The organism is Pseudomonas sp. PDM10 (assembly GCF_014852295.1).
Taxonomy (GTDB): Bacteria; Pseudomonadota; Gammaproteobacteria; order Pseudomonadales; family Pseudomonadaceae; genus Aquipseudomonas.
On the sequence record NZ_JACVBJ010000002.1, the window covers coordinates 227,951 to 684,637 of the forward strand.

Here is a 456,687-nt window from a genome sequence, read left to right on the forward strand (position 1 = left end):
CGCCGATGATGGCTGCCAGCCCGATCCCGCCGAGTCCGAATATCGCAACGCATGCCCCGGCCTCGACCTTGGCAGTGTTGAGTACGGCACCTATGCCTGTGGTCACGCCACAGCCCAGCAGGCACACCTGCTCTAGAGGCGCATCCTTGGGGATTTTGGCCAGGGAGATCTCCGGCAATACCGTGTACTCGGAGAAGGTCGAGCAGCCCATGTAATGGAACACCGACTGGCCCTCAAAGGAGAAGCGCGATGTTCCGTCAGGCATCAAGCCCTTGCCCTGTGTCGCTCTGACTGCCTGGCACAGGTTGGTCTTGCCCGACAGACAGAATTTGCATTGCCGGCACTCGGCCGTGTACAGCGGAATCACATGGTCGCCGACCGACAATGACGTCACGCCTTCGCCGATCGACTCGACAATCCCGCCGCCCTCATGACCCAACACGGCAGGAAAGATCCCCTCGGGATCGTCGCCCGACAGGGTAAAAGCATCCGTGTGGCAGACACCGGTTGCCACGATTCGTACCCGTACTTCGCCAGCCTTGGGTGGTGCGACATCGATGTCCACCAGCTGCAACGGCTGTCCTGGGCCGAAAGCGACTGCCGCCTTCGATTTGATGGTCACTGCTGACATGGTTTCCCTCTTGTTCATGGCGAGCCTCCGTTCCAACAGGAATGGAGGTTCGGATTCAGATTTCTTTCACCAGGCGCAAAGCGTCGTAGATGGCCGCGTGGGTGTTGCGAGCAGACACGGCGTCGCCGATCCGGAACAGCTGAAAGCGTCCTTCGGGATTGGTGACGATGTTCTGTGCCGTGCCGGCTATCAGGTCATGCTGCTCTACCGCGCCGCCATTGGTGGAGAGAGGACGCAGGTCGAAGTACAAGTCGTCCAGGGGAAGGGTGCCGTGGTTGACGACCACCTGATCGACCACGCGCTGCTTGTGAACCTGCCCGTAATCGCTGCCAAAGGTTGCAACGAACCCGTCATCACGTTTTTCCACTGTGTCGACCCGATAGGTGACGGTGAAGGTGACGTCCAGGTCCTGCAGGCTGCGCATGTAGGGCACCAGGTTCATGGCCATGACTTCAGGTGCAAACGAGCGGTCAGGGGTCACGATTTCTACTTTCGCGCCGCTATTGGCGATGACTTCGGCTGCCTGTAGAGCAGCATGATCCCCGGCATCGTCGAAGATCAGTACGTTGCGACCGGGCTTGATGTCACCGGAAATGATGTCCCAGGTTGAAACCACGAGTTCGTTGCCTTTGCGGAGCACCTCGGTATCCGGTAGACCGCCGGTCGCCACGATGACCACGTCAGGCTCGAAGGCTTGCACGGTGTCGGCTTCGGCCCAGGTGTTGAAATGAAACTTCACCCCCAGTCGTTCGCATTGCGCCATGCGCCAATCAATGATGCTGATCATCTCGCGACGACGCTCGCTCAATGCCGTCAGACGAATCTGCCCGCCAGGTTGGTCAGCCGCCTCAAGTACCGTTACATCATGGCCGCGCTCACCGGCGACCCGCGCCGCTTCCAGCCCGGCAGGGCCCGTACCGACCACCAGCACCTTGCGCTTGACCGCGGCTTTGGGAATGTCATGAGGCATAGTGGTTTCCCGCCCCGTCGCTGCGTTGTGGATGCAGTAGGCCGCGCCACCCTGATAGATGCGATCCAGACAATAGTTGGCGCCGACGCACGGGCGAATATCTTCTTCGCGCTTCTCGATGATTTTGCGCACGATGTGCGGATCGGTCATGTGCGCGCGGGTCATGCCCACCATGTCCACTTTGCCCGAGGCGATCGCGTAGCGCGCCGTGGCCACGTCGGGAATCTTCGCCGCGTGGAAGGTCGGGAAGCCTGTTGCCGAACGGATCTCGCCAGCGAAGTCGAGGTGGGGTGAGTTGCGCATACCCTGAATCGGGATGACATCGGTCAGGCCGGCGTCCGTATCGATGTGGCCGCGTACCACGTTCAGGAAATCGACCAGTCCGCTGTCCTTGAGCATGTGGGATATCTGCATGCCCTCGCTGGCATTGAAGCCACCGGGCAGTTCTTCATCACCGGTGTAGCGAACCCCGAGCAGAAAGTCTTCGCCGACCCGTTGGCGGATGCCACGCAGGATGTCGAAGGTAAAGCGCATGCGGTTTTCCAGCGGGCCGCCATAAGGGCCGTCGAGGTCATTGGTCAACGGCGACCAGAACTGGTCCATCAAATGCCCGTAAGCCTGAAGCTCCAGACCATCGAGACCTGCCGCCTTCATGCGCTCCGCCGCGTCTACATAGTCCTTGATGATCCGCTCGATGTCCCATTCTTCCATTTTCTTCGGGAAGGAGCGGTGTGAAGCCTCGCGACGGTGTGACGGCGACACCACCGGCAACCAGTCGGCCTTGTCCCAGCGGGTGCGGCGGCCCAAGTGAGTCAACTGGATCATCACTGCCGCGCCATGTTCGTGGCATTGATCGGTCAGGTCCTTCAACCATCCGACCACTTCATCCTTGTAGGCGAGCACATTGTTGAATACCGGCGGGCTGTCTCGGGAGACGGCTGCGGAACCGGCAGTCATGGTCAGGGCGACACCGGCCTTTGCGCGCTCCACGTGGTAGGCGCGATAGAGATCCTTGGGCATGCCATCCACAGGGTAGGCCGGTTCATGGGAGGTGGTCATGATCCGGTTTCTGAGGGTCAGATTCTTGATTTTATAGGGTTGCAGCAAGGGATCGCTGGACATCGTGGTGCGCTCCAAAGTGGGCTTCATCAGGCTTGGTGACTAGAAATTAGGATAAATGTACACCTGTGTCAATGGTTGGTGACACAGGTGTACATTTTGCTTGCGCAACAAAAAATCCAGGATTAACATCCGTCAAAACAAGGACTGAACTGGCTCATCCACGCCTGTCATCCATTGCATCGATTGATGAGTGCCCGAGGGAATTATGAAAGTGCTCGTAGCGGTAAAACGCGCCATCGACCCGAACGTGAAAGTTCGTGTTAAAGGTGATGGTTCAGGCGTCGACCTGAATGGCGTAAAGATGGCCTTGAACCCTTTCTGCGAAATCGCAGTGGAAGAAGCTATTCGCCTTAAGGAAAAAGGCGTGGTTTGCGAGGTGGTGGTCGTTTCAGTTGGCACTTCTGCTGCGCAAGAACAATTACGTACGGCATTAGCGCTTGGCGCAGATCGAGCACTCCTGGTTGAAACGAACGCGATGCTCGAGCCGCTCAACGTGGCCAAATACCTAAGCCAAGTGATCGATACCGAAAAGCCGCAATTGATCCTTTTTGGTAAACAGGCTATCGACCAGGAGAACAACCAGACCGGGCAGATGGTTGCGCAATTAATAGGTAGTGGTCAGGCCACCTTTGCCTCAGCCATCAGCTATGCCGATGGCCGATGGGTTGTTGAGCGTGAAGTCGATGGTGGCAGCCAGGTTGTGGCCCTTACGGCACCCGCAGTTGTTACCTGTGATCTGCGCCTTAATGAACCGCGCTACGCCTCGTTACCGAACATCATGAAGGCCAAGAAAAAACCGCTCGAGGTGATTGCCGCTGATGGCTTGGGCGCGAGCGTGAGGGAGCACACCCGGCTGCTCAAGGTGACGCCACCTCCAGTGCGAAAAGCAGGTATCAACGTCAGTTCGGTATCTGAACTGGTGGAAAAACTGAGAAACGTGGCGGGGTTAGTTTGATGCGCACATTGGTTATAGCCGAGCACACAGGTAGTCAACTCACGGCAGGCACGTTGAGTGCAATTACTGCTGCTATCGATCTGGGCTTCGAAACGGATTTGCTTGTGATGGGGGGGCCGGAGGCATCAGACGTTGCGGAACAGGCCGCGCTTACCAAGTGCCTGCATCGAGTGCTGCTCGCGCAGGATGAGATGTTCGAGAAGACGCTGGCCGAAAATGTCCAGCCACTGATCACTTCGCTAGTGGGCGACACTTATACCCATGTAATGGCCGATGCGAGCAGCATGGGTCGCAATGTGTTGCCACGGGTAGCGGCCAGCCTGGATGTCGGAATGCTTTCGGACGTCATCAAAATTGTGTCGGCAGACACTTTCGAGCGACCCATTTATGCGGGTAATGCGATCGCCACCGTTCAGTCCATCGATTCAGTCAAGTTGTTGACCCTCCGTGCCTCGGCTTTTGTCCAAGCCTCGTCCCATCAGGATCGCTGCGAAGTCATGGCCGTTAATGGGGGGCGCAGTGCAAGCACTGTCAGCTTTGTAAGCGAACAGCTGACGGTGAGCGAAAGGCCTGACCTGTCGAGCGCTCGTGTCGTCGTTTCCGGTGGTCGCGGGATGCAGAGCAAAGCAAATTTTGCATTGATCGAACGTGTTGCAGACAAGCTCGGTGGCGCCGTAGGCGCATCACGCGCTGCAGTGGACGCAGGTTTTGCCCCCAACGACTTGCAAGTCGGGCAGACGGGGAAAATAGTGGCACCGGATCTCTACATCGCCGCAGGTATCAGTGGCGCCATTCAACACCTGGCGGGTATGAGTGGATCAAAGGTAATCGTCGCGATCAACCAGGACGCTGAGGCGCCGATCGCCCAAGTTGCAGATTACATGTTGGTTGCGGATTTGTTTGAGGCATTACCGGCGCTCGAACAGGCATTGTGAGTGAGTTGATAATGATTCCATGGCAGAACAATGTGCGAATTTTTATATTTGAAAGTTTAATATTAGCTTCGCATTTTTATGAGGGGAGTTGATGCTTCTGCTGTCCTGCCAATAACTATTAATACAGCACGCGGAGATGCACATGATTACGTTATCCAGTAAAACTTGTACCGGCTGGCTTGCAGGTTTGGTTATGATCTCCAGCAGCCTGATAGCTCAAGCCGAGGAGCCCGCGCCTATCCGTATTGGTTGGGTGAATTGGTCGGATACGGAAATCGCTGTAAAGCTGGCAGACACAGCGTTGCGAGATCACCTGAAGCAACCGGTTAAATTGGTTCTGGCCGATATTGGTATTCAGTTCCAGGCGCTGGCTAACGGTAATATCGACCTGATTCCTATGGTTTGGCTGCCAAGCACTCACAAGTCCTTTTATGACAAATACCGCGACAAGCTCGAAGACTTAGGGGTGCTTTATGAGGGGCGGATTGGCATGGCGGTACCCACTTCTATTCCTGTCAGTGAAATCGCCAGTGTCGAAGACCTTAACAAGCCAGAGGTAAGGGAAAAACTCGGCGGCAAGATTTTGACTTCCGAAGTGGGTAATGGTCAGTACAAACTTACGGAAAAGGCCATTAAAGAATATCGTCTTGATGGTTATAAGATGGTCGCTTCTTCAGAGTCTGGAATGTTGAGCGAGTTGGATCGTAATCTGAAACGTGACAAGTGGTCTTTGATTAACGCATGGAGCCCGCACTGGATGTTCTCCAAGTGGTCACTGCGATATTTGGATGATCCGAAGCAGATTTTCGGAGGCTCTGAGCAAATCCACGCGGTCGCACGCAAAGGTTTTAGCGCAGAACACCCCGATGTTGCTCGATTCTTCGCCAACTTCAAAATCCCTAAAGCTGACCTTGAGAAAATGATGGCTACTGCGCGTGATAGCTCGGCAGATAAGGTAGTTGCAGAATACTACTCAGCCAACAAGCCCCGCTTTGCAGCAATGTTTGACGGCACGACTGCTGCAACAACAGCGGGCCAGTGACGACAGACACTGTCTTGTCACTATTTTGCAGTTCGATGCCCTTTGCAGTGAGTGAAGGGTATTGAGTGTTTATCTTTGGATCGGATTTTTATAAATGCCGGACACAGGCCATTGTATTGTCTTGCGGCGTTATATGATGAGTGGTTCTTGAACATTAGTTTGAGAAAAATAAACGAGCAGTAGCATACGGGCACGCTGTTGAATCATGTGACTCAGTGAGATTAAAGAGGGCGTCGCCGTGCTTTCTAAATCTTCTGCCTAATTGACATTCTTGAAAGGAGAACATGCATGACAGAGTTATTTGATATTCGTCTGGCTAGCAAGCAAACAGCTTTTACTGAAATTCCAGTCATAGATATATCGTCGCTCATAAACGGCGAAAATCCACTGGAGGTGGCAAGCCAAATAGGTGACGCATGCGAAAAGGTGGGTTTTTTTTATATAAAAAATCATGGTATTGACCAGCAGTTAATAGATGAGATGTATGCGCTTACCAAAAGCTTTTTCAAGCTTCCTTTTGATGAGAAGAACAAGCTCAATGTCGTAAATTCCGGGCCCACGCTACGTGGTTATATACCGATGTACGCGGAAAACGTCGATCCTGCTAATACCCGCGATTTCAAAGAATGTTTTGATTGCGGAGCTCATTACGATGAGGTCTCTCCATTTTTTGGTCCTAATCAAATGCCGTCGGCACTGCCGCAATTTGAGAAAGTCGCCGAAGATTACCATTCCTCTGTATTGGCACTCGCGCGAATGCTTATTGGTGGGATCGCGCTGAGCTTGGGTCTACCACAAAATTACTTTGAACACCTTCAGCGTAAGCCCATCACGATTCAGCGGATTTTGCGTTACCCGCCGCAGATCGGAAGAATTTCCCAAGAGGAGATTGGTATTGGGGCGCACACGGACTATGGTTTCTTGACGGTCCTATCCCAAGATGCAGTTGGCGGTTTGCAAGTCAGGAACCGTGCAGGGGAGTGGGTTACTGCCCCTCCAGTTGAAGGCACTTTTATCGTCAATATTGGTGATCTGGTTCAAACCCTCACCAACGATCGCTACACCTCGACAATGCATCGCGTCATAAATGCCAGCGGTCTAGAACGCTATTCAATACCTTTCTTTATTGATTTGGATTTCGATGCGGTTGTTGAGCCTGTGCCAACCTGCGTGAGTGAGGCTCTACCCGCGAAGTATGAAGCGTACACGTGTGGCCAACACAAATTTAAGCGTTTCGTTGATAGCTATGCGCATTTGAAAGGCGAATAGGGGGTTTTCAATGTGCATCCTATACATGGCCAATCCCGCTGATGCGCAGAAATGGCGAGATGGCCTGTCAACGCTCGCCCCTCAACTAGAGTTCCGCCAATGGCCTGATATCGGTAACCCGGCAGAGGTGCACTACATCCTGGCTTGGGAGCCTCTTGCCAGCCTTGCGGAGCAGTTTGGGAATCTTCGACTCCTCTACGCTGCCGGGGCTGGAGTTGATCAGTTCGATTTGGCCCGTTTGCCTGCTCACGTGTCGCTCATATGGCTGGTAGATAGCTCGATGGCGGACATCATGGCTGAGTATGTTCTGTTTGGTGTTCTTGCCTTGCATCGAGACATCCTCGCTTACCAAGAGGATCAGCGCAGGGGTCGCTGGCAACCTCGACCAATCGTGCACGCTTCACAGCGGCGTGTTGGTGTCATGGGGGTTGGTAATCTCGGACGCGCCGCGCTTGATCGCCTTCAGCCTGTGTCGAAAAGAGATCACAACCTCTGTTTTCGTTCCGGCGCTTCCTGCGGACGCTGATTCAAACCCCGTTCTTCACGGCTGCAGATACAGGCAAGAGACCATTCGAAAAATTAGCCGCTGGTCGAAAAGCAATACTTCATCCAGGGTGTGGGCTGAGGTGTGGGCTCGACGATTTTTCCAAAAGCCAGAAACGACAAAGCCCTGAATAATCAGGGCTTTGTCGGTACAAATATGGCGGAGGCGATGGGATTCGAACTCATGGACCTGTTACAGTCGACGGTTTTCAAGACCGTTGCCTTAAACCACTCGGCCACACCTCCGTTTGCGTTGCGGGCGCCATAATACCTGAATGAAACACACTGTCAAACTCTCTGCATAGCTTGTTACAGAGCGTCTGTTATGATCTTTGCGACTGAACGTTTCAAACCAACAGGAGTGTCGCCATGCGCGAACAGGATTACGCAGTTAATAACAGCGTGCAGGCTGAGCAGCTAGAGGTTAGCCGCGTCCTGCGCAACACTTACGGCTTACTCGCTCTCACCCTCGCATTCAGCGGCGTGATGGCGTTTGTCGCTCAGCAGATGCGTGTCGGCTACCCGAACGTTTTCGTGGTGCTGATCGGTTTCTATGGCCTTTTCTTCCTTACCAACAAACTCCGTGATTCGGCCTGGGGCCTGGTGTCGGCATTTGCCCTGACCGGTTTCATGGGTTTCCTGCTCGGCCCGATCCTCAACCGTTACCTGGGTATGCAGGGCGGCGCCGAGGTGGTCAGTTCGGCCTTCGCGATGACTGCGCTGGTGTTCGGCGGTCTGTCGGCCTACGTGCTGATTACCCGCAAGGACATGAGTTTCCTGGGCGGTTTCATCACTGCAGGCTTCTTCGTGCTGCTGGGTGCGACGCTGGCGGGCCTGTTCTTTCAGATCAGCGGTCTGCAACTGGCGATCAGCGCAGGTTTCGTGCTGTTCTCCTCGGTCTGTATTCTGTTCCAGACCAGCGCCATCATTCACGGCGGCGAGCGTAACTACATCATGGCGACCATCAGCCTGTATGTATCGATCTACAACCTGTTCATCAGCTTGTTGCAGATCTTCGGCATCATGAGCCGCGATGATTAATCGTCAGCCTTGAGGAAAAAACCCGCTTCGGCGGGTTTTTTCTTGCCTGGGATTTGAGTAAAGGGTCACGCCATCGGTGGCAAACGGCGTTTGACCGGGGTTTTCTTGACGATTGCAGTGTTGGTTTCGGCGTGGGTGTTGAGGCGGTCGAGCAGGGTGTCCAGTTGTTCCATCGAACGCACATGCAGGCGTGCGATGAAACAGTCGTCGCCGGTGACTTTGTCGCACTCGGTAAATTCGGGAATGGCCTGGATCTGTCGTTCCACTTCCTGCAACTGGCCTGGCAGCGGACGAATACGGACGATGGCCTGGAGTTGATAGCCAAAGCATTTGGGGTCGATCTCGACGGTGTAACCCTTGAGCACTCCACGCTCTTCGAGACGACGCAAACGCTCGGCGACGCTGGGCGAAGACAGGCCGCTGATTTGCGCCAGCGCCTTGAGCGAGCGGCGTGAGTCTTCCATCAATGCCGTGATCAGCACTTGGTCGATATCGTCGGTCATGGCGAAACCCCTATTAGGCAATTAACTCAAACCGCCTTGATAAAAAAGGCAGATTCCCAGTTTAGCCTGCTTTTTGCGCTGGAGAAGCCCCTCAGCGGATTGGCATACTTTGGGCTCAAACACAGGAGTCTGATGATGGACAAATCAATACGTCACGGGTCATTTGAAATGACCGCCGCCATGCTGATTTCCGGGACCATCGGCTGGTTCGTGCTGGTGTCCGGGCAACCGGTGTTGGACGTCGTGTTCTGGCGTTGCGTGTTCGGCGCCGGCACGTTGTTGCTGATCTGCGCGGCATTCGGCTTCCTGCGCCCCGGCATTCTGACCCGCACCACGTTCCTGCTGGCTGTGCTCAGCGGCGTGGCTATTGTCGGCAACTGGGTGCTGTTGTTTGCTTCTTACTCCCGCGCCTCGATTGCCATTGGCACAGCGGTTTACAACGTTCAGCCGTTCATGCTGGTGGGGGTGGCCGCGTTGTTCCTCAACGAGAAAATTACTCTGCAGAAACTGTTCTGGCTGGGCATTTCGTTTCTCGGGATGCTGGCGATTGTCAGCGCACATGGCGGGCAGGGCGAGAGTGGTAATGATTACCTGATGGGTATCGCTCTGGCGCTGGGGGCGGCATTTCTTTACGCGATTGCTGCGTTGATCATCAAGCGCCTGACCGGCACACCGCCGCATCTGATCGCGTTGGTCCAGGTCACCACCGGCGTGCTGTTACTCGCGCCATTCGCGCACTTTTCGGCACTGCCGCAAGCGCCGAGTGCATGGACCAGTCTGGTAACCCTGGGCATTGTCCACACCGGCGTGATGTATGTGCTGCTCTACGGCGCGATCCAAAAACTGCCGACGGCACTGACCGGTGCGCTGTCCTTTATCTACCCGATTGCGGCGATTTTCGTTGACTGGTTTGCCTTCGGCCATCGCCTGGAGCCGCTGCAATGGATCGGTGTTGCCGCGATTCTGTTGGCCGCTGCCGGCATGCAACAGGGCTGGACCCTGAAGTTTCGTCGGACAGTGACGACGCAGTAAGCCGTAAAGAAACGTCAGATGTTCCAGCGCGGTGCCGTCTTGGCCAAGCGCTGGCGCATCTCGCCGATGTTGGCGGCTAATTGCCGGACCAATAACCGGTAGCCGTCCAGCGGATTGTAAACCGGCGCGGTCAGGCTTGAATCCGACGGTAATTCGACGGGCCGGTTGAGCCGCTGGGACGCACCGGATTTCAGCGCCCGGGCCATACCGATCAGTTGCACCCGAATCAGCCGATGCTCGGCTTTCAAGGACGATTGCAGATGGGCCATGGCATCGGGGTCACTGGCGTCAGGTCGGGTGTTGCCGAGAATTTCCAGGGTGCTGACACACATCCGCAAGTGGCGCTGAATGGCATCGAGTTCAGTCATGGAAATCCGCACTTCCTTGGACACCGACGGCATCAACGAGCGCAGTTGCACCATCACCGTGTTCAAGCGGCTCACCAGTTTATGGTGTTCGTCATCGGTGACCGATTGGCCATTGATGATGCGTCCGTAGATCGTCGCGCAGTCGCGCAAGGCATCGGCCAGGTTGTAGCGCCAGGAATAAACCGCGTAGAGCGGCAAGGCGAAAGAAAATGCCAGGGCCAGGGCGATGCCGATCAGGATGTCCACTCCACGCCACAGCCCGTCGGTGATCGGATTGTCGCCATGCCCCGCGACGATAAACACGGTAATCGCCGAGAGCAACGCGGTGTAACCGCCCTTGCCGATGGCGTGGTACGAGAAGAATCCGCAAACCACGGCCATCGCGAAATAGGTCAGCCACGGCATCCCGAGCCACGCCTGTTGCGCCACCAGCAGCAAGCCGACGCCGGCACCGATCAAGGTACCGATGGCGCGTTCGGCGGCTTTTTTGCCGATGTTGCCGTGATGCTGCAAGCCGCCGATCACCACCAGCATCGTCACCGACGCCCACTCACCGTGGGGCAGATGGATGCCGGTGGTCAGCAGGATCGTTGCCAGCAACCCCAGCGACACGCGCACCGCGTGGATCACCCTGGCGTGGCGATAGCGCCGATACGGGTCCAGCAACGGACGCAGCAGTCGGCGCAGTAGCAGTGGCAGTCGGCTGTCTCTGAATGTACTCAGGCTCGGTCTCCTCAGAAGATGTAATCGGTGGTCAGGAAACTCGAACTGCGTCCGCTGATGATCTCGCTGATGAGTTCTTTGTTGGTTTCCTGGAACTTGGTCGCCACCAGGGTGCGAATCGAAAACACCCGCAACGCATCATGCACCGACAGCGTGCCTTCGGCGGAGTTCTTGCGGCCGTTGAACGGGAAGGTGTCCGGGCCGCGCTGGCACTGGGCGTTGAGGTTGATCCGGCCGACCTGGTTGGCGAAGGTGTCGACCAGCCGGCCGACCGCCACCGGGTTGGTGCCGAAGATACTCAGCTGCTGGCCGAAGTCCGATTCCAGAACGTAATCGATCACTGTGTCCAGATGCCGGTAAGGCACGATTGGCACGACCGGGCCGAACTGTTCTTCCTGATAGACGCGCATCTGCGGCGTCACCGGGTACAGCACGGCAGGGTAGAAGAATGAAGCGCGGGCTTCACCGCCGTTGGGGTTGACCACGGTGGCGCCTTTGCCGACGGCATCCGCCACCAGCGAGTGCAGGTAATCGACCTTGCTCGCTTCCGGCAACGGCGTCAGCGCCACGCCGCTGTCCCACGGCATGCCGGGTTTCAGGCTGGCGAGTTTGGCGTTGAATTTCTCGATGAAAGAGTCGACCACATCTTCATGGACGAAGAGGATTTTCAGCGCGGTGCAGCGCTGACCATTGAACGATAAGGAACCGGTGAGCGCTTCGCTGACTGCGTTGTCCAGATCCACCTCGGGCAGCACGATGCCGGGGTTTTTCGCGTCCAGACCCAACGCCGCACGCAAGCGGTGCGGTTTTGGATGGAGTTTTTTCAGGTCGCTGGCGGCTTTGTTGGTGCCGATAAACGCGAAGATGTCGATCTTGCCGCTGGCCATCAGCGCGCTGACGGTCTCGCGGCCGCTGCCGTAGATCACGTTGATCACCCCGGCCGGGAAGCTGTCGCGGAACGCTTCCAGCAACGGACGAATCAGCAGTACGCCGAGCTTGGCCGGTTTGAACACCACGGTGTTGCCCATGATCAGTGCCGGGATCAGCGTGGTGAAGGTTTCGTTCAGCGGGTAGTTGTAAGGCCCCATGCACAACGCCACACCCAGCGGGACGCGGCGGATCTGGCCAAGGGTGTCCTGTTCCAGTTCGAAACGGCTGGAGCGACGGTCGAGTTCCTTGAGCGCATTGATGGTGTCGACGATGTAATCGCAGGTGCGGTCGAACTCTTTCTCCGAGTCCTTGAGGTTCTTGCCGATTTCCCACATCAGCAACTTGACCACGGCCTCGCGCTGTTCGCGCATGCGTCCGAGAAAGGTTTCGACGTGCTGGATGCGTTCGGCCACACGCATTGTCGGCCACAGACCCTGGCCCCGGTCATAGGCGCGGACGGCGGCGTCGAGGGCGGTCAATGCGGTGTCGGCATCGAGCAGTGGCGTGCTGCCTAGGATCACTTGTTCATCGCCATTTTCACCCGTCAGGTACACCGGGCTGCGGACTTGGGCGAGGGGCCCGGACCAGGTTTTCAGCTCGCCGTCGACCAGGTATTCACGCTGCTCGGTCTGGCCATCGAGGCGATATTTTTCCGGGATGTCGCTGGCGTCGGGAAACAGGTTGCCAAGGATGTGTGCTGTGGTCATGTCGCTACCCCGTCTGGATTGGGTGATGCAATTGATGAATCGTTTTAGCAGACCTCGGACTCGCTTGTCATGGCTCATCTTAGGATTCTTTTGGCTTGACGTTGCGGATCGTCGTAGCGGCTATAGGGTTACGGGGCTGCGACCTTTTGCCCTGAAAACACACAAGTGCCGATCCTGCGGTTAAACTTCGCGCTCTTTCTGAAGGAGTTCATATGAGTTACTACCAGCCGGGCATTCTCGCCACCCCAGTTCCGCCTCAAGCTCGTCATATGTTCTTCGCACTCGAATCCGCCGCTGCCTTGCCGGCCGCGCTGGAGAATCTTAAAGGCCTGGTGGACGGGAAGTCGGCCGTGGTCGGGTTCGGTGAGTCCCTGGTCAAGGCCCTCAAGGGTCAAATCGAAGGCTTGCGCGCCTTTCCGGCGTTGACCGGTGTCGGCGTCGACAACCCGTCCACCCAGCACGCGCTCTGGTGCTGGTTGCACGGTGTCGACCGTGGCGAATTGCTCAACCGCAGCAATGCCATCGAAGCCGCGCTGGCCCCGGCCCTGCGCCTGGTGCAGATGAACGAAACCTTCCGCCACCTCTCCGGCCACGATCTGACCGGTTACGAAGACGGCACCGAAAACCCTCACGACGAAGCCGCCGTTGCTGCTGCGCTGGTGAGTGACGGCGCTGACGGAATGGTCGGCGGCAGTTTCGCCGCGATCCAGCAGTGGCAGCATGATCTGAAAGGCTTTCACGCGATGCCGTCCCATGAGAAGGACAACATCATGGGCCGTCGTTTGAGCGACAACGAAGAACTCGACGACGCGCCGATCTCCGCTCACGTCAAACGCACCGCCCAGGAAAGCTTCGCCCCCGAGGCTTTTGTGGTGCGCCGCTCCATGCCCTGGATCGAAGGCGATCGCGCCGGCCTGATGTTCCTGGCCTTCGGTTTCTCCCTCGACGCTTTCGAAGCCCAACTGCGCCGCATGAGCGGTCTGGAAGACGGCATCACCGACGGTTTGTACCGCATCAGCCGGCCGATCACCGGCGGCTATTACTGGTGCCCGCCGCTCAAGGACGGTCATCTGGACCTGCGCGCACTGCGCGTCGGCTAAACATCAGGGAGTGACTATGAACGTGGTGCGCTGGGGCATGATCGGGTGTGGCAGCGTCGCTGAACGCAAGAGCGGGCCGGCCTTCTACAAGGCGCCTGGCTCGGCGTTGGTGGCGGTGATGGGCCGGCGTCTGGACGCGGTGACGGATTACGCCGCGCGCCACGGCATCGCTCGGGTCTACACCGACGTGGAAGCGTTGATCAATGATCCCGAGGTCGACGCGGTGTACATCGCCACGCCGCCTGACAGTCATCACGCTTACGCCTTGAGGGTGGCCGCCGCCGGCAAACATTGCTGCGTCGAAAAACCCATGTCGTTGAATGCCGGGCAAAGCCATGAGATGCAAAAGGTCTTTGCCGACGCCGGGCTGCACCTGTTTGTTTCCTACTACCGACGTTCGCTGCCGCGCTTCCGGCAAGTGCGGCAATGGCTGGAGGAAGGGCGGATCGGCGAGGTCCGGCACTTGACCTGGACCCTGACCAAAGCGCCATCTCCGACCGATCTTGGCGGTACAGATAACTGGCGCACCGACCCGGCTATTGCTGGCGGTGGTTATTTCGCCGACCTGGCCAGTCATGGCTTCGACCTGTTCCAGTACCTGCTGGGTGACATCGTCGAAGTCGCCGGGTTTACCGCGCACCAGGCCGGTTTATATGCCGCCGAGGATGCCGTCAGCGCCAGTTGGCGGTTTGCTGGCGGTGCTTTGGGCATGGGCTGCTGGAACTTTGTGGCGGATCGTCGCGAGGACCGGGTCGAACTGATCGGTAGCAAAGGCCGGATCAGCTTTTCCGTATTCGATGAGCATCCGGTTCAGCTTGAAGCCGATGAAACTCTCAGCCTGCACATCGACAATCATGAGCACATCCAGTGGCATCACGTACTGGGTATGAACGCCCATATCCGTGGAGAAGCGCAGCATCCAGCGGTTGCCGAACAGGCGCTGAAAACCGATTGGGTGATGGATCAGATCCTCAAGCGCGGCTAACGCATACTGAATGCCCCACCGATGTAGCAGCTGCCGAGCAGCGTGAGGCTGCGTTCGGCGCATCTGAAAGTCGAAATCCCTTGCTCCGTTGAAACTCAATCCAAATGGAGAGCGAAGAGGCCGGCATAGCTTGCATCTGCTTTGACTGAACGGCCGCCATCGCGAGCAGGCTCGCTCCCACAGGTTTCGTGGTGTAGGCAGGATTTGCGGCTGGCTTCGATCCACTGTGGGAGCGAGGCTCGCGAAGAGGCCGGCCCTGAGTGGAACGGACCTCATTCACCCTGTCGGCCTCCGCCGACACCGTAATTTGTGTTTGCCTCGGGTTGTGTGGTCGACCAGCCAGCTGACTGGCGGTCCTTGCCAGAAAAAAGCCAAAAGAGTACAAATGTACTCCATGACGACTTTAACTCCCCGCCGTACCGCCATCCTGACCTTTATCCGCGATCGAATCGCCGAGCAGGGCCAGTCCCCGAGCCTCGCTGAAATCAGCGAGGCGTTCGGTTTCGCCTCCCGCAGCGTGGCGCGCAAGCATGTGCTGGCGCTGACCGAGGCCGGTTTTATCGAGGTCAATGCGCATCAGGCCCGGGGCATTCGTTTGCTCGGGCAACCGGCGCGGCCCGAGTTGCTGGACATTCCGGTACTCGGTCGGGTGGCGGCGGGGGCGCCGATCGGTGCCGATGCCGAGGTTCACAGCCGCTTGCTGCTCGACCCGTCGATCTTCTCGCGGGTGCCGGATTACATGCTGCGGGTCCAGGGTGACTCGATGATCGAGGACGGCATTCTCGACGGCGACCTGGTGGGCGTGCACCGCAATCCCGAGGCGGTCAACGGCCAGATCGTCGTTGCGCGACTCGACGGGGAAGTCACCATCAAACGTTTCGAGCGGGTCGGGGAGAGTGTCCGATTGCTGCCACGCAATCCGGCCTACAAGCCGATCATCGTCGAAGCCAGTCAGGACCTGGCCATCGAAGGGGTGTTCTGCGGTCTGGTGAGGCAAGGGTGATGGGCGCCGTCGTTGCGCTGGATACGCTGTTCAATGGCGGCCAGGTCTGGAAGGGCCGGCCTGCGCCACCGGCTGTCAGCCCGCAACCCACCGGGCATGCCGCGCTGGATGCGGCGTTGCCCACCGGTGGCTGGCCGGAAGCGGCGCTGACCGAAATCCTTTTGGCCGGGCCGGGTGTTGGCGAGTTGCAACTGGTGTGGCCAGCGCTGGCGCGGTTGTCCGCCGCGGGCGAGCGCATCGTGCTGGTGGCGCCGCCTTACGTGCCCTATCCCCAGGCCTGGCAGAACGCCGGAGTCGATCTGCGTCAATTGTCGATCATCCAGGCCAGCGAGCGCGATGCCTTGTGGGCAGCGGAACAATGCCTGCGTTCGGGCAGTTGCGGCGCAGTGCTGTGCTGGCCGCACAAGGCCGATGACCGGGCGTTGCGGCGTTTGCAGGTGGCGGCGGAAACCGGCTCGACCCTGGCGTTTGCCTACCGCTCGATCAATGAGGCGATCAACCCTTCGCCCGCGGCACTGCGCATCGCCATCGATGCCAGGCCTGCGCAATTGCGCGTGCTCAAGTGCCGGGGCGGGTTGGCGCGTTCGGCGCCGATTGCCTTCCCCGTGGGACATTGAGGTTGCCATGCGCTGGGTGTGCATTCTCTTCCCGCAATTGGCGCTGGACGCGGTACTGCGTCAGCGCGCCGATCCCGATGAGCCGCTGGCGCTGCTGACCGGCCCGGCCCAGCGTCGGGTATTGCAAGCGGTCAACGCTTCGGCCCGGGCGCTGGGCTTGCGTCCGGGCCAGTCGATGACCGCCGCCCAGGCCTTGAGCAAAGGTTTTGTCACGGCTGAATACGACGCTGCCGAGATTGAGCACTGGCAGCAGTTTCTGGCCGCCTGGGCTTATCGATTCAGTTCACAAGTCAGCGTGCATTACCCGCGTGCGGTGGTGTTTGAAATCGAGTCCAGCCTGGGGTTGTTCGGCGCCTGGCCGCAATTCGAGGCGCGGTTGCGCGCCGAACTCGGCGAGTTGGGGTTTCGCCATCGGATTGTTGCCGCGCCCAACCCGGTGGCGGCACGGGTGCTGGCCAACGCTTATGACGGTCTGGTGGTGCCCGACGATCAAGCCTTGCAACATCACCTAGGGCAGTTGCCCATCGACCGGATCGGGCTGGAAACCAGCGTTGCCACTGCATTGTCGCGCATGGGGTTGCGCACCTTGAGCCAGGTTCAGGCGTTGCCTCGCCATAGTCTGGCCCGGCGTTTCGAGGCCCAGGTGCTCAAGCATCTGGACGCCTTGCTCGGGTTACGGCGGCTGGCGCTGGCGTTCTACTTGCCGCCGGACCGGTTCGATGTGCGCATCGAGCTCAACTTCGACGTGCAGTCCCATCAGGCGCTGCTGTTTCCGTTACGCCGGCTGACCGGTGACCTGTCGGCGTTTCTTTGCGGTCGGGACAGCGGCGTGCAGCGTTTCGACCTGCACCTGGAACACGTCGGCTTGCCGGACACCGTCATCAAGGTCGGCCTGCTCAGCGCCGAACGTGATCCGGCGATGCTCTTTGAACTGGCCCGGGGCCGGTTGGAGCAAGTCCAGGTCGAGGCCCCGGTGCGCGGTTTTCGCCTGCGCGCCGAAGACTTGCCGGCCTTCGTTCCCCAGTATCAGGAACTGTTCGACGACCGCCCGCAGCAGTCCTTGCCCTGGGAGCAACTGCGCGAACGCTTGCGCGCGCGGTTGGGGGATGACGCGGTGCAGGGCTTGCGGTTCCAGGCCGATCACCGGCCGGAATGCGCCTGGCAGGCCAGTGTCGACAGTCAGCGCTGTGCAGGGCTGCCTGCGGTGCAACGTCCGGGTTGGCTGCTGACTGAACCGCTGGCGGTGCACGAAGGTTCGGCGCGCATCCTGATGGGGCCGGAACGCATTGAGTCCGGTTGGTGGGACGGTGCCGATGTGCGCCGCGATTACTTCCTGATCGAAACCCGTTCCGGCCAGCAGGGCTGGGCCTATCGTGCGGTCGGCGAGGACGGCCCGTTGTGGCTGCAAGGCTGGTTCGCATGAGTGTCGACTATGCCGAGCTGCACTGCCTGTCGAACTTCAGTTTCCAGCGCGGTGCTTCCAGTGCCCTCGAACTCTTTCAGCGGGCGAAAAAGCAGGGCTATCAGGCCTTGGCGATCACCGATGAATGCACGCTGGCCGGTATCGTCCGCGCCTGGCAAGCGGCCAAAGCCGTGGAGCTGCCGCTGATTATCGGCAGCGAAATGCGCATCGAGAACGGTCCGAAACTGGTGTTGCTGGTGGAAAACCTTGAGGGTTACCAGACCCTGTGCCGACTGATTACCCGAGCGCGGCGCCGCACGCAGAAAGGCCAGTATCAAGTCCTGCGCGAGGACTTCAGTGAACCCTTGCCGGGGCTGTTGGCGTTGTGGGTGCCGGACGCGGTCGATGACGTCGAACAGGGCCACTGGCTGAAACAGACCTTCGTCGATTGCCTGTGGCTGGCCGTCCAGCTACATCGCGGCCAGGACGATACCCGACGGTTGGCTGCGCTGCTGACTCTGGCGGGCGAACTGCGAATTCCGGCAGTGGCCAGCGGTGATGTGCACATGCACGCTCGTGGGCGACGCGCTTTGCAGGACACCATGACAGCGATCCGTCATCACGTGCCGGTGGCGGAGGCCGGGTTGCGTCTTCATCCCAATGGCGAGCGGCATGTGCGCAGTCTTGAGGCTCTGCAATCGATCTACCCGCAAACACTGCTCGACGAAACGCTGAACATCGCCCGGCGCTGCACCTTCGACCTTGGTCAGTTGCGTTATCAATATCCCCGGGAGTTGGTCCCTGAAGGCCAGACAGCCACATCCTGGCTGCGTCATTTGACCGAGGAGGGCATCGCGTGGCGCTGGCCAAAAGGCCCGCAGGCCAAGGTGCTGACGCAGATCGACAAGGAGCTGGAGCTGATCGCCGAGCTGGGCTACGAAAGCTATTTCCTGACGGTTCATGACATTGTGCGATTCGCCCGTGAGCAAAAAATCCTGTGTCAGGGCCGTGGTTCGGCGGCCAACTCGGCGGTGTGCTTTGCCTTGGGCATCACGGAAATCGATCCGGATCGCACCACGCTGTTGTTCGAGCGCTTTCTCTCCAAGGAGCGCAACGAACCGCCGGATATCGACGTCGATTTCGAGCATGAACGCCGCGAAGAAGTGCTGCAGTACGTGTTCCAGCGTTATGGCCGGACCCGTGCGGCGCTGACGGCGGTGGTCAGCACGTATCACGCGGCCGGCGCGGTGCGTGATGTGGCCAAGGCCCTGGGTTTGCCGCCGGATCAGATCAACGCCCTGGCCGATTGCTGTGGCCACTGGAGTGATGAAACACCGCCGGTGGAGCGCCTGCTTGAAGGCGGGTTCGATCCCGAGAGCCCGGTGCTGCGCCGGGTGCTGAGCCTGACGGGGCAGCTGATCGGTTTCCCCCGACACCTGTCCCAGCACCCCGGCGGTTTCGTGATTTCCGAGCAGCCTCTGGACAGCCTGGTCCCGGTGGAAAACGCCGCCATGGCCGAGCGCACCATCATCCAGTGGGACAAGGACGACCTCGATGCCGTCGGGCTGCTCAAGGTGGATATCCTGGCGTTGGGCATGCTCAGTGCGATCCGCCGCTGTTTCGATCTGTTGCGCCGTCATCGCCATCGGGACCTGAGCCTGGCGACGATCCCGGCCGAAGACTCGCAAACCTACGACATGATCGGTCGTGCCGACACCATCGGCGTGTTCCAGATCGAGTCCCGGGCGCAGATGTCGATGTTGCCGAGGCTCAAACCCCGGACCTTCTATGACCTGGTGATCGAGGTGGCGATCGTCCGTCCGGGGCCGATTCAGGGCGGGATGGTGCATCCGTACCTGCGACGCCGAAATAAGGAAGAACCCGAGGTCTATCCGTCCCCGGCACTGGAAACCGTGCTCAAGCGCACGTTGGGCGTGCCGCTGTTCCAGGAGCAGGTGATGCAGATTGCCATCGTCGCCGCCGACTACAGCCCCGGCGAGGCCGATCAGTTGCGCCGCTCCATGGCGGCCTGGAAACGCCACGGCGGGCTGGAACCGCACAAGGATCGCCTGGCCGCCGGGATGAAGAAAAACGGCTACACGGCCGAGTTTGCCGCGCAAATCTTCGAGCAGATCAAAGGCTTCGGCAGTTATGGTTTTCCCGAGTCCCACGCCGCCAGTTTCGCCTTGTTGACCTACGCCAGTTGCTGGTTGAAATGCCACGAGCCGGCGGCCTTCGCCTGTGCGCTGATCAACAGCTGGCCCATGGGTTTCTACAGCCCGGACCAGATTCTGCAGGACGCGCGCCGGCATCATTTGCAGATTCGCCCGGTGGACGTGCGCGCCAGTGACTGGGATTGCAGCCTCGAACCGATCATCGGTGCCCAGCCGGCGATTCGCATGGGGTTGCGGATGATCAAAGGCTTTCGCGAGGACGATGCCCGGCGCATCGAAGCTGCACGGTCGAAGGGGGCGTTTATCGACATTGCCGACCTCGGCGAACGGGCACGACTCGACGCCCGCGCCCAGGAGCAACTGGCTGATGCCGGTGCGCTGCGCGGCCTGGCCGGTGACCGTCATCGGGCGCGCTGGGAAGTGGCGGGAGTGCAGAAACAGCTCGGCTTGTTTGCCGGTCTGCCGAGTCAGGAGGAGGGCGCGGTGTCGTTGCCCAAACCCACCGTCGGCGAGGACCTGCTGGCCGATTACAACAGTGTCGGCACCACGCTCGGTCCGCATCCGCTGGCTCTATTGCGGGGTGAATTGAAAGCCCGGCGCTGCCGCAGTTCGAAGGAGCTGCTGGAGGTCGAGCATGGACGACCGGTCAGCGTCGCCGGGCTGGTGACCGGCCGACAACGCCCGGGCACCGCCAGTGGTGTGACCTTTGTCACCCTTGAAGATGAGTTCGGCAACGTCAACGTCATTGTCTGGCGCGACCTGGCCGACCGGCAGCGCCAGGTGTTGGTGGGCTCGCAATTGCTCAAGGTCGACGGGCGCTGGGAAAAGGAAGGCGAAGTGCGGCATTTGATTGCCGGACGGTTGAGCGACCTGAGCCCATTGCTCGACGGCATCAGCGTACGCAGCCGGGATTTCCGCTGAACCCGACCTGACCGTTCCCACGCTCTGCGTGGTAACGCCTCCCGTGACGCTCTGCGTCACAGCGGACGCGGAGCGTCCGTGGCTGCATTCCCACGCAGAGCGTGGGAACGATCGCGCGAGCCAATGCGTTGATGCCCGAATAATTTAATACTGTCTTCGATAGTGGCACTTTGGCATAATGCCGGCCGCCGACGTCCCGCACGTCGATTGTCGATTTGATTCCCCTCTCGCTTTTTCGCCGCTGCAACCCGCAGTGGCCAGCTATTGCCGTGTCGGGATAAACCGTTTTTCAAAAGGAATGCGCAGTGAGAATGATCTCTCGGATGTTGGTATCGGCGGCAGCGATTGCCCTCTTCGGCGCGATGGCCGGGTGTGCGACCGAAAGCTCGCGCGCCTTGCCGGTAGAAAAGGTCGAAAGCGCCAGCCTCGCTTATGCCGGCGTTCGCGTACCCATGGCGGTCGGCAAGTTCGACAACCGTTCGAGCTACATGCGCGGGATCTTTTCCGACGGTGTGGATCGCCTCGGCGGTCAGGCCAAGACCATCCTGATCACTCACTTGCAGCAAACCAACCGCTTCAGCGTGCTGGATCGCGACAACATGGACGAAATCCAGCAGGAGGCCGCGATCAAGGGCCAGTCCCAGCGCCTCAAGGGGGCTGACTTTGTGGTCACCGGTGATGTCACCGAGTTCGGCCGCAAAGAGACTGGCGATCACCAGTTGTTCGGCATTCTCGGTCGCGGCAAGACCCAGGTGGCCTACGCCAAGGTCAACCTGAACATCGTCAACATCAGCACGTCCGAAGTGGTTTATTCGACTCAGGGCGCGGGCGAATACGCCTTGTCCAACCGCGAAGTCATCGGCTTTGGCGGCACCGCTGCCTACGACTCGACCCTCAACGGCAAAGTGCTCGACCTGGCCATGCGCGAGGCGATCAATCGTCTGGTGGACGGCATGAATGCCGGTGCATGGAAACCGCACAACTGATCAAAGTCGATGACAAGGAGCGGTACAAGCATGTTCAAGATTTATGCGAAATGGGCGCTGATGGCGTCGACCGTGCTGGTCAGTGGCCTGTTGGCCGGCTGCAACAGCGGCCCGAAAACCCTTTACCAGTGGGAAAGCTACCAGCCGGAAGTCTATGAGTACTTCAAGGGTGAAGAACCCAAGGAAGCTCAGGCCGAAGCGCTGGAGCGCGACCTGCAGAAGATCAGGTCCACCGGCAATACTCCGCCGCCTGGCTACCACGCTCACTTGGGGCTGTTGTACCTGAGCATGGGCAAGGATGATCAGATGGTGCAGCAATTCAGAACCGAGAAGACGTTGTTCCCCGAGTCGACGCCGTACATGGATTTTTTGCTTAAAAACGCCAAGACCGGAGACATCCAATGATCGCGCGCTCATTGAAACTGATGGCCGGGCTACTGGCTCTGGCGGTACTCGGCGGTTGCGTCAGCCCCAAGACCGTGGACTATTCGGCCTACAAGCAAAGTCGTCCAAAAACCATTCTGGTGCTGCCGCCGCTGAACAACTCGCCGGACGTCAAGGCGTCCTACAGCCTGTTGTCGCAGGTCACGTACCCATTGGCTGAAGCCGGTTACTACGTGCTGCCGATCGCTCTGGTCGATGAGACGTTCCGCCAGAATGGCTTGACCACACCGGCGGATATCCATCAGGCACCGGCCAACAAACTGCAAGAAATCTTCGGTGCCGATGCTGCGCTGTACATCACTGTGACGGACTACGGCACTCGCTACATGATCATCAACAGTGAAACCGTGGTGACGGCCAGCGCGAAACTGGTGGACCTCAAGAGCGGCACCACCCTGTGGACCGGCTCGGCTCGGGCTTCGAGCGAGGAGGGCGGTAACAATGGTGGCGGTGGTTTGGTTGGCATGCTGATTACGGCGGCGGTGAAGCAAGTGATCAACAGTTCCACCGATGCCGGTCACCCGATTGCCGGTGTGACCAGTGCACGGCTGCTATCGGCAGGACAACCAGCAGGGTTGCTGTACGGGCCGCGTTCGCCGAAATACGGCACTGATTGAGATTGTTTTCACGCTCACGGGCCACCCCTCACCCTAACCCTCTCCCCAGGGGGAGAGGGGACTGACCGAGGTGTGTGGCGAAATTCATCGACCTGTTAAATCGGGTCGATTATGGATTCAAAACAAAATACTCAGGTCGCCGTATACCGTGAGATACCCACGACCAGTCCCCTCTCCCTCTGGGAGAGGGTTAGGGTGAGGGGGGATCTACCTGACACAGCACAAGTCTCACTTACTCAGCGGCCAAAACCGCTTGCCACCCCCCGGCGCCTCCGTCCACGCCTGCAACGAGCGTGTCGGCAAATCAAAATAATCGCGTGCGCGCGCATACCCATGCCCCCCATCCGCCCAATCGCATCGAGCCCGAGTTGATCGATATACAAGGTTTTCGGATCGATCAATTCATCCCGTACATGCGCCATCAACACTTCGCCAAAGATAATCTCCCGTGAGTTCCACATCAAACTCGCGTAAAGCCTGAACAACCCGGTGTTGCTGGACTGGTTCCGCAAGCTGATTTCCCGCGCCTCGCTGTACGCCGCCGCGCTGAATGACGACAGTCACGAAGCCTGCCGCGACGACGAACACCTGCGGCTGATCGAGTTCATCGAGGCGGGAAATCAGAGCGCCGCGATCGAACTGACCTGCATGCATTTGAATGGCATCGAGAAGGCGATTCTCGACGTCGCCGCCACGCTGAAAACCGGCTACCACCCGCTCAAGCACCTGATCGAGGTTTGATGCTCAACACAGTGCGCTGCTCGGCAGCTGCAATCTGCGAGTCCAGAATCAGCTAACCTCTATGAAACCATTGGCGACGGCGATGCTCGAAACAAACGGGCACGCGCCGTCCTCATGCCGTTGCGATCCCTTAAGCCAGTCATCTACAGGGATACAGAATCAGTCGATGCAGTTTCTAGACGATAGCCATGGGTGTGCAGGCTGGAACGGTGAAATGGCCGGGCGCATCCGCGCGTTCGACTGGAGCCTGACTGAGCTTGGGAACATGGACACCTGGCCCAGAAGCTTGTGTAGCGCGGTGCAGTTGATGCTCGCGTCCCCATTGCCGATGGTGATGCTGTGGGGCCGACCGGGTTACATGATCTATAACGATGCGTACTCCAAATTTGCTGGTGGCCGCCATCCTTACCTGTTGGGTTCTCCGGTGGAGCTGGGCTGGCCGGAAGTCGCCGAATTCAATCGGCATGTGGTCGACACCTGCCTGGCCGGCGGCACCTTGTCCTATCGCAACAAAGTTCTGGAATTACTGCGCGACGGGGTTCCCGAAGATGTCTGGCTGGACCTCTATTACAGCCCGGTGGCGGATGATGACGGGAAACCGGCCGGGGTCATGGCGATGGTGGTCGAGACCACCGAACATGTGATTTCCGAACGCCGTCGTCAGGCCGCCGAGGACGCCTATCACGCCGACAACGAACGGGTGCGCCTGGCGCTCAATGCCGGGGCTTTGCTCGGCTCGTTCGTCTGGGACATCAAGGACAATGTGCTCTCCGGTGATGAGCGTTTTGCCCGCACCTTTTCCTACCCGCCGGAGCAAAACCTGGCCGACCTGCCAATGGACATCGCCGCAGCTCGGATCCATCCCGATGACCGCAGTTGGGTGCAGGAGCAGATCGATCAATCCGTGGAAACCGGCGAACCGTTTAACGCCGAGTATCGAGTCCTGCGCCCGGATGGCAGTTATCTGTGGGTGCTGGCGAGTGGTGGCTGCGAGTTCAACGAGCAGGGCGAACCGTTCCGTTTTCCCGGGGTGTTGATCGATATCCACGAACGCAAGAGCGCCGAAGAATCCCTGCTCAAGTTCACCCGCAACCTGGAGCAACGTGTTGCCGACGAAGTCGAAGCGCGACTGGCTGCTGAAGAACAATTGCGTCAATCGCAGAAACTCGAAGCCATCGGCGGCCTCACCGGCGGCGTGGCCCATGACTTCAACAACCTGTTGCAGGTGATCGCTGGCAACCTGCACTTGCTGGCGCGGCATGAACCGGACAACGCCAATGTGCAGCGCCGGGTCAGCGCTTCGATTGCCGCGGTCGAACGTGGCGCCAAACTGTCTTCGCAATTGCTCGCGTTCGCCCGTCGTCAGCCCTTGTCGCCAGCGGTCTGCGATCTGCGGCAGGTCTTCGATGGGCTCGGGGAGTTGTTGCAGCGGGCGCTGGGGGAAACCATCCAGATCAATGTCAACGCGGCCGAAACCCTTTGGCGTATCTACGTGGACCGCAATCAACTGGAAAACGCCATCCTCAATCTGGCGATCAATGCCCGTGACGCCATGAACGGCGAGGGGACCATTGACCTGAGCGCCGAGAACATTGCCCTTGATAGCAAGTTTTGTGCAGGCAAGGGCATCGTCGCCGGCGACTATGTCTGTGTAGCGGTGGCTGACAAGGGTATCGGCATGTCGCCGCAAGTACTCGCCCAGGCTTTCGAGCCGTTTTTTACCACCAAGGCCGATGGCCAGGGCACGGGGCTGGGCCTGAGCATGGTGTTCGGTTTCGTCAAGCAGAGTGGCGGGCATATCGAGATTTCCAGTGTGGTCGGGCAGGGCACGCGGGTGCAGCTGTATTTCCCTCGTAGCCTGCGCCCGATGCTCAACGAAACGACACGTCATGACCCGCAACAGCGAGGCGGACACGAAACCATTCTGGTGGTCGAGGACAACGAGGCGGTGCGCAGCTCAGCGGTGGAGTTGCTGAGTGAAGAAGGTTATCGAGTGCTGACGGCGGCCAACGGTGACGTCGCGATGCAGATGTTGCTGGAGGGCGCCGTGGTAGACCTGATTTTCACCGACGTGGTCATGCCCGGCCTGATCAAAAGCGCGGACCTGGCCGCCTGGGCCAAGGTGCAGACGCCGCCGGTGGCCGTGCTGTTCACCTCGGGCCACACCCGTGACATTATCTCGCGCAATCACCAGCTCAGCCCTGATACTTATTTGCTAAGCAAACCCTATGGTCCCCAGGCGCTGACCCATATGGTGCGCACCGTTCTCAACGGCTAACCCGATCCAATGTGGGAGTGAGCCTGCTCCGGGCGGCGTTCCGACGATGGCGGTCTGTCAGTTACATTGATGTTGTATGTGCCACCGTCATCGCGAGCAGGCTCGCTCCCACATTGGGTCGGTGTTTTCAGCTAGCTAATTTAAGGCCCTCCATGACGTCCAAGCGCACTTCCAATCCTCCTTCCGGCATGGTCAGGGTGCGCGGCGCCCGGGAACACAATCTCAAAAACGTCGATGTCGATATCCCCCGGGATGCCCTGGTGGTGTTCACTGGCGTGTCCGGTTCGGGGAAATCGTCGTTAGCGTTCTCGACCCTCTACGCCGAAGCGCAACGCCGCTATTTCGAGTCCGTGGCGCCTTATGCGCGGCGTCTGATCGATCAGGTCGGCGTGCCGGACGTCGACTCCATCGAAGGCTTGCCACCGGCGGTGGCGCTCCAGCAACAACGGGGCACACCAAGCACGCGCTCTTCGGTGGGCAGCGTGACGACGTTGTCGAGCCTGATCCGCATGCTGTACTCCCGGGCCGGCAGTTATCCATCGGGGCAACCGATGCTCTATGCGGAAGACTTTTCGCCCAACACGCCCCAGGGCGCGTGCGCCGAATGTCATGGGTTGGGGCGGGTGTATGAAGTCACCGAAGCGTCGATGGTGCCGGACCCGAGCCTGACCATTCGCCAGCGCGCGGTCGCCTCCTGGCCCACCGCCTGGCAGGGACAGAACCTGCGCGACATTCTGGTGACGATGGGTTACGACGTCGATAAACCCTGGCGCGATCTGCCGAAAAAACTGCGCGACTGGATTCTTTTCACTGAAGAAACACCTACGGTGCCGGTGTATGCCGGGCTCACCCCCGAAGAAACCAGAGTCGCGCTCAAACGCAACATGGAACCGAGTTACCAGGGCACGTTCACCGGCGCCCGGCGCTACATCCTGCACACCTTCAGCCATTCCCAAAGCGCGCTGATGAAGAAGCGCGTCTCGCAATTCATGCTCGGCAGCCCGTGCCCGTTGTGCGACGGCAAACGGCTCAAGCGCGAGGCGTTGTCGGTAACCTTTGCCGGTTACGACATCGGCGAACTGTCGCAGATGCCGTTGCTGCAAGTGGCCGAAGTCTTGAAACCAGTCGCCGCTCACAGCTACCTCGAACAGGCCGAGGCGGCGGGTGAGGTATTGACGCACGACCAGACCCGCGAAGCCCGCGAGCAACGAGTGGCCCACGGTGCCAGTGGTCACGCCAACGCGCCGGATGTACGCCACACACCGAACCTGTCGGTGGAGAAACGCCTGGCCGCGCAACGGATAGCTCAGGATTTGTTGGAGCGGGTCAGTACGTTGACCGATCTGGGGCTCGGTTACCTGGCGCTGGAACGCAGCACGCCGACGCTGTCGTCCGGTGAGTTGCAGCGTCTGCGCCTGGCGACGCAATTGGGTTCGCAGTTGTTCGGGGTGATTTACGTGCTGGATGAACCGTCGGCCGGCCTGCACCCGGCGGATGGCGAAGCGCTGTTCGAAGCCCTGCAACGCTTGAAAATTGCTGGCAACACCCTGTTTGTGGTCGAGCATGATCTGGAAACCATGCGCCGCGCCGATTGGTTGATCGACGTAGGCCCGGCGGCCGGCGAGCAGGGTGGCCGAATTCTGTACAGCGGGCCACCGCCAGGGCTGGCCGAGATAACGAACTCGCAGACGCGCGCTTATCTGTTCGCCGAGCAGGTCACCCAATCGCGTGTCAGCCGAAAGCCGGCCGATTGGTTGCGGCTCGAAGGCATCACCCGCAACAACCTGAACAACCTCAGTGCCGAGTTTCCACTGGGCTGTTTCACCTCGGTGACCGGTGTCTCGGGCTCCGGTAAATCCAGCCTGGTCAGTCAGGCGTTGCTCGAGCTGATAGGCGCCCATCTAGGGCGGGCGGTGAGTGATAGCGAGCCCGAGGAGTTGAGTCTTGAGGACGACGCACCGCAAGTCAGCGGCGGTCAGGTCACGGCGGGGCTGGCGTCGATCAAGCGCCTGGTGCAAGTCGATCAGAAACCCATCGGCCGCACACCGCGCTCGAACCTGGCGACCTACACCGGGCTCTTCGACAACGTACGCAAACTGTACGCCGCCACGCCTGAAGCCCGGGCCGAGGGTTACGACGCGGGCCAGTTTTCCTTCAACGTCGCCAAGGGCCGTTGCCTGACGTGCGAAGGTGAAGGCTTTGTCAGCGTCGAGTTGCTGTTCATGCCCAGCGTCTATGCACCGTGCTCGACCTGCCATGGCGCGCGCTACAACCCCGAGACGCTGGCAATCATCTGGCAAGGGTTGAACATCGCCCAGGTGCTGCAACTGACGGTGGACGAGGCGGTCACGGTGTTTGCCGAGCAACCGGGTATTCGCCGCTCGCTGGAGGTGCTGCGCGATATCGGCCTGGGTTACCTGCGCCTCGGCCAGCCGGCGACCGAGCTGTCGGGCGGTGAAGCCCAGCGGATCAAACTGGCCACCGAACTGCAACGCAACCAGCGAGGGGCAACCCTGTATGTGCTCGACGAGCCCACCACCGGTTTGCACCCAAGGGATGTCGATCGCTTGCTCGAACAGTTGAATACGCTGGTGACGGCGGGGCATACGGTGATCGTCGTCGAACATGAAATGCGCGTGGTGGCCCAGAGTGACTGGGTGATCGACATCGGCCCGGGGGCGGGGGATCAGGGCGGGAAGATTGTTATTGCAGGCACACCGCAGAAGGTCGCCAAGAGTAAAAAGAGCCGGACGGCGCCGTTTTTGGCCAGAGTTCTTGGCACGGCTTGAATTCGTGGTGTTCTTGCGGTCCTCATCGCGGGCAAGCCCGCTCCCACAGGATTTGTGAACGACTCAGTTCCTGTGGGAGCGGGCTTGCCCGCGATGGCAATTTGTCAGGCCCGGTCTAAAGTTCGCCGCACCTTGTCCTTAAAATACAAAACGCCCGATGCGGTGCATCGGGCGCTGAGTTAAAACAGGTGTAAACCTTTTCAGGACTGGACAGGTTCATTTGTCTGGATGAGCAGCCTGGAGTTTTTTCGCCATATCCAGATGCTTCTCCAGCGTCGGCAGCATTTTTTGCGCGAAACCTTTCAGCTCCGTGGCGCCTTTGCTTCTGTCGTCCGTCACGGTGTTGGCTTCTTTCTTGAACAGCGAAAGGGTGTCTTCATGGGCCTTCACCTGATTGTTGGCGTAGGCCGCATCGAAAGATTCATCGCGCAAGTCGAGGATTTTCTCTTTCGCTTGTTTGACCAGCGTCGTGCTGTCCGGCACCTTGATGTCATGCTTTTTCGCCAGCGCCGCCAGTTCATCGTTGGCCTTGGAATGGTCGGTGATCATCATGTTGGCGAATGCCTTGATGTCCGCCGATGAGCTTTTTTCCAGGGCCAATCGGCTCGTTTCGACTTCCGCGATACCGCCCGCGGCCGCGCTGTCGACGAAGTCTTTGGAAGTAGCAGCGAGCGCCGTGCCCATGCTGGTGCTCAAGGCAACAGCCAAACTGAGGTGGCGCAGGGTAAATCCGTCCATTGGTTATTCTCCACACAGGTTTTCATGGGCGATCGAGTGATCGTTAACGTGTGGAGGCCGACGAGCGGGCAAAGGTTTTATTGCGTTTGGGGCAGGGCGACGAACGGAAACCGCTGGTCTGATAGGCGGTCGACAGAACGGGCTAACCGAGGCCATTCTGGTACTTGGTGAACGCCATTGATCGCGTTTGCCTCCGATCAACAAACGGAGGTGTTCCATGCCGGTGATACACGACCTTTTACAGGATCTCAAAATTTCAAAGGAAGATATCCAGCAAAAACGCACCAAGGATCCGTTACTGGATTCACTGATCAACAAGTATTTGCAGGCGGATGCTGAGGTCTTAAAGGCTGAATCCGCCCAATCGGATGCGCCCAGCGATGACGCATTGAAGAAACTCAAGGAGAAGCGCGTGCAGGTTAAGCAAAAGATCGTTGATCGGCTCCTGATGCCGTCCTGACGCATTCTGTCTGGTCACCGACGATCGGTGATTGAAAAATTGGAACGGTGATAAATACCGGCACCTCGAATGTTCAGAGTCCGAATTGACGGCTCCATGCGAGGTGCCCCATGAATCCAAAATTCCCCAGCGAAGAGCAGGGCGGCTACGATCCCATCCCGACCCATCCCGAACCCCTGAGTCCAGGACGCACCACCCTCAATCCCGAAGATGAACCGGGCATCGACGAACTGCCCGACAATGAAGGCGTGCGCCCGCTGGACGAGGATGACTCCACCGCCATGGACCCTGAAAGGGTGCTTGAGGAAACGGATAATGCGGTGCGCGATGACGAAATGGATCCCCGCTAAACCCAAGCCCTTGTAGGAGCCGAGCTTGCTCGCGATGACGGCGGCAAAGTCAACATTAATGTGCCTGACAGATCGCCATCGCGAGCAAGCTCGGCTCCTACAGGTACAGGTTTTTTTGGTGTCTATTGCAATGCCTTGCTCAACGGTAACCGCGCCATGTGTCTGGCCTTCAACGATCCGAAATACAACCAATCCCCATACTCGCGAACGGTGGTGATCGGCGAATAGTTGTCGCTGCTACCGTCCTGCAGGTTGGCGATCACTTTGCCGTCCAGATCCAGGCCCAGCGCGAAGGCGCGTTTCTCCACCGGTTTGGGCAGGAAAGTCATGGCCCGCACGATCATCTTGCGCACGAAGGGATGCGGCGCGGTGGCATCGAGCAATGCGTTTCGCGGTGCATAGAGCGCCACCCAGAAGCGGTCGCGGCCATTGAACGCGAGGTTGTCCGGCAACCCTGGCAAGTTGTCGATGAATAGATCACGGGTGCCGGCTTTCGGCCCGCTCAGCCAGTAGCGACTGATGCGATAGGCTCCCGTTTCGTTGACCAACACAAAGGCATCGTCTGGGCCCAGGGTCACGCCGTTGGCGAATTCCAGCTTATCCAGCAGGACCTCGGTCTTGCCGGTCTGGAAGTCATAACGCAGCAAGCGGCCATCGCCGCCGTGCTCGATAATCGCGTCGCCGTCACTGCCGTAGCCAAAGCGGCTGGAGGCATCACTGAAATAGGCGTAGTGCCCGGATTTGTCGATCGCCACGTCGTCGGTGAAACCGAAGGGCACGCTGTTGGCCGCCGTGGTCAATGGAATCAACCGGCCCTGGGCATCCAGTGACAGCAAGCCCTTGACCCCATCGGCAATCACCAGCAGACCGTTGGGATGACGGGCCAGGCCCAAGGGTCTGCCGCCCGTATCAGCCAGAATCCTGGTGACCTTGCCGTCGAGGCTGGTACGGATCAATCGGCCGTCATGCAAACCCGTGATGAGGACGTTTTCCTCCAGCAGTAACGCTTCCGGGCCGTCGATATCCGCGGCGCCGACGCGCTCCATGCCTTTGAGGCGCTGATTGTCGGCGTAGAGGCCGCTGGTGAGGGAGGGCGCCGGTGACGGTGTCCAGGCCACCGGTTGAACCTTGGTCGGCATCAGCAGCAGAAAGGCGCCGATGGCAACGACCACCAGCAACACCACATGGCGAAACTTGACGGTTCGACTCACGCGCTGACTCCTGCCGGGGCCCATTGTTTTTGCGCCATTTCGCGCAATGCCAGCATCGACGCTGCCGACTCACGATCGATGCGGCGCTTGAGCAGCAGTCGATTGGCAATGCGCATCGCCAGGCCGCTGAACCGATACTCCAGGGTGCGGACAAAGCGTGTGCCATCGCCCCGGGCCTCGCACTCGTAAGTCACCACCAAAGACAACCCGTGATCGTCATGGGCCCAGGCACTCCAGCGGCGTCCCGGCAGGTATTCGTTAACCTCCCAGTGCAAGTGTCCCTCACGCCCGCCCGCCTTGATGTCTTCCTCGAACCGCCCCCCGGCATGCAGCGGACCGCTCTGGCCATCGACCTTGAGGGACGAAGGATGCCACTCCGGCCAACGGGTCACGGTGCTGGCATAGGCGAGTACGTCAATCGGGTCTCCAGCAATGTCGATCTGATGTTGCATGCAGGTCATGGGCGTTCTCGTCGGGTGCAGGTCGATCGGCTCGGGTTCCCAATAGAGGGTGCCGAACAGGTAGTCCATCAGCGGAAAAACGATATTGAAATTGCGTTCCTGCATCAGCTCACGACGGTGATGCAGCTCATGCAGGCGGCGCATCTGGCGGATCCACGGCAACCGTGTGACGGGGTTCTCGGGTGGCAGGTGCTCGCAGGCATGGAACACTTCATAGGTCAGGTAGCCGAGGACCAGGCAGCCGCCGAACAACCCGGCGACGTTGGCATCGAACTGCTCAAGCAACCACCAGACGGGCAGGGTGATGACGACCGTGTGCAACACGATCAGCCAGGCTGGAAACAGAATCACCCGCCAGTCCCGGGCCGTGTCGTAGCTCATGTGGCCGGGGGCGAAAAAGCTGTGATGGTCGCCGGCATGGCGGGCGTAGAACATCCGCGCGAAGTTTTTTTTATGATGCCCCAAGTGCCGATGGACCCTGTACACGCCGAAGTTGAAAAACAACAACGTCAACGGCACCGCCAGCCATTCCAGTGGCTGTACCCGGTGTACGGTGCTCCAGAATCCGCCGATGGCCAGCACCCCGAACAGCAGCACAAAAGCGCCGTGCAGCCATGGGTTGTAGAGCGGATGAATAGCAGCGCGGTAGCGGGCGCGGAATGCTTCGGTGGTCTGCCTCACTGCAATCACCTGTCGTTATTGTTATCTCCAGCAGATTAGACGATCCCGGCGTTTTGGCTGGCCCAACCTTGAGAACGCAACCGCCATGCTTCGGTGCAAACCGGGCTCAGGTCAGCGGGTTCCAGCGTTGCGACCAGTCATCGTCGGATTTGATCACTTCGCGCAGCAGGTCGAAGGCGTGTTGCAGGGTCGCCGAGTCGCGGTCTCGGGAGTAAACCAGATAGGTCGGGTAGCTGAATTCGGGGGCTTTGGGCACTTGCTCCAGCACACCGCTTTGCAGATAGCTCTGAACCACCCGGGTACGGAAGTAGCCACTGCCGCCGTTTTCCAGAATGTACTGCAAGCCCAGTGGGCCGAGGTTGAAGCTCAACGCGGCTTTGGCTTTTTCCGGCAGGGCCGCATCGTGCTGACGGCGGAAGTCCGGGCCCCAGTCGATATACACGTAGGGATCGGGTCGTGCGGCCAGGCGGATGAGGACCAGTTTTTCTTCCAGCACCTGTTCGACTTGCAGGCGTGGCCAATACTCCGGCTGGTAAACCAGCGCCGCATCCAGAACCCCCAGTTCCAGTTGGCGCAGCAGGTTTTCACCGTCACGGATTTCCATGCGCAGGGCGTGGCTGGGAATCTTCTCGCGCAGTGCGCCGGCCCAGCTGAGCATCAGCGGGTTGCACAGACTGACCTCGCCACCGATGTGCAGCACGTCGCGATAACCCTCGGGCAACGGCAAGTCCCGGCGCGCCGCTTCCCAGGTTTCGACCAGTTGATTGGCGTAGACCACGAAGGCTTCACCGTTCGGCGTCAGGCGCGCACCGGCGCGGTTGCGTACGAACAACGTACTTCCTAGCTGGCTTTCGAGTTTCTGTACCCGCGCAGTGATCGCGGTCTGGGTAACGTGGAGTTTTTCAGCCGCCGCGGCAAGGCTGCCGTGGCGGACGATTTCCAGAAAGGTGCGGGCTAGATCGATGTCCATGGGGTGGCCGGTGCGGGAGGTGCGCCATTGTAAGAGCACCGCTCATCTGTGGCGAGGGAGCTTGCTCCCGCTGGGGCGCGAAGCGGCCCCAAAACCTGTCGCCGCGATTTTCCAGATACGCTCCCGTCGGATAGTTTACGGCTGCTGCGCATCCGAACGGGAGCAAGCTCCCTCGCCATAGTTTCCCCTTTCACTTGGCTATTCGTTCAAAACGCGAAACACGAACAACCAAAGGCCCCCCAGAAACCGCCGAAATCGCTGACCGGCGCCGAGGACAACCGTGCCCGTTCATGGCTATGGGCATGCACCGCGCAAGCCCCGACGCATTGGTGAACCTGCGCCGTCAGTGGCGCCAGGGGTTTCCAATGGCCCGGTACTTTGGCAACGGGCGACCACTCAGGCACCACCGGGACGGGAGGCGGCCCGAGTTTTTCAAACTCGACACTGCCGTAGACGATCTTGCCATCAACGATGGTCAGTACCGATTCGATCCATTTGACCGCTTCATCCTCGATGTGGAAATAGTCCGCCGACAACGCAATCAAGTCGGCCAGCTGCCCAACCTTGATCTGGCCTTTTTTGCCTTGCTCGGAGGAAAACCAGGCGCTGCCGTGGGTGAAGAGTTCCAGTGCGGTATCGCGGCTCAAGCCTTGCGGGTATAGCGCCAGACCACCGACGGTGCGACCGCTGATCAGCCAGTACAGCGAAGTCCAGGGGTTGTAACTGGAGACGCGCGTGGCATCGGTGCCGGCGCCGACCGGAATGCCTTCGGCCAGCATGCGAGCGATGGGCGGCGTGGCTTCGGCAGCCTTGGCGCCGTAACGGTCGACGAAGTATTCGCCCTGGAAGGCCATGCGGTCCTGGATCGCGATGCCACCACCCAAGGCTTTGACCCGTTCAATGTTCTGCGGGGTGATGGTTTCGGCATGGTCGAAGAACCATGGCAAACCGTCGAATGGAATGTCGCGGTTAACCTTCTCGAACACGTCGAGCATGCGGCTGATGGATTCGTTGTACGTGGCGTGCAAACGGAACGGCCAGCGCTGCTCGACCAAGTGGCGCACCACCGGTTCCAGTTCCTGCTCCATGGTTTGCGGCAGGTCTGGGCGGGGTTCGAGAAAGTCCTCGAAGTCGGCCGCCGAGAACACCAGCATTTCCCCGGCACCGTTATGCCGTAGAAAATCGTCGCCCTGACCGTAGTGGGAGGTGCTGGTCCAGTTCTTGAAGTCGGTCAGTTCTTCCTTGGGCTTCTGCGTGAACAGGTTGTAGGCAATGCGCACCGTGAGTTGCTGGTCTTTGGCCAGTTGCTGGATGACTTGATAGTCGTCCGGATAATTCTGATAACCGCCGCCGGCATCGATGGCGCTGGTGACACCCAGGCGATTGAGTTCACGCATGAATTGGCGGGTGGAGTTGACCTGGTATTCCAGCGGCAACTTTGGCCCCTTGGCCAGGGTCGAGTAGAGAATCATCGCGTTGGGGCGGGCGATCAGCATGCCCGTCGGGTCGCCATTGGCATCGCGCTGGATTTCGCCACCCGGCGGATTTGGCGTATCGCGGGTATAGCCGACCACCTTCAACGCGGCGCGGTTGAGCAGGGCACGGTCGTAGAGGTGCAGGACGAACACCGGGGTATCCGGCGCGGCCTTGTTCAGTTCATCAATCGTCGGCAGGCGTTTTTCGGCGAACTGGAACTCGGTCCAGCCACCGACCACCCGCACCCATTGCGGCGTGGGTGTGCGGTCGGCCTGATCCTTGAGCATGCGCAGCGCGTCAACCAGTGAAGGGACGCCTTCCCAGCGCAGTTCGAGGTTGTAGTTGAGGCCACCACGGATCAGGTGCAAGTGTGAGTCGTTGAGACCGGGAATCACCGTGCGACCGTGCAGGTCGATAATTTGTGTGCCGGGACCTTGCAGGGCCATGGCTTGGGCATCGCTGCCGACCACCACGAAGCGTCCGTCCTTGATCGCGACGGCGCTGGCCTGAGGTTTTTTGCGGTCGACGGTGTGCAGGCGTCCGTTGTACAGAATGAGGTCGGCGGGGGCGTCGGGCATGGTTTTACTCCCTGCGATTAGCGGGCTGATCCAGGCACCGACGGCGCCTGCCGAAAGGCCTTGCAGTACACGGCGGCGGTTAAATCCGTCGTGGTCGTCAGGTGGGCTCATGGGCAGTGCTCCGCGCAAAGGTTCTTGATAAAGAAAGCGAGGGCAAACAGCCGATGTCTGACGCATGCGGCCAGAAGGAATATAGACGGCAAATCCGCAGGTAGCCGTTTTCCGATGGCGAAAAACGACGAATCCCGCCTCGATGGGCGGGATTCGTTTGCAGCCAGGCGTGCTCCCGAAGGTCGGGAGCGGCGCGCTTAGGCCGGGAACAGCTCGGACAGTTTCATGGCCAGCATCATGTCGCCTTCGGCGCGCAGTTTGCCGCCCATGAAGGCTTGCATGCCGTCGGTTTCGCCGCTGACGATGCCTTCCAGGGTTTCGCCGTCCATCACCAGCGTCACCTGGGCGTCCGGGTTCTCGCCTTCCTGGAGCTCGCAGGTGCTGTCCTTGACGATCAGCGAGAAGTTTTTGGTGTCGTCGATGCGGAAACCGAATACCAGGTCCAGACCGGCAGCAGCGGCTGGGTTGAACTTGGCTTTCATTGCTTGTACGGCATCAGCTACGGAGGTCATGGTTCGATCCTTTCTTGGGTAATTGGAGCTGGGTGAATACAGCCAGGGTCACAAGGGTCCGGACTCAGCGAAACGTGATGAGTTCCGGGGTCTTCAACAGCTGCAAGTGCGCATGACTGTTGAAAGAAGACAGCGCCACCTCGCGACCGCGAAACTTCAGCAGGTTGAGCGAGGTATTGACGATTTGCCAGTTCAGTTCAAACGCCTGCTTTGCCGGCATTTGCGTAATGAGATGGAGCAGCGCCGTGATAGTGCCGCCGGAGGTGAACACGGCGATTTTCTGGGAATTGTCGGCGCTTTCGAGGATTCGCTGCAGACCAGCTTGCACCCGTTCGACAAACCCCAGCCAGCTTTCCAGGCCCGGTGTGTCATAGGTGCCGGCGAGCCAGCGTTCGATGATCAGGGCGAAGATGCGCTGGAACTCGCCGCGGTTTTGCGCGGCATTGCGCAGGATGTGCAGCGCTTCGGGTTCGTCCGGTAACATGGCTGGCAACAGCGCGCGGATTACCGCGTCGGCGTCGAACTCATTGAAAGCGGAATCGATTTCCAGGACGGGAACCGGCAGGCCTGCCGCCGCGAACTGTTCCAGCGCGCTGTTGGCCGTGTGCTGCTGGCGGCGCAGGTCGCCCGAAAGGCAGCGATCGAAGCTGATGCCCAGCGCGGCGAGGTGTTGGCCGAGGACTTCTGCCTGGCGAACACCGGTCGGCGACAGGACGTCATAGTCGTCTGCACCAAAGGAGGCCTGGCCATGTCGAATCAAATAGATACTGCCCACGTCCGCGTCATCCCGGTACGTTGAAGGTTCGGCGAGGTTATGAGGATGACGGTGAGCTGTCAATGAAAAAACATACGCTTGTTTGAAATGCCCGTTACAGGGCTGTTGCCAGAGGTTTCACGGCTGGCCGCCGGGGCGACGCATGGGTATGCTGGAGGTATCCCGCGCGCGTTTATGCAGCGCATCGTATTAAAGGAGTCCCTGTGGAGTTTTTTGCCAACTGGGGCGCAACGAAGGTCAAACCCAAGCAGGACAAGGGCGCGACCAATCATGACCTCCTATACCAAAGCACCGACTGTTAGAACACTGTTAGAACTCGCCACGCCATGGGTCTACCGCAGGCAAGGCCGTTACACTCTCCGCATTCGCCCACTGGGCTCTAAAGCTACCTGTACGCTCTCCCTCAAGACGATCCATAGGCAAACCGCTGTGACCATCGCGAAGCACCTGCTGACCACGCTCAGAACCTTCCATCTTGATCAACCCGAAGCCACTTGGGATCAACTCCGCGAACGCCTCAAGGAGATCGCTGAGGGCGCTTTGGCGACAGGCTCTGCTTGGGATCCTTACGACCCAGTTAGCGCCTCACCAGCTTATGGCGGCATGGGGTTGGTCTATTCAGAGATCCGTAGGGACCTCGACGAGATCGCCTGTACGGTGCCCTTGAACTCCGATCAGGCCAAAGCGGTGATGATGGGGACAAGGATCATGACTGCCGCTGAAGAGCGAACTCATGGAAGCCTTGGAGAGATCGTTGAGATCATCGAAGAAATGAAGCACGCGAGTGACGTGCCTCTTCCTGTGTCCCTATCTGTATTAGCGTCCGAAGGGGCTCCTCAAGGTCTCGACAATCTGACCACACCTGTCCACACCTTTGAGTATCTCTCTGCGCTCTACATGACCGAGCGCAAGGACGATCTCACCGGCTCCACACTGAAGAACCTCAGGGCGTCTTGCGGGACAATTAGCGGGCTCCTTGGTGACTTGGACTTGAAGATCCATACACGGGCTCACATGCTGGCCTTGAGGGATGGTCTGAAGGCGGGTCGCAAAGTCTCCACGGTCAACAAGATCCTGACTCACCTCACGACTGTCATGGTATGGGCTGAAGCCAACGCCTATATCACCAAGGCTTTTGTCCAGAAGCTGCAAATCCTCAGGGGCTCTGAGAGTCAGCGGAAGGAATTCTCACCGGCTCAAGTGGCTGCGCTGATGGATTACGCGAACAAGCTCCCTGCTACCGATTGGAAGCGCTGGGCGCTGAGCATTGGCGTGGTCTCTGGGGCTCGCATTGGCGAGATCTACCAGTTGACCTCGAAGGACATCATTGAGGCCCAAGGCTTGTTGGTCATGGACATAAACACCAATGACGGAAAGACCATCAAGAACAAGTTCAGTGTTCGTAAGGTGCCTTTGGTGGCTGCCTATGGGCTGGACTTGGAGGCTCTCAAGGCATTCGCTGAGGCTGCCGATGGCAAGCTCTTCAAGCGGTCCTCAAGTGGCTTCACGTCCATGCTCAATCAGTTGACTCGTGATGTGCTGGGCACCGAGACCAATACCGGGCTGTCTTTCCACTCGCTTCGTCACTCCATGTCGGGGCGTCTCAAGGCCGCTGAGGTATCCTTGGGAATCTCTCAGGAGATCACTGGGCACAGCTCAGGGTCTATCACATATGACCTATATGGTGCCGCTGGGGCTGTGCAATTGGGCCGCATGGCTGAGGCGCTCAAGGGGGCGTTTTCGTTGGTGGCTACTGCTCAACGGTAAGCACTCGATTGGCCTGGGTCTTTACCAGCAAGAAAGACCCTTTGGCACTCGTCGGGGTCGATCAGCTATGACCTTTATGGGGCTTGGAGTTCCATGGAGGTGACGCTGATGCATGAAGCTCTGGCGAGAGCTTTTGGTTTGATACTAAAATAGTGGCGCTTCCTTTGGCGGACATTTTCGGTTGTATGAAGATTCCGTGTTGAGAGCATGGAAAGCAATCAGTTATGTTTCCGGGGAGGAAGCGCATGCTAACAACAGTCTTGGCTATTATTTTTTGTTTTATCTTATGGAATGTGCTGAAGGGCGTATTGAGAGGGACCATGAGTCGCTCAATTCAATATGCCGTATCGCGTGGTGTTCCATATGATTTTGCAAAAGGGATTATGAATCATAGAGGGATGGTCAAGGAAAGCATGAGCCGCCTGAAGATGGACAATCCTGAGTTGCGGGCAGAAGATGTTTATGTCCAGTACGGCATTACCATCATGTATCTATTCGAAATCTCAACGCAGGGAGAAAGAGATGTTTGAAGTTATTGGAATAATAGTTGTTTTGATTATTTGCTGGGCGGTGGTGAAAATGATCGCCTATCGTGTCTTTCCGGCTTATGGACTTAAAGTGGCAGAGCGGCGTTACATAAAAGAGCCAGACGCCACAAATGAAAGACTGCTGTGGGATGCGCGACATCGCTTCAATAAGCATCAGCGACGCTAAGTGCAATTCGAGACCGCAATTCCATGGGTGCCCCTACGTGAAATCTAATCGACTCGTTGGGTCCTGGCCTTGCTCCGTGAGCGTAGGAGCGTGCTTGTTCATGACTTTGTGATCCATTCTGGTCATTCCTGAGACGGTTTATTTTGTCCTCACTATTGAGAGACACCCAACCAAACCTCAGGAGGACCCACTATGATCAGCTTCACCGCAATGCCATCCCTGACCGACCTTCAGGCCCGCTATAAGATCGACCCAGAGAGCCCATCGGGCTTGTCCCGTACCAAAGCTACAACAGGCCGCAATGGCAAAGTTGGTCCTGTCGTGAGCATCGGCAGCGATGGTTACTACCGTATGCAGTTCAACGGTCAGTTCTATCGGACCCACCGAGTCATCTATTACATGCACACTGGAATCGACCCGGCTGAACTTGTTGTCGATCACCGTGATGGTGACTGCCTAAATAACAATGTCGAGAACCTGCGTGCCTGTACCCAGCAACAAAACACCTTGAACAAGAAGGCGTACAAGAAGGCATCCGGTCTCCCCAAAGGAATCTCCAAGTTGCCTAACGGTTGGTATCGAGCGCAAGTTTCGATCAATGGCGAGCCTCAGGTCGCCCATCTGGCTAATATCAGGGCTGCTCAGTGCTACCTGAAAACCAGACGCAAGGAATCACACGGGGAATATGCAAGGAATGTGTAGGTTTCAAGCATAGATTCCTTGAGGGTGTCAATAGGAGCTTATATTACCCTCACTATTGTGAGACACCACAGAAACCAAAAATAAATTTCTCTGTGGCTCTTCCAGATTCCTACCGGGCTCCCTTGCGGACCCGACCAGCGACAACTGAGACGACCAGTGCGACCGCCCTTCATGGGAGGCACGCCAAGCGCTCGACAGTCCCCGGTAAGCAGACCATCAGTGTCTGGCTCCAGTAGGAAGGAGCGCAGCTTGATATTGTCACTCGTTAGTCGATGTCCATGGAGGACACCGCAGAGAGACCTTGCACGGGATTGGGGCCACCGTGTATTGCTCAAGTTGCACGGGGGGCTTTAACTTAAAGATCTTAAAGATTACTCATTGAGTAACTCTATTATTATTATCTTTAGTTAAATCTTTATCCTTTATCTTTAAGATTCCTTATAGATGTCTCAAGTTGTCTCTAAGTTAGGGATTGGTCTGGCGACCATGATTATCCCTGTTCTCTCAGTCCATCTCTAAGGAGGTCCTATGTTATTCCACTTCAAGTTAGATGGTCTTGAGCCTCAGCATCAAGCTGACCTATTAGCCATCGAAGCGACCATGACTCCAAGGTCTGCCTATGCCGCCTTTACCGTAAAGACCACGGGTCTCAGGGCTCACAAGGATGTCGAAGGTGCCTATGCGTTCCTCAGAACGAGGATGTCTGCGTATCACGTAGACGCCCTCAAAGAACTCTTGGAGAACCTTAAGATCGACTTAGATAGATTGGTCCGACTCATGAAGAATGTTCCCACCATTATGTCTAAGCGTCCTACTCAACAGTAACGACACAGTGTCGCCACACTGATAACTCAACGATGCCTCTCAGGTCCGCCATGTCCTGTTAGACCATCAACAGTGGTGCTAACCACACCATCAAACATCTGAAATCAAGAACCTTTTGATCGACCTTGGAAGATGCCCATGCGGCTCCCTCCTTGCCGTCTTGTCGTGCGCGTCTATTGCGCCAAGGTCGATCAAAGGGTCACCTCATAGGAGATCCAACACCATGAAAATCACCATCACCAACGTCCTGAAGAACGAAGTCACCGTGTCCGGCCAAGCCCTGAGCCGTGAGTACGTCGAGAACATCATGCTGCCCATGCTGGTCGCCCAATGCGCCACCGTAATAAGCCGCAAGTTCGAGATCGTTAAGGCCTTCGATGAGGCCGGGTTGTCACTCGCTGCGATCCCCGAGGTCGCCCGAGAGTACGCCATAGACAAGTCAGAGAAGGCCCGTCTGCGTCTTCGTCAACAAGCTGAGGCCGATGCCCACGCTGAGCGTCTCCGTGAAGCTACGCCTCGTGAGCTGGCCCAAGCGAAGGCCGATAGGGAAGCCCGAGCGGCTGCCATTCGAGAACAAGGCTACCGGGTCCGTGCTGCCTCTCGTAACTCTGGCTGGTAGGTCTTTTCCCTACCTGTCCTCAACATCATCTAATTCAGGAGAACCATCCCCATGAAACTGCCTAACCAATATGAAAAACCATCGACCTACACCACCTCGATCACCGATGAGCATAACGGGTCGATCCGCTTCAATACCGCCGATGTCCGCTCAGAGACCCTTGCGTCTACCGACGTGTCCATCTACGTGCAAGCCTTTGTGGCAGTCGCTGAGGACTACTTGAACGGTGACGAGTGGCGTGAAGAGGCTGCTGAGAGGACCCCTTGCGAGTTCCGTCCGGCTGGCTCTAATGCCACGGGTCAACAAATCATCACCATGGCTGATCGTACCGTCACCTTCGACCCTCGCAAGAACTGGGACAACCAGACCATTTCGAAGGGCGAAGTCCTGGCAGGAACTGTGATCTTCACCGAGCCTACCGATACCGCCTTGGTCATCAGCCACCGTGTCACCATCTTCGACCACAACATTCAGGCTGGCTTCACCGTGGGCTCTCTGGCCCAGACCGCTGACAAGATCCTCCGTGACATCGAGCTAAGCGCTGCCGGTAAGATCGCTGGCATTCTCTCGACTGCCCCAAGCACCGAAGTGGTCGCAGAGACCATGCCAACCGGCAAGCCTGTAGAGATCGCTGATGACCTCATTGACCTCTTGACGATGAACATCAACCAGACTGTAGGCACCTCGCTGGGTGACTTCGTGGTTCTGCTGCCTGTGTCTCTGATCGCAGTGCTCAACCGTGCAGCTCATCGAGCAGGAGTAGAGGGCGTAGAGGGCATAGAGGGCATTGAGACCCTGATTGGCGCCTCTGTGCAACCTTACAGTGGCACTGACTATGGACTGTTCCTGATGCCGAAGCTGTTCACCTCGCTGAGCTACCGCGAAGGTCGTAACGGTGACGTATGGAAGATCCAAGCGACCCGCAATGGTAACCACCAGTGCTGGGACCTTGAGATCTTGGCTGTCGTGGACATCGTTGCTAACGGCAAGGTCCGTGTGAAGCTGACCGCTGATGGTCTCCAGACCGAGGCTGTGGCCTTCCCGATGATCACCAACGTTAAGTTGACCGCCTGACTCTTACCGTTCCGAAGGGGCCCGCATTGGGCCTCTACCCTAACGCCGATTCTTGTGTAGCTCGTCGAGTGTCGGCACCTTGTAAGTCATATCAGCTCTCGCCATCAACTCTGCATAAGTCTCTTTTTCAAGCTCCTCAGTGAGGCTCTCACATAGTTGGTCAAACTCTTGAGTGACCCATAAGAGCGCCCGCCCAATAAGCAGCTTAAGGTTGCCGTAGCTCCCTTGTTCCAAGGTTACCGAAGCAGCTGACAAACATACGATCTTCTCAATCTTGTAGTCCTTACACCCATTGTTTAACACTGCTCCGGGAATGCTTTGGGCATAGGAGTTTTCATCGTGTACAAGGTGCTTATCACGCAAAGACTTGAAGTATTTGAAGGCTTCCATGGCCTCTGATGGCTCGCCTCGTAGCACTTCGTCAGTCGTCAGTCGGAATCGCGCCTTCGAATTACCAAAGCATTTTAGAAAATGAACAATTGCGGATCGCCAGAGAGCTTCACGGAGTACATGCGGTTCCTCTGGCGCTATGTTTATTGCTTCCAAGCAATTGTCGGCGAACTCCAAGTCTTTCTTATGAAGAGCCAAGTCTGATAACCGAACGGCATCAGGGCTGTCTATGTGAACCACTTTGACAGCGTCAGGGAAGCCCTCAATGTGCATTCCTGCACCCCGTTGCGATATCTCAAAATTTTCCATGGCTACCCATCCATTTTCGAAGTCGCACGGTGCGGCTGAGACACAATTATAGACTGAACGACATCAGTCCTATTGCACCACCTTTAAGGAGATCTTATGGACACGCTGCACGCTGCCTACTGGGTCTGCGTGGCTGTTCATGTGGCCTTCTGGCTATACGGGCGCTTCAAGGGCCCTTGATGAGAATCTGACAGAAAAATCTGAAAGACCACCTCATTGCTTCTACTTACTCAGGTTCCCCCGTGTGCCCTCGCGCAGGTCCACATAGGCGCCCGCATGGGGTCCTTATCGCGTTCATGTGCGCCACTGTAGGTCGATCATTCAAAGCCGCTGGCGGTAGCTCTCAGGTGGATCAAAGTGTTAGAGCAGCGTTAGAACGATGTTAGACACTCACCGAACAATGTCCGTAGAATGAGGCTTTAAAGCCTTCGAGGTTCCCCTGTGGAGTTTTTTGCCGAGTACGCAGTTTTTCTGGCTAAGACCGTGACACTGGTGATCGCCATTCTGGTGGTCCTGGCCAGTTTCGCGGCGTTGCGCAGCAAAGGTCGACGCAAGTCGGTCGGCCAGTTGCAAGTCAGCAAACTCAATGATTTCTACAAAGGGCTGCGCGAACGCCTGGAGCAAACCTTGCTCGACAAGGACCAGCTCAAGGCCTTGCGCAAGGTCGAAGCTAAATCCGAGAAAAAGCAAAAGAAGAAAACCGAGGCCAAGCCACGGGTGTTTGTGCTCGATTTCGACGGCGACATCAAGGCGTCGGCCACTGAAAGCCTGCGCCATGAAATCACCGCGCTGCTGACCCTCGCCACGCCCAAGGATGAAGTGGTGCTGCGTCTGGAAAGCGGCGGCGGCATGGTTCATAGCTACGGCCTGGCGTCCTCGCAACTGGCGCGTATCCGTGATGCCGGTGTGCCGTTGACCGTGTGCATTGACAAGGTCGCGGCCAGCGGCGGCTATATGATGGCGTGCATCGGCGAGAAGATCATCAGCGCGCCGTTCGCGATCCTTGGCTCGATCGGTGTCGTCGCGCAATTGCCTAACGTCAACCGCCTGCTGAAAAAGCACGACATCGACTTCGAAGTGCTGACTGCGGGCGAGTACAAGCGCACCCTGACGGTGTTTGGCGAAAACACCGAGAAGGGCCGCGAGAAGTTCCAGGAAGACCTGGACATCACTCACCAGTTGTTCAAGAACTTCGTTTCGCGCTATCGCCCGCAACTGGCCATCGACGAAGTGGCCACCGGCGAAATCTGGCTCGGTATTGCTGCACTGGACAAGCAACTGGTGGACGAACTCAAGACCAGCGATGAATACCTTGCCGAACGAGCGAAGAAGTCCGAGCTGTACCATTTGCACTATGCCGAACGCAAAAGCCTGCAGGAGCGCATCGGCATGGCGGCCAGCGGTTCGGTCGATCGTGTGCTGCTGAGCTGGTGGAGCCGGTTGACCCAGCAACGCTTCTGGTAATACTCGACAAGCATCATCGTTAAAAAATGAAACCGTGGATTCTTCCCCGGTTTCATTTTTTTTTGGCGGGTTTCAAGTCCATCCATTTTCCTTACGGTGTTTGAGAATTTTCCTGAGCTCTGTGTCGATCGCTCCCGCTTCCGGTTGATCCGTGGTCAGTTAGGCTGGTGTTCCTGAAATGCTTGCAATGGAATGCACCATGATCGACCACCCTCAAAAAGCCGCCGATGTACCGACCTCTCCCGGCATGCGCCAAGTGCTGAAGTCCGCCATGGATGCTGCGCTGCCGCTAACTCCCAGCCAGTTTGGCGAACACCTGATCAAAGAAAAGTGGGGGCATGATATTGATCCCGCCACCGCACAGCTGGTGACCCTCGATTACGACTACAAGGGGCATCCCGCGCAGAACGGCATCCACCAGGGACGGGTGGCGAGTGCCATGTCGCTGGTGCAGGTGCTGATTTCCAACTATCAAACCGTGGGTGACGGGCGCTTCGGTGAAACAGCGTTTGGGTTGTATACGCCGCCTGACATCGGGCCATCCATACAGGTCGTGGAACACGTCGATGAGCTTGCCGATAGTGGCGACGGCAACCACGACAGTTATGAAGGCCTCTATCGCCGAAACGCCGGGCAAGTCTTCGGGCCAGGCAACCAGATCGCCGTGCGACCGGCGGACTTCAAAAAGTGGGTCTGGGAGCTGGCTCTCAAGGATCTGTATCAGGCCTATCTTGATCAAGCCTGGCCATCGGACGAAGTGATCGTCGCACCTGCCCCCCACGCACTGAAAACCTCGGTCAAAGCCGCCTTCATCATGGCCGCTTTACTGCAGCGGGGTGAGAGCAGTCTGGACCCGGAAGGGCTCGCACTGGCCCTGCAGGCGGCTGGGCTGCCGTCGGATCAGGCATGGGCAACGCTCACATTCGAACAAATACAGGCACCCACCAGCGTGCCCGAGATGCTCGCTACGGGACGCTTGAAGCTTTATCGCTACACCTCGAAAGACATCTGGGGCTTGCGTGAACCTGGCGGCAGGATTGTGTTGTACATCCCCGGCAACTCGTCGCCCCTGCATGGGTTTGAGGATTCCGGGCAATTGCACCAGTGGGTTGTAGAGCAGGGCAGGCGTGACGATACGAAACAGGCCTTGGCCGCTCACTTCGCCGAGGATGATCGCAAGGACGGCACTTTCCATGCCGGTGTGTTGACGGCGCTGGACGGCATGGCGGTCTACCCGAGGGAACACCGGCTGACCAAAGAGGCGGGCTTCTTCAACGATGACGGTTTTTGGGAGCCTGCCCGATACATCGGCTTCGATGACTCGCCATCAGGCACCGATCCGTTTGCCCAGTTGGTCCTGACCATGAAGGAGGCCTCCCTGGCCGGGGTCAACACCATTCGTGACGATGCGCAGGTCAACCGGGGTAACTTGAGTGCCTTCGTCGAACCGGTTGTGGAGTGGATCAACCGTTTCGGTCCTTTGGCGTTGTTCGTACCGGGTGGTGAAGGGTTGCTGGTGCTGGCCGGTATCATCGATGCCGGGTATGGCCTTGATCAGGTCGTCAACGGTGCGACATCGAGCGATCGAGCGGCGGGCGTGACACGCACGGTGTTTGGCTTGCTTAATGCGCTGCCGCTGGCCGGCGCAGGCGCGGCGCTCAAGGGTGAAGCTGCCGAGGCCGGTGCCCTTGCCGAGAGTGCGCGCGAACCTGGTGCAGCACCGAAGGACGAGTCTGCCAGGCCGACGCCGGATCAGGCCGTTGCCCCGATTCCCGGACCACCAAACCTGGCGCCGCCGACCCGCGTGGAACTTCTGCGCGGAATTGGCCCGTCGGTGGCGTCTTTCAGCGATGAAATGCTGGCGCAGATCGCCAAGGTCAGTACAGTCGATGACGACATGCTGCGGTTGATGCAGGCCGGGCGCCCGCCGACGCCTTTGCTGGCCGATACCATCAGCCGTTTCAGGATCGATCAGGAACTCGAGCAAGCCGCTGTGGCACAGGGCGAGCGAGTCGAACTGTTCAACAGCCGTTACGAAGCGCTTCAACACTCGGAACATGCAGGGGTCCGATTGTTTCAACGCCAATACCCCGACCTGCCCAAAAGCGCCATTGAGCAAATGCTCGACCGTTATGGCGTGGATATCCAGAGCCCTTCCGACGCGGTCCAGCTCCGGCAGATGTTCAATCGTCTCGACAGCAAGGCCCGGCAATACCAACAGCATGTACGGCTTAATCGTGCGTATGAGGGGGTGTACCTTCCCTCGGTGGTCAACCCGGAGTCCGACACGCTGGCCCTGCATTCCCTCAAAAATCTGCCCGGATGGCCAAAAAACCTTCGAATCGAAGTCCAGGACGGTTCCGTCGCAAGCCGCGTTCTGGACCGTAGCGGTGCGTTTGACGCCACCCATGTTCGACGGTTGATCAAGGTGGGGAGTCGTTACCTGAGTCGCGATGTGCAAACGGACTTCTATGAGGCTGTGCTTGAAGTCTTGACCGAAGACGAGCGCTCGGCCCTCCAACTTTTATCGCTCGATCCGGCCCGCGAGTTGCGGCTGAAAGTCGGCGAGCGGGCAATGCCCCGATCCGAGTTAGTGCTTGGTTTGGGCAGGATGGATTCCGGCCTGCCCTTCGAGGCGCAAGGGCTGCGTGGCGGCGGCTTCCCCGGTACGCCTCAGGCCGAAGAGCTGACGCACGAGATGATGAGGTTGCAGCTCAAGGAGCTTTATCCGGACTTCTCGGATGCCGAGGCCGATGAAGTCCTACAGCGTACCGGTGGCAGGGCCCAGGCTCATATCGACGCGCTGAAGCAGGCGTTTCAACAATTGCACATCGACCTGAGCGGCTGGATCGATCAGGTAGCGCAAGACATTGTGGAAATGGACGTTCCTTTCCTGAATGAAGCTGACAACGAGGCACAGGGGCTGACTGAAGAGCAGATTGAAGTGCATAACGAGAACCTGGTTCAGAGCGCCATGTACTACGAGCGTGAATCCAGGATCGAGCTGGCTGACGAGCTGATCACTCTCTGGCGAAAGCGGGCATCGCAAGATCAGCGCGTCTATTCAGGCGAACAGCTTGTGGGGTTCAAGCTCGACATGGCGGGCGAGGACTATCATCGATTGCCGATCATGAACGTCAGGTTCCACGACGTCGTCGAGTTGTCGATGCCGCACTTCCATGTGACCGAGCGTGAAACCTTGAATGGGTTCCTCGAGTGTTTTCCGAATCTGCAGACCTTGAATCTTGAGGGTGTCGAGTTGACCCAATTCGACCTCGAGGGTGAGGCGCAGTCTGTTCTACCGACGGCCATGTTCAGCCTGACTCATCTCACGTCGCTGAATCTCAAGGCTACCGGCCTGGTCTTCACCGAAGAGACGGCGTCACAGCTGAGCGGGATGGCCAGGCTTCAATCGCTGGACCTGAGTGAAAACCCCTTGGGCGTGCCCCCCATGTTGCTCGGGATGAATGACTTGCGTCGGCTGAACCTCTGCGACACCCAGATTACCCGGTGCCCGATCGGCATCAGGGATGAGCCCTATATGACCTCTTTGGACTTGAGTCATAACCGGATCACCCGGGTTCCGCCCGCAGTGATAAATCAGGCCGTCTCGGTGGATCGTGTGCTGCTTTGGAGCAATCCACTGACAGACGAGGACACGCTCCGCCGACTGATCAGTCATCGTGAGCAAACCGGAATCAATTTATGGCTGAGCGCACCAGGTGCTGACTATGGACAGCCGATTGTGTGGCTTCGGGACTGCGATGAACCGCTGCAACAGTCCCGACAAGCCCTTTGGCAGAGGCTGGCGGGCAAACCCTCCGGTACGCGGTTTTTAAGCGCAATCGACAGGCTGAGCCTGACCGCCGACTTTCAGGTCAGTTATCTGTCGCTACAGGCGCGAGTCTGGCGGCTTTTGGAGGCGGCAGATGCTTCAGACGAAGTATTGAGTCGATTGAGCGCAGTGCTTGGCCGGCTTGAAAACCCATGGGTGGCGTTCAGGGCATTGGAACAGCGCGCAGGTTTTTGAACGGATTTGTTCGTGTCGTAACTGACAAGGAGGGAGGCCTTGAACCCCTGCCAAGGGGTTCAAGGTTTAACGATCAGCGGCGACGGAACAGCGGCAGCGGTTCGTCGGTAGCCGCCTGATAGGTCACCGAGAAGTCCTTGAGACCTTCAAGGGCTTCGTACGGGTCTTTATCGGCGCGGATCGCAAAGGCGTCGAAACCGCAGCGGTGCAGGTAGAACAGCTGGTCGCGCAGCACATCGCCAATTGCCCGCAGTTCGCCTTTGAAACCATAACGGTCACGCAGCAGGCGGGCGTTGGAGTAGTTGCGGCCGTCGGTGAAGGCCGGAAAGTTCAGGGCGATGACCTGGAAATTTTCCACGTCGTCCCCGATTTCTTCCGCTTCTTCATCGGCATCCAGCCACACGCCCAGGCCGCCATCGCGGGCCTTGAGCATACGGCTGTGTTCGCGCCACAGCTGCAACGGGACGATCAAGTCGTCGCAGTTGCTGATCTCGTCGATGTTGAAGTCCTTGGGCAGCAAGTGCCAGGTTTCGTCGACGACTTCGTTGTTCTTAATTATTCGCTGCATAGACGCGCTCCTTGAAGAGGTCGATGCCAATACGCTGATAGGTGTCGATGAAACGCTCGTCTTCGGTACGTTGTTCGATGTACACGTCGATCAGCTTTTCAATCACATCAGGCATGGCTTCCTGGGCGAAAGACGGGCCGAGGATTTTACCCAGGCTGGCGTCGCGGCTTGCGCTGCCACCCAGGGACACCTGGTAGAACTCTTCACCTTTCTTGTCCACCCCGAGGATGCCGATGTGGCCGACGTGGTGGTGACCACAGGCGTTCATGCAGCCGGAGATGTTCAGGTCCAGTTCGCCGATATCGAACAGGTAATCCAGGTCTTCGAAGCGACGCTGGATCGACTCGGCGATCGGGATCGACTTGGCGTTGGCCAGGGAGCAGAAGTCGCCGCCCGGGCAGCAGATGATGTCGGTCAGCAAGCCGATGTTCGGCGTGGCGAAGCCCTGCTCACGCAACTCGCCCCACATCGCGAACAACTGACTTTGTTCAACGTCGGCCAGAATGATGTTCTGCTCGTGGGACGTGCGCAGCTGACCGAAGCTGTAACGATCGGCCAGGTCGGCAACGGCATCGAGCTGCTTGTCGGTGATGTCGCCCGGTGCAACACCGGTCGGCTTCAGGGACAGGGTGACGGCCACATAACCCGGCTTTTTGTGGGCCAGGGTATTGCGGGTGCGCCAGCGCGCGAAGCCCGGGTGTTCTTTGTCGAGTTCGGCCAACGCCTGGGCCTGGTTGTCCAGAACCTTGTACTCGGGGTCGACGAAGTGTTTGGCCACACGATGCACTTCGGCGTCGGTCAACGTGGTCTGGCCACCGCGAAGGTGCTCCATCTCTGCGTCGACTTTTTGTGCGAAGACTTCAGGGGTCAAGGCCTTGACCAGAATCTTGATCCGCGCCTTGTACTTGTTGTCACGACGGCCGTAGCGGTTGTAGACCCGCAGGATGGCGTCGAGGTAGCTCAACAGGTCTTGCCACGGCAGGAATTCATTGATGAACGCGCCCACCACCGGGGTACGGCCCAGACCACCACCCACCAGCACACGGAAGCCCAGCTCGCCAGCGGCGTTGTGCACCGGCTCAAGGCCGATGTCATGGACTTCGATGGCCGCACGGTCGGAAGTCGAACCGTTGATGGCGATCTTGAACTTGCGTGGCAAGTAAGCGAATTCAGGGTGGAACGTGGTCCATTGGCGGACGATCTCGCACCACGGGCGCGGATCGATCAGCTCGTCGGCAGCGACACCGGCGAACTGGTCGGTGGTGACGTTGCGCAAGCAGTTGCCGCTGGTCTGGATCGCGTGCATTTGCACGGTCGCCAGTTCGGCAAGGATGTCCGGGATGTCTTCCAGCGCCGGCCAGTTGAACTGTACGTTCTGCCGGGTGCTGATGTGGGCGTAGCCCTTGTCGTAGTCACGGGCAATCTTGGCCATCATTCGCGTCTGGCGCGAAGTCAGTTGGCCGTAAGGCACCGCCACCCGCAACATCGGCGCGAAGCGCTGAATGTAAAGGCCATTTTGCAGGCGCAGAGGGCGGAATTCTTCTTCGCTCAGCTCGCCTGCCAGATAGCGTCGGGTCTGATCACGGAACTGCTTGACGCGGTCCTCGATGATCCGCTGATCGTACTCGTCATATACGTACATATAAGTCCTGTTCTCAGGCTTGGGCCGGTCGGATCCAGTTGCGTTTTTCGCTTGGAAGTCTCCGATACTGCCTCGGCAATTCTGCGCGCACGGCCGCGCACTCCCAACGGAGCCGGGGCAAGATACCAGTTTGCAGTTATGCGCAAAAGTGATGTTTGAGTATATGTAAAGAACCAAAACGACTAATGAGATCCAATGACGTAAAACCCACATTTGTGGTGCGGGCAATCATCGTCTTAACTGTGCTCGAGTCTTTATGCAATCACCGATAAAACCGACAAGAGGCGATGCAATGAGCAACCCTACCAAAACGTCAAAACCCGATAGCACGGTCGATGCTTGGGCCATTCTGTTCCTGATCATCCTGGTCGTGGGCACCGCGGTATTTTGGGTCAGCCATCAATAACCGACCCCGTCCGGGCCTCATTCCGACGATTGTCGGACAATAACCGGAATAAGCGCCGTTTTCCGGGACTTCGCTGGCTATAATGCGCGGCGAATTGCCGGGGGGCTCGGACGATCAATGTTGAAGTTTTTCTACTCATTCCTGCTGATGCTTGGCGCGGTTTACGGCCCTGTTGCGCGCGCGGAATCGGTATTGTTCCTAAGCCCTGGAAAGACTGACGAAGCCTTCTGGGTCAGCTATTCGCAATTCATGCAGGCGGCAGCCACGGATCTGGGCATTGATCTGCGAATTCTCTATTCCCGGCGCATGCCGGAGCTCACGCTGGCGCAGGCCCGTCAGGCGCTGCAAGGCCCTGATCGTCCGGACTATTTGATGTTCGCCAACGAACAGTACGTCGCTCCGCAGATCATTCGCCTGGCCGAAGGCAGCGGGGTGAAGCTGTTTATGGTCAACGCTTCGCTGACGGCCAATCAGCAGAGTCTGCTGGGGGATCGCTCTGATCGATTGGGCAGCCTGGTGCCCAACGACGAGGAGGGTGGTTACCTGATGCTCAAGGAACTGATTCGCCAACATCCGCCCGTGGCGCCCGGTCAGGTCATCGAGTTGCTGGCGTTTTCCGGCCTGAAGATCACCCCTTCGGCGCAACTGCGCGAGCAAGGCATGATGCGGGCCTTGGCCGAGCACCCTGAAGTGCGCTTGCGCCAACTGGTTTACAGCGGCTGGACCCGGGAACGGGCCTATGAACAAGCCAAACTGCTGTTCCGGCGTTACCCGAAGGTCTCGCTGGTGTGGTCAGCCAATGACGAAATGGCGTTTGGCGCCATGCAGGCGTATTCGGAGGCGGGCGGGATACCCGGCAAGGATGCGTTGTTCAGTGCGGTCAATACCTCGCCGGCGGCGTTACAGGCGACAGTCGACGGACGCATCAGCGTGCTGTTGGGCGGGCACTTCACGTTGGGCGGCTGGGCACTGGTGGCGTTGCATGATCTTGATCAGGGCGTGGATCTCAGCCATTACGGCGGCCGAGACCGGCAAATCCCGTTGTTGCAACTGATCGACAAGGCACAGGCCAGGCGTTTGCTGGCCATGGGTGAATCACCGGATTACGGTGTGAACTTCCGCCGTCTTTCAGCCAAGGGCCGGTCGACGTCGTATCGCTATCCGTTCAGTCTGCAAACCTTGATGCGCTAAACCCCGGCCAGATGCACCACCAGTTGCACGATGCCATACAGCGTCAACGCAAACACCGCGGTGAACAAAATCCCCAGAATCACGAAATGACTGGGCTTACCGTGAGTGAAGTCCCGGGCCCGGTTCTTCCCGCTCTGCACCCCGAACGCCGCCGCCAGGACGCTGTGCAGCATCTGCCAGAAAGTGGGCGGCTTGTTGTCGGCTGGATCGTCCATAAACCCCTCGTCACCAATGTGTGAGAGCTAAGCATAGACAATGTTGCAGTGATAGATCGTTCCCATGCTCTGCGTGGGAATGCAGCCCGGGACGCTCCGCGTCCCAAAAGCGGACGCAGAGCGTCCATTGAGGCATTCCCACGCAGAGCGTGGGAACGATCGAAGAGAGGGGGGGTTAGTTGTCGTAACCCAGGTTCGGCGCCAGCCAGCGCTCGGTCACGCTCAATTCCTGGCCCTTGCGCGACGTGTAGCTCTGCACCTGATCCTTGTCGATCTTGCCCACGGCAAAATACTGCGCCTGCGGGTGAGCGAAGTACCAACCGCTGACCGCTGCCGCCGGGAACATGGCGTAGTGCTCGGTAAGGAACACGCCGCTGCGGCCGGCTTTCATTTCCGAGGCCTCAGGGTCCAGCAACTTGAACAGCGTGGATTTCTCGGTGTGATCCGGGCAGGCCGGATAGCCTGGGGCAGGACGGATACCGGTGTATTGCTCTTTGATCAGCGCCTCGTTGTCGAGCGTCTCGTCCTTGGCGTAACCCCAGTAGTCTTTACGGACCTGCTGGTGCAGCCACTCGGCGCACGCCTCGGCCAGGCGGTCGGCCAGTGCCTTGACCATGATCGAGTTGTAGTCGTCGCCGGCATCCTGATAGGCCTTGGCCACTTCTTCGGCACCGATACCAGCCGTGGTGATGAAACCACCCACGTAGTCGGTTACTTCGCTGTCCTTCGGTGCAACGAAGTCAGCCAGGGAGAAGTTCGGTTTGCCGTCGGTCTTGATGATCTGCTGACGCAAGTGATGCAGCTTGGCAATCGGCTTGCCGTCATCGCCGTAGACTTCAATGTCATCCTCACGCACCTGGTTGGCCGGCCAGAAGCCGAACACCGCACGGGCGCTGATGAGTTTCTCGTCGATCAGTTTGGCAAGCATTTCCCGGGCGTCGGCGTACAACGCCGTGGCGGCTTCACCGACCACTTCATCCGTGAGGATGCGCGGGAATTTGCCGGCCAGGTCCCAGGAGATAAAGAACGGCGTCCAGTCGATGTATTCGGCCAGGACTTTCAGATCGATGTTGTCCAGCACCTTGGCGCCGGTAAACGTCGGTTTGACCGGCTCGTAAGTGCTCCAGTCGAACTGCGGCTTCTTGGCGATGGCCGCCGGGTAGCTCAGGCGCTCGGTGCGGGCGCTGCGGTTGGCGGTACGCTCGCGGACTTCGATGTATTCCAGGCGAGTCTTCTCGATGAACGCCGGCTTCAATTCCTTGGACAGCAACTGCGTCGCCACGCCCACGGCGCGGGAAGCATCGGTGACGTAGATCACTGCGTCGTTGCTGTATTTCGGCTCGATCTTCACCGCCGTGTGCGCTTTCGAGGTGGTCGCGCCACCGATCATCAGCGGCAGATGGAAGTCCTGGCGCTGCATCTCGCGGGCCACGTGGACCATTTCATCCAGCGAAGGGGTGATCAGGCCGGACAGGCCGATGATGTCGCACTTCTGCTCCTTGGCCACTTGCAGGATTTTCTCCGCCGGGACCATCACGCCGAGGTCGACGATGTCGTAGCCGTTACAACCCAGCACAACGCCAACGATGTTCTTGCCGATGTCGTGCACGTCGCCTTTTACCGTGGCCATCAGGATTTTGCCCTTGGCTTCCGGTTTGTCGCCTTTTTCCAGTTCGATGAACGGGATCAAGTGGGCCACGGCCTGCTTCATCACGCGGGCGGATTTCACCACCTGCGGCAGGAACATTTTGCCGGCGCCGAACAGGTCGCCGACGATGTTCATGCCGGACATCAGCGGGCCTTCGATGACTTCAATCGGGCGGGCGAACGACTGACGGGATTCTTCGGTGTCTTCAACAATGTGCGTGGTGATGCCCTTGACCAGCGCATGCTCCAGACGCTTGTTGACGGGCCAGCCGCGCCATTCTTCGGTCTCGGCTTCCTTGACGCTGCCGTCGCCCTTGTACTTGTCGGCAATGGCGAGCAGGGCGTCAGTGCCTTCCGGGGTGCGGTTGAGCACTACGTCTTCAACGGCGTCACGCAGTTCGGCCGGGATCTGGTCGTAGATCTCCAGCTGGCCGGCGTTGACGATACCCATGGTCAGGCCGTTGCGGATCGCATACAGCAGGAACACCGAGTGAATCGCCTCGCGCACCGGGTTGTTGCCACGGAACGAGAACGACACGTTGGACACACCACCGGAGGTCAGCGCGTAGGGCAGTTCGTCACGGATGTAGGCACAGGCGTTGATGAAGTCCACAGCGTAGTTGTTGTGTTCTTCGATGCCGGTGGCGATGGCGAAGATGTTCGGGTCAAAGATGATGTCTTCCGGCGGGAAGCCGACTTCGTTGACCAGAATGTCGTAGGAGCGTTTGCAGATTTCTTTCTTGCGCGCTTCGGTGTCGGCCTGGCCGGCTTCGTCGAAGGCCATCACCACGACTGCGGCGCCGTAGCGTTTGCACAGTTTGGCGTGATGAATGAACTGCTCGACGCCTTCTTTCATGCTGATGGAATTGACGATGCCCTTGCCCTGGATGCACTTGAGGCCGGCTTCGATCACTTCCCACTTGGAGGAGTCGATCATGATCGGTACGCGGGAGATGTCCGGTTCACCGGCAATCAGGTTGAGGAAGGTCACCATGGCCTTCTTCGAATCGAGCATCCCTTCGTCCATGTTGATGTCGATCACCTGGGCGCCGGCTTCGACCTGTTGCAGGGCGACTTCCAGGGCTTCGGTGTAGTTATCTTCACGGATCAGGCGGGCGAACTTGGCGGAACCGGTGATGTTGGTCCGCTCGCCGACGTTGATGAACAACGAGTTGCGATCGATGGTGAACGGTTCCAGGCCCGACAGGCGGCAGGCCTTTGGGATGTCCGGAATTTCACGCGGCGCATAACCGGCCACGGCCTTGGCGATGGCTTCGATGTGGCCCGGCGTGGTGCCGCAGCAACCACCGACGATGTTGAGGAAGCCGCTCTGGGCGAATTCTTCGATGACTTTTGCGGTTTGCGCCGGCAGTTCGTCGTACTCGCCGAATTCATTCGGCAGGCCGGCGTTCGGATGCGCGGAAACGTGGGTGCTGGCCTTGTTCGACAGCTCTTCCAGGTACGGGCGCAATTCGCTGGCACCGAGGGCGCAGTTCAGGCCGACCGAGATCGGCTTGGCGTGGGCCACGGAGTTCCAGAACGCTTCGGTAGTCTGGCCGGAGAGCGTGCGGCCGGAGGCGTCGGTGATGGTGCCGGAGATCATGATCGGCAACTCGACGCCGAGTTCTTCGTACACGCCTTGCACCGCGAAGATCGCCGCTTTGGCGTTCAGGGTGTCGAAAATGGTCTCGATCAGAATCAGGTCGGCGCCGCCTTCGATCAGGCCTTTGGTAGCCTCGGTGTAGTTTTCCACCAGTTCATCGAAGGTCACGTTGCGATAGCCGGGGTTGTTCACGTCAGGCGACAGCGAGCAGGTGCGGCTGGTCGGGCCGAGCACGCCAGCGACGAAACGCGGCTTGTCCGGGGTTTCCAGGGTTTTGGCGTCTGCGACCTTGCGCGCCAGACGCGCGCCTTCTACGTTTAGCTCGTACGCCAGGCTTTGCATGCCGTAGTCGGCCTGGGACACCTGGGTGGCGTTGAAGGTGTTGGTTTCCAGAATGTCGGCGCCGGCATCCAGGTAGGCTTTCTCGATGGCACCAATCACGTCCGGGCGCGTCAGGATCAACAGGTCGTTGTTGCCCTTGACGTCACTTGGCCAGTCGGCGAAGCGTTTGCCGCGGTAATCCTGCTCTTCAAGCTTGTAGCTCTGGATCATCGTGCCCATGCCGCCATCGAGAATCAGGATGCGCTCTTTGAGGGCGTGCTTGAGAGCTTGAAGGCGAACACTGCGATCGGACATTTGGACTACTCGGAAAGACCATGACGAAGGGGCGGGATAATAGCAAACCTGTGCGGTTTTAGAGCATGTCCCGGTTTTGCATGAATATCGCTCATGTTGGAGTGGGGTGCAGACCGGTAGAATCGCGGCGTTTTTTCATGATCGGGACCAGGGATATGTCTTATCGCGTCATCAGCATGGTTTTGCTGTTTTTAAGCTGGGGCGCTGCCGCGCAGGATCCGGCCATTTCCTCTGCCATTTCCTACAGCCGCGACATACAACCGATCTTCACCGAAAAGTGTGTGGCCTGCCATGCCTGCTATGACGCCGCCTGTCAGCTCAATCTGGGCAGTGGGGAAGGGGCGGGCCGCGGTGCGACCAAGACCCTGGTCTACGACGGCGAACGCCGCCAGGCCGCAGCGCCGACCCGGCTGTTTTATGACGCTTTTGGCAAACGCGCCTGGCAGCAAAAAGGCTTTTATTCGGTGCTCGACGCCCAAGGCAACCAGGCGGCGCTGATGGCGCGCATGCTCGAGCTGGGCCACCAAACGCCGTTGCAACCCAATGCCAAACTACCGGAAGAGATCGTTCTGGGACTGAATCGGGAAACCCAGTGCGCAATGCCTGCGCAGTTCGACGGCTATGCCCGTTCTCACCCCAAAGAAGGCATGCCGCTGGCGGTTACCGGCCTGACCGATCAGCAATACCAGACGCTGCAACGCTGGCTGGCCTCCGGCGCGCCGATTGACGAGCAAGGCCTTGTGCCGAGCGCCAAGGAGGCGTTGCAGGTGGTTCTGTGGGAAAACCTGCTCAACGCCCCGGGGGCACGGCAAAGCCTGGTGGGGCGCTGGTTGTTCGAGCATTGGTTTCTCGCTCATCTCTATTTCAAGGACGGCGAGCCAGGGCATTTCTTTCAATGGGTACGTTCGCGCACACCGACCGGCCAGCCGATCGACCTGATCAACACACGCCGCCCGAATGACGATCCAGGCACTCAGGTGTATTACCGCCTGTGGCCGGTGCAAGGTGTGATCGTGCAGAAGACCCACATCACTTACCCGCTGAGTCCAGCGAAGATGGCCCGGATCAAAAGCCTTTTCTATAACGGCAACTGGCAAGTCGACGCCTTACCGGGCTACGGGCCGGAGCGTCGGGCCAATCCGTTCACCACGTTCGAGGCGATCCCGGCCCAGGCGCGTTATCAATTCATGCTCGATAACGCCGAATACTTCGTCCGTACGTTTATTCGCGGCCCGGTCTGCCGCGGCCAGATCGCCACTGACGTGATTCGCGATAACTTCTGGGCACTGTTCCAGGCGCCTGAGCACGACCTCTATATCATTGATCCGAACTACCGCGGCCAGGCCACGCCGTTGTTGGCGATGCCGGGGCAGAACGACGATGTCGGCAGCATCCTGAGCCTGTGGCGTGACTACCGCGACAAGCGTAACGAGTACGAGGCGCTGCGCCGTGACAGTTACGCCGATGTGCCGGCGCCGAGTTGGTCGACCTTGTGGGCCGGCAATGACAACGCGCTGCTGACGATCTTCCGGCATTTCGACAGTGCCTCGGTGAACAAAGGCCTGATCGGTGACGTGCCGCAAACCATGTGGCTGTTTGACTTCCCGCTGCTGGAGCGCACGTATTATCAATTGGCAGTTAACTTCGACGTGTTCGGCAACGTCTCCCATCAAGCCCAGACCCGCCTGTATTTCGACCTGATCCGCAACGGTGCGGAGCAGAACTTTCTGCGCCTGATGCCTGCCGATTCGCGTGACGACTACCTCGACGACTGGTACCAGAGCGGCGGCAAATTCAAGATGTGGCTGAATTACGAGGCCATCGATAACGATAAAGAGACGGCGCTGGTGCTGGACAAAAAGGACCCGAAACGTGATTTCGCCCAGCAATTGCTGGTCCGTTACGGCGACCTCAACGCCAAGCCGGATCCGATCAATCGTTGTGACGGCGCTTATTGCTCGCGGCCGAACATCGACCTGGCCGTGCAGAGCGCCGAACAGGCGTTGAGTCGCCTGACTTCGCGTCCGGCGGCCGGGCTGAAGGTTATCGATCAGTTGCCGGAAGCGACCCTGCTGCGCATCGAAACCGCGAGCGGCAAGCGCGAGGTCTACAGCCTGCTGCGCAACCGGGCGCACAGTAACGTCGCATTCCTGCTCGGTGAATCCCTGCGGTATCAGCCTGGGCTCGACACATTGACCATTTATCCGGGAGTGCTGAGCAGCTATCCGAACTTCATGTTCAACATTCCGGCCGGGCAAGTGCCTGAGTTCGTGGACGCGATGGAAAACGCCAAGGACGCCAATCGATTCGAGAAAATCGTCGAGCGCTGGGGGATTCGCCGCAGCCATCCGCAGTTCTGGTTCTACTTCCATGACCTGAGCCGGTATGTCCACGAGACCGACCCGGTGGAAGAGGGCGTGCTGGACATGAACCGGTATCAGAACCTCTGAGGTGCCTGTGATTCAGTGTGCTTTCCCGACAAAAATACTAGGACTTTGTACGGCGCGATGATTGGCGTAAACTGCGCCCAAGCCTGCGAGGAGTTTCCATGACCGCTATTACCATTACCGACGCCGCCCACGATTATCTGGCTGATCTGCTCTCCAAGCAGAACACCCCAGGCATCGGCATCCGCGTCTTTATCACCCAGCCTGGCACCCAGTACGCCGAAACCTGCATTGCTTATTGCAAGCCGGGCGAAGAAAAACCTGAAGACACGGCGCTGGGGCTCAAAAGCTTCACCGCTTACATCGACTCGTTCAGCGAAGCGTTCCTGGACGATGCGGTAGTCGACTACGCCACCGACCGTATGGGCGGCCAGCTCACCATCAAGGCGCCAAACGCCAAAGTACCGATGGTCAACGCCGACAGCCCGATCAACGAGCGTATCAACTATTACCTGCAAACCGAGATCAACCCGGGGCTGGCCAGCCACGGCGGTCAGGTCAGCCTGATCGATGTGGTCGAAGACGGCATCGCCGTGCTGAAGTTCGGCGGCGGTTGCCAAGGCTGCGGCCAGGCAGACGTCACCCTTCGCGAAGGCATCGAGCGCACCTTGCTCGAGCGCATTCCCGAGCTTAAGGGCGTTCGTGACGTCACCGACCATACGCAGAAAGAAAACGCCTACTACTAAGTAAGGTGTTCGCTGCAAACATAAAAAAACGGCGCCCCATGAGCGCCGTTTTTTTATGGGCGATAGATAACCTGTGAATGACGGGATTTACCGTGGTGAAGGGATTTACTGTGGTGAGGGGATTTACTGTGGTGAGGGGATTTATCTGTGGCGAGGGGATTTATCCCCGTTGGGCCGCGAAGCGGACCCCTGCATTCTTTCAGGCGGACCTAGCAAGCAGGTTTAGCGACGGCTTCGCCGCCGAACGGGGATAAACCCCCTCACCACAGTAAATCCCTTCACTCACAGGGTTGTGCTTGGCTCAGGGCCGATACAGATGCGCATGCCCCGCGCGATACAGCGACGACTCGCTGAAGTGATCGCTACCCAACACCCGACCCACCAAAATCAACGCCGTGCGCCGAAACCCCTTGGCTTCAACCTTCGCGGCAATGTCTTCAAGCGTCCCCACCACCCAATCCTGATCCGGCCAGGTCGCCCGGTGAATCACCGCGATCGGGCAATCCGCGCCGTAATGCGGCAGCAATTCGGCCAGGATCTTCTCCAGATGATGGACCCCCAGATGAATCGCCATCGTCGCCCCGTGCTGCGCCAGGCTGCCAAGCTCTTCGCCGGCGGGCATCGCGGTTTTGTCGGCATAACGGGTCAGGATCACGCTTTGCGACACGTCGGGTAACGTCAGTTCCGCGCCCAACAGGGCCGCGCAGGCCGCCGTGGCCGTGACGCCGGGAATGATTTCAAACGGGATGTCGAGTTCGCGCAGGTAGCGGATCTGCTCGCCAATCGCACCATAAAGACTCGGATCGCCGGAGTGCACCCGGGCCACGTCCTGGCCATTGGCATGGGCGGATTTGATCAGCTCGATGATCTGTTCCAGGTGCAGTTCGGCGCTGTTGACCACCTGTTCGGCGCGATGGCCTTCCAGCACGGCGGCGGGTACCAGGGAGCCGGCATAGATGATCACCGGGCAGCTGCGAATCAGCCGTTGGCCTTTGACGGTGATCAGTTCCGGGTCGCCGGGACCTGCGCCAATGAAGTAGACGGTCATCGTCGGTTCCTGTGAGAAAAAGGGGCAGGGCAAGGCTTCAGATGAAGATTGCTCATGATCGATGGCGGGGATTATCGAGGATTTTATGCAGCGCAGGCCAATGCCAAGGTGGCCTGGGCATATTTTTGTCGTGGAATCAGCAATTTTGCCGGTGCCTGGGTCAGTTGTTCGGCCAGGGCCAGGGCGGCACTTTCCGCTACGCCGTAGCAGCCAGTGCGTTCGAACGCGATGTCCGAGCGGTGACTGAGTTGCGGTTGATAGCCGGCCAATTGTTCGCTGCTGAAGTACATCAACGGTAACTCAAGCTGTTCGGCCAGTTCGATCAAGCCAGGTTCTTCGCGTTTCAGGTCGATGCTGGCCAGGGCCTTGATCTGGTGAAGTTCGATTTTATGAGCCTGTAACGCCTGATCGAGCAGCGCCCGCAGCGTACTGACGGGGCAGCCGCGCTGGCAGCCCAGGCCGACCACTAAGGTCGGCGCTGTGCTGATCTCGGTCATGCGTGGTATTGACCATCGCTTTTGCGGCGGAACAACCAGGCACTGATCAGGCCCAGGGCCAGCCAGAATGCCGCGTTGGTCAGCTGCGAAGCGATTTTGAACTGAGCTTCCAGGGCTTGCGGAGCCAGCATCGAGTGGACTTCCGGTTGTGGTGCGCCGATCACATGAGGAACGGCCAGAATGGCCACCCCGAGCACTTTCATCAGCCAGTGACGGCTGAACACGATCAATGCGATGCCGACCGCGGTGGAGGCAGCCGTGCCGATCCACCAGATCTGCCGTTGTGCCAAATCAGCGGCGGCAGTGCCTGGCAGCTCAGGCGGCAGACCGAGGGTCGGTGCCAGCACGAACGTGGCGTAACCAGCCAGTCCCCAAAGCAGGCCCTGGGAGGTTTTGGTCGGTGCGCGCAAGGTGTAAAGACCAGCCAGCATCAGGGCGAAACCGACCGCTACCACCAGGTTGCCGCCGGTGGTGGACAGCACGCGCTGCCAGCCGTCTTCCGGCTCCCAGGCCTCAGCATCGTGGGTGTGAGCGGCGACAGCACCTGCGGCGTGTTCGTGAACTTCAACTGCGGCGGGCTCGGATTTTTCGTAAGTCTCGGCCTGCAGGATCAGCGGTGCCACCCAAAAGCTTTGCAGCAAGGTCAGCAACAGGGCGGCCAGCAGCCCGGTGAACCCTGCGGTTTGCGCAATACGCTTGATCATGTTGGCTGGTCTCAATGACACGGGAATGCAGAGCTGTGGCGGGTATCGTGAGCGGCGTTGTGCACCGCTTCGATGTGCGAGAAACCGGCGAAATACACAAGGCACGCACCCAGGATCGACGCACACACGGCGGCGGTCAGGCGTTGAGTCAAGGTGTTGGTGGTGCTGGCGGTGCTCTTATCGGTGTTGCTGCCGGTAGTGCTGATGATCGACATGGCGCTTCCCTCTGGTCTGTCAGCGGGTGATATAGAGCGCATGGAAGACCCCTGCGAGTCGGGCACGCAGAGGTTCAAACAGCGCCCGCCCACCGCGGGTTTGTTATTCAGTGATCGTAATGGTCACTTTGTGTTGCGGGCCGGTCTCCGGGCTCACGAGGGGCGCTGACTTTCGCCTTGACCTGCAAGCATCACCTTCCCATGCCGAACTGCTGGCACAGTGGATCTGACGCTTCGCTCGCTTACCGTTGCGGGGGCAGCACCGGACTGACATGGCTTTAGAGTAAAGCACATGATTCACCGGTTTCCCGTTTCACCCTGTGAAGGGCACCCATAACAAGGCGTGTAGGAGAGCATGGGCGGGGGTTGGGCGTCAATTGGCAAGGGTTCTCGTTTGAGCTGTGGTGAGGGAATTATCTGTGGTGAGGGGATTTATCCCCGTCCGGCGGCGAAACCGTCGCAAGACCTGCTTGCGGGGTATGCCTGAGGAAATGCAGGGGGCCGCTTCGCAGCCCAACGGGGATAAATCCCCTCGCCACAGATAACCCCCCTCACCACAGGGACCGCGATCAGTCCAAGGACATTGACCCGCCCCCACACGATGCGTAGCCTTACGCTTTCGAGGTTCTTCGGCGTCTGCCGAAGCTAAGAAGGGAACGCGGTCGATGCCGCGGCTGCCCCCGCAACTGTGAACGGTGATGTTCGCTGCCACGCCACTGCAAACCCTGTGCAACGGGTTCGCGGGAAGGCGCAGCGAATGCCAGGCCCACCAGCCCGGCACACCGTCAGCCAGGAGACCTGCCTCGACACAGATTCTCACTACAACCGGGCGGGGTGATCCGGTGGCGGAACTCTTGCGCGCGCCTCCGTCGCAGCGATTGTCGTCCCGTATGCCCGCCACCTTGCCAAAGGGCATCCGATGAAAACACTGGCCAAACTCCCCGTCACCATCGTTACCGGCTTTCTCGGCTCGGGCAAAACCACGTTGCTGCGGCATATGCTCGACAACGCTCAGGGCCGTCGCATTGCGGTGATCGTCAACGAGTTCGGCGAGCTGGGCATCGACGGCGAAATCCTCAAGCAGTGCTCAATTGGTTGCACTGAAGAGGAAGCCAACGGCCGCGTCTACGAACTGGCCAACGGATGCCTGTGCTGCACCGTTCAGGAAGAGTTCTTCCCGGTGATGCGCGAACTGGTCGCCCGTCGCGGCGACCTCGACCACATCCTCATCGAAACCTCGGGCCTGGCCCTGCCAAAACCGCTGGTACAAGCCTTCCAGTGGCCGGAAATCCGCAGCGCCTGCACCGTTGATGCGGTGATCACCGTGGTCGACAGTCCAGCGGTCGCCGCCGGCACCTTCGCGGCTTTCCCGGACCAGGTCGATGCCCAGCGCAAACTCGACCCGAACCTGGACCACGAATCGCCGCTGCACGAACTGTTCGCCGACCAACTGGCCAGCGCCGACCTGGTGATCCTCAACAAGGCCGACCTGATCAGCCCTGAAGACCTGGCCCGTGTACGCCTGGAAGTCGCCGAAGAACTGCCGCCAGCAGTGAAAATCATCGAAGCCAGCAGCGGTCGCGTACCACTGGACGTGCTGATCGGCCTCGGCGCCGGTTCCGAAGAGCACATCGACAGCCGTCACAGCCACCACGACCATCACCATGAAGGTGAAGACGACCACGACCACGACGCCTTCGATTCCATTTCGATTGACCTGCCGCAAGCCGACGAAAGCCTGCTGCTGGACGTGCTGACCCAATTGGTGGTCCAGCACGGCATCCTGCGCGTCAAAGGCTTCGCGGCGATTCCGAACAAACCGATGCGCCTGCTGATCCAGGGCGTGGGCACGCGTTTCGACAAGCACTTCGACCGTCAGTGGGGCGCCGACGAAGCGCGTACCACGCGCCTGGTGTTGATCGGTCAGGAGCTGGACGCCACTCTGCTTGAAGCGCAATTGCGCGCTGCGCTCAGCGTTTAAGCCATGCACCTGCTCAGGACCCAGCCCGGCGGTTTCGTGTCGGATGACAACATTGCCGACCTTGGACAAACCCCCGCCGAGCTGGTGATCCTGTGCAGCGGCGACTCCAGCCTGGCACTGCTCGCCGAAGCGGCGCAGCAGTTGCCCGACGATTACCCCAGCGTGCGCCTGGCCAATCCGATGCAGGTGCAGAATCACGCCTCGGTCGACTTGTATGTCGACGAAGTGCTGCGCCACGCCAAGGTGATTCTGATCTCGCTGCACGGCGGTATCGCCTATTGGCGTTACGGCGTCGAGCGTCTGGTGCAACTGTCGGAGCGCGGTGTACAGCTGATTCTGGTTCCAGGCGATGACCGCCCGGACCCGGAACTCAGCGACCTGAGTACGGTGGGCGCGCAAGACCGTGATCGGCTCTGGCAGTTTCTGCGTCAGGGCGGCATGAGCAATGCCCTGGATTTTTTCCGCTGCCTCGCCAATCGTTGGCTGGATCGCGACTACGCCTGGGCCGAGCCGCAAACCCTGCCGCGCACGGCGATCTACCACCCACACAAAAGCCCCGCTGAACTGAAGGATTGGCAAGCCGACTGGCAGGCCGGTCAACCGGTGGCGGCGGTGCTGTTCTACCGCTCGCATTTGCAGGCGGCCAACACCGGTTTTATCGATGTTTTCTGCCAGCGTTTGCAGGCCGCGGGGCTGAACCCGTTGCCGATTGCTGTGGCCAGTCTGAAAGAGCCCGGCTGCCTGACAGTGGTCGAGGACTGGCTGGATGAAGTCGAGGCCGGCGTGATTCTCAACACCACCGGCTTCGCCCAATCCAGCCCCGAAGCGCCGCATTTGCGACCGTTTCGCCGCAACATCCCGGTGATCCAGGCGATCTGCGCCCAGGACAACGAGCCCGGATGGCGCGCCAGCGAACAAGGCCTCGGCCCGCGTGATCTGGCGATGCACATCGCGCTGCCGGAACTGGATGGGCGGATCATCAGCCGACCGATCAGCTTCAAAGACCTGGCCTGGCGCAGCGAGCGCAGCCAATCCGATGTGGTCTGCTATCGGCCACAACCGGAGCGCATGGATTTTGTCGCTGAACTGGCGCGACGCTGGATCGATCTGGCGCGGGTGCCCAACGCTGAAAAACGCATCGCCCTGATCCTCGCCAACTACCCGACCCGCGACGGGCGCATCGGCAATGGTGTCGGCCTCGACACTCCAGCCGCGGCGCTGAACATCCTGCGTGCGCTGCATAAAGAAGGTTATCCGCTACCGGCCGAGTTGCCTGATAGCGGCACCGCGTTGATCCAGCAATTACTCGGCGGCGTCAGCAACGACCTCGACACCCTCGACCAGCGCCCGTGTATGCAAAGCCTCGCGCTGGACGACTACAACCTGATGTTCGACGCCTTGCCCGAATCCAATCGCCAAGCCGTGCTGGAACGTTGGGGCTCGCCCGAAAACGATCCGATGTTCCGTGGCGGGCGAATGATGATCGCCGGGCTGCGCTTTGGCCTGACTTTCGTCGGCATTCAACCGGCGCGGGGTTATCAGGTGGACCCGAGCGCGGTGTATCACGATCCGGACCTGGTGCCGCCTCACGGTTACCTGGCGTTCTATTTCTGGTTGCGCAACACCTATGGTGCCCACGGCGTGATCCACGTCGGCAAGCACGGCAACCTCGAATGGTTGCCGGGCAAAGGCGTCGGTCTGTCCGAGCATTGCTGGCCGGATGCGCTGCTCGGTCCGCTGCCGAACATCTATCCGTTCATCGTCAACGATCCGGGCGAGGGCGCCCAGGCCAAGCGCCGTACGCAGGCGGTGATCATCGATCACCTGATGCCGCCGCTGACCCGCGCCGAAACGTACGGCCCGTTGCGCAACCTAGAATTACTCGCCGACGAGTATTACGAAGCGCAATTGCTCGATCCGCGCCGTGCCCGGGAATTGCAGCGCGACATCCTGCAACTGGTGCGCGAGACGCACATCGACCGCGAACTGCAACTGGACGAAAAGCTCGACAGTGATGCCGATGCAGCGATCTGGCTGCCGCGGCTGGACACCTATTTGTGCGACCTGAAAGAGTCGCAGATCCGCGACGGCCTGCATGTGTTTGGCGAGTCGCCGACCGGGCGCTTGCGCATCGATACCTTGCTGGCGTTGTTGCGCATTCCGCGAGGCGATGGGCGCGGTGCGCAATCGAGTCTGCTGCGGGCCTTGGCCAAGGCATTCTCGTTGGGCTTCGATCCGCTGGATTGTGCACTCGCCGAACCTTGGACCGGGCCACGTCCGATTGAACTGCAAACCCTCACCGATGAAGTCTGGCGCACAGCCGGTGATACCCGTGAACGCCTGGAACTGTTCGCCGCTCAACTGATCTTCCAGACTTTGAATACTGAACCCGGTCCCTGTGGGAGCGAGCCTTTGTGGCGAGGGGATTTATCCCCGTTGGACTGCGCAGCAGTCCCATTTTTTGGGGCCGCTTCGCGACCCAACGGGGCGGTGCGACGTTTCGATAAATCCCCTCACCACAAAAGCCCGCTCCCACAGGAGGCCACTTGGTTCGAAGTGAGCGCCATCATCGACAGCCTGCGCGAAGTCGTCGCGCCACGGCTGGACGCCTGCGGCCCGGCGGAAATGCGCGGTCTGCTCGACGCCCTCAGCGGCCGCTTCGTGCCGGCCGGCCCCAGCGGTGCGCCGAGTCGCGGACGGCTCGACGTGCTGCCGACCGGGCGCAACTTCTACTCGGTGGACGTGCGTAACCTGCCGACCACCACCGCGTGGCGTATTGGTTTCCAGTCGGCCAACCTGATTCTTGAGCGACACCTGCAAGACCACGGCGATCACCTGCGTCAGCTCGGCTTGTCGGTGTGGGGCACTGCAACCATGCGCACCGGCGGCGACGACATTGCCCAGGCCATGGCGTTGATGGGCGTGCGTCCGGTCTGGGCCACCGGCAGTCAGCGGGTCGACGACTTCGAGATTCTGCCGCTGAGTCTGCTGGACCGTCCGCGTGTGGACGTGACCTTGCGCGTCTCCGGATTCTTCCGCGATGCCTTTGCTAATTTGATCCGCCTGTTCGATGCCGCCGTACAAGCGGTCGCCGCCCTCGATGAGCCGGACGACCTCAACCCCCTGGCCGCCAAGGTGCGTGCCGAGCGCGAAGCGTTAATGCAATCGGGGCTGGATGAAGAGGCGGCCAAGCGTCAGGCCGGTTGGAGAATTTTCGGCGCCAAACCCGGGGCTTACGGCGCGGGCGTGCAGGGCGCCATCGATGGTCGTCTGTGGCAAAGCCGCGACGATCTGGCCGAGGTTTATCTGAACTGGGGCGGCTACGCTTATGGCGGTTCTGACGAAGGCACTGCGGCGCGAGAACAGTTCGCTCAGCGCCTGAGCCAGGTGCAGGCGGTGCTGCAAAACCAGGACAACCGTGAGCACGACTTGCTCGATTCCAACGATTATTACCAGTTCCAGGGCGGCATGCTCGCCGCCGTGGAAAGCCTCAGTGGTGAAGCGGCGGCCAGTTACCATGGCGATCACAGTCAGCCGGATCTGCCGAAGATCCGCACGTTGAAGGAAGAGCTGAACCGGGTGATTCGCTCGCGGGCAGCCAATCCGAAGTGGATCGACGGCGTGAAGCGCCACGGCTATAAAGGTGCGTTTGAACTGGCGGCGACGGTCGATAACCTGTTTGCCTTCGACGCAACAACGCAGTTGATTGACGATCACCAGTACGCGTTACTGGCGGATGCGTATTTGCTGGACCCGGTGACCCGGGATTTTGTTCGTGAGCATAATCCGCATGCGTTGCGCGACATGACTGAGCGGATGCTTGAGGCGCAGCAGCGGGGGATGTGGAAGGAGCCGGGCGAGTATCGCGAGGCGTTGGAGAATTTGTTGCTGGACATCGAAGAAGACAGTTGACCGACTGTAGCTGATCGTTCCTACGCTCCGCGTGGGAATGCAGCCCGGGATGCTCCGCGTCCCACCCAGAGCCGAACGCGGAGCGTCCGTTGAGGCATTCCCGCGCAGAGCGTGGGAACGATCACACTACCGACCACAAACGAGACCTGACATGACCGACACCCCGCATTTCCCCCTTTCTGCCGTGGTCGGCGCCGACGATCTCAAACTCGCCCTCTACCTGACCGCCATCGACCCGAAAATCGGCGGCGTACTCATCGAAGGCCCTCGCGGCATGGCCAAGTCAACGCTGGCCCGTGGCCTGGCGGACTTGCTCGCCAGCGGCCAATTCGTCACCTTGCCGCTTGGCGCCACCGAAGAACGACTGGTGGGGACCCTCGACCTGGACGCCGCCCTGAGCGAGGGGCGCGCGCAGTTTTCCCCCGGTGTACTGGCCAAGGCTGATGGCGGCGTGCTCTACGTTGATGAAGTCAACCTGCTGCCCGATCACCTGGTGGACCTGCTGCTGGACGTGGCCGCCAGCGGCACCAACCTGATCGAGCGGGACGGCATTTCCCATCGGCATTCGGCGAAGTTCGTGCTGATCGGCACCATGAACCCGGAAGAGGGTGAGCTGCGTCCGCAACTGCTCGACCGCTTTGGCCTGAACGTTGCCCTCAGTGGTCACACCGCACCGACCGAACGCGGCCAGATCATCCGGCGCCGGCTGGATTTCGACAGCGATCCCCACAGCTTCTGCGCCGAATGGGAAGGCCAGCAGCAGTCGCTGCGCGAACGTTGCCAGAAAGCACGCAGCGCACTGGCCAGCATCCCACTCGACGATCATGCGCTGGCGCAGATTACCGAGCGCTGCTTTGCTGCCGGTGTCGACGGCTTGCGGGCCGACCTGGTCTGGTTGCGTGCCGCGCGTGCCCACGCGGCATGGCGTGGGGCGAATGCAATCGCCGAGGAAGACATCGACGCCGTCGCCGAGTTTGCCTTGCGCCATCGCCGCCGCGAGCCATCGCCACCAGCGCCGCAACAGAGCCAGCCGCCCTCTACGCAAAATGCCAACCCGAGCGAAGGCGAGGGCCAATGGGGTGAAATGCCCGCTCAAGCGCTCCCGGTCGGCGCACGACGTGACGTGCCGAGCTGGCCAAAAAAGCCCTAGGCATTCGCCCTCGATCTGACGCGGGGGCGAATGCCAGACCCCGCGCCGGACGACTGGATAACGGCAAACAGGGTAAACGTCACGCGGCACGCAGCGGCTCGATCAATTGGCCCGGCACCTTGCTGAACGGTCGTCCGCATCAACGCGACGATGTATTGTTTCACCTGCGCACCCGCTCGCCCCACGAACTGTGGCTGGTGATCGTCGACGCCTCGGCTTCGACGCGTCGCCATCAGGCGTTGAGCGATGCCAAGGGCTTGCTCGCGCAACTGTTCGACGATGCCTATCGCCAGCGTGCACGCCTGGCGTTGCTCACGGCCAGTGGTCATGTGCCGAAATGGCAAGTGCAAGGGTTGAAAGCCTCCGCGGGTTTGCGCGACTGGCTTGATGGGCTGGGAGCGGGCGGTGGTACGCCGTTGCTGGCAGCGCTGTGTGAAGCGGGGCGCTGGCTGGCGGTCAGGCAAAAGCGTTTTCCGGCGGAACGGCAGCGTTTGTTGCTGGTGACCGATGGCCGATTGAAGGATTGGTCGATGTTGCCGGCGCTTGATTGTCCGGGGCTGCTGATCGACATCGAACGGGGGCCGATTCGGCTTGGACGGTCTAAAGTCTTGGCTACCGAGTTGCAGGCCGAATATCGACATATCGATGATATGGAGTGAGCCGAAAAAATCACAGGAGTGAGTCATGCGCGTTCTAGCCGCCAACCTTCAGGACGATTTCCGCGTCAAAGCCTACGCCGGCACCAATGGCGTGCTGTTGGCCATGGACCTGGCCGAACACCGGCGCAAAGGCCTCTTGGGTTTCGCCATCGAAAAGCAGCAAGGCCCAAAGCCCTGGCTGTTCCTGTTCAACAGCCTGACCTTCCCCGGCAAGGTGCATACCTTTCCCCAGTTTCACGCCACCCCCAGCGATATCGCGCCATTACAGAAATTTCGCTGGGCCGATTACGCGGTCAATCCGGGGATGACGATCCATTACCGAGTCCACCTGGCCTACGGCAGCGTTGATGCGCCGCAACTGGGTGAGTTCCTGGAAGTGACGGTCACCTCCGACAATGGGCAGCCGAATAATCAAAGCGTGATCTTCAATCGCGCAGTGGCTGCCAGCCAGGCGTTCCAGCGCAAGTTTCCCGAGCTCGACGCGCTGATCAGCGCCAACAAGAACCTGCCCATCGAAGCCTGGCCGGATATCCCGCGGCAATGGCTGGAAAACGGTTTGCTCGGACGTTTGCTGGGGTTTATCGGGCGTGCGGTGGATGGCCAGTGGGCGCTGGACATTGCCATCTACGAGTATGAATTGCAGGCCATTGTCGATGCGGTCAATGCCGCGTTCGAACGGGGGGTGAACGTTCGAGTCCTGTATCACGCTCAACCGGGCGATGAAGACACCGCCATGAACGAGGCCAGCCTGGAGAAAATTCCGGCAGAGAACAAGCGCGGGCGAGTCACCCATAACATCTTCCACAACAAGTTCATGGTGCTGAGTCGGCTCGACGCGGCAGGGCAGCGTCAGCCGGAGGCGGTGCTTTGCGGCAGCACCAATTTCACGCCCAACGGTGTTTACCGCCAGGCCAACGTGGTGCATGTGCTGGACGACACGCGCATCAGCGTCAGCTATCTGCACACCTTCGAGCAGGTCTGGGCTCACCCGGCGGATGTCGATGCCACCCGAAACTGGCTCACGCAAAACAACCCGATGGATTCGCTGCAGCCGATGTTCGCCGGCTTCTCACCCCGCTCGGGCCAAGGGGATCTGCAAGCGTTTGTCGAGATCATCAACGCGGCGAGAAAAGACGTGCTGTTCGTCACCGCATTCGCTTTGCCCGACGACATCCTGAACGCCTTGCTCGGCTTGCCCCACGACGACATTTTGCGTTACGGCCTGCAAAACACCGCCAGCCGTATCACCGGTTTCCACGCCGACCGTACCGCCGAATTCGCCGCCACCGCGCTGCTCAACACCGGGCTGGAAGGCTGGCTTCGAGAGAACATGAAAGGTCAGAAGGGCAACCTGCTGGTGCACACCAAAGCCGTGGTGACGGACTTCACCAGCGATGCGCCGACGATTATCAGCGGCAGCCACAACCTCAGTGCCGCGGCCAGTAATGGCAATGACGAAAACTACCTGATCATTCGCGGCGATACCGATCTGGCAGACCGTTATGGCCTGGAACTGCTGCGGTTCTACGAGCATTACCGCTTTCGCTACTTCGCCCGGAAACTCGCGCTCAAGCAGGTCCAGCCGTTGGCGGCGGATGACAGCTGGACCGATGACTATTACCTCGACGGGGATTTGCGCCAGCTATCCAGATTGCGTTTCTCCGGACGGTAAACACACTTGCAGCGAAAACTTCCCTTGTGGGAGTGAGCCTGCTCGCGATAGCGGTGTGTCAGGCGACATCAATATTGACTGGTCGGGCGCTATCGCGAGCAGGCTCGCTCCCACATTGGATCTTCATCAATTTGATCACTTGGTTTCCATCGCCTGCCGATACTGGCGAGTCCGCCGGGCGATGTACACGCGGTCGAGAATCAACGCCCATAGCGCCGAAACATCGGGGCGGGTCTTGCGCCCACGGCTCAGGCGATTGAGCTGGAATTTCACGACGGCCATGCTCGCCAGTGCTGCCAAAGGTTTGCGTTTCCAGCGAATCGGCGGCAGTTGCGGGTGACTGTTCTGACCTTCGCGCCAGCGTTTGACCAGTTGAGGTTCAATCGCCAGTGCTGTGCCGATTCCAGCCATGGCGATGCCGCTGTCGAGCACCTGTTCGACGATCGCCAGGCGTCGAATCCCGCCGGTCACCATCACAGGCATGTTCGCCACACTGGCCAGCTCACCGGCCATTTCCAGAAAGTACGCTTCACGCGCCAGGGTCCGACCATCCCGGGCCTCGCCTTGCATGGCCGGGGCTTCGTAGCTGCCGCCGGAGAGTTCCAGCAGATCGATTGATTGATCGTTGAGCCACTGAATCACTTGCCGGGCATCGTCGGCATCGAAGCCGCCGCGCTGGAAATCCGCGGAGTTGAGCTTCACCGCCACACAAAATGTCGGCGACACGGATTTGCGCACGGCGCTGACCACCGCCAACAACAAGCGCGCGCGATTTTCCAGGGAACCACCCCAGCGGTCGGTTCGGCGGTTGGTCAAGGGCGAGAGGAACTGGCTGATCAGATAACCGTGCGCAGCATGAATCTGCACCCCGGTGAAACCGGCCTTTTCCGCCAGGGCCGCGCTGGTGGCGAAGCGTTGGATGACGTCTTCGATGTCGTGCTCGCTCATGGGCTTGGGCTCGGCAAACATCTTCGAGAATGCGCCCAGGTCCAGCGCCACTGCCGAAGGCGCCAACACTTGCTGGCCGAGATTGGCCATGGTCTGACGGCCGGGATGATTGAGCTGCATCCAGAACTGCGCGCCTCCGGCCCGACCGATGCTGGCCCACTGGCGAAAGCGTTCAAGGTGCCGCTCATCTTCCAGCACCACGCCACCGGGGCCGGTCATGGCGCGGCGGTCGATCATCACGTTGCCGGTCAGCAACAGGCCGGTTTCGCCTTCGGCCCACGCCTGATACAGCCGGAACAAGGCCTCTGCAGGTGCCTGCCCGCTGTCAGCGAGGTTCTCTTCCATCGCAGCTTTGGCGATGCGGTTGCCGATGGTCTGGCCGTTGGGCAAATTCAACGCTTGGAAGGGCGACATACTTGACTCCTCATCAGTGATGAGTAGAGGCTAAGCTTAAAGTTAACTTTAATGTCAAGCAGGCAAATGAGGCTGAGATGAAGATTGGTGAATTGGCGCAGTTAAGCGGGTTGAACGCTTCGCGCATACGGTTTTACGAGGCTCAGGGTTTGATTCGGCAGGTGGAACGCCGGGCCAACGGTTACCGGCATTACCCCGACCAAGCGTTGCAAACCCTGAAAATCATCCTTTGCGCCCAGCAGGCCGGGTTCAGCCTGGAAGAGTTGAAACAGTTGTTACCGGACAGTGCGACCGGTGAGTTCAAGCAAGACGAATTGCTCGCGGGTCTTACGCGCAAAGTCGAACAGATCGAAGAGATGCAGCTGCACCTGGCGCAGAGCAAGGCGCAGCTGTTGGAGGTGATCGACAATATTCAGGCGCGACCCGAGGGCATGGGCTGCGAAGCGAATGCCCAGCGGGTATTGGCGTCGTTCAAGCCTTAGCGCCGAGGGCTGCAGTCGAGGGGGCAGGGATCGGATTGCGCATCAGCGTGCCCACCACCAGCGCACCCAGTAATGCCAACAACCCCGCGACCCACAGCAACAGACTGAAACCACCGACAAAGGCTTGCCGGGCCAACGGTTCGACCACCGTGCGCGCGGTTTCCGGCAACAGGCCCATCGCCGCCGTCATGTCACCGGCCACCACCCGCGAGGCGATGCCCTGGGTTTGGCCGAGCCATTGCGCACCTTGTGCCGTCAGGCTCGTACGCAACAACAGCTCGGTATGACTGGACAGCAACGCGCCGAACACGCCGATGGCCAGCACGATTGCGCTGAAGCGCATGGTGGTGCTCATACCTGAAGCCATGCCGGTGCGCTCCCGTGGCACGCAGGCCATGATGTTCTTTTGCGTATCACCGTTGAGCAGCCCGGCACCGGCGCCGGTCACGGCAATCGCCAGGGCGAAGGGCAGATAACCGCCGCTGCTGACCGCCCAGGCGCTGAGCAGATTGCCGCTGCCGACCAGGGTCAAACCGGCGGCCATCAACGTGGCGGGGGTAAATCGACTCGCCAGACGTACGCCGATGCGCGGGCAAATCAGCATGGTCAGGGCAAACGGCAACATCCCCAGCCCTGAAGCGATGGCCGAAAAACCCAGGCCGTTTTGCAGGTAGAACGGCAGCAGGGTCATCATCACCTGGGCGCAACCGGCATAGGCAAACATGCCCAATAGCGCGCCGATGAAACGCGGATGCTTGAACAGTTGCAGGTCGACCATCGGCCGCCGCTGCATCCGTTCAATCACCACGAACAGCCCCAGCAACAAGGCGCCACCGATCAGCCGAACGTAGGTCAGCGGGTTGCTCCAGCCAATCCGGTTCGCCTCGATCAGGCCCCAGATCAGGCACAGCAAACTCGCACTGAACGCCAGGCTGCCCCAGGGATCGAGGCGTGCGGACTGAGTGTCGCGGGACTCCGGCACGGCGCGCCAGACCATCACCATCAGGAACAATCCGACGGGCAGGTTCAGGTAGAAAATCCAGCGCCAGCCCATGTATTCGGTGATCAGCCCGCCGACCGTCGGCGCGGCTGTCATCGCCACCCCCATGCACGCGCCCCAGAACGCCCAGGCCTTGGCCCGTTCCACTTCGTCGTGAAACGTGTGGCCAATGGAGGCGAGGGCCGAGGTCAGCAGCAAGGCCGCGCCGACACCCTTGATCGCCCGGGCGATGTCGAGGAACAGCGCATTGGGCGCGGCACCGCAACCGATGGACGCGAGGATGAAAATGGCCAGCCCGCAGAGCAAGGTTTTCTGCCGGCCGAAGCGGTCGGCGATGCTGCCAGCCGGCAATAAAAGAGCGGCGAAGGCCAGCATGTAAGCGCTGACCACCCATTCGATGTCGGCAAAGTTAGCGCCCAGGTCCCGGGCGATCGTAGGCAGGGTGACGGCGACAATGTTGGTGTCGAGGACGATCAGCGAGCAAACGCCTGAGGCTGTGAGTAATGTCAGGCGCGGGCTAACCTTGGGTTTGACGGGCATGGCAGCGTTTCTCTACTGTAAAAGTCAGTGCAGCTTATCTCCGGTCGCTACGTTCCTTGTTAGGTACGCCTTGTCACTTCATTACCTTTGAGCTAACGCACCGATGGATATTCGCCATTTTCGCTATTTCCTCGCCGTTGCCCGGCAAGGCAACTTCACCCGCGCCGCCGAACAACTCGGTATCGCACCGCCGACCTTGACCCGACAGATCCAGGACATGGAGAACGAACTCGGCACGCGATTGTTCGTGCGTCAGACACGTGAAGTCAGCCTGACCGAGGCCGGCGCTGCGCTGTTGATCGAGGCCGAGGCGACGGTGCGGCAATTCGAATACGCTCAGTTCAACGCCCAGCGTGCCGGGCGCGGGGATATTGGCCATATCGAACTGGGGTACGTGGCGTCGGCGGTGTATTCGGGCTTGCTGCAGAAACAGGTGCAAGCCTTCGGTCGCGAGTGTCCTGACGTCAGCCTGAACGTACGGGAAAGTCCCATGGCGTCATTGCCGATGATGGTGGTCGAGGGGCGTTTCGATATTGGCTATGTCCGCTCACCCATGACCTTGCCAGAGGGCCTCGAAGCCATTCGCCTGGACGCAGAAGGCTTTGTGCTGGCGCTGCCGACCGAGTCCTGGCTGTGCCGACTGCCAGAGATTGGTCCGGAACATTTGCAGAACGAGACGTTCATCCTGCCGGAGCAAATCAGCGGCACCTTGCAAGTCGCCGCCGAGGGTGGATTCGCGCCGAAACTGGGGGCACAACCGGGTGGGTTGGTGGCGGTCATTGCGTTGGTGTCGTTGGGGCAGGGCGTTGCAGTTGTGCCCCAATCAGTGGTGGGTCACGTGGGTTTGCCCGGCGTGGTGTACCGGGCAATCAAAGGTTGCGAGGCGAGTTCGTGGTTGTCTTTGATTTATCGGCGATTCGAGAAGTCCGCGGCGGTAATCAGGTACATCGAGCAAGTCAAAAATCGCTAAGCGCAAAAGCGATCCTTCAAACACTGGAAATGGCACCGACTAACCGTAAACCCGCCGATTCAACTGCCGGGTTGCGCGAGGCACAGTGCACAACCTTCGCAGGGTCTGGCGCAACCACGCCAGATCGTGGACCGGTTTGCGCTTCACCGTTGCCGGTTTCACCTTGCCAATGTGTCTGGCGAAGTCCTCCTGCAAGGTTTGCTCAGTGCCGATTCCCTTGAGCTTCTTCAGCAACTTCCCCTCCTTGTAAAACAGCACGGTGGGTGTGCCGGTGACGTCCGGGTGGCGGGGGGATTCGCTGGTATTGAGCATGTAGATCTGCGCGTGATGCCGATATGGCTCAGCGATCTGGCGAAACACCGGTCCGGCCATTTCGCAGGCGGGACAGTGTTGGCTGCCGAAGTACAGAATCACCGGGCGCCAGGTTTTCAGGGCCTTGCGGTAGACCGGGGCCAGTGCTTTGCGAGCGATTTTCGAGCTCATTGAAATCTCCTTTTCACAACGGCCATTGACGGTCCATCGACGGTAAAGGAAGGCGCTGGGAAGGGTCTACTGTCAGAAATAACAGGTAGGTAGGTTTTCCTACGTAACCTTGGATACTCCTTACCGTGTTACAGGACCGACCCGACAGGAAACACGGAAAGCCGGAAGCGTGTGGCGTGATACTTTTTGTTCACTTCTCAGGGAACAACTTCATGACACATATCGTGCTTTCGCAAGTGGTGGCCAGCATTTCTGAATTGAAAAAAAATCCGATGGGAACGGTCGCTGCCGGCGGTGGCTTGTCTGTTGCGATCCTTAACCGCAATGAGCCGGCTTTCTATTGTGTTCCCGCAAAAGAGTACGAAGCCATGATGAATCGCCTGGATGACTTGGAGTTGCTTGCCCTTTGTAAAGAGAGGGAAAACGATCCAACCATAAAGGTTTCGATTGATGACCTATGAGCTGGAGTTTTCAGAAAAAGCCTGGAAAGAATGGAAAAAAAATCTCGGAGTAAACCTGAAGGACCAGTTCAAAAGGAAACTTCGGGAGCGTCTTGTAAACCCGCGCGTTCCCGCTGACCGATTCAGCAGCGCCGCACCGAATTAGCCCATCAAAACTCCAACTGTGAACCAGGTACCCGCACTTTGTAGCCAACGGTAGCGGTCGTTCACCTGTGCGTTTCGTAACGTCGGTGTTGTATTTTTTTCCATCCGTTTGATTCAAAACACTTTTCAATCTCCCCTACATTCCTCCCACATCCTGTGGCACACTTTCTGCTGTCTATTCCGTTGTTACATACCAATATCCGGTATAGCGGAATAAACATCACCCTGGAGTGCTTGCCATGCATCGCCGACCTTCCTTGTTTAAAGCGTGTGTTTTTGTTTTCGCGGCTTCGGCTGCTGTCATGGGCGTGGCCCAGGCGGCGGACAGCAAGCTCGATAGCGTGCTGGCCCGCGGGAAACTGATTGTGGGCACGGGCAGTACCAATGCGCCGTGGCACTTCCAGGGAGCGGATGGCAAGTTGCAGGGTTTTGATATCGATATCGCGCGGATGGTGGCGAAAGGGTTGTTTAACGACCCAAGCAAAGTCGAGTTCGTGGTGCAGTCGTCCGATGCACGGATTCCCAACCTGCTGACCGACAAGGTCGACATGAGCTGTCAGTTCATTACCGTCACCGCCAGCCGTGCCCAGCAAGTGGCGTTCACGCTGCCGTACTACCGCGAAGGTGTCGGCCTGCTGTTGCCGGCCAACAGCAAGTACAAGGAAATTGAAGACCTGAAAGCCGCCGGCGACAGCGTCACCGTGGCGGTGCTGCAGAACGTGTACGCCGAAGAACTGGTGCATCAGGCCTTGCCCAAAGCCAAGGTCGATCAGTACGACAGCGTGGACCTGATGTATCAGGCAGTGAACTCCGGCCGTGCCGACGCCGCTGCCACCGATCAATCTTCGGTGAAGTACCTGATGGTGCAGAACCAGGGGCGCTATCGCAGCCCGGCTTATGCCTGGAGCCCGCAAACCTACGCGTGCGCGGTCAAACGCGGCGACCAGGACTGGTTGAACTTCGTCAATACCGTCTTGCATGAAGGCATGACCGGCGTTGAATTCCCGACCTACGCGGCTTCCTTCAAGCAGTGGTTCGGTGTCGATCTGCCGACGCCAGCCATCGGTTTCCCCGTCGAATTCAAATGATCCCGTGAGAGCGGGGCGGTCATCAATCGCCCCGTTCAAGGTACCGCTGACCATGAACTATCAGTTGAATTTTGCCGCCGTGTGGCGCGATTTCGACACCTTGCTGGCGGGGCTCGGTCTGGGCCTCGAACTGGCGCTGGTGTCGATCGCCATCGGCTGCGTGATCGGCCTGCTGATGGCGTTTGCTTTGTTGTCGAAGCACCGCGCGTTGCGGGTGCTGGCGTCGGTGTATGTGACGGTGATCCGTAACACGCCGATTCTGGTGTTGATTCTGTTGATCTACTTTGCCTTGCCCAGTCTGGGCATTCGTCTGGACAAGATCCCGTCGTTCATCATCACCTTGTCGCTGTATGCCGGGGCCTATCTGACCGAAGTGTTCCGCGGCGGGCTGTTGAGCATTCCCAAGGGGCAGCGCGAAGCCGGGTTGGCAATCGGTCTGGGCGAGTGGCAGGTCAAGGCGTACGTCACCGTGCCGGTGATGCTGCGTAATGTGCTGCCGGCCTTGTCGAACAACTTCATTTCGCTGTTCAAGGACACCTCGCTGGCCGCGGCGATTGCCGTGCCGGAGCTGACCTATTACGCGCGCAAGATCAATGTCGAGAGCTACCGGGTGATTGAAACCTGGCTGGTGACCACAGCGCTCTATGTGGCGGCCTGTTACCTCATTGCCATGATGCTGCGTTACCTCGAGCAGCGTCTGGCGATTCGCCGATAGGAGGCCCACATGTACGAATCCCCCAGTTGGTTGCATGAGTTGTGGGTTGCCCGGGAAGTGCTGTGGCAAGGCTTTTTGACCAGTGTGCAGGTCTCGGCCCTGGCGATTCTGCTGGGCACGATAGTCGGCATCGTCGCCGGCCTGGTGCTGACCTACGGCAAGTTCTGGATGCGCGCTCCGTTTCGGTTTTACGTCGACATCATTCGCGGCACGCCGGTGTTTGTATTAGTGCTGGCCTGCTTCTATATGGCGCCAGCGCTGGGCTGGCAGATCAGTGCGTTTCAGGCTGGTGCGTTGGGGCTGACGCTGTTTTGCGGCTCCCACGTCGCCGAGATTGTGCGCGGCGCGTTGCAAGCGTTGCCCAGTGGTCAGATGGAAGCGAGCAAGGCCATCGGCCTGACGTTTTATCAAGCACTCGGTTACGTGTTGTTGCCTCAGGCGTTGCGGCAGATCTTGCCGACCTGGGTCAACTCGTCCACCGAGATCGTCAAGGCTTCGACGCTGTTGTCGGTGATCGGTGTCGCTGAGTTGTTGCTCAGCACGCAACAGATCATCGCCCGGACTTTCATGACCCTCGAGTTTTACCTGTTCGCCGGATTGCTGTTTTTCGTCATCAACTACGCCATCGAATTACTCGGCCGGCACATTGAAAAGCGGGTGGCCTTGCCATGACTCAACCTCAACTCTCTAACGCAAAAGACGCCAACGCTCAAAACGATCAGCCCTTGCTGGACATTCGCGGGTTGCACAAAAAGTACGGCCAACTCGAAGTGCTCAAGGGTGTGGACCTGACAATGCAGCGCGGCAACGTCGTGACGTTGATCGGTTCCAGCGGTTCGGGCAAGACCACGCTGCTGCGCTGCGTGAACATGCTCGAAGAGTTCCAGGGCGGGCAGATCATGCTCGATGGCGAGTCCATCGGTTATGACGAGGTCAACGGCAAGCGCGTGCGTCACCCGGAAAAAGTCATCGCCCGGCATCGGGCCATGACCGGCATGGCGTTCCAGCAGTTCAACCTGTTTCCGCACCTCACGGCGTTGCAGAACGTCACCCTCGGCTTGCTCAAGGTCAAAAAGCTGCACAAGGATGAAGCGGTGGCCCTGGCGGAAAAATGGCTGGAACGGGTCGGCTTGCTGGAACGTCGCGATCACTTCCCCGGTCAGTTGTCCGGTGGTCAGCAGCAGCGTGTGGCGATTGCCCGGGCGATTGCGATGAACCCGAGCCTGATGCTGTTCGACGAAGTCACTTCGGCCCTCGATCCGGAACTGGTGGGCGAAGTGCTGAGTGTGATCAAAGGCCTGGCCGAGGACGGCATGACCATGCTGTTGGTGACCCACGAAATGCGGTTTGCGTTTGAAGTCTCGGACAAGATCGTTTTCATGAATCAGGGGCGGATCGAAGAGCAGGGGCCACCCAAGGAACTGTTCGAACGCCCGCAATCACCGCGTCTGGCGGAGTTTCTCAAGAACACGCGGTTCTGATTTCTTTTCAAAAGCATTTTCACTTTTCAATCAGGAGAAACACTCATGAGCATTACTCGTTACGGCACCGGCAGCACCGCCGGTGGCGGCCAGCCCCGTCCTTTCGCCCGCGCCGTTGAAGCCGATGGCTGGCTGCATGTGTCTGGGCAAGTACCGGCGCTGGATGGCGAAATCATTGTGGGTGGCATCGTCGAACAGACTCACCAGACCATGAAGAATTTGATCGCGATTCTCGAAGAGGCGGGTTATGGCCTCGAAGATGTAGTGCGCACCGGTGTGTGGCTGGAAGACCCGCGGGATTTCTGGAGTTTCAACAAGGTGTTCTCCGAATACTTCAAAAGCGAACACGCCCCGGCCCGAGCCTGTGTGCAGGCGAACATGATGGTCGATTGCAAGGTCGAGATCGATTGCATCGCGTACAAGAAAAAGGCCTGAACCGCGGTGACTTCATCGCTAGCAGGCTAGCTCCCACAGGGAAACGCATTCCAAATGTGGGAGCTAGCCTGCTAGCGATGGCGGCCTAACGGTCGCCGCTGCACTCTGGTTAAACTCCCGGCACTTTTATGGGAACCAATGAAATGACCGAAGACACCATCAAGCGCCGGGCTCGCGGTCTGGACCGGGCGTTCGATATCCTCGATTTCCTCAAGGAAGTCGGCAAGCCCCTGCGCCCGAACGAAATCGCCAGCGGCATCGGCAGCCCGAAATCCACGGTCTACGAATTGGTTGCCTCGCTGCTGGAGCGACGGATTCTGGAGGCCGTGGGCAAGGACGGTCACGTCTACCTCGGCCGTCAGCTGTACTTCCTCGGGCAGGCACATTTACGCCATTTCGACCTGACCCGCGAGGCTGATCATGCCTTGCAGGAGATCGTCAGCCAGACCCGCGAAACCGCGCAGATGTGCCTGCTCAACGGACGAAAATACACCGTGGCTTTGATGAAAGAGGGCGAGCGGCATTTCCGCATTTCCTCGGACATCGGCGAGAACGCGCCGATCCCCTGGACCGCTTCCGGGCGCCTGTTGCTGGCGCACTTGAGCGACCAGGAAATCGTCGACCTGATCGACCACGACGATTTCATCCTGCCCAATGGCGAGCGTCTGCCGCTGGAGCAATTTCTCCAGGAGATTCGTCAGGCAGCTATCGATGGCTTCTTCTCCTTCGATAGCGTTGCGGACACCTTTACCCATTGCTTCGCCGCCCCGGTCAAAGACCCGAACGGCGTGGCCATTGCGACCCTGTGCATCGTCGCCCCACGGGCCGATGCCAAGAACAATTACAACGACTACCGCCGGGTGCTGATTGACAGTGCCAATAGCCTGGCCCGTCGCATCAACGAATAACAGCGGCTGCCTGCGGCCGCGAATGTGAGGAGTTCGACCATGTTTTCTGCCAAAAATACTGCCACCGTGGAAAAGGGCTTTGCCCACACAGGCGCCAATCTGGTGCGTGACGTCAGCCTGCCTGCGCTGGTGCTGCACCGCGAAGCCCTGGAACACAACATTCGCTGGATGCAGGACTTTGTCAGCAACAGCGGCGCTGAACTGGCGCCCCACGGCAAAACCAGCATGACCCCGGCGCTGTTTCGCCGCCAACTGGACGCCGGTGCCTGGGGCATTACCCTGGCCAGCGCCACGCAAACCCGCGCGGCTTACGCCCATGGCGTGCATCGGGTGCTGATGGCGAACCAATTGGTCGGCACGCCGAACATGGCGTTGATCGCCGATCTGCTGACGGACCCGGCTTTCGACTTCCATTGCATGGTCGATCACCCGGACAACGTCGCTGACCTCGGCGCGTATTTCGCCTCCCGCGGTGTGCGCTTGAACGTGATGATCGAGTACGGCGTGGTTGGCGGTCGTTGCGGTTGCCGCACGGAAGACGAAGTGGTCGCGCTGGCCAAAGCCATTGCGGCACAACCGGCCCTGGCGCTGACCGGGATCGAAGGCTACGAAGGGGTGATTCACGGCGATCACGCGGTGAGCGGCATCCGTGCGTTCGCTGATTCTCTGGTGCGCCTGGCCGTGCAATTGCAGGACAGCGGCGCGTTCGCCATTCCCAAGCCGATCATCACTGCGTCGGGTTCGGCCTGGTATGACCTGATCGCTGAGTCCTTCGAAACGCAGAACGCCGGCGGGCGTTTCCTCAGCGTGCTGCGTCCCGGCAGCTACGTAGCTCACGACCATGGCATCTACAAAGAAGCGCAATGCTGCGTGCTCGACCGCCGCAGCGACCTGCACGAAGGCCTGCGCCCGGCGCTGGAAGTCTGGGCTCACGTGCAGTCGTTGCCGGAACCGGGTTTTGCGGTGATCGCCCTGGGTAAACGCGACGTGGCCTACGACGCCGGGTTGCCGGTGCCGCTGTTGCGTTACAAGGCGGGCGTGGTGCCGGCGAAGGGCGACGATGTCAGCGCCTGCAAGGTCACGGCAGTGATGGACCAGCATGCGTTCATGACCGTGGCGCCGGGAGTCGAGTTGCGGGTGGGGGACATTATTTCCTTTGGTACTTCGCACCCGTGCCTGACGTTCGACAAGTGGCGTATCGGGTGTCTGGTGGATGAGCAGCTGAATGTCATCGAAACCATGGAAACCTGTTTCTAAGGTTTAGACCGAGGCGCGGCCTTCGCGAGCAAGCCCGCTCCCACACTGGATCTCCGGTGTTCACAAGACCCCTGTGGGAGCGGGCTTGCTCGCGAAGACGTCCGGCCAGACACCACCGAAACACCAGAGACACCACATCAATGAACACCATCAGCACCCTCGGCCCCAACACCCCGCGCATCGCCCTGATCGGCGAATGCATGATCGAGTTGCAGCAACGCGCCGACGGCAGCCTGCAACAGAGTTTCGGCGGCGATACCTTGAACACGGCGGTCTACCTGTCCCGGGAGCTGGGTGAGGGCGGCACGGTGGATTACGTCACCGCCCTGGGTGACGACAGTTTCAGCGATGCCATGTGCCAGAGCTGGGCCGACGAAAACATCGGGCTGGGCATGGTCCAGCGCTTGCCCGGCCGCTTGCCCGGCTTGTATTGCATCCAGACTGACGCTGCCGGCGAGCGGCGCTTTCTCTACTGGCGTAACGAAGCGGCAGTCCGCGATTGTTTCACCACCCCGGCCGCCGCGCCGATCCTGGCGGCACTGCCGGATTACGATGTGCTGTATTTCAGCGGCATCACCCTGGCGGTGCTCGGCGCGCAAGGTCGGGAAAAGTTACTGGAAACCCTGATCGAAGCCCGGCAGCGGGATGCGCGGATCGTGTTCGACAACAACTACCGGCCACGTTTGTGGACGTCGATCGAGGACGCGCGAGCGGCCTATCGCAGCGTTCTGCCCTATGTCGACCTCGCGTTGCTGACCGTTGATGACGAGCAGGCGCTGTTTGATTTTTCCGATTGCAAGGCGGTGTTTGCCGCTTACGAGCAGATGGGCACGCCTGAAGTGGTACTCAAGCGTGGCGCCGAGGCGTGTCTGATTCGTTGTGATGGCGAGTCGTTTGAAGTGCCAGCGCAGGTGGTCGAGCGGGTGGTGGACACCACGGCGGCGGGGGATTCGTTCAGCGCGGCGTATTTGGCCAGTCGCCTGAAAGGAGGCAGCCCGGTTGAGGCGGCTGAAGCAGGGCATCGGTTGGCGAGTCGGGTGATTCAGGTGCCGGGGGCGCTGATCCCAAGAACATGATGCAATCTCTATGGTGAGGAGATTCTGTGATGAGGGGATTCTGTGGTGAGGGGATTTATCCCCGTTGGGTCGCGCAGCGGCCCCAAAAAATGGGACTGCTGCGCGGTCCAACGGGGATAAATCCCCTCGCCACAGGGCCCTCAGCCAAACCCCTCAATCCCGGTAAAACACCTGCACCAGGTGATAGCCAAACTTGCTCTTAATCGGTCCATGCACCACGCGCAACGGTTTTTTGAAAATCACTGCATCGATGACGCCGACCATCTGTCCGGGCCGCACTTCGCCCAGGTCGCCGCCGCGCTTGCCGGACGGGCAGGTGGAATACTTCTTGGCCAGCACATCGAAGGCTTCGCCCTTGGCGATGCGTTGTTTGAGCTGTTCGGCTTCTTCTGAGGTTTTCACCAGAATATGGCGGGCTTGAGCTTTCATGGGCGGTACCTTGCAACGGTGGTGGCTATGTGGGTGCCAGCGTGGGGCGCGCGATTATGCCTTAACTCAGTCCGGTTGGCCGATCATCGCGCGAATCTTGTTGGCCAACAGGTCCATGGAAAAGGGCTTGGCCACCATGTCCATGCCTTCTTCCAGGAAACCCTGGCGCTCGGTGGCTTTTTCCGCGTAACCGGTCATGAACAGCACTTTGAGCTCGGGGCGGTGCTGGCGCGCAATCTCTGCCAGTTGCCGACCGTTCATCCCCGGCAGCCCGACATCGGTGACCAGCAAATCGACCCGCAGGTCGGACTCCAGCAGGGGCAGGGCGGTCTTCGCGTCTTCGGCTTCATGGGCGTGATAACCCAGCTCGTTGAGCAGGTCGAGCACCAGCATGCGCACCGCCGGGTCGTCCTCCACCAACACCACGGTTTCACCGGCAATCGCGGCCGGGGCTTCGCTGGTGACCGGCATCAGGATGTTTTCGGGCTCTGCGTCGTGCAGCCGCGGCAGGTACAGACGAACGCTGGTGCCCTGGCCCGGCAAGCTGAACAGGCTGACATGCCCGCCCGATTGTTGAGCAAAACCATAAATCATCGACAGCCCAAGACCGGTGCCCTGGCCGATGGGTTTGGTGGTGAAGAATGGGTCGAAAGCCTTGGCCAGCACCGACGGGGTCATGCCGGTACCGTTGTCGCTGACGGCAATCATCAGATAATCACCGGCCTTGACCGGTTCCAGGGTGTTGATGTCACTGCTGTCGAGGTAAACGTTGGCGGTTTCAATCCGCAACTCGCCGCCATCGGGCATGGCGTCCCGGGCGTTGATCACCAGATTGAGCAGGGCATTTTCCAGCTGGCTGACGTCGGTGCTGACCGGCCACACGTCATCGGCCAGTTGCAGTTTGAGCTCGATGTGGTCGCCCTTGGTCCGGCTGAGCAGATCTTCCAGGGAATGGATCAGATCATTGGCGTTCAGTGGCTTGCGGTCCAGTGACTGACGCCGGGAAAACGCCAGCAGGCGATGGGTCAGGGCGGCGGCGCGGTTGGCCGAGGACACTGCCGCCTCGCTGAAACGCCCTACCTCGGCGGCGCGCCCGTCGGCGATGTAGCGCTGCATCAAGTCGAGGCTGCCGATGATCCCGGTGAGCATATTGTTAAAGTCATGGGCGATGCCGCCGGTGAGCTGGCCGAGCGCTTCCATCTTCTGCGCATGCCGCAATGCTTCTTCGGCGCGTTCACGTTCGAACATCTCGTTCTGCAGTCGCTGGTTGGCTTGCGCCAATTGTTGGGTGCGGGCGGCGACTCGCTCCTCAAGCGTTTCGTTGAGATTGCGCAGGGCTTCTTCAGTCTGTTTGCGCTCGGTTTCGTCAATTACAAAGATATAGAAACCATTGACCGCACCATCCGCGCCATGGCGCGGCAAGTAGTTCATCAGCGCATGGCGAATGCTGCCGTCCCGGTGCGGGGTGCTAATGCTGAAACAACAAGCCTTGCCGGACAGCGCCTGGGCGATGAATTCGGCGCGCAATGCATAGGCTTCTTCACCCAGTACTTCACGGATGGTTTTGCCAAAGAGCTCCTGAGGCGTCAGCCCGTACCAGTCGAGGTAGGCCGCATTGTTCAGGCGAAAGCGTTCCTCGCTGTCCACGTAGCTGATCAGGATCGGCATGGCGTTGATGATCAGTTGCAGCTCGGTCTGACTTTGCCGCAAGGCTTGTTCTGTGTGTTTGCGCTCGGTCAGGTCCAGGGCGGCGCCGAGGAAGCGGATCGGCCGGCCATGGTGGTCCTTGTAGCAACGACCCCGGGCGAACACCCAGCGCAACTGACCGTCGGCTTGCAGCAGGCGATATTCCTCGGCGTACTCGGTGCCGTGGGTGATGGAGTGCTTGATGCTGCGGGCGACCATGGCGCGGTCTTGCGGGTGCACGCCTTGAAGGTAGGCGCTGATGGGCAACTGATTGGCGAGCAGCGGGTCGATACCGTGTAACTGGGCGAAGTGGGCGTCGGCAATGAAACGGTCTTCGTTGATGTCCCAGTCCCAGGTGCCCACGGCGTCGGTGGCCGCGAGGGCCAGTTGCAGGCGTTCCTCGGTTTCGTGCTGAGCCTTGAGGCTGGCTGCCGAACGCTGCTCGAGTTCGAGGGCGATGCGTCGGCGTTCGTTGGTTTCGATGGCGGTCACCAGAATCCCGGCGACCTGGGCGCTTTCATCGCGGATGGGGCTGTAGGTCAGGTCCAGCCAGAAGTCGGAATCCTGGCCATTACGCTGCAAGGTGAAGCGCTGTTCGCTGTAGGTCCGTACCTGTCCTTGTAGGACGGCGCTGTAAATCGGGTCGGTGAAGTCTTTTAACTCTGGCCAGATCAGGTGTGTCGGCTGTCCGAATGCATGTGGATGCTTGCTGCCGGACAGCAGGGCGAAGCCGTCGTTGTAGATCTGCGTGAGCTGCGGCCCCCACAGCAACAGCATGGGCATCGGCGAATGAATCACGATATCCACGGCGGTTCGCAGGCTTTGCGGCCAGGTACTGGCAGCGCCCAGTGGGCTGAGTCTCCAGTCCAGTCGGGCAATCAAGGCCTGGGCATCGCTGCCGGTCGGTGTTGCGTTCATCAAGATGTCCTGCACTTAAGTCGGTGTGGCGGTGTCGACTATCCTTGTACCGCAGTAGAGGCTGGAAGACCCGTTTGGGTCGTTTTTATTCATTGAATGCTTCGCGGGTGCTTTTTGCCATGGAAATCGATGCACTGTTAGGGCTCCTGGCCAGCCAGAATGGCTCCGATCTTTATCTGTCCACCGGTGCGCCACCCAGCGCACGCTTCGAGGGTGTGCTTAAACCCTTGGCTGATCAGCCGTTCAAGCCGGGAGAAGTCGCGGCCATTGCCGCGTCCATCATGGACGCCGAACAGCGTCTGGAGTTCGATCGGGAGCTGGAGATGAACCTGGCCATTTCTTTGACGGGTGTCGGGCGCTTTCGGGTCAATATCTTCAAACAACGCAATGATGTGTCGATCGTGGCGCGCAACATCAAGCTCGACATTCCGCGTTTCGAAAACTTAAAACTGCCGCCGGTACTGCTCGAGACGGTGATGCTCAAACAAGGGCTGATGCTGTTCGTCGGCGCTACCGGCTCGGGCAAGTCTACCTCGCTGGCGGCATTGATCGACTACCGCAATCGCCACAGCAGTGGCCACATCATCACCATCGAAGACCCGGTCGAGTACATCCATCGGCACAAGAAGTCGATCATCAACCAGCGCGAGGTCGGCGTCGATACCCGCAGTTTTCACGCCGCATTGAAGAACACCCTGCGCCAGGCACCGGACGTGGTGCTGATCGGCGAAATCCGTGACCGCGAAACGATGGAGCATGCACTGGCGTTTGCCGATACCGGTCATCTGGTGATTTCCACCCTGCATGCCCACAACGCCCATCAGGCGCTGGACCGCATCATCAACTTCTTCCCCGAGGAACGGCGGACACAGCTGCTTCACGACCTGGGCAACAACCTCAAGGCGTTCGTGTCCCAACGGTTGGTGCACACCCGGGATGGTCAGCGACGGGCGGCGGTGGAAGTGATGATCGGGACGCCGACCATTGGCGATCTGATCCGGCGCAATGAATTGGATGAACTTAAAAACATTATGGAAAAGTCTGCGCAGTTGGGTATGCAGACCTTCGATGACGCGCTGTTTGCATTAGTGAAAGAAGGTGTTGTCAGCGAAGACGAAGCTCTGAAAAATGCCGATTCTGCCAATAATCTTAAACTGCGGATTAAGTTAAATAATAATGGCGCTTCTACCCCTGATTCATCTTCTGGTGAGTGGGGATTAATGGAGTGATTGTTCTTTTTGTTCGGTGTTAGTTGGCAGGTAATGAAATCCCATCTAATAGTTTTTGGCTGGCTTGTTTTGTGCCGGAAAGTAAGACTTTGTTCCTGCTGCATTGTCAGTCATTTAAATATATGAGGTGGTATTGTGCGTGTTGCGTTGAAAAGTAAATTTTTTTATTCGTCTGTTTTTGCTCCTGAGGAATTACAACGTCGTTCAAAAGCAGATGAAGCAGAACGGCTAAAGGTATTGCAGTTGTTAAAGGACGCCTTGGAAGAACAACCTTCAGATGAATTGTTTGAGTGGCAAGGGTATGAGTTTTGGTTGGAAGAGGGGTCTTCGCTTTATGAAATCCATATGCCCGGGCGCGTTATATGGCATAAGTTAACCGAAAATTCATTCGTGCTTGATGCGCTACGTGAAAATAGACCCAAGAGTTCAGACACGATTCGTGTGACTGAAGATGGTGCGATAGAGCTGTACAGGGATGCATCACTGAGCTGGGAAAAAATCGAGGTGAATGCGCATGCTTTAACAGATGTCCCCCGTAGACTCAGGGAACTGGGGGATATCGCCAAGCAAGCCGGTGGCTTTATAAACGCGACAGATGTTGTGGGTGTTGAACAATGGCTCAGGTTTCACGATTTGCATGTGCCGTTGGACGCTGCGCAAACCAAGAATATGATTGATGTTTTTGAGTTTGATCCGGTCGTTGACGAACTGGGTAACTATTGGGGTCAACTTGTTACTGATAACCAGTCGTTAGTCGTGTTGTCCGCCGAGCAAGTTACGGGTGTTCGTCAGGCCACTGCAAAACTTATAGCTCCGGACAAAAAGCTGCTGGACAAACTGTACCGCGAAACGGGTGGTACTTTTGTAACGCACGATAACGTCGCCGAACGTATCGCTCAGTTGGTCAAGCATCCGGTGGCCCAAGCCTGCGCCAGGAACCTCCTGAAGGAACTGGACTGGTTCGGTGCAACAACCGGGCAAGACGTCTGTGCACAGGATCTTGAGCAACTATTGATAACGGCTATTTTGCTGGAGCTGTATCCAGACTTCGGTAAAGCTCAAGGCAGAAAGAGTATCGGCGGATTCGATTTGTATGCACCGACCAATGTCGAGCGATCTTCGTTGGTCGTGCGCAACGAGCTGGAAACCTTTCTGTGCACCAAAGGCTGGGTAAGTCCTGTCTTGGCCCCAATGGCATCGCACCTGCTACTGGCGGAAATTGCCCCGGAATTTCTGGTCAAGGGTGTGCCATCGTCGCTGACGATGGGCTCGGTTGCCTGGGTGGTCTTTTGCCGTGGCGTTGCGCTGGTGGAGGCGGTCAGGAAAGGGGCGTCGCGTGTGCTGACCTATGGGCAAATCATGGCTTACGTCGAACTTGAGCCTGTCAGTTCGCCCCTATCCCGTCTGCGGGATTTGGCAATGATCGATCCAATCGTTGACTGGGCGTTGTTGAATGGTGTTATCAAGTCAAGTGAACTCACTCAAGCGGCGAAGGAAACGACGGAGCGGGCTATTGCCGCTTTCGAGGATTACACAGAGCACTTCACCCATCTCGCGCGGGTAGTTTCCAATCCCTTGCCCAGTAGAGAAGACATCGCTCGGAAAGCCTTGGAAGAAGTGGCACCCGGTTGTGATTTCCTCGACCAGAAAGTTATCTATCAACGCCCCGGCCTGTATGCCTCACCTACCGCCATGTCGATGGTCGATTTGCATATGTCGGGAGACCTGGCGAGCGGTCAGTGGGATCTTCGCGCTGTTTTTCCCGACGACGTCACGACACCTGACTTGCTGGCCGGTGTGACCCATTACAAAAGGCCAACCTTCCACGATCCCTCCGTACTCAGCATTTACAAACGCTTTCCTCTGTTGTCGTACCTGGCGCCCAACAATGTCGAATTTCACCGGCAATTGCGGGGCTATCTCGGGAATTTGAATAGTGCGGTGGTCACAAATGTGAAGTTGGCCCTGTCACACATGCTTCCCTTTGATCTGGAAATCTTTCTGAAAGGTAAGGTCACTTTCCTTACCCTTCGCGGTGCGGCGGTAGAGACATCTTCCCGCCGTTTCGGGGGGCCGCTTACGCTTGATACCGACTACGAAACCCAGCAAGGCAAAGATGCTGTCACAGGGCGCTTTGGCGTTGTTATGTACGCTACCCACGAAAACACGGTTGCCTGCTATGAGTTGTTTACCTTCAGAGGGGAACTGCGGAAAAACGACGTTCTCGGGAAGCTGATAACCACGAAAGGAAAATGTTCGGGTCGCTCCAGAATCGATTTTAACGGCGATCTGAATGCGCAAGTGGCACCTACGCCTCTGGAAGCGTTGCCTATCACTCTCAAGGAATACACGGAGGGGGTTGCAGCTGAGCATCATGCACGCAGCGACATGGCGATTATTGAAAAGTTGGGTGAACTCCCGGCACCAAGGTCTGTGGTAGCGCGCACGCAGAGTGTTTATATGAATTTTGGCAACCCGCAGTTTGTAAGAATCGCCGAGTTCGTCGTGAACAATCACCCGTTCCGCAAGTTTTCTGAAGTTGAAGCAATGGCCACCGTGCCGACAGCGCTTGAAAGCCAGCGCAAAATGGGCAACGACACTGCCGATTACATCGTGGATCTGGTGGTGCCCTTTAAAAAGTGCATCGAGGATTTATCTTCTGGGGAACACAATAAGGTGGTCGACGGGATCTATGGTTGTGCCATGGATGCCATTGCTTTGGGAGGGGCCTTCGCGGGTGCGGCTGCCAAAGCGCTGAGCATTTCGTCGAAGGCCGTCTCCTTGTCGTCCAAAGCCGCCCAGCTGACCAAGCTAGCCTTCGTGACCTCCGTTTCCCTTATCAACCCACTGGATGGCGTGCCTACGGCATTGTTCGGCGCCGGGAAACTCGTCCATAAGGGGGCGCTACGCTTTAACAGGCAGGCTCAAGAGATACTCGGGCTGGCGCAGTCCCAGTTGCAAAAACTCAATGGCCGGCACAAAACCTATGACTTGATTCGCGCAGCCAATCGCGCCGATACCACCGGACAGGGAACCTGGCGACCCCTTGGCGCAACCGGTGACACATTAACGGTGGTAGCAACGCGTAACGCTCGCCAATGGTATGCCCTTGATCGATTGGGCAAACCCTGGGGACCAAAACTGAACAACTTCACCTTTCAGGCTCCGATTCAATTCCCGCGATTCAGTAAGACATTGCCTCTCAACTATACCCGGCAATTCATTGAGCAAAGCTTGCCGCTGGCGCGTGCAAAAATCGAAAACGCGATCAACGTCCTGAACAGTCTTGACTTGACGAAGGAACGCAACGCAATCATCAAGGTGCTGATGGGAAGCAGCTCGGGCGATGCATTCGAACGGTTGTTGAATTATCTGAGATTGGTCAGGGCAGACTTTGCAGGTCTTTCCATCAGTAACATGTTTCTCGACCCACTCAAGACCACTAACAACATTGCTGCTTTCAACATGGACGCGTACAAGCAGTGGAAAGACGCACAAGACCCATCCGACACGAAATTCATTGAAATCTATACGCCCAATCTGAACAAACACTTCATCGGCCTGGGTTTCAACCATGATGTCGTGGCAGACGACTTGATTCATGAGTTGTTCCACGGTGCTTCACAGACCGATGATGTCAGCTACGCCCGCGATGCCGGACGCAACGGCGAAAGAGGGCAGTTGCTGGATGTAGCGCCGCTGCTGAACCTGGCGTCGGGACGTCTGCCAGTTACAGATGAGGGCCCAGCCTGTCACGCCAGTTCCAAGGCCTTTGAAAATGCTGACTCACTGGCGGTGACCACCTCGCTGCTGAGCCAGTTGTATACGGACAGGAATGCTTATGAACTCAATATGTCCATCCTGCGCGGCGCGCTCGAAGCGAACTCCGGGCGCGCGATTGACCAGCCGGTTCTGATCACTCTGAACAACTCTATTGCGCCGAAACCTACCAGTGGAAGGCGCCCAGGTTCGCACATGAGTTAACACGCGCACGCACGATCGTTTAAGTGCCGAGTTCCGGCCGATCCCGAAATTGCTCAAGCGCTTCGGGATTGGCCAAGGCATCAGTGTTTTTTACTTTCTCGCCATGCACCACGTTACGCACCGCGAGTTCCACGATTTTGCCGCTGATGGTGCGCGGTATATCGGTCACCGCAACAATCTTCGCCGGCACATGCCTCGGTGTGGTGTTGGCGCGGATGACCTGGCGAATCTGTTGTTGCAGCGCTTCGTCCAGTTCGACGCCCTCGCGCAATCGCACGAACAGCACCACCCGCACGTCATCCTGCCATTGTTGACCGATGGCCACGCTGTCCAGAACCTGTGGGATTTTCTCCACCTGACGGTAGATTTCCGCGGTGCCGATGCGCACGCCCCCGGGGTTGAGCACGGCGTCGGAGCGTCCGTGGATCATCATCCCGCCGTGGGGCAATTGTTCCGCGTAATCGCCTTGGGCCCAGACGCCGGGGAACTGACTGAAATACGAGGCGCGAAGCTTTTCCTGCCGAGGGTCATTCCAGAACCCGATGGGGATTGCCGGGAAGTGCCGGGTGCACACCAGCTCACCTTTTTCGCCAATCACCGGCTGGCCATTGTCGTTCCAGACTTCCACCGCCATGCCCAGGCTTTTGCCTTGTATCTCGCCACGGCGTACCGGTTGCAGCGGATTACCGTTCACAAAACACGAAACGATGTCGGTGCCGCCGGACATCGAGGCCAGGCACAGGTCAGGTTTGAGGTCGCGGTAGACGTAGTCGTAACTCTGCGGCGACAACGCGGAGCCGGTGCACAGCAGGGTTTTGAGGCTGCTCAGGTCATGGCTTTCGCGAGGTTTTATGCCGCTGCTTTCCAGGGTCGCCAGGTACTTGGGGCTGGTGCCGAAGACACTGATGCGTTCGTCGTCGATCAGGTCGATCAGACGCTCGGGACCTGGATGAAATGGCGAGCCGTCGTACAGCACCACCGTGCTGTCCACGGCCAGCGCCGAGACCAGCCAGTTCCACATCATCCAGCCGCAGGTGGTGTAGTAGAACAAGCGGTCGCCGGGGCCGAGGTCGCAATGCAATCCGTGTTCCTTGACGTGTTGCAGCAACACGCCGCCGGTGCTGTGAATGATGCATTTCGGCACGCCGGTGGTGCCGCTGGAATAGAGGATGTACAGCGGATGCGCAAAGGGCACGGGGACGAAATCCGGCTCGCCACCCACGTCGTAGAAATCATCCCAGAGCGTCACGTTGGCCCGGGTGTGGAAATGTTCGATGCGCGCTTGCGGTCGGGCGTAGGGCACGACAATCAACTGCTGCAAGGACGGCAAGCGCTCGAGGATTTCATTGACCTTGGCAGTCTGGTCGATGTCCTTGCCGGTATAGCGGTAACCGGCGCAGGTGATCAGCACTGTCGGCTCGATCTGGCCAAAACGGTCGATTACGCCCTGGGTGCCGAAGTCCGGTGAGGAGCAGGACCAGATCGCCCCCAGGCTAGTGGTGGCGAGCATCGCCACGAGGGTTTGCCAGGTATTGGGCATGCACGCGGCCACTCGGTCGCCAACGACGACGCCAGCGGCGATCAAGCTCTGTTGAAAGCCGGCGACATGCTCCGCCAGTTCGGCCCAGGTCAGGTGTTCACGCTGGCCGTTCTCGCCGATGGCAATGACCGCCACGGCATCGTCACGACGGCGCATCAGGTGTTCGGCGAAGTTCAGGGTGGCGCCGGGAAACCATTGGGCGCTAGGCATTTGCGCGCCCTCGACCAGTACAGCGTCCGGTTGATCGTGGAAACGGATGTCGAAGAAATCGACGATAGCCTGCCAGAACGCTTCGCGCTGATCGATGGACCATTGATGCAAGGCAGGGTAGTCGTCGACGTGGAGGTTGTGTCGCTGATTGATGAAGCGCCGGAAGGCCTCCATGCGGGTCTTGCCGATGCGCTTGGCGCTGGGTTGCCAGAGGATGTCGGACATGGCTTGCCTCTTCTTGTTAATGCATTCAGTCGGCCTTTTGTGGCGAGGGGATTTATCCCAGTTCGGCTGCGAAGCAGTCGTAAATCCTGCGCTCTCGGAATGTCAGTCATAGCGGAGGTGCCGGGTTTGGGGCGGCTTCGCCACCCAACGGGGCGGTGCGACGTTTCGCTAAATCCCCTCGCCACAGGGTTACTGGTTGATCACTGCGCCAACCACCCACCATCAATATTCCACGCCGCGCCACGCACCTGACTACCGGCCTCGCTGCACAAAAACAGCACCAGCTCGCCCAATTGTGGCGGCGTCACAAACTCCAGGGAAGGCTGCTTCTCGGCCAGCAAATCATGTTGCGCCTGTTGCGGGTCGATCCCTTTGGCGATGCGGTCATCAATCTGCTTCTGCACCAGTGGCGTCAACACCCAACCTGGGCAGATGGCGTTGCAGGTGACATTGGTGGTGGCGGTTTCCAGCCCGACCACCTTGGTCAAACCGATCACCCCATGCTTGGCTGCCACGTAAGCCGCCTTGCCCACCGACCCAACCTGGCCGTGCACCGAAGCGATGTTGATGATCCGTCCCCAACCCTTGGCGCGCATGCCTGGCAGGCTCAAACGGGAACTGTGGAATACCGATGACAGGTTGATTGCAATGATCGAATCCCAGCGCTCCACCGGGAACTCTTCCACCGGCGCCACATGCTGAATACCGGCGTTGTTGACCAGGATGTCCACGCCGCCGAACTCACGCTCGGCGTAGGCAATCATGTCGGCGATTTGCTCAGGGTTGCTCACATCAGCCGGGTGATGGCCGACCTTGCCACCGCTTTTGTTATTGAGCAGCTCAACCTCGGCAATCACCTTGGACGCATCGCCGAAACCGTTGAGGATCAGGTTGGCGCCAGCCTTGGCCAGGCTGAGGGCTATCCCCAGGCCGATGCCGCTGGTGGAACCGGTGACCAGTGCAGTCTTGCCCGAAAGAGTCGTCATGAATACCTCACACAATGCCAGTGGCGTAGAAAGTGCCGATCACCACAAAAACCGCCAGGGTCTTGATCAGCGTAATACAGAAAATGTCTTTGTAGGCTTCACGGTGGGTCAGGCCGGTGACCGCTAGCAAGGTAATCACCGCGCCGTTGTGCGGCAGAGTGTCCATGCCGCCACTGGCCATCGCGGCCACCCGGTGCAGCACTTCCAGTGGGATGTTGGCGGCGTGTGCCGCTGCGATGAAGTCATTGGCCATGGCCGCCAGCGCAATGCTCATACCACCCGATGCAGAACCGGTGATGCCGGCCAGCAGGGTCACGGTGATCGCTTCGTTGACCAGCGGATTGGGAATGCTTTTAAGCCAGTCGGCCAATACCAGGAAGCCCGGCAAGGAGGCGATTACGGCACCAAAGCCGTATTCCGATGCGGTGTTCATCGCCGCCAGCAACGAACCGCTGACCGCGCTTCGACTGCCTTCAGCCAACTTGCCGCGAATCGCCTGGAAGCCGAACACCAGCACCATGATGATGCCCACCAGCAATGCAGCTTGAACGGCCCAGATCGCTGTGAGTTTGGCGATGTCGGTGGTCACCGGCGCGGCCATGCCCGGCAGCGCGAGGCTGTGGGTCTTGCCGTACCACTGCGGAATCCACTGGGTAAACAGCAGGTTCATGATGCCCACCGCCAGCAGCGGCGACAGTGCAACCCATGGATTTGGCAATTTGATGTCGGCAGCGGTTTCCGGCTCGTTGCGCAGCTCGGTGCCATAACCCTCACCGGCGCGCTGGGCCTTGTTGCGCTGGCGCTGCAGAAACAGCATGCCGACGCAGACCACGAAGATCGCGCCGATCAGGCCCAGCCAGGGCGCGGCCCAGGCGGTGGTGTTGAAGAAGGTGCTGGGGATGATGTTCTGGATTTGCGGGGTGCCGGGCAGAGCGTCCATGGTGAACGAGAATGCGCCGAGGGCGATGGTCGCCGGGATGAGACGCTTGGGAATATTGCTCTGGCGGAACATTTCAGCAGCAAACGGGTAGACCGCGAACACCACCACGAACAGCGACACGCCGCCGTAAGTCAGCAGGGCGCAGACCAGTACGATCACCAGCATCGCCTGACGCGTGCCGAGCAGGCGAATCGCCGCGGCGACGATGGAGCGCGAAAAGCCCGACAACTCGATCAGCTTGCCGAACACGGCACCGAGCAGGAACACCGGGAAATACAGTTTGATGAAGCCGACCATTTTCTCCATGAACACCCCGGTGAAAGCGGGGGCGACGGCGGAAGGGTCGGTGAGCAGCACGGCGCCGAGGGCGGCAATCGGGGCAAAGAGGATAACGCTGTAGCCACGGTAGGCCGCGAGCATTAGCAGCGTGAGGGCTGCCAAGGCAATGATCACACTCATGGTGTGTCTCCTGGATTGTTATTTTTGTAGGGTGGAACTGTTGTGGGAGAGGGCTTTAGCGAGTTTCGTGCCAGATTTCTAACTAGTTGAAATATAAAGAAATATTGTCGGTGTTCAGAGGCGTTCTCGAATTTTGTCTCTGTTTTGAGAATATTGGTGGCTGGGTGGGCCTCATCGCGGGCAAGCCTTGCTCCTACAGGGGGGTATGGCAGTCGCTAGATTTGTGTGCGCCGCAATCCGGTAGGAGCAAGGCTTGCCCGCGATGAGGCCCTAATCTACCAATAGAGATCAATGTCTCCTTATAGAGACTCTGCAATCCCCAACGCCACCATCTTTTTGTACAACGTCGACCGTCCCAACCCCAACCGCGCCGCCGCTTCAACAACCTTCCCACCGCATTGCGCAAGGGCCGCTTCAATCAACTGCCGATCAAACCGCTCCCGAGCCGCACTGAACGTCTCATGCGCAACCGGCTCAATCGTGACAGGCGCCACGCGTTCTACCGGTGTGAACGTCCCAATCGCCGCGCGGATATCCGCGGCATTCAGCATCAAGTCATCACTGAGCAGCGCCGCACGCTCCAGCACATTGCGCAGCTCGCGAATGTTCCCCGGCCAGGCATGTTGACCCAGCAGTTCCAGGGCTTCGCGGTTCAATTCGTGCTGACTGCGCAACTCCTCCAGAATCGCTTCACTGAGGGCTGGCAGGTCATCGAGTCGATCACGCAGCGGCGGGACCTGGATCGGCAGCACGTTGAGGCGGTAATACAGATCGGCGCGAAATTCGCCGCGTTTGATCGCCGCTTCCAGATCCGTGGAGGTCGCGGCAATCACCCGCACATCGCTCTGGATCACTTCGTTGGACCCCACCGGTTCGAATTCCTTTTCCTGCAGGACCCGCAGCAGTTTGCTTTGCAGGGGCAACGGCATGTCGCCGATTTCATCGAGAAACAGGGTGCCGCCTTGGGCGATCTGCAACTTGCCGGCACGGCCCTTGCGATCAGCGCCGGTAAACGCACCGGGTGCGGTGCCGAAGAATTCCGCTTCCAGCAACGATTCGGGAATCGCCGCACTGTTGATGCTGACAAAGGCTTTGTGCGCGCGCGGCGAAGCGCCGTGGATCGCCTGAGCCAGCAGCTCTTTGCCGGTGCCGGTTTCACCCAGCAGCAACACCGGGGACTCGGCGCTCGCACTGCGTCGGGCACGGCGTTTGACTTCGAGGCTGGCGGCGCTGGTGCCGATAAAGTGCGCGAAGTTGTACTTGGTCTGCCGCGCCCGCAACAGCGAACGGGTGGATGCCAGTTCTTCCTGCATACTCATGTAGCGCTTGAGCATCGGCGAGAGGCTGCGCAATTCGTCGAACAGCGCAAACCCGATGGCGCCGATCACCACGCCGGCGTCGTCATGAATCGGCAGGCGCATCACCACCAGCGGTTCTTTGGGGGTGTCCTGCATATCGAGCAGGATCGGCCGACCGGTGCGCACCACCTCGCGCAACAGACTGCCGGGGATCACACTTTCGCAGGCCTTGCCGATCGCCACTTCCGCCGATTCCAGGCCAAAGCGCCGGGCATAGCGCTCGTTCATCCAGACGATGTTCGCATCGCGGTCGACAATCACCGTGCCCTCGCTGGACTGCTCGATGATCTCGAACAGCGAACGGATGGCCAGCAGGCGAACGCGCTGGTAGTCCTTGAGGCTTTCGGTGGTGTTCATGGGCGTCATGTCCAAAATGTGTAGTGTCTGTGCAGGCCTAATCGCGGTTTCAAGTCTTAACCCGGATGCGCCGCCGCCAACAGCTCCTTGGTATACGGATGCTGCGGCGATTCAAACACGTCGTGGCTGGCACCGCTTTCCACCACTTTGCCGTCCTTGATCACGATCATGTCATGAGCCAGGGCGCGCACCACCGCCAGGTCGTGGCTGATAAACAGATACGTCAGGCCATGTTTTTCCTGAAGTTGGCGGAGCAGGGCGACCACTTGTTTTTGCACCGTGCGATCCAGCGCCGAGGTCGGTTCGTCCAGCAGGATCAGCGCCGGTTTCAGCACCAGCGCCCGGGCGATGGCGATGCGTTGGCGTTGGCCGCCGGAAAACTCGTGCGGGTAGCGATGACGGCTTTGCGGGTCGAGGCCGACTTCCAGCAATGCCCGAATCACTTCGGCTTTGCATTCGTCAGTCGTCAACTGGCTATGCACCTCAAGGCCTTCACTGATGATCTGCGCCACGGACATGCGCGGGCTGAGGCTGCCGAACGGGTCCTGGAACACCACCTGCATTTTCTTGCGCCACGGCCGCAACTGCTTCTGCGTCAGGCCGTCCAGCGCTGCACCCTGAAAGCGAATGCTGCCTTCGGAGTCGAGCAAGCGCAGGATCGCCTGACCCAGCGTCGACTTGCCGGAACCGGATTCGCCCACAATGCCCAGCGTCTTGCCGCGTTGAATGTTGAGGCTGATGCCGTCCACGGCCTTCAGGTAGGTCTTGCGCTGGAACAGCCCGCCACCGAGGACGAACTGCACCCGCAAGTCATCTACCTCAAGCACGTTCTCGCGCTCGTCCCGGGGCAGCGCTTCACCTTCCGGTTCCGCGTTCAGCAAGACGCAGCTGTAAGGATGTTTCGGTTCGGTAAACAGTGTTTCGCAAGGTGCCTGCTCGACGATTTCCCCGGCCTTCATCACGCAGACGCGTTGGGCAATGCTGCGCACCAGATTGAGGTCGTGGCTGATCAGCAGCAGCGACATGCCGAGTCGCTTCTGCAGGGATTTGAGCAGCAGCAGGATCTTGCGCTGCACTGTCACGTCCAACGCGGTGGTCGGTTCGTCGGCGATCAGCAACTCCGGTTCGCAGGCCAGGGCCATGGCGATCATCACCCGTTGCCGTTGGCCACCGGACAATTGATGGGGATAGGCCTTGAGCCGCTCTTCGGGTTTCTGAATGCCCACCAGATGCAGCAACTCGAGTATCCGTGCTTGCGCCGCTTTACCGGCCAGGCCCTTGTGCAGCAGCAGGGTTTCGCCGATCTGCTTTTCGATGCTGTGCAATGGGTTGAGCGAGGTCATGGGCTCCTGGAAGATCATCGCGATGCGGTCACCCCGCAGCTCTCGCAAGACCTTGGTCGGAGCGCCGACCAGCTCCTGGCCACGGTAGCGAATGCTGCCGGTGGTTTCGGTGCCGGTCTCGGGCAGCAGTTGCAGGATCGAGTGAGCGGTCACCGACTTGCCGCAGCCCGACTCGCCCACCAGCGCCAGGCATTCGCCGGGGCGGATGTCCAGGCACAGGTTGCGCACCACGGTCTGGCCGCTGAAGGCCACGTTGAGGTCACGGATTTCGATCAGGTTGTTACTCATATCAACAGTCCGCGTCATGACCGGGGATCAAAGGCATCTCGCAATGCCTCTCCGATAAACACCAGTAAAGAAAGAATCAACGCCAAGGTGAAAAACGCCGTCAGTCCCAGCCACGGCGCTTGCAGGTTCTGCTTGCCTTGACCGATCAACTCGCCCAGCGATGCACTGCCAGCAGGCATGCCGAAACCGAGGAAGTCCAACGCCGTGAGGGTGGAGATCGCTCCGGTCAGAATGAACGGCAGATAACTCAGGGTCGCGTTCATGGCGTTGGGCAGGATGTGCCGGACGATAACCTTGCGGTCGGTCAGGCCCAGCGCACGGGCGGCTTTGACGTATTCCAGGTTGCGTCCGCGCAGAAACTCGGCGCGCACCACGTCCACCAGGGCCAGCCAGGAAAACAGCGCCATGATCCCCAGCAGCCACCAGAAATTAGGCTCGACGAACCCCGACAGGATGATCAGCAGGTACAGCACCGGCAGTCCCGACCAAACCTCCAGTAACCGTTGACCGATCAGGTCGACCCAGCCGCCGTAATAGCCTTGCAGGGCGCCGGCAGCGATGCCGATCAGTGCGCTGACAAACGTCAGCATCAAGGCAAACAGGATCGACACCCGAGCACCGAAAATCACTCGGGCCAACACGTCCCGCGCCTGATCGTCGGTGCCCAGCCAGTTGACCTTCGTCGGAGGGCTGGGCGCCGGTTGATTGAGGTCATAGTTCGGCGTGTCGTCGCTGAAGGGGATTGGCGGGAACAGCATCCAGCCACCGTCCTTTTGAATCAGCTTCTGCACATAATCGCTGCGGTAGTCCGCCTGGAACGGCAGCTGCCCGCCAAACTCCTGCTCGGTATGACGCTTCAGGGCCGGGAAGTAGAGCGAGCCCTGATAGCTGACGATCAGCGGTTTGTCGTTGGCGATCAGCTCGCCACCCAGAGTCAAGAGGAACAGGCCGACAAACAGCCACAGCGACCACCAGCCGCGACGGTTTTTCTTGAAGCGCTCGAAGCGACGACGACCTAACGGCGAGAGCTTGAACATCAGGCGTTCCTCGCGGCGAAGTCGATACGCGGGTCGACGAGGGTGTAGCAGAGGTCGCCGACCAGTTTTATCAAGAGACCGAACAGCGTGAAGATGAACAGCGAACCGAACACCACCGGATAGTCCCGGGAAACCGCGGCTTCGTAACTCATGCGACCCAGGCCGTCGAGGGAGAAGATCACTTCGATCAGCAGGGAGCCGGCGAAAAATACGCTGATGAACGCCTGGGGAATTCCCGAGACCACCAGCAGCATGGCGTTGCGAAACACGTGACCGTAAAGCACTCGGCGTTCGCTCAGGCCCTTGGCGCGGGCGGTGACCACGTACTGGCGCGTGATTTCATTGAGGAAGGAGTTCTTGGTCAGAATGGTCAGCGTGGCGAACCCGCCGACCACCAGCGCTGTCACCGGCAGTACCAGGTGCCAGAAATAATCGGCGATTTTGCCCACGGTCGACAGCGATTCGAAGTTGTCCGAGACCAGCCCGCGCACCGGGAACCAGTTCAGCGAGGTACCGCCGGCGAAGACCACGATCAGGAACATCGCGAACAGGAACGCTGGCATGGCGTAGCCGATGACGATCGCGGTGCTGCTCCAGATATCGAAATGGCTGCCGTGATGCACGGCCTTGCGGATGCCCAAAGGGATCGACACCAGGTAGGTGATCAGCGTTGCCCAGAGCCCGAGGGAAATGGTCACCGGCATTTTTTCCAGGATCAGGTCGGTGACGGTCGCGCCGCGGAAAAAACTCTTGCCGAAGTCCAGGCGCGCATAACTGGTGAGCATCAGCCACAGGCGTTCGTGCGCCGGTTTATCGAAGCCGTATTGCTTTTCGATGTCCTTGATCAGTTGCGGGTCGAGGCCTCGACTGGATCGGGAGGTGCCGGACATGCGTTCGCTGGAACCGCCGCCGACACTCGCGCCGCCGATGCCTTGCAAGTGCGCGATAGCCTGTTCCACCGGGCCGCCTGGTGCGGCCTGGACGATGATGAAGTTGACCAGAAGAATGATCACCAGCGTCGGAATGATCAGCAGCAGACGCCGCAGTATGTAAGCCCACATCAGTGCGGCCCTCCGGGTTTGCCACGGCTGATTTGCTCAGCGGTCATCTGTTGGTTGGTCAGCGGCGTGGTGCTGATTTCCCACCAGCTCTCGATCGCTTCGTCATTGCTCGCTTGCTCGTTGGGCCTGCCGAAACGATTCCACCAAACGGTGGAGCTGCCCGGCGGGTAATAGTTGGGAATCCAGTAGTAGTTCCATTGCAGCACCCGGTCCAGCGCGTGGGCGTAGTGCATCATTTCGGGTTGGGTGGTGGCGCGAATCAGTCCGGCGATCAGTGTGTCGACCGCCGGATTTTTCAACACCATGTAGTTATTGGCGCCTGGGTCGTTGGCCGAGACCGAGCCGAAGTAATTGAGCAGTTCACCCCCGGGCGACGTCGTGACCGGGTAGCCGGTGACGATCATGTCGTAGTCGCGGCTCATCAGGCGATTCACGTATTGGGAGGAGTCGATGCGGCGGATGTTCATGTCGATGCCGATCTGTTTCAGGGTGCGCTTATAAGGCAGCAGCAATCGGTCCATGCCGTTCTGGCTGACCAGGAAAGTGAAACTCAATGACTGGCCTTCGGCGTTGACCAGTTGATCGCCATCGGGTTTCCAGCCGGCCTGTTCGAGCAAATCGAGTGCCTGCAACTGTTTGTCGCGTATCACGCCACTGCCGTCGGTTTTCGGTGCCTGGAAAACCTGGGTGAACACCTCGTCGGGGATCTGCCCGCGCAGCGGTTCGAGAATTGCCAGTTCGCCGGCGTCCGGCAGGTGTCGGGCGGCGAGGTCGGTGTTGGAAAAGTAACTCTGCTGGCGGATGTACATGTCGCGCATCATCTGCCGGTTGCTCCACTCGAAATCCCAGAGCATGACCAGCGCCTGACGCACTCGGCGGTCCTGGAACAGCGGGTTTTGCAAATTGAACACAAAACCCTGAGCCGGTTGCGGGGCTTGGGTTGCCAGATGCGCCTTTTGCAGGCGCCCGTCACTGAGGGCCGGGCCGTCGTAGCCGATGGAGTAAGCGGTGGCGGAGAATTCTCGGTTGTAGTCGTAGGCACCGCCGCGCAGAACCTGGCGGGCGACGTCGGTATCGCCGAAGTACTCGATACTGAATCGATCGAAATTGTAGAGGCCTCGGCTGACCGGTAAATCCTTGCCCCACCAATCGGCATTGCGCTCGAAGGTGATGCTGCGACCGGAGTCGACCTTGCCTACCCTATAGGGGCCGCTGCCCAACGGGGGCTCGTAACCGCCCCCATTGGCGAAGTCGCGAGTCTTCCACCAATGCTCAGGAAGCACCGGCAAGGTCGCGATATCGAGGGGCAGGGTACGGTTTTCATTGCTTTTAAAGTCGAATCGAACCGTCAGAGGTGATTCCACTTCGACGCCTTTGACGTCGGCAAATTGAGTGCGATAACGCAGGCTGCCCTGGGTCATCAACAGGTTAAAGGTGTAGCGCACGTCTTCGGCCGTGATCGGTTTGCCGTCCGCGAAACGGGCCTTGGGGTTGAGGTAGAAGCGCAGGAACAAACCGTCGTCCGAACGCTCCATCTTCTGGGCCACCAGGCCGTACACGGTGTAAGGCTCGTCCAGCGAACGCTGGGCGAGGGGCGAGTAAAGCAGGCCGTCGATCTGTGTGACGCCAATGCCTTTATCGATGTAGGGCAACATATGATCGAAATGACCGATTTCGACGGCCGAGCGGCGCATCGTGCCACCCTTGGGGGCTTGCGGGTTTGTGTAGGCAAAATGACTAAAGCCGGCAGGATACTTCGCCGGTTCACCGTACACGGTCAACGCATGTTGCGGTGCTGCAGTCACACCGGTGACGCTCAATAACAGAGCCACGGCCGTGAACAATAAAGTAGGGAACGCCAGTCGCATTGTCAGCCTTAGAGCCGGGTGGTCAATAACCGCAATTTGTACGCTAGCGGCGCGTCCCTCGCCACCCGTATCACGTATCCGAAACACAACGGCCCACCAAAAGGCGGGCCGTTGAGCAGAAAACTTCAGGCTTGATCAGTCCTGACGGCTGGTCACTTCCAGCAGGTGGTAGCCGAACTGGGTCTTGACCGGGCCTTGCACCACGTTGATCGGTGCGCTGAAGACCACGGTGTCGAATTCCTTGACCATCTGGCCTGGACCGAACGAACCCAGATCACCGCCCTGGCGGCTGGACGGGCAGGTGGAGTTGGCTTTGGCGACTTCGGCGAAATCAGCGCCGCCTTCGATTTGGGCTTTCAATTCGTTGCACTTGGCTTCGCTGGCAACGAGGATGTGACGGGCAGTGGCTTTAGCCATGGTGAAATACTCCTTTCAATGTTCAGTAAAGTGCGGAGCCTACCGGATTCAGTGGTCTATTTCTTCTCAAAGTTCCGTACAGACTATGCAGGCCGGTACGGTATTCCTTTATAGACCGGCATTTCTCAGGCGCTCGGCATGCTGCACATACAGGGCAATCGGGTCGATGCCCTTGCGCAACGGACCGGCGGTCTGGCTGAGGCTGTCCAGATGATCCAGCGGGTAGTCGGACCGGATGACTTTGCCCAAATGGGAGCTGTAGCGGCCAACCAGGCCATCGTTCTGCTCGGGTTCGGTGGTGAAGTAGTGGGAAAAGGCGCGGAGGAACCCGTGCAGCGGACTCAGGGCATCAAGCCCTTTGTCGAGGAGATCGCCCTGCAGGGTGCCGCTCCAGGAGTAATAACGTACGCCGTCGACCAGTTCGCGACCCTTGCCCCCCCAGGTTTTCGGCAAGCCCTGCGGGTATTTGTCGTTGAACGCGCCTACACCTTCGGTGGTCAGGGCATTCAGCGCGGCGATGGCGTTCTGTGGCAGGTGACGGTGGCCGCTAAGCAACGATAGAAAGTCTGCAAACAACGTTGCAACTGTCGAGGCGACGTGTTCCGGCAGGCGCCCGGGCGTCAGCGCCTTTCGCAGGAAGTCGGCCAGTTCCGAGCCGTGATTCGGTCCGCTGACGGAGGTTACCGAAGCAATTATTTGCGGCGCCGTCGCCGCCGCATAACGTGCAGCGAGTGCGCCCTGGCTGTGGCCGATCAGGTTGACTTTGTTCGCACCGGTTCCGTCCAGTACACGTTCGATCTGCGCCAGAAGCTGGTCGCCGCGAGCTTCGTTGCTATGGGTAGCCGACAAGTGCGGGATAAACACTCTTGCGCCTGCACTCCTGAGTGCCTGCTTGACGTCACGAAAGAGTTCGATCTTGCCGATGCGGTCGAAGCCGAAGAGCCCGTGGACCAACAGGATCGGATACTGAGTAGTTGCATTCCGTAGCATGTTCTTTCCTTTTTCGCAGTCGTTCAGAGGTGTGTTGATGGGCTCACTCTAAAGCACACCCGCTGTTCGGCGTTGTATGAAAAAGCCGCTGTAACCTGATGAAAACGGAATAGAAAATGTACGAAAGTTCGAAAGTAGATGAGGTCTTGTTCGGAATATTTGGACATCTTTTGATCTGTAACAGAGCGCTTTTCTGCGATGGCCTACTTCGGGAACACCCTTTGCCTGTGAGTCGTGTCTCAATTCCGACGTCCAGTCCTCGATAGGAGGACTGGACGAGGGTGTGGCTCACGCCGATTGTTGATCCCTGTTCTGGGCTCTGAGCCGGTCGGCTGCCTGGCGCAACAATGACTCTGTCCCGCTCCAGCCAAGGCAGCCGTCCGTGACGGACACGCCGTAACGCATGGACGGGCTCAGCGGTTGGCAGCCTTCGAACAGGTGACTCTCGATCATCATGCCGATCAGTGATCGATCACCTTGCAGGCGCTGTTCAAGCACATCGTTAAACACCGCTGGCTGACGCAACGGGTCTTTGCCGCTGTTGGCATGGCTGCAGTCGACCATGATCCGGGCCGGGATCTTCAGCTGGGTCAAGTCGCTGTTCACCCGGGCGATGCTGTCGCGGTTGTAGTTCGGCCCGCGATGTCCGCCACGCAGCACCAGGTGGGTGTCGGAGTTGCCCGGCGTTTGGATGATTGCCGGATGACCCTGGCTGTCGACACCGAAATGGCGATGCGGATGGGCGGCAGAGCGCATGGCGTCGCTGGCCACACCGACACCACCATCGGTGCCGTTCTTGAAGCCGACCGGTATGTTCAGGCCGCTGGCCATTTCACGGTGGATCTGCGATTCGGTGGTGCGAGCGCCAATGGCGACCCAGCTCAGCAGATCGTCGAAGTAGCCGGCAGCCATCGGTTGCAGCAGTTCGGTGGCAATCGGCAGTCCCAGGCGGAGCATTTCGCGCATCAACTCGCGGGACAGCGTCAAGCCGCCGGCCATGTCATCGCTGCCATCCAGATGGGGATCGTAGGCCAGGCCTTTCCAGCCGACCGTGGTGCGGGGTTTTTCGACGTAGGCGCGCATCACCAGCAGCATTTCATCACTGACGTCGGCGGCGAGGCGGGCGAGGTTGCCGGCGTATTCGAGGGCGGACTGAGGATCGTGAATCGAGCAGGGGCCGACGATGACCAGCAGACGGGAGTCTTCACCGTTGAGGATCGCGCGAACCGCCTGGCGGTGGGCGGCGACTTGCTGGCTCAGGGCGTTGCTGAGTGGCAGTTGCTGTTTGAGTTGCAATGAGCTGGGCAGACGCAGGGTCAGCGCTTCATTGGCAGGGCTCAAGGTGGACAGCGGCAGAGCAGAGACGGACGAGTTCATATTCGGGCTTCCTGGGCTGGCGGCGGGTTCGTTCCCGCGCGCTCGGCCCTACTGGGGTGTTCGACAATTGGCCGGATTGGCTGCGTGTGTGTGCTTGCCACCTGTGGGTGACCGATCGGAGGCGGCAGGCTGTCCCGAGCGGAGGCTGCTAAATCGCCAGGCGGTAAAACTGTCGTAACGGTAATAAGTGGCGTAGTTCATTGTTGAATCCTCTGGTTGTCTGGTGTGTCGCTAAAAATGTGCGGGGCTGAAAAAACAAAACCCCCGGTCGGGAAGCCGACCGGGGGTTGAGAATTCTCTGGTGGCGACCCGTTTAAAGTGGGCGCCGTGTGGGTATCAGGCGCGCCAGTGGCTAAACCAATACCCAAAATAAAAGCTGACCGGAGCACAAACGTCATTCACCCGGGCAGCCGCCACCGAGCGCAGGGCGCTGACGGTACGAAGCTGTGAGAGGGTGCTGGACATGGTGTTTCTCCGATAAGTGCGCCGAGCTTACGCGAGGCCGGTACGTGGTTTCAATCAGAAAATGCTATCGATCGCCGACGGCATTTTCTATCGCTTGAGTGCGTCGCCGGTTGTGACACACTTTGTGCTTCACATACATGAACGTCACAAGGACGAACCATGACGCCACTGATCATCGCCGCTGCTCAATCGATCTCCATCGCCGGTGACCTTGCTGCAAACATTGTGTGGCATCAGCGCTTCATGCAAGTTGCCGCGGAGCAGGGCGTGCAATTGCTGGTGTTCCCGGAGTTATCGCTGACCGGGTACGAGCGTGGGCTTGCGGCTGAATTGGCCATTGCGCCAGATGCCGAGGTCCTGCAACCGCTACGGGATTTCGCGCGGGAAGTCGGTGTGACGACAGTCGTCGGGATGCCGATTCGCCTGTCGGAGGATTCGCCCGTATTGATTGGGGCGCTGGTGTTGGGCGCTGATGGATCGCTCGGGATCTACAGCAAGCAACATCTGCATCCAGGCGAAGAAGTGGCATTTGCACCGGGAACCGGCGGTTCGACCCTGACCGTAGGTGCCGATACGGTCGCATTGGCGGTGTGCGCGGACTTCTCTCACGCCAGTCATGCCGCCGCAGCGGCGCAGCAAGGCGCCGATCTCTACGCGGCGGGCGTGCTGATCACGGAAAACGGCTACGCCCCGGATACCGCGTTGTTGCTAGGCTACGCCAGCGCTCATTCGATGACGGTCCTGATGGCCAACCATGGCGGTGCAACGGGTGGCTGGGAATCGGCAGGACGCAGCGCGATCTGGGCGTCGGACGGTTCGCTGATTGCGGCCGCACCGGGTACGGGTAACCTGATGGTCGTCGCTCGACGCAACGCTGACGGCTGGAAAGGGCAAACAGTGGAGGTTGCGCAGGGTGATGGTATTTAATTTACGCCCGGCGACATCCCGGGACCTCGACTTCGCTCGTGAACTGACCCGCAACAACATGCTCCGCTATTACATACAGCACGATCTGCTGTGGCAGGACGAAGGGTTCGACGTGGGCTGGAGCGGGCGCGAGAACTGGTTGATTGTGAGTGGCAGTACGGTGCTGGGCTTTTTCAGTCTGAGTCGTGACGCCAAAGCCCTGTACATCCGCGAATTGCACGTCCTCGAAGCGTTTCGAGGGCAGGGCGCCGGTTCCTGGGCGATTGATCAGGTCTTCGCCATGGCGTGCAAGGAACGGCGTCCGGCATTGCGTTTGACGGTATTTGAAAATAATCCCGCGCAAGCGTTGTATAAGAGAAAGGGGTTGAAGGTGGTCGGTACAGACGCGTGTTTCCTGAGAATGCAGCGTGATATCGATGCCTCGCCCGGCTGAAACACGCATACGACAAGCCTTTCAAGATGTATTGAAACTTTTTATATGATGCTTGCCGCTAGGTCTGCCAGTTGCTTTTTGCTAAGGTGTCGGCAACCCAATAAGACCATTTCGCGAGGTGTCTGCTTGATTAGGGTGCTAGTAGTCGATGATCATGATCTCGTTCGTACAGGCATTACACGAATGCTGGCTGACATCGATGGCCTGCAAGTAGTCGGCCAGGCTGAGTCAGGCGAAGAATCCCTGCTCAAGGCGCGTGAGTTGAAACCCGATGTGGTGCTGATGGACGTCAAGATGCCCGGCATCGGCGGTCTTGAAGCCACACGCAAATTATTGCGCAGTCATCCGGATATCAAAGTCGTCGCGGTCACCGTGTGCGAAGAAGATCCGTTTCCGACGCGGTTGTTGCAGGCAGGGGCCGCGGGCTATCTGACCAAGGGCGCCGGGTTGCCGGAAATGGTCCAGGCCATCCGCCTGGTGTTTGCCGGGCAGCGCTACATCAGCCCGCAAATTGCACAGCAACTGGCGATCAAATCCTTCCAGCCGACCAATGATTCGCCTTTCGACGCCTTGTCGGAGCGGGAAATCCAGATCGCGCTGATGATTGTCGGCTGTCAGAAGGTCCAGATCATTTCCGACAAACTGTGTCTTTCGCCAAAAACCGTGAACACTTACCGTTACCGCATTTTCGAAAAGCTTTCGATCAGCAGTGATGTCGAGTTGACGCTGTTGGCGGTTCGTCACGGCATGGTCGATGCCAGCCTCTGAAAATGACTGAAGTCTTCGATCCAAGCGCCTTTCTGTCGACGGTCAGTGGGCGTCCCGGTGTGTATCGCATGTTCGACAGCGAGGCGCGCCTGCTCTACGTCGGCAAGGCCAAGAACCTCAAGAATCGCCTGTCGAGTTACTTCCGCAAATCCGGTCTTGCGCCCAAGACCGCGGCGCTGGTCGCGCGTATCGCTCAGGTCGAAACGACGATTACGGCCAATGAAACCGAAGCCTTGTTGCTTGAGCAGACGCTGATCAAGGAGTGGCGTCCGCCCTACAACATCCTGCTGCGCGACGATAAATCCTACCCTTACGTCTTTCTCTCGGATGGTCAGTTCCCTCGCTTGAGCATCCATCGCGGTGCAAAAAAGGCCAAGGGCAAGTATTTCGGCCCTTATCCCAGCGCCGGTGCTATTCGTGAAAGCCTGAGTCTGCTGCAGAAGACGTTTTTCGTTCGTCAGTGCGAAGACAGCTATTACAAGAACCGCACGCGTCCTTGCCTGCAATACCAGATCAAACGCTGCAAGGCGCCCTGTGTCGGGCTGGTGGAGCCCGAGGTGTATGCCGAAGACGTACGACACTCGGTGATGTTCCTTGAGGGGCGCAGCAATGCGCTGACGGATGAGTTGTCCGCAGGAATGGAAGAGGCGGCGATCAACCTCGAGTTCGAGCGTGCGGCCGAGCTGCGCGATCAGATTTCATTACTGCGCCGGGTCCAGGACCAGCAAAGCATGGAAGGCGGGACGGGCGATGTCGACGTGATCGCAGCGTTCGTCAATCCGGGTGGTGCCTGCGTTCATTTGATCAGTGTGCGAGGCGGGCGAGTGTTGGGGAGCAAGAACTTCTTTCCGCAGGTGGGTATTGAAGAGGACGTTTCTGAAGTCATGGCGGCGTTTCTCGGCCAGTACTTCATCAGCAGTCCCGAGCGCGACTTGCCCAGCGAACTGATCGTCAACGTGGTTCACGAAGACTTCCCGACCCTGATTGCGGCCATCGATGAGCTGCGCGGTCGCGAACTGACCATCAGTCATCGGGTTCGGGGTACGCGAGCACGCTGGCAACAGTTGGCGGTCACCAATGCCGAGCAGGCCCTGGGAGCGCGACTGGCTAACCGTCAACACGTTGCTGCACGTTTCGATGCCCTGGCGGAAGTGTTGAATCTGGATGAGCCACCACAGCGCCTGGAGTGTTACGACATCAGTCACTCCAGCGGCGAAGCGACCGTGGCGTCCTGCGTGGTTTTCGGCCCCGAAGGTCCGATCAAGTCAGACTACCGTCGCTACAACATTGAAGGCGTCACCCCGGGCGATGACTACGCCGCGATGCATCAGGCCCTGACCCGACGCTTCAGCAAACTGAAGGACGGGGAGGGCAAGCTGCCGGACATTTTGCTGGTGGACGGTGGCAAGGGGCAGCTGTCCATGGCCCGCGACGTGCTCAATGAATTAGCCGTGCCTGATCTGATTCTGCTGGGCGTCGCCAAGGGCGCCACGCGCAAGGCCGGTTTCGAAACCTTGTATCTGAATGATGCTGCCCACGAATTCACCTTGCGCGGTGATTCCCCCGCGCTGCATTTGATCCAGCAGATACGCGACGAAGCTCACCGTTTCGCGATTACCGGGCACCGCGCCCGTCGTGGGAAAACTCGCCGCACGTCTACACTTGAGGGCGTTGCTGGCGTCGGACCGACACGTCGCCGCGATTTGTTGAAACATTTTGGTGGATTGCAGGAGCTGTCTCGTGCCAGCATCGAAGAGATCGCCAAAGCACCCGGGATCAGTAAAAAGCTCGCAGAGTTGATTTATGCCAATCTGCACAGCGAGTAGAATGCCCCCTCACCTCGTAGCCAGTTGTGCCGATGAATATCCCTAATCTGATTACCGTACTACGCGTCCTGCTCATTCCGATCTTCATTTTACTGTTCTACCTGCCGTATCAATGGAGCTACCTGGCGTCCGCCTCGGTGTTCGCATTTGCCGCCGCCACAGACTGGCTGGATGGGTATCTGGCCCGCCGACTGGAACAAAGCACACCGTTCGGGGCTTTCCTCGATCCCGTGGCTGACAAGCTGATGGTCGCTGTTGCGCTGGTATTGCTGGTGCAAGAACATGGCAACCTGTGGCTCACACTGCCGGCCGCCGTGATCATCGGTCGCGAGATTGTCGTCTCGGCACTTCGCGAATGGATGGCCGAACTCGGCGCTCGTGCTCACGTCGCGGTGTCGAACCTGGGCAAATGGAAAACCGCCGCGCAAATGCTGGCGCTGGTGATCCTGCTGGCCAATCCGTCGGATTTCACGTTCTGGGTGCTGCTGGGTTATGCCTTGCTGCTGATATCCGCGGGCCTGACGTTGTGGTCCATGGTCCAGTATTTGCGGGCTGCCTGGCCGCATCTGAAGACCGACGTGGAAAAGAAATAAACTTTTTTGAATCAAGGGGTTGACGGGGCTTCTGGATTCTATAGAATGCGCCTCACCAAGACGCGGGAATAGCTCAGTTGGTAGAGCACGACCTTGCCAAGGTCGGGGTCGCGAGTTCGAGTCTCGTTTCCCGCTCCAATTGTTGTTCCACGGAGTTCCACTGAATTCCATGGAGAAAGAAAAAAGGACCTTCGGGTCCTTTTTTTGTTTGTGTTGTATTCCACTGACGTCTACTGCGTTCCAGCAGCATCCAGTGGTTTTAAGTCCATTTTCCTGTCTGTTTTTCGGCGTCTCTTAGGTCAAGACTTGTTCGCGAGGAAGCGACGGCCTGAAACTTACTTCATCAATGGCCACCAACTCGCCTGCTATCGAACGAGATGATCCTCGGGGATCAACTCTTCCAGCGAAACCGGAAACAGACTGCTCTGGTTCCGAGACTCTCCTTGGATGTAAGCCATAACGAAAAATGCTCCGTATCTTTCGACACGGAGCATTTTCTTTGAGCGCCCCTCGCAGATTGCTAGGTATTCACACAGTCTGCGAGGCCTCTTTTTTCATTGATGCGGTCAGTGTTTGTGCGCAAGCGGGTTCGCCGTCCTCAGCTCGGGCTCGGTCAGCGGTGTCGAACGGACAATCACACTGATGATGGTTAACGCCGCAATCACCAACCCCGGTGAGGTCGCCAACAATACCCCGGTGGTGCCGGCTCCAGCCGCCAGAATCTGCCCTGCGGCCAAGGGCCCGGCCACTGACCCCAGGCGCCCGATGGCCACGGCCGCGCCGACGCCGGTGGCACGCACCGAAGTTGGGTACGACGGCGGTGCCAGGGCGTAAAGCACCAGTTGCGCAGCCATCACAAACAACCCTGCGGCAAACCCGGCGATGCCCATCGGGACAATGCCCACCGACAGGCCGACTCCGGCCAGCGCCACCAGCAACCCGGTATAGACAAACAGCACGACCTTGATGCCGTTACAGCGATCCAGCAGCAGCCCGCCGAGCAGGGAGCCGAGGGCGCCGCCGATGTTGAACAGCATCTGGACCAGGCCAGCCTGGGGTTTGCTGAAGCCCTGTTCCAGCAGCAGTGATGGCAGCCAGTTGAGCAACATGTACATCACGGTCAGGGTGAAGAAGTAACTCAGCCACAACGCCAGGGTTACGCGAGCCCGGCCTTCGCCGAACAGTGCCTGGCCGGTTGAAGCGCGCGCCACATTGACAGTCCCTTGCTGCTGGCGAAAGGCGCTGGACTCGGGCAGCAGCAGGATCATCAGCGGCACCACCAGCAACGGTGCGAGACCGCCGATGATGAAGGTCGCCTGCCAATGATCGGTGAACAGCATGGCGACCACCGCCGCCAGTGCTCCACCCAACGGCACGCCGGCATACATGATGCTGATGGCGGTACCACGGCGTTGTTCACCCACGGCTTCGGCGCACAGGGCGATCAGGTTGGGCAGGGCGGCGCCCAGGCCCAGGCCGGTCATGAAGCGCGCCAACAGCAGGCTGGAGAAAGTGCTGACGTAGGCAGTGCTGAGCGAGAACACGCCGAACAGCAGCACGGCGCCGATGAGGATTTTCTTGCGACCGATGCGATCGGCAATCCAGCCGCCGAAGAAGGCGCCCGGCAGCAAGCCGATGATGCCGGCACTGAACACCCAGCCCATCATTTTCGGGTCCAGGGCAAAGGTCTGGCGCAGGCCCGCGGCGGCAGTACCGGCAGCTTGCAGGTCGAAGCCTTCAATCAGTGCAACGATAAAACACAGGGCGATGGTCAGCGTCGTACGACGTGATGGGGTGTCCATGGCGAACCTCATTTATTGTTTTTGTGGGTGTGCTGACGGATGAACGCGAGCCTGCTCGCCTCAAGCGACGATAGGCTGGAATTAAGATTAACAAAGATAACTAAAAAATGAACGGTCAAGGATACTTGGTGGAAAATGTAATTAACTCCATTTAAATCAATGTAATGGCGTATTGGCGAAGATGGATCTAAAAAATAGATAATAATATTAATGTTCGTTTATCGGTCATTATGGATTGACGCCGCCCTCAGCTCTTTCCATTCTCTGGTCTGAGATCCCTGGGGCAACCTTGGCGATCCCGTTCAAAAAACAACAACAATAAGTGGACATCGAACATGCCAACGCTCCCTTGGAACGCCCTTGCGGCGACTTCAGCCTTACCTGTTCGTGCACCTTGCCTGGTCCTGTTGGGCTTGAGTGTGATTGCCACTCCGGCGCTGGCCGAAGGCTTTATTGACGACAGCCACGGCACCTTGACCTTGCGCAATTACTACCTGGATCGCGACTACAAGGATGACGGGGCGAAAACCGCGACCAAGGAATGGGCTCAGGGTTTCATCATGAATGTGGAGTCGGGCTTTACCTCCGGGACTGTCGGCTTCGGCCTGGATGCCCGCGGGTTGATGGGGGTGAAGCTGGACTCGTCGCCGGACCGCAGCGGCACCGAGTTGCTGCCGGTGTCCAGCAGCGACAAGCGCGCGGCGGACGAATATTCGCGCCTGGCCATGACCGCCAAGATGCGTTTTGCCCAGACCACGGTGAAGACCGGTGATGTGTCGATCTTCCTGCCGTTCGCTTTCGCCAGCCCGTCGCGGCTGTTGCCGCAGACTTTTCGCGGCACCACCCTCAGTTCCAAGGACATCGAGGGACTGACCCTCAACACCGGCTACATCGATCGCATCAACAAGCGTGATTCCACGGACTACCAGCCGATGAGCATCGCCTCGCCGAACCGGCGTTTCAACGGCGCGGCCACTTCATCGCACATGGCCTATGTCGGCGGCGATTATCAGGTGAACAAGGACCTCAGTCTGCGTGCCTATCACGCCGAAGTGGCGGACCTGTACCAGCAGAACACCCTGGCCTTGCTGCACAATCTGCAGTTGGGCGAGGGCACGCTGACCACCGATCTGCGCAGTTTCTTCAGCGACGAAGATGGCAGCGCCAAGGCTGGCAAGGTGGACAACCGCAACCTGTCGGCGCTGTTCGGCTATCGCTTCGGCGGTCATCGCCTGAGCCTGGGTTATATGCATGCCAGTGGAGATACAGCGACGCCTTATGTGTCGGGCACCGAGTTGATGGGCATGAGTGAGCTGACCATGAGTTCGGACTTCCTCAATGCCAAGGAGCGGACCTGGCAGGCGATGTACGACTATGACTTTGTCGCCGCCGGGGTGCCCGGGCTGAAGAGCCGGCTACGTTATGTGCGCGGTGACCATATCGAGCTGACGGCACTGAATGCCGACGACCGTAAGGAGCGAGAATTCCAGATGGAACTGGGGTATGTCATCCAGAGTGGCCCGCTGAAGAACGTCGGGCTGATGGCGCGCAAGTCGATCTATCGCAATGACTTCCCCACCGGCGCGGCATTTCGCGATGAAAACCAGACCCGCTTTCTGGTGCTCTACACCGTACCGATCTGGTAAGTCGTTTTACCTGCCACGAGGCCGGCCGTTCCCCCCAGGAACGCGCCGGCGTTGGCGTTTCAGGCCTGATAGACCTTCTTCAGCAGCCTGAGCAGTTCTTCGCGTTCCTGGCTGTCGAGGTTGGACGTTGCATCCATGTCGCTCTCGGCCGCGATCAGTTTCAGCTCCTTGAGCAGGGCCTCGCCGGTCTTGCTGAGGAAAATCCCATAGGAGCGCTTGTCCGGTTTGCAGCGCACCCGCACCGCCAGTGCCCGGCTTTCCAGTTTGTTCAGCAGCGGCACCACTTGCGGTGGCTCGATGGTCAACGCCTTGGCCAGGTCGGCCTGCATCAGCCCGGGATTCTGGTCGATGATCGCCAGGGCCGAGAACTGCGCCGGTCGCAAGTCATGGGCCGAGAGCCGGCCAATGAGGTTCTGGAACAGTTTCAGCTGCGCCCGGCGCATGGCGTAACCAATCAGATCGTCCAGGGCGGAATCCAGCGGCGCCTGGGTTTCGGCGCTGTCGGCAGGGGCCTCGGGGGCGGCGGCAATCTTGGAAGACTTGGCCATTGCAGGGTGAATCCTCAGGCTGGCGGTTAAGAAGACTATCTAGTTTGCCGAGATTGGCCGGGGATAGCCATGACCTCTTTCAGATCTCTGGGCGTTGCGCCTGTTTCAGCGACGAAAAATATTCGGTTAATTTCATTAATGGTTAATTGACATAACTAATATTGGGGTTTAGTTTTTACCCATCGTCAAGTCAAGAACAAGAGAGCAACGCCATGAGCAATTACGAAGGTCGCTGGACAACCGTCAAGGTCGAGATCGAGGAGGGCATCGCCTGGGTCATCCTCAATCGTCCGGAAAAACGCAACGCCATGAGCCCGACATTGAACCGCGAAATGATCGACGTTCTGGAAACCCTGGAGCAGGATCCAGACGCCGGCGTACTGGTGCTGACCGGTGCGGGCGAAGCCTGGACCGCCGGCATGGACCTCAAGGAATACTTCCGCGAAGTCGACGCCGGCCCGGAAATCCTTCAGGAAAAAATTCGTCGCGAAGCCTCTCAATGGCAATGGAAACTGCTGCGTATGTATGCCAAGCCAACCATCGCCATGGTTAACGGTTGGTGCTTCGGTGGCGGTTTCAGCCCGTTGGTGGCCTGCGACTTGGCGATCTGCGCCGATGAAGCGACCTTCGGCCTGTCGGAAATCAACTGGGGCATCCCGCCAGGCAACCTGGTGAGCAAGGCCATGGCCGACACCGTGGGCCATCGTCAGTCGCTGTACTACATCATGACCGGCAAAACCTTTGGCGGGCAGAAAGCCGCCGAGATGGGCCTGGTCAACGAGAGCGTACCCCTGGCGCAACTGCGTGAAGTGACGATCGAGCTGGCGCGTAACCTGCTGGAGAAAAACCCGGTGGTGCTGCGGGCGGCCAAGCATGGCTTCAAACGTTGCCGCGAACTGACCTGGGAGCAGAACGAAGATTACCTCTACGCCAAGCTTGATCAGTCGCGCCTGCTGGACACCGAAGGTGGCCGCGAGCAGGGCATGAAGCAGTTCCTCGACGACAAGAGCATCAAGCCCGGTCTGCAGGCTTACAAGCGCTGAACCCCGGCATTGAATCAGGGCGAGCTGGCCGGGCGATCGAGCGTCTGCCAGCTGTTCGCCCCGGCGCCCAGGCGCTACTGTGAGCCCCTCGAACGTATTCCCGATAAAGACAATAAAGAGGAATCACCATGCTGGACGTGCCCCTGCTGATTGGCGGCCAGTCGTGCCCCGCCCGAGACGGACGTACTTTCGAACGGCGTAATCCGGTGACCGGCGAAGTCGTGTCGCGGGTTGCCGCCGCCACTCTGGAAGATGCCGATGCTGCGGTCGCCGCGGCTAAAGCGGCATTCCCCGCCTGGGCGGCCCTGGCCCCCAATGAACGACGCACCCGGTTGTTGCGTGCTGCCGAACAGTTGCAGGCCCGCAGCGCGGAATTCATTGCGGCGGCCGGCGAGACTGGCGCCATGGCCAATTGGTACGGTTTCAATGTGCACCTGGCGTCGAACATGCTGCGTGAAGCGGCGTGCATGACCACTCAGATCACCGGCGAAGTCATTCCCTCCGATGTGCCCGGCAGCTTCGCCATGGCCTTGCGTCAACCCTGCGGCGTGGTGCTGGGCATCGCGCCCTGGAACGCTCCGGTGATCCTCGCCACTCGCGCCATCGCCATGCCGTTGGCCTGTGGCAACACCGTGGTGCTCAAGGCGTCGGAACTGAGCCCGGCGGTGCACCGGCTGATCGGCCAGGTGTTGCAGGACGCAGGCCTCGGGGACGGCGTGGTCAACGTCATCAGCAATGCGCCCCAGGATGCCGCGGCGATTGTCGAGCGGCTGATCGCCAACCCGGCGGTGCGTCGGGTCAACTTCACCGGCTCGACTCATGTCGGGCGCATCGTCGGTGAATTGTCGGCGCGTCATCTCAAACCGGCGTTGCTGGAACTGGGAGGCAAGGCGCCGTTCCTGGTGTTGGAGGATGCCGACCTGGATGCAGCGGTGGAGGCTGCAGCCTTCGGCGCCTTCTTTAATCAGGGGCAGATCTGTATGTCCACCGAGCGCCTGATCGTCGATGCCAAAGTAGCCGATGCCTTTGTCGCCAAACTCGCGGCGAAGATCGCCACCTTGCCCGCCGGCAACCCCAACGCCGAAGGTTCGGTGCTCGGTTCACTGGTGGACAGCAGCGCTGGTGAACGCATCAAACTGTTGATCGACGATGCCCTCGACAAGGGCGCAACCCTGGTCACGGGTGGTCAGCTTGCGGGCAGCATTCTGCAGCCGACCTTGCTCGACGGCGTCACCGATGCCATGCGCCTGTACCGCGAGGAGTCCTTCGGCCCGGTGGCGGTGGTGTTGCGCGGCGAGGGCGATGAAGCACTGCTGCGCCTGGCCAACGATTCCGAGTTCGGTCTGTCGGCGGCGATTTTCAGCCGCGACACTGGCCGTGCTCTGGCCCTGGCTCAGCGGGTCGAGTCGGGCATTTGCCATATCAACGGTCCGACCGTGCACGACGAAGCGCAGATGCCCTTCGGCGGGGTCAAGTCCAGCGGCTATGGCAGTTTTGGCGGCAAGGCGTCTATCGAGCATTTCACCCAGTTACGCTGGGTGACCTTGCAGAACGGCCCGCGGCACTACCCGATCTGAGCATCCGCCGCACCGTCGGGCAAGCGAACGCTTGAGAGCAATCGTTGCCCGTGTGCAGGCAGACATAACAATAAAGAGGCTGCAGCCACTGGCTGCCATGCCCCGGTTGAACGCATTTCTGCGAGCCGGTGGCGTGCCTTGATGGAGAGCAAGCACGTGAGTTCCGAATTCAGATCGACACGCCAGATCGAAGCCAACGCACCGCGCTATCGCCAGGTGTCCATCGGCAATCCTGCGGTCGAGGTCAGCGAAGAGCAGGGCATCCTGCATATGCGCTCCCTGGAACCCTTGGCCAAGTTGCCTGCACGTTTGCTGGATCGCTTGGTGCATTGGGCCCATGTGCGCCCGCAACAGACCTTTATCGCTGCTCGCCAGAACGGCGGCGACTGGCGCCGGGTGAGTTACGCCGAGATGCTGACCAGCGTCCGTGCCATTGCCCAACGCCTGCTCAGCTATGGGCTTTCGGCCGAACGACCGCTGGCGATCCTCTCGGGCAACGACATCGAGCATTTACAGATTGCCTTGGGCGCGATGTATGCCGGGATTCCTTACTGCCCGGTTTCTCCTGCCTATTCGCTGTTGTCCCAGGATTTCGCCAAGCTGCGGCATGTCTGCAATCTGCTGCAACCGGGCCTGGTGTTCGTCAGCGACGCCGCGGCCTATCAGCGGGCGATCGATGCGGTGCTGCCGGCCGAAACGCCGCTGATCACCGTGCGTGGCCAAATACCGGGCCGCCGTCAGACGAGCTTTGACAGCCTGCTGGAACAGCCCGGCGGTGCCGAGGCCGATTGCGCCTTCACGGCCACCGGACCGGACAGCATCGCCAAGTTTCTGTTTACCTCCGGCTCGACCAAACTACCCAAGGCGGTGATCACCACCCAGCGCATGCTCTGCGCCAACCAGCAGATGCTGTTGCAGACCTTCCCTGTGTTCGGCGAAGAACCTCCGGTGCTGGTGGACTGGCTGCCGTGGAATCACACCTTCGGGGGCAGCCACAACGTCGGGATCGTGCTGTACAACGGCGGCACTTTTTATCTGGACGACGGCAAACCGACTGTCCAGGGGTTTGCTGAAACACTGCGCAACCTCAAGGAAATATCACCCACCGCGTACCTCACCGTGCCCAAGGGCTGGGAAGAACTGGTCAACGCGCTGGAGCAGGACGGCGAGTTGCGCGAACGTTTCTTCTCGCGCATGAAACTGTTCTTTTTCGCCGCCGCCGGTTTGTCCCAGCGCGTTTGGGATCGCCTGGACCGGGTTGCCGAACTGCATTGTGGCGAACGCATTCGTATGATGGCCGGGCTCGGCATGACTGAGGCGGCACCGTCCTGCACGTTCACCACCGGGCCATTGTCCATGGCCGGCTACATCGGCCTGCCGGCACCCGGTTGCGAAGTGCGGCTGGTGCCGGTGGACGGCAAGCTGGAGGGGCGTTTTCGCGGGCCGCACATCATGCCGGGTTACTGGCGCGCGCCGCAGCAGACCGCCGAAGTGTTCGACGAGCAGGGTTTCTACTGTTCCGGCGACGCATTGAAACTGGCCGACGCCCGCGATCCACAACTGGGGCTGATGTTCGACGGGCGCATCGCCGAGGACTTCAAACTGAGCTCCGGCGTGTTTGTCAGCGTCGGCCCGTTGCGCAATCGCGCGGTGCTCGAAGGTTCGCCCTATGTTCAGGACCTGGTGGTGGCCGCGCCGGACCGTGAGTGCCTGGGTGCACTGGTCTTTCCCCGTCTTTACGAATGCCGACGTCTGGCCGGTTTGAGTGCGCACGCCAGCGATGCCGAAGCCTTGGCCAGCGCGCCGGTGCGAGAATGGTTCGGCGATTGGCTGCAACGGCTCAACCGCGACGCCACCGGGAATGCCAGCCGCCTGGAATGGATCGCGCTGCTCGACGAACCCGCCTCCATCGACCGCGGTGAAATCACCGACAAGGGCTCGATCAACCAGCGCGCGGTGTTGCAGTGGCGCGCCGACAAGGTCGAGGCGCTGTATCGCGGCGAAGAACCTTCCATCTTGCGTGCCGGACCTCTGCCATGAGTGGAGTGGGGCAGTATTCGAGCTTTGGCGATGTGGCCATTTTCGAAGCACTGCGCACGCCTTGGGTCGATCTCGGCGGGGCCTTGGCCCAGGTTTCGCCGATCGACCTGGGGATCAAGGTCGGGCGCGAGGTGCTGGCCCGCGCCGCTATCGATCCATCTTTGGTCGATAGCGTGTTGGCTGGCTCCATGGCTCAGGCCAGTTTCGATGCTTACCTGCTGCCTCGGCATATCGGCCTTTATAGTGGCGTGCCGCAAGAGACTCCGGCACTGGGTGTGCAGCGCATCTGCGCCACTGGTTTCGAACTCTTGCGGCAGGCCGCCAGGCAGCTGGATGACGGCGTGCAGTTAGCCCTGTGCGTGGCGGCTGAATCCATGTCGCGCAACCCCATTGCCGCCTATACCCACCGCAGCGGTTTCCGGCTCGGTGCGGGCGTGGAATTCAAGGACTTTCTCTGGGAAGCCCTCTACGACCCGGCCCCGGGCGTAGACATGATCACCACCGCCGACAACCTGGCCCGGCGGCACGGCCTGAGCCGCGAAGAGGTGGATCGTTACGCCCTCGACAGCCATCAATTGGCGCTGCAGGCCCAAGCCGATGGCTGGTTTGAGCCGGAGCTCGTGGCGCTCGGCAATGAGCGTTTTGAACTGGCCGGCTATCAGCCACGGAGTATCCAGTTGCCACGGGGCGTAGACCGCGTGACTCGCGATAGTCATCCGCGACCCACCGATCTGGACGGCTTGGGCCGGTTGCGGGCGGTGCATGCCGGCGGTGTGCAAACGGCCGGCAACAGTTGCGCGGTGGTCGATGGCGCGGCGGCCGCGCTGGTGGGGCGAGCGTCTGCGGCCCGGCGTCCGGCGTTGGCCCATTTGCTGGCCAGTGCCGTGGTGGGCGTGGCACCGGAATTCATGGGGATAGGGCCTGCGCCAGCCATCCAGCTGCTTCTGCAACGCAGCGGTTTGGCCCTTGGTGAAATCGGCTTGCTGGAAATCAATGAGGCTCAGGCCGCTCAGGTATTGGCTGTGGCCCAGGCGCTTGAACTGGACGGTGATCGGCTCAACCGGCGGGGCGGCTCGATTGCTTTGGGGCATCCCTTGGCCGCCACGGGTTTGCGCCTGGTGCTGACCCTGGCCAGGCAATTGCGCGAGGGCAATCTGCGTTATGGCATCGCCGCCGCGTGTGTCGGTGGCGGGCAGGGCATGGCTCTGCTGATCGAAAACCCGGCGTATCAAGGCTGAGGTTAACCCCGAGGCCTTTGTTGTAGTCAGCCCAATCCTGGCGTCACCGTCTTGCGTTACTATGCAGACCCACCTTTCTGGAAGTTGCCTGGATGAGTAAGCCCGGTCAAACGGTGCTGGTCGCGTTGCGCAAGATGATCGCCTCGGGCGAGCTGGCGGCTGGCGAGCGCTTGATGGAAATTCCCACAGCAGAGTTGTTTGGTGTCTCGCGAATGCCGGTGCGCATGGCGTTCCGCACGCTGGAGCAGGAAGGCTTGCTGGTGCGCTTTGGCGGGCGCGGGTTTCAGGTGCGTTCGGTCAGCCCCGATGACATTGCCGGCGCGGTTGAAGTGCGAGGTGTGCTCGAAGGCCTGGCGGCGCGTCAGACCGCCGAGCGCGGGCTATCGGACGAGGCCCGGGCGACCCTTGAACAGTGCCTGATGCAAGGTGATCAGCTGTTCGACAAGGGGTTTGTGACCATCGAGGACCTGGAGGTCTATCACGACCTCAACATGCGTTTTCACGAAGTGATTGTCGAAGGCAGCCACAACCCGGCGATCGCCGACGCACTGGCGCGCAACGATCATTTGCCCTTCGCTTCGGTTACAGCCCTGGCAGTGGACCGCAACGACATGGTCCGGGAATACCGACGCTTCAACTACGCCCACATGCAACACCATTCGGTGTTCGATGCCCTGGTCAACCGCCAGGGCGCGCGTGCCGAAGCGATCATGCGCGAGCACGCCAACGCCACGCTGCGCTATGCCGAGATCTTCGGCTCAGCGACGGCTGAAGAGCGGATGAAGGTCATTCTCCGCTCGGAATAGGCGCGGCTCTTTCAGATATCCAGCACCAGCAGCGGCGTTTTCGAGCGCGAGCAGCAAGGGGTGAATTGGTCGTTGCAGGCCTGTTCATCCTCGGTGAGGAACAGGTCACGGTGTTCCGGCACGCCCTCGAGAACCCGAGTCAGGCAGGTGCCACAAATACCCTGTTCGCAAGAAATGGCGATCTCGATGCCCTGGTTTTGCAGCACCTGTACCACGCTCTTGTCGGCCGGCACCTCGAAGACCTGGCCGCTGCTGGCGACCTTGATCGAGAAACTGCCATCGGCGCCAGTGTCGACAGGGGTGGCGGCGAAGTACTCGCGATGCAGGCATTGCTCCTGCCAGCCTTTAGCCTTGGCCGTGTCCAGCACATGCTGCATAAAACCGCCGGGGCCACACACATATAAATGCACATCGTTCTGAGGTGTGGCCAGGACCTTGGCCGCGTCCAGCGCGGTGTCGGGTTCCTGATCGAAATGCAGGAATACCCGGTGGGCAAAAGGCGAGTGTTGCAGGCGTTCGACAAAGGCCGCGCGCTCCCGCGAACGGGCGCAGTAGTGCAGTTCGAAATCCGCACCGCTATGGGCCAGGCGCTCGGCCATGCACAGGATCGGGGTAATGCCGATACCGCCGGCGAAGAGCAGGCTGCGCCGGGCCTCATGCGCCAACGGAAACAGGTTGCGCGGCTCACTGATAGACAGCCGCGTGCCGGGCTGGATCTGCTCGTGCATGGCCAGTGAACCACCGCGAGAGGTCGGATCCTTGAGCACGCCAATCAGGTAGCGATGGCGTTCTTCGGGGTGGTTGCACAGGGAATATTGCCGGATCAGGCCACCGGGCAGGTGCACATCGATATGCGCGCCGGCGCTGAAGGTCGGTAGCGGTCGATCATCGACACTGGCCAGCTCGTAGCTGCAGATGTCCTGGGCTTCGTTGTTGCGGGATACCACCAGCACTTCGATCATGCCATTGACTCCTGCGGGGCTCGTTCCTCGGCGATCAGGCGCTCCAGAATACGGCGCGACTGCACACCGCCGGCGTCGATATTGAGCTTGAGCAAGTTGCGCTGGGGATGGCTGAGCAGGTTCTGTTGCTGGCGTTCGAGCATCTCCAGGTCCTCGCTGAAAATCTTCCCCTGACCCTCGCGAATGCTCGCGGTCAAGGCTTCATCCTGCGGGTTGAAATTGCGCGCCATGCCCCAGAAGTACCAGATCGAGGTTTCGGTTTGCGGCGTGATGAAGTCGACGACGATACTCGACGCCTTGAACTGATGGGGGGCGTGATAACCACCTTTGCCGGCATGGGCCACACCGACTTCGATCAGCACATGACTGGGCGGGATGAAGCGGCAGATCTGCCAGCGGTCCACGGGTACATCGTCGGCCAGATTGTTGCCGCGCAGGGCCATGCGCCAGAAGGGCGGGGCCATGATGTTTTCCAAGTGGCGGGCAGTGACCACCTCGTCGCCGTCGACCGTGGTCACCGGCGGTGCTTCGTCGATTTCCTTTTGGCCGATGCTGGACGCGTGAACGTAGGTTTCGTGAGTCAGGTCCATCAGGTTGTCGATCATCAGGCGATAGTCGCACTGGATGTGGAACAGGCCGCCACCATAGGCCCACTCGTCGCTGACCGCCCATTCCAGATGATGGATCAGCGCCGGGTCGGCCAACGCCTGATCGCCGGGCCAGACCCAGATAAATCCGTAACGCTCGACCACAGCAAATGTCTTGTTGCACGGAAAGCCGCGAACCCGCTGCCCGGGCATTTCCACGGTCTTGCCGTCGCAGCCCATCACCAGGCCGTGATAGCCGCACACCAGATTGCCGTTTTCCACATAGCCCAAAGACAGCGGTGCACCGCGATGAGGGCAGAAGTCCTCGACCGCTGCAACCTGGTTTTCCTGGCTGCGATAGAAAACGATTTTTTCGCCGCAGATCTGCCGCCCGAGGGGTTTTTGCGCAATTTCATCGGGGGTGCAGGCGACATACCAAGTGTTTTTTGGGTACATGAAAAAATCTCCAAGTCAGCGCTTGTTTTTGTTTTAGTGGATCCATTAGGCGATAAGTTGATCCTGCGCGTCAACCACTGTCTAATGGATTTTATGCGTATTTTTAGGACTAAAAAGCATGGTTCGCTCAAGGCAAATTTATTTTAATGCAATCAATGGATCCATTAATTGGTGTTCATGTACAAAAAAACCACCGGCGACGGTTTCTTCGTGAGTGACAGAAGTGGGTGGTTTGGGAGAGTGCTTGGGGGGCGCCAGACTCTAAGGGCATAAGGTGGTGAATCCTTGAACTATCCATTTTCGGCACAAATGAGCGTTCTACTGTGAGGCCGGAATGGAACTTGCGTGATGTCAGGCCTGTAAGCCTTGGAACTGATGAAGGTTGGGTCAATGAACAATAATAATGTGCTGATACCACCGGCCTCAGTGGCTGTCCGATCGGCGTTACCCATCCAGCGTTTTCTGACCAGCGACATCGATGAGCACGCCCGGAATTTGGGCGGCTGGCAAGTTCGCTACGATCAGTTAACCCCGGGACGCTTTGAAGGTGAGCTGATCGAGTTCCGTTCGGACTGGATGCAACTGGTGCGCGACCGCTCTAATCAGGCCATGACTAAAAGTGGCATGGCCTGGAAAGGTGCAATCACCTTCAGCATACCTTTGAGTGCCCACGGCTCGGTCTATTGCTCGGGGCATCCGATTCACGAGCTCAGCCTGTTAGTCGCTCACGGTGAAAATCTTCCCGAGTTGCGCACGCCGCAGCAACTTGATTTGCTTGGGGTGGCGATTGAAGAAAAGGCACTTGAGCATCTCCTGGAGCGTCAGGGCAGTCACTTTCGAATTACCGATCTTCCCAAGTGTTACCGTTTGGGCAACTCCTCTGTGCCCGCTGAGCTCGCTGCGCTGTTCGATGAACTGTCGGCCTGCGATCAGCAGCGTGATGCGTTGCTTGGGTATGACTCGATCCGCCGTGGCATACGCGATGCGGTGATGCTGCACTTGCTGGAATTGGTTGCGCCGGATCAAGCCCCGCCACTCAATCCCACGGCACGCAAAAGGATGGTCGATCGGGCTCGCGAGTATGCGCTCGGCCACCTCGACGAGCCGCTGTCGATTCTTGACCTGTGCAATCACATAGGCGCCAGCCGGCGCAAACTTCAGTACTGTTTTCAGGAAACCCTGGGAATCAATCCGGTGGCGTATCTGCGGGCGTTACGCCTCAATGCAGTGCGCCGCGAACTGCGAAAGAGCACTCAATCCCATGGGGTACAAGAAGTGGCAGCACGCTGGGGTTTCTGGCATTTGAGTCGTTTCTCCAGCGATTACCGAACCATGTTCGGTGAAAGCCCTTCACAGACTTTGCGTCGCACCCAACTCTGCTGAAATCGGATAACCCGTCTACTGCACTGCTTACTAGGATGGCCCACACCACTTGATGGGAGGGGCATTCGATGATTCATAACAATAATTCAAGCGTCAGAACCTTCACGTTGTTCACATTGGGGCTGCTTGGTTTCTGCGCCACCGCTCATGGCACCGAGAACGGCGCGCCGACCACGGCTGTCGGTGTTTATGATTTCGGCGCGGGGATGATGCCGCCGGCAACACCTTTCGGGACCCTGGGTCTGCGAACTTCGTTTTACTCGGCCAACGTTCAGAAGGACCGCCACGGGCGCTCACTCGACAACAACTTCTCGCTGGACGTGCTGTCGATCGGCGTCGCGTACATGCGGATGACGGATCACACCGTATTGGGCGCCAAGTATGGTTTCGGCGTGGTGGTGCCGTTCTTCAAAATGGACGCTTCAGTTAAGGTGCCGACGCCGGTCGGGCCGTTGAGCCTGGAAGCCGACCCCTTTCGAATGGCCGACGTGCAATTGTTGCCATTGATCTTGCAGTGGAACCTGTCGCCGAATCTGTTCATCAACACGCAGCTGCAGATCCAGACACCCACCGGTGACTACGACAAGAATCGTCTGGTTTCACCTGGCCTCAATCACTGGACGTTCTCGCCGATCGTCAACGCCACCTACATCACCGACAGTGGCTTCGAGGTTTCTTCAAGCTTTGAAGTCGACGTCAATACGCGTAACCACGCGACCGATTACAAAAATGGTGTCGAGTACCGTCACGAATTCGCCGTCGGCCAGCACGTAGGGCCATGGACCGTGGGGCTGGGCGGTTACTACTACCGCCAGTTCACCGATGACGATGCACCGGGTCTGGAGGCGGGCAACCGCGCGCGGGTCCTGGCGATTGGTCCTGCGGTGAGCTACTTCAAACCGGGGTTGCCACCTGTCTGGCTGCATGCCTACAAGGAGCATGACGCCAGCAATCGTGCCGAGGGCTACACCGTGGCTCTGCGTATTTCTCAAAGTTTCTGAGGGGCTTGTCATGAACCAATCACGTTCTGTTTCAGCTGCTGCCTCCTCTTCGCCACGTCAGGCCAGTGGGCGACGTGAAGGACTGGTGCTGATGCTTGGCAGCAGCCTGACCATCATGGGCGCGGTGATGGTCGCTCCAATATTGCCCAAGCTTGGCGCCGAGTTCGGCCCCCTGGAACCCCAGGCTAACTTGCTGGTGCCTTTGGCGGTCACCGGGCCGGCGCTGGCGATAGCACTGTGCGCGCCCCTGGCCGGGTGGTTGGCCGATCGGGTCGGGCGCAAGACTTTGCTGGTGATTGCAACCTTGCTGTACGCCTTGCTCGGGGCCGTGCCGGCAGTGCTCGATGACTTGTCGGCCATCGTCGGCGTGCGTCTGTTGTTCGGTTGTACCGAAGCCGCGGTGATGACCTGCTGCGCCACCTTGATTGCCGACTATTGGCAGGGCGAGGAACGGCTGCGCTACATCAATCGGCAAGTGGTGACCATCGGCCTGGTGGGCTCGCTGTTCTTTGTGGTGGGCGGTGCATTGGGTGAGCATTCCTGGCGTCTGCCGTTCTTGCTGTACCTGCTGCCGCTGTTGCTGGTGCCGGTGATGATGAAGGTGTTGTGGGAGCCTGCGACCGGCAAGCAACAGGTCGAGGAGCGCGATCAGGGAAAGGTCGCAGTGTTTCCGTTGGTGCTTGGTTATCTGCTGATCCTCAGCGGTATGGTTTTGAGCTTCATCGTGCCGATTCAGGCACCGATTCTGCTGGTCAGCCTGGGGATTACCTCAAGCACGATGATCGGGCTTTCGGCGGGTTTGAGTCTGCTGGCGACCTTGGGTGGTTCGTTGATGTGGCCGCTGTTGCGTAGACGCATCGGTATCGCCGGTTGCAATGCGCTGCTGCTGACATTGCTGGGGCTTGGGCTCTGGCTGTTGATGCGCGGGCAAAGCTACAACGCTGTACTGGTGGCGGTGCTGATTCACGGTCTGGGCGCCGGGCTTCTGGTGCCCAACGCGATGGCGCCAGTGATGAATGCCCTGAGTGCCAATACCCGTGGTCGTGGGTTGGGAGGATTTACCGCTTTTCTGTACTTCGGTCAATTTGTCAGCCCGCTGGTGGTGGCACTGATCAATGCTTTCTCGGGCGACCTGAGCCATTCCATCGAATGGCTGGCGTTCGCCAGTTTTGCCTCGGCACTGGTCTGGGCGCTGGCCGGCATGCAAGCGCGACGAAAAGCCGTCGCCAGCACTTTCGAATCGAGTCATTCGTAATTTTAAAGGGAGAGATGGGTATGCAAGGCATCCAGAACTTGCTGGACAACGAGGACGCCACAGGTCTGGCCGAGTGGGTCAGACGTGGTGAAGTTCTACCCTGCGAGCTGCTCGAGGCGGTGATTGATCGCATCGAGCTGGTTGAACCGCAGCTCAACGCGGTAGCCGAGCGGCTGTACGATTCGGCTCGTCAGGCGGCACGAGAGTCGCAGCCCGTGGAAGGCGTGTTTGCCGGTGTCCCGACCTTGATCAAGGATCTGTTTTCTCCGGTCAACGGCGCGGCGATGACCAATGGTTCGCGGTCCCTGGGAGGGTTTCGGGCGGATTTCGAATCTGAAATCGTGACGCGTTTGCGCCGTGCAGGTTGCCTGATTCTCGGTACCAGTACCTCCCCGGAGTTCGGGACGTCTTACTCCACTGAGTCAGCGCGATTTGGCGCCACGCGCAATCCCTGGAACATCGCCCATAGCGCGGGTGGTTCCAGTGGCGGCGCGGCAGCCTTGGTTGCGGCGAGAGTTGTGCCCTTCGCCCATGGCAACGATGGGGGTGGCTCCCTGCGAGTCCCTGCGTCCTGCTGCGGGGTGTTCGGACTCAAACCGAGTCGCGGGTTGCTACCTTCAGGCCCGATGGTCGGTGAGGGCTGGGCCGGGATGGGGACCCCGCACGCAATTACCTTGTCGGTACGTGACAGCGCCGCGTTGTTGGATGCCACGGCCGGCATTGATTTGGGTGCCCCTTATGCCGCGCCCATGCAGACGCAGCCTTATGTCGCAGCACTGGAGCGTGATCCACGGCCGTTGCGTATTGCGTTGGTCGAGCAATTGGGACCTTGGCCAACCTCTACAGAAAGTATCGATGCCGTGCGCCAGGCCGCCAGTTTGTGCAAATCCCTGGGGCACCGGATTGAACCGGTCAGTTTGCCAGTTGTGTTGCCAGAGTTTCTCGATCAGGTATTCACAATCATTGGCGCAAGCACTCGCCACTATGTCGACGTATTGGGCCAGATGCGCGGTTTTGCGGTGCAGCCTGAAGAACTCGAAGCCCGGACACGGATCATTCTGCGCAGCAAGGGCGATGTCAGCGGCGCGCAGTATGCGGCGGCGGTGGAGTGGATTCATGCCTTGGGTCGCCAGTTGGCGGTGTTCATGGAGGATTACGACCTGATCCTCACGCCGACCCTGGCGCGTGAACCTATACCGATTGGTGAACTGGACCTTCAGGACGATCGCTTGAGCCTGGATGAGTTGATCGAACGCTACCACAGCTACTCGCCATTCACGGCGCTGTTCAACGCCAGCGGCCAACCGGCGATGTCGGTGCCTTTGTACTGGAGCGCTGCGGGCCTGCCCATGGGCGCGCATTTTGCCGGGCGCTTTGGCGAGGAAAGTACCTTGTTGGCATTAGCCGGGCAGCTTGAGCGTGCTCAACCATGGCGGGGGCGGGTACCACCGGTGAATGCCTGTCAGCGGTCAGCTTCAGTGCACCGATCAAGTTCGATGTTTGGATGAGTGCATAGTGTTTCCGGTAAGGCGGCTCTGTCTGGAGCCGCTTTGCAGGCATGCGCTCTGGGGCAATTGCCTGATGGACTGATGAGTAATTCAATCAAGTCGGCGACATAGCCAGGCTTGGGTCTGATACGGGAACTCAATAGTTTGATGCCCGCGCAGGGACGGGTGGGTCTGGATCAGGGCCTGCAATTGCTCGGCAACTTTCGCCTTCTCTGCGGGAGGTAGAGCGGCGATGAAACTCACCGACAAAAACCGGTCTATGATCACCTCCTGGGCACTGCCTGCATGTGCGTATGGAAAGCAGGTCACTTCGGGTTCAGAGAAGTAGCGCCCCGTGAAGGGCAATAGCCAGTCCCCGGTATGAAAGCGTGGGGTATCGGCTTCGTAGGGGGTAATGATCTTGGTGATGGCCGCCACCCAGTCCACCGACTCATCGCGTACGTTCCAGATCAGCCCGAGTCGTCCGTTCGGTTGGAGCACTCGATGGATCTCGGCCAGAGCCGTTTCAGTCGCGAACCAGTGAAAGGCCTGAGCGCATATCAGCGCCTGAGCCGTTCCAGATCCGAGCGGGATCGAATCGGCCGTTCCCTCCAGTATCCTGACGTCCGGCAGATTATGGGTAAACTCGGTTCGCATGGCCTCGACCGGTTCGACGGCAATAACATCGATGTCCATTGATTTCAGCAGTCGAGTGAACTTGCCGGTGCCGGCGCCCAAGTCGATGACCGTTGAGCCGGGATTTATGTCAAGCGTTTCCCTGAGCCACGTCTTAAGGTCGCTTGGATAGTCCGGGCGGCCATGAGCATAGGTACTGGCTTCTGTTGAGTAACCAAGCTGAGCAGCCTTATGAACACCTGTCATGATCAGCGACCTTTTTTGTGGATGGCGGTACACAGCGTGTGCGCAATTTCGTGCGCACTTCCTGCAAGCCATCACGTTAGCACCTGCGGCCCGATGAGCGCGCCACAGTTCAACCGCTATCAGTAACGAATCATCACCGACTTGAGCTCGGTGTAATCATCGATAAAGGCACTGCCAAACTCCCGCCCCACCCCCGAGGACTTGTTGCCACCGAACGGCACCGCCGGATCAAGCATAGTGTGCATGTTCACCCACACAGTGCCGGCCTCGATCGCGGGCACCATGCGCAGGGCTTTGCTCAGGTCATTGGTCCAGAGGCTGGCACTCAGGCCATAGGGCGTGTTGTTCATCAGTTCCAGCAATTCTTCTTCGGTGTCGTAGGGGAAGAAGGTGGCTATCGGGCCGAAGGTTTCCTCGTTGAGCAGAGTGTCGTCGATGGTGTTGGCGAGGATCACTGTCGGTTCGACATAACAGCCGGGCCGGTCGATCAGGTTGCCGCCGTGGATGATGGTGTTGTTTTCGGCACGGGCCTTGGCGAAAAAGCCTTCGAGCTTGAGTTGATGCTGGCGGTTGGTGACCGGACCGAATTCGGTGCGCTCATCCAGTGGCGAGCCAATGTTCAGTTTGCTCAAGCGTTGGGCCAGTTTGTCCATGATCGGCTCGATCTGCGAGCTATGGGCGAAGAACCGTTCGGCCGCGGCGCAGATTTGTCCGGAATGCAGGAAGCCGGCCTCGATAATACCGTTGACCGCTTTGTCCAGATCGACATCGCGCAGGAAACCTGCCGAGTTTTTACCGCCCAGTTCCAGGGTCGCACGGGTCAACCCGGCGCCCATGGCACTGCGGCCGACAGCGATGCCGGTGGGCACTGATCCGGTGAACGAAACCTTGTCGGTGCCGGGGTGCTCGATCAGTCCTTTTCCCACCAGACCACCACCGGTCAATACGTTCAGCGCGCCGGCAGGCAGGCCGGCTTCGATCGCCAGTTCGGCGATCCGCAGGATGGTCAACGGGGTGAATTCGCTGGGTTTGATGATGATGCTGCACCCGGTTACCAGCGCCGAGGCGAGTTTCCAGATGGCGATCATGGTCGAAAAATTCCACGGCACAATGCCCACCACCACGCCGACCGGTTCGCGCAGGGTGAAAGCGGTATAGCGTTCGCCGGCGAAGGAGGGTAGTGACGGGGTGATGGTCTGGCCGCTGATCTTGGTCGCCCAGCCGGCGTAATAACGCAGGAAGTGAGCAGCCTGGTCGACTTCGAATGCCCGGGAAATCTGGATGATTTTGCCCGATTGGCAGGTTTCGATCTGCGCCAGTTCTTCGCGGTTTTGCTCCAGCAGGTCAGCCAGTTTCAGCAGCACGTTGCCCCGCGTCGCCGGTGCGACCTGGGACCAATGCTTGAAGCCGCGATTGGCCGACTCCACTGCCACATCGATATCGACAGGATCAGCGTCTGCAACTCGGGCGATGACTTGGCCGGTGGCGGGATTGATCACCTCCAGCGTCTGGCTGGAATGGCTCTGGACGTAACCGCCGTCAATAAACAGCGCATGGCTTCGACTGAGAAAGGCTTCAACTTCTGGCAGTAGTGGAATATCGCTCATGGGGGTTTTCCTGGTCGCGAACAAGAGAAAAGACCGAGGTTATTCCATGGGGCCAAGCGTGGCTTGACTATACCTGCCGGGCCACATGTCTGTGGCTGCCAGAGCAGTTGGACGCCTGAGCACTAGACGTGGTCGTTGCCTTTGAAAAGTACAATATTGGCTCTGGAAGGTGCATTTTTTACCTGGACGGCTCGTTCCATAATGGCCCTGCATCCGGCGCCGCTCCTTCGATTCGGAGGAGATCGCCGGGCATCCAATAATAAGCAGGGCCGTCCATGAAAAAGCCAAACCCGCTTCTCGAAGACCTCAAGTCCATTCTGCCGACCATCGCTGCCAATGCCTTTCAGGCCGAGCAGGACCGCAAGGTCCCCGACGAGAACATTGCGCTGCTCAAAAGCATCGGCATGCACCGCGCCTTTCAGCCGAAGAAGTTTGGTGGCATGGAAATATCGCTGCCACAATTCGCCGACTGCATTGCCTTGCTCGCCGGTTCTTGTGCCAGCACGGCATGGGCCATGAGCCTGCTCTGCACCCACAGCCATCAACTGGCGCTGTTCTCGGCCAAACTGCAGCAGGAAGTCTGGGGCACTGACCCGGATGCCACCGCCAGCAGCAGCATCGCGCCTTTTGGGCGTACCGAAGAGACCGAAGGCGGCGTGCTGTTCAGCGGTGAAATGGGCTGGAGCAGCGGTTGCGATCACGCTGAGTGGGCGATCGTCGGTTTCCGCCGCAAGAATGCTGAAGGCGCCCAGGACTACTGCTTCGCGGTAGTGCCACGCAGCGACTACCAGATCCGTGACGACTGGTTCGCCGCCGGTATGAAAGGTAGCGGCACCAAGACCTTGATGATCGACAATGTGCTGGTACCAGAACACCGCATCCAGAAAGCCAAGGACATGATGGAAGGCAAGTCCGCAGGCTTCGGTCTGTACCCGGACAGCAAAATTTTCTACTCGCCGTATCGTCCTTACTTCGCCAGCGGTTTCTCCACTGTCAGCCTGGGTGTTGCCGAGCGGATGCTTGAGGTGTTCCGCGAAAAGACCAAAACCCGCGTGCGCGCCTACACCGGTGCTGCGGTCGGTGCCGCGACACCGGCCTTGATGCGTCTGGCCGAGTCGACTCATCAGGTGGCTGCAGCCCGAGCCTTTCTCGAGAAAACCTGGGAGGAACATGCCGAACACAGCGAACAGCAGCGTTATCCAACCCGCGAGACCCTGGCGTTCTGGCGCACCAATCAGGCCTACGCGACCAAAATGTGCATCCAAGCGGTGGACCGTCTGTTCGAGGCTGCTGGTGGCAACGCCTGGTTCGAGCACAACGAGATGCAGCGTCTCTTCCGCGACTCGCACATGACCGGGGCCCATGCCTACACCGACTACGACGTCTGCGCGCAGATCCTCGGCCGCGAGCTGATGGGCCTGGAACCTGATCCGAGCATGATCTGAGTCGGACCGTCATAACAACAATCAGGACTGCTCCTGAAAGCAGTCCGGGAGTCTTGCATGTCTGATAACAGCGTTTGTGCAGCCACTGAAACGACCTTCGACCCACGCGCCTTTCGCCGGGCACTGGGCAATTTCGCCACCGGGGTGACCGTGGTGACCGCCGCCACCGCATCCGGGCGCAAAGTCGGGGTGACCGCCAACAGCTTCAACTCGGTATCCCTCGATCCGCCTCTGGTGCTGTGGAGCATCGACAAGCGTTCCAACAGCCACGAGGTGTTCGAAGAGGCCAGCCATTTCGCGGTCAACGTACTGGCGGCGGACCAGATCGACCTCTCCAACAATTTCGCCCGCCCCAAGGAAGATCGCTTCGCCGAGATCGAATTCGAACCAGGCGAGGGCGGCGCGCCGGTATTCGCTGATTGCTCGGCGCGTTTTCACTGTGAGAAATACCAGCAAGTGGACGGCGGCGATCACTGGATCATGATCGGCAAGGTGGTGGCCTTCGACGACTTCGGCCGCTCGCCGTTGCTCTATCACCAAGGCGCCTACTCCATGGTCCTGCCCCATACCCGCATGACCAAGCGCGATGAAAGCCAGCCTCCGAGCAGCCATTTCCAGGGGCGCCTCAGCCACAATCTGTATTACCTGATGACCCAGGCGGTGCGGGCCTACCAGTCCAGCTACCAGCCACGGCAGCTGTCCACAGGCCTGCGCACCAGCGAGGCACGGATGCTGATGGTGCTGGAAAGTGACGCTGGGCTGGGCCTGAACGATCTGTTGCGGGAGGTGGCAATGCCGGTGCGGGAAATCGATGAGGCGGTGGCCAACCTCAAGCGCAAAGGGTTGGTCAACGACGATGACAGCCGCGTGCGCCTGACCACTGCCGGTATCGAGCAGACCGAAGACCTCTGGGCCATTGCTCGGGAGCAGCAGGACAAGGTGTTCGCCGATTTCAGCGAAGAACAGATCGACACCTTCAAAGCGGTGTTGAAGAGCCTGATCAGTAACTGTTGATATCCCATCAAATTTTTATGGCGCCTCAGGGCGCCATTTTTATTGATGGCAGACAGGAGCAAACGCCTCAGCAGCCTCGTACAAGCAATCACCTTTAGTTTGCTATCAGATCCAGTGTTTCGACTCGACGAACAAAGGACAGGCTGATGTTCTTCAAGAAACATAAACAGCTGCAGGCGCTCGCTGAGGCAGTGCAGCTGGAACAGTTCACGCAAGAAAAAGCCCAAATCGTGCAGCGGCTGCTGACGGTCGAGAGCCTGGCCAAGGACCAGACCGGCCAATTGGAGAGAAGCGAGCAGGCGCTTGAAACCCTTCGCCAGCAACTGGAACAGGCCCGGAGCCGCGAACAGGCGCTTGAAGTCGAGTTAAGCCGGCACGTGCAGCTGTCCCGCCAGCATCAGCAGGAGGAGCAGATCTGGGAACTGTTGCAGTCGACACTGACCGAAGGCTGCTGGGATATCACCGTGGTCAACGGCGATGTGCAGGATCCAGCCAGCTGCATGCGGTTTTCCAATCAGTTCCGCATCCTCATGGGCTATGCGCTGCATGAGCTGCCCGACGGCTGGGATGCTCAGGTCAGCATTACTCATCCAGACGATCTGCCGAAGATCATGGCGATCTTCGATCGGGAAATCCTCGCAACCCACAGTGGCGGCGAATACGTCTTTGAATACCGGATGCGCCACAAGACCCGTGACTACATCTGGTGTCGCGAGCGTGGTCGTGCGGCCCGTGATGAGCAGGGACGTTTGACCCGTGTGATCGGCGCGGTACGCGACATCAGCGATGAGCGTTCAGCCAAGGCCACCCATCAACAAATGCTTGAACAGAATCAGGCAACCTACGGCCAGATCGCGACGGTGGTGGGGGTCATCAAGGGCATCGCCGACCAGACCAATCTATTGGCCTTGAACGCCGCCATCGAAGCGGCCAGGGCGGGCGAGGTCGGGCGCGGGTTTTCAGTGGTGGCCGATGAAGTGCGCAAACTGGCGGAAAATACCCGCCAGGCGACTCATCAGATTCAGACGATGTTGCATCAACATAAACAGTAAACCGCGTCAGGAGCTGCGCAAGGCAGCTCCTGACGGCGATCAGAAGGGCACGGCCACGGTCAGCTGGCTGTAGACGTTGGTGCCGTTGCCGCCCACCTGATTGCCGCCGTTGCTTGCATCCTGTTTCGGCTGGTAAAGACCGATCAGCGGACTGATGATCAGGTGGCTGTTGACCGCCCATTCGACATACAGGTCCAGCTCTCGGGCATCCAGATTGAGCGCATTGCTTTTATCCAGGGTGTTGAAGTCGAAGTACAACGCACCGACCGTCAAATTCTCCAGCGGGGTCGCCTTGAGGCCGACATGATGGATGCTGGTGTTGCTATTGAAAGGACCGGCGTAGTTGGAGGCAACCTCTCCCTGGAACCAGGTGCCGTAACCGGTGCTCAATCCGGTGAACAGGGCGTCCCATTTTTCCGAGTAACGCGTGTAGCGGTAGGTCAGCTTCGGTGACCAGGCAATGTCAGCGAAGGTATAGCCGGCCTCGGCATACCATGCTTTCTCAGGACCCGCGTCCTTGTCCTGCCAAGCGTATTCAAAAGCGAAACTAGCGTTCTCGATACCGGCATCACCTTCACCGCGCAGGCTGTAGATATCCATGCCTTTGCGTTGTTTCTGGAAGTCGCTGGCCCACTGGTCCGTGACATCAATACCGTGGACCCAGGTCAGACCCAGCGTGCCGGCTTTGGCCGTGTAGTCAAGGGTGCCGGCCGCCAACTCGGTTTCAGCCTGGGCACGGTTGTCAGACTTGAGCCACAGTACATTGCCATGCAGGCCATCCTGGCCACCCAGGCGTAGCACTGCGGTGCGGTCGAAGGCATGTCGTGCCGCGAGGTAGTAGGCACCGCCACGGTTCAGCGCACCGTCAGCCGGGCCTTTACCCAGGTTCGGTCCGTCGTCGTTGATCAGGAACCCCCTGCCGAGTTTGACCACTTGGCGACCAGCGGAAAAATCGACGCCGTCTTTCCCTAGCGCCGGGAACAAGTCCGCAGAACGCCAACCCAAGTAGGCGTCCTCGATTTTAGTGGTGCGCTCCGAACCGTCGGTGTTGCCGGCGGCGTCGCCGTCGCCCCAAGTGCCGGAGCTGACCCAATTTAGCGCTCCATAGCCTGTGCCGTTGCCGTCTAACCCTTGATCGCCGCTCAATCCATATTTGATGAAACCTTCCTGCCAGGTGGAGCCGCCCGGCGTGCCATCGTAGTTCTTGCGACTGTTGAACATCCCGTACACGGCCAGGAAGTCGGCGTTCAGATGGGTGTCATTATCGGCGTAAAGTTCGTAGGCCTGGACCGACGAGTCGGTGATCAAGAGTGCGATACCCAGGGCGACGGCCTTGGACAGCGATCGCGCTTTCAGTGTTTGCTCCATTATTGTTATTCCCCAGTATGGTAAGACAGCAGGTAGGTCGAGCGCCCATTAGGGCGGCCGGGGGCGGGGGAAGTCTTTCACATGCGTGCCAAACATTTGATCCTGTCAGCCACGCGGGGAACCATGGCAGGGAGCAACAAAACCGGCGGCAGACATGGGCAAGACGATCAGGGCGGCAGAGGCGCACAGTGACTCTGCACACGGCGCCGTTTCGATCAGGGACTGGCTGGGGAGGGCGTTATCGCCGGCTCCTTGAACGGCTCGTTACATCCATTATAAAAATCCGCTTTTCGAGGATCTGCACTATGTCGATCAATGACAGACTCACCGAGCATTTGAACCGGGGCACGGTCGGTTTTCCCACTGCGCTCGCCAGCACCATTGGTCTGATCATGGCCAGCCCGGTGATTCTCACCGCGACCATGGGGTTCGGCATCGGTGGCAGCGCCTTCGCCGTGGCCATGCTGATCGCCGTGGTGATGATGCTGGCCCAGGCGACCACCTTCGCTGAAGCTGCGTCGATCCTGCCGACCACCGGCTCGGTCTATGACTACATCAATTGCGGTATGGGCCGTTTTTTCGCGATCACCGGCACCTTGTCCGCCTACCTGATCGTCCATGTGTTCGCTGGAACCGCGGAAACCATTCTTTCCGGGGTCATGGCGCTTGTGAACTTCGAACACCTCAATACCCTGGCTGAATCGGCCGGCGGTTCATGGTTGCTGGGGGTGGGCTTCGTCATCGTGTTCGGGGTTCTCAATGCCTTCGGCGTCAGTGCTTTCGGCAGGGCCGAGATCATCCTCACCTTCGGTATGTGGACCACCTTGATGGTGTTTGGTGTATTGGGTTTGATTGCCGCACCAGCAGTGCAACTGGATGGCTGGTTCGGTGAGTCGATGGTCGGCACTGACCTGATTACCATTCTGTCGCTGGTGGGCATGGCCATGTTCATGTTCGTCGGCTGCGAGTTCGTCACCCCGCTGGCGCCGGACCTTCGCAATTCGGCCAAGGTCATGCCCAAGGCGATGATTCTCGGTTTGCTGAGCGTGGCGACGTGCATGTTCATCTACGGCGCGGCGATGAAACGTCAGGTGGAGAACGTGTTGCTCGATGCCGCCAGCGGCGTGCATCTGCTCGATACACCGATGGCCATTCCAAAGTTCGCCGAGCAGGTGATGGGCGATATCGGTCCGATGTGGTTGGGGATCGGCTTTCTGTTTGCCGGGGCGGCGACCATCAATACGCTGATGGCCGGTGTGCCGAGGATTCTCTACGGCATGGCGGTCGACGGCGCATTGCCCAAGGTCTTCACCTACCTGCATCCGCGCTTCAAGACGCCGCTGCTGTGCATTCTGGTGGTGATGCTGATTCCTTGTCTGCATGCACTGTATCTGGGCGGCAACGCCGACCACATCATGCCCCTGGTGCTGGCGGCCGTCTGTGCCTGGAGTTTCGCTTATCTGCTGGTGACGCTGTCGGTGGTGATCCTGCGGATCCGCCGTCCCGATCTGCCAAGGGCCTATCGCTCGCCATTCTTCCCGCTGCCACAGATTGTCTCCAGTATCGGCATCCTGCTGGGCATGTGGTTCATCACGCCGCCCGGCATGAACCCGGCAGACATCTATGTTCCGTTCGCGGTGATGCTCGGTGGCACCGCGGTGTACGCGCTGTTCTGGACGTTAGTCGTGCAGAAGGTCAATCCATTCAAGCCGGCTTCGGTGGAAGAAGTGCTGGCCAAGGAGTTTTCGAATGAGCCAGGGCACCCTAACAACGGGTATATCGACCATGCTGCAAAAACTGTCTGAGCTGTTCAGTGCCAGACGCGCCCCGGCCGGTTATCGGCCGGGGGTGACGCTCGAGCACCTGCGGCGCAACCTCGGCCTGGCCAGTTTCGAGCAGACAGAGCCGACAGCGGCCCGGGCTTCGCTGGGCGATGGCAGCTTGCAATTGGAGATCGTCGAGCGCACCGAGTCGCAGCTGTTAATGCACCTGGTCATGACCGAGTTCGTGATCCGGGTGCCTGCCTCGACTGAGGGCACGACGAGCTTCGATCTGCACCATAGCGGGGCTGTTCGACGGACCGGGATCTGCTGTCGGCAGCGTGCTGGAGACGTCGCGCTATTGGCCGTGTTGCAGGCCAAGTTGCAGGAGGACAGGGCGCTCCACCAGGCCTTGATGCCGCTGGACTTCAAGCGCTTGCGCATCGATCTGGACGGGCGTCAGTGGTGCGTGCGGCTGGAGCATATGGGCGGTAGCGAAGTGGTCAACCGGATGCCGGCCTTTCGTCGCTACATCGCCTTGAGCCGTGAGCAGCGCGACTGGCTGCTCAAGTCCTTGAGCGGTTTGCAGCGAGTGCTGCGCACGCTTTGAGTTTGGCATCATAAGTGCTTTCACATACGGCTATCAGTACTTGTTGCGCGCATATAGATAACATGTTAACTATTGCGCTACAAAAACAAAAAGCCATTGTGGAGATACCCATGAGCATCCAACAGGTTGTGCAAGACGGGCTGGAAACCTGGACCCGGGATCTGCGAGCTGTTTGCGGTCACTTCGACACAGAACTGGCCTTCAACCGCGCGCTGTTCATCGGTGAGGTGTCCAAGTTCTCCCGAGGCGGTCTGCCGCTGGCCAACCTGCGCACCAATGCGGGCCTCATCAAGCGCCCCAAGACCAACCCCGACCACGATAACGACCAGCATTGTTTCCTGGTCAGCCAGCGCAGCGGTTACGCCCAAATCACCCAGAATGGCCAGAGCATTCAGCTGGCTCCCGGGGATCTTCTGCTGATGGATTCGGCAGGGTCCATCGAAATCACCCCCTTTGGCCTGATCGAACATGCCTCCCTGTCCTTGTCTCGCAATGAAGTGTGCAAGCAGCTCGGCAGCCAGCCCAGGACCTTCGGCAAAATCTCCTCGAGCAAGGCCTGCGGGCGGATGCTGCACGTGCTGATGGATCAGCTGTGCAAAGACAGCCTGGAGGGTGAAGGCGCCGTGGGCGAGGGCGAGGCCCTGCAGTGTGCTTTTGCTTCGCTGCTCGGCTCGGCATTCGAGCAGGATCATGATTCACGGGACGACAGCGCCTCGTTGCAGGGCAATAATCTGCGCAGTTATGTGCAGAAAGTCATTGATGAATCCCTGACCCAGCCTGGTCTGAGCCCGGTGGGCCTGGCCAATCGGCTGAACATTTCGGTGAGGCATTTGTACCGGTTGTTCGAAGAACAGGACGATAGCGTCTGCCGTTACATTCAACGGGCCCGGCTCAAACGCAGCGCCGATGACCTGACCAACCCTTTTCTGAGGACCGAGTCGATCACCTCGATCGCCTACAAGTGGGGCTTCACCGATTCGGCGCACTTCAGCCGCTCGTTCAAGAAGCAGTTCGAGCAATCGCCCAAGGATTTTCGTTCCAGTCATTTGCAGCAGGCGGGGGGGGCGGCGTGAGTCTTTGACTGGATGTAAAAAGGGGGGCTTCCCAAAGCCCCCCTTTTCAGTATTAAAAAAGCTGTATCAAACCTCTGGCAAGGTCGAACCGCCATCGACTACCAGCGTCTGTCCGGTGATGTAAGCCGCCAGATCCGACGCCAGAAACAGCATGGCCCCGGCGATATCGGCCGCAGTGCCCAGTCGCCCCAAAGGCACACGGCTGGCGATATCATCGTTGACCTGGTCGTCCCCCAGATTGCCCATCGCCGGCGTCGCAATCATGCCGGGCTCGACGCCATTGACCCGCACATTGAGGCCTGCCAGTTCCAGAGCGGCGTTGCGAATGAAACCGTTGACCCCGGCCTTGGACGCCGCATAGTGACTCAGCCCCGGGTAGGCCACCCGTGGGCCAGTGACCGATGAGGTCACCAGCACGCAACCCTGACCCTGACGACGGAACATCGGCAAGGCCGCTTGGGTCAGCCAGAACAGTGCCGAGAGATTGACGGCCAGGGTACGGTCGAGAATGGATGGGGTGATCTCGGCGAAGGGGGTCAGTGGAAAATACCCGGCGTTGTGCACCAGGATATCCAGCCGACCCAAACGCTGCTCCAGGCTCTGAACCAGTTCGAACACCGCCGTGGACTCGGCCAGGTCGACGGACACAGCTTCGACCTGACACGCCTGCCCGGACAACTCAACGGCCAGCGCCTGGGCCTGAGGCAGTTGCAGATCGGCGATTACCACACGCGCACCGCGCAAGGCGAAGGCTTCGACAATCGCCCGTCCAATGCCCTGTGCGCCGCCGGTCACCAGTACGGTTTTGCCGCTGAAGTCCAGGTCTTCAGGCATGAGGTTGCTCCATATGGGTATAGGCCAGGGTTGGCACATCGACGATGCTCGATCCGCCGTCGGCCACCAGGGTTGCGCCGGTGATGATCGAGGCCTCTCTGGACGCCAAGAAGCGACACACCCTGGCTATTTCTTCGGCACTGGCCGGCCGGCGCAACGGGACGTCGGCGCAGACTCGGTCATAGGCTTGCTGCAGCGTATCGCCATAAAAATCCATCAGCGGCTGCATCTCCTGATCGGCCATGGGCGTGCGTACCCAGCCCGGGCAAACGGCATTCACCCGCACGCCGCGCGGGCCGTAATCCCTGGCCAGCGAGCGGTTGAGGCCGAGCAGCGCGTGCTTGGCCGTGGTGTAGCCGCAGACTTCGGGCCCTGCCGCCAATGAGGCAATGGAACCGATCAGCACGATGTTGCCAGTACTTTCCAGCAGCAGCGGCAGACAGGCCCGGGCACTATAGAAAGAGCTGTCCAGGTTACTGCGCAGCGCCGCTTCCCAGGTTTGCGGGCTGGTCTGAGTGGCGCTGCCCAGACCATGACCGCCGGCACAGGCCAGCAGCACATCGAGCCGACCATAACGCTGACGAATCTGTGCGACGAAACCTTCCCAGGTGTCCGGACAGGCTGCATCACCGACCAGGACCAGGCCGCCGGTTTCCTGGGCAATCTGCTCCAGCGGCTCGCGGCGGCGGCCGATCAGCACCAGATTGGCGCCTTCGGCTGCGTACAGCCGAGCGCAGGCGGCACCGATGCCAGTCCCGGCTCCCGTGATTGCAACGATACGTGGCTCAGGCATCGGGATACTCCGTGTGGTTGAGAACCTGGCAGTAAGAGGCGACCGGAAAGTTCGACAGCTCATCGAAGGACGACCCGGCATAACCGAAAATCTTGCCGTCGCTGCGGTGCTGTTGCATGTCGATCAGCACCACACCGAGTGTCGGGATGATCTTCTCGCGCCAGACGAACAGGTACAACTGATCGGCGATCTTGTAGTAGTGGCAGCGGTCGGTGTCGCACAGGCCTTGCTCTACGCCCTTGAGGCACTGCCAGGAATAGAATTGATCGTTGAGGTAGATGTGCTCGTAGACTTCGCTTGGGCTGTAGCGATACAGGTTGTGCAAGCCGGTCAGTTCGCTTGTTGGTGCGTGAGGGCATTGGCCTTCCTGCCACGGACGATCGAGGCTGCCATGCAGGAAATCCACCTCGACCGAGGTCAGGTTCTTGCCGGCCAGCGCACGGCTGTAGAGGTCTTCGCGGGTTTGCTCCTGGGTCGGCATGCGGCCGATCACGGCGGTGAACGCAGCGCTGGCGGTGTCGAGCACTAGGCTCACCGACCAGGCTTGAGCGCCTTCGCGCTTGATGAAATCCACCAGGTACAGACCGGGGCGCACCGAAGTTGCCCGATACGCTGCGGTGCCGTTGGAGTGGCCGTCGGCAGCAGTCCAAGAAACCGTTTCGGTGTCGAAACGATGTTCGATCTGCCAGCCATTGGCGAAGTTCAGCGTGAAGGTCTTGCCATTCAGGTCGGCCAGGTTCGGCAGGATGAACGCTTCTGGGGCGAAGCCGTCGGCCAGGGCGCCAACGGTGATCCAGTCAGAGGGTGTGGTCATTACAATGCTCCGGTTGAGTGAAGTAACAACCTGGATCATGCCGCTCGGATACTGGCTCGCCTATCAACCGGATGGTTGAACCGGGTTAGAGAAACAGCGTCCCCACCAACTCGGTACGACTGGCCACTCCAGTCTTGCGAAACAGGTTGATCAGGTGGGTCTTGATGGTCGGCAGACCGACTTCCAGTTCTAGGGCCAGTTGCTTGTTGCTGGCGCCCTGGCGCAACAACAACGCGATCTGCCGCTCCTTGGGCGTCAGGCCGATCAGCGGATCTTCGCAGGGCGGCATGTTCGCCACGGCCAGTTGCAGCAGAGACTGCAAGGCATTGAGCTGGGCCAGCTGGTCGGTGGTGAAGGCGCCTTGTTCGGCGGTGCGCAGCAACGAGATGGCAGCCTGAGGCTGGCCGGCGCGATGGGCGAGGATCTCCACCACATCGACAACGCCGTAGCGCTGCAGAAAATCTCGATAGCGCCGACTGTCGCGAGTCGACTGTCGGGCCATGGCCAGGCCCAGCGGCACCACGGCCAGCCCGCTGGACAGGCAATTGCGCGGTTGCAGCGGGTCGAACTGACGGTAGTTGTCCAGGTAGTCGTGATGCATCTCAGCGCTCATGCAATGCAAGCGGAAATCACGGGCTTGCAGTTGCCGGTCGACACAGTAGAACGCCGCCTGACTGGCAGGAACGAGTTGAGTGAAAGCCTGCAGGCAATGGCCGGCGACTTCCTGGGTGGGGATGGCGTTCATGGTCAGTAACCTTCGCCAAAAAAAGGCTGCCAGTGGGAGTCGGCAGCCAGGATCGATCAGACGACAGCGAAATAATGCTTCACAAAGCTTTCACTGACAACTTCCCAGAGAACAGGCGTGCCCTTGGTCACGAACCAGCTGTCACCGGCCTTGTAGCGAGTGCTCTGGCCGGTGGATTCGTCGGTCAGGACCACTTCGCCGGTGACCACGGTGGCTTGTTCGGCGAACGGATAGACCATCCGGAATTTTCCTTGGGTGGTGCCGAAGTAGGCACTGCTGACCGGGTCGGTCGGCGCTCCGAAGGTCATTTTGCCGAAGGCCCGGACTTCGCCTTCGAGGATTTCAGAGCCGAGGTCGGCGACGGTGCCCCAGGCGTCCAGTTCGGACAGCTGGATGTCTTTCTTGAGGGTAACAAGGGTCATGGCAGTTGCTCCTGATGAGTAAAAAAGAGGAAGGGGAAGAGCGCCTCGGCCGTTACCGACGCCCGTTCCAGTAACCCGATAGCTGGTGCCAGGACTTGCCGGCGGTCAGCAACAGTGGGCGAAACGCATCTTTGCCAAGGATGGTCGGGCGGTGGATCGAACTGACCAGGTCATAGCGCACCGAACCTTCACTCATGCCTTCGGCCAGCACCTTGCAAATGATGTGGCTGGGGGTGACGCCGAAGCCCGAATAGCCCTGAACGAAGAAGGCGTTGCTGCGACCGGGCAGGGTGCCGATCTGCGGGAACAGGTTCGGGCTGCAGGCCATCGGACCACCCCAGGCTAGGTCGATTTTCACGTCCTTGAGGTAGGGAAAAATCTTCAGCATCAAGCGGCGATTCCAGGCCTTCAGATCCAGGGGGATGTGCTCGACCAGCGGCGTGGCCGCGCCGAACAACAGACGGTTTTCGTTGGTGACACGGTAGTAGTCGATTACCGGGCGAATATCGCTGTAGGCGCCGTGAATCGGGCTGATGCGGTTGATCAGCTCGTCCGACAGTGGCTCGGTCATCATCTGGAAGGCGTACGTGTTGATGGTCGAGCGGTGCAGTTCGGGTTCCAGCTTGTTGAGGAAACTGTCGCAGGCCCACAGCAGTTTGCTGGCCTTGACCGAGCCGCGCCCGGTACGCACGGTGATGCGCTCGCCATAACTGACTTCCAGGGCCGGGCTGTTCTCGAAAATCCGCACGCCGTGACCGGCCAGCGCCTTGGCTTCACCGAGCAGTAGGTTCAGCGAATGGACGTGACCGCCGCCCATGTGCAGCAATGCGCTGCTGTAGGCGTCGGAGCCGATGATTTGCTTGACGTCCGAACCACCGAGAAAGCGAATCTCGTGTTTGGTGTTAATCGATTTGAAGTCTTTTTCCCAAGCGCGAAGGGTCTTTTCCTGGCGAGCGTTGAAACCCATGTAGCCGTAGCCGTGACAGAAGTCGGCATCGATGTCGTACTTGGCGATGCGATCCTTGATGATGTCTGCGCCCAGGTCACTGATCTCGAAGACCTGACGCAAACCGTCCTCACCCACGTCCTTCTTGATCTTCTCCAGGTCGTGACCGATGCCGGCCATGATCTGCCCGCCATTGCGGCCAGTACCGCCAAAACCCAGGTAACGCGCCTCCAGCACGACGATATTAGTGATGCCTTTTTCGGCGAGCTCAAGCGCGGTATTGATGCCGGAGAAACCACCGCCAATGATCACAACATCCGCTTCCACATCCTGTTCCAGGGTCGGGAAACTGAGGTTGTATTTCTTGGTGGCCGTGTAATAAGTGGGCGTTTCGATATTGATCATGGCGCAGCCTGAAAAAGTGAAGGAAAACTCAAGCGCTCGGGACTTCGAGAAGCTCTGTACCGGATGACTCTTATTAAGAGCCTTGGCGCAATGAATGTCTTGATTCTCTGTGCCGGGATTTTTGATTCAGCGCGCCAGAGCCCCCCGGAGACCCACAAGTTATAGCGTGTCGTGAGTGGGACAGTGGTAGAGTTTCGTTAAACTATTAACTAAATCAACCGTGATTCTGACTTCCATGCATAAACCCCGGCAATCCCTGACCTTGACCCTATTGCAGGCCCGTGAAGCGGCCATGAGTTTTTTTCGGCCTTCGCTCAACCAGCATGGCCTGACTGAACAACAGTGGCGGGTCATCCGCATCCTCAGTCAGCACGACGAACTGGAAATCTACCAACTGGCGGAATTGGCCTGCATTCTCAAACCGAGCATGACCGGTGTACTGGTGCGCATGGAGGCGGCCGGTATGGTCCATCGGCGCAAGGCCGAGCAGGATCAGCGGCGGGTGTTGGTGACTCTGGCCGAAAAGGGCGAGGCGTGTTTTGCGTCCATGAGCCAGTGCATGGAAGAGAACTACCAACGGTTGCAGGCGCAGTTGGGAGAGGAGAAGTTGCAGACGTTGCTCGGGCTGCTCAATGAGCTGAAAACCATCAAGCGCTTGTAGGAGCCGAGCTTGCTCGCGATGCAGGCGCCGCGATGCGCCAGGCCAACCGCTTCATCGCTCATCGCGAGCAAGCCCGGTTCCCACAAGGCCCGCACAAGACCTTGCTGCTTGTTGGCCCTCAATCGGAAGCCGATCAGCCGACCTATTTGATACTCAGGCACATGTATTTCTGCTCGATGTAATCATCAATCCCGAACTTCGAACCTTCGCGGCCCAATCCTGACTGCTTGATCCCGCCGAACGGCGCCACTTCGGTGGAGATCAGTCCTTCGTTGACCCCGACCATGCCGTACTCCAGCGCTTCGCTGACGCGCCAGGCGCGGCCCAGGTCGCGGGTGTAGACATAGGACGCCAGACCGAACTCCGTATCGTTGGCCATGCCTTCCGGAGCCTTGCTAACTGTTACATGTGGTTTATCTTCCATAAATCAGTCACTTACCTAATTTAACTTTTTCAAGGTTTTTTACATCCCGACTTCATAATGAGGCACGTTCAAATGCCTCAGGACTGACACCGCCCAAGTAACTGTGGCGGCGGGTTCGGTTGTAAAACACTTAGATGTAATCGAACACATCAGCGCGATCATCCTGCCTGGTGCTGTAGATCTTCCGCTTGATCCGCTCTCGCTTCAGCGATTGCATTCGACCTGATCATTAGGTTGTACCGCTTGACTGGCAGAAAGTGGCCAGATTTTTGTTCGAGTTCCGTCCGCTGCGCGAAAAAACTACACCTCAGTGCCCTGATCACCAGAGCGATGCGGTCGCCCCCTAAACGGGTTGCTGCCGCCCTGCAGGTCTTGGAAATCTGTGCTGCGCGCTAATGCCTGCAGCGCCGCCAGCAGCAGAGCGGGTGGATTGACCATACGACGCTGTGTCAAATCCAGCCACCCGCCAGTGGATGTTACGCGAGCGGCAAGTTTACCCTTGCGGAAGAATTCGTTGCGCAGACGCATCTGGCTACCGTCTTCGGATAAACCGGCCAAGCACAGCGTACACTCCACTGAATCCAGCAGATGGAATTCGCGGAAATATTCAATCTGGTCATTAATCACCACGGGACCTATACCCAAGCGGCGAAACTCGCTCACGGGAAATCCCTGGCCAGCAAAATACGTCATGCGGACATCCACGGCCTTGTCAAGATAAGCGGTATTGCGCATATGCGAATTGAAATCCATATCGCCCCAGCCGGCGATTAGAGTCTGCTTGAACATTGTACTTCTCCGGGAAAATTACCTTTCAAGTGCGGGGGCAGGGTTTGGCGCATAACGTTGGTTTCAGGGGCCGGCTTTAGCCGGTCCCGAGCGAGTGACTTGAACCATTTGTTAGGGATGAAGACGTCAGGATGTGGACCGGGGCGACGCCTTGGATAGCGGGTGATCTAAGCTATGCCCGAGTATAGCGACAAGGCCACTCGGGCACGGCGATTCCGGCCAGGGTATTGATAGTGCGCCGCGCCAGCACTTCCCGTAGCGCCGGTGTCACTATATGGCGGTGCACATCGATCCTGCCCGCAGTCATAGCGGCTGCGATGGCGGCCTCGCTCTCTTCGACGCTGATGGTCGGGCGCATCTGAGCGCTCTCCGGAACGGAACGCGTGCCTGAAGCGAGCACGCCCGCCCCCACCAGAGCGCCAGCTCCCACTACGAATGTACGACGATTCATGACCACCTCTTGTTCTTGAAATACCGGGCCCCGTCTCGGCTCAGCGATTGCGCATGCTTTCGCCCAGGGACGCCATCGGGCCGGTCGCGGCCCGCTTGATTCGCTCGGCAATGGATTCGCCCTCGAAAATCGGCTGGGCGGTCATCACCTCATCGGTGTGGCGGTACTGCGGGAACAGGTTGAGCGCATGCCCACGACTGATGCCGTACTGGACCTGCTCCGCGAACAAGTCCGACTCAGCCAGCGTACGGCATTGCGCCGATGGAGGCCTGTTGGCCGTTCTTCTCCAGCAACATGCCTTCCAGGCGCAGGTCCAGCGCTGAGAGCTTGGTCAGCTGCTTACCCAGTACGTAGAGCGCAGAGGTGCCGGCTTCGCCAGCATCCAGGCGCATACCAGCAGGATCAGCAACGCTGGAACTGCCTGCAACGCCGGGGTGTAGACCAGGTGGTAGTAAAGGGCACCGAGCATCAGTGGGATCAGGCAGCCGGCTGCCAGCCGGCGAAGCGGTCTGATATAGAAGGCCAGCACCGCCGCCACTTCGCAAAGACCGACCGCCAAGGCGGTTCCATCGGGTAGCCCCATAGTGGTGAAGCTCTGTGCAACGGCCTGAACCCCGAGCAGTTTGGCGACCCCGGCGGCTCCAACGTACAGCGCCACCAAAGCGACAGCAATTGAATAAGTGTGGTGTTTGAACTTTTGCATGAATGCTCCTGGGCAGCGGGTAGCGCGCTGCCGGATAGGGTGGGTTAATGACGCGCCAGCAGGTCGAGTGCGACATCGACGATCATGTCTTCCTGGCCACCGACCATGCGGCGCCTTCCCAGTTCGACGAGGATGTCCAGCGTCTTGAGACCGTACTTGGCGGCAGCGATTTCGGCGTGGCGCAGGAAGCTCGAATAGACTCCGGCATAACCCAAGGCCAGCGTTTCTCGATCGACCCGCACCGGTCGATCCTGCAATGGGCGAACAATGTCGTCGGCGGCGTCCATCAAGGTGTAAAGATCAGTGCCATGGTTCCAGCCCAGACGCTCGGCGGCCGCGATGAACACTTCCAGCGGCGCATTACCAGCACCGGCACCCATGCCTGCAAGGCTGGCGTCGATGCGGTCGCAGCCCTCTTCGACGGCGGTGATGGAATTGGCCACCCCCAGGCTCAGGTTATGGTGAGCGTGCATGCCGGTTTCCGTTTCCGGTTTGAGCACCGCTTTGAACGCACGGAAACGCTCGCGCACATCCTGCATGTTCATCGTCCCGCCGGAGTCGGCCATGTACACGCACGTCGCACCGTAGCTCTCCATCAACTTGGCCTGCGCGGCCAGCTGCTCGGCCGGGATCATGTGGCTCATCATCAGGAAACCGACGGTATCCATGCCCAGTTCGCGGGCATACTCGATGTGCTGTTTCGAGACATCCGCTTCGGTGCAATGGGTGGCGATGCGCACCACCCGGGCACCGGCGTTGTAGGCCGCTTTCAAGTCATGCACCGTGCCGATGCCAGGCAACAACAAGGTCGTGATTTTGGCGTGACTGATGACATCGGCGGCGGCTTCGATCCACTCCAGATCGGTGTGCGCCGCGAAGCCGTAGTTGAAGCTGGAACCTTGCAAACCGTCACCGTGGGCGACTTCGATTGAGTCGACCTTGGCCTTGTCCAGGGCGCGGGCGATGTCCTGCATATTCTGGATCGAATATTGATGGCGGATGGCATGGCTGCCATCGCGCAGGGTGACGTCGGAGATGTAGAGTTTTTTGCCGGGATTAAAAGTCATGTTGATCTCCTCAGGCGTTCAGCATCGACTGCGCCATGCACTCGGCGGTGGCCAAGGCTGCGGACGTCATGATGTCGAGGTTGCCGGCATAGGCTGGCAAGTAATGGGCGGCGCCTTCGACTTCGAGGAACACCGAAGTCTTGAGGCCGGAGAATTTGCCGAGGCCAGGAATATTCAGCGGCGCGTCTTCAGGAATCACGTCGAACTGCACTTTTTGTTTCAGCCGATAGCCCGGTACATAAGTTTCTACTGCCGCCGCCATTTCTTCGATGGACGCCTCGACTTCGGCTGGATCGGCCGCTTCAGACAGTACGAACACCGTGTCGCGCATCATTAGCGGTGGCTCGGCCGGGTTCATTACGATGATCGCCTTGCCCTTGGTTGCACCTCCAATGACCTCGATTGCTTTGGAGGTAGTTTCGGTGAATTCGTCGATGTTGGCGCGGGTGCCGGGACCGGCGGATTTGCTGGCAATTGAGGCAACGATTTCGGCGTAGTGCACCTTGGCCACACGCGACACAGCGGCGACCATCGGGATGGTGGCCTGGCCACCGCAAGTGACCATATTGACGTTGAGCTGATCCAGGTTCTGCTCCAGATTGACCACCGGTACACAGTACGGGCCGATGGCCGCCGGGGTTAGGTCGATCAGGCGGATGCCTGGCTGGATCGAGCGCAGGAATGCGTCGTTCTTCACATGGGCGCCCGCCGAGGTGGCATCGAAGACGAATTCGATGTCCTTGAAGACGTCCATGCGGGTCAGGCCTTCAACGCCTTCATGGGTGGTGGCCACGCCCATACGTTGGGCGCGGGCCAAGCCATCGGAAGCGGGGTCGATACCGACCATGACCGCCATTTCCAGGTGTTTGGCGTTGCGCAGGATCTTGATCATCAGGTCAGTGCCGATGTTGCCGGAACCGATAATGGCGACCTTGAATTTTGTTTGGCTCATGGATGTAATCTCACAGGCTGGCCGGGTCTAAGAGCCCGGCAGAGAAGGGGGCTCAGACGAAGTGGCAACTGACTTCGCCAAGACGCGTCAGACGCAGGGTCAGGCTGTCGCCGACCGCGACGGGCGTCATCGGCCCGAGCGCCCCGGAAAGCAACACATCGCCGGCCTGCAAGGGGCGGCCCATTTGTGCCATTGTTCGCGCCAGCCACAGGCAGGCATCGAGAGGGTTGCCTAGGCAAGCGGCACCGACACCAATCGATGCCGCAGCGTTATTTTTCTCCAACAACATCCCTTCAAGTCTCAAATCCAGGGAGGACAGCCGGGTGGGCTGTTTCCCCAACACGTAGAGGGCCGACGAGGCGTTGTCGGCTACTGTGTCCACCAATGTGATGTTCCAGTTCTCAATGGCCGAGTCGACGATTTCCAGGGCTGGAACCACGTAGTCCACGGCCCGAAGCATCTCAGCCAACGTGGTATCGAGATGGGGAAGATCGCGTCCCAGAACAAAAGCGATCTCGCCTTCGGCTTTTGGCTGAATCAATTGGTTGGTCTGAATTTGACCGCCATCCACAATTTCCATGTCGGCGAACAACATGCCGAAATCGGGTTGGTCGACACCCAGTTGCTGCTGCACGGCGGCGGAGGTCAGCCCGACTTTTCGGCCTGTCAGACGACGCCCTTGGGCCAGAGCTAGATTGGTATTGATCTCCTGCACGGCATAAGCGCCAGTCAGGGTATCGACGCCGAAGGAATCTGATATCCGCGCGCAGGGTTTACGCTGTTGGCGGGCAACAGACAGGGCAGCGGCGGCGGATTGCAGCTGCGGCAAAGAAAACAGATTCATGCGCTTTTCCTCATGGCGGCGGGGAAGTTGGCCACGTGTTCGAGACTCGGTGCCCACTGCAACTGGAACTTCAGTTCAGTGATCGCAAGGTCCAGGTCGTTGGCCTTGACCATGGCAAAGGTGAATTTGTCCGGACGCACCACGGCAATAGCACCCGAGGAGAACCCCGAGCGTTTGAACCAGGCAATCATTTCACCGCGCACATCTTCGACCTCCACCAACTCGCAGGTGTTGACACGCTCGACGTTAGCGCCTTGTGGCCGTGTGCCAAACTCGAAGAGGCTGGCATAACGAGTGCCTTGCGCATCGAGCAGTTGCCGGGATGCCGCGCTAAGGTGCTTCCGCGGGTCTACTTGCAGTCCAATCAGTGCATAACCTTCGCCCAGCAAGTCATCGAGCAATACTCGCTGGCCCTTGAACGTGCGTACTTCGGGTTGCGGGATCATCGTGCCTTCAGGGGACCGCCGATGCCTGCGCGGCATTCCTAGATAGCTGTCGAGTCCATAGGTGGGTGCTGGTTTAAAGCGTCCTTCGCGAACGTAACGCCCGAGGAATGGCGTCACCAGGACTGTTTTGACAAGCAAGTTACGCAGCTGGCTGGCAATCGGATTGGACATCGAGACGAAATCTTTCATTTGCACCGAAATGTCGATCATCGCTTTGGCGTGATGAAAACGTTCGGTTCCATAGGTATCGAGCAACCGGTCGTTCGCACGCCCCTTGAGCACAGAGTCCAGTTTCCAGGCGAGGTTGTACGCGTCTCGCACCCCGGAACTCATGCCTTGGCCCATGAACTGCGGCGTCATATGCGCGGCGTCTCCGGCAATGAAGACCCGTCCTTTACGCCAATCCTTGGCGACCAGCGCGTTGAAGGTGTAGACCAGCTTGCGCTTGACGATGAATTTGTCCGGATCGACGTGTCGACTGATGAGTGCTCGCACGACTTGCGGATCCTCCATCTGCTCCTTCGTCTGGCCTGGCATCAGCATGAACTCGAAGCGGTGAAAGCGGCCGGGTTGAGGGCAGCAGACGGTAGGGCACTCGGGGTCGCAGATGAAGCTGAAGTAGGGCAGATGGCGCAATTCGTCTTCGCCTTCTTTCATTTCCAGGTCGACCACCAGCCAGGGCTCAGGAAAATTCTTGCCGCTCATGCCGATGCCTAGGGCTTCGCGCACCGTGCTGCGACCGCCATCGGCGCCGATCAGATAGCGACCGCGAAGGGTTTGCGGATCCGGGTCGACAGCTGTTTCGTTGCGTGCGTCGCTGGCATCGCTAAAGCGAAAGCTGCCGGTGGCTTGATGGGTGACGGTGACGCCTTCGTCATCCTGTTCGAACTGTGTGAGTTCGCGGCCACGGGCGATCTGAACCGTCGGATAACGCTTGAGCAAATCACTCAAGGTGGTTTCCAGCCAGGGCTGATACAGGAAGTTGATGATTGGCCAGCCATAAGGGCGATCAAGGCGCCAATACTGGCCCAGCACTTTGCCATTCGCGAGGACCCACTGAGCGGGTGTATCCACCTGCATGTTGACCGCTAGGTCGTCGGCGACCCCGGCGGCCTGCATGACACGCATGCATTCGTCATCGGTGTAGACGGCCCGGGCGTTGCCGTAAAATGTCGGCTCGCGCTCAAGCACCACCACCGACAAACCACGTTTGCCCAGTAGATGTGCCAAGGTTGCGCCGGTCGGGCCGAGGCCAGAAATAATCACATCAACGGTCTGCGTATTGTCGTTCTTGTTATTCATGCGATGCCTCTCTTACAGCGGTGAATACTCGGGGTTCAGCAGCGAGCGTACGCCGCGGGCGAAATTGCCCAGATTGGTGGAGAACTTGTGCAAGGTGCCGGTTTTCTCCGGACGGTGGCCCCAGAGGCTGATGCCTTGATAGGAGGTCGTCTGCCATTGCGCCTCGTCGACCACCAATGCATTCCAGCCCAGTTCCAGCTCAAAGCCGCTGGGGCTCATCACGTAGAACGATTGCTCGCGGTCATTGGGGTGTTCGCCGATTTCATGGGCCATCTCGAAACCCAGTTTTCGGCAACGCAAAAATGCCTCGGTGAGTTCGCTGACCGAGGTCGTCAACAGGTTCATGTGCTGGACACGAGTGCGAATCGGGTCCATTTGCAGGCCGCGCAGACGAGCAATTGCGATCGAATGGTGGCGCTCGTTGACACGGAAAAAATCGATGTCCAGCGTCAATCCTGCGATGCGTTCGACGATATGATCGCTGGTACGGGCATCAAAGATTTCTTGCCAGAAACGCCGCATCTGTTGTGGTTTGCGCGAAGTGATCGCTAGATGCCCCATGCCGGCCTGACCGGTGATAAACCCGGCATTGAGCATGTTCAGCGGTTGGTCAGTGGTCAGCGGTTCCCAGAACAGCTCAACAGCCAGGCGCTTGGGGCCGAGGACGCGCCAGAACTGCCTCACCCCCCGATGTGCTGCCGCACTCGGGTCGCTGATCTGTACTTCGATACCCAGGCGCTGCAAACGTCTCAGAACTTCATCCAGGGTTGCCTGATCACGCAGTTGCCAGCCTACGGCGATGAAGTCTTCCTGGTCTCCGCGCTGGACGATGATCCGCCGTTGGTGGGTATCCATACGAAAAGCCAGCGTTTGCTGGTCGGCACAGTCCAAGTGCAAACCGATCCCGTCCTGGAGCAATGAGCGCCATTGCTCCAGGCGATTGGTTTCGATCAGCGCATAACCCATGCTGCTGGCGCCGAAAATGTTCAGGCTTTCTCTGTTTGCCATTGATTGACCCTCCATCCGGGCCAGTCAGCGTGCGGCGTGGCAAGTGAGGAATGCTGCGGTCACTGCGTTGAACTCATCCGCGCGCTCCCATTGGACCCAGTGACCAGTTTTGCTGAACAGATAAAGGCTGCAATCAGGCATACGGCTACGCAGTGCTTCACCGCCATTGGGGCGATTGACTTTGTCTTCGGTACCCCAGAGCACCAGGGTGGGTACCTGGCATTGTTTCAGGCGTGGATCGCGGGTGAAGTCCCAACGGCGGAAGTTGGGGATGCCTTGGGGTTTGCGCAGTGGCGGTGCGGCGATTACTTGCGGATCGATACTGGCCTGGTAGCGCTCCAGGATCATTGCGTCGCTGACTTTACTGCCGTCATAGACCAGGTACTCGCGAATGAAGCGGGTGATCTTCTCCAGTGAGGGGCCTTCGTATGAGTAGTAATCGAGCAGAAGCTTGAGGCCGGGAGTAGGCAGACTTCGTGTCGTATTGACGCCACCGGGGCCCATTAACACCAATGCCGAAACCCGACCTGGTGCATCGAGCGCCATTCGCAGGGCACACGCCCCGCCCAATGAATTACCAACCAAATGAGCGCTGCTTATTTCCAGGGTGTCCAGCAAACCGAGCATCGCACCGGCCAGGTCTCCGAAAGGGTCCTTGCGATCCACACCTTTTGTGGACTGGCCGTAGCCAGGCATATCGGCGACGATTACTCGAAACCGCCGAGATAGTGCTTCGATGTTTTGCGAGTAATTGGACAGACCAGATGCACCAGCACCACCACCATGCAGCATGAGCAATGGATAGCCGGTGCCCATTTCACTGATAAAAATTTGCCGACGGCCGACTTGTACCGTGCGGGAAGTCAAACCTGGGAGGGATTCTTTATTTGTCATTGTCAGCTCCTGTCGTAAAGCGCGCCGTCTGATTGCGGTAAAAATCGCGATAAGGTAGCGCTTTCGATCAAAAACTATCACCAAAGTATAAAAATGAACATATGTGTTCAAATATATTTTTGAGCGAAGCAGGGTGTCAGACGGATGGCAGTGATAATGAAACGAAGGGCGAGCGGAAGCTCGGGGGAGGCGCGAGTCGAGCGGGGCCTCCTTGATTGCGAGACGAGGCCTCTACAGGAATGAAGAAGGGGTCACACGGGCAGTGGTGGTAATTCCATGATAGCGATGACTCGTGCCTCCTCTGCCGGCACGCCCAGTGCCCGGAGCACAAGCTCCGCCATGTCGGAGCCGGCGTCTCTCCAAGTCTTGTGTCCTTGCACAACCAGCAAGGTGGCAATCAAGACGCTACCGCCGATCATGCCCATCACTGACGGCAGTTGCTCCTGCCGGAAGCTGTACGTTTCGGACGCCAAACCGCTGAGTACATCTTGCATTGGTGGGCCGCTCCACATTTTTTGCAGCGTTAAATTGCTGGCGGCATAACGCACGATGAAGCTGCCCCAGTGAGGTTCCTCATGAGCCCGACGAATATAAAAGCGAATTCCATTGGCCAGACGTTCGGCTGGTGGAGTGTCAGGGCTAGCACTCCTGGCAACCCTGTCATTCATCTCTGCGCTAAGGTGGCTGGCCACATCCTCGAATAGCGACTCGACAGAGGCAAGATTGTTGTAAATCGTGCCGCGGGCAACGCCAGCGATCTGCGCGAGTTCACTGACATTGATCTCTTCGACGCTTTTCTCGGCGAATAGCTGGATGGCTGCATCGTGGATTCGTTTTTGAACGCGACTCAGCTTCAAGGGGAAGCACTCCAAAACAAGTAATAATGCATTGAACAGCTGCGTTCAAAATAAATCAACACTGGCGTTTGGTAGGATTGACATATTTGAACAACGGTGTCCAATATTGGACCAAGGATGTGTTTTAGCCCTACCGCCACACTGAGCGCAGGGATTCAGTCGCTCGGTCGAAACCCAGCCAAGAGTATTACCATGTCAATCAAGCAAGGTCGTATCGATGTCCACCACCACATCATCCCGCCATCCTTTGTTGGAACTATGAGCGCTAGGGGGCTGCATAAGGTCGCTGGAGCCCCCCTACCGAGCTGGACGCCGGAGAAATCGATTGAAGTGATGGATGCGAATGGGATCGAGCGGGCAGTCACTTCGCTGTCGGCGCCAGGCGTGCATTTTGGTGGCGGTGTGCAGCAGGCCAATGTACTTGCTCGCAGTTGCAACGAGTTCGCCGCAGATATGCGTTCCCGCTATCCCGCGCGGTTTGGTAATTTTGCGGTGCTCCCCATGCCTTTTACTGAAGCTGCCTGTGCGGAAGCAATATATGCGCTGGATGTCCTCAAGGCCGAGGGCGTCGTGCTACTAGGCAGTACCGATGGGGTGTTTTTAGGGGATTCGCGGTTTGACGAGTTGATGGCTGAACTTGATCGGCGCAAGACGGTAGTGTTCGTGCATCCAAACATGCACGAAACTAGCGAGAGCATTGGGCTTCAAACCCCCGGTTTTCTAATTGAGTTTCTATGTGATACCACTCGCGCGGCAGTAAACCTGATCCTAAGTGGAACGATGGAGCGTTACCCTGGCATCAATTGGATCCTCGCTCACTCCGGCGGCTTCTTACCTTTCGTGGCTTGGCGTGTCTCATTGGCGAATGCTTTACCGGAGTTTCAGAACGCTGCTCCTCAGGGAGTTATGACCTACATACGTCGTTTTTACTTCGACACAGCCTTATCTCCGTCGCGTTTCTCAATGGCAGCCCTTAAAGAATTGGTTGAGCCATCGCACATTCTGTTCGGCAGTGATTTCCCCTTCGCGCCGGCGCCCGCCACTGCGCTGCAATGTCAGACGCTGGACAGTTCGAATATGTGGTCTCCGTCTATTCAGCACGGAATCAATCGCGGTCATGCCTTGAGCCTATTCCCGCAGTTTAAACAAGCAAATGAAGTCGTCTCACCTGCGCCCATCTACGAGGGCGAGTCGTTCGCACAACGCTTTAGACGCAGTCTGACTCGACCAATGGGCGCCCTCGCCGAGCGTATGCGTAATCGCTGATTTTTACTTATATGATCATCATTGACTTTATTTGAACATCATTGTTCAATCGTGTCGTGCGGGCTATCCATTCCCGATGAGTCAAAAAAATAATAAGAGCTTTAGCCATGAAAATAAGAAATCAGCTATGCGCGCTGGGGCTGTGCCTCACGTCTACTCATCTCCTGGCCAATGGCCTGCAAATTAACGAACAAAGCATCAGCTCTGAGGGAAAGGCTTATTCCGGCCGCGCCTCAGACGTTCAGGATGCCACCGTCGTCTACGGCAACCCTGCGGGCATGTCGAAACTGACGGGTGAACACGTCAGTGGCGGTATCAGTATTATCGACGCCAACACTCGTATCAGTTCCGTAAACACGTCGGTGGCAGGTACTTCCCGCGGGGATATGGTGCCTAGCCCCATTGTCGTGCCGTCGGGGTTCTACACGCTGCAACTCAATCAGGATTGGCATGTCGGGTTCGGTGTTTACGCCCCCTTTGGCGGTTCGACCGATTACGAAAGCAGCTTCCAGGGACGCTACCGCAGTTCCCGTACCCAAGTGAAAGTGGTGACGCTGCAGCCGACAGTGAGTTACCGGATAAGTGATCGCTTGTCGGTAGGTTTCGGCCCGACGATTAACCACATCGAGGGGCTTCTCGAAAGCAAGATCGATAACCGGGCAGTGAGAGGGCAGAGCGATGGCACGGTCAAGGTGACGGGCGACGACACAGCGCTGGGTTTTAATGTGGGCATCATGTTCGATCCGTTCGATGACCTAACGCTGGGCCTGACCTATCACTCAAAGGTTGATTACACCCTCGAAGGCAAGACGAAAGTGTCTGGAGCCAATGGCCTGCTGGGATCGATTCCGGCGCTGGGCCTGCCAGGGCTCAATGGGAAATATGATGCGAGTCTGGACTTCACCACGCCGGAAACCGTTGATGCTTCAGCGACCTGGCGCTTCAACGATCGGCTGGATTTTTCTGCCGGTGCGCTGTGGAGCCGGTGGAGCCGGGTGCCCGAATTGAATGTCCAAAACGCTGGGGTGCCACGCAACTATGCCGCATTCGACTCGATTGTCGAAACCCTGAAGTGGCGTGACACCTGGTCCTTTTCGACAGGCTTGTCCTACCGCCTGAACAAGCAATGGAAAATTCGTACCGGTATCGCTTACGAGCCGACTCCCATGCCTAACCAGTACACCTCCACCCGAGCACCTACGGGGGATCGGAAAATCTTCACGCTGGGTTTGAACTGGCAGGCTACCGAGCAAATGTCTTTGGATCTGGGGTACGGATATATCCATGAGGACACCGTTAAAGTTTCCCAACCCACTACTCAAGGCGGCTTGCGTCCGGGTTACAGCGCAAAGTATCAGAACAGTATCAACGGGATCGGTTTACAGATGAACTATGCGTTTTGAACGTGAACAAGTGCCGCTTCGTAACACACTGAACTGACCCACCGTTAATGCACCAGCGCGGCCTTGTTAATTAAGGTTGATGGCTAAGCTTTGCCCGCGAAACGGCTACGGAGAACAGTAAAAATGATTGGCCATACCGCTTTTCCTCATACTGTACTGGCGACGCCACAACCGGTGCGTCACCCAAAAACCTCCGTTAAGGCCGCCAGCCTCGCCTACTTGATTTTCGAGCGGTCGGACCTCGATAAGGCCGAGCAATACCTGACCGATTTTGGTTTGATCCTCGCACTGCGTAGCGATGACCAGTTGTACCTGCACGGCACCGGCCCGGCACAGCCTCCAGATCGGGACTGGATGGAGCCGCCCCTATGACGCGACGCTAATCCTCAAGTAATACCGATCGAAATAATCCGAACACCGGCCATTGCCCCGAGCACTGGCCAGTAGGACCTGCTGCGCCCAAAAAACCGCAACAGGTCGGCAACACCTCCACAAAAACAACAAGAGGTAGTGAAGGTTATGATGCGTAAACCTCCAACAGGGCGACAGCTCTATTTGCCGCTGACCGTCGGTCTTGCAAGCAGCATCACCGCACCCGTGTATGCGGTGAACTTCAGTATTGGCGAAATCCAGGGGCAGTTCGATTCGACGCTGTCGGTGGGCGCCAGTTGGGCGTTGCGCAACCCTGATCCGGAGCTGTTGAACAGCCACAGCGCCGATGATGGCAAACGTAATTTCGGCAAGGGCGACACCTTCTCGAAAGTGTTCAAAGGCATTCATGACCTCGAACTGAAGTACGGCGATTCCGGCATATTTGCGCGCGGTAAGTACTGGTACGACTTTGAACTCAAGGACGAAAGCCGTCTGTTCAAAGACATCGATGACAGCAACCGCAAGGAAGGTGCGAAGGCAGCTGGTGCGCAGCTATTGGACGCTTTTGTTTACCATAATTATCTCATCGGCGATTTGCCCGGTACCGTGCGTGTCGGCAAGCAAGTAGTGAGTTGGGGCGAGAGCACATTTATCCAAGGCGGTATCAACTCGATTAACCCTATCGACATCGCCGCTTTCCGTCGTCCAGGTGCGGAGATCAAAGAAGGGCTGATCCCGGTCAACATGTTTTACTTGTCGCAGAACCTGACCGAAAATCTTACGGCCGAAGCATTCTATCAGTTGGAGTGGGACCAGACGGTCATCGACAACTGCGGCACGTTCTTCTCGCAGAACGATGTATTAGCCGATGGCTGCGGTGGATTACCGGTTGGGCCTATTCTCGACCGAAGTGCCGCAGCACAAGCCGCAATGCGCCCGTTAGGAGTCAATCTGACTTCAGAAGGTATCGAGATTCCCCGCGCCGGTGACCGTGATGCCCGAGACAGCGGCCAGTTCGGCGCTGCGCTACGTTGGTTTGCTCCAGAGCTGGACAGCGAATTCGGCGCTTACTTTCTCAATTACCACAGCCGTCAACCGTATATCAGCGCCGTCACCAGCCCTCATGTAACGGATGTGGGGTTTGCGCCGCAGCTGTGCGGTAATCTCGGTGTGCCGTTGGCCGGTTGTAATCGCTTTCTGGGCAGCGCCACCGGCCAGCAACTGGCCCAAGCCTATCGCCTCGGTACCTCGAAGTACTTCGCTGATTACCCCGAAGACATTCGTCTATATGGTTTGAGTTTTAGCACCAGCTTGTCTACCGGCACAACCTTATCTGGCGAAGTCAGCTATCGGCCAAATATGCCACTGCAAATCAACGCCGTAGACTTGATCAGCGCAGCGATTGGTGTTCCGGCAGCTTCACCTGTGTTGTCTTCCGGTGCGGTGACCTTGGCCAACAGCAGCGATGTCAGTGGCTACCGACGCAAAGAAGTGACCCAGGCTCAAGTCACCGCAACGCACTTTTTCGACCAAGTCATGGGTGCGGATCGCCTGACCCTGATCGCCGAAGTGGGCGCTACCCACATCGGAGGGCTGGAAGGTAAAGGTGGTTTGCGTTACGGTCGCAGCACTGCTTATGGTCAAGGTCGGCTGTATCCAAACAACAGCCTGTGCACCAGCAACAGCGTAACGCCGAACAACTGCAACAACGATGGCTTTGCTACCAGCAACTCCTGGGGTTACCGCGCTCGGGCGATCTGGGAATACAACAACGTCATCCCGGGGGTTGAGCTACGCCCCAACCTCGCCTGGTCACACGACGTTTCCGGTTATGGGCCGGAGCCAGGCTTCAACGAAGGCTCCAAAGCAATCAGCGTCGGCCTTGATGCCACCTACCTGAATACCTACAACGCTAGCCTGGCATACACCGATTATTTCGGTGGGGATTACAACGTCAATATCGACCGTGATTTTCTCGCCCTGAGTCTCGGCGTCTCCTTTTGAGTGGAAGCAACCTAATGAACACAACAGCATTGCTCCGTTTTAACTTCGCCATCGTCATCGCTTTGATGGCCAACAGCGTACAGGCGGCGGTATCGAGCGTTGAAGCGGCGAAACTGGGTAATACCCTGACTCCAATAGGTGCGGAAAAAGCTGGAAATGCCGATGGCAGTATTGCGCCATGGACTGGCGGTCTTGCCAAGAATGCTGGTGAGGTTGGCGCCAACGGTGCACTGAGCGATCCGTTCAATAGTGAGAAACCCCTGTTCACCATCACCGCGCAGAATGCTGCGCAGTATCAGGAGAAACTCACCCCCGGTCAGTTGGCAATGCTTAAACGCTACCCCGGCAGCTATCGCATGCAGGTATACCCAAGTCACCGCAGTGCGAGCCTGCCGGACTCCGTCTACAAAGCGATTGCCAACAATGCGATAAACACGCACCTGATTTCAGGCGGTAATGGTTTGGATAGCTTTGATATGGCTACACCTTTCCCCATTCCGCAAAGCGGTTTGGAAGTGGTGTGGAACCACCTTACACGCTATCGCGGCGGCAGCGTCCGGCGAACGCACGTACAAGCGACGCCGCTGGCAGATGGTACCTTTATGCCGGTGTACTTCGATCAGCAGTTCACCTACCGAGACCAACTCAAGGACTTCGATCCGAAAAATCCCGGTAACGTGTTGTTCTATTACAAGCAACTAGTCACCGCGCCAGCGCGCTTGGCCGGTGATGTAGTGCTGGTTCACGAAACGCTCGATCAGGTTAAAGAGCCACGCATGGCCTGGGTATACAATGCGGGTCAACGCCGTGTGCGTCGCGCGCCACAAATTGCTTACGACGGTCCTTACCCCGCGTCGGATGGCCAACGCGTGGCGGACAACCTGGACATGTTCAACGGCGCACCAGATCGCTATGACTGGAAGCTGATGGGGAAAAAGGAAATCTACATTCCCTACAACAACTACAAACTGGACTCCCCGCAACTGCAATACAACGACGTAGTAAAGGCTGGGCACCTGAATGCTGACTTCACCCGCTATGAACTCCACCGTGTATGGGTAGTGGAGGCGACGTTAAAGCCGGGAGAACGGCATCTCTACGCCAAACGCGTGATCTATGTTGACGAAGACACCTGGCAGATCGTATTGGCTGACCACTACGACGCTCGCAACACTCTGTGGCGAGTGGCTGAAGGCTTTATGACGCCGATCTATGACAAGCAGATTCCTTGGTTGGGTGTGGAAGCGTTGTACGACTTGATCAATGGCCGCTATATCGTTTCAGGCCTACGCAACGAAGAAAAAAAACCAATGGAAATCGGCTTTAAAGCCCTCGGAGCGGACTACACACCAGCAGCCTTGAGAAGTGCTGGGGTTCGCTAACAAACCTGCTACAACCTGACGCTACTTCGTCGACAGCCATAAGCCTGAGACCTCGCCGCCACCATAACTGGCGGCTTTTTTTGCCAACTAAATGTTGGCAGCCCCGTACTGCTGCAGTCTTCCACTCCCAATCAGATAGACCTATGATTTTAATATCAGATAGATCTAACTACCACAACGCTCCGGATCATAGCGATTGCCTCGGCTTCGGTGTCGAAGCGAAACAGCGGTGCCAGCGGGCCGAAGGTCTCATCCCGGGCCACCAGCATGGCCGGGGTGACGTCGCCGAGCACCGTGGGTTCGAAGAAGTTGCCGCCCAGCGCGTGGGGGTTACCGCCGGCCAGCAGCGTGGCGCCCTTGGCCAGAGCGTCGCTGATGTGTTCTTCGACCTTGGCCACGGCTTTGGCGTTGATCAGCGGCCCTTGTTGAGCGCCTTCGGTCTCGGCCCGGGCGACCTTGAGGGCGTTGACCGCCAGTACCAGGCGTCGGGCAAACTCGTCATAGACACTGTTCTGCACTAGCAAGCGATTGGTGCAGACACAGGTCTGGCCGCTGTTGCGGAATTTCGAGCCGAGCGCACCTTCCACCGCGGCATCCAGGTCGGCGTCTTCGAAGACGATAAAGGGCGCGTTGCCGCCCAGTTCCAGGCTGACTTTCTTGATGGTTTGCGCACACTGGGCCATCAGCAATTTGCCGATACCGGTGGAGCCGGTGAACGAGAGTTTCTGCACCGCTGGGTTGCCCGTCAGCTCGGCACCGATTTCCCGTGAGCGGGTGCCGGTGACCACGTTCAGCACGCCGGCCGGAATTCCGGCGCGTTCTCCGAGTTCAGCCAGCGCCAGGGCCGACAGCGGGGTTTCCGACGCCGGTTTGAGCACCACGGTGCAACCGGCAGCCAGCGCCGGCCCGACCTTGCGGGTGATCATCGCATTGGGGAAATTCCATGGTGTGATGGCCGCAACAACCCCGATGGCCTGTTTGATCACCACCAGCCGCCGGCCTTGCTTGTCGTGAGGAATCACATCGCCGTAGACCCGCTTGGCCTCTTCGGCGAACCACTCGATAAAGCTCGCGCCATAGGCAATTTCGCCGCGACTCTCGGTCAGCGGTTTGCCTTGTTCCCAACTGAGCAGGCGGGCCAGGTCTCCCTGATGGGCCTGATCAACTCGAACCATTTGCGCAGCACGTAGCTGCGTTCCTTGGTGGTCTTGCCGCGCCAGGCGGGCAGGGCCGCCTGGGCCGCAGCGATGGCGCGGGTGGTTTCGGCCTGGCCGAGGGAGCTGACTTGGGCGATGGTTTCGCCATCCGCCGGGTTGGTCACCGCGAAACGGGTGCCGTCATCGGCGTCGATCCATTGGCCATTGATGTAAGCCTGTTCGCGCAGCAGTTTCAAATCATCAAGTTTCATCGGACTTCTCGAAAAATCAGTACACGCCGCCGGAGCTGGTGGGCACCGGGGCATCTTTGAATTTGGCGGCGAGGGTTTGCAGGCCGCGCATCAGCACCGTGGTGTCGACACCGACTGCTACGAACGCTGCGCCCAGCTCGATATAGCGCCTGGCAAGTGTCTCGTCGGCGCTGAGAATGCCTGCAGCCTTGCCGACCCTCTGTATCCGGACAATGGCGTCTTCGATAGCAGCCTGAACCTCGGGATGCCCAGGATTGCCGCGATGCCCCATGGACGCACTCAAATCTGCCGGGCCGATAAACACCCCGTCGACGCCCTCGACCGCGGCAATGGCATCCAGGTTGGCCAGGCCTTCGCGGTTCTCGATCTGCACCAGCAGGCACATCTGCGCGTCGGCCTGATCCAGGTAACCGGGAATACTGTTCCAGCGCGACGCACGGGCCAGAGCGCTGCCAACACCGCGTATGCCTTGGGGCGGATAGTGAATTGCGCGTACCAGTTCGCGTGCCTGCCCGGCGCTTTCGACCATCGGGACCAGCAAGGTCTGGGCGCCAATATCCAATACTTGCTTGATTAACGCGGTATCGCCGATCACCGGGCGAATGATTGCCTGGCTTGGGTAGGGCGCGACGGCTTGCAGTTGACTGAGCATGCCGCGCAAGTCATTGGGCGCATGTTCGCCGTCGATCAGTAGCCAATCGAAACCGGCATTTGCGGCCAGCTCGGCACAGTAGGCGTCGGCCAGGCCGAGCCAGAGGCCGATCTGTGCTTCGCCGCTTTTCAGACGTTGCTTGAAACGGTTGATGGGCATGTCCATGGAACTGTCCTCCAGAGGTCAGACGAAGCGACAGGAAATCGAACCCAGCATGTCGTAGTCGACATGGAAGGTATCGCCGGGGTTGGCCGCCACCGGGCGGGTGAAGGAGCCGCCGAGAATGATCTGACCCGCTTCAAGGGTAACGTCGTATGCGGCCAGCTTGTTCGCCAGCCAGGCCACGCCTTTGGCCGGATGATTGAGCACCGCTGCGGAAACCCCGGACTCTTCGATCACTCCGTTGCGGTACAACACCGCCGGTACCTTGCGCAGGTCGATCTCGGTTGGCCGCACGGCGCGACCGCCCATGACCACACCGGCGTTGGCGGCATTGTCGGAAATGGTGTCGAACACCTTGCGCGTCGCTTTGGTCTGCGGGTCGACTTGCTGAATCCGCGCGTCGATGATCTCCAGTGCCGGGATTACCCACTCGGTGGCATCGAGCACGTCGAAGATCGTGCAGTTCGGGCCTTTGAGCGGCTTACCGAGGATGAACGCCAACTCCACTTCCACCCGCGGCACGATAAAGCGTTCGAAAGGAATGTCAGTGCCCTCGTCGAAGAACATGTCATCGAGCAGCGCACCAAAATCCGGCTCGGTGATGTTCGAGGACACTTGCATGGCCCGTGAGGTCAGACCGATCTTGTGCCCGACCAGCTTGCGCCCGTCCTTGATTTTCTGTGCGACCCAGGCGCGCTGGATGGCATACGCGTCTTCCATCGTGATAGCCGGGTGATCGAGGGAAAATTGTCGGACCTGCTCCCTGGAGCGTTCGGCCCGATCCAGTTGTGCGGCGGCGTGAAGGATTTGCTGTTGGTCGAGCATGACGAAGTTCTCTTATTGTGGATTGACGATGGCCGCATTGGTGCGCAGCACCAGGAAGCCGCCGAGAGCGATTAACAGCGCCAGGACATACAGGGCCAGGCTGGCGCTCTGAGTGGTGTCGCGCATCCAGCCGATCAGATAAGGCGCGAGGAACGAGGCGATGCTGCCGAACGAGCTGATCAGTGCGATCCCTGCGGCCTGGGTGCCGTTGGACATAAAGGCCGGCGGCAGTTGCCAGAACATCGGCAATGCGGCACTGGCGCCCATCCCGGCAACGATTAACCCGCCCAGCACCAGCAGCGGATTGCCCGGAGCCAGTCCCGCCATGGCGATACCGGTGGCAGCCATCAGCAGTGGCACACAGAGGTGCCAGCGGCGTTCGCGATTACGGTCGGAAGAGCGTCCGCAACCGATCATGAAGAAGCAGCCAGCCAGATAGGGCACAGCACTGAGTAGACCGACCTTGCCGTCGCTGCCAATCCCCGCGCCGTGGATCAGTGTCGGCATCCAGAAGGCCAGGGTGTTGACCGCCAGCATCACCGCAAAATAGATCGCCACCAGCAGCCAGACCTGCGGGTCGCGCACAATGCCGCCGAAGGAGGTGATGGATTTACGTTGTTCTTCGCTGCTCAGTTGCGCGCGCAGTTGTTGTTTCTGCGCGGGGTTGAGCCACTTCACGACTTCGAAGTAATCCGGCAGGCACCTGAGAACCACCAGCCCCAGCAGGACCACTGGCGCACCTTCGATCAGGAACATCCACTGCCAGCCGCGTAGCCCACCGAAGTCATGGAGGTTTTCCAGAATTGCACCGGACAGCGGTCCGCCGATCACCCCGGCCATCGGCACGGCAATGGCGAATAGCGCGGTGACTTGAGCCCGGCGACGGGCCGGATACCAGCGATTGAGAAACACCAGGATCCCGGGAAAGAAGCCGGCTTCGGCCACGCCCAGCAGAAAGCGCAGGACATAGAAACCGCTGGAGCTTTCGATCCACAACATGCTGGTGGAAAGCACGCCCCAGACCACCATCAGGCTGGCGATCCAGCGCCGTGGCCCCACTCGATCCAGGGCCATGTTGCTCGGTACGCCGAACAGCGCGTAGGCAATGAAGAACAGTCCGGCTCCGAAGCCATAGACGGTGTCGCTGAAGTGCAGATCGGTACTCATCTGCATCTTGGCGAAGCCGATGTTGATCCGGTCCAGATGGGCGAACAGGTAACAGATCAACAGCAATGGCATCAGGCGCCAGGTAATGGTGCTGTGGGTGCGATCGTGTGCGGCAAGGGTGATGCTGTCAGCGGTATTGGCTGTGCTCATGATGTTGTACTTTTTGTCTGAGTGGCCGTTGACGGAAGGAGGGTGTGAATCAGCCCACCTGGTTCTTCAAGAAGGCATGCACGTTGTTCTGCTTGAAATTAAGTTCGGGGTGCAGTTCGATCATCTCGAACGACAGCGCCAGCAAGCGTTGCGACTGCAGCTCGGCGAAGTGTTCGGTGATCACCTTGAACAGCGTTTCGGCGACGGCTTGCCGGGTCTGCAGATCCCGTCCGTGACCGACCTTGAGGGTCATATGGACGAAGGCGTAATCGTGCTTGCCGTCGGCCATGCGCCAGGTGTCAAGGCGCACACCGCGACTGCGGATGCCGCCCTGGGGAAATACACCGCTGTCTCCCAGAATGGCGTGAACCTTTTCGAACAGCGTGGGCAAGTCCGCTTGCTGCTCGATGTTGTCGGTGTATTCGGCGATGAAATGCGGCATGTGTGTCTCCCTGGCCGCGAGCAACCTTCAAGCTGCCCGCGAGCGAGTGTCAGAGGGGGAAAATGGCGTTGATCTGGCCGGTGCCGGAGCTTCCGAAGGGCTCAGTGATGATCTCGGCAGGTTTGTTGTATTCCGGCCCGCCCAACAGTCCGAGGAGCATCGCGGTGTCGTGCATCTTGCCTTCGCCGAAGCAATGCTCGGCGTAGTCCGGGAGCATCGCGCAGAACTCCTTGAAGCGCCCTTGCTTCCACATCTCGACCACGTGCAGGTCCATCTGTTTGTCGAACTCGCGGGTCCAGTTGTGGATGTTGGCTTCGGCTTCGCGATTGTCCGAGAAACGATGGGACAGTGATCCCGAGGCCAATACCAGCACCTTGCGGTCGCTCTTCTCGATGGCCCGACGCACGGCGGCGCCGAAGGCAAAGCTGTCTTCCAGCCGGTGCCAGGCGCACCAGGCGGCGATGGAGATCACGTCGAACTTCTGCTCGTCGGGTACGCCCATGTGCATGTAGCGCATCGGCACCAGAGTGCCGTATTCCAGCTCCAGGCTCGGGATGTTGTGAGCCATGGTGCGCACGCCGGCCTGATTGGCCTCGGCGGCGATCAATTCGCCCAATTCCGGGCAGCCTGGGTATTCGTACTCCATATTCTTGATGAAGTGCGGGAGTTCATTGCTGGTATAGATGCCCTTGAAATGCTGGCCGCAGTTGACGTGATACCCGCTGTTGACCAGCCAGTGCACATCGAACACCACGGCGGTGTCGGCGCCGAGTTCGCGGGCGCGACGGCCGATTTCCTTGTGCCCGGCAATCGCCGCTTCGCGACAACCATGGTGCTTGCCGGGCATCTCTGACAGGTACATCGACGGTACGTGGCAGATCTTCGCGGCCAGGACGACTTCGCCCATGATGATTCTCCTGAAATTGTTGTTGTTTGGTTCAGTCTGGCAGTTGTCAAAGCTTGTGATGGGCCGATGCGCGACCCATTGCTTTGCTGTCTTCGTCAGCCGTTACCGGCGGTTTAGATGCCCCAACGCGGGATGTGATGACTGCCCATGGAGATGCAAACGTTCTTGATCTCGGCGAACACTTCGAAGCTGTACTGGCCGCCTTCACGACCGGTACCGGAGCCTTTCACACCGCCGAACGGCTGACGCAGGTCGCGCACGTTCTGGCTGTTAATGAACACCATGCCGGCTTCGATGCCATAGGCCAGACGATGCGCTTTGCCGATATCCTGGGTCCAGATATAGGACGCCAGGCCGTATTCCGTATCGTTGGCCAGTTGCAGGGCTTCGGCTTCGTCCTTGAACGGGATCAGGCAGACCACCGGGCCGAAGATTTCTTCCTGGGCGATGCGCATTTTGTTATTCACATCAGCGAACACCGTCGGCTGAATGAACTGCCCGCGATTCAAGTGTGCCGGCAGATTGGCCGGACGTTCCAGGCCACCGGCGAGGAGGGTGGCGCCTTCTTCGATGCCGATCTTGATGTAGCCGGTGACCTTGTCGTAATGGGCCTGGGTAATCATCGAGCCGACCTGGGTTTTCGGGTCTTGCGGGTCGCCGACGATCAGGCGTTTGGCACGCGCGGCAAACTCGGCGACGAACTGCGGGTAAACGCTTTCCTGGATGAAGATCCGGCTACCGGCGGTGCAGCGTTCACCGTTGAGCGAGAAGATGGTGAACAGCGCCGCGTCGAGGGCGCGTTCCAGATCAGCGTCTTCGAAGATCAGCACCGGCGACTTGCCGCCCAGTTCCATGGAGTACTTTTTCAGGCCGGCGGTCTGCATGATTTTCTTGCCAGTGGCGGTACCTCCGGTGAAGGAAATTGCGCGCACATCCGCGTGCCGAACCAGGGCGTCGCCGGCGGTAGCACCATAACCCTGGATGACGTTGAGCACGCCATTGGGAATGCCGGCTTCGACGGCCAGGCGGCCCAGTTCATTGGCGGTCAGCGGCGACAGCTCGGACATCTTCAGCACCGCAGTATTACCCAACGCCAGGCATGGCGCGGTCTTCCAGGTGGCGGTCATGAACGGTACGTTCCATGGCGACACCAGGGCGCAGACTCCTACCGGCTGATACAGCGTGTAGTTGAGCATCTGGTCATCGACCGGGTAGCTGTGCCCGTCCATGCGTGTGCAGACTTCGGCGAAGAAATCGAAGTTGTGCGAGGCACGTGGGATCAACACGTTCTTGGTCTGATGGATCGGCAGACCAGTATCGAGGGTTTCCAGTTCGGCCAGACGCGGGACATTCTGCTCGATCAGCTCGCCGAGCTTGCGCATCAGGCGGGCACGTTCCTTGGCCGGGGTGTTGGCCCACTTGGGGAAGGCTTCCTTGGCGGCGGCCACGGCCTGAGCAACTTCTTCGGCGCCGCCGCTGGCGACTTCGCCGATGGCCTCACCGGTGGCTGGATTGTAGTTGACGAAAACGTCTTTGCTTTCGACCTCGCGGCCGTTGATCCAGTGTTTGATCATGGTGCTCAAGCCTCTTTACGGGCGGAGAAAAATTCCGCTTCACTGACAATTCGATTGACCAGGCGACCGATGCCCTCGACTTCCACGATCACTTCATCTCCAGGCACCACATCGGCCAAGCCTTCCGGCGTACCGGTGGCGATCATGTCGCCCGGTTGCAGGGTCATGAAGCTGGACAGGTATTCGATCAGGTAAGGGATGTCAAAAATCATGTCGGAGGTTGAGCCTTCCTGACGCAATTCACCGTTGACCCAGGTGCGCAGTTTCAGGTTGCTCGGGTCTGGAACGTCGGCGACGTCAACGATCCACGGGCCGACGGGCGTCGTGGCGTCACGGTTTTTCACCCGCAGGTTAGGCCGGTAGTAATTTTCCAGGTAGTCGCGGATCGCGTAGTCGTTGCACACGGTGTAGCCAGCCAAGTATTCCAGGGCATTTTCACGTTTGACGTTGCGCGCCGGCTTGCCGATGACGGCCACCAGTTCGCACTCATAGTGCATGTAGGCGACGTTGTCCGGACGCCAGGTGGTCTGGTTGTGGCCGGTGTAGGTGCCGGGGGATTTGATGAATGCCAGCGGTTCGGTCGGTGGCTTGAAGGCCAGCTCGGCGGCGTGGTCGGCGTAGTTCAGACCCAGGGCAAACATGCTGCCGGTGGCCGGCGGCAACCATTGCACCTGATCTTCGGCCAGCAGGCGGCCGTCGGCCAGACGCACGGCATTTTGCTCTTCAACGTGGGCGTGGTGGACGTCGCCTTCAAAACGGATACGGGCGTGTTTCATGGAAGCTCCTGTTACTCGGCCACGATGTGGTTGACGAGGCGGCCCAGGCCGCTGATTTCGACTTCGACGGTGTCGCCGGGCTGGACATCGACACGGCCTTCAGGGGTGCCGGTGATCAGCACATCGCCTTCGTGGAGGGTCATGAATTCGCTGATCTCGACGATCAGCTGGGGAATGCTGCGCACGAAGTTGGCCGTGGAGTTTTCCTGGCGCAGTTCACCGTTGACGAACAGTTTCAGGCTCAACTGATGCGGGTTGGCGACCTGGTCACGGGCCACCAGTTCCGGGCCCAGCGAGCAGAAGCCGTCACGGCACTTGGCCTTGACCGCCGGACGGTAGTAGCTGTCTTCCGGCAGGCTGAACTCGTTGACGATGGTGTAGCCGGCCACATGTTCCAGCGCATTCTCGATGCTGACCCGGCTGGCGCTTTTGCCGATCACCACACCCAGTGCAGGGCCCGGTTGCAGGCGTTCACCTTGCGGATGAATCACGGCGCGGTCATGGCTATTGCGGGTATTGGGAGTCTTGATGAACAGCACCGGCTTGACCGGCGGTTTCTGGTAAGGCGCTTGCTCAAATTCAGCGATTCGTTGGTTCAGCAACCCTTGATAGTTCAGCGCAACGCCGAACAGGGTGCCGTTCGCAACATCATGCAGGGCACGGCTCATGGTTTTCTCCTGGCAGTGGCGGAGCAGTGACTGCTTCGCGAAATATTCGTTAACCTATTAACGTTATAATTAATATGTTAACAATCGTCAAGCGTGGCAAAATCTTCCGGCAGTGGTTAGCCGCCTGAAACCGGAGCAGGATGAAGGTCCTTGCACTGCCAACACCCAAACAAGAAAGAGAACGAGCGATGATCGATCGTCAGCCGATCCCCAATATCAACATCGGTCAGGTCTACGACCAGCGCTACAGCGATGCCGAAGTGCACTACGACAAACTCGGAAACCTGGCGGAATTCTTCGGCCGCAACATGCCCGTGCACCGACACGACCGGTTCTTCCAGGTGCATTACGTGAAGAGTGGCGCGGTGCGGGTCTATCTGGATGACCAGCAATACCTGGAGTCGGGACCGATGTTTTTCCTCACGCCACCGACGGTGGCCCATTCCTTCGTCACCGAAGCGGACGCCGACGGGCACGTGCTGACGGTGCGCCAGCAACTGGTCTGGCAGTTGATCGATGCCGACCCCAGCCTGGCGCCCGGCGCGCAGTTGCCGGCGGCCTGCGTGGCGCTGGCGCGGCTGGCACCGCTATTCCAATCCGAGGTCAGGCGCCTGGAGTTTCTGTTCGAGGAACTGTGCAGCGAGATCAACGCCGATGGGCCGGGGCGGGGTTCGGCGCTGGACAGCCTGACGCGATTGATCATGATCAGTCTGCTCAGGCTGTGCGCCAACTCCCTGGAAGCCCGCCCGGCGCGCCATGAAGACTTGCGGATCTTCCACCGCTTCAACGAGTTGATCGAAGACCATTACCTGCAGCACTGGCCATTGTCGCGCTATGCCGACGGTATTGGTGTTACCGAGGCACGGCTCAATGACGTCTGCCGACGCATTGCCGACTTGCCGTCGAAACGGCTGATCCTCGAACGGCTGATGCAGGAAGCCAAGCGCCTGTTGCTGTTCACCGGCAGTTCGGCCAATGAGATCTGCTACCAGCTGGGCTTCAAGGACCCGGCCTATTTCAGTCGATTCTTCCAGCGTTATGCGCAGGTGACCCCTGGGGAGTATCGCCTGCGGCAGTCGGGTTTGCGCTGAGGTAGCCATGTTCGCTTCTCGATTGGTGTCGAGTGTCTGTTGAGCAATCATGGCCACAGTCGGCACCCTGAAAAATAGCTTTTACAGGGAACCGATTGCACTTTTCATGGGCGGGTCACCACAAGGCCAGGCTGTAGCCGATGATGATCCGGTTTTCGTCTATGTCGCTGGTCAGGCCGTTGCTTGAACGCAGAGTGGCGTTGCGTAGCCGCACGTTGACGTTCTTCAGCGGACCGCTCTGCACCGTGTAAGCCAGGTCGGTGTCGCGCTCCCATTCCCGACCGTTACGCACGCTGGCGGTCTGCACATGAGTGCCGTCGACATAACGGGTCATGAACGCCAGCCCAGGCAGGCCGAGGGCCGCGAAGTTGTAGTCGTAACGCGCCTGCCAGGCGTCGGTCTCGGCCTTGGTGAAGACGTTGATGGTCACCAGGTTGACTGAATAAGGGTCCAGGCCCGGAAAGGCGAAGTCGCCGTCACCGGAGAGATTCTGGTACCCCAGGCCGAATTTATGGGCACCCATCGACAGGCTCACCATGCCGTTAAAAAAACGGTTGTCGATCTCGCCGCCATCGACCCTGGATGGACTGCGCATTTCATGGCTGCCTTGTTCACGCGTATCGAAATAGCGCAGATCGCTGCGCAGGTTTACACCTTGTGCCAAGGACAGGTCATGCACCAGACCGATGAACTGCTGACGGTAGATGTCATGCATCTGGGCGTAGTAATAGGTCGCAGCCAGGTGTGGATTGATCGCATAGGTGCCACCGGCCAGATCGAGATGGCTGCTCTGGACGCCGGCGTAACTCATCTCATCGTTGCTGGAGGAATCTCGCAGGTTCTGTTTTTCCAGCCGGCCCAGATTCAAGGTCAGGCCGTCGACTTCCTGGGAGGTGACCAGCTCACCGTTGTAGGTTGAGGGCAGCAGCCGGGTATCGTTATAGGCGGCCACGGGCAATTGCGGTTGCAGGGTGCCGAGTTTCAGCACGGTCTTCGATGCTCGCAATTTGGCGGTCAGGCCGAGTTCGCTGTAGCTGTCATCCGGTTGCTGACTGGCACCAAAGGGCAGCAACCCGGTGCCGCGACGATCGCGACTGGAGTCAAGTTTCACTCCGAGTTCGCCCAAGGCATCGACACCGAAACCGACCATACCTTCGGTGTAGCCCGACTCCAGGCGTAACACAAAACCCTGAGCCCATTCTTCGGCCTTATTCTGCGCCGCGTTGCTCTGGCGAAAGTCCCGATTCATGTAGAAATTGCGCAGGTCCAGGCTGGCTTTGCTGTCCTGGACAAAATCGGCGTGAGCGCTAAGCGGGCTAAACGAGGCGCACAGGGCAGCGCTTGCCGCCGTGCGAAGGAGGCACGAATGCATGAGGGGGTTTCCTTTTGTTGTTTTTGTAGGTATCACCCCTATCCGGTAAGGGCTGGATATAGTTAACGATCTTATCGTTTATTTTGGTAGCGTGTTTCCCGGTTTTCCCGCAAGGAATTGGGCTAAGGCGATTATTTTTTAATGTGAGATCAGTAATTTATTTATAAATTATTGACCTGGTGTAGGGGGGATGTTGCATGCACTCTGTGCCGACTCTAAGCTTTGAGGCTTCGACCTCTTTTTCCGCGTGAACCATGCCGACCCCCAGACCGTCCCTTACGCTCACCTTGTTGCAGGCCCGCGAAGCGGCCATGGCATTTTTCCGGCCGTTGCTCAATGAACATGATCTGACTGAGCAGCAGTGGCGGGTGATTCGTATCCTGCGCCAGCACGGCGAACTGGAAAGCCATCAGCTGGCTCATCTGGCGTGCATCCTCAAGCCGAGCATGACCGGTGTTCTGTCCCGACTGGAGCGCGACGGTATCGTCCGTCGCAGGAAGTCGTCGGAAGATCAGCGCCGGGTGTTTGTCGCTCTCACCGAGCAGGGGCAGCAGTGTTTTGTCGACATGAGTGCGGGGATGGAAAGCAATTACCTGAAGATTCAGGAGCAGTTCGGTGAGGAGCAGCTTCAACAGTTGCTGGAACTGCTCAGTAAGCTGAAGAACATCAAGCCCTGACCGACACAATGTTTGACCGGCTGGCCGACCTCACTGGACGCTGATGATTTCGCGGCTGGCGACGCGGCTTACGCGGGAGTTGATGCCGTCAGCCTGATGGTTGCTTCTGCGGCTGGATGTAGAAAGCACTCGATAGTACGGTTTGGAGTGATGTTCTTCCTGTTCTTGACATGCCCTCCGAACAAGTCCAAAAATGAGTCCGTTCCCACTGAGGGGATATTACAAAACCTTTAGATTTCAATGGGTCGGACGCTAGATGAGAGTCTCGTTTCCCGCTCCAAGCATTAAAAAATGGATCTCTGAAAAGAGGTCCATTTTTTTTCGTCCAAAGAAAAGTCTTTCTTTCGCCTTTGCCGAGTTCCTCCTGAAAGCACGGTCGTGGCTGCCAATGCGATAGCGTGGGGCTGCTGTTTGTCCCCTCTCTGGTCGGGCATCTGCTGCTTGGCATCGAACTGACCGGTGTCATCGTCCGCGTGGCCGGCATCGCTCTCATCGCCTTGGCGGTCGCCTGCTGGCCCGGCCCACCCATGCTCGGCATGTTGATCTATAACGCAGCCGTTGCGCTGTATCTCACCTACGTTGGCTTCTGCGGCGACGCGAGAGGGGTTCTCTTGTGGCCAGTGGTCATCTTGCACGCAGTGATGACGGTACTTTTGATACGTGCAATGACGAGGAAGGTCACGCATTGAGCTCCGTCATTATCGGCGCCATCGTTTTTGCCTGCCTGTTCGCTGCCGCGGTGATAAGAATGCTGCTGCACATGCGATTACCGATTCATCACCTGGATGTCGAGTCCAAAGAGGGCGCGCCGGGTCGGGCGCTTTTTCGCACAACAGTACGGTTTCGTATTGGGTCAAGTACTCGGCCACCCTGTCTCGGAAATCGGGCAAGACGGCTATGAGACCGATGCGCCCTTTGTTCGTACCACCATGGTGTTTGCCTTTTTGCTGCTCGCCGGTAGTGCCTCTACGCCGAACGATCCGACCCTGACCTTGCAGACCAGCAAGCCCCCGGCCCAATACGCCGACTGCGTCGTACCGAAATTGCAGGGCAGTGCGTTGAACCCGACTGTCTCGCAGACCCAGCGCAGCTACCGGATCATCGTGTCGAGCAAAGTCTCGGCGGATAACGTGCTGGAAGCCTATAAGGCCGGGAACGGCGGCAAGGTGTTCATCTACGAACGACATTTGCTGGCTTCGAACTTCCTGCCTTCAAGTTTTGAACGCGCCGCGCAGGATTGCATCTGATCCTTGCCCGTAAACGCTTCTCACCGTGCTCCTTTGGTTGGCAGCAACCAACCAGTCTTTTGCCCCGCACCGGATTCGGTGGCGGGGCTTTTTTTCGTCTGCTGCCTCATCCTGATTAAGGTGTACACCTGCTGGCTTCTATCAGGAGGCTGCAATGTCCCACGTCAACATTATCTGGGTAATGGCCGCATCAATGACCTCATGCGGCGTGTTATCACGAGCGAGGATGGAAATGCCCTGCAAGAAACTGTCGAACACCGCAGCCATCGCGGGCGCGTGAGTATTGCCCGGCAACTGACCGGCACTGACTCCCCGCTCGACACAAGCCAAAATCCCCGCGCGCGTCCGGGCGCGAGATTGGGTCAGGGCATCGACCACCCGAGCATTCTCCGGGCTGGGTGCGCTCATCACACCGAGGGTCACCATGCAGCCCTTGGGATGACTGTCCTCACACTGCATGCGCGCCGACTGGCGTAGTGCAGTCTCGATGGCCTGGCGTGGCGGCAGGCTCTCGTCCCACAGACATTCGGTGACCTGAGCGAAGGTCGCCAGGTAACGCTGCACACACTCATCAAACAACGCTTCCTTGGAACCGAACGCTGCGTAAAAACTTGGTGCGGAAATCCCTCTGCCCAGTCCGGCTTTCAACTTTGCGAGCGAGGTCGCGTCGTAGCCGTGTTGCCAAAACAAGTGCATGGCCTGTTCCACAGCGTGGTCGCGGTCGAAGGTACGGGGGCGGCCCATTTGCGCCATTTCAAGGCTCCTCTGGATGACGAGATAAATACTAGTCGATACATAAGTCATTGACAACGAACACGGGCATCCTTCAACATTTGTATCGATCAGTATTTAAGTCTGAATCCTCACTCAAGGAATCTCCCGTGACACCCTCAATTACCTTATCGGCAGCGCCCGACCGCCTACCCATCGGCGCGTTGCTCGCGCTGGCCATGACCGGCTTCATCTGCATTGTCACCGAAACATTGCCCGCCGGCCTGTTGCCGCTGATCAGCGAAGGCCTGGCAATTTCCCCTTCCATGGCTGGCCAGATGGTCACCGCTTATGCGCTGGGCTCGGTGCTGGCGGTCATCCCCATGACCATCGCCACCCGCGGCTGGCGCCGCCGTAATGTGCTGTTGCTGACTATCGTCGGTTTCTTGCTGTTCAACTCCATCACCGCGTTGTCATCGCACTACGGCGTGACCCTGGTGGCGCGCTTTTTTGCCGGCGTCGCGGCTGGCCTGGCCTGGAGCCTGCTGGCCGGCTACGCCAGGCGTATGGTCGCGCCCCATCAACAAGGCAAGGCGCTAGCGCTGGCCATGGTCGGCACACCGATTGCCCTTTCACTGGGTGTACCACTCGGCACTTGGCTGGGCGGTCTCGTGGGTTGGCGCACCACTTTCGGCATCATGTCCGTCCTCACACTGGTGCTGATCGCCTGGGTACTGGTGAAAGTACCGGACTACCCACCTCAAGCCGCCAGCCAGCGCATGTCATTACGTACCGTGATGACCACGCCAGGCGTGCGACCCGTGCTGGCAGTGGTCATCAGCTGGATGCTGGCGCACAACATTCTCTACACCTACATCGCACCCTTCGTGGCACCAGCGGGGTTGGCGGATCGGGTGGATGTGGTGTTGTTGGTGTTTGGCATTGCGGCGTTGGTGGGGATTTGGCTGACTGCCAAAAGGGTTGAGGTATCGTTGCGCAAAACGGTGTTGGTGAGCTTGGCAGCGTTTGCGGCGGTGTGTGTAATGTTTGGCCTTTTGGGCCGCGTGCCGGAGATAATCTATGTCGGCGCAGCGGTTTGGGGGGTGAGCTTCGGCGGAGCGGCGACGTTGCTGCAAACGGCGCTGGCGGATGCCGCGGGGGATGGGGCAGATGTGGCGTTGTCGCTGAATGTGGTGGCTTGGAATAGTGCGATTGCCGCGAGTGGTGTCGTGGGCGGAGTGTTGTTGGACAGGTGGGGCGCAGCCTCTTTTCCATGGGCAATGGTGGTGTTGGTCGGGGTGGGATTTGTGATTGTCTGGGGGGCTCGGGTTCATGGCTTCAAATCGGGCGCGCGTGCGGCTGGAAGGCCTGTTGTTGCGGGGCACTGAATCACAATGAAGGGTAGGAAAGAGAGGCTTTGGAAATCGCCAGAAGAAAGCACAAGAAACGTTAGTTAAATCGTTCTTTCTGCTGGCTTTCAGGCTCATTCAACCTGGCTTCTACCCGGCATCTCTATACCGTGCTGATGTACCCGCCGATACAGGGTTGCCCGGGAAATGCCCAAAGCCTTGGCGGCGGCGGTGGGTTTCCAGCGATGACGCACCAAGGCATCGAGCAGTGCTTGGCGTTCGGGGCTCGTGTAGCAATCATTGGTGTCGCCGGAACTTGGGCCACTAAGCCTGTGGCCTTGCAGTTGTTCGGGAAAATGGCTGACCTGAATCAGGTTTGTATCACACACCGCGCAGGCATAACGCAGCACGTGCCGTAACTGGCGAACGTTACCTGGCCAGCGGTAGCCAAGCAGGCATTCCAGCGCCGCGCCTCCCAGTTGCATGGATTCTGCGCAAAGCGTCGATTCCTCATCGAGAATCCGGTTGATCAGCGCCAGGCGGTCACTGCGTTCGCGCAGCGGCGGCAACTGGAAGCGTGCTCCGCTCAAACGAAAGTACAGGTCTTCGCGAAATTCGCCCGCGGCGACCAGTGTTTCCAGATCGCGGTGACTTGCGCAGATGACCTGAAGGTCGATCGCTTTGCGCCGTGAAGCGCCCAGTGGCGCCACTTCACCTTCGGCCAGAACCCGCAGCAGGCGGGTTTGCAAGGGCAGGGGCATGTCGCCGATTTCATCGAGAAACAGCGTGCCGCCGTCGGCTTGCTCCAGTAGACCTTGCATGCCCTTGCTCGAGGCGCCTGTGAAGGCACCGGCGACATAGCCAAATAATTCGCTTTCGATCAGGTTCTCCGGGATCGCCGCGCAGTTCACTGCAACGAACGGACGCTCACGGCGCTGGCTGGCCTGGTGCAACTGACGGGCGAAGACTTCCTTGCCGGAGCCGGTCTCGCCCTGGATCAGCACCGGCAGGTTGCGGTCTTTGACCCGCACTGCAAGGCGCAGGCTTTCTTCCAGTCGCGGATCGAGCTCGGCGGGTGTCAATACCGGGCGCGATGGGTTGCGTTTCACCCGACGTGGCCCGCGGAGGCGTCCGTGCAGCGCAGGGTGGCCACCTTGGCCGTGAAGCACGCAGAGCGATTCGTCGCTGGCCCGATGCAACAACTGCTTATCGAACACCTGGCCGATGTGTTCCGGCAGTTGGCCAAAGCTTTGCAGCAGCAATTGCCGCGCCGCCGGGTTCAGTGCCTGCAAACGGCCGTCATCATCCCAGGCGAGCAAGTAATCGGGTTGGCTGTCGACATAGCCCGGGCTGTTGTGGGCGCGCAGCACCCAGTAACCCTGGGCACTGTTCATGAAAAACGCCTGTTCGATTTCCCGTGCGCTCTGCACCACCATCTGCCGGATTAAATGTTGGGAGCGGCGGTCGTCCGGGGAACTCACCGCGGACACGTCGAGCACTCCGAGCAATTCGCCGCGCGGGTCGAAGACCGGCGCGGCCGAGCAGGTAAGGCCGATGAACGCGGCGCGAAAGTGATCGCGTTTGTGCACCGTGATCGGTGTTCTCGCTGTCAGCACCGCAGCCACGCCACAGGTGCCTTCTTCGCCTTCTGACCAGCAGGTGCCCAAGTACAGACCGGCTTTACGGCAGTCATTGCGGATGGAGGTTTCCACGCGATAGTCGATGGTCTGACCCTGAGCATCGGTGAGCAGCACGCAGTAGTTAGCGTCACGCACGCGACCGTGGAGGCGGGCGACTTCTTCGCTGGCAATGCGCAGGAACAACTCGGAGCGCTCGCGGCACTCCTGCAACACGTTCTGCGAAAGGATCCGTGGCCCTTGCAATGAGCCAGGGTCCAGATGGTGTTGCTCCATGGAGCGGCGCCAGGAGTCGAGTATCAAGCCCGGCACAGGCAACTGCGGCAGGTGTTCGGCATTTTTCAAAACACGGCTGACGCAATCCACATGCGCCTTCGAGTGTGCGGAAAGCATTAAGGCCTCCGGTTCCATCTTCTTTTAGTTGTGTGGCTATTAAGCGCCGTTCATTGGTCGCAGACAAGGGCCGGGTCTCCCAGGGTTGGCGGTGAGACGTAACGTCTCACGGTCTCGCCGCCACCTCGTGCAGCCTGACATGACGCGTCTCATTCGGGCTTGATTCGACCGCCCTTTGGCTCTCGACGGACCGCTCTACGACGGGCTTGTGCAGGTATTTTTGCGGATCTGGCATCGGCTTTGCTCCAGCTCTGGCAACCAGCCCGACTGGCAACCCAAAAATAAAAAGAGGTGCCCGATGTCCTGCCCAGCCCCTTTCCCTGTTCTGCCCACGGTGGCGTCATGAGTCGTGTGCCGCTGACCGTCGGCATTATCGCCAACCCAGCATCCGGTCGGGACGTACGGCGCCTGACCGCCAACGCCGGGCTGTTTTCCAGCACCGACAAAGTCTCGGTGATCCAGCGCTTGCTGGCAGCCTTTGGCGCCACGGGCGTCGAACAGGTGCTGATGCCCACCGACATGACCGGCATCGCCGCCGCCGTGCTGAAAAACAGCCACGGTCGCCAGGCTCGCAGCAGTCACTGGCCGGCCCTTGAGTTCCTCGACCTGACCCTGCGCCAAAGTGTCGAGGACACCCGTCACGCGGCACGCTGGATGGCCGAACGCGGCGTTGCCCTGATCGCGGTGCTGGGCGGCGACGGTACTCACAAGGCGGTGGCCGCCGAAGTCGGCGACATTCCGCTGCTGACCCTGTCCACCGGCACCAACAACGCCTTCCCGGAACTGCGTGAAGCCACCAGCGCCGGGTTGGCCGGCGGGCTGTTTGTCAGTGGGCGGATCCCGCCCGAGATCGCCTTGCGCCGCAACAAACGCTTGCTGGTGCGCGAGCCGAGTCGTGGCCTGTGCGAGATGGCCCTGGTGGACGTGGCGGTGTCCTCGCTGCCCTTCGTCGGCGCACGGGCCATCAGTCGCGGAGCCGATCTGGCCGAGGTGTTTGTGACTTTCGCTGAACCGCAGTCCATTGGCATCTCGGCCCTTTGTGGCTTGTGGTTTCCCGTGTCACGTCAGGCTCCGGGCGGGGCCTGGATGCGCCTCGATGCGCAATCTCCAGACGCGCTGCTGGTGCCTCTGGCTCCCGGCCTGCTGCAAGGCTGCGGCGTACTCGCTGCCGCAAGCCTTGAACCCGGCGTCGCTCATGGTTTGTGCCTGGCCAGCGGCACCCTGGCTCTGGATGGCGAGCGCGAGATCGAATTCAACGCCAATGACCGCCCCACGGTCACCCTCGATGCCGGCGGTCCGCTGAGCATCGACGTCAATGCGGCCTTGGCCTATGCCGCGCAACAGCGACTTCTGGCCATCGGCCGTGAACACCCGCAACACCCTTTGAACCTTGCACCTTGAAACTTGAGCCTCAAGACACCCTGGAGAATAAAAATGTCGACACAGCTGACCGCTGATCAATTGCTGCATGCCTATCAGGTGATGCGCACCATCCGCGTTTTTGAAGAGCGCCTGCACGTGGAATTCGCCACCGGCGAGATTCCCGGTTTCGTCCATCTGTATGCCGGCGAAGAAGCTTCAGCCGCCGGGGTCATGGCCCACTTGGGTGATGACGATTGCATTGCCTCCAACCACCGTGGTCACGGCCACTGCATCGCCAAAGGCGTCGATGTGTACGGGATGATGGCCGAGATTTACGGCAAGAAAACCGGGGTCTGCCAAGGCAAGGGTGGCTCCATGCACATCGCCGATTTCGAGAAGGGCATGCTCGGTGCCAACGGCATAGTGGGGGCCGGTGCGCCGCTGATCGTAGGCGCGGCCCTGGCCGCCAAACTCAAGGGGACTGACAGCGTTGCGGTGGTGTTTTTCGGTGACGGCGGCTCCAACGAAGGGGCGGTGTTCGAAGCGATGAACATGGCCTCAGTGTGGAATCTGCCGTGCCTGTTCATTGCCGAGAACAACGGTTACGCCGAAGCCACGGCCTCCAACTGGTCGGTGGCCTGCGATCACATCGCCGACCGCGCTGCCGGTTTCGGCATGCCCGGGGTCACGGTGGACGGCTTCGACTTCTTCGCCGTTCACGAAGCCGCCGGTGCCGCCGTGGAGCGAGCCCGGGCCGGGGAGGGCCCGTCCCTGATCGAGGTCAAGCTGACTCGCTATTACGGTCACTTTGAGGGCGACGCCCAGACCTATCGGGCGCCGGACGAGGTCAAGCATTTCCGCGAGCACAACGACTGCTTGATGCAGTTTCGCGAACGCACCCTTCGCGCCGGGCGGCTGCAGGCCAGCCAGTTGGACCAGATCGACAGCGAGGTCGACCTGCTGATCGAGAGCGCTGTGCGTAAGGCCAAGTCCGACCCCAAACCGAGCGCGGCCGATCTGCTCTCTGACGTCTACGTTTCCTATCCCTGAACACGCCCCTATAACAAGAATCGAGACCTTCATCATGGCGAGAAAAATCAGTTATCAGCAGGCAATCAACGAAGCGCTGGCCCAGGAAATGCGCCGCGACCCCAGCGTGTTCATCATGGGTGAAGACGTCGCCGGCGGTGCCGGTGCCCCCGGTGAAAACGACGCCTGGGGCGGAGTGCTGGGCGTGACCAAGGGCCTCTATCACCAATTCCCTGGGCGAGTGCTGGACACGCCATTGTCGGAGTTGGGCTATGTCGGTGCCGCAGTGGGCGCCGCGACCTGTGGCGTACGCCCGGTGTGTGAATTGATGTTCGTCGACTTCGCCGGTTGCTGCCTGGACCAGATCCTCAATCAGGCGGCCAAGTTTCGCTACATGTTCGGTGGCAAGGCCTCCACGCCACTGGTGATCCGCACGATGGTCGGCGCCGGGTTGCGGGCCGCCGCCCAGCACTCGCAGATGCTGACCTCCTTGTGGACCCACATTCCGGGGCTGAAAGTGGTTTGCCCGTCGTCGCCTTATGACGCCAAAGGTCTGCTGATCCAGGCCATCCGCGACAATGACCCGGTGATCTTCTGTGAACACAAAATGCTCTACAGCATGCAGGGTGAAGTACCGGAAGAGCTCTATACCATCCCCTTCGGCGAAGCCAACTTCCTGCGTGATGGCAAGGACGTGACGCTGGTCTCCTATGGCCGCACCGTCAACACTGCGATGGACGCCGCCCGCAATCTGGCCGCACGCGGCATCGACTGCGAGGTGATCGACCTGCGCACCACCAGCCCATTGGACGAAGACAGCATTCTCGAAAGCGTGGAAAAGACCGGGCGCCTGGTGGTGATCGATGAAGCCAACCCGCGCTGTTCCATGGCCACTGACATCTCGGCCCTGGTGGCGCAAAAAGCTTTCGCCTCGCTCAAGGCGCCGATCGAGATGGTGACTGCGCCGCACACGCCGGTGCCGTTCTCTGATGCCCTGGAGGACCTCTACATTCCCGACGCGGCGAAGATCGAAAGCGCCGTGCTCAAGCTTATTGAGTGGAGCAAGCGTTCATGAGCCAGATCCATACCCTGACTATGCCCAAGTGGGGCCTGTCCATGACCGAGGGACGGGTCGATGTCTGGCTCAAGGAGGAGGGCCAGGCTATCGCCAAGGGCGACGAAGTGCTGGATGTCGAAACCGACAAAATTTCCAGCAGTGTCGAGGCGCCGTTTTCCGGGGTGCTTCGTCGGCAGATCGCCCGCCAGGATGAAACCCTGGCGGTGGGTGCGTTGCTCGGCATCGTGGTCGACGGCGAAGCCAGCGAGGCGGAAATCGATGCGGTGGTCGAGCAGTTTCAAGCCGCGTTCGTGCCCGGTGACGATGCCGAGGAAGACCGCGGGCCGAAACCGCAAAAGGTCGAGCTGGACGGACGGTTGATCCGTTACTTCGAGCGCGGCGAAGGTGGGGTGCCGTTGGTGCTGGTACATGGCTTTGGCGGTGACCTGAACAACTGGATGTTCAATCACGAAGCATTAGCCGCCGGCCACCGGGTGATTGCGCTGGACCTGCCGGGCCATGGCGAGTCGACCAAACAACTGGCGCGCGGAGACCTGGATGAGCTGAGCGCAGTGGTGCTGGCATTACTCGATCACCTGGACATTCCCGCAGCGCATCTGGTGGGTCACTCCATGGGCGGCGCGGTGTCGCTGAACACTGCGCGTTTGGCTCCGCAGCGGGTACGTTCCCTGACCTTGATCGGCAGCGCCGGTCTGGGCGAGGACATCAACGGCGATTACCTGCAAGGCTTTGTCGAGGCTGCCAACCGCAATGCCCTCAAGCCACAGTTGGTGCAACTGTTCTCCAACCCCGAGCTGGTCAACCGGCAGATGCTCGAAGACATGCTCAAGTACAAGCGCCTGGAAGGGGTGGACGCGGCATTGAGGATGCTGGTTTCGGGCCTGTTTACCGAGGGCCGGCAACAACTGGATCTGCGCCACGTGGTGCAGGAAGGTCAGCTGCCAGTGTTGCTGATCTGGGGCAGTGACGACGCAATTATTCCGGTGAACCACAGCGCTGGGCTGAAGGCCCAGGTCGAGGTCCTGCCAGGTCAGGCGCACATGGTGCAGATGGAAGCGGCCGAGCAGGTCAACCGATTGATCCTGGACTTTGTGCAACAGCACTGACGCCTTCTCCTGGCAGCCTCTCACGGGGTGCCAGGACCAACGATTTCAAGGAGATTTCGCTATGAGCCTTTCAATCAATCCGGTACGAAGCATGCGCGCCGCGGTCTGGCATGGCCGCAATGATATCCGCGTCGAAGATGTTCCGTTGCCCATAGCACCGCCTGCCGGCTGGGTGCAAATCCGTGTGCAATGGTGCGGAATTTGTGGGTCCGATTTGCATGAGTACGTGGCCGGGCCGGTGTTCATACCGGTCGACGCGCCGCACCCGCTGACCGGGATCAAGGGCCAGTGCATTCTCGGTCATGAGTTTTGCGGTGAGATCGTCGAACTCGGTGCCGGTGTCCAGGGTTTCAGCGTCGGCGAACCGGTGGCGGCCGATGCCTGCCAACATTGCGGCACCTGCTATTACTGCACCCATGGGCTGTACAACATCTGTGAGAACCTGGCCTTCACCGGGCTGATGAATAATGGTGCCTTCGCCGAACTGGTCAACGTGCCGGCCAACCTGCTGTACAAGTTGCCGGCGAACTTCCCTGCTGAAGCGGGGGCACTGATCGAGCCGCTGGCGGTGGGCATGCACGCGGTGAAAAAAGCCGGGAGCCTGCTCGGGCAGAACGTGGTGGTGGTCGGTGCGGGCACCATTGGCTTATGCACCATCATGTGCGCCAAGGCTGCCGGTGCGGCTCAGGTGATCGCTCTGGAAATGTCCGCAGCACGCAAGGCCAAGGCCCTGGAAGTGGGGGCGAACCACGTGCTCGATCCCAATGAGTGCGATGCCTTGGCTGAGGTGCGGCGCCTGACGGGCGGGCTCGGGGCGGATGTCAGCTTCGAATGCATCGGCAACAAACACACGGCCAAGCTCGCGATCGATCTGATCCGCAAGGCCGGCAAGTGCGTACTGGTAGGGATCTTTGAGGAGCCCAGCGAGTTCAACTTCTTCGAGTTGGTGGCTACCGAAAAACAGGTACTGGGTGCGCTGGCCTATAACGGCGAATTCGCTGACGTGATCGCTTTTATCGCTGATGGCCGGCTGAACATCACACCCCTGGTGACCGGGCGCATTCAGTTGGAACAGATCGTGGGTCAGGGCTTCGAGGAACTGGTCAACAACAAGGAGCACAACGTCAAAATCATCGTGTCACCCGCTCGAGTCTGAAGCGGCTGAATCGCGCGATGACCCAGGCTATGTGAAAACGAATACACCGTTTGGTTAGTTCAGCAGACCCGAAATATGCCTAGGAACGCGATTTTCGTTCCGATTCTGACTGCCAAACTTGCTTTAAAACGTTTTCACACAGTCTGGACCCAAAGCGCACATCCCAACGTTCCACTCTGTCGAGCGCCTGTCCTCAGGCGCCCCTATCAGTCAGCAGTCCAAGCCAGTATTTGATCTGGGCGCTGACTCACCAAGATTGCCTCCTGGCTGATCTTGAGCAACGGGTGCCCTGAGTACAACTGGAGGTGCAACTGGCAACGTTCTATAGCGACATCACCGGCAAGCGCGGGCGCCCTGCAATTGGGTTGTCGAGCAGACCAACCTGCTGGCGATCAACGCCGCCATTGGTGTTAGTCCTCAGTTGGGTATTGCCTTAGCGCGTGAGCGGGCGGTGTTGTCGCGGAGGTTTAGATCTGGCGAGCAAAAAGTCCACTTCAGCTAGTGGGCTTTGCTGCTGAAAATCTGGCGCGGGCGATGGCCTCGATCGAGCGGGCGGGGACGCTACTACCTACCTAGCCATTTTTGGTCTGGATTGCTCCTCTAGATGTAGCCTTGATTTCATTGAAAAAAAACTCGTCTGTAGACTCAAAGAGGCAAGCTTTTTCTTATCAACAAGCAGTCAGCCTGCCATCGCAATTCTCAGCGCTATCGCAGCCTCAAGCAGCTTATTCGCCTGATTGGAGACCACCGTCGCCAAGACATCATTTCCAGCGTCCTTAAGCATCGTTGCCAAATCGAGCAGTTTCCCCACCTCGATCTCAACGATGCGAACGGATTCGGTTATCTGGTATTGAAGTGAGTGCGCCATGCCATGAACCCTCGTTCCAGATCGGCTATTCGACCTTGTAGATCATCGATCATGGAGGTAGGAATGAGCCAACTCCCCGACCTCCATACGTCGCGTCTTTTTCCGCCCGAAGATTACTCCGCCGACGTTCGCAGTACCTCAATCCATAACGCACCTTTGCCCGACGTGGCTTCACCGACACAAACTGCCGCTCAAGTTGCCGTTTACTGGTCTCAACAAAGTTTGCCGTCCTCGTGCTGTTGTTCAAAGATGCCGCCGGCATGTGGTGCCCGCGGTACTCAGCAGTGGTGCAGACAGTGGCTTTCGGGCGCCCATGGCGATCGCGCTTCTTGCAGCTGCATTCGAAAGTATCAGCTCAAATATTCGTCCAGGTTGCTGGATTCTTCTGCAAAGCGCTCGATCAGAAATTCGAGAAGGGCGCGTACGCGAGGTGCCATATACCGGTTACGTTGATATAGGGCATGTACCGGCGCGTCCTCTGACCGCCACTGCGGCAATAGAATCTTCAAGCGTCCTGCTCGTAGGTCTGCGCCAATATCCCACATCGATTTCATTGCAATGCCGTAACCGTGAACCGCCCACTCTCGAGCGACCGCGCCATCATTCGTCTCGCGAGCGTTTGCAAGCGGGACCCTATAACTTTCGACTTTGTCATTTCGGATGAAGCGCCAGTCGTTTGCAGGCCCGGCGACAGAGTTAAGGACAATGCAGTCAAAACGTTCCAAATCCCGTGGATGTTCGGGGGCGCCGTGTTTTGCCAGATATCGAGGCGATGCACATAGCACGCGCCGATTGGGTGCCAAGGGGCGGGCAACGAAGGAACTGTCCGGCGGCACGCCAAATCGGATGGCGAGATCAATATCGTCTTGCAACAAATTCGACAGCGAATCCGATAGCACCAGCGCGAACCTCACCTCAGGGTATTGCGTGTTGAACTGGTCAAGCCAGTTCTTTAACACGTTGCGACCGAAATCCGAGGTAGCGGATATTCGCATCTTGCCACCCACGACGCTTTTCCCAGCCTGGAGAAAGGCATTGCCATCGTCGAGTGCCTGGAGTGCCTGCTGGCAATAGGACAAATACGTCCGCCCTTCATCCGTCAAGCGCAGGTGGCGTGTCGTGCGCTCGAACAGGCGCGTATGCAACACAGATTCGAGCTTAACCAGGCGCGCACTCGCGGCAGCGGGGGATAGCCCGAGCTTGCGACCTGCAGCCGACAATCCACCGAGATTTGCTGCTTCGACAAACAGCCTGATGTCGCCTAGGTAGTCCATGATATTTCGAAATTTTTTGAAAGTTATTCAAATAATACGTCAATTATCAAATTGAGGAGGGCTACGCAAAATAGCGGCATGAACAAACAGTCGCAGTTGCTCGATCGGATTCGACTCAGCGGCATTCACTAGGGGCTCAATGAAGGGCCGCTTGCGGGCGAACGCCAGTTGTTCGTCGCAATGGCATCGGGCGTCGTCATCGAACTGGTCCCCAATCAGCAATCAGTCATCCCCTGAGCAGCCGAGCCTTTATCAAACTGCAGTTCGACCGTGTATCCCTCATTACCTATCGATTGGAGAATCCTCATGTCGCTTTTGCCTGTTGCGCGCCTGACCCGCACAAGTTGTTGGTTACTCACTTCCCTGGTCACCGTCGCGCTGACCCCCGTCTTCGCCGCGACCGATTCGCTCGTCCAACCCCGTACTGTGATCGTCGACCATAGTCTTGCGAAGGCACAGGTCGAGGCGCAGATCCTTGCCGCACGCCGCTATGGCACGTTCTGGACCACCGGCGACGAAGCTCTCGCGCGCGCCGCCCTGGCACCCGACTTCAAGGATTCAACACTGCCGCCAGGTCGCCCCCAGGGCATTGCCGGGCCGATCGCGGCCTCGAAAACGATGCATGCGGCTATTCCCGATATCCAGTGTGAAGTGGAGCAGATGATGGTGGTTGGCGACCGAGTCATCGCTCATTTGCATTTCACCGGCCACTTTACCGGCCAGTTCAAGAGCGTCCAGGGCAAAGGGCAGCCGATCGACTTCATCGCGACCGATATTTATCGCGTCGTCGAAGGTCGCATCGCTGAGAACTGGCATCTCGAAGACAATCTGACCCTGCTGCAACAGCTCGGCTTGATTGCCAAGTAAGGAGATTTGCACTGATGAACATTGACCATGAACCCATTGCTGACGGCCCGAATACATTGGAGCAAGTCAGCCGCCGGACGTTTCTCAATCGAGCCGGGGCGGCAGCGGGCGTCCTTGCTGCGAGTGCGGTGTTCCCTACCGTCGCAGCCGCGCAAGCTGCTCCCTCCACGCCAAAGCTCGTGAATACGCCACGCCATGGTCAGTTCTGGCCTGACGGCATTCGGCTGGTCATTTCCATTTCCATGCAATTTGAGGCGGGTGGACAGCCGTCCAAAGGGACGGACAGTCCTTTCCCCAAGGTAGATTTTCCGCCGGACATTCCATCGGATCCAGCAGCCAATACCTGGTTCGCCTACGGCTATCGCGAGGGAATTCCACGCATGCTCGATCTGTGGGATCGCCACCATGTCAAGGTGACCTCGCACATGATCGGCGAGGCCGCTCGGCGGCATCCCGAAATGGCAAGAGAGATCGTTGCGCGCGGCCATGAAGCGGCCGGACACGGTCCTCGCTGGAGTTCCCAGTATGCGATGAGCCGCGAGGAGGAGAAGCAGTTCCTCATCCAGGCAGCCAGCATGGTCGAAGAAGTCACGGGCCAGCGACCGATAGGCTACAACTGCAACTGGCTGCGGCGTGGTCCGAACACGTTGTCGTTGCTACAAGAGTTGGGCTACGTCTACCACATCGATGATCTGAGTCGCGATGAGCCTTTCATTGAACAGGTCAACGGCAAGGACTTCGTCGTGGTGCCATATACGCTGCGCAACAACGACATCCTACTGATCGAAGGCCGCAACTATTCGCCGACCCAGTTCCTGGAGCAGATCAAGCTGGATTTCGATCAACTCTACGAAGAAGCCGGCACACGCCGCCGCATGATGTCGGTCAGCGCTCATGACCGCATCAGCGGCTCGCCGCAGATGGTGAGGGTCTGGGACGAGTTTCTGCGTTACGCCAAAAGCCGGCCGGGGGTCGCATTCATGCGCAAGGACGAGATTGCACGCTACATCCAGAACAGCCCGCTGACTTTGCGCGAAGCTGAAACACTATAAAAACGGCCCGAATTGCGGCCGTCATGGCGCTTTTCGTTTGACGCTATGTGTAACGATCAGCTGTGGCATGTCGGTCGGATGCAGGTTCGTCATCTGACACTGACCGATGGTTATGAACCAGAGTCGCTGACGCTCTACGGCCATTTTTGTGAGTCCGTGAATTCGAATGAATTTGAGGAGCTGAAACACGGACGTAATATTCGGGCAGTACAATTCGCGGCAATGGAATAAAGGTGCAAGAGATGAATCGGCCATCACGTAGCATGCGCAAGTTGCTCGACTCAGTCGCCACCAATAACGAGATGGCGGCGCTTGATGTAATGCGCGCAACTGAGCAGATCAAGGACGAGTTGTTGCGCCAGCGGCTGCTCAACCTGATTCACCGCCTCAATCAGGACGCCAATGACTTGCGATTGGCGCGCGACGACATTCAGGGCGGCGCCATCAAATTAGCGTGACCGGCCGCCGGCGGGCCCAATGCAGCCGGTCCGATGCGCTCGGCTATCGGTTCAGCAGACTCGGCGAGCCCGGTACCGAGATTCACTTCGCCGGCAGGTAAAACGAAAGATACCTTTTGTCCTGGACCTATCTTGGCTGCGCGCTGACCATCAATGTAGAACACTGCGTCACATCCCGAACCGACAACCCCGTCATCCCGGAAAACGGTCAGGCGTCCCGAATCTTTTTGGCAACTCGGTACTTAATCGCAGGATTGCCTTCAGCGGGTGAACGCAGGAAGAGGGGGGCGTGCTCGTCGATAGGGTGCAGTGCCTGTTCATCGCGTCGATCGATGTCAGCCGAAAGGGCGGCAATCGGACGGAACAGTTTGCGCACCAGGTCGCCCACCGCCAGCAATAGCACCGGAAACAGAATGAGAAACGGCAGCAAACTTCGCCAGGCGCTCTCGCGGGCTTCTTTGTCGCGGACGCTGTTTTCTTGAGCGACGACGATGCGTTCACCGCGGGCGGTTGTTCTGACCAGCACACGAAAGTCTTCGTCGGTGACATTCAAGGTCGAGAGGCCATCGGCCAGTGTGGTGGGGAAGGGCAGTGGTATCAGGGTGTCATCGTTGCCGATGGCTTTACTGCCATCGGCCAGGTATTGCACGATGACCCTGGATTCTTCATTGTCGCCATCGACTTCCTGGGACGCGGGATAGTGTAGGGACACCTGTTGCCGATCAAACAAGACGGCCACCTGACGCAAGGTGTCGTCCTGCATTTCGTGGGCCTCGTCGAACGCAGAGACAAACGCAAAAATCCCGGCCAGCACCGCAACGATCAGGATGGCCAACGATAGCGTCACGGACAGGCGTAGTAGTACCGAGTCCCTCAAACGCTTTTTGAAACCATCCGCCCCATCACGTGGCCCGTTTGCGGGTCGTCGGCGGTTTTCGAGATCAAGGCCATCAGCACTGGCGTGGTGGCGCCCAGCAGCACTTAAACGGTATCAAACGGATTCGTTAAGGTGGCCTCCTGAAACCTGTTCTCCTCTAAAACGCATTATTTAAAGCTTTTTTTCGCTATCACCTTTGCCGCTCACAAAATTTTCATTTCGTTTTGATTATAAGCCTCCGCAGGTACAGAAGAGCCTTGCAAACATGCAGAGTGATTTATGGAAGTGACCGTTGTTAGTAACGACTATGTCGGCTTGGTAGAAGTGTGTCGTCGGAAGTGCGGCAAGGATGTTAACGCTAGACGTGTTGCCGGTGGAAACGCCGCTGTTGTGCTTTCTGAATTCATTGACGTCGACCGCCGCAATTTCGAGTTCCAGTTGCTGGATGTGGTCGACATGCTGGAAGCCTGCCGTGCGAAACCAACGCGCAAAGCAAGGTTTACAACATCGGCTTTGGCGCGCCGGTGAAGCTTCTGGAGTTTGTCGAGTGCATTGAAGAGGCACTGGGAATCCGCGCAATAAATAATTTCATGCCGCTGCAGTCAGGCGACGGCGTTCATTCGTTTGTCGATTGGTACCGCCTCTACTACGGCGTCTAGCCGCTCACCCCTCAGCTTTTTTTACGGAAATGTCATGCAAGAAACGCCTTACGTGTCGGTCCTGATTCCGGCAAAAAACGAAGCCGGTAACCTCATCCCACTTCTGGAGGAAGTGCGTGTAGCGCTGGCCAACGAGACCTTTGAAGTCATAGTGGTTGACGATGGCAGCACCGATGCCACAGCCACCGAATTACGGACATTACAAGGTAATGGCTACAGTCAGTTGCGGGTGCTCAGTCATGCTCGTTCCCTTGGGCAGAGCACCTCGATTTACCACGCTGCTGAAGTGGCACGTGGGCATTGGTTGGCAACCCTTGATGGTGATGGCCAGAACGATCCAGCCGATCTAACGAAAATGCTCGATTTGGTCCGTGGCTCGGAGGGTAAACCCGGCGGGGTCAAACTGGTGGCGGGTCACCGCGTGAACCGCCGGGACACGGCGAGCAAACGCTGGGCTTCGCGATTTGCCAACAACCTGCGCAGTCGCCTGCTGAAAGACCAAACGCCTGATACCGGTTGCGGTATCAAATTGATTGAACGTGAGGCGTTTCTGCGCTTGCCGTATTTCGATCACATGCACCGTTTTATTCCTGCGCTGATCCGTCGTCACAACGGCCGAATGTTGATTCAACCAGTGAACCACCGTGAGCGCGGTGCAGGAGTTTCCAACTACGGCAACCTCGACCGAGCCCTTGTGGGCATAGTTGATTTGTTCGGGGTGTGGTGGCTGATAAAACGCACCCGCCTGGAAGTCAACGCCCAGGAAACCGAGGTCTGACATGGGCAGAGAAACTTTGTGGTTGGCTGTTGGTTTCGTTGGTCAGTTGGCTTTTACCGGGCGTTTTGTCCTGCAGTGGCTATACAGCGAATACAAAAAACGCAGCATGATACCTGTTGGATTCTGGTACCTGAGTATCGTCGGCAGTGCGCTGTTGTTGGCGTACGCAATCTACCGCGAAGACCCGGTTTTTATCGTCGGCCAGTCCTTCGGTTTTATTGTGTACTTGCGCAATTTGCAATTGATTGCGAAACATCGTGAGCAGGAAAGCCACGAGCTGGAAAAAAAGGACTGAATCGGTGCGGATACGACTATTTACTTCGCGGTTAGAGCGATTGGCTTACGCAGACAAACCTCCGCTTTTCATGTGGGCGGTGGCGCTATTCGTGCAACTTGCCCATCTGCCAAAAGTAGCCCTGTACTTGCCCGCGCTATTGGCGAGTGCTGTTGTTATTAGTTCACGAAAACACGATGAGCCCGTTGAGCGGACTCACGCATTCTCGTGCATCTTGGAAAAGGAGTGAGGCGCGTATGAGAACAGAAGGCGAGGTATTGCGGCCGATGCAAGCCGCGCGGCGCGCGCTGGATTGGCCAACCCTGGGCGTGGCAGTGTTGCTCCTGCTGCTGTTTTACTGGGGACTGGGAAGTTTGCCGTTCCTGAGCGTCAATGAAGCCCGTCGCGCCGTGACGACACGGGAAATGCACGAGGCTGGCCAATGGCTGTTGCCGTACATGAACGGCGAGCTGTACCTGTCCAAACCACCGCTGTTCTATTGGCTGGCCCTGGTCAGCACGTCACTGCTGGGCAGCCTCTCCGAATGGAGCGTGCGCCTGCCTTCGGCGCTGTTTGCGACGCTGTGTTGTCTGACCTTGTATCGCCAGGCTTATGCTTTCGCCGGGCGACAGGTGGCGTTGTTGGCTGTGGTGTTCCTGGCGGCGAATGCCGGGTTCAGCCTGTTTGCCCGCCGGGCGGAAATAGAAATGCCTTTGACCGGCCTGTGTCTGCTGGCGCTGTTTTGTGCATGGCGCTTTCTGTTCGCGCAAGGCGGTCGCAGCTGGGTCTGGCTCAGTTACGGGCTGCTCGGCTGTGCCTTGCTGACCAAGGGGCCGGTCTGCCTGTTGTGGGTGACCGCGCCGATACTGGTCTATGCGTTGATCTGTCGCGATCGTCTGGCCCGAGCTTTTCTGTATGACGGCTGGGGCTGGATGCTTGCGGTGCTGGTCGGGGTATCCTGGTATCTGGCGGTGTCCATGCAGGAGGGCTGGAGCGTCTGGTCGGCCATCGTCAACGAAGACATCGTCAAGAAAATCAATGGCCAGGGGGCAGAAGCCTGGTACGCCTATCTGTTGTATCTGAGTGGGGATTTCTTTCCCTTCTGGCTGATACTTCTGGTGCGGCCGCGGCAACTCTGGCACGCCATCCGCCTGAGTCCGCAGTTGACCCTGTTGCTGTGCTGCATTCTGGTGCCGCTGCTGCTGTTCTCGCTGTTCACCGAGAAGCACGCCAAATACCTGTTGCCTATCTATCCGGCCATCGCCCTGCTGTTGGCCTGGCGCTGGAGCCAACTGCTGACCCAGGCCCGGCACCCTTGGCAGCGCTGGAGTCTGCGCATTGTTCCGGCCGTGGTACTGGCGGGATACACGCTGTTCTACTTGGGGCTTGAAGGGCGAGTGTTTGCCCATCGGATCGACGGATTTGCGCAGATAAAAGCCGCCACCGATGCGTACCCAAACGTCCCGGCCTATAGCTTGGGAGCTGCGGACATTCGCCTGGTCTATTACATGGGGCGGCCCGTCAGTTCGATCACCGAGTCGCAAGTCAGCAGCGTAGCCCATACGCCGGGCCTGCTGTTTGTCCAGGAACCGCTTCCTGCGGCATTGCAAGCCCTGGCGCCTTGCACCCTGACGCGGATCGAGTCGTACCTGAAACCCAAACGTTCGGCCGTGTTGCTCGGACTAGGCTCTTTTTGCGCTAATCAGGGCCAGATCAAGCCTTGAATCTGCGTCATTGAAGCTCTGCATGACTGGATGTTGGCCCCGCTTGATCTTGTGCCCAACGGATCGGCAACATGGGCTTGATCCAGTCTGCGCGCCTCAACAGTGAAAACGCTTTCGCCCCACCGTCGATTTCTGATGGGGGAGGGCATAACAGTTTGCTAGCCGGTAATTCGAGCTTCCGAGGATAGAGCTTCGATTACGGTTTTTGCCTTGTAGCGATATCGCTGCAAGTCTGACAACAAAAAGCCCGCACATGGCGGGCTCTCTGTATGGGGTCAAATCCTTTTGTCCGTTCAATCTGCGCTCCGTTCTGTGAGCACTTCGTGAAAAGCATGTCGATGGAACGAAAAAACCCGGCACTTGGCCGGGCTTTTTGTCGATAGGGCCAAATCCCTTTGGCTGACGGCATTGTGCTGGGTGGATGTGACGAAGGCATGACAGGGCGGATACGAAAGCGCAGGCAAAAGTCAGTTCCTTATTCAGATCTGCCGATTGGTACGCCTGTTCCGACAGACGCTGACGCTCGCCGGTATCTGCTGGCCCTTTACCGCTTCAGGCCTGCCCCTGCGACGCTTTACTACAGAGTCCGGTCATGCTGATAGAATCCGTCAGGTTATAGATAACACCCTTCTGAGAAATGATATGAATACACAATTGACGGAAGAAGAGATGCGCCGGGCACTGTTCGGTGATTCGGAGTCCCTAGCGCCGGCAATTACCTCACACGTGCAAGACTCCGTCCCGGATGTCGTGATCGTGCAACCGGTAAAGGCAGCGAAGAGAAAGATAGTCTCAAAAGGCTTCACGCCCAGGTTGAAAGTCACGCTGCGGGTGGGAAATGAGTTTGAAGGCAAGATGCACGAGATGGTACATGAGGCCGATACGCTGAGCTCCCTGGTTGCAGAGCAAGAAGCGACTAAGGCGGCCAGAACAAAATTCAGGTTTGTGGAAGTGGTGTCCGTCAAGTCGATGTAAGTGGGCACTCTTCCTCATGGGTCGACAGGAGCGCAGCTCATTGAACGGGTCGGTGTTCGGGCTTGGCTACGAGGTGGGGCCATTCTCCAGGAGCTTTGCGGACGGCCACGAGCGTAATTCGGTTGTTTGCGTTAGTGGCAGGGTGCCACAATCGCTTTTTTTTAGTTGAGTCATGATCAGGTGGATCACATGGACTGCCCAGGATCTCGGAATGACCAAGAGTTTTTCATAGCCGAGCAGGTGCGAACTGACCGATTGCATCAACTATTTCGCCAATCAGTTTCTGCGGTTTTTGGTAGCTACCTCGCTGCCATCATGCTGTGTTGGCTGTGTTGGGATCGTTTTGAACACAGCGTTGTTCTTTGGTGGCTGGCCATACTGACCGGATCGACGCTGTTGCGCATCTCGATGTTTGTTGTCTACTTTCGCAGTGACGAAAGTGAGCGTACTCCTCAACGCTGGGAGCGCAAATACTGGAGCACGCTCGTGCTGTCCGCCAGTATCTGGGGGGGAGGTGCATTCGTTGTCATGCCCGCAGACGATCTTTTGTCGCAGGCGTTGGTCATGCTCTTTGCTGTCGGGATGTCTGTCAGCGCGGTGTCCTGCTACTCGGCCTACCTCTATATGACACTCGTGTCCATTGGACTGGTTCTGTTGCCGTGCACCGCCTGGCTGCTGTTTCAATCGTCCATGATTCAAGTCGGCATGGCACTCTCGGTTTTGGTGTTCGCGTCATTTGTTGCCCGCGCTACACGGAAAATGTCCGAAGCACTGGAAACCGCCTTTCGACTAACCCGTGAAATGGAACAGGCGAACAGCATTTCAACCCGTGCAGCACAAACTGATGAACTGACCGGCCTGAAAAGTCGACGAGCTTTTTTCGAGCATGCCCAGCAGCTCTACAACGAATGCGAAACCAACCGGTTAGGGGTGTGCGTCGTAATGTTGGACATGGATCACTTCAAGCATATCAACGACACCTACGGCCATCAGGTTGGGGATCAGGTTTTGCGCCAAATGGGTGCGGTCATCAGTTCATCCTTTCGTGCAACGGATATCCACGGCCGGCTAGGTGGAGAAGAATTCGCAGTTCTGCTCCCGGATACCTCCATTGAGGCCGCCGTCGAGATTGCAGAACAGCTCATCCAGACTATTGCTGGATTGATGATCGAGCCTGTTCACTGCATAACAGCCAGCCTCGGTGTAGCGTCGACGGATGCCGGTGATAAAGACCTGCACAGCTTGATGAACAATGCTGATAAAGCACTGTATCGAGCCAAGGCGCTGGGACGTAATCAAGTCGCAGTTGCTGGCTATCTGTAGAAATTGTCTGTCGGAAATCGGTGCGGCTGTTGAACAGGCTATCAATGTTGAGGGTCTCTCCCCGACTGAGCGCTTCGCCTCCAGATCCTCGCCTCCAAATTCCCTTGGTGCGCATCGCGGTGGTTCAACCCTCCGCGCCTGCAGATCGGGTATTCACCGGAATCGTCGCAGCTCGGATTGGGCGTCGATCTGTTTACCTGACACCGAGCCGCCGAGGGGACGCAACATCTCCTCGGCGGCCAACCTTCAGTCAGTCACGGAACCCTGCGGTATTCTCCCGGCGAAACTGTCCACCAGGCTCGCCACCACCATTTCTCCCATCCGCGTGCGGGTCTGCAGTGTCGCACTGGCGCGATGAGGCTGCAGAACCACTTTTTCGTTGGCAAACAGTGCCTCGGGAACGTTCGGTTCATCGACAAACACATCCAGCGCTGCACCCGCGATCTCACCAGCGGCAAGCGCCGCCACCAGATCGACCTCGTTGACCAGCTTGCCGCGCGCCACGTTGATCAGATACCCGTCCTTGCCCAGCGCCTGCAGCACCTCGGCATTGATGATGGCTTCAGCCTTGTCGGCAGCGGCCGCGAGAATCAGCGCATCACTGTTGCTGGCCAGCTGCTTCAGATCGGCGATGAAAGTGTGGTTCACATCGTTCATCGGCTGCAGATCGGTGTAACTGATCGGGCAGCCGAACGCTGCGGCCCGGGTCGCCACTGCACGGCCGACCCGGCCCATGCCGACGATGCCGATGCGCATGCCCGACACCTGACGCGCCAACGGCAACGGGGCCAACGGTGTCGGGCTCTGGGGCCATTGCCCCGAACGCACATAACGATCACTGGTGCACAGACCCCGGCACACGGCAATCAATAAGCCGATGGCCAGGTCGGCGACGTCTTCGGTCAGCGCGCCGATGGTTGCGGTCACGCGAATTCCGCGATCCCGGGCGTACGCCAGATCTACCGCATCGGTACCCACGCCGTTGACCGCCACCACTTCCAGTTTCGGTAATTGCGCCATCAGCCCTTGGCTGATACCGGTATGCCCGCCGGTGATCACTGCGCGAATGTTCGCGCCGTGTTCCTGTAAATAAGCCTGCTTGTCGGCCTGCTGGAAGTAACGTCTGACAGTAAACAACTCATCAAGCCGCGCGTTGATTTCAGGGATCAGGATCGGGCTGAGCTGCAAGACTTCTGGCTTCATGTAAACCTCGCGTAACGGAATAAAAAGGCCGGTTTAACCGCGACCGGCAAACGGCATGGCAGTGGCCATGACGGTCATGTTCAGGACGTTCGCCTCCAGCGGCAGACTGGCGATGTAGCGCACCGCATCGGCCACATGCTTGACGTCCACCATCGGCTCCACGGCGATGGTGCCGTTGGCCTGGCGCACGCCTTTGGTCATGCGCACCGACATTTCGGTCAGGGCGTTGCCGATGTCGATCTGGCTGCAGGCGATGTTGAATTCGCGCCCGTCCAGGGCCAGGGATTTGGTCAGCCCCAGCACCGCGTGTTTGCTGGCGGTGTAGGCGCTGCTGAAGGGGCGTGGGGTATGCGCCGAGATCGAGCCGTTGTTGATGATGCGTCCGCCCTGTGGCTGTTGCCGGCGCATCAGCCCGAAGGCACCACGGGCGCAGAGGAAAACGCCGTTGAGGTTGGTGTCGATCACGTTTCGCCACTGCTCGAATGTCAGCTCATCGAGCGGCACGGCAGGGGCATTGACCCCGGCGTTGTTAAACACCACGTCGAGGCGTCCGTATACCTCGGTGATGGTGGCAAACAGCGCATCGACACTGGCCGGATCACGCACATCAGTGGGCACCGCCAACGCTTCGTGTCCTTCGCTGAGCGCTAAGTCGACCAATGCCTGCAATGGCTCTGGCCGACGTCCGGCCACTACGAGGGTGAATCCGTCGGCCATCAGAGCCAGGGCCACGGCGCGGCCGATTCCGCTACCGGCGCCGGTGACCAGGGCCACTTTCAAAGGACTGTTCATGTTGTTATCTCCTTTTTCAATTCACGAGAGCGTGTGCCGGGTTCAAGGTCGTGGACCGACGCGCATTTCCAGTTGGCCGATGCCGTCGATCCCGGCGTTGATGATGTCCCCTGGTTGCAGAACATCGACGCCTGCCGGGCTGCCGGTCATGATCAAGTCACCTGCCCGCAGCGCTACCGATTGCGAGATGCGGCTGATGATTTCACTGACCGACCAGATCTGGCTGTCGAGGCTGTCGCGCTGGCGCTCTTCGCCGTTGACGTTCAGCCACACATCGCCATCCGGGTGCCCGGCGCGAGTCACCGGCACGATGGCGGTCATCGGCGCGGCGCCGTCGAACACCTTGGCACCTTCCCACGGCAAACCATTGCTTTTGGCCGCGCGCTGGACATCACGACGGGTCAGATCAAGACCGGCGGCATAGCCCCAGACATAGGCCAGCGCCTGACTCTGCGGAATATTGGCGCCGCCTTCACCGATGGCCACGACCAATTCGATTTCGTGGACAAACTCTTCGGTCAACGGCGGGAAAGTCACTTCACCCGCCGCATCCACCACGTTGCTCGCCGGTTTCATGAAGAACACTGGCGGCTGGCGGGACTGGCCTTGGGTGTCTGGCCAAGGGTAGTTGCGGCCGACGCAAAATACCCGGCCAACGGGAAAGCGCTGCTGGCTGCCGGCAACCGGCAAGGTCACGGGCAGATCCGGGGTAAACACGTATTCGGTCATCGTCATTTTGGTAGTCGTCCTGTTTGAAGCGTCAGCGTACGGCGGCAATCTTTTGCAAAGTTGGACGAAAGCCGCCTCGTGTTGGAGAAAAACGGTTTCTTGGCTCAGCGCGCCTTGAGTTCGATGCGATACAAGCGACCGAGCAGCAACGAATAGGACAAGGTCCCGATCAACGCCACGCCGCCAATGAACCAGAAGGCGTAGGCAAACGAGCCGGTTGCGTGGACGATGCCGCCAATCACAATCGGGGTGACGATTCCGCCGATGTTGGCGGCCAGGCTGGTGACTCCGCCGGTCAGGCCGATCAGTTCCTTGGGCGCGACTTCCGATACGGCCGCCCACGACGACGAAGCGATTCCCTGGGCGAAGAAGGCTATGGTCAGCACGGCAATGCAGATCACATTCGAGTCGGTGAAATTCACCAGCACAATCGACATGCCCAGCATTGATCCGACCACCAATGGCAACTTGCGAGCGAAGGACATTGAATAACCACGGCGTATCAGCAAGTCGGAGACGATGCCGGCCAGCAGAATGCCGACCGTTGCCCCCACGAACGGCAGCACCGCGAAGATCCCGGCCTTGATCATGGTCAGCTTGCGTTCTTCGATCAGGTACGTCGGGAACCAGGTCAGGAAGAAGTACAACGCCGAGGTGCTGGCGAACTTGCCGATGCAAATCGCCCAGATCTGCCGATAGCTGAACAGCTCGGCGATCTGCCGCCAGTTGAACCGGGTGCGTTCCTGACTGCTCTTGACCAGTCCGCCCCCGGCTTCGATGTACTTCAGCTCTTCCTGGCTGACGTTCTTGCAGTTCAGCGGATCGCGGTACACGTAGAGCCAGATCACACCGAACACAATGCCGAGTATTCCGGTGCTGTAGAACACATGGCGCCAGTCATAGGTCGTGGCCAGCCATAACAGTGCGCCGGTAAACAGAGCCGTGCCCAGATATTGGCCACACACGTAAATGCTGCTGGCCAGGCCCCGTTCGCGGGCCGGGAACCACACCGTGACCGCTCGGCTGTTGGCCGGAAACGCTGGAGCTTCCATGGCACCGACGGCCAGGCGCAGCCCGAACAGCGAAGCGAATCCTGTGGCAAAGCCCTGGCACACCGTGACCGTCGACCAACTGATCAGCGACACCCCGTAAGTGAACCGGGAACCGAAGCGATCGGCAATGAACCCGGCGGGGACCAAGGCGAGTGCGTAGGTCCAGGCAAACGCGGAAAAAATCAGGCCCATTTCGATCTTGTCCAGGCCCAGATCCTTGGCCATGAACGGTGCGGCAATCGAGATGTTTACGCGGTCGATGTAATTGATGATGGTCGCAATCAGCAGCAATGACAGCATGAACCAGCGCCGACGCGTCGGCAGTCGTTGAGGCAACAGGGCGTCCCGGGCGCTGGCGCTCACCGACGGCGCGGTGGACGGGGAGGTTTGCGAGTTCGACATGAGTAGACCTTTTTATTGTTAGAAGAATCGAGATGTTCGCGCGCAGCCGAAGCCGTGCCCGCAGTACCGGGGCAGAGCAATCGCTACTTGAATGAGAGGCGCGGACAGCCGCTGTCAGGCGCTCAGATACGCCTTCGGACTGGCTCGATCGGGGGAGGGTTGGCGAGGGGGAAAAACAGGTTCATCACGTGCGCACCTTTTGATTGTTTTTGGAAGGTTCGGGCTGCATTGGCTATCACAGTGGTCGTACAACATCTCAAAATCAACGGAGGCGTTAGATCGTTTTTTCTTCTGAAAAAGGCGATGAATGCAGGTGTCCAAGAAAAAACAAATCAGCGCATTTCCTTGTTTATGCTTCATTTGTTTCATAAGTCGTTGTTTATAAACGATTAATTATCTTTTTGTGCAAGTAGATTTTTTGGACAGGCGACACATCACACACGGATACAATTAATTCTCTGCATTTCGTTGTCATCCTATGACATGTTGAAGCCGATGGGGTCTGCCTTCACAATCACCGCAGTCGCCGCCGAGATTGCGGCGCGACGACAACCTGTCCATGTACCTGTCGAGGATCCTCAGGCGATGTTGTCACCGAGTCGAGTGCCCACTTACGTCATGCAGCAACGCAGCGAATTGACGGACTTTTACATCCGCGACAAAAAGGGTCGGAGCGCCGAAACCAGTCCGCATCGCCATGAATATTTCCAAATCCAGGTCAACCTCGGTGGCGATACCGTGCAGCACATCGGTAATGTCGAACGTCCGTTTCCGCGCAATACGCTGGCCTTCATCCTGCCGCATCGCGTGCATGTGATTCCGCATCCGGCCGACAGCAATTTCATGGTGATCAATTTTTCCCAGACCTTCCTGCTACCGCACTTGCAGTGTGACCCGATGGATCTGGAGGAAGTCTCGATTCTCCTGGCGCCGGAGTTGTCGCCGTTCCGCTTTCAGGAACATCTGGATTTCATTCTGGGCGATGAGGACTTCCGCAAAGTCTGTGCTTTGATCGAACAGATGCGAGCCCTGGATGAGAACCGTCAGTTTGGCACCCGCGAGATGCTCAAGGGGTTGCTGCTGCAATTGGTGGGGAGCGTTTGTGCCTTGTATGCCGAGCCGCTCAAACGATTGGCCGAAGAGAATGCCGCCGAAGTCAGCCGCCGCGATGCGCTGAGCAGGATGTCCGAATACTTGCGCAAAAATATCGCCGACCCCGATCTCAACCTGATCAAGGTGGCTGCTGCGACCTACCTGTCACCGACGTATCTGACGCACTGGTTGCGCAAGGAAATCGGCAAGACCTTCACTGAGCTGGTGCTCGAGCGCAGGATGCACGCGGCGCGCAATTACTTGCTCAATGGAACCCGGCCGGTGGGGGAGGTGGCGAGGTTGTGCGGTTTCGCTGACGAGGCTTATTTCTCCCGACGCTTTCGCCAGATACATGGCCAGCCACCAGGGCAATTCAGACGTCAGCAACTCAATCCCGATACGCCGCAATCACCGTCCAACACCTGATCGACAGCTGTAGGTGATGTGGCGGTAGAGACGAGGTCGATCCGGGCGGGAGCACCGGTTGAATCCAAAGCCCATCGTTGACAGTGGCGACAGGAAGAAAAAGCAGCCCCGGTCCGGGCTACAGCTGCCGCCGTTTCGGTGCTAGTTGCCAGCTCTATTTTCCTGTTCCTTATACAGAACCATGCCGGCGTGATAGAGAACCCCATCACGGAACTCACCGTCGGCGGTGAACCCTGTGTCGTCTACATACTCGATGTGGTTTCCTTCGAGCCAGTAACGCCCTTGGTAGGCACTTTTCTTATCGCCACGGGCCTCGTCATAGCGGCCACCGGCAAGCAGTTCATGACGTATGCGGCCATCCACAGTAACCCACATACCGACATACCTGTTTTGATCGCTTGAGGAATGAGTCATATCGTTGCTCCTTGATTGGCTTAATACGCTGATCGCCTTGCATGGCGTTCGGAATGGCATCTAGTCGGATTGGAAAGCTTGGGCGCCAGGCAGCAAGACCAGCGCCGTAATTGCGCACTCCGTCAGAAAGGGCTCGCCGTGGGCCGAACGATCAGCTCGCTTACATCCACATCCGCAGGTTGTTCAATGGCATAGGCAATTGCTCTTGCTACGGCGTCGGCCGAAATCGCGATCTTGCGAAACTCTTTCATCTCTGCGCGACCGCCCTCATCAGAGATGCTCTCGGCTAGCTCGGACTCAGTAACACCAGGAGCGATGACGGTAACCCGAATATCACCTCCAACCTCTTGACGAAGGCCTTCGGAAATGGCCCGGACAGCGTACTTGGTGGCGCAGTAAACGGCCGCAGTGGGACTCACTGCATAGGCACCAATAGAGGCAATATTGATGATCTGCCCAGCCCGTTGGCGCTGCATCAGCGGCAACGTGGCAGCGATACCGTGCAGCACTCCGCGAATGTTCACGTCAATCATACGGTCCCACTCATCCACCTTGAGTGCCTCAAGTTTGGAAAGAGGCATCACACCAGCGTTATTCACCAGCACATCAACACGATCGAACCGGGTAACGGCGAAGTCGATGAAGTCCTGGACATCCTTTCGGTCTGTGACGTCCAGAGCACGGAATTCAGCCCTGCCGCAGGCGGCGTTGATATCGCCTGCAATCCTTTCCAGTCGGTCGGTACGACGAGCGCCAAGCACTACTTTCGCGCCTTGGCTAGCCAGCAGTCGCGCGGTAGCCTCACCGATACCGCTGCTTGCGCCGGTGATTGCGATGACTTTGTCTTTGATGTTCAACATGATCGGTTTCCTCTTCTGTTCGCCCAGGAAGCGGGTCTGGAAACAAGGTTAGGGACGGGCAACAAGTTTCTGTTAGTCGGATACTGCGTAACCTTTGCCCATTTCTGCGGCGGCGCTTTTGCACTGAGGCTTAGCTCACCCGTTCATAGGGCATCTGTTGTCGCGCAGCCTTCAGGGCTCTCGCCCACCAGTTCAGCTGTACCAGCATTCGAGCCATTGGAAGCCTGGCTTGATCAGGCTGACGTATACCCCCGGCCTCATCGATTAGCGCCCAAGGATTAGGGAACGACACGAAATTGCAGATGGGTACCGCGTGCTGTCCGGCCAGTACCTGGCGAAGCTGATCAATTGCGCAACGTCCACCCGACGCCCCGCCGTAGCCGATGAATGCCACCGGTTTTGCCTGCCAGCGAATTGAAACCTGCTCAATGAATGCTTTCAGCTCGGAGTGATAAACATTGGCCAGTTCCGATGTAATGATCAGGAATGCATCAGCTTCGGCCAAATGGCGAAGACTTTCCTGTCGCTGTATAACTGCCACATTGTCTGACTTGGCTATGAGGTTGGCAGGTTCTATAAACCAAGGCTCGAACTCAGCACGTTGCGCTAAAACATCAGAAACCCATTTCAGCAGTGCAGTGTTCAGTCCTTCTTCATCCTGAGCACCGTGAATCAGGACCAGTTTTATCTCGCTATTCATCTCACCCTCCAAACTTGATATCCAAGTGGTGGCTCGTCATTTGCTGAATTTCACGTCCGCCTTTCAGGCTCTGGATTAGAGTATGAGTGGCAACGCGGCAGATATAGCCGGTTCTGGGGCATACAACTTGTGACTTGAATTCATATGAGACGGTTGGACATAAACTGCTTCGCTGAAATGAACGTGTTCGTCAGGGTCGTTGAAGATGGCGGCTACACGGCTGCCGCCAAGAACTGTGCGATGACCCCATCAGCGGTCAGCAAGCTTGTCTCAAGGCTGGAAAACCGCTTGGGAACGCGTTTGCTCAATCGCTCAACAAGGCGGCAGTTGCTCACGCCTGAAGGGGCCGCGTTCTATGAGCGCAGCCTGACTATCCTGGCGGCGCTCGATGAGGCTGAGCAGGAGGCAGCAGCCAGCTCCGCGCCACAGGGAGTAGTGCGGGTCAACTGCAACGTCGATATCGGGCGTTTGTATCTGCTGCCCCTATTGAAGACATTCTTGCAACACCACCCTGGAGTATCGGTGGAGGTTTTTCTCAGCGACGAAGTCGTCGACCTGATCAGCGCACGAGCTGACGTGGCCATCCGCAGCGGACCGCTCAAAAGCTCCAATCTGGTGGCCAGGCGTTTGGGCGAGACGAGAGGTCTTATCGTGGCATCGCCGGCCTACCTTGCAGCACACGGCATACCCAAAACTCCAGCCGATCTTGTAGATCACAACTGTCTGGGGTTCACCTTCAGCCCACCGATGATGGAGTGGAGCTTCGTCGGCGCAAACGGCCAGCTAACACCGGTGTCCGTTACCGGTAACGCACGGGCCAGTGACGGCAATGGAATACGGGAACTTGCAATCCTCGGCCTCGGCCTCGCGCGCGTAGGGTTTTGCCAGGTCGAGCACGATCTGGCGGACGGCCGCCTTCTCCCGGTTTTAGAGGACTTCATGCCCATCGCAAAGACTGAAGTGCATGCGGTTTACGTAGGGCAAGGAGGAAAGTTGCCCACACGCGTCAGAGCCTTCATGGACTTTCTGGCGGCAAACCTCAAGATCCACTAATCGCGCAGGGGGGATACTCGATTAGAGCGAGCGCCTCGCAGAAACTGTAGGGCATGTCACGCTTGGCGGTAGGCGCTGGGCGTGACACCCACCTCGCGACGAAAAACCTGGGAGAAATGGCTGGGAATGGCATAACCAACTTCCAATCCGACATCAATAATGCTGCGATCGGTCTCAAGCAGTAGATGCCGGGCGCGACTCATGCGCAGGCGGATGAAATACTGCGATGGCGACAGCCCCGTGGCACGCTTAAACATCCGGCTGAAGTGATACTCGCTCAAATCGGCGATTTGAGCCAAATGCGCAAGGCGGAAGTCATCGGCCAGGTGCTCGTTCATCGCATCGATGACGCGGCGCAGCTTGTACGCTTGTAGTGCGTTGCTGCGCCGGGTAGTGGTGTGCGGATCGAGATAACGGCGTATCAGATGAACGGTCAGCGCCTGAGCCAGGCTGTGTATGAACAACAGGCTGGGATTACGCTCCTCGATCAGCTCGAAGCGCAGCTGATTAAGCATGAAATTTACCCGCTCATCCTGGGCACCGGAGATATCGAGGAAGTTCACCGCAACGGTGTGCTCGCCCAGAAGGTCACGGACAGCCTGGTCGATCAGTGGAAGGCCGAGATACAGATGCATCACTTCGAAGGTGTCGCACCCCATCGTCTGCCAACGCATCTCATAGGGCTCGCTTGTGTTGGTGAGAAAGAAGTCGCCAGCCTGCACATTGACGGCTTTCCATGCCCCATCGAGCGAGCGTTCCTCGACCCTGGCCGTTCCTGCCAGGACCAATACCAGCAGAGGCTCCACCACGGCGGGCACCAGTATCGGCTCGACGATACTGTGATGGCTGAACACCTGCACCATCACATCCTGCATCTGCGTGAGCAGCGGCAACACTTGCGGTGTTCCCGGCAGATGATGCGGCATCGATTCGGCTGTGATGCGCTGAGCATCGATCGGTGTCAGGTCTTCATGTTCAGGCTGGTGCACAGGAGGCTCCATCGAAACACCCTCAGATGGGGGCTGGCGTCAATAGAATACCGTAGCCTCGGCTTCCATCAGACGCTTTAACGTTGGCGCAAAACTCCGACAGCTTCGGCAAGCCTGCGAAAGCCCAACCCTCCCCATTGCGAGACAGTGAAGCCGTCGATAACGACGGCGCCTCACAGGCGCTGAGCCGCCGAATATCTCGTCGGCTTGCAAGGCAGGAGAGCACCATGACTGAGATCAATCACAGCATTCCCAACGAAGTCGAAGGCAAGGTCGCGCTGGTCACCGGCGCCGCCAGTGGCATCGGCAAGGCTATCGCATTGTTGCTGCACGCGCGTGGCGCCAAGGTCATTGCTGAAGACCGCAATCCTTGCGTGGAAGAACTCGCCCGCCCCGGGTTAGTGCCACTGGTGGCCGACATTACCGAAGACGGCGTCGCCGAGCGCGCAGTCGGTTTGGCCGTCGAGAAGTTCGGCCGGCTGGACATACTGGTCAACAACGCCGGGATCATCATCAATAAGTTAGTCATCGACATGACCCGCGCAGACTGGGAGCGCATCCAGGCGGTCAACGTAACCGCGGCCTTCCTGCATTGCCGCGAAGCGGTCAAGGCAATGATGCCCAACAAATCGGGAGCTATCGTCAACATAGCCTCTTACGCATCCTATTTCGCATTCCCAACGATTGCCGCTTACACCGCTTCCAAAGGGGCATTGGCCCAGTTGACCCGCACGCTGGCGCTCGAGGCGATTGAGCATGGCATTCGAGTCAATGCTATCGGCGTCGGCGACGTGGTGACCAACATCCTCAACGACGTGGTTGACGACGGCCCTGGCTTCTTGGCCCAGCACGGTGAAGCAGCCCCCATCGGTCGTGCCGCGCAGCCTGAGGAAATCGCCGAAGTTGTGGCATTTCTCGCCTCGGACCGCGCGAGCTTCATCGTCGGCTCCGTGGTCATGGCCGACGGCGGCATGACCGTCACCGCCGGTTGATCAACTGACCCGGCATTTAGCGTTTTGAGCGCCTTGCCAAAACTTATTGGAAAGTAGTTGATCAGGCGCCTGAACTGTAAAGCCCGCAGGAGCGGGCTTTTTTTAAGAAAGTTGATGGGTTATCGGTTAAATCGCTCGACCAATGAATACTGGGTTTGAGCGGTCTGGGTTAATTCCTTGCTCAGCTCCGCCGAATGCCTGGCTTGTTCAGATGTTTGGTCCGCCAGATTAGCAATGGTCGTGATATTGCGACTGATTTCCTCGGCCACGGCGGTTTGCTCTTCGGTCGCAGCGGCAATCTGGGTAGTCATGTCCGTGATGTTCGCCACGGCCTCACTGATACCGACTAATGCCTTGTCTGCCTCAAGCACCCACGCCACGCCTTCTTCGGCCTGTCGCTGTCCGTTTTCCATGGTTTTAACCGCGTTGCTGGATGAGACCTGCAACTTGGAAATCAGGTTATGGATTTGGATCGTGGACTGAGTCGTGCGCTGGGCCAGCTGACGCACTTCATCAGCGACGACCGCGAAGCCTCGACCCATGTCGCCCGCGCGCGCGGCTTCGATGGCTGCGTTCAGCGCGAGCAGGTTAGTCTGATCGGCAATGCCTTTGATGACATCCACCACCGTCCCGATTTCATGGCTGTCCTTGGCTAACTGCGCCACCGTCAGCCCTGTCTCGCCCACCACGACGGAGAGGCGCTGAATGGCTTCTCGAGTGTCTCGGGCCACCTCGCGTCCACGTCCGGTCAGCACATTGGCTTCTTGAGTGGCGTCGGCAGTACGCTGGACGTGGCTGGCGACCTCCTGCGTGGTGGCCGCCATTTGATTGACTGCGGCCGACACCTGCTCGGTCTCGACCCGTTGGCGGTCCAGTCCACGAGAGCTATCGGCGGCGAGGCCATCGGATCTCCCCGCCAGACTGGTCAGTTGCTCTGCCGTGTCTTGCAGCCGAGTGAGGCAGGTCTTGAGCCGAGACGCCTGACTGACAAATGCCGTTTCAAGGCGTGCCTGAGGACCGCGTTCATCGCTGTACATTTTGGCCAGCAACGAGTCGGAGGTTGAGGCCTCAGCCATTTCCAATAGATGCAGCGCCCCTCGGTTTTGTCTGCGGGACACAAGCAACCCGATGGGAATCGATACCCCGACGGCCAAAATGAAAGCCTCAGGCGCGCTGAGGAACATGCCGCCCAGCGTCCCCACCAATCCGATCGTCACAACAGGCAACCAGGCGAGTAGGGCGGGTTGCCATTGATCGCTGCCGGGGACGGCTGATTTTCCAAGAGTGATGCGTTTATAGAGGGCTTCGGCGCGGCGGATTTGCTCGGCCGTCGGCTTGACCCTGACCGATTCATAGCCAACGACCTCACGACCTTCGAAAATCGGCGTGACGTAGGCGTTGACCCAGTAGTGGTCGCCGTTTTTGGAGCGGTTCTTGACGATGCCCATCCACGGCTTGCCTTGCTTCAGCGCGCCCCACATATGGGCAAAGATGGCGGAGGGTACGTCGGGGTGACGAACGATGTTTTGAGGCGCGCCGATCAGGTCGGACTTGTTGAAACCGCTGATATCAACAAAGGCGTCATTGCAGTACGTGATGACACCTCGTGCATCCGTTGTCGAGATGAGTTTTTGTTGAGGTCCAAGGGCAACCTCGCGCTGCGTAACCGGTTGGTTGTTTCTCATCTGTATTGCTCCTATGCCCTAATCTAGAGGCATCGGCAGCAATGAGTGAAAGATTAAGAAGTAATTCCCAAAGGACAGGTTGTACGTCGGAAAAGAAGATGTGGGGCCTTAAAGTCTACTTCCGGCGGTCAATTTATCGGTTGGATGAGGGATCTCTTCTTGAAGGCCAGAGACCCTACGCACTGATGCATGTCGAAATCAGACTCGCACGTGGCGCGCTCAGGCTACTTGCGTGGATGAGTGGGCGCGTAAGGTGGCGTGTCATTTCATGTCAGTGTGCAGTTGCGTTGACTGATGGGGAATGCTCCAAAGCGCTGAGGTTCGCCGCTTTCGATAAGGGGCAACAGGAAGAAATGATGATCGCCTGACCCTCAGTCAGCACGCGCTAACGTCGATCACCAGAGAACAAAAAAAAACAATGAATAGCCTGAACTCCAAAGATTCGAACGGTCAGTTGGCACAGGGTTTCAAGCCGCGACACGTCACCATGCTTTCCATCGCGGGGATTATCGGCGCAGGCTTGTTTGTTGGGTCGGGACATGCCATCGCTGCTGCCGGTCCGGCGGTATTGCTGGCTTATCTGTGCTCCGGCCTGTTGGTCGTATTGGTCATGCGCATGCTGGGCGAAATGGCAGTGGCCAACCCGGACACCGGTTCTTTCTCAACCTATGCCGATCAGGCGATCGGGCGTTGGGCCGGCTTCACCATCGGCTGGCTCTATTGGTGGTTCTGGGTGCTGGTGATACCCATCGAGGCGCTCGCAGCCGGGCATGTCATGAATCAATGGTTCCCGCAGATCGACACCTGGTTGTTTGCCTTGCTGTCGATCATCCTGTTGGTCGTGACCAACCTGTTCAGCGTGTCCAAATACGGCGAGTTCGAATTCTGGTTTGCGATGGCCAAGGTCGTGGCGATCATCGGCTTTATCGGTCTTGGTTTTGCGGTGTTGATGGGTTGGATTCCCGAGCGGGAAGCCAGCGGGTTGAGTCGACTCATGGAGGAACATGGCGGGTTTGCGCCCAATGGCTTGTCAGCGGTCGTAGGTGCTTTCATCACCATCATGTTCAGCTTCATCGGTACAGAAGCGGTAACCATTGCTGCCGCCGAATCCAGCAATCCTGCGCAGAACATTGCCAAAGCCACACGTTCGGTGATCTGGCGCATTGGGGTGTTCTACCTGCTGTCCATTTTCGTGGTCATTTCCGTGGTGCCCTGGAATGATCCGTTGCTGGCGTCGGTGGGCTCGTACCAGCGAGCGCTGGAACTGATGAACATTCCCCACGCCAAGTTACTGGTGGATGTGGTGGTATTGATTGCCGTGGCCAGTTGCATGAACTCCTCGATCTATATTTCCTCGCGCATGCTGTTCTCGCTGGGCAAGCGCGGTGATGCACCGGAGCCGCTGAAGGTGACGTCGTCGGCGGGCGTGCCGAGAGCTGCGGTGATCGCCAGCACCATACTGGGTGCCGGCGTGACTTTGTTCAGCTATTTCATGCCTGCCGGACTGTTCCAGTTTCTGCTCGCCAGTTCCGGCGCCATCGCCTTGCTGGTGTACCTGGTTATCGCCGTGTCGCAATTGCGCATGCGCAAGATTCTGCGTCGGCAGAACGTCACGTTAACCTTCAAGATGTGGCTGTTTCCCTGGCTCACCTGGTTGGTCATCGTGTTCATCTGCGCTGCGTTGGCGGTGATGATGGTGACCCCCGAGCACCGTATGGAGGTTTCTTCGACCATCGGCCTGGCGCTGGTGATTTCCTTTATCGGCCTTGTGACTACGCGTCACCATGGTCAGCCGCAACGGGCGGTGTCGGCGGAAAGTGCATAGCAGCCATCTCCAGCGTAAACCTGCTGGCGACCTCATCAGTGCTCGAGCAGTGGCGAGGCGGCAAAAGCCGCCTGCGCCACGGGCCACTACCGTCACTGCGAGAATAATCTTCGATGGCATACGACACCTCCAAGGCCGCTCCTCCCCAATCCATTGGTTTTTTGCTGCTGGACCAATTCACGTTGATCTCGCTGGCGTCTGCAGTAGAGCCTCTACGAATGGCCAATCAGTTGACTGGTCAAGAGCTCTATCGTTGGCATACTTTGAGTTTGGCGGGGGAGCAGGTCTGGGCAAGCGACGGCATGCCGATCACTCCGGACACCTCGATCATTAACGCACCGATGCTTGATACCGTGATCGTCTGCGGTGGCATTGGCATTCAAAGCGCTGTGACCCGGGAGCACGTAACCTGGTTGCGAGCCCTGGCGCGACGTTCGAAGCGGATCGGAGGCGTGTGCACTGGCAGTTGGGCCTTGGCCAAGGCGGGCCTGCTCGATGGCTTTGATTGCAGTGTGCACTGGGAATTTCTGGCCGCCATGCAGGAAGCTTTCCCGCTAGTGAACCTCAGCTCCAGTTTATTCACCCTCGACCGAGATCGCTTCACCAGCTCTGGTGGAACCGCGCCAATGGACATGATGCTGCACCTGATCAGTCGCGATCACGGTCATGAGCTATCAGCGGCCATCTCCGAAATGTTCGTCTACGAGCGAATCCGCAACGAGCAGGATCACCAACGAGTGCCCCTCAAGCACATGCTCGGTACCCATCAACCAAAGTTGCAGGAAGTCGTCGCCTTGATGGAGGCCAATCTGGAAGAACCGATTGATCTGGACGAGCTGGCAAATTATGTCGGCTTGTCACGTCGACAGCTTGAGCGGTTGTTCCAGAAATACCTACATTCCTCGCCTTCGCGGTATTACCTCAAACTGCGCCTGATTCGCGCACGTCAGTTGCTCAAGCAAACGCCGATCTCCATCGTAGAGTTGTCGGTGGTGTGTGGCTTTGTGTCCACCCCCCATTTTTCCAAGTGCTATCGCGAGTGTTTCGGCATTCCACCCAGCGACGAGCGCTTGGTAGCGGAAACGCAACCGCTAGTGACAGCAAGATCGATTGCGCAGGCATTGCCATTGGCAAGGCCGATGAGCTTGCTGGATCAGGCACGTGATGAGTCAACCTTCGCAAGTATCAAGATTTTGAAATCCTGAACAATCGGGGTGATCTTTTCGACTTCGGGACCGCCGATTCCGCGTGGCGCGACTGTATCTGGCGACCCCTTCAAAAACTCTTTCATATCGATCATCCATTAAAAAAACCACCCCTTAGCCCCAGATAACATGATTTTTCACACGCTCAAGCCTTCCCTATAGTCATCGCAAGCCCAATCGGAACACATCTGTGTTTCATCGATGCGAGATAGATTTATGGATGACAAGACAAAACCCGGCCATAGCCAGGGGGCTGGTTTGGGGACGCGAGTGGTTTGGGGAGGGGAGCAGGTTCAGCATCCCTACAACGCTACCCAAACTCCCATCGTAGTCAGTGCCGCCTACGGTTACCAAGACATTGATGAATGGTATGACGTGGCATTGGGTAAAGAACCGGGCTTCATTTACAGCCGCATGAGCAACCCTACGGTCTCTGTCCTGGAAGACAAACTCTGCGAGCTTGAAAGCGCAGAGTCGGCTGTCGCGTTCAGTACCGGGATGGCCGCAATCATTCGGGCACGCAAATCAGACCGGATGGCGAGCGCCGTCCAGCATCCGATTCGCCTGCCGATCTATCTCGAGGATTAGGCACTTCGTAAAAGGTCGAATGAAAGACAGGAGGTCTGAACTGACCTCCCGTTTTTTTATCTGTTCTTATTACGGTCATCGCGATGACCGCTGACCGTTCATAAAGACTAAATATCCGTCCAATCCAGCGCTGCGGACTCGCGCCATTTCACATCAGTGACGCCGTGCCGTTCAGCCTGGGGTTTGGATACGACTTTAAGCGGCGGTTTCCCGGGTCTGGGAATAGGTGCCAATCCGGCATCACAACTCGCCCAATGCCAGGCATCCGCATTGCACATTGTCTTTGCCCTGATGATGAAGGACCTCGGCTCTCCATGGAGCTTGTACTCGATGATGAAGAGATCGGTGCGGTTCATGAGACCCCTCCTTATGTTCATAGACAAAGGAGTGAGCGCGTCAAGAAAAATTCAAAGTGTTTGGCAGCCCCTCTGAAGCGTTTGAATCGGGTATTTTTTTCCGTGCAGCGCCGATTACTGGTCGCCTACGCCATGGAACAACCTACTCGCAAGTTGCTGATGGAAACGTCGCAATAGCCTTGTGATCAATAGCGATGCCTACCCTGTAGCAGCTGCGTTGTGGCGAGGGGATTTATCCCCGTTCGGCTGCGAAGCAGTCGTAAAACCTGAACGCACGATCTATCTGATGCACCGTGTTGTCTGAATTCACGACTGCTGCGCAGCCGAACGGGGATAAATCCCCTCGCCACAACGCAGCTGCTACACGGATCGGGGTGGCTTGACTGAGCGCGCTGACCTCAACCACCGCTGACTTTCCAGTGTTTGACATCGTCAGCGAAGACCATCTGCTGCATCTCATGAGCGATGCCGTAGGCCAGGGATTCGTGGGCTGCGATGACTTTTTCTTCCGCTGAAAGGCAATGGAAAATATCGAGTTTGGTTTCTGCTTCAGCGGTTTCGAGGTTGAAAATCTGTACATAGCGGGCGAGGTCGTTGTCGAGGCTCGACAGGTATTCGCGCAAGCGTTGATGGTCGACCGATTTTTGACTGAAGTACCAGTTCATGGGGTGAATCAGGAAGCGCGCATGCGGCGACGTGATGCGTCGGCTTGCTGCTAAAAACATGATAATGCCCATCGATTCGATGTTGCCCGCATTAATCGCGCACAGCGGCACCGGCAATGACTTCAGGAAGGTATAGAGCGTGAAGCCGAAATTGGTGCTGCCACCACACGTGGACAGGTTCAACAGCAGCGACGTGGCACCTTGATCGATGGCTTCAAGACAACAATCCCTGAAGCGTTCGGTCGTTCCCTGATCGATCTGGCAGTGAAAATGGACGATGTGTTCGGTCATCGACTGACCTCCCATGCACGACGTTCGCGGGATTCAAAAGCCTTTATAACCTAGTAAAAATCTGAACTCTTTTGAAAAATAATCCAATCGCAGGGTGATCGGCGGTGACTGTGCCGCCAGTCGCTCAGGACAGATTTTTCGGGAACTATCTTGTCCATTCCGCCCGTCCCGAGAGGAGCATTTTCGTTCAAACTTTCGATTTTTGATGACCTCGTAATTGAAGGCGAGCACACGCGCTCGTCCTTGAGAAAGAGGTGAACAAAAATGGCTAACACTGGAAACAACAACCCCGGAAACTTTGGCAAAGACCGGGACAAAGCCTCAGAAGCCGGCAAGAAAGGCGGGGAGGCATCAAGCGGTAATTTTGCCAACGATCCACAACGGGCTTCTGAGGCTGGCCAAAAAGGTGGCATGGCTTCAGGCGGACAGCAGTCAAAAGATGCTGACCGTATGTCCGGCGGTGGTCAGGGCGCAGGACGCGGAGGCAGCTTTACCGACGACAGCGACAAAACCTCGCAGTCAGGCCAGAAAGGTGGCCAGGCTTCGGGCGGTCGGCAATCCACCGATGCGGATCGCTCGACCAGCGGCGGCCAGGGAAGTGGTCGCGGCGGTAACTTTGCCGACGACAGAGATAAAGCCTCAGAAGCAGGGCGCAAAGGAGGTGAACAAGGCCCTGGAAGCGGACGTAAATTCTGATGAGGTGTGACTCACATCAAGCCCCGCGTTTTTTCGGGGCTTGATTTTTACTTCCGGGTGTACGCAGCAGATGAGCTGTCGGAGTTAGATCGCGCGCGCCAGAATGGAGTGCGCACGACCAATGACTGGCGCATCGACCATTTGCCCATCCAACACAAAAACGCCGTCACCTGAGCTCGCGGCTTCCATGATGCGCTGTGCCCACTGCAGCTCTTCATTGCTGGGCTTTAACGCTTGATGAATGATCGCCACTTGGCTCGGATGGATGCACAGCGCGCCACCAAAGCCCATGTCGCGGGCAAACTGAACGGCATTTTGCAAGCCCGCGGTGTCCGCAATTGAGGGGAAAACCCCGTCCAGCGCTGGGGCCAGGCCAGCCACACGCGTCCACAGCAACACGGCATAGCGGGCGTGACTGAGGATCTCTTCGGCGGCAGGACTGCCGGTGGTCAGGTTCAGGTCCAGGCCCAGATCGAGGCTGCCGAACGACAAGCGCTCAACGCCTTGGGCGCGGGCAATCGAGCTGAGTGCCGCCAGGCCTTTGGCGCTTTCGATGATCGGCCAGATAGGTTTGCCGGTGCCGCCCGCGATGGACACTTGCGCTGCGCTTTCTGCTTTGGGCAGCAAAATTGCGGTTACGCCGGCATGGCGTCGGCAAAGCTCCAGATCCGCAGCGTGCGACCAGTGATCCGGGGCATTCACCCGAACCAGAATCTGTGCATCAGGGTTTTCACTCAAGAAGCGCTCCAGGTTATTCCTGGCCTGTTGCTTGAAGTTTTCTTGCACGGCATCTTCCAGGTCGACAATGACCCGGTCCGCGCCGGTGGCGATGGCTTTGGGGATGCGCTCTGGACGAGTGGCCGGCACAAACAGGGCGGAGCGAACGATCGATGCGCTCATGGTGTTTCTCCCTCGCTGAATTCGATTTCACCGATTTGTGCGGTGCCGTCCTGATTGCCAGCCCATACCTGCGCCTTGCGGCTGTCGATCAATCGTCCGCCGACCTCGAAAGGCTGGGGGGAAATCAGCGGTCGGAGTCCACGGAAGGTGAAGCGCTCCAATCGTGCGGTCGGGTGCGCCCTGGTAAAAGCACGCAAGTTGAGTGTGGCGATCAACGGACCATGCACCACCAACCCCGGATAGCCTTCGGTCTCTGTGACGTAAGGCCAATCGTAGTGAATCCGGTGGCCATTGAAGGTGACCGCGGAATAGCGGAACAGCAGGGTCGGGGAGGGTTCGACCTGTTCTTGCCATTGGCCTTCAGGAATCGCTTCGGTTCCGCTCAGTTTGGGCGGGGAGGGTTCGCGGTAGACGATGTCCTGTTCATCTTGCAGGGCGCGTTGGCCGTCCTGGAAATACTCATGGCGTACTGTGACAAACAGCAACGACCCGGTCCGACCGTGCTTCTCTTCGACATTGAGAATGGTCGATACACAGGTCACCTCAGCCTCTACTTTCAGAGGCTGGTAGAACTCAATTCGGCTGCCAGCCCACATGCGATTGCGGTTGTGGGCCGGTGGCAGGAAGCCGCCGAGCGCGGGATGACCATCCGGGCCCAGTTCGCTGGCCGCAACCGGTTCTTGAAAGAATGCCCAATGCCACAGCGGCGGCAGTGGTTCGCCAGGTTGCGGCGCCACTTCGCTCAACGTAGCGGCAATGCGTTTAACCAGGTTGAAGCTGATTCGGTCCTGGCTTTCCTGACGACGTCCGACCCACGCTGAAAAATCGATATTGCTCATAAGTTTCGCTCCTGTCGGTCGGTGATCAGGCCAGGGCGGCCAGTTCAGGTATCGCGTCAAACAGGTCCGCCACCAGGCCGTAATCGGCCACCTGGAAGATCGGCGCTTCTTCGTCCTTGTTGATCGCCACGATCACTTTGGAGTCTTTCATGCCGGCCAGGTGCTGGATCGCACCGGAGATACCGACGGCGATGTACAGCTGTGGCGCCACGATCTTGCCGGTCTGACCGACCTGCATATCGTTAGGTACGAAACCTGCGTCGACCGCAGCGCGGGAAGCGCCGACGGCAGCGCCCAGCTTGTCAGCCAGGGCGTACAGGTGTTTGAAGTTGTCGCCGTTCTGCATGCCGCGACCGCCGGAAACGACGATCTTGGCAGCGGTCAGTTCCGGACGATCGGACTTGGCCAGTTCTTCGCCGACGAAGCTGGAAATACCCGCATCGTGAGCAGCGCCAACGGCTTCAACCGAAGCCGAACCACCTTCAGCGGCAACCGGATCGAAACCGGTAGCACGCACGGTGATCACTTTGACCGCAGCGTTCGATTGAACGGTGGCGATGGCGTTACCGGCGTAGATCGGGCGCTTGAAAGTGTCAGCGCTTTCGACCGAGATGATCTCGGAGATCTGGTCAACGTCCAGCTGCGCAGCAACGCGCGGCAGGATGTTTTTGCCATTGGAAGTGGCGGCAGCCAGGATGTGGCTGTAGCCCTTGCCCAATTCGGCAACCAGAGGAGCAACGTTTTCCGGTAGCTGATGCGCGTAGGCAGCATTGTCAGCCGACAGGACTTTGCTCACGCCAGCGATTTTCGCCGCAGCTTCAGCCACGGCACCAGCGCCTTGGCCTGCCACCAGAACGTGGATGTCACCACCGATTTTAACGGCGGCCGCCACGGTGTTCAGCGTGGCCGGGGCCAGCACTTTGTTGTCGTGTTCAGCAATAACCAAGATAGTCATTTAGATTACCTTCGCTTCGTTCTTGAGTTTTTCAACCAGTTCAGCCACCGACTTGACCTTGATACCCGCGCTGCGTGCAGCTGGCGCTTCGACTTTCACGGTCTTGTTGGTGGAGGCGGTGGAAACGCCCAAAGCGTCCGGAGTCAGCACTTCGAGAGGCTTCTTCTTGGCTTTCATGATGTTTGGCAGGGACGCGTAACGCGGCTCGTTCAAACGCAGGTCGGTGGTGACGATGGCCGGCAGTTTCAGGGAAACCGTCTGCGCGCCGCCGTCGACTTCACGAGTCACGGCAACGTTGTCGCCGCTGATTTCGACTTTGGACGCGAACGTGCCCTGACCGTAGCCGCTCAATGCCGCGAGCATCTGGCCAGTCTGGTTGTTGTCGCTGTCGATGGCTTGTTTGCCAAGGATCACCAGCTGAGGCTGTTCCTTGTCGACAACAGCCTTGAGCAGCTTGGCAACGGCCAGCGAAGTCAGGTCTTCAGCGGATTCGACGAGGATGGCGCGGTCGGCACCCAGAGCCAGCGCGGTGCGCAGTTGCTCTTGAGCGGTGGACGGGCCGATGGAGACGACGACGATTTCAGTCGCAACACGCCCCTCTTTTATCGAGAGTTCTTTCAGGCGTACGGCTTCTTCCACTGCGATTTCGCAGAACGGGTTCATCGACATCTTGACGTTGGCGAGGTCGACGCCGGAATTGTCCGCCTTGACACGAACCTTGACGTTGTAATCCACAACGCGTTTCACAGCTACCAGGATCTTCATGGGGCAGTGTTCACTCGAAAATAGTTGTTCGTTGCAGTCAGATGGCCCCGGCGGCACGCATTTCTTCAATGCGCTCCGTCCCCAGCCCCAATTCCTTGAGTACCTGTTCGGTGTGTTGGCCCAGGCCCGGCACGGCATCCATACGCGGCTCGAACGCGCTATTGCTGCCTGGTGGTATCAGGCTCGGAACGATGCCGGCAGAGGTCTCGACTTCCCGCCAGCGATCACGGGCCTGAAGTTGTGGATGGTCCCAAACCCCTTGCATGTCGTTGACCTTCGCGTTGGCTATCTGCGCATGTTCCAGCCGATCAAACACAGCATCGAAGTTGAGTGTGGAGAACGAATCAACGATGAGTTGTCGCAGCGCTTGACGGTTTTCCACCCGCTTGAAGTTGGCAGAAAAACGCTCGTCTTTGGCCAGTTCCGGCATAAGGAGCACCTTGTCGCAAAACAGCTGCCATTCACGTTCGTTCTGCAAACCCAGCATTACGGTGGTGCCGTCCCCAATGGGGAAAGGACCGTAGGGGTAAATGGTGGCGTGTGCGGCGCCGGCACGAGGTGGCGGGGGCGCGCCGTCGTAGGCGTAGTACATCGGGTAGTTCATCCACTCAACCAGGCTTTCCAGCATCGACACATCGAGGTGGCTGCCTTCGCCGGTGCGTCCACGCAACAGCAGTGCAGACAGAATCCCGGTGTAGGCATACATGCCGGCCGCGATGTCAGCGATCGAACATCCGGCCTTGGCCATCTCGTCCTCGCCCGGGCCGCCGGTGACGGACAGGAATCCGCCCTCACTTTGGATCAATAGGTCGTAGGCTTTCTTCTTTTCATAGGGACCACCGATGCCATAGCCTGAAATGTCACAGACAATCAGGCGCGGAAAGCGCTGATGCAACGCCTCAAATGACAGTCCCATTCGCGCGGCCGCACCGGGCGCCAGGTTCTGCACGAGTACATCGGCAGTGGCCAGCAAACTGTCCAGTACCTCGGTGGCCGAATCCTGCTTCAAGTCGAGGGTCAGGCTTTCTTTCGATCGATTGGTCCAGACGAAGTGCGAGGCCAGGCCGTTGACGCGTTGGTCGTAGCCTCTGGCGAAGTCGCCTGTGCCGGGACGCTCGACCTTGATCACGCGGGCGCCAAGGTCGGCCAGTTGTCGGGTGCAGAAGGGTGCTGCAATGGCATGCTCCAGGCTGACGACGGTAATGCCATCGAGCGGACGGAGGCCGTTGGGCTGGCTCATGATTGTTTCTCTCTTGTTTTTAGAAAGAGCGCGGCAGCTCGAGCAAGTGTTCGGCGACGTACGACAGGATCAGGTTGGTGGAGATGGGCGCTACCTGATACAGACGGGTTTCACGGAATTTGCGCTCGACGTCGTATTCGCAGGCAAAGCCAAATCCGCCGTGGGTTTGCAGGCAAGCATTGGCGGCCTCCCAGGACGCCTTGGCCGCCAGGTACTTGGCCATGTTGGCGCTGGCCCCGGCGTTGAGGCCGCTGTCGTATTCTTCGCAAGCGCGCCAGCGCATCAGGTCGGCGGCTTCGATTTCGATGTGCGCTTCAGCGATGGGGAATTGCACACCCTGGTTCTGCCCGATCGGGCGCCCAAACACCACGCGGTCGCGAGCATAGGCGCAGGCCTTTTCGATAAACCAGCGACCGTCACCGATGCATTCGGCGGCGATCAGGGTGCGTTCGGCATTCAGTCCATCGAGGATGTAGCGGAAGCCTTTGCCTTCCTCACCGATCAAACTGTCAGCGGGGATTTCCAGGTTGTCGAAGAACAACTCGTTGGCTTCGTGATTGACCATGTTGGCGATCGGCTGCACGGTCATACCGTTGCCGATGGCCTCGCGCAGATCGACGAGGAAGATCGACATGCCTTCGGATTTTTTCTTCACGTCCGCCAACGGCGTGGTCCGCGCCAGCAGGATCATCAGGTCGGAATGCTGAACGCGCGAGATCCACACCTTCTGCCCGTTGATCACGTACTTGTCACCTTTGCGCACGGCGGTGGTCTTTATCTTTGTGGTGTCGGTACCGGTAGTGGGCTCGGTGACGCCCATCGATTGCAGGCGTAGTTCGCCAGCGGCGATCTTCGGCAGGTAATAGCTTTTTTGCGCCTCGCTGCCGTGACGCAACAGGGTGAACATGTTGTACATCTGCCCGTGAACGGTGCCGGAGTTACCGCCGCAGCGGTTCACTTCTTCCAGGATTACCGAGGCCTCAGCCAGCCCAAGGCCGGAGCCGCCATATTCGACAGGAATCATAGCGGCCAGCCAACCAGCGTCGGTCAGCGCCTTGACGAAGGTTTCCGGAAAGCCTTTTTCTTCGTCGACTTTGCGCCAGTAAGCGGCATCGAATTCAGCGCACAGAGCGCGTACGCCCTCGCGGATGGCATTGAGTTCTTCAGAGTTGCGGTCGGTCATTATTATTCTCCTCAACGTGTCACGCACGGCATCTGCCCTGCGTGACCGGGTCCGGGCAAAGAGCAATCAGATCGGGTTGAAACCCAAGGCGGCACGAAAGCGATTCTTGACGTAGTGACCATCGCGCGGTGGCAGCACCCGTGGCGGGTTTTCTGCTTTGATCTTGATCGTCGCGAGCTTGACGCCATCGCGGGTCGCAAAGCGCTCGCGCAAGTCATGTACGCCTTCCATGTCGCGGATTTCATCGGTCCAGCTGAAGCCGCAAGTCTTCGCCACCTGGTCCAGGGAAATACCAAAACCGGCGTGGCTGACTTGCATGCCGGTTTCACCAAAGTGACCGTTATCCAGCACAGCGATGGTCAGGTTGGCGGGCTTTTGCAGTGCCACCGTGGCCAGCGCGCCGAAGCCCATGAGCAGCTCGCCGTCACCGGTGACCACCACGACCGACTTGTCCGGCTGCGCATTGGCCAGGCCCAGGCCCACAGTGATTGCGCTGCCCATGGCGGCCCAGAGGTAATAATTCAGATCGTTGTCACCGGCGGCCATGACGTCGTAGGACGCCGAGCCCAGACCGGTCACGACCAGCACGTCTTTGCGGTCGGCCAGCAAGGCCTTGACCACTTCGCGGCGGCACAGGGTGTGGTTTGCGCTTACTTGCCCCATTTCTTTTCTCCAATCAGGCGCTGGCCGAGCAGCAGGGCAGTGGCGGAATCACCGTTGAAAGCCATGGTCGCAGCGCCGTGCAGCAGCGGGGCGACGTCTTCAGGAACGTCCGCGCGCCAGGTCATGACCTTCATCACGTTCAGGGAGGCTTCGGTGGCCTGACCCATGGGGTTTTGCCAGGCGTTGAACTCGGCCCAGTCACCGCGCATGGTGACCACCATCAGCAGTGGGAAGCCGGCACAGTTTTGAAGTGCCAGGGTGTTGATGCAGTTACCGACGCCGCTGGACTGCATCAAGAGGGCGCCGCGCTCACCGCCCAGCCAGGCGCCGGCGAGGTAGCCGATGCCTTCTTCTTCGGTGGTGAGGACAACGGCCTTGATGTCCGGGTCTGCATACGACATACGGATCGCCGCGGAATGGCCTGCATCCGGTACGAAGACCACGTGTTTGACGTCGTGGGCCTTGAGCACGCGAAACACGTCCTCCTGCCAATCCTGTCCCACGGTGCGTTCAGCTTCTGTTGACATGCCAATCTCCCAAGCAGTGCTGCTTTTGTGTTTTCACACATTTTGGGAGGGATGGAGGAGAAGGACGACTACCGTTTTTGTCTTTGAGATATGCCCATTTTGTATAGCAGGAAGGTGAATGCGTGGCATGCCGGGCAACTGCGATAGCCACGCATTATGGGAAGGGAAAATGATTAACGCAGGGAGGTGCAGAACGTACGAATCGCCTCGCAAGCCCGGCGCAATGAAACATCATCCAGGGCATAGGCAATGCGAATGTAAGGACCAAGTCCAAAAGCGCTGCCATGCACCACGGCCACATTCGCTTCGTCGAGCAGCGCGTGGGCGACATCTTCGTCGGTGTGCAGTACGCGGCCACCCGGTGAGGTACGACCGATCAATCCGGCACAGGAAGCGAACGCATAGAACGCTCCGGCTGGACTGACGCATTCAAGGCCTGGCGTGTCGTTCAGCAGCGCCACCATCAAATCACGGCGACTCTGGAAGGCGACGCGGCTTTCATGGATGAAATCCTTGGGACCTTCCAGTGCCGCGAGCGCAGCCTGTTGTGACACTGAGCTGGCGCCAGAGGTTTGCTGACCTTGCAGTTTTTCCATGGCCTCCAGCAGCCAGCGTGGCCCGGTGGCAAAACCGATGCGCCAGCCGGTCATGGCGTAGGACTTGGAAACACCGTTCATGGTCAGGGTTCGCGCTGCCAGCCGTGGTTCAACCTGGGCCAGGGTATGGAACGTTTGATCATCGAAGATCAGGTGTTCGTAGATGTCATCGGCCAGAATCAACACGTGAGGGTTTGCCAACAACACCTGCGCCAAGGCTTGAAGCTCATCCCGGCTGTACACCGCACCCGTCGGGTTGGACGGCGAATTGAGGATCAACCAACGGGTCTGCGGGGTGATCGCGGTGGCCAGTGCCCAGGGCGTCAGCTTGAAACCGGTGTCCACATCGCAGGTAACGATTCGGGTTTCACCGCCGCACAGTTGAACCATCTCCGGGTAACTGACCCAGTACGGCGCCGGCACGATGACTTCGTCACCTTCATTGAGGGTCGTAGCCAGGGCGTTGTAGATCACCTGTTTGCCTCCGTTGCAGACGAGGGTGTCTTGCCAGGTGACATCCAGGCCGTTCTCGCGGCGGAACTTGGCGGCCACCGCTTCTCGCAGTGAACGTACCCCGGCGACTTGGGTGTAGCGGGTGTGGCCGTGCTCGATGGCGTGAATGGCCGCTTCGCGCACATGCTTGGGCGTATCGAAATCTGGTTCGCCGGCGCACAGCGAAATAATCGTCGCACCTTGCGCCCGGCGCTCTGCAACCCGATCCATGATTCGGTAAGTCGCGGAAGGTTGTGCGCTGGCCAGGCGTTGGTTCAGCCGCTGGATATCGGCGCTCATGCGCGGGTTCTCCACTCAGTCAGGTTCATCAGTTCCAGGGTCGAGCGGCCTTCGGTCAACGCCTGCATCATCTGCGCTTCCTTGCTCGCACGCGCCTCGCCTTCGGCCAGGGTTCGTGCCGCATCCGCCTTGGGAATGATGATCACACCGTCATCGTCGGCCACCACCCAGTCACCCTGAGCGACCAAAGCACCGTTGAAATTGAACGGTTGCCCCACCGAAGGCGCACTGGCCTTGACCGTACCTTTCACCGAGATGCCGCGAGCAAACACCGGGAACTGGCGTTTCTTCAGCGCAGCGATGTCGCGTACGCCACCATCGATCACCAGTCCGACCACGCCAGCCGCTTCGGCCGCCACGGTCAGCACTTCGCCCCAGTAACCGGCGATGAAGCCACCCGTACCCACGACCAGCACGCTGCCACGGGGCACGCGTTCCATCGCCAGGTGCAGGGCGAGGTTGTCGCCGGGGGAGCATTCCAGCGGATAGGCGGGGGCGGAGATGAAGGCGCCGTCCCAGATCGGGCGAATCGCACTGTCGACCGCGCAAGGCAGATGGGACGCTTCATACAGCGTCGAGCTGCCCAGCACTTTTGCCCGTGCGTGGACATCCAGGGGGAGCGGGAGCGTGGTCATCAGACTTTCCTCTGCAGGCTGTGGTAACCCAGTTCGGCCCGGGCTTCTTTAAGGGTTTTGCCTTGAGTGATCAGGGCGCGAATGTCGGCTTCGATCAATTCGATCTGACGGGCACACGCCGCCACTTCAGCCGCACGAGCGCGGGGGACGATCACCACGCCATTGGCGTCAGCGACCACAATGTCGCGGGCACTGACTCGGGCGGTACCGATAGACACCGGCTGGTTGACCGACTGAACCTGTACGCGGTCTTTGCCGGTGCGCATGAAGCGGCCCTTGCTGAAGATCGGGTAGCCGTCACCCAGTGCTTTGTTCACGTCACGGCAAACACCGTCGATGACCGTGGCAGCGATCTGCCGAGTGCCGGCGTACTGGGTCATGATGTCGCCCCAAACCGTGCAGTCGGTGCGGCCGCCGTTGTCGATCACCACCACATCGCCAGGCGCAACGTCTTCGATGAAATCGCCCACGGTGCCCGGCGGTACGCTGGCCGAGACGTACTGCACGGTGAACGCCGGACCCACGATGACTTTGCTGTAATTGTCCAGCGGTGCCACGCCGAGGCATTGACCGGGCAGGCCGAGTTTGTCCAGCGCATCGGAGACGCCCGGGGTGTCCAGGCCTTGAAACAAGGCGACCAGTTCTTTGTCTTCAAGATTCATCAGGCGTGCTCCACGTGGATCGCTTCGAATTGGGTGTCATGCATCACTTCGGCGACCGAACGGCCGCTGCGGACAGCCTCGACCATGCCGTCCTGACGGCGGGCAATTCGCTCGCCAAGATCGATCACTTTCTCGATATAGGCTGAGCGCACGAACACGGTGCCGCAGGTATCGGCGATGACATAGTCGCTCTCGCTGACATCGACGCCGGCCACGTTGATGGTCACGGCGGCATCGATCTGCACCACCCGATTGCGGGCACTGATCATGGTCACGCCGCGGCCATAAACCGGGTAGCCAATTGACTCGCTGCCGTCGATGTCGCGGCTGAAACCGTCGATTACCGTGCCGCGCACCTTCTTGCTGGCTGCTGCATTGGCGAGGATATCGCCCCAGCAGGAGATGCCTTCGATGCCACCGGCGATCACCAGCACACGATCATCGCTGTCGATCTGTTCCACCACGGGAGTAATCAGGTGCACCGTGGGGACGTTGTCGGTTTTAGGAGCCAGCAGCACGGTGCTGGCGCGGCCGACAATCTTCGGGCAATTCCACAACGGGCGTAGCCCAACGGTGGCACCCGGCAGGCCGAGGAAGTCGAGCGCATCGGAAACCGTGTTGGTGTCCAGCGCCGCCAAGCGATCCAGCAAACTCTTATTGATCATGGGAAAGCCCCAGTGGTGACGGAGGCGCCCAGTGTCGGCGAGGCAGTTTGATAGGTATATTACGAATCACAGATACGTTAGATACGTTAAACCTATGGATTAATCATGATCAATTTTCGCCTGATTCGTCATCTCTGGTTGTTCCTGGCCGTTGCCGAAGAACAGAATTTCGGCCGCGCGGCCAAGCGTTTGGGCATGTCCCAGCCACCGCTGAGCGAGCAGATCCAGGTGCTGGAGCAGGCGCTCAAGGTGAAGCTGTTTGACCGTTCGCGACGCGGTGCGAAGCTGACTCCGGTGGGGGCGGCGATTCTGCCGGCGGTGCGCAAGTTCGCCGACCAACTGGAACGTCTGGAACTCGCCGTGGAGGAGGCGGTGGCGGGGCAGTCGGGGATGTTGACCATTGGCGCGATTTCCACGGCCATGTTCGATGTCTTGCCCGGTTTGATCGAGCAACTGAAAAGTGATTACCCGCACCTCTCGGTGTCCGTGCGGGAGATCGACAGCGTCGAAGCCGTCCCGGCGCTGGAGGCCGGCGACATCGACCTGGCCTTCGCCCGGCTGGACGGTGATCTGGGGGCCTCGATCAAATCACTGCCGCTGACTCAGGACCGTCTGGTGGTGGCCTTGCCCAGCGACCACCCCTTGGCTGCGCGCACGCGAATCAGCCTGTCCAGCCTGGCCACTGAACCCTTGGTGATGTTTTCCAGAAAGGTCAGCCCGGTCTACTTTGACAATCTGATCGCGACCTGCCGCGCCAGCGGTTTTTCCCCGCGCGTGCTGCATGAAGTGCGCTCGGTCGCCTCGCAAATTGCCTTTGTCAGCTGCGGCCAGGGCATCGCACTGGTACCGGCGGCGCTGAAAAAACTGGCGCCGGACAATGTGGTGTTTCGAGCGCTGAGCCAGAAGCTCAATGTCGTGACCACAGCGGTGGCCTGGAATGCAGATCGGCCCAACCCGCTGGTGGAGGAACTGGTCACCCGGCTCCAATCCCGGGCGTGAGTCGACCAAGGCCCTGCGTGAATACGAGTGATAGGTTTGGCGTATGTAAGCCTTACCGAATCAGGAATTTACAGAAGGCCCGATTCCCTTGAAATTGCGAGCCTGGCTGCCGGCGACCCAGGCTCGGCCCAACCTTTTCGCTCAAGGAGTCAACAACGTGCCCTCACCAGAAACGTTCACTCACGTGCAACTCCCCCTGACGGTGGAGGGTGTCCAACTGAACGTGGCCGCCCTCCATCGCGACGGCGTCCTGGCGCCGATTGTGTTCCTGCATGGTTTTGGTTCGACCAAAGAAGACTATGCCGACATCGTGCAGCAGTCCGCATTCGCCGGTCACCCTTTTGTTGCTTACGACGCACCGGGTTGCGGTGAAAGCCAGTGCAGTGATCTGTCCAGGCTATCGATTCCCTTTCTGCTGCAAACGGCGCTTCAAGTGCTGGCGCATTTTGGCATTGAACGCTTCCATCTGGTCGGCCACTCCATGGGTGGGCTGACCGCATTGATGCTGGCCCATCAGTTTCCGGGCCGAGTGCTCAGCTTCGTCGATATCGAGGGCAATATCGCCCCGGAAGACTGCTTCCTCAGCCGGCAGATCGTCGACTATCCGAGCAACGATCCCGAGGCGTTTTTCGCGGCTTTCATCGAGCGTGCCCGGCACGCCCCGGCCTACGCCAGTGCGCTTTATTCCGCGAGCTTGCGGCACAAGGTGCGTGCCGGTGCGGTGCGGGGGATTTTCCAGTCGATGGTCGACCTTTCCGATAATGCCGATCTGATGGGCAAATTCCTCGGGTTGAAGTGCCCACGAATGTTCATGTACGGCGAGCAGAACGCGTCACTGTCCTATCTGCCGCATATCCAGGCCGAAGGTGTCCGGCTGGCCCCCATTCCTGATTGCGGGCATTTCCCGATGTATTCCAACCCCATCGCGATGTGGCAACAGATCGCCGATTTCCAGGCGAGCAGCCTTACCGGGTGAGTCTGGTCGTGCTGAGGGCTTCCTGCGCTTGCAAAAAAGGGCCCATGGATCTCATGAGCCCTTTTCAATTACCTGCTGTAATCGTCAGTGTTTCAAACGCTCGCCGCGTGCGACTTTGCGCAACCCTTCAAACCGGTGCGTTCTTCGATCTCGCCGGAACCGCTGATGTACCCGTAGCGCGACAGGTTCGGCATCAGCATGGCAGCGATGAAAGTGATGGTCACTACGGCTGCGACATAGAAGAAGAAATACTCCTCAATGCCTTGGGACCGGAGTGACAAAGCCACGTACTCAGCGGTTCCGCCGAATGCCGCATTGCCGACGGCGTACGGAAAGCCCACGCCCAGAGCACGCACCGCAGGCGGGAACAGCTCGGCTTTGACGATCCCGGCAACCGGGGTGTAGAGCGACGCAATAGCCAGGCCACCAAACACCAGCAGGAACGCCGTAAACGGATTGCTGACCGACTGCAGCGAATAGAGCAGGGGGATCACCAGCAGCATGGCCAATCCGGAAAACATCAGCATGTGTGTCTTGATCCCGATACGGTCGGCGAGCAAACCAAAGAGCGGTTGGCAGAACATGAAGCCGACCAGGGCTGCCGTCATGATGAAGCTGACCGTTTCAGGACTGAAGCCTGCGGAGATCACCAGGAACTTCTGCATATAGGTGGTGAAGGTGTAGAAGTACAAAGAACCACCGATGGTGAACGCCACCACCAGCGCGACCGCCCGTTTGTGCTTGAACATGCCGCGTAGCGAGCCGGCGTCTTTGCGGTTCATGTCTTTCTTGGTGGCGGTTTCATGCATGGCGCGGCGCAGATACACCACCACGATCGAGCTCAGTGCGCCGATGAAGAACGGGATTCTCCAGCCCCATTCGCGCAATTCTTCGCCGGTCAGGGTTTGCTGGAGAATGACCACGGTCATCAACGCCATGAGCTGACCGGCAATGATGGTGAAGTACTGAAAGGAACCATAAAAACAGCGACGCCCAGGTGTCGCGATTTCACTGATGTAGGTGGCGCCGGTGCCGTACTCTGCTCCTACCGATAAGCCCTGAATGAGTCTGGCGACGACGAGCAAAACCGGTGCAGCCACACCGATGGTTTCATAGGTCGGCATGACGGCAATCAGCAGGGAGCCGGCGCACATCATGAACACCGAGATAATCATCGAAACCTTGCGGCCACGAGTGTCGGCAATCCAGCCGAAAATCCAGCCACCGAGCGGACGCATGAAAAAGCCGACGGCGAAGACACCGGCGGTTGCGAGCAGCTGACTGGTGGTGTCGCCTTTGGGGAAAAACGAAGCTGCAAAGTAGATGGCGGTATAGGCGTAAATGAAAAAGTCGTACCACTCCACCAGATTGCCCGAGCAGGCCCCCATGATGGCTCTGACTCGATTCGGACTTTTCACCGGATCGGTCTTGGCGGTGTGGATGGTTGAGTCGCTGGTTGATGCGGACATGTTGTTCACCCTTTTTTCAAGGCGAGACGATACGAGGCGCACGCTGATGCGTGTCCGACGTTGCTAGCTCGATGGGTTGATGTGCTTAACGCAGTTGTTGTGAGCCTTTGACGACCAAGGCACATGAAGAGGGGGGATGTATACGAGAGGTCAGCTGTTCATTGGCTGTGTAAGGTAGGTCGGTCGGGTAGCGAGAAAGGTAGTAACTCATGGCATAAGCCCTCGAATCTTATTCTTGTAGTGAGTCGAGCGCTCTTTGGCGCCGACGTTGATTGCACGCTACCGCAGAGTCAGGTGGGTAATAAGCCGTCAGGCAGGCCTAACTGATATACCTAAATTTTATAGCTTGGCATGCAGCCCCGACGGGCCGGGGGATACAGCCGGCTCGAAAGCCTTGAGACCTCGCGACACACGGTTTGCGGGGCACTCCAGGGTTCGAAAATGCGATTACACTCACAGCACTTTCGACGCATATCGCGCCGAGCCCGATGCTGACTGGCCTGGTAATGGATGTCGTTCAACTCAAAACCCTGATTCATGTGGCCGAACTCGGCAGTCTCAGCAAGGCCTCCGACCGGCTTCACATCGCACAACCGGCACTTAGCCGGCAAATTCGATTGTTGGAAAAAGAGCTCGGCACCTACCTGTTTGATCGACATGGTCGAGGCATGGAGATTACCGATGCCGGCCGCGAAGTGCTGGCGCATGCCACCCGCATCATGGAAGAAATGGAGTCCATTCGAAGTTCTGTGGTGGGCGGAAAGTCCTCTTTTCGGGGAACGGTCGTCATCGGTACGACGCCGACGGTAGCGGAAATTGTCACTGTACCGTTGGTACGCAAGATCAAAGAAGCGCATCCGAATCTCGCCGTTAGGTTTTCCTCGGCCTTCAGCGGCTATCTGTTGGATTGGGTCCAGCGTGGCGAATTGGAACTGGCGATTTCTTACGATCCGCAACCCTTGCATACGCTGCGTATCGTACCGGTGATGATGGAAAACCTTCTGCTGGTCGGTCCTGCCAGTGCCAACCTGCGTCTTGATACACCGGTGTCGTTCGAGTCTTTGGCTGAGCAGCCATTGGTGTTGCCGAGCGCTCGACATAGCCTTCGCGTGATTCTGGATGATTGCGCGCGAGAAGTCGGGATCAAGCTCAAGACCAGCGTTGAAGCGGACTCCTTCGGCGCGATGATCGCCTTGGTCTGCAATGGGTTCGGCTTGACCGCTTTGCCTTTGGCATCGATTTACACGCAAATCGAAGCTGGTGTGCTCAGTGCAGCCCCGTTGGTTGACCCCATTCCCATGCGCAAACTGGTTCAGGTCTTTCCTGCCGACAGACGTGTCAGTCCGGCCGCCAAATTTGTCGGGGATGCCTTCATCGAGATTGCTGCCGACCTGGTCAGTCGCAAGATTTGGGCCGGGCACATGCTTTGAATTTTCGGCCAACTTGTTAGCCCCTCCGTGTAATAGCTTCTCACCACTGATGACACTGCTTTGAACCATCAAACGCGACTGCCTGGCGTATTCGGCATTTTTATATTGGGAATGCTGCAAGTTCTGGTCTGGGGAGGTTCGTTCTTCCTCATGGCCGTCATGGCCGATCCGATCATGAGAGAGACCGGTTGGGCCAGCCAATGGGTGTATGGCGCGCTGTCGCTGAGCATTCTGGTTTCCGCGATGCTGGCGCCATTGACCAGCCGGCTTATCGCCCGCTACGGCGGCCGCCCCATCCTGGCCAGTAGCGGCCTGGGCGTCGCCATCGGGTTGTTTCTGATGGCGAGTTCGACCTCGTTGCCGATGTTTCTTTTGTCTTGGGCAGTGATTGGCGTCGGTATGGCGCTGGGGCTGTATGAAGCACTATTTGCCGCTTTAGGTTCTCTGTACGGGGAGCGGGCGGGCAGTACGATTACCGGGATCACGCTTATTTCAGGGTTTGCGACAACACTGTCATGGCCTGCGGTTGCGCTGGTCATTGAACACGTTGGCTGGCGCACGACGTGCGTGGCTTATGGGGTGTTGTTGGTCATTGCCGTGGCACCGCTTTATCTCTGGGTGCTGGCGCGGGGCGCGGTGCCACTCGCAACAAGCCATGCCATGGGTGATGAAAACCTCTCGATCGACCGGCGGATCTACCTGTTGCTCACGCTGATTTTTGCATTGGGTGCAGTGATCATGACGGCGATGTCGGTCCAGCTGATTTCATTGCTGCAGGGGCAGGGCTACTCGCTTGCAGCCGCCATCGGACTGAGCGCCTTGCTGGGGCCGAGCCAGGTAGGTTCGCGCGTTCTGCAAGTGTTTTCGCGAAAGCGACATCCGATCTGGACGACGTTGATCTCCGTGGTATTTGTGGCTATCGGTCTGTTGCTGGTGACCATCGCGCCGGCAATGACTGCGCTGGGTCTGGTGATCTACGGCGCGGGTAATGGTTTACGAGCGATTGTTCGAGGTCTGCTGCCACTGGCCCTGATGTCGCCCTCCCATTATGTTTTGCTGATGGGGCGCATGGCTCGGCCTTCGCTCATTGGCCAGGCCTTGACCCCCCTCGCAGGTGGTTACCTGTTGCAGACCTGGGGCGCTGGCGGTGTGCTGACGGGCCTGACGTCGCTGGCCGTATTGAATGTGCTGTTGGTGTTTTTTCTCATTCGGGTGGTGTGAAAAAACAGCGCTGAACCAGCGACAGGGTCAGTTATGCACGCTGCTCAGATACTCAAACAACTTGGCCGCTTCCGGCGCCAGTTGCGTCTGGCTGCTGACCCCCACGAACAAGGTGCGATGAGCCCAGTCATCGCTCAAGGCGACCGCCATCAGGCGGGTACCGAGCAGTTCGGCACGTACTGATGACAACGGCAAAATTCCGATACCCAAGCCTGCTTCGATCATGCGACAGATGCCGTCGAAGCTGCTGACCTGAATCCGCACCTTGAGGATCTTGCCCGCACTCACGGCTGCATCGCTGATTCTGCGCAGCAATGAGCTGCCTTGGTTGAGCCCCACATAATCGAAGCCAAGCGTATCCGTGAAGGACACGCTGCGCTCATTGGCCAGTTCATGGCCGACCGGCACAAGTAGCACGAGTCGGTCATCACGGTAGGGCAGTTTGTACAGACCCTCGGCCGGTACGTTATCGGCAAAAATGCCGATGTCGGCACGCCCGTTTTCCACGGCTTGAATAATCGGTTCGCTGAGCGCTTCTTCCAGTCCGATACGCACATTCGGGTTTGCCCGCAGGAACGACGCCAGGTCATCCGGCAGGAACTGGACGACGGCGGACGTGTTGGCGAACAACCGCACATGCCCGCGCACACCGACCGCGTAATCACTGGCGTCGCACGCCATCCGGTTCACGCCTTCGAGAATCGATCTGGCATGTTCAACGATGCCTTGTCCCGCTGCTGTCAGTTCGAGCCCCCTCGGCAGGCGCACGAACAGTGGGCACTGGGTGGTTCGTTCCAGCTCGGCCAGACGTTTGCTGGCCGCCGAGACCGTCATGTTGGCCTTTTCCGCGGCACGGGTCAGGTTGCCGGATTCGGCAGCGAAGATCAGCAAGCGCAATGACAGCAGATCGAAATGCAGGGGGTTAATCATCAAAGGGATCCAAGGTTTTCCATTCTGGAAAGAGTAGTGGCGAAATATGAAATTTTCATCTGCCCGGTTTGTGTCGATTATCCATGCCACAAGTACTCAACAAGAACGGGAAACGTCATGAGGTTACCTCTGCAAGGTGTCAAGGTCGTGGAGCTCGGTCAACTGATTGCCGGGCCATTTGCGGCGAAAATGCTCGGTGAGTTTGGCGCCGACGTGATCAAGATCGAGCCTCCGATCACCGGTGACCCATTGCGCAAATGGCGCCTGCTGCATGACGGTACTTCCGTCTGGTGGGCTGCGCAATCTCGCAACAAACGCTCGCTGACCCTCGATCTGCGCCAGCGTGAAGCCCAACAGGTCGCGCGCCAGTTGCTGGCCGATGCGGATGTGCTGATCGAGAACTTTCGCCCAGGCACCCTTGAAAGCTGGGGGCTGGGTTGGGACACACTGCACGCCCTGAATCCGAAACTGATCATGCTGCGGGTCTCCGGTTACGGGCAGACCGGGCCTTACCGTGATCGCCCCGGATTTGGCGTGATCGGTGAAGCAATGGGCGGGCTGCGGCATCTTTCCGGCGAGCCCGGGCGCACGCCGGTCAGGGTTGGCGTTTCCATTGGCGACTCGCTGTCTGCCTTGCACGGTGTGATCGGCATTTTGCTTGCCCTGCGTCATCGCGAGCAAAACGGCGGTGACGGCCAGCAGATCGACGTGGCGCTGTACGAGTCGGTGTTCAACATGATGGAAAGCCTGTTGCCCGAATACTCGGTGTTCAACGCCGTTCGTGAGCCCGCCGGCAGCAGTTTGCCGGGTATCGCCCCGACCAATGCCTATCGCTGCCGTGACGGTGGTTTTGCCTTGATTGCCGGCAATGGCGACAGCATCTATCAGCGCCTGATGGAAGTGATTGGTCGCCGTGATCTGGGAGTCGATCCCGATCTTGCGCAGAACCACGGCCGAGTGCTGCAGGTCGAGCGAATCGATGCTGCGATCTCCGAATGGACCGCACAACTGAGCCTCGACGAAGTCTTGTCGATCCTGACCGAGGCGCGCATTCCGGCCGGCAGGATTTACAACGCCGCCGACATTGCCCAGGACCCGCATTATCGGGCGCGCGACATGTTGCTCGACAGTCAGCTGGATGACGGCACACCGGTGACCTTGCCCGGCATCGTTCCCAAGCTCGGCACCACGCCTGGCAGCGTGACGCGCTCGGCGCCGTCTCTGGGCCAGCACACCGCCGAGATTCTTGGCGAGCTCGGCATCGACGCGGCACAGCAAGCCGACTGGCGCCAACGCGGCATCATTTGAACCGGAGAATGAATATGCAACGTCTTTTCTTGCAGGAAGTCGCCACCCGTGACGGCTTCCAGAATGAAGCGCGGTTTATCGAAACCGTCGACAAGATCGCCATGATCGACGCCCTCAGTCAGTGTGGTTTCGCCAAGATCGAGGTCACCTCGTTCACCTCGCCCAAAGCCATTACCGCGCTGCGCGATGCTGAAGCGGTGATGCAGGGTATCCGCCGCAATCCGGCGGTGGAATACACCGTGCTGGTGCCCAATGTGCGCGGCGCCGAACGGGCGCTGGCGTGCAACATCGACGAAGCCAACCTGGTGATGTCGGTCAGCGAACCGCATAACCGCTCCAATCTGCGCATGAGTCGCGAGCAGTCGTTTGCCCAGCTCAGCGAAGTGGTCAGTGTCATCGGTCAGGGGCCGGTGGCGATCAATGTGTCGTTGTCGACGGTGTTCGGCTGCCCGATGCAGGGCGATGTGCCGGTGGGGGAGGTGTTGCACTGGGTCGAGCGTTTTGCCGACCTGGGTGCTCGCGGCGTGACCTTGTGTGACACCACGGGCATGGCGTACCCGAGTCAGGTCGAGGCGCTGTCCCGGGCCGTCCGTGAACGTTTTCCGGCGCTGCAACTGACCCTGCATTTTCACAATACCCGTGGCATGGCCCTGGCCAATGCGCTGGCGGCCATCGAGGCCGGGGTCGATCGTTTCGATTCGTCCCTCGGCGGCCTGGGCGGTTGCCCTTATGCGCCGGGGGCCAGCGGCAATGTGTGCACCGAAGACCTGTTGCACATGCTGCAGCTGATGGGTTTCAACACCGGGGTTGATCTGGATCGGGTGCTGGCAGTCGCCGCGCAGTTGCCGGGTCTGATCGGCCACGAGATTCCCAGCCAGATCCTCAAGGCCGGTAAACGCCTGGACCTGCACCCGATACCCGCCCATGTCGCCAGCCTGGAAAAACAGGTGCCGTCGGCCCGCACCCCGGAGCTGCACCCATGATCGATCATCTCGACCACCTGGTGCTGACCACCATCGACCCCGTTGCTGCCGAGGACTTTTACGTGCGCGTCATGGGCGTGCAGGTACAAACCTTCGCCGGTGGGCGCAAGGCATTCGCTTTCGGTCAACAGAAAATCAACTTGCACGTGCGTGGCCACGAGTTCGAGCCCAAGGCGCACTTGCCGGTGCCGGGAGCGCTGGACCTGTGCTTTATCGCCTCGATCCCTCTGGATCAAGTGATTGCCCACCTGGCCCGTGTCGACTGGCCAATCATCGAAGGCCCGGTGTTGCGCACCGGTGCCGCCGGGCCGATCCGTTCGGTGTATGTGCGTGATCCGGACCTGAACCTGATCGAGATTTCCGAACCCGTCCAGCCGGAGCGTGCAGCATGAAAGTAGTGTTTCTCGACAGCGACAGCCTGCCCGTGAGCATTGCTCGCCCGGCCTGGGTCACGGACTGGCAGGACCGCCCCGACACGACGCCGGACCAAGTGGTGGACGCCGCCCGGGATGCCGATGCCGTGATCACCAACAAGGTACGCATTGGCCGGGCTGAACTTGAGCAATTGCCGAACCTGCGATTCATCTGCGTCGCGGCCACCGGTTACGACTGCATAGACCTGGCGGCCTGCCGCGATTTTGCCGTGACGGTGTGTAACGTCCCGGCGTACTCGGCGCAAAGCGTCGCCGAGTCGGTGATCGCGTCGATCTTCGCCCTGCGTCGACAGTTGTTCGTCTATCAGGCTGCCGCGCTGCGGGACTGGCCGGGTTCGCGACATTTTTGCGTGCATCGCGCGCCGATCCAGGATGTTCAAGGCAGCGTGCTGGGCATCATCGGCCGGGGCGGCATTGGCTTGGCCACTGCGCGTCTGGCGAGCGCCCTGGGCATGCAATTGCTGTTTGCCGAACACCGTGGCGTGGTCCCGGTGCGCAAGGGTTACCAGTCTTTTGAAACGGTGCTGGCGCAAAGCGATGTGATTTCTCTGCACTGTCCGCTGACCGAGCACACCCGACACCTGATCGGAGCGCCGGAACTGGCACAGATGAAACCCGGCGCCTTACTGATCAATACGGCTCGCGGACCGTTGGTAGATGAGACCGCAGTGCTCGATGCACTGGACAGCGGCCGCCTCGGTGGCGCGGCTCTCGATGTGCTGTGCCAGGAACCACCTCCGGCCGACCACCCCTTGCTCAACAGCCGCCATGCCAACCTGATCGTCACTCCCCATGTGGCCTGGGCCAGCCAGAGCAGCCTGCAACGGCTGGCCGACGGCATCCTTGGCAACCTGCAGGGCTACCACTCGGGGAACCTGATCAACCTCGTGTCGTAAAGGCTTCACCACCTAACAAGAAGGTCCACTTATGAAAACAATAACAATCACACCGGTCCGTCAGCTTGTCTCGTTGTTCATTGCCGCGCTGTCCCTGGGCGCATTGTTGCAGTTAACGCCTGCCGTGGCCGCGGCCATCGCACCGCCAGGCGCGCCGGTGGCGGGGATGATTGATCACGTCGACCACATCGTCGTGACCGCTTCTGACCCGCAAGCGACCATTCATTTCTACACCGAAGTGATGGGCATGCACCTGGAGCAGTTTGGCGAAGGCCGGGTGGCCTTCACGTTCGGCAACCAGAAAATCAACATGCATGTGCGCGGTCATGAAATCGAACCCAAGGCCCACCTGCCGGTGCCGGGTTCCCTGGACCTGTGCGTTATTGCCAGCGTGCCACTGGATCAGGTCATCGCCCACCTCAAAGCGGTGAACTGGCCTCTGGTCGACGGCCCGGTAGCTCGGACCGGGGCCAGGGGACCGATTCGCTCGGTGTACCTGCGTGATCCCGATCTCAACCTGATCGAGATTTCCGAGTACGTCCAGAAGTAACCATCCCCCCGAAACACTCTTTCCCAGGCGATCGGTCATGCACCGTCAGCTGCCCGGGGAAATGCATCACGCCTGCGAGGAAGCCATCATGACAACAACAATTACACCCTCGATTGCCGAAAAACCACCGAGCCATTCACGACTGCGCCGCGTGTTCCGCCACCTGTATGTGCAGGTGCTGCTGGCGATTGTGCTGGGCATCATCTTCGGTCATTTCTACCCCAGCCTCGGCGAAGAAATGAAGCCGCTGGGCGACACGTTCATCAAGCTGATCAAGATGCTGATTGCCCCGATTATCTTCTGCACCGTGGTCAGTGGCATTGCCAGTATGCAGAGCCTCAAACGCATCGGCCGGGTCGGCTTCAAGTCGCTGCTGTACTTCGAAGTGCTGACCACCCTGGCGCTGGTGATCGGGCTGATCGGGGTCAACCTGATGCAGCCGGGTACGGGCATGCACATCAATCCGGCGACCCTCGACGGCCATGCCATCGACAGCTACAGCAAGCTGGCCCATGAACAGAGTGTGGTGGGTTTCCTCACCCATATCGTGCCCAGTACCGTGTTTGGCGCCTTTGCCGAGGGCGATATCCTCCAGGTGCTGTTCATTTCCATCCTGTTTGCCTTCGCCTTGCAGATGCTCGGCGCCGCCGGCAAACCACTGCTGAACCTGATCGACCTGGTGGCCCAAGCGTTCTTCCGCATGGTCAAGATCGTGATGTATGTCTCTCCGCTCGGGGCCTTCGGCGGCATGGCCTTTACCATCGGCAAGTACGGCGTCGGTTCCCTGGGGGCGTATGGCAACTTGCTGATTTGCTACTACGTCACGGCGCTGTTTTTTGTGTTCGTGATTCTCAATCTGGTCGCGCGCCTGGCGGGTTTCAGCCTGTGGCAGTTTCTCAAGTACATCCGCGATGAGCTGTTTCTGGTGCTGGGTACCTCGTCTTCGGAGTCGGCGTTGCCTCGGTTGATGGGCAAGCTTGAGCGCCTGGGGTGCGAAAAATCGGTGGTGGGACTGGTGGTGCCTTCGGGTTACTGCTTCAACCTCGATGGCAGCTGCATCAACATGACGGTACTGGCGATTTTCATCGCCCAGGCGCTGGATATCCCGCTTGACCTGTGGCACCAGGTCACCTTGTTGTTGATTCTGTTGCTGACCTCGAAGGGGGCGGCCAGTGTCACCGGCGGTGCATTCATTACCCTCGCGGCCACTCTCGGCAGCCTGGATGTGATTCCGGCGGCGGGGCTGGTGTTGGTACTTGGGGTCTACCGGTTCATTTCCGAAGGGGGGGCGTTGATCAATGTCATCGGCAACGGTGTCGCCACGCTGTTCATTGCCAAGTGGGAAGGGGCACTGGACGAGGAGAAGCTCGCGGCCGAATTGCACAAGGGGTGTGCCCGTGAGTTAGAAACGCAGCCCTGAACGAGTTGTCGCAAGACAGCCCCAAGACCACTCAGTCCACGAAAGCTGAGTGGTTTTGGGTTTCTAATACTTTGCCGGTTGCCGCGGCCTGGCGATCAGGTACGGGCGATATCGATCCACACTTGGCCGTTGGGGTACTGGTAAAGCTCCAGGGTTTCAGCAGTCATTTCGATGCTATAGCCCGGGCGCAGGGGCGGGATGTAGCGGCCGCGGCGGATCACAACGGGGTCAAGGAAATGCTCGTGCAGGTGGTCGACGTATTCGAGTACGCGGTTGTGCAGCGAGGCCGAGACGGCGATGTAGTCGAACAGGGCGATGTTCTGCACGTACTCGCACAAACCGACACCACCGCCATGGGGGCAGACCGGCACGTTGAACTTGGCGGCCATCAGCAGCACGATCAATACCTCGTTGAGACCACCCAAGCGCGCTGCGTCCAACTGGCAGAAGTCCAGTGCGCCGGCCTGGAACATTTGCTTGAACATCACCCGGTTGTGGCAATGCTCGCCGGTGGCGACGCCGATCGGTGCGATGCGCTGGCGGATGGTTGCATGGCCGAGTATGTCGTCGGGGCTGGTCGGCTCTTCGATCCACAGGGGTTCGAAAGCCGCCAGGCGGCGCATATTGGCGACCGACTCATCGACGCCCCAGACCTGGTTGGCGTCCATCATCAGGCTGCGTTCCCAGCCGATTTCTTCGCGCAGAATTGTGGCGCGGCGGATGTCGTCTTCCAGGTTGGCGCCGATTTTTTGCTTGATGTGGGTCCAGCCATCCTCGACCGCTGCTCGGGCCAATTGGCGCATTTTTTCTTCACTGTAGCCAAGCCAGCCCGGCGCGGTGGTGTAGCCGGGGTAGCCTTCACGCAGCATCTGCGCTTCGCGCTGGGCTTTGCCCGACGCCTGGCGACGCAGCAGGGCGATGGCTTCCTCGGGGGTGAGCACGTCGGTGACGTAGCTGAAGTCCAGGCAGCGCACCAGTTGTTCCGGCGTCATGTCGGCCAACAGCTTCCACACGGGCTTGCCTTCGTGTTTGGCCCATAGGTCCCAGACGGCGTTAACGATGGCCGCGGTGGCCAGGTGGATCACGCCTTTTTCCGGGCCCAGCCAGCGCAATTGGCTGTCGCCCACGGTGATGTTGTGCCAGAAGGCGCCCATGTCGGCAACGATCTCTTCCAGGGTCAGGCCGACCACCATCGGTGCCAGGGACTGCACGGCCGCCACACAGATCTCGTTGCCACGGCCGATGGTGAACGTCAGGCCGTGCCCTTCAAGGCCGCTAGGGGCGTTGGTGTGCAGCACGACGTAGGCCGCGGAGTAATCCGGCGCGCTATTCATCGCATCAGATCCGTCCAGCGACAGGGAAGTGGGGAACCGGATGTCGCGAACGCTCAGATGGGTGATTTGAATGCTCATGGTGGGCTCTTGTGCTCGATGACCAGTTGGAGACTCGACTGTAGGTCGTCAAGCGATATGTGCATAATCACGGTTTCCTAACTAGTGATACCGGATTTGATATGTCGGCAGGTCCAGACACCACCACGACCACACCGCGTAGCCTCGGCGCCCTGAAAATTTCCAGCCGGCAGATCACCTTGCTCAATGCACTGGGTGAGTTCGGCAACCTGCGGCGGGCAGCCACCGCGATGCACACCACGCAACCGGCTGCCAGCTTGCTGTTGCAGCAACTGGAAGAGCGCCTTGGCGTGCGCCTGTTCGAACGAATGCCCCGCGGTATGCAACCGACCCTTTATGGCGAGGTGATGATCCGGTACGCCCAAGGCGCGCTGCATGAGTTCGAGCAGGCCCAGGCGCAGATCGCGGAACTGGAGCGCGGGGCCATGGGACGGGTGCGCGTCGGCAGCGTGATGGGGCCGGTGCCCCGGCTGCTGACCAAAGCGGTGCTGGCGTACAAGCGCGATCACCCGAAGGTGCGGATTTCCATTGAGGTGGGCACCAGCGACACCTTGCTGCCGGCCTTGCTGCGCGGCGATTTCGATGTGGTGCTGGGGCGCCTGCCGGACCAGAGCGACAGTCAGGACCTGGACATCGAGCTGTTCGACAACGGTGAGCAAATGCGCGTGATCGCCCGGATGGGTCACCCATTGGCGGGTTCCTCGCCATTGCAGTTGGCCGACTTGATCACATTGACCTGGATCCTTCACCCCATCGGCAGCCCCATGCGCCGTCGAGTGGAAACCGCCCTGCAGGCCGGCGGTTTGGTGCAGTCGCTGGACATTGTTGAGACCGCTTCGATCCTGGCGACCACCGCAATGCTGGAGGCTTCGGACATGATCGCGGTGGTGCCCAATGACGTCGCCGAGCATTATGCGCGCTATGGCATGGTCGCTATCTTACCGGTCGAGCTACCGATCTCCATGGTCAATATCGGCCTGCTGACCTTGCGTTCCCGGCCAAGGTCGGTGGCGCTCAATAGACTGCTCGAGTATTTCAGGGAGCAATAGCATGCCGTCGGACATTACCCATTCCAGCTTTTGCAACTGGGTGCGCTTCAAGCACCTGGTGTTGATCGACACTCTGGCGCGCACGCGCAACATGCACGCCACCGCCATACGGATGAACCTCAGCCAGCCAGCCTTGAGCAAAATGCTGCGTGATCTGGAGGAGCAGTTCGGCTTTGCCCTGTTCCAGCGCCTGCCACGCAGCATGCCGCCGACGGAGCTTGGCGAGCACGTAGTGCGCTACGCCCAAGGTGCACTGGCCGATTCACACAAGTTCGTCGACCAGGTCAACCGCCTGCGCAAAGGCGGCCATGGCTTTCTCAAGGTGGGCGGGATTTTTGCGGCAACCTCGATGGTGCTGCCCCAGGCCATCGCCGCTATCAAGGCGCGCAGCCCTTTGCTGTCGATCGAAGTGGTGGAGCAGTCCAGCGATCACCTGCTTACCATGCTTGAGCAAAACAAGCTCGACCTGATGATCGGCCGCTTCACCGAAGAGCGTTACAGCCAGGTCTTTGACTTCCACCCATTGGAGCCTGAGCCCTTCAGCCTGGTGGTCAACAGCCGTCATCCGCTTAACGAACTGGACTGTACACCGCTTGAAGCGCTGGGCCAGTGGCCGTGGGTGCTGTACCCGGTCGGTACGCCCATTCGCGATCGTCTGGAGTTGGCGTTCAAGGCCGCTGGCCTCGCATCGCCGGCAGACAGCGTCGATACCATCTCCATGCAGATGTTCCTGCAACTGCTGCAATCGGGGCCCATGATCGCCATGCTGCCCAGATCCATGGTGGCCGCGCAGCTGGAAAGCGGTCAGCTCAAAGAGCTGCAGACCCCACTGCGCCTGGCGCCACTGGAGTACGGCATCATCACCCGCAAGGACGAGCCGCTGACGGGGTCGGCCCGTGAGTTCGCCGACATCCTTCTCGAATTCGCGCGCCAACGACGGGAGGAGGAGGGGGCGACTGATTGATTAACGACGGTCAATAAGACAATTCGATAACGCCAGGTTATCGATTGATCGGATCATCTCATTGGGAATGTTCAGGCAAGGTCCATACAGTTATCGCAGATTCGCCCTTCACAGAAAGGGCGACGCCATAACAAGAAGACTGCCGTACTGCCCTGAGAGGTCCCATGCAACTGATTGCCAGAACCCGGACCAGCGACGCTGCCGTGATCCGCCTCAACCCTCTGGATAACGTTCTGATTGCACGCCAGGCCCTGCCTGAAGGCTTGATCCTGGAAGCCGAAGCAATCACCGTGCGCCAGCCGATTCCCTCCGGGCACAAAGTCGCTAGCCAACGCGTGGAGCAGGGCCAGCCGCTGCGCCGTTATGGGCAAATCATCGGTTTTGCTTCGCAGCCCATCGAAGCCGGCGACCACGTGCATGTGCATAACGTGGAGATGGGCGACTTTGCCCGTGACTACGCCTTCGGCGTCGATGCCCACGCCACGCCAGGCACCGAAGCCGTTTTCCAGGGCATCGTACGTGCCGATGGCCGCGTCGCGACTCGCAACTACGTCGGCATTCTCACTTCGGTGAACTGCTCGGCGACTGTGGCCCGGGCCGTGGCCGATTACTTTCGCCGGGATATCCACCCCGAGGCGCTGGCTGATTTCCCGAACATCGACGGCGTGGTGGCGCTGACCCACGGCGCCGGGTGCGCAGTGGACCCCAGCGGTGAGGCTTTAGGTTTGTTGCGCCGCACGCTCGGTGGCTACGCCGTTCACCCTAACTTTGCGGCAGTGCTGATCATCGGCCTGGGCTGTGAAACCAACCAGATCGAGAGCCTGCTCGAGACTCAGGGGCTGAAGGCCAGCGACCAGTTGCGCGCTTTCACCATCCAAGGCATCGGCGGCACTTCGAAAACCATCGCCAGTGGCATCGAGCAGATAAAGGCATTGCTGCCCAAGGCTAACCAGGTGCAGCGCGAACCGGTCAGCGCTCGCCACTTGATCGTCGGCCTGCAATGCGGTGGCTCGGACGGGTACTCGGGCATCACCGCAAACCCTGCACTGGGCAATGCCGTTGACCGCCTGGTGGCGGCGGGTGGCACCGCGATTCTCTCGGAAACCCCGGAAATTTATGGCGCCGAGCATTTGCTGACGCGCCGCGCCGTGAGCCGCGAGGTGGGGGAAAAACTCATCGCGCGCATCCACTGGTGGGAAGACTACTGCCAGCGGATGAACGCCGAGCTGAACAACAATCCCTCGGCCGGCAACAAGGCCGGTGGCCTGACCACCATCCTGGAGAAATCCCTTGGTGCGGTGGCCAAGGCCGGCTCCAGCAACCTGGTGGATGTGTACCTGTACGGCGAAGCGGTCCGGGCCAAGGGCCTGGTGTTCATGGACACCCCAGGCTACGACCCGGTCTCGGCCACTGGGCAAGTCGCCGGCGGCGCCAACCTGATTGCCTTCACCACGGGCCGGGGTTCGGCCTACGGCTGCGCGCCCACACCTTCGATCAAGCTGGCGACCAACAACCGGGTGTTCGAGCACCAGGAAGAAGACATGGACGTGAACTGCGGCGGCATTGCCGACGGTTCCACCAGCATTGAAGAACGTGGCGCCTTCATCTTCGAACAGATGCTGCGCATCGCTTCCGGCGAGCGCAGCAAGAGCGAACAACACGGTTATGGGCAGAACGAGTTCGTGCCCTGGCAGATCGGTGCCGTGACCTGATTGACGGCCCTGCAACCTTCACGAGGCGAAAAGTACATGCAAGTTTCCGGATACAACTTTATTGCCGGCCAGCGCAGTGCGCTGGGCGACACCCTGGTCTACAGCGCCGACGCCCACACCGGCGAACGACTGCCAGGCGCTTTCCATCAGGCAACCCTGGCGGAGGTCGATACGGCGGTGGCAGCTGCGAGCGCGGCATTCCCGCTGTTTCGCAATCTGCCCGCGGTACGCCGAGCGGAATTTCTTGAAGCCATCGCCGACGAGCTCGACGGCTTGGGCGAGGATTTCATCGCATTGACCTGCCAGGAAACGGCGCTGCCGAGCGCCCGTATTCAGGGTGAGCGCGGTCGTACCAGTGGCCAGATGCGCCTGTTTGCCCAGGTGCTGCGCCGTGGCGATTTCTATGGTGCACGCATCGATCAGGCTCTGCCGGCACGCACGCCCTTGCCACGCACTGACTTGCGACAGTACCGCATCGGTGTAGGCCCGGTGGCGGTGTTCGGTGCCAGCAACTTCCCTCTGGCGTTCTCCACGGCAGGTGGTGATACCGCCGCAGCCCTGGCGGCCGGTTGTCCGGTGGTGTTCAAGGCTCATAGCGGCCACATGGCTACGGCCGAGCGGGTCGCCGAAGCGCTGATCCGCGCCGCGGAGCGTACCGACATGCCGGACGGCGTGTTCAACATGATCTTCGGTGCTGGCGTCGGTGAAGCGCTGGTCAAGCATCCGGGCATCCAGGCGGTCGGCTTTACCGGCTCGCTGAAGGGCGGCCGTGCCCTGTGCGATATGGCGGCCGCTCGGCCGCAACCGATCCCGGTGTTTGCCGAGATGTCGAGCATCAACCCGGTGCTGGTCTTGCCACAGGCCCTGGTCAACCGCGGCGCGCAGATGGCAAAGGAACTGACGGCCTCGGTGGTGCAGGGCTGTGGCCAGTTCTGCACCAATCCGGGTCTGGTGCTGGGGATTCGCTCACCGGCGTTCAGTACTTTCATTGAGCGCTTGACCGGGCACATGGCCGAGCAGGCGCCACAGACCATGCTCAATACCGGCACATTGAATAGCTACGGCAAAGGCTTGCAGGCGTTGCTTGCTCACCCGGGCATCAAACACTTGAGCGGCCTCGCGCAAACGGGCAACCAGGCGCAGCCGCAGCTGTTCGAGGCCGATATCAGCCTGTTGCTGGAACAGGATGAGCTGCTGCAGGAAGAGGTCTTCGGCCCTTGCACAGTGGTCGTCCAGTTGGCGGACGAGGCTGAATTGTTACGCGCCGTCGGCGCCTTGCGTGGTCAGCTCACAGCCACGCTGCTGGCCGACAACGATGACCTGGCCGCCTTTGGTCAACTGTTCGGTGCCTTGGAAGTGAAGGTCGGTCGAGTGCTGCTTAACGGCTACCCGACCGGTGTCGAGGTGTGCGATGCGATGGTCCACGGCGGCCCGTACCCGGCCACTTCCGATGCCCGCGGCACCTCGGTCGGTACGCTGGCCATCGATCGCTTCCTGCGTCCGGTGTGCTACCAGAACGTGCCCGATGCGTTGCTGCCCGATGCCTTGAAGAACGCCAATCCACTGGGCATACAGCGCCTGGTCGATGGCAAGAACAGCACAGCCGCCTTGAATTGATGACGGAACAGCAAGCATGACTGAAGCCAAACACTACGACGCACAAACGCTTACGACGTTTGTCGAGCAACTGTTCGAAAAAGCCGGGGCTGATACCGAAGTCGCCCAGGTGGTGACCCGGATACTGCTCGAAGGTGAGCTGCTGGGCCATCGCACCCACGGCCTCAACCTGGTGAGCCGCTATATCAACGGCATGCTGTCAGGGCAGGTCAAGGCCAGTGCGCAGGTGCTTGAGCAGGTCTCGGATAGCGGCATTTCGGCTCTGTTCGATGGCCACTATGTACTCGGCCCTTATTGTGTCAGCCGCGCCCTGGACTGCGCGGCCAAAGGCGCCACGGAGCAGGGCATAGGTATCGCCGTGGTGCGTCGTGCCTCGCACATCGGTTGCCTGGCCGCTTACCTGAAGCCGTTCACTGACCGTGGCCTGGTGGCGATGGTGTATTCCTCGGATCCGTCGGTGGGACTGGTGTGTGCCCATGGCGGGATCGATCCGATCTACACGCCCAACCCGATTGCCGCAGGCATTCCGACCCGGGGTGAGCCGATCCTGCTGGATGTCAGCATGTCCACCGTAACCCTGGGCCTGATCGGCCAGTGCCGCGATGCCGGCAGCACACTGCCTCACCCGGTGTTGATGAGCAATGAGGGCCGCCTGAGCGACAACCCTGCCGACTTCTTCACCACCCCGCCAGGCAGCATCCTGCCTCTGGGCGGCCAGGCCTTCGGCCACAAAGGTTTTGCTCTGGCGATTCTGGTCGAAGCCCTGACCTCGGGGTTGGCCGGCCACGGGCGCAAGGACGCTCCGGACCAGTGGGGGGCTTCGGCCACAGCCGTGGTGATTGACCCGCGTTTCTTCGGCGGGCTGGAAGCCTTTACCGACGAAAGTTCGTTCCTGAGCAAATTGATCCTGGCCAGCCGTCCGGTAGACCCCGAGCGCCCGGTGCGCCTGCCTGGCCAGGCAGGCCTGAAGCTGCGTGAGCAAGCCCTGCGCGAAGGCGTGAGCCTGTCGCAGAAGGTGGTCGATGACCTCAACCAGATCGCCGGGCAGTTGCAGCTGCCAGCACTTTTTCAATGACTGACAACGACAACAAGAGTGCAGACATGACAAACGAATCAAGAGCACAAGCACCGCTGCAGTTGAGCAACAACGCCGCCGTATTTAATACCGGCAGTTGGGTCGGACGCGTCTGGTTGCCCGGCCAGGGGCCGGCAGTGGTGCTGGTCAAGTCCGGCGCCGTGCACGATATCAGTGCCCATGTGGCGACCGTCTCGGCCTTGCTTGAAGTGGCTGACCCTGTGGCGTATTTGCGTGCATTACCCTTGACCCAGGCTCTAATCGAGTTGCCCGCGTTGCTGGACAATAGTGACCCGAGCCTGCGCGACGAAAACTTGCCGTGGCTGCTGGCGCCGATCGACCTGCAAGCGGTCAAGGCCGCTGGCGTGACCTTCGCCGCCAGCCTGCTGGAGCGCGTGGTCGAAGAGCAGGCCAAGGGCGACCCGGCCAAGGCCGACGCGATCCGCGACACCCTGGCCAGCCGCATTGGCGCCGACCTTTCGCAAATCGTCCCAGGCTCGGCCCAGGCCGAAGCCTTGCGCAAGGTACTGGTGGAGCAGGGCCTGTGGTCCCAGTATCTGGAAGTGGGCATCGGCCCGGACGCCGAAGTCTTCACCAAGGCCCAGCCGATGTCGGCGGTCGGCCACGGCGCCGACATCGGCATTCACCCCAAATCAAGCTGGAACAACCCGGAGCCGGAAGTGGTCCTGGCGGTGTCGAGCAACGGTACCGTACAGGGCGCCATGCTCGGCAACGACGTCAACCTGCGCGACTTCGAAGGGCGCAGCGCCTTGCTACTGGGCAAGGCCAAGGACAATAACGCATCCACCTCTCTGGGACCCTTGCTGCGCCTGTTCGACGAGACTTTCAACATGGATGACGTGCGTAACGCGCAAGTGGATTTGCGCGTCGAAGGCCAGGACGGTTTCATCCTTGAAGGCCACAGTTCGATGCGCCAGATCAGCCGCGACCCGCTCGACCTGGTCCAGCAGACCCTTAACGAAAACCACCAATATCCCGATGGCCTGGTGCTGTTTCTCGGTACCCTGTTCGCCCCCAAGCAGGACCGCGACCAGCCGGGCAACGGTTTCACCCACAAGCTGGGCGATATGGTGGCCATCAGCAACGCGCAACTGGGCACCCTGAGCAACCGCGTGACCACCAGCGACCAGGCGCCGCAGTGGAATTTCGGCCTGCGTTCGCTAATCGAAAGCTTGAGTCGGCGTGGCCTGCTCGAGGGGGCGGTGACGGCGCGTCAGCCCTGATTTTTTTTCGTCATACCCCAAGGATGAGTGTGTCTCCGGTTGAAGGACCACCGGGCATTGAAACCGCTGCAATAACAATAATAAAGGCCATCAGATGAACACACTGAAGAAGTATCAAAGCATCACCGTTGTCTTCCTGTTGTTGATCGGCATCGTCAACTACCTGGACCGTAGTGCGCTGTCGATCGCCAATACCTCAATCCAGAAGGACATGATGATCAGCCCCTCGCAGATGGGCATTCTGTTGTCGGCCTTCTCCATCGCCTACGCTTTTGCGCAGTTGCCGATGGGCATGATCATCGACCGCCTGGGCAGCAAGATCGCTCTGGGCGCCTCGTTGCTGGCTTGGTCAGTGGCTCAGTCAATGTGCGGCATGGTCAACAGCTTTTCTGGCTTCATGGGCCTGCGCGTGCTGCTGGGGATTGGTGAGGCACCGATGTTTCCTTCGGCGGCCAAAGCCCTGTCCGAATGGTTCGATGCCAACGAGCGCGGTACGCCGACCGGTATCGTCTGGTCGTCGACCTGCCTGGGCCCATGCCTGGCGCCGCCCTTGCTGACGCTGTTCATGGTCAACTTCGGCTGGCGCGGAATGTTCGTCATTACCGGCGCAATCGGTATCGTTCTGGCCTTGTGCTGGTTGACCTTCTACAAGAGCAAGGCGCGGTATCTGGCCGACCTCGCGGCTGAAGGCAAGCCGTTGCCAACCGAGAAAAAGCCCCAAGTGCAAGCGACCACCTCGCAGGCACCGAAGGTCTCTTACTTCGCCGGCTGGCTCGACCTGTTCAAGCACCGCAGCACCTGGGGTGCGGTCCTGGGCTTCATGGGCGTGATCTACATGCTGTGGCTGCACCTGACCTGGCTGCCCGGTTACTTCGAGCGCGAGCATGGCTTGAACCTGTACAAGACCGCGTGGCTGGTGTCGCTGGCCTATGGCTTTGGCGCGGTGGGCACCATCGTCGCCGGACGCTTCTGCGACAGGCTGGTTCGCCGCGGCATGAGCATTCTGGCCAGCCGCAAATTCGGCGTGATCACCGGCCTGGTGCTGGCTGCACTGTTCACCGTGCCGCTGTCGTTTGTCACCGGCCTTACCGGTTGCATCATCCTGCTATGCCTGGCGCTGTTCAGCATCAACATGGCCAGTGCAACGGCCTGGATGATCGTCAACACCATCGTCGACAGCCGCCGGGTAGCCTCGTTCGGTTCGATCCAAAACTTCGGCGGCTACATTGCCGGTTCCGTCGCGCCGATCGTCACCGGCTTCAGCATCCAGTACTCGGGGTCGTTCAATACCGCGTTCATGATCAGCGCGGTGGTGGCCCTGTGTTCAGCCCTGGCGTACTACCTGCTGCTCAACGCACCGATCAGCGATGCCGAGCCTGCTCCTGAGCACATCGTTGGTGTGACCGAGTAAGGGCTTTAAGTCATCGGCGGCAGGGGGCACTTGCCCAAGGGGATACTGACGGTCGCGTTGGTTCAACGTTATCCGTGAGGCAGTCGAGCAGCGTGATCTAACTGCTCATGGAACGGACTAGAGGAGGGCGATGAAGCAATCGTCGCCCGTCCCTTTGTCGCACAGTGTCGACGTGCTCAGAAAAGCCTTCGTGCGACGCATGGGAGGAAAACGTTTCGCGCCAATTAAGGAGCCCGCTTAGATAGGCCCAATGGTCATGAGCTGTTGATTCATTTGGGCCAATAGAATGTAATCGCTGCTCAGCACTAAAGTGACTTGTCATGGTCAATAAATCCCGCACGACCGTCAGCGGTCGTACTGCTCGGAGCCGACCGGATCCGCATTGGCATTTTGATCAAGGACAGTGAAAGCATGCTCACCGCAAGATAATCAGCAACCGCCTCCACCTGGTTCCGTGAATCGGGACTCGCCGTACGTTTACCCCTCAATCCAATTCGAAGATTTAAAGCATGCACCTACGCAAAATTGCAGTTGGGCTGTCGGCCCTTGTTTTGCTCTCGACCGGGGCAGAAGCCCGCAGTCTGCTAGATCTCCTCAAGCCGCCCACCCAGCATCAGGAACACGTGTCCCGCTCGGGCTCGATCAGCCAGAACGCGGCGCTGGAACTCTATTCAAACAAACAGAAACAGGCATCGTTTGACGGCTGTACAGATCTGTTCCCGGCAGCCAAACCGATCAACATGGCCACTGTGCCTGCAACCATGAAACCCCTGGCCCTGTGCTCTGACAACTTTGCGGTGCTGTACTCGCAAACCAGCAAGACGCCGCTGGTAGTGGTCGAACGCCTTAATGCCTCCCAACTGCAGGATGCCAAAGGGGAGGAGCGCACCAACCAGTTCTACCCGGACCCACGCATCCCCAAGAGTGGGCGGGCAGAATTGAGCGACTACCGTAGCCAACATCCGGCGGTGGACCGTGGTCATCAATCCCCGGCAGCCGATGCACCGAACCCCAATGCAATGGCCCAATCCTTTGCGCTGTCGAACATGGTGCCGCAAGACCCGACCAACAACCGGAAGATCTGGAGTAAGGTCGAGGCGGATGTCAGAAAATTTGCCAAGCGCGCCGATGGCAATGTTTTTGTCTTTACCGGCCCGCTCTTTGACTCGGGCCACACCACCATCGGCGACAACAAGGTCTGGGTGCCGACCCGTCTGTTCAAGCTGGTTTACGACGCATCGTCCAAGCGTGCCTGGGCCTACGTACTGCCCAACGCTGAAACCCGTATCGAGAGACCGATGGACTATGACGCTTTCGTGAAGAGTACCGGGCTCCACTTGCTGGGGAATCTTCCGGTCACAGGTTCCGTAGGGCGGTCTTGATGGCTTGATGAACTGCACCCCAAAGGCTGGATGCAACCGATGGGGTGTTTCATTCACGGATAGATAGCGGCGGTTTAAAAAATTGCGGCGTGACATCGGATTTCAAACGACTCACGACTTAAACAGTCTTTCTTTCGGTTCGATATGGCAAACAAGGGGCGGCTATTTCGGGGCGGGTCAGTAGCCCTCTATCATGTCGGCAGCCTGTTGAGTCGCCTGGCTGGTGCGAGTGGCGAGCTTGCGAACTTCGTCGGCAACCACGGCGAAGCCGCGTCCGGCCTCGCCTGCGCGGGCGGCCTCGATCGCTGCGTTGAGCGCCAACAGGTTGGTCTGGTTGGCGATGCCCTGAATGGCGGCAACGATCTGCGTCAGTTTGGTGAGGTTTTCCTGCATGGCCTGGTGTTGTCGTTCCTGGGTCTCGCGCAACTGTCTCTCCTCGTGGCTCGCGTGAATGTCGGTGATGGCGCCCACCACCCGCAGCGGTGAACCGTCAGCCGCACGCCGGGTCTGGCCACGGCCGCGGAACCAACGGTATTCACCGTTCTTATGCCTGAGCCGGTAGTCGACGTCGAAGGGAGTCTTACCGCTGCGATCATCGACGTGTGCGACGAAGGCGCCTACAGCGCGCTGGCTGTCCTCGGGATGCAGGCGTGACGACCAGGCTTCCAACGTGTTGGGAAACTCTTCAGCCGTTGTGTGACCGAGCAGGCGCCGCATCTGTGAAGACCACCAGATGGCGTTCTTCGGATTGGCCGGATCGCCAGCCACCACCTCAATGTCCCAGAGCCCGTCGTGAAGCATTTCCCGGGCAATCTCGAAACGGGTGGCAGCCAGTGAAAGCGCCTCGTCCTGCAAGCGTTGTGCATGGATGTCGCGCAACACTCCGGCGATGGTCACGGGCATGCCTTGGGCATCGCGGCGGGATTTTCCGCTGATGCAGCACCAGCGATATTCACCTTCGAAGGCCATTCGAACATCTAGGGCATAGGATGTTCGGCCGCTGCGATCTGCAAGATGCTTCGACAACGCATCGTGGTTGCGCTGACGGTCACCCGGGTGCAGCCGCTCGCTCCAGAGATTGAGCTGGTCGGGCATCGGTGCGTGGATCGGCCAGGACCCCGACCACCGCAGTGTGCTATCGGTATCTGGTTGTGTGGTTGCGCCGAGCTCCAGTTCCCAGAACAGGTCACCCGACCCTTGAACGGCGAGTTCCCAGCGAGTCTCCAGCTGTTGCAACTGACCGTCGCGCTCGGCGAGGCGGGAGGTGATTTGCTCGAGGTTTTGGCTCAGCTTCTCTTCTCGCGCCCGCAGATCTCGCCGTTCACTGAGAAAGCCCTCCACCCTTGTCAGAATCCGCCGCAACAGCGGATCGGCCGACGTGATCGATGAGTCAGCGATCTCGGGTCGATCCAGCCTGTCGGCGAGTGAAGCCAGTGTCCGATGAGTAGTTCTGCTGAAGAACAACATACAGCGCCTCTCAGTCTGTGAAATTGAAGTCAAAGGTCATAACGAGGTTTGCCCGGCCTCGCTAAAGTGGGTGTATTGAAAGGCTGTTCGCTGAGCAGTCAGTGTGACAATGCCTGGAGGTCGAAGGATGTTGCGCCCGGCAAGGTTGGCCACATCTGTGGACCGTCCATGATCTCTTCCGGGGTCAACAGGCAGGCGTCCAGTTGCCGCTTCAACATATCCAGGTCGAGACCCTGACCGATGAAGACGATTTCCTGCCGGCAATCACCGGTGATGTCGTCCCATTTGGCCAGAATCCCTTGTCGGCGATAGTCGTCCTGGGGCCATTGCGACTGCGCGATGAATGCCCACCAGCGCCCGACATAGTCCCAACGAAATTGCCCGCCACTTTGCACCAGCATGCCGATGTCCAGATGCCGGCTGGCGACCCAGAAGTAGCCTTTGCAACGCAGTAGCCGCCCGTTGAGCCAGGGCCGCTGCAGGAACTCCAGCAGACGTTGAGGATGGAATGGCGCACGCTCCTGATACACCCAGGAAGCAATTCCATAGGTGTCCGACTCGGGAGGATGCTCGTCACTGGCTTCCAGACTTTTCATCCAGCCGGGTGACTGCACCAGACTCGGCAAATCGAAGCGGCCGGTGTCGAGGATTTTCGACAGATCGATGGCACCGTGGGTCATGGGCAGGATTTCTGCCTTCGGATTGAGGCCTGCGAGGAGGGCGCTCAGTTCCAGAAAGCCTTTCTCGCCTATCAGGTCCAGACGACTGACGAGGATGACGTTGGCGTACTCCACCTGTTCGATCAGCAGATCGGACAAGTGGCGTAATGGCGTGCCCGTTTCGTCCGCGCCGCCAACGGTGTCCCGCGAGGCCAGCAGCGCCTGGAAGTTGCTGCCGTCGACGACGGTGACCAAGGTATCGAGCCGCGCCAGTTCGCTCAGACTGAAACCTTGCGAGTCGAGGAAGGCGAAGGTCTCGGCGACCGGCATCGGTTCGGAGATTCCAGTTGACTCGATCAGCAGGTAATCGAAGCGCTGCTGACGCGCCAGCAGGCTGATCTGCTCAAGCAGATCAGCGCGCAGCGTGCAGCAGATGCAGCCGTTGCTCATCTCGACCAGTTCATCGCTGCCGCGGTGCAGCGACACATTGCGTGCTACGTCCTCGGCGTCGATGTTGACTTCGCTCATGTCGTTGACGATGACCGCCACCCGCATGCCTGCGCGATTGCGCAGGATGTGGTTGAGCAGGGTCGTCTTGCCGGAGCCGAGGAAGCCTGAAAGGACCGTCACCGGCAGCCGGCCCGACAGGGCCCCGTCAATCATGCGGCCCCCGTTTTCGCATCGACGGCCTTGTCCAGATAGCTTTCGAACAGGTCGACGACAACCAGGCCATCATCCGCGGCATCGCCCCACAGATCCTTCACCTGGAATTCGACGTGGTAGGTGGGCTGGTGCGCTGCGCTCAAATCGCCGTGACCGATGGCGTCCGGGAACGGCCATTTTTCCGAGGTGCGGTGTCGGACGATGCCTTCCTTGCCGCGCACATACGCCGGCATGCGCACGTGTCCGGCCACGTACTCGTCGCGAACCACTACCCGGTCGCCCACTTCAAATGGCGGGCGGCCAGTGATGGCGGGGCGGCCCTTGTCGTGGGGAGGGTTGGCCAATTTGAAGGTTGAACCCAATGCCTGATCGAGTTCTTCCTGGGTAATGACGCCGGTTTCGACCAGCAACGTGGCCGTGGCGATGACGTAGCGTTCGTAATATTGCGTGCCAACGTGCTGGCGGACATCGAGTCGTTCGACGGCGTGACGTATTTCATCGACGCTGAATTTTTTCAACTGGTCGGCGCCGATAAACATCAGGCTGTAAGCCAGGTGCTCCCATTCCTGTTTGAATACTTGTTTGTAATCCTGGCTATTGATGACATGGGGAACCTTGCCAAAGCCTTGAAAACCACCGAGATCGTGAAAGCCATCCATAATAAAAACCTCCGAAAATTAGAAAATGAAGAGCGTCTTTTGGGTCAACGTACGCGGGGCAGGGCAACCCCGATCAGCACATCCTTGGTCACCAGTTTCTGAAGCTCTTCTTCACTCATGTGCTCGGAGCCTTCGGGCCTTACGGGCAGGACCAGGTAGCGGCTTTCCGCGCTGGTATCCCAGACTTTGACGACCACATCGCTTGGCAACTCTGTGCCCATCTCACGCAGCACGGTGCGTCCTTCACGAACCAGGCGTGCACGGAACTCAAAACCCTTGTACCACTCCGGCGGCAACCCCAGGACCGGCCAGTTGGTGCAAGAGCACAGGCTGCAGACGATGACGTTTTTCAGCTGGGGCAAATCCTCCAGGGCCACGATGTATTCGCCTTGCGGGCCGGTGAAACCGAACTGCGCGCACGCGGCGGTGCCGTCTCTGAGCAACAGCTCCCGGAACTGTGGATCGACCCAGGCCTTGGCGACTACACGGGCGCCGTTTTCCGGGCTCCATTGGTGCACCATCAATTCGGTCAGCTGCTCGATATAGCCCTCTGGAATCAGTTCCTTTTCTTTCATCACCTTGAACAAGGCCCAGGCTCGCTCGCTGGGCGTCGAAGTGGATGCTGGGGATACAGTGGCGCTCATGGTGTAACTCCTCATCGGTTTAACACGGTCAAAAAAGTGAAGAACAGCCCCCGGTTTTTTATTGATGTCCGGGAGGTTTGGGGGGAGGCAGCCTTACAACGTCTTCCAGTCGACATCGGCCTCGAACGCTGCCGCCGCCTGGTAAATGGTGCCTTCGGCATAGTGCTTGCCAACGAACATCAGCCCGACGGGCAGGCCGTCCACCAGACCGCACGGGATCGACATGGCCGGATGGCCGGTAATGTCCTGCGGCGCGGTATTGCCGATCATTTCCAGCGCTCGGGCCACGTACTCGGTGATCGAGCAACCCGGCTCAGGGTGGGGCTGGGCAATGATCGGCACGGTCGGCATGACAAGCAGGTCGTAGTTCTGCAGCGCCTTGTCGTAACCGGCCCGGGCGAAGCGTGCGATGTTCTGTGCCTTGGCGTAGAAACGACCGTTGTAGCGTTCCAGGCCGTACTGGCCGACAAACATGCACAGCTTGAGCGACGCGGACAATGCGTCCGCTTGTTCCCGCCAACCAGCCTGTTTATCCAGCAAGCCGACGTTGTAGAGCCCCTTCCAGTTAAAGCCTGCGCCATTGCCATGCATCATTTGCATGGTCAGACCTTCGCAGCCGATCGGGTGCCACAGCGAACCTGCCAGGTTGTGCTCGGGAACGGAGACCTCTTCGACGCGGGCTCCCAAGGCTTCGAGTCGGGCGATGGCGCCGCGTACCTTGTTGGCAACTCGTGGATCCTGGTTGGCCAGCTGGAAGCCTTCCTGCAGGATGCCGATCCGCAGTCCGCTCACACCTCGCTGCAGATAGTCGCAGTAGGCGTCGACTTGAGGGGCGGCCTGGCGAGGATCGAGCCCGTCGGCACCGGCCATGACTTCCAGCATCAACGCGTTGTCACGCACGTTGCGGGTGATGGGACCGGCATGGTCGATGGTGGCCTCGATCGCCATGATCCCGGTGTAGGGCACCAGACCGTGGGTCGGCTTCATGCCATAGGTGCCGCAGAACGCTGAAGGGATGCGGATCGAGCCGCCTTGATCGCCGCCAACCGCCAGGTCCACCTCGCCCGCTGCCACCAATGCAGCGCTTCCGGAGGAGGAGCCGCCGGCAGCGAAACCTTGCCGGTATGGGTTGTGTACGGGCGCCGGATCAGAGGTGTGGCTGCCACCGGAGAGGCAGTAGTGCTCACAGGTCGCCTTGCCCAGGATGGTAGCCCCGGCGTCTAGCAAACGAGTCACCACGGTTGCGTCAAACGACGGTACAAACCCTTCCAGGATAGAAGCGCCGTTCATCATCGGTACGCCAGCCAAGGAGATGTTGTCCTTGAGCGCAATAGTCTTGCCTACAAGCTTGCCCTCACGGGCGCCATTTACTTCAGTCCTGTAATACCAAGCGTTGAGCAGGTTTTGCGGGTTAGACGGGCGGTAGCCGGAACTGCGGTCGTAGCGAACCGGTGGGGTGAAATCCGGCAACTCGTCGACCAGGTCATAGGCGTCGAAACTTGGTTGCATAAGTGCCAGGTATTCCGCTGCCTGCTCGTGGGTCAGCTGCATATTCAGCCGGCCAGCGATGTCCTGCAGTTGGTCGAGGGTAGGGCGAACAATGGCCATGATTTTCCTATTCTTTTTGTCTGTGATCGACGACGGGCCAGTCTGTACGGGAGCGTTCGACGGTGTTCGCAAAACACCTCGCGCCGGTTACCGGGAGCGACATCAATCGGGTGAGTAACTGGGTTCAAGTTAGGCATCCTTCTCAGTCTTTGCTTGGCTGAGAAGGACAGCCACTTGGTTGAAAAGGACAACCTGCTACGCGTGGCGCGCTCAGAACACTTTCAAGACGCGCAGGTTCAGGCGTGCGCCTTCCTTGAAGCCTTGTTCGACCTCGATGTCCGTGCCGATCTGGGCTTGAATCTGCAGCGTGGGCTCGATGAAGTGCGTGACGGTGAAACGCCCGTAGGAAGTGGATACCCCATCGTGCTGATCGATCCCGTTGACGGTGGTCGCCGAGCCGGTGATGTAGCCGCCGCCAACGGCGAAGGTGGTGCTCGGCGTCCAGTTGTAGCGCACGGCGGCCTGGTACTCGTAACGGGTGTTTTCTTCCAGTTTCGCCCCGGTCGGGCCGAAGTCATTGTTGGCCGACACCCAAGAGGCTTCGGCCACCGTGTCCAGCGCCCATTTCGGGGAGAAATGGTGGATGTACGCCGCCTGTAGCGTAGCGCGCCAGCGGTTCTCGCCGAGGTTCAGGGCATCGTTTTTGTCGTAGCTCCCCACCGGGAAGTACAGATAGGGTGCCAAGGCGAAGATGTCTTTGTTTGCGGTGGGCAACGTCCACTTCAGCGGCGCGGTAATGATCGGGTCGCCGATGCCGCGGGTATCGCCCAAGGCACCGATATCTCCCGAGGCGTTCATCTGGCCGAAAGGCAACAGAATCTGCGGTTCCCATGAGAGGTTTTCTGACAGGCCGATGGCGTGCACATAACGCAGGATGCCGATGTCCGAACTGAGCCTGGCGTCGTCGGAGACCTTGTGGCCGTTCTGGTACAGGTCCGAGCGGTCAGCGTGCTGGTAGTAGAGCAGCAAGGCGTTGGCGCCGGCCGGCAATGGCTCGAAATCGCCGGGAGCTACCTCGATGGCCTGGCTTTTAACAAACGGCAGCATGCACAGCACGAGTAAAGAGTGACTCAACTTCATGATCGATTTCCTGACAAAAGGGCCCCCAACCCCATGCGCTAGAGATGGGGGGCCAAAAGATGTTTGGGAGCGAGATCCGTGTCAGGGCGGAATTCGGATCGAGACCGCCCGTGGACGCCGGGTAGCGTCAGACGTCAGGTTTTAGGGATCACCGCGTCACGTAACATGCCGGTCTGCGGGTGGCAGTTGATGTACTCGAACACTTGATCCTTGGCGTCGGATACCGAGACTTCGTGATAAAGCCGTAGCTTCGACAGGCTGGTGGCGACCCGAAAGAAGGTCACGAAGATCCGCAGATGGGTCGGATGGGATTCGGCCCAGCGCTCGAGTTTTTCCAGGGAGCGCCAGTGGCCAATGTTGTAGCTCAGGTTCAGAAGATTGCCGTCCAGGTCGATGTAATTCACGAAGCGATTGCTGTAGCAACCCAGGTCCTTGCCACTGTCGCGCAGGAAATCCATACCCGCCTGCAGCGTCGGCAGAATTTCGTTGAGATAGAGTGATCGTTCTTCTTCGCCAGCATCCGCCCAGTCCTGGCCGGAGCGGATCAGTGCGATATTGTCGTGGCCTTGCACGACCACGCGCCCACCTTTGGCCGGGTCGCCAGTGATCACCGTCAGTTCACCGGAAGGTGCCATCCAGTCGGTCTGGGAAATCGGGAAGCGGTCACGCATGGATCCCCAGTAACCGTGCTCTTCGATTTCGCCACTGATGGTGTTCATCAGGGCGCCGACACCGGGTAATTCCTCGCGAAAGCCATACAGCGTCTCGAACTGCTCGGCCCGCGGGGCGACAATTTCCCGAAAGTAACCGAGACCGTCGCTCAGGCGATCCTCTGATGACCACCATTCGATTACCTCAGGCGAGCGCAGCCAGCGGCAATGGGCGGCTGGGTCTTTCCAGTAACCGACGATCATCAGGTTGTCGTAACCGCTGTTGTCGGTGTGGTGAGTCAGGTCATGGCTCAGTGGGCCGTCGGGCAAACTCAGGCTCGCGGCGATGTGGCGCATGGCGTGCAGGGCCGCTGCACGCTGGTCCTCCCCGCGGTACTGCACTCCCAAATATCCCATCACCACCTGTTCCAGTTGCTCATCGGCGCGCGCAACCCACATGGGGAAGGGGGGCTGGTATTCATCGGGGACGCGACGAGACAACGTCCGCGGGCATTTGAGGTGTTTATCGATCGCAGATTCCATGGGGGGCTCCTTGGTTTTTTTTGGTATGCGGTTATCTGTTCAACGTTTCGAAGGGCGAGGCTGTCGGGCGGTGGGCGCACCCAGTCGACGCAGCAGCACCAGAGTCCCCAGCTCTAACAGGTAGGTGGCGAACTCTTCAGGTGCCAGGTCGCGCCTCTGCAAAAGCCAGGATGAATCGGACTGTCGCTGCTGCTCTGGCAGTTGCATGGGACACCTCATCAGTTGTGGTGGGAGGGGCACGGTGTGGGGTAGAAGTTAGGCGGGGACGGCACGGTACGCTTGGCTCGTACGGACAACCGTTTGGCTAGAAAGGACAGGCCCTGAAAACAGGATTACGATGCGTTGAATTGGTGCGCACGCTTCGTCAGCAGGCGAGTGTGTGCATCGATATCGGGCAGGTGTAATCAGTGTCAGGTGTCAGCGGGATTCGGATATGCAACTGTCTGAATCGTTGGCAGCCCGAAAGGGGAGTGGCCTGCTATTTGCTAAACAGGGAACCAACGTTACCGTCACCGTTGTTGTCCAGCCGCCGCCGTGAGGTGAATGCCATGAGTCAAAGCAATCAGTATTCAACCCTTGCCGTTGCGGCTCCACGTCGCTTTGATTACTGGAAAGAAGTGGTGTGCCGTCACTGCCTCGTGGCCGACAGCAAACCGTTGGCGCAGAGCGATTTCAACGGGGCGTTGGAGGTGCACGGCATGGGGCCGCTGGACATCTGCACGTTGTCCTCTCCACTGCATTTTTGGGAGCGCTCCTCCCAGCATTTGCGCAGTGGTCCTGATGAAGATCTATGGCTCGGTTTCACCCGGCGTGGCTATGGTGAATTGGAGCAGGCAGGACGCAGGGCGACGCTGGCGGCAGACAATTTGTTTCTTTATGACGCATCCCAGACGTTCCGATTCAGCCTGGGTGGTACCGAAAACCACTTGGTCCGCATTCCGCGACAGTTGCTCAGCCAGCGGTTGCCGGGCGTAGCAGGTTGCACCGCCGTGGTTCTGGACGATCGCCGTCCAGGGGTGATTCCATTGCGCGAGATGTTGCATCAAGCGGCGAGCATTCCTGCGAGCTTTCAAGACGAGGGGCTATCCAGCCGGTTTTCCAACACCTTGCTTGACCTCCTGGCGATCAGCCTGGAACTCCAGGACTTGAAGACGACCCATGAGGAGCTGGATCTTTACGGTCGGATCATGAACTACATCCAGCAGAATCTGACCGATCCGGACCTGTCGATCGAACGCATCGCTCAAGTGCATTATGTGTCCACGCGAACCGTCACTCGCGCGTTCGCCCGTTACCAGAAAACGCCGGTTGCAGAGATCTGGAAAGAACGCCTGATCGCCAGTCGCGAGGCAATAGAACGCGGCCAGGTACGCAGCATTTCTCAAGCTGCACTGGATTTTGGATTCTCCGATTTTTCCCATTACAGTCATGCTTTTCGCAAGGCCTTTGGTGTGGCTCCTCATACGCTCCTGCGCAGAACTTGAGAAAGGCTCCAGGATTCACAAAAAACGCCACTCAATGAGTGTAATTCTGTTCACTTAAGACATTCTTCAGTCGAGCTAGAACCTGTGGCGAGGGGATTTATCCCCGTATCGGCTGCGAAGCAGTCGTAATCCAGGCAACTTAGTCTGTCTGAAAAGACGCTGGGGCCGCTTCGCAGCCCAACGGGGCGGTGCGACGTTTCGCTAAATCCCCTCGCCACAAATGTGGACGCCGCGCTTAAGTGAACAGCATTGCACTCAATGAGTGGCGTTTTTTTGTGCATGAGATTTATGTTCAGCGTCCGGCCATTAGCCCGGCTTTGACGAGAGTTCAGAGCCTGAGGTATGAGTCGCCTGCAACGCACCCTTAAGGGTACTCATCACCATGTCATGCAGCAGCTTGCGGCGTACTCCCTTGCTTGCGTGGGGCTCCCCAACCCAGGCTGGCAGTTGGTTGAGGAGGGACACGATGCCGCTCAAGGTGGCACGCCGGGTGGCACTGGTCGGTTTACCGGTGAGCTGCTCTATAGTTTCCACCAGGTGCTCCTCGTAGCGTCGGCGCAGGGTCAGGATCAAGGCATGCTGTTCGCTGCTCAGGCAATGGAGGTCGTACTCTGCCAGGCGGAAATGCGCCCCCATGCGCTCGTGTAGCAGGAGGTGCGCCTCAAGCAGGCCGTGCAGTCGTACCGCCGGTGCGGATTTGCGGCGATTCACCAGGCTGGCGCCGTGAAGCAACTGTTCGTAGAGTTCCTCGATCAGCTCGAACAGCAGTGCTTCCTTGCTATCGATGTGGTTGTAAATGGAGCCGACATTGATCCCCAGATAAGTGGCGAGGTCGCGCATGCTTACCCGGCTGAAGCCACACCTGGCGAACAGCTCGAGTGCCTTGTGGCGGGTTTCCAGGTAGCGCGAGTGGTGCCCTTGTTCGACAGGTACCGCCATCACCTTCATACCCGAAACTGCCCCAACAGCCGATTCAGCTGACCCGCCAGTTGGCCCAGTTCCTGGCTGGCCTCGTTGGACCGGCCTGCTGCCTGGGCATTTTCGTGGGCCAGCGAAGCTGCACGGGTGACATTCTGGTTGATGTCCTCGACCACATGGGACTGCTCCAGGGTGGCGCTGGCGATCGAGGCGTTCAGTTCGGTGAGATTGCGCAGTGCGCTGAGAATCTGGTGCAGGCTTTCACCGGTTCGGCGGGCCTGTTCGACGGTTTGTTGAGCGGCTTGGCTGCTGGTATTGATGACCTTCACCGCCGCTTTCGAGTTGCCCTGCAGGCGCTCGATCATGCCTTGGATCTGCGCGATGGACTGCTGAGTGCGCTGGGCCAGCAGGCGCACTTCGTCTGCTACCACGGCGAAGCCGCGGCCCTGTTCGCCAGCGCGCGCCGCCTCAATGGCGGCATTCAGCGCCAACAGGTTGGTCTGCTCGGCGATGGCGCGAATGACTTCCAGCACACTGCCGATCTGGGTGCTTTCCTGGGCCAGGCTCTGGATCACCTCGACAGCCTGGCCGATGGTCTCGGACAACTGGTCGATCTGGCTCAGGCTGTTGTCAATATTGTGCTGGCCCTGGCGTGCCTGCTCATCGGCCTGGCGTACTTCGTTGGCGGCGTGTTCGGCGTTCTTCGCCACTTCCTGCACGGCGTAAGAAACCTCATGGATGGCGGTGGCCACCAGTTCCATCTGCTGGGACTGTTGCTGGCTGTGGCGCTGGCTATCGCTGGCAATCTCAGCGAGTGATTGCGAGGCTTGGTCCAGGCTGCCGGCGGTCTGCATAGATTGGCCGATCACAGTGCGTAGCTTGTTGGTGAATACGTTGAAGTGGCCGTTGAGGGCAGTCAGCTCGTCGCGCCAGCGGCTGTCCAGGTTGCGGGTCAGGTCGGCATCGCCGCTGGCGATGTTCTGCATGGCATCGACCGCTTGCGCCAGTGGTGAGGCGATGCTGCGGGCAATCAGCAGGATCAGCGAGCTGAGGAGCAGGGTGATCATTATCAGGATGACGAAGGTGTGTACCAGCTGGCGGCGGAACTCGACTTGCACGTCGTCAATGTAGATACCCGAGCCGACGATCCAGCCCCAGGGCTTGAACAGTTCGACGTAGGAAACCTTCTCCACCGGCGCTTCGGAACCCGGCTTGGGCCAGCGGTAACTCACCAGGCCTGAGCCGTCGCGTTTCGCCACGGCAACCATCTCGTCAAAGAGCGCCTTGCCATCAGGGTCGAGGGTGCCAGCCATGCGCTTGCCTTCAAGCTTGGCATTGGGATGCAGGATCATGCGCGTATCGAGGTCTTCGAGCCAGAAGTACTCCCCGTGGTCATAGCGCAGATCGCGTATTACCGCGATAGCCTGCTGCTGCGCCTGTTCCCGACTGAGCCCGTGTTCTTCCTGGTTTTGGAAGTGGCGCAGGATGCCGCTGGCCGTCTCGACCACGTGACGGGTTTTCAGCGCCTTGGCTGCATAGAGGTTGTCATAGTTCTGCTTGAGCATCATGCCGGCGAGAGTCAGCAGCATCAGGATGGACGTCAGCAGGATCAACCACAGTCGGCGGTTGATGGGAATATTGCGCAAGCGGGGCATGGGCAACTCCACAAGGAGGGGCAGAAAAGTGGGCGGCCGGACGCGGCGGGCGCATCCGGACGGGGGGACTCAGAGCGCGTAGTGGGCCAGCTCGCGGGCGATCAACAGGCGTTGGACCTCGCTGGTGCCTTCGTAGATCTGGGTGATGCGTGCATCGCGGTAGTAACGCTCCACCGGGTAATCCTCCAGGTAGCCGTAGCCGCCATGGATTTGCATGGCGTTGGAGCACACGCGCTCGGCCATTTCCGAGGCGAACAGCTTGGCCTGCGAGGCTTCTGACAGACACGGTTGCCCGGCGCTTTTCAGGCGTGCGGCATGCAGCACCAGCAGTCGGGTGGCATTGAGCCGGGTGTGCATATCGGCGAGCAAGTTGGATACGCTTTGGTGTTCGATGATCGGCTTGCCGAATTGGACCCGTTCGCGGGCATACCCCAGCGCGGCCTCGAAAGCGGCGCGGGCGATGCCCAAGGCCTGGGCGGCGATACCAATGCGACCACCTTCCAGGTTGGACAGGGCAATGGCCAGGCCCTTGCCGCGTTCGCCCAACAGGTTCGCCTCGGGGATCGTGCAGTTGTTCAGGGTCACCGCGCAGGTATCCGAGGCCTTGATCCCCATTTTGTGCTCACGGCGGTCAACCACGAAACCAGGGTTGTCGGTCGGTACCAGGAAGGCCGACAGCCCCTTCTTGCCCCGTTCCGGATCGGTGACGGCGAAAACGATGGCCAGCTTGGCGCGCTCGCCGTTACTGACGAACTGCTTGGCACCGTTGAGCAGCCACTGCCCATCATGCAGTTCGGCGCGGGTGCGCAGGTTGTGTGCTTCGGTGCCGGCCTGCGGCTCAGTCAAGCAGAAGCAGCCTATGGCCTGGCCGCTGGCTAGAAGCGGCAACCAGTCGTCTTGCTGAGTCGGGCTGCCATATTTCAGCAGGGGGCCACAGCCCACTGAATTGTGGATGCTCATCAATGCGCCGAGGGCACCGTCGCCAGCCGAGATTTCCTCCACGGCCAGGGCGTAGGCCACATAGTCGGTGTAGCTGCCACCCCAAGTGTCCGGCACTACCATGCCCAGCAGGCCCAGTTCACCCATCTGCGCCACCACGGCGTCATCGATCCAGCCGGCCTTCTCCCAGGCTTGGGCATGCGGGCCGACTTCGCTGCGGGCAAAGTCGCGCGCCATGTCGCGGATCATGCGTTGTTCTTCGGTCAATTCGATATCGTGCATTGCAGTGTCTCCTGCCGATCAGGCGGTGCGAAGAGGGTTGGCGGAGGCCGGGCGGAAGCCGCTGAAAAAGGATTGCACCCGCGGTGGTGCCAGTTCCGCCAGGGTTGGCGGGTTCCAGCGCGGAGTTTTGTCCTTGTCGATGATCAAGGCGCGCACGCCCTCCATCAGATCGCCTTTGTCGAACCACTGATAGTCCAGGTGCAATTCCAGGGCAAAGCAGTCGGCCAGGCTCAGGTAACGGCCGCGGCGCAGCAACTCCAGGGTCACGGCCATCGCCAGAGGCGAGCGGCTGTCGAGCAGCTTGACCGTTTGTTCGGCCCAGTCGCGTAACTCAGGACGCTGCTCGCGCTGCAGGGCGGTGCGTATGGCCGGCACATCGGGCAGGGCGAAATATTCATCGATCACCTGGCGATAGGCCTTGAGCTCCGCCCCCGCTATACGCTCGGTGGCCATGCCGCCGAGCAGGTCTTGCAGGTCTTGGTCCGGCGCACCGGTCCAGTTCAACTGATCCAGCGCGGCATCCAGTTCGGCCAGTTGCTCACTGGGCAGGCAGTAGTCAGCCAGGTTGGCATAGAGGGCATCGGCGGCACGTACCTGGCAGCCTGTGACCCCCAGATAGATACCCAGCTCACCCGGAAGGCGCGGCAGGAAATAGCTGCCGCCGACATCGGGGAAAAAGCCGATGCCGACTTCCGGCATACCCATCCGCGTGCGCTCGTTGATCACCCGTAACGAGGCGGCCTGGGCCAGGCCCATGCCGCCGCCGAGGACGAAACCATCGAGCAGCGCAAGCACCGGTTTGGAATAGCCATGCAGGTACTCATCCAGGGCGTACTCTTCCTCGAGAAACAGCTCGTGCAGGTTGTCGCCGGCCTTGTGACTGTCGTACAGCATGCGGATGTCGCCACCGGCACAGAAGGCTTTTTCCCCGGCGCCACGAAGGGTCACGGCGACGATCTCCGGGTCCTGTTCCCAGACCCAAAGGTACCGGCACAACAGTGTCACCATGGGCAGGTCCAGGGTGTTCAACGCGCTTGGTCGATTCAGCGTCAGGTGGCCGATGCGGTTGCGCACACTGGCCAGCACCGGGGCTTGCTGCTCGCTCATGCTTTTGCTTCTCCACGAAACAGTTTGATGATGGCGGAGAAGTCCAGACCGCCATTACCTTGCAGGCTGAAGGTCTGGTACAGCTGCTGGGCGGCAGCACCGAGCACCACCGGCTGACGCACATGTTTCGCTGCTTCGGTGGCGAGGCCGAGGTCCTTGAGCATCAGGTCGGTACCAAAGCCGCCACTGTAACCACGCGAGGCCGGAGCGTTTTCCAGCACGCCCGGGAACGGATTGTTGATCTCCGAGCTCCAGCAGCGACCGGTGGAGGTGCCGATGACACCGGCCAGCACCTTGGCGTCCATGCCCAGGGCCACACCCAGGGCCATGGCCTCGGCGACGCCGACCATGGAGATGCCGAGCAGCATGTTGTTGGCGATCTTGGCCACTTGGCCGTTACCTGCTGCGCCGCAGTGCACGATGTTCCTGCCCATGGCCGAGAGGATTGGCAGGGCCTGGTCGAATACGCTGACCGGGCCGCCGACCATAAAGGTCAGGGTGCCTGCCGTCGCGCCACCGGTGCCGCCGGATACCGGCGCGTCGAGCATCGGGTTGCCTTGGGCAAGGGCGAATTTGGCCACTTCGCGGGCACTGAGCGGGTCAATGGTCGAACTGTCGATCAACAGCACGCCCTGGCCAATATTGGCCAACAGGCCTTCCTTGCCGCGATAGACCTGCTTCACATGGTCGGCGGTCGGCAACATGGTGATGATCACCTCAACCTTGGCTTTGGCCACAGCGGCGGGTGAGTCAGCGGCGCTGGCACCGGCCTCCACCAGGGCGGCGACCGCCTGCGGGAAAGGATCGAAAACGGTCAGGCTGTGTCCAGCCTTGAGCAGGTTGCGGGCCATTGGGCCGCCCATGTTGCCGAGGCCGAGAAATCCGATATGCATGATGACTACCTTTTGCGAGTGGGGATCAGCGGTGCAGGAAATTCGGCACGCGCTTTTCGACGAAGGCTTGCATGCCTTCCTTTTGGTCGTGGCCGGCAAACAGCGAATGGAACAGCCGGCGCTCGAAACGTATGCCTTCGCTGAGGCTTATTTCTTCAGCGCGGTTGACGCATTCCTTGATCATCATGGCCGCCGGCAGCGACTTGCCGGCAATGCCGCGGGCGACTTCCAGGGTCCGATCCAGCAACTCCGCGACGGGGAAAACACGGGCCACCAGGTTGGCGCGCTCAGCTTCCTCGGCGCCGAGCTGGCGGCCAGTCAGGCACAGCTCCATGGCTTTGGACTTGCCAACGGCGCGGCTCAGGCGCTGGGTGCCACCGATCCCGGGAATCACTCCCAGGTTCAGTTCCGGAAGACCGAAGCGGGCGTTATCGGCGGCGTAGATGAAGTCGCACATCAGCGCCAACTCGCAGCCGCCACCCAAGGCATAACCGGCTACTGCGGCAATCATTGGCTTGCGCCGGGCGCCAATGCGGTCGGCGGCGGCGAAGAAATCATCCAGGTAGATCTGCGGATAACCCAGCGCGGCCATCTCTTTGATGTCAGCGCCGGCGGCAAAGGCCTTGGTCGATCCGGTGATGACCATGCAGCCGACTTCGGGGTCGGCCTCCAGGCGGTGCAGAGCCAGGTTCAGCTCGGCGATCAACTGACTGTTCAGCGCGTTGAGCGCCTGCGGCCGGTTGAGCGTAATCAGGCCAACGCGCTGTTGCACATCAACCGTTAGTGTCTGGTATTCCATCGTTCAGCTCCTGGCCGGCCGACGCTGGGCGCCGGCCGGAAGAGATCATTTAAGGGTGATGGTGGTGTTCACCGAGCCGCCGGTGTCATCCTCGTCGAACCAGCGCTGGGTGACCGTCTTGGTCTGGGTGTAGAAGGTCACCACTTGTTTGCCGTAGGGGCCCAGGTCACCGAGTTTGGAGGCGCGCGAGCCGGAGAACGAGAACAGCGGGACCGGTACCGGGATCGGCACGTTGATGCCTACCTGGCCGACGTCGATTTCTTCCTGGAAGTGACGGGCCGCAGCGCCGGAGCGGGTGAACAGGGCAGTACCGTTGCCATTCGGGTTGGCGTTGATGATCTCGATCGCTTCGCTCAGGCTGGCGGCGTGCATGACGCACAGCACCGGGCCGAAGATTTCTTCGCGGTACACGGACATTTGTGCAGTGACGCCGGAGAAGATGGTCGGGCCGACGAAGTTGCCGTCCTGGTAGCCAGGCACACTTGGGTTGCGTCCATCCAGTTCGAGCCTGGCGCCTTCTTCGATGCCGCTGGCGATCAGGCTGTTGACGCGATCCAGAGCCGCGCAGGAGATCACAGGGCCGATGTCGGTGCCAGGTTCGGTGCCGCCATTGATCTTGAGGGTTTTGGTCCGCTCGATCAGGTCCGGCAACCAGGTCTGCGCTTCACCCACCAGAATGACCACCGGCAGGGCCATGCAGCGCTGACCGGCGGCGCCGAAGGAGGCGCCCAGCAGGTTGTTCAACGTCTGCTGCTTGTTGGCATCGGGCAGGACGATGGCGTGGTTCTTCGCGCCCATCATGCACTGTGCGCGTTTGCCGTTCTGGGTAGCGCGGTTGTAGACGTGTGTGCCGACCTTGGTCGAACCGACGAAGGACACGGCCTTGATGTCCGGGTGGTCGCAGATCAGGTTCACCGCGTCGACGCCACCGTGGATGACGTTGAGCACTCCCTTCGGTACACCGGCCTCCAGGGCCAGTTCGACCAGGCGCATGGTCACCAGCGGATCTTGCTCGGACGGCTTGAGGATGAAGGTGTTGCCGGTGGCGATGGCCATCGGGAACATCCACAACGGGATCATCGCCGGGAAGTTGAACGGGGTGATGCCGGCGCACACGCCCAGCGGCTGCATCAAGGTGTAGGTGTCGACGCCATTGGCGACGTTGTTGGCCAACTCACCCATCTGCAGATTGCCAATGGAGGCGGCGTGCTCGACCACCTCCAGACCGCGGAACACATCACCTTCGGCATCCGGCAGGGTTTTGCCCTGTTCAGCGGTGAGCAGGGCGGCCAGTTCCTTGATGTTTTCGCGGATCAGTTGCTGGTATTTGAAGAAGATCCGGGAGCGGGCACCGATCGGAGTCTTGCGCCAGGTCTTGAAGGCTTCCTTGGCGCTGGCCACGGCGGCGTTCATTTCTTCGGCGGTGGCGAAGGGCACGCGGGCCAGGACTTCCTGGGTAGCCGGGTTGATCACGTCGCGCCACTGAGTGCTACGCGATTCGACGAATTCGCCGTTGATGAGAAGCTTGACGCTAGGAATGCTGGAGGAGGTCATTTTCGGGTCCTGTCTACTTTCTTTGAGTCGAGTGAGGCCCCTCGGCCTGGTTGGCCGAGCGGTCGCGTTTGAATTCAGAATGGCCGGCTTACCGGCCCAGGTTTCAGCCCTTGAGGTGCGGGAAGTCTTCTTCGAAGTATTCCTGCGGGCCTCGTGCATCGCTCTGGCGGCGCTGCACTTCCATTTGCCGCAGTTCTACCCGGCGGATCTTGCCGGAGATGGTCTTGGGCAGTTCGCTGACGAATTCGATACGTCGCACCCGCTTGTAGGGCGCCAGGTGCTCGCGGGCGAAGGCGAGGATGTTGGCGGCGAGTTCGTAGCTGCCCGGAGCGTCATGGGCCAGGATCAGATAGGCCTTGGGCACTGCCAGGCGCACCGGATCAGGGCTCGGCACCACGGCCACTTCCATCACCGCCGGGTGTTCGATCAGCGCGCTTTCCAGTTCGAAAGGGCTGATGCGGTAGTCGGAAGCCTTGAACACGTCATCGGCACGGCCGACGAAGGTGATGTAGCCCTCTTCATCGATCTGTGCGGTATCGCCGGTGCGGTAGTAACCGTCGCGCATCACTTCGGCGGTTTTTTCCGGGCTGTCCTCGTAGCACAACATTAGGCCGAGCGGACGCACGTCCAGCGGCAGGGCTACTTCTCCCTCGTTGCCGGGTACGCCGTCGGGGTCAAGCATGGTCACCCTGTAGCCCGGCAGCGGACGGCCCATGGAGCCGGGTTTGAGCAGTTGGCCGGGTGTGTTACCGACCAGAGCGGTGGTTTCCGACTGACCGAAACCATCACGCAGCGGCAAGTCCCAGGCATGCAGGATCTGCTCGATGATCTCCGGGTTGAGCGGTTCACCGGCGCCCACCAGTTCACGCAGTTTCAAGCGCTCCTTGTAACTGGCCAGGTCTTCCTGGATCAGCATGCGCCAGACGGTGGGTGGGGCGCACAGGCTGGTGACACCGTAGCGCTCCAGCGCGCCGAGCAGGGCCGGAGCGCTGAAGCGCGCGACGTTGTGGATGAAGATGCAGGCGCCGGCGTTCCACGGTGCGAAGAGGCAGCTCCAGGCATGTTTGGCCCAGCCCGGTGACGAGATGTTCAAGTGCAGGTCACCCGGCTGCAGGCCGATCCAATACATGGTCGACAGGTGGCCGACCGGGTAGCTCTGGTGACTGTGCAGCACCATCTTCGGTTTGGAGGTGGTGCCGGATGTGAAGTACAGCAGCATCGGGTCAGTGGCCAGGGTGAGGCCCTCGACTTCGAACCGCTCGGAATATTCGCTGGCGGCGCTGTATGGGGTCCAGTCGGCGGGGGCCGGACCGACGCAGATGCGACTGCAGCCTTCACCCAGGCCGACGAACTTGTCGACATGGGCATTGCCGACCACCAGGTGGCGAACCTGGCCGCGCTCGATGCGGTCGCGCAGGTCATCCGGGGTCAACAGGGCGGTGGCGGGAATGACCACGGCGCCGATTTTGAAGGCAGCCAGCATGGTTTCCCACAGGGCGACGTCGTTGCCGAGCATCAGCAGGATGCGTTCGCCACGGCGCACGCCAAGGGCACGCAAGTGGTTGGCCACCTGATTGGAGCGCGAGGCCAATTGCTGGAAGCTGTAGCGCTGTTCGCTGCCGTCTTCTTCGACGATCCACAGGGCGTTGGCCTGGTTGCCCTCGGCCATGGCATCGAAGTAATCCAGTGCCCAGTTGAACTCGTTCAGTTGCGGCCAGCGGAAGTCACGCACGGCAGTGGCGTAGTCGGTACGGTGGGCCAGCAGGAAGTCTCGAGCGGCGAGGAACGGTTGGCAGTTGCTGTTCATTGGAGTCTCCATCGATCGTGGTGACGATCGGCGCGGGTACAGGTACGGGATGGTCAGGCGGCGAAGGGAGCTTCGCTGCGGGCAGCAATGCGTACGAGACGCGTGCAGGTACCTGAGAGCGGGGAGACGGCGGCAAGCATGGATGTCTTCACGGTGTATGCCCTTGTTTGTTTTTGTTGGGTCTGGCGCGGTTCATGACCAGGCGCTTGAGCCCAGTATATGCATGCAAAAATCAATTAAAAATGCTCATAAAAACCGGTGCGTTGTGCAAAAAAATCATAGAGGTGGCGCGTTGGATTGGGGGGCCACTCGCACTCTCAGGCGATGCGAGCGGCCCCCCGTCTGGCGGGGGGATTTACCAGAGCGCCAGGGTATAGCTGAGGATCAGGCGGTTTTCATCCAGATCGCTGCCGAAATTGGTCGAGCGCACCGTCGCGTTACGCCACTTCAGCCCGACATTCTTCAACGGTCCGCTCTGCACGACATAACCAATGTCGGTATCCCGTTCCCATTCCTTGCCTTCCGGACGATTGCCGCCCAGATCGATATTGTCGCCGGTGAGGTAGCGGGTCATGAAGGTCAGGCCCGGAACGCCAATGGCCGCAAAGTTGTAGTCGTAGCGCGCCTGCCAGGACTTTTCGTCCTTACTGGCGAAGTCGCCGATCTGCACGAAGTTCACCAAAAAGGCATCGGTGCCGTTGACGTAGGCGTAGCCGGTGTCGCCGCTCATGCCTTGATAACCCAGGCCCAACGCATGCCCGCCAAGGTTGTAGGTGAACATTGCGCCGATGGCGTTGTTATCGACATTGCTGCCGCCATCATCCGTGGAGCGGGCGAAGCGTAGATCCGTCTTCAGCGACTGGCCCGTCGTCACCGGCAACACATAGGTCAGGTTGACCAAATGCTGGCTGTAGAAATTGTCGAGATGGCCGTAGCTGTAGCCGGTGGCGAGGTTGCTGGTCCATTTGTAGTTCAGGCTGGCGAAATCGAAGCTGTCGCTGTCGAGATGACGGCTGGTGATGCCCTTGGCGCCGGTGCGGGTGATGCCCATGTCCTCGTAGTCCGAGGAGTCGCGCTGATTGACCTGCGTCAGTCGCCCGGCATCCAGGGTCAGGCCTTCGAGCTCCAGCGAGGTCAACTGACCGCCCTTGAAGGTTTGTGGCAACAGCCGTGAGTCGTTGGCCAATACCGTCGGCAGTTTCGGCAGCAGCGTGCCGAGTTTCAGCGTGCTTTTCGAGGCACGCACTTTGGCGGTCAGGCCCAGTTCGCCGTACTCGTCCTGCGCACCTTTGCTCGTGTCGCGGTGGCGTTTGAGCAGGCCGGAGCCTGCGCGATCCGGGCTGGAATCGAGCTTGACGCCGAGCAGGCCGATGGCATCGAAGCCGACACCGATCAACCCTTCGGTGAAGCCCGATTCATAGCGCAGCAGGAAACCCTGGGCCCATTCCTCTTGTTTGGATTGGGCGGCGTTGTCCTGGCGATAGTCGCGGTTGAAGTAAAAGTTGCGCAGCTCAAGGCTGGCCTTGCTGTCTGCGAGGAAGTCCGCGTGGACCTGGGTGGCAACGCTGCTGCCGGCCAGGAGCAGGGTGAAAAGGGTAGGTTTCATTGCTTGCCTCTTGTTGTTATAAGCAAGCCGTTCCCGCACTGGCCGGGGCCGGTGGAGGGAAGACTCGTTGGAGGTGCCCTGCGCCGGGCGGCGCAGGGCGGGAGTAAAAAAACGCGACGCTAAGGGGCGAACTCGCGCTCGGGGCATAGACCCCGGAAAGCTGCAGCGTTAGTGACTACTGGCCATTGCAGCGCCCAGGCCAGTCTGGGCGCGGACGAACTGATCGGCATAGGCAGCGCGCTCGCGGTCGGCGCGCTCGCTACGGTCCAGTTTGGACGCCACCACGATGACCAGGAAGGCCAAAGGCATGGAGAACAGCGCCGGTTGGTCGTAGGGGAAGATTGCCTGGGCATGGCCCAATACGCCGACCCACACTGACGGTGAGCAGACCACCAGGGCCAGTGCGCTGATCAGGCCGGTCAGGCCGCCATAAAGGGCGCCGCGGGTGGTCAGGCCGCCCCAGTACATGGACATGATCAGTACCGGGAAATTCGCCGAGGCAGCGATGCCGAACGTCAGGCCGACCAGGAAGGCGATGTTCTGGCCCTCGAACAGAATGCCAAGGGAAATCGCAACGATGCCCAGGCAGACGGTGGCAATGCGCGACACGCGCATTTCCTTTTTCTCGTCGGCGCGGCCCTTCTTCAATACCGAAGCATAAAGGTCATGTGAGATGGCCGAGGCACCCGCCAGGGCCAGACCGGACACGACGGCGAGAATGGTGGCGAAAGCCACGGCGGAGAGGAATCCGAGAAACAGGTTGCCGCCCACCGCTTTAGCCAGATGCATGGCAACCATATTGCCGCCGCCGATCATGGCGCCGCCGAGCTTGCCGTCGACATAGTACTGCGGGTCTGTGCCGACGATGACGATGGCGGTGTAGCCCAGGATGCAGACCACCAGGAAGAAGAAGCCGATGAACACCGTGGCGAATAGCACCGATTTGCGCGCTTCCTTTGCATTGGGCACGGTGAAGAAGCGCATCAGAATGTGCGGCAGGCCGGCGATGCCGAAGACCAGTCCGAGGGACAGTGACACCGCGTTGATCGGGTCGGCCAGCAAGGTGCCCGGGCCCATAATCTGCACGCCGCTGGCATGCACCGCCACGGCTTGGGCGGCCAGCGTCTCGAAGCTGAAGCCGAAACGGCTCAGGGCCATCAGCATCAGGGTCGTGCCGCCGGCCAGCAGCAGGACCGCCTTGGTGATCTGCACCCATGTGGTGGCGAGCATGCCGCCGAAGATCACGTAGACCAGCATCAGCAGGCCAACCACCACCACCGCCGTGCGATAGTCGAGGCCGAACAGCAGCTTGATCAACTGGCCAGCACCGACCATCTGCACCACCAGGTAGCAACACACCACCGTCAGCGAACCGAGGGCGGCGAAGCTGCGCACGCGAGTCTGATCCAGGCGGAAGGAGACGATGTCGGCGAATGTATAGCGGCCCAGATTGCGCAGGCGCTCGGCCATCAGGAAGGTGACGATGGGCCAGCCGACGAAGAAGCCAATGATATAGATGAAGCCGTCATAGCCCTTGGCGAACACCAGGCTCGAGAGGCCCAGCAAAGTGGCCGCCGACATGTAGTCACCGGCGATCGCCAGGCCATTCTGAAAGCCCGTGATACCGCCGCCGGCACTGTAGAAGTCGGCAGCGGAGCGCGTGCGACGGGACGCCCACCAAGTGATCAGCAAAGTGGCGAGGACGAAGATGAAGAACATGCCGATGGCATGCACATTGAGCGGTTGCTTCTCCGCGGTGATGGGTGCGGCGTTAGCCAATAGGGGGCTGAGGGCGAGAAGGGCGAGTAGGCGTTTCATGCGCGGGTCTCCTGGAGGATCTGCGCGCTGAGCGCGTCAAAGCGGGTGTTGGCGGTGTTCACGTACCAGGCGGTAAGTAGCCAGGACAGCAGGATAATTGCCACGCCGACCGGCATGCCGAGGCTGAGGTGACTGCCGTCGTACAGTGGCAGGTGCAACCAGGCAGGTGCGAAGGCCACTACCATGATGAAACTGTAATAGACAGCCAGGACTGCGCCGCTCAGTGACCAAGCCAGGAACGCGCGCTGGCGGGTGAGTCGCTGGAACTTGGGATTGGCCCTGACCTGGGCGCAGGTCTGGGCGTGGTTCGGATGATCAATCGTCATAGTGAGGCTCCGCTTTTAATTGTTGTTGTTTTCCGGCCTTTTGAGGGGCGTACGGGTACCCGGGCGACGTCCCGAAGCGGAGCGTCACCTGAATGCTGCTGGAGTCGTTGCTGCCCTGGCGATCTTCCGGAGGCAAGGGTTGAAATGGCAGGTGTGGCGCCGACAGGAAACCCGCCGTATTAGCCCTCGGCGGGCGCGATGGTGGCAGTGATTGCGCTGTCGCGCAGCCGCCTGTTTTCGGCTTGAAAGCAGTGTTTTTTACCCTGCATTCATGCCGTTAGCCCTGGTTGAAATCGGGGCTTTTCCGGTTGAGAAACGATGCTGGTCAAACCAGGCTGAATGCGAGTATATGTTGGCTAATTTCCAATATGTATTGGCAGAAAAGCCTGATGAATATGCAAAAAAGCACAACGCAAAGTCACGTGAATTGGGACGATATGCGTTTCTTTCTCGAGGTCGCCCGTGCACGCACCGCGAGTGGCGCAGCGCGCCGTTTGGGGGTGGACTACACCACGGTGTCGCGGCGCATCCGCGCCCTTGAGCAAAGCCTTGGCGCACTGCTTTTCGAGAAGTCCCGAGCGTCGGGTTTCGTCATGACTATCGAGGGGCAGCGCCTGGTCAGTCACGCCGAAACTCTGGAAAGTACGCTGCTGGCAGCCTGCGAGCAGGTTTCCGGAACCACCGGGGGGCTCGCCGGGCACCTGCGTATCGGCTGTACCGAAGCTTTCGGCTCCTGTTTCGTCACCACGCAGATGAGCCACTTCATCATCCACTATCCGCATATCTCCGTAGACATCCTGCCGGTCCCGCACTTCGTCAATCTGTCACGGCGCGAGGCAGACATCGCCATCACCCTGGAGCGGCCTGAGCGCGGTCCGTACGTGTGCTCGCGGCTGTGCGACTACCGTCTGCGTCTGTATGCGACACCGGAGTACCTGGCCAATCATTCGCCGATTGCCAGCCGCGAGGACCTGGCCGGTCACCCATTCGTGACCTATGTCGAGGATCTGGCCTTCAGCTTCAAGCTGCTCTACCTGAACGACCTGCTGCCCGGCGCGCACAGCCGCCTGCGCAGCACCAGCGTAGTTTCCCAGTACCATGCGGCGCTGGAAGGGCGCGCGCTGGCCATCCTGCCCTGCTTCCTCGCCGGTCCCGACCCGCGCCTGTGCGAAGTGCTACCGGATCAGGTGGAGGTCACTCGACAGTTCTGGATGTACTACAGCGAGGACCTGCGCAAGCTCAAGCGGATTACTTTGGTAGCCGACTACCTGCGCGCCTGCGCGGATCTCAATCGCCCGCTGCTGATGGGCGAGTCGCAAGCGATGGCCTACTTGCCATCGCCCTGAGGTTGCTACTCTGATCAGCGGTTCACCCTAAAATAATAAAAACAGGTGTCTCCATGCGTCTCGACCATGCGTTGTTAACCGATGTCAGCGGCAAGCCGCTACGCCAGCAACACAAAATCTTTTCAACCGAGTGGGATGAAATCAGCGACTGGTCGGATCGCGTTTACATGCCCTATCGTGTGGCCCCCATCGGGCATGCCATCAAGCCGCACGCAACCATGCATTCGTCCAGGATTGGCGAGTTGACGCTGACTCGTTTTGCCTATGGAGTCGCCGTGAGCGTCGATGAATTTTCGCCCGAGGCGGGGAATGCGTTACTGCTTACGACCGTTCGCGGCAATGCCCGGCACTGGGCTCAACGTTCGGTCACCGAGGATACGGCAGTAGGTGAATCCTTCATTGCCAATTGCAGTCGTGTCGATTACCGGATCGACCTCGACCCGGATCACCTGCAACTGAATCTGACCATTCCTCATGCGGTTTTGGAACGGATGGCGCAGCAGTGGTTTGGGTTCGTGCCCGATGATCAGTTCTGGAGACACAAGTGCGTCATCGGCGGAGTCGGTTCGAGCTGGCTAAGCCTGCTGGAGTACACGATTCGTTGCGTGGCCGAGGCTTCCGAACACATGGCTGAAGGACGTCTGGGGGCTCATCTGGAGCAAAGTCTTTGCGTTCATCTATTGCGAGAGTGGGCTGGCCGCGCCGAGCAAGCAGGGCTTGATTTCAATAGTCCAATGAACCGGATTGCACCGCGTTATGTCAGGGCCGCTGAAGAGTTCATGAGTGCCAACGCAGCGAACCTGCCGACGATGACAGAGGTTGCCAGTGCCGTCGGGACCAGTGTGCGGGCATTGAGTGGAGCCTTCTCGCGTTTTCGCGGCATGACGCCCGGCGCGTTCTTGCGCGAGCAGCGGTTGCAGGGTGTGCGCCGCGATTTATTGGCAACGGATCCGGAGTCGGGTACGACTGTTTCCACCATCGCCTTTCGGTGGGGTTATCTAAACCTGGGTGAATTTGCGGGAATCTATCGCAAGCGTTTCAGTGAATTACCCTCCCAAACCTTGCAGCGCCGACTGCGCTAGCGATGCGAGGCAGGAAAGGGCACCGAGAGTGACGTCTAACTCACTCTCGGTGCCCAGGAAGCCAACCTCTTGCTAGGTCAGAACACCCACAACAGCCGTAGGTTTACCCGCTGCTTTTCCTTGAAACCGTTGTCGACCGATACGTCCTGGCCGTAATTGAGCAGGGCCTGGAACGTCGGGGTCATCCAGTACGATCCCCCGACACGGTACTTGCTGGTGTTGGGTTCATCGTTCTGATCCTGACCGTCAACGCGCGTCTCACCACCCCAGAGTTGAGACGCGCCGACATGCACCGACAGCTTGGGTGTCACGGCGTATCTCAGGTAGGTCTGGGCTTGCCATAGAGGCTTCTGTCGCAACGTCAGGCCTTGACTCGTGAGGTCATCATTTTTGCCAAACAGGGTTACATCGGCGGTGAGGTCCAGCGACAACTTTTCAGTGAGGCCGGTCACATAGCCTGTCTGCAACGTCATCTTCCAACGATTTTCGCCTAGGTTGAGTGCATCGTTTCGATCATAGTTGCCGGTCGGCACGAACAGGTAGGGCGCTATACCCCAATATTGGTTCTTCGCCGGATCATTCACGAGCCAGAGGGTGGACGCCAGGACCAAGTCGCCCACGCCATTGGTTTGTCCCAACGAGTCGTTATCGCGTGTTCCTTCCAGGCGTCCGAATGGCAACAGGAACTGCGTATTGATTGTGTAGTCACCCAACTGCTGGTAATTCGCGACGCGCAATATGCCGATATCCGAGTCGAGTCCCGCTTTGATCGCAACCTTGTGACCGTTACCGTAAAGCGACCGCCGTTCGGCATGCTGGAGGTAAAGCAAGCCGATATTGCTGCCGGCTGGAAGCGCAGCGGCGTATTCGCCGGCGTCCACATCGACGGCTTCGGCGTTGCCCACCAGAGTCGCCAACAGGAGGCCGGCACTGATTGTTGACGTGCCAAATGCGCATTCTGTGGATCGAGCGCGCGCAGGGGTACGTGTGGAGATCTCCATGAGTCACCTGTTTTGTTTTTGTTGTTTTCGGAGAAGGGGATAGTTTTCTTGCGCCATCGCCTGGAGCCCTTGGAGGGCTCTCATGCGAATCGAATCAGGTCCGGATTCAGATGGTCAGATTGCGGTAGGCCGCCGTTTCGAAATCCAGATAACCGTTGGTCGAAACAGGGTCTACGAAGGGCAATATTTGAGTGGCCCAAAAACCACCGATGCCATTCTTGCGATCGATCCAATAGAAAAGATTGGCCAATCCAGCCCACGCCAAAGAGCCCGCAGGACGGCCGGTGGGTGCGTCTTGTTCGTTGATCATGAAACTCAACGCCCATGACTTTGGCATGCCGGGGAAGAATTCCGCCGTGTGGGAAATACTCGGAATCACGCAGGGAAGTGCTTTTATTTTCAGGTTGTCGAGCCCGTTTTTTTCAGCGAAACGAATCGTCTCAGGCTTCAGAATGGGTCCGTGATCACCTTGTCCATCGTTTAACCAGGCCCGGATGAACAGGCAATAATCCTTCACTGTCGAGAACAGACCATGGCCTCCCATGTGCACTTCTGGTTCCTCTGGAAGGAGGGAACCCTCGACTGCGGTCAGCGATCCATCTTCTTCACGCTGATGCATTCCAGCCCGTCGCTGGAGCATCGATGCGGTCATGCTAAAGGCGGTATCGGTCATGCCCAGCGGCTCAAAAATACGTTGTTGCATGACTTCACCCAGACGTTTGCCGGTAATGGCCTCGACCACCAGACCGGCCCAATCCATGCTGGAACCGTATTCCCACTGTTCACCAGGCTCAAACAGCAAGGGCGTCATGAGTGCCGCCAACGATCCACTGATGATGCTGGGTTGGCGTCCTTCCTGGACTAGCCTGTTGTAGTTTTCGTTAAAGAATTCATAACCCAGACCTGCTGTATGAAGCAGAAGCATCCGCGTGGTGATGTGTTTTTTGGGCGCGCGAAGCCGCGGGGTGCCGTCGGTGTCAAACCCTTCGAGCACCTTGAGTTCGCCGATCATCGGCACATAGTTCCTGGCAGGCGCATCGAGATCCAGTAGGCCGTCCTCGACCAACTGAAGCACCGCCGTGGCGGTTATCGCTTTAGTCGTCGAAAACATGGCGAAAACACTGTCGGTCGTCATTGCACCGGCTTGACCGAGCGTCCGTTGACCTGAAGCACCTTCGTAGAGCAAACCGTCGCGCCCGGTTATTGCTGCGACTACGCCTGGGACGCGCTGCGGTCCAGCGGTGACGGTATCGAGCAAGTGGTTGAGTGATGATGTAAACACTGGATTCATTATTCTTATTCTCCTTACACCCGACCCATAGTCCGCTCGGCTAGAGCCTATGGCGGGGTGTGCAGTGGCAGGACTGACTGGACCGACGTGAAGCGATGAACGTCGGTCAGTGGAGAGTAAGAAGATAAAATTAAAGCGTCTGTCGGCTGCCGGCAGAGGGTGTCGGAATCAGGCAGTTATTTAAGTGCCGCGCAGGTGGGCTTGATAGACAGTTTCCGACAAGCACCGGCAACCCATAACGACTGATAGGGAAGTACAACAGACTCAGTTGCAAAGCCTGTCGTACTACTGAGTTCATTTGGACTCGGTATCAGGGTTGAAGGTTGGAACGCAATGGCGAACGCATCTATGCCATTCGCTCCAGTTGTGCCTGCCGTCTTTATTGGCTGGAGCGAATGGCCCCTCCATCAATCAACAGGTTCTGCCCGGTCAGGTAGCCCGCATGGCTGCTGCAAACGAAGGCACACAGAGCCCCGAACTCCTCGGGTGAGCCGAAGCGTTTGGCAGGAATTTCCCTACGACATTCGCCGAGGAATGCCTCACTGTCTTGCCCCGACTCTTCAGCCGCAGCGACCAGGTTGTCACGCAGTCGATCGGTGTCGAATGAGCCCGGTTGCAGGTTGTTGATCGTCACATTCCGACTGGCGATGTTGTCTTGCCGTGCAAGCCCTGCGATAAATCCCGTCAGACCACTGCGCGCGCCATTGGAAAGACCCAGGCTTTCGATCGGGGACTTCACGGCACTCGACGTGATGTTGATGATTCGGCCAAATCCGCGGGTCGCCATGCCGTCGACCGTTGCCTTGATCAACTCGATAGGGGTGAGCATGTTGGTATGCAATGCCTTCAGCCAGGCGTCGCGGTCCCATTCGCGGAAATCCCCGGGAGGAGGGCCTCCAGCGTTGTTGATCAAAATATCGAAATGCTCATGGGCCATGAGGGCGGCCGCGCGACCCTCGGGCGTTGAAATGTCTCCGGCTACGGCGATGACCGTCACTTCAGGATTTATCGCTCTGAGCTGACAGGCTGTTTCATTCAGCGTCTGTTCGCCTCGGGCGGTGATCACCACGTTCACGCCTTCGCTGACGAGTGCCTGTGCGCAGGCTTTACCCAGTCCTTTGCTGGCCGCGCACACCAGCGCCCAGCGTCCTGCTATTCCAAGATTCATGCGTGTTTTCCTGAAGGAAGCTCAAAGAAAGTGGTTGCCTGCTGCAGCATCCATGCTCACGCATGATTCGCAGTGACAGGCAGGTTTGGCGATCGAGTACTGATGCCCATAAAGCGCCGCACTCTCTCTCCTTCGGCATCGCAGCGTATGGTTTCAGGTGTAGCGTCGAGTTGGATATTACCGTTCTCCATGAACACGACCCGGTCGGATATCGACATGGCAAAGTCCATTTCGTGGGTGACGATAATCATGGTCATGCCTTCACTGGCAAGGTCGCGTATGACGTTCAGCACATCGCCCACCAGCTCCGGATCGAGCGCTGACGTAGGCTCGTCGAACAGCATGATGTCCGGTTCCATGGCCAAAGCACGCGCAATCGCCACGCGCTGTTGCTGTCCGCCGGAGAGTTGGTGCGGGTACTTGTGGGCGTGGGCGAGCAGGCCGACTTTGTCCAGCAGCGCATATGCACGGTGCTCGCTCAGCTCACCCGGGATGCCGTGATAACGCGGCGCCAGCGTGACGTTGTCGAGAATAGTGCGGTGCGGGAACAGATTGAAGTTCTGGAACACCATGCCAATGTGCCGCACGCCTTTGCGCAGACGGGCGCTGTTGGGTTTGTCCGACGCTTCGATGAATTTTTCACCGAACAACAGAATGTCGCCGGTATCGATGGTTTCCAGGCCGTTGACCGTGCGGATCAGCGAAGTTTTGCCGGAACCGGATGGGCCAATGATCGAGATCACCTGGCCGTATTCGACATTCAGGTCGATGCCCATCAGCACTTGGTGCGTGCCATAGCTCTTCTGGATGTTCTTCAGTTGCAGGATTGGCGTCGTGTTGTTGCCCGCGGCTTTACGCGCAATGTCGGGCAAGGCTTCGGCGCAGGCCTTGAGCTTGACCACGGCGGCGGCATCGAGTGTATGCGGCTTGCGGAAGTTCAGGTCCAGGTAGCGCTCCAGGCGCTGCAGGAAAAAGCCGAACACAGTGACGATCAGCACGTAGTACACGCCCACCGCCGCCAGGGTTTCCATGACCAAGAAGTTGGTGGCATAGAGGCGTTGGCCGACCGTGAGGATTTCGGTCAGGGAGATGACCGAGACCAGCGACGTCAGCTTGACCACCGTGATGTATTCATTGATCAACGTCGGCAGCGAGATACGGAAAGCCTGTGGGATCACAATCAAGCGCTGCATGCCGAACAGGCCGACACCCAGCGCGCGGCCTGCTTCCTTTTGGCCCTTGGCCACGGAGATCAGGCCACCACGGTGGATCTCTGCCATGTAAGCCGCTTCCGTGACCACCAAGGCAAGCAAGCCGGAGTAGAAGGGGTTCGACAGAATCGGTCCGCTACCGGGAAACAATTGGGGCAAGTTGTAGACGAAGACCACCAGCACCAGCAGCGGGATGCTGCGGAAGAACCAGATGTAGACCGCCGCGGGAATGCGCAATAGGGGCGACTGGGACAACTTGGCCGTGGCCAGGCCAAAGCCCAGCAGCATGCCGAGGAACCAGGCCAGGGCACTGAGCTGGACCACCGTGACGCAGGCTTTCCAGAAGTCCGGCAGGGAGAACAGGGAGAAGAAATACGACCAATCGAATTGCATAGGGCACCTCGATCTGCCACCCCGGTGCAGGGGCGGCAGATGACCAGACTACAAGGACACGTTCTTAGTGGGCAGTCGGTTCTTCCAAGCCATATTTCTTAAGAATAGCGGCGTATTCACCGCTCTTTTTCGTCTCTTCGAAGGCTTTTTGCACGGCCTGGAATGTTTCGTCGTTACCTTTCTTGACGAAGATACCGAGGGTTTGTTGATAGATCGGGTGTTCGGTGGTGATCACTACCCGGCCATTGGTTTTTTCCGCGATCATTTTGGCAGCGCCAGCGATTTCAACCTGGGCCTGAATGTTTTTGGACAACAGGGCCTGGGTCACTTCGGGCGCCGAGGGGTACTCACTGACGGTGATCGCGCCTTTGTTATTCGGCACGCAGTACTCATCGGAGAGCTTCTTGAATTCCTTGACCCAGGTGGTGCCCTGTTCCAGGCCCAGTTTCAAGCCGCACAGGTCTTCGGGTTTTTTCGCATTGATCTCGCTGCCCTTGGGCACCATGACCGCGGCACCGGTGTTGGCATAGGCGATGGTCTGGGTCTGAGTCTGGCGCTCTGGTGTGATGTACATGCCGGAAATGACCGCGTCGTACTTGGCGGAGTTCAGGCCCAGGATCAGGCTCGGGAATTTGGTGTCGATGAACTCCACCTTGGCGTTCATGTGCTTGGCCAGGGCGGCTGCCAGTTCCGGGTCCGAGCCCACCACGTTTTTGTCTTTGTCATAGGACTCGAAAGGAGGGTAGGTGATTTCCATGCCGACCTTGAACGTGTCTGATGCGGCCATGCTCAACGAGGCACCGAGCATACCGGCTGCCAATACAGCCAAGCTCAACAGGTTTTTATTATTGTTTTTCATCTTTACTGACTCCGGCGTAGGTAAGGGGTAACTGAAAACTTCAATCAGGACGGTTGCGCCTGATTTTTCAAATGTCCGAAACTGGCGGGCTTGCGTGCCTTGCCTGGCAGTTGAACGTCCCCATTGGCCACCCTCTGGCGCAGATACTGATAGGTCTGCAGTGCCTGGCCGTACATGTGTTCGCCGATCGTGATTTCTTCGTAGTCGTTGCCTCCCTGGGTGAACCCGGGCAGCGGTTTGATCTGGGTGTGATAGTCGCAGGCATAAAACAGAGGAAAGGAATAACGCTCCTCCTTCACGCTCCGCACCCGGTGCGCAGTGGCAACGAAAGCGCCTGCTGTCATCACTTCCAGCATGTCGCCGATGTTGACCACAAAGGCATCGGCCATTGGTGGTGCATCGATCCATTGTCCAAGGTTGTTCATCACCTCAAGGCCTGGTTTGTCGGCCAGGAGGATGGTGAAACACTCATAGTCAGTATGGGCGCCAAGACCCGGTGCGTCATGGGCGGCACCGTCGAAGGGGTAGTGGATCAGGCGCAGCTTGGACGGCGGGCGGGTGACCAGGCTGTCGAAGTAATTTTCTTCCAGGCCCAGGGTCAGGGCAAAGCCGCCGAACAGGCGCCGGCCCAAGGCGAAGATCGCTTCATAGTAGGCCTGCACCGACGCCTTGAAACCCGGCAGTTGTGGCCAGTCGTTGGGCCCCAGCAACGGGGTGTTGGCCAGCACCAGCGGATCATCGGCCGGGACTTCGAAGCCGACGTCGAAGGCTTCCTTGTGGTCCGGCTTGCCTTTGGAATAGACCTCTTCGCCTTCGGGCACAAAGCCCTTGTGGGTTTGCGAGGTGCCGATGTAGTGCCGCATCTTGGTGTCGAAGGGCTGATCAAAAAAGTCCTTGGCCGCCTTGCGCAGGTTGGCGATCAGCTGCGGGTCGATACCGTGATTGGTGATATAGAGGAACCCGACTTCGCTGGCGGCGCGCCCCAAATGTTCGGCCACGGCCAGGCGGTGCTCCAGTTCGACGCTGAACAGACCGGCGATGTTGACCACCGGGATGCTATTGAAGTTGGCTTTGTGCGTGTCAGTGCTGGCGCTGTTGTTTTTATTGTCAGGCATGACGCATCGGCTCCCTAAGGATGGCTTGAGTGGTGGAAACGCTCGAAGTGTTCGCGCTCGGTCTGGCCCATCCACACGTTCAATGACCACAGGTCGGCGACCGGAACATTGGTGAAGGGCAAATGATGCAGGTAGCCGTCGGCGCCGAATTCCGGGGTCAGGGTGCTGACCTGGTAACCGCGGGCTTGCTGCGAGCGCCAGATGCTTTCCCAGTGCTGCTGATGGAAAGCCAGTTCTTTTGCATATTCGGGAGCCGCCGGGTGTGGAACCTGCGGGCCCTGGTCGTAACCGACCCGTGCCTGGATATGGTGAACCCGCTCGATGAAAGCGCTCAGATCATCGGCCGGGTCATTCAACAGACGCTCGCAGGTTACGACCCAATGGCTGATGTCACTGGTGAACAACAGATCGGGCAATTGCCGGATCAACTCCAGGGTCACCCAAGGGTTGAACAGCGAACGCGAACGGTGAGTTTCGAAACTGCAGACCTGGCCGTGCTTGCGCGCCAGTTCCAGCGCCAGGCCAAAAAACTCCACTTGTTGTGGCAAGGACCAGCGGTCGTTGCCCGCCAACACGTTGACGAAACGTGGGCCGAGCTCGGCAGCCCAGGCGAGTTTCTGATCGAGGTCATTGAGGTGGATGGCAGGGGGCGCCGACTGGTCCGGCAGCACATCGTACGCCGTGAAAACCGTGCTGATATAACCCAGGCGATTGGCCTGGAGAAAGGCGGCGAACTCAGCCCGTTCACGGGCGTCCAGTGGCAGACGTGCTTCCATTCCATCAAAGCCCGCCTGCAGAAGCTCTTCAAGCGCCTGGGCCTTGCTGGCGGTGTAACCCCACAGCGTGCGGAAAATTTCCAGCTTCATCGGTGATCCTCAAAAATCCTCAGGCTTACTGCAAAAGCACTTCGACAAAGCCAGCCGGCGCTGCCGTGGCTGGTTCGCTGTGGAGCCGATGTTAGGCATAGGCGGCGGGGTGGAAGAATCCGAAAATTCAAATGAATACTTCAGACTTTCGTCAACAAATAGCTAGCTATTTATTGCGTTTTTCAAGGAGGATTTTATGAGCGAGTAGTTGTCTACGCTGGCTATTAGCGAGGGGTGCCACTGTTGCGGCATCATTTTGAAGAGTCCCAAGCGAGACTGGGGCGTTAATGGTCCGCTTCTGGGGTGATAGCCGTTTGTGGCGAAGGGCAGCAGTCGACCCATTATAGCTGCCGGTCAGCAATGGCTAAAATTGGCCATTTTCTGCATGTTGCGACTGAGCGGAACCCACAACCCAAAGCGGAAAGTCCGGGCACCAGAATCAGGTTTCGGATTGATGAGTCACCCAGTGTTTCATCTCTTCAGCAATGAAGTGGTTTACCAGGTCGCTGTACATCTTCTCGATTGCATCCGGGCTCAGGCCCTCGACCTCGGCCCACTCGCGACGTGTCGCCAGCATGGCCTTGAAACGCTCCGGAGCACGCACCGAAGTCGCCGAGGTCTTGAACTTCGAGGCAGCCAGCACGTAGTGAAAACGCTTGCCCAACAGCTTGATAACGACCTGATCAAGGGCATCGATTTCGCGTCGGATGTCCTCCATGCCCGCACACTCTGCGGGTTGCAACTGATTGATGACTTCCATGTAGGTGACTCCGCTTGTTAAAAAAAATGGTTAACCTTCGGAAGAGATATCGCCGCGGCATCTTCCGTGCGTGATACAGCCCGAATACCAGAATATCCGTTGTCCGCAGCACCAGGAGCAGTCTTTGACTAAGGCAGATCGGCGAACTAATTAAGCCACGTTACTCGATAAGATCGTAGGTAACTGTGTCAGCCCGTTGGGTGACTGCTTCTGGCCCGATTGCGGCCTGTGACGTTGAGTAGCCCCGAACCATGGTTGATGCATAGGAATGTGCTTTTACCGGAGAAAGTACGGAGTTTCAGGCTACGGATTATCGTGACGTATGGGCATAAGAACGATCACCTCATCCGCCACTTCCATTCGCAGCGTCTTGGCATTTCGCAAACCAGCGTCCGTCATTGCTCATACCTGTACGCCGAACAGATGGGATCAGGCGGTCACTGACCATGCGGTATGCGGTTGTACGGCTGACACCGAGCATGCCCGCGCAAGGCTCATGGCAATAGCTCGCGGCCCCGGGCATTGCCGGCGGTGCGTGCATGAATTGCCTCGTCGGCGCTGAGGAGAAGGCGACGATCATGGTGATCTTTTGCATGATAAGGCACATCTTGCGCCCTTCCTGAATACCGGCTGCACCTCGCTTCATCTCTGCGTTGCGTTCCGCTGCGTTCACAACTGATTCGCAGCGCGATAGGGCGATTTTGCGCGGTGTTGCAGGTTCGTTGGGACATCAGACGAAAGGCTTACTGAGTCATTCAAATGAATGATGGCTGGGTATTTGCCGCGAACTACACTCACACCGTCAAAATGCCATTAACTCTAGAGGAGTGTGCTCATGGCCACTGTAAATGGCAATGAATATGCCAATATTCTGACGGGTAGCGCCAGCAATGACACCCTCAATGGCCTGGGCGGTAACGACACACTCTACGGCAACGGTAGTGACGATACGCTGGACGGCGGCACCGGCAATGACCTACTTGTGGGGGGACGCGGCAGCGATACCTATCGGTTCGGCCAGGGCTATGGCTTCGATGTGATCGACAATTCCGGTGGCGCCAACAACGACGTCGACACCCTCCTGTTGACCAACCTCAACGCCAATCAGATTCGCCTGACCCGTATCGGCAACGACCTGGTGCTCAGCGTTCTGGCCAGTGGCGAGACCCTCACCGTGAGCCAGAACTTTCTCGATGCGGATCACGCGATCGACCGTATCCAGTTCGCTGACGGCAGCCGTTGGAGTGCCAGCGTGATGCTGGCCAATCTCTATTACCCGCCCGTCGTGCCGACCGATGGCGCCGACGTGATCAACGGTAATCCCGACGATGACAGTCTCCTCGGCCTGGGTGGCGACGATACGCTGTATGGCAACGGCGGTAATGACACGCTCGACGGCGGCAGCGGCAACGACCGCATGGAAGGCGGCGTGGGCAATGACACTTATGTGGTTGATGCCGCCAGTGATGTGGTGGTGGAGGCAAACAACGCCGGCGATGATCTGGTCCAGGCCAGTATCAACTACACCTTGGGCAACAACGTCGAGCGCCTGACCCTGACCGGCACTGCCAACATCAATGGCACCGGCAACACGCTGGCCAACACCCTGATCGGCAATGCCGGAAACAACCTGCTTGACGGCGGTGGCGGTAACGACCTGATCCAGGGCGGCGATGGCAATGACACGCTGCAAGGCGGTGCTGGCAATGACAGCCTGAACGGTGACGCTGGCAACGACCTGCTTGACGGTGGTGCTGGCAACGACAGCATGGTGGGCGGCAGCGGCGACGATATCTACATCGTCGATCAGAGTGGCGACAGCCTGTCCGAACTGGCAGGTGGCGGCAACGATACCGTCCGCGCCTCATTGAACTACAGTCTGGTCGCCAACCTGGAAAACCTCGAACTCACCGGCACCAGTAATCTCAATGGCACCGGCAATGCCTTGGCCAACAGCCTGATCGGCAACACTGGCAATAACCTCCTCGATGGTGGTGCCGGTGATGACTTTCTGGCCGGTCGTCGCGGCAGCGACACCTACCGCTATGGCACCAGCTATGGCAACGACGTGATCGATAACAGCGGCGGTGCCAGCGCCGACGTCGATACCGTGCAACTGGTCGGACTCAACAGTAACAACGTGCGCTTCGTGCACACCGGCAACGACCTGCAGATGGTGGTGCTGGCGACCTCCCAGACCCTGACCCTGAAAAACTTTTATCTGGGCGCCGATTACGAGATCGATCAGGTTCGTTTCGGCAACAACGTGGTCTGGAACACCGCCGCCCTCAAGGCCGCGGCTACCAGCCCGGTCAACGTCGCGCCGACTTCCACCAACGACAGTCAGAGCACCCTGGAGGACACGCCGGTCATCTTGGGCAGCGCTGACTTCGGCACCTACAGCGACCCGGAAAACACCCCGCTGGCCGCGGTGAAAATTACCAGTCTGCCGTTGCTCGGCAGCCTCCAGTACAACAACGGCAGTGCCTGGGGCGCGGTGGTTCAGGATCAGGTCATCAGCAAGGCCGACCTCGACGCCGGCAAACTGCAATTCGTCCCGGCCCTCAATGGCAATGGCAGCGGCTACGCCAGCATCGGCTTCAAGGTCAGCGATGGCACGGCCTTCGCGGTCAATGCCAATTCCCTGAGTGTCAATGTGACGCCGGTCAATGATGCGCCGACCGTCAGCAGCCCGGTCAGCCTGGCCAATGGTGTCGAAGACACGCCCTATACCTTTACCACTGCACAGCTGTTGGCCAATGCCAGCGACGTGGACGCGGGCACTACGCTGAGTGTGCAGAGCGTCAGCGTCGACTCAGGCCTCGGAGCCTTGACCAATAATGGCAACGGCACTTGGACCTTCACCCCGGCGAGCAACCTCAATGGTCCGGTGAATTTCGCCGTGGTCGTGAGTGACGGCAGTCTTCAGGTCACCACCTCGGCGCAGCTGAATCTGGCAGCGGTCAATGATGCGCCAGTGGTGAACGGGGTGCCGTGGACCGAGGGCAGCGAGAACGGGTTCATCTCGGCGAATGTGAGTACGAGCGTACAGGACCCGGACGGTGATTCGCTGACCTACACTTTTGCTCCTCAAAGCAGCCTGGGCGGTAGCGTTGCAGGATTTGCCGAGTCCCCCGGGGCCTTCTTCTACAGTGCCAACTCGCCGGCCATCGACAGCCTCGGTGCGGGAGCGCAGGCAGTCGATGTGATTTCCTATATCGTGCAGGACGGGCACGGCGGTTCCGCCGCCGGCACCTTCGAGATCCACTTGAGCGGGGTCAACGATGCGCCGATCGTGTCCGGGCCGGTCAGTTTACCGGACGGCGTGGAAGACAGCGCCTACACCTTGACTGCTGCCCAGTTGCTGGCCAACGCCAGCGACGTGGATATCGGCGACAGCCTGAGCGTGCAAAGTGTCAGCGTCGACCCGGCTGACGGCTTGATCACGGCCAACCCCGACGACAGCTGGACCTTCACCCCGACGCTGGATCGCAACGGCCTGGTAAATTTTGCGTTAGTGATTGCCGACAGTGCTGGTGCGACGGTCGCAACTTCGGCCAACCTCAGTCTCGCGTCGGTTGACGATGCTCCCGCCGCAGTGGCCACGGTGACTGCGCTGAGCGATGACAGTGGTACCGCCGGCGACTTCCTCACCAACGTCGCCAGCCAGACCGTGAGTGGCACTTACACCGACAACCTGAACTCTGGCGAGATCATCCAGGTTTCCGCCGATGGTGGTACCACCTGGGTCAATGCGGCGGCCGATAACGCCACCCATAGCTGGAGCGCCAGCGGCGTCACCTTGATCAGCAGCGGCACCGGCTTGCTGGTCCAGACCATCAATGCCACCGGCAACAGCCGCGCCGGCACCGGCCACAGCTACACCCTCGATAACAGCGCTGATGTCGGTAACGACCTGAGGGTCATACTCGCCGACAGCCTGATCAACAACGCCGAGAAGACCGCGATCGCCTACAGCGTGACTGGCCTCGACGCGGACGCCAGCGCCGCCATCACCTTCAGCGACGCGAGCAATCACCACGTGGTCGGCGTCAACGGCAGCGCCGACCTGTCCAGCCTGAGCGATGGCCCGATCAAGGTGTCGATCGTCGCCACCGATGTTGCCGGCAACAGCGCCATCCACGGCAGCGGGACTAGAACACTGATGTTCGATGACCTTGCACCTGGTAGTGCGTTGAACAATCAGTACATGTATCTCGGCGTCACCGTGTCTGAGGCCATGATTGTTAGTTCTTCGCCTTTACTTCCTTCTCACTCAGGAACGAGCCTCGCCTATTCTGAATTGGGCTTGATGACCTTCACCTTCAATTCGGCCATTGGCAATATCCAATCGGTGTCGGCCTATGTTTCGGGTGGCGCGGGTACCGGCCTCTTTGCTTACAACGCCTCGGGCGTGTTGGTAGGGCAAGCGCTGTTGGCGGGGGATGGAGTTAATACCCTGCTGAGCGTGACCTCCTCGGGAGGCCCGATCGTGGGGCTGCAGATCAGCGGCGACGGGTGGTTCCTCGGGGTGGATGACCTTACCTTCTCAGGCGGCGTCGGGCTCATACTGGACACCAGCGCCGACACGGGCGGCGACCTGACGGTGTCGCTGGCCGATGCCCTGATCAATAACGCCGAGAAAACGGCGGTCGCCTACACGGTTTCCGGCCTCGATGCGGACGCCAGCGCCACGGTCAGTTTCAGCGATGGCAGCCACAGCGTCGTCGGAGTCAACGGCAGCGCCGACCTGTCCAGCCTGAGCGATGGCCCGATCAGTGTGTCGGTAACGGCCAGCGACACGGCCGGCAACACCGCCAGCGGCACCGGCAGCACATTCACCCTCGATACCACCGCGCCGCTGGTAAGCGGCCCGGTGACCCTGGCCGATGGCAGTGAAGACTCCACCTATACCTTCAGCGCCGCGCAACTGTTGGCCAATACCAGCGACACCGGCAATACGCCGAGCGTGAAGAGCGTCAACGTCAGTCCGAACGATGGCACACTCACCGACCATGGCAACGGCAGCTGGACCTTTACCCCGGCAGCCAACCGCAATGGTGCAGTGACGTTCAATGTGGTGGTCACCGACGGAGGCAACGACGTGGCGACCTCTGCCAACCTCAACCTTGCACCGGTCAACGACCCGCCGACCCTGGCCAACCCGCTCACCGATCAGAATGCCAGCCAGGATAACTCCATTAACTTCAGCGTCCCGGCCGATACCTTCGTCGATGTCGATGGCGACACACTCAGCTACAGCGCCAGCCAGGCCAACGGTGACTCCTTGCCTGCGTGGCTGAGCTTCGACCCGGTCAACCGCAGCTTCAGCGGTACACCGGGGAATGGCGATGTGGGCAGTCTGAGTGTGCGGGTGACGGCTACCGATGGCAGCAATGCCACGGCGAGCAGCAGTTTCGTCCTGAGCATCGGCAACACCAATGATGCGCCGGTTGTCAGCGCTCCGAGCGCGTTGCCTTCTGGCACGGAAGACACGGCCTATGGCATTACCGCCGCGCAGTTGCTGGCCAACGCCAGCGACCCGGACGGCGATGCCTTGTCCGTCGCCAACCTTAGCGCCAACCACGGTACGCTGGTCGATAACGGCGATGACAGTTGGACCTTCACGCCGGATGCCAACTACAACGGCGCGGTCACGCTCAACTACCAGGTCATCGATGGTAACGGCGGTTCGGTCGCCACCAACCAGGGCTTCAGCCTGGCGGCGATTAATGACGCACCGACAGGCGCGGTTGCAATCAGCGGCAACGCTACCGCAGGGCAGACACTGAGCGCGAGTAATTCGCTGGCCGATATCGATGGGCTGGGAATCATCGGCTATCAGTGGCAACGCTCGAGTGACGGCAACAGCTGGAGCGCCATTGCCAGTGCCACTGGCAATACCTACACGCTGAGCGCTGCTGATGTCGGCCAGCATGTGCGTGTCGAGGCGCGCTACATTGATGACGGTGGTACGGCTGAGGTGGTGGCGAGCGCTGCCACCACGCCGGTGGCAGCGCAGTTGAACCTAATCGAAGGCGGTCCCGGCAACGATCCGCTGACCGGTACAGCGGCGGCTGATTCCCTGCTCGGCCACGGAGGTAACGACACGCTGCTCGGCCTCGCAGGCGACGACGAACTCGAAGGTGGTGCCGGAAACGATCGGCTCGACGGTGGAGCGGGCAACGACAGCGCGGTCTACAGTGCCGGCATGAACCAGTACACCTTCACTTTCGACCCGCATGGCTATCTGGCGGTCGAGGCTGGTGTAGGGAGCGGCGAGGCCGGGCGAGACCAGATCAGCGCTGTCGAGCAACTGCACTTTGCCATTGGCACGGTCACGGTCAACGGCGCCCCGGGAGGGGAGGTGCTGGTCAACACAACCACGGCCAACAATCAGATAAACCCGAGCGTAGTGGCGCTGGCTGGTGGCGGTTATGTGGTGATCTGGCAAGCGCTCAACTTGATTGGCAATGGCTACGACATCTATGCGCAGCGCTATGACGCCAACGGCAACAAGTTTGGCGAGGAAGCACTGGTCAACCCTTTTCTTGCGAATGATCAGACTAACCCCAGTGTCGCGGGCCTGGCCGGAGGCGGCTACATAGTGACTTGGGAGTCCTATGGTCAGGACAGCAGCGGCTACGGCGTGTACGCGCAACGCTATGATGCCAGTGGCGCAGCTGCGGGGGGCGAGGTGCGGGTCAACACCGTCACCGTGAATGAACAGCTTAACCCTCGCGTGGCGGCACTGGCGAACGGCGGCTATGTGGTGAGCTGGATGTCCTGGGACCAGGACGGCAGCGCCTACGGCGTGTACGCGCAGCGCTATGATGCCAGTGGTGCCGCTATGGGGGGCGAGGTGCGGGTCAATAGCACCACTTTTAGCAGTCAGCAACAATCGACGATCGGTGCGCTCAGTGACGGCGGCTATGTGGTGAGCTGGATGTCTTTGGGCCAGGACGGCAGCGACTTCGGCGTGTACACACAGCGTTACACCACCAGTGGTGCCGCTGTGGGGGGCGAGGTGCGGGTCAATACCGTCACCGTGAATGATCAGACTAACCCCAGTATCGCGGGCCTGGCTGGAGGCGGCTACGTGGTGACTTGGGAGTCCTACGGTCAGGACGGTAGCGGCTATGGGGTGTATGCGCAGCGCTACGCTGCCAGCGGCGCAACTGTGGGGGGCGAGGTGCGGGTTAACAGCACCACGGCCAGCGATCAGTATCAACCGACGATCAGCGGGCTCAGCGACGGCGGCTATATGATTATCTGGGTTTCCAGCAACCAGGACGGCAGCGGCTTGGGCATCTACGCGCAGCGCTACGCTGCCAACGGTGCAGCGGTGGGTGACGAGGTACGGGTAAACGGCACCACGGCCAGCGATCAGTACCAACCGACGATCAGCGGGCTCAGCGACGGCGGCTACGTGGTGAGTTGGATGTCCTACGGTCAGGACGGCAGCGGTGGGGGCATCTACGCGCAGCGTTACGATGCCAGCGGCCAGGCGGTCGTCAACACGCTGACGCTTGCGGGCGATGCTGGCGACAATCTAGTCCAGCTCGGCAGCGGCGACGAGCGCATTGCCGGAGGCGGGGGCAACGACACCTTGTTTGGTGGAGAAGGCCACGACACTGCGCTGTATCAGGGCAATCAGCACGACTTTGCGTTTAACGCACAGGCGGTTGACCTGATCAGCGTCAACGATATGAATTCTGCAAACGGCAACGAAGGTCTCGATACCTTGCACGGCTTCGAAACGCTGCAGTTTGGCGATGGCGTGCGGCTGCAGGCGTTGCGCGGCGAGGTGCGGGTTAACAGTACCACTTTAGATACTCAGCAAGACCCGATGATTGCCGCGCTCAGCGACGGCGGTTATGTCGTGAGTTGGACGTCCTTCGGCCAGGACGGCAGCAACACGGGCGTCTACGCGCAGCGCTACGATGCCAGAGGTGCAGCTATGGGTGGCGAGGTGCGGGTCAACAGCACCACGCTCAGTAGTCAGGAGCAACCGGCGATCAGCGCGCTCAGTGACGGCAGTTATGTGGTGAGTTGGGCGTCCTTCGGACAGGACGGCAGTAACTGGGGGGTTTACATGCGGCATTACGACGCCAATGGCGCAGCCGTGAGTGGCGAGGTGCGGGTCAACAGCACCACGGTCGACAGCCAGGAGCACCCGGCGATCAGTACGCTCAGTGACGGTGGTTATGTGGTCAGTTGGAGTTCCTACGGCCAGGACGGCAGCAACACGGGCGTCTACGCGCAGCGCTACAATGCCAGCGGCGCAGCGGTGGGCGGCGAGGTGAAAGTCAACAGCACCACGCCCGACAATCAGGATCAACAGGTGATAGCTGCGCTTAGCGATGGTGGTTTTGTGGTGAGTTGGACGTCCAGGGATCAGGACGGCAGCAACACAGGCATCTACGCGCAGCGCTACGATGCCAGCGGCGCGGCCTTGGGTGCCGAGGTGCGGGTCAATAGCACCACGCTCGGCAGTCAGGAGCTACCGGCGATTAGCGCGCTCAGTGAGGGTGGTTATGTGGTTAGTTGGACGTCCTATGGCCAGGATGGCAGCGACTGGGGCGTCTACGCGCAGCGCTACGATGTCAACAATGCAACCGTGGGTGGCGAGGTGCGGGTTAACAGCACCACGCTCGATAGTCAGGAACAATCAGTGATAGCTGCGCTCAGCGACGGCGGTTATGTGGTGAGCTGGATGGCCAATTTCCAGGATGGCAGCAGCTGGGGTATCTACACGCAACGTTACGACGCCAGTGGCGCGGTTGTGGGTGGTGAGGTGAGGGTCAACAGCACTACCTTCGACAGTCAGATGCTACCGACAATTGGCACTCTCAGTGATGGTGGTTATGTGGTGAGTTGGACGTCCAGCGACCAGGATGGTAGTGGTTACAATATCTACAGCCAACGCTACGACGCCAACGGCAACCCTGTCCTCGACCACCTCGAATGGACCGGCGACGCTTCGGCCAACCTGATCCGCAGTACCCTCGAAACCGACTGGTTCAGCGGCGGTACCGGTGCCGATACCTTCCAGTTCGCACAGTTGCCGGGCGATCGTGCCGATCTGATCACCGATTTCACCCAGGGCAGCGACGTGCTGGCGCTCAACAGTGGGCTATTCAACCTGCAGGGTACGACCGTCGCTGACACACTGGCCAACGTCAGCGGCGCGCAGAACGAGGTGGCGGGCGCGCATCTGGTGTTCAATCAGAATGACCACACGCTCTATTACGATGCCGACGGCGCAGCCAACGGCAACGCGGTCGCGGTGGTAACCCTGACCGGTGTGACGACTCTGACGGCGAGCGATGTGCAGCTGTACGTTTAAGGTGCCGGGGGTTGCAGGACAAACCCGTCCTCAACCCCCGATCAACCGGGTAAAGAGGTTGATCAGTTGCGCCTGGCGGGTGGTGCCGGTTTTGCAAAACAGTGCACGCAACTGGGTCTTCACGGTGTTGATAGAGACGTTCAGGCGTGCGGCGCAGCCTTCCAGGGTCAGCCCCTGAGCCAGCAGTTCGGCCAGTCGGTGTTCGGCTGGGCTGAGCTGGAAAAGTTCGGCCAGCAGGCTCATCTGAGGCTGGTTCTCCAGAGCGCCAGCAGCACCAGCGGCTTCTGGAGGTGTTGGCTGAAAGCGGATTTCGCCGGCAGCGGGGGTAACTAGCAGTTCCTGCTACTGGGAGGGCGTTAAAGTGCAGCCAGCTGGTGTGTCGCTTGCCATCTTTGCCGCTGGCGCTGCCGCTGCTGCGGCGGATCAGCGCCTGCAGGCTGGTGTCCCTGGTTCGTGATGTGCAGGCGGGCGAAGTTCTCATAGCGGGAAGCCACTCTGGCTCAGCAGGTCGCGTATACCTTCCCTCGGGTATGCGAGTCATCTTGGGGTGATGGCAGGTTGGTGAGCCGGTTTAACGCTGCTGCAGACGAGCGAAGAGGCTGACCAGCTCGGCCTGCCGCTCCGTGTCGGTCTTGCGAAACAGAGCGCGCAATTGCGTGCGCACGGTGTTAATGGACACGCTCAAACGAGCCGCACAGTTTTCCGGGGTGAGTCCCTGAGCCAGGAGTTCGGCCAGGCGCTGCTCGGCCGGGGTGAGCCGGAAGAGCTCAGCCAGCAGCTGGGATTGTGGCTGGTTTTCCAGCAGTGCCAATAGTACCAATGGTTTTTGGAAGAGGCGGTTGAAGGCCACTTCGGCTGGGACCGGCGTGACCAGCAACTCCTGCTGCTGAGTGGGATTGAGGCGCAGCCAGCTGGCGTGTCGCTTGCCGTCCTTGCCGGCGGCGCGGCGGATCAGCGCCTGTAGGCTGGTGTCCTGGTTCGTGCTGTGCAGGCGTGCGAAGTTCTCATAGAGCGGGAAAGCGCTCTGGCTCATGTGTCGTGCCGCCGCCTGGTTGCAATAGAGTACATGACCGTCGCCGTCTAGCAGCCAGAGCGGGGTGGGGTGGTGGTCCAGCAGCAGGTCGCGTGTGGTCAGTTCTAATTCCAGGTGGTTGACCTTGCTGGACAGTTTAGCGGCCTTAAGCAAGTGCGGGCTAACCCGCTGCAGCAGTGCATGTTGTTGGGCGGTTGGCAAGGGGGCGCCGACCTCGTTGAGCACGGTCAGGTAGATACCTGAATCGGCCTGTTCCTCTAGCTTGACGCAGGAGAGGTTATGCAGCCCGAAGGGAATGTAAAACTCCTGATAATAAGGGTCGCGCCGGATGCGTTCAGGGCCGAAATCTATGAGGTCGTTGTACCAGTGACCCACACCGCGGGAGCGGACGAAGTCAAGGCCCGGATCCAGATTGCAGTAGTGGCGGTTGTAGACGTCGATCCCGGCGGGGTCGCACAGGTTGAGGGTGGTGGAGGCGTGAGTGCCGTTCTTGCGGTAATCCGCGAACAGTAACAAGCCCTGCTGTCGCCCGCTGGCCGCGACCAGTAGTTTGAGCAGTGGCCGCCAGGCGGAGTCGTCCAGCACGCACTCATAACAGAGGCCGACCAATTCGTCGTAGACCTTCTGTTCATCCAGACGTGGCATGGCAAGCCTCTCTGCTAGCGGTTGGCGTCGCGCCGTCGAACTTGCGGGCGCTACGCTTTCATATGGCTCATGGCCGACCTTTCTGCAATGCCGGTGGTCGGTGAAAGGGCTGTAAGGGGGGTGAAAAAACCTCCTGCGCCCAAGCCTGGCGTGACACGTTGGCAGCAACACTTACCCGGCAGCCCTGGCTGCAAGCCGGCTTTTCCGATGGATGGCCATTGGTGGATGCTGCTGAAATTTTCCTACTCGGCTGGCGCCGTCTGCTGCAGTCACTCGGTGAAGTACATGCACACGAGCTTGCCGGTATCGGTTTAGCAGCCTGCGACTTCTTTGCCTCCTGTCTTTTGTCGCGGACTCACCTTGCCTCCTGACTGCTTCTGGCCGACCGCTGTGTGTTCCGAAAGGCTGCAACCCTGAGCGGAACACTCGTCAATGTCTGTCAGGGTCGAAAGCTGATTGCTCCGCTATTGCAGCGGAACATACACATCAGTTTGCCATTGATCCTGCGGCGTCTCAGGCCGGTTGCTGCTTGTTGCGAAGGGCTGCAATCGGCCGATTCTGTTGAAAAAGTCGGCCATGGTTCCCACGGCAGAAAAGTAGGCGCTTGAGATTGAAATCTTTACTTTTTGAGCAGAGGATTTCGGGCTCAGATTTCGCTTAGCGGCGCGCAAAAGAGGCGTTTTCAGCGGTCAGTATGCGGGTCGTCTGGAAGGACCGACTTTTTCAACAGTATCGGCCAAAAGCGGGCGTTGGCTACCAACACTAGCAATGACCCAGAAGCGTTTCGATGGCTCACTCAGCGCAGAGGGGATCTGCTTAAAGTTTTCCGCAGGTAGCTTGCTGATGAAGGGTACAAATGCTTGAGCTGAGCTGTCTGGGTAATTGCGACAGGCGCTTTACCCCTATCAAGCAGTTCGTACCCGTTGGCCGTGAAAAAATTAACAGCGCTTTGGGTCAACAAATGCAGTCGGGCTGCGCCTCGGGAGACCGCGTATTGTTCCAGTTCCGACAATACCGCTGCACCCAGTCCCGCTCCACGATGCTCCTCGCAAACGACCATAGAGCGCAGCAGGAGATCAGGGCCACTACCCATAAGCAACCAATTTCCCATCCACGTCGAATCGGTAGAACTGCCACCCGGGATCGCTCACATCATCGTAGGGCAATCCAGCTTGACTCAAAGACGCACGGAGCTGATTAAAACCGCTCGCTCCTACTTTAATCATCTGAATCATCAGTGCTCTTATAGGCTCTCTGACACTCAATGCTAGCAGGCTCAATCCTTATCACCGATCAATCGACAACGGCACTTTAATTCGTCCGCATGGGGTCGTTTTCGGCCAGTCGTGACAGGCAGAAAACGACCGAGGGTGTGTAAAAACGTTTTTGAGCGAGCCAGCTACTCAAAAACCGGACTGAAAATCGCGCTTCTACGCGAAATTCACATCTGCTGACGTGCCGATAAATTTCAGATTTAACATAGGCGCGCACACTTTGATTTTGGCGAAGCGTTTTTACACACTCTGGACCCATTGATACCGGTGGCGACAGGCAGAAATCGGTTGAAAAGTAGACATTCATTCGTGTCGGCCAAAGACGAAATGAAGCAAGTCAGCATGTCTTGTGGTGACAACTATCTATTCCCAATACGAAATGAACCTACGATTGAATAGATAACGATGCAGTCATTTGCGCGTGACACACCGCCAGAATCTCATCGGCCAGCGCCGAGTCGTCAGGACAGGCGCGCGATAACATGATCGCACCGACCGCGCGCGCCAACAGGTCGATCACTTTCTCCCTAGCCTCACCCGCTGGCGCATCCGGCCCGGTCGGGTATTTTTCGCCGAGAATTTGCAGCGTGCGCTCAATGCCCTCAGCGAATGCTGACTTCACATCGCCGGACTGACGCGCAGCGTCGCCGCACAACGCTGCCATGGTGCAACCCGTGGCGCGCCCGTCGCGATGATCCCTGGACACATACACATCGATGAAATCCTTGATGCTCAGTGCTTCAGCGCTGATCAGCGATTGCGCAAGGCTGTTGGCCGAGGCCTCAGCCATCAAGTCGGCCTTCGAACCGAAATGTTTGTAGAAACCGCCATGGGTGAAACCGGCAGCGGCCATCAAGTCGGCTACGCCGACACCGTCAAAACCGCGTTCGCGAAACATGGCCGAGGCCGTTTCGACGATGTGCTCCCGATTTGCCTGGGCCTGGGCCTTGCTCACTCGCATGTTCGATACCTCGTTACCGCTGGAAATTCGTGGGTTGATGATACATGGATGTTGATCATAATCAAAATTGTTGACAGTTTAGATTTCGATCATCATCCTAAATGCCGGCGATATGAAATTCACCAACGGGCACGGAACAAACACCCATGAGCGACCAGAATCTGTTTACCCCTTACACGCTTGGCACGCTGAAACTGTCAAACCGCGTGGTTCTCGCCCCGCTGACGCGCAATCGCGCCGGAAAAGGCTTTGTACCGAGTGAATTTGCTGCTGCCTATTACAGCCAGCGAGCCAGCGCGGGCTTGCTGATTTCCGAAGCCTCGCAGATATCCCAGCAGGGACAGGGCTATCAGGACACGCCAGGCATTTACACACCGGCTCAGATAGAGGGATGGCGCAAGGTGACCGATGCCGTGCACGCCAAGGGCGGGAGAATTTTCCTGCAACTGTGGCATGTGGGCCGTGTTTCCCACGTCGATCTGCAACAGCACGGCGCGGCGCCGGTAGCCCCTTCCGCGCTTCGTCCCGCGACCAAGGTGTTCGTCAACAACCGCTTCGAGGACGTTTCCGAGCCACGAGCATTGGAAGCTGACGAATTGCCGGGCATCGTCAACGATTTCCGCCAAGCGGCGGCAAACGCCATTGCGGCAGGCTTCGATGGCGTGGAAATCCACGGTGCAAACGGCTATTTGCTGGATCAGTTCATCAAGGACGGCTCCAACCTGCGTACTGATGCGTACGGCGGCTCAATCGCAAACCGTGCGCGTCTGCTGCTGGAAGTGACGGCTGCCGTGGCCGCCGAGATTGGTGCTGATCGCACGGGCATTCGCCTTTCGCCTGTCTCGCCGGCCAATGGTGTATCGAGCCGTGATCCGCAGGCCCAGTTCAATTACATCGTCGATCAACTCAATGCTCTGGACATCGTTTATCTGCACGTCGTCGAAGGCGCGACCGGTGGACCTCGCGACGTGGCGCCCTTTGATTTCGGCGCCTTGCGTCTGCGCTTCAAGAACACCTACATCGCCAACAATGGCTATGACCTGGGCCTGGCCACGGAAAGCCTTGCGCATGACAAGGCCGACCTGATCGCCTTTGGCCGTCCTTTTATCGGCAACCCTGATCTGGTGGAGCGGCTCAAAACCGGTGCGCCACTGTCCGCCTTTGACCCTTCCACGCTCTACGGCGGCGGAGCGGCGGGATACATCGACTACCCGACGCTTGACGAATCCAGCGCTGTCGCGAACCAGGCACAGGCTGATCGGGCCTGATTTTGATCGTGCATCCAACCCATTCATGTTCCCGAAAAAAGAGCTGACATCATGACTACTCGTCCTACCGTTCTCATCACTGGCGCTTCCACCGGCATCGGCGCGGTTTATGCCCAACGTTTCGCCCAACGCGGGCATGATCTGGTGTTGGTCGCCCGCGACCAATCGCGCCTGGAAACGCTCGCCGCAAGGTTGCGTGACGAACACAGCGTCGCCATTGAGGTGGTTCCGGCCGACCTGACTCAACTCAGCGACCTGCACACTGTCGAAGCGCGCCTGCGGAATGACGAGCGCATCGGCATCCTCGTCAACAATGCCGGTGCCGCGCAGTCCGGCACCTTCATCGAGCAAAGCACCGACAGCGTTGCGCAGCTGGTGGCCCTCAACACCACTGCACTGGTGCGACTCGCCAGCGCCATCGCGCCACGCCTGGCCAAAGCAGGTGAAGGCGCGATCATCAACATTGGTTCGGTGGTGGGCCTGGCGCCTGAATTTGGCATGTCGGTCTATGGGGCGACCAAGGCGTTTGTGCTGTTCCTTTCCCAAGGCCTGAGCCTGGAACTTTCGCCTCTGGGTGTTTATGTGCAAGCCGTATTGCCCGCCGCCACCCGCACGGAGATTTGGGACCGCGCCGGTATCGACATCAACACCTTGAGCGAAATCATGGAAGTGGATGACCTGGTCGATGCCGCACTGGTCGGCTTCGACCGCCGCGAACCGGTGACCATTCCTCCGTTGCAAGAAGGCGAGCGCTGGGATGCCCTGCAAACCGCACGTCAGGGTCTTTTGTCGCAGATCAGACAGTCCGCCGTGGCACCACGCTATTTGACTCAAGTCTGAACCCTGTCGAGCAGGTCGGCCTCGCCCCGCAATCGGACGGAATAAACATGACTCTTTTGGCTAGAAGCAATCATCCAGGTTCGCAGTCGTCATTTATCAACGCGGCGAACCAGTCGGTCCTGGTTGGCGGGATACCTTTCGCCTATCGTGATCAGGGACCCAGAACGCAGGTCCCGCTGGTCATGTTCAATCATTGGGGGGCGGTGCTGGATAACTTTGACCCCAGGATCATTGACGGTCTGGCAAAAAACCGGCGTGTCATCACCACCGATTACCGCGGTATCGGTGGCTCGGGTGGCGCCGCGCCATTGACCGTCGGTGAGATGGCTGACGATGGCATCGGCTTTATTCGTGCGTTGGGTTTGGACAAGGTTGACCTGCTCGGCTTTTCACTCGGAGGCTTCGTCGCTCAAGACATCGCCCTGAAAGCTCCCGAACGCGTGCGCAGGCTGATCCTCACCGGAACCGGCCCGGCCGGCGGCACAGGCATCGACAACGTCGGCTCGGTGACCTGGCCGTTAATGATCAAGGGTCTGCTGACGCTACGAGATCCCAAGTTCTACCTGTTCTTTACCACCACGGCCAACGGACAACGTGCTGCGTCCGAGTATTTGCAACGATTGAAAGAGCGCCGGCAAGACCGGGACAAAGGCCCGACACCCCGCGCGTTTTTACGGCAATTGAAAGCCATTACTGCGTGGGGCAAGCAAGCGCCGCAAGAACTCGGTCGCCTGCGGATGCCGACGCTGATAGCCAACGGGGACAACGACATCATGGTGCCCACTGTCAACTCGCTTGAGCTGGCAAAGCGAATCCCCAACGCGCAACTGATCATTTACCAGGACGCCGGGCACGGCAGCATTTTCCAGCACCATACCGATTTCGTGGCCAAGGCTTTGGCGTTCCTCGACGGCTGACAACCTGAACGTCGCATCGCATCAACGTTGCCGGGGCCGTGCCCCATTCTCATTCCACCGACAAGAGCAGCTGCAACATGAAGGCATTTTTTATCGACCGCTACGGCAAGCAGAACGGAATGATTGGCGAAGTGCCCGATCCTGCGGTCGGTGCGCATGACGTGCTGATCCAGGTGCATGCAACGAGCGTGAACCCGTTGGACTCGAAGATCAGAACCGGGGAATTCAAACTGATCCTGCCCTATACATTTCCATTGGTATTGGGCAATGACCTGGCGGGTGTGGTCGTTCGCACGGGCTCGGCGGTGAAGCGATTCAATCCAGGAGACGAAGTCTATGCACGCCCTCCCGAGGATCGGATCGGGACGTTTGCCGAACTGATCGCCGTGAACGAAAACGCGCTCGCGATGAAACCCTCGAACCTTGACATGGCCGAAGCGGCGTCCGTCCCCTTGGCCGCCTTGACGGCCTGGCAGGCGCTGGTTGAGACCGCCCAGGTGAAAAAAGGCCAGAAGGTATTGATTCATGCCGGATCCGGCGGTGTTGGCACGTTTGCCATCCAGCTCGCCAAACACCTCGGCGCCTTCGTTGCGACGACCACCAGCACGGCGAATGTCGAATGGGTGGCGGCGCTCGGGGCGGATGTGGTCATCGACTACAAGCAGCAAAATTTTGCAACCGAATTGCACGATTTCGACGTGGTATTGAACAGCCTGGGCAACGATGTACTGATTAAATCAGTCGAAGTTCTCAAGCCCGGTGGGCAGCTCATTTCCCTCTCCGGACCACCGACAGCAGAATTTGCCCAAGAGCAAGGCTTGTCCTGGATGCTGCGGCAAGTCATGCGCCTGCTGAGCAGCGGTATTCGTAGAAAAGCCCGCAAGCATGGGGTGAGCTATGCATTTTTGTTTATGCGTGCCGACGGGGTGCAACTGCAAAAAATCACCTCGCTTATCGAAGCGGGCGTCATCAAACCGGTCATCGATCGTTCCTTCCCTTTTGAATCGACAGCAGAGGCGTTGCGGTACGTCGAGCAGGGCAGATCAAAAGGCAAAGTCACCATAACAATCAAATAAGCGCACTACACAAAATGTCCGTAGATAACGTGCATGCCGCCAAGTATCAGACTCCAGCGCCTGAACCAGAGGAGCAGCCACCGCACAACAGGCACACACAGGAGCAGTTGCAACCGGAAGTCGCACCTCTAGAAAAGCCGGTGATTATTTGGCGTAGCTTGATGCTTGAGCAGTGACGAGAAATGATTGAAGCCGCTCCTCAATCGAAACAATGCTTACATCGCCACAAGCTCGTAGCGAATGGCAAGTTTGCATCAAAAGCGGATGTAGGCCGAACGTCCGCTAATGGCCTGCGCAGTATTAATGCCCCGGCATTGGACTGCTTGGGCGTTTTACATCGCGTTTTCGCCTGACCGAGCCAGGGCTCGCAATGCGGCTCGGTTGAGGCAACCGGGGTGTACGCAGTAACAGGCTGATTTCTTCTGCGCTGACCGCTTTGCTGAAAAAGTGGCCCTGAATCTCATCGCAGCCGTTTTCACGCAGGAAGGTTTGCTGCTCTTCGGTTTCGACACCTTCGGCAATGACCTTGAGGTTCAGTTTGTGCCCCAACGAAATCACCGCGGTGGCGATGGCTTTGTCGTTCTCGTTGTCGGGCAGGTCGCGCACGAAAGACTGGTCGATCTTGAGTCTCGCGATCGGAAAGCTTTTCAATGCTGCGAGACTGGAGTAGCCAGTGCCGAAGTCGTCGATCGAGAGGCTGATCCCCATTGATTGCAGTTCCTTCATTTTGCTGATGGCTTGCTGAAGGTCTTGCATGATCAGGCTTTCGGTCAGCTCCAGCTCAAGGTACATCGGGTCCAGCCCGGTTTCTTGCAAGGCATGCATCACCCGGTCGATCAGGTCCCTTTCGACGAACTGGCGTGCAGAAATATTCACTGACATGGTAATCGGCGGCCAGCCCGCATCCTGCCAGGCCTTGTTCTGTCTGCACGCGGCATGAATCACCCAGTCGCCGATGGGCACGATCAACCCGGTTTCTTCGGCCTGCGGAATGAATTTGATTGGAGACACGATGCCAAGTTCGGGGTGCTGCCAGCGGATCAGTGCCTCTACGCCGATAATCTGGCCTGACTGCAAATCCACCTGTGGCTGGTACAGCAGCAGGAACTCGTCATGGTTGAGTGCGTTTCGAAGCCCGTCTTGCATGGCGAGCTTGCCCTGAACCTTGTTATTCATCTCGCTCGTATAGAACTGGTAACTGTTGCGACCCAGTTCCTTGGCCCGGTACATGGCGGCATCCGCGTTGCTGAGCAACGTGTCGGTATCGCTGCCGTCGGCAGGGTAGGTGGCCAACCCCATGCTGCAGGTGACGTGGAGTGTATGCCCGCTGAGTTGAATCGGTCGCAGGATGGCTTCCTGGATTTTGTGCAGGGCTGGAGTGACGCCGTCGAGGTCTGAGGGCTGGTCGAACAGGATGATCACAAACTCGTCGCCACCCAGTCGCACGACGGTGTCGGTGCGGCGTACGCACTCCAGCATGCGCTGGGCGACGGTTTTCAGCAGTTCGTCTCCAGCACTGTGTCCAAGGCTGTCATTCACCAGTTTGAATTTGTCCAGATCGAGAAACACCACCGTCACCAGGCGGTCGTAGCGCTGGGCATAAAGCATTGCCTGCTTGAGACGGTCTTCGAGCAGTGTGCGATTCGGCAGCCCGGTCAGTGCGTCATGGTCGCCCATATAGCGAATGCGCTTTTCGGTAAGCTGGCGTTCTATCGCAATACCGGCAAGCGGTGTCGCCATGTCAATCAGTCGCGTCTCGGCCGAGCTGGGGCTGCGTACGGTATTGGAATACAAGGCAAACGTCCCCAATACCTTTCGCTCATGGGACAGAATCGGCGTCGACCAGCAGGCTCGAAATCCATAGGGCGCAGCGGCTGAACGGTACGCTTCCCACAGCGGATCCAGCTCGATATCCGTGACGATGACCGGTTCTCGTCGATACACCGCGGTGCCGCATGAACCGACGTTCGGACCGATTGCAATCCCGTCAATGAGCTGGTTATAGGCTTTCGGCAAACTGGGGGCCGCCCCGTGCAGCAGGTGTTTGCCATCCTCATCCAGCACCAGGATGGACACCATCATCCCCTTCAACTGGGACTCCACCAGGTGAGCCAGGCTGTCGAGGACTTCTGCCAGCTCGGTGCTCCTGGCGATCAGCTCCAGGACATGACGTTGTCCGGCACGGATCACGGCTTCTTGCTCCAGTCGGCTGTTTTGCAGGGCGAGCCGCTCTGTGGCGATACTCAATTGGACCGTTCTTTTTTCCAGTTGAAGTCGGTCTTTGAGGAATTGATTTACCGCGCGAGCCATGTTGCCGATCTCGTCTTTCCCATGTTCTGCCATCATCAAATGCGTTTTGTCAGTGTGTTCCTGACGCAATTGCCGGCTAATTTCATTCAGACGCATGAGCACATGACGGCCCATGAAGACCCGGGTCACGAACCAGGCGAATACCAGGCTGGCGCCCAGCATGATCAGCACCCATTGCTGGCTACGATTTGAGGCTTCGACCAGGCGCTGCAGGGCTTCGCGATAGTCTTCGGTGTAAGCGCTGGATTGCGCACGGGCCACCGCGACCAGAACCCCAGCCTCATTCTTCAGTTCCTCATTGAAGCGCTGTATGACGTTGTGCTGATTGATGAGCTTCAGGCGCAGGGAGAAGAGATCAGGTGTCTTCACATCCGCGCCGGGTAACTGGCCTGCGGTGCGTGACAGGCGCTCATATCGGATCCGCAGCCGTTGCACGGCATCACTGTCAACAGCTTGCGGCAGATCGAAAAGTAACACCGCCAGTTCGAGGCTGGCCTGGGTCTGAGTCGCGGTTAACCGGGCGGTGTGATCCTCCATGGTTTGTTCGAAGGTGACCTCGGTTTGCAGCAGGCCTTCTCGCAGCTGAGCAACGATGTTGGCGGTATTGCGGAACATCTGACTCGACTGATGCATGTCGAGTATCGCCACGCCACTGTTCGCGGCAGTCAGCTGCTGCACCAGTTGATCAAGGGCTTCAAGCTGTTCGACAGTCGCCGCATAGCTTGAACGCAGGGTGTCGGGGGAGCGGGTTGTCAGTAGCTGATCAGTCTGGCGTTCGATCAGCAAGGTACGCTGCAGCATGTCTTGCCCATCTTGCATGCGGACCAGTCGTTCATCCGTCAGCTGGCGGGTGGCGTTGTTTGACGTGCGCACGGCGTAGACCGCCGTTGCACCACTCGCCAGGATCAGCAGCGCCAGCGTCAGAAACGCCAGTGTGAACTGTGCGCGTAGCGATTGCGGCAATAGCCGGCGTCCGAGCCGGGAAATAACGTCCAATGTCATGGATTCCATTGGTGGCGATAGATGTCTCGATAGCCATTGTCAGGGTCGTACTGGAATTTCTTCCCGCCGTCGAAGGCAATATTGTCGGCATTGACCAGGTGAATCGGCGCGACGAAGCCGCTCACCGGCTGACCTGCAAACAGCCGGTTCAATTCATCCATCACTTGCCAGCCATGCAGGTTGAGCGGCTCGGCCACGGTGACGGTCTGGTAGGTTTTTGCCTGGATGCGCAAGAAAGCCGAAGCGCTGCCATCGCCGGCAGACAACAGACTGATGCCGTCGCTGGGTATTGCGGCGTTGGTCAATGAGGCAATCGAGTAGTCGAAATAGATATCGTTGATAGCCAGCGTATGGGTCCAGCGTTTGCCATAGCGCTGAAGCAGCTCCTTGGTGATCGCCGGCATCTTCTCGCCACTTTCGGAGATCGCGACATCGCGCACTTCCAGTAACGTACATTCCTGACAGGCCCGAATGACGTTTTCCATGGCCTTGGCTTTCGCCATGGCGATGCTGTACTTGGAGTCGGTCAGGATGACCACGCCGGCGTGTCCGTTTGACTGTGCCACCGCCGCCATGGCCGTGAGGCGAGCCACTTCGAGCGGGTCGGTCGTGACGTTCATGGCCACCGGCGTGCCGTCAATCGGCCCGGGCCGTGCCCCGGCGTGCCAGCCAACCACCGGCACATCCCTGTTGGCGAAGAGGATCAGTGCGGCATTGTTCTCAAGGGCATCGGAGCCGCACAGAATGAGGCCGTCGGGTTTCGCTGCCAGGGCATCGGAAAAGGCCTTGGCGCGTCCGGCCGATGATCCAGCGCCGTCGAATATCTTCAGGGTCCAGCCCATCGCCTTGGCAGCCTCGCGAGTACCCTGCGCGACACCGACAATTCCGCCGTTACGCAAATCTTCTGCGACAAAGGCGATGCTCTTGCCCGGCAGGGCTTGCGGGCCGGACTCAGGGCCGCTCCAGCGAACGGCTTCGAGGGTGGCCCTGGAAACGATTTCCTGCGCTTGAATCACCGTAACCGTGGCGTTTTCGACACCCACTGTGGTTGGCAGGTTCTGGCCGAATCCGGGCGTTGCGGTGAAAAGACAGAAAACCGTAATTGAAGCGATCCAGAGTAGCCCGGGTCTGGAGTCGATGGCGCGATCAAAGTCTGGCATGGCGTCCCTTTTTGCCAAGAGTGCAGCGTTCACTGTCCGAAAGGATAGTCGGTTCTGCTGTCATCCGGTCTTTTGTGAGTAAAGTGCGCGAACTTTAGTCCTGAACATTCAGGAAACGGGACAGGGTCCATGGCACAAAACAAGGGACGAAGGCCAATTGCATCGTTGACTACATTGAGTGGTTTTACAAGGCTTCGGCACAATCCACTGAACTCAAGCATACCCACGCCTTTACAAAGCGCTGTTGTACAAATCCGTCACCAGCATGCAACCGGGGGCGTGGGTGATGCACAGTGGCGGGCGTGAGGCCTGCACCACCGATTGAGGTGTCACACCGCACGCCCAGAACACCGGTATTTCGTCAGCTTCAATGGGGACGGCGTCGCCGTAGTCCGGGGTGTCGAGCGCGTGGATGCCGATCAGCGACGGATCGCCGATGTGCACGGGAGCGCCGTGGACATTGGGCATGCGTGCGGTGATTTGAATGGCCTGGATGGCGGCAGCGGCTTTCATCGGCCGCATGCTCACCACCAGCTTGCCGCCGAGGCGTGCGGTGGGGCGCGTGTCGATGTTGGTCTGGTACATGGCGACATTGCGCCCCAGATCGATGTGCTTGAGGGGGATGCCGGCATCCAGCAACGGTTGTTCGAAGGAGAACGAGCAGCCGATGGCGAAGGCTACCAGGTCATCCTGCCAAAGATGCTCGATATCCAGCGGTTCTTCGCTCAGTTCGCCATGGCGATAAACCCTGTATCGGGGCACGTCGTGGCGAATATCAATGGCTGCTCCGAGATGGCGGAAATAAGGATCGCCCGGTTCGGTAATGTCGAGCAGCGGGCAGGCTTGACGATTGAGGGTGCAATACCTGAGAAACTCATTGGCCCAGTCACTGGGCAAAATCACGATATTGGCTTGCACCCGGCCTTGGCCCAAGCCGCTGGTGTGACCCTGATAGTGCCCGGCGGCGATGCTTTGGCGCAGGGCCAGAGGAGTGCTGCGCTGCAGTTGTTCGAAGGACAGGGCGGGTTGATTCATCATGGCGTCTCGGCAGGTTCGTTGAGCCTTTTTAGAAAACCGTGGTGATGCCGTCCAACAAGGAATGTTGTTGCCCCCAGACAACTAAAAGTTATTCAGGGGGCAGTCGGCTGTCGAGGCCCGGTGCCGCCACCATGAGTAACGGACCGACATCCGCAGCGTATTGGCAGACCACCTGGCGGCTCATCTCGACGATGTTCTCGATCAGTTCCAGTCCGACCCCCGCGCGCCACGAGGCCACGACGTCCAGTTGCGGCAAACGGCTGCCGGGGTCCAGCTGGATCAACTCGCCGCTGGCCAGGGGTTTGGCCACCAGCGCCGCCGGCAAGGCGCCAATACCAAAGCCGTCACGAATCAGCCGGGTCATGGCCGACACCGAGTTGACGCAACTGACACGCGGTGCGCCGATGCCATGGGCGTGCAACAGGTTGAGCACATCCTGATGCGGTCGTGAATGTTTGACGAAGGTGATGATGCGCTCGCCGGCCATCTCGGTGAGCGAGGCATAAGGTCGGGCGTAGATCGAGTTGCTGGCGGCGATCCAGTGCATGGGATAGTGCGCCAGTTCGAGGTTGCGCACGCTTTCGTGGCGGATCAGGTCTGTCTGGAAAACGATGTCCAGATAGCCCTTTTGCAGTTGCTCGCAGAGATTGCGCGCGGCGTCGGCAGTGATCTCGATTTCCACGGCAGGGAAGGTCTGCATCAGGGTCGACATCAACGGGCTGAGCCAGGTGTGAATCACCGTATCCATCACGCCAATGCGCACCAATCCCTGCTGCGGGCTGGTGTTGTCCAGCGAGTGTTTTAGCGCACGCTGAACCTCGAGCATTTGCTCGGCGTAGTCGAGCACCTTGAGACCTTCTGGCGTCAGCGACACTCCGCGTGAATCGCGCACGAACAGGCGCAGACCCAATTCGTCTTCCAGCGCGGCGATCCGGCTGGAAATCGCTGCCTGTGTGCTGAACATTTTCTCGGCGGTCAGGCTGAAGCTTTGCAGGCGGGCGACCCAGACGAAGGTTTCGAGGAATTTGAGGTTCATGGCGGTTCCCTTGGCGCTTATGGCTCTTGTAATGAAGGGGCGAGTTGCAATTGTTACTCCAGAGTCCGCCATCGCGGGCATCAAATTTTCTTATGCATAACCTCGTCTTTTTCCCGTTTGACGCCGTTCTACCCCTGCACGAAGAATCCGCCCCACGACGCAGATCGCTGCGTCCGCCCCCCACGACAACGCCTTCACAAAAAAACAATGAGGTGTGTCCGTCATCTTCGTTTGCTGCCGCAGGAACCTCTTCCATGGAAAAAATCATGACTGTCCACGTGCCTTCAAAAGCGGGGCGCACCCGCCCATTCAAGGGGTACGCCCCGGCTGGCACATTGCTCGGCCTGAGCCTGCTCTGTGCACCGGCCGCTCAGGCGGATTTCGTGGCGGACAGTAAAGGCAGCCTGGAAGCGCGCAACTTCTACTTCAACCGTGATTTTCGCCAGGACGGTTCGCGGGACAAGGCCGAGGAATGGGCGCAAGGTTTTCTGTTGCGGATGGAGTCGGGTTACACCGCCGGCACGTTCGGTTTCGGCCTGGATGTTTTGGGCATGGCCGGTTTCAAACTGGACTCCGGTGGCGGTACGGCGGGTACCAATCTGTTGCCACCGGATTTATCCGGCGGCTCGCAGGATCGCTATGGCGAGTTAGGCCTGACGGGCAAAATGCGCGTGTCCAACAGCACCCTGAAATTCGGGACATTGCAGATCAAAGACCCGGTGGTGAACTCCAACGATACCCGCCTGTTGCCGAGCACGTTCAAGGGCGGCCTGGTGAATGTGCAGGAAATCGATCGTTTGAAGCTCACGGCCGGTCAGCTCACGCAGATCAATTTCGTCGACTCCACCGACTATCAGGACATGACCGCCAACCGCATTGGCGGGCAAAGCGACAAGTTTCAGTTTGCCGGGGCGGACTATCAGTTCCTGCCGAACCTGACCGCGCAGTACCGCTACGGCCAGTTGGAAAACATCTACCAGCAAAATTACCTCGGGCTGGTGCACACGCTGGATCTGGGCTCAGGCCAGTCGCTCAAGAGCGACGTGCGCTATGCACGCAGCACCGAAGACGGCAACTTTCGTGATATCGACAACCAGGCCTTCGGTGCGTTGTTCACCTATAGCCTCGGTGGTCATGCGCTGGGCGTTGGCTATCAGCGCATGAGCGGCGACGATCCGTTTCCGTATATCGGGCGCAGCGACCCGTACCTGGTCAACTTCGTGCAGATCGGTGACTTCGCCAACATCGACGAGCACTCCTGGCAGGCACGCTACGACTACAACTTTGTCGCACTCGGTGTGCCGGGGTTGACCTTCATGACGCGCTACATCTCTGGCGACAATGTGCAACGCACTGCGCCGGGTGAGGGCAAGGAATGGGAGCGCAACACCGATATCGCTTACGTGGTGCAGGACGGTTCGTTGAAAGGGTTGGGTCTTAAATGGCGCAACGCGTCAGTGCGTTCGAACTTCGGTAATGACCTGGATGAGAACCGCCTGATCGTCAGCTATACCGTGGCGCTGTGGTAGAGGCTGGGCGGACTTGATATTCGATGCAGAAATAAGCAAATCGATATTTATTCCTTTTAATATTGATTCGTGAGGTTCATTTTGAAGGCCTGCACATCCGTGCGGATGTATTCGACATCAGACAGGAAGCCTCTTCATGACCATCAAAGCGATCAACGTCCGCAACCAGTTCAAGGGTGTCATCAAGGAAATCGTGACAGGCGAAGTGGTCTCCGAAATCGATGTGCAAACCGCCTCCGGCATCGTCACCTCGGTGATCACCACCCGTTCAGTGCGCGATCTTGAATTGAAAGTGGGTGGCGAGGTGATTGCCTTCGTCAAATCCACCGAAGTCTCGATCGCCAAGCTCTGAAAGGGTGCCTATTCGTCACTTCAGTAGAACTCACAAAAAACGCCGCTCAGTGAGCGTAATACTGTCCACTTAAGCGCGGCGCCCACATTTGTGGCGAGGGGATTTAGCGAAACGTCGCACCGCCCCGTTGGGCTGCGAAGCGGCCCCAGCGTCTTTTCAGACAGACTAAGTTGTCTGGATTACGACTGCTTCGCAGCCGAACGGGGTGGTGCGGCATTCCGATAAATCCCCTCGCCACAGGCTCTAGCTCGACTGAAGAATGTCTTAAGTGAACAGCATTACGCTCACTGAGCGGCGTTTCTGTTATCGGTGCTGACAGGAGACAAGTGTCGGCGGTTGTTTCAGGTGTCCCTTTCTTCCGCAACGTAGGAAAATCAAAACTGGCACGTCGGCGGCTATACCTTTCCCAACAGGCGACCGCCAATGCAATTGCACCGACCTTTATCACCCCAGGCGCCAGACCAACGCCGAACAATCGGCCAAAAGAAAAGAATCAAAATCATGCAAGCCCATACTTATCAACTACTGGAAATCGCCAACGGCAAACCGATCAAGCTCTGGACCGAAGGCGTCCCGGTAGAAAACGAAGCCAGACAGCAATTGATGAATACCGCCAGGATGCCGTTCATCTTCAAGCACCTAGCCGTGATGCCCGACGTGCACCTGGGAAAGGGCTCGACCATCGGCAGCGTGATTCCCACGGTCGGCGCGATCATTCCAGCCGCCGTCGGAGTGGACATCGGCTGCGGGATGATCGCGGCGTGCACGTCGCTGACCGCCGGCGATTTGCCGGACAACCTGCATGGCTTGCGTTGCGCGATCGAGAAGGCGGTGCCCCATGGCCGCACCAGTGGGCGCGGCGTTCGGGACAAGGGCGCCTGGGACAGCGTTCCGCGTGAGGCGGACCGGGCCTGGGCGGCACTGGACTCGCGGTTCAAGGCGATCACCGACAAGTACCCGAAACTCGCCAACACCAACAACCGTGGGCACTTGGGCACGCTCGGCAGCGGGAACCACTTCATCGAGGTGTGCCTGGATGAAACCAACCGGGTCTGGTTCATGCTGCACAGCGGTTCCCGTGGTGTCGGCAATGCGATTGGCAACCTGTTCATTCAAATGGCCCAGGCGGATATGCGTCAGCACCTCGCCAATCTGCCGGATCGTGACCTGGCTTACTTTAAAGAGGGCAGCCGGCATTTCGATGACTACGTCGAAGCGGTCGGTTGGGCCCAGGATTTCGCCAGGCAAAACCGTGCATTGATGATGCAAGCGGTGATTCAGGCGACCCGAAAAGTGATCAACAAACCTTTTGAGGCGGCGCTGGAAGCGGTGAACTGCCACCACAACTACGTGCAGAAAGAGCGACATTTTGGTCAGGAAATTCTGGTCACCCGCAAAGGCGCGGTATCGGCGAAGAAGGGCGAGTTGGGGATTATTCCGGGATCGATGGGCGCTAAAAGCTTCATCGTCCGCGGGCTGGGGAACGAGGAGTCGTTCTGCTCCTGCAGCCACGGCGCCGGCCGCACCATGAGTCGCACCAAAGCGAAAAGCCTGTTTACCGTCGAAGACCAGATCCGTGCAACCGCCCACGTGGAGTGTCGCAAGGATGCTGCCGTCATCGATGAAATTCCGATGGCCTACAAGGACATCGACGATGTCATGCACGCCCAGCGCGAGTTGGTGGAAGTGCTGCACACCTTGCGTCAGGTGGTGTGCGTAAAAGGATAGGAAAAAGGGGCACGCGTTCATCGCCGCAGCAGTGGAGCGTGCCCTATACAAACTGTCGCGCACTCAGGAAGACACTACTTCACCGCATAGAACTTGCGCACATACCGCGTACTTTTCCACGCGCACGGTGCCCCTAACGCCACAAACACGCTGTCGCCGGTGTTGACCTCCACACTCGTTCCATCAGGCGCCAGCAGGGTGACGCTGCCTTCGATCAGGTTCATCAGTTCATGGAGTTTGTGGGGCCGGGCGTGACGCTCGTACGGTGTCGAATCCCAAACGCCGACGCGCAACCGGGTGGCGTCGTCTTCGAAGGCATTGTGTGAGCGGCACTGCGGCGTCGGTCCGATCAAAATCTGCGGTTCCGGTGCGGCCGACGGCGAAAGCATGTCCAGCGGGTCGAGCGCAGTGAGGCCGGGTGTCGGCGGTGCGGTGGGGCTGGTGACTGCACAAAAGGCCCAGTACGTATCAGCGTTGGCCTGGAGTCGCAGTGATGTACCGCGACCGATCACGGCACCGGCGCCGACACCCAGTGCCAGCGTTTGCTCCTCGGATTGCAGCACGACGTGGCCGGCGTGGACCACGATCACTTCGGTGTGCGGAAAATCATCGCTATCGAGCGTTCCGCTGATGTGCACGATGCCCGCTGATACGCCATCCGGGCCGTTGTAGGCCACCTGGCGACCGTCCTTGAACGGATCGAAGGCACCCAAAGACGCTGCTGTAAAAGACGTGGTGACGCGGCTGCCGTCGGCGCGAGCCAACAGCAGAACGGTAGGTTCAGACATACGGGTGACGCTCCATAAAAAAGACGGTGAGGGATAGCGATCAGCCGATGGCTTGAGTCACCACAGCGAACTGCTGGACGCCATTGGCTGTTTGCGGCGGCGTGCCCTTGGCCATTTGCGCCACGGTATCGACCGGCTTCAAACCCGCCGAATCGAGCCATTCGGCCAGGCCGCTGTCTGCCGGGATGTCGATTCGCACGAAGGTATCCGGCACTTGCGCCAGCAGAACGGCGATCAGGTGTTTGGCTTGTTCGAGGTTTTCGGCGACCACCGGGCCGATGCAACGACCACGGCCGAAAGGGCGCAGCAAGGCGAAGGCGCGTAGCTGGCCGTCGCGTTCGATCCCCACCGAATGCTCGACCACCTCAAACAGATCGGCGAGCACCGCTTTGCGATCCAGCCCGCTGCCGGCATTGGCCAACGCCAACACACGAGCCTGATCCGCCGCGTTCAGTTCACGGCAATGTTCGCCGTCGGCCAGTGCGGTGGGTGCAGGTGGATTGGCGTTGCCCTGATGCTGCTGAATCCGGCCGAATTCGACAAAGCCCTGGCTGGCGTAAAGCGGTGCGCCGGCCAGTGTGGCGTTGAGCATCGGGGTGCGTGACTGGCAGGCGTCCAGTGCCTGTTCCATGAGCTTGCGGCCGATGCCCTTGCCCTGATAGTCATCACTGACGATCACCAGGCCAATGGTGGTGAAGCCGCCTTGGGGACAAGCGAATGCCGTGCCGATCAGACGCTCGCCATCGAGCACCACAAAGCCGTCGCTGACCCGTTGCAGCATCGCCCAGTCGTCCAGGCGATGAGGCCACTTCAACTCCACGGACAAGGCATGGGCCGAGGGCAGGTCGGCGGCCGTCATTGGCCGATAGACATAAGCAGGTCGTTGCAAGGCGGACATGGCGAGTCTCCATTGGACAGTGTGCGCGAGCGACCGGATTTCCGGCGCGATGGTGCCTGTATCCCATCTGTGTGAAGGCCTGACAAGGGGGGCTGAAGCATTCGGCAGATTCCGCAAGCCCGAGGCCGGCAGACCACACTTACTACTTAAATGCACCGCAAGGTCGGCAGCAAATGCCAGGGCTTTTTTTCTACGATGGAGGCCTGAGTTCACGACGCGTCGTCCCTTATTTGGAGTGCTCCATGGATAGCTTTGATCCCCGCCTTATTGCTGTGCGCAGCGCTCACTTCATTGCTGGAATGTACCGCGATGCACAACCCGGGCTTGAGGTGGCGCGCCCCTCTGACGGCCAGGTTTATGCCCAGTTGCCAATCGCCGATGCCGACCTGGTGGATGAAGCGGTCACGGATGCCTGGCAGGCGTTCAGTCGCAGCGACTGGGCCAGTCGTCCACCCCGGGAGCGGGCGCGGGTGATGCGCCGCTGGGCCGATCTGATCGAGGCGGACGCCGCCATTCTGGCTCCGCTGGAAGCCGTGGGCTCGACGCGGCCTCATAAAGATGTGATCGCCTGGGACATTCCTTATGTCGCCGAAGGCATTCGCTTCTTCGCCGAACTGGCGGACAAGCATGGCGGCCACGTCGCGGCGACCCAGAGCGATCGACTGGGCATGCAGATCGCCGAACCTTACGGCGTCATTGCCGCCATCGCACCGTGGAATTTCCCCTTGAGCATGGCCTCCTGGAAAGTGGCCCCGGCGTTGGCCGCCGGTAATGCCGTGGTGCTCAAACCTTCGGAGCTGACGCCGTTCTCCAGCCTGCGCTTTGCCGAACTGGCGCTGCAGGCGGGCATTCCGGCGGGGATTTTCAACGTCATCCAGGGCGATGGCCGCGTCACGGGCGATGCTTTGTGTCGCCATCCGCGCGTGGCCAAGGTGACGTTCACCGGGTCCACGGCGACCGGGTCGAGCATCATGTCGACCTGCGCGCTGGTGGGGCCGAAACCGGTGACACTGGAACTCGGCGGCAAGAGCCCGCAACTGGTATTCGCCGACGTACCGGACATCGCCAAAACCGCGCGCACCGTGGCGCTGGCCATTACCGGCAACGCCGGGCAGGTGTGCGTATCCGGTTCGCGGTTGTTGATCCAGCGCTCGATCATGGAACCGTTTATCGCGCATTTGCAGGCGTATTTCGAGGAACTGCGCCCGGGGCCGACCTGGTCATCCGAGAGCACGTTGTCGCCGATCATTTCCCGACTGCAAGCCAGCCGCATCGACGGCATCGTCCAGCGCTCGCGTCAGGCCGGTGCTGAAGTGCTGACCGGTGGCGGGTTGTTTGAAGGTCTGGGCGGGGCTTATTACCAGCCGACCTTGCTGACGGGGCTGGACAATGACAACCCGGCCGTCTGCGAAGAAATCTTCGGTCCGGTGCTGACGGTGCAGGCATTCGATGATGAAGAACAAGCCCTGAACCTGGCCGCGCACGCCACCTACGGCTTGGCGGCGGGCGTACACACCGCCGACATCAATCGCGCCCTGCGTCTGGTCCGGCGACTGGAGGCGGGGACCGTTTGGGTTAACCGTTACGGGCGCAGTAACGACTACATCCTGCCGACTGGCGGCTACAAACGCTCCGGCATCGGCAAGGACCTGGGGCGCGAAGCGTTCGAAGCCAATTTACGCTTCAAGAGTGTGCTGATCGATATCGTCCAGTAACACAAATCCCCCTGTGGGAGCGGGCTTGCTCGCGAAGAGGGAGTGTCAGTCGACATCAATGCTGCCTGGCACATCGCCTTCGCGAGCAAGCCCGCTCCCACAGGATTTCAGCAGCCTCTAGATCACCACCCAAACGGGCGCTTACTTCGGTAAGCGCCCGTTTTCGTTCAGCCCGGCGCAGGTTCTGCGGCAGACCGGTGCGTGATTGGGCCTTGCAGGGTTATAAAGGCCCATAAGAGCGCATAAATACGGGGTTTGCCCAAGGCTTGTGCGCGCCGCAAAGTCTGCTGAGGGCGGGCGTTAAAACGGTGGTTTGTATCAAGCGAAGGTCGCTTTTAACGCCATCTGCTGATTTCACAGTGTTGTAATGACGGTGTGCTGCAGCGCTGCATCACAGCTTCGGTAACGGAGCGAATGCTTGTCACGCCATGACCTCAACGAACTTCAGGAACGCACTCAATGAGCTTTCTTCGCCCCAAATTCATTACGTTCGACTGCTACGGTACGCTGACCAACTTCCACATGGGCACGATGACTCGCGAACTGTTCGCCGATCGCGTGAAGCCCGAGCAGATGGATCAGTTCGTCAAGGACTTCTCGGCCTACCGCCTGGACCAGGTCATGGGTGACTGGATGCCGTATGACGAGATTCTCAAAACCGCACTGGCGCGGACCTGCAAGCGCTGGGGCATCGAATACCGTGACGAAGGTCAGCTGTATTACGACGCCGTGCCGACCTGGGGTCCGCACCCCGATGTGCCGGCCGGCCTGTCGAAAATCGCCGACAAGATCCCGTTGGTGATTTTCTCCAACGCCAGCGACAGCCAGATCATGTCCAACGTCGACAAGCTCGGCGCGCCGTTCCACAAGGTTTTTACCGCCGAGCAGGCTCAGGCCTACAAGCCGCGTCTGGCCGCGTTCGAGTACATGCTCGACAACCTCAACTGTGGCCCGGAAGACATCTTGCATGTGTCTTCCAGCTTCCGTTATGACCTGATGTCGGCCCACGACATGAAGATCAAGAACAAGGCCTTCGTCGCCCGTGGCCATGAAGTCCCGGCCAATGCTTTCTACGGCTACCAACAGATCGCCGATATTGGTGGGCTGGCGGCGCTGGTAGGTCTCTGAGTCGAACGGTAACGGCATTCTTCATTTGGCATAGGCGGGTTAGACATGGGCAGTGAATCCTACTGGCTCGACACCGCACCGGCGTTCAGCGGTGCACAGCTCGGCGCATTGCCTGGGCAGGTCGACGTGGCCATCGTCGGTGGTGGTTTCACCGGCTTGGCGGCGGCCCGGGCGTTGGCCTTGAAGGGCGCCAGTGTGGTGGTGCTCGAGGCCGGAAAGGTCATCGGTGAAGCGTCGGGGCGCAATGGCGGCCAGTGCAACACCGGCGTTGCCCAGGACTACGCCGGGCTCAGCGCCAGCCTCGGCGCTGACAAGGCGCGGGCTTATTACCAGGCTTACGAAAGCGCGGTGCAGAGCGTGGTGTCGCTGGTGGAGCAGGAGCAAATCGCCTGCGACCTGATCCGCAACGGCAAGCTCAAACTGGCGGCCAAGCCGATGCACTACGAGGGCCTGGCACGGACCTGCGATCTGATTCGCAAGGAAGTCGATGCCGACGTCGAATTGCTGACCGCCGAGCAGACCCGCGCGGAAGTCAATTCCGCCCAGTTCCACGGTGGCTTGCTGCAGCGCAACGGCGTGCAGATGCATGTCGGGCGCTTCGGTGTCGGTTTGGCCGAGGCCGCCGCCCGCCAGGGTGCGTTGATCCATCAAGGCACCTCGGTTGTGGACTGGAAAGCCCAGGCCGGCGGTTATCAGGTCAACACCAGCAAAGGATCGCTGCATGCCGGTCAGGTGCTGCTGGCCACGGGCGCTTGCCAGCACGGTGGCTTGGGTTGGTATCGGCGGCGGATCGTGCCGGTGGGCAGTTTCGTGATTGCCACCGAAGTCCTTCCACCGTCGCTGATCGAGCAGTTGTTGCCGGGCCGCCGCGCCTATGTCACCAGTCGCATGATTGGTAATTACTTTCGCCTCACCCCGGACAATCGCCTGCTGTTTGGCGGCCGTGCGCGGTTCGCCATGTCGGACAGCGTCAACGACGCCAAAAGCGGCAAGGTGCTGCAAGCGGCGATGGTGCAGATGTTTCCGCAGTTGGCCAATGTGAAGATCGACTACTGCTGGGGCGGGCTGGTGGACATGACGTCCGACCGCTTGCCTCGGGCCGGTCAGCACGGCGGTGTTTATCACTCCATGGGCTACAGCGGCCATGGCGTGCAGATGTCGGTGCACATGGGCCAGGTCATGGCCGATGTCATGGCCGGCAACGTCGAAGCCAACCCTTGGCGTGAGCTCGAATGGCCGGCGATTCCCGGGCATTTCGGCAAACCGTGGTTCCTGCCATTCGTGGGCGCTTATTACCGTTTCCAGGATTATTTGCATTGAGTTGATGTTGTGGCGTCACCGTCGTTTGCGTTTCCAGGACGTTCCGGTCAACCGGGACACTCGAGCCTTCTCATTTTCGACAGGTACAACTGATATGACTGACAACAAGATCGACTCCCAACTGATCTCCGGCCAGGAAAGCCTGCGGGTTTTCGAAGGTCTCAATCGCGGCATGTCCCGCCGTAACGCCTTGCAGATGCTCGGTGTGGCCGGTGTTGCGGCAGCGGGCGCCGGCAGCCTGTTCAGCGCCGCCGGTAAACTGTTCGCCGAAGAAGCCGCCACCCCCGGCAAAGGCAAGCCGGGCGGGCGGATTCGTGTCGCCGGCATGTCCAGTTCCACCGCCGATACCCTGGACCCGGCCAAAGGCGCGTTGTCGACCGACTACGTGCGCCACTTCATGTTCTACAACGGCCTGACCCGTTTCGACGCCCACCTGGTGCCGCAACTGGAACTGGCCGAGCGCATCGACAACACTGATGCCACGCTGTGGACCATCACCCTGCGCAAGGACGTGACCTTCCACAACGGCAAGACCCTGAGCGCCGCGGACGTGGTGTATTCGCTGTCGCGCCACAAGGATCCGCTGACCGGTTCCAAGGTCATGCCGCTGATGGCGCAGTTCGAAGAAATCAAAGCCACCGGCCCCAACGAAGTCCAGATCCGCCTGAGCGCGCCGAACGCCGAGCTGCCGTCGATCCTCGCCGTGTCGCACCTGTTGATCGTTCCGGAAGGCACCACCGATTTCAACCAGGGCATCGGCACCGGACCGTTCAAGGTCAAGGAATTCAAACCGGGCGTGCGCTCGATTGCCGCGCGCAACACCGGCTACTGGAAACCGGGCCTGCCGTACCTGGACGAGATCGAGTTCATCGCCATTGCCGATGAGCCGTCGCGGATCAACGCGCTGCTGTCGGGCGACGTGCATCTGATCAACGAGGTCAACCCGCGCTCAACCACGCGCATCAAGGCCAGCCCCAAGCACCGGGTCGTCGATGCGCCGTCGGGCAACTACACCGACCTGATCATTCGCCAGGACCAGATGCCGGGCAAAAGCGCCGAATTCACCCAGGCCATGAAGTACCTGCTGGACCGTGAACAGGTCAAATCCGCGGTTTTCCGTGGCTTTGCCGTGGTCGGTAACGACCATCCGATTTCCCCCGGTTCGCGCTACTACAACGCCGACCTGCCGCAACGAGTCTACGACCCGGAAAAAGCCAAATTCCTGCTGAAAAAAGCAGGTATGGAAAGTATCACCATGCCGTTGGTCGCATCGCCAGCCGCCACCGGTTCGGTGGACATCGCGGTGCTGTTGCAACAATCGGCGAAACAGGCCGGGCTCAAGCTCGACGTCAACCGCCTGCCGAGCGATGGCTACTGGTCCAACCACTGGATGAAGCACCCGCTGAGCTTCGGCAACATCAATCCGCGGCCGAACGCCGACGTGATGTTCTCGCAGTTCTTCCAGTCGAAAGCGCCGTGGAATGAATCCGGCTGGCAGAACGATCAGTTCGATCAGTTGCTGATGCTTGCCCGGGGTGAAACCGACGACGCCAAGCGCAGCAAGATGTACGCCGACATGCAGACCCTGGTGCATGACCACAGCGGTATCGGCGTGCCGGTGTTCATCAGCAACATCGACGGTGTCGACCAGCGCATCAAAGGCTACGGCAGCAATCCGCTGGGCGGTTTCATGGGCTACATGTTCGCCGAGCAGGTCTGGCTGGACGCTTGATGAGCGGTGGTTGCAGCGACGGGGACATTGCATGAGGGTAGGGCGATGAATAGCAACACATTGTGGTTGATCGGCCGGCGCCTGGGCGCCGCGATCGTGACCTTGTTGATCGTGTCCATGGTCGTGTTTGCGATCACGGCGGTACTGCCGGGGGACGCGGCGCAACAATCGCTCGGGCAGTTCGCCACGCCGGAACAGGTGGCGGCCTTGCGCCTGAAACTGGGGCTGGATCAGCCCGGTGTGTTGCGTTACCTGCACTGGTTGATGAATCTGCTGAGCGGCGACATGGGCCAGTCGGTTTCCAACGCCATGGCGGTCAGCGAGTTGATGGCGGGGCGGGTGCCCAACACCCTGATGCTGGCGGCCGCCACGGCGCTGGTGTCAGTGCCGGTGGCGTTGATTCTCGGCATCGGCTCGGCGATGGGCCGCGGGGGGCGCATCGACAGCTTCCTGAGCTTTTTCACCCTGGCCATGGTCGCCGTCCCGGAGTTTCTAGTGGCGACCCTGGCGGTGCTGATTTTTGCGGTGAACCTGGGCTGGTTGTCGGCGCTGTCGTACGCCAGTGACATCACCTCGCCTTGGCAATTCATGCGCACGTACGCCTTGCCGGTGCTGACGCTGTGTTGCGTGATCGTCGCGCAAATGGCCCGCATGACCCGGGCGGCGGTGATCGATCAACTGGATAGCCCTTACGTGGAAATGGCCCGGCTCAAAGGCGTGAGCCCGATGCGCATCGTCCTGCGCCATGCCTTGCCCAATGCCATCGGGCCGATTGCCAATGCCATCGCCCTGAGTCTTTCCTACCTGTTGGGCGGGGTGGTGATCGTCGAGACGATCTTCAACTACCCCGGCATCGCCAGCCTGATGGTCGATGCGGTGACCAACCGTGACATGGCGCTGGTCCAGGCCTGCACTATGTTGTTTTGCACGGCGTACCTGGGATTGGTGCTGATTGCCGACCTGTGCGCGATTCTGTCCAATCCGAGGCTGAGAAACCAATGAACAATCTCATTGTGAAATCGACGCCCGCGACCCCCGACCTGTCGGTTGGCAAGGTGTCTCATGGTCCGGCCTGGCTGGGTCTGATCGGGGCTGCGATGTGCGTGATCTGGTTGCTGGTGGCGATTTTCGGCCCGTGGCTGGCGCCGCACCCGGTGGGTGAAGTGGTCTCTGACAATGTCTTTGACAGCATCAGCGCCGTTTACCCGTTTGGTACCGATTACCTGGGTCGCGACATGCTCAGCCGCATCCTCGTCGGCGCACGCTTCACTGTTGGTCTGGCGTTGGTGGCAGCCGTGTTGGCCAGCGGCTTGGGCACCAGTTGCGCTCTGCTGTCGGTGGTGTCGCCGAAGTGGCTGGACGAGGTGATCAGCCGCTTGATGGACGCCTTCATCTCGATCCCGAGCAAGATGCTGGCGCTGATCATGGTCTCGGCTTTCGGTTCGTCGGTGACCTTGCTGATCTGCACGGCGGTGCTGAGTTTCACCCCCGGCGCGTTCCGCATCGCCCGCAGCATGGCGGTGAACATCGAAGCCCTGGAATACGTGCAAGTGGCCCGCACCCGGGGCGAGCGTCGGCTGTACATCGCCTGCGTGGAAATCCTGCCGAACATGCTCAACCCGGTACTGACGGACCTGGGGCTGCGTTTCGGCTTCATCGTGCTGCTGCTCAGCGGCATGAGCTTCCTCGGGCTGGGCGTGCAACCGCCGGATGCCGACCTCGGCTCACTGGTGCGCGAAAACATCGGCGGCCTCAACCAGGGCGCGCCGGCCATCGTGATTCCGGCGCTGGCCATCGGCACCCTGACCATCGGTGTGAATCTGTTTATCGACCGCCTGTCTTCGCGACGTAGTCGACGTTCGGGAGGCCATTGAAATGAGTGAATTGATTCGAGTCGAGAACCTGCGCGTGGTCGCCTGTGGCGAGCGTGGCGAAGTCGAAATCGTCAAGGGCGTGAGTTTCTCCCTGGCCAAAGGCGAAGTGCTGGCGTTGATCGGCGAGTCCGGTTCCGGCAAGACCACCATCGCCCTGGCGCTGCTCGGTTACGCCCGGCGCGGTTGTCGCCTGGCGTCCGGCGTGGTGCAGATCGGCGAGCACGACATGCTGGCGTTGAGCGAAAACGAGCTGCAAGGCCTGCGGGGCAACCGTGTGTCCTATATCGCCCAGAGTGCGGCGGCGGCGTTCAACCCGGCGAAAAAACTCATCGATCAAGTGGTGGAGGGCGCATTGATTCATGGCCTGGGCAGCCGGGCTGCGCTCGAAGCCAAGGCCGTCGAATTGTTCCGCGACCTTGCGTTGCCGGACCCCGATCGCATCGGCCAGCGCTATCCCCATCAGGTCTCGGGCGGACAACTACAGCGGGTCATGGCGGCGATGGCGCTGATCAGCGATCCGCTGCTGGTGGTGCTCGACGAACCGACGACGGCCCTCGATGTGACGACCCAGATCGACGTGCTGCGCGCCTTCAAACGGGTGGTGCGTGAACGTGGAGCGACGGCGGTTTACGTGTCCCACGACCTCGCCGTGGTTGCGCAGATGGCCGATCAGATTGTGGTGCTCAACGGCGGTGAGATTTTCGAACAAAGCGCCACCGCGCCCTTACTCAAAGGCCCGGCCCACGAATACACCCGCAGCCTGTTGGCGGCGGCGCGGCCGGACACGACGATTCGCCCGCCCTGCGATGTGGCGCAAGACACGCCATTGCTGACGATCCAGGGCCTGACCGCCGGTTACGGCAACAAGAACATGCACGGCATGCCGTCGATTCGGGTGCTGGAAGACATCGACCTGACGGTGCGCCGGGGTCAGGCTATCGGCGTGATCGGTGAGTCGGGCTCGGGTAAATCGACCCTGGCGCGGGTGGTGGCGGGGTTGCTGACCCCGGCGCTGGGCGGGCTGACCTTCGATGGTCAGCCACTGGGTGGCAGCCTGTCCGAGCGCACCGCCGAACAGTTCCGCCGCATTCAAATGGTCTTCCAGAACGCCGACACCGCGCTCAACCCGATGCACAGTGTCAGCACGATTCTGAGCCGGCCGCTGAAGATGTATTTCGGTCTCAAAGGGGCCGCATTGCGCGAGCGCATCGGCGAGTTGCTGGACCTGGTGCGCCTGCCGCGAGATATGGCCGAGCGGCGTCCGAATGAACTGTCTGGCGGGCAAAAGCAGCGGGTCAACCTGGCCCGGGCGCTGGCGGCCAAACCGGACCTGATTCTGTGCGATGAGGTGACCTCGGCGCTGGATACTGTGGTCGGCGCGGCGATTCTCGAACTGCTGCGCGACCTGCGTCAGGAACTGGGGGTTTCGTACCTGTTCATCAGCCACGACATTTCCACCGTCCGCGCGCTGTGCGATGACATTGTGGTGATGTACAGCGGCCACAAGATCCAGGCCGGCACTCGGCAAGCGTTCGCCCAGGCGCCGTTTCATCCTTACACCGACCTGTTGATCCATTCGGTGCCGGAACTGCGTCAGGGCTGGCTGGAGAACTGCGGCACCACCTGCGGCGAACTGCCGCCAATCGGCGCCAGAGCCAACGTGCCGGAGTTGTGCACCTTTCTCAATCGGTGCCCGGTGCGGGTTGATGGCCTGTGCAATCACACCGCGCCGAGCCGCCGAGTCATCGCCGGTGGCAGCGAAATCCTTTGCCACCACGACACCGCCGAGCTGCTGAAAACCCAGCAGGATTTGAACATCATGACCCAGGGAGCCTATGCATGAAGGGGCGTTTTGTGAGGTTGGCCGAGCAGGGCCGGCCGACCGTCAATTTGAAGGTGGACGGTGCAGCCATCGAGGCGTTGCAGGGCGATACCCTGATGGTCGCGTTGCTGACCCAGGGCTCGGCGCTACGCCAGTCGGAATTCGATTCGGGCCGGCGCGCCGGTTTTTGTTTGATGGGCGCGTGCCAGGATTGCTGGGTCTGGACCCGCAGCGGCGAACGCCTGCGTGCCTGTTCCAACGAAGTCCGTGAAGGGCTGGACATCGTCACTACACAACCGGAGGCGACATGGCCACTGCACGGCTGAGCTCTAATAAAGTCGTTATCGTCGGCGCCGGGCCGGCCGGTATTCGCTGTGCCGAAACCCTGGTGGCTGCGGGTTTAAAGCCGATCCTGATCGATGAAAATCGCCGGGATGGCGGGCAGATCTACCGTCGCCAACCGGAAGGCTTTACCCGCGATTACGCCACGCTGTATGGCACCGAAGCTGGCAAGGCCCGGGATCTGCACCAAAGCTTCGACTGTTTGCGCGGGGAGATCGACTACCGACCTGACACGCTGGTGTGGAACCTCACGCCGGGGCAACTGTGCTGCGTCAGTCAGGGCAAGCATACAACGGCGGATTACGACGCGTTGATCCTCTGCACTGGCGCGACCGATCGTTTGATGCCGATTGAAGGCTGGCAACTGGCGGGCACCTACAGCCTTGGCGGGGCGCAGATCGCGCTCAAATCCCAGGCGGTTTCCATCGGTCACAGCGTGGTGTTCATGGGCAGTGGGCCGTTGCTGTATCTGGTGGCCAGCCAATATGTTAAAGCCGGCGCCAAGGTGGCGGCAGTGCTCGATACCTCGCCGCTGAGCAAACGCATCCTTGCCATGCCCAAACTGCTGGCGCGTCCGGGATTGCTGTTCACCGGGATGAAACTATTGGCGCAGCTGTATCAGGCGAAAATCCCGGTACACCTAGGGATCAAACCTCAGCAAGTGCTGGGCGACGCGGCAAGCGGTGTCAGTGGCGTGCGGGTCAGCACGGCGCGCGGGGAAAGCCTGACGATCAATTGCGATGCCGTGGCCCTGGGTTATCACCTGCGCCCGGAAACGCAATTGGCGGACCTGGCCGGTTGTCGCCTGCGTTTCGATGAGGCGTCCAGCCAATGGTTACTGGCGGTTGATGAGGACGGCCGGACCTCGGTCCGTGGTGTGTACGCGGCCGGGGACGGCTCGAAGATTCGTGGCGCGGATGCCGCTGAACATGCCGGAAGGCTGGTCGCCATGGCGCTGCTGGAGGACCTGAACCAACCGGTGAATGCCGGGTTGCGCGACGAACAACGCCACGCGCTGGCGGTGATGGATCAATTTCGCCTGGGGCTGGCGCAGGCGTTTCCCTGGCCGTCGGCGCAAGCCAAAGATTTACCGGATGCCGCCATCGTCTGTCGTTGCGAGATGATCAGCGCCGGGGAGTTGCGCCGTACCGTCAGCGAAAAGGGCGCCTGCGAAGTCAATCGGGCCAAGGCGTTCAGTCGGGTCGGCATGGGCCGTTGCCAGGGCCGTTATTGTTCCCAGGCCGGGGCCGAGGTGATTGCTGCCGCTGCTGGCGTCAGCGTGCAACAGGTCGGCCGGCAGCGCGGTCAGGCGCCGGTCAAACCCCTTTCGATGCTCACCGAGGAGGTGTCGCCATGACGGTTCACAAAGCCGATGTCGTGATTGTCGGCGGCGGCCTGATGGGCTCGGCGGCGGCGTTTTTTCTGCGTCAGCGCGGTCAGTCGGTGATCCTGCTGGAGCGCGATCAGATCGGTCAGTACGCCAGCGGCGTTAACTTCGGCAACGTGCGGCGCCAGGGCCGATTCCTTGGGCAGCTGGCGTTGGCCAACCGTTCGTGGGCGCTGTGGAAGCGCTTGCCGGAGCTAATCGACGACGACCTCGAATTCATCGCCAGCGGGCACATGCGTGTGTGTTATCGCGAAGACGAAATCCCTGAACTGGAAGCCTACGCGGCAGCGCCCGAAGCGGCGCAACTGGATCTGAAAATCTATCGCGGTGCCGAGCTGCACACGCGGTTCCCGTTTCTCGGGCCCGACGTGAAGGGCGGTTCCTACGCGCCCCACGATGGCCACGCCAACCCGCGTTTGGCCGCCCCGGCGTTTGCCCGTGCCGCACGACGCCTCGGCGCGCGGATCGAGGAACAAACCGAAGTCGCCGAGGTGCAGAAGGTCGGTGGTGAGTTCAGCATTACCACCACCGATGGCCGCCAATTCAGCGCCGCCCAGCTATTGATTACCGCCGGCGCCTGGGGTCAGAAACTGTCGGCGCAGTTCGGCGAGCCGGTGCCGCTGGACACCCATGGCCCGCAAATGGCCGTGACCGAACCGGTGCCTTACGCCTTGCCGACGGTGATCGGCGTGTACACCAAAATTCCTGAGGAAGTGATCTACTTCCGGCAGATCCCGCGCGGCAACATCGTCATCGGCGGTGGCTACCGCAGCAAACCGGACATGCTCAATCGCCGGGCCTATGTCGAGCCGCGCAGCATCCTCAATCAGATGGAGCAAATGCGCCGCCTGCTGCCGGGTGTCGGCAACCTCAACATTATCCGGGTCTGGAGCGGCATCGAAGGTTATCTGCCCGATTCCCTGCCGGTGATGGGCCCCAGCGGCACCGTCGATGGCTTGTTCTACGCTTTCGGCTTCAGCGGCCACGGGTTTCAGCTCGGCCCGGGTGTCGGCGATGTGATGGCTGAACTGATCAGCACCGGCAGCACCAGCACCTCGATTGAACCGTTCTCCATCAACCGGTTCGCCCTCTCAGCCGAGCAACGGAGCAAGGCCTCATGAAACCCCGTGTACTGGATATTCTCAAACGCCTGATGGCCTTCGACACCGTGTCTTCGGAGTCGAACATGGCCCTCATCGAGTACGTGCGGGACTTGCTGCTGAGCAAGGGCATCGAGTCGCTGATCGTCAAGGATGAAACCGGCAAAAAGGCCAACCTGTTCGCCAGCACCGGGCCGCGCGAGTTGCCGGGGGTTCTGCTGTCCGGGCATACCGACGTGGTGCCGGCGGCGGGGCAGGCCTGGACCTTCCCGGCGTTTCAGGCGACGGTGCAGGACGGACGAATTTACGGCCGTGGCAGTTGCGACATGAAGGGCTTCATTGCATTGGCCATCGACGCCATGCTCGACGCGGCGGACAGCCCCTTGAACCGGCCGCTGCAACTGGCGCTGTCCCATGACGAAGAAACCGGTTGCGTCGGCGTGCGCCGTTTGCTGGACGTGTTGCACCTGGCACCTGTGCGGCCGTTTTTGTGCCTGATCGGTGAGCCGACCAACATGCAGTTTGTGTTGGGGCACAAGGGCAAGGGTTCTTACCGCACTTACTGTCGGGGCCTGGAGGCGCACTCATCGCTGGCACCACGCTCGGTCAATGCAATTCATGTGGCCTGCGATTTCATCACTGCGTTGCGTCAAAGCCAGCAGCAGCTGCAAGAGCAGGGCGCCCAGGATGCTGACTACGACGTGCCTTACAGCACCGTGCATGTCGGGCAGATTGTCGGCGGCAAGGCGCTGAATATTGTGCCGAACCTGTGCACCCTCGATTTCGAAGTGCGCAACTTGCCGGCGGACGATCTGGATCAGTTCCTGGAACAGATGCGCGAGCGTGCCGAAGTCATCGTGCGTGAGGCGAAAAAACTGTCCAGTGTCGCCGCGATCGAGATTGAAACCGTCAACGTCTATCCCGGCCTCGATACGCACCCGAGTGTTGAAGCGGTGCGCTTCCTGAAGAACTTCGCCGCGCCGGATACCGGCACCGCCAAAGTCTCATTCGGCACCGAAGGCGGGCTGTTCAAGCAACGCCTGGATGTGCCAGTGGTAGTCTGCGGACCGGGCTCGATCGAACAGGCGCACAAGCCGGACGAATTCGTCGAGATCAGCCAGATGGAGGCCGGGGAGCGGTTTCTTGATGGTTTGCTCGGTTCTCTGAAACTGTAATCAGGTTCCATGGCAAACACAGATCAAATGTGGGAGATCAAATGTGGGAGCGAGCCTGCTCGCGATGGCGTCCTCTCAGTCGATATTGATGTCGCCTGACACACCGCTATCGCGAGCAGGCTCGCTCCCACAGGGTTCTGTGTTTACCTGGACCGACCTTTTCTCCCCTCGGTAGAGCCTGCCGTCCCACCCCGAATTTCAGCATCCAACACCGCCCAATCGGCACTTTCAGCATCCTCATCCGCAGCACCTCCATAGACTTAAGCATGTCTCGGATCAGGACTCGACCATGCTCAAGAATCGTTTGAAAGACCCCAGCCTTCTGGCAGAACTCGCCTATGTCGACGGGCAGTGGATCGGCGCTGACAACGCCGCAACCCTGGACGTCATCGACCCGGCCAACGGCCAGCTGATTGCCCGCGTACCGGCGATGCAAGGCGCGGAAACCCGTCGCGCCATCGAAGCGGCGGAAAAAGCCTGGCCGGCCTGGCGCGCTCGCCCGGCGGCGGAACGTGCGGCGCTGCTCGAACACTGGTATCAGGCCATGATCGACAACCTCGACGACCTGGCGCTGATCATGACGTGCGAACAGGGCAAACCGTTGAACGAAGCCAAAGGCGAAATTCGCTACGGCGCCGGTTTCGTCAAATGGTTCGCCGAGGAGGCCCGGCGGGTCTACGGCGAAACCATGCCGGCCCCCAGCGGTGACCGCCGACTGCTGACGCTTAAGCAACCGGTGGGTGTGTGCGCCGCGATTACCCCGTGGAATTTTCCCAACGCGATGATCACCCGCAAATGCGCGCCGGCATTGGCGGCAGGGTGCCCGATCATCGTCAAACCCTCGGACCTGACGCCGTTGTCTGCTTTGGCGTTGGCGGTATTGGCCGAGCGCGTGGGCCTCCCGGCCGGGGTGTTCAACGTGTTGACCGGCATGCCCGCCGGGATCGGCGAAGAGCTGACCGGCAACCCGAGCGTGCGCAAGATTTCCTTCACCGGCTCGACCGCCGTCGGCCGCTTGCTGATGCGCCAGAGCGCCGAACACATCAAGCGCCTGAGCCTGGAACTGGGCGGCAACGCGCCATTCATTGTGTTCGACGACGCTGACCTTGAGCAGGCGGTGGCCGGCATCATGCTCAGCAAGTTTCGCAACGCCGGGCAAACCTGCGTCTGCGCCAATCGGATTCTTGTGCAGGACGGTATTTATGAACGCTTCGCCCAGCGTCTGGTGGAGGAGGTGGGCAAGCTCAAGGTCGGTAACGGCCTGGACGCCGACGTCACCATCGGCCCTCTGATCAACCCGGCGGCGGTGAGCAAAGTCGCCCGGCACATTGACGATGCCCTGAGCCAGGGCGCACGTTTGCTCTGCGGCGGCATGCCCGAGGGCGACAGCCAGTTTGTTCAACCCACGGTCCTCGGCGAGGCCCACGCGGGCATGCTGCTGGCCAATGAAGAAACCTTCGGCCCAGTGGCGCCGCTGATGCGCTTTACCAATGAAGCCGAAGCCCTCGCCTTGGCCAATGCCACGCCTTACGGTCTGGGTGCCTACTATTTCACTCAGGATTTGCGTCGTTCGTGGCGTTTCGGCGAGGCGCTGGAATTTGGCATGGTCGGCCTCAACACCGGGATCATTTCCATGGAAGTCGCCCCGTTCGGCGGCATCAAACAATCAGGCCTGGGCCGCGAAGGCAGCAAGTACGGTCTGGATGAATACCTTGAAGTCAAAGCCTTCCACATCGGTGGGCTGTAATTCACTGACACGGGGAGGCAAATTGATGAGCAAGACATTCAAAATCGCCGCGATTGCCGGCGATGGCATTGGCAAGGAAGTCCTGCCGGAAGGGCTGCGCGTATTGGAGCAAGCCGCGAAGAAATGGCAGCTGGACCTGAGTATCGAAGTGCTCGACTGGGCGCATTGCGATTACTACCTGGAACACGGACAGATGATGCCCGACGACTGGTTTGAACAGCTCAAGGGTTTCGACGCGATCTACTTCGGCGCCGTGGGCTGGCCGGACAAGGTGCCGGACCACATTTCCCTGTGGGGCTCGCTGCTCAAATTTCGTCGGGACTTTGACCAGTACGTGAACATTCGCCCGGTGCGCCTGTTCCCCGGCGTGCCGTGCCCCTTGGCCGGACGCAAGCCGGGAGACATCGATTTCGTGGTGATCCGCGAGAACACCGAGGGCGAGTATTCGTCGGTGGGCGGCAAGATGTTCGAAGGCACCGAGCATGAATTCGTGCTGCAAGAGTCGGTGTTTACCCGGCGCGGCGTGGACCGGATCCTCAAGTTCGCCTTCGACCTGGCCCAGACCCGACCGCGCAAGCGCCTGACGGCGGCGACCAAGTCCAACGGGATTTCCATCAGCATGCCGTACTGGGACGAGCGCACCGCATTGATGGCGGCGCAATACCCGGACATCACCTGGGACAAGCAGCACATCGACATTCTGTGCGCGCGTTTCGTGCTGCAACCGGATCGGTTCGATGTGGTGGTGGCGTCAAACCTGTTCGGTGACATCCTGTCCGACCTGGGGCCTGCGTGTGCAGGAACCATCGGCATCGCGCCGTCGGCCAACCTCGATCCCGAACGTCGCTTTCCGTCGCTGTTCGAACCGGTGCATGGCTCGGCACCGGACATCTATGGGCAGAACATCGCCAACCCGATTGCGATGATCTGGTCCGGGGCGTTGATGCTGGATTTTCTGGGGAATGGAGAAGAGCGTTATCGCGCGGCGCATGACGGGATTTTGCAGGCGATCGAGCGGGTGATTGCGCAGGGGCCGATCACACCGGATTTGGGGGGGAAGGGTTCCACTCAGGATGTCGGCAAAGCCATCGCCGACAGACTCTGAACCCTCCACCGATCCAATGTGGGAGCGGGCTTGCTCGCGAAGGCTTCCTGTCAGTTGATATTGATGTCGACTGACACACCGCTTTCGCGAGCAAGTCGAATCGTCGCACCGCCGCTCCCACAGTCGATTTGTGTTTTAGTCAGTAACCTTGGGTGCGGTCGATCTGGCCCACCATCGGCTCGCCGCTTTGATGCCGCCGAATATTCTCCAACAACACCCCAAACGCACTCTCCGGCTGCGTCATAGCGGCAATATGCGGTGTCAGCAGAATCTGCGGATGATCCCAAAACGGATGATCCTCCGGCGCCGGTTCTTCCTGCAGCACATCGAGTACCGCGCCACTGAGCTGCCCGCTGTCCAGCGCCTCAAGCAGATCACTCTCCACCAGATGCCCGCCACGACCCATGTTGATCAACGCCGCGCCATGGGGCAATTGCCGGAACAATTCACGATCGAGAATGCCTTGGGTCTGCTCCGTCAGCGGCAGCACGCACAACAGAATGTCGCACTGGCTGAGAAACGCCGGCAGTTGCTCGCGACCGGCGTAACACTCCACGCCAGTGACCTGATGCGCACTGCGCGCCCAGCCCGACAAGGCAAAGCCCAGGGGCTGCAAGGTCGCCAGAATCTGCTGAGCCTGGGTGCCAAGGCCCATGACCCCGACCCGCCGCGTGGCCGCCGGTTGCAGCAAGTGCGCCTGCCAGCACCGCGCCATTTGTTGCTGACGATAACGCAGCATGTCCCGGTGCAGGCTCAGCACCGCAAAACTGGCGTACTCGCACATGCCGCGGGTGATGCCCGGGTCCAGCAGGCGCACCACCGGCAATCTCGCGGGCAAGCGACTGAGGTCCAGTTGATCGACCCCGGCCGACAACGCGAACAACACGTTCAGATTCGGCAGCAACGCCTCTAGATCGTCGGGTGCCTGCCAGGCGGCGAGGTATTCGATGTCCGCGGGATCACCGATGTCCGGCCAGGCGCGCCATTCGATATCCGGGGCGTGTTTGGCGAACAGCGCTTTCCACTGTTCGCCGCGCACAGGGTCAGCTTTATAAAGCAGGGCCATGGGCATGTCCTGAAGGGATGAAGGTGCTGAACATCATCGCGCAACGTCGGCGCAGGATCTGTCGAAAGGGCCGGGTTAAACGGGTTTCGTGATGTTCGATCGGCGACCGCCCGGCAGATTCGGCGGGCGAAAGGAATCTGCCGTTTGGCAGGGTGAAAACAGTCGATCCGAATTTCTCAGGGGCCAAGTTCGGCGTAGATCGTTTCGCGCAAGGCTTAACCTGAACACCATCGCAACCACCTCCCGGTTGCCGGACTCACGATGGGAAATGCCATGAATAGCAAAGTCGACGAAACCCCTCATTTGCTCCGTCAGCGCGATCAATTCGTGCCGCGTGGCCTGGTTACCGCTCACCCGTTGGTGATCGATCGCGCCCAAGGTGCCGAGTTATGGGACGTGGACGGCAAGCGCTACCTGGATTTTGTCGGCGGCATCGGTGTGCTGAATATCGGTCACAACCATCCGAAAGTGGTCGCTGCGGTACAGGCGCAATTGCAAAAGATCTCTCACGCCTGTTTCCAGGTGGTGGCCTATAAGCCTTATCTGGACCTGGCCCAACGCCTGTGCGAAATGATCGGTAGCCAAGATGCGTATAAAGCGGCGTTCTTTACCTCCGGTGCCGAAGCGGTGGAAAACGCGGTGAAGATCGCCCGCGCCCACACCAATCGCTCGGCGGTGATCGCCTTCCGCGGCGGTTTCCACGGCCGCACCTTGCTCGGCACCACGCTGACCGGCATGAGCCAGCCGTACAAGCAGAACTTCGGGCCGTTCGCGCCGGAGGTCTTCCACACCCCGTATCCAAATGCCTATCGCGGCGTCACCAGCGAGATGGCGCTCAAGGCCCTCGACGAGTTGCTGGCCACCCAGGTTGCCCCTGAGCGTGTCGCCGCGATCATCATCGAACCGGTGCAGGGCGACGGCGGTTTCCTGTCAGCACCGGCGGAATTTCTCCAGGCCCTGCGCGTGCTGACGGAAAAGCACGGCATCGTGCTGATTCTCGATGAAATCCAAACCGGTTTCGGCCGTACCGGCAAGTGGTTCGGTTTCCAGCACGCCGGCATTCAGCCGGACCTGGTGACCGTCGCCAAGAGCTTGGCCGGTGGCTTGCCGTTGTCCGGGGTGGTCGGCAAGGCCGAGATCATGGACGCGCCGCTGCCCGGTGGCCTGGGCGGCACCTACGGTGGCAATGCCTTGTCCTGCGCCGCTGCGCTGGCGGTGATCGAGGCCTTCGAGGAAGAACAGCTGCTGACCCGCGGCGAAGCACTCGGTGAGCGTTTGCGCCAAGGCCTGCTGCGTTTGCAGGCTCGTCACGGGCAAATCGGCGACGTGCGCGGCACCGGGTTCATGCTGGCGATCGAACTGATCAAGGATGACGCGGCCCGCACGCCGGACGCTGACCTGAATCAGCGACTGATCGATGAAGCCCGGGTCGGTGGTTTGCTGGTGATCAAATGCGGTGTGTACCGCAACGTGTTGCGCTTCCTTGCGCCGCTGGTGACCACCGAAGAACAGGTCGATGAAGCGCTGCAGATTCTTGAAGCGGCATTGGCACGGGTCTTGAACTGAGCTCATGGCCGCTCGGGGCGGTGCCACAAGGCATCGTCCGTGAGCGTTTATGGAGCATGGATTGATGGAATGCATCATCGGAGGCGTTGCGCACCATGGGGCTGACTGAATATCGAGCACTGCTCATCGATTGCGATGAGGTCCTGGTCGATCGGGACTCGGGTGTCTGGACGGCACTGCAACCGCTGCTGGACAGCCGAGGCGGTCACCCGGACAGGGAACAGGTGCTGGCCGAATACAGCGAGGTGGTGCGAGCGCTGTATCCGCGTTTCGCCGAACTGGGCTTTAGTGGCGTACTGTGTTTCGCCCATCGCCAGCTGGCCGAGCGTTGGGGCCTGAAAGCCAGTTGGGAGGAGGGCATGAGCTTTGCCCGTTCGGTGGCCGGCTGGTCGCTGTTCGAGGACGCGCCCGGCGCGATGTTGTACCTGCGCAAGTTCTACCGCTTGCTGGTGCACGGCGACCGGGATGCCGAGGATCGAGGACTGCTGTGTGAACGATTGGGGATCATGCCTGACGATTTCATTTCACTGGCCAGCGACCCTTTACTCGATCCGCAGTGGTTAAAGGCTAACGCTTTTGAAGCCGGCAACATCCTGCACGTGACCCGACCTTCGGCCGATCGACAGACGGCCAAGGACGTGTGCCTGATCTGTCGCGGCCGCTCAAAACAGCCCACGCCGTGCGCGGCGGATTACTGTATTAACAGCATGGCGGATCTGGTGGCTCAGCATCAGCTGTCTTTACGGCGCTGATTTTGCTAGAAGATTGTCTTACAAACGGCAGTCAAGAGGTACGCAATGGAAGGGTTAGTCAAACTGGACCGAATCGACATCAGCATCTTGGTGGAGCTGCAAAAGGACGGGCGCATGACCAACGTCAGCCTGGCCGATGCGGTGGGGTTGTCGGCCAGTCCCTGCCTGCAACGGGTCAAACGGCTTGAGTCGGCCGGGTATATTTCCAGCTACAAGGCGCACCTGAACCTGGCCAAGATCACCGATTCGGTGACGGTGTTTACCGAAATCACCTTGAGCGACCACAAGCGCGAAGACTTCGCCAAGTTCGAGTCCAACATCCGCTTGGTGGACGAAGTGCTTGAATGCCATTTGATCAGCGGTGGCTACGATTACCTGGTGCGCTTCATGACCCGCAGCATCCAGCATTATCAGGAAGTGATCGAAAGCCTGCTGGACAAGAACATCGGCATCTCCAAGTACTTCAGTTACATCGTCATCAAATCTCCGGTGCTCAAGGACGGCGTGCCGCTGCGCAAATTGCTGCGCCACTGAACCAACCCCCTTTTCCAATCCCGACATGCCCCCCCTGTGGGAGCGAGCCTGCTCGCGATGGCGGCGTCACAGTCAACAGAGATGTTGAATGTAACGACCTCTTCGCGAGCAGGCTCGCTCCCACCGTTGTATTCGCAATTGCACTGCGTTTGGACATCAGGCCGGCACAACGGCCCAAGGCGCCTCATCCTGGCGCAAGCCGCATAAACGGCTGTTTCAAGCCACAAAAACAGTTGCCGATTGCTCCGTACGCGCGGATTTCAGAGCAAAGCGCAAAAGTCTCTGCGCTGTAATGCGTTCAGAGAGAGGGGAACGGTTTGTTGTCTGGCTCGTTTCGATAAAACGAGGCGGCAACGACCCGTTGAATAACACCAATCGGAGCGTAAAAAAATGCGAATGAGCAACGCAAAAGCACTATTGGGTTACGGCGTCCTCCTGCTGGCGAGCAGCAGCGAGGCGCATCAAATCTGGTACGAACAACCACCCGGCCAACCCCTGGCGTTGTACTACGGGGAATATGACAAGAACATGCTGGAAGTCACGCCGGGCGGGATGGACCGGTTTCAGCAACTCAAGGGCTGGTCGATCAGCAACCGGTCCCAGCCATTAACGCTGACCTTGCAGCGTCAGGCGTTTGCGGTGGCCCATCAAACCCGGGCAGATGATTCGCTGCTGGCCCAGGACCCGCACTATCCGATCTTCGATATCCATGAGGCGGACAAGGCGCTGAAGACTCATTGGACACCGGCAACCCGTTGGGTCGGTGACTTGCGCGCGCGCACCCCGGAACTGACCCTGGACATCGTGCCGACCGGCGTCGCCGATGCAGGCAAGGCGCAGTTCCAGGTGTTCTATGCGTCCAAACCGTTGGCCGACCAGGACGTGGTGCTGGAAACCGGCTCCGGCGAAGTGTTCACCCAACGCACCGATGCCGCGGGCAAAGTCAGCTTCGAGCTGCCGTGGCAGGGCACCTACGTGGTGGCCGTGGAATACAAGGACCGCACGCCCGGCGAGCGCATCAGTCCTCAAGGCAAGGCCGAACCGTTCGATATAAAGAGCTTCAGTTCGACACTGTCGTTCTATCGATCACAGGGCCAGACGCCGTTGCCGCGCGCGCCGTCGCAGCTGCCGGCATCGGAAGTCGCCAGGCTGAAGAAACAGGCCTGATCCCTCGACCACTACATGAGTGACTGATATGACCCCATCTTCAGGATTGGCAGGGCAGGCGACAACCGCTTCCCCTGCGTTTGCAACCAGTGTCGTCAAGGCCAACACCCGAATGCTGGCGATCGACGCTCTGCGCGGTTTCGTCATGCTGTTGATGCTGATCGACCATGTGCGGGAAACCTTTCTGCTGCACCGTCAGGTGACCGACCCGATCGATGCGTTAAGTGTCACTCCGGACCTGTACTTCACCCGAATGCTCAGTGAAATCTGCGCCCCGGCGTTCATCTTCCTCACCGGTTTGTCAGCCTGGCTCTACAGCCAGAAGCACACGGCGAAAGAAACCTCGGTGTTCCTGCTCAAGCGCGGGTTGTTCCTGGTGTTTCTGGAAGTCACCTTTGTGTGCTTTGCCTGGAACGCCGAGTTCCCGCCCAAGACCCTGTGGCTGCAGGTGATCTGGTGTATCGGCATATGCATGATCGTGCTCGCCGGGTTGCTGCACTTCAAACGCGGTTGGCTGATCGTGCTCGGCGTGGCGATTGTCGCCGGGCACAACCTGCTTGATGGCGTGATCGTGGGACCGGAGTCGCCGTTCTTCGTGCCGTGGTCGATCCTGCATCAGCGGGTGTTTATCGACATCACCGATTTCACCCGGGCCCGCACCACATACCCGGTATTGCCCTGGATTGGCGTGATCCTGCTGGGGTGGGGGATCGGGCCATGGTTCGGCAAGGACATGGACTCGGCCGAGCGGATTTCCCGCCTGCTCAAACTGGGCGCCGGCCTGCTGGTGGCGTTCGTGTTCATTCGCTACCTCAACGTTTATGGCGAGAAACCCTGGGTGCAGACTGGTGACTCGCTGCGCACCTTCATGAGTTTCATGAGCGCCAAGAAGTACCCGCCCTCGCTGATGTTCCTGATGCCGACGATTGGCCTTTCGCTGATCTTGCTGGCGCTGTTCGAGAAGCTCCAGGATCGCTGGTCCACCGCGACCCTGGCGATTTACGGCGGGGCGCCGATGTTCTTCTATTTGCTGCACTTGTACGTACTCAAGGCGATGTACCTGGCGGCAGTGGCGATCTGGGGTGCCAATCAGGGGGCCTACTATGGCTTCGACAACCTGCCCACGGTGTGGCTGTGGAGTGTGATCCTCGGGGTGTTGCTGTTCTTCCCGACGCGCTGGTTCGCCAACCTCAAACAGCGCCGTCGCGATATCGCGATCCTCAAATACCTCTGACGTGCCCAAGGGTGTCCCCCGTTCGGCGGGACACCTTGCAGACCCGGAATTCTGTGGAGTTGCACTGTGAAAACCCTATCGACGCACACCCTGCTACTGGCATTGGGCGGGCAGTCCCTGCTCGCCCTGGCTTCAGAGCAAGACACCGCAAAAGGCTTTATCGAAGACAGTCAATGGAGCCTGCTCAACCGCATCCTCTACGACCGTCGCGACTATGAACACGGCTCACTGAGCAATGGCGCGCGCAATGCCTTCAAGCCCCGATCCGAACGCAGTGACCTGGCCGAGGAATGGGCCTATGGCCTGATGGCCGATTTCATGTCCGGCTACACCACCGGCACCGTAGGGCTGGGCCTGGATGCCCATGTCTATTCCGGCTGGGAACTGGACAGCGGTGGCGGCCGGGCCGGCAAGGCGCGGGTGTTGGGGGTGGACAATGACGGGCACCCCAAGGATGAGTTCAGCCGAGGCGGCGCCGTGGGCAAGCTGCGGTTTTCCTCGACGGAATTGCGTTACGGCGAGCAGCGGGTAAAAACCCCCGTGTTCGGTTCATCCGACAGCCGCTTGCTACCGGAGACCGCCACCGGCTGGCTGCTGACCAGTCGCGAACTGCCCGCCACGACCCTGTATGGCGGACATTTCAACGAGAGCACCGACCGCAATGCCACCAGTCATGACCAAGGGTTTGTGGTCAATTACTCCAACGGCAAACAGGGCGACAGCTTCGATCTGGTGGGGGTGCGCAACACGGCGGTCAAAGGGCTCAACGCCAGCCTGTTCAGCGCGGACTACGCCGACACCTGGCACCAGCACTACCTGGGCGCGGTCTACACCCAGCCATTGGCGGAAGGCCAGGACCTGATCTTTGATCTCAATTTGTACCGAACCCAGGACACTGGCAAAGCCTTGTCCGGCCGCATCGACAACACCACCTGGAGTTTGCTGTCGACCTACAAACTCGGGGCCCACAGCTTCGGGCTGGGGTATCAAAAGGTCGATGGCGACACGCCCTTCGATTACGTGACCCGTGGCGCGATCTACTTGAGCAACGCCGTGGCGCTGTCCGATTTCAACGCGCCCCGGGAGGCTTCCTGGCAAGCGCGTTATGACCTGAACATGGCCGGTTATGGCATTCCCGGCCTTAGCTTCGGCGCACTGTACGTGCGCGGCAGCGGCATCGACGGTACTGATATGGACCCGAACGGCGGCTACAAATGGCTGGGTTACGGGCAGGGTGGCAAGCATTGGGAGCGTGATCTACAGGCCAAATATGTGGTGCAGTCGGGCGTTGCGAAAAACCTCGCGTTCAGCCTGCGCCATGCGGTTCATCGCGGGAATGCGGCTCAAGCAGAACTGGACGCCAATCAGCTCCGCCTGGCGATCGAATACCCGTTGGGTGGCAAATTCTGAACCGGAATGGGATCGCCTTTGTGCACTTTTATAAGGCCGCGCACCCCTGCGTTGCACTATGCGAAGGCAAATATCGGGCGTTCATCGACACCTGTGGTCAACGTTTACGGGCGCAAGGACTGCCAATCGCCGACTGGCACAAAGTCTGCAAGACACTGTTCAGGCCCACTGTGACGCAGTCGAGTGGGCAGCCCCCTCGGTCAACGACGATCGATTGGCCGAACAGGTCGTGGGCAACATCGGTGGTTCCGGCATAGATGCCTGACTTAGCACCGTAAATGAACAGGCAAAGACGCCTGGAACCGCAAGGTTTCAGGCGTTTTTTTTTGCTTTTTGAACAGCTATCGACGGGTGTCTCTTATGAATTCCAATGTTGCCACTTTGAATAAGCTGCAAACGCTGATCGTGATCGGCAATGGCATGGTCGGACATCATTGTGTCGAACAGCTGATCGAACGCGGTGCCCTTGATCACTATCGGCTGCACGTGTTCAGCGAGGAGCCGATGCGTGCCTACGACCGTGTGCACCTTTCCGAGTATTTCTCCGGCCGTGATGCCGAGTCGCTGGCCCTCGGTGAAGCCTCGCTGTACCAGAACCCGGGCGTAACCCTGCATCTGGGGGCTCCGGTGCTGGAAATCGACCGCGCACGCCGCCAGGTGATCACCGCGCAAGGCTGTGTCTCCTACGACAAATTGGTGCTGGCCACCGGCTCCTATCCGTTTGTGCCGCCGATCGAAGGCGCCGAGGGCGATTCGCGCCTGGTGTATCGCACCCTTGAAGACCTCGACGCCATTCGTGCCGCGGCCAGCAACGCCCGACGCGGTGTGGTGGTTGGCGGTGGCTTGCTGGGACTGGAAGCGGCCAACGCCCTGAAAACCCTGGGGCTGGAAGCGCATGTGGTGGAATTCGCCCCGCGCCTGATGCCGGTGCAACTGGACGAATACGGTGGCCTGGCGCTCAAGGCGCAGATCGAACGGCTCGGCGTCGGCGTGCATTTGTCGCGCGGCACGCAATCGATCAGCGCAGGTGAGGAATACCGCTACCGGATGAACTTCGCCAATGACGAATTTCTTGAAACCGACCTGATCGTGTTTTCCGCCGGTATCCGTGCGCAAGACGCACTGGCCCGCCAATGCTCGCTGGAAGTCGGCCCGCGCGGCGGCGTGGTGATTGATGACCAATGCCAGAGCAGCGATCCGAACATCTATGCCATCGGCGAATGTGCCGCATGGAACGGCAGCATTTTCGGCCTGGTCGCCCCGGGCTACCAAATGGCGCGCGGTGTTGCCGCATTGCTGTGCAACGAAACCGCCGAGCCGTTCATGGGCGCGGACATGTCGACCAAGCTCAAGCTGCTGGGCGTCGATGTCGGTTCCATCGGCGACGCGCATGGCAGCACGCCGGGCGCGCGCAGTTATCAGTTCATCGACGAAACCACGGCCAGCTATCGTCGCCTGGTGGTGGATGCGACCGGCAAACACGTGCTCGGTGCGGTGCTGGTGGGTGACAACAGCTATTACGACACGCTGCTGCAATACATGCAGAACGCGATTGCGCTGCCGGCGGAACCCGCCAGCCTGATTCTGCCATCGTCCGAAGGCGCACCGACCCTCGGCCCGGGCGCGTTGCCCGAAGCGGCCACGGTCTGCTCGTGCCACAACGTCACCAAGGGCTCCATTTGCTCGGCCATCGACGGTGGCTGCACCGACCTCGGCCTGCTCAAGTCGCAGACCAAGGCCTGCACCGGTTGCGGCGGTTGTGCCGGGCTGCTCAAGCAGGTTTTCGAACATGAGTTGATCGCCCGTGGCGTCAGCGTCGACAAAAGCCTGTGCGAACACTTTGCCTATACCCGTCAGGAGCTTTATGCGCTGGTGCGGGTAGAAGGGGTGATCACCTTCGAAGAACTGCTGGCCAAGCATGGCCGTGGCCACACCGGTTGCGACGTGTGCAAACCGGCGGTGGGCTCGATCCTTGCGTCGTGCTGGAACCAGCCGATCATGGACGCGTCGCTGGTACCGCTGCAGGACACCAACGACACCTTCATGGCCAACATGCAGAAGAACGGCACCTATTCGGTGGTGCCGCGCATCCCCGGTGGCGAGATCACTGCCGACAAACTGATCGCGATTGGTGTGGTGGCGAAGAAATACGACCTCTACACCAAAATCACCGGCGGCCAGCGTATCGACCTGTTCGGCGCGCAGTTGCATGAGTTGCCGGACATCTGGGCCGAACTGATTGAAGCCGGTTTCGAAACCGGGCACGCCTACGGCAAATCCACCCGCACGGTGAAGTCTTGCGTCGGCAGCACCTGGTGCCGTTATGGCGTGCAAGACAGCGTGCAAATGGCCTTGACCATCGAGGACCGCTACAAGGGCCTGCGCTCGCCGCACAAGCTCAAATTCGCGGTGTCCGGTTGCACCCGGGAATGCGCCGAGGCCCAGAGCAAAGACGTTGGCGTGATCGCCACGGAGAAAGGCTGGAACCTGTACATCGCCGGCAACGGCGGCATGCGTCCGCGTCACGCCGAGCTGTTCGCCACCGACCTCGACGACGCGACCCTGATCCGCTACATCGACCGCTTCCTGATGTTCTACATTCGCACCGCCGACAAATTGCAGCGCACCTCGGTCTGGCGCGAAAGCCTGGAGGGCGGCCTCGATTACCTCAAGGATGTGATCATCAACGACAGCCTCGGGCTGGGTGAAGAGCTCGAATCGCAGATGCAACTGGTGGTCAATCGCTATGAATGCGAATGGGCCAACGCCCTCAAAGACCCGGAAAAACTCAAACGCTTCCGTACCTTCGTCAACGATAAACGCCCGGACCCGGACATCCACTTTGTCCAGGAACGCGGCCAGCGGCGCCCGATCATGGCCGCCGAACTCAACCTTATCCCTGTCACCGAGGAGATTGCCTGATGAGCCAGTCCAATACCCAACGCATCGATTCCCTGGAAAACCCCGAGGCCTGGCAAACGGTGTGCGAGCAACAGGACCTGGTCAGCAACTCCGGCGTTGTCGTCTGGCTCGACGGCGCGCAAGTGGCGCTGTTCTACCTGCCGGGTGCCGAGGGTCGGACCCTCTACGCCATCGACAACCATGACCCGCAGTCCGGGGCCAATGTGATCGGTCGCGGGTTGGTCGGCAGCATCAAGGGTGATCTGGTGGTTGCATCGCCGATCTACAAACAGCATTTCCGCCTTGAGGACGGCAGCTGCCTGGAGTATCCGCAACAGCGTCTGCGTGTCTGGCCCGTGCGGTTGAACAGCGGCGTGGTGGAAGTCGGGGTGGCTTGAGCCTGTTCAACAGCATCGCGTATTCGCATCGGAGGCATTTATGAAAACAGCCGCACAATTGCTGAAACTCAAGGCCGTGCAAAACCGTCAGGTGCATAGCATCGCGCCGGATGAAATGGTGCTTGAAGCGCTGAGGATCATGGCCGAAAAGAACGTGGGCGCGCTTCCGGTGATCGAGGCCGGGCAAGTGGTCGGCGTGATCAGCGAGCGTGACTATGCGCGCAAGGTGGTTTTGCAGGGGCGCTCTTCGGTCGGCACGCCGGTGCGCGACATCATGAGCGCGCCTGTGGTGACGGCTGACAGTCAGCAGAGTATTGAGCGTTGCATGGCGGTGATGACTGACAGTCATCTGCGTCATTTGCCGGTGATGGAGGGTGGCGAACTGATGGGGCTGTTATCGATTGGGGATTTGGTCAAGGAAGCGATCGTTGAGCAGGCGGATTTGATTCGGCAGTTGGAGCATTACATTCGCGGGCACTAGGGCGGTCAGTGTGACTGAGGTTGGGGGACATATCCGTTTTTGTTGTGATGGCGACTTAGGGTTCCGCCCTTACGGCGGGTCACTTGGAAGAGCGCCAAGTAACCAAACGCTTTCGCCCCTGACGTACGGTGCCTCGCTGTGGCTCGGCATACCCTCGCTCCGGTCCTGCTCCGTGGGCCCGCCGCCATCGGCCATCCATGGCCGGGGGCGGCTACCGCGGCATCCTTGCCGCGGTGCCCACTGCGCAGAACCTGCGCTCGGCCTTCCGACGGGGCAGATCAAGATCAAAAGCAAAAGCCAAAGCAAAAGCAAAAGCCAAAGCAAAAGCCAAAGCAAAAGCCAAAGCAAAGCAACAGCCCGGCGTTGTACCTGTGGGAGCGAGCCTGCTCGCGATAAACGTCCGGACACCGCGTTCATTCAGACAGCCCGCGTTATCGTTCACGTCTTTCGCGAGCAAGCCCGCTCCCACAGGGGGAATGCGTACGCTTGAAGAGGCAGGCCGGCCGGTAGGCCGCCTCGCGGTGCTTTTGCGGTACTCGCCCCCTCGAGAGGCCGAGTGGAGGTTCTGCGCAGTGGGCAACCCGGCATGGATGCCGGGTTAGCCGCCCCCGGCCATGGATGGCCGATGGCGGCGGGCCCACGGAGCAGGACCGGAGCGAGGGCATGCCGAGCCACAGCGAGGCACCGAACGACAGGGGCAAGAGCCCTTGGTTACTTGGGGCTTTTCCAAGTGACCCGCCGTAAGGGCGGAACCCTAAGCCGCCGTGACCGCAGAAACGGATATGCCCACGAGGGTTTTGCCGCTTTCTTGATCAGTGTCAACCGCATAACCAGACAGCCTCTGTAGTCTCCAGAGACCGACAGCCAGTGCGCTCACCCCAATGTTCGCCGTAGCGCCGGTTGCCTTGACCCAAGGCGAAAACACCATGATCTATCCGCTGATTCTGACCTTGCACCTGTTTGCCGCGCTGATCTTCATCGGCACGGTGTTCTTCGAAGTCCTGTTCCTGGAAAACATCCGCAAACAGCTACCCGCCAGGGTAATGCTGCTGGTGGAGCAGGGTATCGGCCGCCGGGCCCGCTCGCTGATGCCGTGGGTGCTGCTGGTGTTGTTCGGTGCCGGGCTGGGCATGGTCTGGTTGCGTTACTTGCCAGCCCTGGCCTCACCACTGTCCTCATCGTTCGGCACCTTACTGGCGTTGAAAATCGCAGTGGCCGTGAGTGTGCTGCTGCATTTCCTCGGCGCCATGTTTCTATTCAAAAACGGCCGAATGAGCCCGCGATACCTGCACTTCATCCATGGCAGCCTGTTCTGCCACATGGTCGTTATCGTGTTGCTGGCCAAGGGCATGTTTTACCTGACGTGGTAATCGGGCCTGACCTCGTGCAGACACTTTGCTTGCGCTTGACGCAAATCAAGGAGCATTGATGGTTAAACCCGGAGACTGACAGTCCGCAGCCAGTCTCGGAGACCGCCATGCTCGATTTATTTCACAACCCAGGCGAGTTGATCGCTCGGTGCGATCAAGGCGTGCTTGACCCTAACTGTCATGCCGACACGCAAAAATTTCATGACGGTATCGGCTCTCTGGACCTGCTTCGTGCATTGCGCGTCAGCCGCCAGAAGTGCCGTCCGCTGTCCCTGAACGTGCAACTGCCTTCCAGCCTCAAGCCGTCTTCCTGTTCCCCGCGCGATATCGCCGGCGAGCACAACGGTATCGAGCAGTACCTTCAGCATCTGGAGCGGGAAATCGACCTCGTCGGTTGCCACCTCGGTGCAGAGCAACGGGTCGAGCAGTTTCATCTGGGCGGCGGAACACCCGCGCCTGCCCATCTGGAACGGCTGATGAGTCATCTGCGTGGCCGGTTCAACTTTCTTGAACATGAAGGCGGCGATTACAGCGTCGAGGTCGACCTCCACCACACCGACTGGGCGACCATGGGGTTGCTGCGCGACCAGGGATTCACTCATGTGAGCATCGGCGTTCCGGATATCGACGCCGACTGTGACAGGTCGGTGGCCTGCTACCAGAACCCGGCGCCGATCCAGTCGCTGATGGATGCCGCGCGCACCTTTGGTTTTCGATCCATCAACGTCGACCTGGGTTTTGGCCATGCCTGGCAGACGCCAGACAGTTTTGCGCTGAAGCTGGCGAGCATTATTGAACTGGAGCCGGACCGGCTCATGGTGTTCGATTATGCCCGGCCACCACGGCGTTATCGGCCGGTGCTAGGTGACAAAGTCAGAGCGCTGTGCAGCCAGGACGATAAAGGCGCGATGCGCCAGATCTGCTTCGATCAACTGCTTGGCGCGGGTTATCACTACATCGGTCTGGGGCAGTTTGTCCGGCCTGATGATGATCTGGCTGTTGCCCAGGAGCGCGGCCGGTTGCGCCGTACCTGTGAGGGTTTCTCCCGTCACGGCTATTGCGATCATATTGGATTCGGTTTGGGCGCCATCAGCCAGATCGACGAGTTGTACACGCAAAACACCGACGAGATTGAACGCTATCAGCAGCAATTGGACATGCGGCAATTGCCGACGTGTCGAGGCTGGCGCTTCGAGGCGGGGGATCAGATCCGGCAAATGGTCATGGAACGTCTGGCCTGTGATCAGGAACTGGATATCCGCGCTATCGAGCGGCGCTACGGGCTGGTTTTTTCCAAGTACTTCTCCTCTGTCTGGCCGTTGCTGGAGCAATTGAGTCGAGACGGGTTGATTGAATTGTCAGACCGTTTCATCAGCATCCTTCCCGCCGGTCGGCCGGAAGTGGATGCCATCTGCAACCTGTTTGAAAAGGATTTGGGCGGTGCGAAGCATTAACCCCATGCGAGTTGATCGATCATGAACACGACATTTGATTTCAATCGCGCCCTGGTCGAAAAGTACGACCGCCCGGGGCCGCGTTATACCTCTTACCCCACGGCGCCGCAGTTTCATCAGGCGTTTGCCGTTGATGACTATCAGCGTGCCGCCCGCGACAGCAATCAGGTGGCCGCGCCGAAACCGTTGTCGGTGTACATCCACATCCCGTTCTGCAAAAGCCTTTGTTACTACTGCGCCTGCAACAAAATCATTACCCAGAAAACCCATCGCGCCGTCGAGTACCTGACGTACCTCAAGCGTGAAATCGCAATGCAGGCGGCCTTGTTCGACAGCACCCGCAAACTCACCCAGTTGCACTTGGGGGGCGGCACGCCGACCTATTTGACCAGCGAACAGTTGGCGGACCTGATGGACTGCCTGCACCAGGCGTTCAACATGGACGACAGCGATAACCATGAGTTCTCCATCGAGGTTGACCCGCGCACCATCAGCACCGAACAGATTCAGTCATTGCGCCAGTTGGGCTTCAATCGCCTGAGCTTCGGCGTGCAGGATTTCGACCCCGATGTGCAGGCCGCGGTGAATCGCCAGCAAAGTGAAGAGCAGATTTATGCGCTGGTCGCGGCGGCGCGCGAGGCGCACTTCAAGTCGATCAGCGTCGATCTGATCTACGGCCTGCCACTGCAAACCGTGCAGAGTTTCGACGTCACCCTCAGCAAGATCATCGCGCTGCGTCCGGACCGGATTGCCGCCTACAGCTACGCGCATTTGCCGGAGATGGTTCGCGCACAACGGCTGATTCGTCCCGCCGACATGCCGCCACCGGAGCGCAAGCTGGAACTGCTCGAGCTGACCATCCGCCGCCTGACCGAGGCCGGTTATGTCTATATCGGCATGGATCATTTCGCCTTGCCGGATGACGAACTGGCGCTGGCCCGGGCCAATGGCACCCTGCAGCGTAACTTTCAGGGCTATTCCACCCATGCCGACTGCGATTTGATCGGCCTTGGGGTGTCGTCGATCGGCAAGGTCGGCGACAGCTACAGCCAAAGCGTCAAGGAACTTTCGCAGTACTACGCCCGTATCGATCAAGGGCTGTTGCCGGTGCATCGCGGTTACCGCTTGAACGCCGACGACCTGCTGCGCCGCGAGGTGATCAGCGACCTGATGTGCCATGGCCGTATCGCGTTCGACCAGTATGAAGCGCGGCATGGCATTCGCTTCACCGAGTATTTTGCCGAGGCGCTGGCGCAGCTGGGCGAGCATGTGCGCGATGGATTGCTGCAGATTCACCGCGACGAATTGGTGCTGCTGCCACAAGGGCATCTGATGATGCGCAGTGCCGCGATGGCGTTCGACGCCTATCTGGGCGGTGAACAAAAAGGCCAGTTCTCACGTACGGTCTAAGCCTGTCTTCCGAGGGGATTGCCCTCAAGTTGATCTCAATCAAGGGCAGGGGGCGCAACGCTCCCTAACATGACCGCAAGCCCCTTTAAAATCAGCGAGCACATGACAATCCATCAGCCTTCGATACTCGGCAACCTGCGCGCCTGGGGTGTCGGTCTGGTGGTCATGCTGACGCTGATGCTTGCCACCTTCGAGGGGGCGCAGGCCAAGCAATACGGCGACATCGAGCAGCAGCGCATCGAAAAAACCTTCCCTCAGACCGATTCCGTTTCCGCCCCCGAAGGGCGGTTCAAGGTGCGCACGCTGTCCGCCGCCGGCAAAGTCATCGGTTATGTGTTCCAGAGCCTGGACGTGGTGGATATTCCGGCTTACTCGGGCAAACCGATCAACACCCAGGTGATCCTCGACACTGCCGGCGTGATTCAGGATGCCTATGTGCTGGAACACCACGAGCCAATTCTGCTGATTGGCATTCCTGAGGCAAAACTTCACGGCTTCAGCGCCAAGTACAAAGGCGTCAAGGTCAGCCAGCGGGTCGTCGTCGGCCATTCCAGTGATCCGAATGCGGTCACTGTCGATGCCATCGCCGGCGCAACGGTCACGGCCATGGTGGTCAACGAGATCATCATGCGCGCCGCTCATGATGTGGCTGTCTCACTCAAGCTGATTGAAGACACGGGGGGTGTGGCACGCAAGCCCGCCACCGTGCGGCTGGACTTGTTCGAGCCCGCCACCTGGGAGCAACTGACCGGCAACGGCGCCATCCGCCGCTTGAACCTGACCCGTGGCCAGGTCGACGCCGCCTTCAAGGGCACTGATGCCGAAGGCGTGGAAAACGCCGCCGCCGATCAGGTGGATGAGACCTTTATCGAGCTCTACACCGCCGACCTGAATCCGCCGACCATCGGCCGTGCGCTGCTGGGCGACAACCAATATCGCTTCCTCATGCAAGACCTCAAGCCTGGCGAGCAAGCCATCGCGGTGCTGGGGCGCGGGCTGTTTTCCTATAAAGGCTCGGGGTATGTGCGCGGCGGGATTTTCGATCGGGTGCAATTGCGCCAGTTCGGCAACGTCATCAGCTTCCGCGACATGGACCATCAGCGGCTCTCGGATGTGTTTGCCAAAGGCATGCCCGAGTTCACTGAGATGTCGATTTTCATTGTGCGCGAACCGGCGAAGTTCGATCCGGGATCGCCTTGGTCTCTGGAATTATTGGTGCGTCGCCAGACCGGCCCGGTCAGTGGCACGTTCAGCAGCTTCGAACTGGCCTATCAATTGCCCGAGCCCTACCTTGAGCGCCCACTGCCCAGCGCCGAAGAACTGGCGGCCCTCGAGGAAGCCAGTCGGCCAATGTGGTTGAACATCTGGTATCAGAAATCCTTTCAGATCACCGTGCTCGGCACCGCATTGCTACTGCTGACGGCGATCCTGTTCCTGCAAGACAAGTTCACCCGCCGCCCGCATTTTCTGCACTGGCTGCGCCGCGGTTATCTGGTCTTTACCGTGGTGTTTATCGGCTGGTATGCCCTGGGGCAGCTGTCGGTGGTCAACGTCCTGACCTTTACCCATGCGTTGTTCGACCATTTTCGCTGGGAGCTGTTTCTCACCGATCCGCTGATCTTCATGCTCTGGGTCTTCGCCGCCGCGAGCATTCTGCTGTGGGGCCGCGGCGTGTTCTGCGGCTGGCTGTGCCCGTTTGGCGCCTTGCAAGAGTTGATCAACGAGGCCGCGCGCAAGCTGAAGATCCCTCAATACGAATTGCCCTTCGCGGTGCATGAGCGCTTGTGGGCGATCAAATACATCATTTTGCTGCTGCTGTTCGGCATCTCCCTGGAGTCGATGTCCACCGCCGAACTGTTCGCCGAGGTGGAACCGTTCAAGACCGCCATCACCCTCAGGTTCGACCGCCAGTGGTGGTTCGTGCTCTACGCGGTGGCGCTGCTGGTCATCAACCTCTTCACGCGCAAAGTCTATTGCCGCTACATCTGCCCGTTGGGTGCTGCGCTGGCGATCCCAAGCAAATTTCGCCTGTTCGACTGGCTCAAACGCCGCAAGGAGTGCGGCACGCCTTGCCAGCTGTGCGCCAAGGAATGCGAGATCCAGGCGATTCATCCTGATGGCCGGATCAATGCCAACGAGTGCCACTACTGCCTCGATTGCCAGATGACGTACCAGAACGACAACAAATGCCCGCCGCTGATCAACAAGCGCAAGAAGCTTGGCAAAGCGGCGCCCGCTGCTGTGCAACTGATACCTGTCGTGGAAGTGACCGCTCTGGAATGAACCCCGCGAGCGCTTGTCCGCAGTGACCGTTTTTATCCCTTCAAGGAAAACACCTGATGAACGACACAGAGTCCAAAAAAACCACTGAAGTGCCGGAACCGACCGGCCTCAGTCGTCGCGGCTTCCTGGGCACCAGTGCGGTGACCGGCGCGGTACTGGCCGGTGCCACGGCCCTTGGTGGCGCAGTGTTCACCCGTGAGACCTGGGCGGCTGCGGCCAAGGACGCGCAGTCGAAAATCCACGTCGGGCCGGGCGAACTGGACCAGTACTACGGTTTCTGGAGCGGCGGCCATCAGGGCGAAGTGCGGATCATGGGCATTCCGTCGATGCGCGAGTTGTTACGCATTCCGGTGTTCAACGTCGATTCCGCGACTGGTTGGGGCCTGACCAACGAAAGCAAACGGATCATGGGCGACAGCGCGCACTTCCAGAATGGCGACTGCCATCACCCGCATTTGTCGATGACTGACGGCAAGTACGACGGCAAATACCTGTTCATCAATGACAAGGCCAACAGCCGCGTTGCGCGTATCCGTCTGGACATCATGAAGTGCGACAAGATGCTCACCGTGCCCAATGTGCAGGCGGTTCACGGGTTGCGCCTGCAGAAAGTACCGCACACCAAGTACGTGTTCGCCAACGCCGAATTCGTCATTCCGCACCCCAATGACGGCAGCACCTTCGACCTGCAGGACAAGAACAGCTACACCATGTTCAACGCCATCGATGCCGAGAAAATGGAGATGGCGTTCCAGGTCATCGTCGACGGCAACCTGGACAACACCGACGCCGACTACACCGGCAAATACGCGGCGTCGACCTGCTACAACTCGGAGAAGGCCTACGACCTGGGCGGGATGATGCGCAACGAGCGCGACTGGGTGGTGGTGTTCAACATCCCGCGCATTGAAGCGGCGATCAAGGCCGGCAAGTTCATCACCCTCGACGGCTCGAAAGTGCCAGTGGTCGACGGTCGTAAAACCGATGGCAAGGACAGCGCGTTCACCCGATACATCCCCACGCCGAAGAACCCCCACGGCCTCAATACCTCGCCCGATGGCAAATACTTCATTGCCAACGGCAAGCTTTCGCCGACCTGCACCATCATTGCCATCGCCAAGCTCGACGATCTGTTTGACGACAAATTCAAGGACCCGCGCGACGTGGTGGTCGGCGAGCCCGAGCTCGGTCTGGGCCCGCTGCACACCACTTACGACGGCCGCGGCAATGCCTACACCACGCTGTTTATCGACAGCCAGGTGGTGAAGTGGAACGTGGAAGAAGCCATTCGCGCCTACACCGGCGAAAAGGTCAACTACATCAAGCAGAAACTTGACGTGCAATACCAGCCGGGCCACAACCACGCCTCGCTGACCGAAACCAGTGAGGCCGACGGCCAGTGGCTGGTGGTGCTCAGCAAGTTTTCCAAAGACCGCTTCCTGCCGACCGGCCCGCTGCACCCGGAAAACGATCAGTTGATCGATATCTCCGGCGATGAAATGAAACTGGTGCACGACGGCCCGGCCTTCGCCGAACCCCACGACTGCGTCATGGCCCGCCGCGACCAGATCAAGACCAAGAAGATCTGGGACCGCAACGACCCGTTTTTTGCCGAAACCGTGGTCATCGCCGCGAAGGACGGGATCAAGCTGGAGACCGACAACAAGGTCATCCGCGACGGTAACAAAGTCCGTGTCTACATGACCTCGATGGCCCCTGCCTATGGCCTGCCGGAGTTCACCGTCAAACAGGGCAACGAGGTCACGGTGACCATCACCAACATCGACCAGATTGAAGACGTGACCCACGGCTTCGTGATGACCAACCATGGCGCCAGCATGGAAATCAGCCCGCAGCAGACCTCATCGATCACCTTCGTCGCCGACAAGCCGGGGTTGCACTGGTACTACTGCAGCTGGTTCTGCCATGCGCTGCACATGGAAATGGTCGGCCGCATGAAGGTCGAGAAGGCCTGACCGTTGCCCATCGACAGGAGCGAAGCAATGACTGAGAGCAAGGGCAACCCGGTGAAGGTCATTGCGCTTGCGCTCCTGCTCATGTCTGGCAGCGTGCTGGCGGTGCAACCCGTCACCACGCTGCCGTTGACGGTGGACGCCGATCAACGCTGGCACCTGCCGGCAGGGGAATACCGTGGCTCGTTCAGCGTCGATCAACCGATGCAGATAGTCTGCGAGCCGGGCGCGGTATTTCAGGGGGAGGGGCAGGGCAACGGCTTGATCATCAGTGCGCCGGATGTCGGCATCGAGGGCTGCACCTTTCTGGACTGGGGGCACGACCTCACCGCCATGAATGCGGCGGTGTTTATCCAGCCCAAGGCCTATGGCGCGGTGATCAAAGGCAATCGCCTACAGGGTAAGGGCTTCGGTATCTGGGTCGACGGTACGCAGGATGTGAGCCTGATCGACAACCGCATTCAGGGTGATCCGACGATGCGCTCCCAGGATCGCGGCAACGGTATTCATCTGTATGCCGTGCATGGCGCCAAGGTCATCGGCAACCAGGTGCGCGACACCCGCGATGGCATCTACATCGACACCTCCAACGGCAACCTGCTGCAAGGCAATACCCTGGAAGACCTGCGCTACGGCGTGCATTACATGTTCGCCAACGATAACCAGTTGATCGGCAACACCACCCGCCGCACCCGCACCGGCTACGCCCTGATGCAAAGCCGCAAGCTCATGGTGATCGGCAATCGCTCCGAACAGGATCAGAACTACGGGATCCTGATGAACTACATCACCTATTCAACCTTGCGTGACAACTTCGTCACTGGCGTGCGCGACGGCTCGACCGGCGACAGCATGATCAGTGGTGCCGAGGGCAAGGCGCTGTTCATCTACAACTCGCTGTTCAACAGCATCGAACACAACCACTTCGAGCACAGCGCCGTGGGTATTCATCTCACCGCCGGCTCGGAAGACAACCGCATCGCTGACAACGCTTTTGTCGGCAACCAGCGGCAGGTCAAGTACGTCGCCACCCGCTTGCAGGAATGGTCGGTGGATGGCCGGGGCAATTACTGGAGCGATTACCTGGGCTGGGACCGCAACAACGATGGCCTCGGCGATATCGCCTACGAACCCAACGACAACGTCGACCGTCTGCTGTGGCTGTACCCGCAGGTGCGGCTGTTGATGAACAGCCCCGGTATCGAGTTGCTGCGCTGGGTGCAACGGGCCTTTCCGGTGATGAAATCGCCGGGGGTGCTCGACAGCCATCCGCTGATGAAGTCATCCCCTCAAACCCTGACCCAGGAGCCCACCTCATGAACGTCATCGACATCGAAGGCGTCAGCCAGCGCTATGGGCATGCCACCGTGTTGCATCAGCTCAACCTCAGCCTCGCTGAAGGCGAAGTGCTGGGTTTGTTCGGGCATAACGGTGCGGGCAAGACCACCAGCATGAAACTGGTGCTTGGCCTGCTCCAGCCCAGCGAAGGGCAGGTCAGGGTGTTCGGCCGTTTGCCCAGCGATCCCCACGTGCGACGCCTGCTTGGTTATCTGCCGGAAAACGTGACGTTTTACCCGCAGCTGAGCGGTGTTGAGACCTTGCGCCATTTCGCGCGACTCAAAGGCGCCGCGTCCGCTCAGGTGGACGTGCTGCTGGAGGAAGTCGGCCTGGCCGGTGCGGCGCATCGACGGGTCAAGACCTACTCCAAAGGCATGCGGCAACGCTTGGGGCTGGCACAAGCGCTGCTCGGCGAACCGCGTTTGTTGCTGCTCGACGAACCTACGGTCGGCCTCGATCCCATCGCCACCCAAGACCTTTATCGCTTGCTCGATCGCCTGCGCAGCCAGGGCACCAGCATCATTCTGTGTTCCCACGTATTGCCGGGCGTCGAGGCGCATATCAACCGCGCCGCGATTCTGACCCAGGGCCGGCTGCTGGCCCTCGGCAGTCTCCACAGTTTGCGCGAGGAAGCCGGGTTGCCGACGCTGATCCGCGCCAACGGCTTGAAGCACGTCGGGCCCTTGCAGCAACGCTGGAACAACGCCGGGCACGTCACCGAACGCTGGGGCGTCGAAGGCCTTGAAGTGGCCGCGCTCAATGGCAACAAGCTTGGGCTGTTGCGCCAACTGCTTAATGAAGACGAACCGGCCGACGTGGAAATCCATCAACCGTCCCTGGAAGATATTTACCGCTACTACATGAGCCGGGCCGGTGCGGCGCCGATCGGGGAGGCCGTATGAACGCTGTCTGGAACATGGCCCGCAAGGAATTCAGCGACGGTTTGCGCAATCGCTGGTTGTTGGCGATCAGTGTGTTGTTCGCGGTGCTCGCCATCGGCATCGCCTGGCTGGGCGCCGCGGCTTCCGGGCAGTTGGGGTTCACCTCGGTGCCGGCCACCATCGCCAGCCTCGCCAGTCTGGCAACGTTTTTGATGCCGTTGATTGCGTTGTTGCTGGCCTATGACGCCATCGTCGGCGAGGACGAGAGCGGCACGTTGCTGCTGTTGCTGACGTACCCGTTGGGTCGCGGGCAGATTCTGCTTGGCAAGTTTGTCGGCCACGGGTTGATCCTGGCGTTGGCGACACTGATCGGTTTCGGCTGCGCCATGCTGGCCATCGCGGTGCTGGTGGACGATGTCGAACTGAGCCTGTTGCTTTGGGCCTTTGGCCGGTTCATGGCGTCGTCGACGTTGCTGGGCTGGGGGTTTCTGGGCTTGGCCTATGTGCTGAGCAGCGTATCGGCGGAGAAATCCACGGCGGCCGGGCTGGCGCTGGGTGTCTGGTTCTTCTTCGTGCTGGTGTTTGACCTGGCACTGCTGGCGCTGTTGGTGCTCAGCGAAGGGCAGTTCAATCCCAAAGTCCTGCCCTGGTTGCTGCTGCTCAATCCAGCCGACATCTATCGCCTGATCAATCTCTCCGGTTTTGAGCCTGGCGCCGGTACCACGGGTGTGCTGACGCTGGGCAGCGATTTGCCGATGCCGGGCTCGATGCTCTGGCTGTGCCTGTCACTGTGGGTGGCGGTGCCATTGGGCTCGGCCTGGCTGTTGTTTCGTCGCCGGGCGACATGAATTTCCACTTTGATGGTTTTGGAGAAGTTGACGATGAGTACGTTTTATCTGATGACGGTGCGCGCGGTGGCGGGGCTGATGATGTGTCTGTTGCTGACGGCCTGCGACAACCCGGCGCAGGCCACCTACAGCAGCGCCGCCACAGCCTTTCATCCCAGTGATGAATGCCATGTCTGCGGGATGATCATCAACGGATTCCCCGGGCCCAAGGGCGAAGTGGTCGAGCGAGCCGGGGTCAAGAAGTTCTGCTCCACGGCGGAAATGATCGGTTGGTGGTTGCAGCCGGAAAATCATCACGGCGATGCAAAACTGTATGTCCACGATATGGGCCGCAGCCCGTGGAACGCGCCGGATGACGCTCACCTGATCGATGCCAAGGACGCGTTCTACGTGGTCGGCACCCAACTCAAGGGCGCCATGGGCGTGGTGCTGGCGTCTTTCTCCAGTCGCGAGGCCGCTGAAAAGCTTGCCGCTGAACAGGGCGGTCGTTTGCTGCGGTTCAGCGAGATCACTCCGGCGCTGTTGCAGCAACACTAACGCCGTCGAAAAATCCTGATCGCCGTCAAGTCGTTTTTTCTTCTCCTGTTCAAAGATAGGGCTGGCAATGTCCCCAGTGCTTGGCATCCGCGATGCCCAGGAGTAAATGATGAAAACCGAGTTTCAGGATCGTTTGGCAGTGGTCACGGGTGCCAGCTCCGGGATTGGCCTGGCACTGTGCGCCGCGTTGTTACCGCGCGGGGTCAAGGTGCTGGCGATGTCTCGGACCCTCGGTGAGTTGCCGGCATTGCAGCAGATCTACGGGGAACGGTTGCTGTGGTTTGCCGGGGATGTCACGAGTCAGCAAGACCTGCGGGAATTGTCCGAGCGGGCTGCGGCGATGGGCCCCGTGGACTATCTGGTGCCTAACGCGGGTATTGCCGAGATGGCTGATAGTCTGGATATGGCGGCCTTCCAGCGTCAGTGGGCGGTTAATGGTGCCGGGGCGTTGAATACTCTGGCGGCGTTGCGGGGTGAGTTGGCGAGTCCGGCTTCGGTGGTGTTTGTCGGGAGTTTTCTGACCGGTTCGAGTTTTCCGGGGTTGGCTGCGTGCATTGCCAGCAAGGCTGCGCTGGCGGCTCAGGCGAGGACGCTGGCGGTGGAGTTTGCGAGTTTTGATGTGCGCATTAATCTGGTCTCGCCGGGGCCGACTGCGACCTCGATGTGGGATCACTTGGGGTTGAGCGAGGGGGAGCTTGGCGATGTTGCCGACACGCTTGGTAAACGTCTGTTGCCGGGGCATTTTCTTGATGCGGCGGCGGTGGCTAATGTGATTGTTTTTCAGCTGTCCCAAGGGGCTCGGGGTGTTTATGGCCAGGACTGGAAGGTTGATAACGGGTACACCCTGGGCTGAAGTTCGTTCGGGGTACATATCCGTTGCTGCGGTAACGGCGGCTTAGGGTTCCACCCTTACGGCGGGTCACTTGGAAGAGCGCCAAGTAACCAAACGCTCTTGCCCCTGACGTACGGTGCCTCGCTGTGGCTCGGCATGCCCTCGCTCCGGTCCTGCTCCGTGGGCCCGCCGCCATCGGCCATCCATGGCCGGGGGCGGCTACCGCGGCATCCTTGCCGCGGTGCCCACTGCGCAGAACCTGCGCTCGGCCTTCCGACGGGGCAGATCAAGATCAAAAGCCAGATCAAAAGCCAAAGCGAGGCGGCCTGATAGCCGACCTGATGTCTATCATGGTCATCGGCGGTGGACCTCTATGTCATGCCCGCCAAAAATCCAACTGTGGGAGCGAGCCTGCTCGCGAAGGCGGACTTACATTCAACATTGATGTCGACTGACAGGGCCTCATCGCGAGCAGGCTCGCTCCCACAGGGGGAATGCGTACGCTTAAAGAGACAGGCCGGCCGGTAGGCCGCCTCGCGGTGCTTTTGCGGTACTCGCCCCCTCGAGAGGCCGAGTGGAGGTTCTGCGCAGTGGGCAACCCGGCATGGATGCCGGGTTAGCCGCCCCCGGCCATGGATGGCCGATGGCGGCGGGCCCACGGAGCAGGACCGGAGCGAGGGCATGCCGAGCCACAGCGAGGCACCGAACGACAGGGGCAAAAGCGCTTTGGTTACTTTCGCGCTTTTCGAAAGTGACTCGCTGTAAAAGCGAAACCAATAGAAGCCGTTACCGAAGAAACGGATATACACCAAGGCCTAATGCGAAGTCCCCTCGGCAAACTCAATCTTGTTCCCCACGTTGTACTTCCCCGAAGGCTTGTTCATCGGAATACGTTTGATCTCCTCAAGCGTGTTGCTGTCGTAAACGATCAGCGCCCCGTCGGTGGCCCAGATGCTCAGCAGCAAGTAGCGGCCATCCCGGGTGAACTCAACATGAGCGGCAGTTTTCCCGGGCATCGGGCGCAGCGTGTGGGCAATTTCCAGCGTCTGCTTGTCAATCAAGTGGATCGCATCGTTATCAGGCCCGAAGAACACATCACTCCAGGCATACCGCGAGTTGACGTGGCTGCGCATGAAAAACCCAGGCCCCAGGGTCGGGATTTCCTTGATCAGTTTCCAGGTCTTGAAGTCGATGACCGAAATCAGCCCCTTGCTGATGTTCGGCGTGGCGAACACCCACTCACCGTTGCGTTTCCAATAAGTCCCCGAGCCCAAATGCGGCATCCCCGGCAGCGGGATGTCGGTGATCACCTTGCCGCTGTCGAGGTCGATCACCTGACCGCCCTGGGCCTTGCGCGACGTCGCCAGCAGCTGTTTGTAGTCCGGCGAAAAAGAGAAGTCGTCGAGAACATCCCCGGCCGGGATCCGCCGTGGTTCGAAATCGGGTGTGCCAGCCCAGGACAGTTCCCAGACTTCCTTCACGTCCTTGAGCGCCACGATGAAGCTGTCCCGCGGTGGGGCGGAGTAGACCGCGCTGACCCGTGACGCGGTACCGTCCTGGCCGATCGTGGGAATGGTTTTGACCAACGACAGATCGCGGGCATCGAGCACGACCACGTTGCCGGGTAAATAGTTGCCCACCAGCACCCAGCGTCCATCCTTGCTTACCGCCAGGTTGCGGGTATTGAGACCGGCGCGGACCTCGGCGATCAGCTTCAGGTTGTGCAAGTCATACAGGCTGATCCAGCCGTCACGGGAGGCGAAGTAGACGAAGCGTCCGTCCGGCGAAAACTTCGGCCCGCCATGCACGGCGAAGTGCGAAGCAAACCGCGCCAGCACCTCAAAGCGGTCACCGTCGAGGATGTCGATGTGATGGTCGCCGGCTTCCACCACCACGAACAGGTTCAGCGGGTCGGCGCCATGCTGGGGCGTGGTGGGCAACTTGCTGAGGTCCGCGAGCATCGAGTGACTGCCGAGAATGTCGTCATTGCTCCAGGTGGGTGGGGTGGCGGGCGGTTGCTGCAGGTAGCCCACCAGCGCGTCGATCTGCGCGGGGCTGAACACGTTGGCATAGCCGGTCATCTGGCTCGCGGGGCGACCGTTCTGGATCACGCTGCGGATTTCATCGGGTTTGATCCGGCTGAGACTCTCCGGCAACAACGCCGGCCCCGCACCGCCGAGACGGTTAATGCCGTGACAACTCTGGCAATGCTGCTGATAGTTTTCTGCGGCGTGTTCAAGTGCCGGGACCGCTGCGCCGGCCTGGGCCGCACTGATCCATAACAGGTGGGCAAGGAGCATGCGCCTCATATCGCCACCTTGGCGTGGTGTTGCAGTGCTTGCGCCGGGTAAAGCCTCGCTGGGTATTCCAGTTGTTCTGCGGCGAACAGATCAACCACGGTGCCGATCACCGTCAGTGTCGGAATGCCCGGTGGACAATCCAGCGCCAGGGTCGGCAATTGGTGCAACTTGCCACGGGCGACGTGCTGGTCGGGACGCGTGCCGTTGCTGATCAGCGCCGCCGGCGTATCGGCCGGCAGCCCGGCTTCGATCAAACGTTGAGCGATGATCCCCAGGTTCGACAAGCCCATGTAGAACACCAAGGTCTGGCTACTGTCAGCGAGGCTGCTCCAGGGCAGCGACAACTCGCCATCGCGTTGCAAATGGCCGGTGATGAACCGGCAGGAATTGACCAAGTCGCGGTGGGTCAACGGTATGCCTGCATAAGCGCTGCAGCCGGAAGCAGCGGTAATGCCTGGCACCACCTGGCAGTCGATCCCGCGTTTGAGTAGGTACTCCAGCTCTTCGGCGCCGCGACCAAAGATGAACGGGTCGCCGCCCTTGAGGCGGACCACGCGCTGCCCTTGATCGGCGAGGTCGGCGAGCAGTTCGTTGATCTGTTCCTGGGGCAGGCTGTGGCAGCCGCTGGCCTTGCCGACGTAATGGCGGGCGCAGGTCAGGGGAATCAAGGTCAGCAGTTCGGGGCTGATCAGCCGGTCGTACACCACGGCGTCGGCCTGCATCAACAGGCTCCAGGCGCGCAGGGTCAGCAGACGTGGATCGCCGGGGCCGGCGCCGACCAGGGCAACTTCGCCCGGTCGAAACGGGGACTCAAGTGTGGCCGGTATAGCAATCGATGGAGGCATGGGACGTCCTTGGTGCTTCATCAGGTTGGCCGGCCCCAGTCTTTGTCAGGTGGTTGGCCGGACGGGCTATTCAGTGGGTGATGCAAGGGATGGTCGTCACCGGCGGCACGCCGATTTCGTCATCGCTGAGGTGGCAGCCGGGGTCCTGGCCCCACAAATCACCCTCGGCCCAGGCGCGCGTGCGGGTGTTGCCGTTGCAGATGGGCAACCAGCGGCATTGCGCGCAACGGCCACTGACGGCGCGGGGATGTTCGCGCAGGCGCAGCAGCAGGGCATCCGGCTGATCCAGCCACAACGTGCGGAACGGCGTGCGCCGGACATTGCCCACCGAGTGCTGCCACCAGTAGGTGTCCGGGTGCACTTCGCCGGTGTTGTCGATGTTGGCAATGCCGCTGCCGGAGGCGTTGCCACCCCAGGCACGGAGCATGTTTTCCAGGCGTGGGTAATGCTCGGGAAGACGAAGGGCTGCCCATTGCAGCAGCAGAATGGCGTCGGCATCGTTGTTGCCGCTGACAAAATCGCTGTCGCGACCCTGTTGGATGTCTTCCCAGGCGCGCTCAAAGATCAGCGTCATGGCCTCACGGCTCATCTGCTGGTGTGCGTCGAGTTTGCGACTGCGTTTGCCGCGACCGCTGTAGTTGAGGTGCGACAGGTAAAACTTCTGCACGTCGTACTCGCGCATCAGCGCCAGCAGTTGGGGCAACTGCGGATGGTTTTCCTGGGTCAGGGTGGTGCGCAGCCCGACGCGAATGCCTTGTTCGCGACAGAGCCGGATCGCCTGCATGGAACGGGCGAAGCTGCCCTTGAGTTGGCGGAAGGCGTCATGGGTGGCTTCCAGGCCATCGATGCTGATCCCGACGTAGTCGAAATTCGCCGCGCTGATCTGCGCGATGTTGTGCTCATCGATCAGCGTGCCGTTGGTGGACAACGCCACAAAGAACCCCTTGGTCCGGGCGTAGGCGCTGAGCACAAACAGATCCTCGCGCAACAGCGGTTCGCCACCGGAAAGAATCAACACTTTGACGCCGGCATCGTGCAAATCGTCGATCACAGTCAGCGCGGCGGCCGTATCCAGTTCGTCGCGAAAGACGCTGTCGGCCGAGGTGGCGTAGCAATGTTTGCAGGTCAGGTTGCAGCGCCTGAGCAAGTTCCAGATCACCACCGGCGCCCGATTGCTGCCCGGTGGACTGGTTCTGGGCGCAGGCGCCTGGCCGGCCAGCGCACGCAGGTATTGGCTGATCCTCAACATGCCACTCTCCTTGAGTCAGGTGTGTTCAGCGTGAAGCGGGCGGCAAGCGCAAGCCGGTTTTCTTCAGGATGCGGCTGCTCACCAGCATCTCGTCGGCCCCACAGGCGTCACCCAACAGATAGCGCAGGTGCTCGCGGTAGCTGTTGATTTCATCACCGCTGCGGCCATGCACCATGGCGAACAGGTTGTAGCGCCAGTCGGTTCGGCGTGGGCGGCGATAGCAGTGGCTGACGAAGGGTTGTGCGCCGATCAGCGCGCCGAGGCGCGGCATGTCGGTGTCGCGCACATCCCAGACCGTCATGCCGTTGTGGCGATAGCCGAGGCGGTAGTGATTGGGCACGGCGGCGATCCGCCGAATCGCGCCCTCGGCCTGTAGTCGCTTGAGCAGGTCCAGGGTGGCGTCGATGTTCAGCCCCAGCTGTTCGGCGAGCCACGCCCATGGGTCTTCCAGCAACGGCAGACCCGCCTGGGTCAACACGATCAGGCGCTGGATAAGGGTGTCTTCAGGCCGGGAAATACAGACCGACATGGTAGGTCTCCTCTTTGGGCAGGTTGAGCAGCGGCAGGCCAGTCAGGGCCTCGATGCGCTGCAGCGTCTCGGCAATGCCTTGTTCGGACGCGCAGCCGAGCACGAACCACATGTTCCAGGCGTGTTCGCGTCGATAGTTGTGCGCCACTTCAGGCAGGCGCTGCAGTTGCTCGGCGACCTCTTCAAAACATTCTTCCGGCACCGCCAGGGCGGCGAGGGTGAAGGCGCCGCCGAGGCGTTCGATGTCGAACATCGGGCCGAAGCGCGTGAGCACGCCGTCAGCGAGCAGGGCATGCAGTCGATCGAGCAGTTCATTGCTGCTGCTCTCCAGTTCCGCAGCCAATACCCGCCAAGGGTGGCGCACCAGCGGCAGGCCCAGTTGCAAGCGATTGATCAGGCGACGGTCGAGGTCATCCATGGGTTGGTGCTCCTGTGCGCGAAGGCGCAAAGCGGCCGCCGCACTGCTTGAAGACCTGGGTGCTGAACAGCAATTGATGGGGCAGGTCGCTCAGCAGATGCTCTTCAAGCAATGCCTGAATCTGCGCCTCCACCTGGTCACGTTGACGCCCGTGCACCATGCAAAACAGGTTGTACCGCCACTGCGGCAAACGCCGTGGCCGTTGATAGCAGAGGTTAATGCCGGGGGCTCGCCCCAGGCGCTGGCCGACTTCGTCGATCAGCGCATCGGGAACATCCAGTACCAGCATGGCGTTGGCGGTAAAGCCCAGCGCGCGGTGGTGCAGCACCAGGCCGATACGGCGAAACAGCCCTTGCTCGCTCCACTGGCGCATTTGTTCGAGCACCTGGTTTTCGTCAGCGTTTATCCGTTCGGCGAGGGCCTGATAGGGGCGCGCTACCAGCGGCAATCCGCCTTCGAGGTGCCGGCGCAGCGCCAGCGCTTGTTGGGGGCTCAATCCGGGCTTCATGATTGTTCTCCCAGGGCAAAACCTAGGTCGATGCGGTAGGCGGTCAACATCGGCAGGTCCAGCGGCATGAGGCCGGTGTCGTTCTCCAGTTCTTCGAGTACGCGGTCGATGTGTTGGCGATCAGGGGCGGTCAGCACAAACCACAGGTTGTAGAAATGCTCCCGTGCGTAATTGTGATTGACCTCCGGGTACTGACTGACGCGCTCGGCCACCTGTTGCAGGCGTTCGGCGGGCACGGCGAGGGCGGCGAGGGTGCTGGCCCCGGCGCGGCTGTGTTCGAACACCGGGCCGATGCGTGAGAGGGTGCCGGCCTGATCCATTTCTTCCAGGCAGGCCATCACTTGCGATTCGCGGCAACCGATAATCCGCGCCATCTCCTTGTACGGTGACGGGCACAGCGGCATGCCGTGCTGAAAGCGGTCGATGAGTTGGCGGCTGAGCAGCTCAAGGTTCATTTCAATACCCCATTTTCTGCGCGCGACTGCTGAAGAAGATGCCGCTTGGCGCGGAGGCTGGCAGGGTGCTCAGCAGCTTCAGGCTGTACGGATCCCAGACTTGAACCTGATTGCCGTCGCGTAACGACAGCCACAGTTGGTCACCGCGCGCGGTGAATTCCATGTGCAGCACCGCCGGTCCTGGCTTCAGCTCCGCGACCACGGCATGGGTTTCGGTGTCGATGACCTGCACCCGATCGTTGTCGGGGTAGGCGAAGTTGACCCACAGCTGCCGACCGTCCGGGCGCGAGGTGACGAATATCGGTTGGCCGGCTACCGGGATGACTGCGGTCTGCTGCCAGGTGCGTGAATCCATCACCAACACTTGATGCCGGCCAACGGCGGGTACGAAGGCCTGGTTGTCGGCGACGGCCCAGCCTTCCAGGTGCGGCATCTTGTAGACCGGCAGTTTCGCCTGGCCGCGTCCGTAGTCGCCGAGGACGCGCTGTACCCCGCGCTCGGGATGCCAGAGGTCGAGTTGGGCCATGCCGTCTTCGCCGAACAGGCCGGCCATGTAATAGCGGCCGTCCGGGGTGATCAGGGCGTCGTAGGGTTGCGAGCCAATACCGGTGAAACGGCTGATTTGCGGGGTGCCGCCCTGACTGAAATCGGCGGTCCAGATCTCGCCGGTATCGAACAGGCTGAAGACAAAACGCTGCCCCGGCGCGTCGACCAGCCCGACCACCCGCGAGCGCTTGCTGCCATCAGCGAGCGGTGTGGCCGGAATATCTGCCACCAATTGCAGGGTGTCGGCATCGAACACCTTGACCCCGCCGGGCACGTAGTTGGACACCGCGATCAACTTGCCGTCCTGACTGATGGCGCCGCCAATGCTGTTGCCGCCCTGAATGACGCGATGGTCAATACGCCGGGTCAGCAAATCGATTTTGCTCAGCCCGCCGTCGCGCCCGAACACATAGGCGTAGCGCTGATCCCGTGAGAACACCACCGAGGCATGGGAAAGGTCGCCGAAACCCTCGAGTCGGGCCAGCGCGGTGTGGGTATCGCTTTCGATGATTTGTACGCTACCGGTGGCGCGCTCCACGACCACGCCCAAGTCGCCGGTGCCACGCAAGGGTGGCTGAACGCAAGCGGACAACAACAGCCCGGTCGCCGCAGACAGCAGGATTGAACGGATCATGAGGCGGGATATCCCTGGAGGAGAAGATCGACCAGCCAACGGATGTCACCGGGGCTGAGCAACGGCGCCCAACCGGGCATCGCGGTGCCGGGCCGACCTTGGGTGACGGTGGCAATCAGGCTGTCCCGTGACTTGCCGGCCAGCGCCGCGCGTGTCAATTCCGGGCCTAGTCCACCGGTGAGGTGCAGCCCATGGCAGGCGCCGCAGTCCTGGGTCAGCAGGTGTTCGAGTTGCGCCTGACGCTGGGCGTCCGGCGCCGCAACCGCGGTTGCGCAAATGAGGAGGAGGGCCGCCAGAATCACAGCGTGTCGATAAACCATCGTGACGCCCTCCAGGCGGTTATTTGAGTGTCAGTACCCAGGTCGCGAGAATTTTTGCTTCTTCTTCAGTCACCGGATTGGCCGGCATTGGCATCGGGCCCCAATTGCCTTGTGTACCGTTCTTGATGTGGCTCGCGAGGGTGTCCACAGCTCCGGGTACGCTAGCGTTCTTGGCCGCTACATCTTTGAGCGCCGGGCCGACAATCTTGGTGTCGATGGAGTGGCAGGCGGCGCAGGGTTTGCTCTTGAACAGCTCCAGCGCGTCTTGGGCCATGGCCGGCTGCACACTCAGCGCAGCAGTCAGGGCGAACAGTGAGAACAGAGTATTTTTCATGGTGTTTCCTTGCATTGATGGAGCTCAATAGATGTCGTGTTGGGTGTTGTAGACATTGAACTTCCCGGTGGGTGTGATCAGTCGTTTGTCCTTTATGACTGATTTGAGCTTCAGTGTTTTGTCGTCGATCACTACCAGCGCCGATTCCTCTGTCTGACCGCTCCAGACGGAGAACCAGACCTCATCGCCGGCCTTGTTGTATTCCGGCTGCACAACGCGCATGGCGCCTTGCTTGATACCGGCGTATTCGGCGATGGGCAGCACGGTGTAGCCGGCGTCGAGTTTGTCGAGGTTGAACACCGCCACCGATTGGCTGAGCTTGGCGTCCGGGTTGAGGGTGGTGTCGACGTACAGGTGGTGAGACTTGGGATGGGTTTTGATAAACAGCGAGCCGCCACCCTGGCCCTTGAGCGAGGCGACCTGTTTCCAGGCGTATTGCGGGTGTTTGACCGGGTCGGTGCCAATCAGCGAGATGCCGTCATCACCCAGGTGGCTGGTGGCCCAGACCGGGCCGTAGGTCGGGTGGTTGAAGTTGGCGCCGCGACCCGGGTGAGGGGTTTTGCCGACGTCCACCAGCGCGGTCAACTTGCGCTCCTTGGAGTCGATCACGGCGACTTTGTTGGAGTTGTTGGCGGCGGTCATGAAGTAGCGGTGCGTGCTGTCCCAGCCACCGTCATGCAAGAAGGGCGCGGCGTCGATGTAGGTGACGGTGAGGTTTTTGATGTCCTGGTAATTGACCAGCATGACCTTGCCGGTTTCCTTGACGTTGACGATGAACTCCGGCCATTCGTGGGAAGCGATGATCGCCGCGACCCGGGGTTCGGGGTGGTATTCCTGCTTGTCGACGGTCATGCCGCGGGTCGAAACGATCTGTTTCGGCTCCAGGGTTTCGCCATCCATGATGGTGAATTGCGGCGGCCAGTAAGAACCGGCGATGGTGTATTTGTCTTCGTAGCCTTTGAATTTGGAGGTCTCGACCGAGCGCGCCTCGATGCCCACTTTGATTTCGGCGACCTTGGTCGGTTCGACCGGCCACAGGTCGATCATGTCGATCCGGGCGTCTCGACCAATCACCAGCAGGTAGCGACCTGAGGCGGAGATCCGCGAGATGTGCACCGCGTAACCGGTCTCGATCAGTTTGACGATCTTCTTGCTGTCGCCATCGATCAGGGCAATCTTGCCGTCATCGCGCAATGTCACCGAAAAAAGGTTCGGCAGGTTGAGTTTGCTCAGCTGCTTCTTCGGACGGTCCTCGGGTTTGACCAGCACCTTCCAGGTTTTCAGCGTCTCGGCCATGCCCCATTCCGGTGGCGTCGGCGGCGTGTGCTGAATGAACTTGGCCATGACCGTGATCTGATCCTTGGTCAGCGCATTGGACGTCCCCCAGTTCGGCATGCCCGCCGGGGAGCCGTAGGTAATCAAGGCTTCCAGATACGGTTGCCCGCGCGACTGGGTGATGTCTGGCGTCAATGGTTTGCCCGTCGCCCCTTTGCGCAGCACACCGTGGCAGCCTGCGCAGCGCTGGAAGTAGATTTCCTTGGACGAGTCGAATTCGGCCTGGCTCATGTCCGGAGCACCAGCGGTTTTGACCATGGGCGGGGTGGCCGCGACGGCGGGCTCTTCAGCGCTGGCGGTATGACTCACCGCCAGGGCCAGTGACGAACACAATGTGGCGAGGGTCAGGGCAAACGTTTTTCTATTGCTGATCAGCATTCCATTTCTCCTCAGGCAAGACCTTTGCGATGTGCTGAAACGGCAGCGCAGAACGCAGGTTCTTAGTGCCGTGCAAGGCTATGCCCGAGCAGGCCAATGTTCGCTTGACGACGATCAAGTTTGCCGGCCATCTCACTTGCCAGGTTGTCGCAGGGGCCCGTAGCGTGTTCGTTGAATCCGCTTTTGGAACAGGCAGCCCATGGACCGTACCCAGTCTTGCGAACACCCGACCGAACCCTTCTACCAACCGCTGAATAATGAGGAGGCGCTGTTCGAACAAGCCTGGCGACACGGCATGCCGGTGCTGATCAAAGGCCCGACCGGGTGCGGCAAGACCCGTTTCGTCCAGCACATGGCCCATCGGCTGAAACTGCCGCTGTACACCGTGGCGTGCCATGACGACCTGAGTGCGGCCGACCTGATCGGCCGTCACCTGATCGGTGCCCAGGGCACCTGGTGGCAGGACGGACCGCTGACCCGCGCGGTGCGTGAAGGAGGCATTTGTTATCTGGACGAAGTGGTCGAGGCGCGTCAGGACACCGTGGTGGTGTTGCACCCGTTGGCCGATGATCGTCGTGAACTGTTCCTGGAACGCACCGGCGAAGTATTGAAAGCGCCGCCGTCCTTCATGCTCGTGGTGTCTTACAACCCCGGTTACCAGAACCTGCTCAAAGGCATGAAGCCCAGCACCCGCCAACGCTTTGTGGCGATGCGCTTCGGCTATCCGCCTGTGGCCGATGAGGAACGCATCGTTGCTCGGGAAGCGCAGGTGGACAGCGCGCTGGCGGCGCAAGTGGTGCGGCTGGGGCAGGCGCTGCGCCGGCTCGATCAACATGATCTGGAGGAGGTCGCCTCAACGCGATTGCTGATTTTCACGGCGCGGATGATCCGCTCCGGCATGAGCCCGCGTGAGGCCTGCATGGCCTGCCTGGCCGAGCCGCTGAGCGATGATCCGCTGACCGTTGCCGCGCTGATGGACGTGGTTGATGTCCACTTCGGCTGAGTCCACGGGCGTTTCGCAACGCCACTTGCCAGGCGATCTGGCGATGTGGTTTTTCATTCTGGCTGAGCTGTCGGTGTTCGCCATCCTGATCCTGGTGTTCGCCGTGACCCAGGCGCTCAAGCCGCAGATGTTCAGTGAAAGCCGTCTATTGCTGAACACCTCCACCGGGTTGGCGATGACCCTGAGCCTGCTCACCGCGGGCCTGTTCGCCGCGCTGGCGCAGGAGCAAGTCAGGCGCTCCCGGTCCCGCCACGGCGCCGTCTTCCTGCTGATGGCGTTGCTCGCTGCCAGTGTCTACGTGGTGTTGAAACTCACGGAATACCGGCACTTGCTGGCCTCGGGGCTGGGCATGGAGCACAACACCTTTTTCACCCTCTACTGGATTCTCACCGGTTTTCATTTTCTGCATGTAGTGCTCGGCATGGTCATTCTCGGGTGGCTGGCCGAGCGCTGTCGCCGTGGCCTGTACGACGCCAACACGCGCAGCGGGTTTGAATCCGGCGTGTTGTATTGGCACATGGTCGATCTGATCTGGGTCATGCTGTTTCCGCTGGTCTACGTGCTGAGTTGACGAGGTTCTCATGTCTGTTTCCAGGGTATTGCTCGTCTGTTGGGCGGCGCTTGCCACGTTAAGTGTGTGCACGGTGGCGTTGGCCCACGTTGGCGCGACATCGCTGCTGACGATGGCCATCTTGCTGGTGGCGGTGGGCAAGGCATGGCTGATCACCGACGGCTTCATGGAGATGCGCCACGCGCCGCGACTGTGGCGGCGGTTGATGGTGAGCTGGGCGTTGGTGTTGGCAACCGTTGTGGGCTTGACGCTTATCTTTTTGTAGGAGCCGAGCTTGCTCGCGATGGCGATCTCAAGGACGCCATCGCCGGCAAGCCGTGCTCCTACAGGTGTTCCATACATACGATTAATTGCGGTGCCTTGAAATTTATACCCGACCAAAACCATCTGCCTTTCTTGATCGCCATCAAGCAGGTTTCAACCCTTCGCTTCCTATCATGGACGGGCCAAGCAAAGAGGAAGCGACCATGTCAGAGACCTTCACCAAAGGCATGGCCAGGAATATCTACTTCGGGGGAAGCATCTTCTTCTTCCTGATATTCCTGGCCTTGACCTATCACACGGAACAGACCTTTCCGGCCCGCAGCAATGAAGCGCAGCTAACCGAATCAGTGGTGCGCGGCAAGTTGGTCTGGGAGCAAAACAATTGCATCGGCTGCCACACACTGCTGGGCGAGGGCGCCTACTTCGCGCCTGAGCTGGGCAATGTGTTCCAGCGGCGCGGCGGGGAGGCGGGCTTCAAACCCTTCTTGCATGCCTGGATGAAAATGCAGCCACTGGGCGTACCGGGCCGACGCGCGATGCCGCAGTTCAAGTTGAGTGACCAGGAGGTGGATGACATCGCCGAGTTCCTCAAATGGAGCTCGAACATCAACACCAATGGCTGGCCGCCAAACAAGGAGGGCTAAGCGATGAGCATTGCTAATCCGCATCTGAAATTCGCCTCGCAAGCCGTGGCCAAACCGTACTTCGTGTTCGCCTTGATCCTGTTTCTCGGTCAGGTGCTGTTCGGTTTGATCATGGGCCTGCAATACGTGATAGGGGACTTTCTGTTCCCGATCATCCCCTTCAACGTGGCGCGGATGGTGCACACCAACCTGCTGATCGTCTGGCTGCTGTTCGGGTTCATGGGCGCCGCCTACTACCTGATTCCGGAAGAGGCCGACCGCGAACTGCACAGTCCGAAACTGGCGATCATCCTGTTTTGGGTATTCGCCGCCGCTGGCGTGCTGACGATCCTGGGCTACCTGCTGGTGCCGTATGCCGGCCTGGCCAAGCTGACCCACAACGAACTGCTGCCGACCATGGGACGAGAGTTCCTGGAACAGCCGACCATCACCAAGATGGGCATTGTGGTGGTGTGCCTGGGCTTCCTCTACAACATCGGCATGACCTTGCTCAAAGGTCGCAAGACCACCGTCAGCATGGTGATGATGACCGGGCTGATCGGGCTCGCGGTGTTCTTCCTGTTCTCCTTCTATAACCCCGGCAACCTGGCCCGCGACAAGTTCTACTGGTGGTGGGTCGTGCATCTTTGGGTAGAGGGCGTGTGGGAACTGATCATGGGTTCGATGCTCGCGTTTGTCCTGATCAAGATCACCGGTGTAGACCGGGAAGTCGTGGAGAAATGGCTGTATGTGATCATCGCCATGGCGCTGATTACCGGGATCATCGGTACCGGTCACCACTTCTTCTGGATCGGTGCGCCCGAGGTCTGGTTGTGGGTCGGCTCGATCTTCTCGGCACTCGAACCGCTACCGTTCCTGGCCATGGTGATCTTCGCCTTCAGCATGGTGAAGAACCGTCGCCGGCAACACCCGAACCGCGCCGCCACGCTGTGGGCCAAGGGCACTACGGTCACCGCGTTCTTCGGTGCAGGCGTCTGGGGTTTTCTGCACACCCTGGCACCGGTCAACTTCTACACCCATGGCTCGCAACTGACGGCTGCTCACGGTCACCTGGCCTTCTACGGTGCTTACGCGATGATCGTGATGACCTTGATCAGCTACGCCATGCCGCGATTGCGCGGGTTGGGTGAAGCGGCTGACGAGCGTTCGCAGACCTACGAAATCTGGGGCTTCTGGTTGATGACCCTGTCGATGGTGATGATCACGCTGTTCCTCACTGCTGCGGGTGTCGTGCAGGTCTACCTGCAACGCTGGCAGGTAGATGGAGTCGCGCTGCCATTTATGGCCACGGTGGAACATCTGCAAGTGTTGTTCTGGGCTCGTCTGGGTGCCGGTCTCGGGTTCTTCGCCGGACTCGCGTGTTACCTGTTCAGCTTCAAGCAGCGTGGCCGCGCAGCCTTGCGCGCCCCGGCTGCGGTGGTTCCTTCATGAGCCGCTGTAACGGCTAGAAAAGGTCGGCCCGGCTGATACAGCGGGCCGTTTTTTTGCTTTACAAAAAGGGCAATGACCATGGCCTTTACCGTCGAATTGGAAGAGTGGGTCGGCAGCGTCTGGCATCGCTTCATCACACGGCGCGCCAGCCCGGATTTCCCCGAAGCACGGGTCGAGCTGGCCAGCCAGCAACGACCGCTGGCGCTGCTGTTTCGCGCCATGGGCGGCGCCAGTGGCATTGGTGTCGAAGCCGCCAGCGACCGTGATCTGCTGTTGCGACGCAACGTGCTGCAGCAGATCGCCGGCACCTGCAAGCAAGTGCCCTTGGCGTGGTGCGACGAGGCGAACCTGCGTCTGCCGTCGAGCCTGGCGGTGTTTCCTGAAGTCGCGCTGAACGAGGAACTCTATCGCTGGCTCGCATTGCTGGCGGCCCAGGCCGGCCAGATGCGGCACTGGGGCCGGGACAATCAACGCTGGACGCAACAGCTGTTGCGGCGCTATCCCGCGTTGCGTGCCAGGTACAAACGTTTGGTCGATGCGCACCTGCAATTGCGCCCGGATCCGGCCACATTGAACACCGGCGAAGCGGCGCTGGAGCGGGCGTTATGCCAGGCGCTATGCGAGCCGGGCAGTGTCGAGCATTTTCCCCGCAGCGAACGGGCCGCGTGGCCGCTGCCGCTGTGGCTGTACCCACCGCAAAACCTCGCCAGCCCGCAGGCTGCCGACCTCGGTGACGAGTCGGAAGAATCGCTGACGACCCCGCCCGGTGAGCAGAAAGGGGGAAGCAAACGCGCCAAGCGGATCGATGAAGGCAGCCGCGACGGCGGGTTGTTGATCGTGCGCCTGGAGAACCTGTTCAGCTGGACCGAACACGTCGACCTGGATCGCTGGACAGACGACAGTGAAGACCCGGACGCGGCCAGAGTCGCTGAGGACCTCGACGAGTTGAGCCTGTCGCGCACCCGTCTGCGCAAGGGCGGCGGCCTCAAGCTGCACCTGGATCTGCCACCGGCCGATGTCGACGATATTCCCTTGGGCGAGGGCATCAAGCTGCCGGAGTGGGATTACCGCAAACAGCAGATGCAGAACAGCTTCGTCAATCTGCAAATGATGGTGCCCCGCGACTGCGAGGCGCAGCCATTGCCGCCACGGCTGAAGGCCTCGGCGCATCGACTGCGCCGCCAGTTCGAGCACCTGCGCAATGACCGCCAATGGCTGCGCCAGCAACCTCAAGGGGCTGAACTGGACATGCAGGCTTGGCTGGATTTTCACGTTGAACGCGAGCATGGCCAGTGTGCGGAACGCGGTCTGTTTATGGAACAACGGCAGACGCGCCGCGACCTGGCGTGCCTGTTGCTGGCCGACGTGTCGATGTCCACCGACGCGCACTTGAACGATGAACATCGGGTGATTGATGTGATCCGCGACAGCTTGCTGTTGTTTGGTGAAACCCTGTCGGTGCTGGGTGATGATTTCGCCCTGTACGGGTTTTCCTCGCTGCGTCGTCATCAAGTGCGCATGCAGGAACTCAAGTCCTTCACCCAGCGTTATGACGACAACACCCGTGGTCGCATTCAAGGGCTCAAACCGGGGTATTACACCCGCATGGGCGCCGCCATCCGCCACGCCACCCAACTGCTGGGCAAGAGCAAACGCCGCAGCAAACTGTTACTGCTGCTCACGGATGGCAAACCTAATGATCTGGATTTGTATGAGGGGCGCTACGGCGTTGAAGACACCCGCGAAGCGGTGCTGGAGGCGCGGCGCCAGGGGTTGACGCCGTTCTGTATCACGATTGACCGCGAGGCCGGGGATTACCTGCCGTACATGTTCGGCGCCAATGGCTACACCTTGATCCGCCAGCCCGAACAACTACCCCTGCGCTTGCCGCAGTTGTATCGCCAGCTGACCCAGCCGTGATCTCCTTGGTCACCTGGGTCCTGTAGCTGTCTTGTGGTGAGGGGATTTAGCGAAACGTCGCACCGCCCCGTTCGGCGGCGAAGCCGCCGTAATCCATTGGACGCGGTGTGGCTAAAAAAAATACAGGGGCCGCTTCGCAGCCCAACGGGGATAAATCCCCTCACCACAGCACCACAGCACCACAGGCTCGACAGCTGCTACAGGGGAGATTTGCGGGGGATCAGGCGTTACGCGGCAGCCAGAAAAACATCGTCACGCAGAAGATCGTCAGGCCAATACAGAACCACATGAATTGGCGCAGCCGGCGTTCCCCCGCCTGTGCCGCCAATGCCGGCAGGGGCATGCCGCATTGGCGGCACTCGGTTTCTTGTGCGGGGTTGGTGTGTTGGCAATACAAACAGACGGGCATGGCACTCACTCGAACTGTTCCAGGCGCAGACGATCGAGAATGGCGATCTGGCGGCCGTCCTGGGTGATGATGTTTTCATCGATCAGGCGACGGATGATCCGCGAAAAGGTTTCCGGCTGGATCGACAGATGCCCGGCAATCAGTTGCTTGGCCATCGGCAGCTCGAATTGGCTGTCAACGGTTTGCTGGCGCACCAGTTGCGTCAGCAGATAGCGCACGACCCGGTGGGTAGCGTTTTTCAGCGACAGGGTTTCGATTTCGTTGACCCGTTGATGCAGGCGAACGCAGAGCTTGCCGAGCAGCGCAAAAGTCAGTCGACTATTGCTCTGCAGCAGACGCATGTAGGTGTTGTTGGATAACCGATAGAGCTGAGTCGGGCAGATGGCTTCGGCCGAGGCCACATAGTTCGGGGTGTCCATCAGCATCATCGCCTCGGCGAAGGTTTGCCGATCGCCGATCACCTCAAACACTTTCTCCTGCCCATCCGGTGTCAGGCGGTAGATTTTCACCGCGCCGGCAATCACGAAATAGAACGAGTCTGCCGGTTCACCCTGGCGGAACAACGGTTCGCCCTTGTCGATGCTCAACAAGTGGCTGGTACTCATCAGTTCATCCAGCTGTTCTTCGTTCAACGGCTCGAACAAGTGATGACTGCGCAGAATCTGGTGATGGACACGATGAAGCACCATAAGAATTCATCCTGAAGATTGAGGAGGGGATAGCGATCAAGTCAAACGAGGCCCAGCGAGACGCCGCTGGCCAACGCCAGAACCGAGGTCAGCACCACAAACCAGGCCAGTGGCTGGATGACTTTTTTCATGACGACTCCTGGGGATCGAGAGGGACCAAGGTTTTTTTGATTGCTGAAAGCGTGAGCAAGACGCGGGCCATGCCTGGAGGCCTTTGTTTATTGGGGGTGTCAAAAATAAGGGTAAAAAAGACCACAAGGTTTAGGGTTCAAATAACCCTTAAATGGTCATTTGTACCCTGATCCGATCACCCCTGTGGTGAGGGGGCTTGCCCCCGTTCGGCTGCGCAGCAGTCGCAAAACCGGCTGATGCGTTCTATCTGACGTCCCGCTATCACCGGTTTTGGGAGCGCTTCGCACTCCAACGGGGGCAAGCCCCCTCGCCACAGGAATACGAGAAAGCAGCAGGGCACGCCCCTTGCACACTTGATCTGCGACAAAGGCAATTGATCGCCAATACCCGATCATTGCCCCGGGACTTACCTCGACGCGTGTGGGTTGGCGTCAGGTCAGCAGCAAGGTAAAGGAGTGGCTTTATGCAAGTGCTCGACCGCCGTAAAGCGATGGCCATCGCGCCGCTGTTACGTTTGGCCTTTCGGCCATTTTTCCTCGCCGGCTGCCTGTTGGCAGTGCTGGTCATTCCACTCTGGCTGGCCGCCTTCAGTGGTGCGCTGTCCGGCTGGCAGCCGGCGGGTGGCTGGCTGGGCTGGCATCGACACGAATTGCTGTTCGGATTCGGCCTGGCGATCATCGCGGGTTTTCTGCTGACAGCGGTGCAGACCTGGACCGGTCGTCCCGGCCTCAGCGGGCGACCATTGGCCGCGCTGGCGCTGCTGTGGTTGTTGGCGCGCGTGGCCTGGCTGGTCAATGCGCCGTTGCCGGTGCTCGCCGTGCTGGAATTGGCGTTCCCGCTGGCGGTGGCCGCGCTCATGGGTTTCACCTTGTGGAAGGTGCGGCAGAAACGTAACTACCCGATTGCGGTGGTGCTGTTATTGTTAGCGGCGGCCGACGGGTTGTCCCTGTACGGCCTCATCGAAGGTCATGAAGGCTGGCAGCGTCAAGGCGTGCTGACCGGCCTCTGGCTGGTGGCGGCGATGATGGGCTTGATCGGCGGGCGCGTCATACCGTTCTTCATCCAGCGCGGCCTCGGCAAGGTCGATGGCGTGACCCCTTGGCCGTGGCTGGATTGGCTGCTGCTGATTGGCTCACCGCTGGTGGCGTTGTTATATGCCGCTGGACCTGCGCTTGACCCCAATCTCTGGGTTGGCCTGTTATTCGCCGTGTTGGCCGCCGGGCACCTGGTGCGTCTGGTTCGCTGGCATGATCGCGCCCTCTGGCACGTGCCGTTGCTGTGGTCGTTGTACCTGGCGTATGCCTGGTTGGCGGTGGCCTGTCTTGCAATGGCGCTGTGGCATTTCGATGCGCCGATCAATCCGAGTCTGGCGGTGCATTGCCTGACCATCGGCGCCATGGGCGGCCTGGTGCTGGCGATGATCGCGCGGGTCAGCCTGGGCCACACCGGCCGAGCGCTGGAGCCGCCGTCGGGCATGACCCTGGCGTTCATTTTGCTCAACCTGGCGTGTCTGAGCCGGGTCGTGTTGATCCTGTTCTTTCCCCTGCCTGCGTTGTGGCTGGCCGGTCTGTGTTGGGCGCTGGCGTTTGCGCTGTACGCCTGGCGCTACGGGCCGATGCTGCTGCGGGCCCGGGTGGACGGCCATCCAGGCTAAGCAAGCGAACTGACGGAGGCTGCCAGTGTTATATCCCTTTTTACTGGTCACCCACTTACTGGCGGCGATTGCCTTCATCGGCACGCTGTTTTTCGAGGTGGTGATCTGGCACAACGCCCGCCAGCAAGTGGCGGTTACCGCGCAAACGGGCGCCGATCAAGCGATCGCGGTGCGTTCGCGCAAGGTGCTGCATGGCGTGGTGCTGCTGTTGTATGGCGCCGGCATCAGCCTGGCGTGGCAACACCGTGGCGTATTGAGTCAGCCGCTGGCCAGCAGTTTTGGCACGTTGCTGAGCCTGAAGATCATCCTGGCCCTGAGCATCATCGGCCATTACTTCCTGCTGGCGTACTGGCTGAAAAGCGCACGCCTGACCACGACCCGCGCCAGCTGGATTCGCCGCAGCATCCTCGGGCACATGGTGTTGATCGTGATCCTGGCCAAGGCCATGTTCTATTGGCACGGTTGATCGCCCGCCGTCCCTGACAGACAAAACCCGCGTCAACCGGAGGGCTGGCGCGGGTTGGGTGTGAGCGACAATCGATCAGTGACGACGGTTCAAGGCGTTAACAAACAACACGTTGTTTTCCAGATGGATGTGTTGCATCAGGTCATCACGAAACTCCACCAGCCCACGATACAGGGCACGCCAGGTGTTACAGGCATCGGCCGGCGGGGTGATGTTGTTGGTCAGCGCGAGCAGCTTTTCGAGGGCTTCGCCATGTTGATCATGTTCAAAGCGCAGCACCTGGATCGGCGGCGCGGCCTGAGGGCCGATGCCCTGTTGCAGCATCGGGAACAGCACTTGTTCTTCCTTGAGCATGTGGCCTTCGAGTTCTTGTTGCATGTCAGTCAGCAGATCGGCCAGGCCGTTGGGGCAACTGCTGCGTGCACCGTGAACCTGCTCGACCCGACGGGCCAGGCGGATCAGTTCCGGCAGTTGCTCGCGATGGCGGGCGTGATAGCGCGCCAGAAGATGGGCGATCAACAGCTCCGACGGTTCGCTGCGCCAGTCGTGCTGGGTTTCGCCGGTGTCTTGCAGCCGGTGCAGCGCATCGGCGATCAGCACCGGATCGAGGTCTTTGCCAGCGGCCGCTTCGCGCAGGCTTTTATGCCCGCCACAACAGAAGTCCAGTTTGAAGGTGTGAAAGATCCGCGTGGCGCCGGGAATATCGCAAGCCAGTTGGCCGAGGCTTTGTTCCAGTAGGGTCAGGCTCATCAGGGGGTCCTTGTTTGGATTTCAACGGTTCCTCAGGCTCATTGCACCCCGCATGCCATCTTTAACGTATTGAAAAATATGGCTTTATTTTTAGTTGTGGTGATAGACACCCGGACGCTTTAGGGTGAATCCAACCATAGAGGGTAAAAACTACCATGCTGCGTGAAAGCCTGGCGGCCGACCTGATTGTCGAGTTGCCCAATGCTGTGCGGTTGCAACGATTGGTCCAGACCTTGCGCGAATACTTCAACAGTGGCGCCGTGGGATTGCTGCGTCTGGATGACGACAGCCTCAGGCCGGTGGCGACGGTGGGGCTGGTGCATGAAGCGTTGGGGCGTCGGTTTGTCATCGCCCAGCATCCGCGGCTGGCGGCGATCATGGCGTCGCGCGAACCCACCTGGTTCGAGCCCGACAGTCGCTTGCCGGACCCCTATGACGGTTTGCTCGACAATCACGCCGGCGAACCGATGCCCGTACACGACTGCATGGGCGTGAGCCTGTACGTGGAGGGTCGGATCTGGGGCGCGATCACCCTCGATGCGCTGCACGCCGGGACCTTCGACAGCCGTGCGCGGGAAGAACTCAAGCGTTGCACCTTGCAGATCGAAGCCGCCGTGCGAGTCACCCGGCTCGAGCAGGAAAACCGCAGCCTGCGCTTGTCCCGCAGCGATATTCAAGACGTGCGCAGGCCGGCTGATGAAGGCGAAATCCTCGGGCAGAGCGAGGTGCTGCATCTGTTGCTCAATGAACTGGACGTGCTGGCCGATTCCGAGCTGCCGGTGTTGCTGCTGGGCGAGACGGGCGTCGGCAAAGAGCTGTTCGCCCGGCGCTTGCATCGTCTGTCGCGCCGCAGTCATAAGCCGCTGGTGCAGGTCAACTGCGCCGCGTTGCCGGAGTCTCTGGCGGAGAGTGAATTGTTCGGCCATGTCAAAGGCGCGTTTTCCGGCGCCACCAGTGACCGTGCCGGGCGTTTCGATGCGGCCAACGGTGGCACGCTGTTTCTCGATGAAGTCGGTGAATTGCCATTAGCCGTGCAAGCGAAGTTGCTGCGTACCCTGCAAAACGGCGAGATCCAGCGCCTTGGCGCCGACAAGCCGTTGCATGTCGATGTGCGCATCATCGCCGCGACCAACCGGCACCTGCCGGACAGCATCCGCGACGGCCTGTTTCGGGCCGATCTGTATCACCGGCTCTCGGTGTACCCGGTGCCGATTCCACCGCTGCGCGAGCGGGGTAATGACGTGTTGATGCTGGCCGGGCATTTCCTTGAACTCAATCGGGCACGACTCGGTTTGCGCGGTTTGCGTCTGTCACCGGCGGCTGAGCGTGCGCTGCTGACGTACAGCTGGCCGGGCAACGTGCGCGAGCTGGAACATGTGATCAGCCGGGCCGCGTTGAAACAGCTCAGTCGCGGCACCAGTCGTACGCTGATCATGACCCTGGAACCCGAGATTCTGGACCTCGACAGTGCCATGGGCGGGCAGGGCGCGGTCGTCGAAAGTCCCCTGGACGTGACGGCTGATGAGCCGTTCCAGCCCCTGGGTGAAGCGGTCGATGATTACCAGCGCAAGAAAATCCTCCAGGCCTTGAGCCTGTCCGGGGAGAACTGGGCCAGCGCCGCGCGGATTCTGGAAGTCGACCCCAGCAACCTGCACAAACTGGCTCGGCGTCTGCGCCTTAAATAAGGCTGGGCGTGCCAAGTGTTGATGGTGATCAAGGTGCTGTTGCGCAGTGTGTCGCACACTGGGCAGAACCCTTTTTGGAGATCACCGTCATGCCCCTTTCCCTGGCACAGATGCGCCGCAACTACACCCTTTTTGGCCTGCAAGACGACTCGGCGCTGGAGGACCCGATGGCGATGTTCCGGCAATGGCTGCAACTGGCCCGCGACACCGAGCGCGCGCCTGTCGAAGCCAATAGCATGGTGTTGGCGACGGTCGACAGTGAAGGGCGCCCGCACGCCCGGGTCCTGCTGCTCAAGGGTTTGAGCGATGAAGGCTTCACCTTTTTCGGCAATTACCAGAGCGACAAGGGCCAGCAACTGGCGGCCAACCCGCATGCCGCCATGACCTTTTTCTGGCCGGGGCTGGAGCGTCAGATACGTATCGAAGGCCAGGTCTCCAGGCTCGACCCGATGCTGTCGGATGCGTACTTCGATTCCCGCTCACAGGACAGTCGCCTGGGCGCCTGGGCTTCACCGCAAAGCCGGCCGCTGGCCAATCGGGCCGAGCTTGAATCGCTGCTGCTACAAACCACACAACGTTTTGCCGGCAAGACCGTGCCGCGGCCCGAACATTGGGGCGGCTACTGCTTGCACCCTGAGCGTCTGGAGTTCTGGCAGGGCCGTGCCGACCGCTTGCATGACCGTCTTGATTACCGGTTGCGCGATGGCGCATGGCAACGCAATCGCCTGGCGCCTTGAGACCCGTTGCGCAAAACATGCAGCAATGAAGAACCATGTGGGAGCGAGCCTGCTCGCGATAGCGGTGGGTCAGTCGACATCAATGTTGCCTGACAAACCGCTATCGCGAGCAGGCTCGCTCCCACAGGTTTTTGTGTGGCCAGCACAATCTTCATATGTCCCTGTGGAGGTACCTCCTTGGAGGAATAGGCTCACCGGGGATTCCGGTTCAGGCTTTATCCCATACCCTCATTCACGGGAAGGCTTGGATATGGCCCATCTGGCGCAACGCACGTTTGAACCCCTGAACATCGCCGTGCTGACCATCAGCGATACGCGCACCTTTGACACCGACACCTCGGGGCAGACCCTGACGGATTTGCTGCAAACGGCCGGGCATGTATTGATCGACCGTGACCTGGTCAAGGACGACATTTATCAGATCCGCGCCAAGGTCTCTCACTGGATCGCAGACCCTCAGGTTCAAGTGATACTGATGACCGGTGGCACCGGTTTCACCGCGCGTGACAACACACCGCAAGCGGTCTTGCCGTTGCTGGACAAACACGTGGAAGGCTTCGGTGAACTGTTCCGTCAGGTGTCCCTGGCGGAAATCGGCATGTCCAGTCTGCAGTCACGGGCGCTGGCCGGGATGAGCAATGGCGTGCTGGTGTGCTGCGTTCCGGGCTCGCCCGGCGCGTGTCGAACCGCCTGGAACCAGATCCTGTTCGAGCAATTGGACAGCCGCACCGGCCCGTGCAATTTCGCCCCGCATTTGAAGCCGCAAGGGCAACAGGTCATCGACGCCTGCGAGCCACGCTCATGACCGGCCGGGTGTGCGACCTCGGCCACCTGATGCCGGTGGACGAGGCCATCAGCCGTTTGCTGGATCAGGCACCGCCGCCGCCCCTGGCGCAAAAGATCGGTCTGGATCAAGCCTTGGGTCGGGTGCTGGCGGCGGACATTCATTCCCCCGTCAACCTGCCGGCCTGGGACAACAGTGCCATGGACGGTTATGCCCTCAGGGCCGCTGACCTGCCAGCGGACGGTGGCTATTTACCGATTGGCGGACGAATTGCGGCGGGTGATCCGGCGTCCTCGCCGTTGCTCGCGCAGCAGGCGGTACAGATTTTTACCGGCGCACCATTACCGCCGGGTGCCGACACGGTGGTGCCGCAGGAGCGCTGCCGGATCGACGGCGAGCGCGTCTGGTTTCCACCTGTAAGCGTTGGCGATCACGTGCGCAAGGAAGGCGAGGAGGTGCGCCGGGGAGATCTGTTGCTCCAAGCCGGTAAACGCCTGCGTGCGCAAGAAGTGGGATTGTTGGCTGGCGCTGGCATTGCGCGGGTCGAGGTCTATCGACCGTTGCAGGTGTGTTTGCTGAGCAGCGGCAATGAACTGCGTGAACCCGGCGACTCGTTGGCGCCGGGGCAGATTTACAACAGCAATCGTTACTGCCTCGCGGCGTTGTTGAGCGGTTGGGGCGTCGAAGTGCACGACTATGGCGTGATGGCCGATGAGTTGGCCGCCAGTCGGCACGCCTTGAGCCTGGCGTCCTCGGAATGCGACCTGTTGTTGAGTTCCGGTGGCGTCTCGGTGGGTGAGGAAGATCACCTCAAACAGGCCATAGAGGAACTCGGCAGCCTGGATTTCTGGCGGCTGGCAATTCAGCCGGGTAAACCGCTGGCCTTCGGCGAAGTGGCCGGCAAACCGTGGATCGGCATGCCGGGCAATCCTTCAGCAGCGCTGATTACCGCGTTGGTGGTGGTGCGTCCGTTCCTGCTCAGGGCCCAGGGCGTGAAAGACGTGTTGCCGGTGCCAATGGTCGTGCCCGCCGGGTTCGACTGGTTGCAGCGCAACAGGCGTCGACAGTACTTGCGGGCTCGACTGACCCCGGGTGCTGACGGCCAGTTGAGCGTGGAACTGCACCCTCAGCAAAGCTCGGCGATGTTGACCGCCGCATGCTGGGCCGACGGGCTGGCGGTGATCGAGTGCGAGCAGCAAGTGCTCAAGCACGACAACGTGATGTTCCTGTCCTTCGCCGACCTGATGCATTGATCGCAATTGATTGCCGTCAAGGCTCTGGCTGCCGGTCTCGCTAGACTGGCAGCGCGTTTTTCCATGAGGATTACCCATGCAACTGGTCTGCCCGGCAGGGAATCTGCCTGCGCTAAAAGCGGCGGTACGCGAAGGTGCCGATGCCGTTTATGTCGGCTTTCGCGATGACACCAATGCCCGGCATTTCGCGGGGCTGAACATGGACGACAAACAGTTCGACGCGGCGGTCGCTCACATCCGCCAGCATCAACGCAAACTCTACGTCGCGGTCAACACCTACCCGCAACCCAAGGGCTGGGAACGCTGGCAGCGGGCGGTCGATCGTGCCGCCGATTTCGGCGTGGATGCGCTGATCGCCGCCGACCCCGGGGTACTCAACTACGCCAGCCAGCGTCACCCGCAACTGGCGTTGCACCTGTCGGTACAAGGCTCGGCAACCCATGCCGCGGCGCTGGAGTTTTATGCGCAGCGCTACGGCATTCGTCGCGCGGTGCTGCCGCGGGTGTTGTCGTTGGCGCAGGTGCGCCAGGTCGCCGCGAGCAGCCCGGTGCCCATCGAAGTCTTTGGCTTCGGCAGCTTGTGCATCATGGCCGAAGGGCGTTGCCATCTGTCGTCCTACATCACCGGCGAGTCGCCGAACCTGTGCGGCGTTTGCTCACCGGCCAAAGCGGTGCGTTGGAGCGACGACGCCGACGGCTTGAGCGCACGGCTCAGTGAAGTGCTGATCGACCGTTACACCCCTGATGAACCCGCCGGTTACCCGACCCTGTGCAAAGGCCGCTTCCTGGTCGGCGGCAAACGCTTTCATGCACTGGAAGAACCCACCAGCCTCGACACCCTGGACTTGCTGCCGGAATTGACGGCCATCGGCGTCGAGGCGGTCAAAATCGAGGGTCGGCAACGCAGCCCGGCCTATGTCGAACAAGTCACCCGCGTCTGGCGGGCGGCACTGGATGCTCATCGTGGCTCGCCGGGCAGTTTTCGGGTCAAGGAGGAATGGCGCAAGGTGCTGGCCGGTTTGTCCGAAGGCAGCCAGACCACCCTGGGTGCTTACCATCGATCATGGCAATGAGGGAGGCGACATGAAGCTCAGCCTTGGACCGGTCCTGTTTTATTGGGACAAAGAGCAACTCAGCAACTTTTACGCCGAGATGTCGGCCTTGCCCCTGGATGTGATTTACCTGGGGGAAACCGTGTGTTCTAAACGCCGGGCCTTTTCACTGGATCAATGGCTGGGGCTGGGGCGCGAGTTGCAGGAATGCAGCCAGGCGCAGTTGGTGATCTCCAGCCTGACGCTGATCGAAGCGGCTTCCGAACTCTCCAGCCTTCGCCGGCTCTGCGACAACGGCCAATTGTTGGTGGAAGCCAACGACATGGGCGCGGTGCAGTTTCTGGCCGAGCGCAAGTTGCCGTTCGTGGGTGGTCCGGCACTGAATGTGTACAACGGTCATACGCTCGCGCAATTGCTGGACTGCGGGATGACCCGTTGGGTGCCGCCGGTGGAATGCTCGGCAGCGCTGATTGGCGATGTGCTCGATCAAGTGCGCGAACTGGGCCGTGAGGTGCCGGAAGTCGAGATCTTTGCTTATGGGCATATGCCGTTGGCCTATTCCGCACGCTGCTTCACCGCACGGGCGGAGAACCTGCCCAAGGACGACTGCCGGTTTTGCTGCCTCAACTACCCCGACGGCTTGCCGCTGACCAGTCAGGAAGGGCAGGCGCTGTTCACCATTAACGGTATTCAAACGATGTCAGCGGAGGTGACCAATCTGCTGGCGGATTACACCGGGCTGGTGGCCTGTGGCGCCGATCTGTTGCGCCTGAGTCCTCGTGTTCAGGGCATGGCCGAGGTGATCGCGGCCTATCAACGGGTTTGTCTGGGTGAGACTCCGCCGCTGTTCGTCGACGGTTGCAATGGCTACTGGCATGGCCAGGCCGGCATGTTGCGCGTCGAGGAGGTCGGCCTGTGTTGAATCGTAAAAAGTGGTTGTTGAAAGGCGCCGACCGGTTGTTGCCATTGGTGCGCCGGGTGCCTTTTGCGGTGCAGCGCCTGGCGTTGCAGCAGACGCTCAATCGCTGCCTCGCCGGGCCGTTGCGCGAGGGTGAGTTTGAAGTGCTGCGTGGGCGTTGGTTGTGCTTGCGGATTCCCGACCTGGGGTTGTCGTGGTTCCTGACGTTGACGCGTGACGGGTTGCGGATTGCTGAACGCGCCACGGCGCATGTGACCATCAGCGGTAACTGGCGCGAGTTTTTGTTGTTGGCGAGCCGTCAGGAAGATCCGGACACGTTGTTCTTTCGCCGGCGTCTGGTGATTGAGGGGGATACGGAGTTGGGGTTGGCGTTGAAGAACCTGATCGACAGTCTGGATCCTGATGTGTTGCCTGTGTGGTTGTGGCGCAATCTGGAGCGGGCGGGGAAGGGGTTGGCGGCCGGGTAGCTGAGCTGTGTTTTTGGTCGGGGTACATATCCATTTTTGCGGTAACGGCGGCTTATGGTTCCGCCCTTACGGCGGGTCACTTGGAAAAGCGCCAAGTAACCAAGCGCTCTTGCCCCTGACGTACGGTGCCTCGCTGTGGCTCGGCATGCCCTCGCTCCGGTCCTGCTCCGTGGGCCCGCCGCCATCGGCCATCCACGGCCGGGGGCGGCTACCGCGGCATCCTTGCCGCGGTGCCCACTGCGCAGAACCTGCGCTCGGCCTTCCGACGGGGCAGATCAAGATCAAAAGCCAGATCAAAATCAAAAGCCAAAGCGAGGCGGCCTGATAGCCGACCTGATGTCTGTCATGGTCATCGGCGGTGGACCTCTATGTCATGCCCGCCAAAAATCCAACTGTGGGAGCGAGCCTGCTCGCGAAGGCGGACTTACATTCAACATTGATGTCGACTGACAGGGCCTCATCGCGAGCAGGCTCGCTCCCACAGGGGGAATGCGCACGCTTAAAGAGACAGGCCGGCCGGTAGGCCGCCTCGCTTTGCTTTGCGGTGCACGCCCCCTCGCTCCGGGCCCACGGAGCAGGACCGGAGCGAGGCACCGAACGACAGGGGCAATAGCCCTTGGTTACTTGGGGCTTTTCCAAGTGACCCGCCGTAAGGGCGGAACCATCGGTTGCCGTTACCGCAACAATGGATATGTACTCCGACCAAAATCATAGGTCAGCGGTCAGTGCGCTTTCGCGAGCAAGCCCGCTCCCACAGTTTTGATTTTCGTTGTCCCTTAGGCCATTGTTTCCTGCCGGCTTTCATGCTGCCGAGCATCACTGGCAATCAACTGCCTGATCTGTTCAAACAACTCATCGCTCTCTGCTTCCGTGCAGTCCTCGCCATAACGCTTACGCAACCCATAATGGCTAAGAATCAAATGCACATCCGCATGCAGATCATGCTGCTTCAGGCAATTTTCAACACATTGCAACGGACACCCATCCAGCGCAAAAATCCGCCGCCCCGAGCGTGCCTTGTTGACCAGCGCCGCCACATGCCCGCCGACCCCGACGATGCAGGACATTTCCGCCAGGCCGCTGCGATCCAGCCGCACGGCCAGGGTGTTGGCCAGTTGGGCGACGTTGGAGCAGCCTGAGCAGGAGTAAATCAGGGGCAAGGTTGAATGGGACATGAGCGCTCTCCATGGATGGACTTCTTCAGTGTGCAAGGCCTGTGGCATCGCGCATTGACTGCGGTCAATTCCGTCTATTGGAAGGCCGCGAGATCCTCTTCGGCGAGGATGCTGATATTGCGCCGTTCCATGGCGATCAGGCCGCCGTCCACCAGTCGGTGCAAGATCCGCGAAAAGGTTTCCGGCTGGATGCCCAGCTTCGAGGCCACCAGGCGTTTGGACACCTGCAACACAATCAAGCCGCTGACCGGATTGCGTTCCTGGAGCAGAAAATTGATCACCCGCCGGCTCGCACTGGCCATGGTCAAGGTGTCGATGTCGCGCAGACGCAGGTGCAAGTGGACGCTCATGCTCGCGAGGATCGCCAGGCAGACTTTCGGCTGGTCCTCCAGGGCGTTGCGGTAATGGCTGCCCTCGATACTCACCAGCACGCTGTCCTTCAGCGCCGTGGCGCTCACCGGGTAGAGACGGGCCTGGCTGAACAGTAAGGCTTCGGCAAAGGTCTGGCCCGGCTGGATGATCTCCACCAGGTTTTCCTGACCTTCGCCGGTCAGCCGGTACAACTTGATCTGGCCGCTGACCAGCAGGAAAAAACGCTTGGCCGGATCGCCTTGGTGCATGAGTGTGCTGTGACAGGCCAGGCGCTTGAGCATCGCCAGGCCGCAGACTTCCTCGAAGATTTTCTCCGGTAACTGGCTGAACAGATGGTGACGACGCAACGTTAAAACGATGGAAGGGTGGGTCAGCATGGCGTACCTCCGCTGACGCTCATAGTAGAGAGCGCCGACCGGATGACCTATGCCTCTGGCGGCCTACCTCCAAAGAGGCATGCCCGTCATCCGGCATTACGCAGATGCTCCATGGCCCACACTGCCGCCTCGACCCGCGAGCGCAAGCCGAGTTTGTGCAGCAGGTTTTTCACGTGAACCTTGACCGTGCCTTCGGTGATGCCCAGCTTGTGCCCGATGACCTTGTTGCTGAAGCCGCTGGCGATGGTTTTCAGCACCTGGCGTTCACGCTCGGTCAGTTCCACCACCGTCTGGCGCTGCGGTGAGCGCAGTGCCTGGGCCATGACTTGGGTCAGCCCCGGGCTGATCACCAATTCGCCGTTCAAGGCATTGCGGATGTACTGAATCAACAGCTCGGGCTCCATGTCCTTGAGCAGATAGCCGTCGGCATCCAGACGCAGTGCGTCGCGAATATCGTCTTCGGCGTCCGATACCGTAAACAGCAGCACCTTGCCGGTGTAGTGCATCGCGCGTAATTGGCGCAGGGTTTCAATGCCATTCATCAGCGGCATGTTGTTGTCGAGCAACACCAGGTCCGGTTGCAGCGGCTCGATCAGAGCGAGTGCTTCTTCACCGTTATTGGCTTCGCCGACGATCAGGAAATCATCTTCGAGTTCGAGCATCTGGCGGATGCCGTGACGCATCATCGGGTGGTCGTCGACCAGCAGGATGGTGTGTTGCAGGGACGAGTTCATGTGACGCTACCTTCTGTTTTCTGCCCGAGAAACTCCGGTTGGAATTCCAGTTGGACGCGGGTGCCTTGCGGCTCCCTGGAGACTATTTCGAGTTGGCCGCGCAAGCTGCGGGCGCGCTCATCCATGATTTTCAGGCCGTGGTGTTCGCGTTGGTCGACGTTGCCGCTGAAGCCACGCCCGTCGTCTTCGACGATGAGCCTGACGGTTTCACCGTCCTGACGCAGTTGCAGCCATGCGTTCTGCGCGTGGGCGTGGCGCAGGCAGTTGGAGAGCGCCTCGCGGGTGATCTGCAAGATGTGGATTTGCTCGCTGGCCGATAACTGAAAGGCCAGTGCGTCGACGTGCAGGTGCACCTGGAATTCGCCGCGACGGGAGAATTCCTCGGCGGTGTCCTTGAGTTCCTGCACCAGTCCCGCATCGTGGATCTGCAAGCGAAAAGTGGTCAGCAACTCGCGTAACTGGCGGTAGGCATTGTTCAGCCCCTCGCGCAGTTCGGCGGTGACGTTTTCCAGGGTTTCAACCGGTTCGCCACGGCGCATCAGGGTCTGCAGGCGGCTGACTTGCAGCTTCATATAGGACAAGGCCTGGGCCAGTGAGTCGTGCAGCTCGCGGGCGATGATCGTGCGTTCGTCGAGCAACAGCAGGCGATGATCCTGTTCCCGTTGGCGTTTGAGCGACAGCGAGGTACCGATCAGGTTGGCCAGGGCCTGGATCAGTTGGGTTTCCCAGGCTTGCGTCGGGTGCCCGTCGACAAAGTGCGCCTTGAGTTCACCCAGTTCACTGCCCTGATTGCTGATGCTGAAGGTTTGCGGGCTGGCTTTATGGTGCTTCTGGCACGTGGCGCAATCGCTGCTGGCGCAGACTTCGCGGATGTTCGCGCCATGCAGGGCGAGCAACTGCTGGGCCGGTGCCTGCATTTGTCCTTGCAGGCACAGCGACAGACGCAAGCCGGGCAAGCGTTGCTGGAAGCGCCGGATCAACTCATCCAACCCTTCGGCATTGGCCAGGCGTGTGGCCAGGCTTCGACTGCTTTGGTACAGCAACTCAAGGGCGGCATTGGCTTGTTGCAGGTTCAGGGTTTTTTGCTGGACCTGACTCTCAAGGGTGCGATGCGAATCTTCGATCGTCTCGGCCATGGCGTTGAAGCTCATGGCCAACTGGCCCAGTTCGTCCTGGGACTGATGATTGACCCGCACCTTGAAATCGCCGCGCCGAAAGCGCTGGGTCGCGTCCACCAACTCTTTCAAGGGCATGACGACCCCGTACTGCAATTCGTAGAGCCCAATCAGCAGGACGAACAGGGTGGTGAACAAAGCCAGGCCCTGGATCACCTGTTGCCAGCCTTGCTTCTGTTCGCTTTGGCGCTGCAACAGGTTGACGAACTGGTTCAGTTGTTCAATGAAGGGCAGAGCCTGGACCTGAAAATAGGCGGCGTCGCCGCGTTCCAGTGCCGGACGCAAATCCTCGTTCCATTGCTGCTGGATTTGCCCGTAGCTGATTTGCAGCGCGGTGGTCGGGCCATCTTCCAGCACCGCCTTGAGTGATTGGCTGGTGAGACGGGTTTGCAGGCTGTCGGTAATGGCGATGATTTCTGAGGGCGTTGCACCCGCCGCCAGTTTCCAGCTCAGGTGGTAGGTCTCCATGCGCACCGAGCCTGCGGTGTTGATGGCGGCCGCATCGCCCTGGCTGAACCAGGCGATCAACCCGGCGCTCAACGAACTGGCGAGGGCGAGCACGGCGATCAGGATCACCGCCAGCCCGGCGCGAGCGGGCAGGGAGCTGCGCAACCAGCGGACCATCAGCGCAGGTCCCGGCAGACATCAGGAAAACAGAACACGTGGAGCTCCAGGAAGGGGTTTTGCCGCCGATCCCGGGCGCGCTACCTCTAAAGAGTTGTCGACTGATCCTTGTCAGCAAAAACCTTGGCAGAAAACCTCAAGACGCTGATAAACCAACGGTTTTAGGGTTTTCCTGTACTACCTCCTTAGAGGTAGACCGCGCAAGCATAGGCCTATGCCCCCTTGGGCTTCGTTGACATGGATCAAGTTTTTGCGGGGTTGGCCTCTCTAGTCTGCCGCCATGGCTAACTGACTGGAGAGCATTTGTGAACCAACCCCGTGTACGACAAGGCCTGGTGCTGGGCATGAGCACATTGGCCTTCACTGTCTGTTTCATGGTCTGGATGATGTTTGCCGTGCTCGGGGTGCCGATCAAGGACCTTCTCCAGCTCAACGAAACCCAGTTCGGCCTGCTGGCCGCGACCCCGGTCCTGACCGGTTCGCTGGTGCGGTTGCCGCTGGGCCTGCTGACCGACCGCTTTGGCGGGCGCAGCGTGTTCTTCCTGTTGATGCTGGCCTGCGTGACGCCGCTGTACCTGATCAGTCACGCCACCGCCTACTGGCAGTTCCTGGTGCTGGGCTTGTTCGTCGGCCTGGCCGGCGGCTCGTTCTCGGTCGGGATTGCCTACGTCGCCAAATGGTTCGACAAAGAGAATCAGGGCTTTGCGATGGGCATCTTCGGCGCCGGTAACGCCGGGGCCGCGGTCACCAAGTTTCTCGCCCCGGCACTGATCGCTGCCGGCAGCTGGCAGCTGGTGCCGAAAGTCTTCAGCGCGATCCTCTTTATTACGGCGCTGTTGTTCTGGTTCCTCAGCGCTGAAAACAAGGACCACCGCAGTGCCACCGGCGCCACCTTGCGTGAGCAATTGAGCTCGCTGAAAGACCCGGCGGTGTGGCGCTACTGCCAGTACTACTCGATCGTCTTCGGTGGCTACGTCGCCCTGGCCCTGTGGATGACCAAGTACTACGTGCAGGAATACGGTTTCAGCCTGCAAAGCGCGGCGTTGCTGGCGGCCTGTTTTTCCCTGCCCGGTGGCGTGCTGCGTGCGGTCGGCGGCTGGATGTCGGATCGCTGGGGTGCGCAAAGCGTGACCTGGTGGGTGTTGTGGGTCAGCTGGATCTGCCTGTTCCTGCTTTCGTATCCCCAGACTCAACTGCAAGTGCAAACGATCGACGGCCCGGTGGATTTCCACATCGGCCTCAACCCCGCGTTGTTCACCGTGCTGCTGTTCGTCATGGGCATCGCCTTCGCGTTCGGCAAGGCCTCGGTTTTCAAATACATCGCCAACGACTACCCGAAAAACATGGGCGCAGTGTCCGGCATCGTCGGCCTCGCCGGTGGCTTGGGCGGTTTCGTGTTGCCGATCCTGTTCGGCGCACTGGTGGACCTCACCGGCGTGCGCTCTTCCTGCTTCATGTTGATGTACGGCGTGGTCTGGGTCTCCCTCACCTGGATGTACTTCAGCGAAATACGCAAAAGCCCGGTGCTGGGTAAAGCGCCGCGGCTGACCCCGTCCCCGATTTCCAGCATTGCCCTAGGAGAAGAACATGTCCGTTCTGCAAAAGCCTGACAAAGGCCCGGTCATTCATGACTGGCGCCCCGAGGACCCCGCATTCTGGGGAAGTAGCGGCAAACAGACCGCCACGCGCAACTTGTGGATTTCCATTCCTGCGCTGCTGCTGGCCTTTGCGGTGTGGATGGTCTGGAGCACGGTGATCGTGCGTTTGAACGCCATCGGCTTCACCTTCACCACCGACCAGTTGTTCTGGCTGGCGGCGTTGCCGGGCCTGTCCGGGGCGACCTTGCGCGTCTTCTATTCCTTTATGGTGCCGATCTTTGGTGGCCGTCGCTGGACGGCCCTGAGCACCGCATCGCTGTTGTTGCCCTCGATCTGGATGGGCTTCGCCGTGCAGGACCCTAGCACCTCCTACAGCGTGTTCGTGTTGATTGCCTTGCTCTGCGGTTTCGGTGGCGGCAACTTCGCCTCGAGCATGTCCAACATCAGCTTCTTCTACCCCAAGTCGCAGCAGGGCACGGCCCTTGGCCTCAACGCCGGGCTGGGTAACCTGGGCGTCTCGGTGATGCAGTTCTGTGTGCCGCTGGTGATTACCTTCGGTGTGTTCGGCTTCATGGGCGGCTCGCCGCAAGCACTGCCGGACGGCGGTCAATTGTGGTTGCAGAACGCCGGCTTCATCTGGGTGCCGTTTATTGTCCTGGTGACGGTGCTGGCCTGGTTCGGCATGAATGACCTGTCCAGTGCCCGCGCTTCTTTCAGCGAGCAGGCCGTCATCTTCAAGCGCAAACACAACTGGCTGATGTGCTGGTTGTACCTGGCGACTTTCGGTTCGTTCATCGGTTTCTCCGCCGCGTTTCCGCTGCTGATCAAAACCTCGTTCCCGGATGTCATCGCCTTGAAATTCGCCTTCCTCGGCCCGTTGGTGGGTGCGCTGGTGCGTCCATTGGGCGGCTGGCTGGCGGACAAGCTCGGCGGCGCGAAAGTGACCTTGTGGAACTTCGTGCTGATGATCGTGATGGTCTTCGCCGTGATGCACTTCCTGCCGCAGAACGGTACCGGCGGCAACTTCTACGGCTTCCTCGGCATGTTCATGCTGCTGTTCATTACCACTGGCATCGGCAACGGCTCCACCTTCCGCATGATCCCGGTGATCTTCCGCACCCAGCACGAAAAAGCTTCCGCCGGAAAACCACCCGCCGTGCGTGAACAAGCGCTGAAAAATGCCGGCAAAGAGTCAGCCGCCGTCCTGGGCTTCAGTTCGGCCATGGGCGCCTTCGGTGCGTTCTTCATTCCCAAATCCTTCGGCTCTTCGATGGCCCTGACCGGCGGCCCGGAGATGGCCTTCTACATGTTCGTCGTCTTTTACCTGAGCTGCATCGTGGTGACCTGGTGGTGGTACGCGCGCAAAGGCGCCGCGACACCCTGCTGAGACGACCCGAATCCAACCATTGCGTGGGCGGGGCACAGACTCCGCGACAAAGCCTGAGAGGACTACACCGTGAGTCATTTACTGGATCAATTGCGGTTTTTCAACCGTAAGCAAAACGAGTTTTCCGACGGTCATGGAGAGACCCGCAAAGAGTCTCGCGACTGGGAGAACGTCTACCGTTCGCGCTGGCAGTACGACAAGATCGTGCGCTCCACCCACGGGGTGAACTGCACCGGTTCCTGCTCGTGGAAGATCTACGTCAAGAACGGCCTGATCACCTGGGAAACCCAGCAGACCGACTACCCGCGTACCCGTAACGATCTGCCGAACCATGAGCCCCGTGGCTGTCCGCGTGGTGCCAGTTACAGCTGGTACATCTACAGCGCCAACCGGCTCAAGTACCCGAAAATCCGCAAGCCGTTGCTCAAGCTCTGGCGCGATGCGCGGCAAACCATGGCGCCGGTGGAAGCCTGGGCCAGCATCGTCGAGGACAAGGTCAAGGCCGACTCCTATAAAAGCAAGCGCGGCATGGGTGGCTTCATTCGCTCAAACTGGGAAGAAGTCAACGAGATCATAGCCGCGGCCAACGTCTATACGATCAAGCAATACGGCCCTGACCGAATCGTCGGCTTCTCGCCGATCCCGGCCATGTCGATGGTCAGCTACGCCGCAGGTTCGCGTTACCTGTCGCTGATTGGCGGCGCCTGCCTGAGTTTCTATGACTGGTACTGCGACCTGCCACCGGCCTCGCCGATGGTCTGGGGCGAGCAGACCGATGTGCCGGAATCGGCCGACTGGTACAACTCCAACTACATCATTGCCTGGGGCTCCAACGTTCCGCAGACCCGTACCCCGGACGCGCACTTCTTTACCGAAGTCCGTTACAAGGGCACCAAGACGGTCGCGATCACCCCGGATTACTCGGAAGTCGCCAAGCTCACTGACCTGTGGCTGAACCCTAAACAAGGCACCGATGCGGCGCTGGCCCAGGCGTTCAACCATGTGATCTTCAAAGAGTTCCACCTGGACAAACCGAGCGCCTATTTCACCGACTACGCCAAGCGCTTCACCGATTTGCCGGTGCTGGTGCTGCTCAAGCAAATGGCCGACAAGGCTCCGGGCGCCGGTTACCAGCCGGACCGCTTCCTGCGCGCCAGTGACCTGACCGACAACCTCGGCCAGGAAAACAACCCGGAATGGAAAACCATCGCGCTGGATGTCAGCGGCGAACTGGTGTCCCCTCAGGGTTCCATTGGTTATCGCTGGGGCGAGAAGGGCAAGTGGAACATCCTGCCTCGTGAAGGCGGCGAAGGCCGTGAGATCGATCTGAAGCTGAGCCTGATCGGCGATGACGTCGCCGAAGTGGCCTTCCCGTATTTTGCCGGCGAGTCCCACGAGCACTTCCAGCACGTGGCCGGCGATGCCGTGCAATACCGCCGCGTGCCGGTGCACAACGTGGTGCTGGCAGACGGCAGCGTGGCCAAAGTCGCCACCGTGTTCGACCTGTCGGCCGCCAACCTGGCGATCGATCGCGGCCTCGGTGGCGAAAACGTGGCCAAGGATTACGACGACGCCTCGGTGCCTGGCACCCCGGCATGGCAAGAGCAGATCACCGGCGTCAGCCGTGAGAAAGCCATCCAGATTGCCCGTGAGTTCGCCGACAACGCCGACAAGACCAAGGGTCGCTCGATGATCATCGTCGGCGCGGCGATGAACCACTGGTACCACATGGACATGAACTACCGCGGGCTGATCAACATGCTCATGCTTTGCGGGTGTGTCGGTCAGACCGGTGGCGGTTGGGCGCACTATGTCGGTCAGGAAAAACTCCGTCCGCAGTGCGGCTGGCTGCCCCTGGCATTCGGCTTGGACTGGAACCGTCCGCCTCGCCAAATGAACGGCACCAGCTTCTTCTACGCCCACAGTTCGCAGTGGCGCCACGAGAAGATGAGCATGCACGACGTGCTCTCGCCGCTGGCTGATAAATCACAATTCCCCGAGCATGCCCTGGACTACAACATCCGCGCCGAACGCGCCGGCTGGTTGCCCAGCGCACCGCAACTCAACACTAACCCTTTGCACATTTGCCGCGACGCCGCTGCTGCGGGCATGGACCCGAAAGACTACGTGGTCAAGTCGTTGCAGGACGGTTCGCTGCGTTTCTCCTGCGAACAGCCGGACAGCCCGGTCAACTTCCCGCGCAACATGTTCATCTGGCGTTCCAACCTGCTGGGCTCCTCGGGCAAGGGCCACGAGTACATGCTCAAGTACCTGCTCGGCACCAAAAACGGTGTGATGAACGAAGACATCGGCCAGGTCGGCGATTGCAAACCCGAAGAAGCCGAATGGGTGGACGAGGGCGCCATCGGCAAGCTCGATCTGGTCACCACCCTGGACTTCCGCATGTCTTCGACCTGCGTCTATTCCGACATCGTGTTGCCGACCGCAACCTGGTACGAAAAAGACGACATGAACACCTCGGACATGCACCCGTTCATTCACCCGTTGTCGGCCGCCATCGACCCGGCGTGGGAATCGCGTTCCGACTGGGAAATCTACAAAGGCATCGCCAAGGCTTTTTCCAGCATGTCCGAAGGGCACCTGGGCGTTGAGAAGGACCTGGTGACCATCCCGTTGATGCACGACAGCGTCGGCGAACTGGCCCAACCGTTTGGCGGCACCGACTGGAAAAGCGCTGGTGTGGCACCGGAACCGGGCAAGAACGCGCCGAACCTGCACGTGGTGGAGCGTGACTACCCGAACATCTACAAGCAGTTCTCGTCCCTGGGGCCATTGCTGGAGAAAAACGGCAACGGCGGCAAAGGCATCAACTGGAACACCGAAGACGAAGTGAAATTCCTCGGTGAACTCAATCACAAAGAAGGCGATGCCGGTATCAGCCAGGGTCGGCCGAAAATCGACACGGCCATCGACGCCGCTGAAGTGATTCTGTCCCTGGCACCGGAAACCAACGGCCAGGTCGCCGTCAAGGCCTGGGCCGCGCTGTCGGAATTCACCGGCATCGACCACAGCCACCTGGCGCTGTCCAAGGCCCACGAGGCCATCCGTTTCCGCGACATTCAGGCACAGCCGCGCAAGATCATTTCCAGCCCGACCTGGTCGGGGCTAGAAGACGATCACGTCAGCTACAACGCCGGCTACACCAACGTTCACGAAGGCATCCCATGGCGCACCATCACCGGTCGCCAGCAGTTCTACCAGGATCACCCGTGGATGCAGGCGTTCGGCGAGCAACTGATGAGTTATCGGCCGCCGGTCAACACCCGCACCATCGAAGGGGTGAAAGGCAAGCGCAGTAACGGCCACAAGGAAATCGTCCTGAACTGGATCACCCCGCACCAGAAGTGGGGCATCCACAGCACCTACAGCGACAACCTGCTGATGCTCACCCTCAGCCGCGGCGGGCCGATTGTCTGGCTCTCGGAGAACGACGCGAAAAGCGCCGGCATCGAGGACAACGACTGGATCGAGTGCTTCAACGTCAACGGTGCGCTGACCGCCCGTGCGGTGGTCAGCCAACGGGTCAAGGACGGCATGGTGATGATGTATCACGCACAGGAACGGATCGTGAACGTGCCCGGTTCGGAAACCACCAAGACCCGTGGCGGCCATCACAACTCGGTCACCCGGGTGGTGCTCAAGCCGACCCACATGATCGGCGGCTATGCCCAGCAAGCCTACGGTTTCAACTATTACGGCACGGTCGGTTGCAACCGCGACGAATTCGTCGTGGTGCGCAAAATGTCCAAAGTCGACTGGCTCGATGGTTCAAGTGGCGATGACCTGCCACGTCCGCTGCCGACCGATATTGAGGAGAACTGAGATGAAGATTCGCTCACAAATCGGCATGGTTCTGAACCTGGACAAATGCATCGGTTGCCACACCTGCTCGATCACCTGCAAAAACGTCTGGACCAGCCGCGAAGGCATGGAATACGCCTGGTTCAACAACGTCGAATCGAAACCCGGGATCGGCTACCCGAAAGAATGGGAAAACCAGGATAAGTGGAAGGGCGGCTGGATCCGCAACGCCAACGGCACGATCAACCCGCGCATCGGCGGTAAATTCCGCGTGTTGGCGAACATTTTCGCCAACCCGGACCTGCCGAGTCTCGACGACTACTACGAACCGTTCGACTTCGATTATCAGCACCTGCACACCGCGCCGCTGGGCGAGCATCAGCCCACCGCGCGCCCGCGTTCGCTGATTTCCGGCAAACGCATGGAAAAAATCGAGTGGGGCCCGAACTGGGAAGAGATCCTCGGCACCGAATTCGCCAAGCGTCGCAAGGACAAGAACTTCGACAAGATTCAGGCGGACATTTACGGCGAGTACGAAAACACCTTCATGATGTATTTGCCGCGCCTGTGCGAGCACTGCCTCAACCCGACGTGCGCAGCGGCTTGCCCGAGCGGGGCGATCTACAAGCGTGAAGAAGACGGCATCGTCCTGATCGACCAGGAGAAATGCCGTGGCTGGCGGATGTGCATCAGCGGCTGCCCGTACAAGAAGATCTATTTCAACTGGAAGAGCGGCAAGTCCGAGAAATGCATCTTCTGCTACCCGCGTATCGAAGCCGGGATGCCGACCGTTTGCGCGGAAACCTGCGTTGGGCGCATCCGTTACCTCGGCGTGCTGCTGTATGACGCCGACCGCATCAGCGAAGTGGCGAGCACCGCCAATGAGCAGGACCTGTACGAGAAACAACTGGAGATCTTCCTCGATCCGAATGACCCGGCGGTGATCCGTCAGGCCCTGGCCGATGGCGTACCGCAGTCGGTGATCGATTCGGCCCAACGTTCGCCGGTCTACAAAATGGCCGTGGACTGGAAACTCGCGCTGCCACTGCACCCGGAATACCGCACTTTGCCAATGGTTTGGTACGTACCGCCGCTGTCGCCGATCCAGAACGCTGCCACTGCCGGCACCGTCGGCATGAACGGGGTGATCCCGGACGTCGACAGCCTGCGTATTCCACTGAAGTACCTGGCCAACCTGCTGACGGCGGGCGATGAAAAACCGGTCAAACGTGCGCTTAAACGCTTGCTGGCGATGCGCGCCTACAAACGTTCCGAGCAAGTCGACGGGGTTCAGGACCTGCAAGTACTCAAGGATGTTGGCTTGAGCGTGGCCCAGGTCGAGGAGATGTATCGCTACCTGGCGATCGCCAACTATGAAGACCGCTTTGTGGTACCGAGCGCGCACCGTGAAGACGCCATGAGCGATGCCTTCGCCGAACGCTCCGGTTGCGGCTTCAGTTTCGGCAGCGGCTGCAGCGGCAGTTCCGACACCAACATGTTTGGTGCGAAGAAAGCCAACCGCCGCGACATCCTGAAAACCGTCCAGTTGTGGGAGGAATGAGCATGCAAATTCTCAAAGTGATTTCGCTGCTGCTCGATTACCCGACCGAGACACTGATTGGCGGTCGCGACGAACTGGAGCAAGCGATCATCCAGTCACGGGAAATCAGCCCTAAACAGCGTGGTGCGTTGTTCGAATTGCTTGAGCTGATCTGCGCCAATGACTTGATGGACGGGCAGGAGCACTACGGTGCGCTGTTCGGTCGGGGGCGTTCGTTGTCGCTGCTGTTGTTCGAGCACGTGCACGGTGAATCCCGCGACCGTGGCCAGGCCATGGTCGACATGATGGCGCAATACGAAGAAGCCGGTTTTGCCATCGGCGTCAAAGAGCTGCCCGACTACATCCCGCTGTACCTGGAGTTCCTCTCCACCCGCGAAGACATCGAGGCCCGCGAGGGCCTGGCGGATGTTTCGCACTTGCTGGCCTTGCTCGCGGCACGTCTGGAAGAGCGCGAAAGCGCCTATGCCAGCTGCTTCCGGGCGCTGCTGCAAATTGCCGGGGCCGAGCCGCATCAGGCGGTCGCCGACCTGCGGGCGCAGGTCGCGGCGGAACCGCGCGACGACTCCCTCGAAGCCCTCGACAAGATCTGGGAAGAGGAGGCCGTGGACTTCCTCCAGGCCGAACAGCAGGACCGTTGCAGTTCACTGCCTAGCGCACCGGGCAAGGCCCGTGAGGAAAGCGCAGTGCCATTGCACTGGGTGGATTTTCAGCATGAAGGGCTGGCCGCCGTGCCAGCCAAGGAGGTAGGCAATGTCTAAATGGAACCTGTTGTTGTTCGGGGTCTATCCCTATGTCGCCCTGGCGATTTGCCTGATTGGCAGCTGGGCGCGCTTCGATCTGTCGCAGTACACCTGGAAGGCGGGCTCCAGCCAGATGCTCAATCAGCGCGGCATGCGCGTGGCGAGCAACTTCTTCCACATTGGCGTGCTGTTCGTACTGGCCGGACACTTTGTCGGCCTGCTGACCCCAGCGTCGGTTTATCACCATGTGATCAGCACTGAGAACAAGCAGTTGTTGGCAATGGTTTCCGGTGGGCTCTTCGGTCTGCTGTGCCTAATCGGCCTGCTGATGCTGGTTAACCGCCGGCTCAGCGATCCTCGGGTCCGTGCCACTTCCAGTCCTTCGGACATCCTGGTGCTGCTGGTGCTGCTGGCGCAATTGCTGCTCGGTCTGCTGACCATCGTCGCGTCCACCAGCCACATGGACGGCTCGGTGATGGTGATGCTCGCCGATTGGGCGCAGAACACCGTGCTGTTGCGTCCGGTGGAAGCAGCGGCGGCCATCGCGCCGGTCGGGTTGATCTACAAATTGCACGTGTTTCTCGGCTTGACCCTGTTTGTGCTGTTCCCCTTCACCCGTCTCGTACACATGATCAGCGCACCGATCTGGTACTTGGGGCGTCGTTATCAAATCGTTCGTCAGAAGTACTGAGGAGACAATCATGTCAGGTGGATGTGGATGTGGTGGCGGTAACGGGGGCAGCGGTGGCTGCGGTTCTTCAAAAAAAGCCGAGGTCGTTCTGGACATCGCGCCGGTCGCACAGGCGCAGTTTGAAGCGCTGCCGGTTGAGCCTGCGGGGGCCGATGACGCCCCGGCGCAGTTGATCGCCAGCAGTGAACAGGAGTGGCCGATCATTAGCGTCAACGAGGTGTCGATCACCCCGGAAGCGATGGCCCAGGAGCTGCAATATCACCCGGCCGAAAGCCGCGAGGAGGCGGTCTTCCTGGCCGCCCGCGCGCTGGTGATCCGCGAGTTGTTGCAGCAGCGCATCACCGAACTCGGGGTGTCGCTGAAGATCGGCGCCGGTGAGAACGAAGAAGAAGCGGCCACGCGTTTGTTGCTCGAACGTGAGGTGAAAGTGCCGCAGTGCGACGAGGAATCGAGCCTGCGTTACTACGAAAACAATCGCGGGCGCTTCCACAGCGCGCCGTTGCTGGCAGTGCGGCACATCCTGCTCGAATGTGCACCGGACGATGTCGAGGCCCGGGAGCTGGCGCAGGGGCAGGCCGAAGTCCTGTTGCAGCAACTGGATGAATTCCCCGGCAGTTTCGCCGAGCTGGCGGTGAAATATTCGGCCTGCCCATCGAAAGCTCAGGGTGGTTCTTTGGGACAGATCAGCAAGGGCCAGACCGTGCCCGAGCTGGAGCGTCAGCTGTTCACCCTGGCACCAGGCCTGGCCAGCAAACCGCTGGAAAGTCGCTACGGCTGGCATGTGATCAGTGTCGATCAGCGAATCGAAGGCATGCCGTTGCCCTATGAAGTGGTGTCCACGGCAATCCGCACGCAACTGCAGCAAGGCGTGTGGCAGAAAGCCCTGGTGCAATACCTGCAAACCCTGATCGGTGCAGCCGATATTCGTGGCATCCACTTGCAGGGCGCCGACTCACCGCTGGTGCAGTGAGCCTCGAGGCAAACCGGGAGAAGTAATGAACGCTGTGATGCAGGATGGTTTTGGGCGGCAGATCGATTATCTGCGGATGTCGGTGACGGACCGCTGTGATTTTCGCTGTGTGTATTGCATGGCGAAAAACATGACGTTCCTGCCGCGTCAGCAGGTACTCACGCTGGAGGAATTGCAGCGCTTGGCGACGCTGTTCGTCGGCCTGGGGGTACGCAAAATCCGGTTGACCGGTGGCGAGCCGCTGATCCGTCCTGGCATTGTCGGACTGTGCCGCAACATCGCCGCGTTGCCCGGCTTGCGTGAGCTGGTGATGACCAGCAACGGCTCGCAACTGGGCCGTCTGGCCCGGCCGTTGGTCGACGCCGGGGTCAAGCGGATGAACATCAGCCTCGATAGCCTGGACGGGCAGAAGTTTCGGGCGATCACCCGCATCGGCGATCTCGACCAGGTGCTCAACGGCATCGAAGCGGCGCGGGACGCAGGGTTTGAGCGGATCAAGCTCAACTGCGTGGTGATGAAGGGGCGCAACTTCGATGAAGTCCCGGCGTTGGTGCAGTACGCGATTGATCAGCGCATCGATATCAGCTTCATCGAAGAAATGCCCTTGGGCGACGTCGGTCGTTCCCGGGGCGAATCGTTCTGTTCCAGCGACGAAGTGCGCACCCTGATCGCCAGCCAGCATCGCTTGCTCGACAGCACCGAAAACAGCGGCGGACCGGCGCGCTATGTGCGTCTGGAACGCCATCCCGGGACGCGCATCGGTTTCATTTCGCCCAATAGCCATAACTTTTGTGGCAGCTGTAATCGGGTGCGGATGACCGTGGAAGGGAAGCTGTTGCTGTGTCTGGGGCAGGACGATGCGCTGGATTTAAGAGGATTGCTGCGGCGTTATCCGCTGGATGACCAACCGGTGATCAACGCGGTGCAGAAGGCCTTGCGCGGCAAGCCACTGCGCCATGATTTCAGTCCAGACGGGGAGGTACAGATTGTGCGGTTTATGAACATGAGTGGTGGTTGAACTGATCTTTAAAACACAGCAAATCCAATGTGGGAGCGAGTCTGCTCGCGATAGCGGTCTATCAGGCAACAATGATGTCGACTGACACTCCGCTATCGCGAGCAGGCTCGCTCCCACACTAGATTTTCCTTTGCCGTCTTCGGGCGGTTTTTTTTGCCGGCAAATCTTGATATCGATCAATTGCAGATCAGCACTTTGTCCGTAGCCTTCACTGCATGTTGTGGTTTTAAGCTTATTCAAGTCTATATGTAGTGTCTGGAGGCCAAATGCAGAGCACGCTGATCGCAGTAGGATGTAACCGCTTGCACAAACGCGATGGCAGTCAGGTCGCCTTCGATGCCGACAAGATCCGTCAGGCATTGATCGCCGCCGGCAAGGCGACGGGGGAGTACGGCGAGGTTGAGGTTGAAGGCTTGCTCAACGCGGTATTGGCCAGGCTCGAAGGATTGCCAAGGCTGCATGTCGAGCAAATCCAGGACCGTGTTGAGCGGGTGTTGATGGACGCCGGTTTTTTCCTCGCCATGCGCGCCTACATCGTCTACCGCGAACAGCACGGGCGCTTGCGCCGCGACCGCCGAACCATGGTCGAAGTGGCGACATCAATGAACGAATACCTGGACCGTGAAGACTGGCGGGTCCAGGCCAACGCCAATCAGGGTTATTCCCTGGGCGGCCTGGTGTTGAACGTGTCGGGCAAAGTCACCGCCAATTACTGGCTGGACGAGGTGTACAGCGAGGCCATCGGCCAGGCTCACCGCGAGGCGGATTTGCATGTACATGACCTCGACATGCTCGCCGGTTACTGCGCGGGCTGGTCCCTGCGCACCCTGTTGCACGAAGGGCTCAACGGAGTGCCGGGGCGTGTCGAAGCCGGTCCGCCGAAGCACTTGAGCAGTGCCCTGGGGCAGATGGTGAATTTCCTCGGCACCCTGCAAAACGAATGGGCCGGTGCCCAGGCGTTCAGCTCGTTCGACACCTACCTGGCGCCCTATGTGCGCAAGGATCAGCTGAGTTTTCAGGAGGTGCGCCAGGCGATCCAGGAATTCATCTACAACCTCAACGTCCCCTCGCGCTGGGGCACCCAGACGCCGTTCACCAACCTGACCTTCGATTGGGTGTGCCCGCAGGATTTGCGTGAGCAGATACCCGTCATCGGCGGTGAGGAAATGCCGTTTGCCTATGGCGACCTGCAAGTCGAAATGGAGCTGCTCAATCGCGCATACATCGAGGTGATGCAGGCCGGCGATGCGAAAGGGCGGGTGTTCACCTTTCCGATCCCGACCTACAACATCACCCACGATTTTCCGTGGGACAGTGAAAACGCCGACCGCCTGTTCGAGATGACTGCGCGTTACGGCCTGCCGTATTTCCAGAACTTCCTCAATTCGGACCTGCAACCCAATCAGGTGCGCTCGATGTGCTGCCGTTTGCAGCTGGATGTCCGCGAGTTGCTCAAACGTGGCGGTGGCTTGTTCGGCTCGGCGGAACAGACCGGATCGCTCGGCGTCGTCACCATCAACTGCGCGCGGCTGGGCTATGTGTTCAAGGGTAATACCAGCGGTTTGTTGCAGCGCCTGGACACGCTGATGGAACTGGCGATGGAAAGCCTGGAGGTCAAGCGCAAGGTGATTCAGCATCATATGGATGCCGGTTTGTACCCGTACACCAAGCGCTACCTCGGAACCCTGCGTAACCATTTCTCGACCATCGGCCTCAACGGCATGCATGAAATGCTGCGCAATTTCACCGGTGACGAGGAGGGTATGCACACCGAGCATGGCCGGCAGTTTGCCCTGAAGATGCTTGATCATGTGCGTGCCACGTTGCTGCGATTTCAGGAAGAAACCGGCCACATGTACAACCTGGAAGCGACGCCCGCCGAGGGCACGACCTACCGCTTCGCCAAGGAAGATCTCAAGCGCTATCCCGACATCCTCCAGGCTGGCAGCGCGCAAGCGCCGTATTACACCAACTCTTCGCAACTGCCCGTGGGCTACACCGAAGACCCCTTCGAGGCCCTGGAACTTCAAGACGAGCTGCAATGCAAATACACCGGCGGCACGGTCTTGCACCTGTACATGGCCGAGCGGATTTCCTCGACCGAGGCCTGCAAGCAACTGGTGCGCAAAGCCCTTGGCCGCTTCCGCCTGCCATACCTGACCGTGACCCCGACGTTCTCCATCTGCCCGGTGCACGGCTATCTGGATGGCGAGCATGAGTTCTGCCCCAAGTGCGACGAGGTCCTGCTGCTGCAAGAGCAGAAGCTCGGCACCGTTCATTGATTTCGATCCACTCAACCGCAAGGAGCTTCACCATGACTGCATCGCAAACACTGCCCCAGGCTCAACGTCAACGCTGCGAAGTCTGGACCCGGGTAATGGGTTATCACCGCCCTGTGTCGGCGTTCAATCCGGGTAAACAATCGGAACACCGCGAGCGGGTGCACTTCACTGAATGCGCGGCACTGGCCGGGCGCCAATGAGTCGAACGCTTCGGGTCGGGGGTATGGTGCCCCTGACCACTATCGACTATCCGGGACAGCTCGCCTGCGTGCTGTTTTGCCAGGGTTGCGCCTGGCGTTGTCGTTACTGCCATAACCCGCAGTTGATCCCGCCTCGTGGCACAGACGAGATGGATTGGCGGCGGGTGTTGGCGTTTCTGCAACGGCGTCAGGACCTGCTCGATGCGGTGGTGTTCAGCGGTGGTGAGCCGACCTTGCAGGACGGTTTGCTCGGCGCCATGGATGAGGTGCGGGCGATGGGGTTTCGCGTCGGTTTGCACAGCGCCGGGATCAAGCCTGCTGCATTTGCCAAGGCGCTGACCGGGGCCGATTGGGTCGGTTTCGATGTCAAGGCGTTGCCGGAGGATTGCCAGGCGATCACTCGGGTCGAAGGCAGCGGAACCGCTAACTGGCGCAGCCTTGAGCATCTGCTGGCCAGCGGTGTCGACTACGAATGTCGCACCACCGTGCATTGGCATCTGTTCGAGCCGGCGCGTCTGCTGATCCTCGCCAAGCGCTTGAGCGAACTCGGCGTCAAGCGCTTCGCCGTGCAGCTGGTTCGCACCGAGCGGATGTTCGATCCGCTGCTGCCGAGTGTTTCGGCACAGGCCTTGCTTCCTGACTTATGGGAAGCCATGCGCGAGTTGTTTCCAGCCTTTGTATTACGGGGGTAACCGAGGCTGAGGTTTAACGTTTAACAGGGACATCCACCATTAGGTTTTCAAATGCGCTGCCAATTGGCAGGTATCAAACGGGGAGCATTTGATATGGCCAAATTAAGTACGGCACAACGTATCGTCATCGGTTTTGCAATCGCGCCGCTGGCATTGATGGGCATGGCGTTTTACGCGTTGCACGATCTGGCAACGCTCAAGGAGCAGGCGGTAGTAATCGTCAAGCAGGACTGGCCGAAGATCGATCCGATCATGGTCATTGCCACCGGTGTGCGCGATAACGCCAGGAACACCCGGGATTTACTGATCGATAAAGACAATCAGCAAGTGCAGCAGTCAATCGACGCCACCAAGAAACGGATCACCCAGGCACTGGAAACACTTGAGCCGTTGTTCTATTTGCCAGAGGGCAAAAGCGCTTATGCCGCGTTGAAAAAGAATCGCGAAGCCTACGTTGCCGCGTTCACTCAAGTGCAGGTGTTGATCCGGCAAGGGGCCTTCGATGACGCCATGGCACAGCTGAAGCAAAAGGTTGTGCCGGCCGAACGCGAGGTTTATGGCAGCCTGGATCAGTTGATGGCGCTGCAAGGCAAAATATTCGCCGACCGGGAGCAGTCGGCGCAGGCACTGTACAGCGATGCCCGGCGCAATATGCTCGGGTTGTTTTTGTTCTGTGTGGCGCTGGTCATTGCCGCCGCCGTGATCGTCACGCGCAGTGTGACCCGGCCATTGGGCGGCGAGCCGGATGATGCCGCACGGTTTTTGAGTCAGATCGCTCAGGGCGACCTGACGATTCAGGTGCCCGTGAGCTCAAGTGCCGGTGGCAGCGTGATGATGAACATGCACCAGATGCAGCAAAGTCTGAATGCCATGGTCAAGCACATCGCGACTTCGGTGGACCAGGTGGCCAGTTCCTCCGAAGAGCTGAGTGCGGTCAGCAGCCAGACCAGCAGCAACCTGCAATTGCAGGGGCTGGAGATCGAGCAGGCAGCCACCGCAGTGAACCAGATGACCGCGGCGGTCGATGAAGTAGCGCGCAATGCGGTGAGCACCTCCGAGGCCTCGCGGCAGTCCGAGCAAACCGCGCAGCGCGGGCGTGAACAGGTTCAGGAAACCGTGGTTTCAATCGGCGCACTGGCCGATGGCGTCATCGACACCTCACAGCGCATCGAGCAACTGGCGGGCCGGGTGCAGGACATCAGCAAGGTGCTGGACGTGATTCGCAGCATCGCCGAGCAGACCAATCTGCTGGCCCTCAATGCGGCCATTGAAGCGGCCCGTGCCGGGGACGCCGGACGCGGTTTTGCCGTGGTCGCCGATGAAGTGCGCGCCTTGGCGCATCGCACTCAAGAGTCCACGCAGGAGATCGAGCAGATGATTGGCAACATTCGTCTCGATACCGGCCATGCAGTGACGGCCATGCAAAGCAGCAGCAACCTGGTTCGAGCCACCCTGGAAGTGGCGCAACGCTCGGGGGATGCATTGGACGAAATCACCCGATCAATCTCGCAGATCAACGAGCGCAACATGATGATTGCCAGCGCCACGGAAGAGCAGGCATTGGTGGCGCGGGAGGTGGATCGCAATCTGATGGGCATTCGCAACTTGTCCGAGCAGGTCTTGCTGGGTGCCCAACATACTCACACTGCGGGCCACGATTTGGCGCAGATGGCCGGGGCGCTGCACCAGACAGTGGCGCGTTTTAAGGTCTAGTTGATCCGGTGGGTGGTTGTGTCGGGGGCTCAGTTCCAGCCCCAGAATTGCAACCACCAGCCGAACCCCACCAAGCTGATGGCGAGTAACAGGCAAGTGCTGCCAGCGCAGCGGCGAACCCGGGAAATGCCTTCGCGATCCAGCCGTTTCCATCCCAGCAACAGGCTCCAGCCCATCGCGGCCAGTAACAAACAGGCCCTGACCGGTTGTACCCACTCCAGCAACAGCCCTTCATAGCGCAGCAATTTCACCGTTGTGGCCGATAGCCCGAGAAACAACCCCGCACCACCCAAGGGCGTGAGTGTCAGCGCCAGGGGCCAATACAGTGCAGGATCTTGCGCCAGTCGCGCCGTCAGTCGCAGAAGAATCATCAGCGCCGTGCCCAACACCATCGAACTCAAACCCAGATAAACGACGATGCTGAAACCGTCGAGCCAGCTGAAGCTGTCGTTGAGCTGCGGGTAATGGGTGAGCAACCACCAGGGTGCGTTGTCCTGCAGGGCCCAGAGTTGGTCGTGCTCGATTAGCCATTGGGCGAGGGTTTGTTTGAGGGCGACGAACCATGGGCTGACCGTCCACTGAAACGCGCCCATGGCCAGGCCGATCACGCCGAACAGCAATAAGCGCGCGTCCCACGGTGACAGCGTCTGCGCCGTTGCGTGAAGAACCTCTTGGTTGCTGGAGCGAGCGATCAGCTGAACAGCGCCGCGTTGTCCGCTGCAGCGTCCGCAGGCATGACAGTCACTGGCGCCTTGCATGCGACGGATATCGAGCAAGGGTGCGCAGTTGGGAGGCGGCAGGCGCGGCGCGGTGTTGTCCATCCAGCGTTGTTCGTCGACCTGAAAATGCACGGGAGCCAGGCGAGCGAGCAGGGCGAAGACGCCGCTGACCGGGCACAGGTAACGGCACCAGACGCGTTTGCCCCGGGCGAACAGCAACCCGACGACGACCGCGGCGACGGTCGAGCCACCCAGAATCAACAACGCCGCCTGGGCGTAGTCGTAGACGCTGATCAATTGGCCGTAGAGGGTCGTCAGGCAGAACGCCAGGGTTGGCCAGCCGCCCCAGCGCAGCCAGCGCGGCACACCCAAGCCTTTGCCGTAATGGCTGGCCCATTCGCTGAGTGAGCCTTCCGGACAGAGAACGCCACACCAGAGTCGTCCGAACAGCACGATCGACAGCAGCACGAACGGCCACCAGATCCCCCAAAACAAAAACTGCGCGAACAGGGTCAGGTTATCGAGCATCCGTGCCTGGCTGTCCGGCAGCGGCAACACCGCCGGTACCACCAACAGCAACGCGTAGAACAGTACAACGGCCCATTGCACGGCACGAATGACACGTGCATGGCGACGCATGCCGTTACCCAGGTGTTGGAGTAAACGATTGTGGCGACTCAGCTCAGGCATGGGACTTTTTCCGCAGCGCGTTGACGCAGCCAACCGCCGACGGCCAGCCAATAACCGGCTAGCACCAGTAACGTCATGCCGCTGGGCGTCGCGCGATAACCGGCAAAACCGGCAAGGAAACCACCCAGTCCATGGCTGTCGCTGAGCACGGCACTGCTGTCCCAAAGCGCGTCGCCAACGAGGCTGTACATTGCTTCCGGCAAATCCATGGCAAGTAATTGACCGCCGATTCGCTCGGTGCCGCTGACCAGCAATGCCGCGCCGAGCAACAGCAAAACAGCTTCGCTGATGGCAAAGAATCGCTGCCACGAAATGAACCGGCGACTGCTGTGCAGCAAGGCAATGGTCAGCGCCGACAGCACCAGCCCCATGGCGCCGCCGATGGCAAACGAACCGAGCTGCGGACCTCGTAACTGAGCGCCAGCGCCATAGAGAAAGACCACCGTTTCACTGCCTTCGCGGCTGACGGCGAGCATGGCCAGGAGTAACAGGCCTGCGCCACCTTGCCGGGCCAGGTGGCTATCGGCGTGTCGTTGCAAATCGTGCTTGAACGTGCGCCCGTGGTGGTGCATCCAGCCGACCATTTGCACGATCAGCAGGCTTGCCACCAGCGCGAGTGCGGCCTGGAACCATTCACTGGCCGAGCCGCTCATGGCCTCACCGGCAAACAGAATCAACACCGCCAGCAGGCCCGAGAGCATCAACCCCAGCACGACGCCTGCCCACAAGTACTTCGCCAATCGATCTCCCTGAAGCTGCTGGCTGACCCAGGCCTGGAGAATGCCGATCACCAGCAGAGCCTCAACGCTTTCGCGCCAGACAATGAACATTGATTGATTCATGAAAACTCCGTGTTTGAACGGGTTATTTCGCGAGGATGCCGCCCTCGGGCAGTTGCGGATTGAACTCGTCGAAGAAGGGGTAGTGGCCGGGCCTGAGGGGGTGAATGACCACGAAGCTTGTTACGCCCGGAGACAGTACTTTTTCAACCCGCAATGGCGTGCTCTCGAATTCGGCTGGGCCTTGGCCGATATTTTTCAGGATGATCTTGAAACGCTGACCGGCCGGAACCTCCAGCAAGGCAGGGGAGAAGTGGCCATCGCGCAGGCTCAGTTCATAGCTCGGTAATTCGGCATAGGCTGTGAACGGCGCAACTGCTCCGGCAAGCATCAGCCAGGCAATCTGCAGGCGCTTCATTCAATAGCCGCCTTTTTTACCGATACCGGCGTAGATGAACTCGTAGTGCAATTCGCAGCGTTCAAACCAGGGGGCTACGCCGGTTTCCTTATCGGTATGGCGGCCAAGGGAACCATGACCGCCGGGCGGCAGGACGGTGAAGGTCAGCTGGTATTTGCCGGGACCGAGCAGCTTTACATTGTCGCCATAGTGCGGGCCGTCATTGGCGACCATGGCGTGGAAATCGCCTTTGAGTTCGTTCTCGCTGCCCTGTTTTTTCAGGTTGAACGAGACATTGAGGTAAGGCACGAAACTGCCTTCCTGAAAGCCCAGTCGATTGTCCGCCGTGGCACGAATGTCGGCTTCCAGATGCACATCGGAATCCGCGGTGGCCCGCATCATTCCGGCAGGTGCCATCTCGATCGGCTGCAAATACACCGCCCCGACTTCCAGCCCCGGACACAGTTGAGGTTCCCCGATCGGGTATTCCTTGGCCTGGGCCAACGGAGTGAGCAAGAGCAGGGCGAGTGACAGCGAAAAGGTCGTACGCATGATGTCTTCCTGGGCACTAACGAGTAAGAACCCGAGTGTAGGAAGCTTTCCTGCGAATAATAATGATTGTTATCAAGTTTTCAGCGATTAAGCCTATGACTGGGAGCGCTTTCTAAACCGCTCGGCGCGGTCGACGCAGTCGTTCATCTGCGCAGCGGCGTGAATTGTCAGAGGATGCTGGGTGAAACCGGGCCGGGGTGAAATGTAGGCGGCCATTTCGCGGGCGATGGTTAACTGTTGATCCGAACCTTGCGTCAGTAACGCAATGACCAGGTTTTCCAGGGCAATTACGCGGACACGAAGGTGGACCAGTTCTGCATTGGTCAATTCGGGTGGAGAGGAAAATGCTTCTGCATCGAGTGATATTTGCGCGCCCTCATCATCCCAGGTCGACAATCGAACAGGGCTTTGTTCTCCGGCAGGTGTTTTTTTACCAGGCATAAGAAGCATCTCCAAGTGTTTTTATATGGCTGCCCAAGGGCCGGAAAAACGCTATGACGTAACCGATTTCCCGGCAGGGCAAAGCTTAGCCGTACCTTGATCCGTATCAAGGTCACCTTTGCGCGAGGGATGTAGGTTGGAGGCACATCCTAGCGACAAACCGGGGATCGACATGGCCAAGAATTTTCCCATCAGCCCCAAGCATCCCGAGCGCATTTGCTGGGGCTGCGACAGATACTGTCCAGCCAACTCCCTGGCGTGCGGCAATGGCTCCGACAGGACAATGCATCCGGCCGAAATGATCGGAGACGATTGGTATCTGCATGGCGACTGGGGCATTGAACCGTTGATCGCGGTAGAAGACGTGACAGACGAACCCGGCCTAAAGGGCTGAGCACCCCCTTTAAACATAGAAACCACCTGACGGAATTTTTTTTGAAATCAAGGGGTTGCCAGCCTCGGGAAATCAGTACATAATTCACGCCATCGAAAGCACTGACCGCTGAAAAAGCTCAATGTTTTCAAGGAGTTAGATCACGAATCTTACTCCAAGTTTGTACGCGTTTGATGTTGTGCTACATGACATCAGATGTTTGAGGCCGAGTAGCAAAATGGTTATGCAGTGGATTGCAAATCCACCTACGCCGGTTCGATTCCGACCTCGGCCTCCACTTTAAACGAGCTCCGTAGATCTATGATTTACGGAGCTTTTTTATTTGCACTGTCCTGCAAGATTTAGTCTTGAAAAGGCCAGTCGCAAACTTGCTTCACCGGAGCGGGATGTATATATTTCCCCCTCTGCTGCACAGGCGTCAGAACTGCCAGATCGTTATTTGACCGTCTTCAGACTGCTTCACCGCGCTACCGCCCGAATGGCGAAACTGGTAGACGCATGGGACTTAAAATCCCCCGCTCGTAAGGGCGTGCCGGTTCGATTCCGGCTTCGGGCACCATCTAAAATCAAGGGTTTGCGGGCGAAAGCTGATGCAAACCCTTGTTTGTTTCTGGTCCGCTATTTTAGAGTTGGTCCGCAATTCACTTAGTTGGTGAGACTTTCTTGCCCTTGCGGTTGCGGATGTACTGCTCCGTCATAACAACGGTGGTATGCCCAAGTTGATCCTTGGCCTGCATGATGTCGCCACTGGATTCTGCTTTGTCTGTACCGGCCTTTGCGCGCAAATCACGCAATTGGAACTCCGGCTTGGATACTCCCGCGGCCTCCCTGGCCATGTCAAAACGCCTGCGCAACATCGCCACCGTCATCGGTGCGCCATCTTCTGACACGATCAGCCGCGTCGAGCGGACCTTGTGCCCGGACTTTCGGGACATGATTCGATCAATTAAAACCTTGAGTTCACCGGTAACCTCGATTCGCCGTTTGGCCTTTGTTTTTCCCTGAAGCACCCAAATTTGGCCGTCGCGGACATCCCGTTCGTCCATCAGTCGAGTGTCGGTCACTCGCTGTCCGGTCAAATAGGCAAGGTCCATGGCGTCTTGAAGGCCGATATCGGCTTTGTCGTGAACGCGCTTGAACAGTTCATCCTCGACGTATGTGTCCCGCCCAGTCTCTTTATTGCCCTTGATTCCAGCGCAGGGGTTGGCCAGAGACGTGTAGCCCTTGTCCCTGGCGTAGTTCCAAATTGCGCTGAGCAGTGCCTTTTCACGATTCGCCCTGACCGGAGCCGCCTTCCGCCAGGTGAGGTACTGCCTTACATGAAGCGGCTCGATCGTTTCCAGTGGCGCCGGCGGATCATCGAAGAACGCAATCAGGTTCTTCATTTCCCGTTTGTTGTCTAACTGGGTGGCTTTGCCTTTGGTGGGGACGATGTCGACCATGTACTTTTCGGCGACGTAACGGAAGGTGATCACCTTGGCGCCCAAGTCGGTCGCGGTCCGATCGCGCTCAAACTTTGCGTACTCCATGATCGCCAAGCCATAGTCGCTGCCCAGCGGAATCTCTTTGCGGTCCTTTCCGCCAGTGTCGTAGTAGTAGAAAACCCGGCCGCTGGCTTTCTTTCGTTCTCGCAGCCGGGCTATAGAACCGGGTTTACTTGGTCGTCTTCCCATTTCAGCTTGCCTTGCGTGATTTCCATGCGGGTTTTTCTGGTTCGAACATGCCGACGGCGGTTACGGCCATCACAGTCACGCTTGGCCAACCATTCATCTTGATGGTGTGCCTGACTCCGTTCTTCTTGAGGTTGAGGATCTGTCCTGCTTTGGTCCGCGCGCCGGTCAGTTCGCAAACCTCTTCATGCGATAAAAATTGAATGCTCATGAGCTGTCCATGCCGCGCGTGGCGGCAGAAGGTGGTGGATTAGATGGCCATCTCGGTCTGGGTTTCTCGTTGCCAGATCGGCGAACTGTTGTGTGATTCGATGCGGTCGGCGATGACGTTGGCGCGCTGGCCGGCGGTGGGCGGGGCATACATGCCGAATCGGCTGATGCTCCCGCCGTTCACCGCCGCGTTCGTAGAGTCAGCCGAGGCGAAGGGCAGGTGCTGGAAGATCGCTGGGTCGAGCATTCGCAGGCCGTGAAGTCTGCAAGCTGGGCGGCCTTGATCGTCGCAGATGGCGTCCATCGCTGAACTGATCCGCTTCCACCATGCTGGCGTTCCCGGACTTGCCCACTGACCGGAACTGCCAATGGCCACCGTCGACCAATCAGCAGCCAGGCGGGCAAGGCGCTCAAGCGATTCATGCAGATGCCAAACCGGCACGCCGCGCAACTCCGCCGGCCATGCCGCCAGAAGCGCGTCGTTCGCCGCTTCGTCCCCGTCGATGACGTCGGGGATTAGAGCCCAGTCGAAACCTGGGTGACGGTGCCACTGCTCAACCCAGCGGGTGTATCCGTCGACGTCCAGGGTTCCCCCTTTCTTCCAGACCGAAAACGCGCCATTGTCGAAAACGAATGACTGGCAGACATCAACGACAATACCCATGTCGTCCTGGCGCGGAAACGGTACCAGCGCATGCCGCCCGGCGAGGAACCGGGCACCATCTTGCCGGGTGCCGCCGATCGGTGTGCCGTGATAAGCGATCATCCGCTGAGCCTTACTGTTTCGATTTCGACGCCCTGGTGAGTGGCGATAATGGTTTGATCACCGCCGATGTCCTCGGCCAGGCGGTCGGCGATCTGTTCGTGCCAGCCTTTTTTGATGACCGCGGTTGCGGCCTTTATGCGCTCGATGCGGATCATCGCTGGCGCTCTAACTTCCAGCCGATAGATGATCAATTCACCGTCCGAAGGGCAGACGGCTGCGAAGGTGTGTCGGTAAATATTCACGCGCTGTCCTCGCCCGCCGTTCACCGGCAGGCTGTATGTGGATTAATGGGATACGCTGGAAAGCAGGCGGCGTGAGAATGCAAACGATCTCTCATCACGGATGAATCAAATGAAACTGATTTGGTTAGTGCTTGTTGTTGGTCTGTTGGCTTGGAAGCTTTCCCCTGACGTACAGTCATGGACTGAGGCGAGGCTATCGAATCAACAGGTAACCTCCCAAGTCATGACTGCGCAGAAGCCCGTTGCGGCTCGATTCAAATGTGATGGTCGCAAGCGCTGTTCGCAGATGACCTCATGCGCAGAAGCCAAAAACTTTCTGCTGAATTGCCCGGGAATGGAAATGGACGGAGACGACGACGGGATACCGTGTGAGACGCAGTGGTGTCGATGACCGTTCACCGGCAGGCTGGTAGGTGGAAGAGGGGTTAGGGAAGAGCGCTGCCGATTTTGGCTGCTGCGACGGTGATAGCTCGGCGGGCCGCACCGCCCCGTCCGGACTCTTCGGTCCAGCCGATGTTCTCGCCAAAGCCTCGACGCTCGACCATCACGTACTGCAGTGTGTTGAACCAGCTGATGCTGAGTTGAAGGCTTGTCGCCAGGCGCATCGCATCGCCGTCATTGGTCAGTGGTGACCAGACGATATCGAGGCCTGTGTTTTTATCGACGATCCACATTCCACCGGAAGGGCAGTGACGGTTTTCTTCAAGCTCAAGGCCTACCGCTTTCGCAGCAAGGTCCAACAGTTCGCAGTCATTCATCACCGTGGCCCCGAGTAGATGAGCCAGGCCATGTAGGCGAGGGCGGGGAGGATCATGGCGTCACCCTGCGTGCCCACCAGCAGACCGGGCCGTCGTCAGTATCGTTGATGGACAGGCAGAACCATTCTTCGCCGCCTGGCCGCTCAGGCTCCCAGTAGCTGCAGTCCGGGTCACCGGATTCGAAATACTGATCCGCGACGGCTTCATCGGCGTTTTCAAGGCTGACGCGAAGGACGCTCAGGCCTTGGTCGGCAACCCACTGCTTGCTCTTCTGTTCATCGCCCTCGTCAAACGATGGCAGTTCTGGGTGCCAAAACATGCCGTTCTCATCGCGCACAACAGGGACTGGCTGGATCAGTTTGATTTCTTCAGGCATGACTGTTCCTTTGCCGCTATAGCGGCTATCAAATTCATATAGGGGAGAGGTATCGTTGCCACCACATAAGAGGGAGGTGCGATGTGGTCGTACACGGAGTTGAATACCAGTTCTGGCGTGCTTCGAGCGTTGTCGAAGGTCACGATGGGCTGGCGCTGGAATGCTGGCGAGGTGATAAGGGGCCGGTATTTGAGATTTTTCGGAACGATGCAACGTTGCGTTTCGAGGTGACTTTGTTCGAGCAGGACGTTCCGCTTGAATTGCTTGAGTACGCCATCCCCGACGCCCGTGAGCAGTTAGGCGATTTTGATCCGCTATAGCGGCTGACTTTGAAGGGGGAGGGAAATAACCGCTGGTTGCTGATTTAGGATCCGCTCTAATCAGCCGATATCAGGAGTTCAGATAGTGTTGGCAGCTCGTTCAATTGATTGGGAGGCAGGAGGAGTATGGATCCTGAGAATAGCGTCCTCGTTTTCCTCAGCCGTTTTCGGTACCTAATACTGGTCCTGTTGGTCGCCGCTTCTCTAACAAACGCTATTGTGCGTTTCTTAGGGGATTGGGGTCATTTCTGGGAGGCGCTGGCGCTACAGGCATGGTTCGGTCAGGCCGTATTTTCTTACCTTCGGGGCGGCTGGGTAGCTATTGGCCCTGGTGGTCTATCAAAGAATGCGAACCCGATAGGTAGGGCTGCTTTAGCTGCAACTGCGTTCGCCATTTACGTGCTGCTGTTCACCTACGATGGGTATAAGCGCGACGACTCGATCTATGAAAGACGGGCCTCGGACTGGACCATGCCTACGCGTGAAGAGATCGGTCGGTCGACTGATCAGAAGTGATTTACGTTTTCTCCTTCGGCGCATAGGTCAGCGTGCCGTTGAGGATCGCTTCCTTGATGGCGTTGAATTCCCAGGCGTAGTACTGCGATTCGACGTAGACCCGCATTCCATCGCGGTAGTCGTGCTTCTTGCGTTTGATGAAGGCCTCGGCGGCAGCGTGGGTGAAGTGCGCATTGACGTATTCCCAGCGATCGTCCCAGCCAGTGACACTGTGTTCGGGTAGCTCGCCGAGCACGTACCACTGATCGTCTTCGCCAGCTTTCATGAACTGGCATTCCGACCAGGCCTGCATCTTTTTATTGAGCTGGCTTTTCTCGTAGCTGGACAGACCGTCCCAGTACTCCTTGACCGAGTAGGCTACCGACTCGCCGCTGTCCCAATACACCAGGCGCTTGTCGGTGTAATCCATGTCCAGGCCGGAGACGATGCGGCGGGCCTCAACAATGAAGATGGCATCAGCAGTGCAATGATCGTGGACCCGATTGCCCTTGCAGTCATAGCGCAAGCGCTGGACGAAGTCGGCCCAAGTCGCGGCGTCGAGGTAATGGCCGGTCGCCAAGCTCGGTGCTGGCTCAGCGGTATTGTTTTCTGTGGGCATGGGGTTGTCCTATGCCGGGTCATGCCCGGGCGGTGGAAGGTGGTAAGGGATCGGCTACAGTTGAATGGTCATTCACAAGGAGGATGCAAAATGACCTGCTTAATTTGCGACGCGGATGCTGAAACTGTTCAGCCTATTGGCGACTTTCATGAAAGAAACTGTGCGGATGGTTGTGGTCGTTATCGAGTGGCTGACACTCTGTTTGTGACCATGAAAAACAAAGGCCAGAAGTTCGATGTGCAGAAAACACGGCAGTGGCTGGCTGTGAACCGAGTTGCCGATCCCGTTCCAAAAATCACGACATCAACAGCTATCTACACCTGAATATGCGGCGGCTGTTCAATCGCCGCAGAAACAGTCGATGTCTTCGGCGAGATAATCGAAATCGAAGTCGGTCTGCCGGGATCGTTGCTCGGCGGACCAGCCCATCGTGTTGTAGTCAGCTCGATCCTGCCTGAACACTTGGCCGAATCGCTCTTCAGTGCCTGACCACCAGATAACCCGCGACGGGTCTTCCATGATGGTCTTGATCAGCTTGCCTTCGTTCTTCTTCCAGCACAGGTCGCAGTTGCCGAAGTCGGAATCCATGCCGAGGTCGAAGGGCTGGGCCGCCCAGAAGGCGCCGACGTTCTCCTTGGTGACACCAGCCGTGTAGGAAGGGCAGAGGTTGTCCCAGCGCGTGCCACCTCGATCATTGGCGGCCATCATGCGGTGGTAGCGCTTCGGTTCGTCGTAGCGAATGCCAACGACGCAATCCCATTCGGTGTAGCCCAGGGCGCGCATGTGCTTCTCGCCGATCTTCACCTTCAGATAAGCCGTGCACATGTTGTTCGAGAAGTTCGGCAGCACCGGCGGCAGCTTCTTCTCTGCTTTCCGGTACGCAGCGTAATATTCGAGCATCATGGTGAAGGGCTCGCCGTTGCGGCTGGCCGTTTCGAAGTCCACCAGCTTGTACCACGGTGCATCGTCAGGCTGACCGTACACACGGCACCATTCCATCCAGACGATGTTCACGCTCCAGCGCTTGGCGATCTGATCGATGAAGACCAGCGTCTCTTCGCGCTCCTTTCCGGTGTTTTGAAAGAACAAGTGCATATCCGGCGGCAGGGCGCCGCCGTGAGCTTCGAGGATCTTGTACACCATGTGCCCGCTCGTGCGACCACCACTGATGCCGATCTGGGCCGGGCCCGTGATCAGGTAGGGATTCATAACTGCTCCAGACAGCCGATTGCCTCGCCGGCTGGCGTGATTCGTTGAAGTGGGGTATTTGTGTTCGGCCCGGCATGGAGCCGGATGAAGGAGCTGTGATGTTTGCGCGAATCGTTGTGGGTGTTTTGATTGGCCTTGCTGCTGGCCTATTCCTGAGTGGGAAATTTTCCCTTGAGGAGAAGACGTTACAAATCATCCAGGGCTTTATTGGCATTGTGGCGATAGGCTTCATCGCCGCTTCGTTCATGTTTGGTGCAGTATTCGGGGTTATGGCAGTCGCTGAGATTGCTGTTGGTTACTTCGCTTACACCAAGCTATTTCAAGGCAGTGCTGCCAAGCCATGAGTGAAAAGGGTCAGGCCGCAAGGCGCTGGTAAAGCTCGATGATGTCGGCGGCGTTGGCACTGACCAGCGCCTCGGCCTCATCGGGGCAGCCGGTTCGATTCCGGCTTCGGCACCATGAATATCAAGGGCTTACGCTTAACGGCGTAGGCCTTTTTCGTTTCTGAGTGGTTTTTGTCCGGGTTGTTCTTTGTGTGCCACTCGACGGCTGCTGACCAATGGTTTGCTGCCCAGAGTACTTGCAGGCCGGCATCAACCCCGCCTCGGGTCCATCCGCCAAACCTGGAAAACAAATCGATTGCTGTGAACATAAGTGATCCTCGCCGGCTGGCGTGATTCGTTGAAGTGGGGTATTTGTGTTCGGCCCGGCATGGAGCCGGATCAAGGAGATCGAAATGGTGTTAGTGGATAGGCCGTACCCAGTTGTCTATGAGCATCGAGGCGTTAAAGCGAAGATTGATTTCGAATGGGATAGCGACAGTGATTCTGTGCCAACAGGACTTAGAATCGCTGTAGAGAACAAAGAAAGCCGGGTTGAAGCAATCCGTGAAAATGCCAAGTACAACAGCTTCAATGAGGCGTTAGCTCGCGGTAAAGCATTGGCGAGGCTAGACATCGATTTGACTCTTGGGCCTGATCTTTCGGCTTGAAAACAGTACTCAACGCAATAGGTGAGGGCGGGGCAAGCGGCTGCTGTCGATTCCGGCGAGGGCGAGTAGTCCAGCCACGAAAGTTTGGTGGGCGACTTCCGCTACAAGTCGTTTTGCGGCAGCTTGATCTTCGCCCTGATAATGACATCGCGACACCGCCCAAGCTTACGGATGCGGTCCGCGTAATCAGCCGCGTACTGGAGGGAGTCGAACATGCTGCTGAGTTGGGCGACACCGAAGTGTTCATTCATTCCGAAAACTGCCAATGTGCTCATGGCTATCTCCAGGCAGACGCGATTCATGGTGATTGCAGTCGAAGTTCGTGGTGTCTGGATGAGAGCCATATGAAAAAGGCCGCCCGCAGGCGGCCTATTGCTGACGATTGTCACTGGGGCAATGCATAAATCCTGAACAGTTTTTTCACGGTATCGTCAGTACCGCCCAGGTACTGGTCGTATCCCTTTTCTATGGCGCCGGAGGAATAGGCTTCGCTCAGGGCCGTATCAACCAGCAAGCGGAAGTCTTCGTCGTTGCGATCCACCATCATCGCCACCGGCGAGTACTCGAAAATGCGGTCCAGGACCATCAGGTTCCTGGCCGCGCCCTCCTTCGTGATTTCGTTGCGCAGCAGCATGCGTTCTGAGAAAAAGGCATCGGCCTTGCCCTCGGCGACCAGTTTGACGCCCTCGTCGTTGTTGGCCACGGTCACCAGCGAGGCGATTACGTTGAGCAGGCGCATCCGTTCGCGAATCCAGTCTTCAGTCACTCCTCCCTCAAGGGTCGCGTAGGTTTGGTTGGCCAGACCATTGTTGATGCTGGCACGCCAGGTCGGACCGGTGTAAGCGACCTGGCCGTTGAGCACATTGAGCAAAGGCGCGGCAGCATCCTTGCGCACCACGACCGAGAGGCCAGCGGTATAGATCGGTATGGAGTAACTGATCATCTTGCGCCGCTCCAGGGTTGGCGGAGTCGGCGTGCAGAGGATATCGACCTTGCCCTGGCTCACAGCACTGACCTGGTCCGAAACCTGTACCGGCTGATAGCGCACTTTCAGGTCGGGCAGACCCAACTCGCTCTTGAGCTTGTCGGCGATTTTCAGGCACAGGTCGATGGCATAACCGCTGGCCTTGTCGCCTTCGTGCTTGCTGAAGGGCGCCAGGTCCGGCATGTAACCCAGCGTAAAGGTGTGGCTGCTGCGCACGCGTTCAAGGGTGTTGGCGCCGGCCATTAGCGGCAGCGTCGAGAGAGCGAGGGCAAGCAGCAGTCTGGTGGTTGTGGCAAATGGTACGTTCATGTCCGGTTTCCCCGTATGCAGTTGTCTGTGCAGTCCTGTTGGCAGCGCCTAAGGGTTTACGGCCCTGGCCTGGTTGGTGGCTGGCGCTTCGGTGAAGCGCTTGGCGAGGAATCCATAAAGCAGGTAGCCGACCGCGAGTACCAGGGTGCCGCCCATGACTGCGTCCTTGCCGCAGGCATACAGGGCGTACAAGCAGTACGTGACTGCAATCAACAAAACCACCACGTTACGCGTGTGAATGGCTGATGAGACTCCTGCCTTGTGCATGATCACCAGCAGGCCCGTCAGCGCAGTGATATAGGGGATCAGGTTGGTGACCGCTGCCAGGCTGACCAGCTTGCTGAACTGGGCGGCGGCATCGGGCGAGATGGTCGAAAGAGCCATGAGGGTCTGCAGCACGCCGCAGACGATCATGCCAACGACAGGCGCATTCATGGAGTTGACCTTGCTGAACAGCTTCAGAAACAAATTCTGGTCAGCCGTCATCTTGGCAGTTTGCGCCAGGGTAAATTGCCAACCCAGCAGCGAGCCGACACAGGCCATGACCGCCAGGGCCATGACGATATTGCCCACCATCGGGCTGAACATCGTGGCGTAGACCAGCGCAAAAGGCGCCGAGGATTTGGCCAGTTCATCGTTGGGAATGATGCCCTGGATGACGGTGGTCGACAGCACATAAACCACCGCGGCTCCGAGGGTACCGAACAGGCAGGCCAGCGGTACGTTGCGCTTGGGGTCTTCCACGGCATCGGTGGCCTGGGCCGCGGACTCCATGCCCAGGAATGCCCACAGGGTCAGGGGTATGGCTTTGCTGACGGCTTCGGAAATCGCCAGATTGTTGGGATTCCAGGCGGCGGCCAGCACATCCGGCTTGAACCAGAACCAGCCGATGATGCTCAGGCCGGCTACCGGAATGATCACGCCCCACACCGTGAAAGCGCCAATCTTGCCGGTGATGCCAGGGCCACCGAAGTTGGCGAAGGTGGTCAGCCAGATCAGCCCGATCGTGCCGACGCATAACGGAATGGCACCCGTGCCGAGCCAGGGCACGAAGGCCGTCATGTAGCCCACCGCCGAGATGGCCACGGCCACGTTGGCGATGGCCAGGGACAGGAAGTACAGGTACGAACACAGGAAAAAGCCGGACTTTGAATGGGCTTCCTCGGTGTAGGCGGACAAGCCGCCTGAACGCGAACAAAAGACGCCGCACTGGGAAAAACAGTAGGCGATGGCCATCGAACCGATTGCAGTGAAAATCCATGACAGCAGCGACACGGCCCCCAACTGAGCCATATTAGTGGGCAACATGATGATTCCCGAGCCCATCATGTTGACTGTTACCAGCGTCGTGAGCCCCATCAGGCCCATTTTTTTGCTTGAATCAGCCATCGCAAACTCCTTGCCTTGTGCGAAGTTTTGAACCTGGGTTCGGCAACGTGCAGCACGCGGCCGGACAGGGGCTAATGCTTACTGCTTGACTACGTAAACCTTGTAGGTCGGGCGCCCCTGGCTATCGCGTTCGATCTCGACGCCATGGTTGTCATGTTCAAAACCGGGAAACCGGCCATCGAAAGCCTCCATCGCCAGCAAGTAGTCGACGATCGCTTTTTTGTCATTGCCCGCTTTTTCACCAGGCATCATCAGCGGAATACCCGGCGGATAAGGAACGATCTGCACGGCAACGGTGCGATCGACCATATCGCGTACGGCAATCTGCTCGATTTCACCTTTGACCAGGCTGGCAAAAGTCGCCCTTGGCGAGGACACCGGGTCGGGCAGCAAGGTGTAGGCGGCATCCATGTTGTGCAGCATTTTCGTGGCCAGCATGTCCTGGTGCATCTCTTCGGCCAGGTCCTTGAGGCCCATGCTGCTGTAGTGCTCACCATGGCTGTCGACCAGATCAGGCATCACCTGTTCAAGGGGAGAGTTGCCATCGTAGTGTTTCTTGAACTCCATCAGCCCAGCCACCAGCGAACCCCATTTGCCCTTGGTCACCCCCAGACTGAACAGCAGCAGGATTGAGTAGGGTTCGGTTTTCTCGACCACGATGCCGCGACTGGAAAGGAAGGACGACACCAGCGGAGCCGGGATGCCGCTGTCCTCCATCTGCCCTTCAAGGGTTTGCCCTGGCGTGAGTACGGTGACCTTGATCGGGTCGAGCATGCAGTAATCGCTGCCCAGGTCGCCGAAACCGTGCCAGGTCGCCGTCGGCCTGAGCACCCAGGCGTCGCCGTGATGCAACACCTGCGGGTCGAGGTCAGCAAAAGGCACGCCGTCGATCTGGTCCGGTTGCCACACGCCGAACCACCAGTCCTTGGCGTTGCGTTGCTGTATTTCGTTGCTCAGACGCACCATGGCCTGGCGAAAGGCAATGGCTTCATCAATGGATTCATCGGTCAGGTAACCACCGGCATCGTTCATCATTTTCGCCGAGACATCGGTCGACGCGATGATGCTGTATTGCGGTGAAGTCGAGGTGTGCATCATGAAGGCTTCGTTGAACAGCGCCGGCTTGACCGGCACCTTGCCCGAGCGGATATGGATCATCGAGGCCTGGGACAGTGCCGCCAACAGCTTGTGGGTGGAGTGGGTGACGGTCACCGTGGCGTCGTCGGCATGCCGTTCGCCGCGATGCATGCCATAGCGCCCCTCGTACAACGGATTGAAACGGGCATAGGCATACCAGGCTTCGTCATAGTGAATGCGGTCGACGCTCTGGCTCAGTTCGCGGGTGGTGGTCTGCACGTTGTAGCAGAGACCGTCGTAGGTCGAGTTGGTCAGTACCGCCAGCACCGGCCTGGCAGTCTTGTCGGTTGCCAGTGGGCTGTCAGCGAGTTTCTGTGCGACGGCCGCAGGCGTCAGCTCGCTAAGCGGCACCGGTCCGATCAAACCACGCGCATTGCGCCGGGGACGCAAGTACAGCGGCACCGCACCGGACATGTTCAAGGCATAGTTCAATGACTTGTGACAGTTGCGGTCGACCAGAACAGCGTCACCATCGGTCACTGCCGAATGCAGGACAATCTCGTTGCTCGCGGAGCTGCCGCCCACGGAAAAGAAGGTGAAGTCAGCGCCAAACACCCGTGCGGCATATTTTTCCGCTTCATTAATCGGGCCGGAATGGTCATTGAGCGAGCCCAGTTCGCCGACCGAAACACTCAGGTCCGAGCGAAGCATCTGCTCGCCGTAGAAGTCGAGGAAAGTACGACCCACTGCAGTTTTCATGAAGGCGGTACCGCCGGTGTGGCCCGGGGTATGCCAGGAGTACTCATGGGTGCCGGCGAAGTTCACCAGAGCGCCGAAGAACGGCGGGAGAATACTGTCGAGGTAACGCCGGGCGGCGGCTTCGACCCGTCCAGCGATGAACTCCGGACTGTCTTCGGGCAGCCAGATAAAGCCGTCGATGTTCTCCACGAAAGCCAGCGGCACCTGGCTACGATGTGCCTGGCTCATGCCGAGCATGATCGGCAACTGTGCCGTGCGGCGACGGATCAGCTGGATCAACTTCAGCGCCTGGTCCTGATTGTTTTCGCAAAGTCCCCAGCCAATGATCGCGCAGCAGTAGGCGGAGTTGGCACTGACGGCGATGTCTGCCTCCTCCAGCGACCCGACCAGTTCCACCTCCATCTCATGCTCACGCAAGACTGCAGCAATCGCCTGAGCGCTGCGCAGAATGATGCTGTCGTCATGTTCCTGGATGTTGGCCACGATCAGCACCGGAAAGCGCTGTGCCAAATCGTCTGGCAATCGGGTTTGCGAGTGACTCATGCGTATCTCCTTGAGCAATGTTGAGAATGCAACATCAGACCTTGAGCACGTACCCATAGGCGCGGGTACGACCGCCTTCCTGTTTCAGGTACACGCCTTGCAACTCCGGTGTGAAGCCGGGCAGGCGGTTGATGCCTTCTTCCAGCGCCAGGAAGTACTTGAGCACCGCGCCGCCCCATATCTCCCCGGGCACCACGCAGAGCACGCCGGGTGGATAAGGAAGCGCACCTTCGGCCGCAATGCGACCATCGGCGTCAGCCAGGGGCACAAGCTCGACATTGCCGCGGATGTACTCGATTTGCGCCTGCTGTGGATTCATGGCCTTTTTCGGGAAGTGTTCCTTGCGGAACATTTCCTTCTGCAACTGCTGCACGTTGTGGTGCCGATAGAGGTCGTGCATTTCCTGGCAGAGTTGGCGAATGGTGTAGTTGCGATAACGCTCCTCGTGCTGGTTGTAGATGGCCGGCAGCACCTGGCTCATGGGCGCGTCGTCATGTACGAAGCGTTCGAAACGCGCGATCTGTGCCGCCAGATGGCTCATCTTTGCCCAGTCTTCGGCCGGCGTGAGCAGGAACAGGATGGAGTTGAGGTCACACTTTTCCGGAACGATGCCGTTCTGGCGCAGGAAGTTGGCCAGGATGCCGGCATGAATACCGAAATCGGTATAGCTGCCATCCACTGGATCGATGCCCGGCGTGGTGAACAGCAACTTGCACGGGTCGATGAAGTACTGCTTCTCGGCATAGCCCGGGAAGGCATGCCAACGATCCTTCGGATGGAACTCAAAGAAACGGACGTCGCCGGCGATGGCGTCGGTCGGATGGTCCTGCCATGGACGCCCGTCGATAGAGTCCGGCACGAAGGGACGGACCATGGTGCAGGCTTCCAGGATCAGCTTGCGGGCATTGATGCCGAACTTCACGCAGTCGTCCCACAGGCGCAAGCCGCTGCGGCCTGAGTGAATACGCGCATTCACATCCAGCGAGGCGAACAAGGGGTAAAACGGGCTGGTGGATGCCTGGGCCATGAAAGCGTTGTTCAGCCGTGCGTGATTGCAATAACGCGGCTGGCCCTTGATGTGTCGGTCCTTCTTGTGAATTTGCGAGGCCTGGGAAAAACCGGCCTGCTGTTTATGCACCGATTGCGTGACGAAGATCCCCGGGGCGTTCTCGTCCAGATCGAGCAACATGGGCGAGCAGTCCTTCATCATCGGGATGAACTGTTCGTAACCGACCCACGCCGAATCGAACAGGATGTAGTCGCACAGTTTGCCGATGCGCTCTACCACCTGCCGGGCGTTATAGATCGTACCGTCATAGGTACCCAGTTGAATGATCGCCAGGCGAAAGGGTCGTGGAAGTTGAGCTTTGTCCGGCGCGACTTCGGTAATCAATTGGCGCAGGTAGTCTTCTTCGAAACAATGGGCGTCAATGCCGCCGATAAAACCGTAGGGATTGCGCGCGGTTTCGAGGTAGACCGGGGTAGCGCCGGCCTGCAGCAGCGCGCCCTGGTGATTGGATTTGTGATTGTTGCGGTCAAACAGCACCAGGTCGCCCGGGGTCAACAGGGCGTTGGTCACCACCTTGTTCGACGCCGAGGTGCCGTTGAGCACGAAGTAAGTCTTGTCGGCGTTGAACACTTTCGCGGCGTGTTTTTGCGCCAGCAGCGCCGGGCCTTCATGGATCAGCAAATCGCCGAGTTTGACGTCGGCGTTGCACATGTCGGCGCGAAACAAGGTCTCGCCGAAAAAGTCGAAGAACTGCCGGCCAGCCGGATGTTTGCGAAAGAACTGGCCGCCCTGGTGGCCCGGGCAGGCAAAGGTCGCGTTGGCTTGCTCGGTGTAGTGTTTGAGCGCATCGAAGAACGGCGGCAGCAGGGTTTCTTCGTAGGCTTTGGCTGCGGTCTCCAGTTGATTGCCGTAGTACTCGGCATTGTTGCTGGACAAGTCGAAGACACCGTTAACCTGCAAAATGACATCCTGCAGCTGCTTGTAGACCTCCAGGGAGCGATTGCTGCGTCCCTGAGATGCCACCAGGAAGATCGGGATATCGAAGCCGGTTCGCTTGATAAAATCCAGCGCCCCTGCTGCCAAATCATCTACCGAGAGTACGGCGACGGCGACATCGGTAAGGTCGGTCTGATCGAACGGGACGATTTCACGGGTCGTACGAAAGCAATTTCGAACTGCATCGCTGGCAGCGATTTTCAAAGCGTCCATAACCAGAATCTCTCGGTCTGTTTGACGTTGAAGTTCCTGGGACGACGATCTTCAAATGGCATCAGGTCCCGGAGTCAGTAGCGATTTGCCCTATTGGGTATAGTTCATTTTTATATTTTGTTGCTCATTAGTAGTTTTTTCGGGGGGGGGGGGGCTACTTGGGTCATGACGCAGTAACCGGACCATTTCTGCGAACAGGCCTTTGGGTGTTTGTCCGTGGTTATCGGAACTTCTATTTCGAGAGTGTTGATCGATAACAGAGCAGCGTGATTTCGACTCTGCCCCAAGTCCCAATCCGCGAGCATCTATTGGCAGACTTTGGGCTGAATTGCCCCGACTATTCCAGAGGCCATGACCGACAGCTTCGGGTCGAGGATGTGTAAAAACGTTTTGGAGCAGGTTTGGCATTCAGGACCGGAACGAAAATCGCTTTCCTACGAGAATTTCCTCTTCGGCAGCATCAGGCAGCGGCGCTTGAAGCGTTGGGCCACCATCGGAATGTAGTCATTCCAACGGGTACTGCATCTGGCAAGAGCCTGATCTTCAGGTCTATCGCCCGTTACCTTTCTCATCTCCGCTGGTAATTTCTCCAATGGGCTCGATCAGTTCGGGGTCTTGATTTCGAACATTGCCCACAGCTCGGTCCACCGGGTACCACTCAAACGCCTCGGTGGGCTCGCCCTGGAGCAGCACAATTTCCTCGGCGCGCTCCTTCGGCATGGCGGGGACCAGCCATTCGCGAGCGAGCTCGGGTGACAGCGTCACCGGGCGGCGGTCATGAATGTCCACCATACCGCCGGCGCTGTCTGCAGTGATGATAACGAAGCCGTCATGCTCGCTCGGTTCATGCTCGGCGACGGGGTACTGACCGATTGCGGCACACAGGATTGGCGTCCGGTCACGGTGGCGAATCAGGTAGGGCTGTTTCTTTGGTCCGCCGTCATAAACCCACTCAAACCAGTTGTCGATGGCGATGATCGCCCGGTGGGGCCAGATCGCTTTAAAGAATGGGCCATGGGCTACTTTCTCAACTCGAGCATTGATCGGTGCGACGCGATCTTTGGCCCAGTGTGGGCGCCAGCCCCAGCGAACCATGTCGGCCCGCAGAAACTGACCTTCTTGGTGAAAGAGGGCAAGTTGCGTCGTCGGTGCGGCGTTATAGTGCTCGAAAGGCTGGTCGCCGGCATAGTTGATCAGTGCGTTGGGAATGCTGAGCGCCGCGACGAAGTCGTGAATTCCCCGGTACTGTGAAAGGCGTCCGCACATGGTTGAACCCTCCGGCTGTACATTCAGGGTAGACCAGTGGCCGCCGCCTTCGTTACAAACCCTCTGCCAGCGCAAGTCGGGCAATCTTCACGTCTCACGTCTCACGGATCAGGCGCACAGCGCCAACCGCCCGCTGGAATGAATGTGCCGAGTGAAGACATGACGTCTTCATTGGCGAAAATATCCGGGGCAAACGGGTCCACCGATGCTGGCAGCAGGCATTGGCCCGTTTTGGCGGGGAGTGTTGAGCACTCGATTTTCCATGGGGTTTCCCCGGCGTGATGCCGGCCAAAAGACAGTTCGCAGGCGAACAGGGAAGCAGGGTTTATTGAGCTATCGGATTGGCTGAACGTTTCGCGCAAATGAATGCCCGGTGTCAGTGGTGTGGGACGGCTGGCGGCGAACAGAAAATAGTCCCCGGCCAATAACAGACAGCCCTGACGCGATGGCTCATCCATCGCTTGCAACCATTGGCCACGACAAGCGCCGAGGGAGTCGGGCAAGCGTTCCCATATTTCGTAGTAACTTTCGTCCAGAGCGGTTTCGATCAGGCACTCACTGGTTTCAAAGTGCATGCGACCAATGTCTTCAGCGCCACTAGCCGGCTGATAATCCATTTTGCGATGCCATTGGCAAATGTCGGCGTCTATCTGGGTTACCCCGGCAAAACCTTTCTGTTCACACAGCACCAGACGTTGAGAGTGGCTGAGTTCTTCGAACGCCAGATTTGGGAGCGGATTGGGGGGGATTCGCAGGTCGGCAAACAGTCGCGGTGTCTGTAGCCAATGCACGGCCGTTTCGCTGTCCGAAAGCCCTGAGCGGTGCTGGATCAAACGCCGCTTCCATACGCCAAGATAACATTGCGCAACCTGATGCATTGATACTCCCTGTGTGACGCGTCGCGTTTGGGCAGATAGGGCGGCAGATGCAGTCCCGGATGGGCATCGAACACCCGCCTGCCTTCCTCGGCCATGCGCGAGTGACGCCCCCTCTTGGTGGTCTCTCGCGGAGTGCCAGGTCGATTCCGGCGTAAGGAATGCTATTAAATCAAGGGTTTGCGAGCTATAGCTGATGCAAACCCTTGTTTGTTACTGGCTTGCTGTTTTAGCCAGTGGCAGTTATTGACCCGGCCCGCCAGCCCTTGGATTAGCGCCGCGTCGATCTTCACCAGAAGGGCTGCCGGTATCGACAAGCCTTCTCTCGAGCAAGACATTTTGCAGGGCCTGGCGGGCTACCGGATCGAGCTGATGCTGTCTTTCTTTGAGTTCAAGCAAGATAGGGCTGGACCAAGTGCGATAGGTTTTCTCAGCAATACGAATAGGTGTCATCGGTCTCCTCCTTGATCAAGGCCCGCCAACGCAGCCGGCGCCATTTCAATTCGATAGAACCCTAGTCGAGAAATCTGCTTGCCGCCAAGCTGCTTCGATTTCATCCCTTATTTGCCAGGTGCCCGTAGCAGCCGTGCGCCGAACACAGTCGGAAAAGTCCCGCGCCGGCCGACCTGGTCCGGGATGCAGGCGGACAAACAGCTCATGGCGTTGGAACTGCAGGAGAGTCGTATTGCGGGCGGGTTGTTGGCCGACGCGATGCTGCGGGTATTCCCCGACAGCGATGCGTTGCGGGTCGAGGCCTTCAAACGCATGTCGTTGCTGGAAATCATGGCGCCAGCGGCCGGATCGAGTGAACTCGATTCCGCCGCCGATGCTGTCAGCTAAACGAAAGGCTGACCGGTGAAACCACGAGGCAATCGTTGCCGTCCTTCCATGGCGGTGAGCCGTTCGACCCAGGCCGCGCGCCAGTCATTGGCGGTATGCGTAACTTTAGCTTTGCGTGCGGCGCGGCGTGCAGCGTTGCGCTGTTCTTTGCGCGCATCCTTGAACGCGTCGGTGTTGCGACAGCTTCTGCATTTCACCCGGGTCAGTTCGCTGGTTGAAACGAGTTTGCTGCCTTTGTGACCGCAGGCCAGATGCCCGCCGATTTTGAAGTGAGTGACCATAAGACGCCTCCTTCGTGACGTGTGATTGTTTGACCTCCAGCGTGCGGTGAACGTTCGTTGTCTGTGCAATGCGGACAAAAAAAGGCCCGCATGCGGGCGGGCCAGGGGGATTCTTCAAAGGAGTCCGGTCACTGTAGGGCGTGAGTTGTGAACACAGCGTGAAACAGGCTGCGCAGTAATAAAAAAAGCCCAGCGTCAGGCTGGGTTGGGGATGCCGCAGAAAGCGTTCACGCAAGGACGCACCCGGTGACGATAAGGTCGCCGTTCATGCGTCCTGAATCAGGCCGTGTCCTTGAGATTGTCCAGATCGAATCATCTGAACCGCGGCAGGGGCGGGTCGACAGGTTTGAGCGACGACAGCGTATTGCGAATCAGTGGCGTGTCCTTCTCGATGTCGTTCAGACGATCACGGATTCTGAGGGCCGTCGGGTGCCCACCTTGATGATCGACCCAGTCGGCAATTTCCTTGCATGCCGCTGCCAGGCGAGCCTGACGGGAGTCGAGCAGGGTGAGCAGTGTGGTGATGGACTCTTTTTCGGACATGGCAAACACCTCCGTTCAAGAAACCTTTGACTGGCAGCAAAAAGCCCGCGGGGAGCGAGCTGTCTGCCGATGGGGTCGCTAATCCTTCAGCCGTTCTTCAGTATAGACCCGTGAAAGGCAGGTAGCATCAGCCTTGTCGGGCCGTCACTTGCGACCTGGCATTCAGCTGCCGGCATTCACGCAGGGCGTCTTCTTCACGATCGAAACCGTCCCCGATGAAGCCGCGAGTACGAGTATCGGCGATGCGATACCAGACGGCGGCGTCAGGTGGTGGATGATCGGTTTCTCCGGCTCGGCGACCATGGATGATGATCTTGTTGCATCGCTTCACAACGAAAATGTCTTCCATGGCGTCACCGCAGCTAATTCAGGTTCACAACAACTATAGAAGCCATTTGCGATCGTGCAAAAAATAGGCAGGTCAGTTCGTCGCTTCAACGGTTGCGATCATCTTCTCCAAAAACACCGTCAGCCCGACTTCCTCCGCCCTGAGCCCTTTGCGTGCTCGAGGCTTGGGCAGTTCAGCCAACGTACCCAAAAGAAAACCATCGAGCACCGCCGGGTGGATGTAGCACTTGCGGCAGACGGCCGGGGTGTTGCCCAGTTGTTTGGCGACGTTCTTGACCATCTCCACCACATGCCGCTTTGCATCCGACTCGGGCTCCCACTGCAGTTCCCGTAACACCGCCAACGCCAACGCGCTGCCGGCCCAGGTTCGGTAGTCCTTGGCGGTGAAGTCGGCACCGGTGAGGGTTTGCAGGTAGGCGTTGACGTCGGAGGAGCTGACGGTGTGTCGCTCACCGTTTTCATCCAGGTACTGAAACAGGTTTTGCCCGGGAATCTCCAGGCAACGTTTGATGATCCGCGCCAGGCGTCGGTCTTTCACGGTGATCTGGTGCTCGACGCCGCTTTTGCCACGGAACTGGAACTGGATCGCGGTGCCGTTGACCTCGACGTGACGGTTGCGCAGGGTGGTCAGGCCGTAGGAGCGGTTGTCCCGAGCGTACTGGGAGTTGCCGACCCGGATCAGCGTCGCATCAAGCAAGGTGATGACCGTGGCCATGACCTTGTCGCGACTGAAACCGGGAGCCGCCAACAGCGTTTCAAGCTGTTGGCGCAGTTTCGGCAGGGCCAGGCCGAAGTCCCGCAAACGTGAGTACTTATCGGCATCACGCACCTCTCGCCAGCGCGGGTGATAACGGTATTGCTTTCGACCTCTGGCATCACGACCGGTGGCTTGCAGATGGCCGCACGGGTCGGCGCAGATCCACACATCGGTGTAGGCCGGCGGTACGGCCAGGGCATTGATGCGTTTGATCTCGTCTTGATCGGTGATGCGCTGACCCGTAGGGTCGTAGTAGCAGAACTTGCCGCGCAGTTTCTTGCGGGTGATGCCGGGTTGGGTGTCATCGACGTAATGCAGGTCGGATGGCAGCACATCGGGCAGCGCGGTATCGGGCATGGCAGTAGTCCTTGGCGGTGGATCAGGGGCCGTTACAGCCATTGACCGCACGCTGTTGCAGTGGTGCCAGCGGATTTACGCCAGCACCGCCACCGCCTTGATCTGCGCCCAGAGTTGCTGGCCGGGGTGCACGCCCAATTGGTCCCGGGAGTAGCGGGTGATCCGCGCCAGCAGCGGCGTGCCGCCAGCGTCCAGACGGATCAGCACGTGGGCGGCGTTGTCCGCGCCCATTTCACTGATCACGGTGACCGGAAGGCGATTGAGGATGCTGCTTTGCTCGACACTTTGCAGGCTCAGGCTGACATCCCGTGCCTGAACCTTGCAGCGCAGCGCCTGACCCGGGGTCATCGGTGAGTGAGCCACGCGAATGTTCAGGGTCGTGTTCGGCAGTTGCAGGGTCAGTAACTGATAGTCGGCATCATAAGCACTGACGTGCCCCTCGATCACCACGCCGGCATCGTCGCCCAGCGCCAGGGGCAGGTCGAGACGGGCCAGCGTTTCGCCAATAGCGCCGCTGGCCAGCGCCTTGCCATTGCTGAGCAGAACGAGGTGATCGGCCAACCGCGCAACTTCATCCTGTGAGTGGCTGACGTACAGCACCGGGATGTCCAGCTCATCATGCAGTCGTTGCAGGTAAGGCAGGATTTCGTTTTTGCGCTGACTATCCAATGCCGCCAGCGGCTCGTCCATCAGCAATAGTTTCGGGCTGGTGAGCAAGGCGCGGGCGATGCCGACTCGCTGCCGTTCACCGCCGGAAAGGTGCTGCGGATGGCGATCCAGCAAATGGCCGATCCCGAGCAGTTCGGTCGCTTGAGCCATGTCGACCCGTCGCTGTGGGCGAGGAATGCGCTTGAGGCCGAACTCCAGATTGGCCAGCACCGACAGATGGGGAAACAGGCTGGCTTCCTGGAAGACGTAACCCAGCGCACGTTTGTGTGGCGGCACGAAAATCTTCTTGTCGCTGTCCTGCCAGATTTCATCGTTGACTTGAATGAAACCCTGCTCGGCCTTCTCCAGGCCAGCAATGCAGCGCAGGCAGGTGGTCTTGCCCGAACCGGAATGGCCGTAAAGCGCAGTGACGCCGCGGCCGGGCAATTGCAGATCCACCTCCAGGGCGAACCCTGAATACTTCAGTTTCAGACGCGTATGAATCATCGATCAGCTCCAGCCCGCTTTGGTTTTACGGCTGGAGTAAAGCGCCAGCAACACAATAAAGGAGAACACCAGCATCGCCCCGGCCAGCCAATGGGCTTGGGCGTATTCCATGGCTTCGACGTGATCGTAGATCTGCACCGAGACCACGCGGGTTTTATCGGGAATGTTGCCGCCGATCATCAGCACCACGCCGAATTCACCCACGGTGTGGGCGAAACCGAGAATAGCCGCAGTGATGAACCCGGGGCGGGCCAGCGGCAGGATCACGCTGAAAAACGTGTCCCAGGGAGTGGCGCGCAAGGTCGCGGCCACCTCCAATGGGCGAATGCCGATGGCGGAAAAAGCATTTTGCAGTGGCTGGACCACGAACGGCATCGAGTAGAGCACCGAGCCAATCACCAGCCCTGCAAAACTGAAGGTGAGGGTGCCGAGGCCGAGTGATTGGGTGAAGTGGCCGACAAACCCGTTAGGGCCAAGCGCCAGCAACAGATAAAAGCCAATCACCGTTGGCGGCAGTACCAGGGGCAGGGCGACGATCGCCCCGACCGGGCCGCGCAACCACGAGCGGGTGCGCGACAGCCATAACGCAATCGGAGTGCCGATGACCAGCAGGATGACTGTCGTCAGCGACGCCAGTTTCAGGGTCAGCCAGATGGCGGAAAAGTCAGCACTCGATAGCGTCATTTAGAGTTGGTAACCGTAGGATTTGATGACAGCGGCGGCTTTCGGACCTTTGAGGTAGTCAACCAGCGCCTTGGCAGCCGGGTTGTCCTTGCCCTTGTTGAGGATCACCGCGTCTTGTTTGATCGGGTCGTGCATGTTGGCCGGAACGATCCAGGCCGAGCCGCCGGTGACTTTGCCGTCTTTGTAGATCTGCGACAAGGCCACAAAACCAAGTTCGGCGTTGCCGGTGGAGACGAATTGGTAGGCCTGGGTGATGTTCTGGCCTTCAACGATCTTGGTTTTGACCTTGTCGGTCAGGCCCAGCTTCGCCAGCACCTGAGTGGCGGCCAGACCATAAGGCGCGGCTTTCGGGTTGGCGATGGACAGGTGCTGATACTGGTTGTCGCTCAACACTTTGCCCTTGGCATCGACGTAACCTTCCTTGGCCGACCACAGCGCCAGGGTGCCGATGGCGTAGGTGAAACGCGAGCCTTTGACGGTGTCGCCTTCGGTTTCGAGTTTTTGCGGGGTGGTGTCATCCGCCGAGAGGAGCACTTCGAACGGTGCGCCGTTCTTGATCTGGGTGTAGAACTGGCCGGTTGCACCATAAGCTGCGACCAGTTTATGCCCGGTGTCTTTTTCGAAATCGGCGGCGATCGCCTGAATCGGTGCAGTGAAGTTGGCGGAGACGGCAACCTGGACTTCGTCCGCCTGGGCGGACCCGAAAGCGAACACTGCGATCAGGGTTGCCAGGCAGGTGGGGGCAAAACGTGAGGCACGAATGGTCATGAAACGGCTCCGTTGTAGGCCTGTGCAGCGAGGGGGGAGTAAACGCTATATAGCGGAATATATAGCGAAATGCCTGCAAACGGAACGTACTGAATGCGCGTTATTGAGGCCACGCTGAACCTGTAGCAGCCTTCGGCCGCTGCTACACGGGCGTGTCTTAGTGACCCACCAACTTGGCCAATCCTTCCTCAGCCAACTTCCGGGTCAGTTCAGCCGTGGTCATTTCAACGCCCAGGGTGAATGCCTGACCTGCCCAGAGATTGCTGAAATCCGCTTCTCCCTTGGCCCGCAATGGCATCAGCGCACCACCCGCCAGCGGGAAGGCCGGTGCTTTGGCGCTCATCGGTCCGAGTTCGCGCATTACCCGATTGAGAATGCCGCGCGCCGGGCGTCCGGTGAAAATGTTAGTGACGGCGGTTTCACTTTCCTTGGCCGTGCGCAACGCCTTGTGGTGAGACGCACTGACCTTGGCCTCTGGCGTGAACAAATACGCCGTGCCCACTTGCACCGCCGAAGCCCCCAACAGGAACGCTGCCGCGACGCCTCGTGCATCGGCAATCCCGCCGGCAGCAATCACCGGTACTTTCACCGCATCAACGATCTGCGGCACCAGCGCAAAGATCCCCACTTGGCTGCTCAGATCATCACTGAGAAACATGCCCCGATGGCCGCCGGCTTCGTACCCCATGGCAATGATTGCGTCACAACCGTGCTGTTCGAGCCAAATGGCCTCATCAACCGTGGTGGCCGAGGAGAGCACTTTCGCCCCAGTGGCTTTCACGCGGTCCAGCAGGGACTTTTCCGGCAGGCCGAAGTGGAAACTCACGACTTCGGGGCGAAATTCTTCGATCACTTCGCAGGCCGCGTTATCGAACGGTGCTCGATTGGACACCGGCGTCGGCGCGTCGAAGTCCACGCCAAGTTCCCGGTAGTAGGGCTCCAGCAGATTCTTCCAGTCTCGAGCGCGTTGCTCATCGGCGGCGGGCGGCTGATGGCAGAAGTAGTTGACGTTGATCGGGCGCTGAGTGTGTTGGCGAATCGTTTTCAGCTCCTCGCGTAACTGATCGATGCTCAACATGGCGGCGGGCATCGAGCCCAGGCCGCCGGCGTTACTGGCTGCGATAACCATGGCCGAAGTGGTCGCGCCGGCCATGGGGGCCTGGATGATCGGCAGCTCAATGCCGAGCAGGTCAAGAATGCGAGTGTCTGGCCATTTGCTCATTTGAAGGGTTCTCCGACGTCATAACAGGGCAGGGACGGTAGGACCGATTTTGTAACAGCTATGCCTGACATAAGGCCAGTCGAGTTTTTGTTCCGTGTGTCACTCTTGGCTTAAAGTCGAGTACGGTGAAATGTTGCTATATGTTATTTCAACGGCACGACAACTGAGTGATTCCATCTGGAGGCAGCAATGTTCCAAGGCATTTTGATCGATAAAGACGACAGCGGTTACCGGGCCACACTGCAAGAGATCAATGACGATCAACTGCCCGAGGGCGATGTGACTGTGCGTGTGGCGTACAGCACGCTGAACTTCAAGGATGGCCTGGCGATCACCGGCAGCAGCCCGGTGGTGCGAAAATTCCCGATGGTGCCAGGGATCGATCTGGCAGGCACTGTCGAATCCAGCGAGCATCCAGACTACAAGGTCGGTGATCAGGTCGTACTCAATGGCTGGGGTGTTGGTGAAGGGCATTGGGGCGGACTGGCGCAGAAGGCTCGCTTGAATGGCGACTGGTTGATTCCGCTACCCAAAGAGTTCACTGCGGCGCAAGCGATGGCCATCGGCACGGCGGGTTACACGGCGATGCTGAGCATCCTGGCGCTGGAACATAATGGCGTGACGCCGGAGCAAGGCGAAGTGTTGGTCACCGGCGCCAATGGCGGTGTAGGCAGTTTCGCCATCGCACTGCTAAGCAAGCTCGGCTATCGGGTGGTCGCATCCACCGGCCGAACCTCTGAGCACGATTACCTCAAGCAACTGGGCGCCAGCGAAATCATCGACCGCGCCACGCTGTCCGAGCCGGGCAAGCCCTTGGCCAAGGAGCGCTGGGCGGCAGTCATCGACTCGGTTGGCAGTCACACCCTGGCCAACGCCTGTGCCAGCACCAAGGCCAACGGCACTGTCGCCGCGTGTGGCCTGGCGCAAGGCATGGACTTCCCGGCTTCAGTCGCACCGTTCATTTTGCGTGGCGTGACCCTGGCCGGGATCAACAGCGTGACTCAACCCAAAGCCAAGCGGATACTGGCGTGGAATCGTCTGGCCAAGGATCTCGACTTCGCCTTGCTGCCGTTGATCAGTCACGAAATCGGTTTGAGTGAAACGATCGAGGCCGCACCGCGTTTGCTCGCTGGTCAGTTGCGTGGTCGGGTGGTGGTCGACGTCAATCGTTGACTGTTGCACCATAATTCAAACAGACAAATGACAGAGACAAGGACTATTGACCATGGATGTAAAGCAGCGTGAAGTACGGCCCTTTAGCGTCTCGGGCCTGCAAGTGCGCACTTGCAATGCCGCAGAGCAGCAACCAGGCACTGCGCGCATCGGTCCGATGTGGGAACAATTCTTCGTTGAGGGGATTTTCGACAAGATCCCCCACAAACAGCCGGATTCCTTCATGTACGGCGTCTACTCCAACTACGAGTCCGATGCTTCAGGCCACTTCGATGTGACGGCGGGTGTGGCAGTCACCGCGCCCTCGGAGGGCTTTGCGCAGGTTCAGGTGGAGGGGGGCGATTACCTGGTGTTCAGCGCCAAAGGAGCGATGCCGGACTGCGTCATTCAGGCGTGGGGCCTGATCTGGGCTTACTTTAAGGACAACCCGCAGGTTTGCCGCTCGTTCGCAACGGACTTCGAGGTCTATACCAGCGCGGATTCAGTGTCGGTCTATATCGGCATTCAGGACTCAGACGGGTTTTCGCGCTCAAGCAACTGACGCTTGCGCTCCACACCCCAGCGATAGCCCGACAGGTTGCCGTCGCTGCGCACCACGCGGTGGCACGGAATCGCCACCGCCAGGTTGTTCGCGCCGCAGGCTTGAGCCACGGCGCGCATCGCTTTTGGCGCGCCGATTCGCTGAGCGATATCGGCGTAGCTGGCGGTGCAGCCGACGGGAATCTCCCTCAGGGCTTGCCAGACCCGTTCCTGAAAAGCGGTGCCGCGAACGTCCAGCGGCAAGTCCAGGCCAAGGGCCGGCGCTTCGATAAAACCAACCACCTTGGCGATCAGTTGCTCGAACGCTTGGTCGGCGCCAATCAGATTGGCGCGCCGAAACTTGTCCTGCAGATCGCAGACCAGTTGGTGCGGGTCATCGCCCAGCAGGATCGCACAAACACCACGCTCACTCTGCGCCACCAGAATCGCTCCCAGGGAACACTGGCCGACGGCAAAACGAATGTCGTTGTTCTGACCGGCCGCACGGTAATCACCGGGTTTCATGCCCAATAGCTGATCGGCGGATTCATAGAAACGGCTGTTGGAGTTGAAGCCGGCGTCATACAGCGCGTCGGTCACCGAGTCTCCGTCCGCGAGGCGCTCACGGACCCTGCGTGAACGGTGGGCCGCAGCGTAACCCTTGGGCGTCAGACCGGTCACCGCTTTGAACACCCGATGGAAGTGAAAACTGCTGAGGCCCGCTGCAACAGCCAGTTCGCTCAGGACAGGCGGATTCTCAGCGGTTTCGATCTGGCGGCAAGCGGCCGCCACGGTCGCGGCGTGTTGCGCGGCGATGTCGCTTTGATCCTTCGCGGCTCGTTTGCTGGGGCGATAACCCGCCGCCTGGGCCTGCTCGGCCGTGTCGAAGAACTCGACGTTCTGCGGTTTCGGCAAACGCGCCAGGCTGCTGGGGCGGCAGTAAATGCCAGTGGTTTTCACCGCGTATACAAACTGTCCGTCTGCCCGGGGATCACGCGCGACGACGGCGGCCCAGCGAGGATCGTTCTCGATGGCAATCTTTGTCGGATGGCTTGTCATGGCTTCATGTCCTGACCTGTTTCATGCAGATTAACCAGCCGACGGGGTCGCTGCACCCCGGGTCTTGCGGTCGAATTCGAAGGCTTTATCCGGCGGTACGAAAGGTGAAGTTGATCCGTTGTTCGCCCAGTCGCGGGTGTTGGCCGTCCTTGATCGGCAAGACCCCGTGATAACGCAAGCGATCCACGCCACCCCAGACCACGATGTCGCCATGGAGCAGCGGTACTCGTTGGCTTTTATCGCTGCGTTCGAAGCCGCCGAACAGGAACATCGCCGGCAATCCCAGAGACACTGAAACAATGGGCGCTGCGTAGGAAACTTCGTTTTTGTCCTGGTGCAACGACATCTTGGCCCCGGGAACATAGCGGTTGATCAGGCAGGAATCAGGCGTGAAATCCGCAAACCCCGCTTCCCGGGCCGCCGCTTGTGCCAGGTCGAGAAACACCTCGGGCATTTTCGGCCAGGGTTTTCCGGTCAGTGGATCATCGCGGGTATAGCGATAACCGCTGCGGTCGGTGGTCCAGCCCAGCACGCCGCAACTGCTCAAGGCGACCGACATGGTAAAACCTCCGGGCGTGATCATCTGCCGAAACGGTGCCGCCGCCAGAACCGTGTCCAGTGCGGGCAGCAACTGATCCAGCCAGGGCAGGGCAAAGCCTCTGAGGACGCAGGATTGTTCGCCGATATGATCGAGCCTGGGTTGCTGCTCGGGTTCCGCGTCGGCAAACAAGTCGAAGGTGAGCGGGTTCATGGGGTCATAGCGCGTCGTGAAAGATGATTCCAAGGGTATGCCGTTTTCCACTGTGCAGGCGACTCACGCCGTGGCGCAGGGTGACTCGGTAATAGCCACGAACGCCTTTGACCGGTCGTTGGTTGACGGCAAAGATCAGCCCGTCGCCTTTCTTCAGGCCAATGACCTGAGGGCGCGACTGCATCCGCGGGCGCTGTTCCGTCAGCACGAACTCGCCGCCGGTGAAGTCGTCGTCCGGCTCTGACAGCAGAATCGCCACTTGCAGCGGGAAGACGTGTTCGCCGTACAGGTCCTGATGCAAGCAGTTGTAGTCCTGCGGTCCATATTGCAGCAACAACGGCGTCGGGCGTTCCTGACCGGCGGCATGACAGCGGTCGAGAAATTCCTCATGGGTTTGCGGGAAACGAGTTGGCAGGTTCATGTGCTCGTACCAGCGATTGGCAATGGGCACCAATCGAGGATAGAGCGCACTGCGCAAACGGGAGACGATATCCGGCAACGGGTATTTGAAGTATTTGTACTCGCCACGGCCAAAGCCGTGACGAGCCATGATCACTTGCGAGCGAAACGGTTCGGGACTGGCGTACAGAGCGCTGATTTCATCGCACGTCTCGTCGCTTAAAAGCGACCGGATGATCGCGCAGCCATCCTGATCGAGTTGCTGTGCCAGCGCTTCCCAGTCCAGTTCATCGAGAGAACGCTCGCTCATCGCTGCGCCTCACGATCCAGCAGTTGCCGTTTGCGCTCCAGCCCCCAACGGTAGCCGCCAAGGCTGCCATCCTGACGCAGTACTCGATGGCACGGCACGATCACCGCCAGCGGGTTGGCTCCGCAGGCATTGGCCACCGCCCGAAAAGCCGTGGGTTGACCCAGTTGTCGCGCGATGTCCAGATAGCTGGCGGTTTCACCCATGGGTATTTGCCGCAGGGCATCCCAGACTCGCCGTTGAAACACGCTGCCTGTCAGATCCAGCGGCAAATCCAGAGTGGTGCGCGGGTCTTCGAGGTGGCGCAGGGTTTGCTCCAGCGCAGGCATCAAGCTTTCATCGCGCTGCGGTGCTTGTTGGCCGGGGAAGCGTTGCGAAAGATCGCGTTCCAGCATTGCCAGATCATCACCGATCAGCAGTGCACACAAACCCTCGGCGCTGAACGCCAGCAGCAAGACGCCAAGGCTGGAAGTGCCGCTGATGAAGCGAATCGAGGAAGTAGACATGTTCTGACTCCTTAACCAAAGGTTGAGGTGGCCAGTCTAGGGAGCGTGGACTTCGTTGACACTCCGGCGCTTGCGGTTGAATTCCAGAGACAGGAGCAGACGTCCATCCATGTTGTCGCTCCGGATCCCGTTACAGCGCTTTGCTGACGCTGATGTCGCTGATGACGTCTTCGCTCGAACCGTGAAGAGCATCCAATGCGGCCTTGGCTTCTTCTTCGGTGCCTTTTTCAAGCTGGGCAAATTCGAAGCGACGCTCACCATTGAGTTTGTATTTGATGACGTACTTGGTCGTTTGGGCCACGGTCATACCTGCTTGTCTTGGTGTTTGGGTGTCACTCAGCTCAGTTTCGTGCTGGAGCGGCGGATGATCTTGATGGTGTGAGTCAGGGTCGGTTTGCGAGTCACGCTGATCGGCCGGCGGTTGACCGTGTCGATGGTGATGTTCCAGAAACCGGTGCTCGGTGCAGTAATCCGGGCCGGGAAGGTGTCGAATGCACCACCGTGATAAGTATGGCGGCCGCCATTTTTGAAACTGCGGAAATTGGCGTCGTTCATCAAGCGGATATTGCATGTTTGGGAGCATTGAATGACGACGATGTCGTCTTCGTTGAGGTGCTCGCGCTGGTGGATAAATTTCATGAGGCGCCTCCAGAAGGGCTTTTTCTACAAAATCAAAACGATAGCATGTGCGATTGGCGCAGTTTATCAGCCCGAACGGGTTATTATCCGGTCGTCGTGGTCTGCTTTGACAATTAAAAACAGTTATTCGGAATTCTATGAGCGATAAATGCAGCATGCCTCGGAGAAAAACAGTATTTGTACTGTCGGAGTGTCTTTATCGGAGGTGTTGTATGAAGTGGGGTGTGCTGTTCCTGCCTATGGCAATAGCGATGAGTGGTTGTGCGAGTGTCTCGGAGATCAATGAGTCGCTACCGACCATGAACGTAATTTCAGGCAAGAAGCCTCATGAGTACGCGCAATGCCTGACCGAAAAACTGGCCGGCAGCCGGGGAGCCCTGCAAGTCGAGCCGCACAAGGATGGTATGCGAGTCATCGTGCCGCAGAAGTTCTCGTCGGGGCCGGCCGCGGTATTTGATATCGAAGACCGCTCCACTGGCAGCAGCATCAAATTGCATGAGCGTATCTCCAATGTACCGTTGCGCCCCATGGATGTACGCAATGCCGCTACGGCGTGCATTTCCGGCTGATAGACTGTCGCCCGTCAGCACGATGCCGCCAAAGCAGCGCTTTGGCGGCATCGTCATTTCTGGAGTCGAGCATGAAGCGAGAGCAGGTACAGCAGCGCCATGCAGAGGGTCACATCTCTGCCACCCACGTGATTCAGAATCCGGCGAATCCGGGCGAATGGATCGTGTTTTTCAAGAAAAGCGCCGGGCGCAGTTATTTTCTGGTGGATGAAAACGATGAAGTCGAATCCTTCAGTAGCCTCGATGAATTGATCGAGACGGTGCGCGGTCTCGGGATCAAGTTCGCCGAAATTCACATGTAGGGCAGGGCGCCTTACTTGCAGACCACCACGACGCTGCGGTTCTTGTAGTTGCCGACGTCGACGCCCAGCGTCTTGTCGCTTTCCTTGGTCGAAGGTGTTCCGTCGGTACCGACGATCCGATAGCCGGTGCCGGCGCAAGAGGCATCGGCTTTTTCGTAGCAGGTCGCCCAGGAATTGGCTTCCCCGGAGCAGTCGATGGCCAGGCCTTGCTCGCCGTTGTTCAGGTAGGTCGTTTCGGAAGTGGCGCAGCCGCTCAGGGCCAGTGCCGCAATCAGTGGCAAGAATTTAATCATGTCGTTGTCGTCGTCAGGATGAAGGGGCTGAGCCTGTGACAGCGCTGGCATCAAAAGGTTATAGCGAATGGCCACTTAGTTGCAGGCAATCACAAAAAAGCCCTGCGCAAGGCAGGGCTTGGGCCGAGTCCGGTACTTCTCAGGACTTGTCCTTGCCGCGACGCTTCGGGGCTGGGTGTTCGAGCTCCAGAACGGATGCCACTTCAATCGCCAACGCTTCGGTAGGGAAAGGCCCGGCGATATTTTCGCCGCCTGCACTGTCTACCCACCACTGGCCGTCTTTCGCCTGATTGATCAGGAACCCGTTGACACTTTTTGCTTCCGACATCTATCTGCCTCGTTGGCTGGTTCAATCGCGCAATGATAGCGCCAAATGCACTCAACGGGTGCTGAAGGTGTAGGATTCGCGGCCGTGCAGATCTGATGGTCTGTGCTATCTATAAAGGCTGCGGAGTTATCTCGGGAACTATCCGCGAGAATATTTCTCTATGATGGCATCGGTTAGCCAGCGCGGGGGCATTGTAAGGTGCACGCCGCCTGATTAGACTGCGCCGAAACTCGTACACACAGCCCTATCAAGGACTTATATGATCAAGAAATGCTTGTTCCCAGCAGCCGGTTACGGTACTCGCTTCCTGCCAGCGACTAAAGCCATGCCCAAAGAAATGCTGCCGGTGGTAAACAAGCCACTGATCCAGTACGGCGTCGAAGAAGCACTGGACGCTGGGTTGACCGAAATCTCCATCGTCACCGGTCGCGGTAAACGCGCTCTGGAAGACCACTTCGACATCAGCTACGAGCTGGAAAACCAGATCAAAGGCACCGACAAGGAAAAATACCTGGTCGGCATCCGCAAACTGTTGGACGAGTGCTCGTTCTCCTACACCCGTCAGACCGAAATGAAAGGCCTGGGCCACGCGATCCTGACTGGCCGCCCGCTGATCGGTGACGAACCGTTCGCGGTAGTACTGGCGGACGACTTGTGCGTCAACCTCGAAGGCGACGGCGTCCTGACCCAGATGGTCAAGCTGTACGAGCAGTATCGCTGCACCATCGTTGCGATCCAGGAAGTGGATCCAATGGAAACCAACAAGTACGGCGTGATCGCTGGCGAGCTGATCGCTGATGATTTGTACCGCGTTCGCAACATGGTCGAAAAACCAGCCCCGGAAGACGCACCGTCGAACCTGGCAATCATCGGTCGTTACATCCTGACGCCGGATATTTTCGAGCTGATCAAACAAACCGAGCCAGGCAAAGGCGGCGAGATTCAAATCACCGACGCCCTGATGAAGCAGGCGAAAAACGGTTGCGTGATTGCCTACAAGTTCAAGGGCAAGCGTTTTGACTGCGGTGGCGCTGAAGGCTACATCGAGGCCACCAACTTCTGCTTCGAGAACTTCTACAAGACTGGCAAGGCTTACTGATAGCCTCTGACCCACTTGTATCGAAAGCCACCTTCGGGTGGCTTTTTCATTTTCCGTCCCCATATCGTTTGCAGCGCTTGCCCAACGGATGTCTGCGGGTATGCTTGTGGACTGCCGAGGAGATTGAAAATGGCCTACGATTTTGACCTTTATGTGATTGGCGCCGGTTCCGGCGGTGTGCGGGCTGCGCGTTTTGCTGCCGGTTTTGGCGCGAAAGTGGCTGTGGCCGAGAGCCGCTATCTTGGCGGCACCTGTGTGAACGTCGGCTGTGTGCCGAAGAAACTGCTGGTCTACGGCGCACACTTCGCCGAAGACTTCGAGCAGTCTTCGGGTTTTGGCTGGACGCCGGGCGAAGCGAAGTTCGATTGGGCGACGCTGATCGCCAACAAGGATCGCGAGATCAATAGACTGAACGGCATCTATCGCAACCTGCTGGTTAACAGCGGCGTGACCTTGCACGAAGGCCACGCCAAAATCGTTGATCCGCACCAGGTCGAGATCAATGGCGAGCGCTACACCGCCAAAAACATCCTGATTGCTACCGGTGGCTGGCCGCAGATTCCGGAGATTCCGGGGCATGAGCATGCAATCAGTTCCAACCAGGCGTTCTTCCTCAAAGAGCTGCCCAAGCGCGTTCTGGTCGTAGGCGGTGGTTACATCGCCGTCGAATTCGCCGGGATCTTCCACGGTCTGGGCGCCGACACCACGTTGCTGTATCGCGGTGAGCTGTTCCTGCGCGGCTTCGACGGTGCGGTGCGCAAACACTTGCAGGAAGAGCTGACCAAGCGTGGCATGGACCTGCAGTTCAACGCCGACATCGAGCGTATCGACAAGCAGTCCGATGGCAGCCTGAAGGTGACCCTCAAGGACGGTCGTGAGCTGGAAGCGGATTGTGTGTTCTACGCCACCGGTCGACGTCCGATGCTCGACAATCTTGGGCTGGAAAACACCGGGGTCAAACTCGACAAGAAAGGTTTCGTCGAAGTCGACGAGCAGTATCAGACGGCTGAACCGTCGATCCTGGCGCTTGGCGATGTCATTGGTCGGGTTCAGCTGACGCCGGTCGCTCTGGCCGAAGGCATGGCCGTGGCGCGACGTTTGTTCAAGCCTGAGCAATATCGCCCGGTGGATTACAAGATGATCCCGACCGCGGTGTTCAGCTTGCCGAACATCGGCACGGTCGGTTTCACCGAGGAAGAGGCGCGGGAGGCCGGTCACGATGTGGTGATCTTCGAAAGCCGCTTCCGTCCAATGAAACTGACCCTGACCGAATGTCAGGAGCGCACCCTGATGAAACTGGTGGTGGACGCCAAGACCGACAAGGTTCTGGGCTGTCACATGGTCGGTCCGGAGGCTGGGGAAATTGTTCAGGGCTTGGCGATCGCCTTGAAGGCGGGTGCCACCAAGCGCGACTTCGATGAAACCATCGGCGTGCACCCCACTGCCGCCGAAGAATTCGTCACCATGCGCACGCCGGTCGCGGGTTAATCGTCCTTTTTGGGCTCTGATGCGTCTGGTGCTGTCGCAATGACAGCGGCCAGGCGCACGCTCTCATCGAGACTCGCCTGAGTCTTGAGTAACTCAATTTCCAGCGCTTTGTTTATCTGCGACTGCTCATCGACGCTCTGTTTCAGCGACTGGCTTTCCAGCAGGGCAGCGCGCAAGCGTTCCTGGAGGAGGGTGCGTTCGTTGTCGATACGGTTGACCTGTTCCAGTAACTGATCCTGTCGAGCGTTGGTTTGCTTGAGTTGATCCTGCAGCAGGTTTAATTCTCTCAATGTGCCACGGTTCTCCGTCAGCAAACGCTCGTTGTCGCGGTGCAATTGCGTGATCTCATCCTGACGCATCAATGCGCTTTGCTGGGCCTGGCGCAACTCCATTTGAATCTGCTGCACCTGGCTTTCGTGGCGACGTTGCTCCTGCTCGCGCTGTTCTTTGACAGCGTTGCGATAATGTTCCAGGGCATCGCGAGCGTGTAGGTGCTTTTCTTCCAGTGAGCGGATCTGCTCATCCTTGTCTTGCAAACGTAATTCGAAATCCGCCAGCGCCTGGTTCAGTCCGGCGTTGCGGGTTTGCTCGGTCTGCAGCATGGCGCCGGTTTCTTGCAGGGCCTCGGACTCTTGAGTCAGTGCCAGGCTTTGAATTTCGTACTGCTGCTGCAATTGCATGTTGGCTTGTTGGGCTTCATGCAGTTGCGTATCCAGCGCTTTCTTTTGTTTATCGAACTGCTCGCGGGCCTGATCGATAGGCTCCTGAGCCTGGTCCTTGAGTCTTTGTGCCAGCCGCGCGACCAGTCCCGCCAGTTCGTCATCAATCGGTTCTGGCGGCACTTCGGTGCGCTCGGTGCCGTTATCCAGCTCCTTCAAATAGCGATGAATTGTGGTTTTCGAGCCCGTGTTGCCCATCTCGATCCGTACCGCATCGATGCTTGGGTTTTCACCGCGCGCCAGAATTGCCAGGCGCGCCGCTTGCACCACCGCTTTGTTTACACCGCCACGAGCCATGAGTTCTCCTACGATTTCGTACTGTGGTACATGCCACCTAAGTACATAATGTACCACGCATCATAAAAACTTAAAATACGACAAGTATTCAGGCGGGATATACTGGTATTACCCCGTGTGATGAGCCCTGTGGCGCGTTTTCACCCGCCAAAGCGGTACGTTTTAGAGAGTTGAGCCCATGACTGAGCTGGATCGTTACCTGCAAGCCGCCACCCGCGACAACACCCGTCGCAGCTACCGGGCGGCTATCGAGCATTTCGAAGTCAGTTGGGGCGGTTTCCTGCCGGCGACCAGCGACAGCGTGGCGCGTTACCTCGTCGCTCATGCGGGGGTGCTGTCGATCAATACCTTGAAATTGCGTTTGTCAGCGCTGGCGCAATGGCACAACAGTCAGGGTTTTCCTGATCCCACCAAGGCGCCGGTGGTGCGCAAGGTCTTCAAGGGCATTCGCGCGCTACACCCGGCTCAAGAAAAACAGGCCGAGCCGTTACAGCTTCAACATCTGGAGCAAGTAGTTGCCTGGCTGGAGCAAGAAGCGCACACCGCAAAATCCGAACACGATCAACCGGCTCTGTTGCGGGCCAGGCGCGACAGGGCGCTGATCCTGTTGGGCTTCTGGCGCGGTTTTCGTAGCGATGAGTTGTGCCGGTTACAGATCGAGCACGTGCAAGCGGCTGCCGGCTCAGGCATCACGCTGTATTTGCCGCGAACCAAGAGCGACCGCGAAAACCTCGGCAAGACTTACCAGACGCCAGCGTTGCAGCGCCTGTGCCCGGTGCAGGCGTACATCGACTGGATCAGCGAAGCCGCATTGGTTCGCGGGCCGGTATTCCGGGGCATCGACCGTTGGGGCCACCTGAGTGAGGAGGGGCTGCACGCCAACAGCGTGATCCCGTTACTGCGCCAGGCGCTGGAGCGCGCCGGCATCCCGGCCGAGCACTACACCAGTCACTCCTTGCGGCGCGGCTTTGCCACGTGGGCGCATCAGAGCGGGTGGGACTTGAAGTCGTTGATGAGTTACGTGGGCTGGAAGGATATGAAGTCCGCCATGCGCTATGTTGAAGCCAGCCCGTTTCTCGGGATGACACCGCTCGCGGAAAAAACCATTGGCGCTGCCAAGTAAGGTTTCTTCTATTAATACGTTCGGCTAATAGCGAAAACCAATGAGCAGCATGAGCTTTGCCAATGAGCCATCCGGCAATCGAGTCGGTAGGATCCACTCCATCAACTTCTCAACCAAACTTTTCAACCCTGACGGAGAGTCATCGATGCCTATCATCAATAGCCAAGTTAAACCGTTCAAAGCTGACGCCTACAAAAATGGCGACTTCGTAAAAGTGTCGGACGCTGACCTGAAAGGCAAGTGGTCTGTCGTGTTCTTCTACCCAGCCGACTTCACCTTCGTTTGCCCGACCGAACTGGAAGACCTGGCTGACAACTACGACGCGTTCCAGAAGCTGGGCGTCGAGATCTACAGCGTTTCCACCGATACCCACTTTGCCCACGCTGCCTGGCACAACACTTCGCCAGCCATCGGCAAAATCCAGTACACCATGATCGGCGACCCGACTCACGCCATCTCCCGCAACTTCGACGTGCTGATCGAAGAAGCAGGTCTGGCTGACCGTGGCACCTTCGTGATCAACCCTGAAGGCCAGATCAAAATCGTTGAACTGAACGATGGCGGCGTTGGCCGTGACGCTTCCGAGTTGCTGCGCAAAATCAAGGCTGCTCAGTACGTCGCTGCTCACCCAGGCCAGGTTTGCCCAGCCAAGTGGAAAGAAGGCGAGGCCACTCTGGCTCCGTCCCTGGACCTGGTCGGCAAGATCTAAGTCTGTGGATCGCATCATCAGGGCGGGTTTCCGCACCTAAGTAAGCTGCAACCGCCCAATAAAAACGCCCGGGCGAGATTCGCTCGGGCGTTTTTTTTCGAATTCAAAAAGGAAATCGCCCGTATGTTGGACGCCAATCTTAAAGCCCAGTTGAAGTCATACCTGGAACGGGTCACCCAGCCGATCGAGATCGTTGCATCCCTCGACGACGGTGCGAAATCCCAGGAAATGCTCGCATTACTCAAAGACGTTGCCAGTCTTTCTACTCAAATTACCTTGCTCGACAACGGTGACGATGCCCGTAAACCATCGTTCTCGATCAACCGCCCGGGTGCCAATATCCGCCTGCGTTTCGCCGGCATCCCGATGGGCCACGAATTCACATCCCTGGTGTTGGCCTTGCTGCAAGTCGGCGGTCACCCTTCGAAAGCCAGCGTTGAAGTGATCGAGCAGATCCGCTCGCTCAAAGGCGAGTTCAGCTTCGAGACTTACTTCTCGCTGTCCTGCCAGAACTGCCCGGACGTGGTCCAGGCACTGAACCTGATGGCCGTGCTTAACCCGAACATCCGCCACGTCGCCATTGACGGCGCGCTGTTCCAGGCCGAAGTCGATGACCGTCAGATCATGGCTGTGCCAAGCGTTTACTTGAACGGCGTGAACTTTGGCCAGGGTCGTATGGGCCTCGAAGAAATTCTCGCCAAGATCGACACCAGCGGCATCGAGCGTCAGGCCGAGAAGATCAGCGCCAAAGAAGCTTTCGACGTACTGGTCGTCGGCGGCGGTCCGGCCGGTGCTTCGGCCGCGATCTACGCTGCCCGTAAAGGCATTCGTACCGGCGTGGCGGCTGAACGTTTTGGTGGGCAGGTACTAGACACCATGGCCATCGAGAACTTCATCTCCGTGCAGGAAACCGAAGGGCCGAAACTGGCTGTGGCGCTGGAAGAACACGTCAAGCAATACGACGTCGACATCATGAACCTGCAGCGCGCCGACAAGTTGGTGCCGGGTAAAAATGGCGAGCTGCACGAAGTCCACTTCGCCAGCGGCGCGACCCTGAAAGCCAAGACCGTGATCCTGGCGACCGGTGCGCGGTGGCGTGAAATGAACGTCCCGGGTGAGCAGCAATACCGCAACAAAGGCGTGGCGTACTGCCCGCACTGCGACGGTCCGCTGTTCAAAGGCAAGCGCGTGGCGGTGATTGGCGGCGGTAACTCCGGCGTCGAAGCGGCCATCGACCTGGCGGGTATCGTGTCCCACGTAACACTGCTGGAGTTCGACGTGCAGCTGCGCGCCGATGCGGTCTTGCAGCGCAAGTTGCACAGCTTGCCGAACGTCACCGTGATTACCAGTGCGCAAACCACTGAAGTGTTGGGCGACGGCCAGAAGGTCAACGGCTTGCGTTACAAGGATCGTCAGTCGGACGAGTTGCGTAGCGTCGAGCTGGAAGGGATTTTCGTGCAGATCGGTTTGCTGCCCAACACCGACTGGCTCAAAGGCACCATCGAGTTGTCGCCTCGCGGTGAGATCATCGTCGATGCCCGTGGTGAAACGTCGATGCCGGGCGTGTTCGCTGCCGGTGACGTGACCACCGTGCCGTACAAACAGATCGTGATTGCGGTGGGCGAGGGCGCCAAGGCCTCCCTGAGCGCATTCGATCACTTGATCCGGACCTCGGCTCCGGCATAAAACCCGACGCTGAAAACACAAAAAACCCCATGAGCGATCATGGGGTTTTTTATGTCTTGCACATTCCCAATGTGGGAGCGGCGGTGCGGCGATCCGACTTGCTCGCGAATACGGTTTGTCATTCAGCAGTGATGTCGCCTGACAGTCCGCATTCGCGAGCAAGCCCGCTCCCACAGGGGGTCTGCAGTGGGGCTTACATCGGTGCAGGCTGGATGATTTCGACCCAGTACGCATCCGGGTCTTTGATGAACGCCAGGCTCTTCATACGGCCGTCATTCAAGCGCTTCTGGAAATCGCAGCCCAGCGCTTCGAAGCGCTCGCACGCCGCGACGATATCCGGCACTGAGATGCAGATGTGACCGAAGCCACGCGGGTCGGTGTTGCCATTGTGGTAAGCGAAATCCGCGTCGTTCTCGGTGCCGTGGTTGTGGGTCAGCTCGAGAATGCCGGGGATCGACTTCATCCACTCGGTGCGAGCAGCAGCGTCGGCCGGGATCTGGTTTTTATCAACCAGCGCCAGGAAGTACAGGCTGAACTCGGCTTCCGGGAAATCGCGCTTTTCAACCAGCGAGAAACCCAAAATGCGCGTGTAGAAATCCAGCGACTTGGTAATGTCCTTGACCCGCAGCATGGTGTGGTTGAAGACGAACTTCTGGGTGGCGGTGTCAGGTTGGGCAGTCACGCCTGGGAAGGTGTTCAATTCGTGCAGGCTCATGGGCCCTCCGGAAAATAAGTGGGGCTAACGAATGGCGACAATGATACGCAAGGGCTCTGACATCACCAAACCCAAACAGTCGGCTATTGCCTGACCGACGGGCGAGGCTCAGACTTTACGGTTCAATCCGTGAGTGTTCATTGCAATGATGCGTTTTTGTAAATCGATGTTCGTCCTGATCTGTGTGCTTGCAGGTGTTAACAGCGCTCACGCAGACGAGCCAATCATGACCTGGCCCAACGGCTGGGAGGTCGAAGCTGTCCCGCAAGATCACGCCAACGCCCAGGTATCCCGCCAGCGCGCGGTGAAAAACGATCAGGGCGGCACGCCGGTGATGGTGATGGAGTTGACCATGACTCAGGTGGAAAGCGGTCATCAGGTAAATCTGCAAGGCGTGTTGCTGGAGATGCGCAAGTCGGTGCAGAAGGACTTCTTTCAAGGCGGCTATCAAAGTGTCTGCAACAAGATTCACCCGACGACCTTGAGCCGCTTATCAGCGCTGGAAACTACCTGCACGATCACGCAGAACGGAAGGCATGTGCTCTCTCAAACATTGGTTGCCGCCGTGGATGGCGATAAGGCCTATGTTCTTTCCTACGCGGGGCAGGCAGAGGTTTATAAGGCAAGTCAGGATGAAATAGAGACAGCCCGTAACAGCTTGAAACTTTAGTTAAAGATTTCAATGGCTGCCGGTTTCAGCGCATTCTGAAATTTTTAGATACCCAAACGGATTAAGCACAAAGTTACTCAGCAAGTAGCGAGTTGATCGACGCCAATCGTTGCATTTAGAAGGCGTCCATGAAAAAGCCCTGCATTGGCAGGGCTTTTTGGTCACCGCGAGTGCTTAGCCGCGCAGCCAGGAATCAACGGTAGCGGCACCGTATTGTTCCTTCCAGGCTTTCAGGCCGCGGTGGTTACCACCCTTGGTTTCAATCAGTTCACCGGTGTGCGGATTCTGATAAACCTTGACCACGCGAGCGCGGCGGGTTTTAGGTGTTGCCTGTTGCAGACCGGATTTGGCCGGGTTCGGATCGAGAATGGCGATGATGTCGCGCAAGCTCTTGCCGTAGGTTTTCATCAGCCCCTGGAGCTTTTCTTCGAATTCGATTTCTTTCTTGAGCCCGGCATCATTCTTCAGGGTTTCCAGCTGCTTGAGCTGCTCTTGAAGGGCCTTTTCAGCTGCACGAAATTCAGCGAGTCTGGACAATATCTTTACTCCAATAGTGTGTTTGGCTGATACCAACCGCAAACAAAGCTATAAGCCAAGAGCCTTGAAGCGACCCGGTGATAATGGCTCACCTGCCAATCTAGTGCAGGCATGAAAAATTGTAGTAGTTAATTGGCCAAGAGTAAATCCTGTCTTTTTCTTCATGTAACAACAGTAGTCTTTTGATTCAAATTGGTGCGCGATTTCCTTGTCGCGTCTCTGAGCGCCGCTAGTTAATGGTGACTTAATGCGTTAATGAAGTCCGCGCCGGGCATTGGCCGGCCGAACAGAAAACCTTGCAAGAAGTTCACGCCGCGGGCGATCAGATAATTGGCCGCACCGGACGCCTTCCAAAAAGAGTTCAGGTAGAGGCCATGATAGTTGGCCCTCGGCGCGTGCGCCGCTCAACGGTCGTTCAGTCGCTCTGCCAGTTTGATAAAGGCCAGCGTCGCGGGTGATGACTGGCGCAGATCGAGCACTGCCAGACCCACCTGGCGTGTGACCGTTGGCGACAGCGGTTTTTTCACGTAGCGACTGTCGCGATCATCGGGCAATGAGCTTTCGGCGACGACCGTCAGCGCGTCGCCTCGGCCAACGGTGTCCAGCGTGCTCAGTAGTTGCGAGCAGCGATAACGGATGTTCGGTGTCAGCCGCGCAGCGCTGAACAATCGCGACACCAGTTCCGACGAACCGGCCTCGGTCAAGACAAAGGGGTCGTTGCACAAATCGCTCAAGCTAAGGCTGTCGCGGCGGGCCAGCGGATGATCGACGGGCAGCAGCGCGACCATTTGGTCCTCGATCAGCGCAAAGGTGTCGAACCGCTCCTCGGGCAACACCACGAAACCGACATCGATACGCCGTTCCTCCAGCCACTGGATCACCTGTCGGTCCGGGCCTTCATCTATATGGACCTCGATGCCCGGGTGAGCCACGCGGTAATGCTGCAGGATCAGCGGCAGCAGTTTGATCGATGAGGTCGGGCCGAACGAGCCGATGCGCAACGTGCCGCGTTTCATCCCGCGAGCATCCGCTGCTTCCTGGCGCAGGGTGTTGGCCAGGCCCAGCATCGCCCGGGCGCGCAGCAAAAGCTGTTGGCCGATGTCGCTGAGTTCGACCCGGGACTGATGCCGGCGCAGCAGCTCGACGCCCAATTCCTGTTCCAGCGACTTGAGGGCGTGAGAGACCGCGGATTGGGAAATCCCCAAGCGATTGGCTGCCGCGGTAAAACCGTGAAGCTCGGCGACCAGAGAAAATATCTCCAGTTGGGTCAGTGTCATGAGTGTTTACTCATTTTACGATGAGAAGGTATTAGCCGAATGATACGTCATCTCTCCCGATTTTCTCGTTCTGGAAACCTATGACGACCTATGAACAAAGCCTGTCCAGCCCTTCGGATGTCCCGGTTTATCTGAAACTGGCCGCCGTCACCATTATCTGGGGCGGCACCTTTGTCGCCGGGCGGTTTCTGGCCGACAGCCTCAGCCCTTTGTTTGCCGCCAGCCTGCGATTCTTGCTGGCCAGCGTTGCGTTGCTGGTGTTTCTGCTACTGGCCCGCGTGCCCCTTGCAAGGCCCAGCCCCAGGCAATGGCTGCAATTGGCGCTGCTGGGGTTCTTTGGGATCTTTTTCTACAACCTGTGCTTCTTTTATGGGCTGCACTACATCAATGCCTCACGGGCGTCATTGATCGTGGCGTTGAACCCGGCCGTGATCGGGCTGGCGTCGTGGCTGTTGTTCAAGGAACGCTTGAGTCGAGCAAAAGTTGTCGGAATTGCGATCTGTATTGCCGGGGCGAGCCTGGTGATCGTCAGCCGCAACCCGCAATTGTTGGCCGGCAACGCCGACGCGTGGATCGGCGATCTGTTGATCTTCGGCTGTGTGCTTGGCTGGGGCGTTTATTCGCTGTTTTCCAAAGATTTGAATCACACCCTGGGGCCGGTGCAAACGGTGACGTACTCGATTCTGTTGGGCACGCTGATGTTGTGGGTGACCAGTGCTGTTCGCGGTGAGTTGAGTGTGGCTGCACTCGCCAGCCTCGGACCCACGCAATGGATGAGCCTGATGTATCTGGGCGTATTGGGTTCAGCGCTGGCCTATATCGGCTATTACGACGGCATTCGCAAAATCGGCGCGACGCGTTCAGGCGTGTTCATCGCTCTGAACCCGTTGACGGCGGTGATCCTCGGTGCGCTGCTGTTGGGCGAGCAGTTGACCCTGGCGATGTGTCTGGGAGGAGGGCTGATCCTCGTGGGGATTTTCCTGTGCAACAAACCCCTTGCGCGAGCAGGGAAAAAGGGGATTTGATACAGAAGGCGGACAAACCTATTTACGCTGTGTAGAATCGGGTTACGCATATAAGAATAATCGTCTTCTGGCAGCAGAAGCCTCGCCCGCAATAGCCTTGGGTCGACAATGAAGAGTTTTGGGTTTCAATTGATCTACGGTGACTTCCTCGCCCGCAGCGTGCGGGGCATCTCCTGCGCGCCACCCGCCGGTCTCAGCATTGCTAGCAACTAACGATCCGTTAATTGACAAGAAAATGATGAGGCGCCAACCATGGCAGATTTATACGAAAACCCAATGGGCCTGATGGGCTTTGAATTCATCGAATTCGCATCGCCGACCCCGAACACGCTGGAGCCGATCTTCAAGATCATGGGCTTCACCAAGGTCGCGACCCACCGGTCCAAAGACGTGCACCTGTATCGCCAGGGCCAGATCAACCTGATCCTCAACAACGAACCCCACAGCGTCGCTTCGTACTTCGCGGCCGAGCACGGTCCGTCGGTGTGCGGCATGGCGTTCCGCGTCAAGAATGCCCAGCAGGCGTTTGCCCGGGCCCTGGAACTGGGCGCCCAGCCGATTCACATCGAAACCGGCCCGATGGAACTGAACCTGCCCGCGATCAAGGGCATCGGCGGCGCGCCGCTGTACCTGATCGACCGTTTCGGCGAAGGCAGTTCGATCTACGACATCGACTTCGTGTTCATCGAAGGTGTCGACCGCAACCCGGTCGGGGCTGGCCTGAAGATCATCGACCACCTGACCCACAACGTGTACCGCGGTCGCATGGCCTACTGGGCCAACTTCTACGAGAAGCTGTTCAACTTCCGCGAGATCCGTTACTTCGACATCAAGGGCGAATACACCGGCCTGACCTCCAAGGCCATGACCGCGCCGGACGGCATGATCCGCATCCCGTTGAACGAAGAATCGTCCAAGGGGGCCGGGCAGATCGAAGAGTTCCTGATGCAGTTCAACGGCGAGGGCATCCAGCACGTTGCCTTCCTGTCCGATGACCTGATCAAAACCTGGGATCACCTGAAAAGCATCGGCATGCGTTTCATGACCGCGCCGCCGGAAACCTATTACGAAATGCTCGAAGGTCGTTTGCCGAACCACGGTGAGCCGGTTGATCAACTGCAATCGCGCGGCATTCTGCTGGACGGTTCGTCCGAGTCAGGCGACAAGCGTCTGCTGCTGCAGATCTTCTCGGAAACCCTGATGGGGCCGGTGTTCTTCGAATTCATCCAGCGTAAAGGCGACGATGGTTTTGGCGAAGGCAACTTCAAGGCGCTGTTCGAATCCATCGAGCGCGACCAGGTTCGTCGTGGCGTGCTCTCCACCGACTAAGCCATTTCAGTGTAAAAAAAGCCCGGTCAGCAGCAATGCTGGCCGGGCTTTTTCGTGCCGGTCCTACATCGATTTTCGTCGATGCCGGACCAGGTGTTTGAACCCTTCGAACACCAGAACAACCACCGCCAACCAGATCGGTATGTAGGTCAGCCACTCACCGGGCTTGATGCTTTCCCCCAGCAGCAATGCGACGCCGAGCAACAGCACCGGCTCGACGTAACTCAACAACCCGAACAGGCTGAACGGCAACAACCGGCTGGCGATGATGTAAACCACCAGCGCCGAAGCACTGATGACGCCGAGCAACGGGATCAGCAGCGACAGCCATGGGTGTTGATCGAATACAGCGAAACCCTGTTCACCGCCTTGTACGAACCAGAACGCCAACGGAATCATCAAGGCCATGTCCATCCACAAACCGCCGAGGTTGTCGGTCGCCAGTCGTTTGCGCAGGATGAAGTAGAGCGGATAACCGATGACGACCAGCAAGGTCGCCCAGGAAAAACCGCCGACCTGATACAGCTCGTTGAGCACGCCGAGGGACGCAAAAAACACGGCAACCTTTTGCAGGTAAGACAGTCGCTCGCCATAGGCGAACCGCCCGGTCAGCACCATGGCCAGCGGCAACAGGAAGTAGCCCAGGGACACGTCGAGGCTATAGCCATTGAGCGGTGCCCACATGAACAACCAAAGTTGCAGGCCAAGCAGCGTCGCGGAAACGATCAGGCCGGCAAGCAGTTTTGGTTGGCCAACCAGCCGTCGAAACAGGGCGACGACGCGTTTCCATTCACCGGAAACCACCATGAACACGGTCATGCAGGGCAGGGTCAGCAGCATTCGCCAACCGAAAATTTCCACGCCGCTCAAAGGCGTGAGCAACGACGTGTAGTAATACATGACGGCAAACAGCACCGAGGCTGAAACCGATAGAGCGATACCTTTAGACAAACTGTCCTCGCGAAGTTGAACGTGAAACGGGTGCGGAGGATACGTGGTTTTCGAGTTGAATATTGATCAACAGAGCCTGATCGTTCCCACGCTCTGCGTGGGAATGCAGCCCGGGACGCTCTGCGTCCCTTTCGAGAGCTGGAACGCAGAGCGTCCCTTGAGGCATTCCCACGCAGAGCGTGGGAACGATCAAGCATGCTCGCTCGCGAACAATCTCAAGCCAGACGCGGTTTGCGTCCCGATACAAAGTGGCTCACATCATTAAATCCCGGCGTCGACGCATGCCCAGGCACCACCAGCGAATCGATGAAGGCTTCATCCTCAGCCGTAATCTTCACCGCTTGAGCCTTGGTGTAGGCATCCCATTGTTCTTCAGTGCGCGGCCCTACGATGGCCGAGGTGACGGCGCTGTTGTTCAGCACCCAGGCGATGGCGAATTCGACGATGCCCACGCCGCGACCCTGGGTGTACTGCTGGATCTGCTGAGCAATGCGCAGGGATTCAACGCGCCATTCGGTTTCCAGAATGCGTTTGTCTGCACGTCCGGCCCGGCTGTTGGCATCCGGCTTTACGTCCGGCGCGTATTTACCGCTGAGCACACCACGCGCCAGCGGACTGTAAGGCACCACGCCCAGGCCATAGTTCTGCGCGGCGGTGATCTGCTCGGTTTCCGCCTGACGGTTGACGATGTTGTACAGCGGCTGACTGATCACCGGCCGGTCGACGCCCAGTTGATCGGCCACACGAATCACCTCGGCGATGCGCCAGCCACGGTAGTTCGACAAACCCCAATAGCGAATCTTGCCCTGGCGGATCAAATCGCCGATGGCTGACACCGTGACCTCCAGCGGCGTGTTGTGGTCTTCGCGGTGCAGGTAATAGATGTCGAGATAGTCAGTGCCCAGACGCGTCAGGCTGGCGTCGATGCCATTGAACAGGTGCTTGCGGCTCAAACCGCTGCGGTTTGGAACGCCGTCCACCGGGCCGAAACCGACCTTGGTCGCCAGCACCCATTCGTGGCGGTTGCCGGCAATCGCTTCGCCTACGATCTCTTCGGAGCGGCCGTTGGTGTAAACGTCTGCGGTGTCGATGAAATTGATGCCCTGGTCCCAGGCCTTGTCGATGATCCGCAGGGAATCTTCGGTGCTGGTCTGTTCGCCGAACATCATGGTGCCCAGGGTCAGGGTGGAAACCTGTAAACCCGAATGACCCAGCGTGCGATAGCTCATGACGAAATCCTTTTACCGGTGGGAGAAAGGCTCAATCAAATACCAGAATGACTGCCCAGAGCAAACGCAAATCTCAAACACCCGGTGCCGATCGTTCCCACGCTCTGCGTGGGAATGCCTCAAGGGACGCTCCGCGTTCCAGCTCTGGAAAGGGACGCAGAGCGTCCCGGGCTGCATTCCCACGCAGAGCGTGGGAACGATCAGTTGCCGGTGATCAGACGCGCAGGGTACGGGTCATGCGCAACGCCAGCAAACTCCCGCACACAATCACGCCCGCCAGCAGGTAAAGCGCGGCATCGGTCGACCCGGTGCTGTCCTTGACCCAGCCCACGAGATAGGGGCTGAGGAACCCGGCCATCTGCCCCATGGAGTTGATCAACGCCAGACCACCCGCCGCAGCGCCCGCGCTCAGCAGCGCAGTCGGCACCGGCCAGAACATCGGCAGGCCGGTGAGGGCGCCCATGGTGGCGATGGTCAGGCCGAGGATGGCAATGGCCGGCGTAGTCGCAAAGTTCACAGCGATCAGCAAACCCACCGCGCCCATCAGCATCGGCACCACCAAGTGCCAGCGGCGTTCTTTGCGCAGGTCCGCCGAGCGGCCGACCATCAACATGAACAGCGCCGCCAGCAGGTACGGAATCGCACTGAGCCAGCCGATCACCAGGTTATCGCTGAAGCCCAGGTTCTTGATGATCGACGGTAGCCAGAAGTTGATCGCGTAGACGCCGCTCTGGATGCAGAAATAGATCAGACCGAAGGCCCAGATCGCTGGGTTCTTGAACACGGCCAGCAGCGAGTCGGTGGTGGTTTTCGGTTTGTTGGCCAGATCGATGGCGTGGTCGGCTTCCAGCACCGAGCGCTCGAACGGCGTGAGCCATTTGGCGTTGGCGTAACTGTCGCTGAGCAGGAAGTAGGCGAGGGCGCCGAGGATCACAGTCGGAATGCCTTGCAGCAGGAACATCCACTGCCAGCCCGCCAAACCTGCCTGGCCTGCGCCGAAGTGGTTGAGAATCCAGCCGGAAAACGGGCTGCCGAGCAGGCCGGACACAGGGATCGCCGACATGAACAGTGCCATGATGCGCCCACGGCGGAAGGTCGGGAACCACTGCGAAAGGTAGAGGACCACGCCCGGGAAGAACCCGGCTTCAGCCGCACCGGTGAACAGGCGCAAGGTGTAGAACTCGGTCGGGGTGGTGATGAATAGCAGGCAGGTCGAGAGCGAGCCCCAGACGATCATCATCAGCGCGATCCAGCGGCACGGGCCGAATTTGGTCAGGGCCAGGTTGCTGGGGACGCCGCACAACACGTAACCGATAAAGAAGATCCCGGCCCCGAGGCCGTACACGGTTTCGCTGAACTTCAGCGCGTCGAGCATCTGCAGCTTGGCAAATCCAACGTTCACCCGGTCGAGGTAGTTGAACAGGTAGCAGATGAAGATGAAGGGGATCAAACGCAAGGTAATGCGTTTGTAGACGGCATTTTTTTCGTCAACGATGGCCTGGGTAGCGGCGGCGCTCTGTGACATGGCGGGCTCTCTCTTTATTATGATTTTTTGCGATGCAAGGGTAACGTTGACCGCCCGGTGAGTCTCGGCCACCGTCTGGGTCATTGTCTTTGTGCCTGAGCACAGGGTTTGCAACCAAGGCCTGTGCGGGTGAACAATCCGCTCCATCACGCTTTCAAGGATCCTCGCTATGTTCGAACTCGATCACGACCTGGCCCAGGACATCGTCGACCGGGCGATGGCCATCCTGCCGTACAACGTCAACGTCATGGACAGCCAGGGCCTGATTCTTGGCAGCGGCGAGCCGGAGCGGGTCAACACCCGGCATGAAGGTGCGCAACTGGTGCTGGCCAACGGGCGAGTCGTGGAGATCGACGCCCAAACGGCGATTCATTTGAAAGGCGTGCAACCGGGTATCAACCTGCCGTTGTTGCTCGATCAGCGCTTGATTGGCGTGCTGGGCATCACCGGTGAACCCGAGCAATTGCGCACGTATGCCGAACTGGTGCGGATGACCGCCGAGATGCTGGTCGGCCAGCGCAATCAGCAGGCTGAACAGCAATGGCGACGCCAGCGATGCGACGATCTGCTGGCATTGCTGCTCAGCGAGGCCGGGGATTCGCCGCGGTTGATCGACGAAGCGCAGCAGCTGGGGCTCAAGCCGCAGATGACGCGGGTGCCGTACCTGTTCGAGTTAGGGATGGAACACGGGCCGGGGCAAACCGTCGAGGCGCTCAGCGCTTGGCTGACCTCGCGCTACCCGGACAGTTGGTGCGTGAGTTCGGCCAAGTCATCGTTGCTCTGGTGCCGACCGGCGGCGCAGGCGATCGAGAATGACCGGCTGCTGGAAAAACTCGACGGCCTCGGCTGGAACATTCTGCGCATCGCCGTTGGCGGGCAGGCGGATGGATTGTCCGGGTTGCGTCGTTGCTATCGACGCGTGGGCGATTTGCTGGCCTATGGACGAGAGGTGTTGCCGCATTCCCGTTTGCTGACGCTCAACCGTTATCGGTTGCCGGTGATGCTCTGGCGGCACCGCAACGACGACGCGCTGGACGAGTTGCTCAAACCGCTGCGCAAAGTCATCGCCAAGGATGGCAACGGCCAACTGCTGGCGACCCTGCGCAGCTGGTGCGATCACGATGGTCAGAGCCAGGCCTGTGCCGATGCGCTGGGCATCCATCGCAACAGTTTGCGTTACCGGATGGAGCGGATTGCCGAGCTCAGTGGTGTTGATCCGCTAAGACTCGACGGGATGCTGGCGCTCTACCTGGGTGTCCAGCTACTCCCACAAACCGACGCACCGAACACCAATCTGTAGCAGCGCCGTTGTGGTGAGGGGATTTAGCGAAACGTCGCACCGCCCCGTTCGGCTGCGCAGCAGTCGTAAATTTAGACGACGCGGTGTATCAAATAGACCGTGCGTTCAGGTTCTACGACTGCTGCGCAGCCGAACGGGGATAAATCCCCTCACCACAAGGCAGCTGCAACGGACGGTGTGGAGGGAGGTTTTGTGGGAATGAACAATAATCGTCATGACCGCTTGTGCAGCGGACCGGCGTTATTGTTCTTGCCTGCTGGCAGCATGGAACGCATTGGAACTGGAGAATTCACATGAAAATCGTCATCGCCCCCGATTCGTTCAAGGACAGCCTGAGTGCCCAGGGTGTGGCTGACGCCATTGCTCTGGGGTTGGCGCAGGTGTGGCCCGATGCGCTCCTGGTCAAATGCCCGATGGCGGACGGCGGGGAGGGGACCGTCGAGTCCATTCTGGCGGCGTGCGAGGGCGAACTGCGCCGCACCCAAGTCCGTGGGCCGCTCGGCGCAACGGTTGAGGCCGCTTGGGGCTGGCTGCCCCAGAGCCACACCGCGATCATCGAAATGGCCGAGGCCAGTGGCTTGCAACTGGTTCCGCCGGGCAAGCGTGATGCCTGCATCAGCAGTACATTCGGCACCGGCGAGTTGATCCGCGCGGCGCTCGATGCCGGGGCGCAACGGGTCATTCTGGCGATTGGCGGCAGCGCCACCAACGACGGCGGGGCGGGTGCGATGCAAGCCTTGGGCGTCAAACTGCTGGACGCCCAGGGGCAAATACTGTCACCGGGCGGCTTGGCCCTCGCGCAACTGGCGCGAATCGACATGAGTGAAATCGATCCGCGTTTGGCCGAGGTGCAATTCGACATCGCCGCCGACGTCAACAATCCACTGTGCGGCCCTCACGGTGCCTCAGCGATTTTCGGCCCGCAAAAAGGTGCATCATCCGAGCAAGTCCAGCAACTGGATCGCGCGCTCGGGCACTTTGCCGAACGGTGCGCTCAGGTCCTGAACAAAGATGTACGTGACGAACCGGGTAGCGGTGCGGCAGGCGGCCTGGGGTTTGCTGCCAAAGCGTTTCTGGGGGCGCAGTTCAAGGCCGGGGTCGAAGTGGTCGCCGAACTGGTCGGCCTGGAGGGTGCGGTCGAAGGCGCCGACCTGGTGATCACCGGTGAAGGTCGTTTCGACGCTCAGACCCTGCGTGGCAAGACGCCGTTTGGTGTGGCGCGTATTGCTCGGCAGCACGGCGTGCCGGTGATCGTCCTCGCCGGAACACTGGGTGAGGGTTATCAGGCGCTGTACGAACATGGCATCGATGCCGCGTTTGCCTTGGCCAGTGGACCGATGACGCTGGAACAGGCGTGTGCCGAGGCACCGCGGTTGTTGCGGGAACGGGCGAGTGATGTTGCGCGCGTTTGGCGAGTGGCTTTGCGTAAGGCTTGAGTCTTGCGTTGAAGTTTAGATCCACCCCTCACCCCAGCCCTCCCGAAACGTCGGACCGCCCCATGGGGGAGAGGGGGAAAGGGGGCCGATCTCCATACTTTTCAGAACCTGTGTTCGACTCAGGATTTTCAGGTCGCAGAATCCCGGAAGAACCACGCGATCAGTCCCCTCTACCCTCTGGGGAGAGGGTTAGGGTGAGGGGCGGTTCCAAACTTGAAATATATTTCTCAACGCCCCGCAAAAATCCTCATCCCCCGCCGATACAGCCAATAGGCCCACACAAACCTATTCCAACAGTGGCGCCAAACTGAAAGCGCGTGCGCCGCCGCCCGCCATTTCAGCGATCACGCAAGGATGCTCGTAGCCCCATCACCCGAGAATCATCCTATGTCATTGCGTAATCTGAATATCGCGCCTCGAGCTTTCCTGGGTTTTGCCTTCATTGCCTTGCTCGTCATTGTGCTGGGTGTGTTTGCCGTGAACCGCATGACGAGCATCCACCAAGCCTCCATCGACATGGAAACCACGCAGCTGCCCAGCGTCGGGTTTCTCGGCAACCTGACGGAAAACGTCCTGCGCATGCGCATTCTCTCGTTCCGGGTGTTGGTCAATCGTGATCCAGCCGCGTTGCAGGAAGCCCAGACGCGTATCGGCGTGCTGGTCGACAAGGTTCGCAGCGCACAATCGAGTTATGCCGCGTTGTCGGCCTCACCGGAAGAAGCTGCGCTGTACAAGACGTTCACGGCCACGCTGGACAGCTACATGCAAGCCCAGAACCAGATGCTGGAGCTGTCGCGACAGAACAAGCTCGATGAGATGCGCACGCTGATCAACACCCGGATCAAGGAAGGTACGGACCAGATGGGCGAGCAGTTGAACAAACTGGTGGCGCTGAATAGTTCCGATGCGAAAACCGCATCGGCCACAGCGGGCGAGCAGTACCGCAGCGCCATTACCGGCATCATCGCCGTGGCGGTCATCGCGGCGCTGATGACCGTGCTGCTGGCCTGGTTGCTGACCCGCAGCATCGTCACACCGCTGAACCGTGCGTTGCTGGCGGCGCAAACCATTGCCGGCGGCAACCTGACTAACGTCATCGAGGTCGACGGCACTGACGAAC

General features: G+C 59.4%; 409 protein-coding genes, 4 tRNA genes, 14 pseudogenes and 2 riboswitches (2 of these 429 only partly in view). Of the genes and pseudogenes, 218 read left to right on the forward strand and 209 right to left on the reverse strand.

The window, feature by feature from the left end; translation table 11 throughout:
- Both IB252_RS07610 and IB252_RS07615 read right to left on the reverse strand, forming a co-directional pair.
- On the reverse strand, positions 1-631 hold the 5' portion of the coding sequence (locus tag IB252_RS07610; RefSeq protein ID WP_192408563.1) for an S-(hydroxymethyl)glutathione dehydrogenase/class III alcohol dehydrogenase. Its footprint begins 494 nt before the window's first position; only the first 631 of its 1,125 coding nucleotides appear in the window; the start codon lies at positions 629-631; its stop codon lies off the left edge, out of view.
- A 55-nt stretch (positions 632-686) separates the two neighbouring features.
- Entirely contained in the window at positions 687-2,723 is a 2,037-nt protein-coding gene (locus IB252_RS07615; RefSeq protein WP_192407902.1) for an NADH:flavin oxidoreductase, read from the reverse strand.
- A gap of 205 nt (positions 2,724-2,928) precedes the next feature.
- Between IB252_RS07615 and IB252_RS07620 the strand changes: the two genes are divergently transcribed.
- The 5 genes from IB252_RS07620 (at position 2,929) to IB252_RS07640 (ending at position 7,450) form a co-directional block, all read left to right on the forward strand.
- Complete coding sequence (locus IB252_RS07620) at positions 2,929-3,678, forward strand: electron transfer flavoprotein subunit beta/FixA family protein (protein ID WP_192407904.1); 750 nt, start codon at positions 2,929-2,931, stop codon at positions 3,676-3,678.
- Positions 3,678-4,613: an electron transfer flavoprotein subunit alpha/FixB family protein gene (locus tag IB252_RS07625; RefSeq protein ID WP_192407906.1), complete on the forward strand. Its 936-nt coding sequence runs from the start codon at positions 3,678-3,680 to the stop codon at positions 4,611-4,613. Before IB252_RS07620 ends, IB252_RS07625 begins: the two co-directional genes overlap by 1 nt.
- A gap of 142 nt (positions 4,614-4,755) precedes the next feature.
- The gene (locus tag IB252_RS07630) at positions 4,756-5,655 is read left to right on the forward strand and encodes a glycine betaine ABC transporter substrate-binding protein (RefSeq protein ID WP_192407908.1); all 900 of its coding nucleotides are present in this window, start codon (positions 4,756-4,758) and stop codon (positions 5,653-5,655) included.
- A gap of 288 nt (positions 5,656-5,943) precedes the next feature.
- Complete coding sequence (locus IB252_RS07635) at positions 5,944-6,924, forward strand: isopenicillin N synthase family dioxygenase (protein WP_192407910.1); 981 nt, start codon at positions 5,944-5,946, stop codon at positions 6,922-6,924.
- A 25-nt stretch (positions 6,925-6,949) separates the two neighbouring features.
- Positions 6,950-7,450, forward strand: a complete 501-nt coding sequence (locus tag IB252_RS07640) for an NAD(P)-dependent oxidoreductase (protein WP_225607344.1) — start codon at positions 6,950-6,952, stop codon at positions 7,448-7,450.
- 175 nt (positions 7,451-7,625) lie between these two features.
- Here IB252_RS07640 and IB252_RS07645 read toward each other — a convergent pair.
- A tRNA-Ser gene (locus IB252_RS07645) sits at positions 7,626-7,713 on the reverse strand.
- Between the two features lie 123 nt (positions 7,714-7,836).
- On the opposite strand from IB252_RS07645, the gene IB252_RS07650 reads away from it, so the two are divergent.
- Positions 7,837-8,508 (forward strand): Bax inhibitor-1/YccA family protein, encoded by a 672-nt coding sequence (locus tag IB252_RS07650; RefSeq protein WP_111449859.1) that lies wholly within the window; start codon positions 7,837-7,839, stop codon positions 8,506-8,508.
- 65 nt (positions 8,509-8,573) lie between these two features.
- Here IB252_RS07650 and IB252_RS07655 read toward each other — a convergent pair whose 3' ends face one another.
- On the reverse strand, positions 8,574-9,011 hold the full coding sequence (locus tag IB252_RS07655) for an Lrp/AsnC family transcriptional regulator (RefSeq protein ID WP_008155029.1): 438 nt from the start codon (positions 9,009-9,011) through the stop codon (positions 8,574-8,576).
- Between the two features lie 135 nt (positions 9,012-9,146).
- Between IB252_RS07655 and IB252_RS07660 the strand changes: the two genes are divergently transcribed.
- Complete coding sequence (locus tag IB252_RS07660; RefSeq protein WP_192407912.1) at positions 9,147-10,043, forward strand: DMT family transporter; 897 nt, start codon at positions 9,147-9,149, stop codon at positions 10,041-10,043.
- A gap of 14 nt (positions 10,044-10,057) precedes the next feature.
- On the opposite strand, the gene IB252_RS07665 is transcribed toward IB252_RS07660, so the two are convergent.
- Positions 10,058-11,077: an FUSC family protein gene (locus tag IB252_RS07665; protein ID WP_192407914.1), complete on the reverse strand. Its 1,020-nt coding sequence runs from the start codon at positions 11,075-11,077 to the stop codon at positions 10,058-10,060.
- A gap of 68 nt (positions 11,078-11,145) precedes the next feature.
- Positions 11,146-12,771, reverse strand: coding sequence for an NADP-dependent glyceraldehyde-3-phosphate dehydrogenase (locus IB252_RS07670; RefSeq protein ID WP_192407916.1), 1,626 nt, complete (start codon positions 12,769-12,771; stop codon positions 11,146-11,148).
- 212 nt (positions 12,772-12,983) lie between these two features.
- Here IB252_RS07670 and IB252_RS07675 point away from each other — a divergent pair, with 212 nt between their 5' ends.
- The 9 genes from IB252_RS07675 to IB252_RS07715 all read left to right on the forward strand — a co-directional run bounded on the left by IB252_RS07675 (position 12,984) and on the right by IB252_RS07715 (position 23,020).
- Positions 12,984-13,871, forward strand: coding sequence for a Dyp-type peroxidase (locus IB252_RS07675; protein WP_111449855.1), 888 nt, complete (start codon positions 12,984-12,986; stop codon positions 13,869-13,871).
- Positions 13,872-13,887: 16 nt separating this feature from the next.
- Positions 13,888-14,856 carry a Gfo/Idh/MocA family protein gene (locus tag IB252_RS07680; protein ID WP_192407918.1) on the forward strand — a complete coding sequence of 323 codons (969 nt, stop codon included), beginning with the start codon at positions 13,888-13,890 and terminating at the stop codon, positions 14,854-14,856.
- A 385-nt stretch (positions 14,857-15,241) separates the two neighbouring features.
- The gene (lexA, locus tag IB252_RS07685) at positions 15,242-15,859 is read left to right on the forward strand and encodes a transcriptional repressor LexA (protein WP_192407920.1); all 618 of its coding nucleotides are present in this window, start codon (positions 15,242-15,244) and stop codon (positions 15,857-15,859) included.
- Positions 15,859-16,476: a translesion DNA synthesis-associated protein ImuA gene (gene imuA / locus IB252_RS07690; protein ID WP_192407923.1), complete on the forward strand. Its 618-nt coding sequence runs from the start codon at positions 15,859-15,861 to the stop codon at positions 16,474-16,476. Before lexA ends, imuA begins: the two co-directional genes overlap by 1 nt.
- Before the next feature lie 7 nt (positions 16,477-16,483).
- Complete coding sequence (locus IB252_RS07695) at positions 16,484-17,899, forward strand: Y-family DNA polymerase (RefSeq protein ID WP_192407925.1); 1,416 nt, start codon at positions 16,484-16,486, stop codon at positions 17,897-17,899.
- On the forward strand, positions 17,875-20,973 hold the full coding sequence (locus IB252_RS07700) for an error-prone DNA polymerase (RefSeq protein WP_192407927.1): 3,099 nt from the start codon (positions 17,875-17,877) through the stop codon (positions 20,971-20,973). The genes IB252_RS07695 and IB252_RS07700 overlap by 25 nt, the downstream gene beginning before the upstream one ends.
- A 311-nt stretch (positions 20,974-21,284) precedes the next feature.
- Positions 21,285-21,959 carry a CsgG/HfaB family protein gene (locus IB252_RS07705; RefSeq protein WP_165933960.1) on the forward strand — a complete coding sequence of 225 codons (675 nt, stop codon included), beginning with the start codon at positions 21,285-21,287 and terminating at the stop codon, positions 21,957-21,959.
- 60 nt (positions 21,960-22,019) lie between these two features.
- Complete coding sequence (locus tag IB252_RS07710) at positions 22,020-22,364, forward strand: DUF4810 domain-containing protein (RefSeq protein ID WP_371922169.1); 345 nt, start codon at positions 22,020-22,022, stop codon at positions 22,362-22,364.
- Positions 22,361-23,020: a DUF799 domain-containing protein gene (locus IB252_RS07715; protein ID WP_192407929.1), complete on the forward strand. Its 660-nt coding sequence runs from the start codon at positions 22,361-22,363 to the stop codon at positions 23,018-23,020. Before IB252_RS07710 ends, IB252_RS07715 begins: the two co-directional genes overlap by 4 nt.
- 228 nt (positions 23,021-23,248) lie before the next feature.
- On the opposite strand, the pseudogene IB252_RS30095 reads toward IB252_RS07715, so the two are convergent.
- Positions 23,249-23,475 (reverse strand): annotated as a pseudogene (locus IB252_RS30095) (flavin reductase family protein); the annotation flags it as partial.
- Here IB252_RS30095 and IB252_RS07720 point away from each other — a divergent pair.
- The 3 genes and pseudogenes from IB252_RS07720 to IB252_RS07730 all read left to right on the forward strand — a co-directional run.
- Positions 23,471-23,761: pseudogene (locus IB252_RS07720) on the forward strand (FCD domain-containing protein); the annotation flags it as partial. The pseudogenes IB252_RS30095 and IB252_RS07720 sit on opposite strands and share 5 nt — an antisense overlap.
- Positions 23,762-23,927: 166 nt before the next feature.
- A complete protein-coding gene (locus IB252_RS07725; RefSeq protein WP_192407930.1) occupies positions 23,928-26,039 on the forward strand; it encodes a PAS domain-containing sensor histidine kinase in 2,112 nt (703 codons plus the stop codon).
- 152 nt (positions 26,040-26,191) lie between these two features.
- The gene (locus IB252_RS07730) at positions 26,192-28,828 is read left to right on the forward strand and encodes an excinuclease ABC subunit UvrA (protein WP_192407931.1); all 2,637 of its coding nucleotides are present in this window, start codon (positions 26,192-26,194) and stop codon (positions 28,826-28,828) included.
- 216 nt (positions 28,829-29,044) lie between these two features.
- Here IB252_RS07730 and IB252_RS07735 read toward each other — a convergent pair whose 3' ends face one another.
- Positions 29,045-29,566, reverse strand: coding sequence for a DUF4142 domain-containing protein (locus IB252_RS07735; RefSeq protein WP_192407932.1), 522 nt, complete (start codon positions 29,564-29,566; stop codon positions 29,045-29,047).
- A 217-nt stretch (positions 29,567-29,783) separates the two neighbouring features.
- Here IB252_RS07735 and IB252_RS07740 point away from each other — a divergent pair, with 217 nt between their 5' ends.
- On the forward strand, positions 29,784-30,026 hold the full coding sequence (locus IB252_RS07740; protein ID WP_192407933.1) for a hypothetical protein: 243 nt from the start codon (positions 29,784-29,786) through the stop codon (positions 30,024-30,026).
- Positions 30,027-30,136: 110 nt separating this feature from the next.
- Positions 30,137-30,376, forward strand: a complete 240-nt coding sequence (locus tag IB252_RS07745; RefSeq protein WP_192407934.1) for a hypothetical protein — start codon at positions 30,137-30,139, stop codon at positions 30,374-30,376.
- Between the two features lie 122 nt (positions 30,377-30,498).
- Here IB252_RS07745 and IB252_RS07750 read toward each other — a convergent pair whose 3' ends face one another.
- From IB252_RS07750 to IB252_RS07775, 6 genes are all read right to left on the reverse strand, one after another.
- Complete coding sequence (locus IB252_RS07750; protein WP_192407935.1) at positions 30,499-31,587, reverse strand: SMP-30/gluconolactonase/LRE family protein; 1,089 nt, start codon at positions 31,585-31,587, stop codon at positions 30,499-30,501.
- Positions 31,584-32,729 (reverse strand): SRPBCC family protein, encoded by a 1,146-nt coding sequence (locus tag IB252_RS07755; protein ID WP_192407936.1) that lies wholly within the window; start codon positions 32,727-32,729, stop codon positions 31,584-31,586. The genes IB252_RS07750 and IB252_RS07755 overlap by 4 nt, the downstream gene beginning before the upstream one ends.
- A 106-nt stretch (positions 32,730-32,835) precedes the next feature.
- Entirely contained in the window at positions 32,836-33,699 is an 864-nt protein-coding gene (locus IB252_RS07760) for a LysR family transcriptional regulator (RefSeq protein WP_111449840.1), read from the reverse strand.
- Between the two features lie 206 nt (positions 33,700-33,905).
- The gene (locus IB252_RS07765) at positions 33,906-35,753 is read right to left on the reverse strand and encodes an amidohydrolase (RefSeq protein ID WP_192408565.1); all 1,848 of its coding nucleotides are present in this window, start codon (positions 35,751-35,753) and stop codon (positions 33,906-33,908) included.
- A 308-nt stretch (positions 35,754-36,061) separates the two neighbouring features.
- Complete coding sequence (locus IB252_RS07770) at positions 36,062-36,376, reverse strand: SCP2 sterol-binding domain-containing protein (protein WP_008154977.1); 315 nt, start codon at positions 36,374-36,376, stop codon at positions 36,062-36,064.
- A 64-nt stretch (positions 36,377-36,440) separates the two neighbouring features.
- Positions 36,441-37,151 (reverse strand): histidine phosphatase family protein, encoded by a 711-nt coding sequence (locus IB252_RS07775; protein WP_192407937.1) that lies wholly within the window; start codon positions 37,149-37,151, stop codon positions 36,441-36,443.
- Positions 37,152-37,421: 270 nt separating this feature from the next.
- Between IB252_RS07775 and IB252_RS07780 the strand changes: the two genes are divergently transcribed.
- From IB252_RS07780 to IB252_RS07805, 6 genes are all read left to right on the forward strand, one after another.
- A complete protein-coding gene (locus IB252_RS07780) occupies positions 37,422-38,918 on the forward strand; it encodes a tyrosine-type recombinase/integrase (protein ID WP_192407938.1) in 1,497 nt (498 codons plus the stop codon).
- A gap of 245 nt (positions 38,919-39,163) precedes the next feature.
- Complete coding sequence (locus IB252_RS07785) at positions 39,164-39,448, forward strand: hypothetical protein (RefSeq protein WP_192407939.1); 285 nt, start codon at positions 39,164-39,166, stop codon at positions 39,446-39,448.
- Positions 39,441-39,632: a hypothetical protein gene (locus IB252_RS07790; protein ID WP_192407940.1), complete on the forward strand. Its 192-nt coding sequence runs from the start codon at positions 39,441-39,443 to the stop codon at positions 39,630-39,632. The genes IB252_RS07785 and IB252_RS07790 overlap by 8 nt, the downstream gene beginning before the upstream one ends.
- A 192-nt stretch (positions 39,633-39,824) precedes the next feature.
- Complete coding sequence (locus tag IB252_RS07795; RefSeq protein WP_102614291.1) at positions 39,825-40,334, forward strand: HNH endonuclease; 510 nt, start codon at positions 39,825-39,827, stop codon at positions 40,332-40,334.
- Positions 40,335-41,382: 1,048 nt separating this feature from the next.
- Positions 41,383-41,778, forward strand: a complete 396-nt coding sequence (locus IB252_RS07800; RefSeq protein ID WP_192407942.1) for a hypothetical protein — start codon at positions 41,383-41,385, stop codon at positions 41,776-41,778.
- A 51-nt stretch (positions 41,779-41,829) separates the two neighbouring features.
- Entirely contained in the window at positions 41,830-42,852 is a 1,023-nt protein-coding gene (locus IB252_RS07805; protein WP_192407944.1) for a hypothetical protein, read from the forward strand.
- Positions 42,853-42,891: 39 nt separating this feature from the next.
- Here IB252_RS07805 and IB252_RS07810 read toward each other — a convergent pair whose 3' ends face one another.
- Complete coding sequence (locus IB252_RS07810; protein WP_192407946.1) at positions 42,892-43,551, reverse strand: hypothetical protein; 660 nt, start codon at positions 43,549-43,551, stop codon at positions 42,892-42,894.
- 441 nt (positions 43,552-43,992) lie between these two features.
- Between IB252_RS07810 and sohB the strand changes: the two genes are divergently transcribed.
- Together sohB and IB252_RS07820 are read left to right on the forward strand one after the other, a co-directional pair.
- The gene (sohB, locus tag IB252_RS07815; RefSeq protein WP_102614296.1) at positions 43,993-45,015 is read left to right on the forward strand and encodes a protease SohB; all 1,023 of its coding nucleotides are present in this window, start codon (positions 43,993-43,995) and stop codon (positions 45,013-45,015) included.
- Between the two features lie 199 nt (positions 45,016-45,214).
- Positions 45,215-49,045 carry a leucine-rich repeat domain-containing protein gene (locus IB252_RS07820; protein WP_192407948.1) on the forward strand — a complete coding sequence of 1,277 codons (3,831 nt, stop codon included), beginning with the start codon at positions 45,215-45,217 and terminating at the stop codon, positions 49,043-49,045.
- A 73-nt stretch (positions 49,046-49,118) separates the two neighbouring features.
- Here IB252_RS07820 and IB252_RS07825 read toward each other — a convergent pair whose 3' ends face one another.
- Positions 49,119-49,613: a DUF934 domain-containing protein gene (locus IB252_RS07825; RefSeq protein WP_038982933.1), complete on the reverse strand. Its 495-nt coding sequence runs from the start codon at positions 49,611-49,613 to the stop codon at positions 49,119-49,121.
- Positions 49,597-51,255 (reverse strand): nitrite/sulfite reductase, encoded by a 1,659-nt coding sequence (locus IB252_RS07830; RefSeq protein WP_192407950.1) that lies wholly within the window; start codon positions 51,253-51,255, stop codon positions 49,597-49,599. Before IB252_RS07830 ends, IB252_RS07825 begins: the two co-directional genes overlap by 17 nt.
- 523 nt (positions 51,256-51,778) lie before the next feature.
- Between IB252_RS07830 and IB252_RS07835 the strand changes: the two genes are divergently transcribed.
- On the forward strand, positions 51,779-52,852 hold the full coding sequence (locus tag IB252_RS07835) for an ABC transporter substrate-binding protein (protein ID WP_111449835.1): 1,074 nt from the start codon (positions 51,779-51,781) through the stop codon (positions 52,850-52,852).
- On the opposite strand, the gene IB252_RS07840 is transcribed toward IB252_RS07835, so the two are convergent.
- Complete coding sequence (locus IB252_RS07840) at positions 52,849-53,067, reverse strand: DUF2970 domain-containing protein (RefSeq protein ID WP_111449834.1); 219 nt, start codon at positions 53,065-53,067, stop codon at positions 52,849-52,851. The genes IB252_RS07835 and IB252_RS07840 overlap by 4 nt on opposite strands.
- 175 nt (positions 53,068-53,242) lie before the next feature.
- Complete coding sequence (gene metH, locus IB252_RS07845) at positions 53,243-56,953, reverse strand: methionine synthase (RefSeq protein ID WP_192407959.1); 3,711 nt, start codon at positions 56,951-56,953, stop codon at positions 53,243-53,245.
- Between the two features lie 155 nt (positions 56,954-57,108).
- Between metH and IB252_RS07850 the strand changes: the two genes are divergently transcribed.
- Positions 57,109-59,403 (forward strand): fatty acid cis/trans isomerase, encoded by a 2,295-nt coding sequence (locus tag IB252_RS07850; protein ID WP_192407961.1) that lies wholly within the window; start codon positions 57,109-57,111, stop codon positions 59,401-59,403.
- 98 nt (positions 59,404-59,501) lie between these two features.
- Entirely contained in the window at positions 59,502-60,086 is a 585-nt protein-coding gene (nfuA, locus tag IB252_RS07855) for a Fe-S biogenesis protein NfuA (protein ID WP_046048486.1), read from the forward strand.
- 301 nt (positions 60,087-60,387) lie between these two features.
- Here nfuA and cobM read toward each other — a convergent pair whose 3' ends face one another.
- The 4 genes from cobM to IB252_RS07875 all read right to left on the reverse strand — a co-directional run bounded on the left by cobM (position 60,388) and on the right by IB252_RS07875 (position 62,550).
- Positions 60,388-61,134 (reverse strand): precorrin-4 C(11)-methyltransferase, encoded by a 747-nt coding sequence (gene cobM / locus IB252_RS07860; RefSeq protein WP_192407964.1) that lies wholly within the window; start codon positions 61,132-61,134, stop codon positions 60,388-60,390.
- A gap of 83 nt (positions 61,135-61,217) precedes the next feature.
- On the reverse strand, positions 61,218-61,631 hold the full coding sequence (locus tag IB252_RS07865; protein ID WP_111449831.1) for a cobalamin biosynthesis protein: 414 nt from the start codon (positions 61,629-61,631) through the stop codon (positions 61,218-61,220).
- Positions 61,628-62,335, reverse strand: a complete 708-nt coding sequence (locus IB252_RS07870) for a CbtA family protein (RefSeq protein ID WP_192407966.1) — start codon at positions 62,333-62,335, stop codon at positions 61,628-61,630. Before IB252_RS07870 ends, IB252_RS07865 begins: the two co-directional genes overlap by 4 nt.
- A gap of 11 nt (positions 62,336-62,346) precedes the next feature.
- Positions 62,347-62,550, reverse strand: coding sequence for a CbtB domain-containing protein (locus IB252_RS07875; RefSeq protein WP_111449829.1), 204 nt, complete (start codon positions 62,548-62,550; stop codon positions 62,347-62,349).
- A 120-nt stretch (positions 62,551-62,670) separates the two neighbouring features.
- Positions 62,671-62,900: riboswitch (cobalamin riboswitch) on the reverse strand.
- A gap of 255 nt (positions 62,901-63,155) precedes the next feature.
- A riboswitch (cobalamin riboswitch) is annotated at positions 63,156-63,371 on the forward strand.
- Between the two features lie 98 nt (positions 63,372-63,469).
- Here IB252_RS07875 and cobW point away from each other — a divergent pair.
- From cobW to IB252_RS07900, 5 genes are all read left to right on the forward strand, one after another.
- Positions 63,470-64,531 (forward strand): cobalamin biosynthesis protein CobW, encoded by a 1,062-nt coding sequence (gene cobW, locus IB252_RS07880; protein ID WP_192407968.1) that lies wholly within the window; start codon positions 63,470-63,472, stop codon positions 64,529-64,531.
- Positions 64,532-64,534: 3 nt separating this feature from the next.
- Positions 64,535-68,443: a cobaltochelatase subunit CobN gene (cobN, locus tag IB252_RS07885; protein WP_192407970.1), complete on the forward strand. Its 3,909-nt coding sequence runs from the start codon at positions 64,535-64,537 to the stop codon at positions 68,441-68,443.
- Between the two features lie 151 nt (positions 68,444-68,594).
- Positions 68,595-69,593, forward strand: coding sequence for an ATP-binding protein (locus tag IB252_RS07890; protein WP_192407972.1), 999 nt, complete (start codon positions 68,595-68,597; stop codon positions 69,591-69,593).
- Between the two features lie 2 nt (positions 69,594-69,595).
- On the forward strand, positions 69,596-70,252 hold the full coding sequence (locus IB252_RS07895; protein ID WP_318652723.1) for a vWA domain-containing protein: 657 nt from the start codon (positions 69,596-69,598) through the stop codon (positions 70,250-70,252).
- A gap of 25 nt (positions 70,253-70,277) precedes the next feature.
- On the forward strand, positions 70,278-71,924 hold the full coding sequence (locus tag IB252_RS07900) for a phospholipase D-like domain-containing protein (protein WP_192407974.1): 1,647 nt from the start codon (positions 70,278-70,280) through the stop codon (positions 71,922-71,924).
- 135 nt (positions 71,925-72,059) lie between these two features.
- Here the strand turns inward: IB252_RS07900 and IB252_RS07905 are convergent, their stop codons facing one another.
- The gene (locus tag IB252_RS07905) at positions 72,060-73,286 is read right to left on the reverse strand and encodes an NADH:flavin oxidoreductase/NADH oxidase family protein (RefSeq protein WP_192407976.1); all 1,227 of its coding nucleotides are present in this window, start codon (positions 73,284-73,286) and stop codon (positions 72,060-72,062) included.
- Between the two features lie 77 nt (positions 73,287-73,363).
- On the opposite strand from IB252_RS07905, the gene IB252_RS07910 reads away from it, so the two are divergent.
- Positions 73,364-73,768, forward strand: coding sequence for a MerR family transcriptional regulator (locus IB252_RS07910; RefSeq protein WP_192407978.1), 405 nt, complete (start codon positions 73,364-73,366; stop codon positions 73,766-73,768).
- Here IB252_RS07910 and IB252_RS07915 read toward each other — a convergent pair.
- Positions 73,758-75,308, reverse strand: coding sequence for an MFS transporter (locus IB252_RS07915; RefSeq protein WP_192407980.1), 1,551 nt, complete (start codon positions 75,306-75,308; stop codon positions 73,758-73,760). The two genes, IB252_RS07910 and IB252_RS07915, sit on opposite strands and share 11 nt — an antisense overlap.
- Positions 75,309-75,411: 103 nt before the next feature.
- On the opposite strand from IB252_RS07915, the gene IB252_RS07920 reads away from it, so the two are divergent.
- Positions 75,412-76,278 (forward strand): LysR family transcriptional regulator, encoded by an 867-nt coding sequence (locus tag IB252_RS07920; protein WP_192407982.1) that lies wholly within the window; start codon positions 75,412-75,414, stop codon positions 76,276-76,278.
- Positions 76,279-76,317: 39 nt separating this feature from the next.
- Here IB252_RS07920 and IB252_RS07925 read toward each other — a convergent pair whose 3' ends face one another.
- The gene (locus IB252_RS07925; protein WP_192407984.1) at positions 76,318-76,761 is read right to left on the reverse strand and encodes a thioredoxin family protein; all 444 of its coding nucleotides are present in this window, start codon (positions 76,759-76,761) and stop codon (positions 76,318-76,320) included.
- A gap of 212 nt (positions 76,762-76,973) precedes the next feature.
- On the opposite strand from IB252_RS07925, the gene IB252_RS07930 reads away from it, so the two are divergent.
- The 10 genes and pseudogenes from IB252_RS07930 to IB252_RS07975 all read left to right on the forward strand — a co-directional run bounded on the left by IB252_RS07930 (position 76,974) and on the right by IB252_RS07975 (position 84,326).
- Positions 76,974-77,222, forward strand: a complete 249-nt coding sequence (locus tag IB252_RS07930; protein ID WP_095129765.1) for a type II toxin-antitoxin system Phd/YefM family antitoxin — start codon at positions 76,974-76,976, stop codon at positions 77,220-77,222.
- Positions 77,212-77,349: pseudogene (locus IB252_RS07935) on the forward strand (type II toxin-antitoxin system RelE family toxin); the annotation flags it as partial. The gene IB252_RS07930 and the pseudogene IB252_RS07935, both read left to right, overlap by 11 nt.
- A 256-nt stretch (positions 77,350-77,605) precedes the next feature.
- Entirely contained in the window at positions 77,606-78,454 is an 849-nt protein-coding gene (locus IB252_RS07940; RefSeq protein WP_192407986.1) for a transporter substrate-binding domain-containing protein, read from the forward strand.
- A 52-nt stretch (positions 78,455-78,506) separates the two neighbouring features.
- Positions 78,507-79,169, forward strand: coding sequence for an amino acid ABC transporter permease (locus IB252_RS07945; RefSeq protein ID WP_007941741.1), 663 nt, complete (start codon positions 78,507-78,509; stop codon positions 79,167-79,169).
- 9 nt (positions 79,170-79,178) lie between these two features.
- Positions 79,179-79,841: an amino acid ABC transporter permease gene (locus IB252_RS07950; RefSeq protein WP_192407988.1), complete on the forward strand. Its 663-nt coding sequence runs from the start codon at positions 79,179-79,181 to the stop codon at positions 79,839-79,841.
- On the forward strand, positions 79,838-80,650 hold the full coding sequence (locus IB252_RS07955) for an amino acid ABC transporter ATP-binding protein (protein WP_008150948.1): 813 nt from the start codon (positions 79,838-79,840) through the stop codon (positions 80,648-80,650). Before IB252_RS07950 ends, IB252_RS07955 begins: the two co-directional genes overlap by 4 nt.
- A gap of 45 nt (positions 80,651-80,695) precedes the next feature.
- Complete coding sequence (locus IB252_RS07960; RefSeq protein ID WP_007898265.1) at positions 80,696-81,085, forward strand: RidA family protein; 390 nt, start codon at positions 80,696-80,698, stop codon at positions 81,083-81,085.
- 143 nt (positions 81,086-81,228) lie between these two features.
- Complete coding sequence (locus tag IB252_RS07965) at positions 81,229-81,993, forward strand: IclR family transcriptional regulator (protein ID WP_111449815.1); 765 nt, start codon at positions 81,229-81,231, stop codon at positions 81,991-81,993.
- A gap of 39 nt (positions 81,994-82,032) precedes the next feature.
- The gene (locus tag IB252_RS07970) at positions 82,033-83,250 is read left to right on the forward strand and encodes an amino acid deaminase (protein ID WP_192407990.1); all 1,218 of its coding nucleotides are present in this window, start codon (positions 82,033-82,035) and stop codon (positions 83,248-83,250) included.
- A gap of 140 nt (positions 83,251-83,390) precedes the next feature.
- Entirely contained in the window at positions 83,391-84,326 is a 936-nt protein-coding gene (locus IB252_RS07975) for a sugar kinase (protein ID WP_192407993.1), read from the forward strand.
- 153 nt (positions 84,327-84,479) lie between these two features.
- Here the strand turns inward: IB252_RS07975 and IB252_RS07980 are convergent, their stop codons facing one another.
- Together IB252_RS07980 and IB252_RS07985 are read right to left on the reverse strand one after the other, a co-directional pair.
- Positions 84,480-84,755: a peptidylprolyl isomerase gene (locus IB252_RS07980; RefSeq protein ID WP_007898282.1), complete on the reverse strand. Its 276-nt coding sequence runs from the start codon at positions 84,753-84,755 to the stop codon at positions 84,480-84,482.
- Positions 84,756-84,821: 66 nt separating this feature from the next.
- Entirely contained in the window at positions 84,822-87,359 is a 2,538-nt protein-coding gene (locus IB252_RS07985; RefSeq protein WP_192407995.1) for a PAS domain S-box protein, read from the reverse strand.
- Between the two features lie 119 nt (positions 87,360-87,478).
- Here IB252_RS07985 and IB252_RS07990 point away from each other — a divergent pair, with 119 nt between their 5' ends.
- Together IB252_RS07990 and IB252_RS07995 are read left to right on the forward strand one after the other, a co-directional pair.
- Entirely contained in the window at positions 87,479-88,588 is a 1,110-nt protein-coding gene (locus IB252_RS07990; RefSeq protein ID WP_192407997.1) for a PilT/PilU family type 4a pilus ATPase, read from the forward strand.
- A gap of 135 nt (positions 88,589-88,723) precedes the next feature.
- The gene (locus tag IB252_RS07995) at positions 88,724-92,572 is read left to right on the forward strand and encodes a hypothetical protein (protein WP_192407999.1); all 3,849 of its coding nucleotides are present in this window, start codon (positions 88,724-88,726) and stop codon (positions 92,570-92,572) included.
- Between the two features lie 19 nt (positions 92,573-92,591).
- Here IB252_RS07995 and IB252_RS08000 read toward each other — a convergent pair whose 3' ends face one another.
- The 12 genes from IB252_RS08000 to IB252_RS30320 all read right to left on the reverse strand — a co-directional run bounded on the left by IB252_RS08000 (position 92,592) and on the right by IB252_RS30320 (position 107,493).
- Complete coding sequence (locus IB252_RS08000) at positions 92,592-94,547, reverse strand: acetoacetate--CoA ligase (protein ID WP_192408001.1); 1,956 nt, start codon at positions 94,545-94,547, stop codon at positions 92,592-92,594.
- Positions 94,548-94,747: 200 nt separating this feature from the next.
- The gene (locus tag IB252_RS08005; protein WP_192408003.1) at positions 94,748-95,533 is read right to left on the reverse strand and encodes a 3-hydroxybutyrate dehydrogenase; all 786 of its coding nucleotides are present in this window, start codon (positions 95,531-95,533) and stop codon (positions 94,748-94,750) included.
- Positions 95,534-95,540: 7 nt separating this feature from the next.
- The gene (locus IB252_RS08010) at positions 95,541-96,932 is read right to left on the reverse strand and encodes a GntP family permease (RefSeq protein ID WP_192408005.1); all 1,392 of its coding nucleotides are present in this window, start codon (positions 96,930-96,932) and stop codon (positions 95,541-95,543) included.
- 299 nt (positions 96,933-97,231) lie between these two features.
- Positions 97,232-98,647, reverse strand: coding sequence for a sigma-54 interaction domain-containing protein (locus IB252_RS08015; RefSeq protein WP_192408007.1), 1,416 nt, complete (start codon positions 98,645-98,647; stop codon positions 97,232-97,234).
- A 56-nt stretch (positions 98,648-98,703) separates the two neighbouring features.
- Positions 98,704-100,278 (reverse strand): ABC transporter ATP-binding protein, encoded by a 1,575-nt coding sequence (locus IB252_RS08020; RefSeq protein ID WP_192408009.1) that lies wholly within the window; start codon positions 100,276-100,278, stop codon positions 98,704-98,706.
- Between the two features lie 14 nt (positions 100,279-100,292).
- Entirely contained in the window at positions 100,293-101,315 is a 1,023-nt protein-coding gene (locus IB252_RS08025; RefSeq protein WP_192408012.1) for an ABC transporter permease, read from the reverse strand.
- Positions 101,315-102,376 (reverse strand): microcin C ABC transporter permease YejB, encoded by a 1,062-nt coding sequence (locus IB252_RS08030; protein WP_111449803.1) that lies wholly within the window; start codon positions 102,374-102,376, stop codon positions 101,315-101,317. Before IB252_RS08030 ends, IB252_RS08025 begins: the two co-directional genes overlap by 1 nt.
- Positions 102,376-104,244: an extracellular solute-binding protein gene (locus IB252_RS08035; RefSeq protein ID WP_192408014.1), complete on the reverse strand. Its 1,869-nt coding sequence runs from the start codon at positions 104,242-104,244 to the stop codon at positions 102,376-102,378. Before IB252_RS08035 ends, IB252_RS08030 begins: the two co-directional genes overlap by 1 nt.
- A gap of 135 nt (positions 104,245-104,379) precedes the next feature.
- On the reverse strand, positions 104,380-104,661 hold the full coding sequence (locus IB252_RS08040; protein ID WP_008150918.1) for a peptidylprolyl isomerase: 282 nt from the start codon (positions 104,659-104,661) through the stop codon (positions 104,380-104,382).
- A gap of 108 nt (positions 104,662-104,769) precedes the next feature.
- A complete protein-coding gene (locus IB252_RS08045) occupies positions 104,770-105,651 on the reverse strand; it encodes an esterase/lipase family protein (RefSeq protein WP_111449801.1) in 882 nt (293 codons plus the stop codon).
- 288 nt (positions 105,652-105,939) lie between these two features.
- The gene (locus tag IB252_RS08050) at positions 105,940-107,028 is read right to left on the reverse strand and encodes a 3-deoxy-7-phosphoheptulonate synthase (protein ID WP_192408016.1); all 1,089 of its coding nucleotides are present in this window, start codon (positions 107,026-107,028) and stop codon (positions 105,940-105,942) included.
- Between the two features lie 336 nt (positions 107,029-107,364).
- Positions 107,365-107,493: a hypothetical protein gene (locus IB252_RS30320; RefSeq protein ID WP_263864872.1), complete on the reverse strand. Its 129-nt coding sequence runs from the start codon at positions 107,491-107,493 to the stop codon at positions 107,365-107,367.
- Positions 107,494-107,652: 159 nt separating this feature from the next.
- Here IB252_RS30320 and IB252_RS08055 point away from each other — a divergent pair, with 159 nt between their 5' ends.
- The 6 genes from IB252_RS08055 to IB252_RS08080 all read left to right on the forward strand — a co-directional run bounded on the left by IB252_RS08055 (position 107,653) and on the right by IB252_RS08080 (position 112,178).
- Positions 107,653-108,420: a carbon-nitrogen hydrolase family protein gene (locus tag IB252_RS08055; protein ID WP_192408018.1), complete on the forward strand. Its 768-nt coding sequence runs from the start codon at positions 107,653-107,655 to the stop codon at positions 108,418-108,420.
- Positions 108,410-108,853 (forward strand): GNAT family N-acetyltransferase, encoded by a 444-nt coding sequence (locus tag IB252_RS08060; RefSeq protein ID WP_192408569.1) that lies wholly within the window; start codon positions 108,410-108,412, stop codon positions 108,851-108,853. Before IB252_RS08055 ends, IB252_RS08060 begins: the two co-directional genes overlap by 11 nt.
- A gap of 126 nt (positions 108,854-108,979) precedes the next feature.
- Complete coding sequence (gene uvrY, locus IB252_RS08065) at positions 108,980-109,621, forward strand: UvrY/SirA/GacA family response regulator transcription factor (protein WP_008015884.1); 642 nt, start codon at positions 108,980-108,982, stop codon at positions 109,619-109,621.
- 2 nt (positions 109,622-109,623) lie between these two features.
- Positions 109,624-111,447, forward strand: coding sequence for an excinuclease ABC subunit UvrC (uvrC, locus tag IB252_RS08070; protein WP_056741535.1), 1,824 nt, complete (start codon positions 109,624-109,626; stop codon positions 111,445-111,447).
- A gap of 32 nt (positions 111,448-111,479) precedes the next feature.
- Entirely contained in the window at positions 111,480-112,040 is a 561-nt protein-coding gene (gene pgsA / locus IB252_RS08075; RefSeq protein ID WP_008150904.1) for a CDP-diacylglycerol--glycerol-3-phosphate 3-phosphatidyltransferase, read from the forward strand.
- A 62-nt stretch (positions 112,041-112,102) separates the two neighbouring features.
- Positions 112,103-112,178, forward strand: a tRNA-Gly gene (locus IB252_RS08080).
- A 428-nt stretch (positions 112,179-112,606) separates the two neighbouring features.
- Here IB252_RS08080 and mhpT read toward each other — a convergent pair.
- Positions 112,607-113,842 (reverse strand): 3-(3-hydroxy-phenyl)propionate transporter MhpT, encoded by a 1,236-nt coding sequence (gene mhpT, locus IB252_RS08085; protein WP_192408020.1) that lies wholly within the window; start codon positions 113,840-113,842, stop codon positions 112,607-112,609.
- A gap of 335 nt (positions 113,843-114,177) precedes the next feature.
- Between mhpT and IB252_RS08090 the strand changes: the two genes are divergently transcribed.
- Positions 114,178-115,488, forward strand: coding sequence for an OprD family porin (locus IB252_RS08090; protein ID WP_192408022.1), 1,311 nt, complete (start codon positions 114,178-114,180; stop codon positions 115,486-115,488).
- Positions 115,489-115,547: 59 nt separating this feature from the next.
- Here IB252_RS08090 and IB252_RS08095 read toward each other — a convergent pair whose 3' ends face one another.
- On the reverse strand, positions 115,548-116,036 hold the full coding sequence (locus IB252_RS08095; RefSeq protein WP_063340120.1) for a MarR family winged helix-turn-helix transcriptional regulator: 489 nt from the start codon (positions 116,034-116,036) through the stop codon (positions 115,548-115,550).
- Positions 116,037-116,248: 212 nt separating this feature from the next.
- On the opposite strand from IB252_RS08095, the gene IB252_RS08100 reads away from it, so the two are divergent.
- The 5 genes from IB252_RS08100 to IB252_RS08120 all read left to right on the forward strand — a co-directional run bounded on the left by IB252_RS08100 (position 116,249) and on the right by IB252_RS08120 (position 122,740).
- The gene (locus tag IB252_RS08100) at positions 116,249-117,079 is read left to right on the forward strand and encodes a p-hydroxycinnamoyl CoA hydratase/lyase (protein WP_007895816.1); all 831 of its coding nucleotides are present in this window, start codon (positions 116,249-116,251) and stop codon (positions 117,077-117,079) included.
- Between the two features lie 128 nt (positions 117,080-117,207).
- Positions 117,208-118,656 carry an aldehyde dehydrogenase gene (locus IB252_RS08105; protein ID WP_192408024.1) on the forward strand — a complete coding sequence of 483 codons (1,449 nt, stop codon included), beginning with the start codon at positions 117,208-117,210 and terminating at the stop codon, positions 118,654-118,656.
- Between the two features lie 156 nt (positions 118,657-118,812).
- The gene (locus IB252_RS08110) at positions 118,813-120,696 is read left to right on the forward strand and encodes a feruloyl-CoA synthase (RefSeq protein WP_192408026.1); all 1,884 of its coding nucleotides are present in this window, start codon (positions 118,813-118,815) and stop codon (positions 120,694-120,696) included.
- The gene (locus IB252_RS08115; RefSeq protein ID WP_192408028.1) at positions 120,693-121,934 is read left to right on the forward strand and encodes a thiolase family protein; all 1,242 of its coding nucleotides are present in this window, start codon (positions 120,693-120,695) and stop codon (positions 121,932-121,934) included. Before IB252_RS08110 ends, IB252_RS08115 begins: the two co-directional genes overlap by 4 nt.
- A gap of 92 nt (positions 121,935-122,026) precedes the next feature.
- Positions 122,027-122,740 (forward strand): GntR family transcriptional regulator, encoded by a 714-nt coding sequence (locus IB252_RS08120; protein WP_007895809.1) that lies wholly within the window; start codon positions 122,027-122,029, stop codon positions 122,738-122,740.
- An 11-nt stretch (positions 122,741-122,751) separates the two neighbouring features.
- Here the strand turns inward: IB252_RS08120 and IB252_RS08125 are convergent, their stop codons facing one another.
- Positions 122,752-123,702 carry a PDR/VanB family oxidoreductase gene (locus IB252_RS08125; RefSeq protein WP_192408030.1) on the reverse strand — a complete coding sequence of 317 codons (951 nt, stop codon included), beginning with the start codon at positions 123,700-123,702 and terminating at the stop codon, positions 122,752-122,754.
- Positions 123,699-124,745: an aromatic ring-hydroxylating oxygenase subunit alpha gene (locus IB252_RS08130; RefSeq protein ID WP_192408032.1), complete on the reverse strand. Its 1,047-nt coding sequence runs from the start codon at positions 124,743-124,745 to the stop codon at positions 123,699-123,701. Before IB252_RS08130 ends, IB252_RS08125 begins: the two co-directional genes overlap by 4 nt.
- 390 nt (positions 124,746-125,135) lie before the next feature.
- Between IB252_RS08130 and IB252_RS08135 the strand changes: the two genes are divergently transcribed.
- The 4 genes from IB252_RS08135 (at position 125,136) to IB252_RS08150 (ending at position 129,892) form a co-directional block, all read left to right on the forward strand.
- A complete protein-coding gene (locus IB252_RS08135; protein ID WP_192408034.1) occupies positions 125,136-126,128 on the forward strand; it encodes a helix-turn-helix domain-containing protein in 993 nt (330 codons plus the stop codon).
- 68 nt (positions 126,129-126,196) lie between these two features.
- The gene (locus tag IB252_RS08140; RefSeq protein ID WP_192408036.1) at positions 126,197-127,129 is read left to right on the forward strand and encodes a transporter; all 933 of its coding nucleotides are present in this window, start codon (positions 126,197-126,199) and stop codon (positions 127,127-127,129) included.
- Between the two features lie 10 nt (positions 127,130-127,139).
- On the forward strand, positions 127,140-128,384 hold the full coding sequence (locus IB252_RS08145) for an MFS transporter (RefSeq protein ID WP_192408038.1): 1,245 nt from the start codon (positions 127,140-127,142) through the stop codon (positions 128,382-128,384).
- A gap of 14 nt (positions 128,385-128,398) precedes the next feature.
- Positions 128,399-129,892 (forward strand): amidase, encoded by a 1,494-nt coding sequence (locus IB252_RS08150; RefSeq protein WP_225607348.1) that lies wholly within the window; start codon positions 128,399-128,401, stop codon positions 129,890-129,892.
- Between the two features lie 90 nt (positions 129,893-129,982).
- Here IB252_RS08150 and IB252_RS08155 read toward each other — a convergent pair whose 3' ends face one another.
- Positions 129,983-130,753 carry a class I SAM-dependent methyltransferase gene (locus tag IB252_RS08155; protein WP_192408042.1) on the reverse strand — a complete coding sequence of 257 codons (771 nt, stop codon included), beginning with the start codon at positions 130,751-130,753 and terminating at the stop codon, positions 129,983-129,985.
- A 119-nt stretch (positions 130,754-130,872) separates the two neighbouring features.
- Positions 130,873-132,360 carry an aldehyde dehydrogenase family protein gene (locus IB252_RS08160; RefSeq protein WP_192408044.1) on the reverse strand — a complete coding sequence of 496 codons (1,488 nt, stop codon included), beginning with the start codon at positions 132,358-132,360 and terminating at the stop codon, positions 130,873-130,875.
- Between the two features lie 275 nt (positions 132,361-132,635).
- Here IB252_RS08160 and IB252_RS08165 point away from each other — a divergent pair, with 275 nt between their 5' ends.
- The 3 genes from IB252_RS08165 (at position 132,636) to IB252_RS30410 (ending at position 135,871) form a co-directional block, all read left to right on the forward strand.
- Entirely contained in the window at positions 132,636-133,805 is a 1,170-nt protein-coding gene (locus IB252_RS08165) for a p-hydroxyphenylacetate 3-hydroxylase oxygenase component (RefSeq protein WP_192408046.1), read from the forward strand.
- 57 nt (positions 133,806-133,862) lie between these two features.
- Entirely contained in the window at positions 133,863-134,819 is a 957-nt protein-coding gene (locus IB252_RS08170) for a p-hydroxyphenylacetate 3-hydroxylase reductase component (protein ID WP_192408048.1), read from the forward strand.
- Positions 134,820-134,965: 146 nt separating this feature from the next.
- Complete coding sequence (locus IB252_RS30410; RefSeq protein ID WP_192408054.1) at positions 134,966-135,871, forward strand: methyl-accepting chemotaxis protein; 906 nt, start codon at positions 134,966-134,968, stop codon at positions 135,869-135,871.
- 39 nt (positions 135,872-135,910) lie between these two features.
- Here the strand turns inward: IB252_RS30410 and IB252_RS08180 are convergent, their stop codons facing one another.
- On the reverse strand, positions 135,911-137,239 hold the full coding sequence (locus IB252_RS08180) for a hypothetical protein (protein WP_192408055.1): 1,329 nt from the start codon (positions 137,237-137,239) through the stop codon (positions 135,911-135,913).
- Positions 137,240-137,544: 305 nt separating this feature from the next.
- On the opposite strand from IB252_RS08180, the gene IB252_RS08185 reads away from it, so the two are divergent.
- From IB252_RS08185 to feaR, 3 genes are all read left to right on the forward strand, one after another.
- A complete protein-coding gene (locus IB252_RS08185) occupies positions 137,545-139,044 on the forward strand; it encodes an APC family permease (protein ID WP_192408056.1) in 1,500 nt (499 codons plus the stop codon).
- Entirely contained in the window at positions 139,025-139,609 is a 585-nt protein-coding gene (locus tag IB252_RS08190) for a DUF3156 family protein (RefSeq protein WP_192408057.1), read from the forward strand. The genes IB252_RS08185 and IB252_RS08190 overlap by 20 nt, the downstream gene beginning before the upstream one ends.
- A 110-nt stretch (positions 139,610-139,719) precedes the next feature.
- The gene (gene feaR, locus IB252_RS08195; RefSeq protein ID WP_192408058.1) at positions 139,720-140,682 is read left to right on the forward strand and encodes a transcriptional regulator FeaR; all 963 of its coding nucleotides are present in this window, start codon (positions 139,720-139,722) and stop codon (positions 140,680-140,682) included.
- A 66-nt stretch (positions 140,683-140,748) separates the two neighbouring features.
- Here feaR and IB252_RS08200 read toward each other — a convergent pair whose 3' ends face one another.
- The 6 genes from IB252_RS08200 to IB252_RS08225 form a co-directional block, all read right to left on the reverse strand.
- Complete coding sequence (locus IB252_RS08200; RefSeq protein WP_192408059.1) at positions 140,749-141,516, reverse strand: SDR family oxidoreductase; 768 nt, start codon at positions 141,514-141,516, stop codon at positions 140,749-140,751.
- Positions 141,509-142,309 carry an SDR family NAD(P)-dependent oxidoreductase gene (locus IB252_RS08205; protein ID WP_192408060.1) on the reverse strand — a complete coding sequence of 267 codons (801 nt, stop codon included), beginning with the start codon at positions 142,307-142,309 and terminating at the stop codon, positions 141,509-141,511. The genes IB252_RS08200 and IB252_RS08205 overlap by 8 nt, the downstream gene beginning before the upstream one ends.
- On the reverse strand, positions 142,302-143,123 hold the full coding sequence (locus IB252_RS08210) for a molybdenum cofactor biosynthesis F family protein (protein WP_192408062.1): 822 nt from the start codon (positions 143,121-143,123) through the stop codon (positions 142,302-142,304). The genes IB252_RS08205 and IB252_RS08210 overlap by 8 nt, the downstream gene beginning before the upstream one ends.
- An 85-nt stretch (positions 143,124-143,208) precedes the next feature.
- Positions 143,209-143,868 (reverse strand): helix-turn-helix transcriptional regulator, encoded by a 660-nt coding sequence (locus tag IB252_RS08215; protein ID WP_192408064.1) that lies wholly within the window; start codon positions 143,866-143,868, stop codon positions 143,209-143,211.
- A gap of 56 nt (positions 143,869-143,924) precedes the next feature.
- A complete protein-coding gene (locus IB252_RS08220) occupies positions 143,925-144,290 on the reverse strand; it encodes a cupin domain-containing protein (protein ID WP_192408066.1) in 366 nt (121 codons plus the stop codon).
- A gap of 52 nt (positions 144,291-144,342) precedes the next feature.
- Positions 144,343-145,641 (reverse strand): NAD(P)/FAD-dependent oxidoreductase, encoded by a 1,299-nt coding sequence (locus IB252_RS08225; RefSeq protein WP_192408068.1) that lies wholly within the window; start codon positions 145,639-145,641, stop codon positions 144,343-144,345.
- Between the two features lie 235 nt (positions 145,642-145,876).
- Between IB252_RS08225 and hpaR (IB252_RS08230) the strand changes: the two genes are divergently transcribed.
- Positions 145,877-146,302: a homoprotocatechuate degradation operon regulator HpaR gene (gene hpaR, locus IB252_RS08230; RefSeq protein WP_192408070.1), complete on the forward strand. Its 426-nt coding sequence runs from the start codon at positions 145,877-145,879 to the stop codon at positions 146,300-146,302.
- Between the two features lie 142 nt (positions 146,303-146,444).
- Here hpaR (IB252_RS08230) and IB252_RS08235 read toward each other — a convergent pair.
- From IB252_RS08235 to IB252_RS08295, 13 genes and pseudogenes are all read right to left on the reverse strand, one after another.
- Positions 146,445-146,681: pseudogene (locus IB252_RS08235) on the reverse strand (aldehyde dehydrogenase family protein); the annotation flags it as partial.
- 97 nt (positions 146,682-146,778) lie between these two features.
- A pseudogene (locus tag IB252_RS08240) lies at positions 146,779-146,937 on the reverse strand (IS3 family transposase); the annotation flags it as partial.
- Between the two features lie 89 nt (positions 146,938-147,026).
- Complete coding sequence (locus IB252_RS08245; RefSeq protein WP_007929174.1) at positions 147,027-147,515, reverse strand: thioesterase family protein; 489 nt, start codon at positions 147,513-147,515, stop codon at positions 147,027-147,029.
- Between the two features lie 491 nt (positions 147,516-148,006).
- Positions 148,007-148,195, reverse strand: a complete 189-nt coding sequence (locus IB252_RS08250; protein ID WP_192408072.1) for a hypothetical protein — start codon at positions 148,193-148,195, stop codon at positions 148,007-148,009.
- Positions 148,196-148,202: 7 nt separating this feature from the next.
- On the reverse strand, positions 148,203-148,358 hold the full coding sequence (locus IB252_RS08255) for a hypothetical protein (protein WP_225607407.1): 156 nt from the start codon (positions 148,356-148,358) through the stop codon (positions 148,203-148,205).
- Entirely contained in the window at positions 148,298-148,669 is a 372-nt protein-coding gene (locus tag IB252_RS08260) for a DoxX family protein (RefSeq protein ID WP_192408074.1), read from the reverse strand. Before IB252_RS08260 ends, IB252_RS08255 begins: the two co-directional genes overlap by 61 nt.
- Before the next feature lie 44 nt (positions 148,670-148,713).
- Complete coding sequence (gene dmpG / locus IB252_RS08265) at positions 148,714-149,736, reverse strand: 4-hydroxy-2-oxovalerate aldolase (protein ID WP_192408076.1); 1,023 nt, start codon at positions 149,734-149,736, stop codon at positions 148,714-148,716.
- Between the two features lie 10 nt (positions 149,737-149,746).
- On the reverse strand, positions 149,747-150,688 hold the full coding sequence (locus tag IB252_RS08270) for an acetaldehyde dehydrogenase (acetylating) (RefSeq protein WP_192408078.1): 942 nt from the start codon (positions 150,686-150,688) through the stop codon (positions 149,747-149,749).
- Positions 150,689-150,740: 52 nt separating this feature from the next.
- Positions 150,741-151,532 (reverse strand): 2-keto-4-pentenoate hydratase, encoded by a 792-nt coding sequence (locus IB252_RS08275; protein ID WP_192408086.1) that lies wholly within the window; start codon positions 151,530-151,532, stop codon positions 150,741-150,743.
- Complete coding sequence (locus tag IB252_RS08280) at positions 151,529-153,280, reverse strand: bifunctional 3-(3-hydroxy-phenyl)propionate/3-hydroxycinnamic acid hydroxylase (protein ID WP_192408088.1); 1,752 nt, start codon at positions 153,278-153,280, stop codon at positions 151,529-151,531. The genes IB252_RS08275 and IB252_RS08280 overlap by 4 nt, the downstream gene beginning before the upstream one ends.
- A 12-nt stretch (positions 153,281-153,292) precedes the next feature.
- The gene (locus tag IB252_RS08285) at positions 153,293-154,288 is read right to left on the reverse strand and encodes a VOC family protein (protein ID WP_192408090.1); all 996 of its coding nucleotides are present in this window, start codon (positions 154,286-154,288) and stop codon (positions 153,293-153,295) included.
- Positions 154,289-154,312: 24 nt separating this feature from the next.
- The gene (locus IB252_RS08290; RefSeq protein WP_192408092.1) at positions 154,313-155,182 is read right to left on the reverse strand and encodes an alpha/beta fold hydrolase; all 870 of its coding nucleotides are present in this window, start codon (positions 155,180-155,182) and stop codon (positions 154,313-154,315) included.
- A 251-nt stretch (positions 155,183-155,433) separates the two neighbouring features.
- Positions 155,434-156,039, reverse strand: a complete 606-nt coding sequence (locus IB252_RS08295; protein WP_192408094.1) for a TetR/AcrR family transcriptional regulator — start codon at positions 156,037-156,039, stop codon at positions 155,434-155,436.
- 192 nt (positions 156,040-156,231) lie between these two features.
- On the opposite strand from IB252_RS08295, the gene IB252_RS08300 reads away from it, so the two are divergent.
- The 5 genes from IB252_RS08300 (at position 156,232) to IB252_RS08320 (ending at position 162,466) form a co-directional block, all read left to right on the forward strand.
- Complete coding sequence (locus tag IB252_RS08300; protein WP_192408096.1) at positions 156,232-157,305, forward strand: amidohydrolase family protein; 1,074 nt, start codon at positions 156,232-156,234, stop codon at positions 157,303-157,305.
- Positions 157,306-157,412: 107 nt separating this feature from the next.
- Entirely contained in the window at positions 157,413-158,708 is a 1,296-nt protein-coding gene (locus tag IB252_RS08305) for an OmpP1/FadL family transporter (protein ID WP_192408098.1), read from the forward strand.
- A 123-nt stretch (positions 158,709-158,831) separates the two neighbouring features.
- A complete protein-coding gene (locus IB252_RS08310; protein WP_192408100.1) occupies positions 158,832-159,080 on the forward strand; it encodes a hypothetical protein in 249 nt (82 codons plus the stop codon).
- A gap of 147 nt (positions 159,081-159,227) precedes the next feature.
- Positions 159,228-161,084, forward strand: coding sequence for a DUF1302 domain-containing protein (locus tag IB252_RS08315; protein ID WP_192408102.1), 1,857 nt, complete (start codon positions 159,228-159,230; stop codon positions 161,082-161,084).
- 14 nt (positions 161,085-161,098) lie between these two features.
- Positions 161,099-162,466: a DUF1329 domain-containing protein gene (locus IB252_RS08320; RefSeq protein WP_192408104.1), complete on the forward strand. Its 1,368-nt coding sequence runs from the start codon at positions 161,099-161,101 to the stop codon at positions 162,464-162,466.
- Between the two features lie 188 nt (positions 162,467-162,654).
- On the opposite strand, the pseudogene IB252_RS08325 reads toward IB252_RS08320, so the two are convergent.
- The 9 genes and pseudogenes from IB252_RS08325 to IB252_RS08365 all read right to left on the reverse strand — a co-directional run.
- Positions 162,655-163,874: pseudogene (locus IB252_RS08325) on the reverse strand (NAD-dependent succinate-semialdehyde dehydrogenase); the annotation flags it as partial.
- A gap of 16 nt (positions 163,875-163,890) precedes the next feature.
- The gene (gene hpaI, locus IB252_RS08330; RefSeq protein WP_192408106.1) at positions 163,891-164,691 is read right to left on the reverse strand and encodes a 4-hydroxy-2-oxoheptanedioate aldolase; all 801 of its coding nucleotides are present in this window, start codon (positions 164,689-164,691) and stop codon (positions 163,891-163,893) included.
- An 18-nt stretch (positions 164,692-164,709) separates the two neighbouring features.
- The gene (gene hpaH / locus IB252_RS08335; RefSeq protein WP_192408108.1) at positions 164,710-165,513 is read right to left on the reverse strand and encodes a 2-oxo-hept-4-ene-1,7-dioate hydratase; all 804 of its coding nucleotides are present in this window, start codon (positions 165,511-165,513) and stop codon (positions 164,710-164,712) included.
- Positions 165,514-165,525: 12 nt separating this feature from the next.
- Positions 165,526-166,830: an MFS transporter gene (locus IB252_RS08340; protein WP_192408110.1), complete on the reverse strand. Its 1,305-nt coding sequence runs from the start codon at positions 166,828-166,830 to the stop codon at positions 165,526-165,528.
- A gap of 49 nt (positions 166,831-166,879) precedes the next feature.
- On the reverse strand, positions 166,880-167,272 hold the full coding sequence (locus IB252_RS08345) for a 5-carboxymethyl-2-hydroxymuconate Delta-isomerase (protein ID WP_192408112.1): 393 nt from the start codon (positions 167,270-167,272) through the stop codon (positions 166,880-166,882).
- Positions 167,273-167,321: 49 nt separating this feature from the next.
- Positions 167,322-168,179, reverse strand: coding sequence for a 3,4-dihydroxyphenylacetate 2,3-dioxygenase (gene hpaD, locus IB252_RS08350; RefSeq protein ID WP_192408114.1), 858 nt, complete (start codon positions 168,177-168,179; stop codon positions 167,322-167,324).
- A 113-nt stretch (positions 168,180-168,292) separates the two neighbouring features.
- Positions 168,293-169,753: a 5-carboxymethyl-2-hydroxymuconate semialdehyde dehydrogenase gene (hpaE, locus tag IB252_RS08355; RefSeq protein WP_192408115.1), complete on the reverse strand. Its 1,461-nt coding sequence runs from the start codon at positions 169,751-169,753 to the stop codon at positions 168,293-168,295.
- 5 nt (positions 169,754-169,758) lie between these two features.
- A complete protein-coding gene (locus IB252_RS08360) occupies positions 169,759-170,529 on the reverse strand; it encodes a fumarylacetoacetate hydrolase family protein (protein WP_192408118.1) in 771 nt (256 codons plus the stop codon).
- Positions 170,530-170,540: 11 nt separating this feature from the next.
- Entirely contained in the window at positions 170,541-171,197 is a 657-nt protein-coding gene (locus tag IB252_RS08365) for a fumarylacetoacetate hydrolase family protein (protein WP_192408122.1), read from the reverse strand.
- Positions 171,198-171,385: 188 nt separating this feature from the next.
- Here IB252_RS08365 and hpaA point away from each other — a divergent pair, with 188 nt between their 5' ends.
- The gene (hpaA, locus tag IB252_RS08370) at positions 171,386-172,288 is read left to right on the forward strand and encodes a 4-hydroxyphenylacetate catabolism regulatory protein HpaA (protein WP_192408124.1); all 903 of its coding nucleotides are present in this window, start codon (positions 171,386-171,388) and stop codon (positions 172,286-172,288) included.
- Between the two features lie 115 nt (positions 172,289-172,403).
- Here the strand turns inward: hpaA and IB252_RS08375 are convergent, their stop codons facing one another.
- Entirely contained in the window at positions 172,404-173,660 is a 1,257-nt protein-coding gene (locus tag IB252_RS08375) for an OprD family porin (RefSeq protein WP_192408126.1), read from the reverse strand.
- A 254-nt stretch (positions 173,661-173,914) separates the two neighbouring features.
- Here IB252_RS08375 and hpaR (IB252_RS08380) point away from each other — a divergent pair, with 254 nt between their 5' ends.
- The 3 genes and pseudogenes from hpaR (IB252_RS08380) to IB252_RS08390 all read left to right on the forward strand — a co-directional run bounded on the left by hpaR (IB252_RS08380) (position 173,915) and on the right by IB252_RS08390 (position 175,584).
- The gene (hpaR, locus tag IB252_RS08380) at positions 173,915-174,337 is read left to right on the forward strand and encodes a homoprotocatechuate degradation operon regulator HpaR (RefSeq protein ID WP_105341072.1); all 423 of its coding nucleotides are present in this window, start codon (positions 173,915-173,917) and stop codon (positions 174,335-174,337) included.
- Between the two features lie 398 nt (positions 174,338-174,735).
- The gene (locus IB252_RS08385) at positions 174,736-175,026 is read left to right on the forward strand and encodes a hypothetical protein (RefSeq protein ID WP_192408128.1); all 291 of its coding nucleotides are present in this window, start codon (positions 174,736-174,738) and stop codon (positions 175,024-175,026) included.
- Positions 175,027-175,243: 217 nt separating this feature from the next.
- A pseudogene (locus IB252_RS08390) lies at positions 175,244-175,584 on the forward strand (hypothetical protein).
- 141 nt (positions 175,585-175,725) lie between these two features.
- On the opposite strand, the gene IB252_RS08395 reads toward IB252_RS08390, so the two are convergent.
- A complete protein-coding gene (locus IB252_RS08395) occupies positions 175,726-176,337 on the reverse strand; it encodes a TetR/AcrR family transcriptional regulator (protein ID WP_192408130.1) in 612 nt (203 codons plus the stop codon).
- 128 nt (positions 176,338-176,465) lie between these two features.
- On the opposite strand from IB252_RS08395, the gene IB252_RS08400 reads away from it, so the two are divergent.
- The gene (locus IB252_RS08400; protein ID WP_192408131.1) at positions 176,466-177,683 is read left to right on the forward strand and encodes an MFS transporter; all 1,218 of its coding nucleotides are present in this window, start codon (positions 176,466-176,468) and stop codon (positions 177,681-177,683) included.
- A gap of 95 nt (positions 177,684-177,778) precedes the next feature.
- On the opposite strand, the gene IB252_RS08405 is transcribed toward IB252_RS08400, so the two are convergent.
- Positions 177,779-179,674, reverse strand: a complete 1,896-nt coding sequence (locus tag IB252_RS08405) for a sigma-54-dependent Fis family transcriptional regulator (protein ID WP_192408132.1) — start codon at positions 179,672-179,674, stop codon at positions 177,779-177,781.
- Between the two features lie 342 nt (positions 179,675-180,016).
- Between IB252_RS08405 and IB252_RS08410 the strand changes: the two genes are divergently transcribed.
- The 5 genes from IB252_RS08410 (at position 180,017) to IB252_RS08430 (ending at position 185,405) form a co-directional block, all read left to right on the forward strand.
- A complete protein-coding gene (locus IB252_RS08410; protein ID WP_192408133.1) occupies positions 180,017-181,075 on the forward strand; it encodes an ATP-NAD kinase family protein in 1,059 nt (352 codons plus the stop codon).
- A 33-nt stretch (positions 181,076-181,108) separates the two neighbouring features.
- Positions 181,109-182,086: a thiamine pyrophosphate-dependent dehydrogenase E1 component subunit alpha gene (locus tag IB252_RS08415; protein WP_111449729.1), complete on the forward strand. Its 978-nt coding sequence runs from the start codon at positions 181,109-181,111 to the stop codon at positions 182,084-182,086.
- Between the two features lie 34 nt (positions 182,087-182,120).
- The gene (locus IB252_RS08420; RefSeq protein ID WP_054597393.1) at positions 182,121-183,140 is read left to right on the forward strand and encodes an alpha-ketoacid dehydrogenase subunit beta; all 1,020 of its coding nucleotides are present in this window, start codon (positions 182,121-182,123) and stop codon (positions 183,138-183,140) included.
- Positions 183,137-184,249 (forward strand): acetoin dehydrogenase dihydrolipoyllysine-residue acetyltransferase subunit, encoded by a 1,113-nt coding sequence (locus tag IB252_RS08425; RefSeq protein ID WP_192408134.1) that lies wholly within the window; start codon positions 183,137-183,139, stop codon positions 184,247-184,249. The genes IB252_RS08420 and IB252_RS08425 overlap by 4 nt, the downstream gene beginning before the upstream one ends.
- Before the next feature lie 91 nt (positions 184,250-184,340).
- Positions 184,341-185,405, forward strand: a complete 1,065-nt coding sequence (locus IB252_RS08430; protein ID WP_225607383.1) for a 2,3-butanediol dehydrogenase — start codon at positions 184,341-184,343, stop codon at positions 185,403-185,405.
- A gap of 679 nt (positions 185,406-186,084) precedes the next feature.
- Here IB252_RS08430 and IB252_RS08435 read toward each other — a convergent pair.
- The gene (locus IB252_RS08435; protein WP_192408136.1) at positions 186,085-186,273 is read right to left on the reverse strand and encodes a hypothetical protein; all 189 of its coding nucleotides are present in this window, start codon (positions 186,271-186,273) and stop codon (positions 186,085-186,087) included.
- Positions 186,274-186,623: 350 nt separating this feature from the next.
- Entirely contained in the window at positions 186,624-187,547 is a 924-nt protein-coding gene (locus IB252_RS08440; protein WP_111449649.1) for a LysR family transcriptional regulator, read from the reverse strand.
- 306 nt (positions 187,548-187,853) lie between these two features.
- Here IB252_RS08440 and IB252_RS08445 point away from each other — a divergent pair, with 306 nt between their 5' ends.
- From IB252_RS08445 to IB252_RS08455, 3 genes are all read left to right on the forward strand, one after another.
- A complete protein-coding gene (locus IB252_RS08445; RefSeq protein ID WP_192408138.1) occupies positions 187,854-188,414 on the forward strand; it encodes an ester cyclase in 561 nt (186 codons plus the stop codon).
- A gap of 14 nt (positions 188,415-188,428) precedes the next feature.
- Positions 188,429-189,466, forward strand: a complete 1,038-nt coding sequence (locus IB252_RS08450; protein WP_192408140.1) for a polysaccharide deacetylase family protein — start codon at positions 188,429-188,431, stop codon at positions 189,464-189,466.
- A 242-nt stretch (positions 189,467-189,708) separates the two neighbouring features.
- Positions 189,709-189,924 carry a hypothetical protein gene (locus IB252_RS08455; RefSeq protein ID WP_008154187.1) on the forward strand — a complete coding sequence of 72 codons (216 nt, stop codon included), beginning with the start codon at positions 189,709-189,711 and terminating at the stop codon, positions 189,922-189,924.
- Between the two features lie 271 nt (positions 189,925-190,195).
- On the opposite strand, the pseudogene IB252_RS08460 reads toward IB252_RS08455, so the two are convergent.
- A pseudogene (locus IB252_RS08460) lies at positions 190,196-190,801 on the reverse strand (two-component sensor histidine kinase); the annotation flags it as partial.
- A gap of 279 nt (positions 190,802-191,080) precedes the next feature.
- Here IB252_RS08460 and IB252_RS08465 point away from each other — a divergent pair.
- The 6 genes from IB252_RS08465 (at position 191,081) to IB252_RS08490 (ending at position 196,534) form a co-directional block, all read left to right on the forward strand.
- Positions 191,081-191,329 (forward strand): hypothetical protein, encoded by a 249-nt coding sequence (locus IB252_RS08465; protein WP_192408142.1) that lies wholly within the window; start codon positions 191,081-191,083, stop codon positions 191,327-191,329.
- Positions 191,330-191,494: 165 nt separating this feature from the next.
- Positions 191,495-192,238: a glycosyltransferase family 2 protein gene (locus IB252_RS08470; protein ID WP_111449644.1), complete on the forward strand. Its 744-nt coding sequence runs from the start codon at positions 191,495-191,497 to the stop codon at positions 192,236-192,238.
- Between the two features lies 1 nt (position 192,239).
- The gene (locus tag IB252_RS08475; protein WP_008154156.1) at positions 192,240-192,533 is read left to right on the forward strand and encodes a lipid-A-disaccharide synthase N-terminal domain-containing protein; all 294 of its coding nucleotides are present in this window, start codon (positions 192,240-192,242) and stop codon (positions 192,531-192,533) included.
- Between the two features lie 236 nt (positions 192,534-192,769).
- Positions 192,770-194,236 (forward strand): ArnT family glycosyltransferase, encoded by a 1,467-nt coding sequence (locus tag IB252_RS08480; protein WP_225607349.1) that lies wholly within the window; start codon positions 192,770-192,772, stop codon positions 194,234-194,236.
- Between the two features lie 642 nt (positions 194,237-194,878).
- Positions 194,879-195,211 carry a hypothetical protein gene (locus IB252_RS08485; RefSeq protein ID WP_192408144.1) on the forward strand — a complete coding sequence of 111 codons (333 nt, stop codon included), beginning with the start codon at positions 194,879-194,881 and terminating at the stop codon, positions 195,209-195,211.
- 189 nt (positions 195,212-195,400) lie between these two features.
- Positions 195,401-196,534, forward strand: coding sequence for a sensor domain-containing diguanylate cyclase (locus IB252_RS08490; RefSeq protein ID WP_192408152.1), 1,134 nt, complete (start codon positions 195,401-195,403; stop codon positions 196,532-196,534).
- Between the two features lie 246 nt (positions 196,535-196,780).
- On the opposite strand, the gene IB252_RS08495 is transcribed toward IB252_RS08490, so the two are convergent.
- The 4 genes from IB252_RS08495 to IB252_RS08510 form a co-directional block, all read right to left on the reverse strand.
- Positions 196,781-197,737, reverse strand: coding sequence for a 2-hydroxyacid dehydrogenase (locus tag IB252_RS08495; protein WP_008154137.1), 957 nt, complete (start codon positions 197,735-197,737; stop codon positions 196,781-196,783).
- Positions 197,738-197,770: 33 nt separating this feature from the next.
- The gene (locus tag IB252_RS08500; protein ID WP_192408154.1) at positions 197,771-198,529 is read right to left on the reverse strand and encodes an SDR family oxidoreductase; all 759 of its coding nucleotides are present in this window, start codon (positions 198,527-198,529) and stop codon (positions 197,771-197,773) included.
- Positions 198,530-198,571: 42 nt separating this feature from the next.
- Positions 198,572-199,264, reverse strand: a complete 693-nt coding sequence (locus tag IB252_RS08505) for a fumarylacetoacetate hydrolase family protein (RefSeq protein ID WP_192408156.1) — start codon at positions 199,262-199,264, stop codon at positions 198,572-198,574.
- 98 nt (positions 199,265-199,362) lie between these two features.
- A complete protein-coding gene (locus tag IB252_RS08510; RefSeq protein WP_192408158.1) occupies positions 199,363-200,712 on the reverse strand; it encodes an MFS transporter in 1,350 nt (449 codons plus the stop codon).
- A gap of 585 nt (positions 200,713-201,297) precedes the next feature.
- Here IB252_RS08510 and IB252_RS08515 point away from each other — a divergent pair.
- On the forward strand, positions 201,298-202,230 hold the full coding sequence (locus IB252_RS08515; RefSeq protein WP_192408160.1) for a helix-turn-helix transcriptional regulator: 933 nt from the start codon (positions 201,298-201,300) through the stop codon (positions 202,228-202,230).
- Between the two features lie 141 nt (positions 202,231-202,371).
- Here IB252_RS08515 and IB252_RS08520 read toward each other — a convergent pair whose 3' ends face one another.
- The 3 genes from IB252_RS08520 to IB252_RS08530 form a co-directional block, all read right to left on the reverse strand.
- Positions 202,372-202,644, reverse strand: coding sequence for an Atu4866 domain-containing protein (locus tag IB252_RS08520; protein ID WP_192408162.1), 273 nt, complete (start codon positions 202,642-202,644; stop codon positions 202,372-202,374).
- A 122-nt stretch (positions 202,645-202,766) separates the two neighbouring features.
- Positions 202,767-203,504, reverse strand: a complete 738-nt coding sequence (locus IB252_RS08525) for an SDR family oxidoreductase (RefSeq protein WP_192408164.1) — start codon at positions 203,502-203,504, stop codon at positions 202,767-202,769.
- Positions 203,505-203,634: 130 nt separating this feature from the next.
- Positions 203,635-204,204, reverse strand: a complete 570-nt coding sequence (locus tag IB252_RS08530) for an NADPH-dependent FMN reductase (RefSeq protein ID WP_111449633.1) — start codon at positions 204,202-204,204, stop codon at positions 203,635-203,637.
- A 144-nt stretch (positions 204,205-204,348) separates the two neighbouring features.
- Between IB252_RS08530 and IB252_RS08535 the strand changes: the two genes are divergently transcribed.
- A complete protein-coding gene (locus IB252_RS08535; protein WP_192408166.1) occupies positions 204,349-205,257 on the forward strand; it encodes a LysR family transcriptional regulator in 909 nt (302 codons plus the stop codon).
- A gap of 56 nt (positions 205,258-205,313) precedes the next feature.
- Here the strand turns inward: IB252_RS08535 and IB252_RS08540 are convergent, their stop codons facing one another.
- On the reverse strand, positions 205,314-206,258 hold the full coding sequence (locus IB252_RS08540; RefSeq protein WP_192408168.1) for a helix-turn-helix domain-containing protein: 945 nt from the start codon (positions 206,256-206,258) through the stop codon (positions 205,314-205,316).
- 215 nt (positions 206,259-206,473) lie between these two features.
- Here IB252_RS08540 and IB252_RS08545 point away from each other — a divergent pair, with 215 nt between their 5' ends.
- Positions 206,474-207,238 (forward strand): SDR family NAD(P)-dependent oxidoreductase, encoded by a 765-nt coding sequence (locus tag IB252_RS08545; protein WP_192408170.1) that lies wholly within the window; start codon positions 206,474-206,476, stop codon positions 207,236-207,238.
- Positions 207,239-207,357: 119 nt separating this feature from the next.
- Here the strand turns inward: IB252_RS08545 and IB252_RS08550 are convergent, their stop codons facing one another.
- Positions 207,358-208,422 carry a methyl-accepting chemotaxis protein gene (locus IB252_RS08550; protein ID WP_411740189.1) on the reverse strand — a complete coding sequence of 355 codons (1,065 nt, stop codon included), beginning with the start codon at positions 208,420-208,422 and terminating at the stop codon, positions 207,358-207,360.
- 234 nt (positions 208,423-208,656) lie between these two features.
- Positions 208,657-208,923: pseudogene (locus IB252_RS30545) on the reverse strand (PAS domain-containing protein); the annotation flags it as partial.
- A gap of 418 nt (positions 208,924-209,341) precedes the next feature.
- On the opposite strand from IB252_RS30545, the gene gabP reads away from it, so the two are divergent.
- From gabP to IB252_RS08565, 3 genes and pseudogenes are all read left to right on the forward strand, one after another.
- Complete coding sequence (gabP, locus tag IB252_RS08555) at positions 209,342-210,748, forward strand: GABA permease (protein ID WP_192408174.1); 1,407 nt, start codon at positions 209,342-209,344, stop codon at positions 210,746-210,748.
- 113 nt (positions 210,749-210,861) lie between these two features.
- Positions 210,862-211,953 carry a GlxA family transcriptional regulator gene (locus tag IB252_RS08560; RefSeq protein WP_192408175.1) on the forward strand — a complete coding sequence of 364 codons (1,092 nt, stop codon included), beginning with the start codon at positions 210,862-210,864 and terminating at the stop codon, positions 211,951-211,953.
- Positions 211,954-212,169: 216 nt separating this feature from the next.
- Positions 212,170-212,463, forward strand: a pseudogene (locus IB252_RS08565) (PLP-dependent transferase); the annotation flags it as partial.
- 185 nt (positions 212,464-212,648) lie between these two features.
- Here the strand turns inward: IB252_RS08565 and IB252_RS08570 are convergent.
- Positions 212,649-212,897: a DUF6555 family protein gene (locus IB252_RS08570; RefSeq protein ID WP_192408177.1), complete on the reverse strand. Its 249-nt coding sequence runs from the start codon at positions 212,895-212,897 to the stop codon at positions 212,649-212,651.
- 398 nt (positions 212,898-213,295) lie between these two features.
- Complete coding sequence (locus tag IB252_RS08575; protein WP_111449600.1) at positions 213,296-213,853, reverse strand: ATP-dependent Clp protease proteolytic subunit; 558 nt, start codon at positions 213,851-213,853, stop codon at positions 213,296-213,298.
- Between the two features lie 264 nt (positions 213,854-214,117).
- On the opposite strand from IB252_RS08575, the gene IB252_RS08580 reads away from it, so the two are divergent.
- Positions 214,118-214,549 (forward strand): general stress protein, encoded by a 432-nt coding sequence (locus IB252_RS08580; protein WP_192408179.1) that lies wholly within the window; start codon positions 214,118-214,120, stop codon positions 214,547-214,549.
- Positions 214,550-214,633: 84 nt separating this feature from the next.
- Here the strand turns inward: IB252_RS08580 and IB252_RS08585 are convergent, their stop codons facing one another.
- The 12 genes from IB252_RS08585 to IB252_RS08640 form a co-directional block, all read right to left on the reverse strand.
- Entirely contained in the window at positions 214,634-215,449 is an 816-nt protein-coding gene (locus IB252_RS08585; RefSeq protein ID WP_192408181.1) for an HpcH/HpaI aldolase/citrate lyase family protein, read from the reverse strand.
- Entirely contained in the window at positions 215,446-216,288 is an 843-nt protein-coding gene (locus IB252_RS08590; RefSeq protein WP_192408183.1) for a MaoC family dehydratase N-terminal domain-containing protein, read from the reverse strand. The genes IB252_RS08585 and IB252_RS08590 overlap by 4 nt, the downstream gene beginning before the upstream one ends.
- A 25-nt stretch (positions 216,289-216,313) precedes the next feature.
- Positions 216,314-217,243 (reverse strand): electron transfer flavoprotein subunit alpha/FixB family protein, encoded by a 930-nt coding sequence (locus IB252_RS08595; RefSeq protein WP_192408184.1) that lies wholly within the window; start codon positions 217,241-217,243, stop codon positions 216,314-216,316.
- Positions 217,244-218,008, reverse strand: coding sequence for an electron transfer flavoprotein subunit beta/FixA family protein (locus IB252_RS08600; RefSeq protein ID WP_192408186.1), 765 nt, complete (start codon positions 218,006-218,008; stop codon positions 217,244-217,246). It abuts the gene before it with no gap.
- Between the two features lie 37 nt (positions 218,009-218,045).
- Positions 218,046-219,248 carry a CaiB/BaiF CoA transferase family protein gene (locus tag IB252_RS08605; protein ID WP_192408188.1) on the reverse strand — a complete coding sequence of 401 codons (1,203 nt, stop codon included), beginning with the start codon at positions 219,246-219,248 and terminating at the stop codon, positions 218,046-218,048.
- A 19-nt stretch (positions 219,249-219,267) separates the two neighbouring features.
- Positions 219,268-220,431, reverse strand: coding sequence for an acyl-CoA dehydrogenase family protein (locus IB252_RS08610; protein ID WP_192408190.1), 1,164 nt, complete (start codon positions 220,429-220,431; stop codon positions 219,268-219,270).
- A 66-nt stretch (positions 220,432-220,497) separates the two neighbouring features.
- Positions 220,498-221,094, reverse strand: a complete 597-nt coding sequence (locus IB252_RS08615; RefSeq protein ID WP_008146637.1) for a thiamine pyrophosphate-dependent enzyme — start codon at positions 221,092-221,094, stop codon at positions 220,498-220,500.
- Complete coding sequence (locus IB252_RS08620) at positions 221,082-221,621, reverse strand: thiamine pyrophosphate-binding protein (protein ID WP_192408192.1); 540 nt, start codon at positions 221,619-221,621, stop codon at positions 221,082-221,084. Before IB252_RS08620 ends, IB252_RS08615 begins: the two co-directional genes overlap by 13 nt.
- Positions 221,622-221,794: 173 nt before the next feature.
- The gene (locus tag IB252_RS08625) at positions 221,795-223,009 is read right to left on the reverse strand and encodes a pyridoxal phosphate-dependent aminotransferase (protein ID WP_192408194.1); all 1,215 of its coding nucleotides are present in this window, start codon (positions 223,007-223,009) and stop codon (positions 221,795-221,797) included.
- Positions 223,006-223,644, reverse strand: coding sequence for an RraA family protein (locus IB252_RS08630; protein ID WP_192408195.1), 639 nt, complete (start codon positions 223,642-223,644; stop codon positions 223,006-223,008). Before IB252_RS08630 ends, IB252_RS08625 begins: the two co-directional genes overlap by 4 nt.
- Positions 223,644-224,306, reverse strand: a complete 663-nt coding sequence (locus IB252_RS08635; protein ID WP_192408197.1) for an RraA family protein — start codon at positions 224,304-224,306, stop codon at positions 223,644-223,646. Before IB252_RS08635 ends, IB252_RS08630 begins: the two co-directional genes overlap by 1 nt.
- Complete coding sequence (locus tag IB252_RS08640; RefSeq protein ID WP_192408199.1) at positions 224,306-224,971, reverse strand: RraA family protein; 666 nt, start codon at positions 224,969-224,971, stop codon at positions 224,306-224,308. Before IB252_RS08640 ends, IB252_RS08635 begins: the two co-directional genes overlap by 1 nt.
- A gap of 105 nt (positions 224,972-225,076) precedes the next feature.
- Between IB252_RS08640 and IB252_RS08645 the strand changes: the two genes are divergently transcribed.
- Both IB252_RS08645 and IB252_RS08650 read left to right on the forward strand, forming a co-directional pair.
- A complete protein-coding gene (locus tag IB252_RS08645) occupies positions 225,077-225,970 on the forward strand; it encodes a LysR family transcriptional regulator (RefSeq protein ID WP_192408201.1) in 894 nt (297 codons plus the stop codon).
- 157 nt (positions 225,971-226,127) lie between these two features.
- A complete protein-coding gene (locus tag IB252_RS08650; RefSeq protein ID WP_192408202.1) occupies positions 226,128-226,946 on the forward strand; it encodes an alpha/beta fold hydrolase in 819 nt (272 codons plus the stop codon).
- A gap of 92 nt (positions 226,947-227,038) precedes the next feature.
- Here the strand turns inward: IB252_RS08650 and IB252_RS08655 are convergent, their stop codons facing one another.
- On the reverse strand, positions 227,039-228,415 hold the full coding sequence (locus IB252_RS08655) for an MFS family transporter (protein ID WP_192408203.1): 1,377 nt from the start codon (positions 228,413-228,415) through the stop codon (positions 227,039-227,041).
- A gap of 488 nt (positions 228,416-228,903) precedes the next feature.
- On the opposite strand from IB252_RS08655, the gene IB252_RS08660 reads away from it, so the two are divergent.
- Both IB252_RS08660 and IB252_RS08665 read left to right on the forward strand, forming a co-directional pair.
- The gene (locus tag IB252_RS08660) at positions 228,904-229,845 is read left to right on the forward strand and encodes a LysR substrate-binding domain-containing protein (RefSeq protein WP_192408575.1); all 942 of its coding nucleotides are present in this window, start codon (positions 228,904-228,906) and stop codon (positions 229,843-229,845) included.
- Between the two features lie 111 nt (positions 229,846-229,956).
- Complete coding sequence (locus tag IB252_RS08665) at positions 229,957-231,066, forward strand: MFS transporter (RefSeq protein ID WP_192408577.1); 1,110 nt, start codon at positions 229,957-229,959, stop codon at positions 231,064-231,066.
- 27 nt (positions 231,067-231,093) lie between these two features.
- Here the strand turns inward: IB252_RS08665 and IB252_RS08670 are convergent, their stop codons facing one another.
- Positions 231,094-231,996 (reverse strand): LysR family transcriptional regulator, encoded by a 903-nt coding sequence (locus tag IB252_RS08670; RefSeq protein ID WP_192408204.1) that lies wholly within the window; start codon positions 231,994-231,996, stop codon positions 231,094-231,096.
- Between the two features lie 117 nt (positions 231,997-232,113).
- On the opposite strand from IB252_RS08670, the gene IB252_RS08675 reads away from it, so the two are divergent.
- From IB252_RS08675 to IB252_RS08700, 6 genes are all read left to right on the forward strand, one after another.
- Positions 232,114-233,304, forward strand: a complete 1,191-nt coding sequence (locus IB252_RS08675) for a CaiB/BaiF CoA transferase family protein (protein ID WP_192408205.1) — start codon at positions 232,114-232,116, stop codon at positions 233,302-233,304.
- 14 nt (positions 233,305-233,318) lie between these two features.
- Positions 233,319-234,287: a hydroxymethylglutaryl-CoA lyase gene (locus tag IB252_RS08680; protein ID WP_192408206.1), complete on the forward strand. Its 969-nt coding sequence runs from the start codon at positions 233,319-233,321 to the stop codon at positions 234,285-234,287.
- On the forward strand, positions 234,284-234,679 hold the full coding sequence (locus IB252_RS08685) for a VOC family protein (protein ID WP_192408207.1): 396 nt from the start codon (positions 234,284-234,286) through the stop codon (positions 234,677-234,679). The genes IB252_RS08680 and IB252_RS08685 overlap by 4 nt, the downstream gene beginning before the upstream one ends.
- Complete coding sequence (locus IB252_RS08690; RefSeq protein WP_192408208.1) at positions 234,676-235,617, forward strand: D-2-hydroxyacid dehydrogenase; 942 nt, start codon at positions 234,676-234,678, stop codon at positions 235,615-235,617. Before IB252_RS08685 ends, IB252_RS08690 begins: the two co-directional genes overlap by 4 nt.
- Positions 235,618-235,783: 166 nt before the next feature.
- Positions 235,784-236,167, forward strand: coding sequence for a VOC family protein (locus IB252_RS08695; protein ID WP_192408579.1), 384 nt, complete (start codon positions 235,784-235,786; stop codon positions 236,165-236,167).
- Positions 236,168-236,255: 88 nt separating this feature from the next.
- The gene (locus IB252_RS08700) at positions 236,256-237,587 is read left to right on the forward strand and encodes a dicarboxylate/amino acid:cation symporter (protein WP_225607350.1); all 1,332 of its coding nucleotides are present in this window, start codon (positions 236,256-236,258) and stop codon (positions 237,585-237,587) included.
- Positions 237,588-237,682: 95 nt separating this feature from the next.
- Here IB252_RS08700 and IB252_RS08705 read toward each other — a convergent pair whose 3' ends face one another.
- The gene (locus IB252_RS08705) at positions 237,683-238,999 is read right to left on the reverse strand and encodes an L-fuconate dehydratase (RefSeq protein WP_192408209.1); all 1,317 of its coding nucleotides are present in this window, start codon (positions 238,997-238,999) and stop codon (positions 237,683-237,685) included.
- 101 nt (positions 239,000-239,100) lie between these two features.
- Between IB252_RS08705 and IB252_RS08710 the strand changes: the two genes are divergently transcribed.
- The 8 genes from IB252_RS08710 (at position 239,101) to IB252_RS08745 (ending at position 249,453) form a co-directional block, all read left to right on the forward strand.
- Positions 239,101-240,048: a LysR family transcriptional regulator gene (locus IB252_RS08710; protein WP_192408210.1), complete on the forward strand. Its 948-nt coding sequence runs from the start codon at positions 239,101-239,103 to the stop codon at positions 240,046-240,048.
- A 1-nt stretch (position 240,049) separates the two neighbouring features.
- The gene (locus IB252_RS08715; protein WP_192408211.1) at positions 240,050-241,012 is read left to right on the forward strand and encodes a LysR family transcriptional regulator; all 963 of its coding nucleotides are present in this window, start codon (positions 240,050-240,052) and stop codon (positions 241,010-241,012) included.
- 164 nt (positions 241,013-241,176) lie between these two features.
- Positions 241,177-242,724 (forward strand): UxaA family hydrolase, encoded by a 1,548-nt coding sequence (locus tag IB252_RS08720; protein ID WP_192408212.1) that lies wholly within the window; start codon positions 241,177-241,179, stop codon positions 242,722-242,724.
- Positions 242,725-242,760: 36 nt separating this feature from the next.
- On the forward strand, positions 242,761-244,341 hold the full coding sequence (locus IB252_RS08725; protein ID WP_192408213.1) for an aldehyde dehydrogenase (NADP(+)): 1,581 nt from the start codon (positions 242,761-242,763) through the stop codon (positions 244,339-244,341).
- A gap of 16 nt (positions 244,342-244,357) precedes the next feature.
- Positions 244,358-245,416 carry an Ldh family oxidoreductase gene (locus IB252_RS08730; RefSeq protein WP_192408214.1) on the forward strand — a complete coding sequence of 353 codons (1,059 nt, stop codon included), beginning with the start codon at positions 244,358-244,360 and terminating at the stop codon, positions 245,414-245,416.
- A gap of 26 nt (positions 245,417-245,442) precedes the next feature.
- The gene (locus tag IB252_RS08735; protein WP_192408215.1) at positions 245,443-246,660 is read left to right on the forward strand and encodes a fumarylacetoacetate hydrolase family protein; all 1,218 of its coding nucleotides are present in this window, start codon (positions 245,443-245,445) and stop codon (positions 246,658-246,660) included.
- Positions 246,661-246,754: 94 nt separating this feature from the next.
- The gene (locus IB252_RS08740) at positions 246,755-248,071 is read left to right on the forward strand and encodes an MFS transporter (protein ID WP_192408216.1); all 1,317 of its coding nucleotides are present in this window, start codon (positions 246,755-246,757) and stop codon (positions 248,069-248,071) included.
- A 509-nt stretch (positions 248,072-248,580) separates the two neighbouring features.
- Positions 248,581-249,453, forward strand: a complete 873-nt coding sequence (locus tag IB252_RS08745) for a DNA/RNA non-specific endonuclease (protein WP_111449598.1) — start codon at positions 248,581-248,583, stop codon at positions 249,451-249,453.
- A 189-nt stretch (positions 249,454-249,642) separates the two neighbouring features.
- Here the strand turns inward: IB252_RS08745 and IB252_RS30550 are convergent.
- The 8 genes and pseudogenes from IB252_RS30550 to IB252_RS08780 form a co-directional block, all read right to left on the reverse strand.
- A pseudogene (locus IB252_RS30550) lies at positions 249,643-249,927 on the reverse strand (methyl-accepting chemotaxis protein); the annotation flags it as partial.
- Positions 249,928-250,920: pseudogene (locus IB252_RS30415) on the reverse strand (PAS domain-containing protein); the annotation flags it as partial.
- 98 nt (positions 250,921-251,018) lie between these two features.
- Positions 251,019-252,242, reverse strand: a complete 1,224-nt coding sequence (locus IB252_RS08755) for a GTP-binding protein (protein ID WP_192408218.1) — start codon at positions 252,240-252,242, stop codon at positions 251,019-251,021.
- Entirely contained in the window at positions 252,239-252,901 is a 663-nt protein-coding gene (nthB, locus tag IB252_RS08760; protein ID WP_192408219.1) for a nitrile hydratase subunit beta, read from the reverse strand. The genes IB252_RS08755 and nthB overlap by 4 nt, the downstream gene beginning before the upstream one ends.
- 44 nt (positions 252,902-252,945) lie before the next feature.
- Positions 252,946-253,545: a nitrile hydratase subunit alpha gene (gene nthA / locus IB252_RS08765; protein WP_111449584.1), complete on the reverse strand. Its 600-nt coding sequence runs from the start codon at positions 253,543-253,545 to the stop codon at positions 252,946-252,948.
- A 93-nt stretch (positions 253,546-253,638) separates the two neighbouring features.
- Positions 253,639-255,153 (reverse strand): amidase, encoded by a 1,515-nt coding sequence (locus tag IB252_RS08770; RefSeq protein ID WP_192408220.1) that lies wholly within the window; start codon positions 255,151-255,153, stop codon positions 253,639-253,641.
- A gap of 210 nt (positions 255,154-255,363) precedes the next feature.
- Positions 255,364-256,233 (reverse strand): transporter, encoded by an 870-nt coding sequence (locus IB252_RS08775; RefSeq protein WP_192408221.1) that lies wholly within the window; start codon positions 256,231-256,233, stop codon positions 255,364-255,366.
- A gap of 134 nt (positions 256,234-256,367) precedes the next feature.
- Entirely contained in the window at positions 256,368-257,426 is a 1,059-nt protein-coding gene (locus tag IB252_RS08780; protein ID WP_111449581.1) for a phenylacetaldoxime dehydratase family protein, read from the reverse strand.
- A 548-nt stretch (positions 257,427-257,974) separates the two neighbouring features.
- Here IB252_RS08780 and IB252_RS08785 point away from each other — a divergent pair.
- Entirely contained in the window at positions 257,975-258,910 is a 936-nt protein-coding gene (locus IB252_RS08785; RefSeq protein WP_192408222.1) for a helix-turn-helix domain-containing protein, read from the forward strand.
- Between the two features lie 306 nt (positions 258,911-259,216).
- Here the strand turns inward: IB252_RS08785 and IB252_RS08790 are convergent, their stop codons facing one another.
- From IB252_RS08790 to IB252_RS08840, 11 genes are all read right to left on the reverse strand, one after another.
- Positions 259,217-259,858, reverse strand: coding sequence for a TetR/AcrR family transcriptional regulator (locus IB252_RS08790; RefSeq protein WP_192408223.1), 642 nt, complete (start codon positions 259,856-259,858; stop codon positions 259,217-259,219).
- Entirely contained in the window at positions 259,855-261,483 is a 1,629-nt protein-coding gene (locus IB252_RS08795) for a methyl-accepting chemotaxis protein (RefSeq protein ID WP_192408224.1), read from the reverse strand. The genes IB252_RS08790 and IB252_RS08795 overlap by 4 nt, the downstream gene beginning before the upstream one ends.
- 69 nt (positions 261,484-261,552) lie before the next feature.
- Positions 261,553-262,704, reverse strand: coding sequence for an acyl-CoA dehydrogenase family protein (locus IB252_RS08800; RefSeq protein ID WP_192408225.1), 1,152 nt, complete (start codon positions 262,702-262,704; stop codon positions 261,553-261,555).
- Positions 262,705-262,722: 18 nt separating this feature from the next.
- Positions 262,723-263,811, reverse strand: a complete 1,089-nt coding sequence (locus IB252_RS08805) for an enoyl-CoA hydratase/isomerase family protein (RefSeq protein ID WP_192408226.1) — start codon at positions 263,809-263,811, stop codon at positions 262,723-262,725.
- The gene (mmsB, locus tag IB252_RS08810) at positions 263,808-264,704 is read right to left on the reverse strand and encodes a 3-hydroxyisobutyrate dehydrogenase (protein ID WP_008066845.1); all 897 of its coding nucleotides are present in this window, start codon (positions 264,702-264,704) and stop codon (positions 263,808-263,810) included. The genes IB252_RS08805 and mmsB overlap by 4 nt, the downstream gene beginning before the upstream one ends.
- 25 nt (positions 264,705-264,729) lie before the next feature.
- A complete protein-coding gene (locus IB252_RS08815; protein WP_192408227.1) occupies positions 264,730-265,503 on the reverse strand; it encodes an enoyl-CoA hydratase in 774 nt (257 codons plus the stop codon).
- 45 nt (positions 265,504-265,548) lie between these two features.
- Positions 265,549-267,057 (reverse strand): CoA-acylating methylmalonate-semialdehyde dehydrogenase, encoded by a 1,509-nt coding sequence (locus IB252_RS08820; RefSeq protein WP_192408228.1) that lies wholly within the window; start codon positions 267,055-267,057, stop codon positions 265,549-265,551.
- 103 nt (positions 267,058-267,160) lie between these two features.
- Positions 267,161-268,864: an AMP-binding protein gene (locus tag IB252_RS08825; RefSeq protein ID WP_192408229.1), complete on the reverse strand. Its 1,704-nt coding sequence runs from the start codon at positions 268,862-268,864 to the stop codon at positions 267,161-267,163.
- 355 nt (positions 268,865-269,219) lie between these two features.
- The gene (locus tag IB252_RS08830) at positions 269,220-270,470 is read right to left on the reverse strand and encodes an OprD family porin (RefSeq protein ID WP_192408230.1); all 1,251 of its coding nucleotides are present in this window, start codon (positions 270,468-270,470) and stop codon (positions 269,220-269,222) included.
- Between the two features lie 168 nt (positions 270,471-270,638).
- Positions 270,639-272,288, reverse strand: a complete 1,650-nt coding sequence (locus IB252_RS08835) for a cation acetate symporter (protein ID WP_192408231.1) — start codon at positions 272,286-272,288, stop codon at positions 270,639-270,641.
- The gene (locus IB252_RS08840; protein WP_111449570.1) at positions 272,285-272,614 is read right to left on the reverse strand and encodes a DUF485 domain-containing protein; all 330 of its coding nucleotides are present in this window, start codon (positions 272,612-272,614) and stop codon (positions 272,285-272,287) included. The genes IB252_RS08835 and IB252_RS08840 overlap by 4 nt, the downstream gene beginning before the upstream one ends.
- A 395-nt stretch (positions 272,615-273,009) precedes the next feature.
- On the opposite strand from IB252_RS08840, the gene IB252_RS08845 reads away from it, so the two are divergent.
- Together IB252_RS08845 and IB252_RS08850 are read left to right on the forward strand one after the other, a co-directional pair.
- Complete coding sequence (locus IB252_RS08845; RefSeq protein ID WP_207250588.1) at positions 273,010-273,960, forward strand: LysR family transcriptional regulator; 951 nt, start codon at positions 273,010-273,012, stop codon at positions 273,958-273,960.
- A 53-nt stretch (positions 273,961-274,013) separates the two neighbouring features.
- On the forward strand, positions 274,014-275,042 hold the full coding sequence (locus IB252_RS08850; RefSeq protein ID WP_192408232.1) for an AraC family transcriptional regulator: 1,029 nt from the start codon (positions 274,014-274,016) through the stop codon (positions 275,040-275,042).
- 77 nt (positions 275,043-275,119) lie between these two features.
- On the opposite strand, the gene IB252_RS08855 is transcribed toward IB252_RS08850, so the two are convergent.
- The 8 genes from IB252_RS08855 to IB252_RS08890 all read right to left on the reverse strand — a co-directional run bounded on the left by IB252_RS08855 (position 275,120) and on the right by IB252_RS08890 (position 283,706).
- A complete protein-coding gene (locus IB252_RS08855; RefSeq protein WP_318652715.1) occupies positions 275,120-275,947 on the reverse strand; it encodes a transporter in 828 nt (275 codons plus the stop codon).
- 202 nt (positions 275,948-276,149) lie between these two features.
- The gene (locus tag IB252_RS08860; protein WP_192408234.1) at positions 276,150-277,334 is read right to left on the reverse strand and encodes a serine hydrolase domain-containing protein; all 1,185 of its coding nucleotides are present in this window, start codon (positions 277,332-277,334) and stop codon (positions 276,150-276,152) included.
- 379 nt (positions 277,335-277,713) lie between these two features.
- A complete protein-coding gene (locus IB252_RS08865; protein WP_192408235.1) occupies positions 277,714-278,502 on the reverse strand; it encodes an SDR family oxidoreductase in 789 nt (262 codons plus the stop codon).
- A gap of 56 nt (positions 278,503-278,558) precedes the next feature.
- Positions 278,559-280,106: an amino acid ABC transporter permease/ATP-binding protein gene (locus tag IB252_RS08870; RefSeq protein WP_192408236.1), complete on the reverse strand. Its 1,548-nt coding sequence runs from the start codon at positions 280,104-280,106 to the stop codon at positions 278,559-278,561.
- Between the two features lie 64 nt (positions 280,107-280,170).
- Positions 280,171-280,965 carry an ABC transporter substrate-binding protein gene (locus tag IB252_RS08875; RefSeq protein WP_192408237.1) on the reverse strand — a complete coding sequence of 265 codons (795 nt, stop codon included), beginning with the start codon at positions 280,963-280,965 and terminating at the stop codon, positions 280,171-280,173.
- 44 nt (positions 280,966-281,009) lie between these two features.
- Complete coding sequence (locus tag IB252_RS08880; protein ID WP_192408238.1) at positions 281,010-282,080, reverse strand: isopenicillin N synthase family dioxygenase; 1,071 nt, start codon at positions 282,078-282,080, stop codon at positions 281,010-281,012.
- A gap of 14 nt (positions 282,081-282,094) precedes the next feature.
- Complete coding sequence (locus IB252_RS08885; RefSeq protein ID WP_192408239.1) at positions 282,095-282,946, reverse strand: sugar phosphate isomerase/epimerase family protein; 852 nt, start codon at positions 282,944-282,946, stop codon at positions 282,095-282,097.
- Positions 282,947-283,385: 439 nt separating this feature from the next.
- A complete protein-coding gene (locus IB252_RS08890) occupies positions 283,386-283,706 on the reverse strand; it encodes an isochorismate lyase (RefSeq protein ID WP_008154661.1) in 321 nt (106 codons plus the stop codon).
- 835 nt (positions 283,707-284,541) lie between these two features.
- Between IB252_RS08890 and IB252_RS30125 the strand changes: the two genes are divergently transcribed.
- On the forward strand, positions 284,542-293,055 hold the full coding sequence (locus IB252_RS30125) for a beta strand repeat-containing protein (RefSeq protein WP_225607351.1): 8,514 nt from the start codon (positions 284,542-284,544) through the stop codon (positions 293,053-293,055).
- 30 nt (positions 293,056-293,085) lie between these two features.
- Here IB252_RS30125 and IB252_RS30130 read toward each other — a convergent pair whose 3' ends face one another.
- From IB252_RS30130 to IB252_RS08950, 4 genes are all read right to left on the reverse strand, one after another.
- A complete protein-coding gene (locus tag IB252_RS30130; protein ID WP_225607352.1) occupies positions 293,086-293,298 on the reverse strand; it encodes a helix-turn-helix transcriptional regulator in 213 nt (70 codons plus the stop codon).
- A 328-nt stretch (positions 293,299-293,626) separates the two neighbouring features.
- Positions 293,627-294,733 (reverse strand): helix-turn-helix transcriptional regulator, encoded by a 1,107-nt coding sequence (locus tag IB252_RS08940; protein ID WP_192408240.1) that lies wholly within the window; start codon positions 294,731-294,733, stop codon positions 293,627-293,629.
- Positions 294,734-295,529: 796 nt separating this feature from the next.
- Positions 295,530-295,844 carry a GNAT family N-acetyltransferase gene (locus IB252_RS08945; protein WP_318652716.1) on the reverse strand — a complete coding sequence of 105 codons (315 nt, stop codon included), beginning with the start codon at positions 295,842-295,844 and terminating at the stop codon, positions 295,530-295,532.
- A 548-nt stretch (positions 295,845-296,392) separates the two neighbouring features.
- Complete coding sequence (locus IB252_RS08950; RefSeq protein WP_192408241.1) at positions 296,393-296,968, reverse strand: TetR/AcrR family transcriptional regulator; 576 nt, start codon at positions 296,966-296,968, stop codon at positions 296,393-296,395.
- A gap of 146 nt (positions 296,969-297,114) precedes the next feature.
- On the opposite strand from IB252_RS08950, the gene IB252_RS08955 reads away from it, so the two are divergent.
- The 4 genes from IB252_RS08955 to IB252_RS08970 all read left to right on the forward strand — a co-directional run bounded on the left by IB252_RS08955 (position 297,115) and on the right by IB252_RS08970 (position 301,069).
- Complete coding sequence (locus IB252_RS08955; RefSeq protein ID WP_192408242.1) at positions 297,115-298,236, forward strand: alkene reductase; 1,122 nt, start codon at positions 297,115-297,117, stop codon at positions 298,234-298,236.
- Between the two features lie 51 nt (positions 298,237-298,287).
- Positions 298,288-299,076: an SDR family NAD(P)-dependent oxidoreductase gene (locus tag IB252_RS08960; protein ID WP_192408243.1), complete on the forward strand. Its 789-nt coding sequence runs from the start codon at positions 298,288-298,290 to the stop codon at positions 299,074-299,076.
- 47 nt (positions 299,077-299,123) lie between these two features.
- The gene (locus tag IB252_RS08965) at positions 299,124-299,993 is read left to right on the forward strand and encodes an alpha/beta fold hydrolase (protein ID WP_192408244.1); all 870 of its coding nucleotides are present in this window, start codon (positions 299,124-299,126) and stop codon (positions 299,991-299,993) included.
- Between the two features lie 77 nt (positions 299,994-300,070).
- Positions 300,071-301,069: an NADP-dependent oxidoreductase gene (locus IB252_RS08970; protein WP_192408245.1), complete on the forward strand. Its 999-nt coding sequence runs from the start codon at positions 300,071-300,073 to the stop codon at positions 301,067-301,069.
- A 300-nt stretch (positions 301,070-301,369) separates the two neighbouring features.
- Here IB252_RS08970 and IB252_RS08975 read toward each other — a convergent pair whose 3' ends face one another.
- The 4 genes from IB252_RS08975 to IB252_RS08990 form a co-directional block, all read right to left on the reverse strand.
- The gene (locus IB252_RS08975) at positions 301,370-304,390 is read right to left on the reverse strand and encodes an EAL domain-containing protein (RefSeq protein WP_111452607.1); all 3,021 of its coding nucleotides are present in this window, start codon (positions 304,388-304,390) and stop codon (positions 301,370-301,372) included.
- Positions 304,378-305,541 (reverse strand): substrate-binding domain-containing protein, encoded by a 1,164-nt coding sequence (locus IB252_RS08980; protein WP_225607354.1) that lies wholly within the window; start codon positions 305,539-305,541, stop codon positions 304,378-304,380. The genes IB252_RS08975 and IB252_RS08980 overlap by 13 nt, the downstream gene beginning before the upstream one ends.
- Before the next feature lie 231 nt (positions 305,542-305,772).
- Positions 305,773-306,576, reverse strand: a complete 804-nt coding sequence (locus tag IB252_RS08985) for a putative hydro-lyase (protein ID WP_192408586.1) — start codon at positions 306,574-306,576, stop codon at positions 305,773-305,775.
- A 91-nt stretch (positions 306,577-306,667) separates the two neighbouring features.
- Complete coding sequence (locus IB252_RS08990) at positions 306,668-307,615, reverse strand: LysR family transcriptional regulator (RefSeq protein ID WP_008145748.1); 948 nt, start codon at positions 307,613-307,615, stop codon at positions 306,668-306,670.
- Between the two features lie 266 nt (positions 307,616-307,881).
- Between IB252_RS08990 and IB252_RS08995 the strand changes: the two genes are divergently transcribed.
- From IB252_RS08995 to IB252_RS09005, 3 genes are all read left to right on the forward strand, one after another.
- The gene (locus IB252_RS08995; protein ID WP_225607385.1) at positions 307,882-309,144 is read left to right on the forward strand and encodes an OprD family porin; all 1,263 of its coding nucleotides are present in this window, start codon (positions 307,882-307,884) and stop codon (positions 309,142-309,144) included.
- Positions 309,145-309,280: 136 nt separating this feature from the next.
- Positions 309,281-309,496 carry a TOBE domain-containing protein gene (locus IB252_RS09000; protein ID WP_192408246.1) on the forward strand — a complete coding sequence of 72 codons (216 nt, stop codon included), beginning with the start codon at positions 309,281-309,283 and terminating at the stop codon, positions 309,494-309,496.
- 501 nt (positions 309,497-309,997) lie between these two features.
- Positions 309,998-311,224, forward strand: coding sequence for an RtcB family protein (locus IB252_RS09005; protein ID WP_192408247.1), 1,227 nt, complete (start codon positions 309,998-310,000; stop codon positions 311,222-311,224).
- Between the two features lie 74 nt (positions 311,225-311,298).
- Here the strand turns inward: IB252_RS09005 and IB252_RS09010 are convergent, their stop codons facing one another.
- Entirely contained in the window at positions 311,299-312,012 is a 714-nt protein-coding gene (locus tag IB252_RS09010; RefSeq protein WP_192408248.1) for a cupin domain-containing protein, read from the reverse strand.
- Positions 312,013-312,052: 40 nt separating this feature from the next.
- Complete coding sequence (locus IB252_RS09015) at positions 312,053-312,910, reverse strand: GNAT family N-acetyltransferase (protein WP_192408249.1); 858 nt, start codon at positions 312,908-312,910, stop codon at positions 312,053-312,055.
- 242 nt (positions 312,911-313,152) lie between these two features.
- Between IB252_RS09015 and IB252_RS09020 the strand changes: the two genes are divergently transcribed.
- The 13 genes from IB252_RS09020 (at position 313,153) to IB252_RS09080 (ending at position 329,357) form a co-directional block, all read left to right on the forward strand.
- Positions 313,153-314,625, forward strand: coding sequence for an aldehyde dehydrogenase family protein (locus IB252_RS09020; RefSeq protein WP_111452600.1), 1,473 nt, complete (start codon positions 313,153-313,155; stop codon positions 314,623-314,625).
- Positions 314,626-315,084: 459 nt separating this feature from the next.
- On the forward strand, positions 315,085-315,753 hold the full coding sequence (locus tag IB252_RS09025; RefSeq protein WP_111452599.1) for a haloacid dehalogenase type II: 669 nt from the start codon (positions 315,085-315,087) through the stop codon (positions 315,751-315,753).
- Positions 315,754-315,798: 45 nt separating this feature from the next.
- Positions 315,799-317,073 carry an NAD(P)/FAD-dependent oxidoreductase gene (locus IB252_RS09030; protein WP_111452598.1) on the forward strand — a complete coding sequence of 425 codons (1,275 nt, stop codon included), beginning with the start codon at positions 315,799-315,801 and terminating at the stop codon, positions 317,071-317,073.
- A gap of 94 nt (positions 317,074-317,167) precedes the next feature.
- Entirely contained in the window at positions 317,168-318,805 is a 1,638-nt protein-coding gene (locus IB252_RS09035; RefSeq protein WP_192408250.1) for an ABC transporter substrate-binding protein, read from the forward strand.
- 45 nt (positions 318,806-318,850) lie between these two features.
- Positions 318,851-319,807, forward strand: coding sequence for an ABC transporter permease (locus IB252_RS09040; protein WP_111452596.1), 957 nt, complete (start codon positions 318,851-318,853; stop codon positions 319,805-319,807).
- Positions 319,804-320,679, forward strand: a complete 876-nt coding sequence (locus IB252_RS09045) for an ABC transporter permease (RefSeq protein WP_033062146.1) — start codon at positions 319,804-319,806, stop codon at positions 320,677-320,679. The genes IB252_RS09040 and IB252_RS09045 overlap by 4 nt, the downstream gene beginning before the upstream one ends.
- Position 320,680: 1 nt before the next feature.
- Positions 320,681-322,522, forward strand: a complete 1,842-nt coding sequence (locus IB252_RS09050; RefSeq protein ID WP_192408251.1) for an ABC transporter ATP-binding protein — start codon at positions 320,681-320,683, stop codon at positions 322,520-322,522.
- Positions 322,519-322,827 (forward strand): (2Fe-2S)-binding protein, encoded by a 309-nt coding sequence (locus tag IB252_RS09055; RefSeq protein WP_111452593.1) that lies wholly within the window; start codon positions 322,519-322,521, stop codon positions 322,825-322,827. Before IB252_RS09050 ends, IB252_RS09055 begins: the two co-directional genes overlap by 4 nt.
- Complete coding sequence (locus IB252_RS09060; protein WP_192408252.1) at positions 322,809-324,200, forward strand: NAD(P)/FAD-dependent oxidoreductase; 1,392 nt, start codon at positions 322,809-322,811, stop codon at positions 324,198-324,200. Before IB252_RS09055 ends, IB252_RS09060 begins: the two co-directional genes overlap by 19 nt.
- On the forward strand, positions 324,197-325,351 hold the full coding sequence (locus IB252_RS09065; RefSeq protein ID WP_192408253.1) for an NAD(P)/FAD-dependent oxidoreductase: 1,155 nt from the start codon (positions 324,197-324,199) through the stop codon (positions 325,349-325,351). The genes IB252_RS09060 and IB252_RS09065 overlap by 4 nt, the downstream gene beginning before the upstream one ends.
- The gene (gene argE, locus IB252_RS09070) at positions 325,348-326,505 is read left to right on the forward strand and encodes an acetylornithine deacetylase (RefSeq protein WP_111452590.1); all 1,158 of its coding nucleotides are present in this window, start codon (positions 325,348-325,350) and stop codon (positions 326,503-326,505) included. The genes IB252_RS09065 and argE overlap by 4 nt, the downstream gene beginning before the upstream one ends.
- Positions 326,506-326,794: 289 nt before the next feature.
- Positions 326,795-328,252, forward strand: a complete 1,458-nt coding sequence (locus tag IB252_RS09075) for an NAD-dependent succinate-semialdehyde dehydrogenase (protein WP_111452588.1) — start codon at positions 326,795-326,797, stop codon at positions 328,250-328,252.
- Positions 328,253-328,277: 25 nt separating this feature from the next.
- Complete coding sequence (locus IB252_RS09080) at positions 328,278-329,357, forward strand: tartrate dehydrogenase (protein ID WP_111452587.1); 1,080 nt, start codon at positions 328,278-328,280, stop codon at positions 329,355-329,357.
- Positions 329,358-329,496: 139 nt separating this feature from the next.
- On the opposite strand, the gene IB252_RS09085 is transcribed toward IB252_RS09080, so the two are convergent.
- Positions 329,497-330,423: a 2-hydroxyacid dehydrogenase gene (locus IB252_RS09085; RefSeq protein ID WP_192408254.1), complete on the reverse strand. Its 927-nt coding sequence runs from the start codon at positions 330,421-330,423 to the stop codon at positions 329,497-329,499.
- Positions 330,424-330,696: 273 nt separating this feature from the next.
- Between IB252_RS09085 and gabT the strand changes: the two genes are divergently transcribed.
- The 19 genes from gabT to IB252_RS09180 all read left to right on the forward strand — a co-directional run bounded on the left by gabT (position 330,697) and on the right by IB252_RS09180 (position 353,813).
- The gene (gene gabT, locus IB252_RS09090; protein WP_192408255.1) at positions 330,697-331,989 is read left to right on the forward strand and encodes a 4-aminobutyrate--2-oxoglutarate transaminase; all 1,293 of its coding nucleotides are present in this window, start codon (positions 330,697-330,699) and stop codon (positions 331,987-331,989) included.
- A 95-nt stretch (positions 331,990-332,084) separates the two neighbouring features.
- A complete protein-coding gene (locus IB252_RS09095) occupies positions 332,085-332,741 on the forward strand; it encodes an HAD family hydrolase (RefSeq protein WP_192408256.1) in 657 nt (218 codons plus the stop codon).
- A 45-nt stretch (positions 332,742-332,786) separates the two neighbouring features.
- Positions 332,787-333,275, forward strand: coding sequence for an Lrp/AsnC family transcriptional regulator (locus IB252_RS09100; protein WP_008055821.1), 489 nt, complete (start codon positions 332,787-332,789; stop codon positions 333,273-333,275).
- Between the two features lie 396 nt (positions 333,276-333,671).
- Positions 333,672-334,442 carry a DUF4198 domain-containing protein gene (locus IB252_RS09105; protein ID WP_225607355.1) on the forward strand — a complete coding sequence of 257 codons (771 nt, stop codon included), beginning with the start codon at positions 333,672-333,674 and terminating at the stop codon, positions 334,440-334,442.
- 28 nt (positions 334,443-334,470) lie between these two features.
- A complete protein-coding gene (locus IB252_RS09110; protein ID WP_192408257.1) occupies positions 334,471-335,676 on the forward strand; it encodes a DUF1624 domain-containing protein in 1,206 nt (401 codons plus the stop codon).
- A gap of 66 nt (positions 335,677-335,742) precedes the next feature.
- Entirely contained in the window at positions 335,743-337,086 is a 1,344-nt protein-coding gene (locus IB252_RS09115) for an OprD family porin (protein WP_192408258.1), read from the forward strand.
- A gap of 360 nt (positions 337,087-337,446) precedes the next feature.
- Positions 337,447-340,008, forward strand: coding sequence for a nitrite reductase large subunit NirB (gene nirB, locus IB252_RS09120; protein ID WP_192408259.1), 2,562 nt, complete (start codon positions 337,447-337,449; stop codon positions 340,006-340,008).
- The gene (gene nirD / locus IB252_RS09125; protein WP_008156769.1) at positions 340,008-340,385 is read left to right on the forward strand and encodes a nitrite reductase small subunit NirD; all 378 of its coding nucleotides are present in this window, start codon (positions 340,008-340,010) and stop codon (positions 340,383-340,385) included. The genes nirB and nirD overlap by 1 nt, the downstream gene beginning before the upstream one ends.
- Before the next feature lie 40 nt (positions 340,386-340,425).
- A complete protein-coding gene (locus IB252_RS09130; protein ID WP_192408260.1) occupies positions 340,426-340,866 on the forward strand; it encodes a CBS domain-containing protein in 441 nt (146 codons plus the stop codon).
- 926 nt (positions 340,867-341,792) lie between these two features.
- Positions 341,793-342,236, forward strand: coding sequence for a CopD family copper resistance protein (locus tag IB252_RS09135; protein ID WP_192408606.1), 444 nt, complete (start codon positions 341,793-341,795; stop codon positions 342,234-342,236).
- Between the two features lie 107 nt (positions 342,237-342,343).
- Positions 342,344-343,690, forward strand: coding sequence for a coproporphyrinogen III oxidase (locus tag IB252_RS09140; RefSeq protein ID WP_192408261.1), 1,347 nt, complete (start codon positions 342,344-342,346; stop codon positions 343,688-343,690).
- Positions 343,691-343,711: 21 nt separating this feature from the next.
- Positions 343,712-345,100, forward strand: coding sequence for an oxygen-independent coproporphyrinogen III oxidase (gene hemN, locus IB252_RS09145; RefSeq protein WP_111450235.1), 1,389 nt, complete (start codon positions 343,712-343,714; stop codon positions 345,098-345,100).
- 102 nt (positions 345,101-345,202) lie between these two features.
- Entirely contained in the window at positions 345,203-347,383 is a 2,181-nt protein-coding gene (nosR, locus tag IB252_RS09150) for a transcriptional regulator NosR (protein WP_192408262.1), read from the forward strand.
- A 53-nt stretch (positions 347,384-347,436) separates the two neighbouring features.
- On the forward strand, positions 347,437-349,359 hold the full coding sequence (gene nosZ, locus IB252_RS09155) for a TAT-dependent nitrous-oxide reductase (protein WP_412548166.1): 1,923 nt from the start codon (positions 347,437-347,439) through the stop codon (positions 349,357-349,359).
- A 27-nt stretch (positions 349,360-349,386) separates the two neighbouring features.
- Entirely contained in the window at positions 349,387-350,676 is a 1,290-nt protein-coding gene (locus tag IB252_RS09160) for a nitrous oxide reductase family maturation protein NosD (RefSeq protein ID WP_192408264.1), read from the forward strand.
- Positions 350,673-351,596 (forward strand): ABC transporter ATP-binding protein, encoded by a 924-nt coding sequence (locus IB252_RS09165; protein ID WP_192408265.1) that lies wholly within the window; start codon positions 350,673-350,675, stop codon positions 351,594-351,596. Before IB252_RS09160 ends, IB252_RS09165 begins: the two co-directional genes overlap by 4 nt.
- A complete protein-coding gene (locus IB252_RS09170; RefSeq protein WP_140893079.1) occupies positions 351,593-352,423 on the forward strand; it encodes an ABC transporter permease in 831 nt (276 codons plus the stop codon). Before IB252_RS09165 ends, IB252_RS09170 begins: the two co-directional genes overlap by 4 nt.
- A gap of 33 nt (positions 352,424-352,456) precedes the next feature.
- Entirely contained in the window at positions 352,457-352,960 is a 504-nt protein-coding gene (locus tag IB252_RS09175) for a nitrous oxide reductase accessory protein NosL (RefSeq protein ID WP_192408266.1), read from the forward strand.
- A gap of 109 nt (positions 352,961-353,069) precedes the next feature.
- Positions 353,070-353,813 (forward strand): SDR family NAD(P)-dependent oxidoreductase, encoded by a 744-nt coding sequence (locus IB252_RS09180; protein ID WP_192408267.1) that lies wholly within the window; start codon positions 353,070-353,072, stop codon positions 353,811-353,813.
- A 794-nt stretch (positions 353,814-354,607) separates the two neighbouring features.
- Here IB252_RS09180 and IB252_RS09185 read toward each other — a convergent pair.
- The 11 genes from IB252_RS09185 to nirS all read right to left on the reverse strand — a co-directional run bounded on the left by IB252_RS09185 (position 354,608) and on the right by nirS (position 363,523).
- Positions 354,608-356,101 carry a nitrite reductase gene (locus IB252_RS09185; RefSeq protein ID WP_192408268.1) on the reverse strand — a complete coding sequence of 498 codons (1,494 nt, stop codon included), beginning with the start codon at positions 356,099-356,101 and terminating at the stop codon, positions 354,608-354,610.
- Positions 356,098-356,937, reverse strand: coding sequence for a uroporphyrinogen-III C-methyltransferase (cobA, locus tag IB252_RS09190; protein WP_192408269.1), 840 nt, complete (start codon positions 356,935-356,937; stop codon positions 356,098-356,100). Before cobA ends, IB252_RS09185 begins: the two co-directional genes overlap by 4 nt.
- A 70-nt stretch (positions 356,938-357,007) precedes the next feature.
- Positions 357,008-358,186, reverse strand: a complete 1,179-nt coding sequence (gene nirJ, locus IB252_RS09195) for a heme d1 biosynthesis radical SAM protein NirJ (RefSeq protein ID WP_192408270.1) — start codon at positions 358,184-358,186, stop codon at positions 357,008-357,010.
- Between the two features lie 25 nt (positions 358,187-358,211).
- Positions 358,212-358,715 (reverse strand): nitrite reductase, encoded by a 504-nt coding sequence (locus IB252_RS09200; protein ID WP_192408271.1) that lies wholly within the window; start codon positions 358,713-358,715, stop codon positions 358,212-358,214.
- Complete coding sequence (locus tag IB252_RS09205; protein ID WP_192408272.1) at positions 358,690-359,133, reverse strand: Lrp/AsnC family transcriptional regulator; 444 nt, start codon at positions 359,131-359,133, stop codon at positions 358,690-358,692. The genes IB252_RS09200 and IB252_RS09205 overlap by 26 nt, the downstream gene beginning before the upstream one ends.
- Entirely contained in the window at positions 359,126-359,641 is a 516-nt protein-coding gene (locus tag IB252_RS09210) for an AsnC family protein (protein ID WP_192408273.1), read from the reverse strand. Before IB252_RS09210 ends, IB252_RS09205 begins: the two co-directional genes overlap by 8 nt.
- Positions 359,638-360,096: an Lrp/AsnC family transcriptional regulator gene (locus IB252_RS09215; protein WP_111450220.1), complete on the reverse strand. Its 459-nt coding sequence runs from the start codon at positions 360,094-360,096 to the stop codon at positions 359,638-359,640. The genes IB252_RS09210 and IB252_RS09215 overlap by 4 nt, the downstream gene beginning before the upstream one ends.
- Position 360,097: 1 nt before the next feature.
- Positions 360,098-361,276 carry a cytochrome D1 domain-containing protein gene (locus IB252_RS09220; protein ID WP_192408274.1) on the reverse strand — a complete coding sequence of 393 codons (1,179 nt, stop codon included), beginning with the start codon at positions 361,274-361,276 and terminating at the stop codon, positions 360,098-360,100.
- Positions 361,273-361,596 carry a c-type cytochrome gene (locus IB252_RS09225; RefSeq protein WP_192408275.1) on the reverse strand — a complete coding sequence of 108 codons (324 nt, stop codon included), beginning with the start codon at positions 361,594-361,596 and terminating at the stop codon, positions 361,273-361,275. The genes IB252_RS09220 and IB252_RS09225 overlap by 4 nt, the downstream gene beginning before the upstream one ends.
- 19 nt (positions 361,597-361,615) lie before the next feature.
- Positions 361,616-361,930 (reverse strand): c-type cytochrome, encoded by a 315-nt coding sequence (locus IB252_RS09230; RefSeq protein ID WP_008156292.1) that lies wholly within the window; start codon positions 361,928-361,930, stop codon positions 361,616-361,618.
- 24 nt (positions 361,931-361,954) lie between these two features.
- The gene (gene nirS, locus IB252_RS09235) at positions 361,955-363,523 is read right to left on the reverse strand and encodes a nitrite reductase (protein ID WP_225607387.1); all 1,569 of its coding nucleotides are present in this window, start codon (positions 363,521-363,523) and stop codon (positions 361,955-361,957) included.
- 319 nt (positions 363,524-363,842) lie between these two features.
- Between nirS and IB252_RS09240 the strand changes: the two genes are divergently transcribed.
- From IB252_RS09240 to IB252_RS09265, 6 genes are all read left to right on the forward strand, one after another.
- Complete coding sequence (locus IB252_RS09240; RefSeq protein ID WP_111450216.1) at positions 363,843-364,646, forward strand: CbbQ/NirQ/NorQ/GpvN family protein; 804 nt, start codon at positions 363,843-363,845, stop codon at positions 364,644-364,646.
- Positions 364,630-365,217, forward strand: a complete 588-nt coding sequence (locus IB252_RS09245) for a cytochrome c oxidase subunit 3 family protein (protein ID WP_192408277.1) — start codon at positions 364,630-364,632, stop codon at positions 365,215-365,217. The genes IB252_RS09240 and IB252_RS09245 overlap by 17 nt, the downstream gene beginning before the upstream one ends.
- A gap of 10 nt (positions 365,218-365,227) precedes the next feature.
- Positions 365,228-365,482, forward strand: coding sequence for a cytochrome C oxidase subunit IV family protein (locus IB252_RS09250; protein ID WP_192408278.1), 255 nt, complete (start codon positions 365,228-365,230; stop codon positions 365,480-365,482).
- 202 nt (positions 365,483-365,684) lie between these two features.
- The gene (locus IB252_RS09255; RefSeq protein ID WP_010460184.1) at positions 365,685-366,125 is read left to right on the forward strand and encodes a c-type cytochrome; all 441 of its coding nucleotides are present in this window, start codon (positions 365,685-365,687) and stop codon (positions 366,123-366,125) included.
- 3 nt (positions 366,126-366,128) lie between these two features.
- Positions 366,129-367,556, forward strand: a complete 1,428-nt coding sequence (locus tag IB252_RS09260) for a cbb3-type cytochrome c oxidase subunit I (protein ID WP_111450212.1) — start codon at positions 366,129-366,131, stop codon at positions 367,554-367,556.
- A 78-nt stretch (positions 367,557-367,634) separates the two neighbouring features.
- A complete protein-coding gene (locus IB252_RS09265; protein WP_192408279.1) occupies positions 367,635-369,476 on the forward strand; it encodes a nitric oxide reductase activation protein NorD in 1,842 nt (613 codons plus the stop codon).
- Between the two features lie 220 nt (positions 369,477-369,696).
- Here IB252_RS09265 and IB252_RS09270 read toward each other — a convergent pair whose 3' ends face one another.
- Complete coding sequence (locus IB252_RS09270) at positions 369,697-369,885, reverse strand: protein DnrP (protein WP_111450252.1); 189 nt, start codon at positions 369,883-369,885, stop codon at positions 369,697-369,699.
- Between the two features lie 5 nt (positions 369,886-369,890).
- On the reverse strand, positions 369,891-370,574 hold the full coding sequence (locus IB252_RS09275; protein WP_008156275.1) for a Crp/Fnr family transcriptional regulator: 684 nt from the start codon (positions 370,572-370,574) through the stop codon (positions 369,891-369,893).
- A 595-nt stretch (positions 370,575-371,169) separates the two neighbouring features.
- Between IB252_RS09275 and IB252_RS09280 the strand changes: the two genes are divergently transcribed.
- Positions 371,170-372,360, forward strand: a complete 1,191-nt coding sequence (locus tag IB252_RS09280) for an NnrS family protein (RefSeq protein WP_192408280.1) — start codon at positions 371,170-371,172, stop codon at positions 372,358-372,360.
- Positions 372,361-372,385: 25 nt separating this feature from the next.
- Entirely contained in the window at positions 372,386-372,826 is a 441-nt protein-coding gene (locus IB252_RS09285; RefSeq protein WP_111450210.1) for a CopD family copper resistance protein, read from the forward strand.
- A gap of 75 nt (positions 372,827-372,901) precedes the next feature.
- Here IB252_RS09285 and ytfE read toward each other — a convergent pair whose 3' ends face one another.
- Positions 372,902-373,576 carry an iron-sulfur cluster repair protein YtfE gene (ytfE, locus tag IB252_RS09290; RefSeq protein WP_192408281.1) on the reverse strand — a complete coding sequence of 225 codons (675 nt, stop codon included), beginning with the start codon at positions 373,574-373,576 and terminating at the stop codon, positions 372,902-372,904.
- A gap of 155 nt (positions 373,577-373,731) precedes the next feature.
- On the opposite strand from ytfE, the gene norR reads away from it, so the two are divergent.
- From norR to ubiT, 7 genes are all read left to right on the forward strand, one after another.
- On the forward strand, positions 373,732-375,261 hold the full coding sequence (gene norR, locus IB252_RS09295; protein WP_111450208.1) for a nitric oxide reductase transcriptional regulator NorR: 1,530 nt from the start codon (positions 373,732-373,734) through the stop codon (positions 375,259-375,261).
- Between the two features lie 89 nt (positions 375,262-375,350).
- On the forward strand, positions 375,351-375,998 hold the full coding sequence (gene pdxH, locus IB252_RS09300) for a pyridoxamine 5'-phosphate oxidase (protein WP_192408282.1): 648 nt from the start codon (positions 375,351-375,353) through the stop codon (positions 375,996-375,998).
- 250 nt (positions 375,999-376,248) lie between these two features.
- Entirely contained in the window at positions 376,249-376,803 is a 555-nt protein-coding gene (gene moaB / locus IB252_RS09305) for a molybdenum cofactor biosynthesis protein B (RefSeq protein ID WP_192408283.1), read from the forward strand.
- Positions 376,800-378,035 carry a gephyrin-like molybdotransferase Glp gene (gene glp / locus IB252_RS09310; RefSeq protein ID WP_192408284.1) on the forward strand — a complete coding sequence of 412 codons (1,236 nt, stop codon included), beginning with the start codon at positions 376,800-376,802 and terminating at the stop codon, positions 378,033-378,035. The genes moaB and glp overlap by 4 nt, the downstream gene beginning before the upstream one ends.
- Positions 378,036-378,111: 76 nt before the next feature.
- The gene (ubiU, locus tag IB252_RS09315; protein ID WP_150636955.1) at positions 378,112-379,107 is read left to right on the forward strand and encodes a ubiquinone anaerobic biosynthesis protein UbiU; all 996 of its coding nucleotides are present in this window, start codon (positions 378,112-378,114) and stop codon (positions 379,105-379,107) included.
- Positions 379,108-379,117: 10 nt separating this feature from the next.
- The gene (locus tag IB252_RS09320; protein WP_192408285.1) at positions 379,118-380,008 is read left to right on the forward strand and encodes a U32 family peptidase; all 891 of its coding nucleotides are present in this window, start codon (positions 379,118-379,120) and stop codon (positions 380,006-380,008) included.
- Complete coding sequence (gene ubiT, locus IB252_RS09325) at positions 380,002-380,472, forward strand: ubiquinone anaerobic biosynthesis accessory factor UbiT (protein ID WP_192408286.1); 471 nt, start codon at positions 380,002-380,004, stop codon at positions 380,470-380,472. The genes IB252_RS09320 and ubiT overlap by 7 nt, the downstream gene beginning before the upstream one ends.
- 776 nt (positions 380,473-381,248) lie before the next feature.
- Here ubiT and IB252_RS09330 read toward each other — a convergent pair.
- From IB252_RS09330 to IB252_RS09345, 4 genes are all read right to left on the reverse strand, one after another.
- On the reverse strand, positions 381,249-381,647 hold the full coding sequence (locus tag IB252_RS09330; protein WP_192408287.1) for a putative zinc-binding protein: 399 nt from the start codon (positions 381,645-381,647) through the stop codon (positions 381,249-381,251).
- Positions 381,648-381,721: 74 nt separating this feature from the next.
- Complete coding sequence (locus tag IB252_RS09335; RefSeq protein WP_192408288.1) at positions 381,722-382,396, reverse strand: Crp/Fnr family transcriptional regulator; 675 nt, start codon at positions 382,394-382,396, stop codon at positions 381,722-381,724.
- An 86-nt stretch (positions 382,397-382,482) separates the two neighbouring features.
- A complete protein-coding gene (gene narL / locus IB252_RS09340) occupies positions 382,483-383,130 on the reverse strand; it encodes a two-component system response regulator NarL (RefSeq protein WP_192408289.1) in 648 nt (215 codons plus the stop codon).
- Complete coding sequence (locus IB252_RS09345) at positions 383,127-384,929, reverse strand: HAMP domain-containing protein (RefSeq protein ID WP_192408290.1); 1,803 nt, start codon at positions 384,927-384,929, stop codon at positions 383,127-383,129. The genes narL and IB252_RS09345 overlap by 4 nt, the downstream gene beginning before the upstream one ends.
- A 305-nt stretch (positions 384,930-385,234) precedes the next feature.
- Here IB252_RS09345 and IB252_RS09350 point away from each other — a divergent pair, with 305 nt between their 5' ends.
- The 12 genes from IB252_RS09350 (at position 385,235) to IB252_RS09405 (ending at position 401,603) form a co-directional block, all read left to right on the forward strand.
- Positions 385,235-386,539, forward strand: coding sequence for an MFS transporter (locus tag IB252_RS09350; RefSeq protein WP_192408291.1), 1,305 nt, complete (start codon positions 385,235-385,237; stop codon positions 386,537-386,539).
- The gene (locus IB252_RS09355) at positions 386,517-387,914 is read left to right on the forward strand and encodes a NarK family nitrate/nitrite MFS transporter (protein ID WP_192408292.1); all 1,398 of its coding nucleotides are present in this window, start codon (positions 386,517-386,519) and stop codon (positions 387,912-387,914) included. The genes IB252_RS09350 and IB252_RS09355 overlap by 23 nt, the downstream gene beginning before the upstream one ends.
- A gap of 69 nt (positions 387,915-387,983) precedes the next feature.
- A complete protein-coding gene (locus IB252_RS09360) occupies positions 387,984-391,757 on the forward strand; it encodes a nitrate reductase subunit alpha (protein WP_192408293.1) in 3,774 nt (1,257 codons plus the stop codon).
- A 1-nt stretch (position 391,758) separates the two neighbouring features.
- Complete coding sequence (gene narH, locus IB252_RS09365; RefSeq protein WP_033059086.1) at positions 391,759-393,297, forward strand: nitrate reductase subunit beta; 1,539 nt, start codon at positions 391,759-391,761, stop codon at positions 393,295-393,297.
- Positions 393,298-393,299: 2 nt separating this feature from the next.
- Complete coding sequence (gene narJ, locus IB252_RS09370) at positions 393,300-394,055, forward strand: nitrate reductase molybdenum cofactor assembly chaperone (RefSeq protein WP_123366639.1); 756 nt, start codon at positions 393,300-393,302, stop codon at positions 394,053-394,055.
- Positions 394,048-394,728, forward strand: a complete 681-nt coding sequence (gene narI / locus IB252_RS09375; protein WP_192408294.1) for a respiratory nitrate reductase subunit gamma — start codon at positions 394,048-394,050, stop codon at positions 394,726-394,728. Before narJ ends, narI begins: the two co-directional genes overlap by 8 nt.
- A gap of 10 nt (positions 394,729-394,738) precedes the next feature.
- Positions 394,739-395,698, forward strand: a complete 960-nt coding sequence (locus IB252_RS09380; protein ID WP_192408295.1) for a peptidylprolyl isomerase — start codon at positions 394,739-394,741, stop codon at positions 395,696-395,698.
- 25 nt (positions 395,699-395,723) lie between these two features.
- A complete protein-coding gene (moaA, locus tag IB252_RS09385) occupies positions 395,724-396,716 on the forward strand; it encodes a GTP 3',8-cyclase MoaA (RefSeq protein ID WP_192408296.1) in 993 nt (330 codons plus the stop codon).
- Between the two features lie 266 nt (positions 396,717-396,982).
- Positions 396,983-398,998 (forward strand): ribonucleoside triphosphate reductase, encoded by a 2,016-nt coding sequence (locus IB252_RS09390; protein ID WP_192408297.1) that lies wholly within the window; start codon positions 396,983-396,985, stop codon positions 398,996-398,998.
- Positions 398,999-399,030: 32 nt separating this feature from the next.
- Positions 399,031-399,198 carry an anaerobic ribonucleoside-triphosphate reductase gene (gene nrdD, locus IB252_RS30345; protein WP_192408298.1) on the forward strand — a complete coding sequence of 56 codons (168 nt, stop codon included), beginning with the start codon at positions 399,031-399,033 and terminating at the stop codon, positions 399,196-399,198.
- Complete coding sequence (locus IB252_RS09400) at positions 399,195-399,890, forward strand: anaerobic ribonucleoside-triphosphate reductase activating protein (RefSeq protein ID WP_192408299.1); 696 nt, start codon at positions 399,195-399,197, stop codon at positions 399,888-399,890. The genes nrdD and IB252_RS09400 overlap by 4 nt, the downstream gene beginning before the upstream one ends.
- A 93-nt stretch (positions 399,891-399,983) precedes the next feature.
- A complete protein-coding gene (locus IB252_RS09405; RefSeq protein ID WP_192408300.1) occupies positions 399,984-401,603 on the forward strand; it encodes a methyl-accepting chemotaxis protein in 1,620 nt (539 codons plus the stop codon).
- Positions 401,604-401,632: 29 nt separating this feature from the next.
- Here IB252_RS09405 and IB252_RS09410 read toward each other — a convergent pair whose 3' ends face one another.
- The 5 genes from IB252_RS09410 to IB252_RS09430 form a co-directional block, all read right to left on the reverse strand.
- Positions 401,633-403,012: a 4Fe-4S binding protein gene (locus IB252_RS09410; protein WP_192408301.1), complete on the reverse strand. Its 1,380-nt coding sequence runs from the start codon at positions 403,010-403,012 to the stop codon at positions 401,633-401,635.
- Entirely contained in the window at positions 403,000-403,854 is an 855-nt protein-coding gene (locus IB252_RS09415; RefSeq protein ID WP_192408302.1) for an FTR1 family iron permease, read from the reverse strand. Before IB252_RS09415 ends, IB252_RS09410 begins: the two co-directional genes overlap by 13 nt.
- Before the next feature lie 22 nt (positions 403,855-403,876).
- Complete coding sequence (locus IB252_RS09420) at positions 403,877-404,209, reverse strand: cupredoxin domain-containing protein (protein WP_192408303.1); 333 nt, start codon at positions 404,207-404,209, stop codon at positions 403,877-403,879.
- On the reverse strand, positions 404,210-404,740 hold the full coding sequence (locus IB252_RS09425) for an iron transporter (RefSeq protein ID WP_192408304.1): 531 nt from the start codon (positions 404,738-404,740) through the stop codon (positions 404,210-404,212). It lies immediately after the preceding gene.
- A 93-nt stretch (positions 404,741-404,833) separates the two neighbouring features.
- The gene (locus tag IB252_RS09430) at positions 404,834-405,181 is read right to left on the reverse strand and encodes a hypothetical protein (protein ID WP_111450184.1); all 348 of its coding nucleotides are present in this window, start codon (positions 405,179-405,181) and stop codon (positions 404,834-404,836) included.
- 172 nt (positions 405,182-405,353) lie between these two features.
- Between IB252_RS09430 and IB252_RS09435 the strand changes: the two genes are divergently transcribed.
- The 3 genes from IB252_RS09435 to IB252_RS09445 all read left to right on the forward strand — a co-directional run bounded on the left by IB252_RS09435 (position 405,354) and on the right by IB252_RS09445 (position 406,134).
- Entirely contained in the window at positions 405,354-405,575 is a 222-nt protein-coding gene (locus IB252_RS09435) for a DUF3079 domain-containing protein (protein ID WP_111450183.1), read from the forward strand.
- 203 nt (positions 405,576-405,778) lie between these two features.
- Positions 405,779-405,852 (forward strand) — tRNA-Cys (locus IB252_RS09440).
- Between the two features lie 195 nt (positions 405,853-406,047).
- Positions 406,048-406,134: transfer RNA gene (locus IB252_RS09445), tRNA-Leu, on the forward strand.
- 82 nt (positions 406,135-406,216) lie between these two features.
- Here the strand turns inward: IB252_RS09445 and IB252_RS09450 are convergent.
- From IB252_RS09450 to IB252_RS09465, 4 genes are read right to left on the reverse strand one after another with little or no spacing between them, the layout of a single operon-like run.
- A complete protein-coding gene (locus tag IB252_RS09450; RefSeq protein WP_192408305.1) occupies positions 406,217-407,248 on the reverse strand; it encodes a tyrosine-type recombinase/integrase in 1,032 nt (343 codons plus the stop codon).
- A gap of 1 nt (position 407,249) precedes the next feature.
- Entirely contained in the window at positions 407,250-407,456 is a 207-nt protein-coding gene (locus IB252_RS09455) for a DUF4224 domain-containing protein (protein WP_192408306.1), read from the reverse strand.
- Between the two features lie 39 nt (positions 407,457-407,495).
- Positions 407,496-408,221, reverse strand: a complete 726-nt coding sequence (locus IB252_RS09460; protein WP_192408307.1) for a hypothetical protein — start codon at positions 408,219-408,221, stop codon at positions 407,496-407,498.
- Entirely contained in the window at positions 408,218-408,463 is a 246-nt protein-coding gene (locus tag IB252_RS09465) for a hypothetical protein (RefSeq protein ID WP_192408308.1), read from the reverse strand. The genes IB252_RS09460 and IB252_RS09465 overlap by 4 nt, the downstream gene beginning before the upstream one ends.
- A gap of 223 nt (positions 408,464-408,686) precedes the next feature.
- Here IB252_RS09465 and IB252_RS30420 point away from each other — a divergent pair, with 223 nt between their 5' ends.
- Entirely contained in the window at positions 408,687-408,854 is a 168-nt protein-coding gene (locus IB252_RS30420) for an excalibur calcium-binding domain-containing protein (protein WP_318652724.1), read from the forward strand.
- A gap of 34 nt (positions 408,855-408,888) precedes the next feature.
- Here IB252_RS30420 and IB252_RS09475 read toward each other — a convergent pair whose 3' ends face one another.
- Complete coding sequence (locus IB252_RS09475) at positions 408,889-409,221, reverse strand: hypothetical protein (protein ID WP_192408310.1); 333 nt, start codon at positions 409,219-409,221, stop codon at positions 408,889-408,891.
- A 52-nt stretch (positions 409,222-409,273) separates the two neighbouring features.
- The gene (locus IB252_RS09480) at positions 409,274-409,597 is read right to left on the reverse strand and encodes a hypothetical protein (RefSeq protein ID WP_192408311.1); all 324 of its coding nucleotides are present in this window, start codon (positions 409,595-409,597) and stop codon (positions 409,274-409,276) included.
- An 83-nt stretch (positions 409,598-409,680) separates the two neighbouring features.
- Between IB252_RS09480 and IB252_RS09485 the strand changes: the two genes are divergently transcribed.
- Complete coding sequence (locus tag IB252_RS09485) at positions 409,681-409,917, forward strand: hypothetical protein (protein ID WP_192408312.1); 237 nt, start codon at positions 409,681-409,683, stop codon at positions 409,915-409,917.
- Between the two features lie 126 nt (positions 409,918-410,043).
- Positions 410,044-410,433 (forward strand): hypothetical protein, encoded by a 390-nt coding sequence (locus IB252_RS09490; RefSeq protein ID WP_192408313.1) that lies wholly within the window; start codon positions 410,044-410,046, stop codon positions 410,431-410,433.
- Position 410,434: 1 nt separating this feature from the next.
- Here IB252_RS09490 and IB252_RS09495 read toward each other — a convergent pair whose 3' ends face one another.
- Positions 410,435-411,031 (reverse strand): hypothetical protein, encoded by a 597-nt coding sequence (locus IB252_RS09495; RefSeq protein WP_192408314.1) that lies wholly within the window; start codon positions 411,029-411,031, stop codon positions 410,435-410,437.
- Between the two features lie 90 nt (positions 411,032-411,121).
- Here IB252_RS09495 and IB252_RS09500 point away from each other — a divergent pair, with 90 nt between their 5' ends.
- On the forward strand, positions 411,122-411,355 hold the full coding sequence (locus tag IB252_RS09500; RefSeq protein WP_192408315.1) for a hypothetical protein: 234 nt from the start codon (positions 411,122-411,124) through the stop codon (positions 411,353-411,355).
- Between the two features lie 15 nt (positions 411,356-411,370).
- Here IB252_RS09500 and IB252_RS09505 read toward each other — a convergent pair whose 3' ends face one another.
- On the reverse strand, positions 411,371-412,240 hold the full coding sequence (locus IB252_RS09505; RefSeq protein ID WP_192408316.1) for a hypothetical protein: 870 nt from the start codon (positions 412,238-412,240) through the stop codon (positions 411,371-411,373).
- Positions 412,241-412,338: 98 nt separating this feature from the next.
- On the opposite strand from IB252_RS09505, the gene IB252_RS09510 reads away from it, so the two are divergent.
- The gene (locus IB252_RS09510) at positions 412,339-412,584 is read left to right on the forward strand and encodes a hypothetical protein (RefSeq protein ID WP_192408317.1); all 246 of its coding nucleotides are present in this window, start codon (positions 412,339-412,341) and stop codon (positions 412,582-412,584) included.
- A gap of 77 nt (positions 412,585-412,661) precedes the next feature.
- Here the strand turns inward: IB252_RS09510 and IB252_RS30425 are convergent, their stop codons facing one another.
- A complete protein-coding gene (locus IB252_RS30425; protein WP_318652717.1) occupies positions 412,662-412,892 on the reverse strand; it encodes a hypothetical protein in 231 nt (76 codons plus the stop codon).
- A gap of 84 nt (positions 412,893-412,976) precedes the next feature.
- On the opposite strand from IB252_RS30425, the gene IB252_RS09520 reads away from it, so the two are divergent.
- Positions 412,977-413,231, forward strand: a complete 255-nt coding sequence (locus IB252_RS09520; protein WP_111450139.1) for a hypothetical protein — start codon at positions 412,977-412,979, stop codon at positions 413,229-413,231.
- A gap of 101 nt (positions 413,232-413,332) precedes the next feature.
- On the opposite strand, the gene IB252_RS09525 is transcribed toward IB252_RS09520, so the two are convergent.
- The 8 genes from IB252_RS09525 to IB252_RS09560 all read right to left on the reverse strand — a co-directional run bounded on the left by IB252_RS09525 (position 413,333) and on the right by IB252_RS09560 (position 423,105).
- Positions 413,333-413,506: a hypothetical protein gene (locus tag IB252_RS09525; RefSeq protein WP_192408318.1), complete on the reverse strand. Its 174-nt coding sequence runs from the start codon at positions 413,504-413,506 to the stop codon at positions 413,333-413,335.
- 110 nt (positions 413,507-413,616) lie between these two features.
- The gene (locus IB252_RS09530; protein WP_192408319.1) at positions 413,617-414,525 is read right to left on the reverse strand and encodes an amino acid ABC transporter substrate-binding protein; all 909 of its coding nucleotides are present in this window, start codon (positions 414,523-414,525) and stop codon (positions 413,617-413,619) included.
- A 48-nt stretch (positions 414,526-414,573) separates the two neighbouring features.
- The gene (potE, locus tag IB252_RS09535; RefSeq protein ID WP_111450137.1) at positions 414,574-415,914 is read right to left on the reverse strand and encodes a putrescine-ornithine antiporter; all 1,341 of its coding nucleotides are present in this window, start codon (positions 415,912-415,914) and stop codon (positions 414,574-414,576) included.
- Between the two features lie 78 nt (positions 415,915-415,992).
- Positions 415,993-418,293, reverse strand: coding sequence for an Orn/Lys/Arg decarboxylase N-terminal domain-containing protein (locus tag IB252_RS09540; RefSeq protein ID WP_192408320.1), 2,301 nt, complete (start codon positions 418,291-418,293; stop codon positions 415,993-415,995).
- A gap of 34 nt (positions 418,294-418,327) precedes the next feature.
- Positions 418,328-420,511 (reverse strand): ornithine decarboxylase SpeF, encoded by a 2,184-nt coding sequence (gene speF / locus IB252_RS09545; RefSeq protein WP_192408321.1) that lies wholly within the window; start codon positions 420,509-420,511, stop codon positions 418,328-418,330.
- Between the two features lie 549 nt (positions 420,512-421,060).
- On the reverse strand, positions 421,061-421,777 hold the full coding sequence (locus tag IB252_RS09550) for an SOS response-associated peptidase family protein (protein ID WP_192408322.1): 717 nt from the start codon (positions 421,775-421,777) through the stop codon (positions 421,061-421,063).
- A gap of 101 nt (positions 421,778-421,878) precedes the next feature.
- A complete protein-coding gene (locus IB252_RS09555; RefSeq protein WP_225607356.1) occupies positions 421,879-422,610 on the reverse strand; it encodes a hypothetical protein in 732 nt (243 codons plus the stop codon).
- A 285-nt stretch (positions 422,611-422,895) separates the two neighbouring features.
- The gene (locus IB252_RS09560; RefSeq protein ID WP_192408324.1) at positions 422,896-423,105 is read right to left on the reverse strand and encodes a hypothetical protein; all 210 of its coding nucleotides are present in this window, start codon (positions 423,103-423,105) and stop codon (positions 422,896-422,898) included.
- A gap of 165 nt (positions 423,106-423,270) precedes the next feature.
- On the opposite strand from IB252_RS09560, the pseudogene IB252_RS09565 reads away from it, so the two are divergent.
- Positions 423,271-423,492: pseudogene (locus tag IB252_RS09565) on the forward strand (TetR/AcrR family transcriptional regulator); the annotation flags it as partial.
- On the opposite strand, the gene IB252_RS09570 reads toward IB252_RS09565, so the two are convergent.
- The 8 genes from IB252_RS09570 to IB252_RS09605 form a co-directional block, all read right to left on the reverse strand.
- The gene (locus IB252_RS09570) at positions 423,489-423,773 is read right to left on the reverse strand and encodes a hypothetical protein (RefSeq protein WP_111450132.1); all 285 of its coding nucleotides are present in this window, start codon (positions 423,771-423,773) and stop codon (positions 423,489-423,491) included. The pseudogene IB252_RS09565 and the gene IB252_RS09570 overlap by 4 nt on opposite strands.
- Positions 423,774-424,085: 312 nt before the next feature.
- Positions 424,086-424,316, reverse strand: coding sequence for a hypothetical protein (locus IB252_RS09575; RefSeq protein ID WP_007946177.1), 231 nt, complete (start codon positions 424,314-424,316; stop codon positions 424,086-424,088).
- 127 nt (positions 424,317-424,443) lie between these two features.
- The gene (locus IB252_RS09580; RefSeq protein ID WP_033053080.1) at positions 424,444-424,665 is read right to left on the reverse strand and encodes a hypothetical protein; all 222 of its coding nucleotides are present in this window, start codon (positions 424,663-424,665) and stop codon (positions 424,444-424,446) included.
- A 72-nt stretch (positions 424,666-424,737) separates the two neighbouring features.
- Positions 424,738-425,778, reverse strand: coding sequence for a DNA topoisomerase IB (locus IB252_RS09585; protein ID WP_192408325.1), 1,041 nt, complete (start codon positions 425,776-425,778; stop codon positions 424,738-424,740).
- A gap of 75 nt (positions 425,779-425,853) precedes the next feature.
- Entirely contained in the window at positions 425,854-426,933 is a 1,080-nt protein-coding gene (gene modC, locus IB252_RS09590; protein WP_192408326.1) for a molybdenum ABC transporter ATP-binding protein, read from the reverse strand.
- A gap of 3 nt (positions 426,934-426,936) precedes the next feature.
- Positions 426,937-427,617 carry a molybdate ABC transporter permease subunit gene (gene modB, locus IB252_RS09595; protein WP_192408327.1) on the reverse strand — a complete coding sequence of 227 codons (681 nt, stop codon included), beginning with the start codon at positions 427,615-427,617 and terminating at the stop codon, positions 426,937-426,939.
- A complete protein-coding gene (gene modA, locus IB252_RS09600) occupies positions 427,618-428,385 on the reverse strand; it encodes a molybdate ABC transporter substrate-binding protein (protein ID WP_225607357.1) in 768 nt (255 codons plus the stop codon).
- Between the two features lie 157 nt (positions 428,386-428,542).
- Positions 428,543-429,607, reverse strand: a complete 1,065-nt coding sequence (locus IB252_RS09605) for an NAD(P)H-dependent flavin oxidoreductase (protein ID WP_192408328.1) — start codon at positions 429,605-429,607, stop codon at positions 428,543-428,545.
- A gap of 189 nt (positions 429,608-429,796) precedes the next feature.
- Here IB252_RS09605 and IB252_RS09610 point away from each other — a divergent pair, with 189 nt between their 5' ends.
- Entirely contained in the window at positions 429,797-430,780 is a 984-nt protein-coding gene (locus IB252_RS09610) for an MDR family oxidoreductase (protein WP_111450124.1), read from the forward strand.
- Between the two features lie 52 nt (positions 430,781-430,832).
- Positions 430,833-431,321 (forward strand): GyrI-like domain-containing protein, encoded by a 489-nt coding sequence (locus tag IB252_RS09615; RefSeq protein ID WP_111450123.1) that lies wholly within the window; start codon positions 430,833-430,835, stop codon positions 431,319-431,321.
- Here IB252_RS09615 and ada read toward each other — a convergent pair.
- The 6 genes from ada to IB252_RS09645 all read right to left on the reverse strand — a co-directional run bounded on the left by ada (position 431,285) and on the right by IB252_RS09645 (position 434,960).
- A complete protein-coding gene (gene ada / locus IB252_RS09620; RefSeq protein ID WP_192408329.1) occupies positions 431,285-432,358 on the reverse strand; it encodes a bifunctional DNA-binding transcriptional regulator/O6-methylguanine-DNA methyltransferase Ada in 1,074 nt (357 codons plus the stop codon). The two genes, IB252_RS09615 and ada, sit on opposite strands and share 37 nt — an antisense overlap.
- A gap of 85 nt (positions 432,359-432,443) precedes the next feature.
- Positions 432,444-433,109, reverse strand: a complete 666-nt coding sequence (gene alkB, locus IB252_RS09625; protein WP_192408330.1) for a DNA oxidative demethylase AlkB — start codon at positions 433,107-433,109, stop codon at positions 432,444-432,446.
- Between the two features lie 4 nt (positions 433,110-433,113).
- Entirely contained in the window at positions 433,114-433,818 is a 705-nt protein-coding gene (locus tag IB252_RS09630; protein ID WP_192408331.1) for a 2OG-Fe(II) oxygenase, read from the reverse strand.
- Positions 433,815-434,321 carry a methylated-DNA--[protein]-cysteine S-methyltransferase gene (locus IB252_RS09635; RefSeq protein WP_192408332.1) on the reverse strand — a complete coding sequence of 169 codons (507 nt, stop codon included), beginning with the start codon at positions 434,319-434,321 and terminating at the stop codon, positions 433,815-433,817. Before IB252_RS09635 ends, IB252_RS09630 begins: the two co-directional genes overlap by 4 nt.
- 130 nt (positions 434,322-434,451) lie before the next feature.
- On the reverse strand, positions 434,452-434,628 hold the full coding sequence (locus tag IB252_RS09640; protein WP_160171629.1) for a hypothetical protein: 177 nt from the start codon (positions 434,626-434,628) through the stop codon (positions 434,452-434,454).
- Between the two features lie 29 nt (positions 434,629-434,657).
- Entirely contained in the window at positions 434,658-434,960 is a 303-nt protein-coding gene (locus IB252_RS09645; protein ID WP_024164534.1) for a DUF1883 domain-containing protein, read from the reverse strand.
- Positions 434,961-435,172: 212 nt separating this feature from the next.
- Here IB252_RS09645 and IB252_RS09650 point away from each other — a divergent pair, with 212 nt between their 5' ends.
- Together IB252_RS09650 and IB252_RS09655 are read left to right on the forward strand one after the other, a co-directional pair.
- The gene (locus IB252_RS09650; protein WP_111450118.1) at positions 435,173-435,529 is read left to right on the forward strand and encodes a hypothetical protein; all 357 of its coding nucleotides are present in this window, start codon (positions 435,173-435,175) and stop codon (positions 435,527-435,529) included.
- A 71-nt stretch (positions 435,530-435,600) separates the two neighbouring features.
- On the forward strand, positions 435,601-435,831 hold the full coding sequence (locus IB252_RS09655; protein WP_111450117.1) for a hypothetical protein: 231 nt from the start codon (positions 435,601-435,603) through the stop codon (positions 435,829-435,831).
- Positions 435,832-435,842: 11 nt separating this feature from the next.
- On the opposite strand, the gene IB252_RS09660 is transcribed toward IB252_RS09655, so the two are convergent.
- Complete coding sequence (locus IB252_RS09660; RefSeq protein WP_111450245.1) at positions 435,843-436,124, reverse strand: hypothetical protein; 282 nt, start codon at positions 436,122-436,124, stop codon at positions 435,843-435,845.
- A 139-nt stretch (positions 436,125-436,263) separates the two neighbouring features.
- Positions 436,264-436,452, reverse strand: a complete 189-nt coding sequence (locus IB252_RS09665; RefSeq protein ID WP_111450116.1) for a hypothetical protein — start codon at positions 436,450-436,452, stop codon at positions 436,264-436,266.
- Between the two features lie 259 nt (positions 436,453-436,711).
- Here IB252_RS09665 and galU point away from each other — a divergent pair, with 259 nt between their 5' ends.
- The gene (galU, locus tag IB252_RS09670) at positions 436,712-437,551 is read left to right on the forward strand and encodes a UTP--glucose-1-phosphate uridylyltransferase GalU (RefSeq protein WP_074876936.1); all 840 of its coding nucleotides are present in this window, start codon (positions 436,712-436,714) and stop codon (positions 437,549-437,551) included.
- 129 nt (positions 437,552-437,680) lie between these two features.
- Positions 437,681-439,039 (forward strand): glutathione-disulfide reductase, encoded by a 1,359-nt coding sequence (gene gorA / locus IB252_RS09675; protein ID WP_111450115.1) that lies wholly within the window; start codon positions 437,681-437,683, stop codon positions 439,037-439,039.
- Here the strand turns inward: gorA and IB252_RS09680 are convergent.
- On the reverse strand, positions 439,036-440,055 hold the full coding sequence (locus IB252_RS09680; RefSeq protein ID WP_192408333.1) for a DNA-binding protein: 1,020 nt from the start codon (positions 440,053-440,055) through the stop codon (positions 439,036-439,038). The genes gorA and IB252_RS09680 overlap by 4 nt on opposite strands.
- Before the next feature lie 178 nt (positions 440,056-440,233).
- Between IB252_RS09680 and IB252_RS09685 the strand changes: the two genes are divergently transcribed.
- The 3 genes from IB252_RS09685 (at position 440,234) to ahpF (ending at position 443,573) form a co-directional block, all read left to right on the forward strand.
- The gene (locus IB252_RS09685) at positions 440,234-441,178 is read left to right on the forward strand and encodes a site-specific integrase (protein ID WP_111450113.1); all 945 of its coding nucleotides are present in this window, start codon (positions 440,234-440,236) and stop codon (positions 441,176-441,178) included.
- A 145-nt stretch (positions 441,179-441,323) separates the two neighbouring features.
- Complete coding sequence (gene ahpC / locus IB252_RS09690) at positions 441,324-441,887, forward strand: alkyl hydroperoxide reductase subunit C (protein ID WP_192408334.1); 564 nt, start codon at positions 441,324-441,326, stop codon at positions 441,885-441,887.
- Positions 441,888-442,010: 123 nt separating this feature from the next.
- The gene (gene ahpF / locus IB252_RS09695) at positions 442,011-443,573 is read left to right on the forward strand and encodes an alkyl hydroperoxide reductase subunit F (RefSeq protein ID WP_111450112.1); all 1,563 of its coding nucleotides are present in this window, start codon (positions 442,011-442,013) and stop codon (positions 443,571-443,573) included.
- Between the two features lie 193 nt (positions 443,574-443,766).
- On the opposite strand, the gene gloA is transcribed toward ahpF, so the two are convergent.
- Positions 443,767-444,288 carry a lactoylglutathione lyase gene (gene gloA / locus IB252_RS09700; protein ID WP_033055156.1) on the reverse strand — a complete coding sequence of 174 codons (522 nt, stop codon included), beginning with the start codon at positions 444,286-444,288 and terminating at the stop codon, positions 443,767-443,769.
- Between the two features lie 166 nt (positions 444,289-444,454).
- Between gloA and IB252_RS09705 the strand changes: the two genes are divergently transcribed.
- Positions 444,455-444,958 carry a DUF4946 domain-containing protein gene (locus IB252_RS09705; protein ID WP_371922172.1) on the forward strand — a complete coding sequence of 168 codons (504 nt, stop codon included), beginning with the start codon at positions 444,455-444,457 and terminating at the stop codon, positions 444,956-444,958.
- A 174-nt stretch (positions 444,959-445,132) separates the two neighbouring features.
- Here IB252_RS09705 and IB252_RS09710 read toward each other — a convergent pair whose 3' ends face one another.
- Both IB252_RS09710 and IB252_RS09715 read right to left on the reverse strand, forming a co-directional pair.
- Entirely contained in the window at positions 445,133-445,495 is a 363-nt protein-coding gene (locus IB252_RS09710; RefSeq protein ID WP_008155126.1) for a histone-like nucleoid-structuring protein, MvaT/MvaU family, read from the reverse strand.
- A 404-nt stretch (positions 445,496-445,899) separates the two neighbouring features.
- Positions 445,900-446,772 carry a LysR family transcriptional regulator gene (locus tag IB252_RS09715; RefSeq protein ID WP_192408335.1) on the reverse strand — a complete coding sequence of 291 codons (873 nt, stop codon included), beginning with the start codon at positions 446,770-446,772 and terminating at the stop codon, positions 445,900-445,902.
- A gap of 80 nt (positions 446,773-446,852) precedes the next feature.
- On the opposite strand from IB252_RS09715, the gene IB252_RS09720 reads away from it, so the two are divergent.
- Both IB252_RS09720 and hppD read left to right on the forward strand, forming a co-directional pair.
- Positions 446,853-447,797, forward strand: a complete 945-nt coding sequence (locus IB252_RS09720) for a DMT family transporter (RefSeq protein ID WP_192408336.1) — start codon at positions 446,853-446,855, stop codon at positions 447,795-447,797.
- 252 nt (positions 447,798-448,049) lie between these two features.
- On the forward strand, positions 448,050-449,126 hold the full coding sequence (gene hppD, locus IB252_RS09725; RefSeq protein WP_111450107.1) for a 4-hydroxyphenylpyruvate dioxygenase: 1,077 nt from the start codon (positions 448,050-448,052) through the stop codon (positions 449,124-449,126).
- A gap of 63 nt (positions 449,127-449,189) precedes the next feature.
- Here the strand turns inward: hppD and rarD are convergent, their stop codons facing one another.
- From rarD to IB252_RS09740, 3 genes are all read right to left on the reverse strand, one after another.
- Positions 449,190-450,077 carry an EamA family transporter RarD gene (rarD, locus tag IB252_RS09730; RefSeq protein WP_111450106.1) on the reverse strand — a complete coding sequence of 296 codons (888 nt, stop codon included), beginning with the start codon at positions 450,075-450,077 and terminating at the stop codon, positions 449,190-449,192.
- Between the two features lie 215 nt (positions 450,078-450,292).
- Positions 450,293-451,306, reverse strand: coding sequence for an aldo/keto reductase (locus tag IB252_RS09735; protein WP_111450105.1), 1,014 nt, complete (start codon positions 451,304-451,306; stop codon positions 450,293-450,295).
- Positions 451,307-451,520: 214 nt separating this feature from the next.
- Positions 451,521-452,831 (reverse strand): MFS transporter, encoded by a 1,311-nt coding sequence (locus IB252_RS09740; RefSeq protein ID WP_192408337.1) that lies wholly within the window; start codon positions 452,829-452,831, stop codon positions 451,521-451,523.
- A gap of 169 nt (positions 452,832-453,000) precedes the next feature.
- Here IB252_RS09740 and IB252_RS09745 point away from each other — a divergent pair, with 169 nt between their 5' ends.
- The 3 genes and pseudogenes from IB252_RS09745 to IB252_RS30555 form a co-directional block, all read left to right on the forward strand.
- Positions 453,001-454,131: a sugar diacid recognition domain-containing protein gene (locus tag IB252_RS09745; RefSeq protein WP_111450103.1), complete on the forward strand. Its 1,131-nt coding sequence runs from the start codon at positions 453,001-453,003 to the stop codon at positions 454,129-454,131.
- Positions 454,132-454,424: 293 nt separating this feature from the next.
- Positions 454,425-455,567, forward strand: a complete 1,143-nt coding sequence (locus IB252_RS09750) for a glycerate kinase (protein WP_192408338.1) — start codon at positions 454,425-454,427, stop codon at positions 455,565-455,567.
- A 387-nt stretch (positions 455,568-455,954) separates the two neighbouring features.
- Positions 455,955-456,687, forward strand: a pseudogene (locus IB252_RS30555) (MCP four helix bundle domain-containing protein) (its annotated part continues 35 nt past the right edge of the window); the annotation flags it as partial.

What these genes read in the sequence shown, in the direction of transcription:
- IB252_RS07615 (WP_192407902.1), bottom strand. Translation starts at nt 2,723, where the DNA reads ATGTCCAGCGATCCCTTGCTGCAACCCTATAAAATCAAGAATCTGACC.
- IB252_RS07620 (WP_192407904.1), top strand. Translation starts at nt 2,929, where the DNA reads ATGAAAGTGCTCGTAGCGGTAAAACGCGCCATCGACCCGAACGTGAAA.
- IB252_RS07625 (WP_192407906.1), top strand. Translation starts at nt 3,678, where the DNA reads ATGCGCACATTGGTTATAGCCGAGCACACAGGTAGTCAACTCACGGCA.
- IB252_RS07630 (WP_192407908.1), top strand. Translation starts at nt 4,756, where the DNA reads ATGATTACGTTATCCAGTAAAACTTGTACCGGCTGGCTTGCAGGTTTG.
- IB252_RS07635 (WP_192407910.1), top strand. Translation starts at nt 5,944, where the DNA reads ATGACAGAGTTATTTGATATTCGTCTGGCTAGCAAGCAAACAGCTTTT.
- IB252_RS07640 (WP_225607344.1), top strand. Translation starts at nt 6,950, where the DNA reads ATGGCCAATCCCGCTGATGCGCAGAAATGGCGAGATGGCCTGTCAACG.
- IB252_RS07650 (WP_111449859.1), top strand. Translation starts at nt 7,837, where the DNA reads ATGCGCGAACAGGATTACGCAGTTAATAACAGCGTGCAGGCTGAGCAG.
- IB252_RS07655 (WP_008155029.1), bottom strand. Translation starts at nt 9,011, where the DNA reads ATGACCGACGATATCGACCAAGTGCTGATCACGGCATTGATGGAAGAC.
- IB252_RS07660 (WP_192407912.1), top strand. Translation starts at nt 9,147, where the DNA reads ATGGACAAATCAATACGTCACGGGTCATTTGAAATGACCGCCGCCATG.
- IB252_RS07670 (WP_192407916.1), bottom strand. Translation starts at nt 12,771, where the DNA reads ATGACCACAGCACACATCCTTGGCAACCTGTTTCCCGACGCCAGCGAC.
- IB252_RS07675 (WP_111449855.1), top strand. Translation starts at nt 12,984, where the DNA reads ATGAGTTACTACCAGCCGGGCATTCTCGCCACCCCAGTTCCGCCTCAA.
- IB252_RS07680 (WP_192407918.1), top strand. Translation starts at nt 13,888, where the DNA reads ATGAACGTGGTGCGCTGGGGCATGATCGGGTGTGGCAGCGTCGCTGAA.
- lexA (WP_192407920.1), top strand. Translation starts at nt 15,242, where the DNA reads ATGTACTCCATGACGACTTTAACTCCCCGCCGTACCGCCATCCTGACC.
- imuA (WP_192407923.1), top strand. Translation starts at nt 15,859, where the DNA reads ATGGGCGCCGTCGTTGCGCTGGATACGCTGTTCAATGGCGGCCAGGTC.
- IB252_RS07695 (WP_192407925.1), top strand. Translation starts at nt 16,484, where the DNA reads ATGCGCTGGGTGTGCATTCTCTTCCCGCAATTGGCGCTGGACGCGGTA.
- IB252_RS07705 (WP_165933960.1), top strand. Translation starts at nt 21,285, where the DNA reads ATGATCTCTCGGATGTTGGTATCGGCGGCAGCGATTGCCCTCTTCGGC.
- IB252_RS07710 (WP_371922169.1), top strand. Translation starts at nt 22,020, where the DNA reads ATGGCGTCGACCGTGCTGGTCAGTGGCCTGTTGGCCGGCTGCAACAGC.
- IB252_RS07715 (WP_192407929.1), top strand. Translation starts at nt 22,361, where the DNA reads ATGATCGCGCGCTCATTGAAACTGATGGCCGGGCTACTGGCTCTGGCG.
- IB252_RS07725 (WP_192407930.1), top strand. Translation starts at nt 23,928, where the DNA reads ATGCAGTTTCTAGACGATAGCCATGGGTGTGCAGGCTGGAACGGTGAA.
- IB252_RS07730 (WP_192407931.1), top strand. Translation starts at nt 26,192, where the DNA reads ATGACGTCCAAGCGCACTTCCAATCCTCCTTCCGGCATGGTCAGGGTG.
- IB252_RS07735 (WP_192407932.1), bottom strand. Translation starts at nt 29,566, where the DNA reads ATGGACGGATTTACCCTGCGCCACCTCAGTTTGGCTGTTGCCTTGAGC.
- IB252_RS07740 (WP_192407933.1), top strand. Translation starts at nt 29,784, where the DNA reads ATGCCGGTGATACACGACCTTTTACAGGATCTCAAAATTTCAAAGGAA.
- IB252_RS07745 (WP_192407934.1), top strand. Translation starts at nt 30,137, where the DNA reads ATGAATCCAAAATTCCCCAGCGAAGAGCAGGGCGGCTACGATCCCATC.
- IB252_RS07760 (WP_111449840.1), bottom strand. Translation starts at nt 33,699, where the DNA reads ATGGACATCGATCTAGCCCGCACCTTTCTGGAAATCGTCCGCCACGGC.
- IB252_RS07765 (WP_192408565.1), bottom strand. Translation starts at nt 35,753, where the DNA reads ATGCCCGACGCCCCCGCCGACCTCATTCTGTACAACGGACGCCTGCAC.
- IB252_RS07770 (WP_008154977.1), bottom strand. Translation starts at nt 36,376, where the DNA reads ATGACCTCCGTAGCTGATGCCGTACAAGCAATGAAAGCCAAGTTCAAC.
- IB252_RS07780 (WP_192407938.1), top strand. Translation starts at nt 37,422, where the DNA reads ATGACCTCCTATACCAAAGCACCGACTGTTAGAACACTGTTAGAACTC.
- IB252_RS07785 (WP_192407939.1), top strand. Translation starts at nt 39,164, where the DNA reads ATGCTAACAACAGTCTTGGCTATTATTTTTTGTTTTATCTTATGGAAT.
- IB252_RS07790 (WP_192407940.1), top strand. Translation starts at nt 39,441, where the DNA reads ATGTTTGAAGTTATTGGAATAATAGTTGTTTTGATTATTTGCTGGGCG.
- IB252_RS07795 (WP_102614291.1), top strand. Translation starts at nt 39,825, where the DNA reads ATGATCAGCTTCACCGCAATGCCATCCCTGACCGACCTTCAGGCCCGC.
- IB252_RS07800 (WP_192407942.1), top strand. Translation starts at nt 41,383, where the DNA reads ATGAAAATCACCATCACCAACGTCCTGAAGAACGAAGTCACCGTGTCC.
- IB252_RS07805 (WP_192407944.1), top strand. Translation starts at nt 41,830, where the DNA reads ATGAAACTGCCTAACCAATATGAAAAACCATCGACCTACACCACCTCG.
- IB252_RS07810 (WP_192407946.1), bottom strand. Translation starts at nt 43,551, where the DNA reads ATGGAAAATTTTGAGATATCGCAACGGGGTGCAGGAATGCACATTGAG.
- IB252_RS07820 (WP_192407948.1), top strand. Translation starts at nt 45,215, where the DNA reads ATGATCGACCACCCTCAAAAAGCCGCCGATGTACCGACCTCTCCCGGC.
- IB252_RS07825 (WP_038982933.1), bottom strand. Translation starts at nt 49,613, where the DNA reads ATGCAGCGAATAATTAAGAACAACGAAGTCGTCGACGAAACCTGGCAC.
- IB252_RS07830 (WP_192407950.1), bottom strand. Translation starts at nt 51,255, where the DNA reads ATGTACGTATATGACGAGTACGATCAGCGGATCATCGAGGACCGCGTC.
- IB252_RS07835 (WP_111449835.1), top strand. Translation starts at nt 51,779, where the DNA reads ATGTTGAAGTTTTTCTACTCATTCCTGCTGATGCTTGGCGCGGTTTAC.
- IB252_RS07840 (WP_111449834.1), bottom strand. Translation starts at nt 53,067, where the DNA reads ATGGACGATCCAGCCGACAACAAGCCGCCCACTTTCTGGCAGATGCTG.
- metH (WP_192407959.1), bottom strand. Translation starts at nt 56,953, where the DNA reads ATGTCCGATCGCAGTGTTCGCCTTCAAGCTCTCAAGCACGCCCTCAAA.
- IB252_RS07850 (WP_192407961.1), top strand. Translation starts at nt 57,109, where the DNA reads ATGTCTTATCGCGTCATCAGCATGGTTTTGCTGTTTTTAAGCTGGGGC.
- nfuA (WP_046048486.1), top strand. Translation starts at nt 59,502, where the DNA reads ATGACCGCTATTACCATTACCGACGCCGCCCACGATTATCTGGCTGAT.
- cobM (WP_192407964.1), bottom strand. Translation starts at nt 61,134, where the DNA reads ATGACCGTCTACTTCATTGGCGCAGGTCCCGGCGACCCGGAACTGATC.
- IB252_RS07865 (WP_111449831.1), bottom strand. Translation starts at nt 61,631, where the DNA reads ATGACCGAGATCAGCACAGCGCCGACCTTAGTGGTCGGCCTGGGCTGC.
- IB252_RS07870 (WP_192407966.1), bottom strand. Translation starts at nt 62,335, where the DNA reads ATGATCAAGCGTATTGCGCAAACCGCAGGGTTCACCGGGCTGCTGGCC.
- IB252_RS07875 (WP_111449829.1), bottom strand. Translation starts at nt 62,550, where the DNA reads ATGTCGATCATCAGCACTACCGGCAGCAACACCGATAAGAGCACCGCC.
- cobW (WP_192407968.1), top strand. Translation starts at nt 63,470, where the DNA reads ATGAAAACACTGGCCAAACTCCCCGTCACCATCGTTACCGGCTTTCTC.
- cobN (WP_192407970.1), top strand. Translation starts at nt 64,535, where the DNA reads ATGCACCTGCTCAGGACCCAGCCCGGCGGTTTCGTGTCGGATGACAAC.
- IB252_RS07890 (WP_192407972.1), top strand. Translation starts at nt 68,595, where the DNA reads ATGACCGACACCCCGCATTTCCCCCTTTCTGCCGTGGTCGGCGCCGAC.
- IB252_RS07900 (WP_192407974.1), top strand. Translation starts at nt 70,278, where the DNA reads ATGCGCGTTCTAGCCGCCAACCTTCAGGACGATTTCCGCGTCAAAGCC.
- IB252_RS07905 (WP_192407976.1), bottom strand. Translation starts at nt 73,286, where the DNA reads ATGTCGCCCTTCCAAGCGTTGAATTTGCCCAACGGCCAGACCATCGGC.
- IB252_RS07910 (WP_192407978.1), top strand. Translation starts at nt 73,364, where the DNA reads ATGAAGATTGGTGAATTGGCGCAGTTAAGCGGGTTGAACGCTTCGCGC.
- IB252_RS07915 (WP_192407980.1), bottom strand. Translation starts at nt 75,308, where the DNA reads ATGCCCGTCAAACCCAAGGTTAGCCCGCGCCTGACATTACTCACAGCC.
- IB252_RS07920 (WP_192407982.1), top strand. Translation starts at nt 75,412, where the DNA reads ATGGATATTCGCCATTTTCGCTATTTCCTCGCCGTTGCCCGGCAAGGC.
- IB252_RS07925 (WP_192407984.1), bottom strand. Translation starts at nt 76,761, where the DNA reads ATGAGCTCGAAAATCGCTCGCAAAGCACTGGCCCCGGTCTACCGCAAG.
- IB252_RS07930 (WP_095129765.1), top strand. Translation starts at nt 76,974, where the DNA reads ATGACACATATCGTGCTTTCGCAAGTGGTGGCCAGCATTTCTGAATTG.
- IB252_RS07940 (WP_192407986.1), top strand. Translation starts at nt 77,606, where the DNA reads ATGCATCGCCGACCTTCCTTGTTTAAAGCGTGTGTTTTTGTTTTCGCG.
- IB252_RS07945 (WP_007941741.1), top strand. Translation starts at nt 78,507, where the DNA reads ATGAACTATCAGTTGAATTTTGCCGCCGTGTGGCGCGATTTCGACACC.
- IB252_RS07950 (WP_192407988.1), top strand. Translation starts at nt 79,179, where the DNA reads ATGTACGAATCCCCCAGTTGGTTGCATGAGTTGTGGGTTGCCCGGGAA.
- IB252_RS07955 (WP_008150948.1), top strand. Translation starts at nt 79,838, where the DNA reads ATGACTCAACCTCAACTCTCTAACGCAAAAGACGCCAACGCTCAAAAC.
- IB252_RS07960 (WP_007898265.1), top strand. Translation starts at nt 80,696, where the DNA reads ATGAGCATTACTCGTTACGGCACCGGCAGCACCGCCGGTGGCGGCCAG.
- IB252_RS07965 (WP_111449815.1), top strand. Translation starts at nt 81,229, where the DNA reads ATGACCGAAGACACCATCAAGCGCCGGGCTCGCGGTCTGGACCGGGCG.
- IB252_RS07970 (WP_192407990.1), top strand. Translation starts at nt 82,033, where the DNA reads ATGTTTTCTGCCAAAAATACTGCCACCGTGGAAAAGGGCTTTGCCCAC.
- IB252_RS07975 (WP_192407993.1), top strand. Translation starts at nt 83,391, where the DNA reads ATGAACACCATCAGCACCCTCGGCCCCAACACCCCGCGCATCGCCCTG.
- IB252_RS07980 (WP_007898282.1), bottom strand. Translation starts at nt 84,755, where the DNA reads ATGAAAGCTCAAGCCCGCCATATTCTGGTGAAAACCTCAGAAGAAGCC.
- IB252_RS07985 (WP_192407995.1), bottom strand. Translation starts at nt 87,359, where the DNA reads ATGAACGCAACACCGACCGGCAGCGATGCCCAGGCCTTGATTGCCCGA.
- IB252_RS07990 (WP_192407997.1), top strand. Translation starts at nt 87,479, where the DNA reads ATGGAAATCGATGCACTGTTAGGGCTCCTGGCCAGCCAGAATGGCTCC.
- IB252_RS08000 (WP_192408001.1), bottom strand. Translation starts at nt 94,547, where the DNA reads ATGTCCGACATCCTCTGGCAACCCAGCGCCAAGCGCATCGGCAAGACC.
- IB252_RS08005 (WP_192408003.1), bottom strand. Translation starts at nt 95,533, where the DNA reads ATGACGACTCTTTCGGGCAAGACTGCACTGGTCACCGGTTCCACCAGC.
- IB252_RS08010 (WP_192408005.1), bottom strand. Translation starts at nt 96,932, where the DNA reads ATGAGTGTGATCATTGCCTTGGCAGCCCTCACGCTGCTAATGCTCGCG.
- IB252_RS08015 (WP_192408007.1), bottom strand. Translation starts at nt 98,647, where the DNA reads ATGAACACCACCGAAAGCCTCAAGGACTACCAGCGCGTTCGCCTGCTG.
- IB252_RS08020 (WP_192408009.1), bottom strand. Translation starts at nt 100,278, where the DNA reads ATGAGTAACAACCTGATCGAAATCCGTGACCTCAACGTGGCCTTCAGC.
- IB252_RS08025 (WP_192408012.1), bottom strand. Translation starts at nt 101,315, where the DNA reads ATGTTCAAGCTCTCGCCGTTAGGTCGTCGTCGCTTCGAGCGCTTCAAG.
- IB252_RS08030 (WP_111449803.1), bottom strand. Translation starts at nt 102,376, where the DNA reads ATGTGGGCTTACATACTGCGGCGTCTGCTGCTGATCATTCCGACGCTG.
- IB252_RS08035 (WP_192408014.1), bottom strand. Translation starts at nt 104,244, where the DNA reads ATGCGACTGGCGTTCCCTACTTTATTGTTCACGGCCGTGGCTCTGTTA.
- IB252_RS08040 (WP_008150918.1), bottom strand. Translation starts at nt 104,661, where the DNA reads ATGGCTAAAGCCACTGCCCGTCACATCCTCGTTGCCAGCGAAGCCAAG.
- IB252_RS08045 (WP_111449801.1), bottom strand. Translation starts at nt 105,651, where the DNA reads ATGCTACGGAATGCAACTACTCAGTATCCGATCCTGTTGGTCCACGGG.
- IB252_RS08050 (WP_192408016.1), bottom strand. Translation starts at nt 107,028, where the DNA reads ATGAACTCGTCCGTCTCTGCTCTGCCGCTGTCCACCTTGAGCCCTGCC.
- IB252_RS30320 (WP_263864872.1), bottom strand. Translation starts at nt 107,493, where the DNA reads ATGTCCAGCACCCTCTCACAGCTTCGTACCGTCAGCGCCCTGCGCTCG.
- IB252_RS08055 (WP_192408018.1), top strand. Translation starts at nt 107,653, where the DNA reads ATGACGCCACTGATCATCGCCGCTGCTCAATCGATCTCCATCGCCGGT.
- IB252_RS08060 (WP_192408569.1), top strand. Translation starts at nt 108,410, where the DNA reads ATGGTATTTAATTTACGCCCGGCGACATCCCGGGACCTCGACTTCGCT.
- uvrC (WP_056741535.1), top strand. Translation starts at nt 109,624, where the DNA reads ATGACTGAAGTCTTCGATCCAAGCGCCTTTCTGTCGACGGTCAGTGGG.
- pgsA (WP_008150904.1), top strand. Translation starts at nt 111,480, where the DNA reads ATGAATATCCCTAATCTGATTACCGTACTACGCGTCCTGCTCATTCCG.
- mhpT (WP_192408020.1), bottom strand. Translation starts at nt 113,842, where the DNA reads ATGGACACCCCATCACGTCGTACGACGCTGACCATCGCCCTGTGTTTT.
- IB252_RS08090 (WP_192408022.1), top strand. Translation starts at nt 114,178, where the DNA reads ATGCCAACGCTCCCTTGGAACGCCCTTGCGGCGACTTCAGCCTTACCT.
- IB252_RS08095 (WP_063340120.1), bottom strand. Translation starts at nt 116,036, where the DNA reads ATGGCCAAGTCTTCCAAGATTGCCGCCGCCCCCGAGGCCCCTGCCGAC.
- IB252_RS08100 (WP_007895816.1), top strand. Translation starts at nt 116,249, where the DNA reads ATGAGCAATTACGAAGGTCGCTGGACAACCGTCAAGGTCGAGATCGAG.
- IB252_RS08105 (WP_192408024.1), top strand. Translation starts at nt 117,208, where the DNA reads ATGCTGGACGTGCCCCTGCTGATTGGCGGCCAGTCGTGCCCCGCCCGA.
- IB252_RS08115 (WP_192408028.1), top strand. Translation starts at nt 120,693, where the DNA reads ATGAGTGGAGTGGGGCAGTATTCGAGCTTTGGCGATGTGGCCATTTTC.
- IB252_RS08120 (WP_007895809.1), top strand. Translation starts at nt 122,027, where the DNA reads ATGAGTAAGCCCGGTCAAACGGTGCTGGTCGCGTTGCGCAAGATGATC.
- IB252_RS08125 (WP_192408030.1), bottom strand. Translation starts at nt 123,702, where the DNA reads ATGATCGAAGTGCTGGTGGTATCCCGCAACAACGAAGCCCAGGACATC.
- IB252_RS08130 (WP_192408032.1), bottom strand. Translation starts at nt 124,745, where the DNA reads ATGTACCCAAAAAACACTTGGTATGTCGCCTGCACCCCCGATGAAATT.
- IB252_RS08135 (WP_192408034.1), top strand. Translation starts at nt 125,136, where the DNA reads ATGAACAATAATAATGTGCTGATACCACCGGCCTCAGTGGCTGTCCGA.
- IB252_RS08140 (WP_192408036.1), top strand. Translation starts at nt 126,197, where the DNA reads ATGATTCATAACAATAATTCAAGCGTCAGAACCTTCACGTTGTTCACA.
- IB252_RS08145 (WP_192408038.1), top strand. Translation starts at nt 127,140, where the DNA reads ATGAACCAATCACGTTCTGTTTCAGCTGCTGCCTCCTCTTCGCCACGT.
- IB252_RS08150 (WP_225607348.1), top strand. Translation starts at nt 128,399, where the DNA reads ATGGGTATGCAAGGCATCCAGAACTTGCTGGACAACGAGGACGCCACA.
- IB252_RS08155 (WP_192408042.1), bottom strand. Translation starts at nt 130,753, where the DNA reads ATGACAGGTGTTCATAAGGCTGCTCAGCTTGGTTACTCAACAGAAGCC.
- IB252_RS08160 (WP_192408044.1), bottom strand. Translation starts at nt 132,360, where the DNA reads ATGAGCGATATTCCACTACTGCCAGAAGTTGAAGCCTTTCTCAGTCGA.
- IB252_RS08165 (WP_192408046.1), top strand. Translation starts at nt 132,636, where the DNA reads ATGAAAAAGCCAAACCCGCTTCTCGAAGACCTCAAGTCCATTCTGCCG.
- IB252_RS08170 (WP_192408048.1), top strand. Translation starts at nt 133,863, where the DNA reads ATGTCTGATAACAGCGTTTGTGCAGCCACTGAAACGACCTTCGACCCA.
- IB252_RS30410 (WP_192408054.1), top strand. Translation starts at nt 134,966, where the DNA reads ATGTTCTTCAAGAAACATAAACAGCTGCAGGCGCTCGCTGAGGCAGTG.
- IB252_RS08180 (WP_192408055.1), bottom strand. Translation starts at nt 137,239, where the DNA reads ATGGAGCAAACACTGAAAGCGCGATCGCTGTCCAAGGCCGTCGCCCTG.
- IB252_RS08185 (WP_192408056.1), top strand. Translation starts at nt 137,545, where the DNA reads ATGTCGATCAATGACAGACTCACCGAGCATTTGAACCGGGGCACGGTC.
- IB252_RS08190 (WP_192408057.1), top strand. Translation starts at nt 139,025, where the DNA reads ATGCTGCAAAAACTGTCTGAGCTGTTCAGTGCCAGACGCGCCCCGGCC.
- feaR (WP_192408058.1), top strand. Translation starts at nt 139,720, where the DNA reads ATGAGCATCCAACAGGTTGTGCAAGACGGGCTGGAAACCTGGACCCGG.
- IB252_RS08200 (WP_192408059.1), bottom strand. Translation starts at nt 141,516, where the DNA reads ATGCCTGAAGACCTGGACTTCAGCGGCAAAACCGTACTGGTGACCGGC.
- IB252_RS08205 (WP_192408060.1), bottom strand. Translation starts at nt 142,309, where the DNA reads ATGCCTGAGCCACGTATCGTTGCAATCACGGGAGCCGGGACTGGCATC.
- IB252_RS08210 (WP_192408062.1), bottom strand. Translation starts at nt 143,123, where the DNA reads ATGACCACACCCTCTGACTGGATCACCGTTGGCGCCCTGGCCGACGGC.
- IB252_RS08215 (WP_192408064.1), bottom strand. Translation starts at nt 143,868, where the DNA reads ATGAACGCCATCCCCACCCAGGAAGTCGCCGGCCATTGCCTGCAGGCT.
- IB252_RS08220 (WP_192408066.1), bottom strand. Translation starts at nt 144,290, where the DNA reads ATGACCCTTGTTACCCTCAAGAAAGACATCCAGCTGTCCGAACTGGAC.
- IB252_RS08225 (WP_192408068.1), bottom strand. Translation starts at nt 145,641, where the DNA reads ATGATCAATATCGAAACGCCCACTTATTACACGGCCACCAAGAAATAC.
- hpaR (WP_192408070.1), top strand. Translation starts at nt 145,877, where the DNA reads ATGCATAAACCCCGGCAATCCCTGACCTTGACCCTATTGCAGGCCCGT.
- IB252_RS08245 (WP_007929174.1), bottom strand. Translation starts at nt 147,515, where the DNA reads ATGTTCAAGCAGACTCTAATCGCCGGCTGGGGCGATATGGATTTCAAT.
- IB252_RS08255 (WP_225607407.1), bottom strand. Translation starts at nt 148,358, where the DNA reads ATGCGCCTGGATGCTGGCGAAGCCGGCACCTCTGCGCTCTACGTACTG.
- IB252_RS08260 (WP_192408074.1), bottom strand. Translation starts at nt 148,669, where the DNA reads ATGCAAAAGTTCAAACACCACACTTATTCAATTGCTGTCGCTTTGGTG.
- dmpG (WP_192408076.1), bottom strand. Translation starts at nt 149,736, where the DNA reads ATGACTTTTAATCCCGGCAAAAAACTCTACATCTCCGACGTCACCCTG.
- IB252_RS08270 (WP_192408078.1), bottom strand. Translation starts at nt 150,688, where the DNA reads ATGAGCCAAACAAAATTCAAGGTCGCCATTATCGGTTCCGGCAACATC.
- IB252_RS08275 (WP_192408086.1), bottom strand. Translation starts at nt 151,532, where the DNA reads ATGAATCTGTTTTCTTTGCCGCAGCTGCAATCCGCCGCCGCTGCCCTG.
- IB252_RS08280 (WP_192408088.1), bottom strand. Translation starts at nt 153,280, where the DNA reads ATGAATAACAAGAACGACAATACGCAGACCGTTGATGTGATTATTTCT.
- IB252_RS08285 (WP_192408090.1), bottom strand. Translation starts at nt 154,288, where the DNA reads ATGGCAAACAGAGAAAGCCTGAACATTTTCGGCGCCAGCAGCATGGGT.
- IB252_RS08290 (WP_192408092.1), bottom strand. Translation starts at nt 155,182, where the DNA reads ATGACAAATAAAGAATCCCTCCCAGGTTTGACTTCCCGCACGGTACAA.
- IB252_RS08300 (WP_192408096.1), top strand. Translation starts at nt 156,232, where the DNA reads ATGTCAATCAAGCAAGGTCGTATCGATGTCCACCACCACATCATCCCG.
- IB252_RS08305 (WP_192408098.1), top strand. Translation starts at nt 157,413, where the DNA reads ATGAAAATAAGAAATCAGCTATGCGCGCTGGGGCTGTGCCTCACGTCT.
- IB252_RS08310 (WP_192408100.1), top strand. Translation starts at nt 158,832, where the DNA reads ATGATTGGCCATACCGCTTTTCCTCATACTGTACTGGCGACGCCACAA.
- IB252_RS08315 (WP_192408102.1), top strand. Translation starts at nt 159,228, where the DNA reads ATGATGCGTAAACCTCCAACAGGGCGACAGCTCTATTTGCCGCTGACC.
- IB252_RS08320 (WP_192408104.1), top strand. Translation starts at nt 161,099, where the DNA reads ATGAACACAACAGCATTGCTCCGTTTTAACTTCGCCATCGTCATCGCT.
- hpaI (WP_192408106.1), bottom strand. Translation starts at nt 164,691, where the DNA reads ATGGACATGCCCATCAACCGTTTCAAGCAACGTCTGAAAAGCGGCGAA.
- hpaH (WP_192408108.1), bottom strand. Translation starts at nt 165,513, where the DNA reads ATGCTCGACCAACAGCAAATCCTTCACGCCGCCGCACAACTGGATCGG.
- IB252_RS08340 (WP_192408110.1), bottom strand. Translation starts at nt 166,830, where the DNA reads ATGAGCACAGCCAATACCGCTGACAGCATCACCCTTGCCGCACACGAT.
- IB252_RS08345 (WP_192408112.1), bottom strand. Translation starts at nt 167,272, where the DNA reads ATGCCGCATTTCATCGCCGAATACACCGACAACATCGAGCAGCAAGCG.
- hpaD (WP_192408114.1), bottom strand. Translation starts at nt 168,179, where the DNA reads ATGGGCGAAGTCGTCCTGGCCGCGAAGATCTGCCACGTACCGTCGATG.
- hpaE (WP_192408115.1), bottom strand. Translation starts at nt 169,753, where the DNA reads ATGATCAAACACTGGATCAACGGCCGCGAGGTCGAAAGCAAAGACGTT.
- IB252_RS08360 (WP_192408118.1), bottom strand. Translation starts at nt 170,529, where the DNA reads ATGAAACACGCCCGTATCCGTTTTGAAGGCGACGTCCACCACGCCCAC.
- IB252_RS08365 (WP_192408122.1), bottom strand. Translation starts at nt 171,197, where the DNA reads ATGAGCCGTGCCCTGCATGATGTTGCGAACGGCACCCTGTTCGGCGTT.
- hpaA (WP_192408124.1), top strand. Translation starts at nt 171,386, where the DNA reads ATGATCGATCGTCAGCCGATCCCCAATATCAACATCGGTCAGGTCTAC.
- IB252_RS08375 (WP_192408126.1), bottom strand. Translation starts at nt 173,660, where the DNA reads ATGCATTCGTGCCTCCTTCGCACGGCGGCAAGCGCTGCCCTGTGCGCC.
- hpaR (WP_105341072.1), top strand. Translation starts at nt 173,915, where the DNA reads ATGCCGACCCCCAGACCGTCCCTTACGCTCACCTTGTTGCAGGCCCGC.
- IB252_RS08395 (WP_192408130.1), bottom strand. Translation starts at nt 176,337, where the DNA reads ATGGCGCAAATGGGCCGCCCCCGTACCTTCGACCGCGACCACGCTGTG.
- IB252_RS08405 (WP_192408132.1), bottom strand. Translation starts at nt 179,674, where the DNA reads ATGCTTTCCGCACACTCGAAGGCGCATGTGGATTGCGTCAGCCGTGTT.
- IB252_RS08410 (WP_192408133.1), top strand. Translation starts at nt 180,017, where the DNA reads ATGAGTCGTGTGCCGCTGACCGTCGGCATTATCGCCAACCCAGCATCC.
- IB252_RS08415 (WP_111449729.1), top strand. Translation starts at nt 181,109, where the DNA reads ATGTCGACACAGCTGACCGCTGATCAATTGCTGCATGCCTATCAGGTG.
- IB252_RS08420 (WP_054597393.1), top strand. Translation starts at nt 182,121, where the DNA reads ATGGCGAGAAAAATCAGTTATCAGCAGGCAATCAACGAAGCGCTGGCC.
- IB252_RS08425 (WP_192408134.1), top strand. Translation starts at nt 183,137, where the DNA reads ATGAGCCAGATCCATACCCTGACTATGCCCAAGTGGGGCCTGTCCATG.
- IB252_RS08430 (WP_225607383.1), top strand. Translation starts at nt 184,341, where the DNA reads ATGCGCGCCGCGGTCTGGCATGGCCGCAATGATATCCGCGTCGAAGAT.
- IB252_RS08435 (WP_192408136.1), bottom strand. Translation starts at nt 186,273, where the DNA reads ATGGCGCACTCACTTCAATACCAGATAACCGAATCCGTTCGCATCGTT.
- IB252_RS08440 (WP_111449649.1), bottom strand. Translation starts at nt 187,547, where the DNA reads ATGGACTACCTAGGCGACATCAGGCTGTTTGTCGAAGCAGCAAATCTC.
- IB252_RS08445 (WP_192408138.1), top strand. Translation starts at nt 187,854, where the DNA reads ATGTCGCTTTTGCCTGTTGCGCGCCTGACCCGCACAAGTTGTTGGTTA.
- IB252_RS08450 (WP_192408140.1), top strand. Translation starts at nt 188,429, where the DNA reads ATGAACATTGACCATGAACCCATTGCTGACGGCCCGAATACATTGGAG.
- IB252_RS08455 (WP_008154187.1), top strand. Translation starts at nt 189,709, where the DNA reads ATGAATCGGCCATCACGTAGCATGCGCAAGTTGCTCGACTCAGTCGCC.
- IB252_RS08465 (WP_192408142.1), top strand. Translation starts at nt 191,081, where the DNA reads ATGGAAGTGACCGTTGTTAGTAACGACTATGTCGGCTTGGTAGAAGTG.
- IB252_RS08470 (WP_111449644.1), top strand. Translation starts at nt 191,495, where the DNA reads ATGCAAGAAACGCCTTACGTGTCGGTCCTGATTCCGGCAAAAAACGAA.
- IB252_RS08475 (WP_008154156.1), top strand. Translation starts at nt 192,240, where the DNA reads ATGGGCAGAGAAACTTTGTGGTTGGCTGTTGGTTTCGTTGGTCAGTTG.
- IB252_RS08480 (WP_225607349.1), top strand. Translation starts at nt 192,770, where the DNA reads ATGAGAACAGAAGGCGAGGTATTGCGGCCGATGCAAGCCGCGCGGCGC.
- IB252_RS08485 (WP_192408144.1), top strand. Translation starts at nt 194,879, where the DNA reads ATGAATACACAATTGACGGAAGAAGAGATGCGCCGGGCACTGTTCGGT.
- IB252_RS08490 (WP_192408152.1), top strand. Translation starts at nt 195,401, where the DNA reads ATGGACTGCCCAGGATCTCGGAATGACCAAGAGTTTTTCATAGCCGAG.
- IB252_RS08495 (WP_008154137.1), bottom strand. Translation starts at nt 197,737, where the DNA reads ATGAAGCCAGAAGTCTTGCAGCTCAGCCCGATCCTGATCCCTGAAATC.
- IB252_RS08500 (WP_192408154.1), bottom strand. Translation starts at nt 198,529, where the DNA reads ATGAACAGTCCTTTGAAAGTGGCCCTGGTCACCGGCGCCGGTAGCGGA.
- IB252_RS08505 (WP_192408156.1), bottom strand. Translation starts at nt 199,264, where the DNA reads ATGACGATGACCGAATACGTGTTTACCCCGGATCTGCCCGTGACCTTG.
- IB252_RS08510 (WP_192408158.1), bottom strand. Translation starts at nt 200,712, where the DNA reads ATGTCGAACTCGCAAACCTCCCCGTCCACCGCGCCGTCGGTGAGCGCC.
- IB252_RS08515 (WP_192408160.1), top strand. Translation starts at nt 201,298, where the DNA reads ATGTTGTCACCGAGTCGAGTGCCCACTTACGTCATGCAGCAACGCAGC.
- IB252_RS08520 (WP_192408162.1), bottom strand. Translation starts at nt 202,644, where the DNA reads ATGACTCATTCCTCAAGCGATCAAAACAGGTATGTCGGTATGTGGGTT.
- IB252_RS08525 (WP_192408164.1), bottom strand. Translation starts at nt 203,504, where the DNA reads ATGTTGAACATCAAAGACAAAGTCATCGCAATCACCGGCGCAAGCAGC.
- IB252_RS08530 (WP_111449633.1), bottom strand. Translation starts at nt 204,204, where the DNA reads ATGAATAGCGAGATAAAACTGGTCCTGATTCACGGTGCTCAGGATGAA.
- IB252_RS08535 (WP_192408166.1), top strand. Translation starts at nt 204,349, where the DNA reads ATGAGACGGTTGGACATAAACTGCTTCGCTGAAATGAACGTGTTCGTC.
- IB252_RS08540 (WP_192408168.1), bottom strand. Translation starts at nt 206,258, where the DNA reads ATGGAGCCTCCTGTGCACCAGCCTGAACATGAAGACCTGACACCGATC.
- IB252_RS08545 (WP_192408170.1), top strand. Translation starts at nt 206,474, where the DNA reads ATGACTGAGATCAATCACAGCATTCCCAACGAAGTCGAAGGCAAGGTC.
- IB252_RS08550 (WP_411740189.1), bottom strand. Translation starts at nt 208,422, where the DNA reads ATGTTCCTCAGCGCGCCTGAGGCTTTCATTTTGGCCGTCGGGGTATCG.
- gabP (WP_192408174.1), top strand. Translation starts at nt 209,342, where the DNA reads ATGAATAGCCTGAACTCCAAAGATTCGAACGGTCAGTTGGCACAGGGT.
- IB252_RS08560 (WP_192408175.1), top strand. Translation starts at nt 210,862, where the DNA reads ATGGCATACGACACCTCCAAGGCCGCTCCTCCCCAATCCATTGGTTTT.
- IB252_RS08570 (WP_192408177.1), bottom strand. Translation starts at nt 212,897, where the DNA reads ATGAACCGCACCGATCTCTTCATCATCGAGTACAAGCTCCATGGAGAG.
- IB252_RS08575 (WP_111449600.1), bottom strand. Translation starts at nt 213,853, where the DNA reads ATGACCGAACACATCGTCCATTTTCACTGCCAGATCGATCAGGGAACG.
- IB252_RS08580 (WP_192408179.1), top strand. Translation starts at nt 214,118, where the DNA reads ATGGCTAACACTGGAAACAACAACCCCGGAAACTTTGGCAAAGACCGG.
- IB252_RS08585 (WP_192408181.1), bottom strand. Translation starts at nt 215,449, where the DNA reads ATGAGCGCATCGATCGTTCGCTCCGCCCTGTTTGTGCCGGCCACTCGT.
- IB252_RS08590 (WP_192408183.1), bottom strand. Translation starts at nt 216,288, where the DNA reads ATGAGCAATATCGATTTTTCAGCGTGGGTCGGACGTCGTCAGGAAAGC.
- IB252_RS08595 (WP_192408184.1), bottom strand. Translation starts at nt 217,243, where the DNA reads ATGACTATCTTGGTTATTGCTGAACACGACAACAAAGTGCTGGCCCCG.
- IB252_RS08600 (WP_192408186.1), bottom strand. Translation starts at nt 218,008, where the DNA reads ATGAAGATCCTGGTAGCTGTGAAACGCGTTGTGGATTACAACGTCAAG.
- IB252_RS08605 (WP_192408188.1), bottom strand. Translation starts at nt 219,248, where the DNA reads ATGAGCCAGCCCAACGGCCTCCGTCCGCTCGATGGCATTACCGTCGTC.
- IB252_RS08610 (WP_192408190.1), bottom strand. Translation starts at nt 220,431, where the DNA reads ATGACCGACCGCAACTCTGAAGAACTCAATGCCATCCGCGAGGGCGTA.
- IB252_RS08615 (WP_008146637.1), bottom strand. Translation starts at nt 221,094, where the DNA reads ATGGGGCAAGTAAGCGCAAACCACACCCTGTGCCGCCGCGAAGTGGTC.
- IB252_RS08620 (WP_192408192.1), bottom strand. Translation starts at nt 221,621, where the DNA reads ATGTCAACAGAAGCTGAACGCACCGTGGGACAGGATTGGCAGGAGGAC.
- IB252_RS08625 (WP_192408194.1), bottom strand. Translation starts at nt 223,009, where the DNA reads ATGAGCGCCGATATCCAGCGGCTGAACCAACGCCTGGCCAGCGCACAA.
- IB252_RS08630 (WP_192408195.1), bottom strand. Translation starts at nt 223,644, where the DNA reads ATGACCACGCTCCCGCTCCCCCTGGATGTCCACGCACGGGCAAAAGTG.
- IB252_RS08635 (WP_192408197.1), bottom strand. Translation starts at nt 224,306, where the DNA reads ATGAATCTTGAAGACAAAGAACTGGTCGCCTTGTTTCAAGGCCTGGAC.
- IB252_RS08640 (WP_192408199.1), bottom strand. Translation starts at nt 224,971, where the DNA reads ATGATCAATAAGAGTTTGCTGGATCGCTTGGCGGCGCTGGACACCAAC.
- IB252_RS08645 (WP_192408201.1), top strand. Translation starts at nt 225,077, where the DNA reads ATGATCAATTTTCGCCTGATTCGTCATCTCTGGTTGTTCCTGGCCGTT.
- IB252_RS08655 (WP_192408203.1), bottom strand. Translation starts at nt 228,415, where the DNA reads ATGTCCGCATCAACCAGCGACTCAACCATCCACACCGCCAAGACCGAT.
- IB252_RS08660 (WP_192408575.1), top strand. Translation starts at nt 228,904, where the DNA reads ATGCTGACTGGCCTGGTAATGGATGTCGTTCAACTCAAAACCCTGATT.
- IB252_RS08665 (WP_192408577.1), top strand. Translation starts at nt 229,957, where the DNA reads ATGCTGCAAGTTCTGGTCTGGGGAGGTTCGTTCTTCCTCATGGCCGTC.
- IB252_RS08670 (WP_192408204.1), bottom strand. Translation starts at nt 231,996, where the DNA reads ATGATTAACCCCCTGCATTTCGATCTGCTGTCATTGCGCTTGCTGATC.
- IB252_RS08675 (WP_192408205.1), top strand. Translation starts at nt 232,114, where the DNA reads ATGAGGTTACCTCTGCAAGGTGTCAAGGTCGTGGAGCTCGGTCAACTG.
- IB252_RS08680 (WP_192408206.1), top strand. Translation starts at nt 233,319, where the DNA reads ATGCAACGTCTTTTCTTGCAGGAAGTCGCCACCCGTGACGGCTTCCAG.
- IB252_RS08685 (WP_192408207.1), top strand. Translation starts at nt 234,284, where the DNA reads ATGATCGATCATCTCGACCACCTGGTGCTGACCACCATCGACCCCGTT.
- IB252_RS08690 (WP_192408208.1), top strand. Translation starts at nt 234,676, where the DNA reads ATGAAAGTAGTGTTTCTCGACAGCGACAGCCTGCCCGTGAGCATTGCT.
- IB252_RS08695 (WP_192408579.1), top strand. Translation starts at nt 235,784, where the DNA reads ATGATTGATCACGTCGACCACATCGTCGTGACCGCTTCTGACCCGCAA.
- IB252_RS08700 (WP_225607350.1), top strand. Translation starts at nt 236,256, where the DNA reads ATGACAACAACAATTACACCCTCGATTGCCGAAAAACCACCGAGCCAT.
- IB252_RS08705 (WP_192408209.1), bottom strand. Translation starts at nt 238,999, where the DNA reads ATGAGCATTCAAATCACCCATCTGAGCGTTCGCGACATCCGGTTCCCC.
- IB252_RS08710 (WP_192408210.1), top strand. Translation starts at nt 239,101, where the DNA reads ATGTCGGCAGGTCCAGACACCACCACGACCACACCGCGTAGCCTCGGC.
- IB252_RS08715 (WP_192408211.1), top strand. Translation starts at nt 240,050, where the DNA reads ATGCCGTCGGACATTACCCATTCCAGCTTTTGCAACTGGGTGCGCTTC.
- IB252_RS08720 (WP_192408212.1), top strand. Translation starts at nt 241,177, where the DNA reads ATGCAACTGATTGCCAGAACCCGGACCAGCGACGCTGCCGTGATCCGC.
- IB252_RS08725 (WP_192408213.1), top strand. Translation starts at nt 242,761, where the DNA reads ATGCAAGTTTCCGGATACAACTTTATTGCCGGCCAGCGCAGTGCGCTG.
- IB252_RS08730 (WP_192408214.1), top strand. Translation starts at nt 244,358, where the DNA reads ATGACTGAAGCCAAACACTACGACGCACAAACGCTTACGACGTTTGTC.
- IB252_RS08735 (WP_192408215.1), top strand. Translation starts at nt 245,443, where the DNA reads ATGACAAACGAATCAAGAGCACAAGCACCGCTGCAGTTGAGCAACAAC.
- IB252_RS08740 (WP_192408216.1), top strand. Translation starts at nt 246,755, where the DNA reads ATGAACACACTGAAGAAGTATCAAAGCATCACCGTTGTCTTCCTGTTG.
- IB252_RS08745 (WP_111449598.1), top strand. Translation starts at nt 248,581, where the DNA reads ATGCACCTACGCAAAATTGCAGTTGGGCTGTCGGCCCTTGTTTTGCTC.
- IB252_RS08755 (WP_192408218.1), bottom strand. Translation starts at nt 252,242, where the DNA reads ATGATTGACGGGGCCCTGTCGGGCCGGCTGCCGGTGACGGTCCTTTCA.
- nthB (WP_192408219.1), bottom strand. Translation starts at nt 252,901, where the DNA reads ATGGATGGCTTTCACGATCTCGGTGGTTTTCAAGGCTTTGGCAAGGTT.
- nthA (WP_111449584.1), bottom strand. Translation starts at nt 253,545, where the DNA reads ATGAGCGCCACTGTATCCCCAGCATCCACTTCGACGCCCAGCGAGCGA.
- IB252_RS08770 (WP_192408220.1), bottom strand. Translation starts at nt 255,153, where the DNA reads ATGGCCATTGTTCGCCCTACCCTCGACCAACTGCAGGACATCGCTGGC.
- IB252_RS08775 (WP_192408221.1), bottom strand. Translation starts at nt 256,233, where the DNA reads ATGAAGTTGAGTCACTCTTTACTCGTGCTGTGCATGCTGCCGTTTGTT.
- IB252_RS08780 (WP_111449581.1), bottom strand. Translation starts at nt 257,426, where the DNA reads ATGGAATCTGCGATCGATAAACACCTCAAATGCCCGCGGACGTTGTCT.
- IB252_RS08785 (WP_192408222.1), top strand. Translation starts at nt 257,975, where the DNA reads ATGAGTCAAAGCAATCAGTATTCAACCCTTGCCGTTGCGGCTCCACGT.
- IB252_RS08790 (WP_192408223.1), bottom strand. Translation starts at nt 259,858, where the DNA reads ATGAAGGTGATGGCGGTACCTGTCGAACAAGGGCACCACTCGCGCTAC.
- IB252_RS08795 (WP_192408224.1), bottom strand. Translation starts at nt 261,483, where the DNA reads ATGCCCCGCTTGCGCAATATTCCCATCAACCGCCGACTGTGGTTGATC.
- IB252_RS08800 (WP_192408225.1), bottom strand. Translation starts at nt 262,704, where the DNA reads ATGCACGATATCGAATTGACCGAAGAACAACGCATGATCCGCGACATG.
- IB252_RS08805 (WP_192408226.1), bottom strand. Translation starts at nt 263,811, where the DNA reads ATGAGCGAGCAGCAAGCCCCGGTGCTGGCCAGTGTGCGCAACCGCATC.
- mmsB (WP_008066845.1), bottom strand. Translation starts at nt 264,704, where the DNA reads ATGCATATCGGATTTCTCGGCCTCGGCAACATGGGCGGCCCAATGGCC.
- IB252_RS08815 (WP_192408227.1), bottom strand. Translation starts at nt 265,503, where the DNA reads ATGGAATACCAGACACTAACGGTTGATGTGCAACAGCGCGTTGGCCTG.
- IB252_RS08820 (WP_192408228.1), bottom strand. Translation starts at nt 267,057, where the DNA reads ATGACCTCCTCCAGCATTCCTAGCGTCAAGCTTCTCATCAACGGCGAA.
- IB252_RS08825 (WP_192408229.1), bottom strand. Translation starts at nt 268,864, where the DNA reads ATGAACAGCAACTGCCAACCGTTCCTCGCCGCTCGAGACTTCCTGCTG.
- IB252_RS08830 (WP_192408230.1), bottom strand. Translation starts at nt 270,470, where the DNA reads ATGAAACCTACCCTTTTCACCCTGCTCCTGGCCGGCAGCAGCGTTGCC.
- IB252_RS08835 (WP_192408231.1), bottom strand. Translation starts at nt 272,288, where the DNA reads ATGAAACGCCTACTCGCCCTTCTCGCCCTCAGCCCCCTATTGGCTAAC.
- IB252_RS08840 (WP_111449570.1), bottom strand. Translation starts at nt 272,614, where the DNA reads ATGACGATTGATCATCCGAACCACGCCCAGACCTGCGCCCAGGTCAGG.
- IB252_RS08845 (WP_207250588.1), top strand. Translation starts at nt 273,010, where the DNA reads ATGCAAAAAAGCACAACGCAAAGTCACGTGAATTGGGACGATATGCGT.
- IB252_RS08850 (WP_192408232.1), top strand. Translation starts at nt 274,014, where the DNA reads ATGCGTCTCGACCATGCGTTGTTAACCGATGTCAGCGGCAAGCCGCTA.
- IB252_RS08860 (WP_192408234.1), bottom strand. Translation starts at nt 277,334, where the DNA reads ATGAATCCAGTGTTTACATCATCACTCAACCACTTGCTCGATACCGTC.
- IB252_RS08865 (WP_192408235.1), bottom strand. Translation starts at nt 278,502, where the DNA reads ATGAATCTTGGAATAGCAGGACGCTGGGCGCTGGTGTGCGCGGCCAGC.
- IB252_RS08870 (WP_192408236.1), bottom strand. Translation starts at nt 280,106, where the DNA reads ATGCAATTCGATTGGTCGTATTTCTTCTCCCTGTTCTCCCTGCCGGAC.
- IB252_RS08875 (WP_192408237.1), bottom strand. Translation starts at nt 280,965, where the DNA reads ATGAAAAACAATAATAAAAACCTGTTGAGCTTGGCTGTATTGGCAGCC.
- IB252_RS08880 (WP_192408238.1), bottom strand. Translation starts at nt 282,080, where the DNA reads ATGCCTGACAATAAAAACAACAGCGCCAGCACTGACACGCACAAAGCC.
- IB252_RS08885 (WP_192408239.1), bottom strand. Translation starts at nt 282,946, where the DNA reads ATGAAGCTGGAAATTTTCCGCACGCTGTGGGGTTACACCGCCAGCAAG.
- IB252_RS08890 (WP_008154661.1), bottom strand. Translation starts at nt 283,706, where the DNA reads ATGGAAGTCATCAATCAGTTGCAACCCGCAGAGTGTGCGGGCATGGAG.
- IB252_RS30125 (WP_225607351.1), top strand. Translation starts at nt 284,542, where the DNA reads ATGGCCACTGTAAATGGCAATGAATATGCCAATATTCTGACGGGTAGC.
- IB252_RS30130 (WP_225607352.1), bottom strand. Translation starts at nt 293,298, where the DNA reads ATGAGCCTGCTGGCCGAACTTTTCCAGCTCAGCCCAGCCGAACACCGA.
- IB252_RS08940 (WP_192408240.1), bottom strand. Translation starts at nt 294,733, where the DNA reads ATGCCACGTCTGGATGAACAGAAGGTCTACGACGAATTGGTCGGCCTC.
- IB252_RS08945 (WP_318652716.1), bottom strand. Translation starts at nt 295,844, where the DNA reads ATGGGAAATTGGTTGCTTATGGGTAGTGGCCCTGATCTCCTGCTGCGC.
- IB252_RS08950 (WP_192408241.1), bottom strand. Translation starts at nt 296,968, where the DNA reads ATGCGAGTGAGCAAGGCCCAGGCCCAGGCAAATCGGGAGCACATCGTC.
- IB252_RS08955 (WP_192408242.1), top strand. Translation starts at nt 297,115, where the DNA reads ATGAGCGACCAGAATCTGTTTACCCCTTACACGCTTGGCACGCTGAAA.
- IB252_RS08960 (WP_192408243.1), top strand. Translation starts at nt 298,288, where the DNA reads ATGACTACTCGTCCTACCGTTCTCATCACTGGCGCTTCCACCGGCATC.
- IB252_RS08965 (WP_192408244.1), top strand. Translation starts at nt 299,124, where the DNA reads ATGACTCTTTTGGCTAGAAGCAATCATCCAGGTTCGCAGTCGTCATTT.
- IB252_RS08970 (WP_192408245.1), top strand. Translation starts at nt 300,071, where the DNA reads ATGAAGGCATTTTTTATCGACCGCTACGGCAAGCAGAACGGAATGATT.
- IB252_RS08975 (WP_111452607.1), bottom strand. Translation starts at nt 304,390, where the DNA reads ATGGAATCCATGACATTGGACGTTATTTCCCGGCTCGGACGCCGGCTA.
- IB252_RS08980 (WP_225607354.1), bottom strand. Translation starts at nt 305,541, where the DNA reads ATGCCAGACTTTGATCGCGCCATCGACTCCAGACCCGGGCTACTCTGG.
- IB252_RS08985 (WP_192408586.1), bottom strand. Translation starts at nt 306,576, where the DNA reads ATGAATCAACCCGCCCTGTCCTTCGAACAACTGCAGCGCAGCACTCCT.
- IB252_RS08990 (WP_008145748.1), bottom strand. Translation starts at nt 307,615, where the DNA reads ATGAACCTCAAATTCCTCGAAACCTTCGTCTGGGTCGCCCGCCTGCAA.
- IB252_RS08995 (WP_225607385.1), top strand. Translation starts at nt 307,882, where the DNA reads ATGACTGTCCACGTGCCTTCAAAAGCGGGGCGCACCCGCCCATTCAAG.
- IB252_RS09000 (WP_192408246.1), top strand. Translation starts at nt 309,281, where the DNA reads ATGACCATCAAAGCGATCAACGTCCGCAACCAGTTCAAGGGTGTCATC.
- IB252_RS09005 (WP_192408247.1), top strand. Translation starts at nt 309,998, where the DNA reads ATGCAAGCCCATACTTATCAACTACTGGAAATCGCCAACGGCAAACCG.
- IB252_RS09010 (WP_192408248.1), bottom strand. Translation starts at nt 312,012, where the DNA reads ATGTCTGAACCTACCGTTCTGCTGTTGGCTCGCGCCGACGGCAGCCGC.
- IB252_RS09015 (WP_192408249.1), bottom strand. Translation starts at nt 312,910, where the DNA reads ATGTCCGCCTTGCAACGACCTGCTTATGTCTATCGGCCAATGACGGCC.
- IB252_RS09020 (WP_111452600.1), top strand. Translation starts at nt 313,153, where the DNA reads ATGGATAGCTTTGATCCCCGCCTTATTGCTGTGCGCAGCGCTCACTTC.
- IB252_RS09025 (WP_111452599.1), top strand. Translation starts at nt 315,085, where the DNA reads ATGAGCTTTCTTCGCCCCAAATTCATTACGTTCGACTGCTACGGTACG.
- IB252_RS09030 (WP_111452598.1), top strand. Translation starts at nt 315,799, where the DNA reads ATGGGCAGTGAATCCTACTGGCTCGACACCGCACCGGCGTTCAGCGGT.
- IB252_RS09035 (WP_192408250.1), top strand. Translation starts at nt 317,168, where the DNA reads ATGACTGACAACAAGATCGACTCCCAACTGATCTCCGGCCAGGAAAGC.
- IB252_RS09040 (WP_111452596.1), top strand. Translation starts at nt 318,851, where the DNA reads ATGAATAGCAACACATTGTGGTTGATCGGCCGGCGCCTGGGCGCCGCG.
- IB252_RS09045 (WP_033062146.1), top strand. Translation starts at nt 319,804, where the DNA reads ATGAACAATCTCATTGTGAAATCGACGCCCGCGACCCCCGACCTGTCG.
- IB252_RS09050 (WP_192408251.1), top strand. Translation starts at nt 320,681, where the DNA reads ATGAGTGAATTGATTCGAGTCGAGAACCTGCGCGTGGTCGCCTGTGGC.
- IB252_RS09055 (WP_111452593.1), top strand. Translation starts at nt 322,519, where the DNA reads ATGAAGGGGCGTTTTGTGAGGTTGGCCGAGCAGGGCCGGCCGACCGTC.
- IB252_RS09060 (WP_192408252.1), top strand. Translation starts at nt 322,809, where the DNA reads ATGGCCACTGCACGGCTGAGCTCTAATAAAGTCGTTATCGTCGGCGCC.
- IB252_RS09065 (WP_192408253.1), top strand. Translation starts at nt 324,197, where the DNA reads ATGACGGTTCACAAAGCCGATGTCGTGATTGTCGGCGGCGGCCTGATG.
- argE (WP_111452590.1), top strand. Translation starts at nt 325,348, where the DNA reads ATGAAACCCCGTGTACTGGATATTCTCAAACGCCTGATGGCCTTCGAC.
- IB252_RS09075 (WP_111452588.1), top strand. Translation starts at nt 326,795, where the DNA reads ATGCTCAAGAATCGTTTGAAAGACCCCAGCCTTCTGGCAGAACTCGCC.
- IB252_RS09080 (WP_111452587.1), top strand. Translation starts at nt 328,278, where the DNA reads ATGAGCAAGACATTCAAAATCGCCGCGATTGCCGGCGATGGCATTGGC.
- IB252_RS09085 (WP_192408254.1), bottom strand. Translation starts at nt 330,423, where the DNA reads ATGGCCCTGCTTTATAAAGCTGACCCTGTGCGCGGCGAACAGTGGAAA.
- gabT (WP_192408255.1), top strand. Translation starts at nt 330,697, where the DNA reads ATGAATAGCAAAGTCGACGAAACCCCTCATTTGCTCCGTCAGCGCGAT.
- IB252_RS09095 (WP_192408256.1), top strand. Translation starts at nt 332,085, where the DNA reads ATGGGGCTGACTGAATATCGAGCACTGCTCATCGATTGCGATGAGGTC.
- IB252_RS09100 (WP_008055821.1), top strand. Translation starts at nt 332,787, where the DNA reads ATGGAAGGGTTAGTCAAACTGGACCGAATCGACATCAGCATCTTGGTG.
- IB252_RS09105 (WP_225607355.1), top strand. Translation starts at nt 333,672, where the DNA reads ATGAGCAACGCAAAAGCACTATTGGGTTACGGCGTCCTCCTGCTGGCG.
- IB252_RS09110 (WP_192408257.1), top strand. Translation starts at nt 334,471, where the DNA reads ATGACCCCATCTTCAGGATTGGCAGGGCAGGCGACAACCGCTTCCCCT.
- nirB (WP_192408259.1), top strand. Translation starts at nt 337,447, where the DNA reads ATGAATTCCAATGTTGCCACTTTGAATAAGCTGCAAACGCTGATCGTG.
- nirD (WP_008156769.1), top strand. Translation starts at nt 340,008, where the DNA reads ATGAGCCAGTCCAATACCCAACGCATCGATTCCCTGGAAAACCCCGAG.
- IB252_RS09130 (WP_192408260.1), top strand. Translation starts at nt 340,426, where the DNA reads ATGAAAACAGCCGCACAATTGCTGAAACTCAAGGCCGTGCAAAACCGT.
- IB252_RS09135 (WP_192408606.1), top strand. Translation starts at nt 341,793, where the DNA reads ATGATCTATCCGCTGATTCTGACCTTGCACCTGTTTGCCGCGCTGATC.
- IB252_RS09140 (WP_192408261.1), top strand. Translation starts at nt 342,344, where the DNA reads ATGCTCGATTTATTTCACAACCCAGGCGAGTTGATCGCTCGGTGCGAT.
- hemN (WP_111450235.1), top strand. Translation starts at nt 343,712, where the DNA reads ATGAACACGACATTTGATTTCAATCGCGCCCTGGTCGAAAAGTACGAC.
- nosR (WP_192408262.1), top strand. Translation starts at nt 345,203, where the DNA reads ATGACAATCCATCAGCCTTCGATACTCGGCAACCTGCGCGCCTGGGGT.
- IB252_RS09160 (WP_192408264.1), top strand. Translation starts at nt 349,387, where the DNA reads ATGACTGAGAGCAAGGGCAACCCGGTGAAGGTCATTGCGCTTGCGCTC.
- IB252_RS09165 (WP_192408265.1), top strand. Translation starts at nt 350,673, where the DNA reads ATGAACGTCATCGACATCGAAGGCGTCAGCCAGCGCTATGGGCATGCC.
- IB252_RS09170 (WP_140893079.1), top strand. Translation starts at nt 351,593, where the DNA reads ATGAACGCTGTCTGGAACATGGCCCGCAAGGAATTCAGCGACGGTTTG.
- IB252_RS09175 (WP_192408266.1), top strand. Translation starts at nt 352,457, where the DNA reads ATGAGTACGTTTTATCTGATGACGGTGCGCGCGGTGGCGGGGCTGATG.
- IB252_RS09180 (WP_192408267.1), top strand. Translation starts at nt 353,070, where the DNA reads ATGAAAACCGAGTTTCAGGATCGTTTGGCAGTGGTCACGGGTGCCAGC.
- IB252_RS09185 (WP_192408268.1), bottom strand. Translation starts at nt 356,101, where the DNA reads ATGAGGCGCATGCTCCTTGCCCACCTGTTATGGATCAGTGCGGCCCAG.
- cobA (WP_192408269.1), bottom strand. Translation starts at nt 356,937, where the DNA reads ATGCCTCCATCGATTGCTATACCGGCCACACTTGAGTCCCCGTTTCGA.
- nirJ (WP_192408270.1), bottom strand. Translation starts at nt 358,186, where the DNA reads ATGTTGAGGATCAGCCAATACCTGCGTGCGCTGGCCGGCCAGGCGCCT.
- IB252_RS09200 (WP_192408271.1), bottom strand. Translation starts at nt 358,715, where the DNA reads ATGTCGGTCTGTATTTCCCGGCCTGAAGACACCCTTATCCAGCGCCTG.
- IB252_RS09205 (WP_192408272.1), bottom strand. Translation starts at nt 359,133, where the DNA reads ATGGATGACCTCGACCGTCGCCTGATCAATCGCTTGCAACTGGGCCTG.
- IB252_RS09210 (WP_192408273.1), bottom strand. Translation starts at nt 359,641, where the DNA reads ATGAAGCCCGGATTGAGCCCCCAACAAGCGCTGGCGCTGCGCCGGCAC.
- IB252_RS09215 (WP_111450220.1), bottom strand. Translation starts at nt 360,096, where the DNA reads ATGAACCTTGAGCTGCTCAGCCGCCAACTCATCGACCGCTTTCAGCAC.
- IB252_RS09220 (WP_192408274.1), bottom strand. Translation starts at nt 361,276, where the DNA reads ATGATCCGTTCAATCCTGCTGTCTGCGGCGACCGGGCTGTTGTTGTCC.
- IB252_RS09225 (WP_192408275.1), bottom strand. Translation starts at nt 361,596, where the DNA reads ATGGTTTATCGACACGCTGTGATTCTGGCGGCCCTCCTCCTCATTTGC.
- IB252_RS09230 (WP_008156292.1), bottom strand. Translation starts at nt 361,930, where the DNA reads ATGAAAAATACTCTGTTCTCACTGTTCGCCCTGACTGCTGCGCTGAGT.
- nirS (WP_225607387.1), bottom strand. Translation starts at nt 363,523, where the DNA reads ATGGTCAAAACCGCTGGTGCTCCGGACATGAGCCAGGCCGAATTCGAC.
- IB252_RS09240 (WP_111450216.1), top strand. Translation starts at nt 363,843, where the DNA reads ATGGACCGTACCCAGTCTTGCGAACACCCGACCGAACCCTTCTACCAA.
- IB252_RS09245 (WP_192408277.1), top strand. Translation starts at nt 364,630, where the DNA reads ATGTCCACTTCGGCTGAGTCCACGGGCGTTTCGCAACGCCACTTGCCA.
- IB252_RS09250 (WP_192408278.1), top strand. Translation starts at nt 365,228, where the DNA reads ATGTCTGTTTCCAGGGTATTGCTCGTCTGTTGGGCGGCGCTTGCCACG.
- IB252_RS09255 (WP_010460184.1), top strand. Translation starts at nt 365,685, where the DNA reads ATGTCAGAGACCTTCACCAAAGGCATGGCCAGGAATATCTACTTCGGG.
- IB252_RS09260 (WP_111450212.1), top strand. Translation starts at nt 366,129, where the DNA reads ATGAGCATTGCTAATCCGCATCTGAAATTCGCCTCGCAAGCCGTGGCC.
- IB252_RS09265 (WP_192408279.1), top strand. Translation starts at nt 367,635, where the DNA reads ATGGCCTTTACCGTCGAATTGGAAGAGTGGGTCGGCAGCGTCTGGCAT.
- IB252_RS09270 (WP_111450252.1), bottom strand. Translation starts at nt 369,885, where the DNA reads ATGCCCGTCTGTTTGTATTGCCAACACACCAACCCCGCACAAGAAACC.
- IB252_RS09275 (WP_008156275.1), bottom strand. Translation starts at nt 370,574, where the DNA reads ATGGTGCTTCATCGTGTCCATCACCAGATTCTGCGCAGTCATCACTTG.
- IB252_RS09280 (WP_192408280.1), top strand. Translation starts at nt 371,170, where the DNA reads ATGCAAGTGCTCGACCGCCGTAAAGCGATGGCCATCGCGCCGCTGTTA.
- ytfE (WP_192408281.1), bottom strand. Translation starts at nt 373,576, where the DNA reads ATGAGCCTGACCCTACTGGAACAAAGCCTCGGCCAACTGGCTTGCGAT.
- norR (WP_111450208.1), top strand. Translation starts at nt 373,732, where the DNA reads ATGCTGCGTGAAAGCCTGGCGGCCGACCTGATTGTCGAGTTGCCCAAT.
- pdxH (WP_192408282.1), top strand. Translation starts at nt 375,351, where the DNA reads ATGCCCCTTTCCCTGGCACAGATGCGCCGCAACTACACCCTTTTTGGC.
- moaB (WP_192408283.1), top strand. Translation starts at nt 376,249, where the DNA reads ATGGCCCATCTGGCGCAACGCACGTTTGAACCCCTGAACATCGCCGTG.
- glp (WP_192408284.1), top strand. Translation starts at nt 376,800, where the DNA reads ATGACCGGCCGGGTGTGCGACCTCGGCCACCTGATGCCGGTGGACGAG.
- ubiU (WP_150636955.1), top strand. Translation starts at nt 378,112, where the DNA reads ATGCAACTGGTCTGCCCGGCAGGGAATCTGCCTGCGCTAAAAGCGGCG.
- IB252_RS09320 (WP_192408285.1), top strand. Translation starts at nt 379,118, where the DNA reads ATGAAGCTCAGCCTTGGACCGGTCCTGTTTTATTGGGACAAAGAGCAA.
- IB252_RS09330 (WP_192408287.1), bottom strand. Translation starts at nt 381,647, where the DNA reads ATGTCCCATTCAACCTTGCCCCTGATTTACTCCTGCTCAGGCTGCTCC.
- IB252_RS09335 (WP_192408288.1), bottom strand. Translation starts at nt 382,396, where the DNA reads ATGCTGACCCACCCTTCCATCGTTTTAACGTTGCGTCGTCACCATCTG.
- narL (WP_192408289.1), bottom strand. Translation starts at nt 383,130, where the DNA reads ATGAACTCGTCCCTGCAACACACCATCCTGCTGGTCGACGACCACCCG.
- IB252_RS09345 (WP_192408290.1), bottom strand. Translation starts at nt 384,929, where the DNA reads ATGGTCCGCTGGTTGCGCAGCTCCCTGCCCGCTCGCGCCGGGCTGGCG.
- IB252_RS09355 (WP_192408292.1), top strand. Translation starts at nt 386,517, where the DNA reads ATGTCCGTTCTGCAAAAGCCTGACAAAGGCCCGGTCATTCATGACTGG.
- narH (WP_033059086.1), top strand. Translation starts at nt 391,759, where the DNA reads ATGAAGATTCGCTCACAAATCGGCATGGTTCTGAACCTGGACAAATGC.
- narJ (WP_123366639.1), top strand. Translation starts at nt 393,300, where the DNA reads ATGCAAATTCTCAAAGTGATTTCGCTGCTGCTCGATTACCCGACCGAG.
- narI (WP_192408294.1), top strand. Translation starts at nt 394,048, where the DNA reads ATGTCTAAATGGAACCTGTTGTTGTTCGGGGTCTATCCCTATGTCGCC.
- IB252_RS09380 (WP_192408295.1), top strand. Translation starts at nt 394,739, where the DNA reads ATGTCAGGTGGATGTGGATGTGGTGGCGGTAACGGGGGCAGCGGTGGC.
- moaA (WP_192408296.1), top strand. Translation starts at nt 395,724, where the DNA reads ATGAACGCTGTGATGCAGGATGGTTTTGGGCGGCAGATCGATTATCTG.
- IB252_RS09390 (WP_192408297.1), top strand. Translation starts at nt 396,983, where the DNA reads ATGCAGAGCACGCTGATCGCAGTAGGATGTAACCGCTTGCACAAACGC.
- nrdD (WP_192408298.1), top strand. Translation starts at nt 399,031, where the DNA reads ATGACTGCATCGCAAACACTGCCCCAGGCTCAACGTCAACGCTGCGAA.
- IB252_RS09400 (WP_192408299.1), top strand. Translation starts at nt 399,195, where the DNA reads ATGAGTCGAACGCTTCGGGTCGGGGGTATGGTGCCCCTGACCACTATC.
- IB252_RS09405 (WP_192408300.1), top strand. Translation starts at nt 399,984, where the DNA reads ATGGCCAAATTAAGTACGGCACAACGTATCGTCATCGGTTTTGCAATC.
- IB252_RS09410 (WP_192408301.1), bottom strand. Translation starts at nt 403,012, where the DNA reads ATGCCTGAGCTGAGTCGCCACAATCGTTTACTCCAACACCTGGGTAAC.
- IB252_RS09415 (WP_192408302.1), bottom strand. Translation starts at nt 403,854, where the DNA reads ATGAATCAATCAATGTTCATTGTCTGGCGCGAAAGCGTTGAGGCTCTG.
- IB252_RS09420 (WP_192408303.1), bottom strand. Translation starts at nt 404,209, where the DNA reads ATGAAGCGCCTGCAGATTGCCTGGCTGATGCTTGCCGGAGCAGTTGCG.
- IB252_RS09425 (WP_192408304.1), bottom strand. Translation starts at nt 404,740, where the DNA reads ATGCGTACGACCTTTTCGCTGTCACTCGCCCTGCTCTTGCTCACTCCG.
- IB252_RS09430 (WP_111450184.1), bottom strand. Translation starts at nt 405,181, where the DNA reads ATGCCTGGTAAAAAAACACCTGCCGGAGAACAAAGCCCTGTTCGATTG.
- IB252_RS09435 (WP_111450183.1), top strand. Translation starts at nt 405,354, where the DNA reads ATGGCCAAGAATTTTCCCATCAGCCCCAAGCATCCCGAGCGCATTTGC.
- IB252_RS09450 (WP_192408305.1), bottom strand. Translation starts at nt 407,248, where the DNA reads ATGGGAAGACGACCAAGTAAACCCGGTTCTATAGCCCGGCTGCGAGAA.
- IB252_RS09455 (WP_192408306.1), bottom strand. Translation starts at nt 407,456, where the DNA reads ATGAGCATTCAATTTTTATCGCATGAAGAGGTTTGCGAACTGACCGGC.
- IB252_RS09460 (WP_192408307.1), bottom strand. Translation starts at nt 408,221, where the DNA reads ATGATCGCTTATCACGGCACACCGATCGGCGGCACCCGGCAAGATGGT.
- IB252_RS30420 (WP_318652724.1), top strand. Translation starts at nt 408,687, where the DNA reads ATGACTGCGCAGAAGCCCGTTGCGGCTCGATTCAAATGTGATGGTCGC.
- IB252_RS09475 (WP_192408310.1), bottom strand. Translation starts at nt 409,221, where the DNA reads ATGAATGACTGCGAACTGTTGGACCTTGCTGCGAAAGCGGTAGGCCTT.
- IB252_RS09480 (WP_192408311.1), bottom strand. Translation starts at nt 409,597, where the DNA reads ATGCCTGAAGAAATCAAACTGATCCAGCCAGTCCCTGTTGTGCGCGAT.
- IB252_RS09490 (WP_192408313.1), top strand. Translation starts at nt 410,044, where the DNA reads ATGGATCCTGAGAATAGCGTCCTCGTTTTCCTCAGCCGTTTTCGGTAC.
- IB252_RS09495 (WP_192408314.1), bottom strand. Translation starts at nt 411,031, where the DNA reads ATGCCCACAGAAAACAATACCGCTGAGCCAGCACCGAGCTTGGCGACC.
- IB252_RS09500 (WP_192408315.1), top strand. Translation starts at nt 411,122, where the DNA reads ATGACCTGCTTAATTTGCGACGCGGATGCTGAAACTGTTCAGCCTATT.
- IB252_RS09505 (WP_192408316.1), bottom strand. Translation starts at nt 412,240, where the DNA reads ATGAATCCCTACCTGATCACGGGCCCGGCCCAGATCGGCATCAGTGGT.
- IB252_RS09510 (WP_192408317.1), top strand. Translation starts at nt 412,339, where the DNA reads ATGTTTGCGCGAATCGTTGTGGGTGTTTTGATTGGCCTTGCTGCTGGC.
- IB252_RS30425 (WP_318652717.1), bottom strand. Translation starts at nt 412,892, where the DNA reads ATGTTCACAGCAATCGATTTGTTTTCCAGGTTTGGCGGATGGACCCGA.
- IB252_RS09520 (WP_111450139.1), top strand. Translation starts at nt 412,977, where the DNA reads ATGGTGTTAGTGGATAGGCCGTACCCAGTTGTCTATGAGCATCGAGGC.
- IB252_RS09525 (WP_192408318.1), bottom strand. Translation starts at nt 413,506, where the DNA reads ATGAGCACATTGGCAGTTTTCGGAATGAATGAACACTTCGGTGTCGCC.
- IB252_RS09530 (WP_192408319.1), bottom strand. Translation starts at nt 414,525, where the DNA reads ATGAACGTACCATTTGCCACAACCACCAGACTGCTGCTTGCCCTCGCT.
- potE (WP_111450137.1), bottom strand. Translation starts at nt 415,914, where the DNA reads ATGGCTGATTCAAGCAAAAAAATGGGCCTGATGGGGCTCACGACGCTG.
- IB252_RS09540 (WP_192408320.1), bottom strand. Translation starts at nt 418,293, where the DNA reads ATGAGTCACTCGCAAACCCGATTGCCAGACGATTTGGCACAGCGCTTT.
- speF (WP_192408321.1), bottom strand. Translation starts at nt 420,511, where the DNA reads ATGGACGCTTTGAAAATCGCTGCCAGCGATGCAGTTCGAAATTGCTTT.
- IB252_RS09550 (WP_192408322.1), bottom strand. Translation starts at nt 421,777, where the DNA reads ATGTGCGGACGCCTTTCACAGTACCGGGGAATTCACGACTTCGTCGCG.
- IB252_RS09560 (WP_192408324.1), bottom strand. Translation starts at nt 423,105, where the DNA reads ATGACACCTATTCGTATTGCTGAGAAAACCTATCGCACTTGGTCCAGC.
- IB252_RS09570 (WP_111450132.1), bottom strand. Translation starts at nt 423,773, where the DNA reads ATGGTCACTCACTTCAAAATCGGCGGGCATCTGGCCTGCGGTCACAAA.
- IB252_RS09575 (WP_007946177.1), bottom strand. Translation starts at nt 424,316, where the DNA reads ATGTCCGAAAAAGAGTCCATCACCACACTGCTCACCCTGCTCGACTCC.
- IB252_RS09580 (WP_033053080.1), bottom strand. Translation starts at nt 424,665, where the DNA reads ATGGAAGACATTTTCGTTGTGAAGCGATGCAACAAGATCATCATCCAT.
- IB252_RS09585 (WP_192408325.1), bottom strand. Translation starts at nt 425,778, where the DNA reads ATGCCCGATACCGCGCTGCCCGATGTGCTGCCATCCGACCTGCATTAC.
- modC (WP_192408326.1), bottom strand. Translation starts at nt 426,933, where the DNA reads ATGATTCATACGCGTCTGAAACTGAAGTATTCAGGGTTCGCCCTGGAG.
- modB (WP_192408327.1), bottom strand. Translation starts at nt 427,617, where the DNA reads ATGACGCTATCGAGTGCTGACTTTTCCGCCATCTGGCTGACCCTGAAA.
- modA (WP_225607357.1), bottom strand. Translation starts at nt 428,385, where the DNA reads ATGACCATTCGTGCCTCACGTTTTGCCCCCACCTGCCTGGCAACCCTG.
- IB252_RS09605 (WP_192408328.1), bottom strand. Translation starts at nt 429,607, where the DNA reads ATGAGCAAATGGCCAGACACTCGCATTCTTGACCTGCTCGGCATTGAG.
- IB252_RS09610 (WP_111450124.1), top strand. Translation starts at nt 429,797, where the DNA reads ATGTTCCAAGGCATTTTGATCGATAAAGACGACAGCGGTTACCGGGCC.
- IB252_RS09615 (WP_111450123.1), top strand. Translation starts at nt 430,833, where the DNA reads ATGGATGTAAAGCAGCGTGAAGTACGGCCCTTTAGCGTCTCGGGCCTG.
- ada (WP_192408329.1), bottom strand. Translation starts at nt 432,358, where the DNA reads ATGACAAGCCATCCGACAAAGATTGCCATCGAGAACGATCCTCGCTGG.
- alkB (WP_192408330.1), bottom strand. Translation starts at nt 433,109, where the DNA reads ATGAACCCGCTCACCTTCGACTTGTTTGCCGACGCGGAACCCGAGCAG.
- IB252_RS09630 (WP_192408331.1), bottom strand. Translation starts at nt 433,818, where the DNA reads ATGAGCGAGCGTTCTCTCGATGAACTGGACTGGGAAGCGCTGGCACAG.
- IB252_RS09635 (WP_192408332.1), bottom strand. Translation starts at nt 434,321, where the DNA reads ATGTCTACTTCCTCGATTCGCTTCATCAGCGGCACTTCCAGCCTTGGC.
- IB252_RS09640 (WP_160171629.1), bottom strand. Translation starts at nt 434,628, where the DNA reads ATGACCGTGGCCCAAACGACCAAGTACGTCATCAAATACAAACTCAAT.
- IB252_RS09645 (WP_024164534.1), bottom strand. Translation starts at nt 434,960, where the DNA reads ATGAAATTTATCCACCAGCGCGAGCACCTCAACGAAGACGACATCGTC.
- IB252_RS09650 (WP_111450118.1), top strand. Translation starts at nt 435,173, where the DNA reads ATGAAGTGGGGTGTGCTGTTCCTGCCTATGGCAATAGCGATGAGTGGT.
- IB252_RS09655 (WP_111450117.1), top strand. Translation starts at nt 435,601, where the DNA reads ATGAAGCGAGAGCAGGTACAGCAGCGCCATGCAGAGGGTCACATCTCT.
- IB252_RS09660 (WP_111450245.1), bottom strand. Translation starts at nt 436,124, where the DNA reads ATGATTAAATTCTTGCCACTGATTGCGGCACTGGCCCTGAGCGGCTGC.
- IB252_RS09665 (WP_111450116.1), bottom strand. Translation starts at nt 436,452, where the DNA reads ATGTCGGAAGCAAAAAGTGTCAACGGGTTCCTGATCAATCAGGCGAAA.
- galU (WP_074876936.1), top strand. Translation starts at nt 436,712, where the DNA reads ATGATCAAGAAATGCTTGTTCCCAGCAGCCGGTTACGGTACTCGCTTC.
- gorA (WP_111450115.1), top strand. Translation starts at nt 437,681, where the DNA reads ATGGCCTACGATTTTGACCTTTATGTGATTGGCGCCGGTTCCGGCGGT.
- IB252_RS09680 (WP_192408333.1), bottom strand. Translation starts at nt 440,055, where the DNA reads ATGGCTCGTGGCGGTGTAAACAAAGCGGTGGTGCAAGCGGCGCGCCTG.
- IB252_RS09685 (WP_111450113.1), top strand. Translation starts at nt 440,234, where the DNA reads ATGACTGAGCTGGATCGTTACCTGCAAGCCGCCACCCGCGACAACACC.
- ahpC (WP_192408334.1), top strand. Translation starts at nt 441,324, where the DNA reads ATGCCTATCATCAATAGCCAAGTTAAACCGTTCAAAGCTGACGCCTAC.
- ahpF (WP_111450112.1), top strand. Translation starts at nt 442,011, where the DNA reads ATGTTGGACGCCAATCTTAAAGCCCAGTTGAAGTCATACCTGGAACGG.
- gloA (WP_033055156.1), bottom strand. Translation starts at nt 444,288, where the DNA reads ATGAGCCTGCACGAATTGAACACCTTCCCAGGCGTGACTGCCCAACCT.
- IB252_RS09705 (WP_371922172.1), top strand. Translation starts at nt 444,455, where the DNA reads ATGTTCGTCCTGATCTGTGTGCTTGCAGGTGTTAACAGCGCTCACGCA.
- IB252_RS09715 (WP_192408335.1), bottom strand. Translation starts at nt 446,772, where the DNA reads ATGACACTGACCCAACTGGAGATATTTTCTCTGGTCGCCGAGCTTCAC.
- IB252_RS09720 (WP_192408336.1), top strand. Translation starts at nt 446,853, where the DNA reads ATGACGACCTATGAACAAAGCCTGTCCAGCCCTTCGGATGTCCCGGTT.
- hppD (WP_111450107.1), top strand. Translation starts at nt 448,050, where the DNA reads ATGGCAGATTTATACGAAAACCCAATGGGCCTGATGGGCTTTGAATTC.
- IB252_RS09735 (WP_111450105.1), bottom strand. Translation starts at nt 451,306, where the DNA reads ATGAGCTATCGCACGCTGGGTCATTCGGGTTTACAGGTTTCCACCCTG.
- IB252_RS09740 (WP_192408337.1), bottom strand. Translation starts at nt 452,831, where the DNA reads ATGTCACAGAGCGCCGCCGCTACCCAGGCCATCGTTGACGAAAAAAAT.
- IB252_RS09745 (WP_111450103.1), top strand. Translation starts at nt 453,001, where the DNA reads ATGTTCGAACTCGATCACGACCTGGCCCAGGACATCGTCGACCGGGCG.
- IB252_RS09750 (WP_192408338.1), top strand. Translation starts at nt 454,425, where the DNA reads ATGAAAATCGTCATCGCCCCCGATTCGTTCAAGGACAGCCTGAGTGCC.